Consider the following 452,805-nt stretch of genomic DNA (forward strand, 5'->3'; position numbering starts at 1 on the left):
GCGCATGGTGTCATCCAGCCCCGAGCGCACCAGCTCCAGCTCGTCGGCGCCCCGCAGGTACTTCTCCTTGAAGTCCGGCCGCATCGACCAGGCATCGCCCAGGTAGCGGTCCAGCCGCTCCAGCTCGGCCACGATCAGCTCGTGCCGCGCCTCCTCCTGCCGCCGCTGCATCCGGCCGAACCGGATGTGGCTGAGGTTCTTCACCCACTCGAAGTAGGACACCGTCACGCCGCCCGCGTTGGCATACATATCGGGGATCATCACCACGCCCTTCTCGCGCAGGATCTCGTCGGCCCCCGCCGTGATCGGGCCGTTGGCGGCCTCGATGATGAGCGGCGCCTGGATCCGCGCGGCGTTCTCCATGTTGATCACCCCCTCCATCGCCGCCGGGATGAGGATGTCGCATGCCTCCTCCAGAACCTGCGCGCCATCGGTGGTGTTGCGGGCGTCCGGATAGCCGGTGACCCCGCCATGCTTGACGATCCAGGCCCGCACCGCCTCCACGTCGAGCCCGTTCTCGTTGAACAGCGCCCCGTCGTGCTCGATGATCCCGGTGATCTTGCAGCCATCCTCCTTTTGCAGGAACAGCGCCGCGTGATAGCCCACGTTGCCTAGGCCCTGCACGATCACCCGCTTGCCGTCGAGCTTGCCCTCCAGCTTGGCCTCCTTCACGTCCTCGGGATGGCGGAAGAACTCGCGCAGGGCATATTGCACGCCCCGCCCGGTGGCCTCGGTCCGGCCCTGGATGCCGCCCGCATTGGTGGGCTTGCCGGTCACGCAGGCTGCGCCGTTGATGTCGGTGGTGTGCATCCGCTTGTACTGATCTGCGATCCAGGCCATCTCGCGCTCGCCGGTGCCCATGTCGGGGGCAGGCACGTTCTGCGCCGGGTTGATCAGGTCGCGCTTGATGAGCTCATAGGCGAACCGCCGGGTGATCCGCTCCAGCTCGTCCTCGTCATAGTCGCGCGGGTTGATGCAGAGCCCCCCCTTGGAGCCGCCGAAGGGCGCCTCGACCAGGGCGCATTTGTAGGTCATCAGCGCCGCCAGCGCCTCCACCTCGTCCTGGTTGACGCTGAGCGCGTAGCGGATGCCCCCCTTCACCGGCTCCATGTGCTCAGAATGCACCGAACGATACCCGGTGAAGGTGTGGATCTGCCCGCGCAGCCGCACCCCGAACCGCACCGTATAGGTGGCGTTGCACACCCGGATCTTCTCCTCCAGCCCGGGCGGCAGATCCATCAGCGCCACCGCGCGGTTGAACATCATGTCGACGGATTGGCGGAAAGTGGGTTCGTTCTTGGGTGCCATGGCACGCCCTCCCTTGTCTTCGACCCGCGCGGCCTCCTGCCCCCCGGAATCGCTGTCGATGCTAACGGAGCGATGCCACAAGACCCATGAAAACTTCGTGTCGCTGCTCCGGGGCCCGCACCAGCCCCCTTTCCCGAATCAAAATGTGTCGAAACTGCCCGACTTGCGGCGGTTGACCCTGGGTAATCCGGCCATTCGGGCAGCGGACCCCAAAACAATGGGCGCCCCTTTCCGGCACTGTTTCCATTTCCGGCAGTCAATTTGTCCGGAACGGGGCGAAATCACCCCGAAATCCCCGCCGAAATCGCAAAAATAGCCAATTCTGCGAAAACCCTCTTCAAATGAGGCACGAATGTGCAGATATTGTTACTCAACTCGGGTGGGGACCTGAAACAAGCAGTGCCCGCGCCATGACCGAGACCCAGAACACCACCCGCACACTCAAGTCCCGCTTCGCCGCGTTTGCCCGCGAAGAAGACGGCGGCCTGCTCATCTTCTCCCTCTTCCTCTTCGTCTGCATGCTGCTCGCCGTGGGCATCGGCATCGACGTCATGCGCATCGAGATGGCCCGCACCCGGCTCCAGAACACCGCCGACGCCGCCGTGCTCGCCGCCGCCTCGATGGAGCAGCAGATGGACCCCACCTCCGTGGTCAACGACTACTTCGAGCGGGCCGGCCTCTCCGCCAACCTGACGGCGGTCACCGTCAACGGCGGCGCCAACTACAAGACCGTCACCGCCGAAACCAACACCCGCCTGCCGATGTACTTCCTCGGCATGGTCGGCATCGACAAGATGGAGGCCAGGTCGGCCGGCACCGCCACCGCGGGCTACACCGATGTCGAAGTGTCGATGGTGCTCGATATCACCGGCTCGATGGGCCAGAACAACAAGCTCGCCAACCTCAAGACCGCCGCCAACGATTTCGTCGACACCGTGCTCGACCCGTCCCAGCCCGGCTCCATCTCGCTCAGCCTGGTGCCCTACTCGGCCCAGGTGAACATCGGCGCCGACATGATCGGCCAGCTGAACGTGCCGCTGAAGCACGGCTACTCGCACTGCGTCGACTTCGAGGAAGCCGACTTCACCAGCGCCGCGCTCTCGCTGACCAAGCAGTACGAGCACATGCAGCACTTCCAGTATTACAGCTCGGCCACCACGCCCATCGACAACCCGGGCTGCGTGCAGCACAGCTACGAGCGGGTCACGCCCTTCAGCCAGAACCCCGCCGCCCTCAAGGCCCAGATCAACCAGTTCCAGGCCCGCGCCAATACCGCCATCCACCTCGGCATGAAGTGGGGCGTGGCGCTGCTCGATCCCTCGATGCAGCCGGTCGTCGCCAACCTCGCCGCCGCCGGCAAGGCCGACCCCTCCTTCTCCGGCCGCCCCTTCGCCTACGAGCGGTCCAACACCGCCAAGGTCGTGGTGCTCATGACCGACGGCGAAAACGTCAACACCACCCGGCTGAAGTCCCAGTATTACGACAGCACTCAGGAAATCGAGCGCTGGCACCAGACCTCGGTCATCGCCTACGCCAACTCCAAGGGCACCAACTGGGGCAACTACGTCACCACCAAATACACCTCCACCAAGGCCGACTCGATGCTGGCCAACATCTGCGACGCCGCCAAGGCCAAGGGCATCATCGTCTACACCATCGGCTTCGAGGTGAGCACCCACAGCGGCAACGTGATGCGCAACTGCGCCTCCACCCCCTCGCACTACTTCGACGTGCAGGGCACCGAGATCTCCAGCGCCTTCGCCGCCATCGCCCGCAACATCAGCGCCCTGCGCCTCACCAACTGACCGGCGCAGGATCGGGGGCGGAAGGCCCGCGCAGCCAGGGGAGGCCGCGCGGGCCTTCTCATGTCCGCGGGCCGGTCTCCGGCACCCCTGATTCCCCTCCCCCGCCACATTTGAAATCAACAATTTCCGCCATTGCGCGAACTGTTTCCAATTCCGAAAAGTGACCCAGGGTAATCAAGGCGGTTTTGCCATGATTGTGGCCCGATCATGGGGATTTTGCGCCCTTTCGCCAATTTCCCTGACAAAACATGACCGAATTGGGGCAATATTGATTCAATACCCGGGTGGGGGCCCGAGTTTCGGCGGTGCATGCCATGAAGAACATCCGGAAGACCACGCGGCTCGGCCGCTTCGCCCAGGAAGAAGACGGCGGCCTGGTCATCTTCTCCCTCTTCCTTTTCGTCTGCATGTTGCTCGCCGTGGGCATCGGCATCGACGTCATGCGCACCGAGATGGCCCGCACCCGGCTTCAGAACACCGCCGACGCCGCCGTGCTCGCCGCCGCCGCGATGGAGCAGGATCTCTCCCCCGAGGCCGTCGTGCGGGATTACTTCGAGCGGGCCGGCCTCAGCGCCAACCTCACCGGCGTCAGCGTGACCGCGGGCGTCAACCACAAGACCGTCACCGCCCAGACCAACACCAACCTGCCGATGTTCTTCCTCGGCATGGTCGGCATCGACAAGATGGAGGCCAGGTCGGCCGGCACCGCCACCGCGGGCTATACCGACGTGGAGGTCAGCCTGGTGCTCGACATCACCGGCTCGATGGGCCGCAACAACAAGCTGCCCAACCTGAAGAACGCCGCCAACGACTTCGTCGACACCATCCTCGACCCCACCCAGCCCGGCTCCATTTCGCTCAGCCTCGTGCCCTACTCCGCACAGGTCAACATCGGCCCCGAGATGATCGGCCAGCTCAACGTGCCGCTCGCCCACGGCTACTCGCACTGCGTGGATTTCGAGCCCGAGGACTTCAACAGCGCCGCCGTATCGCTGACCAAGCAATACGCGCACATGCAGCACTTCCAGTATTACAGCTCCGCCACCACGCCGATCGACAACCCCGGCTGCGTGCAGCAGGAGTTCGAGCGCGTGACCGCCTTCAGCCAGAACGCCACGGCGCTGAAGGCCCAGATCAACCAGTTCGAGGCCCGCGCCAACACCGCCATCCACCTCGGGATGAAGTGGGGCGTGGCTCTGCTCGATCCCTCCATGCAGCCGGTCGTCGCCAACCTCGCCGCGGCCGGCAAGGCCGACAGCGCCTTCGTCGGCCAGCCCTACGCCTACGGCCGCTCCAATACCCAGAAGATCGTCGTGCTGATGACCGATGGCGAGAACGTCAACACCACCCGGCTGAAGCCGCAGTATTACGACTCCGGCGACGAGATCCTGCGCTGGCACCAGCAGTCGGTCAACGCCTACGCCGCCACGCAGGGCCGCAACTACAGCTACTACACCACCACCAAATACACCTCCACGCTGGCGGACTCGATGCTCGAGGATATCTGCGACGCGGCCAAGGCCCAGGGGATCACGGTCTTCACGGTCGGCTTCGAGGTCACCGCCCACAGCGGCAACGTGATGCGCAACTGCGCCTCCACCCCCTCGCATTACTTCGATGTCGAAGGCACAGAGATCTCCGACGCCTTCGCCGCCATCGCGCGCCAGATCAGCACGCTGCGGCTGACCAATTGAGCGTGGCCGGGCCATGAATATCCACCCCGCACGCCGGCTTCTCCCGGCGCCGCACGCCCCGCTAACCCGCTATGGTTGTGGCGAGAAACCTGATTTGGGGCAGGCTTTCGCCCCATTTTCGACACCCTCATCCCGGCAAATGCCAAGGCGCGACCTGCGTCCGGTGCCTGGCATGATGCCCGTTCCGGATCTGGTCATGCAAACAGTGCAGAGGACCAGCCGGGATGGCACAGATGACCGATCTGAAAACCGCGGGGGCGGACGAAACTCAGGCCAATGCGGGCTTCCGCAATCGCCTGAAACGCTTCGCGGACGAGAGCGAGGGCAGCTTCGTTGTCTTCTCGCTCTTCCTGCTGGTGTGCATGATGCTGGCCGTCGGGATCGCGGTTGATGTCATGCGCTTCGAGCTGACCCGCACCAAGCTCCAGAACACCCTCGACCGGGCGGTGCTCGCCGCGGCCGACATGGACCAGACGCTCGAACCCGAGGCCGTGGTCGCCGACTACTTCGAGAAGGCCGGCCTGGGCAACTTCAACATCGACATCTCCGTCGACGAGGGCCTGAACTTCCGCAACGTCTCCGCCTCCACCGAGGCCGAGATCCGCACCCTGCTGATGAGCCTCGTGGGCATCAACAACTTCACCGCCCCCGCCTCCAGCACCGCCGAAGAGCGGGTGTCGAACGTGGAGATCAGCATGGTGCTCGACATCTCCGGTTCGATGGGCTCCAACGACAAGATCGAAAACCTCCGCGTCGCCGCCAGGGAGTTCATCGACTCCGTGGTTGTCGATGACGCCGAGGGCCAGATCTCCCTGTCGCTGGTGCCCTACACCGCCCAGGTCAACGCCGGGCCCAACATCTTCAACCAGCTGAACAAAAGCAGCAACGGCCGGCACAACTACTCGCACTGCATCGACTTCGACTCGTCGGACTTCAACACCACGACCATCTCGATGACGAAGAGCTATCAGCAGATGCAGCACTTCGAGTGGTCCTCCGAGGACTACCGCCCGATCAGGAACCCAGGCTGCCCGATGCAGGACTACGAGCGCATCGTGCCCCTGAGCAAGAACACCACCGAGCTGAAGAACACGATCAACAACTACCGCGCCCGCGCCAACACCGCGATCCACCTCGGCATGAAGTGGGGCACCGCCCTGCTCGACCCCTCTATGCGCAACATCGTCAACACCCTTGAAGCCAGCGGCGTGGTGGATGACGAGTTCCGCGGCCGCCCGGCCGACTACGACGACGAGGAAACCCTCAAGGTCGTGGTGCTGATGACCGACGGCGAGAACGTCGATACCTACCGGATCCAGGACTGGGCCTACAACTCCAGCTCCGAGTACCAGCACTGGGACAACTACTCCCTCTGGTACTACCTCTACCGCTACGTGAACTCGCGCAACCGCGGCCAGTACTACTACCGCAAGTACTCCTCCGAGCAGGCCGACTCGATGCTCGACAACATCTGCACCGCGGCCAAGACCGCCGGGATCACGGTGTTCACCATCGGCTTCGAGGTCACCAACTACTCCGCGGGCGTCATGCAGAACTGCGCCTCTTCGCCGTCGCACTTCTTCCGGGTGGAGGGCACCGAGATTTCCGAGGCTTTCTCCGCGATCGCCCGGCAGATCAACCAGCTGCGTCTGATCAACTGATGGGGAGCCCCGAGATGCACGCAGACAGATTCAAAGGGGGGCGGCTGGCACGGCTGGCCGCCCGTCTCCGGCGCTACCGCTCCCGCGAGGACGGCAACGCCACCATCGAGTTCGTCATCCTCTTTCCGGTCTTCATCATCCTGTTCCTCTCCTGCTTCGAGGTCGGCATGCTGATGACCCGCCAGGTGATGCTGGAGCGTGCGCTCGATCTTTCGGTCCGCGGCCTGCGCCTCGGCCACTGGTCGCCGCCCACCCACCAGGAACTCAAGGAGAGCATCTGCGAGCGTGCCGGGATCATCCCCGACTGCATGAACTCGCTCCTGATCGAGCTCCAGCCGGTCTCCAAGTCCACCTGGACCCCGCTGCCCGACCAGGCCACCTGCAGCGACAAGTCCGCGCCGGTGCAGCCGGTCACCACCTTCCATGGCGGCACCGAGAACGAGATGATGCTGGTGCGCGCCTGCGCCGTGATGAAGCCCTTCTTCCGGTCCACCGCCTACGGCATGCGCCTGCCGCTGATCGACGGCGAGAACTACGCGCTGGTGTCGACCTCGGCTTTCGTCAACGAACCTGGCGCAGGGAGCTGATGACATGACCCTGTTCGCAACCCTCCGCCGCCGCCTCGCCACCTTCGCCGAAGATGCCCGCGGCTCGCTCTCGGTCGAAGCCGCGCTGATCCTGCCGCTGCTCTGCTGGTTCTACGTCTCGGCCTTCGTCTGGTTCGACGCCTACAAGACCCAGAACGTGAACCTGAAGGCCACCTACACCCTGGCCGACATGCTCTCGCGCGAGACCGACCCGGTCACCGAGACCTACCTGAAGGGCTTGAAAACGGTCTACGGCTACCTGTCCAACACCCGCCATCCCAGCTGGATGCGGGTAACCACGGTGAACTGCATGTCGAACTGCGACAGCGACTCGCGCCACCTCCACGTCGACTGGTCCTACGCGACCGACGGCAACGCGGTGCTCGACCACGCCACGATCTCTGGCTACTACGACAAGATCCCGTTCATGGCCCAGGGCGACACGGTGATCCTGCTCGAGACCTACATGGATTACAAACCGCTGTTCAACGCGGGCATCCCGGCCACCACCTTCGAGAACTACGTGGTCACCCGGCCCCGCTTCGCACCGCAGTTGCTCTACGCCGGCGCCGGCAGCTGACCGGGCCGCCCCCGGCCGAAATCCACGCGCGGACGGACGGTTAACCCCGTCCGTTTTGCATTTCTGCATATGTATGGGTTGTGCATGGGTTGTGTACCGGTTGTGTATCACCTCTTTCGTGGTTAACGCCGGTCCGCACCCTCTTCGTCCGGGGATTTCTGCAAAGCCAATTCGGCCATCGCGGCCTCTATGATCTGCCCCATCGCCTTGCCCGCTGCCGGGTGCACCACACCGCCCACGGCCACCGTCCGGCCGCGCACCCACCACAGGCCAGGCGCCCAGCCAAACTGCTGTTTTTCCCTCATTTTCAGAACAAACCCGCCTGCCGGTTTCATCGCGAAGGCGCCGCGCTCCACCCGGTCGATCTGCTCCAGCCGGGCCAGCACGCGCCCGCCCTCGACCACCAGAGCGCCGTCGCGCAGCACCAGCTCGCCCTCGGTCGCCTGCCACAACCAGACGCCCATCCCTACAACGCCCCCCGCCAGCCCCACCAGAACCACCCGAACCCCAAGCGGCCCGTCCCCGGAAAAACCCATTTTGAACAAGACGTAAGCCAGCAAACCGAACATGGCTGCGGCGAAGATCCGGCGCAGCAGCGAGGCGCCGATGCGGAAGTCGGGAAGCTCTGTCATGCCCTCTCATAGCAGGCCCGGAGCGCGGCGCAATCCTGTGCGCGAATGCACGCAGGTCAGGCAGGCGGCGCATATCTGCGCTCATTGCTGCAACCCCACCGCCTCCCTATCTTCAAGGGCGAAAGGAGACCGCCATGTCCATCCGCCCCGTCACCGAAATCCGCCCCGCCCAGGCCACCCTGGAGGGCGCCGGCGTCAAGCTGCACCGCGCCTTCGGGTTCCATAACCCCAAGGAACTGAACCCTTTTCTGCTCTTCGACGACTTCCGCAACGAACGGCCCGAGGACTTCATCAAGGGCTTTCCCTGGCACCCGCACCGAGGCATCGAGACCATCACCTACGTGCTCGCCGGCACTGTCGAGCACGGTGACAGCCTCGGCAACCGCGGCGTCCTCGGCCCGGGCTCGATCCAGCTCATGACCGCCGGGTCGGGGATCATGCACCAGGAAATGCCCTCGGGAAACGAGAAGGGCCAGATGCACGGCTTCCAGCTCTGGGGCAACCTGCCCGCCTCGCTGAAGATGACCGCCCCCCGCTACCAGGACATCGCCGGCACCGAACTGCCTGAAATCCTTGACGATGATGGCACCCGCGTGAAGGTCGTGATCGGCGATTACCGGGGCTACAAGAGCCCTGTCGACGGCATCGCCGCCGACCCGCAGTACCTCGACATCTTCGTGCCCGCCGGGGTCCGCAAGACCTTCAAGGTCGACACCTACCGCCGCGCCTTCGCCTATGTCTTCGAGGGCAACGGCCGCTTCGCCGACGCCTCCGCCCCGGGCGGCGTGCTGCTCGAGAAGGAGGTGATGGGCGAGGAGGTCAACATCCGCGACCTGTCGGGAGACCGCACCCTCGTGCGCTTCGGCACGGGCGACGAAGTGACTGTTCAGGCTGGCGAAAAAGGCATCCGCTTCCTGCTGATCTCGGGCGCGCCGATCAACGAGCCGGTGGCCTGGCATGGGCCGATCGTGATGAACACGCCCGCCGAGTTGCAACAGGCCATGACAGACCTGCGCAACGGCACCTTCGTCAAACCGGCGCATTGAAAGACCACGTCATCCTCGGGTCAGGCCCGAGGACGACCGCCCCACCGCGGTGTTAATCCGGATTTAACCCGCGGCGGAGATACTTGCGGGACCAAACGAAAGGATCACGCCCCCTTCACAGCCCGCCGCACCATGTTCCAGTAGATCCGCTCCACGCGGTCCTGGCTCAACCGGCCGCCCTCGCGATACCAGGTGTTCACGCCGTTCAGCATGGCGATCACCGCCATCGTCGCCAGCCGCGTGTCGGGGATCTGGAACACGCCTTTCTCCTGGCCGTCCACCAGCACGGCCTCCACTGCGTCCTCGTAGCGTCGGCGCAGCGCCGAAATCACCTTCCGGTTCTCCGGCTCCAGGTTGCGCAATTCCATGTAGTTGATGAACACCCCGTCTTTGTGGGTGAGGTTGTAGCCGATGTGATACCGCACGATCCACTCCAGCCTCTCGCCGGGGCTGCCATCGGGCATTGCGGCTATCCCGGCCAGCACGTCGCCCATGTGGTCATGCATCAGATCAAATAAAAGAGCCTGTTTATCAGTGGTATAGGTGTAGAGGGCCCCGGCCTGAACGCCCACTTCGCGGGCGATCTGGCGCATCGAGACCGCCGCAAACCCGTATTGCGCGAAGAGCCGAAGTGCCGCCTCGCGCACCTTCGGCCCGGTGATTTCCGCATGAGAGCCCGCCTTCCTCGCCATGCCCGCCACCAAACCCTGAACGTGCGTTCAATTCAAGCGTGGATGTCAGCCCTCATATCGCGCTTCCCTCCTCCCGCGCCGTTGGCTACCCTCGCCGCCATGACCCGCGCCGCCCTCCTCCTCTGCCTCGCCCTCGCCGGCTGCACCCAGTTTCCCGAGCTCGACGCGGTCACCAGCGCCTCGGCCAAGTCCGCCGCCTACCCGCGCCTCGTGCCGATCGACGGCATCCTCGCCCGGGCAGGCAGCTCCGGCACGGACCCGGTGGCCCTGCGCAGTTCGCTCGAGGCCCGGGTCGCCGGCCTGCGCACCCGCGCCGCCCGGATGCGCGGCCCGATCATCGAGCCGCCCGTGCGCGCCCGGATGAACGACGCCCTGCGCCGCCACGCCGCCCTCCATTCCGGTTGAGCCCGGTTTCGCAACCGGCTATGCCCGCGCAGGAATTTCACCCGATGGAGGCTTGCCATGTCTGACCCGCTTCGCCTTGGAATCGCCGGGCTCGGCACCGTCGGCACCGGGGTCGTCAAGATCGTCCGCCGCCACGCCGATCTGCTCACCGCCCGCACCGGACGGCCCATCACCATCTCGGCCGTCTCGGCCCGCTCGCGCGACAAGGACCGGGGCGTGCCGCTCAAGGATTACGCGTGGGAAGACAACGCGGTAGAGCTCGCCCAGCGCGATGACGTCGATGTCTTCGTCGAGCTGATGGGCGGCGAGGATGGCCCGGCCAAGGCCGCCACCGAGGCCGCCATCGCCGCCGGCAAGCAGGTTGTCACCGCCAACAAGGCCATGCTGGCGATCCACGGTCAGAACCTCGCGGAGGCCGCCGAAGCCTCGGGCACCCAGATCCGCTACGAGGCCGCCGTCGCAGGGGGTATCCCGGTCATCAAGGCGCTCACCGAGGGGCTCGCGGGCAACGAGATCACCCGCGTCATGGGGGTGATGAACGGCACCTGCAACTACATCCTCACCAAGATGGAAGCCACCGGCCAGGGCTACAACGCGCTCTTCGAGGAATGCGCCAAGCTGGGCTATCTCGAGGCCGACCCCAACCTCGACGTGGGGGGCATCGACGCCGCCCACAAGCTGGCGATCCTCTCCTCCATCGCCTTCGGCACGCAGGTCAACTTCGACGGCATCGAGATCGAGGGCATCCAGCGGATCACCCTCTCCGACATCCGCCACGCCGCCGACATGGGCTTCCGCATCAAGCTGCTGGGCGTCGCGCAGATGACAGGCCGCGGGCTGGAGCAGCGGATGACCCCCTGCCTCGTGCCCTATGACTCGCCCCTCGGCCAGCTCGAGGGCGGCACCAACATGGTGGTGATCGAGGGCGACTCGGTCGAGCAGATCGTGCTGCGCGGCCCCGGCGCAGGTGAGGGCCCCACCGCCTCCGCCGTCATGGCCGACATCTGCGACATCGCCCGTGGCACGCGGCTGCCGGTCTTCGGTACACCCTCGAACACGCTCACCAAAGCGCCCGCCGCACGCTCGGCCTCGGCCGCGCCCTACTACCTGCGGATGGACCTGCACGACAAGCCGGGCGCCATGGCAAAGGTGGCCGCAGCCCTCGGCGAGGCCGGCGTCAGCATCGACCGGATGCGCCAGTACGGCCACGACAACGAGGCCGCCCCGGTGCTCTTCGTCACCCACAAGACCACGCACGCCTCGCTGGCCGCCGCCCTCGAGGCCATCGGCAAGACAAGCGTGGTGCTGGGCGAGCCCGTGGCGCTGCGGATCGAGCATCTCTGACCGGCTTTGTCACTTGAGCCGTGGCGCGCAGATGGCCATGCTGCGGCCATGTTGCGGCTCGCCCTGATCCTCGCCCTCCTTGCGCTCCCCGCCCAGGCGCAAAGCCTCTCCGACCGCGCCTTTCAGGCCGCGCAATGGGCCATGTTGTCCTCCGCCGGCAGCGCGATCCGTCAGGCCGGAGTTCGCAGGTCGGCAGGCGACGGCGCCCTGGCCGCCCTGCTCAAGGCCCGTCAGCAAGTGGCCGACCGCCGGGCCAGGGCCGAGGCCGATCTGGGCGCTCTGGGGCGCGACGGCACCGCCGCCACCGCCGAGGCCACGCGACTCTCGGGCGAGATCGAGGGCTATTCCGTCGAGATCGCCAGGCTCGACCGACAGATCGAGGCCGACTTTCCCCGGTTTCACGAGCTGACCCGCCCACAGCCGCTGACCCTCTCCGAGGTGCAGGGCCTGCTTGGTGCCGACGAGGCGCTGCTCTTCCTCTACTCGGGCGCCCGCGAAACTCACATCTGGGCCGTCACCCCCGGCGGCAGTGCTTGGCAGCGCATCTCGATCGGCCGCGACCAGCTTGCCGACGATGTCGCAACCCTGCGCCGTTCGCTCACGGCCGCCAACAACGCACGCGGGGCCGAGGCGCTGAAGACATTGGGGAAATCCCGCCAGATCGCGCCTTTCGACAGGCTGACGGCCCATCTGGTCTACACAGACCTCCTGCGCGACGTGCTGGAGCTGATCCCGCCGGGCACGCGAGTGTATACCGTCACCCAGGGCCCGCTCTCCGGCCTGCCTCTGGCGCTGCTGGTCACCGCATTTCCGCAGACCAGCCCCGAGATGGATGGCGACCCCGACACGTTGCGCGCCACGCCTTGGCTCTTCCAGCGGCACCCGCTTGTCACCCTGCCCACCGTCGAGAGCCTGCGCAGCGTGGCCCAACCTGGCCCCGCGCGACCGCCAGGTGCACAGGCCTTTCTCGGCATCGGTGCGCCCACGCTCACCGGCGGGGCTGCCGGGTTGCGCGGCGTCGCCTTCACCGATGCGGGCGCAGATCCCGAGAGCATCCGCGCGCTCGCCCCCCTGCCCGGCACCCTGCGCGAACTCCGGGCGATCGCGGCCACCTTCGGGGCCGGTCCCGAACGCCTGCTGACCGGCGATGCCGCGCGCGAGCCCGCCCTGCGCGCGGCCGGCCTCGAGACGGCCGAGGTGGTGGTCTTTGCCACCCATGGGTTGCTCTCCGGAGATCTGACCGGACTTGCAGAGCCCGCCCTGGTGCTCACCCCGCCCGATGCCGCCAGCCCCCAGGACGATGGGCTTCTGACCGCCTCCGAGATCGCCGACATGAGCCTTGTCGCCGACTGGATCGTGCTTTCGGCCTGCAACACGGCAGGCGGCGACGGACGGCCCGATGCCGATGGCCTTTCCGGCCTCGCCCGGGCCTTCCTCGTGGCCGGGGCGCGCAGCATCATGGTCAGCCACTGGCCGGTGCGCGATGACGCCGCCGCCCGCCTCACCTCCGACAGCTTCGCCGGCCTGAAGGCCGGACTCCCGAGCAAGGCCAAGGCGTTGCAGGCGGCCATGCAGGCAATGCTCCAGGATCCGGGCGACCCCACGATGGCCCACCCCGCCGCCTGGGCGCCATTCATCCTTGTCGGAGACGGCAGATGAAGCGCCTCGCCCTTGTGCTCCTTCTCGCGCTCTTCCCGGCGCTCACCGCAGCTCAGGGCATCGAGTCCGACGGCCCCGCCTTCGACGAGATGCTCTCCCGGATCAACGAGGCCATGGCCACGGGCGATGATGACGCCATCTATGCCACGCTCAATGCCGGTATCCGCGAGGCCCGCGAGAAGGGCCACCTGACCCCCGGCTGGTCGATCTTCTATGCCATGCTCACCGATGCCGCGCGGCTTCAGAAGAACAACCCCGCCTACGCCCTGCAACTGGCCGAGGACGGCCTCGCTCTCGTGGCGCAGTCCGATGGCAGCTACGAGGAGGTGGGCTGGGTGCTGATGGTGTCGCGTGCCTATGCGCTGGCCGACCTGGGGCGCCACGCCGAGGCGGTGGAGGTCGGGCGATCCGCGTTGCCGCCCTTCCGCAAGGCCTTTGGCGACGAAGACGCCGACGAGTTTGCCGGCTATGTCGACCAATGGGAGCGTGGCGAACTGGGCGACTTCAACCGATCCTCCCTCGACGTCGCCCAGGACAGGGTGAACCAGGCCGAAACAGCCTTCGGCAAGGGAGAATACGGCCGCGCGATCGAACTCGCGCAATCCGCCCGCATCCCGGCGATTGCCGGAGCCAGCCCCGATGCCCTCCTGGCCGCTGGGCTGAACTTTCGGGCCGAGCACATCGTGGGGCAGGCCCAGGCCAGCCTGAACCGGCCACGGGACGCCTGCGCCAGCTTCCTCTCCGCCCTGCGCCACATAGCCGAGCCCTGGGAGGGCAGCGGCCGGGTCACTTGGCGCTTCACGCCGGAACTGGAGCAGGACCGGCAAATGCTCTACCGGCACATGAGCCGGCTGAGCGCCTGCGCGGCGACGCTGGGCAACGCCGATCTCGCCAATGCCGCCCTGGTGGAAGCCGAGGCACTGGCCGACCCGCCGGACTGGCGCGCCGACGCCATGGTCACCCGCGCGTCCCTGCTGGCCAGCACCGGAAGCTGGATCGAAGCCCATGAGCTGCTGCAAGAGGCCGTAGCCGTTGCCGAAACCTCGCAGAACAGCGCCATCATCAGCTCCACGGCCTTCTATGCCGCGCTCGTTGCGGTCAAGACCGCCTCGCTCCGCGAGGTCGCCGTTCCCTCCCAGGCCCTCATCGCCTCGGCCGAAGCCATCCTGCATCAGCCCGACCCGCCACTGGGCCACGCCTTCGTGCTGCGCGAGACCGCCCAGACCCTGCTGGCGGTCGGCCAGACAGATGTGGCGGTCGGGTTTGCCGAACGCTCTGTCATGATCCAGCGCGAGTGGGTGCAGCAATCCACCGACAGCGAGTTCGGCACCGACCAGGCCCGCATCGGCATGGCGACAGCGGTCGAGACCTTTCTGTCCGCCGCCCATGGCGTTGCCGAAGCCACGGCCCCTGCGGAGGCCTGCCCGGAGCCCGAATACCGCCACTGCGTCATCGTCGAGTGATCGCTTGCGCTAACACGCCGCGCAAGGGTTGCACCGCCCATGGCGGAAGGCTACCCAAGCGTCAAACAGCCAGCCACGAGGGGCACCCGATGACCAAGAAGCCTGAATTCCACGACCGGATGCTCTCGCTGGGCCTCGCCCGCGTGTCGGAGGCCGCCGCGCTGGCCTCGGCCAAGCTGATCGGCCGCGGCGACGAAAAGGCCGCCGACCAGGCGGCCGTGAACGCCATGCGCGACCAGCTCAACAAGCTCGACATCAAGGGCGTGGTGGTGATCGGCGAAGGCGAGCGCGACGAGGCCCCGATGCTCTACATCGGCGAGGAGGTGGGCACCGGCACCGGGCCGGAGGTGGATATCGCGCTTGACCCGCTCGAGGGCACCACGCTGACTGCCAAGGACATGCCCAATGCGCTGACCGTCATCGCCATGGCGCCGCGCGGCTCCATGCTGCACGCCCCGGATGTCTACATGGAAAAGCTCGCCATCGGCCCCGGCTACCCCGAGGGGATCGTCAGCCTCAGCCAGTCCCCTTCCGAGCGCGTCCGCCTTCTGGCCGCCTCCAAGCAGGCCACGCCGGCTGATATCACCGTCTGCATCCTCGAACGCCCCCGCCACGAGGAGCTGATCGCCGAGGTCCGCTCGACCGGTGCCGCGATCCGCCTCATCACCGATGGCGACGTGGCCGGCGTCATGCATTGCGCCGAGCCCGAGAAGACCGGGATCGACATGTACATGGGCCTCGGCGGGGCGCCTGAAGGCGTGCTCGCGGCTGCCGCGCTCAAGTGCATGGGTGGCCAGATGTGGGGCAAGCTCACCTTCCGCAACGACGACGAGCGCGGCCGTGCCGCCAAGGCCGGGATCGAAGATCTCGACAAGATCTACAGCCGCGACGAGATGGTCCAGGCCGACGTGATCTTCGCCGCCACCGGCGTGACCGATGGCTCGATTCTGTCGGGCATCAAGCGCGAGGTCGGCTATCTCACCGCCGAAACCCTGCTGATGCGCTCCAAGACCGGCTCAGTACGTCGAATGCAGTACCGCAACCCGACCTCCGCGATGTAATGCCAGCCTTCCTCGGCGTCGAAGAGTCCCTGACAGGGCGGCGCTGGGTTGGCCCCGCGCCCGAGGAAGACCGGCTGGCCGAGGCCATGGCCCAGGCCACCGGCCTCCCTGCCCCTCTGGCCCGCCTGCTGGTGCAGCGTGGCGTGCCTCAGGAAGACGCCGCGGCCTTCCTCGCCCCGTCGCTGCGCGATCTCCTCCCCGACCCGCGCAAGCTGCGCGACATGGAGATCGCGGCCGCACGGCTGAACCGCGCCGTGGAGCGCACCGAGAAGATCGCGATCTTCGCCGATTACGACGTCGACGGCGGCACTTCCGCCGCCCTCCTCATTCGCTGGCTCCGGGCCCTGGAGCGCGATGCCACGCTCTACGTGCCCGACCGTGTGGGCGAAGGCTATGGCCCGAACGCACCCGCGATTTCCGAGCTGTCCCGGTCTCACAGCCTCATCATCTGCGTCGATTGCGGCACGCTCTCGCACGACGCCCTTGCCGCCGCCGGAGGCACCGACGTGGTGGTGCTCGATCATCACCTGGGGGGCGAAACGCTTCCGCCTGCAGTCGCCGTGGTCAACCCCAACCGCCAGGACGAAACCGGCGAGCTGGGTCATCTCTGCGCCGCCGCCGTGGTGTTTCTTTGCCTCGTCGAAGCCAACCGGCAGCGCCGCGAGGCTGGAAGCGCGCCCCTGCCCGACCTGATGGGGCTGCTCGATCTCGTGGCCCTCGCCACCGTTGCAGACGTGGCGCCGCTCGTCGGCGTCAACCGCGCTCTCGTGCGGCAGGGCCTCAAGATCATGGCGCACCGCGCCCACCCCGGGCTTGCCGCCCTGGCCGACGTGGCCGGTGTGGACCGTGCGCCCACGCCCTATCATCTGGGCTACCTGCTCGGCCCCCGGATCAACGCGGGCGGCCGCGTGGGCCGCGCCGATCTGGGCGCGCGCCTTCTGGCCACCGACGATCCGCTCGAGGCCCGCGAGCTGGCAGAACGCCTCGACACGCTCAACAAGGAGCGCCGCGACATCGAGGCCGCCGTGCAGCAGGCCGCGATGGAACAGGCCGAGGCCCGCGGGATGGAAGCTCCCCTCGTCTGGGCCGCCGGAGAGGGTTGGCATCCCGGCGTTGTCGGCATTGTCGCATCACGCCTGAAAGAGGCCACGGGCCGACCCGCCGTGGTGATCGGCCTGGAGGACGGCGAAGGCAAGGGCTCGGGCCGCTCCATTTCCGGGGTCGATCTGGGCGGATGCGTGCACCGTCTGGAGGATGAGGGGCTGATCCTTCGGGGTGGCGGGCACAAGATGGCGGCCGGGCTTTCGCTCACGATCGACCAGCTTGAACCCGCGATGGCGCGCCTCTCGGAGCTACTTGCCCGGCAGGGCGCCGGTGCCGACGGCCCGCGTGACTTGCGGCTGGACGGGCTGATCCTGCCCACCGCCGCCACGGTCGATCTGATTGAGGCGCTCGAACAGGCAGGCCCTTTCGGCGCCTCGGCCCCGGCCCCACGCTTCGCCCTGCCGGAGGCAGCCCTGGCCGATGCGCGCGTGGTCGGAGAAGACCACCTCAAGATATCGGTGCGCACAGCCATGGGCCAACGACTTGACGCCATCGGCTTCCGCCTTGCCGACACGCCCCTGGGCCGGGCCATGCTGGAGTCGCGCGGCGGCGCCTGGCATCTGGCCGGGCGGCTCGAGGTGAATCACTGGCAAGGCCGATCGCGCCCGCAACTGCGCCTCGAAGACGCCGCGCGCGCCTGAACCGCCCCGCCGGGCGCCTTGTTTCAAAGGCCCCAAGCCGCATCGCAAAAATCGTGACCTCGGGCGCAAAAATCTTCTTGCGCTCACTCGGGGCTTTGCCTAAACACCCCCCCACGGCTGGACCCTGCCCCGTTCGTCTATCGGTTAGGACGCCAGGTTTTCAACCTGGAAAGAGGGGTTCGATTCCCCTACGGGGTACCAGCCGATTTTTTGTGCCCATGTTTTCAGGCACTTAAAGGCCAAGATTGTCCCACCGGTTAAAACCCGACCGAAAAGTGGGACACTTTTGGACTACTTACGTTCTCCCCCCATCTTGGTCAGAGCGGCCTCCGCGCGGACCTTTTGACTGGCGGCTTTCGTGTACCGCGTCACCTCTTTCGAGGTCTGGTGTCCGGTGATCGCCATGATCTCAAACTCGCTGCATCCAAGCTCGGCCAGTCGAGCGGCCGCGGCCTTCCTCAAACCATGCACAGAACAGTGCGGAAGCCCGGCTTCATCGCACCATTTTCGGAAGCGGTTGCCGAAACCGGCGTTGGTGTAGGACCGCCCGTAACCGTTCACCAGAAAGGTCATGTCGCCGGTCGTCGTGGCGGCGATGATCCGCTGCAACTCGGGCACCACGGGGATCTCCAGGCGGACCGGGTTGCGGCCCTTTCCCTTTTGCTGCGTGAAGGTCAACCACCCGCCGCGGAGGTGCTGCTTGCCCAGTAGTACGAGGTCGGAACGGCGCTGCCCGGTGTAGAGCGCGAGGGCCAGCGCCAGCCGGGCAGTCGTGCCAACCGGGTGTTTTTTCTCATACGTCTCGATTTCCTCTATCGTCCACGAATGGAAGCCTTCGGGGTTGGAGCGCAGAAATTCCACATCCTTTGCCGGGTTGGCGTCGGCCAGATCATAGGTCACACCGAAACGGTAAAGCTGGCGGAGCGCCTTCACCATGCTATTGGCAGCCTCGGGCCGGTCGGCCAGCGCATCGCGGCGGGCGCGGATATGGCGGGGGAGTAGTAGCGCGAAGGGCTTGTCTCCGTCGCCCTTGTTCTCGCAGAACCGCTCCAGGATCGACCGGCGGACTTTCTGTGTCCGAGGGTCGAGTTCCCGAAACATCGAGGATTTGTAGTACTGAACGCAAAGCCATTTCACGCTGCGTGGCACCACGCTGCCCGGACTCGAGGACCGCTGTTTGGGGGCCTTCGGGCCTTCCGCTGCCCGGCGGTAGTCGGTCAGAAATTCAGGCGAGCCCAGGGGGCCGCGCAGCCGGACTTTCTGCCCGTGGCGGCGGTAGTAAAGGCGGACGGTCCCGTGGCGGTCGGTATCCTCCACCACGTATTTCAATCGCATCTTCATAGAGTCCTCGGGCATCTATTCGTCCCAAGGATTGTGGTCTGAGTCGTCACCACCGGGCAAGGCGTCGAAAAATCTGTCCAGAGAACGCACGTCCCAGACGCGCCGCCCGTCGATTTTCTTGGGTTTGGGCATCCGGCCATCCGTGACCAGCGCGTCGAATTTGGAGGCCCCGACACCGATGTAGGCCGCCGCCTCCACTCGCGACAGGCCGCGCCGCGTGGGCGGCGGCAGAAGGTCGCGGTGGGACGTGGAGGCGGCGGCTAGGGTCACTGGTTTAAACGCTCAGTCGAACCCGGGCAGTGCCCGAAGGGTTGCCCGCCGCTGCGACGGCATGGCCGATGAAGGTGTTATCAGTGGCCGTCACGGTCACTTCGCCTTCGGTGGCATCCCAATAGACGGCAGCACCCACGGTCACGACATCGGTGCTGGCCTTCGGAAGCTCGAAGACTCCCAGCGTCTGGATGGTCACATCTTCACCAGAGGCAGCATCGCCGGAGGCTACGCCAAAGAGGGCGCCGACCAGGACACCCTCCCCGGACGCCACGGCAGCCGGGGCGGCAACGGTGATTGCCTCGCCCTTTTGCACAAAGTTCTTCATTTCAGGTCCCTTTCGAGGTCTGGAAGGTGATGGTTGCCGGGCGGGATTGCCCGGCAACCTGCCGTTCGAGGTCGGCAATATAGGCGGCGAGACGGGGTGCGGAGGCTCGGGTGTATTCGATCCGCTCGCCGTTCTGATCGACGTAGACCAGGGCGGCCTCACCGATCATGAGGCGGTGATAGGCGGCCCGTGCCTCCGCAAGCTGTTCAGCCGTGGTCGCCGTGGTCGCCATCAGGCGGCGCCCTCGTTGAAGTAGGCCCCGCGCCAGTCGAGCCATCCGGCACCGAAGTCGAGGAATGCCCGATACTTCATGCCGAGGGTGTCCCATGCTTCCGTCCGCTGAATCTGGACACCTTGCGCGGCGGAAAGGTATCCGAACTGGAGCGCCGGCAGTCGGGCCGGATCAGCGAAGATGAACCACCGATCATCGGTGATGCGAGGCTCCACCAGGAGCGTCAGCTTGCCTGTGAAGGGATTCACATCGTCCACGGACGCCGCATAGATCGACGCCAACAGCGACTCTGCAGCCGTCTCCAATTCCGGCCCGACCAGAAGGTATTTGGGCTTGGAGTTGATGAGAGTCTTCCCGTCGAGCCCTTTGAAGCCCCGCATCGCTTTGCGGGCCAGGTCCAGCGTGGTAACGGAGGGGTCGGCTCCGGTATCGGCGAGGTTGCCCCGGGTGCTGTGGAAGACGGCGGTGCCGTCCGACAGGCTCGGATTGCTGGTGAGCAGGTCCACCAGAATGTCGGCCTCGGTCTGCGCGGCGGCCTCGCCAAAGGCGGCGGTCATGTCGCCCAGAAGGCCCAGATCGTCGTCGATCAGAAGTTGCCGGGATACGGTGAGACCACGCGCATAGGTCTTGAGGCGCATGGTCTCGCCGTTCTCGGCGCGGCTGGTGTGGGTGATTTCGCCGTGTTCGTCGATCTCCTCCAAGCGGCCCATCTCGCCAAGCCGGATCGAGGTCGACTCCTTGAAGTTGGAAAGCGTGCGCTGGCGGCACAGGCTCTTGAGGGGCGACTCGGCTGCCTTGTAGGTGTCCAGGGCAACCTTGTTCATGGCGTTGGAAACCACCAGGGGGAAATCGCTGGTGCCGTGGGCGGCCCGCTGGAACGTCTCATCGGCGGACATGCCCCGATGCGACACGCCAGCCCGGGAAAGAGCCGAGCGGGCCAAGTCGAGCATCGAGTCGCCCAGATATTGGCGAGACACTTCCGGGCATTCGCCACCGGCCATACGCGTTGCCACGGCGTCCGCTTGGCGCCGCGTGATGACCGCCGGATCGTCGTTCTGGGGCGCGGTCGTGCGAATGACCGGCGTGGAGCGGGTCTGCATGTGATCGAAGATCGCGGCCTTGGCGGCGTCCACCGTGGCCTCTTGGTCGATCAGATCGTCAGCGATTTCCGCGCCGAGGCCAGCCGAGCGGACCAGGGTGCGGATCTCGGACCGGCGGGTGCGCTCGGCATCCTCCGGCGGGGTTACGGTTTGGGTGTTGGGCATGGTGCCTCCTGTCGCGGCGCGGTTACTAGGGTTACCGCCCAGCCGCGCCGTTGCGCTGGGGGCTGTTTCGGAGCGGACTCGCGCGGCCCTGTCAGCCGGGTCCGGGGTCAAGCTGATCTCTCGAAGGGTCCAAGATGCGGGGCGGCGAACACGTTGGCCGTTCTCGTGCGTTTCACGCCACGCGGCGACCGCGTAACCGATGCTCACCCCTGTCAGGGTGCCTTCGGCGACCCGTTCAACAATGGGAGCGGCGTCTTCGGCTGCGGACAGGCGCAGAGTGGCCAAGAGCTTGTCGCCGTCCACCCGAAGGCTCTGAACAATCCCAACCACATCACGGGCGCTCGCACCCCGATGGGAGTCATAGACCGGCAGATCAGTCACCGCGGAGAGGTCCAGCGTGGCCATGTCCAACGTCTCGGCGTAGGCCACGCCGCGCGCATCCTTGCGCATCACCGGGGCCTGGGTGGCCGCGATCACCTCAACCGTCATCGTGTCGGGGTCCCAGGTCGTGGGTGCTGTCGTTGCAGCCCGGGTGACGTGGGTGGCGTCGGCCCACAGGTCAGGCGGGTTCGCGTGACTATCGTCAAAGATCGCTGCGGGCGGACCGTAGGTTTTGACGCTGGTGGCATACCGATCGAGGCTCATTCGACAAACTCCTTTTCGGGGTTGGAGAAGTTCAGGCCAAGGGCGGCCTCGCGTTCCCGGTCTGCTGCGATCTCGGCGTCGAGGTCGGCGATGTTCCAGCCAAGGCTTGCTACGGCTTGGCGGCGCGAGGTCAGCCCGGCACCAAGCATTTCCTTGAGGGCGGCCACATCCTTTGCCGGGTCTACTTGCATCGGGCGGGGCGCCAGCCATTCGGCTTTGAGTGCGGGCTCCAGATCGGCAACGTCCAGCCGCCCCGAGATGTATTCGTGGGCGATGACCCTGCGGAACGCGGGGGCGAGAAACTGCGGGACCAAGGCGTGATACTGGAATTGCTCCACCTTCGCGCGAAAAGGCAGAAGCCCAGCCCGCAGGCTCGAATAGTTCGCGCCGCTCAGATCGCCGTCCAAGAGGTGCTGAGGGACACCTAGGCCAGCGGCAATCTGCCCAAGGGTCAGCTTGGCGAAGGCAATGGAGTCCTTGGCTTCGGTGGGCGAATTGAACTTGATGTCTGTGCCTGCGGGAAGGACCCGAACCACGCCGGGCTCTAAGCTGAGGTCCGCCAGTCCATCGGCGTCGGGGAAGGCACCGCCACCGTTCAGGTTGTTTTGGTCGGTGACGAACCCGGCGTGCATCGCGGCAATCTTCGCACCGACCAGGAGCGCGTCTTGCAGTTGGTCGAACTCGTTGACCGTCAAGAGGATTGGGGCCAGCCACGAGACCCCGCGCACCTGTCCGGCACCAAGGGGCTTGAAGATGTGGAGCATGTCTTCGGCGGGCACGCGCACAGGCTGCCCGGCGGTCGGGAATAGCTCGGTCGGGCGATGCGGCTGGACATGATAGGCCACACGGCGGCCCAATTGGTCGAACTCCACACCCGCCGCGATGTAGCCGCCATTACCGAGGTCCCGAGTGATCGACTCGTCCACCATTTCTGCCGGGATAAGGCGAAGCCGGACGCCTTCGGGCCCTTCCTCAATCATGGCGAAGGCTTCGCCATCCACGATCACAGCTTCCACCACTGCGGCGGTCATGCCCCGAAAATCAGTCCGACCCTCGGCGTCAATCTCGGCGGCCCGGGCATTGAAGTGCGAGTCGATTACCGGGCGGAGGTCGGTGTCGGGGTGACTCGAGTTTGCTTCGATACCTGCCCCCACTGTCTCCGCCACCCATGCACCTACGGCGTTCCTCAGGTAGCCGTTGTTGGCGTAGGCATGGCGAGCCCTAGCGCGGATCGGTGCGGCAGCGGCGATGGTCTCAGCACCGACCGGCCCGGACGCACGGAACCCATGTGCCCGGCGTCCGCCAGTTTCTGCATCGAAGCTACGGCGGATCGGTGCGGGGGCGGCTTGGCGGCGAAAGATGCGGTCAATGAGGCTCATTGGTCGTCGGGCTCCAGACAATGCAGGAAGGGGCACAGGGTGGCCGAGATGGGCCACCGCGCGACAAAGGCGGTGTGAACATTGCCAAGCGCCGGGCGGCCCCGTGTCTCGGGCTCATAAGGCGACCAGTCGGGCAATGTGATCGGGCGGCACCAGGCAGCCCGGATACCCGCTCGCACGGGTTGCCCAGGCGCGATGATGTGAACGAAGGCCAGCGCCAGGTCGAAATCCTCGCCCTCACGGATTGCGGCCAGAGTTTCCGGCAGCGCCGCAACGTGGAAGCCCGGGCGTATCTCCATCGCGGGGCCACGCTCCACGCCATAGTCGCGCAGGACTTGGAGACAACAGGCAAACGCCGCTTCGCCAAGTTCTAGGCGACGGGGTCTGCCCGCCCCCGGTGTCGCTGCATGGCCGAGAAGTCCAGTTTGGGCGGCGCCCTTCACCCGGGCGAATATAGCGTCGGCAGCCGGACCACTTTGGCCGAATGAAGCCGCGATTGCATCTGAGATTTGGCGGACTGTGAAACTCATGCGAATTTTCCCAGAGGACTCCCGGGAATTTTGAAGCGCATGATCCATCCGGGAATTTCCCGATATTCCGGCACATCTGAGTCTCGAAGGCGGCCATTCGTCATAAAGGCGAACCAGTCTTTTGGAATGCCATAGCCGAGTTGCCGAAATGCCCTTTCAAGGATGCCGTGCAGCACCTCGGGGCGTTCATTCGCGTAGGCGGCAGTGATAGCTCTCGCGAGATCAAGTGGCGTCATAGACTTTATTTTTCTCTCAATCTCGCTCATGTCACTCCCTCTCTGGTGTGGTTGGTCGGCGGGGTGGACCTCACCCCTGAAATCTTCCCCCGCCGACCGGCGTGCTGAAAGGACACCCCAGAAATATATCATCGGCATTTAGGATGCCGCGAGTAATTTGTTTGTCTCATATCGTCTCAGCGAACCCAAAACCGAGGAAATAATTTTATGTTGGGGCAATATGGTCCCATCTGCGTTCCGGGATTCACTCTCCGTGTGAAACTAAATGAATCAAATCCCGAGGTTGAAGGGCAAGGTGCGAATCGGAGCCCCCTAATCTTCCCTCTGAGTCAAAGTGCGTTTTGGCCTTCTCGCCATGAAACGTTCTGCGGAAATCTAAGAAGTGCGGACGCTGGAAGATTCTGATGGAAACCTCCGCCAAACTTCGGCAGCCTCAGCATGACCTAAGCTGGACTAGGGGTAGAAAGTTGGACCGTCGAACAGAGAGATTTTTTGAAGCATATGATGACTGCGCTCGACGCGTAATATATGCAAGAAGCGAAGACTTCACTAGATACCTGAGGATGTGGTTCGCTTGCTTTGATGACGCGCCACTCTTGATCCTGAATGAAGTGAACCGGTTGCAGAGCCTCTCCGATTGGGAGGACGTGGAGAAAAACGTAGTGCGGGAGCCTGGGAGCTTTGTTGGTTCGGGCGAATTGAACTGGCCAGATAGGTCGGAAGATCGCCTAAGCAATCAACTGGCGACCTTGAGGGAGCTAGCGAACGGAAACCTGGTTCCTCACGACTTCGCCTTCAACTACTTTTATTCTGGCGACAACAACATTGATCGCACTGTTCAGGAGATGGCCGCCAACCTGTTCGAGCCTCACGCAGAGGAACTGCGGCGCCGGTTATACAATCTAGCCGAAGATGCAGCCGAGTTGGCTGAGGCCGCTCCAGCTTCAGACAGAATGGTTGCTTTGGATCACAACTCTGCGCAGTTCACCCAGGCGATTGAGAGATTGGGTGAAGTCCAAGTGAAACTCCGAGAAAACAATCAAATTGACCCGGATGACAAAGCAAGAATTCAGGTTGAAATTGTGTCTGGAATCGAAATCCTCAAGGCTCCCAAAACTCGCGTTGAAGCCGCAAAGGTGATGCTGTTGGGGGCCTTGGGATGGTTGGCGCTGGAGTTCGCCTCTTCCGGGCTTGGTATGGCTGCGGAAGCGGCATATCGGGCTGTTTCAACGCTGTTGGGGTTCTAAGTAGTTGCCTCCTGACGGGCTAGCCCGAGAGCCACTTTGAGCGGACTACGTTCTGTCTGGAAGTTGCGTTGGGGCGGCGGCTGGAAAGTTCGGCTTCCCTGACCTCCAAGTTCACGCCGACCAGATTGCGGACCGCAAGCGCATAGACGACGCAATCGAGCGACTCGGCGCGGCGGCCCGGAATCCTTTCCCAAGAGGCTGACGGGGCACCACGCCTGTAGCGAACCACGCGACGTTCGCTTGCAAGCTCCTCAAAGAACCTTCCCTCCAGCGTGTTGGAGAACCGGACCGAAGTGCCGCGTTTCAGTCGCTCGGTTAGGTTGGCCTTTATTCCGTCCACCCCGACAATGAAAAGGCGCTGCCCCTTGGTCGCGCTTGCCCGGATTGCAGGGCGGTTTCCTTCGGCCCCTTTGATCGCCACCACGCGGCGAGACAGCCTTGCGTGACAGAAGGCCAGCACCCGGTCCATCGTGGCGCCGTCTGAGGCGTCCACGGCGGTCGCGTCGATCCGCAGCAACCCGCCCGCCGGGTGGGCATGGTGGGCCGCCAGATAGCCGTCCAGTTCGCTCCAGGGGGCTTCGTCGTCGTTTACCCTGCCCCAGAATACCTGTTGATCCACGATGAAGGTTTCGGACCGCCCGTGCGCCAGGGTGACGGCCTCCAGCCGGTCATGCTGGACATCCACGCCGCAGGTCAGAATAAGCGTCTCGGATGGGAGTGCCTCAAGGCTGAAGTTCTCGGCGCGACTGGCGAGCGCCGTGTCGTCCAGTTCGTCGCCCGTCGAGCGCCAGCCTTCCGCCATCAGGGTATTGGTCCACGATTGGAGAAGGTCAGGGTGTTCCTTTGCCACCAGGAACTCTTGCGCGATCTTTCCCCACGCGGCAGCGGGCAGAGTCGAAACCAACACATTGGTTCGGAAACCGGCATGGCCTTTGACCTCGGGACGGGTGATCCGCCAGCGCCCATGCTCGACCATCTCGGCCTTGCGGTCCTCCGGCTGAACGACGCCGCACTCGGGGCATATATAGGCTGCGTCTTCCGGCTTGCCGTCCGGCCATTGAATGTCGGCCCATGTTGGCGCGTGGAAGGCGCCACAGTCCGGGCATCGGATCTCATAGACCCGCTGATCGCTTTGCCGGTAGAGACGGAGAATATGGCTTGTGTCCTCCCAGGTCGGTGTTGAGCCCGCCACCAGCTTGCGGTCGGGAAAGCTGATAGTGCGCCGCTCCGCCAGGGTGATCGGGCTGCCCTCTGTCCCGGATTCCATCGCGTCGATTTCGTCCAGGAGAAGGACGCGGGCGTTGTGACGGCGGAGGTTGCGCGGTGACTTGGCCGATACGATTTTGAGAGAGCCGCCAGGAAAACGGCGGGACATTAGCGTAGATCTGCCAGAGGGGTCGGCATCGAGCGACAGGAGGCCTCTTAGATCGGGGCTGGCGGCAAAAATCGGCTCCACATCGTCCACCATCCAGCCCCGGCAATCGGACTCAGTCGGCAGAACGCTCAGGATAGGTGAAGGGTCGTTTTGGCAATAGTAACCCACCACGGCGGAAAGTAGGGAGGTGTAGCCTAGCCGTACCGGCTTGACCACAGACACGCGCTCAATGGACGGGTCACCCATCGCTTCGGCGATGCCGCGTTGAACAGGCGTGAGGGCCATTGGGCCGGATTGCGCGGACACATCGGACGGCAGCCGGACATTGGCCTCAATCCAGTCGGGGAGGTCTAGCTTCTTGGGCGGGCGGAGAGCGGCATAGGTCTCGGCGCGGATTTCTGAAAGTCGTTCAGTCATTGGCTTCTGTCTCCGCTAGGTCGGACATTGCCCGTCTCAGTTCGATGTCGAGCGCGGCTGCGGCGGGCCGATTAAGCCCCACGGTGGCGGCCACGCGAGCGGGCACAGCTAGAAGTCGTGCGCGGAGGTCGGCTGCCACAGAAAGCCATTCGGCCCGCACGGCAGTTGCGTCGAGCAAGTCGCCTCGGGCCCGGGCGTTTTGAAGGGCAATCTTGTCCGCTTGTTCTGCGGCCAGACGCTTTTTGTGGTCGGCCAGTTCGGGGTCAGCCGTTCGCGACCTTGCTGCGGCCCTTGTGTGTTCGCAGTAGGCGCGGACGCTCGCCCGGAGAGGGAACTTGTGGCCCTTGAGGCCGGTGGTCTCTCGGGGGAGGACGCCATCGCGGGCAAGCTGGTTCAACCGCCCCGTGGACAGGCCAAGCCATTCGGCCAGTTCCGCCGATGTCACCAGTTCGCCGTCGCTCGGGGGCTCGGCATCCGGGGACATATCCAGAAGGTCTTCGATCTCAGCTTCCATGGCTCTGCCTCACTTTTCTCGTTTTCATTGAACCGGGGATTTCAACATTCGCGAGATTGCAGCGGGTCTGTTTCCGCGCTCCGCGCCCCCCGCGGCTTCCAATCCCCCAGAGGGACCCTTTCCACTCGGTTGTGACTGTCTGCCCTTCTTCACATCTGCCGTGAAAGTGGTGGTCCGGGGCATCGGAGCGGACCGGACAGCCGGACACCCCTAAAGGGGTGTGTCCGGTCCGTCCGGGTCTCCGACTCGCTTTGCCCCCCCGGACAGCCCGGACTTGTCCGGGTTTGGTCCGGTCCGTCCGGTTACTCGTCGGCATGGTCGGCCTCGTCTTCTTCAAGGTCGTCAAACCAATCGTCGCCACCGATTTGCGTCAGGCGAATGTGCCCGTCCGAAATGGTGACGTGCTCCTTGTCTGCCAGGCGGCCCAGGATACGCCGCGCCGCCCTCCGCCGGTTGTCCGCGTCTTCCGCCGTGGTGACTCTCAGTTCGTCTGGCGATGCAGCCCGGGCCAACCATTCGTCACGGCTGACGCTCTCGCCTTCCCCCACCATCTCCATGATGAGGCCCAGCGCCGCCGCTTCGGTTGGTTTGAGCCGTGGCGTTGATCCGCCAGGCGCAGGGTCGCACGGGTCGCAAAGCGCCGTTGTGATCGGGTCGCCGTCTTCATCGGTGCCGATTTCTTCACCCCGAATGCGGAACGCCAAGTCACCGTCGCAAGAGCCGTTGCGGTTCTTGGTGAGTCGACCAGTGACTACCCCGGACTCGCCTTTGCGAAGGTGGATCGAAACATCGAGGGCACCGTTCAATAGGCTGTGGCCTCGGGGCAAGCCCTGTTGCCCGTCCTTTGTGTCGTGGTGGACCAGGATGACGGCGGCGCCCCATTTGGTCAGCGCCCGGGCAACGGCCACCACCCGGCCCATGCCTTCGGCGGAGTTTTCTTCGAGTCCCGGGAAGGCCATTGCCAGGGTGTCAATCACGATTAGCGTTGGGCGCTTCTCCTTCACTGCCTTGGCCAGCGTTCTGACCTGGGCGGCCCATTTTGCGCCCGCCTCCGGGTTGAGTAGATCGGACACCCCGCCAACCAAGGTGAAGTTGGGCGCGTCCCCATGCTCTGCCTTGAGGGCGGTGACCCGCCCCCGCATCCCGTGTTCATCCTCCGCGGCGACGTAGAAGACGCCACCGGCCTTTGTCCGGCGCCCGTGAGCCTCGCGACCTTGCGCCACGGCGTAGCCAAGAGCCGGAGCCAAGACTGACTTGCCCACGCCCGGGGCACCCACAATGCAGCCCACGTCGCGCTTCGCGATCAGTCCCTTGATGACATAGGGCCGCGGGTTTGAGGCGGCGCAGTCTGCGGGCGAAAGGAAGGTCAGCCCATCTTTGGCGGCTGGTTTCTCGGGGGTCATGTCGAGCAAGGCTGCGATCTCATCTGACGGCGCTTCGACCTCATCAGGCAGATCGTCAAAGTCGTCGGCGTCCACCCCCTGCCAGCCGTGCCGCTTAGCTTCGGCGAAAAGGGAGTCTGCGGTGACCAGGAGGCCGTCCGCCTTCCCGAAAGACCGCCACTTTTCCCGCACCTCGGCGTGCGAAAACCCAGGGTGCCCGGCTGACCAGCCCAACGCGAGCGCGAGCCCGTCCGGCGATCCGGCGGAGCCGTGGTGGAGCGCCATCAGCGTCGATACCCATTCGTCGTAGGAGCCGTTATTGGGGATGAAGCGGAGGGCATCCCGAAGCTCGGCGATGTCGTGCCCGCCCGCAGGGGCGGAGGGTTCATCAGCGGGGCGAGCACGGCGCCTTAAGGCGGATGGGAATGGGGACAGCCCCAGAAGCCGAGCAGCGCCCAGGCTGCCCCGCTCACAGCGATATTCGCCTGACCGACTAACCGCGCCCGGGGCGATCACATAGCCGCCCTCGCCGCGCACGTCGAGGCCTTCGGCGGACGCAGAATTGGTCACGCCTTCGACATGCTCGAAGAACAGGTGAAGCCCGCCGCCGCCGGTCCGCACAACCAGGTCGGCGTCTCCAGGGGTGATGCCGATTGCCCGCGCAGCGGCAAGCCCATCCTTGCCTTTGCCCACGTCGAGATCCACGACGCTCAAGCCGTTGGCCTCGCCGGTCGGCAGACCCGGCATGGCGTCCGGCCATTTGGACCACCAGCGGGCAACCTTGACGGGATCGTCGGTGGCCTTGTCCCGCCACCTCACCAGGGGCCGCTTGGTGGCCGGGTCGCAAGGAAAAATCTTGAAGCCGTCCCGGGCCAGTTTCCGCGCGGTTTCGGGGTTCTGCGTTCGCGTTCTTGCCTGTTCCATGTTAGGTTACCTCCAAAGGTGTTGTGGCCCTTTTCTTCGTCCCCGGCCCTCGGTCTGTCGCGCAGGCCGAGGGCTTCTTTTTGGTTGGATTCTGAGAGCTAGATGCACAAGCCGGTGGGACACTTTTCCCAAAAAACCTAATAAAATCATGGGAAAACAGAGTGTCCCACTTTTTCTTAAGTCTTTGAGTTCAAACGGTTATTGGACTCCCCTACGGGGTACCAGCCGTCCTCTCCCCCTCAGCGCTGCTCCGCCGAAAGGCGATGTTGCTCGCCGGCCCCAGACCGTGCCGGAGGCAGAGCCAGATCACGGCGAGGCCGAGCAACAGCCACAGTCCGCCCCACATCACCGTTGCCCCGCCGAACTCCTCCGCCAGCATTCGCGCATCCGACTGCAATGCGCTGCGCCGGAGCGTGTCGTCGAAGATGTCATAGGGCACGTAGATCAGGCTCGTCAGCCCGATCACGCGCAAGGCCAAGTCGGCCACCTGGTGCGGCAGATAGCGGGCCATGGCGAGCATGACCGCTCCGGTGACAAGGCAGAAGGCCAGGGCAAAGGGCGTGCGGATCCAGAAAACCGTGACGACCAGCAAGGTCAGCCCGCAGAGCGCCAGCGCCGCGCGATCCGCCCGCGAGCGCAAGGCGGTCAGAAAGAGCATTGCCCCGAGGATCAGTGAGCCCAGATATCCCGCCGACAGCGTGACAAACCGGTTGCCGCCCCGGATCAGCGCGTGCCCGCCCTCACCCGGGTCGAGCGAGATCTCAACTATGCTCCCGCCCGTGGCGATGCCCGCAAGCCCGTGCGAAAGCTCATGCAGAAAGATGACGAATATCCGCAGCGGGTAGATCACCGGCGTCCGCCACAGGGAAAAAACCAGCGCGATGATAAGCAGTAGTTGCCAATGGCCTCTGAGGTAGGACATGCCACATGGGGCCGCGTCCCGCGTGGCTTGTCAATTGTCCTGACCGGGCCCTCCGCCATGCAGATCGGGCGAATAGACCGTCACCCGCCCTCGTCCGCCGCGCTTGGAGGCATAGAGCGCGGTATCGGCATGCTGCATCATCTCCTCGGGGTCGGTCGCGGTGTAGAAGTCGCTCACCGTCAGCCCGATGGACCCGGAGATCCGGCAGACGTCTCCCTCGAAGGGAATGGGCTCCTCGAGCCGGGCGATGATCCGGCGGCCAAGACGGGCCAGCCGCTCGGGATTGGAGAGGCCCGCGAAGATCAGCACGAACTCGTCGCCTCCGGCCCGCACGACCACATCGGCCGACCGGGTCTCGGCGCGCAGGATATCGGCCACGCGGCGCAGCACGTGATCGCCCGCCGCATGGCCCTGCGTGTCATTGACCGATTTGAAGAAGTCGAGATCGAGGTTCATCAGTCCGAAGCTCGCCTTGGCCCTGGTCAGCCGGGTCAGCACCTCCTCCATCGCCCGGCGATTGGCGAGGCCGGTGAGCATGTCGGAGGAGGCCTGCCGCTCGGCCACCGTCATCGCGCCTTGAAGCCGCTGGTTGAGCGCCTTCCACTCGTGGAGTGCGGCGGTCTTGGCTTCGACCAGATAGAGCATCTCTACCGCGAGATCGGTGGCGGCAAAATCGGCGCTCGTCAGCTCGTGATCCTTCACCGCTTCGATGATGTTGAACCCGAAGGAGAGATTGACGATCAATCCCCGATCCGGCGGATAAGGGGCGACCAGCCCCACAAGCCCCGTTCGCGGCGCCTCCCGGAACGCCAACTTGAGCCGGCCGCCTTCAGCGCGGGCAAGATCGCTGACCCGGGTCAAGCCGCTCGGGCGCTTCAGTTCGAACACCTCGAGAAACCGCCTTCCGACCAGGGGCGTATCGGGTCTCAACTTCTGCAGGCTGGGCCCGGCGTGGGCAATGTGACCCGTGGGTTGCAACTGCAGGTGCATCGGCATGAGCAGGTCGAGCGCAGCGGTTTCCGTTGCGCTGCCGGTGTCGCTGCCAGGGCCGGCCTGTGCCGCCAGGGCTTCGCGCCCGATCTCCGCGCTCATCGCCCGTCGCTCTGCCGCTGTGTCAGCGCAGTCCCGAGATAGAATTGCTTGGCCTCGGAAAAGTCGGCATCGAGGAGGTCGATCATGATCTCCTCCCGCGGTCCCATGGCGCCCTGCAACTCGACAAAGGCCAGAGCCCCGTAATCGTCGGCGAGGGCACGCAGGATGCCGGTCAGCACGGCCCCGAACCCTCCTTCGCTCGCCCTGACCACGATCTTGAACCGGCCTGGCTGAAGCTCGACCAGATGCAAGGCCGGAAAATCGAGTTCGGGCACTGCAAGGCGTGCCCGGTCGGGCAGGTCATCGAGCGAGTAGAGCAGATCCTGAAAGCTCTGGCCGCCGAAGCGCAAGAGCCGCCGGATGGCGCCGGTGTTCGGATGGGTGACCAGATATGTCCCGAGGTCCTCGAGAATGTCCTCGATCGGTTGCCCACGCATCCGCGACAGGGTGTTGAGCAGTTCGGTCGTGACCGCGTCTTCATAGGTGAGCATGGCCTCGAATCCGGCCGTGCCGACGCCCACGGCCGCACCGAGCTCTGCCCATGTGTCGGGCCCGTAAATGTCGCGCACGAAGCACTGCACCGCGCGATTGATCAGACCATGCATGCCTGTACCCGCTTGACCTGCCGCGCAGGCTAACCCTTGCGAGTTAACAAAGGCCAAAGCGCCAAGGGCCAGCTGCGCAACAGAGCTCAGAAGTCGGTGGGCGCGCCGCCTTCCCGCTTGCGCCGGTCGACAAAGGCCTCGAGCTCTTCGCGGATGCCCTCGTCCATCGGCGGCGGCACGAACCCGTCGATGATCTGCTTGTAGATCAAGTGCGCGCGTTCCGCTGTCCAGACTCCGCCCTTGGCCTGCCAGGCCTCGAAATTGGACCAGTCCGAGACGATCGGCTGATAAAAGGCGGTCTCGTAGCGAGCCTGGGTATGGTCGATCCCGAAGAAGTGGCCGTAGTGCCCAACTTCGGCTATGGCTTCCACGGCGATCTCGTCGGGGCCGGTCGCCACCACTTCGGGCTCGAAATAGCGCTGGATCATCTGGAGCATTTCGCAATCCATGATGAACTTCTCCGGCGACGCGATCAGCCCGCCCTCGAGCCAACCCGCGGCGTGGTAGACGATGTTGGTGCCCGACTGCACGGCCGACCAGAGCGAATTGGAGGTCTCCCACATCGCCTGGCCGTCGGGCACGTTGGCGGTGCAGGCTCCCGAGGCGCGCAGCGGCAGCCCGTAGTAGCGGGCCATCTGGCCGGTCATCTGCGTGGCGCGCATGTACTCGGGCGTTCCAAAGGCAGGCGCACCCGACTTCATGTCGACATTCGAGGTGAAGGTGCCGATCACGCAGGGGCACCCCGGCCGCACGTATTGAAAGAGCGCAATGGCAGAGAGCGCCTCGGCGATCGACTGGGCCACCGCGCCCGCCATCGTGACCGGCGCCATCGCCCCGGCCAGGGTGAAGGGCGAGACGATCACCGCCTGGCCACGCCGGATGCAGCGCAGGCAGCCGTCGATCATCGGCCAGTCGTGCTTGAGCGGCGAGGTGGAGTTGATGTTGGTATACATGTGCGGCTTGGCCTCGAACTCCTCGTCCGTCAGCCCGCAGGAGATCCGCACCATGTCCATCACGTCTTCCACTCGCTCCGGCCCGAGTGAATAGGCATGGGCGACCTTGTCGGTCAGGGTGAGCTTGTCGAAGAGCACGTCGAGGTGACGGACGGATGGGTGAAGGTCGACCGGCTCCACAGGGTAGCCGCCGGCGAAGTGGATGCAGTTGAAATACTGGGTGAGTTTCAGCAGGTTCGCGCATTGCTCGCGGTTGCCCGGCACCTTGGAACCGAGCGAGAGGTCCCAATAGTTGGGTGGCGAAGAGACGTTGCCGAAGAGAATGGCCCTGCCGCCGATCGGCAGCGCCTTGGCCGGGTTGCGCGGCGTGATGGTGAACTCGCGGGGCGCCTTGCCCACCATCTCCATCACCCAGTCGCGCCCCATCCGCACCACCTGGTCTTCGACGGTGCACCCCGCCTCGGCAAAGATCGCGCAGGCCTCCTCGTTCAGGAAGACGATACCGATTTCCTCCAGGATCCGCATCGCACCCTCATGAATCGCTGCAACGCCTTCCTCGGTGAGCGGTTCGATCGGCCTGTCGGTGTTGATCGGTATCCGCCAGGGCATCTGGTCGAGCACCTCGCCCCGATTACGCCGTGGGTTGGCGGCGCGTCCTCCGGCACGGCGGCGTTTGGGGGCAATGTCGTCCATGGCGGCGCTCCTGGCTGTATGACCCCAAGTTGCGCCCGTCGCGGCTGACGCAGTTTGCCCGATGCGACGCATCATGTCGCAAACGCTCGCTTCAGAGGCGATTCCGGGTCAGCGGCCGGTGAGCCAGCCGGGGATGTGCCCGATATCGGGCAGAACAACATCGGCGAAGGGCGCAAACTCCTTGGCAGGTGCGATCCCGGTGCAGACAGCAATGCAGACCATGCCCGCAGCGCGGCCCGCGGTCAGGTCATGCAGGCTGTCTCCGATCATCGCGCAATCGCCCGGATTCAGGTTCGTCGCACGGGCGAAGGCAAGGCACATGCCGGGGTCCGGCTTTGCCCCGTGGCCGGAATCGTATCCGGCAAGAAAGTCGAAAGCGCCGCCAATTCCGGCTGCCTCGATGTGCTCCCGCGCCGCGACCTCGGCGTCATTGGTGGCGACGCCGAGCGCAAACCCCTTGTTGCGAAGGTCGCAGAGCAGCGGAGCAAGTTCGGTGGCCGGCACCTGCGGAGCCTTGGCGGCAGCCGCGTTGAGCCGGTCGGTCAATGCCTGCGCGCTCCAACCCGGCATGAACGGCAAGACAGTGCACATCACCTCTTCGGGGGTGCCCGCCACGATGGGGCTGTCAGGCGCAAACCGGGCGGTGCCCGGGTCGATCCCCATGGCAGCGGCCAATCGCCGGGCCAGCACGGCATCGCCACTTGCCAGGTCGTCGATGAAACCAAGGGTGAAGCTGCCCCAGCTCTTCTGGTAGTCGAAGAGCGTGCCGTCCTTGTCGAAGAGAAGGCCCTTGAGGTTCATGTCCAATTCGGCAGGTCGCCGCCCGGAAGCGCCATGCGGGCGCGCATCGGCTGGGTATAGTCCAACCCCGCCGCATCGCAGAACCCGGTGACCCAAGCATCATCCATGGTAAGAAAATCCAACACGGAGGCAAGAAACTCGGGGTCTGCCGCCCGCGCCCGCACTTCGGCCTCCGATACACCCGTCGAGCCGAGAAAAACTGGCAGAAGCTCGTCATTGCCCGCCAGCCAACCGAGAGCGCGCAGGGCGACGGTCTCGGCGGTTTCACGATTCATGCACGACCTCGTTAACACTTGGAAAGGTTTTCTTAACCATCTCCATACAGACTGGACAGCATGGGGAAAAGGCGCGGTCATGCGCGGAAGGAAGCGACGATGCCAGGAAAGATCCTGATCGTGGACGACGTGCCAGCCAATCGCGTCGTGCTCAAGGCCAAGCTCGCTTCGGCCTGCTACGACGTCGTGGCAAGCGGCACCGGGCAAGATATCGTCAATCTCGCCCGGACGATCCGCCCCCGGCTGGTGATCCTCGATGCAGACAGCGCCGATGCGCCGGGCCTGGCGGCCTGCCGTGCCCTGCGGGCCGACGAAGACGTGGGGAGCCTGCCCCTGATCGTCACGGGCACGCCCGTGGCAGGCACCCATGCCGCCGAACTCATGCTGGCTGCGCTCGAGGCCGGCGCCGATGCTTTCCACCCGAAACCGATGGAAGAAACGACGCTCCTGGCGCGGCTCCGCAACCTGATGCGTGCACGCGAGATCTCCGAAGAACTGCGCCTGCGCGACACCACCAGCCGGGCGCTCGGATTTGCCGAGGAGTCCGAAGCCTTCAGCCGTCCGGCGCGGATCGCCCTGGTGGGGGGCGACCTCGCGACCGCCCGGCGATGGCGGGATGCCCTTGGCGACCGCTTGCCGCACCGCGTGACCGTGCTCGACCGCCATGCCGCGCTCAACGGGACCACGCCGGCCCTTCAGGATATCTACGTCATCGCCGCCAATCTGCGCGGCAGTGGCGACGGGCTGCACCTGATGAGCGAGCTTCGGTCTCGCAAGTGGTCGCGCCACGCCTCGACCCTCGTCGTCATGCCCGGCGACAATCCGACCCTGGCGGCAATGGCGCTCGACCTGGGGGCCTCCGATCTCATCGAGGAGCCTCTCGATGGCCGCGAACTCGCGGTGCGGCTGACGACCCTCGTGGCGCGCAAGCGCGAAAGCGACAAGTTGCGCCGCCGCGTGCGCGACGGGCTCAGGCTGGCGGTGACCGACCCGCTCACGGGGCTCTACAACCGCCGTTACGCCCTCTCTCACCTTGCCCGCATCCGCGAGCGCTCGGCCAAGGCGCAAACGACCTTTGCCGTCATGATACTCGACCTCGACCGCTTCAAGCAGGTCAACGACCGTCATGGTCATGCGGCGGGGGACGCGGTGCTCCGGGCCGTGGCAAACCGGATCGCCCAGAACCTGCGCAGCGTGGATATGGTGGCCCGCATCGGAGGTGAGGAGTTCATGGTGGCCATGCCCGACACCACCGAAGACGAGGCTCGCGGCGCGGCGCAAAGGCTGTGCCGGCTGGTCGAGGCCGAACCGATCGCCCTGCCCGCGCCCTCCGGGGCAACCGTGCGCCAGACCGTCTCCATCGGTGTGGCCGTGGGCGGCCAGGAGAGCGCCGATGAATGGCCCGAGGGAGATGGCACCGAGACCTTGCTCGAGGCGCTGATCGACCAGGCCGACAAGGCGCTGCTCTCGTCCAAGGCGCAGGGCCGGAACACCGTCACGATCGGGCGGCACGCGGCATAGCTTCACCGACGCGAGGCCAGAGCCTTGGCCATCCATGGCGCCAGCCAGAGTGGGCGAGAACCGGCCCCGGATGATCCCGCGCATCACCAGCACGAAGAGCACGATCATTTCGCCCGTGCGCCTCATTCCGTGCCAGCGCTCGGCCCGGCCATAGCCTGGCCGAACAGGCCCGGTGGCCGCCGGTCGCTTCTGCGCGGCCCACGAAGGCTGCTGCGAGGCCTTCCTGCGCGCCCGTCTTGCCTGCCATCGCAGGTTGGTTCACTCTTGAAATCATCACCGTACCCCTAGCGACAGACCGGTTTGACAGGCCAAGGCCCGAATTGTAGCTGGAGGAAAACCGACCGGTGGGGGCAGCATGGACAGCACCAGCGACGACATGCCGACGGTGGAGCTGACGCTCGGGCCGCTCGCGCGCGACCTCTCCTTCGTCTCCCGCGCCCTGAGCGCACACCTGCGGGGCCATACCGCCAGGGTGTTCGAGGATCATCATGTGCCATCGGGCGGTATCGCCCTCATCAGCCTGATCGGCCTCAACCCCGGCGTCTCGCAGAAGGATCTGGCGGGCGCCGTGGCCCTGAAGAAGTCGGCGCTTACCAAGCTGGTGAACGCGCTGGAGAGCACCGGGTTCATCGAGCGGCGCAAGGGAGAGGGCGACCGGCGTTACAACGCGGTGCGCCTGACCGCAGCCGGTCAGAAGCTCCATGACGAGGTGATGACGGAGATCACCGCGATACAGGAAGAGCTGCTGGCCCCGCTCTCCCGCGAAGAGCGCGACACCTATTTTGCGCTTACTTGGCGCCTCATCGCCCATCTCGCAGCGCAGCCGTCTTGATCGTCACAGCCAGCCAGGTTCCAAAATTAACCATGTTGCCACCCGCCCTGCCGGACCGGCTCGGGACTGGAGCAGGGCATGGTTAACCACTGGCCGGGTTGCGGATTGCCGGCTCCGGCCATGTGACTGCGAAAGCGCCGGCGACACGTTGCCTGCGCCTGCTCGGCGCCGAGATCATCAAGGTGGCGCCGCCGCAGGGCGATGCAATGCGCTACTACACCCGCGATCCGGAGCGGAGGGGTATGGCCGAGCCTTTCATCGGCGCCAGCGCTGGCAAGAAATCTGTCATCCGCGACTTAAGATCCGGTAAAGGGCGCGAAGCGGCGCAGGCGATGCTCGCCCAAGCGGATGTGTTTGTTGAGGCCTTTCGCCCCGCCGTAGCAGAGCGGCCTGGTCTGGGCGTGGAGGCGCTCGTGACGGCCCATCCGTGCCTTATGACGCTGACCGAAAGCCCCTGAAAGGAATGGCCCATGACGCGACCTTGCAGGAGACGCTGCTGCCCTGTTCTGCACAACGGGGGAGGCGCTGGCGGCGCGCGGCGGGCAGGATGCGCCCGGCGGCCGACGTGGCTCAGGGCCGGGGGCCCAGCCGCTCCAGCATGGCAAGGCATTGCGAAAGCTGCGAAATGTCGAGGTATTCATCGGGCTTGTGGGCCTGCTCGATGGAGCCCGGGCCGCAGATCACCACGTCGATCCCGAGCTTCTGAAAGATGCCGGCCTCGGTGTTGAAGGGCACCAGCGCGCCGCCGTTGGAGCCGGTGAGGGCGCAGGCCAGTGCCGCCGCCTCGCCCTCGGTCGCGGGCATCAGGCCCGGCGTGTCACCGATGGTTTCGGTGGTGATGGTGGCCTCGGGCGCCACGGCCTGCATCTCGGGCAGGAGTATCTCGCTGATATAGCTCTGCATTTCCGCGCGCACGAAGGCGGCGTCGGCATCGACGACCGGACGCATCTCCCATTGCACCTCGGCCTCGGCGGGGATGACGTTGTGGGCGAACCCCCCGATGAGGCTGCCGGTGTTGATGGTGGTCCAGGGCGGTTCGAAGCGGCTCTGGGGCGGGGTGCGGGCCTTGAGGGCCTCGCGCAGCTCCATGAGGCGGGCGATGTAGCGGGCGGCGTATTCGACCGCGTTGACGCCGGCTGCCGGGTTGGAGCCGTGGCCGCCGCGGCCCTGGAAACGTGTGGTGTATTCGCAGCAGCCCTTGTGGCCTTCGACGACGCGCATGGAGGTGGGCTCTCCGATGATAGCGACGGAGGGCAGGATCTCGCGGGATTTCAGCTGCTCGGCCAGGGACTTGGCGCCGATGCAGCCGGTCTCTTCATCATGGGTGAAGGCAAAGTGGAGCGGGCGCGTCGTGATCCGGGCGGCGAGCGCGGGGGCCATGGCGACGCAGGCGGCGATGAAGCCCTTCATGTCGCAGGTGCCGCGGCCGTAGAGACGACCTTCGCGCTCGGTCATGGCGAAGGGATCGGCAGACCAGTTCTGGCCCTCGACAGGGACCACGTCGGAGTGGCCGGAAAGCAGGATGCCGCCGTGAACTTCGGGCCCCAAGGTTGCGTAAAGATTGGCCTTTTCACCGCTTTCGCTCTTCATCACCTCGACCCGCGCACCGGCGCTCTCGAGCCGGTCGGCCAGAGCCTCGATGCATGCGAGATTGCTGTCGGCGGAGACGGTGGGATAGGCCACCAGCTCGCCGAGGAGCGCTATCGTTTCATCCAGCGTGGTCATGGCGCGAGACTACGCCTCCGGGCCGGCCCCCGCCAGCCCGAACGGAGGCGCAGCGGCCGGCAGGGGCGCGTTTCGGCGGCCGATATCGGGCCTCGGGCGGCCCACCGGCGGCGGGGCGCACGGTGGCGCAACCTTTTTGCGAAATGCGAAACTGTGGCAGAAACTTCACGGGCACAACCGATACACAACCCATGCACAACCCATGCATACCCAAAATGCAAAGCCCCCAGGGACCGAGCCGTTAAGAGGGCCGGACGGTGGGGCAAGGAATCGTCAGGCGTCGCGCCGGGCGATCCAGTCGTGGTCGGGGTGGTTTCTGAACCGCCACTTGCGCAGCGGCCCGGCCATGACGTTGAGGTAATACATCTCGTAGCCATGGGGCGCGCCGCAGGGGTGGTGGCCGCGCGGCACGAGCACCACGTCATGCGAGTTGACGCTCATCGTCTCGTCGAGAGAGCCGTCCTCGGTGAACACCCGCTGATGGCCGTAGCCCTGCCCCGGATCGAGCCGGTGATAATAGGTCTCTTCGAGATAGGTCATCGCGGGGAAATCATCCTGGTCATGCCGGTGCGGCGGGTAGGACGACCAGTTGCCGGCGGGGGTGAAGACCTCGGTGACCAGCAGCGCATCGGCCACGTCGGACTCCTCCATCGCGATCGGGAAGATGTAGCGGGTGTTGGCACCCTTTCCGCGCGTCACCTTCTCGGGGCGCGGCAACACGCGGGCCTTGTGGCCGCCCTGCCCTGGCGCGGTGCAGAGGCCGAAGGTGCAATCGGTGGTGGCCACGGCCTGCCAGTCGGTGCCGTTGGGGAGGTAGACGGCATGCGGCGGGCTCTGCTCGAAGACATCCATCCGCTCGCCCTGCTCGCCAAAGTCCTCGCCGGCGGCGGTGATGGTGGCCTTGCCCTCGACCATGACGAGGATCGCCTCCAGCTCGCCGGTGGCCTCGCCCACGCGCTCGCCCGCCTTCAGCCGGTAGCAGGAAAAGCCGACATAGCTCCAGTCGGGGGATTTCGGCGTTTTCGCATTGGCGATGGTGATCTCGTGGATCTTGCCGGTCTCGCCCACGGGCTTGCGGAGAAGGTCGGACATGGCGCGCTCCTTTCAGGGCAGGCGGGCCGTGGGGCGGGGCGCCTCACCCGTCGCCCTCGCCGGGATCCTCCCAGACCACGAAGAACTGGTAGCCGCACCAGGCGCCGGCGGCGGCGAAGAGCAGCGCCCAGCCCGGTGAGCCCATCGCCAGCTCGAAGGCGGCCCAGGCGAAGCACAGCGCCGTGACCAGCACGCGCCGCCAGAGCGGGCCGAACCAGGGATGCTGGAGATTGAAGAAATTGTTCATCTGATGATGTCGAGCCCCGCGTTCCGGCAGGCGGCGGTGATCGTCTCGTATCCGAGCCTGGAACACTCGTAGGGCGGCGCCTTGGCCGGGTCCTGCTCGGCCTCAACGACGATCCAGCCTGCATAGTTCATTGCGACGAGTTTCCGCGTGATCGTGGCGAAGTCAATGCAGCCTTCCGGGTCGCCGGGCACGGTGAAGGCCCCGGCGATGACGGCATCGAGGAAGGAGCAATCGCTGGCGCGGATCTGATCGACGATTTTTGGGCGCACGTCCTTGTAGTGGACGTGGAGCACCCGGTCGGGCCAGCGGTCGAGCACGGCGAGTTCGTCGGCGCCGCCGAAGCGCAGGTGGCCGGTGTCGTAGAGCAGGTGCACCTCGCGGGGGCTGGCCTCCATGAGCCAGTTCACCTCGTCCTCGTTCTCGATGATCGAGCCCATGTGGTGATGATAGGCCAGCTGCATGCCCTGCCCCGCCATCCACCTGGCCAGCTCACCCAGTCTGGCGGCATAGGCATGGATCTCGTCGCGCGAGAGCCGGGGGCGGCGGGAGACCGGCGTGCCGCTCTGGCCCTGCACGGTGTTGGAGAACTCGGCGTAGACGATACAGGGCGCGCCGAGGGCGACGAACTGCTCGACCTGGGCGGCGACGGCCCGTTTTTCATCCTCCAGGTCGTTGACCAGCAGGTTGCCCGAGCACCAGCCGCCGCAGAGGGCGATGTCGTTGGCCTCGAGGGCGCGGCGCAGGCCGGGCGTGTCATGGGGCATGCGCTGGCCGCGCTCGACGCCGGTGTAGCCGATCGCGCGGCTCTCCCGGAGGGCCTGCTCCATGGTGTAGGCGGCGGTGAGGTCGGGCAGGTCGTCGTTCTGCCAGGCGATGGGGGAGATGCCGATCCTGACGGGCATGGGATTTATCCTGCGATCCGGGATTCGCGGGCGGTCTCGTAGGCCTTGCGAGCCTCGTTGACCTCGTCGCGGGTGGAGGTTTCGGGCACCGCCACATCCCACCAGTGGCCGCCGTCGCTCGCGGCGGGCGAGGGCGGCCTCGAGCTCCTCGATGCCCGAGACCTTCACCGCCTCGGCGCCCATCGCGGCGGCGTGCGCGGCAAAGTCGATGCGGGACGGCTGGCCGTGGATCGTGTGCTCCAGCAGGTTGTTGAACTCGGCGCCGCCGGTGCTCATCTGCAGCCGGTTGATGCAGCCGAAACCGCGGTTGTCGGTGAGCACGACGGTGAAGGGCACGCGCATCATGGCGGCGGTGGCCATCTCGGAGTTGGCCATCATGTAGGCGCCGTCACCGACCATGCAGATCACGTCGCGCTCGGGTTCGGCCATCTTGATGCCCAGGGCACCGGCGATCTCGTAGCCCATGCAGAAAAAGCCGTATTCCATGTGGTAGGCGCCGGGGCGCGGGGCCTTCCAGAGCTTGTGCAGCTCGCCGGGCATGGTGCCCGCCGCGCACATGAGGGCGAGAAGGCCGAGCAGGGCTTCAGGACCATCCTCACCGGCCCGCAGCACCCGCCCTATGCCGCCTTCTGCCCGGCGCCGGGCCATCAGATCGGGTTCAACGCGCCGAAGGTGCTGGAGGCGGCGGAGGTGGTGGAGACGATCGCCGGGCGCCACAAGGCCTGGCCCGACTTCGGCGAGGCGCTGGAGATCGAGCGGGTGATCCATGCGATTGCCGAGAGCGCGGCCCGGGACGCGCGGGTTTCGCTGGTGTGAGGCGCGCGGCTGCGCGAGGCTCGGGCGCGGCAGAGGGAGGCGGGCATGGAGAGTGACGGGCGGTTCATCGCGGCGCGGCTTGGGCCGGGCGAGGACCTCGTGGCCGGGCTGCGCGGGCTGTTTGCCCGGAGCGGCGCGGAGGCGATGGCCGTGGTGAGCTGCGTGGGCAGCCTGCGGGCGGTGCGGTTGCGCCACGCGGGCGCGGAGGCGGCGACGGCGCATGCCGGGCCGCTGGAGATCGTCTCGCTGGTGGGCACGGTGGACGGGCGCAGGCAGCATCTGCACATGGCGGTCTCCGACCGGGAGGGCCGGGTGGCCGGCGGGCATCTGATGGCGGAGGGGGCGGAGGTGTTCACCACCGCGGAGATCGTGGTGGTGGCGCTCGACGGGCTGCGGTTTGACCGGGCCCCCTGCCCGGCCTCGGGATATGACGAGCTGGTTGTGCGCAGGCGCGGGTAGGCCGGGGGAGACCCTGAGGTCGGCGCTTCGCTCGGCCCTGGCCGGGCATGGCGCGGGGGGCTCATCGCGGACCTTTGGCCGCTCATCGACGGGCGAAGACACCTCGAAGGGCGGATGAGCCGCTCAGGCGGTGGCGCGGGTGCGGTCGTGGCCCTCGGTGATGACCTTCAGCATGGCGGTATGGGCGGCCTCGGGGAGGCCCGAGGCAATGGCGCGGGCGATGGCGCGGTGGTTCTGGGCCACCTCGGCCTTGACCTCCTGGAACTTCTCGCCGGTCTCGATCAGGAAGAGCGAGTAGAGCGCCGTCTGCACCATGTCGCCCAGGGACTGCAGGAAGCGGTTGCCCGAGAGTTTCAGCACATGGTGGTGAAACTCGTAGTCAGCCACGGCGAAATCGGCGCGGCTGGCGGCGCTTGCGAGGCTGTCGCAGAGGGCGAAGAGCCTGTCGCAGTCGACCTCGTTGGCGCGGCGGGCGGCAGAGGCGGCGGCGGCGGGCTCGAAGATCAGGCGGATCTCGAAGAGCTCGTCGTAGAACCGGCCCGGCGACTTGACCGAAGTGTGCCAGCGCAGCACGTCCTCGTCGAACATGTTCCACTCGTCGGAGGGGCGCACATGGGTGCCGACCTTGGCCTTGGAGGCGATCATGCCCTTGGCTGCGAGGGTCTTCTTGGCTTCGCGGACCACGGTGCGCGACACGTCGAACATCTCGCAGAGGTCCGGGTCGAGCGGGATCATCGTGTCGGGCGGATACTCCCCGGCCACGATGGCACGCCCCATCTGGTCCACCACGAAATGCGTGTGGTTCGAGGCCCGCGCGGAGGGCGAGCCCGAGGCAACGATCGTCATGATGGCTGTGCGGAGCCAGTCGCTCTTTTTCGTCGGGTGGTCGTCGCCCAAGTGAGGCCTTTCTGAAGCAGGATGAATGCGAAGAGCAGCGCGCCGATGACGATCTTAGTCCACCAGCTCGAGAGTGTCCCGTCAAAGACGATATAGGTCTGGATCAGCCCCATGATGAGGATGCCGAAGAAGGTGCCCGCCACGAAGCCGTAGCCGCCGGAGAGCAGCGTGCCGCCGATCACCACGGCGGCGATGGCGTCGAGTTCGACGCCGACGGTGGCGAGGCTGTATCCGGCGGAGGTGTAGAGCGAGAAGGTGATGCCCGCGAGCCCGGCGAGGCCGCCGGAGATGGCATAGATGCCGACGGTGGTGGAGGCGAGCGGCACGCCCATGAGCCGGGCCGTCTGCGCCCCGCCGCCGAGGGCATAGACGTTCTGCCCGAAGCGGGTGCGGTGGGCCACCAGTGCGCCCGCGATGAAGGTGAGCAGCATCAGCCCGCCGATGAGCCGGAAGCGCCCGCCGCCGGGGGCTTTCCAGAAGATGTCTTGCAGGGTGTCGTAGAACGCGTGGGTGATCGGCACGCTCTCGGTGGAGAGCACATAGGCCGCGCCACGGGCGAGGAACATGCCCGCCAGCGTGACGATGAAGGGGGGCATCTCGAGGTAGTGGATGGTGGCGCCCATGGCTGCGCCGAAGCCGGTTGTGAGCGCCAGCACCAGCGCGAAGGCGGCGAGCGGATGGATCGAGGTGTCGCGCAGGATGACGGCGAGGAAGACGCCGGTGAAGGCGATGACGGAGCCCACCGAGAGGTCGATGCCGCCCGAGAGGATCACGAAGGTCATCCCCACGGCGACGATACCGAGAAAGGCGTTGTCGGTCAGCAGGTTGGCGACCACGCGGGTGGAGAGCATGGCCGGATACTGCGATGCGCAGAGGGCATAGGCCAGCACGAAGGTGGCGAGCGTGACCATCAGCGGCAGGTGGGTTGAGCGGATCACGGGGCATCCTCCCTGGGGGTCGTGGAGGGCCGCTGTCTCTCGGGCAGGCTCTCGGGGCCGGAGGCGCGGAGCATGTAGATGAGGTGGCCGATCTTCGGCGACTGGATCACCAGGATCGCCAGGATCAGCAGGGCCTTGATGACGAGGTTGAACTCGGGCGGCATGCCCGAGAGCAGGATGACCGAGTTGACCGACTGGATGATGAGCGCCCCGAGCAGCGAGGCGACGATGGAGAAGCGCCCGCCGAGCAGGGAGTTGCCGCCGATGACCACGGCGAGGATGGCATCGAGCTCGAGCCAGAGGCCGGCGTTGTTGGCATCGGCCCCCTTGATGTCGGCGGCGACGATCACGCCGGCGAGGGCGGCGCAGAGGCCCGAGGCGAGGTAGACGCAGATCAGCAGCACGCGGGAGTTGATGCCGGCGAGGCGCGAGCTGGCCTCGTTGACGCCGATGGCCTCGATCAGCATGCCGAGCGCGGTGCGGCGGACGGCCAGCGTGGCCAGCGTGCCGAGGCCGAGCCAGAGGACGATGGGCGTGGGGATGCCGAGCACGGTGCCCGCGCCCAGGCGGATCAGGCCCTCGTTGTTGAAGGTGAGGATCGTGCCCTCGGTGATGAGCTGTGCGATGCCGCGCCCGGCGACCATCAGCACCAGGGTGGCGACGATGGGCTGGATGCGCAGGACCGCGACCAGAAGCCCGTTCCAGAGGCCGCAGAGCGCGCCGGTGGCGAGCGCGCCGATGAGCGCTGTGCCCCAGCCGTGGCCCTCTGTGACGAGACTGGCGGCGGTGGCCCCGGCGATGGCCATGACCGCGCCCACCGAAAGGTCGATGCCGCGGGTGGCGATGACCAGGGTCATGCCGATGCAGAGCAGCGCCACAGGGGCACCGCGGTTGAAGACATCGACGAGGTTGCCGAAGATCCGGCCGTTGCGGAAGGAGACATCGAGGAAATCGGGGAAGACCAGGAGGTTGAGGCCGAGTACAACGGCCAGGATCATCAGCTGGGGCGTGATCCGCTTGAGGAGCGAAGGCGTGGAGGCAGACATTCAGGCGGCCCCCTGCTGCTCGTCGGCGATGGCGTGGACGATGTTTTCGGCGGTGATTTCGGCGCCCGTCAGTTCGCGCAGTTGCCGCCGGTCGCGCAGCACGACGACGCGGGTGGAATAGGCGACGAGTTCCTCCAGCTCGGAGGAGGCGACGAGCAGGGCCATGCCGTTCTCGCGCAGCTTTTCGATCAGGGCGATGATCTCGGCGTGGGCACCCACGTCGATGCCGCGGGTGGGCTCGTCGAGGATGAAGACTTCGGGTTCGGTTGCGAGCCAGCGGGCGAGCAGCGCCTTCTGCTGGTTGCCGCCCGAGAGCAGGCGGATCGGCATGTCGAGCGAGGCGAGGCGGATATCGAGAGCCTTTACATAGTGTTCGGCGATTTCGTTCACCTTGCTGCGGGGGATGGGGCGCATCCAGCCCTGGCGAGCCTGGAGGGCGAGGAGGATGTTGTCGCGCACCGAGAGGTCGCCGACGATGCCCTGGGACTTGCGGTCTTCGGGGCAGAGGGCGAAGCGATGGGCGATGGCCTCGCGCGGGCTGGTGATGCGGGCCTCGCGGCCCTTGAGCAGGATGCGCCCCTGGTCGGCCTGCACCGCGCCGAAGAGAAGGTTGGCGGTCTCTGTCCGGCCCGAGCCGAGGAGACCGGCGAGGCCCACCACCTCGCCCCGGTGCAGGTTCAGCGAGAAGGGCTCGATCATGCCGCGCTTGGCGAGGTCGTTCACCTGCAGGAGCAATTCGCCCGGCGCGCCGCCCTTGCGCTCGGCCACGCGGGCCTCAAGCTGACGGCCGAGCATGAGGGTGATGATGTCGTGCCGGGAAACCTCCGCGAGCAGGCGCTCACCCACCACGCGGCCATTGCGCAGCACGGTGGCGCGGTCGGATATCTCGAAGACCTGATCCAGGAAATGGGTAATGAAAACAATCGCCAGGCCGCCCTCCTTCAACTGGCGGATCACCCCGAACAGCAGCTCCACCTCGTCGCGGTCGAGCGAGGCGGTGGGCTCGTCGAGGATGAGCACCCTGCCCGAGAGCGCGACGGCGCGGGCGATGGCGACCACCTGCTGCACGGCGACGGAGAAGCTGGTGAGCGGCTCGCCCGGGTCGATGTGGAGCCCGTAGCCCTCCAGCACCGCGCGGGCCTCGCGGGTCATCGCGCGGCGGTCGACCAGCCCGAAGCGGGTGGGCTCGTGGCCCAGGAAGAGGTTCTCGGCCACGGTCAGGTTGGGCAGCAGGTTGACCTCCTGGTAGACGGTGCCGATGCCCAGGCCCTGCGCCTCGGCGGTGCTCCTCGGGTCGACCTCGGCCCCGGCAAGCCGGATCACCCCGCCGTCGCGGCGGTAGGCGCCGGTGAGGCACTTGATCAGGGTGGACTTGCCCGCCCCGTTCTCGCCCAGGAGCGCGTGCACCTCGCCCGCGTAGAGCTTGAGCTCCACCTCGTCGAGCGCCACCGCGCCGGGAAAGAACTTGGAGATGCCGCTGGCGTGCAGCAGCGGGGGCTGGTCGGTCATCTTGCGCCTGTGTCTCATGGATTTTCCCCTCCCCGCGCCACCCTAGCAGCGGGCAGGCAGGGAGAGAACGGGCCGGGGCAGAGGCTCCGGCCCGGGGAAGGCCGTCAGTAGCCGAGGCCCTTTTTCTCTTCGTAGACCGCCTGGTTGTCATCGGCGGCGGTGTAGAGCTTGCTCTCGGTCTGGATCCACTTTGCGGGCATCGTGCCGTCGGCGAGATAGGCCTCGAGCGCGTCGAGTGCGGGGCCGGCCATGTTGGGCGTCAGCTCGATGGTGGCGTTCATCTCGCCGTTGGCGATCGCGAGGTGGGCATCGGGCACCGCGTCGATGGCGACGATCCTGATGTCTTCGCCGGGTTTGAGGCCCGCTTCCTTGATCGCCTGGATCGCGCCCACGGCCATGTCGTCGTTGTGGGCGTAGAGCGCGCAGATGTTCTCGCCGCCCTCGGCCTTGAGGAAGCTCTCCATCACCACCTTGCCCTGGCTGCGGGTGAAGTCGCCGGTCTGGCTACGGACGATCTCGAGACCCTCGGCCCCGGCGATGCCCTCTTCGAAGCCCTTCTTGCGGTCGATCGCGGGCGAGGAGCCGGTGGTGCCCTGCAGCTCGACGATGCGGCAGGGTTGGCCCGCCATCTCTTCGGCCAGCCACTGCCCGGCCACCCGGCCCTCGTGCACGAGGTCGGAGGTGACGGCGGTGAGGTAGAGCTCGTCGGAGGCATCCACGGTGCGGTCGAGCAGGACCACGGGGATCTCGGCATCGGCGGCCTCTTCAAGCACCTCGTCCCAGCCGGTGGCGACCACGGGGGCGAGCAGGATGGCATCGACGCCCTGGGCGATGAAGCCGCGGATCGCCTTGATCTGGTTTTCCTGCTTCTGCTGGGCATCGGCGAACTTGAGGTCGATTCCGCGCTTCTCGGCTTCCTGCCGGGTCACGGTGGTTTCGGCGGCGCGCCAGCCGGACTCGGAGCCGATCTGGCTGAAGCCGACGGTCAGATCGGCGCCCATGGCAGCGAAGGGCGCAAGGGTGATCGCGCTCGCAAGGAGCGTGGCTTTGACGTTCATGATTTCCTCCCATGGAACGTTTCTCGTTCGTGGGATCAATTAAGTATTACTTTATTATTTTTGGCAATGGGGTTTGTCACGGCACCGTGAGTTCTTGGGTTTTGTCGAATATTGTCAGGTGGTTGCGAGAAGAGGATCATGCAGAAAAAAGGCCGCGCAAGGGGATGCGCGGCCAGTGGGTAGAGCGGCAGGCGCGGGGCGGTCAGACGATTCCGCCGCCTGCGCCGGAGACCGCGGGCCGCTCGGCGGCGACCTGTGCGCGGTACCCCGAGGCGCGGTAGGTGGCGAGCGGGTCGATCGCCCCGCCGGCCTCGCTGCGGGCCATGGCGAGGATCGGCTCCACATCGGTGCGGAAGGCCTCGCGCAGGCACTGGGCGGCCATCAGCGCATCGCCCGCGTCCTGGTGGCCGCGCAGGCTCTCGCGGTCGACCAGCAGGGCCTGGGCATAGGCGCGGCGCACGTCGGAGGCCGACAGCATCAGGCTCTCGATCGGGTCGGTCACGTTGTGGCTCTGGTCGAGCATGTGGGCCGGGTCGAAGCCGGGACGGCCCTCGGCCTCGACCAGTTCGTTGAACACCAGAAAGAGGCGGAACGGGTCGATGGCGCCGGTGTCGAGGTCGTCATCGCCATATTTGCTGTCGTTGAAGTGGAAGCCGCCGAGACGGCCCGCGCGGATGAGCCGGGCCACGATCATCTCGATGTTCACGGTGGGCGCGTGGTGGCCGAGATCGACAAGGCAATGGGCCTTGGGCCCCAGCTCCTGCGCGATCATCAGGTTGGTGCCCCAGTCCTGCACCACGGTGGAGTAGAAGGCGGGCTCGAAGATCTTGTGCTCGGTGAAGAGGCGCCAGTCGTCCGGCAGGGCGGCGTAGATCTCGGCCATGGCGCAGAGGTAGCGGTCGAACTGGCGCGACAGGTCGGTCTGGCCCGGAAAGTTGGAGCCGTCGCCGACCCAGACGGTGAGGGCGCGCGAGCCGATGGCCCGGCCGATCTCGATGCACTCGATGTTGTGGGCCACGGCCTGGGCGCGGATCTCGGCGGAGGGGTTGGAGAGCGAGCCGTGCTTGTAGGAGAGCGACTGACCGGGGCTGTCCTGGAAGGTGTTGGAGTTCATCGCGTCGAAGGCGAGGCCGGTCTGCCCGGCCTTGGCGACGAGATCGGCGGCGGGCGCCTTGTCCCAGGGGATGTGAAGCGAAACGGTGGGCGTGGCACGGGTGAGCTGGTGGATCACGGCGCAGTCGTCGAGCTTGTCGAAGATGCCGCGCGGCTCGCCGGGGCCGGGAAAGCGGGCAAAGCGGGTGCCGCCCGTCCCCACGCCCCAGGAGGGCACGGCGACGTGATAGGCAGCGACCTTTGCCTTGATGGCGTCGATCGAGAGGCCGCGGCGGGCGAGCCGGGCGCCCAGCGCTTCGTAATCGGCGGCGAGGTCGGCAGCGCGGGCCGCGTTCTGGGCCTCGATGGTGGTGGGGTCGATCATGGGGTCCTCCCAGGGTGGCGCAGCGGGCGGCGCGCCGTGCGGGTTTGGCGCGGTCAGCGGGTGAAGGCTTCCTTGTTGCCTGCGTCCACGTTGAGGATGTTGCCGGTGGATTTGGCCGAGGCGTCGGAGGCCAGGAAATAGGCGGCCTCGGCGATATCCTCGGGCAGCACGGAGCGCTTGAGCAGGGAGCGGTTGCGATACATCTCCTCCAGCCCCTCCTTGTCGGTGCCATATGTGGCGGCGCGCTGGTCGAGCCATTCGCCCTGCCAGATCCTGGAGCCGCGCAGCACCGCATCGGGGTTGACCACGTTGACCCGGATCCCGGCCTCGGCGCCTTCGAGCGCGAGGCAGCGGGCGAGGTGGATCTCGGAGGCCTTGGCGGTGCAGTAGGCGGAGGCGTTGGGGCTGGCGGCGAGGCCGTTCTTGGAGGCCACGAAGACCACGCTGCCGCCCATCTCCTGCGCGCGGAACAGCCGGAAGGCCTCGCGGCTGACGAGGAAGTAGCCGGTGGAGAGGATATCCATGTTCTTCTGCCAGAGCGCGAGGGAGGTTTCCTCGACGGGCGCGGAGCTGGCGATTCCGGCGTTGCTCACCAGGATGTCGACGCCACCGTATTCCACCGCCAGCTCGGCGAAGGCGGCGGTGACGGCCTCCTCGCTGGTCACATTCATCACCACGCGGCGCACCGCATCGGCCCCGTGGCGGGCGGCCAGGGCCTCGGCGGTGCCGGCGAGCGCCTCGGCGTCGATGTCGGCCAGCATCACGCAGGCCCCCTCGGCGAGGTAGCGGGCCGCCGTGGCCGAGCCGATGCCCCCTGCCCCGCCGGTCACCAGCGCGACCCGCCCGGCAAGCGACCTGGGGCGCGGCATCCGTTGCAGCTTGGCCTCCTCGAGCAGCCAGTATTCGATGTCGAAGGCCTCCTGCTCCGGCAGGCCCTGGTAGGTGCTCACGGCGGAGGCCCCGCGCATGACGTTGATGGCGTTGACGTAGAACTCGGCCGAGATGCGCGCGGTCGCCTTGTCGCGGGCGAAGGTGATCATGCCGACGCCGGGCACCAGGTAGACAACGGCGTTGGGGTCGCGCAGGGCCGGGCTGTCGTGGTGCTTGCAGCGGGCGTAATAGGCGGCGTAGTCGTCGCGGTAGGCGGCGACCTGCTGCGGCAGGCCTTGCAGCACCTCGTCGAGATTGCCCCGGGCGGGATCGAAGTCGATCACCAGCGGCCGGATCTTGGTGCGCAGGAAGTGGTCGGGGCAGGAGGTGCCCAGCGCGGCGAGCGGCTCCATCTGCTGCGCGTTGACGAACTCCAGCACGGCATCGCTGTCGTCGAAATGGCCGACCATGTGCTGGTTGCCGGAGACGAAGCCGCGGATCGCGGGCATCAGCCGGGCCGCCACGGCGCGGCGGGCCTCGGGCGCGAGGCTTTCATGGCGGGCGCCGCCGAAGGCGGGGGTGCCGGCGGTGCGCTCGGCGAACCAGTCCATCGCGGTCTGGATCACCTCGAGCGTCAGCTCGTAGCAGGCCTTGGCGTCGTCATCCCAGGTGAAGAGGCCGTGGCTTTCGAGCACGACGCCCTTGGCCTCGGGGTTCTCGGCGCAGAATTTCTCGAGCCAGAGGCCCAACTCGTAGCCCGGGCGTCTCCAGGGCAGCCAGCCGATGCTGTCGCCGAAGATCTCGCGGGTCAGGGCGCGGCTGTCCTTGGCGGCGGCGATGGCGATGATCGCGTCGGGGTGCATGTGGTCGACGTGGCGGCGCGGCACATAGGCGTGCAGCGGCGTGTCGATGGAGGCGGCGCGGGGGTTGAGGTTGAAGGTGCAGTGCGGCAGGTAGCCCACCATCTCGTCTTCATGCCCGGGCCCGCGGTAGACCCCTTTCAGGGCGCGCAGCTTGTCCATGTAGAGGGTGGCGAAGCCGTCCATCCGGATCGAGCCCACGTCGCCGCCGGAGCCCTTGACCCAGAGCACCTCGACCGGCGCGCCGGTGAGCGGATCGCGTTCGGTGTCCTTGGCCGAGGTGTTGCCGCCGCCGTAGTTGGTGATTCGCTTGTCGGAGCCCAGGAGGTTGGAGCGGTAGAGCAGCTTCTCTGGCTCGGACATGGCGGAGGCGCGGGTGTCATCCCACAGGTTTTCAAGCCGGTTTTCAGCGCGGTTGAGCATGGTGTCCTCCCCAGGTTGCGGCCCTGCGGCGCGCGTCACTCGAGGCAAGGCTGCGGCTTTCATCGGCCCAAGTCAACCAACTTCAGTCATTATCAATCATTCTGCGGTGCAGCGTGATTGCTTTTGAAAGTTTATGATTGACTAGACGCGAGAATCGGCCAAGCGTGGAGCATCAGGGAGGATCAGCGATGCACGAGAAGGAGCGTCACCGGGTCATACTGTCGGCGGTCCAGGACCGGCCGGTGGCGACGGTGAGCGAACTGGTCGCGCTGACCGGCTCGTCGGAGGCGACGATCCGGCGCGACATTGCCACGCTGCACATGGCCAAGCGGCTGCGCCGGGTGCGCGGCGGCGCCGAGGCGGTGGGCCCCTCGCCCCTGCCCGGCCTCGCGGGGCGGCCCTACTCGGTGAACCAGACGATGAACATCGCCCAGAAGCAGGCGATCGCCCGCGAAGCGGTGGCGCTCTGCGAGGAGGGCGAGCCGGTCATCATCAACGGCGGCACCACCACCTTTCAGATGGTGCATCCGCTGGCGTCGCGCCGGGTGCAGGTGCTGACCAACAGCTTTCCCATCGCGGAGCATCTGCTGAAGCATTCCAAGAACACGGTGATGGTGCCGGGCGGCGCGCTCTACCGCGAGCAGAACATCATCCTCAGCCCCTTCGACGGCGACCTCACCCGCAACTTCTATGCCCGCCGGATGTTCATGGGCGCCCAGGGGATCGGGCCGCTGGGCCTGATGGAGGCCGATCCGCTGCTGATCCAGGCCGAGGAAAAGCTGATCGGCCGGGCGGAGGAGCTGGTGGTGCTGGTCGACAGCAGCAAGTTTGCCAACCGCTCGAGCCTGGTGCTCTGCCCGCTGGAGCGGATCGACGTGCTGATCACCGACGAGGGAATTTCGGACCGCACCGCCTCGATGCTGGAGGCGGCGGACATACGGCTGATCGTGGCGCAGGCCAGTGCCGCGGCGGAAACCGGCTCGGCCTGAGAACGGCCGCGCCACAACGACGACACAACCTGGGAGGAACTGACATGAAACTGACACGGAGACTGTTCGGAGGGGCCGCTGTGGCGGCGCTGATGATGGCGGGCGGCGCGGCGAGCGCGCAGGACAACGTGCGCATCGCGCTGGTGGTGAAGGCGCTCGGCATCGGCTTCTTCGAGGCGGCGGCCAAGGGTGCCGAGGAGGCGGCGGCGGAGTTGGGCAACGTGGAGATCATCTACACCGGCCCGACCGACACCACCGCCGAGGGCCAGATCGAGGTGATCAACGCGCTGATCGCGCAGAACGTGGATGCCATCGCGATCTCGGCCAACGACCCCGACGCGGTTGCCCCGGCGTTGAAGAAGGCGATGGACCGCGGGATCACCGTGATCTCCTGGGACAGCGGCGTGGCCCCGGAAGGGCGCGAGCTGCATCTCAACCCCTCGTCCAACCCGCTGATCGGCAACATGATCATCAAGCTCGCCGCCGACCAGCTGCCCGAGGGCGGCAAGGTGGCGGTTCTGAGCGCCACCACTACCTCGACCAACCAGAACACCTGGATTGCCGAGATGGAAAAGGTGCTGCCCAACTACCCCGGCATCGAGGTGGTGGGCACCGTCTATGGCGATGACCTGGCCGACAAGAGCTACCGCGAGGCGCAGGGCCTGATGCAGAGCTACCCCGACCTCGACGCGATCATCGCGCCGACCAGTGTGGGCATCGTCGCCGCGGCGCAGGCCGTGGCCGATGCGGGCAAGATCGGCCAGGTCAACGTGACCGGCCTCGGCCTGCCCTCGGAGATGGCGGGCGCGATCGAGAGCGGGGCCAGCAAGTCCTTTGCGATCTGGAACCCGATCGACCTGGGCTACTCGGCGGCCTATCTCAGCTACCAGCTGGCCACCGATGCGGCCGAGGCCGGCCCCGGCGCCGAGATCCCGATGGGCCGGATGGGCACGCTGACGCTGGACGACAACAGCGAGGGCGCGATGGCCGATCCCTTCGTCTACGACGCCAGCAACATCGACGAGTTCAAGAGCATCTTCTGACCGTCGCATGCCTTGGCCCGGCGCGCGTGCAGCGTGCCGGGCCACCACGGGCAAAGACCCGTCACCGACCATCCTCTTGCCCTGCCGGATATCTCATGCCGAACAGCCATGCCCAGCGCGTCCCCGACCCCGAGCCCGCCCTGCCGGTGCTCGCGCTGGAGGGGATCACCAAGCTGTTTCCGGGGGTGCGGGCGCTCGACGGGGTGTCGCTCGAGCTCTACCCGGGCGAGGTGACGGCGCTCATCGGCGAGAACGGCGCGGGCAAGAGCACCATCGTCAAGGTGCTTACCGGCATCTACACCCCCGACGGCGGCGAGATCCGGCTCGATGGCACGCCGGTGGAGTTTGCCTCCGCGCAGGATGCGACCCAGGCGGGCATCACCGCGATCCACCAGGAGACGGTGCTCTTCGACGAGTTGAGCGTGGCCGAGAACATCTTCATCGGCCATGCCCCGCGCGGACGGTTCGGGCTGGTGGACCGCAAGGCGATGCGCGCCAGGGCCGGCGAGATCCTGCGACGCATCGGGGCCGACATCGACCCGGGCCTGCCGCTGAAGGAGCTCGGGATCGCCTCCAAGCATCTTGTCGCCATCGCCCGCGCGCTGAGCGCCGAGGCCCGCGTGGTGGTGATGGACGAGCCCACCGCCTCGCTGAGCCACAAGGAGATCGAGGAGCTCTACGAGCTGGTCGAGCGGCTGAAGGCCGAGGGCAAGGCCATTCTCTTCATCTCGCACAAGTTCGACGAGATCTTCCGCATCGCCGACCGCTGGTGCGTGTTCCGCGATGGCCGCCACGTGGGCGCGGGGCGGATGGAGGAGGTCGACGAGGCCGGGCTGGTGCAGATGATGGTGGGCCGTTCGGTGGACCAGATCTTTCCCGACCGGCGCCACGAGGTCGGCGAGGAGGTGCTGAAGGTGGTGGGCTATTCGCACCCCACCGAGTTCTCCGAGATCACCTTCAACCTGCATCGCGGCGAGATCCTCGGCTTCTACGGCCTCGTGGGCGCCGGGCGCTCGGAGGTGATGCAGGCGCTGTTCGGCATCACCCGCCCCTCGAAGGGCGTGATGCAGATGGACGGGCGGGTGAAGGTGGTGCGCTCGCCGGCGGAGGCCATCGCGGCGGGGATCGTCTATGTGCCCGAGGACCGGGGCCGGCAGGGCGCGGTGACCGGGTTGCCGATCTTCCAGAACGTCACCCTGCCCTCGCTCGGCACCACCTCGCGCCGGGGCTTTCTGCGGCCGGCGGAGGAGTTTGCCCTCGCCCGCGACTACACCCGGCGACTCGACCTGCGGGCCGCAGCCCTCGACCAGGACGTGGGCAACCTCTCGGGCGGCAACCAGCAGAAGGTGGTGATCGCCAAGTGGCTGGCGACGCGGCCCCGGGTGATCATCCTCGACGAGCCGACCAAGGGCATCGACATCGGCTCCAAGGCCGCCGTGCACGGCTTCATGGCGGAGCTGGCGGCACAGGGGCTGGCGGTGATCATGGTCAGCTCGGAGATCCCGGAGGTGCTGGGCATGTCGGACCGGGTGATCGTGATGCGCGAGGGGCTGATCCGGGCGGAGCTTGCGGGCGACGATCTCACCCCCGAGGTGCTGGTGCGCCATGCGGCGGGGATCGGGACATGATCGGCCTGTTGAAATCGCGCGAGGCGCTGCTGGTGGCGGTGCTGATCGCGCTGCTGGCGCTGATCGCCAGCCGGTTTCCGGCCTTCGTGACGCCGGCCAACCTGGCGCGGGTGTTCAACGACACCGCGCCGCTGATCCTGCTGGCGCTGGGGCAGACGGTGGTGATCCTGACCCGCTGCATCGACCTCTCGGTGGCCGCCAACCTCGCCCTCACCGGCATGGTCTGCGCCATGCTCAACGTGGCCCTGCCCGGCCTGCCGGTGGGGGTGATCCTGGTGGTCGCGCTGGGGCTCGGCGCGTTGATGGGGGCGGTCAACGGGCTGCTCGTGTGGAAGCTCTCGATCCCGCCGATCGTGGTCACGTTGGGCACGATGACGATCTTTCGCGGGCTCATCTTCGTGCTCTCGAACGGGGCCTGGGTGAACGCCCACGAGATGAGCGCCGCCTTCACCGGCTTTCCGCGTGCGGTGATCCTGGGCCTGCCGGTGCTGAGCTGGATCGCCCTGGCTGTGGCGGGGCTGTTCCTGGTGATGATCGCGCGCACCGGGCTGGGGCGGGCGTTTTATGCCGTGGGCGGCAACCCGGCGGCGGCGGTCTACACCGGCATCGACGTGGGCCGCACCCAGTTTGCCGCCTTCGTGCTCTCGGGTGCGCTGGCCGGGCTGACCGGCTACCTCTGGGTCGCGCGCTACGCGGTGGCTTATGTCGACATCGCGGGCGGTTTCGAGCTGGAGGTGGTGGCGGCCTGCGTGATCGGGGGCATCTCGATCGCGGGCGGCTCGGGCACGCTGGTGGGCACGATCCTGGGCGCGCTCTTTCTCGGCATCGTCAAGAACGCCCTGCCGGTGGTGAACATCTCGCCCTTCTGGCAGCAGGCGATCTCGGGCGCGGCGATCATCGTGGCGGTGGCCTTCAACGCGCGGCAGGGCCGGGCGAAGGGGCGGATCATCCTGAAGCGGGCGGAGGGCACCCAATGACCGAGATGCGCGTGCTGCCCGACCGGCTGGAAAGCCGGGCGGTGCGGGTGATGAAGAGCTGGGAGGTTCTGCTGCTGGCCGTCGCGGTGGCGATCTTCATCGCCAACAGCCTTGCCTCGCCCTATTTTCTCAACGCCTGGAACCTGAGCGACGCCACCTTCAACTTCACCGAGAAGGCGATGATCGCCTTTGCCATGGCGCTGCTGATCATCTCGGGCGAGATCGACCTGTCGGTGGCCTCGATCATCGCGGTGGCCTCGACGGCCATGGGGGCCGCCGTGCAGGTGGGCGTGGGCCCGGCCGGGCTGGTGCTGATCGGGCTCGGCGTGGGCCTGGCCTGCGGCGCCTTCAACGGCGCGCTCGTTACCGGGCTCGGGCTGCCCTCGATCGTGGTGACCATCGGCACGATGAGCCTGTTTCGGGGCATCAGCTACATCGTGCTGGGCGACAAGGCATATCGCGGCTACCCGGAGGGCTTTTCGTTCTTCGGGCAGGGCTACGTGGGCTGGGTGATCAGCTTCGAGCTGGTGCTCTTTGCGGTACTTGCGGTGATCTACGGCGTGCTGCTCCATGCCACCAGCTTCGGGCGGACGGTCTTTGCCATCGGCAACAACCCCACGGCGGCGCTGTTCTCGGGCATCCGGGTGGCGCGGGTGAAGTTCATCCTGTTCCTGCTCACGGGCCTGATGGCGGGTGTCGCCGCCGTGTGCCTGACGTCGCGGCTGGGCTCGACGCGGCCCACCATCGCCTCGGGCTGGGAGCTGGAGGTGGTGACGATGGTGGTGCTGGGGGGCGTGAACATCCTGGGCGGATCGGGCACCATTCCCGGCGTGGTGATCGCGGCCTTCGTGATGGGGCTGGTCACCTTCGGGCTGGGGCTGCTGAACGTGCCGGGGATCGTGATGAGCATCTTCATCGGCGCGCTGCTGATCGGGGTGATCGCCCTGCCCCGGCTCTGGGCGATGTGGCGGAGGCGGACGGCATGAGCGAGAAATACGCCTTCAGGATGCAGCTCAACCCCGGCTGCGAGGCCGAGTACCGGCGCCGGCATGACGAGATCTGGCCGGAGCTGGTGACGCTGCTGAAGCAGGCCGGGATCAGCGATTACTCGATCCACCTCGACCGCGAGAGCGGCGTGCTCTTCGGGGTGCTCTGGCGCGAGGACGATCACGGCATGGAGGCCCTTCCCGCTCATCCGGTCATGCAGCGCTGGTGGGCGCATATGGCCGACATCATGGAGACGCGGCCCGACAACGCGCCGGTGGCGGTGCCGCTGGAGTGCGTGTTTCACCTGCCATGAGCGCGCCGTGAACCGGATCGCCGTCATCGACATCGGCAAGACCAACGCCAAGCTGGCGCTGGTCGACCTGGGCAGCCTGCGCGAGCTGGAGGTGCTGACGCGGCCGAACCGGGTGCGCCCCGGCCCGCCCTGGCCGCATTTCGACCTCGACGGGCACTGGGACTTCATCCTCGCGGGGCTGGCCGGGTTCCGGGTGCGGCACGGGGTGGATGCGGTGAGCATCACCACCCATGGCGCCTCGCTGGTGCTGCTCGACGCCGAGGGCGGGCTGGCCGCGCCGATGCTCGACTACGAGCACGACGGGCCGGAGGCCCTGGCGGCGGAGTACGACGCGCTGCGGCCCGGCTTCGAGGCGACCGGCTCGCCAAGGCTGGGGCTCGGGCTCAACGCGGGCGCGCAGCTGCACTGGATGTTCGCGCAGGACGCAGGCCTCGGGGCGCGGGTCGCCAGGATCGTGACCTACCCGCAATACTGGGCCGGTCGCCTGACCGGGGTCGCGGCGACCGAGGCGACCTCGCTGGGCTGCCACACCGACCTCTGGGAACCCCGCGCCGGCCGCCCCTCGGCGCTGGTGGACCGGCTCGGGATCGCGGGCAAGCTCGCCCCGCTCCGCCGGGCGGCGGAGGTGCTGGGGCCGGTGACGGCGGAGGTGGCCCGCGCCACCGGGCTGGCCCCCGGCACGCCGGTGCATTGCGGCATCCACGACAGCAACGCCTCGCTCCTGCCGCATCTGATGCGCCGCACGCCGCCGTTTTCGGTGGTCTCGACCGGAACCTGGGTGGTGGTGATGACCCTGCCCGGCGCGGGCGCGCCGCTCCCTGCGCTCGACCCGGCGCGGGACACGCTGGTGAACGTGAGCGCCTTCGGCCAGCCGGTGCCCTCGGCGCGGTTCATGGGCGGGCGCGAGCACGACCTGATGCTGGGCGGTGCGGCGCCGGATGCGGACACGGGCGCCGTGGCGGAGGTGGTGGACGCGGGCGTGATGCTGCTGCCCTCGGTGGTGCCGGGCAGCGGGCCGTTCCGGGGCCGGGAGGCGGCCTGGCGGGGCGGCGAGCCGCCGATGGGCGCGCCGACGCGCAGCGCGGTGGTGGCGCACTACCTGGCGATGATGACCGCCGAGTGCCTCGCCCTCACCGGACATCGCGGCCCGGTGGTGGTGGAGGGGCCCTTTGCCCGCAACGGGGCCTATCTCGACCTGCTTTCGGCGGCCACCGGCGAGACGGTGGCGGCCTCGGAGGGCAGCACCGGCACCAGCCAGGGCTGCGCCTTGCTGGCCGCGCGGGAGGCCCCGGCCCCGGCGGCGGGCCGGGTGGTGGACCGGCGCGGCGACGCGGCCCTTGCGGCCCATGCGGCGGCCTGGCGGGCGGCGGTGGCGGCGGGCTGACCCCTTGCCCGACGGGGCAGGCACGCGCAGGATGCGGCGCATGACGGAGGCCCTGACAATGCCCTTTCGGCTCGAGGCCGCTGGCCTCGCGGTGGGCGGCTTTGCCGAGGTCAGCGGGCTGGAGGCGCCGCCGGAAACCTTAAGCCACCGCAGCGGCAGCGGCCTGCGCCATATGCCCGGGGGGCTGCGCCTGAGGCCGCTCACGCTGTCGCGGGGCGTGATCGGGGCGCCGGGGTTCATCGACTGGATCGAGGCCTGCCTGCGGGGCGAGGTCAGCCCGCGCGCGCTGGATCTGCTGCTCTTCGGCACGGATCGGGACGAGGCGGCGCGCTGGCGGCTGGGAGGGGCCTGGGTCTCGGGCTGGCAGGCGGGCGTGCGGCAGGCGGAGGCCCTGCCGGTCGAGCGGATGACGCTCGGGATCGACAAGGTGGAAAGGGTTCGGCCCTAGGGCTCGGCCTGCGCTGCCTCCGTCAGCTCGCGCCATTGCACCTTGCCGGAGGGCGAGCGCGGCAGAGCCTCGACGAAGACGATTTCCTTGGGCACCTTGTAGGCGGCCATGTTGGCGCGGCACCATGTGGTGATCTCTTCCGCCGTCACCTCGCCCTTGGGCACGATGTAGGCGCGCACCCGCTCGCCGGTGCGGGGGTCCGGCAAGCCGATGATGCAGCATTCGGTGATCTGCGGGTGGGCGTGCATGAGGCCTTCCACCTCGGTCGGCCAGACTTTCAGCCCGGAGACGGAGACCATGCGCTTGACCCGGTCGACGATGTAGAAAAAGCCGCTCTCGTCGTAGCGGCCGATGTCGCCGGAGCGGACGAAGCGCTTGCCGTCGATCTCGATATGGGCGGCCTCAGTCTCCTCGGGGCGGTTCCAGTAGCCGAGAAAGTTTTGCGGCCCGTGCATGATGATCTCGCCCGGCTCGTCGGGGCCGAGCTCGCGCCCGGTTTCGGGGTCGATCACGCGGCTGTCGACGTCGAAGATGGGGATGCCGAGGCATTGGCGGCGGGGAGCGTCGAGCGGGTTGATGTGGCTGGGCGCCATGGTTTCGGTCATGCCGTAGCCTTCGATGTAGTCGAGGCCGGTGATGTCTTTCAGCCTGGCGGCCACGGCCTCGGGCATGGAGGCGCCGCCGCCGCCGATCACCTCCAGGCTGCTCAGGTCGTAGCTGTCGAGGTCGGGGTCGTTGACGAGGTCGATGGCCATGGTGGTGATCGAGCGCCAGCGGGCGACGCGGTAGTGCTCGATCAGCCAGGCGGCGAGGGCGCGGTCCCACCTTGTCATCAGGATGATCGGCTCGCCCTTGAGGATGGGTGCGTTCATCGAGTTCTGCATGCCGGTGACGTGGTAGAGCGGCAGGCTTGCCAGCGTGGTGCCGTTGCCGCGCGTGGGGTTCCAGACGGTGTTGCCGACGCAGGTGCTCATCACCGTGCGGTGGCTGTGCATGCAGCCCTTGGGCTGGCCGGTAGTGCCGGAGCTGTAGGGGATGAGGGCAAGATCGTCGGGTGCGGCGGTGATCGGGCCGGGGGTGTGGGCGGCGGCAATGGCGGCGGACCATTGGGTGACGCGGGGGTCGTCGGAGGGCTGCGGCGGGGCGCCCAGCGGCTCGGGGAGTTGGAAGGGGAAGGCCGGATCGGTGTGCTCGGCGTAGGCGGCCGAGAGGATGTGGGTGAGCGGCGTGTCGCCGAGATGGGGCAGAAGCTCCTGCCCGACCAGCGCGATGCGCGCGCCGGTATCCTTGCAGAGATAGGCCAGCTCGGCGGCGCGGTTCATCGGGTTGACCGGCACCACCACGGCATCGGCCCTCAGCACCGCGTAGTATCCGGCGATGAACTGGGGGGCGTTCTGCATGTAGAGCAGCACGCGGTCGCCCTTCTGCACGCCCCTGTCCTGGAGCCAGCCGGCCAGCGCCTCCACCTCTTCGGCCAGCGCGCCATAGGTGACGTCGCGGCCGTAGTAGCGGATCGCGGGGGCCTCGGGGGTAGCCTCGGCGGAGAGCGCGAGGTTTTGCGCGATGGAGCGGGCGGGGATGTCGAGGTGCAGGGGCACCCCCTTCGGCCAGCTGGAGAGGTGGCGGGTGAAGGGGGCCATCAGCTGCGGTTCCGCTCGCGGAGCTGGGTGACGGTGACATAGGCGGAGATCGCCTCGGCGGAGGTTTTGACCGCCAGCACCGCCGCGCCCTCGTGGGCCAGGAAGGCCTGCACGGTGGCGGCGATGTCATCGCCCGGAGCCAGCCGGAAGGCCCCTGCCCCGAAGCTCGCGCCCCAGGCGGCGAAGTCGGGGTTGGCGAGGTCGGTGCCGGAGATCCGCTCGGGGTAGTCGCGCTCCTGGTGCAGGCGGATGGTGCCATAGGTGCCGTTGTCGGCGATGACGATCCTGGGCGCGGCGCCCTTTGCGCGGGCCACGGCCAGCTCGGCGCCGGTCATCATCGCGCCGCCGTCGCCCGCGAAGCCCAGCACGCAGCGGCCGGGGAAGCGGAGCGCGGCGGCGACGGCACCGGGGATGCCGAGGCCCATGGCCCCGCCGACCGCACCGACGGCGAGCTGGGTGCCATCCCAGGGCCAGTACTGGTGGACCCAGCCGGAGAAGTTGCCGGCATCGGTGGTGACGATGGTGTCGCGCGGCGCCTGGCAGGCCAGTTCGGCGGCGACGAGGCCGAAGTCGAGCCCGTCGTCGCGGGGCTGCGGCGCGGGCTTCAGCGCGCGCGCGGCAGCGTTGCAGCGGGCGGCCCAGGCGCTGCGGTCGGGGGCCTTGGGCGCGGCCCCGGCGAGGGCAGCGGCGAAGGCGGAGGGCTCTGCGGGCACGGCGAGCGCGGGGCGGTAGAGCCGGGTCAGCACAGCCGGGTCGGGCCAGACGTGGATCAGCGGCTGGGCGGGTTCGGGTGCCCTGGGGATGCGGTAGCCCTGGGTCGGCACATCGCCCAGGCGGGTGCCCAGAGCGAGGATCAGGTCGGCCTCGGCCAGGGTCTTCCACAGCGCGGGCGGCACCTTGAAGCCGAGGTTGCCGGCATGGAGGGGCGAGGAATTGTCGAACACTTCCTGGTGCTTGAAGGTGGTTGCCACCGGGATCCCCTGCGCTTCGGCCAGCGCCTTGAGCGCGGCGCGGCGCTCGAGCGGGGCAAAGCCGCCGCCGGCGATGATGAGGGGGCGTTCGGCGCGCGACAGCATCTCGGCGGCGCGCGCGATGACCTTTGCCGAGGGTCCGGGCACGGGCACCGGGGCGGCGGCGAGGACGGGAGCGGTGGCCTCGTCGGTCAGCATGTCTTCGGGCAGGGCGAGCACCGCCGGGCCGGGGGTGCCGGATTGCGCGGCGAGCCATGCGCGCGCGAGGGCTTCGGGGAGGCGGTTGGCGTCGGTGACCTCCTCGACGTGCTTGGCGAAGCTGCCGAAGACGCGGGCGTAGTCCATCTCCTGAAACGCGCCGCGGCCGCGCTCGTGGCGGGCGACCTGGCCGATCAGCACCACCAGCGGAACGGCGTCCTGCTCCGCGAGATGCAGGGCGATGGCGGCGTTCATCGCGCCGGGGCCGCGCGAGCAGGCCATGAGGCCGGGCTTTCCGGTGAGCTTGGCATCGGCCACCGCCGCCATCCCTGCCCCGCCCTCGTGGCGGCAGACCACCACGTCGATCGCGTTCTGGCCGTGCAGCGCATCGAGCAGCGCAAGGTAGCTTTCACCCGGCACGCAGAACAGCCTGTCGGCCCCCTGCGCCTTGAGACAATCGACCAGAAGGTCGGCGGCTCGAGCCATGATGCATCTCCTCCCCTTGCGTCTTGACCGACGTCCCATGGTGATAGATGCTCACTCTGCGAAACGCAATTCCGCAGAGCAAACCGGCCGCGCGGAGGCGCAGAGTGCGGGAGGAGGAGCCACCGGACAGACCGGGGTTGCCCGCGCACCACATGGGAGGACTGCATGAAACAGACGATCGGACTGCTCGCCGGGGCGTTGCTGCTTGCCACGCCGCTGGCGGCACAGGACACCACCCTGCCCAAGCAGATGAGCTGGACGGCCTATGACACCGGGTCCGCCGGCTACAACCAGGCCGTGGCCATCGGCGCGGCGCTCCAGGATGCCTACGGGATCAACCTGCGCGTCCTGCCCGGCAAGAACGACGTGAGCCGGACCGAGCCGCTGCGGCAGGGCCGGGTAGAGTTCAGCGCGACCGGCGTGGGCGGCAGCTTCATGGCGCAGGAAGGCGCCTTCGAGTTTGGCGCCGAGAATTGGGGGCCGCAGCCGATCCGGGTGATTGCCGCCAACAACGGTGGCGCGATCAACCTTGGTGTCGGCGTCGCGGGCGACCTCGGGATCGAGCAGTTCTCCGACCTCAAGGGCAAGCGGGTGGCCTATATCGTGGGCGCCCCGGCGCTCAACGTGAACACCGAGGCCTATCTCGCCTATGGCGGTCTGACCTGGGATGACGTGACGGTGGTGGAGTTCGGCGGCTTCGGCGACAGCTGGAAGGGGCTGATCGAGAACCAGGTGGACGCGGCCTTTGCCTCGACCAACTCCGGCATGGCCTATGAGGCGGCCTCCAGCCCGCGCGGGCTGTTCTGGCCACCGATCGACCCCGAGAACGCCGAAGGACTGAAGGCGATGCAGGCCATCGCGCCCTTCTTCGTGCCCAACAAGGCCAGCGTCGGCGCCACCATCGACGGGACCGACGGCTACCAGGGCGCGGGCTATGCCTACCCGGTTCTGGTGGGCACCGCCGAGACCGACGAGGAGCTGGCCTATGCCATGACCAAGGCGATGTTCGACCTCTACCCGCAGTATGACGGCAAGGCGCCGGGCATCGGCGGCTGGGGCCTCGACAAGCAGGACATGCAGTGGGTCGCCCCCTACCACGAGGGCGCGATCCGCTACTACAAGGAGGCGGGTGTCTGGTCTGACGAGGCGCAGGCGCACAACGACCGGCTCATCGCCCGGCAGGAGACGCTGGCCGCCGCCTGGGAGGCACTGAAGGCCGAGGCTCCGGAGAACTGGGATGAGGCCTGGGCCGAGGCACGGCGCAAGGCGCTGGCCGACGGCGGCTTCGAGGTGGTGTTCTGATCCACCCGTGAAATCCCGGGCGGGTGCGGGCCGAGGCCTGCCCCGCCCGTCTGCCCCAACCGACCCAAGCCCGCGAGAAGGCCCAGCCGATGAGCGACCAGACGCCCGAGATCACCGACCCGGACGCCGCCCCGGCTGCGGGGGCCACGCGCGGCGCCATGGCCGCCCGCTGGGCCATCGGCCTGGCCACCACGGCGGGGGTGCTGATGGTGATCCACCAGCTCTTCAATCTTCAGATCGGCGGCCTGGTGCTGATCGAGGGGCGCTACCTCTACCTGCTGGGCGGGCTGTTTCTGGCCGTCGCCTTCCTGGTGTTTCCGATGCGGGGCATCCGGGGCGATGCGCCGGGGCTGCTCGACTGGCTGCTGGCGGCGGTGACGCTGGCGGCGACGGGCTATCTTGCCGCCACGGCGCAGCGCAACCTCTCGGAAGGCTGGGAGTACGCGCCGCCGCAGGAGGCCATCTGGGTGGCCTACCTCTTCTTTGCGCTGGTGCTGGAGGGCACGCGGCGGGCCGGGGGCACGGTGCTCTTTGTCATCGTCACGCTCTTTGCCTTCTACCCCACCTTCGCGGGCCATGTGCCCGACCCTTTCTCGGGGTTCCAGAGCACGTTCTCGGAGGCGCTGCCCTATCATGTCTATTCGTCGGAAAGCTCCTTCGGCATCCCGATGAAGGCCTTTGGCGGCGTGGTGATCGGGTTCATCCTCTTTGGCGCGGTGTTGCAGCGCACCGGGGGCGGGCAGTTCTTCAACGACCTCGCACTGGGGCTGGTGGGCGGGTTCCGGGGCGGGGCGGCGAAGGTTTCGATCTTTGCCAGCGGCTTCATGGGGAGCATGTCGGGCTCTGTGATCTCGAACGTGCTGACGACGGGCGCGGTGAGCATCCCGGCGATGAAGCGCACCGGCTTCTCCAAGGAAACCGCCGCCGCCACGGAGGCCTGCGCCTCCACGGGGGGTGTGCTGATGCCGCCGATCATGGGGGCGACGGCCTTCGTGATGGCGTCGTTCCTGTCGCGGCCCTACGTGGAAATTGCCATTGCCGCCGCGATCCCCTCGCTGCTCTTCTACTTCGGCCTTTTCGCCCAGATCGACGCCTATTCGGCCCGGCGCGGGCTGAAGGGCATCCCGCGCGCGGAGCTGCCTCGGCTCGGGCAGGTGTTCAAGGATGGCTGGCTCTACATCAGCGTCTTCGCGCTGCTGATCTTCATGCTGGTCGCGCTGCGCCGCGAGACCTCGGCCCCCTTCTATGCCACGGCGCTGCTGCTGGTGGTGAACCAGATCCTGCCCTCGCAGCGGCTCACCCTGCGCGGCATCGGGCAGATGATCGTGGGCGTGGGCGCGGGGCTGGCGGAGCTGACCGCGATCCTGCTTGGCGTCGGGCTCATCGTGGGCGCCTTCTCGGCCACGGGGCTGGCAGGCACACTGGTGAACGAGCTGGTGTTCCTTGCCGGCGACAACACGCTGGTGCTGCTGATGATGGGCGCGCTCACCTCCTTCATCTTCGGGATGGGGATGACGGTGACGGCCTGCTACATCTTCCTCGCCGTGGTGCTGGCCCCTGCGCTGGAGCAGGGCGGGCTGAACCAGCTCGCGGTGCACTTGTTCATCCTCTACTGGGGCATGGTGAGCTACATCACCCCGCCGGTGGCGCTGGGGGCCTTTGCCGCCGCCACCATGGCGGGCGCGAGCGCCATGAAGACCGGGCTGGAGGCGATGCGGCTGGGCGGGGTGATCTACGTGGCGCCCTTCTTCTTCGTGCTGAACCCGGCGCTCATCGGCGAGGCGCCCGGGCCGGAGGTGGCGGTGGCGCTGGCCTCGGCGCTGACGGGGGTGGCGCTGCTGAGTTTCGGGCTTCAGGGCTATGTCAGCTTTCTCGGGCCGTTGCGCGGGGCATGGGCCATTCCGCTCAGGGTGGCGCTCTGCGCGGGCGGGCTGGCCTTTGCCATCCCCCACACCGAGCAGACCGGGCTGGGCTACGGGGCGACTGCGCTGATCGGGCTGGCGCTCGCCGCCCTGCCCCTTGCCGCGGCGGCGCTGGCGGGGCAGCGTGCGGCGCGGGCAGGACAAGCGGAGGCGGCCAATGCGGGTGAATGAGGTGATTTCCATCGAGCGCGAGGGGCCGCTGGCGCTGATCGTGATCGACAATCCGCCGGTCAATGCCGCCGGTCATGCCGTGCGCGAGGGGCTGTGGAAGGCCATAGAGGCGGTGGAGGCCGATGCGGGCGTGGAGGCGGTGGCGCTCTACGGCAAGGGGCGGGCCTTCATTGCCGGGGCGGATATCCGCGAGTTCGGCAAGCCGCGGAGGGAGCCGATCCTGACCGATGTGGCGCGCCGGCTCGAGGATTGCCCCAAGCCGGTCATCGCCGTGCTGCACGGCTCCTGCTTTGGCGGCGGGCTGGAGGTGGCGATCGCCTGCCATGCCCGCGTGGCCATTCCGGGCGTGAAGGTGGGCTTTCCCGAGGTCACGCTCGGCGTGATCCCCGGTGCGGGCGGCACCCAGCGGGGGCCGCGGCTGACGGGGATCGGGGCGGCGCTCTCGCTGATCACCACGGGCGAGCGGATCGGGCATGAGGATGCCCTGAGCTGCGGGCTGGTGGACCGGATCGAGGAGGGCGCGCCGCGCGAGGTGGCGCTCAGGATGGCCGAGGCGGCCCGCACCGGCGCCCTGCCCTGCCGCAAGACCGGCGCGCTCGAGGTGACGCCCGATCCGGAGACCATCGCCGAGGTGACGGCGCGGCTGGAGGCCACGCAGGGCCATCTCTTTGCCCCCCATCGCGCGGTGGAGGCCGTGGCCGCCTGCACCGGGCCGCTGCCGCCGGGGCTGGCGCTGGAGCGCGAGAAGTTTGCCGCCTGCATCGAGAGCCCGCAGCGCGCCGGGCTGATCCACGCCTTCTTTGCCGAACGCGCGGTGGAGAAGATCCCCGAGGCAGGGGCGAGCCCGCGCGAGGTGGCCGTGGTGGGCGTGATCGGCGGCGGCACGATGGGATCGGGCATCGCCACGGCCTGCCTCAACGCCGGGCTGACCGTGCGGATGAACGAGCGCGACGAGGCGGCGCTGGAGCGCGGGCGCGAGACGGTGACGGGCAACCTCGAGGGCGCGGTGGAGCGCGGCAAGATGAGCGCGGAGAAGCGCGATGCGGCGCTCGGGCGGTTCAAGCCCTCGGTCGCGCTGGAGGACTTTGCCGATTGCGACCTGGTGATCGAGGCGGTCTTCGAGGACATGGGCGTGAAGCGCGAGGTCTTCGGGCGGCTCGACGCGATCTGCAAGCCGGGCGCGGTGCTGGCCTCCAACACCAGCTACCTCGACGTGAACGAGATTGCCGCCGCCACCGCGCGGCCCGGCGACGTGATCGGCCTGCATTTCTTCTCGCCCGCCCATATCATGCGGCTGCTGGAGGTGGTGGTGGCCGAAAAGACTGCGCCCGAGGTGGTGGCCACCGGCTTTGCCCTGGCCAAGCGGCTGCGCAAGGTCGCCGTGCGCGCGGGCGTCTGCGACGGGTTCATCGGCAACCGGATATTGAGCCATTACAAGAAGGTGGCCGATTACCTGATGCTCGACGGTGCGTCGCCTGCGGAGGTGGACGCGGCGATCGAGGCTTTCGGCTTTGCCATGGGGCCCTTCGCGGTGAGCGACCTTGCCGGGCTCGATATCGGCTGGGCCAACCGCAAGCGGCTGGCGCCGACCCGGCCTGCGGAGGAACGCTATGTGGCGGTGGCCGACCGGATCTGCGAAGCGGGCCATTACGGGCGCAAGACCGGGCGGGGCTTTTACATCTACGAGGGGCGCGACAGGCGGCCCGACCCGGAGGTGGCGGCTATTCTCGCGCAGGAGCGCGAGACAGCGGGGGTGACGCCGCGCAGCTTTTCGGCCGAGGAGATCCAGGCGCGGTTCGTGACCGCTATGATCGCCGAGGCGACGCGTGTGCTCGAAGACGGCATCGCGCTCAGGCCCATCGACATAGATGCGGTGTTCCTCTTCGGCTACGGCTTTCCGCGCCACAGGGGCGGGCCGATGCACACGGCCGATGTGATCGGGGCCGCAGAGCTGGTGGCGCGGATCGAGCGCTACACCGAGGAAGACCCCTATTACTGGCAAGTGCCTGATCTGCTGCGCAAGATGGCGGCAGAGGGCAAGACGTTTGCCGAGATGAACTGAGGTAGAGATGGACCTTTCCTATTCGCCGCAAGAGCAGGCCTTTCAGGCCGAGGTGCGCCAGTTTCTGGCCGATGAACTGCCCGGAGATATCGCCGAACGGGTGAAGGCGGGGGGCGAGGTATCCAAGGAGGACACCGAGCGCTGGCACGCGATTTTGCAATCGCGCGGCTGGCTGGCGCAGACCTGGCCCGAGGCGTATGGCGGGCCGGAATGGGGGCCGGTGGAGCGGCATATCTTCGACGAGGAGGCGGCGCGGGCCTATGCGCCGCGTATCCTGCCGTTCGGGTTGCAGATGCTGGGGCCGGTGCTGATCAAGTTCGGCAGCGACGAGCAGAAGGCGCATTACCTGCCGCGCATCCTCAATGGCACCGACTGGTGGTGCCAGGGCTATTCGGAGCCCGGCGCGGGCTCGGACCTGGCCTCGCTCAAGACCCGCGCGGTGCGGGACGGCGACCACTACGTGGTGAACGGCCAGAAAACCTGGACGACGCTCGGGCAATACGCCGACTGGATCTTCTGCCTCGTGCGCACCGATGCCAGCGGCAAGCCGCAGGAGGGGATCTCCTTTCTGCTGATCGACATGAAGACGCCCGGCATCGAGGTGCGCCCGATCCGGCTGATCGAGGGCGGGCATGAGGTGAACGAAGTGTTCTTCACCGATGTGCGGGTGCCGGTGGAAAACCTCGTCTGGAAGGAGAATGACGGCTGGACGGTGGCGAAATACCTGCTGACCCACGAGCGCACCGGGATCGCGGGCGTGGGCTTTTCGATCGCCGCCTTCGAGCGGGTCAAGGCGCTTGCGGAGCGCACGACGCGCGGCGGCAAGCGGCTGATCGACGATCCGCTCTTTGCCGCGCGGCTCGCGGAGGTGGAGATGGACCTGGAGGCGATGAAGATCTTCAACCTGCGGATGCTGGCCGAGGCGCAGCGGGTCGGCCACCCCGGCGTGGAAACCTCGATGCTGAAAATCCGGGGGACGGAGGTGCGGCAGGCGTTGAACGACCTTTACCGGCGCGCGCTGGGGCCCGCGGCGGCTGTGATGCCGGGCGAGGCGCCCGCGGGCAATGCCGCGCTGCTGGCGCCGGAGGACGAGGGCGCGGCGGCGAGCTATTTCAACAACCGCAAGATCAGCATCTTCGGGGGCTCGAACGAGATTCAGAAGAACATCCTGACCAAGGCCATGCTGGAGCTCTGACATGAACTTCGAGATGACAGACGACCGCCGGATGCTGGCAGACAGCCTTGGGAAGCTGCTTTCGGGGCGCTACGGAATCGAACATCGGACCAGGGTGGCCTATGCGGCGCCCTACCATGACCCGGAGGGGTGGGAAGCGCTTGCTGAGCTGGGGATTCTCTATGCTTTCGCGCCGGAGGAGGCCGGGGGCATGGGGGGCGCGGGTTTTGACCTGCTTGCAGTATTCGAACAATTGGGCGCAGCCCTCTGCCCCGAGCCGCTGCTCGGCGCGGCGATGGCGGCCCCCCTGCTTGCCGCAGCCGGAGACGACCTGGAGCCGCTGTTCTCGGGGGCGGCGCGCTATGCGCTGGCGGTGGATGAGCCGGAGGCGCCCTGGGATCCGCAGGCCGGAACCACCGAGGGCGGCGACAGGCTCACCGGCCGCAAGACCGCGATCTATGGCGGGCAGGTGGCCACGGAGTTTCTCGTCACGGCGCGCAAGGCTGGCAGGCTGGCGCTCTACGCGGTGAAGGCCGAGGAGGCCGCCGTGACCCCCTGGGGCATGATCGACGGCGGCGGGGCGGCGGAGCTGATGCTCGACGGAACGCCCGCGCGGCTGCTGATCGAGGATGCCGGCGAGGCGGTTGCATCGGCGCTCGACCGGGGGCGGCTGGCGCTTTGTGCCGAGGCGGTGGGGGCGATGGATTGGTGCTATGCCACCACGCTCGACTACCTCAAGAGCCGCAAGCAGTTTGGCCGAGAGATCGGCAAGTTCCAGGCCCTGCAGCACCGGATGGTGGAGATGAAGACAGCGATCGAGCAGGCCCGCTCGATCACCATCCTGGCCGCCGACCGGATGGACGGGCGCACCACGGCGATGGCCAAGAGCCTCGTGGGCCGGGTCGCGCGGAAGGTGAGCGAGGAGGCCATCCAGCTGCACGGCGGGATCGGGATGACCTGGGAATACCCGCTGAGCCACTATGCCAAGCGGCTGGTGATGCTCGACGCGCAGCTGGGCGATGCGGATTTTCACACCGCGCGGGTGGCCGCGACCTACGCCTGAGGCGTGCGGTAGCGGAAGACGCCGGTGGCGGTGGCCACAAGTGTGCCGTGCTCGTCGGTCAGCCGGGCCTCGGCGAAGAAGGTCTTGCGCCCTCCCCCGGTCTTGCGCCCCTCGGCGACGAGCCGGGTGCCACGGGCCTGGCCCTGGAAGTTGACGGTCATCGACAGGGTCATCGACATGAGCCGGTTGCCCGCGTCGCCGGTGTAGCTGCCCGCGTAGCCCATGGCGGTATCGAGCAGCACCGAGAGCGCCCCGCCGTGGGGGATGCCGTGGCGGTTTTCGACCGCATCGAGGGGTTCGAGCTCGACCCGCGCGCAGCCCTCGCCCCAGCCGGTGACCTGAAAGCCCATGAGGGCCTGGAAGGGATAGGGCGGCTCGGCCAGTTCGGGCGCGATGGCGGGCGCGGGGGGCCAGCTCATGCCCCGGCCTTGCGGCTGAGCGCGGCGGCGGCGGCCAGCACGCGCTCGGCATAGCCCTCGCGCAGCTCCTCGGGCGACACGAGGAAGGACGGGCCGCCGACGTTGAGGCCGAAGATCCGGTCGCCGTTGAGCGACACCACCGGCACGGCGATGCCGTTGATCTCGGGGCGCCAGTCGCCGAAGGAGGTGGTGTAGCCCAGCGCGGCGTAATCCTCGAGGGCGCGGGCGAGGCTCTCGCGGTAGCGCGGCACATCGCCCGGGCGCTCCTGCTCGGCGAGGTGCATCACATGGGCGCGCTCCTCCTGCGTCATCGCCACAAGGATCGCGCGGCCGATGGCGGAGTGAAAGAGCGGCAGGCGGGCGCCCACATTCATGGTGAGCGACACCGCCTGGTGGCTGCGCTGCACGCCGACATAGACGGCCTGGAGCCGGTGGCGCTCGGCGAAGGCCGCGGTGACATGCGGGTTGGGCCCCTCGCAGAGCGCGCGCATCTGGTCTCGGGCGCGCTCGGAGGTCTCCATCCCCGCCAGCACGCCGTAGCCCAGCGCCAGCACGCCCGGCCCCAGCCGGTAGGTGCCGTTGCGCTCGGAGTGCACCAGGTAGTCGAGCTTGCGCAGGGTGTAGGTGAGCCGCGAGATGGTGGCCTTGGGCAGGCCGGTGCGGGCGGCGATTTCCTGGTTGGTCAACTCGGTCTCGGAGGGGCGGAAACAGCGCAGCACCTCCAGCCCGCGGGCCAGCGCGGTGATGAAGTTGCGGTCGTCTCCTTCCAGCCCGGTCTCGATATCGTCGCTTGCGTCCACCTTCTGTCCTCTAGATCGCCGTCAGCCCGCCGTCGATGGCGAGGGCCTGCCCGGTCATGAATGTGTTGGCGGGGGCGCAAGTCCAGAGCATGGCCTGCACGACCTCGTCCACTGTGGCCACGCGGCCCATCGGCACGCGGGCGGTGATGCGCTGGCGGGTCTGCGCGGCGTCTTCGCCGGTGCGGCTGGCCATGCGGTCGGCCATCTCGGCAAAGAGCGGGGTCTCGGCGAAGGCCGGGCAGAGCGCGTTGACGCGGATGTTGTGACGGGCCAGCTCGTCGGCGGCGGCGCGGGTGAGGCCCACCACGGCATGCTTGGCGGCGGCATAGGCGGCGAGGTGCCCGGCCCCGGTCAGGCCCGCGACGGAGGCAATGTTGAGGATCACGCCCGCGCGGGCCTGCTGCATCGGCGGGACCTGGTGCTTCATGCCCAGAAAGACGCCGCGCGCGTTGACGGCCATGATCCGGTCGAAGTCCCGCGCCTCGGTGCGGGCGAGCGGGGTGAAGGGCTGGCCGAGGCCTGCGTTGTTGATCGCCACGTCGAGCTGGCCGAAATGCCGGAGGGCGGCGGCGACCAGCCCGGCCTGCGCGGCCTCCTCTGTCACGTCGACCCGGCGGGCCAGCACCTCTGCGCCCGCCGCGCGCAGGCTTTCGGCCAGGGTCTCGAGCCCTTTCTCGTCGATGTCGCAGAGCACGAGGCGGGCGCCTTGCGCCGCAAAGCCGCGTGCCGCGCCGGCCCCGAAGCCCGAGGCGGCGCCGGTGATGAGCACCACGCGCCGGGGAGAGGGCCGCTCAGGCATCTGCCGCCGCCTCCAGCCCGGCCTCGGCCAGGCCCGGCACCAGCGCGCCCAGTCGCAGCCCCTTCTCGGGGTTCGAGGCGTTGCCGTCGAGCGCGCGCTTTTTCACGCCCTGGAGGATGCCCGCCATGCGGAAGTTGGCGAAGGCGATGTAGAAGCCGAAACGCGGGATGCCGGTCAGGCCGCGGCGGGCGCAATAGGCCTCGATGAAGGCCGCGTCCTCGGGCAGGCCCTCGGCGGCGCGGTCGAGCCCGGCGAGGCCCCTGCCCTCCGGCCCCGGCGGGCGCTGCCACTGCATGATCACCTGCGCGAGGTCGGCATAGGGGTGGCCGAGAGTGGAAAGCTCCCAGTCGAGCACGGCGGCGACGCGGGGGGCGTCGGGCGCGAAGAGCAGGTTGTCGAGCCGGTAGTCGCCGTGGGTGAGGCAGGTCTGGCCATCGTCGGGCGGCACGTTGGCGTCGAGCCAGGCGATGAGCGCATCCATGGCCGGGATCGTCTCGGTCTCGGAGGCGCGATACTGGGTGGTCCAGCGGTCGATCTGGCGGCGGTAGTAGTTGCCGCTGGGGCCGTAGTCGGCAAGCCCGGTGGCGGCGAGGTCGACTTCGTGGATCGCGGCGAGGACGCGGTTCATCTCGTCGAAGATGGGGCCGCGCGCGTCGGGCGGAAGCTCGGGGAGGTGCGGCAGGTTGAAGTGGCGGCCCTGCACGTGCTCCATGAGGTAGAACTCGGAGCCGATGACGGCCAGATCGTTGCAATAGGCGATCATCCGGGCGACCGGCACCGGGGTTTCGGCCAGCGCCTCTTGCACCCGGTATTCGCGGTCGACCGCATGGGCGGACTTGAGAAGCCGTCCGGGCGGCTTGCGGCGCAGCACCAGATCGCCCTTGGGCGTGGCGAGGCGGAAGGTGGGGTTGGACTGGCCGGTGGGAAACTTCTGCGCGGTGACCGGGCCGGAGAAGCCCGGCACATGGGCGGCGATCCAGCCGCCCACGGCCTCCACGTCGAGCGTGGCGGTATCCGCGCCCGCGCCCACCTAGATCTTCTCGTTGGAATACTTGCGCAGCTCGGCGCGGGCGACCTGGCGGCGGTGCACCGCATCCGGCCCGTCGGCAAAGCGCAGGGTGCGGATCTTGGTCCACATCGCGGCAAGCGGCGTGTCCTGGCTGATACCGGTGCCGCCATGAACCTGCATGGCCTCGTCGACGACCTTGAGCGCCATGAGGGGGGCCACCACCTTGATCTGGCTGATCCAGGGCTGGGCGACGCGGGTGCCCTGGGTATCCATCATCCAGGCAGCCTTGAGGCAGAGCAGGCGGGCCATCTCGATCTCCATCCGGCAATTGGCGATGATGTCGTAATTGGCGCCGAGGTCGACGATCTTTTTCTTGAAGGCCTCGCGGGTCATCGCGCGCTTGCAGAACAGCTCCAGCGCCTTTTCGGCCTGACCGATGGCCCGCATGCAGTGGTGGATGCGGCCCGGCCCGAGGCGGCCCTGTGCCACCTCGAAGCCCCTGCCCCGCCCGAGGATCAGGTCTTCGGGCGCGACGTGGACGTTGGTGAAGCGCAGGTGCATGTGGCCGTGGGGCGCGTCGTCATGGCCGAAGACGTGCATCGGGCGCAGGATCTCGATGCCGGGCGTGTCGGCGGGCAGCACGAACATGGAGTGGCGGGCGTGCTTGTGCGCCTCGGGGTCGGTCTGGGCCATGATGATGTAGACGGCACACCGCGGGTCGCCGGCGCCTGATATCCAGTATTTCTCGCCGTTCAGCACCCAGCCCTCGGCGGTTTCCCTTGCCTCCAGCGCGATGTTGGTGGCGTCGGAGCTGGCCACGCCCGGCTCGGTCATCACGTAGGCGGAGCGGATCTCGCCGTTCAGCAGGGGCTTGAGCCAGCGCTCCTTGTGGGCCGGGCTGCCGTAGCGCTCGAAGACCTCCATGTTGCCGGTGTCGGGCGCCCCGCAGTTGAAGACCTCTGCCGCGATGCCGACCTTGCCCATTTCCTCGGCGAGATAGGCGTATTCGACGGTTGAAAGCCCCTGTCCCTTGTCGCTGTCGGTGAGCCAGAAGTTCCACAGGCCCTTGGCGCGGGCGCTGGCCTTGAGGGTGTCGAGGATTTCAAGCTGGCGGTCGGTGAGCTGGAAGCGGTCGCCCGAGGGATGCTTGCCCACTTCGGCCTCGAACTCGGCGTCGAGCGGCTCGATCTCCTCGCTCACCATTTGCCGGACTTTCGCGGCCAGCTCCTTCACGCGGGGGGTCATCCCGAGGTCCATATCGCTCTCCTTACAGAACTTCGAAGAGGCCGGCGGCCCCCATGCCGCCGCCCACGCACATGGTGGTGACGATGTATCTTGCGCCGCGGCGCTTTCCTTCGATCAGCGCGTGGCCGGTCATGCGAGCGCCCGACATGCCGTAGGGGTGGCCGATGGAGATGGCGCCGCCGTTCACGTTGAGGCGCTCGTCGGGGATGCCGAGCCGGTCGCGGCAGTAGAGCACCTGGCAGGCGAAGGCCTCGTTCAGCTCCCAGAGGTCGATGTCGTCGATTTTCAGGCCATGGGCGGCGAGCAGTTTCGGCACCGCAAAGACCGGGCCGATGCCCATCTCGTCGGGCGCGCAGCCGGCGACGGCCATGCCGACGTAGCGGCCCAGGGGGGTGAGGCCGCGGCGCGCGGCTTCCTTGCCCTCCATCAACATTGCGGCGGATGCACCATCGGACAGTTGCGAGGCATTCCCGGCTGTTATGAAGCGACCTTCATCCAGGTTGATGCCGTTTTCGAACACCGGCTTCAGTCCGGCCAGGCTTTGGGCCGTAGTGTCGGGGCGATTGCCCTCGTCCCGCTCCAGCGTCACCGGGCGGTCGGAAACCTCGCCGGTCTCGCGGTCTTTCACCTTCATCACCGAGGCCAGCGGCACGATCTCGGCCTCGAACCTGCCGGCCTCCTGGGCGGCGGCGGTGCGGGCCTGGCTCCGGGCGGCGTATTCATCCTGCGCCTCGCGGCTGATGCCGTAGCGGGCGGCGACGGTTTCGGCGGTTTCGAGCATGGTCATGTAGATCGCGGGGACGTGCTCGCAGAGCCACGGGTCGGGGTCGCGGCGCATGGCCGGGGTTTGCACCAGCGAGATGGACTCCACCCCCGCGCCCACGGCCATTGGCATGCCGTCGTGGATCACCTGCTTGGCCGCCGTCGCAATCGCCATGAGGCCGGAGGCGCATTGCCGGTCGAGGCTCATGCCGGCCACGGTGTCGGGCAGGCCCGCGCGCAGCGCCGCCTGCCGGGCGATGTTGCCGCCCTGGAAGCCCTGTTGCAGCGCCGCGCCCAGCACCACGTCGCCGACCTCGCCCGGCTCGACGCCTGCGCGGGCGACGGCCTGGGCAATCGCGTGGCCCGCCAGCGCCTGCGGCGTGGTGGCGTTGAAGGCCCCGCGATAGGCCTTGCCGATGGGGGTGCGGGCGGTGGAGACGATGAGGGCGTCGCGCATGGGGTCTGCTTTCCTTCCTACTCGGGCCGCTCAGGCGGCGACATCGGTGTAGCGCCGCAGCAGCCAGCGGGCGGCGAGCACCGGGCGGGCCGCGCCCTCGGCTTCGACGGTTGCATCCCACGCCAGGGCGACGACCCGATTTGGCAGCTCGCGCACCTCGGCCAGCGTGAAGCGGGCGCGGATGCGGGCGCCCGAGGGCACCGGCGCGAGAAAGCGGATGCGGTCGAAGCCGTAGTTCACGCCCATGCCCGCCGGATCGAGCCGGGGCTGGGCATCCTGGGCCATGGCCGAGAGCATCGAGAGCGTCAGGAAGCCGTGGGCGATGGTGGAGCCGAAGGGGGTTTGCGCGGCGCGGGCCGGGTCGGTGTGGATGAACTGGTGGTCGCCGGTGAGCTCGGCGAAGGCGTCGATCAGCGGCTGGTCGATGGTGAACCAGCGGGAAACGCCCAGCTCCTCGCCGGCGCGGGTTTTCAGCTCGTCCAGGGTCACGGCTTGCCCTCGGCGAAGATGTCGGGGCCGGTCTGCACGTTGATGCCGCCGGAGACGGGGAGGATGGCGCCGGTGACATAGCCGCCGCCGGGGCCGCAGAGGTAGAGCAGTGCGGCGGCGATATCCTCCGGGCGGCCGACGCGGCCGAGCGGCACCTGGGCGCCGACGCGGGCGCGCATCTCGTCGTCGCCGGTGGCGAAGGCGGTCATCTTGCTGACGAAGGGGCCGGGGGCGAGGGCGTTGACGGTGATCCGGCTGGCGGCGAGTTCCTTGGCGAGGATGCGGGTCAGGTGGTGCACGGCGGCCTTGGAGGCGGCGTAGGAATAGGCATCATCGCCCATCGGCACCTCGCCCATGACCGAGCCGGTGTTGACCACGCGGGCGGGGTCATCATCGGTGGCGGCGGCGCGCAGGAGCGGGAGCAGGCTGCGCGTGAGCTCGAAGAGGCCGGCGACGTTGAGGCTCATCACCTTTTCCCAGGCGGCGTGGGGAAAGTCGGAGAGCGGTGCGCCCCAGCTGCGGCCGGCGTTGTTGAACAGGATGTGGAGGCGCCCGGTGCGGGCCTGCACCTGAGCCGCCAGCGCGGCCACACCCTCGGCGGTGGAGACATCGCCCGCGAAGCCCTCGGCCTGCCCGGGGGTGCCCAGCGCGTTGAGCCGGGCGGCGACGGCCTCGCAGGCCTCGCCCCGGCGGGAGGCGAGCAGCACGCGCGCGCCGGCCCGCACCAGCCCCTCGGCGGCCATCTCGCCGATGCCGGAAGAGCCCCCGGTGACGAGGGCGATCTTGCCGCCTAGGTCGAACAGATTGGCCGGTGTCATCACCGCCGTCCCTCCCGAGTTGCCGGGTTCTCCGCCTTGCCTGCTCGCAGGGCGCGCCCGTTTCGCAATGCAGAATACAATTCCGCACATTCTTGACAAGCCCGCCCCGCCCCCTGTCTGCTCTGCCGGAGGGAGGAGCACGATGAGCGATCTTTTCGATCTGACGGGCAAGGTGGCGCTGGTGACCGGCTCGACGCGGGGCATTGGCCGGGCGATTGCGGAGGCACTGGTGGCGCGGGGGGCGCGGGTGGTGATCTCGTCGCGCAAGGCCGATGCCTGCGCGCGGGTCGCGGGCGAGATCGGGCCGGCGGCGGTGCCGATGGCCTGCAACATCTCGGATGACAGGGCGATCGAGGCGCTGGTGGCGGGCTGCGAGGCGCAGCTCGGGCCGCCGGACATCCTCGTGTGCAACGCGGCGGTGAACCCCTACATGGGGCCGTTTCTCGACACGCCGGACGACGCCTTCGACAAGACCGTGGCGGTGAACATCCGGGCCAACATGCGGCTGTGCAAGCAGGTCATTCCGGAGATGCAGGCGAAGGGCGGCGGGGCCATCGTGATCGTGAGTTCCATCGCGGCCTTCAAGGGCTCGGAGCAGCTGGGCATCTACGCGGTGACCAAGGCCGCCGACACGCAGATCGTGCGCAACCTCGCGGTGGCCTACGGGGCCGACAACATCAGGGTGAACGGGATCGCCCCCGCCGTGGTGAAGACCGATTTCGCCCGCGCACTCCACGAAGACTCGGAGCGGGCGCGGAAGACGGCGGAAAGCTATGCGCTGAAGCGGCTCGGCGAGCCGGAGGATATTGCCGGGGTGGCGGTGATGCTGGCCTCGCGGGCGGGGGCCTGGATGACCGGGCAGACGCTGATCGTGGATGGCGGCTGGTCGGCGATGGGCTGAGCGCGGGTCGGGTGCGACCGGGCGCCGCCCCACGTGGCCCGGCCCCGACCTTGGGAGGTGTTGCGGGGCCGCGCCCTCCGCGCCTAGGCTGACGACAAACGCGGCGAGGAGGCCGCGACAGAGGGAGGAGCGGCCATGGAAGGCCTGATGATGCATCGTCCGCTGCGGATCGCGGACATCCTGGCCCATACGGCGCAGATCTTTCCCGACGAGGGGATCGTCTCGCGCCGGACGGAGGGCGACATCCATCGCCAGAGCTACCCCGAAACCGCCGTGCGGGTGGCGAAGCTCGCCCATGCCCTGCGCGCGCTTGGCGTCCGGCCGGGCGACCGGGTGGCGACGCTGGCGTGGAACGGCTACCGGCATTTCGAGCTTTACTACGCGATCAGCGGAATCGGCGCGGTGTGCCACACCATCAACCCGCGGCTCTCGGCCGAGCAGATGGGCTACATCGTGACCCACGCGGGCGACAGCCTGCTGTTCTTCGACACCACCTTCCTGCCGATCATCGAGGGACTGGCGCCGCAGTTTCCCGAGAGCCTGCGTTACGTGGCGATGGTGGACGAGCAGAAGCACCCCGAGAGCCGGGTGGAGTGCCTGAACTACGAGGCGCTGCTGGCGGGCCAGCCCGCGCATTTCGACTGGCCGGAGTTCGACGAGACCACCGCCGCCGCGCTCTGTTACACGTCCGGAACAACAGGCAACCCCAAGGGCACGCTCTACTCGCACCGCTCGACGGTGCTGCACGCGCTTTGCACCGCGATCAGCCTGCCGAAGGTGCTGCGCGAGGGCAGCCGGATCCTGCCGGTCGTGCCGCTCTTCCATGTCAACGCCTGGGGGCTGCCCTATTCGGCGCCGCTCACCGGGGCCTCGCTGGTGATGCCCGGTCCGGGGCTCGACGGGCCTTCGCTGTTTTCGCTGATGGACAGCGAGCGGGTCTACTCGGCCTGGGGCGTGCCGACGGTCTGGCTGGGCCTGCAACGGGAGATCGAGGCGCAGGGGCGGCTGCCGGAGGGTTTTGGCCACCTCGTCGTGGGCGGCTCGGCGGCACCGCGGGCGATGATCGAGGGGTTCGAGACCCGGGGCGTGGATGTGTGCCACGCCTGGGGCATGACCGAGATGAGCCCGATCGGGACGATCGGCAACCTGCCGCCCCGACTGGCCGACCGGCCACTCGCCGAAAAGCTCGACGTCAAGCAGAAGCAGGGCCGCCGGGCCTTTGGGGTGGACATGAAGCTCGTCGGAGAGGATGGCGCCGAGCTGCCGCAGGACGGAAAGGCCACGGGCGAGCTTTTCGTGCGGGGCAACACCATCGCGGCGGGCTATTACGACAATGCCGAGGCCAGCGCCGAGGCGATCGACGCGGAGGGCTGGTTCGGCACCGGCGACATTGCCCGGATCACCCCCGACGGGGTGCTCTCGATCACCGACCGGACGAAGGATCTCATCAAGTCGGGCGGCGAGTGGATCAGCTCGATCGACATGGAGAACGTGGTGATGGGCCATCCGCAGGTCACCAATTGCGCCGCCATTGCCGTGCCCCATGAAAAATGGGGCGAGCGCCCGATGCTGGTGGTGGTGCCCAAGGGCGAGGCCCCGGAGCCGCAGGCGTTGCGCGATCTGCTCGCGCCGCACTTCGCCAGCTGGCAGCTGCCGGATGACATTCTCTTCGTCGAGGAGCTGCCGCTGACGGCGACCGGCAAGGTCTCCAAGCTCACGCTGCGGCGGCAATATGCGGCGGGCCGCTGAACCGCGGAACCTGACCTCTGCGTGAACAAACGCACAAAGGGCTTGGGTTTCGGGCCCGTTTTGGGCATGTTCCCCCAAAATTTACGCCCAAGGTTCGAGTGACATGAAGAGACGAGACTTTATTGCCGGCAGTGCTGCGCTGCTTGGCGGCACCTTTGTGGCCGGGGCCCCTGCCCTTGCCTTTGACGAGACCCTCAAGCCCTACGGACTGCCGATCGAGCTGCTGCCGCATTACGTGAACGTGTCGGAAGACCTGGCGCCGCAGGAAATTCATGTCAGCCCGAGCCGGTTTGCGCTGTTTCTCACCCTCGGGGGCGGCCGCGCGATCCGCTATACCTGCGGCATCGGCCGCCCGGGGCTCTACGAGCCGGGCACCTTTTTCGTGGGGGCGCGCAAGCAGTGGCCGGCCTGGACGCCGACGCCCGACATGATCGAGCGCGACCCCGCGCAGTACAAGCGGTTCGAGGACGGCATGCCCGGCGGCCCGGCCAACCCGCTCGGTGCCCGCGCGCTCTACCTCTTCAAGCCGCAGATCGGCGATACCTTCCTGCGCATCCATGGCACCAACGACCCGCGGACCATCGGCAAGCGGGTGTCGAACGGCTGCGCGCGGCTGGTGAACAACCAGATCGTGCACCTCTACCGGCGCACCCCGATGAACGCCAAGGTGGTGCTCTACCCCGCTTCCGAGAACGGCGGCGTGGACCTCTCGGCCGAACCGGAAGTGACCCGCGGCTGATCTGCCTGGCTAGGGTTGCTTCGGGGCGATGTCGAGCTCGCCGGCGGTGAGCACGGGAGAGGCGTCGATGTCTTCGGCGTCGAGCATCGCGGCCACCCGCTCCAGCGAGGCCAGCAGCTGCGCCTGCTCCCAGTCCAGCATCTGGCTGAAGGCGGTGACGAAGCGCTGCTGAAGCGCGTCGGGCGCGTTGATCAGGGCGGCGCGCCCCGCATGCGAGATGGTGACGTTGGTCTGCCGCCGGTCCGTTTCGGATTTCTGGCGGGTAACGTGCCCGGTGGCTTGCAGCTTGTCGATGATGGCGGTGACCGTGGCCTGGGACACGCCCATCTGCACCGAAAGCGCCTTGGGCGTTGCGCTGCCCTCGGGATGAAAGGCGAGAATCTGCAGGACTCGCAGCTGCGCCGGGGTCACGCCGGCCTCGGCCGCCAGCTCGCGGTCGTACTGGGTGATCGCACGCAGGATGCGCCTGAGGGCGATCAGGCTTTCATCCACGCGGTCTGGGGCGGCCTCTGTCATTGCCAGAGAGTGCCACGGGGCTCAAATTCACTTCAATCCCCAAAGTATCGCGCCCGGAGTGCTTAGGCCGACTTAGGAGATTGGCGGGAAACATGCTACGCCTTCCGCCCAAATGGTACAACATGTAGCGGCAAAACATGAAGTTTCGGTGAAATTTTACTTAGGATGTTGAAATACCCCCGGTGGCGCTTTACTTAGAGGCCCGAAGCATATGAGGACCAAAGCGAATGCCGAAAGACATGACAGCCCCCTGCACGCGCGCGCCGCGCCTGCGCAAACCCCGGAAGACCGACGGGGCCGAGATCTGGGCGCTTGTCAAAGCCTGCAAGCCGCTCGACGAGAACTCCATGTATGCCAACCTGATCCAGGCCGACCACTTTCGCGATACCTGCGTGGTCGCCGAGCTGGAGGGCGAACTCGTGGGCTGGATCTCGGGCCACATGATCCCCGACAGCGACGAGCTCTTTGTCTGGCAGGTGGCCGTCAGCCCCAAGGCGCGGGGGCTCGGGCTAGGCAAGACCATGCTTCTGGAGTTGATCGGGCGCGATGCCTGCGAGGCCGCCGACCACCTCAAGACCACGATCACCAAGGACAATGCCGCCTCCTGGGGGCTGTTTCGCAGCTTTGCCCGCGAGATCGGCGGCACCCTGACCGATGCGCCCCACTTCGAGAGCGGCGCGCATTTCGACGGTCATCACGACACCGAACACATGGTGACGATCAGCCTGCCCTCCCCCGGTGCGCTGGCGCGCGCGGCCTGATCGACCTCTCCCCAACAGACCGGACCAGATCCCGAAAGGATTCCTCATGCCCAAGGACATGACAGAGACCGCTGACATCTTCACACGCCGCGAGAGCGCGGCCCGTTCCTATTGCCGCGGGATGCCCGCGATGTTTGCCAAGGGCCGCGGCTCGGAGCTGATCGACGCCGACGGCAAGGCCTGGATCGACTTCCTGGCCGGCTGTTCGTCGCTGAACTACGGCCACAACGACCCCGACATGAAGGCCGCGCTGGTGGAGCATATCACCGGCGACGGCATCGCCCACGGGCTCGACCTGCACACCAGCACCAAGGCCGCCTTCATCGAGGCCTTCGAGCGCCACATCCTCGCGCCGCGCGACATGGATCACCGGATCATGTTCACCGGCCCGACCGGCGCGAACGCGGTGGAAGCGGCGATGAAGATCGCCCGCAAGGTCACTGGCCACAGCAATATCATCGCCTTCACCAACGGCTTTCACGGCGTGACGATGGGGGCGCTGGCGGCCACCGGCAACGGCTATCACCGGGGCGGCGCGGCGATGGACCTCGCCGGCGTGACCCGGATGCCGTTTGACGGCTACTTCGGCGAGGGCGTGGATACCGCGGCGCAGCTGGAGCAGATGCTCTCTGACGCCTCGGGCGGCGTGGACGCGCCCGCCGCGATCATCCTGGAGACCGTGCAGGGCGAAGGCGGGCTCAATGCCGCCAGCCCCGAGTGGGTGCGCCATATCGCGGCGATCGCCCGCAAGCACGGCGCCCTGCTCATCATCGACGACATCCAGGCTGGCTGCGGCCGGACCGGCACCTTCTTCTCCTTCGAGGAGATGGGCGTGACGCCGGATATCGTGACGATGGCCAAGAGCCTCTCGGGATTCGGCCTGCCCTTCGCCGCCCTCCTGGTGCGCCCGGAGCACGACGTGTTCGGCCCCGCCGAGCACAACGGCACCTTCCGGGGCAACACCCATGCCTTCGTGACCGCCCGCGTGGCGATCGAGAAGTTCTGGGCCGACGAGGCCTTCGAGCAGGAGCTGGCCGAGAAGCAGCGGCTGATCCTGGACCGGCTGGCCGAGCTTGCCGTGCTGGTGCCGGGCGCCACGCTCAAGGGCCGTGGCCTGATGCAGGGCGTCGACGTGGGCTCGGGCGAGCTTGCCAGCGCGATCTGCGCCCGCGCCTACGAGTTGGGCCTCGTCATCGAGACCTCGGGCAACGAGGACCAGGTGGTGAAGGTGCTGGCCCCTCTCACAACCCCCGTCGAGACCTTCAACGAAGGCTTCGACATCCTGCTGACCGCCGCCCGTGGCGTGCTGGACAGCGCAGCCAAGATTGCAGCGGAGTGAACCGATGATTGTCAGGGATTTCAACGAGATCGTGAAAAACGAGCGCGACCGCGTGGTGAATGACGCGAAGTGGAGCTCGGTGCGGATGCTGCTGGCGCAGGACGGCATGGGGTTTTCGTTTCACATCACCTTTCTCGAGGCCGGCTCGGAGCACACTTTCGAGTACAAGAACCACTTCGAGAGCGTCTATTGCATGCAAGGCTCCGGCTCGATCACCGATCTGGCCACCGGCGAGACCCATGCGATCAGGCCGGGCGTCATGTATGCGCTCGACAAGCACGACCGGCACACCCTGCGGGCCGATGAGGAGCTGGTGATGGCCTGCTGCTTCAACCCTCCGGTGACCGGCACCGAGGTGCACCGCGAGGACGGCTCCTATGCGCCGGCCGAGGAGGCCGTGGAGGCCTGAGATGACCCATACGGTTGAAAAGATCGGCGGCACCTCGATGGACCGAATTCACGAGCTGCGCGACACGCTCATCCTTGGAGGGCGCGGCACGGAGGGGCTTTATGGCCGGGTCTTCGTGGTCTCGGCCTTCGGCGGCATCACCAACCTGCTGCTGGAGCACAAGAAGACCGGCGAGCCCGGTGTCTATGCCGCCTATGCCCGCGACGACGACGCCTTGGGCGAGGGCTGGGAGGCGCGGCTGAGCGCCGTGGCCGAGGCCATGCGCGGCGCCAACGCCCGCGTGCTGGACCACGGCGAGGACCGTGCCACGGCGGATGCCTTCGTGGACGACCGCATCCAGGGCGCGCGCACCAGCCTGCTGAACCTGCGCCGGCTCTGCCGCCACGGGCACTTCCGGCTGTCGGAGAACCTCGCGCACACCCGCGAATTGCTGGCCGGGCTGGGCGAGGCGCATTCGGCCCATGTCACCACACTGCTGCTGCAGCGCGCCGGGGTGAAGGCGCGGTTCATCGACCTTTCGGGCTGGCGCGATGAGGGCGGGCTGGACCTGGCCGAGCGGATCACCACCGGGCTCAAGGGCGTTGACGTTGCCCGCGAGATGCCCATCGTCACCGGCTACGCGCAATGCCGCGAAGGGCTGATGAGCGAGTTCGACCGGGGCTATTCGGAAGTGACCTTCTCGCAGCTTGCCGCGCTCACCGGCGCCCGCGAAGCGATCATTCACAAGGAGTTCCACCTCTCCTCGGCCGATCCCAACCTGGTCGGGCCGGGTGCTGCCCGCAAGCTCGGGCGCACCAATTACGACGTGGCCGACCAGCTTTCGAACCTCGGGATGGAGGCGATCCACCCCAAGGCGGCCAAGACCCTGCGCCAGGCCGAGGTGCCGCTGCGGGTGACCAATGCCTTCGAGCCGGAAGACCCCGGCACGCTGATCGACGACCACCCCGCCGAGAGCCCGGCGGTGGAGATCGTCACCGGGCTGAAGCTCTATGCCTTCGAGCTCTTCGAGCAGGACATGGTGGGCGTGAAGGGCTACGACGCCGCAATCCTCGAGGCGCTGACCCGCCACAGGGTGCGGATCGTCTCGAAGGTCTCCAACGCCAACACCATCACCCATTACGTCGACACCTCGCCCAAGGTGCTGCGCCGGGTCGAGAAGGACCTCGCCGCGCGCTACCCCTCTGCCGAGATCTCGGCACGGGCCGTGGCCATCGCCTCGGCCATCGGGCGCGATCTGGCGGGCCTTTCGGTGCTGACGCGGGGCCTTCAGGCGATTGCCGGGGCGGGGCTGGAGGCCATCGGCGCCACCCAGGGCCCGCGCAACGTGGATGTTCAGTTCGTGCTCGAGCGCGATGACCTCGACCCGGCCATCTCGGCGCTGCATCATGCGCTGGTGGAGGCGGGATCGGAGCGCCTGGCCCGCGCCGCCTGAGCGGCGGACCGGCCCGGTCTCGGGGTTTCAGGAGCCAGCCGCCCGTTCGGGCCGACTGGCTCCGGCGTTCAGAGGCCCAGAAGCGGCCGCGCGAAGACGACGAGCAGGCCGACAGCGATCAGCACCAGCCGCCACGGCCCGAGCCGCCTGCGGATCAGGCCGAGCGACATCAGCCCCAGGGCCAGCGCGATCTGCAGGGCGGTGACGATGGCCAGGAACGGCGTGGCGGTGAGCCCGATGAGCGCGGGGTTGGCGATCATCGCCAGCGGAATGATGTAGAGCCCGAAGCCCAGGGTCATTGCGGTGACAGCGACCTTGAGCCAGTTCTCCCCGATCATCCCCGCCGCGATGAAGACCGCGCCGCAGACGGGGGGCGTGATGGTCGAGAGCAGCGCGAACCAGAACACGAAGAGATGGGCCTGCAGCAGGTCGAGCCCGAGCTCGCGCAGGGCGGGGCCGGCGACCGACACGCAAATGACGTAGGCCGCCGTGGTGGGCACTTCCATGCCCAGCACGAGGCAGGCCAGCGCCGTCAGCAGCAGGGCGGGCCAGAGCATGCCGCCTGCGCCCGACAGGATCAGCGAGGTGATCTTGACGCCGAGCCCGGTGATGGCCAGCACGCCGATGATGATCGAGGCGCAGATGATGATCGCCGCGATCATCGACACCTGCCGCGCGGCGTTGACGAAGGCGCTCTCGATCCGCTCCGCCGTGCCGCGCCAGCTGCCGAGGCCCCTGGCGTTGAAAAAGAGCAGCGCAAAGGCCGCGAGGATCGCGAGGCTGGCCGCGTATTGCGGCGTGACCCGGATCACGAAGAGCCCGACGAGGAGCACGGCGAAGGGGATGGCGAAGAAGGCGGAGGTGACCAGCACTTCGCGCCAGCCCGGCGCCTCGGAGGCGTCGATGCCCTTGAGGTCGTAGCGGCTGGCGTAGGCATCGACCCCGATCCACACCGCGACGAAGTAGAGGATTGCGGGCAGCAGGGCCGCGGCCATGATCTGGGTGTAGGGCACGCCGGTGAGCTCGACCATCACGAAGGCCCCTGCCCCCATCAGCGGCGGCATGATCTGGCCGCCCGAGGAGGCCACCGCCTCGACCGCCGCGGCGAGCCGCTTGGGGTAGCCCAGCCGGGTCATCGCGGGCAGGGTGATCGCGCCGGTGGAGGCGACGTTGGCCGAGGCCGAGCCGGAGATCGAGCCGAAGAGCGCCGAGGAGAGGACCGAGACCTTGGCCGCGCCGCCGCGCAGCCGGCCCGCCGCCGCGGAGGCGAGGTTCATGAACCCCTGCCCCGCCTCGCCCGCGTTGAGCACCGCGCCGAAGATGACGAAGATCGCCACCACGTTCACCGAAACGCCGGTCAGGCTGCCCCAGATGCCGCCCTCGGCGATGGTCAGCGTGCCGAGAAAGCTGCGCAGCGGCGTGCCGGAATGGCCGAACTCGCCCGGAATATGCTGGCCGAAGAGGCCGTAGAGCAGCGCCAGGAGCGCCACCAGCGGCAGCGGCCAGCCGATGGCCCGGCGCGCCGCCTCGAGCACGACGCCGAGCAGCACCACCGCCACGGCCACCTGGAAGCCCGACTCGATGAAGCCGTACTGGTCGCCCAGCCGCTCGCTCGAGAGTGCGACCCAGAGCGCCGCGCCGACCCCCACCACCGTGAGGGCGATGCCGCTGATGCGCCGCCACCCGGACTGCCCCGGGACCAGCAGGATCCACGGCAGGGCAAGGGCCAGGTGCACCGGGCGCGAGATCAGGTTGGGCACCAGCCCCGAAAACACGAGACCGAGATGGAATACGACCAGGACGGTCGCCAGCAGGAAGGCAGCGAGGCGCATGTCGGGAGTCCGATGGTTTGGGGAGCAAGGCGGTGGTGGCGGGCGGCCAAAGCGGCGCCCGCCAACCGCGCCGGATCACTTTTGAGCGTCGCTCAGGGCGATGCCGGCTTCTTCGTAGTAGCGCAGCGCGCCGGGATGGAACTTGACCTCGACGGCCTCCATCAGCGTGGGGTCGACACCGGCCCACCAGGGCGCGATCTCGGCCATGCGGTCGCGCTCTTCCCAGAAGGTCCTGGTGAGCTGGTAGGCCACCTCGTCGCTCATCTTGGTGGTGGTGAAGGCGGCGACCGGCAGGGAGGTGGTGACGATGTCGGCGTCCTGCCCGGCATAGGTGCCGGCCGGAATCACCAGCCGGGTGCGGCCGGTCTGGGCGATCTGCTCGTAGCTCAGCGACAGCACGGTGACGCCGGTGCTGGCGGCGGCCTCGATCACGTTGGGCGCGGGCCAGGAGCCTGCGGTGACGAAGCCGTCGATCTGCCCGTTCTTCAGCGCGTCATTGGCGTTCGACAGCTCGGCATCGGCGAGGTTGACCTTGCCGGTCAGTCCGAAGAGCTCGAGATACTTCTCGCCTTCCGTTGCCCCGAAAGAGCCCTTGCCCAGAAGCACCGTCTTGCCCTCCATGCCGGCGAGATCGGTCACGCCGCTCGCCTCGGACATCACGAAGTGCATGGTCAGCGAGGGGATCGGAAAGAGCGCGCGGATCTCGTCGAAGGCCGGGTCGCCCTTGCCTTCGAAGGCACCAGCGCCCGCCTGGGCCGCGCCCACGAGCGCCGGCGGGGTGGTGAAGACAAAGTCGCCGCCGCGGGCGCGGACTTCCATCACGTTCTGCACCGAGCCCTGGCTCTCCTCGATGGTGACGATCATGCCGCCATCGGTGCCGGCCTTCACGGCCTCGGCGATCTCGACGCCCATCTGGTAGTAGGACGAGCCGGACTTGGCCGACTTGTAGGTGATACGCTCCTGGGCCTGCGCCAGTGGCGCAGCCGCGATCAGTGTCGCGGCGACGGCCGCGAGGGTCTTGAGTTGCATTGAGGTCCTCCCTTGGGTGTCAGACAGATGCCGGCCTACCCGGCCGACGTGGTTTTTGCACTGCTGCCAGGAAACGACAGCACCGCGAGATCGGGTTCGGCGAAACTCTTGGTGATATGCGCACGCAGCGCGGCCTCGCCGGCGGCCACGTCGCCCTTCAGCGCGAAATCCTTCAGGGCCCCATGCTCGCGCGGGCTGCGCACCAGCCAGTCGGGCCGGGACGAGGTGTTCTGCGCATAGGCCATCAGCCTGTAGCGCCGGGTCAGATCGTAGAGCGTGGCCACGGTGTCGATCAACCGGGGCGAGCCGCAATTGCCGATCAGCGCGAAGTGGAACTGCCGGTTGCGGTCGTCCCACTCGACGGCGAAGGCGCGCGGGTCGCTGCCCATGTCGGCTTCGACCTCGCTCAGGGTGTGGTGGCAGGCCACCACGGAGGCGCGCCAGTCGGCATCGCTGCGCTCCATCGACCAGCGGAAGCCGAGACATTCGAGCTCGGCGCGCAGACGGGTCGTGTCGCGCAGCTCCTCGAGGGAGGAGGCGAGCACCCGGTAGCCCTTGTTGCCCTCGGCCTGCACGTAGCCCTCGCCCGCCAGCAGCGCCAGCGCCTCGCGGATCGAGGGGTGGGAGACCTTCCGCTCGCGCTTGAGACCCTCGATGTTGAGCCGGCTGTTGGGCTCCAGGATGCCGAGTGCAATGTCGCGCCGGATCTGAGCGGCCAGCTGGTGCACCACGGTGCTGCCCGCGGCCGACTTGCGGATCTCGGTCATCGCGCCTGCCCTCCCTTCATGCACCGAGCCTCGCCACCGGGCCGGGCGAAGGCGACAGGCCCTGCGGACGCAGGTTGCTGGCCCCGCCGTCCACCGCGATGGTCTGGCCGGTCATGAAGCTCGCCTCGTCGGAGGTGAGCAGTGCGGCGAAGCGGGCGATTTCCTCGACCTTGGCAACCCGGCCGGAGGGCGTTTCGGCCTGCCAGAAGGCGCGTTGCGCGGGGTCGTGCATGCCGCCGGTATCGACGGCGCCGGGCGCCAGGACGTTGACCCGGATCCGGTGCGGTGCCAGTTCCACCGCCATCGCGCGCGACCATGCCCCGAGCGCCGCCTTCGACATCGCATAGGCCGCCCGGTTGGGCACGCCGATCTGGCCGTGGATCGACGAGATGAAGAGGATCTTGCCGCCGGTCTCGCGCATGCCCGCGGCGACCTTCTGCGACACCCGGACCGCGCCCAGCAGGTTGACCTCGAAGTGGCGGGCGATGTCGTCCTCGGTCAGCTCCAGCACGTTGCCGCCCGACAGGTAGCCCGCAGCGCAGATCAGCGCATCGACCGATCCATGGCGGCGCGCCACGAGGTCGAGGGCCTCGGCCACGGAAGCGTCGCTGCGAATGTCGGTTTCGATGAACGCGACCCCGTCCAGCTCGGCGGGGTGCAGGTCGAGCACGACGACACGGCGCCCCTTGTCGATGAGACGCTCCGCAATCGCGCGCCCGATACGGCCTGCGCCCCCCACGAGCAGTGTGAGCGATCCGTCCGGGGTGTCTTGCGGCTGGGTCATCGCGGACCTTTAATGAGCATATCAAAACGACTTTCATCATATGATTTGACGGATTGTCAATTATCTTTCGGCGACGGATGGCGCGCGGCAGCCCTTGGGCCGGACCTTGGCTTGCTCTCCGCCTCTCCGGCAGGACGCATCATTGCCGCCTGTCGCGCCCATGGGGCAGCGAAAGGCGATGAGTGCCAATGGCCGCTTTCGCCGGGAAATCCGGGGCATGCCGCAAGAGCCGCGCGCTCCGCAGAGAGAGAGCGAACGGGCGGATCGGCTGCGCTGCACGGCGCTGGCACGGCAGGGCGAAACCGCGCGGCGGTGCCGGGCGCTGACACGGTCATGCCGGCTTGCATCTCCTCGCTTGGACTTCTAGTATACTAGTCAGCATTTCAGGGTGTCCCATGACCACATCTCCAAGAGTCCTCATCGCCGGCACCGGCTTTGCCGGTGAAGGCCATGCGCAAGCCTTTCGCGCCGCCGGTGCCGAGGTTGTCGGCATCGTCGGGCGCACGCCCCATGTGGTGGAGGAGGTCGCGGGACGGCTCGGCATTGCCCATGGCGGCACCGACTGGGCCGAGGCGCTCAGGCTCTGCAAACCCGACATCGTCTCGATCGGCACGCCCGGCGGCGCGCATTTCGAGCCGATCCGGCAGGCGATCGAGGCCGGGTGCCACGTGTTCTGCGACAAGCCGATGACCGAGAGCGGGCAGACGGCGGTGGCCCTGCGCGACCTGGCGGCGGCGAAAGGCGTGAAGACGGCCTATGCCGCCAGCTACCGCTACACGCCGAGCGTTCAGCACGCCAGGGCGCTGGTGGAGGCGGGTGCCATCGGCGAGCCCACCGAGATCGAATGCATCTCGCATTTCAACCTCGAGCGGAACATCCCCTTCGGCTGGTCGCACCGCCGGGCCGATGGCGGCGGGCGGCTGAACAACAACTTCACCCACACGCTCTCCATCGCCTGCGCAGTGGTGGGCGAAAGGATCCTCTCGGTCATGGGCGAGGTGCGCGACGACCTGGGCCGCGCGCCCATCGTGGAGGGGGTGCACAACTTTGCCACGCGGCGCGACTTCATCCCGCGCGATCTCGACGACCCGGCGCTGCAATGGGGCGAGAGCGACGTGGAGTGGAGCTACACGGTGCTGGCGCGGCTGGAGAGCCCCCTGGCCCGGCAGCCGGTTTCGGTGCTGTTCAAGCATGGCGGGCTGGTGCCGCGCTTTCACGAGGATCACATCGTGTTTTACGGCACCGGGGGGGCGATCTACATCAAGGGGCACTACGGCAGCCGGGAGCTTTACCTGCGCGGCGCGAATGGCGACTGGCAGGAGCAGGCGCTGCCCGAGGAGATCGCGGCGCGCCTGCCGCAGGTGGAGGGCGAAACCGAGCTCTGCTGGCACATCCTGGCGCGGGATTTCGTGGACGATATCCGGGGCGAGGCGGTGTCGCCCTACCCCACCTTCCGCGACGGCGCGGAATACCAGCAGATCATCGACGTGATCCGCGCAAACGCGGGCTGGACGGACGTGGCCAGCCTGAGCTGAGCCTTTTCGGGGAGGAAACCCAAGTGAAAATCACCGATGCACAGGTCTTCGTGGGCGGGCCGGGCAAGAACTACGTGACGCTCAAGATCATGACCGACCAGGGGATCTACGGGCTGGGCGATGCCTCGCTGAACAACCGAGAGACCCTGCCCGCGGCCTACCTGCGCGACTATCTCGTGCCCAACCTCATCGGGATGGACCCGCGCAACTCCGAGGATATCTGGCAGTTCTTCTATCGCGGCGCCTATTTCCGGCGCGGCCCCATCGCCATGGCAGCCTTCGGCGCGATCGACATGGCGCTGTGGGACATCAAGGGCAAGCTGGCGAACCTGCCGCTCTACCAGCTCTTCGGCGGCAAGAGCCGGGAGGGGGCGATGTGCTATGCCCATGCCACCGGCTCCGACCTCGAAGACCTGATGGACAGCATCAGCCACTACGTCGAACAGGGCTACAAGGCGGTGCGGGTGCAATGCGGCATCCCCGGCATGCCGACGGCGAGCTACGCGGTGCCCGAGGCGCCGGGCGAGGGCAAGCATTACATCACCGATTTCTCCGGCATCCGCCCCAAGGTGGAGACATGGGACACCGGCAAGTACATGCGCTACATGCCCGGCGCGCTGATGGAGATCCGCGACCGCTTCGGCCCCGACCTGCACCTGCTGCATGACGTCCACCACCGGCTCACCCCGCGCGAGGCGGCGGAATTCGCCAAGGCGGTGGAGCCTGCGGGGCTGTTCTGGCTCGAAGACCCGACGCCGGCCGAGGACCAGGCCGCGCTGCGGCTGCTGCGCCAGCATTCCACCGTGCCGGTGGCGATCGGCGAGGTGTTCAACTCGGTCTTCGAGTGCAACAGGCTGATCGAGGAAGAGCTGATCGACTTCATCCGCGTGGCCGTCACCTATGCCGGCGGGATCACCCATGTGAAGCGAATCGTCGACCTCGCCGGGCTGCACCACGTGCGCACCGGCTTTCACGGCGCGCCCAGCCACTCGCCGCTCTGCATGGCCGCGCAGGCGCATCTCAACGCCTGGGCGCCGAACTTCGGCATCCAGGAATACCTCGTGCTGGGCACGGAGGAATGCGACGCGCTGTTCCCCTCGGAGCACCGGTTGGAGAACGGCATGGTCCACGTGTCGGACGCGCCGGGCCTTGGGGTGGACTTTGACGAGGGGGAAGCCGCGCGCTACGAGTACAAGCCCGGCAGTCACCCGGTCGTGCGGCTGGAGGACGGCACGATGTGGAACTACTGAGCCCGATCGCCCTGCGCCCTGCAAGGCCGGAGGATGCCCCCGCGCTGGCCCTCATCCATCGCGGCGCCCGCACGGAGGCCATGCCCTGGCTGCCGGTGCTGCATGGGGTCGAGGGCCTGCAGGGTTACCTGCGCGACCGGGTGATCCCGACGCAGGAGGTCTGGGTGGCCTGTGACGGCGAGACGGCGGTGGGCTTCATCGCCATCAAGGGCGACTGGATCGACCACCTCTACATCGCGCCCTCGCACTGGCATCAGGGGATCGGCACGGCGCTCTTGGCGAAGGCCAGGGCAGCGTCGCCCTTCCTCCGGCTTTGGACCTTTCAAGGCAACGCCATGGCGCGCGCCTTCTACGCCCGCCACGGCTTCGAGGAGGTCGAGCTGACGAATGGGGCTGGCAACGAAGAGCAGACGCCGGATGTGCGGATGGAGTGGCGGGCGCTGTCAGGCTAGGGGACCGCCCTGAAACCGCCCGTATGGAGCAGCGAAGGGCCAAGATCCTCCAGCCCCAGCACCCCCAGCATCCCGAGGTCGGCCCGCAGCTGCACCCGCATCAGCGCGATGGCATGGGCCACTCCGGCCTCGCCCGCCACGGCGGCGGCGTAGTTCATCGGGCGGCCGATGAAGGTGAAGGCCGCGCCGAGCGCCATGGCCTTGAGGATATCGGTGCCGCGCAGGATGCCGCCGTCGATCATCACCGCCATGTCGCCCGCCCGCTCCAGGGCCGCGCCCAGCACCCGCAGCGGGGCCACGGCGCCATCGAGCTGGCGGCCGCCGTGGTTGGAGAGGATCACCCCCTCGGCCCCCAGCGCCCTGGCGCGGGCCACGTCATCGGGGTGGAGGATGCCCTTGAGCACCATGCGACCCGTCCAGAGCTTGCGGACCTCTGCCAACAGCTCCCAGCTCAGGAACTCCCGCCCCGAGAAATCCCGCACCGCCTGCCGGGAGAGCAGTGGCGCGCCGCGGGTGGCGGTGGCGTTCTCGAAATGGGGCGGCCCGTTTTGCAGGTAGGTCCGCAGGAAGGTGCCGAGCGCCCAGCGCGGGTGGCTCATGCCCTGCCAGAGCAGCGCGAGGTTGGGGCGCAGCGGCGTGCGGTAGCCCGACCGCAGGTTGTTCTCGCGGCTGGGCACCACGGCGCTGTCGAGGGTGACGACGAGGGTTTCGACCCCGGCGCGGGCGACCCGCTCCAGCAGCGCCGCGATATCGGAGAGGTGCTGCGGAAAATAGGCCTGGTACCACACGTCGGGAGCCTCGGCCGTGATCTCCTCGAGCGGGATCAGCGAGGCGGCGCTGACGATCATCGGGATGCAGGCCGCGCGGGCGGCGCGGGCGAGCACGAGGTCGCCCCGGTAGGCGGTGAGGGCCGAAACCCCCATGGGGGCGATGCCGAAGGGCATGGCGAAGCCCAGCCCCATGACCCGCGTGGCGAGGCTGCGGGGGGAGACATCGACGCCGACGCGGGGCAGCAGGCCGATCTCGGAAAAGGCCGCGCGATTGTCGGCCAGGGAAGCGTTGGTCTCGGCCGCGCCGGAGACATAGCCGAAGATCGGCCTCGGCAGGTGGCGGCGGGCCAGCGGCTCGAAGTCTTCCAGTGCGTAGATGCGGGCAAGCGCCCTGCCCCGGCCGATCATGGCCCCCATGCCCCTGCGGTTGCGCTCATCCCTGCCTCCCTCTCGCGGCCAGCATAGGGTGGCACTCCGGGGGAGGCCAGGCGGCGCCGCGCGTGCCGGGTCTCATCCGGCGCGCGTCGCCTGCCACGTCTTGTAGCGCTCCTGCACCTCCGGGTCGGTGGGCGGGTAGAGGCCGATGATCGGATGGCCTGCGCGGACCTGCTCCAGCACGAAGCTCTCGAACTCCTCCATCGGCAGGGCCTCTGCCGCGACCTCGTCGGCCAGGTGGCGCGGGATCACCATCACCCCGTCGCCATCGCCCAGCAGGATGTCGCCGGGATAGACCGCGACCTCGCCGCAGGCGATGGGCAGGCCGATGTCGACCGCGTGGTGCTTGGTCAGGTTGGTGGGGGCCGAGGGCTTGCCGGCGTAGACCGGCATGGCCAGCGCGGCGGCCCCTTCGGCATCGCGCACGCCGCCATCGGTGACGACACCGGCGCAGCCGCGCATCTCGAGTCGGGTGAGCAGGATCGAGCCGGCGGAGGCCGCGGAGGCATCGCCGCGGCAGTCCATCACCAGCACCGCGCCCTCGGGGCATTGCTCGACGGCCAGGCGCTGCGGGTGGTCGCGCTCGCGGAAGGCCTCGATCGGGTCGGTGTCGGGCCGGGCGGGGATGTAGCGCAGGGTGAAGGCCGGGCCGACCATGGTGGGCTTGCCGGGCGCCAGCGGCATCGCGCCCTGGATATAGGCGTTCATGTAGCCGCGCTTGTAGAGCAGCGTCGCCACCGTGGCGGTGCTGGCCTGGCGCAGCTTCTCGAGCGTGCCGGGGTCGAGGGCGATGGTTTCGGCTGGCGCGGGGTTGGCCATGGGGCCTCCTCTGGGATTGGCAGGCAGGGGCAAGGACGGGCGCCGCGCCGCTCCCCGAGGGCGCGGCGCGGCCAGGCGGCAGGCGGGCCGCCCTGCCCTAGCCGCGTTCGAGCTTCAGGAAGTAGTCGTAGATCTCGGGCACGTTGCCCTCGCCCAGCCCGGCGGCCACGGCGGCCTCGAGGTTGTGCGAGGTGCCCTCGGCGATCTCGGCGCGGGTGCCGAGGTCTTCGGCCATCTCGAGGAAATAGCCCAGATCCTTGTTGGCGTTGTTGATCGAGAAGCCCAGGTCGCTCACCCCGTCCACGGCGTAGTTCTTGCAAAAGCCCATGAAGGGCGAGTTGGAGGGGCCGGTGGACATGATCTCGTAGAGCTGTGCCCGGTCGACCCCGGCGCGCTCGGCCACGGCGAAGGCCTGGCTCATGGTGCAGACGGTGGTCATGCCCATGAAGTTGTTGATGAGCTTGGTGGTATGCCCCGCGCCCAGCGCGCCCAGGTAGAAGACGTTCTCGCCCTGCTCGTCGAGCACCGGCTTGACCTTCTCGAAGGTCTCCTTGTCGCCCGCGGCCATGATGTTGAGCAGCCCGTCCTTGGCGTGGGCGGGCGTGCGGCCCAGGGGCGCGTCGATCATGCCGGCGCCCATCGAGGCGAGATCGGCGCCGATGCGGCGGGTGGAGGCGGGGATCGAGGTGCCGTAGTCGATCAGCACCGCGCCCTCCTTGATGCCGGCGATGATGCCATCGTCGCCGTAGACGACCTTTTCGACCACGTCGGAGGTGGTGAGGCAGAGCATGACGATATCGACGCTCTCGGCCAGCTCGCGGGGCGTTGCGGCCTCACGGGCGTTGCCGCGATCGAGCACGGCCTTCACCGCGTCCTTGTTCAGATCCATGACGACCAGCTCGTAGCCGCGCTTCTGAAGGTTCTCCACCATGTTGCCGCCCATGAGGCCGAGGCCGATGAAGCCGATGACAGGTTTGGACATGCCGTGCACTCCCTTGTAATTGTTTGAATATCCGGAAATCAGAGAAAGTCTTCGCGGTGCGGTGTGAAGACATCCAGCAGCGTGCCCGCCTCGAGACAGGTGGCGCCGTGCACGACGTTGGGCTGCTTGTAGAGCGAGTCCCCCGGCCCGACGACATAGGTCTTGTCACCGATGGTGAACTCGAAGCGGCCCGAGATCACATAGGTGATCTGCTCGTGCGGGTGGTGGTGGGGCGCGAAGTTGGCGCCCTTCTCGAAGTGCACCTCGACGATCATCGCGTTGTCGGCATAGGCGCCAACCCTGCGGGTCAGCCCGCCGCCGGCATCGAAGAGCTCGGTCTCGCTGGCAGGAAAGTGGTTTTTCACGGTCATTCGGGTCTCCTGCGGTCGGCGTCAGGTGTTGGCGAGTTTCTTCATGACGACCTTGAAGGTGTTCTCGTCGGCGTCGGAGAAGTAGAGGTCGGCGTCGTAGCCCTGGTCGTCCATGAAGTTGAAGATCCGGCGCGGCTCGCTCAGCTTGTAGGGCACCAGCAGGGTGGCGATGCGGTGGCGGGTGGCGGCCGGATATTGCGCGTGCAGGCAGGTGCTGACCGGCAGGCCCTCGTAATCGGCCGGGTCCACGCCGGGAAAGCCGGTTTCCTGGCTGAGCTGCGGCTTGCCCGCCTCCGACCAGACGACCTGGCCGTAGAAGCCCGCGCGTTGGCCGGTGTAGCGGAAGGAGGTCTTGCCCAGCTCGTATTCGCCGTTGGCGTGCAGCAGCCAGTCGACGGTCACCGGGGTTTTCGCATCGACCTTGTCGACGATCACGAAGTAGCTGTTCTGCACGAAATACACCTCGCGCTCGGCCAGGGTGACCTCGGGCGAGAGGCTCTGGTAGGCGGCGGTGGCATCGCCCTTGATGTAGATGTGATCCTCACGCTGCTCGGCGGCGAGGATGCGGCCGGTGGCGGCCATGGCCTTGGTCTTGTCCTTTTCGGCGTATTGCCCCTTGCCGTTGATCAGGATCGCGTTCTTGGAGCGGGTCTGCCGCCGCCAGAGACGGTGCATGGAGGAGTTGAAGGCCACGTAGTAGCCCGACTGGATCGCCAGATCCTCGCCATAGGCCGACAGGCAGAAGGCGTTCTGGTCGCCGTGGCTGTGGCTGATCGAGCCGAAGCGGGAGGACTTGAAGACGAAGTGGATGTGCTCGTCGGGATCGGCCATCGCGTGCTGGATGCCGACCCAGCCGATGCCGCGGAAGTGGCGGAAGCCGCTCTCGGGCGCGGTGGCCTCGACCTGCGGGTAATCGGTGAGATAGGTCAGCTCGTCGAAATTGGTGTCCCACCAGCCCCAGTTGTAGAAGGCGCCCTCGGTGCCCGGGTTCAGCCGGGCCAGCTCCTCGTGATACCACTGGTAGGCGCCGTTGCCGGTGACGCCCGCGTACTGGCGCAGGTTGATGCCGGTCTTGATGCAGGGCAGGTCGCCTTGCGTGCTGTCGTCGCCGAAGGTGGCGCGGCGGGTGTTGGGCGCCTTGCAGAACAGCGGGAAATCCCCGGTGTTGCGGAAGAAGGGGCGCTTGTAGAGGTCGATTCCGGCGAAGCTCTTCAGCCGGTTGGCGGCCTCGATGAGATAGGCCATGCCCATCATCCAGTAATTTGTGCCCTCGGCCCAGCCGCCATCGGCATCGCCCCAGGGCGAGTAGAGCCCGGCGAGAAACTCGATGCAGTAGTGCAGCCAGCCCCGCGCCTCGTCGGCCTCGTCGTCGCCCAGAAGCGCGATGCAGGCCGGGATCAGGGTGAGGGAGACGGAGCGGACGGCGTGGCTGTCGTAGGGAAAGAGGTGGATCTTGGCGTTGACGATGGCGTGCTCGGCGATGTCGCGGGTGCGCGCCAGCAGCGCGGCGCGGACACGGGCGCGCTCGTCCTCGGTCATCTGGTCGTGGAGCCAGTCGTAGCCCCAGGCCAGCGCGTTGGTGACGCGATAGGCCCATTCATCGGTATAGGCGCGTGAGGTCACGCCCATCGGATCCCAGGAGGCGGCCTCGAGCAGCCAGGCCTTGGCGCGGGCGAGCATCGCCTCGTCGCCGGTGACCTGCCCGCCGATGGCGAGATGGCGCACGGCGTAGAGCAGCTCCTGCAGCTCGATGTAGGTCTGCCGCCAGACCGGCGCGGTGCGCTGGTGGCCGGGGTAGCCCGCCGGCTCGGTCATCACCTCGCGGTCCATCCAGGGCAGCACGGATCTTTCGTAGAAGGTCGCCCAGCTGCAATGGTCCGGGTCGGCCTTCACCGCCTTGCGGAACTCGGCCAGCCGGTCGGGGGTGAGCCAGAGCCGGGGGTGGGCTGTGGTGGTGCCCTTCAGCCGGTCGTCGCGCGAGGGCAGCGGGCTCTCGGGGAGCCCCTCCTCCAGGGTGAAGCTGCGGGTGCTGCTCCAGCTGCTGGCGGGCTTGCCGGTGGAGGGGTCGCAGACGGCGTAGGACCAGTGCCAGGTGCCGGGGGCCAGCACCTTGTCGGGCGTGAAGAAGTTCAGCGGGATCTGCGCGAAGGTCAGCGTGTCCCTGGCGGGAAACCTGGGGTCGGTCGACAGCCGCAGCACATAGGTGGCCTCGTCCTCGATCACCGGCAGCCAGGTGAAGCGCGGCGGATTCTCGACGACCTCGCTTGCGGCGTCGGGGGCGTACTGGACGGTCAGTCGGCCGGCCTTGGGCTCGTCGAGCGCGGGGATCGTCGTTGCGGACATGAGGGGGCCTTCTGTCTGTCGGGAGGAAGAGAGGGGTGGCGGGCGCGACGCCTTGGGCGCCGCACCCGCCGGGCTGAGGGGAGGGTCAGCCGTACTGGCGTGCGTAGGCGGAGTTCAGCACTTCGATGACTTCCTGGTAGCCCATCTTGTCGAGGGTCTCGACATAGGCATCCCAGTCGGCGTTCACGTCACCGGAGCCGAGGATCCAGGCCTGGTTCCGCTCGAGCATGTAGGTGCGCAGGGAGGGCCAGTACTTGTCGTAGACCGCCTGCTCCTCCTTGTTCATCGCCACGCCGAGGAACTGGTCGATCAGCAGGTCGTTGGCGTCGTAGAGCTCGATGCCCTCGCGGGCGGCCTGCGAGGTCCACTGCCACTCGTAGCGGTAGTCCTGCGGGTAGCCCCGATAGATCTGGGCGCCTTCGAGATACATCTGGCTGTTCACCGGGCTGTCGGAGTTGAGCACCTCGGGCTTGTAGATCGGCTCGCCGTCCACCATGTCCCAGGTCTTGCCCTCGACCCCGAAGTTGGCGAGGTTGCTGCCTTCGGGGGTGAAGAAGAAGTCGAAGTACTTGATCGTCTCCACCGGATGCTCGTTGGAGTAGCTGATCGCCCAGCCGTCGGGCTTGATCGGGATGCGGCGATGCTCTTCCATCCGCACGCCACCAGCCGATGCGGGCGGCAGGAACGGGATGAAGTTGAAGCCTTCGACCTTGTCCTTGAGCGCGTCGTTGTAGCCCGAGGTGGAAGCGAACCAGTCGTGCGTCGAGCCGCCGAGGTTTTCGCTCAGCAGGTAGTCGCGCGACGAGGAGCCGCGGGTGAAGATCTCGGGGTCGATCAGACCTTCGGCATACCACTTGGCGATGTTGGCGATGCCGTCGCGGTAGGCTTCCTGGGCGTAGGGGTGCACCACCGAGCCTTCGTCGTTGACGTAAAAGTCGTGGTAGGTGTCGGAGCCCGACGACCGCGCATCCCAGAGCGTCAGAAGGCGGTTCACCTCTTCCCACTGGCGGGCGAAATAGGGGATCTCGTCCTTCTTGCCGTTGCCGTTGGGGTCGCCGTCGCGGAAGGCCTTGAACACCTCGTAGAGCTCATCGACGTTCTGCGGCTGCTCGAGCCCCAGCTTGTCGAGCCAGTCCTGGCGGATGTACCAGGCGCGGCCGAACTTTCCGTCGGGCAGATAGGGGATGTAGTAGTAGTTGCCGTCATAGGAGGAGATCGCCTCCTTCAGGCCCGGGTGCTCTTCCCAGAACTTCGCGATGTTCGGGGCGTGCTCCTCGACCAGCTCGTTGAGCGGCACGAAGGCGCCCTCGGGGCCATACTGGTTGACCGGCTGCTGGATCAGGTGGCCGCCGACGATGTCGGGCAGGTTGCCCTGGGCCAGGAGCAGGTTCATCGCCTCGGCCTGGTCGGTGACGTTCTTGCCCGAGGTCTTGTCGATCAGGTGAATCCCGGTCATCTCGCGGGCGACTTCCTCGACCGGGTAGATCTTGCTGGCGTCGCCGCCCACGCCGTAGCCCTGCGCGCGGGGCCAGTGCATGTGGATCGTCAGCTCCAGCGGCTCCTCGACGATCGGCAGGTGGCCTTCGGCGAGTGCCGGGGCCGTCAGGGCCGTGGTGCCGAGCACGGCAACGGTGAGTTTGAGATTTCGCATGGTGTCCTCCCTGTTGCGAATGGCGGTCATTCCTTCACTCCGCCCAGCAGGATGCCCTTGCTGAAGTACTTCTGGAGGAAGGGATAGATGAGCAGGATCGGGATGATCGAGCAGACGATGATGGCGGCGCTCACGGTCTCGAAGGAATAGGCCGAGGTGAGCAGCGTGTTGGCGAATTCCTCGTCGTCGGAAAGTTCGACGATGACCTTGCGCAGGTAGACCTGGAGCGGGATCTTGCTTTCGTCCTGCAGCAGTACCATCGCCCAGAAGAAGCCGTTCCAGCGCGAGACGATGCAGAACAGCGCGACGGTGGCGATGGCGGGCTTGGCCAGCGGCACGAAGACCTTCCAGAGCACCTGGAATTCGTTGGCCCCGTCCATCCGCGCGGCCTCCTCGAAGGACTGCGGGATGCCCTCGAAGAAGTTGCGCAGCAGGATGATGTTGAAGCCGTTCACCGCGAAGCCGATGATGATGCCGAAGTAGCTGTCGAGCAGGCCGAGGTCGCGCATGTTGAGGAAGAACGGGATCAGGCCCGCGTTGAACCACATGGTGAAGGCCACCATCAGGTTCCAGAACCGCCGTCCGTAGAGCTGCGGGCGCGACAGGGCGTAGGCGCCGGGGATGATGAACGCGAGGCTCATCAGCGTGCCGCCGATCGTGTAGATGAAGGTGTTGCTGTAGCTCGACCAGAACAGCGGCTCGGAGAGCACGCGCTTGTAGGCCTCCAGGGTAAAGCCCACCGGCGTCAGCACCACGTTGCCCGCCCGAGCCTCGAAGCCCGTGGAGAGCGAGAGCGAGGCGATGTAGATGAACGGGTAGAGCGTGGAGATCGTGAACAGGGCGATCAGCACCATGTTGACGATCACGAAGAGCTTGTCGCCGCGGGAATAGAGATTCATGTTCGTCATGGGTCCAGCCTCCTCACCAGAGCGACGTGCGCGAGTAGCGCTTGGAGATCGTGTTGGCGGTCATCACCAGGATGAAGGCGACCACGGCGTTGAAGAGGCCGGCAGCGGCGGCCAGGTCGTATTGCCCGCCCTGGATGCCCTGACGGTAGATGAAGGTGTTCACCACGTCGGCGGTCTCGTAGGTGGCCGGCTGGTAGAGCAGGATGATCATCTCGAAGCTCACCTCGAGCATGTTGCCGATGCGGATGATGAGCATGATGATGATGGTGGGCATGATCGACGGGATCGTGATCTTCCACATCATCTGCCAGCGGCTCGCGCCATCGACCACGGCGCTCTCGTAGAGCGTGGGCGACACGCCCGCGATGGCGGCGAGGTAGACGATCGACTGGAAGCCGGCCTCCTGCCAGATCCCGGTGCCCACGAAGATCGGGCGGAACCACTCGGGCTTGGTCAGGAAGTAGATCGGATCTATCCCGAACCAGCCCAGCATGGTGTTGACGATGCCGGCGCTCGGGCTGAAGGCGGTGATCACGATACCGGCGATGATCACCGAAGAGATGAAATGCGGCAGGTAGACAATGGTTTGCGCCGTCTTCTTGAACCACTGCTTGAGGATCTCGTTGAACATCAGCGCCAGGATGATCGGCATGGGGAAGCCGAAGATCAGGCCGTAGAAGCTGATGATGACCGTGTTGCGCAGGGCGCGCAGGAACTGGTCGTTGTCGAAGAGGGTCTGGAAGTGCTCGAAGCCGATCCAGGGGCTGTTCGCCACGCCGCGGAAGATCGAGTAATCCTTGAAGGCGATCTGCAGCCCGTACATCGGCTTGTAGAGGAAGACGAGCAGCCAGACGATCGTGGGAATCAGCATCAGGTAGAGCTGCCACTCGCGCTTGAGGTGGTCGCCCACCCGAACCATGCGGCTGGGCTTGCGATACCGCTGCGCCTCGGTCGCGTCGAAGACCATCTCCTCCGTGGAGGGGCCCGCGGCGGTGGAGAAGTTGGGATCGTTGCTCATTGCTCCAGCACCTGGCCGGGCAGTGCCACGCCGGTCTCGGCGTCGAAGACGCGCACCAGGTGCGGTGCGATGGTGAAGCCGCCGATGCCGTCGAGCATGGCCATCTGGCCCACCGTGTCGGTGCGGATCACGAAGGGCGCGCCCTGCAGGCTGGCGTGCACCAGCGCCTCGGAGCCGAGCGTCTCGACGAGGTCCACCTCGATGCTGACGGCGCCCGGCGCTCCGGCCTCTGCCACTTTCACGAACTCGGGGCGAATCCCGAGCACCACCTGGGTTCCGACGGCATTCTGCAACGACGGCAGCGGCTGGAGCTGCACCTGCTGGCCGCCGAACTCGGCCACCGGGCCGCTGTCGCCGGCCACCACGGTGGCGGTGACCATGTTCATCGGCGGCGAGCCGAGAAAGCCCGCCACGAAGGTGTTGGCCGGGTTCAGGAACAGCTCCATCGGCGTGCCGATCTGCTCGATCCGGCCGTCGTGCATGACCACGATCCGGTCGGCCAGCGTCATCGCCTCGACCTGGTCGTGGGTCACGTAGATGGACGTTGCGCCGAGGCGTTTGTGCAGCCGCTTGATCTCGGCCCGCATCTGGGTGCGCAGCTTGGCGTCGAGGTTGGAGAGCGGCTCGTCGAAGAGAAACACCTTGGGGCGGCGCACGATGGCCCGGCCCATGGCGACGCGCTGGCGCTGCCCGCCGGACAGATCGGCCGGGCGACGCTCGAGATAGGGGGTGAGGCCGAGGATCTCGCCGACCTCCTCCACCGAGGCGGCGATCGCCTCCTTCTTTTCCTTGCGGATGCGCAGCCCGAAGGCGATGTTGTCGGCCACGTTCAGATGCGGGTAGAGCGCGTAGTTCTGGAACACCATGGCCACGTCACGGTCTTTCGGGGCGACCCGGTTCACGTGGCGGCCGTCGATGGTGAGGTCGCCGTCGCTGATCTCTTCCAGCCCGGCGATCATCCGCAGGGTGGTGGACTTGCCGCAGCCCGAGGGGCCGACGAGCACGACGAACTCCTTTTCCCGCACCTCGAGGTCGATGCCATGCACCACCTGCACAGCGCCGTAAGACTTTACGATACGGTCAAGCCGAACTCCCGACATGTCCCCTCCCCCGTCTCCCGCCGCGGCGGGTTTGATGCCTTGCTCCGCCTAGCCTCCCGCCGGGATCGAAGCGCTGCGATTCGTCAGAACTTCGCTCTGGTATACTAGTCATAAATCTGGAATACTAGTCACAATTCGAGTCTGCGGGCCCCGAGATCGGCACCGTCCCGGACCGGGAGGAAAAATGAGAATTATCAAAGTCACCGTCACGCCCATCGCCATCCCCGATGTGCCGCTGGCCAATCTCAAGGGTGTGCACCAGTCGGTTTTCCTGCGCTCGGTGATCGAGCTGGAAACCGACACCGGCCTTGTCGGGCTGGGCGAGACCTACGGCGCCAGGCGCACGCTGGAGGGGCTGCAGAAGGTGGCGGCCGCGCTGGAGGGGCTCGACCCCTACGACCTGCACGACCTGCGCCGCCGCATCGAAACGGCCCTGCCCGACGGCGGCGGCATCAACGCGCCCACGGCGCTCACCGATCACAAGCTGGTCGACGTGGTCTACTCGGCCTACGAGATCCCCTGCCTCGACCTGCGCGGCAAGGAGGTTGGGCGGCCCCTGCACGACCTGCTGGGCGGCGCGGTGCGCAAGACCATCCCCTTTGGCGGCTACCTCTTCTACAAGTTCGCCAAGCAGGATCTGAGCTTCGGCCCCGACATCATGGGCGAGGTGATGACCCCCGATGTGCTGGTCGAGCAGGCGAGGACCTTTCATGCCGAATACGGCTTTCAGTCCTGGAAGCTGAAGGGCGGCGTGCTGGAGCCCGAGCTCGAGATCGAGACCATGCTGAAGCTGCGCGAAGCCTTTCCCGGCCACGGCTTGCGGATCGACCCGATGGGCGCCTGGACGGTGCCGACCGCGCTGAAGGTGGTGCGCCGGCTCGAAGGTGTGCTCGAATACCTCGAAGACCCCTGCAAGGGCATGGAGGGGATGGCCGAGCTCTCGGCGCAGATCGACATGCCGCTGGCCACCAACCTCGTGGTGGTGGAGTTCGAGCAGGTGATCGAGGCGGCCAGAAAGGACGCGGTGCAGATCATCCTCTCGGACCACCACTACTGGCGCGGGGCGACCGGCGCGATCCACCTGGGCGAGATCTGCCGCGCGGCGGGCATGGGCGTGTCGATGCACTCCAACTCGCACCTGGGCATCTCGCTTGCCGCCATGTGCCATGTGGCCGCCGCCACCCCCAACCTGACCTACGCCTGCGACACGCATTACCCCTGGACGACCAAGGAGATCGTCAAGGGTGGCCGTCCGGTGTTTAGGGACGGGGCGGTGCAGGTGCCCGAGGGTCCGGGCCTGGGCGTGGAGCTGGACCGCGAGGCCCTGGCGGAGCTGCACGCGCTCTACAACCAAGCCATGGTTGCCGACCGCAACGACACCGACGAGATGCTCAAGTATCGGCCGGACTTCGTGCGAAAGGTCCCGAGATGGTGAGCCCGGCACCCGCGCCGGAACCGCCCGCCCGCACGCAATGCTGGAAATCAGACGCAGAACTGGCTAGTCAGCCAACGAACAGGAGAAGATCACGATGCCCCAGGTGACCACCCTCAGCGAACGTCGCACGGCTGTGGACGATATCTTCGACTACCTGCACGAAGAGATCCTCTCGCTGCGGCTGAAGCCCGGCGACAAGATTTCGGAGGCCGACATCGCGGCACAGTTCGGCGTGTCCCGCCAGCCCGTGCGCGACGCCTTCAGCCGCCTCGACAACCTGAACCTGCTCCTGATCCGCCCCCAGCGGGCGACGGAGGTGAAGCGCTTTTCATCCCGCGAGATCATGAAGTCGCGTTTCGTGCGTGCGGCGGTGGAGGCCGAGGTGCTGCGCCGCGCCGCCCGCAACTGCTCGCCCGCCGACGGCCTGCTTCTGGATGCCAGCATCGAGCAGCAGGAGGCCGCCATCGCCAAGCAGGACTACGCCGCCTTCGGCAGGCTCGACTACGAGTTTCACGAAACGCTCTGCAAGGTGGCGCGGGCCGAGTTCGCCTTCGAGGTGATCCTCTTCGAGAAGGCCAAGTGCGACCGGCTCTGCGTTCTGGCACTCGAAAAGGAAGCGCGGATGCCGCAACTGATCGAGGACCATCGCGGCGTGGCCGAAGCGATCAAGGCCAACGACGCCGAGCGCGCGGTGGCCATCGGCATGGAGCACCTGTCGCGGCTCGACAGCACGATCGACTACATTCGCAACACCAACGCCGGCTACTTCGAGCCCGAAGACGACTGATCCGGGCCGCCGCCCCGGCCCGCCCCCCAGACCATCAGGAAGAGCGCCCCGCCGCCACGGACCTGCGCCGCGCCGGGCCCGGACCGGCGGGCGCTCCGCGTGAAAGCTAAGATCGGATGATATCAAGCCCTCTGGCCCCTGCCCGGCCAACGACGTGGTCGGTGTTTCACCTGGCATGGCCGCTGACCCTGAAGGCCGTGATGCTGCACGGCATCGTGGTGATCGACGGCTGGCTGGTCTCCTCGCTGGGCGAAGGCGCCGTGGCCGTGCTGGGGCTTTCGGCCTCGATCGCGGGGCTGCTGATCGGGCTGATCGTGGCCTTCTCCAACGCCACCCAGATCCGGATTGCCCAGGCCTTCGGCTCGGCCGACCGGGTGTTTCTGAAATCCGCCCTGCTCTCCGGCCTCACGATCAACATCGCGGTGGTGCTCGCCGGCCTCTGCCTGCTCGCTGCCTTCGCCGGGCCGCTGATCGACGGGCTGGCCCATGACGCCGAGATCGCCGCCGGCGCGCGCAGCTACCTGAGCATCTTCGCCGTGGTGATCGTGGCCGAGGCGGTGGGCCATTGCCTGACCGGCCACTTCAACGGCTGCGGCGAGACCCGGCTGCCGGCGCTCAGCTACATCGTTGCGGTGCCGGTCAACGTGACGGTCAGCGTGGTGCTGATCCACGGCCTGTTCGGGGCCCCTGCCCTCGGCGTCACCGGCGCCGCGGTCGGAAGCGCGGTGGCCTCGGTGCTCCAGGTGGGCTTTTTGGCCGGGCTGCTGCTGGCCCGCGACCGTGCCCTGCTGCGGGTCGGTGGATGGCGCAACGGCTCCTTTGCCGCCACCCTGCGCCGCCACTTCACCTTCTCGCTGCCCATCGCCGCCACCTTCGGCAGCGCGACCATCGCCATGAGCGTCTGCGGGCTGCTCTATGCCCGGCTTCCGGTGAACGACTTCGCCGCCATGACCATCATCATGCCCTGGGTGCAGGTGGTGGGTACCTTCGGCATGTGCTGGGCGCAGGCCGCGGGGATCTACGTGGGGCAGATGCTGGGCCGCAGCACGCCGGGCGAGGTGCTCGACGCCTTCCTCTCGGTCGTCTGGCGCAGCTCTTTCCTGGCCTCCGGTCTCGTCGCGCTGATCTACGCGGGCATCTGCCTCGCCAGCCCGTGGATCTACCCCGAGCTGCACCCCGACACCCGCGCCACCTTGCTGAGCTTTCTGCCGATCCTGATCCTGCTGCCCTTCCCCAAGGGCTCCAACGCGATCTGCGGCAACACCCTGCGCGCGGGCGGCGAGACCCTCTACGTGATGCACGTCTTCGTCTGGTCGCAATGGCTGTTCCGCGTGCCCGCCACCGCCGCCGCCGTGCTCTGGCTCGACGCCTCCGTGACCGTGGTGTTTGCGCTGGTGCTGGCGGAAGAACTCATCAAGTTCACCCCCTTTCACGCACGCATGCGACGCGGGCACTGGAAGACCGGGCGGATAGAGGACTGACGGCCTGCGACTTTCGATTGACAAGCTCTGGGATACTAGTATTAGGTAGGGTCGCAGGATCAATCGTCAGCGAGGTCCGAACTGGTTTACGATGGGTCAAACAAGCCCATTGACTCGTCTGATATATTAGTTCCTGATTGCCGCGGGAGGAGCGTGTTGCGGTAGAATAGGCTGCACGAACATCACGTTAACACGGTAAACCGCCATGCCTCACGCCGCCGTCGGCGGAGGAAATCAGTGGCACATATCACCACGACTGGGAGGAATATTAATGAACAAGATAATCAATACCGCGCTCGCCGGCGCTGCCACGGCCATCACGCTGCTCTCCGGCGCAGCTTCCGCGGCCGAGTGGCGCGGCTGGAACATTCACGTCGAGGGCTATCCGAACACGGTGGCGATGGACAAGTTCGCCGAGCTGGTGGCCGAAAAGACCGGCGGCGAGATCACCCTGCAGATGTTCCACGGCGGCACCCTGGGCGACCAGCCCGACGCCATCGAGCAGGTGCGCATCGGCGGCCTGGAGATCGGCAACTTCAACCTCGGCCCGATCGGCCCGATTGCGCCCGAGGCCAACGTGGTTTCGCTGCCCTTCATCTTCAAGGATGTGGATCACATGTTCCGCGTGCTCGACGGCGAAGCCGGCCAGAAGATCGCCGAAGGCATGAGCGCCAAGGGCCTCGTGCCGCTGGCCTGGTACGATGCCGGCGCGCGCTCGTTCTACAACACCGACAAGCCGATCAACACGCCGGCCGACCTGCAGGGCATGAAGGTGCGGGTGATGAACAACGATCTCTACTCGGGCATGATCTCGGAGCTGGGCGGCAACCCCTCTCCGATGGCCTTTGGCGAGGTCTACCAGGCGCTGAAGACCGGCGTGGTGGACGGGGCCGAGAACAACTGGCCCTCCTACGAGTCGACCGGGCACTTCGAGGTTGCGGGCTACTACTCGCTGAGCCAGCACCTGATCATTCCCGAGTGCGTCTGCGTCAACGCCGATGTCTTCAATGGCCTGACCGACGAGCAGAAGGCCGCGCTGACCGAAGCCGCGCAGGAATCGGCCGTTCTCCAGCGTGAGCTTTGGAGCGAGCGCGAGGCCGCCAGCCGCGAGAAGGTGGAGGCCGCCGGCGTGACGATCAACGAGATCGCCGACAAGGCCCCCTTCCAGGAGGCGATGGCGCCGGTCTACGAGGCCTACCTCAGCGCCAACCCCGACCTGCGCCCGCTGGTCGAGCTGATCCAGGCGACCGAGTGATCTGATCCGACACCCCGCGCCCGCCCCACCCACGGGGCGGGCGCTTTCCTTCAGAGGGCTTCTCATGATTCCGCCGCTTCCCCACGACGCCCCTGCCTGGCTGGGACGGTTCGACCGTGGCCTCGACCTGATCGCCAGCCTCTGCCGGCTCGTTACCGGCCTGTCGCTGGTGGTGCTCACGGTCATCTTCGGCTGGCTCGTCTTCGGGCGCTACGTGCTCAACGCCACGCCGACCTGGGTCGAGCAGGTGGCGCTGCTCCTGATCATGGTGATCGCCTTCCTCGGCAGCGCGGTGGGCGTGCACGAGAACTCCCACCTCTCCGTCATGGCCCTGCGCACCTCGGTGCCGCTCAGGATCCGCAACGGGCTGGTGGTGCTGGCCGACCTCCTGCTGCTGGGCTTCGGCGCGCTGATGGCCTTTTACGGGGCCAAGCTCACGCTCTTCAAATGGGACTCGATGATCCCGCTGATCCAGGTGCCGGAGGGGCTGCGCTCGCTCCCCCTCACCATCGGCGGCGCCCTCATCGTGCTGTTCACCTTCGGCCATCTGCTCCGCTTCGCGCTGGGGCATGACTGGCGCAAAGACCTCATCCAATAGGAACCCGCCGACATGGGAATTTTCGTTCTGCTGGGGATGTTCGCGCTCTGCGTGGCCATCGGTGCGCCGGTCGCCTTCGCCCTCGGCATCGCCGCCATCGCGGCCTTCTGGTTCGAAGGGCTGCCGTTGATGATCGGCTACCAGCGCATCATCGCCGGGATCAACGTGTTCTCGCTCATGGCGATCCCCTTCTTCATCTTCGCGGGCGAGTTGATGTTTCATGGCGGGATCGCCATGCGGCTGGTCAAGTTTGCCTCCGCCGCGGTGGGCGCGGTGCGCGGCGGGCTCGGGGTCGTCAACGTCTTCTCCTCGATGCTCTTCGGCGGCATCTCCGGCTCGGCGGTGGCCGACATCTCTGCGCTCGGCTCGATCCTGATCCCGGTGATGAAGGAAAAGGGCTATGACGCCGATTACGCGGTGAACGTGACCGTGACCTCCTCGATCGCGGGCATCGTCATTCCGCCCAGCCACAACATGATCATCTACGCCATCGCGGCGGGAGGCGGCATCTCGATTTCCAAGCTGTTCATGGCGGGCGTGGTGCCGGGCATGCTGATGTGCGTCTGCCTTGCGGTCGCGGCCTATGTCGTGGCGGTGCGCCGGGGCTACCAGGCCGAGATCTTCCCCGGTTTCACCTCGCTCTTCCTCAGCTTCATCGCCGCCCTGCCCGGCCTCTTCACCGCGGTCATCATCGTCGGCGGCGTGCTCTCGGGCATCTTCACCGTCACCGAATCCGGGGCCTTCGGCGCGATCTACGCCTTTGTCGTCACCCTGCTGGTCTACCGCAGCCTGACCTGGGAGAGCTTCATCACCGCAGTCAAGAGCTCGGTGCGGACCACCGCGATGGTGATGATCCTGATCGCCTGCGCCGGGGCCTTCGCCTACATGCTCACCTTCTACCGGGTGCCCGACAAGACGGTGTGGCTGCTGACCACCATCACCGAGAACCCGATCCTGATCCTGATCCTGATCAACGTGGTGCTGCTGGTGCTCGGCATGATCATGGACATGGCGGCGCTGATCCTGATCTGCACGCCGATCTTCCTGCCGGTGGCCTACAGCATCGGGCTGGACCCGCTGCAATTCGGGATCATCCTGATGATGAATCTCGGGCTCGGGCTCTGCACCCCGCCGGTGGGTGCCTGCCTCTTCGTGGGCTGCTCGGTCGGGAAGCTGCCGATGGAGAAGGCCGTGCGGACGATCTGGCCCTTCTACCTGGCCATCCTCGTGGCGCTGATGCTGGTCTCCTTCGTGCCGGCCATCTCGCTGACCCTGCCCGGCTGGATCGACATCTAGCCCGGCGCCCGGGGCGTGACCTTCGCCGCGAGCAGCCTCTCCTTGAAGGCCGCCAGCCGGGCGTGGGCGGTGCTGTCGACGGCCATGACCACCACGAGCAGGGCGATGGCCGTGATCAGGCTGGCGCGCCAGACAGGCCCCTGCAGGATGACGATGAGCGCGGCGCAGGCCAGGATGAGGAGCGGCATCCCCTTGAAGGCAGCCACGGCATATTGCGCCATGGTCCTGTCGACCCGCGCGATCTCGGAGGCAACGAAGGCCGGTGCGTCGCGCGTATGGGCCGCGTCGAAGCCCGCGAGGCTCTTCCATGTGCCAAGGAGCAAGCCGCCGCCAAGGATCAGCAGCAGCACACCCGCGACGAGGGCCGGGATCACGAAGGCCCTGGCCGTTTCGGTCTTGCCGATGTGCCACAGGCCGAGGCTCGCCATCAGGAACAGGATGCCGAACAGCACGAAGACTCCGTTCGACAGCAGCTCCGCCCTGGCCCAACCGGCCGATGCCCTGAGAATGTCCATCCGGGTGGGGCTCCCTGGCCTGGCTTACATCAGCCGCGCCGGGGTCTGGACCGAATGGCTCCAATCCCGCGGCGACTGGCCGTACATGCGCTTGAACTCCCGGCTGAACTGCGACGGGCTCGCATAGCCCACGTCCCAGGCGGCCTCGGAGACGGTCTTGCCCTCGGCGATCTTCATGGCGGCGTTGTTCAGCCGCATCGACTTGACGAACTGGATCGGCGACATCGTCGTCGCCTCCTTGAACCGGCGGTGAAAGACGGCGCGGCTCATGCCGACATGGTTGGCCATGTCGTCGATGGTGACCGGCTGGTTCAGGTGGGTGGACAGGTAGTCGATGGTCCGCGCGATCTCGTTGCCGAAACCGAAGGCCCGCCTTGCGGCAATCCCGGCCTCGCCCTTCAGCACGGCATAATACAACTCGCGCAGGCGCCCCGGTCCCAGCACGGCCGTGTCCACCGGGCTGTCGAGCAGGTCCAGTAGCCGCAGCAGCGCCTGGGTGAAGCCCGGGTCCCAACCGGCCAGGGCGAGCGCCGGCGGGGCCGGGCCTTCGGACCTGCGGGCGGTGCCGGTTGCGGCTTCCATCTCGATGGCCAGGTCGCGCATGACCCGCGGCTCCAGCGCGATCATCACGCCCAGAAGCGGATCTTCCTCCGAGGCCTGCGGCGCGCCGGCCTCGACCGGCAGGGTCATCGGGCAGAGCAGGTATCGGCTGGCGTCATAGACGTGGTGTTCCCCGTCGAGGATGGCCTCCTTGGCGCCGCCGAGGATGGCCACGACCGTGGGCGCGTAGACGGCGGGCACACATGGCACGGGTTCGGTCACCCGGAAGAGCTGCACGCCCTTCAGTGCGGTCTCGACGAGGCCGGCCGCGGGAAGGCGGCGCTCGATGATGCGTTTGATCTGATCCTTGCTCATGGGGGCAAACTGGCAAGGAAACCGGGGCTCTGCAACCGGGATGAGACGATCAGGCATGTATTCGAGACGATCTCGCCTGTTTCATGCGATCCGCGAGATTTATCTGCTTCCCCAGACAACCCAACCCCACCCAGGCCGCCAGCATAGGCTGGCAGGAGAACTCAGATGGCAGACACGACATTCGGACCCAAGGGCTGGACGCCCGCGCGCCTCGGCAACCTCGAAGGCAAGACCTATCTCATCACCGGGGCCAACGCCGGCGCGGGCTTTCAGGCCGCGCGCACGCTTCTGAAGAAGAACGCCAGGGTGGTGATGCTGAACCGCTCGGCCGAGAAATCGCGCGCGGCGATCGCCGAGTTGAAGACGGAGTTCGGCGCGACGGCCGACGTCAGCTTCATCCGCATGGACCTGGCGGTTCTGGACAGCGTGCGCGACGCCGCGGCCGAGGTGCTGAAGACCGTGCCCCGCATCGACGCCCTGATCAACAATGCCGCCATCGCCCAGGTGCCCACCCGCAAGCTGACCGCGGACGGGTTCGAAAGCCAGCTTGGCACCAACCATTACGGCCATTTCCTGCTGAACGGCCTGCTGTTCGACCGGATCGCGGAAAGCAGGGGCCGGATCGTCGTGGTGGCCAGTCTTGGCTACAACATGGGTCTGAAAACCATCAAGTTCGACGACATGAACTGGAACAAGGACTACGGCCCGAACACCGCCTATAGCCAAAGCAAGCTGGCGCAGATGATGTTCGCCTATGAACTTCAGGACCGGCTGGCCGCCGCCGGCCGCAGCGATGTCGAGGTCTATGTCTGCCATCCCGGCTCGTCGGCGACCTCGCTGATCTCCACCAGCGGCAGCCGCACGATGCGCTTCGTCTGGTGGCTGATGACCAAGACGCCGATGGTGCAGACCGCCGAACAAGGCTCCTACCCCGAGGTCATGTGCGCCACGGAAGAGGCCCTGACCGAACAGCGCGCCCTGTACGGCCCCACGGGCACCCGTGAATTCGTGGGCCCGGTCGGCAAGGGCACCCTGAACGCCCACGCCTACGACAAGGCGGTGATGAGCCGTCTCTGGGACGCGTCCGAGAAGGCCGTCGGGTTCCAGTGGACCCTGTGAGGCCCTGAAGGCCCCAGCCCCGCGAGGGCTGATCTTATGGGCCCCATACATCTGTGAAGGATCTCCGCGATCGGCGCCGGACACGCGCTTTCGCGATCGGTCCCCGCATGTCTCGCAAAGGAGAAAGCCATGAAAGACTTCAAGAACAAGGTTGTCGTCATCACCGGCGGAGCAACCGGCATTGGCAAGGCCATGGCCGACCGCTTTGGCGCTGAAGGGGCCAGGGTGGTCATCGCCGCCCGCCGCGAAGAGCGGCTGCAAGAGGCCGTGGCCGAGCTGAACTCCCGGGGTGTGGAGGCGCGCTACAAGGTCTGCGACGTCTCGGATCTGGGTGACATGCGGGCATTGGCCGATTTCGCATGGGAAGTGTTCGGGCAGGTCGACGTACTGGTCAACAACGCGGGCATCGCCGGCGCGCCGGCCGCTGTGGTCGATGCGACGCCGGATGCCTACCGGCGCGTCTTCGACGTGAACATCTTCGGGATGCTCAATGGCATCTGGGCCTTCGGCAACCGCATGATCGCGCAGGGCACGCCGGCGATGATCCTGAACGTCAGTTCCGAGACCGGGCTTTACGTGCCTGGCCCGATGATGGGGGGCTATTCTGCCTCGAAACACGCAGTTCGCGCGATCAGCGAGGCTTTGCGCCTCGAACTGCCCGAACATCTGCAGGTTGGCGTGATCTATCCCGGAATCGTCCAGTCGGAACTGGGCGGCAGTCCCGAGATGACCAGCATCGGCATGCCAACGGACGACTTCGTTAACATCATCTGGCCGCAGATCGAGAACGGAGAATTCCACATCGTTTCGCATCCCTGGGCCAAGGATTATGCCGCCGAGAATGCCGCCGAGATCGACCGAGCCTTCGACCGATACGCCCCGCATTTCGAAGGCGATCAGAAGTACGATTCCAAGTGGCTGGCCAACCAGGCCTTCGGCCGATCCTGAGACCTGCGGGGGCATTCGCCTCGGGTACCCCGCTTTCGGCACGCGCGGTTTGGCACACCCGCAACGCAAGGAGCGATACTATGATCGTCACCAAAGACATGGTGCACGGCGATCTGCGCAGCCGTTTCCGGACGCTGAGCGCCCTCCGGCTCGTGTTCGGCAACAGGGTCCTGGTCTCGGCCCTCAACGCCCTGGTGAAACGCACCTACCGGGGCCGCGACATCGACGGGTTGGTGTGTGGCGAAATCCTCGTTCCCGGCCACGATGGCACAACCAGGATCCGCACCCGCATCTACCGCCCTTCCGACCACGACGGCGACCTGCCAGCCATGCTCTACATCCACGGCGGCGGTTACATCAGTGGTATCCCCGAGCAGGCGGCCAATGAAATCCGCCGCTTCATCGAAACGCGCCCCTGCGTCGTCATCGCACCGGATTACCGTCTGGCCCTTGAAGCCCCGTATCCGGCTGCCTTCGACGACTGCTATGACACATTGCTCTGGGTGCGCGACAACGCCCAACAGCTTGGCATCAATCCGGACCGCATCATCGTCGCCGGTCACAGCGCGGGTGGCGGGTTGACCGCCGCCGTCACGCTGAAGGCGCGCGATACAGGCGACGTGAAGATCGCCTTCCAGATGCCGATCTATCCAATGATAGACGACACCCAGCCCGACGACCCCGCGCGCGAGATCCTGGGCGGCACCTGGGACAGCCGCACCAACCGGTTCGGCTGGCAGCAATACCTGCGTGACTTGCGCGCGCGCGGCCAGGACATCCCCGCCCATGCCGCCCCGGCGCGCAACCAGGACTACTCCGGCTTTCCGCCGACCATCAGCTTCGTCGGCACGATCGAACCCTTCTACCCGGAAACCGTCACCTACATCGAGGCGCTGAAGGCCGCCGGGATCGACACCCGGTTCGAGGCCTTCGAGGGCTGTTTCCACGGGTTCGAGATCGTCGCGGCAGACACGCCCATCGGCCAAAGGGGCCAGCGTTTCACCTACGACAGCTATGCGGATTTCTACGACGCATACGCCACCTGACACCTCTGCGCACATCCCTGTTGAGAAAGGAGCCCATGATCATGACCCAGACCAGATTGATGAACAGCCCGACGGACTACGAGAAGTTCGGCGTAAACCCGGATCGGATTGAACCATGGGAAGACGCCCGCCGCGATGACGGCCGCCCTGGCGCGTTCGAATGGTGGTATTTCGACATGCTGCTCGATGACGGCAGCGCGGTCGTCATCATCTTCCATGACAAGGATGCGGCGAACCCGGATCAGCCCATGAAGCCCTATGTGCAGATCGGGGTGACGCTTCACTCGGGGGAATACCTGCACGAGAACCTGGAACCGGATGACGGTGAAATCACGTTCAGCACCGAAGGCTGCGACATACGCATGGGCCCCCATTCCGTTGCCGGTGACCTCAAACGGTACGAAATCGAGATCAGCCCGGTGAACGGGCTGGGCGCAAGACTGACCCTTGAAAGCATGAGCTCACCCTGGCGACCGGGAACGGGCTACATCGGGTTCGGCGAGAACGACAAGGATTACTTCACCTGGCTTTGCGCCGTGCCGCGCGGACGCGTCCACGGGCAGTTGACGGCCAAGGGCGAGACCCGGGACATCTCGGGGTTCGGCTATCACGATCATCAATGGGGCACGGTACCGCCGCTGATGATCTGGAACCACTGGTTCTGGATCCGCCAGGCCTATGACGACTACACGATCCTCGTCTTCGATCTCGTGGCCAATGCCGACCACGGGTATACCCGCTACCCGCTTGTGTTCGTTCAGGACGCCGACGGCAAGATCGTGTTCCAGGGCACTGGCGAACTCGGTGAGGTCAGCTTCGAGGTGGCCGTGGCTTTTCCCGGGTTGATCCTCTTGTTTGCGAAGTAGAAGTCCTTGGTGCAATTAAACTGCGGAGGCTCCCGTGAACTCGGAAGAACGTCGGGTGTCCGGTCAGTCGCCAAACGACAACTTCGTCCGCACGGCCACCATCCAGTTCCTCGAATTGCTGCATGTGGCTGCCAACGTCTGCTTCGGGGAAGCTGCGTCGCGGCGTCGGTTGTGGTGGTCAAAGTCCGGTCGGGGCCGTTCTTGACGAGCGATGGCACCGGGGCAAGCCGCCAGTGGAAGCGCAGCGTCGAAGTTGTCGGGCACCCAGCGTTTCAATCATCATGTCTCGAAGTGGTCGCGTCGAGGTTGCAGTTGAGCTAGAATTTGCCCGCTACTTGCATAGTTGGGTCTGATCAATACACGCCGGTGTAAAACTCGGTCTCTCATATCATACTCGGGCGTTCACAATGTTCTGTTGATCGCCAACCTTGGGCACCTCGAGCCTGAAACTGGTCGTCTGCCCCTCGCTGACAACGGTCAACTGGCCCACCATGAACCTTCGCGATCGAAGACGCGATATGAAGTCCGAGACCAAGACCTTTGCTCCGGTCATTTGCCCGACGGAAGGGCGAGAACAACACCTGCTGAGCCTCTCTGTCGATTGCCTGTCCCTCGTTCTCCACTTCGACGAAAGTGAAATCCGACTGGCTGCCAGCGCTTATCCGCACCGGTGAACCGGGGGTTCCGTGCGTGATCGCGTTCGATAGGAGGTTGGATACAACCTGACCGATCCGGTCCGGATCGCAGCTGACCGGGTGACGCAGGTCAAGATCCGCCAAGATTTGCCGGTATCTTCGCAGTTCACTTATACGCTCCAAAGCGCCGTTGAACGCAGTTACGCGCAAACCTGAGGCAGTTTCCGCGAAGGTGCCTGCTCATATCCACAAGATCCTTGTGAGGCACTCATCAGGGGCAACTGTCGCAACTCTGCACGTTTCCATCTGAACTGGCCGAATTGTCGCGAATGGGCAAGCAACTTGAGGACTCCGGCACCGGATATCCATGGCCGAATGGTCCGACAACGGCTGCAGATCGCATCCTCAAGCGCCGACCTGCGCACAGGGCACCCCCGCCCCGAGGCACCGCGGAACGGAACCATGCCGCGCCCCACCCGTTTCATCACGGACAGTAACACTTCAAGATCCCAGCGAGGTGACCCTATGCCCCCGCAGGCCAACGGCCCGTCGAACCCTGTTTCCACACACAAATTGGGGCGGGCGTGGACCCTGCTGATGGCCGTGGTCATCGGTCTCCTGGGGATTGGCATATGCGCGGGCGGGATTTGGCTTCTGAGCCTCGGAGGCTCTGGCTACTACGCAGTCGCCGGTGCCGGGATGGTGTTGTCGGGCCTGCTCCTCTTCAGCGGCAACATCGGCGGCTTCTGGATGTACCTCCTGGTATGGATCGGAACCTGCATCTGGGCGGTCTGGGAAGTCGGGGTCGATCTCTGGCCGCTCGTGCCCCGCGTCGTCGCGCCGACCGTCCTGCTAATTTTTCTGGCCTTCTCCCTGCCCTACCTCCGGGCCGTGCGGATCTCGGCCCGCCGGGGCGGTGCCGCCCTCGCGGCCGCTCTGCTCGGCCTCTCGCTCACCCTCACCGGAGCCCCGTCCGAGGCGCAGGAGAGTGCACCCGAGTCCGAAGTGCCGCCCGCCGATCAGGCTGCAACCGAAGCCGACGCCGACGCCGACGCCGACGCCGACGCCGACGCCGACGCCGAGGCTCGAAGCACCGAACGGGAGCCAGCTGAAGAGCCCGCCCCCGTTGCGGCGCGCGGACCCGAGGTGCAGCTCTCCGTCGGCGAGGACTGGCCCGCCTACGGTGGCACCTACAGCGCCACCCGCTACTCCCCTCTCTCGCAAATCACCAAGGACAACGTGGCCCAGCTGGAGGAAGCCTGGCGCATCCGCACCGGCGACATGCCCAACGAAGGTGCCCCCTACTCCCCCGAGAACACCCCGTTGAAGGTGGGTGACAGCCTCTACCTCTGCACCGCCAAGAACATCCTCATCGCGCTCGACGCAAAGACCGGCAAGGAAGAATGGCGCTATGATCCCGGCGTCTCGGATGATGCCATCCCCTACGGCGCAACCTGCCGCAGCGTGGTGTACTACGAGGCGCCCGAAGCGGCAGAGGACGAGCTGTGCGCCACCCGCGTCATCGAGGCCACTCTGGATGCCCGGATGCTCGCCGTCGACGCCGAGACCGGCCAGCTCTGCCCGGAGTTCGGGCGCGAGGGCATCGTCGACCTGAACGAGGGCATCGGCGACACCGTGCCCGGCTGGTATGCCGTCAGCTCCCCGCCCACCGTGGTGCAGGGCGTTCTGGTGGTGGGTGCGCAGGTCAAGGACGGACAGGCCGAGGATGCGCCCTCCGGCGTGATCCGCGGCTACGATGCCGTCACGGGCGCCTTTCTCTGGGCCTGGGACATGGGCCGCCCCGGCGAAACCGGGCAGCCCCCCGAAGGCGAGGTCTACACCCGCGGCACGCCCAACATGTGGACCATTGCCGCCGGCGACGAGGAGCTGGGGCTGGTCTACCTGCCGATGGGCAACTCGTCGGTCGACTACTATGGCGGCAACCGCTCGGAGGAGGAGAACGCGTACAGCACCGCGCTGGTGGCGCTCGACGTGAACAGCGGCGAGGTCGCCTGGAGCTTTCAGACCGTGCATTACGACGTGTGGGATTACGACCTCGGCTCGCAGCCCAGCCTGGTGGACTTTCCCGGCGAGGGCGGCACCACGCCCGCCATCATCCTGCCCTCCAAGCAGGGCCAGATCTATGTGCTCGACCGGGCCACCGGCGAACCGCTACACCCCGTCGAGGAGCGCGAGGTGCCCACCGGCGGCGTGGAGCCGGAGAACCTTTCGCCGACCCAGCCCTACTCGGGCTATGCCGCGCTGAACCAGCCGCCGCTGACCGAAAAGGACATGTGGGGCATGAGCCCGCTCGACCAGCTCTGGTGCCGCATCCAGTTTCGCCGGGCCAACTACCGGGGCGAATACGAGCCGCCCTCGGCCGATCGGCCCTGGATCCAGTATCCGGGCTACAACGGCGGTTCCGACTGGGGCTCCATCGCGGTGGACACCGAGCGCGGCATCATCATTGCCAACTACAACGACATGCCCAACTTCAACCAGCTGATCCCCCGCGAACGGGCCGACGAACTGGGGCTGCGCCCGATCAGCGAGGGCGGCAACCCGCCCGCCGCGGAGGGCGCGGGCGATCCGCAATCGGGTTCGCCCTACGCGATCAACGTCAACGCGGGCTGGCGCCTGCCGACCGGCCTGCTCTGCAAGGAGCCGCCCTACGGCGGCATCCGGGCCATCGACCTGGCCACCGGCGAAACCCTGTGGGATCAGCCCATCGGCACGGCGCGCAACAACGGCCCCTTCGGCATTCCGTCCATGCTGCCGCTGCGGATTGGCACACCCAACAACGGCGGACCGTTGATCACTGCAGGTGGGCTGGTGTTCATCGCCGCCACGACCGATGACCTCTTCCGCGCCATCGACATCGAGACCGGCGAGGTGCTGTGGGAGACGACGCTGCCCGCGGGTGGCCAGACCACTCCGATGACCTACGAGGTGGACGGCGAGCAATACGTGGTGATCGCCCCGGGCGGGCACCACTTCATGGAGACCAAGGTGGGCGACCACGTCATCGCCTACAAGCTGCCCGGCATCGGGGGCTGAGATGTTCGACTGGCTGACCGGCATGGTCGAACAGGGCGGGTATTTCGGCATCGCGCTGCTGATGCTGGTGGAGAACATCTTTCCGCCCATCCCCTCCGAGCTGATCATGCCGCTGGGCGGCTACCTGGTGCAGCAGGGCAAGCTCGATCCGGTGCTGGTGGTGATCTCGGGTTCCATCGGCTCGCTGGCCGGCACCTCCCTGTGGTATCTCGCCGCCCGGAGCCTGGACCAGGCCCGCTTTCACGATCTGGTCGAGCGCTACGGCCACTGGTTCACCGTGGACCGGGAAGGCATGGAAAAGGCGGAGCGCCGGTTCGAGCGCCACGAGGGGCTCGCGGTCTTCGCGGGGCGGATGCTGCCTGCCGTGCGCACGCTCATCTCGGTGCCCGCAGGCTTTGCGCGGATGTCGCCCTGGCGGTTTCTCGCCCTGTCGGCGGCGGGCACGCTGATCTGGGTCAGCGGGCTGACCGCGCTGGGGTACGCCCTCGGCAGCCAGTACGACAAGGTCTCCGGCTGGCTCGACCCGTTCACCACCCTGCTCTTCGCAGGGGTGGCGCTGCTCTACATGGTACGGCTGCTGCGCGGAAAGGGACAGCGCCGCCCGGCGGAATGACGCCGCGCCAGGGAACTGCGCGCCTGCTCATACGTTCGTGAAGAAACGAGAGGGTCGGAGACGGAACCAGCCCGCCCACCCCCCGCACGCCGATTGCCGACGCGACAACGCCCCCTGACGGAGTCTTCCATGACGGACGCGACATCCCCGGCCAACACTTCGGGCGAACCGGAGGACACCAAGCTCAAACGGGTGATGGGGCCGGGGCTGCTTCTGCTCTTTATCGTCGGCGACGTGCTTGGCACCGGCATATATGCCCTGACAGGAGAGGTGGCCGCCGAGGTGGGCGGCATCGTCTGGCTGCCCTTTCTGGTGGCCTTCCTGCTCGCCACCGTCACCGCCTGCTCCTACCTGGAGCTGGTCACCAAGTACCCCAAGGCGGCGGGCGCGGCACTCTACACCCACAAGGCCTTCGGCGTTCACTTTCTGACCTTCCTGGTGGCCTTCGCGGTCATGTCCTCCGGCATCACCTCGGCCTCCACCGCCTCGCGCGCCTTCGCCGAGAACTTCGGCGAGAGCACCGGGCTGGGGAGCGGGGCCTTCGGGGTCACAGCCGTCAGCCTCGCCTTCATCGCCCTGCTTGCTGCGGTCAACCTGCGCGGGGTGGGCGAAAGCGTGAAGATGAACGTGGTCTTCACCTGCATCGAGCTGAGCGGGCTCGTCATCATCATTCTGATCGGTGCCTGGGCGCTGGCCGGAGGAGAGGGCGACTTTTCCCGCGCGGTCGATTTCAGTGCGGCCGAAGAGGAGGGTGGCCTCTTCTGGCCGGTGATCGCCGCCACCACGCTCGCCTTCTTCGCCATGGTGGGGTTCGAGGACTCGGTGAACATGGCCGAGGAATCCAAGAAGCCCAGCCGGATCTTCCCAAAGGTGCTGCTCGCGGGGCTGCTGATCACCGGCGTGATCTACCTGCTGGTCTCCGTCACCGCGATCGCTCTGGTCGAGGTGGAGGACCTGAGCCAGGGCGCCACCCCGCTGCTGAAGGTCGTCGAGGCGGGCGCGCCGTGGTTTCCGCTCTCGGTCTTCGGGGTCATCACCATGTGTGCGGTGGCGAACTCGGCGCTGATCAACATGCTCATGGCCTCCCGCCTGCTCTATGGCATGGCGGAAGAAAACGTGCTGCCCTCGGTGCTGGGCCGCGTGCTGCCCAACCGGCGCACGCCCTGGATCGCCATTCTCTTCACCACCGCCCTGGCCGCCGGGCTGATCGTCTTCGTCGGCGCCGTCCCCGAGCTCGGCGGCACCACCGCGCTGCTGCTGCTCGCGGTCTTCGCCGTGGTCAACGTGGCGGTGCTGGTGCTGCGCTCCGACAAGGTCGACCACGACCATTTCACCGCGCCCCTCGGCCTGCCCTGGCTCGGCGCCGCGAGTTGCGCCTTCTTCGTGGGGCCGTGGACGGGGCGCGACCCGGTGCAATACCTGATCGCGGGCATCCTGCTGGGCATCGGCGTGGTGCTCTGGGCGGGAACGGTCGCCTGGATGAAGTCGAAGGGCCAGGAGCCCGGCGGGGACGATGCCGACATGAACGAGCTGGCGCAATGACGGAGCCGTGTCCTTGATCTGTGCCGGGAGGGCATCCGCAGGCAGGGCGCTGACGGTCGTCGGCGTCGTTCTGCTGTCGGGCTGCGAAGGGCGGCAATCGGTGCTGGACCCGTCGGGCACCGATGCCCTGGCGCTCTACGATCTTGCCGTGGTGCTTTTCATCGGTGCGGTGGTGCTCTGGCTGCTCGTCGCCGCCCTCTTCATCTATGTCACGAGGATCAATCCGCGCGCCATGTCTCGACGGATGGGCGAGACCCTGATCGTGGGAGGCGGCGTGCTCTTTCCCGTGGTTCTGCTGGGTGGGCTGCTGATCTATTCACTGCCGCTGATGAGCCCGCAGCGAGAGGGTGAGGCCGGGCTGGAGGTGCGGATCACTGCCGAGCAGTGGTGGTGGCGGGTGGACTACCTGCTGGAGGACGGCACCATCGTGACCTCCGCCAACGAGCTGCGCCTGCCAGTCGGGCGACGCACCGGGTTGCGGCTGAACGCGCACAACGTGATCCATTCCTTCTGGGTGCCCGCGCTCGGCGGCAAGACAGACATGATCCCGGGGCGCGAAACATTCATGTCGCTCAGGCCCGAGAAAGCCGGCACGTTCCGCGGCCAATGCGCCGAGTTCTGCGGTGCCTCCCATGCCCTGATGGCCTTCGAGGTGGTGGCCATGGACCCCGCAGCCTTCGCGGCGTGGTTGCAGGCCGAAGCTGCCGACGCCTCGGCGCCATCCGGCCTCGAAGCCCGGCGCGGCGCGGAGGTCTTCGCCCGCGAGGGCTGCGGCGCGTGCCATGCGATCCGAGGCACCGATGCAATCGGGCAGGTCGGGCCTGACCTCACGCATGTGGGCAGCCGGGTGTCTCTGGGCGCGGGCATACTCGGCCCGACGGCGGAGGATTTCACCCGCTGGCTCGGCCACACCGAGAGCCTGAAACCCGAGGTACGCATGCCGACCTACGATTTTCTGCCGCCCGAGGACATCGCCGCCCTGGCCGCCTACCTGGAGGGACTGGAATGAGCGTACCCGAACGGATGCCCGCCCCCGAGGGCCCCTTTCCGCCGACGGAGGAAATGCTCTCGGAGCCCGTCCCGCAGGACGAGCAGGAGCGCGGCAAGGCCGAGCTGCGCGAGGCGTGGAAGACGCCGGAAGGCTGGCGCTACTGGTCGGCGGTGAACAACACCGAAGTCGGCGTCTGGTATGCGCTCACCGCCTTCGCCTTCATGTTGACTGCCGGGCTGCTGGCGCTGGCAATCCGGGTGCAGCTCGCCTTTCCCGACAGCCAGTTCCTCGACGCCGACCGCTTCAACCAGTTCTTCACCATGCATGGCTCGGCGATGATGTTTCTCTTCGCCGTGCCGATGTTCGAGGCCATCTCGATCCTGCTGCTGCCCGCCTTTCTAGGCGCGCGCGACATGCCGTTTCCGCGGCTCTCGGCCTATGGTTACTGGTGCTTCCTGATCGGCGGCATCTTCGTGCTGGGGTCGCTGCTGTTCGATGCCGGTCCCAAGGCCGGCTGGTTCATGTATCCGCCGCTGGCAACCAAGGAAGAGGGCATCGGGCCGGATGTCTGGCTGCTGGGTCTCAGCTTCATCGAGGTCGCCTCCATCGCCGCAGCCGTGGAGCTGATCGTCGGCGCGCTCAAGTGCCGCCCGCCGGGGATGCGGGTGAACATCATGCCGCTCTATGCCTGGTACGTGCTGGTCGTGGGCGGCATGATCCTCTTTGCCTTCCCGCCGCTGATCGCGGGCGATTTCCTCTTCGAGCTCGAGCGCAGCTTCGACTGGCCCTTCTTCGACCCCACCCGCGGAGGCGACCCGGTTCTCTGGCAGCACCTGTTCTGGATCTTCGGGCACCCGGAAGTCTACATCGTCTTCCTCCCCTCCATCGCCATCGCGGCAATGATCGTGCCCACCGTCGCGCGACGGCCGATGGTGGGCTACTCCTGGATCGTGCTTTCGGCCGTCGGCACCGGCTTCCTGTCCTTCGGGCTGTGGGTGCACCACATGTTCACCACCGGGCTGCCGCAGATGTCGCTCGCGTTCTTCTCGGCGGCTTCCGAAGCCGTGGTGATCCCTACCGGCATCCAGCTCTTCGCCTTCGTCGCCACGCTGATGGTAGGCCGGGTCAGGATGAGCCTCCCGATGCTGTGGATCGCCGGCGCCCTGGCGATCTTCGTGGCGGGCGGGCTGACCGGGGTGATGCTGGCGCTGGTGCCCTTCAACTGGCAGGTGCATGACACCTACTTCATCGTCGCCCATCTGCACTACACGCTCTTCGGAGGCATGGTGTTTCCGGTGATCGCGGGCGTCTATTACTTCTTCCCGTTCTTCCGCAAGAAGCTGCTCTCCGAAAGGCTGGGGCGCTGGTCCTTCTGGCTGGTCTTCACGGGCTTCAACGTGACCTTCCTGCCGATGCACATGACCGGGCTGATGGGAATGCCGCGCCGGATCTTCACCTACCCCGAAAGCTCCGGCTGGGGCTGGCTCAACCTGATCTCCTCGGTCGGTGCCTTCATCGTCGCGGCCGGCTTCGCGGTGTTCCTCTACGACCTGCTGCGCCCCAAGCACCGCCAGCCGCAGATCCCGCGCAACCCGTGGGGCGCAGGAACGCTGGAGTTTTCCCACGACGTGCCCGAGGAAGCCTGGGGCGTTCGCTCAATCCCGCATATCACCTCGCGCTACCCGCTCTGGGACCAGCCGAAGCTGGTGGAGCGGATGGACGCGGGACGGTTCTACCTGCCCGATGCGCCGGACCGGAAGCGCGAGACTATCGTTACCTCGGTGATCGACGGCAAGCCGCTCTACGTGCAGGAAGTCACCGGCCCGGCCTGGGTCACGATCCTTGCTGCAGTCTTCACGGGCGGAGCCTTCATCTTTCCGACGTTTCATATCTATACCCCTGCCATCGTCTGCGGTGCCTTCGCCATCGTCTGCGTGCTGTGGTGGCTCTGGACCGCCACCGCCCGCCCGCCGAAGAACGACATGCGCGAGGCGGGGCTGGGGCTACGCCTGCCGACCTATGCGTCGGGCCCGAACGCGGTGGGCTGGTGGGCCATCTGGATCACCATGCTCGGCGATGCCACCGCCTTTGCCTCGCTGGTCTTCGGCTATTTCTTCTACTGGACGGCCCGGCCCGACTTTCCGCCGCCCGATGCGGCGCACCCCGAGGGCCTGTGGGCGGCGCTCACCGCAGCGCTCTTGGTGCTTGCCTGGGCCGCCATCGTCACGGCAAGAGAGACCAACGTGCGCGGCCGTCAGGGCGTGGCACGCGGGTCGATCGCCTTGGCGATCTGCGCCGCCGCGGGAGGAGCCGGTGCCGCCTGGCTCGCGGTGGCCGACCTCTCGCCCACCTCTCATGTCTACCCGGCCATGCTCTGGGCCCTCATGGTCTGGCTGGTCGCGCATGTCGGCGCGGGGGTGGTCATGCAAGGCTACTGCCTCGCCGGATCCTTCTTCGGCAAGCTCACGCCCAAGTACGACGCCGACCTGCGCAACGTCACTCTCTTCTGGCACTTCATCGCGCTGAAGGCCCTCGTGGTGAGCGCGGTCCTGGGGCTCGCGCCGATGGTGCTGTCATGAGCGACGTCGAGCAGCGGCAGGAGAGACGCGAGTTCCGCGCGGAATTTCACAGCCTCTGGCGGATCACCTTCTGCCCGGCGATCTGGGCGCTGCATTTCACCCTCAGCTACTGTGCCACGGCAATCGTCTGCGCCAAGGGCGGCTCGGTCGAGATGCTGCGGCTGGGCATCGGCTTCGGTACACTCGTCGCGCTGGCGGCCATCGCCTGGCTCGGCTGGCGCTCCTGGAGGCAGTGGGACCTGCTGAACGACAGGGAATGGGAGAACGACGCCGGAAGCAGCGAGGACCGTCACCAGTTTCTTGGTCACGCGGCGTTTCTGCTCTCGATCATCTCCTTCATCGGCGTCGCCTACGTGGCCCTGCCCGCCCTGCTGATCGGGAGCTGCCGGTGAGCCGGGTGGCGGGATACGCGGGCCTTGGCCTGTTGGCGGCGCTCTGGCTCGTGCCGCTCGGCCCCTGGCTCGGAGCCGATTTTCCGCACCACATGCTGCGCCACATGGGGCTGGTGGCGGTGGTGACACCCCTGCTGGTGATCGGCTTCCCGCGCCTGTCTGCACCCTTCGCCTTCTCTCCGCTGGCCGGGGCGGTGGCCGAATTCGTCGTGGTCTGGGGCTGGCACCTGCCGGGCCTGCACGGACTGGCCGATGCCGGCGGGCTTGCGCTGGTGGCCGAGCAGGGCAGCTTCCTTCTGGCCGGGTTGCTGGTCTGGGCCGGGGCGCTCCGCGGCGGCAGCCCCCTGGCCGGCGCCGGCGGGTTGCTGCTGACCTCGATGCACATGACCCTGCTCGGCGCACTGATCCTGCTGGCCCCTCGCGATCTCTACGCCGAAATCTGCGGCCGTGCTCCCGACCTCGACGCCCAGCAGCTCGGCGGCCTGCTGATGCTCGGGATCGGCACGCCGGTCTATCTCGTCGCGGGCCTCGCGCTGACCGCCCGCGCCCTCGACCTCGGAAAGGCCACCGCATGAGAACCGCCCTTAAGCTCCTCGCCGCCCTTGCCGCGCTCGGCCTTCTCGCCGGAGCGACCGTGGTCGGCTTCGGGCTCTACAACACCTCCGCGCGGCAGGGGCACTGGCCGGGAGTGGGAGCGGTGATGCATACCACCTTCAAGCAGTCCGTCCGCCTGCGCGCCCCGGGGGAAGAGGCGGTGCCGGACGATCTTGCCGCCCCCGACCGTATTGCCCTGGGCGCCCTGCACTACCAGTCGGCCTGCGCCTTCTGTCACGCCGTGCCCGGCATCCCGCGGAGCGCCACCGCCCTCTCGTTGAACCCGCAACCTCCGCACATCTCCGAGGCGGTGCAGGCGTGGGAGCCCCGTCACATGTTCTGGATCGTGCGCGAAGGCGTGAAGATGACAGGCATGCCCGGGTGGCCCGCCGACGGCCATGACGACGAGATCTGGTCGGTCGTCGCCTATCTCGAAGCGGTGAAGGGCATGACACCGGAGGACCAGCGTGCCCTGACCGGCGCGCGGCTTGGCCGGAGCGGCTGCACCGCGTGCCACGGCGAGGGCGGGCGAAGCACCAACAGCTTCGTGCCACGCCTCGACATCCTGACCAGCGACGAGATCGTGGCTGCCCTGTCTCACTACAGCGCAGGCAGACGGCCCAGCGGGATGATGCAGGAGGTCGTCTCGCGTCTGGATGACGAGGACATTGCCGATCTGGGCCGCGAGTTCGGCGCGGCGGAGCGCCCCTCTGCGTCCCTCCCGCCCGGCTCGGACGAGCCCGGCATGGAGCTTGCCACGCGGGGGACCGCCTCGGTGCCGGCTTGCATCGCTTGTCACGGCCCCGGTCGCCAGTCCGGCGCCGCCCCTGCCCCGGCCATTGCGGGCCAGTCACGGGACTACATCGCGATCCAGCTGCGGCTTTGGCGGGATGGAAAACGCGACGGCGGGCCACGGGCGGAACTGATGCGCAAATCCGCGCGCGCGCTCACCGATGGCGATATCGAGGCCCTCGCCGACTGGTTCTCGTCACTGGATCAGGTTTCCGCGAACTAGCCGGGCTCCTCCCGTTGATCCCGTTCCGCCCTCGCCCGCCCGGATGACCCAGAGCCACACGTCCTCGCCGTCCCAAGGGAACACAGCATCGTGATTCACGTTGAACCCGCATGGAACCCGCACAAACATGGCTATCCGAACCGGACCGGCTGCTGCACATCGCTGCATCCTGCCTGGTTTTCTATGTCTATGTGGTGGCGCTGACCCGCATCAGCGGGAAGCGGACCACGGGCAACATGAACAACTTCGACTGGATCATCACCGTGGCCATCGGCTCGATCATGGCCTCGGGCATTCTGCTGAGAAACGTCTCGATGCTGGATGCACTCGTGGCCGTCTCCGCGCTGGCGGCGCTTCAGTGGCTCACGACCTGGGCCGCGCTGCGCTCGCGCCGGTTTGCGCGTCTGGTCAAGCCGCAGCCCCGGGTGCTGCTGGAGAACGGCCGGTTCCTTCCCCGAGAGATGGCCATGGAGCGCGTGACCGAGGACGAGTTGAGCGCCGCCATGCGCAGGGCCGGCCTTCGGGGCCGGCAGTTCGCGGCATGGATCGTGATGGAAACGAACGGACAGCTCTCCGTCATACCCGCTACGGATGAAGGCGACCCTCCGCGAGGACTGCTCTCGGACGTCGCGAAATAAGCCCGATGAACCCAGCAACCAAGGCCGCGAGGAAGGGCGGCAAAGGAGCAATGCAATGACCAGTGAGGAACAGTTACCAGTTGACCACCTGGAGATGGCAGACGGTGCGGACATCTCGGAAGATGTCCCGACGCCTGTGGCCCTGGACGCACGCTACCGATGCGGCATGTCGCGCCACATCAGCCCTGCCTTGTGGGAGCGCCTGGATCGAGCCTGCACCGAGATACGGACCCTGGAACCACGCACGACGTTCTCCAGGGCGGGCGAAAGGCTGCGCCACAGCGCTCTTCTGCTCGAGGGGTTGATGGTGCGCTATGTCGTGAGCAATCGAGGGCCCCAGCCCAACCGTCAGATGGTGTCCATCCAGGTGCCGGGAGACTTCGTCGATCTTCACGCGCTGCCGCTCAAGCACCTCGATCACGACGTCGCCACCCTGACGCAGGCCAGGATTGCCCTGTTTCCGCATGACGCGCTCGAAGAGATCATCGCAGCTGATCCCGAGCATGCCCGAACGCTCTGGAAGCTCACGATGATCGATGCTTCGATCCATCGTCATTGGATCTACCGCGGAGGCACCTTGCGGGCGATGGCGGCAATGGCGGACTTTCTCTGCGAGATGGAGACGCGACTGAGCGCCTGCGGCCTGGTAGACCAAGGCAACGTGCCGTTGCCCCTGCTCCACTCGGACCTGTCGGAGATCTGCGGCATCTCCAACGTGCATGTCAGTCGGGTTGCCAGGGATCTGCGTGACGCCGGGCTCAGCACAGTGCGCGACGGCGTGGCGCAAATTCACGACCGTCCCGCCCTGCAGAAGCTCGCTAACTTCGATCCGGGCTATCTCTATCTGCCACCTGACGGCGGCGCGCCACACTGAAATGCCGCCGCGCTCCAGTGCGAGGTCGAGTCCCGCTGGATCAGATGATCGGGTCGCGTTGCGGCGAGGGCCTCGAGGAGTTCTGCCTGTGTCTCAGACGCGCCAAGCTGGGTCTCGGTATCCCCGGCGTAGCCCGCGACAAGGCAGGCCCCGCCTGGCGCGAGTGCGTTCAGCACGCAGGAGACCGTCTGCTCGAATGCGGGGCGCGAGAGGTAGTAGAGCACCTCGGAGAGCACGATGAGGTCCCAGGAGCCCGGCGGCCAGTCGCGCGGGATCGTCCCCGTCTCGAAACGCGCGTTGGCGATCCCCCGTTGCCGGGCGCGCGCGACGGCGGCGGGGGCAAAGTCGATCCCCAGCAGGCTGTCGCAGCGCGCGGCGATCAGCGCACTCATCACGCCGATCGAACAACCCACCTCCAGCGCCGCTCCGTAGCTGGTGCGAGGCAGGAGCGCCAGGCAGCGCCGATATTTCTCTGCCTCGTAGGCGCTTGTCTCGTAGTTCCAGGGATCTCCCTGCTCCACGTAGAGTCGTTCGAAGGAGGCAGCGTCGCGGGTCATGCGGGAATGAAGATTTCGTCGGTATCGACGAAATGCGCGGCGAGTTCGGGCGCCATGGTAAAGCCGGTCGGGTCGTCGTCGATCAGCGGTGTCATCTGCGAGGCATGCGCGGCAACGGCACGGGCTTTCAGTGCTCGCAGGGGCGCGGAGCGAAACCGGCGCAGCCCGGAGAAGCGCGCCGCCGCGGCGGGCCCCTGCACCCGCCCCCAGACCGGGCAGGCATAGAGTCGGCAACCCGGTTGCCGCGCGGCCAGGTAGCAGGCCAGGGCCCAGGTCCGCTGGTGATCGGGATGCGGGTCGCCCCACCAGGTGGACCAGATCGCGCTGACATCCGGCAGGATGCGGCCCAGGCGGGCCGCCACCGCGGCAAAGGCTGCGGGGTCTTCGGGCGCGGCGAGGTCGGGGTAGCCCAGCCAGATCGGTCGGGCGTTGTTGCCCGAAAGCAGGCGCACCGCGCGGGTCACCTCGCGGCGGCGCAGGGCTGCAAGGGCGGCGGCGGGGTAGCGCGCGGAGTTCGGGTGCGAGCGGCTGCCGTCGGTGACCACCGCCACATGCGCGCGCCGCCCGCTGCGCCAGGTCGCCGCCAGAGCGGCACCGGCAGCAAGCGTTTCGTCGTCGGGGTGCGGTGCGAGCATCAGCACATCGCCGGTCCCGGTCAGCTCACCCAAGCGGATCGGCGGCGCGGCGGCGGCGGCGGACACCACGGGGGTGAATGCCGGGCTCATGAGCCCCAGCCCTCACCCACCGGACGGTCGGCGGAGCAGAGGCTCCGTCCCACCTGAGTGAGCTTGCCGTCGAGGTCGGCTTGGCGGAGGAAGAAAGAGAGGTCGCGGCGCACGCGGTCCGGCAGGCTCGGTTCGGCAAAGGCGCGCGTGCCCAGCGCCCGATCCGCGATGGCGATCCCGTCGAGGCAGGCTTGTTCCACGGCCTCGCGGACAGCGAGGCTCAGGGCCACGGCAGCCTCCCCTGCCCCCGGTGCCTCGACCTGCCGGGCGGCATCCTCGACCAGCAGGCGCGCGCCGTGCGCCAGCGTCGCGATCCGGGCCACCCGGTGCAGCTGGGCCTCGCTGGCCGCATCACCCCGGTCGGCAACCCCGGCGCGCACCGCCTCGGCCAGGGCCTCAAGCCCGCCCACATGCAGCGCGGCATACCGCCAGACCCCGCCCTGAAAATGCGGCTCACGCTCGTAGTCTCCCGGTGCGCCCAGGGTCTCCGCCTCCACCCCGTCGAAATCGTAGCTGCCCGAGGCGGTGGCGCGCATGCCGCTGACCTGCCAGCAGGAGGCATCGGCGCGGTGCGGGTCGCCGGAGTTCGCCAGTACAAGCTGCGTCCCCTCATCGGTGCGGGCGGTCAGCACCACGGCTCCCACGACACCCAAGCCCGAACAGAAGCGCTTTTGCCCCGCAAGCCGCCCCCTGCGCCCGATGCGCATGGCCAAGCTCACACCAGGGCTGCCGTCCGCTCCCCAGACGCCATGGATCATGCCTGCGCGCGCGGCGGCCCAAACGCGTCGGCGCTGGCTGTCGGACCCATAGAGCTGGACCAGCCGCAGCGCGTTCATGTGGCCCTCCGCCAATCGGCCGACCGACAGGCTGGCCCGGCCGATGCGGCGCAGAAGGGTGACGCTGTCCCGAGGGTCTGCGGCGGTGCTCACCAGCCTGTCGAGCAGGCCGTGCCGGACAAGCAGGGCCATGTCGGCCGACAGGTCGCTCGCCCCGGTGTCGGCCTCGCCGGCATGGGCGGCAATCTCCGCCAGCACGGATCCCTCCGTGTCGCAGGCGCGGGTGTCCGGCGCGGCGGTCCTCATGCCGGCACCTGCGACCGGGTCGGCGCGAGGCGCGCGAGTTCACGCTGCAGCAGCGGGAGTTCGAGGCGCAGTCGCGACAGACGCATCCGCTCGCGCCGCAGCTCCGCTGTGCCGGCCTCCAGCACCGCCCAGGCCGCGCCGAAGCCCGGGCCGATCCACCGGCGGCGCAGGGTGCCGCGCATACGCGCGCGCAGGATCGTGGTGGCGGCGGGCTCCAGCACCTCATCCACCAGCGGGTCAGCCTCCAGGATCCGGGCGCGCAGGGCCCCGGCCATGCCCCCCTCCGTGCGGCCCGAAAGCCGGCAGGAGGTGGTGACCTGGGCACGGGACGAGTGGCGCACCCGCCAGTCGCGAGCCTCGGCGAGGGCCGCAAACGCGCGGTCCTCGCCCACGGTCCGCTCCTCGAAGCCGCCCAGCGCGTCGTAAAGCGCCATCCGGAAGGCCAGGCTGGCTCCGGCCGGGCTGATATGGGTCGGCGCCGGGTCGTGCGGCACCGGGTCGAGCAGGTGTCGGACGGCGAGGGTCAGGGCCATGTATTCGCCCTCCGGCGCGCCATTGCGCCCGATCACCGAAGGCAGGCGGGCCGCCTCCTCCGGGTCGGGCAACACGGTGCCGCAAACGAGGTCCGCGCGCTCGAGTTCGGCCAGGTTGGCGTCCACCCAGTCCCCGGCCACGCAGGTGTCGGCATCGGTCGTCATAATCACCGCATCGGGCGCCAGGCGGGCCGCGCAGGATGCAATCGCCACCCTCCGCGCCCGGCCGACTCCACCGGCTTCCGGCGGGTTCGGCTCGTCGAGCACCGCGCCGGACAGGCCGGAGCGCCGGAACCAGTCCTCGGCGACGGCGCGGGTCGCGTCCTGCGAGCCGTTGACCGCCACAACGATGGCGCCACGCCCCCGAAGCGACCGCGCGGCCGCATCGAGGCAGCCAGGCAGCCGCTCCTCCTCGTTACGGGCCGGAACGGTGATGACCAGCGGCCAGCCACCCTGCGGCCCGAACTCCCGTCGGTAAACGTCACGCACGATCATGGCCGCCGGTCCCAGAAGCGCAGCGCCTTGCACGCCTCCATGAAGTTGCCTGCACCATCGGCCTCATCCAGCGCGATGACACCCTCGTCGGGCTCGGCGACCACGGCCTTCGGCCAGAAGGCTTTCAGGGCCGGTCCGGAAAGGCCAATGAACTTCAGATGTGCGTGGGCGTCGGCGAGAAAGCTGCGTGCGGGGTGCATCCCGGCCAGTTTCTCCGCCCCCTCGTCGCTCGCCAGCACGGCCACCGCATCGTAGAGCACAGAGGGCGCGCCATCGAGCTTCTGGTCCGCAGCAATGGTGCGGCCGCGGTTGGTGGTGATTCCTCCGACCTTCTCGGCGATGATCTCCACCATCGCCCCCGCCTCCTGCGCCGCGGCCCTGAACTCATCCACGCTCTTGCCATCGATCCCGTCGGTGAGCAGCAGCCCCAGCTTCCGGCCCTTCAGGGTTTCGGGCGGGTTGGCCAGGATGCTCAGCGCCGGCGAGGGCTCCGTCTCCACCACCGGGCGCGCGGGCGTGGCGGCGTCCGGCAAGTCCATCCCGAGCCCGTCGGCAACCTTCTCGGCCAGCTCCGCGTCAATGTTGGGCAGGTGCGACACCATCCGCTCGCGGATCGCCACGATCTCCACTTTCGACAGCTCGAAGACCAGCGCATCGGCGATGTGGTCCTGCTCCACCGGGGTCTGGCTGAGATAGAACTGCCGCGCCTGGCTGTAGTGGTCGGCAAAGCTCTCCGACCGCACTCGGCGCTTGGCGCCGCCCTCCTCGGCCTCGTAGGAGCGGAAGCCGCGCTCGGGGTTCTCGCGCGGGCCGAGCCCGTGGCTGTTGGGCTCGTAGTTTGCCCGGCCACGCGGGTTGTGCATGGCCATGTGCCCGTCCTGCTGGAAATGCGCGAAGGGGCAGCGCGGCGCGTTGATGGGGATATGGTTGAAGTTGGGCGAACCGAGGCGCTTCAGCTGGGTGTCGAGGTAGCTGAAGTTCCGCCCCTGCAGCAGCGGGTCGTTGGAGTGGTCGATGCCGGGCACGATGTTACCGGTCTGAAAGGCCACCTGCTCGGTCTCGGCAAAGAAGTTGTCGGGCATCCGGTCGAGGGTCATGGTGCCGACGATCCGCACCGGCACCTGCTCTTCGGGGATCAGCTTGGTGGCGTCGAGCACGTCGAAATCGAAGCTCTCGGCGAAATCGTCATCAAAGACCTGCACACCCAGGTCCCACTGTGGATAGTCCCCCGCCTGGATCGCCTCCCAGAGATCGCGGCGGTGAAAGTCCGGGTCCGCCCCGTTGATCTTGACCGCCTCGTCCCAGAGCACCGACTGCACGCCGAGCCGCGGCTTCCAGTGGAACTTGACGAAGCTCGCCTTTCCCTCTGCGTTCACGAGCCGGAAGGTATGCACGCCGAAGCCTTCCATGAAACGGAAGGAGCGCGGAATGGTGCGGTCGGACATGATCCACATCACCATGTGCATGGACTCGGGCATGAGCGAGATGAAATCCCAGAAGTTGTCATGCGCCGTCTGCGCCTGCGGAAAGGCGCGGTCGGGCTCCTGCTTTGCCGCATGAACCAGGTCGGGAAACTTGATGGCGTCCTGGATGAAGAACACCGGGATGTTGTTGCCCACGAGATCCCAGTTGCCCTCCTTGGTGTAGAACTTCACCGCAAAGCCGCGGACGTCGCGCGCCAGGTCGGCAGAGCCCTTGTTGCCCGCGACGGTGGAGAATCGAACGAAGACCTCGGTCTTCTCTCCCACCTCGGTCAGCACCTTCGCACGGGTGAGGTCCGAGAGGTCGTCGGTCAGCTCAAAGGTGCCGTGGGCGCCGTAGCCCCGCGCGTGCACCACCCGCTCCGGGATGCGCTCATGATCGAAGTGAAAGAGCTTCTCGCGGAAGATCTGGTCCTCCAGCAGATGCGGCCCGCGGTCGCCCAGCTTCAGCGAGTTCTGGTCGTCGGCTATGGGCATGCCGACCTGGGTGGTCATCGTGTCGCGCTGATCGCCTGCGACCTGGTGGGGTTCGCCGCCGGAGCCGGTGTGGTCGGTGTCGAGATCTCTTGCCATGTCGTGAACCTTTCGGGGCTGGGAACAGGGGTAATGGAGGGGCGCGTTGCGGCCCCTGGTACGAGCAGGTCCACCCAGCTGGCGAGCACCTGCGAAAAGCGGAACTCCGGGCGCACCCGGATCTCCGAAGGGCGCCTGGCGGCATCTCGCCACCCGGCCACGGCCCGGCGCAGCGCATCCGGGTCGGAGCTGTCGATGCACTGCGCCGCAGTACTCGCCACCTCGTCGTTTGCGCCAAGACCGCGCTGCAGCACGGCAGGGCAGCCGACGGCATTGGCTTCGGCGATGACGAGGCCGAAGGTTTCGGCGAACTGGCCCTGCGGGTAGAACAGGCAAGCTGCGCGTCGCATCCAGCCGATCAGCTCCGGCTGTCGCAAACGTCCCAGCGGCAGCACGCGGGCCGGCATCCGACCGACCGGCCAGGCAAGGTATCCCGGATCGGCAATCGCCAGGCGCAACCTCGGCCACTCCGCCTGCAACATCTCGAACCGCTCGAGCACCTGCCCGAGACCCTTGTGCGGCGAGCTGGCGAAGAGCAGCAGATCCGGGTCGCGGGGCGTGTCGTCGGGCGCGAGCGCGTCGTCGATGGGGTTGCAGACATGGCCGATGGCCGGCGCCGGCCCTCCGCCGACAAAACGCCTCAGCCACTCGGCATGGCTGCGGGAGACACAGAGCACCTCGATGCCGGCCGCAGCCAGGTCGGGGGCGAGCGCGCGGTTGTGGCGCCCCGGAAAGACGTGCTGCCAGACGATGACACGGGACGCCGGGTGCAACCTCGCCAGCTTCAGGGCGACCTTCCAGGAGTTTACCACGACGATGGTGCCGGGCGCTTCCGGAAAGGGCCTCTTCAGGTCGAGCCCTGCATATCCGACCCCGCTCCACCAGTCGGCACGATCGGGCCGCATCCTTTGGCGAACCATGATCTGGAGCCGCGAGGACAGACCCTCGCAAACACGCACGAGCGTCGCCTCGGTGCCGCCCAAGCCCTCCAGCTGGCCCGGCGCGCCGCTGTATCCTCTCGGAGCCAGCGGATCGACGAATGTGATGGCGCGGCTCACGCCACGCGCTCCGCGATCGCGCCGCCCCGTAGCTCGCCCAGCGCGGCGGGGTCGCAGAGCCCGGGATTGGTGCAGCTGCTCAGCCGGACCTGCGACAGGTCGATCGGGCACGGCTCGACCTCGCGGGTCTCGAACCACCGGCCCACCGCGTCCCAGACCCGGAGCCGGTCGGCCTTGCGCCGCGGGCTGTCGTAGTCGGTCGCCCCCTGCTGGGTCAGGCTGTCGGGAGTTTCGATCTTGGTCAGCAGCAGCTCCGGGATGACCCAGAGCACCTCGCCCGCCATGATGAGCCGGTTGCGGAACTCCCTGTCCTCCTCGATGCAGTCCGAAAAGCCGCCGAGGCGATCGAAGACCGAGCGGTGAAAGAGGCCGGAATTCACATGGGTCCAGTCGCCCGGCACCCCGGCGGCCATCTGCAGGTTGGGAAAGAAGTCGTCCACCAGCGAGAGCGTGCGGCGGATCTCGACCCGCTCGCCGTCCGGCAGGATCAGCTCGTGGTGGGTGAACACCCCGCCAACCTGGATGCGGGTGTCGGGCTCGCGGCCTGCAAGCCGCCAGTTCAGGCAGGGATGCGCCCCGATGTTCTCGTTGCCGATCACCCGCGCCTGACGCAGCACCTTGTCGCGATGCGGGATGTCGTCGGAGTCGTGAAAGGTCACGGCATCGCTCGTCGACAGCGCGATGCCCACGTTCTTGGCCTGCGCCGTCCCCACGTTGCGGGCAAGGCTCACGCCGACAAAGCGGGGGTGGTCGGCGTAGCCGCGCAGCACCTCGCCGGTGGCATCTGTCGAGCCGTCGTCGACGACCAGCACCGTGGTTGCGGGGTGCGACTGCCCCAGTGCGGCGTCGATTGCCTGTGGCAGGATGGAGGCTCGGTTGAACGTGGGAATGACGATGGTGACGCTGGGCAACATGACGATCTCCTAGACTTGGGCTTGAACGAGGGACGCGCGATAGACCGAGAGCCGGGTGCAGGTCGCCCGCGCGAGGGGGTAGGGCAGGATGAGCAGCACCGCACCCAGCAGTCCGGACAGCGGCATGCCGGGAACCGCCAGCAGCGCCACACCGGCCAGCGCGAGGGCGGGCAGCACCGCGCCGGGCCGATCGGTCGCGCTGCCGACATCCTTGGATGTCCGGCAAAAGGCACCAGCCCGGCCAAGCAGGGCGTCCACGGTGCCCGCGGCGGAGGGCAAAAGCAGGGCGATGCGGGACGAGAGGGCCGCCCACACGGTGCCGAGCCCGGGCCTGCCGTTGGCCAGCATCGCCGTCAGGAGCGGCAGGGCGGCAGTGGCGAAGACCAGGGCCAGGCCAAGCCCGGAGGCCGACGCCAGCCAGCCGGCGGGGCGGTCGTCCGGAGTGGCCGCCAACCGCAATCCGCCGCCGATGAGGCCGGCCGCGAACGGCAGCGCGAGGCTGGCCCAGGCCGTCAGTTGCGCGACCACATGCACTGCCGCGCGAAGCGGAAGGCCCGACAGCCCCCGGCGAATGGTGTGCAGGTTGCCGGAGGCCCAGCGATAGCGTTGCAGCGTGAGGCCGGCCAGGTCGAGCGGCAGCAGACCCCGCCCGACGACCCGGTCGATGTATCGGCCCCGGTATCCCTGTTGCCGGAGCCGCAGGCCCAGCTCGGCATCCTCGGTGATGGTCCGGTCGCTCCAGCCGCCGATGGCTTCCAGGGGGCCGCGGGCAATCACGCTGAGCGTGCCCGTGAGGAGCATGGCATCGGCGGTTTCGGCCCGACGGGCATGGCGCAGAAAGTAATCCGCCAGCTCCAGCGAAATGCCAGCCGCCTCGCCCGAGTCGCTGCGATAGGCTTGCGGGAACTGGATGAACGCAGCGCCGCAGCGGCGGATCTCCCCGGCGGCAACCGCCAGGAAATCGGGCGCCACCTCGTAGTCGGCATCCACGACCACGATATGAGTGGCGCGCGGATCGGTGCGCGCCAGCGCGATATTCAGCGCCCCGGCCTTCGCACCCTTTACGCCCTCTTCGTGATAGAAGCGAAACTCGGGGCCGAGCTCCCGGCACAGCGCCTCGACCGGCTGCCACAGGGCAGGATTGCGGGTGTTGTTGTCCAGGACGATCACCTCGAAGGCCGGAGCATCCACTTGGCGCGACAGCGCCAGGACCGTGCGCATGACCAGGTCCGCGGGCTCCTCGTGCGCGGCGACATGAACGGAGAACCGCACAGGACCTTCATGTGCCGAGCGGTCGCAAGTCTGGGCCCCCTGCGGGCTTCTCGTCCCGGCCATCAGGTGCAACGCGGCCAGAGCCGCCTGCGCCACCAGCGCCATTCCGACGACCACCAGTGCAACGACTGGCAGGATCAGTCCAAGACCGATCAGAGCGAGGAATACACCTCGGCTATCGAGCCTGAGCATCGATTTCCTCCCGCGTGAATTTTCGATTGTTGCCGGGCAAGCGGCATAGTCCGGGCTAAACCGCGCGCCGAAGCGGCAGTTCCCACAACATTTGTTATCCGACATGCGCTGAGGCCCCGCGGCGGCCTGATGACCCGCATCGGCACCGCAGCGCTGGTCACCAACGGTGCCGGATTATTTCGAATTAAAATCAGTGACTTGCACGCCGGCCGAACGAACCGCCAGCCGGGTTTCTTGCCTCTGCCGCCCCGCGCATCCGCTGCAGCAGACTGCCCGGCGAACTCCCGGTGGGGAACGCCCGGAACCTTTCCCGGTCGGAACCTTCACCCGGGTTCACGCGTCAGTGAGACAACCAACCGGAGGAACACCGATGCACACGATCATTTACGCCGTAGGACTGCTGGTCATCGTTGTCGCCGTTCTGAACTTCGTCGCCTGAGCCGAATGGAGAGGACCCAGAAGATGACCAACACACCCGAACAATCCCGAGACAGCACGCAAACCGCGAAGGACACGGTCAAGGACCTGCGCGACGAGACCTTGTCCACCGTGCAGGACCTGAAGGAGAAGGCCATGGCGGAGGCCGGGCAGCGTGCCGAGGCCGGCAAGGCCACCGTGGCCGACGAGATCTCCGGCGTGGGCAATGCCCTGCGCCGTGCCGCCGACGAGCTGCACAAGGGCTCGCCGCAGGAGCGGACCTTCGGCCGGATGGCCACCGCGCTGGCCGACCTTTCCGACAAGGTGCGCGACAAGGACCTTGGCGAAGTCGCCGGTGACCTGTCGACCTTCGCGCGCAACAACCCGCTGGCCTTCCTGGGCGGTGCGGCGCTGCTTGGCTTCGCCGGCACCCGCCTCGCGCGGGCCTCGCAGCGGGATGCCGCTCCGGCGGGCCCCGCAGTCGACCTCGGCGATCCCTGGCATGACGACGAGGACGATGAGGCCCTCGACGCCGCGATCCGCCAGCAGCCCTCCCCCTACCGTGCCCCGGCAACCGGAGAAACATCATGAGCTCTACCGATCCCAACGCCCCCGAAAGCACCGGCTCCCTGATCGGCGAGGCACTCAAGCATGTCTCCTCGCTGGTCCGCAACGAGGTGGACCTCGCCCGCGCCGAGCTGGACCAGAACCTGCGCCGCGCCGTCACCGCGGTGGGCCTGCTGGTCGCCGCCGTCGTGCTGGCGCTCACCGCGCTCAACGTGCTGTCGGCGGCCGTGGTCGCCGGGCTGACCGAAGCCGGGATCGAGCCCGGCTGGTCCGCGCTCATCGTAGGCGTCGCGCTCGGCGTCGTCGCCGCGATCCTCGTCGCCAAGGGCACCAGCGACCTCAAGCTTTCGAGCCTCGCGCCCACCCGCACTGCTGAAAATCTCAAGCGCGATGCCCGCGCTCTCAAGGGAGACCGGACCGATGTCTGACACCAGAACCCCCAATGAAATCGAGCGCGATATCGAGCGCGAGCGGGCCCGCCTCGGGCAGACCGTGGATGCCCTGCAAGACCGCTTTTCGCCCGAGCGCATCCTGCGCGACGTGGGCCGTGGCTTCTCGGAGCACGGCGGCGACATCGGCACCGCGATCACCCAGTCGGTCAAGCGCAATCCGGTCGCCCTGGCACTGACCGGCATCGGCCTCGCCTGGCTGATGAGCGGCAAGTCGTGGGATGAAACCCGCGACGGCGTCAGGGACGGCGTGCGCGCCGCGCGCGACCGCATGCCCGACACCCCCTGGAAAGGTCGCAACTCGGGCGAGGCCGCTCGGGCCTATGCCGCGCCGGATGCCAGTGACCCCGACGGCATGCCCGCCACCCCCGCCGGGCGCGCCCGCCCTGCCCCCACCGACTCCGTCGGCATGGATCATCCCCTCGAGGACGACTGGCTCTGGGCGGAGGACGACGACTACTGGGACGACGAGACCGATGACGACGCCGCCACCAACGCCGGACCGGGGATCGGCACACGCGTGGGCGACATTGCGTCGTCGGCGGGAGAGGCCGTGAGCGGCGCAGGCAGTTCCGTGGCAGGCGCCGCGAAGTCGGCCGCCTCCGGGATCGGAGCGGGTGTCTCCTCTGCAGCCGGCGGCCTTGCCAGCGGCGCCGCGTCGGCCCGCGATGCCGCGGCCGCGGCGGGCCGGTCGACGGCCGAGCGTGCGCGTCGCATCCGCAAACGCCTCGCCATGGGCACCGAGAACTTCACCGAGGAGGCCCGCGAACGGGTGATTTCCGCCCGCTGGGCCGCGCTCAAGGCTCAAAAGGCGGTGCGGCGACGTGCCCGGAAAGGGGTCGACGCAGCCTCCGACTTCTACGAGCAGAACCCGCTCGTTGTGGGCGGGCTCGCGCTGGCCGCCGGGGCAATCCTCGCCGGGGCGCTCCCTCGCACCCGCCAGGAAGACCGCGCCTTCGGGGCCTATTCGGACGAAGCCTTCGACAGGGCCGAACGCATCTTCCATGCCGAACGGCGCAAGGCGACCCGGGTGGCCGAGCGTGCGCTGGACACCGCGAAGGAGATTGCCGACGAGAAGCGCGAGCAGATCGACGCCTCGGCGCCCGGTTCGAAATCTGCCGCCGAGCACCTGGCCGATCAGGTCCGCGAGGGTGCTGAGCGCGTCGTGAGCGCCGCAACCGACGAGGCCGACCGGCAGAAGCTCGGCAAGCCCGGATGACCGAGCCTGCCGACACCGGCGAGTTCGCCGAACGTCCCCGCCACATTCCCGCTCGCGGATGGTTGACTATCGGCAAGCGGGTCTGGGCGGAGATGGGCACCGACCACCTCAGCCTGATCGCAGCCGGAGTGGCATTTTACGGGCTGCTCGCCCTGTTCCCGGCCATCACCGCGCTCATGGCGGTGGCCGGGCTGCTCTTCGAGGCGGACGACGTGATCAGCCGGATAGAGACCATCTCCGCCATCGTGCCCGAGGCCGCGGCGGAGATCATCATCGGCCAGGCCACCGCGGTCACCGGCAGCGAGGAAGGCGGGCTGGGGCTGGCGGCGCTGGTCGGCTTCGGGCTGGCCATCTGGTCGGCCTCCAAGGGCGTCGGCAGCCTGATCGAAGGGATCAACGTCGCCTACGACGAGGAGGAGACCCGCGGCTTCGTGGCCCTCACCGTCACCCGCCTGGGGCTCACGCTGTTTCTTGTCGTGGGCATGATCGCCGGGCTCTCGGCCACGATCATCCTGCCCTCGCTGCTGCAGATCCTCACCCTCGGGCCGACCACCGAGGTGCTCATCGGCCTGGTGCGCTGGGCGGTCCTGCTGCTGATGACGGCGCTGGGCCTGAGCGCACTCTACCGGTTCGCCCCCAGCCGACCGGCGGCCAAATGGCGCTGGCTCAGCCCGGGGGCCCTTCTGGCAACGGTGCTCTGGGTCGTGGCCTCCGCCGGATTTGCTGTCTACGTGCAGAACTTCGGCAGCTACCAGGAGACCTTCGGCGCTCTCGCCGGGGCCATCATCCTGCTGATGTGGCTCTGGATCTCGGCGCTGCTGGTCCTGCTCGGGGCCGAGTTGAACGCCGAGACCGAAGCGCAGACGCGGGTCGACACGACCGTGGGCCAGCCCATGCCGATGGGCGCCCGCGGCGCGGTGAAGGCCGACACCCTGGCCAGTTGATCCGTCGGAGGGGCGGACCGAACCGGAAACTTTGCACCCCGCTCCGCGTTGGTCCCGCGTTGACCGCAGGCGGCGGCGGAACAGATCGAAAGGGCACATCACATGGCGTCACGCGCGATATGGAAGGGGCAGCTCAGGCTTTCGCTGGTGGCGATCCCGGTAGAGATCCACTCGGCCCGCAACTCCGGCAGCAAGGTGTCCTTCAGGCAGATCCACAAGCCCTCCGGCAAGCCGGTGCGCTACCAGAAGGTGGTGCAGGGGGTGGGACCGGTGGAGACCTCCGACATCATGAAGGGCTACGAGACCGACAATGGCGACTACATCCTGCTGGAGCCCGACGAGATCGACGCGATCAAGCTCGAGACGAAAAAGACGCTGGAGCTGAGCCAGTTCGTCGAGATCACCGAGATCGCCCCGATCTGGTTCGACCGGCCCTACTACGTGGTCCCCTCCGACGAGCTGGCCGAAGACGCCTACCGCGTGGTGCGCGACGCCCTGCGCCAAACCAGGAAGGCCGGGCTCGGCCAGCTCACCATGCGTGGCAAGGAATACCTCTGCGCAATCCGGCCCTGCGGCGACGGGTTGCTGATGGAGACCCTGCATTACGAGCAGGACATCCGCGATGCCGACCCGCTGTTCTCCGGCATCGAGGACGACGCCCCCGACGAGGAGCTGCTCGAGGTGGCCACCCAGCTGATCGAAAAGAAGACAGCCCCCTTCGACGCCTCCGCCTTCGAAGATCACTACGCCGCCGCGCTGCAAGACCTGATCTCCCGCAAGATGCGCTCGCGCAAGACCCCGCGCGCGAAGGCGGAAGACAAGGAAGACCGCCCCGAGGGTGAAAACGTGGTGGACCTCTTGGATGCGCTGAAGAAGAGCCTGAAGCAGAGCAAGGACACGAGCAAGAGCACGGGCGGGCGCAAGAAGAGGGCGTCATGAGCCAGCTTCGGGAATATGCGGCCAAACGGGATTTCTCGGTCACCCCCGAGCCGCGCGCCGAGCTGGTGGAGGCCGGAGGCCGCCAGCCCGGCTTCGTCGTGCAGAAGCACGATGCCAGCCGCCTGCACTTCGACTTCCGCCTCGAATGGGACGGCGTGCTGCTGTCCTGGGCCGTTACCAGGGGCCCCTCCGCCGACCCGGGCCAGAAGCGGCTTGCAGTGCGCACCGAGGACCATCCGGTCAGCTACGGCAGCTTCGAGGGGACCATCCCCCAAAAGGAGTACGGCGGCGGCACAGTCATGCTCTGGGACACCGGCTGGTGGGAGCCGATGCACCCCGTGGCCGAGGGGCTGAAACAGGGCAAGCTGCACTTCCGCCTCCACGGCGCGCGCATGAAGGGGGGCTGGGCCCTGGTGCGGATGCGCGGCAAGAAGCGCGAAAAGCGCGAGAACTGGCTGCTCATCAAGGAGCGCGACGATTTCGCCGGGCGCAGCGCGGATGCGCTGGTCAATCGGCACCGCACCAGCGTCACCACCGGCCGTGCGATGCGCGATATCGCCGCCGACCGCAGCGCCCTCCGCCCCGCCGACCATGCAAAGCCCCTGCCCCGCTTCCGCAAGCTTCAACTGGCCACGCTGGCAGATGCCCCGCCCGAGGGTGACGGCTGGCAGCACGAGGCCAAGCTCGACGGCTACCGCTGCCTGATCGCCGTGGGCAAGGGCGGCGTGCGGCTCTACACCCGCAACGGCAAGGACTGGTCCGACCGCTTCGGCGCCCTGCGCGACCCGGTCGATGCCCTGCCCTGCGAGGCCGCGCTGATCGACGGCGAGGTGGTCGCGGGCGGCGCGGGCGATGACTTCTCGGCGCTTCAGGCGGCGCTGAAGTCCGGCGACCCGCTCATCTTCTATGCCTTCGACTGCCTGGCCCTCGATGGAGCCGACCTGACCGGCAAGCCGCTGACCGAAAGGCGCAAGGCGCTCGAGGGTCTGTTTGCCTCCCTGCCTCCGCGCGGCCCGCTCCGGCTGAGCCCCGTGCTGGAGGGCAACGGCGCCGCGGCGCTCGCCACGATCTGCGAGGCGGGCGGCGAAGGGATCGTCTCCAAACGGCTGGATGCGCCCTATCGCGGCGGGCGCGGGCGCGCCTGGATCAAGTCCAAGTGCATCCGTCGCGCCGAGTTCGTCATCGGTGGCTGGTCGCCCTCCGACAGGCGGGGGCGCTCCTTTGCCTCATTGCTGCTCGGCAGCCGCGAGGGCGGGCGGTTCGTCTACCGTGGACGGGTCGGCAGCGGCTTCGACGCGGACGCCCTCGACGAGATCGGCGCCGCCCTGCAACCCCTCGCCCGAAAGACCCCGCCCTTCGACGGCGCGCTGCCCTCCGAGGCCGATGACGCGCGGTGGGTCACCCCCAATCTGGTGGCCGAGGTCGAGTACACCGAATTCACCAGCGAGGGCCGCATCCGCCACGGCGTGTTCAAGGGCATGCGCGAAGACAAGGAGGCGAGCGAGGTGAGCGCGAAGCAAGAGGCCGAGACCGATGGCGCGGAAGAACAGGTGGGCAGGGTGCGCATTTCCAGCGCCGACCGGGTCGTCTACCCCGAGGCCGGGCTGAGCAAGGCTGATGTCGCCCGCCACTACGCCCGCGTGGCCGAGCGGATGCTGACCCACGCCGCGAACCGCCCGCTCTCGCTCCTGCGCTGCCCCTCCGGCCTCAAGGGCGACTGCTTCTTCCAGAAGCACGCGGGCAAGGGCTTTCCCTCCGCCGTCAGGTCGATGCCGATCGAGGAGAAGGACGGCGCCACCGAGGACTACATGTATGTCACCACCCCCGAGGGGCTGATCGGCGCGGCGCAGATGGGCACGCTGGAGTTTCACATCTGGGGTTCCGCCCGCGACCGGATCGAACGCCCCGACCGGATGGTCTTCGACCTCGACCCCGACGAGAGGCTCGGCTTCGACGCGGTGAAGGCCGCCGCCACCGAGGTGCGCGAGGGTCTGGGCGCCTGCGGGCTGCAAAGCGTGCCCATGATCACCGGCGGCAAGGGGGCGCACGTCATCGTGCCACTGCGCCGGGTGGCCGGGTGGGACACGGTAAAGTTCTTTGCCCGCACCTTCGCCCAGATCCTCGCAGAGAGGCACCCCGACCGCTACACCGCCACCATGTCCAAGGCCAAGCGCAAGGGCCGGACCTTCATCGACTGGCTGCGCAACGAGCGCGGGTCCACGGCGATCGCGCCCTATTCGCTGCGTGCCCGCGAGAGCGCCGCCGTGGCGGTGCCGGTCACCTGGGACGAGCTGAACCGCCTGACCTCCGCCGACGCGTTCCACGCAGCCGACATGGAGGCCCGCCTCGCCGCCCCCTGCCCGCTGGAGAACGCCCCGCTCGGCAGCATCGGCGCCGCCGCGGTCGAAGCGCTCGAAGCCTGGGCCTGAGCCCTTGCCTGCCGCTCGGTCAGGCCGGCCAAACCCCCGGTCCACGGAACCTCCCGCGCCCGCCGCGCGCCACGGCCAGATCGCCAACCACGACTTCGCGGCGTACCACCTTCCGGTCAACCTGGGCGTGCCCCGGATCGAGGTGCCGTTCATCGAAGAACGCGACGACTGGGCGAACTCGCTGCAGGCCAAAGGCATCGGGGCGCAGTTTTGGCGGGTTCGCGAGTCAGGCCATTGGAATAGCGAGGCAATTTTCGACCGAACCGGAATCGACGCGGTTCGCCCGACCAGAGACGAGAGGCCATTAAGAGACGGAAAACGCTGCACACCCGGGTCTCAGCGGTTCGCACCCATCCGGCAAACCCCTTTGAAAACAGGAGAAATTTCGCCCCGGTCGGACGGCCTAAATGGGTTCGAAAGGGTGATGGTGGCGGAGGAGGTGGGATGCTCCGCTCACGTGACGTAAGCCAATGAAACCATTGTATTCCCGTAACTTAGGACTGCATACGTGTGTGGGAAACGTGTGTGGAGAAACTGATTGCCCAAGTACCTGCAGCAGCGTCGTCGTCGCTGGTATGCCGTCCTCGACATCCCCAAGAGCCTTCGGCCTCGGTACGGCGGCAAGCCTCGCTTCGTCCAGAGCTTGGAGACAGATAGCCTCAGTGCCGCTGAGCGACGTGCCCCTCTCCTTGTCGCCAAGTGGAAGGCTGAGCTTGAGGCTGTCCGGTCAGGCAATGCTCAGCCGCTCCAAGACCTTCGAGACGTCGCTGCCGAGTGGAACGCCGAGCTGGATGGAGCGGCTAGCGATGAGCAGCGGCTAGCGCTGGAGATGATCCTACAGGACAAGGCAGAAGAACTCGAAGGGACACGACCGGGTGCCGGGAGGCCGTTCTTCAAGCTCGCTACAGGGCAGTGGACCGAGACGGCGAGCTTGGTTGAAGACTGGCTCGCCACACTCGACAACGAAGCCAAGACCATCGACATGAAGCGCTCTGACCTCGCGCGGCTCAGCACACGCTTCAGGGTCCTCCAGAAGATCGACCGGAAGGCCGTTCTGCAGTGGGTGGATCACCTCCACCGCGCTGAGAGCCTTAAGCTAGCCACTGTGCGGCGCATCATCTCGGCCTGTCGAGGCTACTGGGCGCATCTGCAACGCACCCACGTCGTTGCCGATGACAAGGAGCCGTTCCGGGACGTTGTGCCAAGGGCGGCCAGGAAGTCGAAGAGCGAGGTCGCAGACAAGCGCAGACCATTTACTGACAGCGACGTGGTGCAACTTCTCCATGCCTCGCTCTCGGACAATGACCGAAGCCTTGCATCGCTGATCTGGATGGGCATGTGGACAGGGTGCCGGATTGAGGAGCTTTGCGCCTTGAAGGCCAGCGAGGTGGCATCCGACCGGTTCATGATTGAGGACGCCAAGTCGGAGGCCGGATGGAGGGAGGTCCCGATCCACAGCAGCCTAAATGCTTCCCTGCAGTCCCTGTGCGCATCCTCCAAGGACGGCTTCGTCCTAGGCGGCCTCACGAGCAACAAATACGGTGACAGGTCGAACGCCGTAGGTAAGCGCTTCGGTCGCCTGAAGACCCGGCTTGGCTATGATCATCGCCTCGTCTTCCACTCGTTGAGGAAGACCGTCACCACCCAGCTTGATGCGGCAGGCGTCCCTGAAGCCGTGAGCGCTCGCATCCTCGGCCACGACATCCCGACCATGACGTACGGTCTTTACTCCGGCGGCGCTCCATTCGAGACGAAGAGGGACGCACTCGAGGTCCTGAAGTATCCCCTGAGGGGTGACGAAGAGGACGCCCTGAGAGCGACGGAGAGGGCCCTCAGAGCATCATGAGGCGTCCAGCCGCTCCAGTACCCGTTTCACCTGTGAGGCTTGCCACTGACCGCCTCTGGCAGTCTTTACGCCCACCCGGTTAAGCTCCTCCGCAATGGCGCGGAGAGACAGGCCGTTTTGACGGAGTGGTACGACTACTCCCTCGACCTTCTCCGCACGGCGCTGGGCGTTAGCCTTGACCGCCTCGTTGCGCTTCATCGTGGCGTCACGCATCCCGCCAAGCACCACGCCTCTACGCTTGGCCTCTGCCAAGGCAGCTTTCGTGCGCTTGCTGATGAAGTCCCTCTCCTGCTCGGCGAGGGCAGCATAGATGTGCAGCTGGAACTTGTCGGCGTAGGGCATCTGCGCCACCCGAAGCGAGAGCTTGCTATCTTCCATCAAGGCCGAGATGAACGACACACGGCGGGACAGCCTGTCCAGCTTCGCGATGAGCAACTCCGCTCCTGTCCTCTTCGCCAGCTCGATGGCCTTCGCCAGCTCTGGTCGCTCGTCGTCGGTACCACTGAGGACATCCGTGAACTCCCCCAAGACCTCGAACGGGACATCTGAGTAGGTCTCAAGGAACAGTTGAATGTCGCGCTCCTGCGCATCGAGGCCGAGCCCACTCCGGCCCTGCTCCGACGTGCTGACCCTCTTGTACGTCACGTAGTGCTTCATCTCGTCGTCTCCCTTGCCTGTCGAAAACGACAAGTAGAGCGAACCGTTGCAAACGTCAACGTAGGTTGTGACCGTTACAAAGCTACAAAGCGAGCCCCCCCCCCCCCGGGCATGGCATTCGTTCAGGACACACCCTCGGCCCATACTTGGACGGGGGGGGATACAGCGTCACCGCCTACCATTGATACCGGCTCAGATTTTCGCGGTGCTATAGCTCGCTGGGTGAACGACAAAGGCCCCACAGCAAGCGCTGGTGGAGCCATGGGAACTACAGTGAGGTGAGGGGTTGGATAGGTGAAGGGCGGGGGGAGGGATAGCCACAGGTCCCCACAGTCTCCCTATAGTTACCCTACAGGTCAGGGGTCTTGAGCTGTATCCCCAGATGCCCCCCTACCCCCCACGATTTCGGCGTGATCTGGATAGGAGTGGCTCGGTTCAACAGCAGGCGATCAGGTGATCTTGAGCTTGCAGTTGCCCCAGAGAGGCCCCCACAGAAGTGTTTCTTCTGCAATGGGGGAACTCAATCGGAGTGCAGCTCCTCAGCCGAACGCGAGCTTGACGTAGAGGTCGGGCAAGTCTAGCCACTTTAGTCAGTGGCGTAGTAGCCGAGGCGGTGGAGCAAAGTACCGGGCGGCCAAGTCGCTGATGGCGTTGTTGCTGGAAACGGTAACCACGACGCTGGGAGGTGAGCCTCCTAGTGGAACCCCTGACTATCAGCTCCACCGCCGATAAACGAGCTGAGGCAGTATGCAGAACGCCTTGAAGGCTGAGATCAAACGGCTTGCCTCTAGGGCTTTCAAGAGGGCCGCTAAGCAAGCCAGAGTTGAGGCTTCCCACCGGCGGAAGTTCGAGAAGAGAACTGGCGTTGCTGCGGGGCTGCCAACTCCCTCCGTCACAAGCCATCCCCACAGACACTTCGATCCACGTTACTGCGCTCGAAACGCCAACTTCCTGGCCAAGACGCTTTGGCACAAGGTCCTGACCTACTCCTACGACCCACTCTGCGCGGCAGAGCACCTTCTGCCGAAGCCAGATGGCTCGACGAGACCGGTCATGGCTTTCTCCATACCGGATGCCGCGCTGGCTAATGTGGTGCTACGGCGGACCAGAGACCGCAACCTGAAACGCCTGTCCCCAGCATCGTTTGCCTACCACCCCGACAAGAATGTGTTCGATGCCGTGCTGTCACTGCGCGAGTTTGCGCACGACGGACGCCTCTTCGCTGTTCAGATCGACTTCGAGAAGTACTTCGACTTGATACCAACTCGCTACATCGAGGCGAAACTCGACGATGCGAATGAAATCAGCCTTACTCCCCACGAAAAGCACATCTTCAACCGCTTCCTGAGACATCGGTCTCGCCTCGCAAGTGACTACGCGACGGGTCCAGAGAAGCGCCGACACAAGGGAACCCCGCAGGGATCTTCCGTCTCCCTACTGCTCGCCAACCTCGCCAACGACGACCTAGACACCGCGCTGTCTACGGAAGCTGGGAAGTTCGTGAGGTTCGCTGACGATGTGGTAGCCCTCTGCTCGACCTATGAACAAGCCCAACAACTCGAGGCGTGCTTCCACAGACACTGTGACGCAAGCGGACTGAAGATCAACGAAGCAAAGTCACCGGGGATCGCAATCATAGCCAACACCCAGCAAGAGATGCGGACTTACGGGCACTTCGACTACCTTGGCTACAGGTTTTCGACAAGTGGCCTCTCGGTTACGAACAAAGCAGCACGGCGCATCAAGTCCCGAGTGTCTAGGCTCACCCACATTTACCTGAACCAGTACCTCCTCGCCGGGTTCAACACATCGCGCACCTCAGTGACTTCGCCTGTGTACGACTGGGACCTCCTTGGATTGATCTACGAGCTGCGAAACTCCTTGTATGGAGGGCTGAGCGAGGAGGAACTCAGGAGTTTCGTCGAAGGCGGTCGTAGACTGACCAGCATGAAGGGCTTGATGGGCTTCTACTGCCTCATTGACGAGCCTGCGACCATGCGGGAAATCGACGGGTGGATGCTCAGCACAGTTCGACGCGCGATGGCACACCGAAACAGACGGTTAGGGACGTTGCACGGAGTATCATGCCCGACGCCCAGTAACAGACAACTCGCAACAGGCGAATGGCTGGATGTTCGTGCTTGGCGAGATGACGAGCCACCTCCCGACGCAAGGATGCCTAGCTTAGTCCGGGGCTGGCGAGCCGCACGTAAGCACTACTTCACGTTTGGCCTCGAAGACGTCCAAGCGCCTGACTACAACCGGTACTCCGACATCGGGTCCCTCTTTGACTACTAAGCGTGTGTGGAGGGTGTGTGTGGAAGCGGCGCGGAGCAGCGCGAAATACACAACGATAACAGATAGATAGGTCATTTCTGCCTTGGTGGCGGAGGAGGTGGGATTCGAACCCACGGTACGCTTTCACGCACGCCGGTTTTCAAGACCGGTGCATTCGACCACTCTGCCACTCCTCCGGCGCCGGTCGCGGGCCCACAAACCTCGGCGGCGCGGAAAAGGCAACAGGGGTCACGCCGATTTTTGCTCGGGCGCAACATCTCGGGTTTCCATGCAGCCTCCACCTATGTATTGTGACGTTCGAGAGCAGTTCAGCCGGACAAACCGGCGGCAAATTCGGCCTTGGCGGGCAACGACCCGACCGGAGGCGGACAAAGGGGCGAAGCATGGGCAAGGGCAAACTCCTGCAACTCGGCGTGGTATCGGTGTCGGTTCTGGCATTGGCGGCCTGCGAGGACGGGGCAGGTCTCAAACTCGGGAGCAAGACGGCCGACGGCGCCGAGGTTTCGGCATCGGCCAGCCGTCCCGCCGCGACAAAGCTCGTCGAGCGCGATGTCGAGGCACCCGAGGTTTTCTCGAAGAATGAAGACGGCCTGTGGGACGGCCGCCCCTCGCTGGGCGGTGTCTGGATCGCGCATCCCGACGTGAGCGAGCCCGAGCGGGTCATCATCCGCAACGAGGCCAACGGCAAGTTCGTCATCGGCGCCCTGTTCAAGCGCGAGCGCGACAACCCCGGGCCCAAGCTCCAGGTCAGCTCCGACGCGGCCAACGCGCTGGGCGTCCTGCCCGGCGCGCCGACCAGGCTGAACGTCGTCGCCCTGGTGCGCGAGGAGGTGCGGGAGACCGCCCCCGGCGCCGAGGCCATGGCCGCCGCGCCCTCCGAGGCCGGAACCATCGCCGCCCCCGAGGCTATCGAGCAGCAGTCGCTCGACGCGCCGCTGGCCGCCGCCGAGGCCGCCATTGCCGCGGCCGAGGGCAATGCCGCCGCCGCGCCTGGCGTCGAGACCGCCAGCGCGGCCACCGCCGAACCCGCACCGACCAAGGCCAAGAAGGGCTTCTGGCAGCGCCTGGGCGGCAAGAAGGAGCGCCGCGCCAAGGCCGACGCCACCATCTCCGCCGCCGCCGATGCCGCCGCACCCATCGCGCCGGCCGCCGCCGGCCTGGCCACCCCCGAGATTTCCGCGGCCCCGCTGGGCGCCACGGCGGCCGCCGCCACCGCGCCGGCTCCCAAGGCCGCCGGCCCCAAACCCTCGGGCGGCAAGAACTACATCCAGATCGGGATCTTCTCGGTCGAGGACAACGCGAACCGCACCGCCGCCAACATGCGCAAGGCAGGCGTGGTGCCCACCGTCTACGAGCAGCAGTCCGCCGGAAAGACCTTCTGGCGCGTGGTGATCGGCCCTGCGCATAGTGCCGCCGATCGGCAGGTGCTTCTCGAGAAAGTTAAGGCGATGGGCTTCCAGGACGCGTATTTTGTGAGCAACTGAGGCGGGACTCAGCCGCAACGCCAGCCCGCCCTGCACCATCCCCGGCCCCCTCACGCCGGGTCCGGACAGGAAAGGACCTCCGCCCCCATGCTTCGGCTCATCGCCTTCGCCCTCTTCATTTCCACCGCCGCCACCTCGGCCGCCGCCGCCTTCGAGACCCGCGCCACCTCGGCCTGGGTCGCCGACGAGACGACCGGCACGATCCTGTTGTCGAAGAACGCCGAGACCTCGCTGCCGCCGGCCTCGATGTCCAAGCTGATGACGCTGAACATGCTCTTCGAGGCGCTGCGCGACGGGCGGGTGACGCTCGATACCACCTTCACGGTGAGCGAGCGCGCCAAGGCGATGCAGGGTAGTTCGATGTTTCTCAACACCACCGACCGGCCGACCGTGGAAGACCTGATCAAGGGCATCATCGTGCAGTCGGGCAACGACGCCTGCGTGGTGGTCGCCGAGGGGCTTGCCGGCACCGAAGACGGCTTCGCCCGGCTGATGAACGAGCGCGCCCGCGATCTCGGCATGGAGAACTCGACCTTTGCCAATGCCAGCGGCTGGCCCAACCCCGGCCAGCGCATGTCGATGCACGACCTGGGCATCCTCGCCCTGCGGCTGATCCGCGAGTTTCCCGAGTATTACGGCTACTTCGGCATGGAAGAATTCGCCTTCGACGGGCGTGTGCCGACCAACCACAACAACCGCAACCCGCTGCTCAAGCTCGGCATCGGCGCCGATGGCCTCAAGACCGGGCACACCCAGGAGGCGGGCTATGGCCTGGTGGGGTCTGCCAAGCAGGGCAACCGGCGGATCGTCTTTGTCATCACAGGGCTCGACAGCGAGGACGCGCGCAAGCAGGAGGCGATCAACATCGTCAACTGGGCGTTCCGCCAGTTCGTGCAGAAGACCGTGGCCAACGAGGGCACCCGGGTCGCCGAGGCGCCCGTCTGGATGGGCGCGGAGCCCCGTGTCGGCCTGGTGCTGGCCCGCGACCTCGATGTGCTGATGCCCGCGCTGGCCCAGGACCGGGTGAAGGCAGAGGTGAGCTACGAGGGCCCGCTGCGCGCGCCGCTGGCCGCCGGCCAGGAGGTGGCGCAGCTGACCGTGAGCCTGCCCGACATGGAGCCGATCACGGTGCCGCTGGTGGCCGAGCGCGACGTGCCGAAGGGCGGCTTTCTGCCCCGTCTGAAAACCGCCGCCGGCGTGCTGATGAAGCAATTCGCCAGCCAGGCCGCCCCGCAGTAGCGGCCGGGGAGCCGCCGCCCCCCCCGGCGGGCTTTGCCCTTTTGCCTGCGCGCCTGCGACGATCGGGGCGCGCGGGTTTGCGCCTGCGGAAACCTCGGTATAACGTCCGCCCATGACGCAGCCCGCTGGCCTCTTCATCACCTTCGAAGGCATCGACGGCGCCGGGAAATCCACCCAGGCGCGGGCGCTTGCCGCCTGGCTGGAGCGCCAGGGCCGCGAGGTTGTGCTCACGCGCGAGCCCGGCGGCTCGGCAGGCGCGGAGGAGATTCGCCGGCTGCTGGTGGAGGGCGCGCCCGACCGCTGGTCGGGCGAGACCGAGACGCTGCTCTTCACTGCCGCACGGCGCGATCACCTCGAGCGGGTCATCGCCCCTGCCCTCGCGACCGGCAAGGTGGTGATCTCCGACCGCTTTGCCGATTCCACCCGCGTCTACCAGGGCGCCGCACGGGGCGAACTGCGCGCCTTCGTCGATGCGCTGCACGGCCTGGCCATCCGGCGCGAGCCCGACCTGACGCTGATCCTCGACATGGACCCGGAGGTGGCGCTGGCCCGCGGCCTGGCCCGCCGCTCCGGCGAGGACCGCTTCGAGGAGGAGGGGCTGGCGTTTCAGCTCAAGCTCCGGGCGGGGTTTCTGGCGCTCGCCGGGGCCGACCCTGCCCGCTGCCGCGTGATCGACGCGGGCCGCCCCACCGAAGAGATCACCGCAGATGTCATCGCCGCCCTCCGGGAGGGCCTGCAATGAGCGCCGCGCCCCTTGGCCTGGCCGAGGAGACGCCCGAGGCCGATCGGCTTGGCGGCTACCCGCACCCGCGCCATACCGAAACGCTCTATGGCCAGGAGGCCGCAGAGGCGCGCTTTCTGGCGGCGTTCAACTCGGGCCGCCTGCCCCACGCCTGGCTGATCACCGGGCCGCGCGGCATCGGCAAGGCCACCCTGGCCTGGCGCATCGCCCGCTTTCTCATCGCCACGCCACTGGAGCAGGAGGCCGGTCTCTTCGGCGAACCGGAGCTGCCCGAGAGCCTTGCCGTGGATCCCGGGCACCCGGTGGCCCGGCGCATCGCGGCAGGCTCCGAGGGCAACCTGATGCTGCTCCGGCGCAAATGGGTCGAAAAGCCCGCCCCGGCCCGGTTCAAGACCGTGATCGACGTCGACAGCACCCGCGAGCTGAAACGCTTCTTCGCCTATTCCGCCGCCGAGAAGGCCCGCCGGGTGGTGCTGATCGACTCGGTGGACGAGATGAGCACCTCCGCCGCCAACGCGGTGCTGAAGGTGCTGGAGGAGCCGCCGCTGAACACGGTTCTGCTGCTCATCTCCCACGCCCCCGCCTCGCTCCTGCCCACGATCCGCTCGCGCTGCCAGGTGCTGCCCTGCGCCACGCTCTCCGAGGCCGCGCTCATCGCCGCGCTGCGCGAGGCCGGGGCGGAGCCGCCCGAGGACGCGGGCAAGCGCGCCGCCCTCACCGCGCTCTCCGAGGGGTCGGTGGCCACAGCGCTGCAGCTGATCGACGACGAGGGCCTCGCGCTCTATGCCGCCCTGGTGGCGCTGTTCCGCGATCTGCCCAGGCTCGACCGTCCCGCCACCCTCGCGCTCGCCGCCAAGTGCGGCGGACGGGCGGCGCAGGACCGTTTCCGCCTTACCGTCCGGCTGATCGACACGCTGCTGGCGCGGATTGCCCGCACCGGCGCGCTCGGCCCGCTGCCCGCCGGATCGGCCCCCGCCCCCGAGGCCGCGCCCGGCGAGGCCGCCCTGCTCGCCCGCCTCGCCCCCGATGCCACCCGCGCCCGGGCCTGGGCCGAGCTGGCCGCCACGCTGGGCGCCCGCGCCCGCGCCGGGGCCGCGGTCAACCTTGACGCCCCGGCCCTCATCACGGATATCTGCCTGAAAATCTCCGAGGCCGCCGCAGAGATGCGCCTCTGAGCCCTGCCTCCAACGCCGAGCCCCCATGCCCCCTGAAATAACCGACAGCCATTGCCACCTCGATTTTCCCGATTTCAACGGCGAGGTGCCCGAGATCGTTGCCCGGGCCAGGGCGGCAGGGGTGACCCGGATGGTCACCATCTGCACCCGCCGCGACGGGCTGGCAGCCGTGCAGGCGATCTCGGAGGCGCATCCGGAGGTCTTTCACGCCTTCGGCATCCACCCGATGCGGGCACATGAAGAGGCGCTGATGACGGTGGAGGAGCTGGTGCAGGCCGCCGCCCACCCCAAATGCGTCGGCATCGGCGAGACCGGGCTCGACTACCACTACACCGCCGAGAGCGCCGAGGTGCAGCAGGCCTCGCTGCGGGTGCATATCGAGGCCGCCCGCGAGACCGGCCTGCCGCTCATCATCCACGCCCGTGCCGCCGATGACGACATGGCTGCGATCCTGCGCGAGGGCTACGAGGCCGGCCCCTACGGCTGCGTGATGCACTGCTTCAGCTCCAGCGCCGCCCTGGCCCGTGCCGCGCTCGACATGGGCTTCTACCTCTCCATGTCCGGCATCGCCGCCTTCCCCAGGAGCCAGGAGCTGCGCGACATTTTCGCCGCCGCCCCGCTCGACCGCGTGCTGGTGGAAACCGACAGCCCCTACCTCGCGCCCCCGCCCCATCGCGGCAAGCGCAACGAACCGGCCTATACCGCCCATACGGCAAAGGTCGGCGCCGAGGTCTTCGGCATCGCCTACGAGGACTTCGCCGCCGCCACCCAGGCCAATTTCGAGCGGCTGTTTTCCAAGACGGTGGCCGCGTGACCTATCGCTTCACCATTCTCGGCTGCGGCTCCTCGGGCGGCGTGCCGCGCCTGCCGGACAACTGGGGCGAGTGCGACCCGACCAACCCCAGGAACGCCCGCCGACGCTGCTCTCTGCTGGTTGAGCGCGACGGGCCCGAGGGCACCACGCGGGTGTTGATCGACACCTCGCCCGACCTGCGCGCGCAGCTGCTCGACGCCGGGATCGGCACGCTCGACGGCGTTGCCTTCACCCATGCCCATGCCGACCACACCCACGGCCTCGATGACCTGCGGATGGTGGTCTACAACATGCGCGCGCGGGTGAAGGTCTGGGCCGATGCCGCCACCACCGATGATCTGATCGCCCGCTTCGGCTATGCCTTCGTGCAGCCTCCCGGCTCGGATTACCCGCCGATCCTCGACCTGCACGGCATCGACGGCCCCTTCACCGTGGAGGGCGCGGGCGGGCCTGTCACCCTCACCCCCTTCGAGGTGGAGCATGGCCGGATCGACGCGCTCGGCTTCCGCATCGGCGGCCTCGCCTACCTGCCGGATGTCTCCGACATCCCCGAGGCGGCCTGGCCGGTGCTCGAGGGGCTCGACATCTGGGTGCTCGACGCGCTGCGCCGCACGCCCCACCCCTCCCATGTGCACCTCGAGAAGGCGCTGGAGTGGATCGCAAGGGCCGCGCCCGCCCGCGCGGTGCTGACCAACATGCACATCGACATGGATTACGCCGCCGTCGAGGCCGAGACGCCGGCCCGGGTGACCCCCGCCCATGACGGCCTCGTGCTGACCCTGCCCTCATGAGCGCGCTGACCTCGGTCATCCTGCCGGTCTTCCTCGTGATCGGCTTCGGATATCTCGCGGTCTGGAGGCTGAAGTTCCCGCCCGATGCCTCCGACCGGCTGATGAACTTTGCCCAGAGCTACGCGATCCCGGTGCTTCTCTTTGCGGCGATGACCCGGCTCGACCTGGCGGCGGGCTTCCGGCCCGCGCTGCTGGTGTCCTTCTACGTCGGGGCCTACATCAGCTTTGCCGCCGGCATCGCCGGCGCAAGGCTGCTGTTCCGGCGCGACTGGGAGGACGCGGTGGTGATCGGCTTCGCCTGCCTCTTCTCCAACTCGCTCCTGCTCGGCCTGCCGATCACCGAAAAGGCCTATGGCCCCGAGGCGCTCACCGGCAACTACGCCATCATCGCGCTGCACGCGCCGCTCCTGCTGACCACCAGCATCGTGATGATGGAGCTGGTCCGTGCCCGCGGCACGCCGCTTTCCGCCCTGCCGCTCCGGATCGCAGGCAACCTGGGGCGCAACGGCTTCATCATCGGCATCCTCTCGGGCCTCGCCGTCAACATCACCGGCCTGCCCGTGCCCGCCGTGATCCTCGACGCGGCGGACCTGATCGGCCGCGCCGGCCTGCCCGCCGCGCTCTTCGCCCTCGGTGGCGTGCTCTACCGCTACCGGCCCGAGGGCGATATCCGGGTGGCGCTGATGGTCTGCCTGCTGGCGCTCGGCCTGCACCCGGCGATCACATGGACGCTGGCGCATCTCACCGGCGTCGACACGCCGGGCCTGCGCTCGGCCACCCTCACCGCCGCCATGGCGCCCGGGCTCAACGCCTACATCTTCGCCAACATGTACGACCGCGCCAAGCGCGTCACCGCCACCGCCGTGCTGATTGCGACCGGCCTCACCATGCTCACCGCCTGGGGCTGGCTCGCGGTGCTGCCGTGATCGGGCGGCATCCTGGGGCCTGACCCGAGGATCCCGGCGCGCGTCGCTCAGCCCGGCGACATGCCCCTGAGCCGCTCGCTCCGCCGGCGCAGCATCTCCACCGTGGCCAGCAGGGCGATGGAGATCACCACCAGCAGCGTGGCCACCGCGAGGATGGTGGGCGAGATCTGCTCGCGCAGCCCGATGAACATCTGCCAGGGCAGCGTCTTCTGGCCCGCCGAGCCCACGAAGAGCACCACCACCACCTCGTCGAAGCTGGTGATGAAAGCAAAGAGCGCGCCCGAGATCACGCCGGGCAGGATCAGCGGCATCTGCACCTTGAAGAAGGTGCGCACCGGGTCCGCCCCCATGGAGGCCGCCGCGCGGGTCAGCGAACGGTCGAAGCCCACCAGAGTGGCCGTCACGGTGATGATGACGAAGGGGATGCCGAGGGCGGCATGGGCCAGCACCACGCCCAGGTAGGTGCCCTGGAGCCCGACGCGGGAGTAGAAGAAATACATGCCCGCCGCCGAGATGATCAGCGGCACGATCATCGGCGAGATCAGGATCGCCATGATCGCCCGGCGGAACGGCACATGCTCGGAGCTGAGCCCGATCGCCGCCAGCGTGCCGAAGCCCACCGAGAGGATCGTCGCCACCGGGGCGATGCTCACCGAGTTGCGCAGCGCCTGCTGCCAGTCGGAGTTGGTGAAGAAGTCGCGGTAGTGCTTGAGCGAGTAGCCTTCCGGGTCGAAGGCCAGCATCTTCGGCGTGAAGGTGAAGAAGTCCTCGGCATTGAAGCTGAGCGGAATGATCACCAGGATCGGCGCGATCAGGAAGAAGAAGATCAGCCCGCAGATCACCCGGAAGCCATAGTACCAGATCCGCTGGCCCGTCGTCGCATATGTCGGAATTGCCATTTGCCCTACCCCAGCTTCACGTTGTCGATGCCCACGATCTTGTCATAGGCCCAGTAGAGCAGCAGCACGGCCGCCAGAAGGATCGTGCCCAGCGCCGCCGCGAGGCCCCAGTTGAGCGAGGTCGAGATGTGGTAGGCGATCCGGTTGGAGATGAAGACACCCTTGGTGCCGCCCACCAGCTCCGGCGTGATGTAGTAGCCGATGGCCAGGATGAAGACGAGGATCGACCCCGCCCCGATGCCCGGCACCGACTGCGGAAAGTAGACCCGCCAGAAGGCCACCCAGTTGGTCGCGCCGAGGCTCTTGGCCGCGCGCAGGTAGGTGGGCGGAATGGTCTGCATCACCGAATACATCGGCAGGATCATGAAGGGCAGCAGGATATGGGTCATGGCGATGATCGTGCCGGTGACGTTGTTGATCATCACAAGCCGGTTGGCATCGGAGATGATATGGGCCCAGACGAGGATGTCGTTGATCACCCCCTGTGATTGCAGCAGCACCTTCCAGGCCGAGGTCCGCACCAGAAGCGAGGTCCAGAACGGCAGGAGCACGAGGATCATCAGCATGTTGCTGGTCCGCATCGGCAGGTTGGCCAGCAGCCAGGCCACCGGGTAGCCCAGCAGGATGCAGGAGCAGGTGATGGCCAGCGACATGACGATGGTGCGCCAGAACAGCGTGAGGTAGATCCGCTGGTTGCCCTCCTGCTGCTCGATGCCCTCGGGCGTCAGCTTCAGGTCGACCGAGTTGAGGAAGTAGCCGGAGGTGAACTCGCCCGAGTAGGCCTTGATCGTGCCCCAGACCTCGAGATCCTCCCAGTCCTCGTCGATCCCGACAAAGCCCTCGCGCCAGGTCTGGCTCTCGAAGCTCGGCACCGCCGCCAGCGCCTCCTCGAGCAGCGCCGTCTCGGAGCCGTCGTAGGCATCCATCTGCACCGGCCCGGTGAGATCGAGCCAGAGCATCGCGTAGACATAGGCCCAGGGGTCTTCCTCGAAGGGGTTGTCCCCGTCCTCGCTCTGTGTGAATTCGGCGAATTGCGCATAGGCCCGCGCGGTGTTGGGCAGGGCGCCGGCGATGCCGTCGCGCAGCTCGAAGCCGGCCTCCGCGCCCTCCTCGGCCTGCGCGGCCAGCCAGTCGTCGGAGCCCATCAGCCGGGCCCAGGTTTCGGGCTCCTTCCAGGCCGGGTTCAAGTCTTCGAACTGGTCCTGGTAGAGCTCGCCCATGTCTTCCACGCCGCGCCCGGTCTGGCGGAACAGCGAGGAGGTGCCGGAGCTTTCGTAGTTCAGCCGGGAGCCGAGGCGGGTGTGGGTCTTGTACTCGACCGCCACCGAGAGGTCGCGGTAGAGCGCGAGATAGGCCTCTTCGCCCGGCGGCTCGCCGGAGGCGTAGTCCCAATCCTCCAGCGCCTCGACGGTCTCGGGCAGGGTGTTGCCGACGATCTCGTTCTCGACCGAGCGAAACAGCATGTCGGCGATGGGCGCGATGAAGGTGAGCAGCACGAACAGCAGCAGCGGCGCGATCAGGAGCAGCGCCCGCATCTTCTGGCGGCGCAGGGCGCGGCCCAGCGAGCGCTTCAGCGGCGTGCCGTCGGCGGCCAGAAGCCGGCCCGCGGAGTCGGTTTCGGCCTGCACATGGGGCGAGGTGGCGGCATCAGACATCCGTGTGCCCTTCGACCAGGATGATGGTGCTCTCGGCGGTGGCCTTCCGGATCAGCGAGATCTCCTGGTAGGCCGGATCCTCGTAGGCGGCCTTGGCCGCCTCGAAGCTGTCGAATTCGAAGACCACGTGGCGCTGGCCCTCGGGCACATCGCCCTCGGGCGCCTCGGACTTGCCGCCGCGGACAAGGAAGCGCGCGCCATGGGCCTTGAGGATGGGCGTGTCGCCGGTGACGTAGGCCTTGTAGCCTTCCGGGTCGTTCACGACGATATGGCCGATGATGTAGCCCTTGGGCATGGTCGTCCCCCTTGGTGGTCTTGGTGGGGCGGCCCCGCTGGGGACCGCCCGGATTTGCAGGGTGGGCACTCTGCCCACCGCGCCGAGAGGCTTACTGCGCGAGCCAGGCCTGGAACTTGGCGTCCAGGTCGTCGCGGTAGTCGGCCCACCAGGTGTAGTTGTTCACGAAGGTGTTCTCCGCGTTGTTCGGATCGGTCGGCATGTGGGGTGCCATGTCGATGCCGAGGTCAGCGTGCTGACCCACCAGCGGAGCCGAAGACGCGCGCGCCGGGCCGTAGCTGATGTACTTGGCCTGGTCGGCCAGGCGCTGGGTGTCGGTCGCGTAGAACAGGAAGTCCTTCACGCGGGCCAGGCGATCCTCGGGCAGACCGGCGGGCACGACCCAGCCGTCGATGTCGAACATCTGCCAGTCCCAGGCCATGCCGATCGGCTGGTTCTGCTCGACGATCGCCGAGAACAGGCGGCCGTTGTAGGCGGAGCCCATGAAGACCTCGCCGTCGGCGAGCATCTGGATCGGCTCGGCGGAGGCCGACCACCAGATCGTCTCGGCCTTGATGGTGTCGAGCTTGGCGAAGGCACGGGCCTGGCCCTCGTCGGTCTCGAGGGTGTCATAGACATCCTCGTAGGCCACACCGTCGCAGAGCAGCGCCCACTCCATGTTGGCGATCGGCTGCTTGTTCAGCGCGCGCTTGCCCGGATACTTCTCCAGGTCGAACACGTCGCAGGCGCCGGTCGGCGGCTCGACGCCCTCGGGCACCATGTCGGTGCGGTAGCCGAAGGTGGTGGAGAACACGATCTGCGGAATGAAGCAGTCGCTCACCATCAGGTCGCCGAAGTCGTCCTCGGCCGAGGTGCCGTCGGGCGCGGCGGCCAGGTCTTCGGAGTCCCACTCCATCGCCAGGCCCTCGTCGCACAGGCGGATGGCGTCGGCGGCTTCAACGTCCACCAGATCCCAGGTGATGTTGCCGGCCTCGTTCATGGCGCGCAGCTTGGCCACGGCCTCAGGGGAGCTTTCGTCCCAGGTGACCGACACGCCGGAGTTCTCGGCGAGGTAGGGCTCGGTATAGGCCTTCTGCTGGCTCGCCTGGTAGGCGCCGCCCCAGCTGACCAGCGTCATGCTGTCGGCCATGTTGCCGTGGCTCTCGGCCAGGGCGAGGCCGGCCGACACGGTCAGCGCGGTGGTCGCCAGAATGGATGTCTTGATCGTCATGCGTATGCACTCCTTGTTGTCATGCCCGTGTTATATGTCCGCGCCCCACCCCGGGCAGGCAGGGGAGCGAGCCGCTGCGCTCAGGCGTCGAGCGCGCGGCAGTCCTCGGGGAGCCAGCCGATCTGCACCGTCTGGCCCGGTGTCATCCGCGCCACATCGGGCGCGTTGCGGGTTTTCACCACGAAGTTCTCGTTGCCCGCCACCCGCAGGCGGGTGCGGTAGATGTCGCCCATGTAGATGAACTCCAGCACCTCTGCCTGCAGCGTGTGGGCGTTGCTCTGAAGCCGCTCGGGGTTGGTCTCCACCCGCTCGGGCCGGATCGACACGCGGGTGCGGTCGCCGACCTTGCTGACGTTCACCGCCTTGGCCTCGATCACCGCGTCGGAGCCGTCGAGCTTGACGATGGCGATGTCGTCCTTCAGCTCGGCCACCACGCCCTCGAGCGTGTTGTTCTCGCCGATGAACTGGGCCACGAAGCTGTTCTGCGGCGCTTCGTAGAGCTCGTCGGGCGGGGCGAGCTGCTGGATGCGGCCATCGTCGAACACGGCAACCCGGTCGCTCATGGTGAGCGCCTCGGTCTGGTCGTGGGTCACGTAGACCGTGGTGATGCCGAGTTCGTGGGCCAGGCGGGTGATCTCGAACTGCATGTGCTCGCGCAGCTGCTTGTCGAGCGCGCCCAGCGGCTCGTCCATCAGCACCAGCTCCGGCTCGAACACCAGCGCGCGGGCCAGCGCGACGCGTTGCTGCTGCCCGCCCGAGAGCTGCGCCGGACGGCGGCCGCCGAAGGCCCCCATCTGCACCATGTCGAGCGCGCGCTTGATCTTCTTCTCGCGCTCAGAGGCGTTCATCCCGCGCACTTCCAGCGGAAAGGCGAGGTTTTCGGCCACCGTCATGTGCGGAAACAGCGCGTAGTTCTGAAACACCATGCCGATGCCGCGCTTGTGCGGCGGGATGTTGTTGATCGGCTTGCCCGCGAGGCGGATGTCGCCGTGGGTCGCCGTCTCGAAGCCCGCCAGCATCATCAGGCAGGTGGTCTTGCCCGAGCCCGACGGCCCGAGCATCGTCAGAAACTCGCCCTTCGGCATCGAGAGATTGAGGTCTTTCACGACAAGCGTTTCGCCGTCGTAGCTTTTCTGGACGCGTTCGAACTCCACGAAGGCGTCGGTGGCGGACTGATCTAGCAAGGCCGCTCCTTTGTCTGGTTTTTCTCGGCCGCCTCCCCAGGCAGCCGCTCCCTGTGATCCCAGACTAAAACAAGCGCGGGCCTGCATTACAATGGGCATTTGCGAGATTTTTGGGCAATTTCGCATGCTTTCGGCACAGGTCGCGCTTGCGCACATTTGCGGCGCAGCCCTCCGCCGGATTGCACGGATGTTGCGCGAACGATGAAGCCGCCGTGCCTTCCCTCACCCGGTCGGGCTGCTGTCACCTCCTGACACAACGCTGTCAGCAGCCTGCTTTCCTCGCTACTGCCGGCCGGGTCACCTGTTGTCACCATCCACGAAAGGACCGCGCCAGATGACCCCCTCCCTCACCCGCCTCAACCCCGCCGCGATGCCCGACAGCAGCGCCCTGGGCTATTCGCAAATCTCGCTGGTCGAGCCCGGCCGCATGGCCTTCGTTTCGGGCCAGGTCGCGGCGCTGCCCGGCGGCGACCCGGTGCCCGAGGGCCTCGCCGCCCAGACCCGCGCGGCGGTGGCCAACTGCGCCGCCGCCCTTGCCGCGCTCGGCGCCGCACCCGCCGACATCGCCATGCTGCGGCTCTACGTGGTCGGCCTGGACGGGGCGGCAATGGGCGAGTGCTATCCCGTCGTGCTCGAGTGGCTTGCCGGTGCGGCGCCCTCGATCACCGGCATCGGCGTGGCGGCGCTGGCTGGTCCGGACCTGCTGATCGAGATCGAGATGGTGGTGCGCGTCCCCGGCTGAGGACGCGCGCGTTGACATCGGTCGTGGCCGCGTCCATCCCTCCCGAAAGGAGGCCGCCATGACCCTCACCGCAGATCTCATCCGCAGCACCCATGCGGCCATTGCGCCCGACACCGTGCGCACCCCGCTGGTGCGCGCCGCGCGGCTTTCGCTCATGCTCGGGTTCGACCTGTTCCTGAAGCTGGAGAACCTGCAGCACACCAATGCCTTCAAGGCACGCGGCGCGCTGGCCAAGCTGCAGACGCTGAGCGAGGCCGAGCGCCGGGCCGGGGTGATCGCCTGTTCGGCGGGCAACCATGCCCAGGGCGTGGCCTATCACGCCACCCGGCTGGGCATCCCCTCGGTCATCGTCATGCCCGAGGGCACACCCTTCAACAAGGTCAAGCGCACCGGCGACTTCGGGGCCGAGGTGGTGCTGCACGGATCGAGCTTCGACGAGAGCGTGCAGTTCACCCTCGACCTCGCCGCCGAGCGCGGGCTGACCTTCATCCATCCCTTCGACGATCCGGTGGTGGCCGCAGGCCAGGGCACGGTGGCGCTGGAGATGCTGGAGCAGAACCCCGCGCTCGATACCATCGTGGTGCCGATCGGCGGCGGCGGGCTGATCGCCGGCATGGCGGTGGCCGCCCGCGCCGTGAACCCCGGCATCGAGATCGTCGGCGCCCAGGCCGAGGCCTTCGACGCGGTGAAGGCCGCCTTCGACGGCGCCGCACCGCAGACCGCGGGCACCACGCTGGCCGAGGGCATCGCCGTCCGCGCCCCCTCCCCCGCCAACATCGAGATCATCCGGCAGAACGTCGACCGGATCGACATGGCCACCGAGGCCGAGATCGAGGATGCCGTCTTCGACCTGCTCTCCCACGAGAAACTGGTCGCCGAAGGGGCCGCCGGCGCCGGGCTCGCGGTCATCAAGAAGAACGCGGCGCATTACAGGGGCAAGCAGGTGGGGCTCGTGGTGTGCGGCGGCAACATCGACAGCCGGATGCTCTCCACCCTCATCCTGCGCGGGCTGGTGCGCGACGGGCGCATCACCCGGCTGATCTTCAAGCTCGACGACCGCCCCGGCCAGCTCGCCCGGATCGCCGCGATCATCGGCGAGGCGGGCGCAAACGTGGTCGAAGTGATCCACCAGCGGATGATGCAGTCGGTGGCCTTGAAGCAGGCCGAGCTGGAGGTGGTGATCGAGGCGCGCGACGCGCAGCACGTCGAGGAGATCACAGCCGCGCTGCGCGACGCAGGTTTTGCCCTGCGGACCGGGTCGGAGGCCGTCTAGGCCCTGCCGCGGCGCCTCAGCCCTTGCCGGTCATCCGCAGGATACGCTGCACCGCCAGCTCGTAGCCCTGCGTACCGCAGCCCACAATGATGCCATCGGCCCGCAGCGAGATGTAGCTGTGGTGGCGAAAGCTCTCGCGCTTGTGGACGTTGGAGATATGCACCTCCATCACCGGCCCTTCAAAGGTGTTCAGCGCGTCGAGGATCGCCACGGAAGTGTGGGTATAGGCCCCGGCATTGATGGCGATGCCCAGCCCGTCCTGGCGCGCCTCGTGGATCAGCTCCACCAGCCCGCCCTCGTGGTTGCTCTGCTCGGCGCGGATCTCCACCTCGCCCGCGACCCTGCGGCAGGCTTCGGTCACGTCATCGAGGGTCTCGTGGCCGTAGATCTCGGGCTGGCGCTTGCCGAGCAGGTTCAGGTTGGGACCGTTCAGGATGTAGATGCGCTGTGCCATGAATTCCTCCGCCTTGCAGGCCACCTTCTCCCCTTCCGCGCGGGCAAGATCAAGCCCGCGCGTCCAAGGTCACCGCGCCCGTGCAGCGCCCCTATTGCGCGTCGTCGAAGCGGAAGTAGCCCAGCGCGGCGGAGGCAGAATTCTCCTCCTCGGTGCCACGCTGCCGGATCTCGGCCTGGATGATCGGCATCAGCGAGGCCGTCGGCGTGCCCGCCTGGGTATCGGCGCTGCCGATCCGGTTGTTGCTGGCGATGGCCAGCATCAGGTAGGGCACGATCTCGCGGTCGTCCGCGCCCTGGGGCCGGAGCGCCAGCGCGAAGGTCGCCGTGCCATCCTCCTGCGGCTTGAGCCGCGAGGTGAGGTTGTAGGCGCCGCCCTGGCTGTCGATCAGGAAGAGCGTGATGGTGCGGCCGTCGATCAGGTCGATGGTGCCGCGGATCGGGTCGCCGGCCTTCAGCACGTCGCGGTCGAGCTTGAGCGCGGGCGCGCGGGCCTCGGAGCGGGTCAGGTTCTTGACGAAGGTCACCACCGAGCACTGGCTCTCGTCGACCAGCCGCACGCCGATCTTGGGCTCGGTGCCGAACTCGTCGCGGAACTGGGTCAGCAGCTCCCAGAACGGATCGACCGACGTGGCATAGCCCTCGATCTCGAAGTCGTCGGGCACCGCCGAGCGGATGCCGACATGCACGCAGAGCGGGGTCGAGTAGCTGTTCACCCAGGCGATCATCCGGCCGATGGTGCCAAAGTCGATCTGGCCGTCGGTGTTGGGGGTGGATGTCGCCGAGCCGTCGGCGATCACCGTGCCCTCTGTCGGGTCGAGCGTGCCGTCCACCGGCCCGATCTCGCCCCCGGCCAGCCGGTCGGGCGTTTCAGGTGTTTCCGGGGTTTCGGGCGTCTCGGGTGTCTCCGGGGTTTCGGGGGTCTCGGGCGTCTCCGGCGTCTCGGGCGTTTCCGGCGTCTCGGGCGTCTCGGGGGTTTCCGGGGTCTCGGGCGTCTCGGGGGTTTCCGGCGTTTCCGGGGTTTCGGGCGTCTCCGGAGTTTCCGGATCGGTCTGGTTGGTCGCGGTCTGCTCCGTCTCACAGGGATCATTCGCGTTGCCGTTCTCGTCGAACGTCACCGTGCCAGTGCACTCCGGATCGGTCTGCGTCGTGGTGCCATCGGGGTTCGGGACCTCGGGGCCATCCTGGCCGTTCGGCCCGAAGCCCGGAATGAACCCGCCAAAATAGGCCCCTGCCCCGCCGCCGCCCACCAGCACGAGGGCCAGCATGGCGGCGATCAGGCCGCCCTTGCCGCCCTTCCGGGCGGGCTGGGGCGGCGGCACCGTGGCGCTCGGCGGCAGCGTGCTGCCAGCGCCGGTGCGCTGCGGCGGCACCGACCCGGGGAACGGGCTGTCCATCGCATCGCCCTGCGGCGGCACCGACTGCTGCGGCGGCGTGGTAAAGCCGTATTGCGGCGGCTGCGAGATCACCGTGGCCCCGGGATAGGGCGGCTGCGACTGCTGCGGCGGAATGCTCTGCGGCGGGTGCGAATACTGCTGCGGCGGCACCGATTGCTGCGGCGGCATCGAGGTCTGCACGCCGGGCACCGGCGCGGGCGCCATGGCGCCACCGGCCCCCAGCATGCCCGGATTGTCGATGAACTGGAGCACCCTGGCCATGCTCTCGGGCCGGTTGGCCGGATCGGGCTGGAGCATCATCTCCAGCAGCGGGCGCAGCTCGTCATGCACGCCCGACAGGTCGGGCACGTCCATCCGCCGCTCGACCGCCTCGGCCGGGCTGTCGCCCATGTCGATCGGCTCGCCCCGGCAGGCGGCAGCGGCCACCAGCGCGAGGCTGTAGATGTCGGAGCGCCCGTCGATCACGCCCTTGAAGCGGCCAAGCTGCTCGGGGCTGACATAGCCGTACTTGCCGGCAAACTGCCCGCCCAGCAGCGTGCCGCCGCCGAAGTTGGCCGACTTGGCGATGCCGAAGTCGATGATCTTGGTGTGGCTGATGAGCCCGTCCTGGATGACCACGTTGTCGGGGCTCAGGTCGCGGTGCACCACGCCGAGGTCATGGGCCTTCTGCAAGCCGCTCGCCACCCGGCGCATCATGGTCTTCACGTCCTCGAGCGGCATCTTGCCCTCGGAGGCGTAGTAGTCGGCGAGCGAGGCGCCCTCCACGAACTCCATCACCAGGCAGGCGCGCTGGATGCCCGGATCGACCGTGAACAGCATGTAGCGCACGATCGCGTCGTGGTGCAGCCGGCCCAGAACCGTGGCTTCCTTCTGGAACAGGCTCAGGATCTTCTCGTCATGGGCCAGCGCGGCGAGCACGATCTTGATCGCCACCGGCTCCTCGGTGTGGATGTTGAACCCGCGATAGACCTCGCCCATGCCGCCGGTGGCGATGTGCTCGGTGATCTCGAAGGTGCCCATGATCTGCGTGCCGATGGCCACGCCGGTCGGGGCCGCCGTGCTGATGACAGTCTTCTGGCTGTCCTTCTTGCCGTTGTCCTGCTCGTCGCTGGCCATGGGGCCTTACATCCCTTCTTGCGGAAGATCGAAGATCGCCGTCATCGGCGTGACCTCGGTCTTGTCGAAGGCCCGCACCACGACGACGGTGGTATTGTCGGTCGCGCCGCGTTGCAAGGTCAGGTCGAGAAGCATGTCACAGGCTTTCTGCGGCTGATGCTTCCGTGCAATTTCAAGGATTTCATGATCCTCCACATGGGCGGTCAGCCCGTCGGAACAGAGGATGAAGGTGTCGCGGTTCCGCAGGGTACCATACTTGTGGTCGAGGTGCACATCGGGATGCACGCCGATGGCGCGGGTGATGACGTTCTTGCGCGGCCAGTTGGCGGCCTCCTCGGAGGTGATCGCGCCCCGGTCGAGCAACTCGTTGGCCTCGGTGTGGTCGCGGCTGAGCTGGGTCAGCTGCCCGTCGCGGATCAGGTAGACCCGGCTGTCGCCCGACCAGACGCAGGCAAAGTGCTGCTCGAAGACCAGGAGCGACACGACGGTGGAGCCGATGGTGGCGCCCTGGGTCATCGCGTGCTGCTGGATCTGGTGATTGGCGCGGGTGATCCGCTCCACGAAGCGGGCCTGAAGATCGGGCGCCGAGGTGGCGCGTCCCACGGTGGCCAGATGCTGCACGATCACGCCGGAGGCGAAATCGCCGCCGTGGTGCCCGCCCATCCCGTCGGCCACCACCCACATGCCCCCGTCGGGGTAGGTGTAGAGGTTGTCCTCGTTGTGGTCGCGGGCATAGCCGGTATGGCTGATTTCCCCGGTCTCGAACCTGAACTGCTTTGCATTCATGGCATCGTTGCCCCGTTCCCGGGCCCCTCGCGAGTGGCGGCGTTTGCCAAGTTTCCGTTACGGTTCGTCAACGGTCAATCCTTCCCGCGGCCGCGAAGGGAGAAGAGCCCCCGCAAACCGGATTTCTTTCGGCCAAGCCCCTCGCCGTCATGTCCCAGGCCGCCGCCCGCGCCAAAGGGGCTGTCCTCGCCCTCGGCCTGCGGTGCCTCCTCCCCGATCTCCTCTGCCGCACGCGGCTCCGAGGCCTCCGGCGCGGAGGCCTCCGGCGCACCGGGCGCGGGCTCGTCCTCCTCGTCCGGCAGGTCGCCCTCGATCGGAAAATCCTCGTCGTCAACCATCGATACGTCGATCACCGGCCCGCTGGGGATCTGCGCCTCTGCCGCAAGGGCGGGCAGATCGGGCTCATCGCCCTCGATCTCGAAGTCCGAGTCGTCGACCATCGACACATCGACGATGGCCTCGCTCCTGGCAGGAACCGGCTCCTCGGCGGGCGCCGAATCCTGCGCCCCTGCCCGCAGCGAGTGCGGCATCGGCGGAAAGGCCTCGCCCTCCTGAGCCTGCTCCTCGGCCTCCTCGGGCGCCTCTGGCGCGGGCGCTTCGCTCAGGCTGGCATAGATGTCGTCGCCGGGCTTGTCCTCGCCCAGGCCGTAGGGCTCGGGCCCGGCATCGAAGATGTCTTCCGGGATCTCCTCCTCCGCCGCCTCGGGCTCTGCCTCCGGCTCCGGCTCCGGCGCGGGGGCTTTCGACGACCCCGCATCGGGAAAGTCCCAGTCGTCGCGCGGCGCGTCGAAGGGGCTCTCGGCCTCGTCGCCGGTGATCGCCTCGGTCCAGCCGGCATCGTCCACCGCGTCGGAGGGCGTGGCCCAGGCCAGTTCGTCGCTCGGGGCAGACGCGCCCCAGGCGGCGGCGGCCTCGGCCTCCTCGGCATCCCCGATCAGGTCGCGCGGCGGCACGGTTGTCTCGCGCGGGCGGGTGGCGGCGGCCCCTGCCCCGGCCCCTGCGGCACGCGCCCGGCTCGGCGCGGCGGCGGGCTGCTGCACCCGCGCGGGCGGGCCGAAGCCGCGCAGCATCGCCATGAAGCCCGCCACGTCGGGCATGCCCTCCAGCGCGATCATCCCCGGCCCGACATGATCGTTGCCGCCGGTCCACCAGTAGCTGCGCCCGAAGGCGGCGAGCTGGTGATCGTGGTCGCGCACATCGGCCAGCATCTGCCCCAGCCCATGCTCGCCATAGGCAAAGAAGGCGTTGCGCCGATCCTCCCCCAGCGCACAGGCGGCGGCATTGGGCTCGGGCAACGCCGAAAGGAACCCGTCCACATCACCGTCGAAATGGCCCGACTTGGCCGCGAGCAGCGCCCGCTCCAGCAGGCCGTACCAATCTTCCATCGGGTCGGAGAGCGGTGGCACCGGATGGGCATGCCCCATCCCCGAGAGCACCAGCGTCAGCGGAAACTGCCGCCCGACCCGGTCGAGCGAGGCGGTGAGCGCGCCGGCCAGCGGATGGCCGAACACCCCCGGCCCGATCCAGAACCGCCAGACCGGGCTCGCCTCGTAGACCGGGCCCCACTCGCCGCCGAGATGGTGCTTGGCCCCGCCCATCACCTTCTCGAGCCAGGCCTCCCAGAACGACAACACCTCGGGCGGCAGCGCCCGGGTGATGAAGTCGCCCTTTGCAGGCAGTTTTCCGAAGAGGCCGAGGGGCATGATGCGGTCAGTGGCCTCCGCTCACAGCCCGGTCGGGCATTTGAACTCGGTGAGCTCGGACATGAAGAAGGGGTTCACGTCGGTCGCCAACGTCATCTTGTAGGCAATGTGCCGCCCGTCGATGGTGTAGCGCACCGCGATCACGTTGCCCGAGACCTTGGGCCGCCCGGCGTCGAGGAACTTCAGGAAGGCCCAGGGGCCGCCCTCGCTCATGTTCGACTTGCGGCCGCGCATGTCTGGCGTGAAGACCAGCTCCACATTGGTGCCCGCGAGGCTGCCGGGCCAGCTCACGTTGGCCGGCGTGTTGCCCTTGCGCCGGGTCAGCACGACCTGCCCGTTGATGGTGAGCTGCGCCGTCTCCACCGCGCCGTGCAGCGAGGTCGGTACGATCTCCATGTCGATCTGCGGAATGCCGCCCCCGGTCGGGAAGAAGGCATCGCGGATCGCCGCCGCCCGCTCGAACTGCTTGAGCGTCGAGGTCGAGAGCTTGCCGGCGAGCGGGCCGCTGTCCTTCCAGGTCCAGGTGGTGCCGTTGATGTCGGCGAACTGGCTGAGGTTCTCGAGGAAGAACCGGTCCATCACCCCCTGCGGCGCGAAGAGCTTGGCAAAATCGACAAGCCCCACATCGCGGGCCGAGGCCTTGGAGAAGGGAAACTTGCTGTCGATCACCGCCTGGCAGACCTGGGTCACCTGCTGGTTCAGAAGCTCGTTGAGCCGCGCCACCGAGGTGTTTGCCGCGTCGCCCTCGAAGTCGTCCACCGCCTCCTGGATCATCCGCTCCATCGGCTTGGGCAGGCGCGAGCTGGCCTGCTTCAGCGCGCCGAGCTTTGCCGGCATCTCGCGGTCGGCCACCTCGGGAAAGTCCACGGCGGTGATCAGCGTGCGTTGCATGTCGCCCAGCGTCTGGATCAGGAAGTCGATCCGGCGCTGCGGCGGGTCGCCCACCACGAGGTCGTGCCAGTCGGCATAATAGGCCTCGATCTCGGCGCCCGGCAGCCGGGTGATCCCGCCGCCGCTGCCCCCGGTGCCGCCGGCCCGCTCCTGGCTCTTGCGAAACACCACGTCGAGCCCGATCCGGGCGAGGCCGTTCTGGCGGCTGATGAAGATCTGACCGGCGCGCCGCGCCACCTCGCCGCCCACGTCCCCGGCGGCATCGGTCACCGCGTCGCCGTCCAGCCCGGCCGGAGGCTCGTCGCCGCCCTTGTTGTATTCCGCCGTCAGCGAGGTCTCTTCCATGATCTCCTGCGTCAGCAGCAGGATCGGCGAGGTGCGCGGGGCCGAGGCCGCCGCCAGCGCCTGGTAGGAGGGCCGGTCGGCGCTCATCGGGCGCAGCTTGACCTGCGCCAGCACCCTGTCCCACTCCTCGATCCAGTCGTTGGTGTAGCGCTTCAGAAGCACCGGCCCCAGGCCGCTGATCTGGTCCTCGATCTGCGCCTCGGCGGCGTATTCGCCCATCACCCACTGGTCCGACAGCAGGTTCTCGGCGATCTGGCTGAGCTGCGGCAGGAAGAACTCGTGAAAGCCCGCGTAGGTGTAGAGCGGCGAGATCACCAGGTCTTCCAGCGCCCGCCCGTCCACGCTTTCGAACACCAGCTCCGAGTCCCGCCCGGCCCGGCCGGCGATGGAGAAGGGCTCGATGCCGGAAAACTCGGCGGTGGCCAGCAGGAGCGAATAGGCCTGGTCCTCGATGTTCATCCGCGCCAGCAACCGCTCGCCCTGGTCGATCAGCGCGCCGTTCAGCTCGAAGCTGGGCTGCTGCGCCGCGTCCAGCTCCAGCATCGCCACCAGATGCGCCTCCAGCGCGGCGCGGGTCTCGGGGTTGGTGCCGGCATAGGTGTTGCGCCGCCAGTCGTCGCGGAAGTAGCCGATCACCAGCTCGTCGTCGCTCTGCGGGGCGAGGTTGCCCAGCAGCTTGTAGACCTTCAGCGTGCGGTAGACCGCCAGCACCTCGCCGGTGCGGATGAAGTTCTCGAGCTGCTGCTCGAGTTGCAGGATCAGGCGCGAGCGGAACATCCGCTCCAGCGCCTGCCGGTAGGTGACTGTGGCCGCCGAGCGCACCGAGCCGCGCTGGCTCAGCCCGAACTGCTCGGTGATCGGCGCGTCGGTGTTGGTGTCGGCATAGCCCATCGGCATGTTGCGCAGCATCTCGAGGTGCGGCAGCACCTGCAGCAGGTCGATGTCCTCCACCTTGCCCGAGGTGATCTCGTCCTGCGCGGCCAGCTCGTAATCGGCGATGGCGGCCTCGGCGGTGTTGATGAGCTGGCGGTTCTTGTAGAACGACAGGCCCCAGAGCCCGAGCATCCCCATGGTGGCCAGCACGATCAAGGTGATCGTGGAATAGCGCCAGATCGCGGCCCGGCGCACCGCCTTCTTGTCGGTGCTCACCCAGCCCGCCTCGGCGAAGATCACCTTCTTCAGCAGGTCATGGAGAAAGAAGCTCTTGGCCTTGCCCGAGAGCTGGCCCTGCGCCTGCATGCCGCCGAAGTTGCGCTGCATCGCGCCCAGCACCTGGTCGATCGGCGTGCCTTCCTGGGTGCCGGAGGTAAAGTAGAAGCCGCGCAGGTTGGCCGCCACCTTGTAGCGGGTATGGCCGAAGACCCCGCGCATGAAGTCGCCCAGCTTGTCGCGTAGCATGGCGACCTGGCCGGGGAAGGAGAAGATGGCGATGCGGTTGATCCCGTCGGGCTCTTCCTGCAGCCGGTCGGTGACCTCCTCCGAAAGCCGGTTCACCAGCGCCTTGTACTCCTCGTCGAAGCGCTCGACGGTCTGCTCCTTCTTGCTGTCGGTCTGGAAGGTGTGGCCCCACACCTTCTGCCGCCGCGACTGGCTGAACGAGCCGAAGAACTCCATGAACCCGCTGATGAGATCCGCCTTGGTGAACATCACGTAGACGGGGAAATCGACCTTCAGCTCGTCGTTGATCTCGTTCAGGCGGGCGCGGATGATTTCGGCATGACCCTCGATCTCGGCCGGACTCGCGGTCATCAGCTCCTGGAGCGAGATCGCCAGCATCACCCCGTTGATCGGCTGGTTGGCGCGATAGGTCTTGAGCAGCTTCAGGAAACTGGCCCAGCTCTTGCTGTCGGCCTCGGCGTCGCTGTCCTGCGTGGTGTAGCGGCCGGCGGTGTCGATCAGCACCGCCTCCTCGCTGAACCACCAGTCGCAGTAGCGGGTGCCGCCCACCCCGGCCACTGCGCCCTCGCCCTTCTCCGCGAGCGGAAACTTCACGCCCGAGTTGAGCAGCGCCGTGGTCTTGCCCGAGCCGGGCGGGCCGATGATGATGTACCACGGCAGGTCGTAGAGAAAGCTCTTGGAGCCGCTGGATTTCTTCAGCACCTCCATGGCCTCGCCCATCTTCTCGCCCAGCACCTCGCCGTCGCCGGTGACCTCCTGCTCGGTGAGCGCGGCCTCCAGTGCCCGGGAGGCACGGCGGCGGCGGATGAAGCGGACAAGATAGACCGTGCCCACCGTGAGCCAGACCACCGCAATCATCAGCACCCGCACCCAGACCGGCTCGAAAGGTGCGGCCTCGCCGAAGCCGACCAGCGGCAGCGCAAACCACACCACCACGAACCACAGGATGAGGGAGAGGACGACCAGCGTTCCGATGATCCAGCGTTTCATCTCGCGTTCCTTCCGCCTGTCAGGCGCTTCATTCCTTCAGCCGGCGTCCCCCGCCGTTCCGCGCGGGCGGCTCGCGCCGCCCTGTCTCAAATCTGTTGATCCAGCGTCTCTTCGCGCTGGATCATGATCTCCACCCGCCGGTTGAGGGCCTTGCCCTCCGGCGTGTCGTTGGAGGCAATCGGTTCGTCCTCGCCGCGCCCGTCCACCTCGACCCGCTCGGGATCGCTGAGCAGCGGCGTGATCACGCCCGCCACGCTCTTGGCGCGGGCCACGGAGAGCTCGAAGTTGTTCTTGTACTTGCCCCGGCCCGACATCTTGTCGCTGTCGGTATGGCCGATGAACCGGATCGGCCCCGGCTCGTTTTCCAGCACCTGCGCGATGTCTTCGCCCAGCGGGATGAAGGCCTCCTTCACATCGGCCTTGCCGCTGTCGAACAGGATCGAGTTGTCGAGCTTGATGATGATGAAGTCGCCCTTGATCTCCACCGTGATGGCCTCGTTGCCGGCAAAGGCCTCGCTCAGCCGGTCGAACTGGCCGGTCTCCACCGGCGCGGGCGGCAGCGGCGGCGGGGCGACCGGCCCCGTGGTGCGGCGCACCAGCTCGATCATCTCGCGCGGATGCAGCTCGCGCATGTTCTCGGTCAGCTCGTTGCCCTCGGTCGTCAGCATCAACCGCATCCCGAAGTAGCCACCGGCCAGGATCGCCGAAGCCAGGATCGCATAGGCCCAGACCGGCACCTTGGTAAAGCTGCGCCGCGCCGCAAGCTCCACGCCCTTCCAGCGCGGGCTGATGTCGTCGTCGCCGCGCGCCTTGACCCGCCGCAGCGCCTCGTAAACGCCCCGCTTGATCTGGGTGAGCTTGATGTCGCCCCCCTGCATCGCGCGATACTGGCCCTCGAAGCCGAGCTGCATGCAGATCAGCATCAGCTCCAGCAGATGATACTTGTGGATCGGGTTCTGGAGCGCCTTGTCGACCTCCTGAAAGAAGCCCACGCCGGCCGTCCGCTTGTTGAAGAACCGCGCCGACATCGAATACTGCAGCCACACGCCGCGGTCGGTGCCCGGCAGGTTCTGCACGATGTCGTCGGCGGTGCCGCAGACGCAATACTTGGCGATCAGCGCATCGGTCTGGTCAACCCCGGACTCCAGCATCTTCTCCTCGAAGGACTCGATCTCCTCGGTGACGTGCTGCATCAGCGGCACGGCGTGCATGTCGACGACCTGGCTGCGCAGGCGCCCGAAGAGAACGAGCAGGGAGGCCGCTGCGGCCACGATCGGGTTGGCATCGGCCGACATGCCGGAGGTCTTGGCCGAGAGCGCGGCGTCGAGGCTGATCTTCTTGACCGGCGCGCGCTGAACCTGCTGCTGCTCGCGGCGCATCTCGGGGAAGAACCCCTCCTGCTGCGGCTTGGCCCCCATCCACTGGCCCGAGCTGGCATGGTCGGCCGGGCCGCCGAAGCCCTGGTTCTGGCCGGGTGGCGGGCCGAAGCCCTGGCTCGGGCCTTGCTGCGGGCCGCCAAAGCCGCCCCCGCCCCCGCCCGCGCCGCCGGTGTTGCCACCGCCGCCGCCCCAGACATCGCCGCCGCCGTCGCCGCCAAAGCCGCTGTCCTGGCCGCCAAAGCCGCCGCCCTGGCCGGGCGGAGGAGAGGCCGGCGGCGGGCTGCCCCAGCCGCCCTGAGCGGGCATCGAGCCGCCGATCACGGTTTTCTGCGAGCCCGGTCCGGTCGTCTTCTGGCCGCCGAAGGCCCCGCCCGGCATCGGGCGGATCACGGTCTTGCCAGAGTCCTTCTCGTCGCTCATCTACCTGTTCTCCTGGATACCCCAGATCTCGAGCTTGAGATCGGGCCAGTCACCGGCGAAGTGCAGGCCGATGGCCGGGGCCGTCGAGAACTCGCGCCACATCGGGTTGTTCTTGTCGATGTTGAAGTAGACGTGGCTCGTGACGGCACGGATCTGCCGGGGCGGCGTGGGCATGTGCACCAGCTCCAGACCCGGCAGGTTGTTGTTCACGATAGCATTCATCTGGGTGTTGGGTCCAACCTTGCAGAGCGCGGGAAACTGCTGCTGGATTTGGGTCAGCGGCTTGTCGGCGCTGACCTCGAGCACGAAGGAGGCATCGCGGAACAGGTTGCGGTCGGTGACCTTGGCCATGAAGCTGCCCGAGCCGGGGCGCAGCTCTTCCACGTTGAGCCGCACCGCGCGGCCCACGTCCCGGCTGAGCAGGCGCTGTATGTCGCGGGTGATCGGCTCGAAGACCTCTTCGAGATTGTCCTGGTCGTAGGGCGGGTACTCGATGGCCAGCCGCTTCTCGTCGAAGGTCCAGAGTTCGCCCACAAGGCGGAGGAAGAGCTGATAGAGCTCCTCGGGATGGATGTACTTGCTGTTCCGGTAGTGCCGCAGCAGCCCAATCTCGCGGTTCAGCACCAGCAGCATGAAGTAGTCGGTCGCCTGCAACCCGCCGCCCGAGGAGGGGTCCGAGGCATAGCGGGCAAGGCTCTCGAGCTTGGTCTCGACCCAGCCGACCACCCGCTCGATCCAGCCTGCTACCACCGGATGGGCATGGATGCTCAGCACCGGCGGCGCGAACTTCTCGTCGAAGATCACCGTCTTGTCGCGCACCTCGACCACCCGGGCCAGGCGCAGGCAGTTGTAGCCGGGCTTCTCGGTCTTTCGGACATCGAACTCCACGCGCGGATGCGCCACCTCGATATCCTGCTCCAGCCGCATCGAGGCGGTGCTGTCGGCCACCGTTTCGGCGGCCAGACGGTAGCGCGCCGAGCGGCTGGACTCGTCCTCGGTGCCCACCTCGCGCCCGTTCACCTGCACCATCGGCAGCGTCAGCCAGACAGACTGGCCCTCCGAGCCTTCGGGAATGTCGATCGGCGGCGGCAGCTGGCTGGTGCCCGGCATGTCGAAGGGCGTGCCATCGGGAAAGATGCCGGTCGCCGAGCGCAGCCCGAACTTCATCTGCTGGGCCACGTCCCTGTCGATCTCGATCTGGGAAAACCCCCAAGGGTACGGCGAAGCAAGCCGGGTGCGGGCTTCCAGCAACTTCTCGAAGTATCTGTCGCTCTGTTGAAAATGGTGAGGCTGCAGAAACAGCCCCTCCTTCCACGCGACTTTTGAAAACCAGCTCATTCAGGGCTCGCAGCGCATTCCAATGTTCGTTTCGCAATATACTGGCAGGATCGGTCCTAACCTGAAAGGCACAAATAACTGACAGGTCCGGCAAAACCTGCCGTACACCGCCCGGGCACTCTGCCAGAAACAAACGGGGTGCCGCAAGGGCACCCCGCCAATTGTCACGTTGCGCTCACACCGCCGCACGGCGGCAGCGCCGGTCAGAACTGGAGCCGGACCTGCGCGGTGACGCTGAGCGCCTCAACGTCTTCCGAGAACCGCGCATCCGCCCGCACCGAGGCGTTCAGCTGCTTGGCCTTGCCCACCTGGCCGTCGAGGATCTTGATGTAGCTCAAGCCCACCGAAAGCTCCCCGAAGTCGCCCAGCGGCTCGGTCGAGACCGGAAGCGTCGCGGAGCCGGAGGTGAAGGTCGCCTTCTGATCGTCCGAGAAATCGCCGTAGTAGGTGGCGGTGACGAACTTGTTGGTCGCGCTGTCGCCCGCCGCCCCGATCGTGGTCTTGGCGAGGGTCGCGCCGACGAAGCCGATCTTGGTGGTGTGGTCGTCAAAGCTCAGGCGGCCGGTCTCGGTGCCACCGGGACCGTCGAGGAACACCACGTCATCGGTGGACGACTTGGTGATCCCGAAGCCCGCCGTCGGCACCAGCGTCCACTCGTCGGAGAGCGGGTAGCTGTAACTGACCGAGGCCGAGAGCGTGGTCGACTGCGACGAGGTTTCGGCACCGAACAGGCCGATGTCGGCATTGTCGAACTCGAAGTCCGCGTTCTCGAACCGCAGCTGCACATCCGCCGACCAGGCATCCTTGGCCATGGCGACATAACCGCCGACGTAGCTCTGAGAGAAGTCCGCCTTGGTGGTCGACTGGTAGGCGCCCAGCGAGGGCGGCGTGGTTCCGAAATCGGTGGCGAACACGTCCTGCGTGGTGGAGCCGCCGTTGTAGCCGAAGATCACGCCGCCAGCGATGTCGATGGCGCCCTGGCCGACGTCGAAACACCCGTAGTCCACACCACCGGTGAAGCCGTAGAAGTCGGCCTCCACCGTCGACGGCAGGTTGGTGACGCCGTTGTTGGTGCGCGCCGTGCCGGTGGCGGAGCCCGCCGTCATCCGCGCCCAGGTGCCGGTGCCGCAGTTGTCGTCGTCCTCGTAGGCAAGGCCGGAGACGAAGGGCGAGGACGGCCGGTTCACGATGGTGCCGATGAGCGACTGCACCAGGCTGATGTTGCCGGCAACCGCAAGCGCACCGGAGCCGGTGTCGGTCACGATATCCACACCACCCGCGCCGTTGTTCTGGAGCACATAGGTGTTGGAGCCGTCAATCCACAGCACGGTGCTGCCGGAAATCGTAAGGCCGCTGGTGTCGCCGTTGATCAGGTCGAGCGCGACGATCCCGCCGGAGGCGATGACGTCACCGCTGAACGACAGGGTGCCGTTGTAGCTGCCCACGTTCAACACATCGGTCGAGCCCGCGCCGGAGAGGTTCACGTCGAATGCCAGCGTACCGCTGCCGGTGACGTTGCCGGTGACCGTGAAGACATCGGTCGTGTCTCCGGCACCCGCGCCGCCGTCCTCCAGGTCGATGGTGCCGTTGTTCACGAAGTCGCCGGTCACCTGCGCGGTCGTTCCCGAGGTGGAAACCGTCCCCGAGTTGGTGAAGCCGCCGGACGTGGTGATCACCGACCCATCGCCAATGTCCATGGTCGAGGAGTTGGTGAAGGTCCCGGCCGACACCGTGATGTCGCCCCCCGCATCCAGCGCCATGGTAGTGGAGTTGGTGAAGTTCCCGGTGGCAAGGGTCAGGGCCACGGCGTTCACGTCATTGAAGGTGCCCGAAGTGTTGTTGAAGTTGCCGTTCATCGTGGTGGCGCCGTTCAGGTTGAACGTGCCGCCCTGGTTGTTGAAGGTTCCAGCAAAGATGGCTCCGCCGTCGGCCTCGAAGCTGCCGGAAGTGTTGTTGAACGTCGTCACCGCGTTCACCGCTGTGCCAAGGCTGCTGCCCGCCGAGTTGGTGAAGGTGCCATCGTTGTCGATCTGGCTCACCACCATGTCCGCACCGACCGTGCCGGCGTTTGTGAACGACCCGTTGTTGTCGATTGTATCGGCGTTGACCGTACCGTTGTTCGTGAGCGTCACTCCGCTGGCAACGTCCAGATCGTTCAGCGCAGTCAGAGTGCCGCTTGCGTCGACTTCGAGATTGCTGTCGATATCAGCATTTGCGGCGGTAAGCGTGGCCGTGCCGAAGGCCACATCCCCACTGCTGGTTTGTGCAAAATTGCCAGAGACTTCCAGATCGCCCGTCAAAGTGATCGTGCCCGCGGCCTGGTTGGTCAGATTGCCCTCGATGCCAAGCGTGATGCCCAGCGCAGCATCATCACCGACAAGGCTCGCCGCGCCCGAGTTGAACACATTCGCATCAATCAGGCCGCCGGTCTGGGTCAGTGTTTCGCCGGATGCGTTGTTGAGCGCTGTCGCTTCCAGTTCGCCGCCGGAAACAAGCACGCCACCTGCTGCCGCGCCGTTGGTGTTTTCAACGTTTCCGCTCACGACGAGCCTGCCCGCGGAGACGGAGATGACAGCGTCATTGCCATTGTTGGTAAGCGTGCCGGTCGACAGAGCGCCGCCACCAGCCTGCACCACCTGACCGTCGTTCACGTTGGTGACTGCCCCGGAGATGGTCATATTGCCAGTGTCCGTACCCAGATCACCGTTCTGGATCAGCCCGTCGTTGCCGGTAGCGGTCGCGGTAATGTTGAAGGTTCCGTTGCCGAGGTTCTGGATCGTGCCCGTGTTGCCGTTGGCACTGCCGTTGATCTGGAACGTTCCGCCGGCCTCGTTCTCGATCACGCCGGAGTTGCTATCCGCGGAAGACGCGGTGAGCGTGCCCGTCCCGGTGTTCTCGACCGTGCCGCCCGTGTTGGTGATGGCGCCCACGTTGGCATTGCCCGTGCCGCTGTTGGTGAAGGTTGCCGCGGCGGCGGTGTTGTTCAGCCCCACCGAAGTGAAATCGGACCCGGTGTTCTCGACCGTGCCCGCATTGTTGGTGATCGCCCCGGTCGCGGTGAAGCTGAGGTTCGAGGTGAATGTGCCGTCGTTGGTCAGCGTCGCGACGTCGATGGTGCCGTTGTTGGTGGTCACCGTGTTGTTGTCGTAATCCGCGCTCGTCGCCGTAAGCGTGTCGGTCGCACCGAACACAAGCGCAGTGCCCGAGTTCTGCTGGAACGTCACACCCGTGCCGCTGAGCGTCAGCGTATTGCTATTCAGCGCAGAGGTGCCGGGCACGGAACCCATGGTCGCCGAGCCTTCGTTGACGAAGTCGCCATCCACCTCGAGCGCACCCGCGAGGGTGATGATGCCGGTGCCCGAGTTCGTCACGTCGCCGTTCACACCGTTGGCGCCGACGCCCGAGAGCGTCGCCGAGCCGGTGTTCGCCAGGTTGCCGTTGATCGCCCCGGTGCTGGTCAGCGTGGCCTGGTTGGAGATTGTCGGCGTGGTGGCGTTGGTGGCGGTGATGCTGCCCGAGTTGGTCACCGCTCCGCCGTTCAGCGTCACGGTATCGCCTTCGATGGTGCTGCCGCTCGTGACGATCATCGTCTGGGTGGACGTGTAATCGAACACACCCGCGGCGCTCAGCGTCCCCGTCTGGGTGAAGGTCACCTGCGCGTTGCCGCTGATCTCGAACAGGTCCGTGGTCGCATCGCCCCCGTTAAGCGTGCCGCCTGCCGTGGTGACCTGTATCGTGCCGCTCGAAACCTGCACGTTGCCGTTGACGCCCAGCGCACCGCCCTGAAGGTCAATCACGCCGGTCGCCGCCGACTGGATCAGGTTGCCGGTGATATCCCCGGCGCCGGTCGATCCGGCCTCCACGATCACGTCGCCCGAGTTGGCCAGCGAGCCATCGAGCACGCCGCCATTGAAGGTCACATCGCCCGCCGCCGCGTTGGTCAGAATGCCGCCACCGCCGTTCAGGTCCATTTCCCCGCCATCGAGGTTGATCGCACCCGCCGTATTGGTGACAGTGCCGCCGGTGATGAAAAACAGACCATCCGACACGTCGACGACAGCCGTGCCTGCCGTGTTGGTGAGCGTCGTCGCCTGGAAGGTGCCGGTACCCGATTGGGTGACGGTTCCCAGGTTCCCCGTGAGGGTGGTGACAGTGAAGTTCCCTGCCCCGCTGTTGATCAGCGAGCCCTGGTTGTTCGTCGCCGTCGTCGCGATGATGTCCGATCCGGCCGTGGTCGAGGCGTTCTCTATCGTGCCGATATTGTTGTCGATCGCGCCAAGGTTGGTATCGCCGGTCGCCGTCGCGGCGTTGGTGATCGTGCCGGTGTTGCCGGTGGCAGAGGTAGCGGTAAAGGTGCCGGCGCCGGTGTTCTGCACCACGCCATCCGAGTTGTTGGTCAGCGTCCCGACATTGGCGGTGCCGGAAGAAGCAAAGCTGCCGTCGTTGGTCAGCGAGCCCGAGGTGACGGTGCCCGCGGTGGTCACCGTGGCCCCGGCATTCACGTCGAGGATCTGCCCCGCGGCGTTCAGCGTGGCGCCGCTGTTCACGGTCAGGTCGGTGTCGGAATTCGCGATGTCGTTGTTGACGGTCACGGTCCCGGTAGAGGTCAGCGTGCCCGAGGCGCCGCCCGCGGTGTCGTCGATCACCAGCGCATTGTTGATGGTCACACCCGCCGCAGACAGCGTGTTGTCGCCAAAGGTGACCGAGCCACCGTTGTGCGTGTAGCTGCCGGTCACCGTCAGGTTGCCGCCGCCGATGCCGTTGTTGCTCAGGTCGATGTTGCCCGTGCCCTGGTTCTCCAGCGTCGAGCCCAGCGTCGCCGCCGCGGTCACATCCATGTCGCCCGCGTTGACCACCGCACCGGTCACGGCGCCCGTGCCGGTGCCGTCAGCGCCGGTCCCGGCCACGTCGAAGGTGGCACTGTTGGTGAGCGTACCGGCCAGCTGGCCGCCGCCGCTGATGGCCAGGCTGCCGGTGGTGTTGGTGAAGGTGCCCGCGCCGCCGACGATCAGCTCTCCGGCGGTGATGCCCACCGCTGTGCCATTGTTGGTGATCGGGTTCGTGACGTTCACGACGGCCGCGGCACCGTCCACGTCGAAGGAGCCGCCGGTCAGCGTCAGCGTGGTGATCGTGGCGTTGCCACCCATGTCCACATTGGCCGACCCGGTGAGCGCCAGCGTGCCCACGGTGAAAGCGGTGCCGTTGTGATCCACCACGCCGTTGCCGGACACGTTCATGGTTTCGCCGGTCGCGTCGACCGTGCCGAGGTTGGTGATCGTGCCGCTGGTCACGTTGATTGTGCCGCCCGCGTCGAGGTTGAGCGTGCTGCCCAGGGCCACGTCGATGGTGCCGCCCGAGTTCACGATGTTGTTTGCCCCGCCGGTGGTGATCGTCAGGGTCGAAGCCGCGCCATCGCCCACGTCGATGTTGCCACCGATGCCGTTGGTGAAGTCTCCACCGGTGAGGCCGATCGTCGCCGTGGCCGCAGTGGTTTCGCCCACCCCGAGGAAGCCGCTGGAGTTGTTGAACCCGCCCGCGGCGGTGTTGATGGTCACCCCCGCAGCGTCGATCAAGATGCCCGCCGTCGAGGAGTTGGTGATCGAGGTTCCCGCGTCGATATCGACCGCCGCGTCGATGTCGATGACCGCCGTACCGGTGTTGATGATCTGTCCAGCCGAACTGATCACCGATCCGGTGGACGCACCCTGCACGTTGATCTGGCCCGCGTTCTGGTTGGTGATGTTGTTGGTGGTCGCGCCGGTCGTCGACAGTGTGCCATTCGCCGCAGTGAAGTTGTAAACACCCACGCCCGGCGTCCCGGTATCGTTGAAGATGCCGCCCGCGCTATCGGTCACAAGTCCACCTGCGCCGATGTTCACGGTCATGTCGTTGTTGATGGTGTTGCTGGTGCCTTCCAGCGTGCCGTTCACAGTGAGCACACCGGTCGAAAAGAGGTTGATCGTCTGCCCCTGCAGGGTCGCGCCGCTATCGATCGTCAGGTTGGTGGCGCCGCTTACAGCAAGCGTTCCGGCGGTCTGCACCGTGCCCGCTCCGGTCACGATCGCGGTCGTCGCGCCAATGCCCCCAATGTTTATTCCGGTGCCGGTGATGGTCTGCCCCGTGGCCACATCAATCGTGCCGCCATTGGTGATCGACAGGGTTCCGGCACTGGTCACCGTCCCGTCAACATCGAGCGTGCCGCCGTTGGTCGCGGTCGCGTTGTTGGCGCCAAGATCACCGCCAGCGAAGACTATCGAGGCCCCCGCGCCGTCGGCGGTCACGTTGTAGCCGGGATCGCCCGTCACCGTCACTGCCGTGGCGCTCTGGTTGATCAGGTTGTCCACCGAGGCACCATAGGACACGATCGAACCGGCATCGGTAAAGCCGCTGCCGAGGGTCACGGTCGCGGCATTCACCGTCAGCGCGCCGGAGCCGCCGTCGGTGATTGCGCCGCCCAGCGTGATGTTGCCCGCCGTCGCCGTAAGGGCAACCGCCGCCGTGGCTTCAGTGTCCAGCAGGGAGATATTGCCCGTGGTGGCTGTAAGGCTTCCATTCAAAGCCAGCGTGCCCGCCGTCTGGGTGATCGCGCCATCCGAGATAAGCCCGGCTGCGCCGATGGTCGTGGTGCCGCCGCTGACCGAAAGGCTGCCCACGGTCCCGGTCAGAGAGGTGGTACCTGCACTCGCCACCGCGCCATCCACGTCGGCGCCGGTGTGGGTAAAGGAGCCACTGCCCCCGACGGTCACATTGCCGGTGATGGCATGGCCACCGGAGTTGTCGAGAGTGCCGTTGACCACGTTGATGGCGGTCGCGGACCCATCGCTCACCGAAAGGGTGCTACCCAGCGCCAGGGTGCTGCCGGAATTGATGACGACAGTGCCCGCATCGAGCGCCGCCGTGGTGGTGAAATTCGAGCCGTTGACGTTCAGCACGTTCCCGACGGATAGCGCACCGCCCTGGGTGAGGGTCACACCACCATTGATGTTGAGCGAGCCCTGAATACCCTGGGAAGAGCCGGAAACCCCCGAGATGTTTGCGGTGGTGTTGGAGTCGAGCGTGACATCGCCCGTCACAAGCCCGGTCGAGGTGAAACTCGCGCCGGTGCCGCCACCGACAATCACGTCACTGTCGATGGTGCCGTTGTTGGTGATGGTCGCCTCAGACGCATAGACATTGGCGCCCGCGCCGGTCGTGCTGACAGTGGCGCCTGCGGCGATGGCGAGTGTCCCGTCCACGGCGATCTGGTTCACCGAGGTGAGCGTGGAGGTGCCCGTCACGTCGATCAAGCCGGTCGAGGAGATGCTGCCCGTTGCCCCGAGAGCCACCGTGCCGGCCCCGGCGACCGTCAGGGTCGTCGCTCCCGCGCTCAACACGTTGTCGAAGGTGGCGGTGTGGGCCGCGTCGGTGACCGTGATCGTGCTGCCCGAAACATCGAGGGTGCCGCCATTCACCAGGTATCCGTCGACGTTGAAGGTGATGTCGCCAACCGCCACGCCACCTCCATCCACGGCCACAGTGCCTGCCGTGCCGCCGAACACTGCGTTGTTGCCCGAGACGAAAGGAATGTTCGCAGCGCCGCTGTCGGCGGTCCAGTTGAGATCGGTGGCGTTCCAGTTGCCGGACCCGCCATCGACTGTTCCGTTGGCGAGCGGAGGCGTCACGTCCCACTCAAGCGTCTGCGCCATCCCCTGCCCCGCGCCAAACGCCAGTGCCGCGGCCATGGCCGTGGTGGCCAGGAAGGTCGCCCTGCGGCGTTCGGGCTCGGCTGCCGAAATTGCAGCCGGGGCCTGGGTGCGGTCGGTGCGGAAATCGCTGCGCATGGGAATATGTCCTCTCGCCTTCAAATTGTCGGCACGATTCACCGCCCACCTCGGCAGATCTCCGCGCACTTGGCAAAGACCCTACTTGCCGCCAAGTCATGCCACAACGGTCAATTTTAACCACAATCACTTGAGCCTCGCTGTCGGGCCCGCCGGGCGCAGCTTTGTTGCAGGGCGGCAACAAATCCTGTGTAAAATGCAAACTTCGCCGCGCCCTCGCCACATAATCCTGCGCGCGGCCTTCCTCGCGGGGGCCCGCGCCGGGGCCTGCCGGGGCGGGTTGCGGCCGCGCGGCGCGAAAACTCACACCCTCTTGCGCGGTTCCCCCGCCCTCCCTACATTGGAGTCAGTTATTTCAATTATTCCTTCTGGGCGCCGGCCTGTATTTCAGCGGCCGCGCCACTCAATTCAAAGCTGGGAAGCGCCCGAGATGAGCACCTCAAGCAACAATCAATCTGAACGACTCGGCAAGCTGAATACCGTCCTCGACTTCAACGCGCTCAGCCTCGTCCGCTTCGATGGCATGGATGCCGTGAACGAGTGTTTCGAGTATCACGTCCGGGCGATCGACCAGGATGGCTCCACCGTCATCGACCTCGACGAGCTGATGGGCACCCACATGACCGTGGAGCTCGACACCATCTACGGTGCGCAGCGCTACTTCGACGGGATCGTGACCGAGGCGCACTGGAACCCCGACGGCCACGGCGGCAACCTCTACACCTTCACCCTGCGGCCCTGGTTCTGGATCATGGGCAAGCGGCGGAACAACAAGATCTACCAGCAGAAGAACTTCGAGGACATCATCACCGAGGTCTGCTCGGACTTCGGCTACGACGCCGCCGGCGGGCTCGAGATCCAGCTCTCGTCCTCGGTGCCGCAGACGGTGCAGGAGTACATCGTCCAGTACAACGAGAGCGACTTCACCTTCCTCAGCCGCCTTATGGAGCGCTACGGCGTGAACTACTGGTTCAAGCACGAGCTGGGCGCGCACAAGATGGTGATCACCGACTCCGTCGACGGCTTCGAGAAGCTGGCGCCCGAGGAGCGCGTGCATGTGCCCAACAACGGGCATCACCACACCGCCGAGGAGCATTTCTCCGACTGGACCCCGCACCGCCGCCTGACCACCGGCAAGGTCGCCCTGACCGACTACAACTTCAAGACCGTCAGCGCCAACATGAAGGCCGACCAGGAGGGCGACGCGGTCCACGACTACGGCAAGCTCGAGAGCTACGAGTATCCCGGCGTCTACCTCGACGGCGGCGAGGGCAAGACCTATGCCCAGCTGCGCGCCGACCAGTATCGCGCCCGCGACAAGCATCACGTGGCGGCGGGCGACTGCATCACCTTGTCCTCGGGCATGCTCTTCACCCTGACTGGCGAGCACCAGGACGAAAGCGTGCTGAACAAGGAGTACCTGTGCACCCGCGCCATGCACAGCTACCAGTCCACCAGCTACCGCTCGAGCTCGGCCGGCGGCGGCGAGGCCCACTTCTCCGGCCACTACGAGGTGGCCCCCTCCGACGTGCCCTACGCGCCCGAACGCAAGACCCCGGAGACCCGGATGACCGGGCCGCAGACCGCAACCGTGGTCGGCGCCAGCGGCGAGGAGATCGACGTCGACGAGCACGGCCGCATCGTGGCCCAGTTCCATTGGGACCGGCTCGGCCAGAACGACGAGAACTCCTCCATGCGCATCCGCGTCTCCCAGCCCTGGGCCGGGGCCGGCTGGGGCACGCTGTTCATCCCGCGCGTGGGCATGGAGGTGATCGTCGAGTTTCTCGAGGGCGACCCCAACAAGCCGCTCGTCACCGGCTGCGTCTACAACGGCGACAACCCGCCCCCCTACGACCAGCCCGGCGACAAGAACTGGAACGGCATCAAGTCGAACTCCACCAAGGGCGGCGGCGGCTACAACGAGATCGTGTTCAACGACACCAAGGGCGACGAGCTGTTCCGCCAGCACGCGCAATACGACATGGAAACCAAGGTGCTCAACGACGAGCGCCGCAACGTCGACGTGAACCGGACCACGGTGATCGGCGGCAACGAGACCCGCACCGTCCACGGCAACGAGACCCACACGATCCACAAGGACAACACCTACCTGATCAAGGGTGACGAGAACCGGACGGTCAACAAGAACCGCGAAACCAACATCGACAAGGACGACACCCTGAACATCCAGGGCAAGTGGGCGGTCACCGTGGCGAAGAAGACCACCATCGACGGCTACCAGGACATCGAGATCAATTCGCTGACCAAGATCAAGCTGACGGTGGGCGCCTCGTCGATCACGATCGACCCGGCCTCGGTCAAGATCTCCGCGCCGATGATCGACATCAATGCCTCGGCGAACCTGACGACCAACGGCGGGGCCATGGCCACGCACAAGGCAGGCGGACTGATGACGATCCAGGCCGCACTGGTTAAGATCAACTAAGGACCGGAAGGGATTCGGCACGTGGGGGACTCTCAAAAGACGGTCATCGCCGGTGCCACCGACACCGCCAAACGAAAGAACCTGCGGTTCGAGGTGGCTCAGGAGCTGTATGACGCGATCCCGGAGATCGAGGAGGACGTGACCGCGCGTCCCAACGGTCACACGTCGGTCGACTTCATCGGCGCCCTGGCCGAAGGCGAGACGCCCGAGGAGGCCCTCACCTATTGCGCCTATGTCCTGCCGCGCCGCTTTGCCGTGTGGTGGGGCCACGAGTGCCTCAAGAAGATCGAGGACACGCTCGACCAGACCGACAGGGACATGCTCGAGCTGGCCGCCAAATGGGTCGGCGACCCGATCGAAGACAGTCGCTACAAGGCGCTGGATGCCGCGATGGAGGCCAAGATCAAGTCGCCCGGCGTCTGGGTCGCACTCGGCGCGGGCTGGTCCTCGGGCTCGATGGCCGGACCCGACGTGCCGCCGGTGCCGCCGCCGCCCTTCCTCACCGCCCGCGCGGTGAACGCGGGGCTGCTCTCCGCCCTCGCCCGGTTCGATATCAAGACCCGCGGCGAACATCTCCAGCGCTTCATCCGCATGGCGGTCATGCTGACCGAAGAAGGCTGAGCCCTGCCTCCGCTCCGCCCCTTCTCCGAGTTCACACGACGGGTGAAAGACGGGGGGCAAGCATTTGATCCCAAACGCCCCTCGGCCGCGCACGTCCCGGCACTGCCCGGCACGGGCATCGCCGCGGCTCCGGGCCAGCGGGCTTGCATCGACACCCCCCGCGCCGTAACTCTTGTAGCACCACGAATTTCAGAAGCCCCCCTAAGGGCGGCACAGTCCGAGCGGCGCCGATCATGACCCTGACCCTTCGCATCGACAATTTCCCCTCCCTGCCCGATGGCGGGCCGATCGAGTATTCGGCCAACCAGGGCGGGTTCGAGATCGGGCGCGATCCGGCGATGGACTGGACCCTGCCCGACCCCAACCGCTTCGTCTCGTCCTGCCACGCCGAGATCCGCTACGAGAACGGCGCCTACTGGCTCTACGACGTGTCGACCAACGGCACCTTCGTGAACGGCGCCTCGATGCGGGTGAAGAGCCCCTACCAGCTCCAGAGCGGCGACAAGTTGCAGATCGGCCATTACCTCGTGATCGCCCAGGTGGCGGCGGCCCAGGCCGCGCCCGCCCCGGCCTACGAGGCCCCGCCCCCGGCACAGCCCGGCCCCTCCGCCTTCGACCAGGGCGGCGGTGGAGGAGGAGGCGGCGGTGGTGGCGGCGACATCTGGTCCGTCGGCGGCAGCGCGGCCCCGCCCAGCCAGGGCGATTTCACCTCGCGCGGCGGCAGCGACCGCCTGGCCGACTTCGGCGACCAGCACATCGACCTGCCCGATTTCGGCGGCAGCGAAACCGGCACGCCCCCGCCCCCCGCACAGGGTGGTGGCGGGGCTGGCAGCGGCTCGCCCTTCGGCGCCGCGCCCGCGCCGCAGGCCCCGCCGCCCACGCAGGAGGCCCCGGACGAGAGCGCCTCGCCCTTCGGCGCGGCCCCGCCGCCGCCCGCCGCGCCCCCCGAGCCGGAAAGCACCGGATCGCCCTTCGGCGGCGCCCCTTCCGCGCCGCCCGCCCCGCCGCCGCAGCAAACCACCGGCTCGCCCTTCGGCCCCGGCCCCGCCGCCGCGCCCCAGGCCCCGCCGCCGCAGCCCGCGCCGGTGTCTCAGCCGCCGCAGCCCGCGCCGGTGTCTCAGCCGCCGCTGGCTCCTGCGCCGCCGCCGGTGAGCCCCACCGCGCCCGCCGCCGAGGCCTTCTCGGCCCCGCCGGTGCAGGCCCCCTCCGCGCCGCCGCCCAAGGCCGGCAGCGTGGGTGACGTGACCGGCCTGCTGGCCGCCATCGCCGATGGCGCCGGGATCAACCCCAAGGCCTTCGAGGGGCCCGATCCGGGCGCCGTCGCCCATGAGATCGGCCGCGCGCTGCGCATCATGGTCGGCGAGCTCGCGGGCCTGCTGAAGGCCCGCGCCGCCACCAAGCAGAGCCTCAAGTCCGGCTCGCGCACCATGATCGGGGCCGATGCCAACAACCCGCTCAAGTTCATGCCCTCCGCCGAGGAGCAGCTCGAAACCATGTTCGGCTCCGGCCGCCAGGGCTACATGCGCGGCTCCGAGACGGTCCAGAAGAGCTTCAACGACATCAAGATGCACCAATATGCCGTGCACGCCGCGCTGCAGCCCGCGCTGGCCCGGCTGCTGGAGGACATGGCGCCCGAGGCGGTCGAGGGTAAGGTCGATGCCGGCCGGTTCTCCTCCAAGGACGCGCGCGCCTGGCAGATCTATGTCGAGCGATGGGACGCCAAGACCCATCCCTACGAGAACGGCATGCTCGACGTGTTCCTCGCCTACTTCTCCGAGGCCTACGACGACGTGATGGAAGGCACCCAGAACCAGTAGCCGCGCAGGCCGCGCCAATGTGACAAAACCGTTAAATTAAAGGCCGTTTCTTGACAAAACGGCCCTGAAATCTTAAGTTGACCCTACGGATTTTGACAGAAACGGTGATTTCAATGCGCAACCTGCTCCTTTCCTCAGCTCTGGTGGCAGCCTCCGCGCTGTCCGCTCACGCCCAGTCCGCAAGCCCCTACTCCGCCGATGACGTGGCCAATTTCCTCGTCGACAGCGCCGATCTGGGTCTGAACCGCGGCATCTGCATCGGCACCGCCGAAGAATGTGCCCCGCCCAAGCCCAAGGGCATGGACATGATGATCAATTTCGAGCTCGACAGCGCCGAGCTGACCGAGCAGGCCAAGGAGACCCTCGCGGTCGTGGCCCAGGCCTTCGAGGACGAGCGCCTCAAGAAGGCCCGCTTCATGATCGAGGGCCACACCGACGCGCGCGGCACCGAGGGTTACAACGGCAACCTCTCCGAGGACCGCGCCGCCGCCGTGCAGGCCTACCTGGTGAGCCTCGGCGTGACCGAAGAGCGGCTCTCGGCCATGGGCTTCGGCGAGACCGCGCCCCGGACCGACGATCCGATGGACCCGGAAAACCGCCGCGTCGAGCTTCGGATCGACCTTCAGTAGATGCGCGGGCCAAGCCCCCGCCTCGCCCGCATGCGCCGTTCCGTTTCCGGGACGGCGTTTCTTTTTGGTGAAAATTCCGTTCAACCGACCCCTTGAGGGAATTTTTTGAGTGACCTCCGGGCCTTGTCGGGCCAGTATCGCCCCCGAAACAACGAGGGCGCCCTTAGAGGATGCCCCTTTCAATGGGACGTCCAACGGGAATCCAGATGCGTTACGACAATCTCTTCGAGCCGATCTCCGCGGATCAGCCCTGCGGCCCCGATCTGCTGCTCGAGGACGACAACGACTACATCGAGTATTACTTCGAGGCGCTCGACCGGATACCGATGCGGTTCATCATCAGCTCGGAGACGGGTGAGGTGTTCGACCGCAAGTCGATCGACATCAAGGCCGAGGTCGCTGCCATCGACAAGCTGCTGGAGCGCACGCGCTGCCTCAGGCTGCTCTCGCTCGAGGCGCAGTTCCAGGCGCTGGCCGGGCGCATCGTGGGCTTCTGCGAATGTGTGCAGGCCATCGAAGGCCTGCTGGCGCGCTTCCCCGAGGAGGTGCACCCGCGCATTGACGAGGGCGACTCGACAGAGCGCCGCAACGCGCTGGAATTGCTCAATGAAATGAGCCAGGTGGTGATGCCTCTCGAGCACGCCCCGCTGATCGAGGACCGCCGGGCCGGCCGCTTCGCCTTCCGCGATTACGAGCTGGCCTCCGGCGCCAAGGAGCCGCGCGGGCAGGAGCGCCCCGTGGCCGACAGCGGCGCCATGCTGACCGCGCTGCAAAGCGCCGACAACGCCGCCGAGGTCGACAAGATCTACCACGCCCTCGCCGGCGCCCGCGCCGCGCTCGACCAGATCCGCACCCATTGCGTGACCGCGCCCTCGGGCGCCTTCGGGCCGCAGTTCGAGAACGTCGCCGAGGTGCTCGACGCCATCCTCAGGTTCTTTGCCGAGGCCCGCCCCGATCTCGCGGGCGGTGACGCCGAGGGAGCGGGCGACGGCACCGAGGGCGCAGAGGCCGCGGTGGCCGAGGCCGGCGAGGGCGCGACACCCGACGCCGCCGGCGGCGGCACCCGCGTGGCCTCCGGCCCGCCCGTCATGGTGGGCCCGGTGCCGAACCACGCCACCGCCAAGGCCGCGCTGCGGGCGGTCGAGGGCTACTTCGCCGCGATCGAGCCCTCCGCCCCCTCGCTGCTGCTGATCCGCCAGGCCCAGGCCCTCATCGGCAAGCCGCTGACCGACGCGCTCGACGCGCTGCTGCCCAGCAAGGCCGAGGAGGCGATCGTCGATTTCGGCTCCGAGGAGGGCTTCATGCTCTCGGTCGGCCGGCTGCGCGAGCTGGCCATGCAGGAGCCCCCCTCCGACCTTCCGGTGATCGACACCGGCGAGGCCGAACCCGTCGATTGCCAGAACCGGGAGCAGGCGACGGCGCTGATCTCAGCGGTCGAGGGCTTCTTCCGCAAGACCGAGCCCTCCAGCCCGGTCCCGATCCTGCTGTTCAAGGCGAAGACCTACCTCAACCGGGACTTCTCTTCGATACTGAGTGACCTGTTCCAGAGCGCTCACAAACAGAGCCGCGAAACCGAGTGAAACCGCCCCGACGGGCACCTTCCGTTGGGGCAAAACATTTGACAAAGCAGGGCCTGCGTGGCTTCACTTGCTTGAGTATTAGGGAGATTTTCAAATGTCTGATTCAGCGACCCGCTTCATCAAACGCAACCGCCCGCCCCGGGTTCAGATCGCCTACGAGGACCCGTACGACTCCCAGAAGAACGTCGAGCTGCCCTTCGTCATGGGCGTGATGGCCGACCTTTCCGGCAACTCCTCGGCGGTCGAGAAGGACCCGATGAACGAGCGCAAGTTCACCCAGGTCGATACCGAAAACTTCGACGACTACATGGATGCCGTGGCGCCCGGCGTGTCGTTCAACGTCGACAACAAGCTGGGTGAAGGCGACGAGGGCGAAAAGCTCGGCGTCTCGCTGAACTTCAAGAAGATGTCCGACATGGACCCCGGCGAGATCGCCAAGCAGGTGCCCGCGCTCAAGAAACTGCTCGAGGCCCGCGACGAGCTGGCCAACCTCCAGCGCTACATGAACGGCAAGGCCGGTGCGCAGGACCAGCTCCGCAAGCTGCTGGCCGACCCCGAGATGATGAAGATGCTTGCCGAGAAGCGCGCCGAAGGCGGCGCGGAAGACGGCGGCGAGGAGAGCGAGGGCTGAGGCCCCCGCCCTTCTGAACTTTCGCGACCGGACGCGGCGCCCCGCGCGACCTTCCGGACCCGACGACAACAAGGACAGGGACCAGACACATGGCAACCGAAGCCCAACAGGAAGCCGGCGCCGCAGGAGGAGAAGTCAATGAACTTGACGCCTTCTCCGCCGCGCTGAAGCAGAACTTCAAGCCCCGCTCCGACTCAGCGGCCACCGAGGTGGAGAACGCGGTGTCGACGCTGGTGAAGACCGCGCTCTCCGATGCGACCGTCATCAAGGAAGACATCATCGACACCGTCGACGAGATGATCGCCAAGATCGACGAAAAGCTGACCGCCCAGGTCAACGAGATCATTCACCACGAGGAGTACCAGAAGGTCGAGAGCGCCTGGCGCGGCCTGCATCACTGCGTGATGAACTCCGAGCCCGACGCCACCATGAAGATCAAGGTGATGAACGTCTCCAAGAAGGAGCTCGAGCGGGAGCTGCGCAGCTTCCCCGGCGCCAAGTGGGACCAGTCGCCGCTGTTCAAGCAGATCTACGAGCACGAGTTCGGCCAGCTCGGCGGCCAGCCCTACGGCGCGCTGATCGGCGACTTCTACTTCGATCACTCGCCCGCCGACGTGCGCCTGCTGCGCGACCTCGGCAAGATCGCCGCGGCCTCGATGGCGCCCTTCATCGCGGCGGCCAACCCCGGCCTGCTCAACATGGACAGCTGGAACGAGCTGAACAACCCGGCCGACCTGGGCTCGATCTTCGAGACCCCGGACTACGCCGCCTGGAAGTCGCTCCGCGAAAGCGAAAACAGCCGCTACGTGGCGCTGACAGCCCCGCGCGTCCTGGCCCGCGAGCCCTACGGCCAGAACAGCCTGCCGGTCGATGCCTTCAACTTCGAAGAAGAGACCGACGGCCACGAGGGCACCAAATATGCCTGGATGAACGCCTCCTACGCCATGGCGGCCAACATCGCCCGGGCCCACAAGGAGTACGGCTGGACCGTCCGCATCCGCGGCGTGCAGTCGGGCGGCGAGGTCATCAACCTGCCGACCCACACCTTCGACACCGGCGACGGTTCGACCGACCAGAAGTGCCCCACCGAGATCGCCATCTCGGACCGGCGCGAGGGCGAGCTGTCGAAGGCGGGTATCATCAGCCTCGTGCACCGCAAGAACACCGACAAGGCGGCCTTCATCGGGGCGCAGTCGCTCTACAAGCCCAAGTCCTTCGTCGACCCCGAGGCCACCGCCTCCGACAACCTGTCGTCGCGGCTGCCCTACATCTTCGCGGTGTCGCGGTTCTCGCACTACCTCAAGTGCATGGTGCGCGACATGATCGGCTCGACCAAGGAGCAGGACCAGCTCCAGTACGAGCTGCACAAGTGGATCACCCAGTACATCGACGGCGACCCCAAGAACTCCTCCGAGGAGATCAAGGCCAAGCGTCCGCTCGCCGGCGCAAAGATCGAGATCGTCCCCGACGAGGAGAACCCCGGCTACTACATGGGCAAGTTCTACCTCCGGCCGCACTTCCAGATGGAGGGCATGGACATCGGCATGAGCCTGGTGTCGCGTCTGCCCGGCGGCGGTTAAGATTATTAGGAGTTCGGGCCGTCTTTCGGGGCGGCCCGTTCGGTTCCCTCACGTTTTTTAAAAAAATCTTGTGCGGGAACCTTGCAACGGGAGGCTTGCCTTCCCATCTCAGTGAGGACCGGGGATTACCGGTCTTGATTTGAAAAACGGCAAGTTATTGCTTCAACAGCGCTGACACAAGGAGATCAATTATGTCTAGCGGAATGTATATGAAAATCGAAGGCCCGAACGTCGATGGTCAGTCCAAGGCCGAAGGCTACGAGAACTGGATCAACATCGAATCCTTCTCGCTCGGCGCGACCCAGCCGGGCCGCTACACCACCGGCAAGGAAGGCGCGACCAAGGGCATCTGCACGCCGCATGACGTGATGGTGACCAAGGAAACCGACAGCTCCACCCACATGCTGTGGAACCGCTGCTTCGGCGGCGAGCACTTCAAGACCGTCAAGATCGAAGTCGTGGCGTCCGTGAAGAACAAGCTCGAGCCCTACTTCCGCGTGACCCTGACCGACGCCATCGTGAGCTCGATCAGCGGCGGCGGTGCCGGCGGCGGCGAGAACAACATGATGGAGACCCTGTCCTGGAACTACGCCGACATCCTCGTCGAGTACGCCCCCAAGGACAACACCGGCGCCATGCAGGCCTTCAAGCCCGCCGGCTACAACGTCCAGACCGGCAAGCACTACTGATCCGGTTTGCGGTGCCACGAGGCACCGCACCAACCATACGGAACGGGGCGCAGCGATGCGCCCCGTTTTGCATTGGGCGCGCCGCGGTTCGGGGCGACCCCGGCGCAACCAGCGGGTGTAGTGCGGCCCAACCATCGGGGGGAACGCGGAAATTCACGAAATTCTCCGCCCCGCCCCCCTTCTCAGGCCCGACGCACGGCGCTATCGTTGACGCTGCGTCCGAGCTTGGCGCGGCAGTCCCGGCCCCGCCGGAGATCCGATTTCAAATCTGAGGCGAAGCCCTGATGGCCCGCGGCCCCGAAAAGCAGCAGCAGCTCCAGATCCCGCTCATGTATGCCTTCCGCGAGGCGTTCAAGGCGCGCGACGCCAAGATCGACACCACCACCTACACCGACGGCCAGCGCGTGCTGCACGAACGCTCGGCCATGCGCCGGCGCGGGGCCAACGAGGCCCAGCTCAAGCGCAACCTCGAGATCGACCTGGTGGCGCTGGCCAACACCATCAACCTCGACGCCGCCCTCGACATCGAAGACCTCGAGTATGTCGGCAAGTCGATCCTCAACTACGGCCTCGTCGATCTGTCCAACCTCGCGGCCGGCGAGAACAAGGCCCTCGGCGTGCCCCGAAAACTCGCCCGCGCCCTGCTCAACAACGAACCCCGCTTCGTGCCCTCCTCGATGAACGTGCGGATGCGCGAGGAATTCGACGAGGTGAACCAGAAGCTGGTGTTCGACATCACCGCCGAAATGGCCTGCAAGCCGGTCGACATCCCGCTCGAATTCGTCGCCGAAATCGACGTGGGCTCCGGCAAGATGAAATTCTCGAACATCGAAGGCAGCTGATGAACCGTGAATTCCTCAATGCCTACAACCGCGAACTGGCGATTCTCTACGAGCGGTCCAAGGAGTTTGCCGAGGAGTACCCCGGCATCGCCGAGCGTCTCGGCGGCCTGACCGAAGACAAGCTGGAGCCGGGGCTTGCCGGCCTCTTCGAGGGCACCGCCTTCATGGCCGCCCGCATCCAGCTCGCCATCCAGGGCGAGTTCGATACCTTCACCACCGCCCTGCTCGAACAGCTGATGCCGGATTACCTGGCGCCCACGCCCTCCGCGATGATCGTGCAGGCCAATCCCGATTTTTCCGAGAAGGATCTGGTGGAGGGCAGCAGCTTTCCGGCCGGCTCCTATCTCGACGCCACCTATGTCGAGCGCGAGCAGCGGGTTTCGGCCCGGTTCCGCCTCTCGGCCCCGCTGACCCTCTGGCCGCTCGAGATCGACACCGCCACCTACATGCCCTCCGCCGGCCCGATGCAGGCGCTCGGGCTCGACGTGATGCGCCAGACCGGGGCCGGGCTGCGGCTGCGCTTCGTCCGCCGCACCGACAACGAGGTGCGCGACCCCGAGCTGCCGCCCAGGAAGGGCGACAAGCCGGCGCTGGTGAACGAGATCACCGCCAGCGAGATCCCGATCTACCTGAACGGCGCGCGGGCCGACATGGTCTCGCTCTACGAACAGCTCTTCGCCGACACCTGCCGCGTCACCCTGCGCTACCTCGACCGCAACGGCGACCCGGTGTTCCTGCCCTGCCCGCCGGGCTTTCTGGAGCAGGTCGGCTTCCGCGAGGAAGAGCGGCTCTTCCCCGAGGAAGACAAGATCTTCGAGGGCTACTCGCTGCTGCGTGAGTACTGGGTGCTGCCGCAAAAGTTTCTCGGCTTCCGCATGGTCGGGCTCAAGCGCCTGCTGGCCCGGATCCCCGCGCCCATGTTCGACGTGCTGATCGAGTTCTCCAAGAGCCAGCCCCGGCTGGCCGCGCTGATCGAGCCTTCCAACTTCCGCCTCTACGCCGCACCCGCGGTCAACCTCTTCGAAGAGCGGTGCAGCCGGGTCCGGCCCGATCCCAAGTTCAACGAGTATCTCGTGGTGCCCGATTCCAGCCCGGCGGTGAACTACGAGGTCCACCGGATCAAGGAGGTCTACGCGCATTACCCCGGCATGCGAAAGAAGGTCCGGGTCAACCGGCTCTACTCCCAGCCCGACAGCGAGGTGCGCCCCGCCGATGCGCTCTACTACAGCCACCACCGCAAGCCCCGGCGCCTGACCGAGAAGGAGCGGCGCTTCGGCTTCGGCGGCAATTACGTCGGCACCGAGACCTATGTCTCGATCTACGAGCCCGCCGGTCTCGATGACGAGGAGCGCGTGCAGCGGCTCCAGGTCATCGCGCTCTGCTCCAACCGTCACCTGGTGCAGCAGCTGCCGATCGGGCAGAGCCAGGTCGACTTCCGGCTCACCGATGACGTGAACGTGCCGCTCGCCTGCATCTCGGGCCCGACCCCGCCGCGCGTCGCCATCGCCGACCTCGACCACAACGACCCCCGCATCGGCCACCATGGCGAGGTGATGTGGCGGCTCGTCAACCTGCTCTCCTTCAACCAGCTCGGCCTGAAGGACCGCCACTCCGACGATCCCGCCGGCGGGCTGCGCGAGTTGCTCGGCCTGTTCTCCGACATCGGCGATTCGATCACCGAGCGGCAGATCCGCGGCATCACCGGCATCGCCTCCCGCCCGATCACCCGCTCGCTCCGGCGGCCCGACGGCTACCACGCCGCGCGCGGCACCGAGGTGACCGTCCGCTTCGACGAGCGGGCCTTCGAGGGCACCGGCATCATGCTGCTCGGCGCCGTGATCGACAGGTTCTTCGCCGATTACGCCCATATGAACAGCTTCACCGAGACCGTCCTCGTCTCCGACACCCGCGGCGAGGTGATGCGCTTTTCTCCGCGTTCCGGCACCGGGCCGCTGCTGTGAGCGCAAAGGCCAGATCCGCACGACCAGAGGCGCCCAAGCCCCTCCCGCTCGAAAAGGCGCGCACCCGGCGCGAGATGCTCGAGGCCGAGCCCTACCGCTTCAACATCCACGCCCTGCTGCGCGAGCTGGAGCGGATGCACCCCGACAAGCCCCGGATCGGCCAGAGCCAGGTTCTGGCGCAGGAGATCGTCAGCGTCGGCCAGGATCCCTTCATGGATTTCCCGGCCTCCAACGTGCAGGCCTTCGAGGTGCGCGAAGACGAGGTGCCCCGGCTCCGCACGCGGTTTCTGGGCTTTTTCGGCCCCCAGGGCCCTCTGCCGCTGCTGACCACCGCCGAGGCGATGCGCTGGAAGCTGGCCGGCGACGATGCCTTCATCCGCTTCGCCGACATCTTCGCCACCCGCTTTCTTCAGCTGTTCCACCGGGTCTGGGCCGACGCGCGCCCGATCGCCCAGTTCGACCACCCCGAGAAAGACCGCTTCGCGGCCTACGTCGGCTCCACCATCGGCATCGGCACCCCGCCCTACCGCGACCGCGACCGCGTGCCAGACATCGCCAAGCTGCCCTTTGCCGGCATCATGGCCAGCCGGGTCAAGAGCGCCAAGCGGCTCCAGCAGGTGCTCGAGGGCGTGCTGGGCGTCGATGTGCGGATCCGCGAGCGCGAGGGCATCTGGCTCGATTTCGAGGAGAGCGACCTCACCCGCCTCGGCCAGAGCGGCGCCCAGCTCGGCCAGAACACCTATGCCGGCCGCCGGGTCTATTCGATCAACGACAAGGCCACCATCGAGATCCGCACCGACCTGCTCGACGATTACGAAAGTTTCCTGCCCGGCGGAGACATGTTTGAACGGCTCGCGGATATGGTAAGGTTCTATCTGGGCGAGCAGATTGATTTCGATGTCGAGCTCGCCCTGCCCCGGCGGCTGTGCCCCAAGGCCCAGCTCGGCACCAAGGGGCGTCTGGGTTACACCACCTGGACCCCCCTGAAGGCCGAAGCCGCGGGCACGGGTGACGAGGATTATGTTTCAGATGCCAGGTTCAGCCTTCATCAGGCTGTGATCGGCAACATTCAAACCGGGTAAAAAGCACGCATTTCAATAGGGACGGAAACACAAAATGTCTGACGTGAGCCTCGAAACCGTTGCCGGCAAGCTCAATCGCACCGGCTACGACGCCTTCATGAAAGCCCACCGCCACGCGCGCAGCGAGGGCAACCGCAACGTCGAGGTGGCCCATTGGTTCTTCCATATGGTCGCAAACGAGAAGAGCGACATCTCCGTTGCCCTGCAGAACTACGGCATCGACCGCTCCAAGGTGCTGGCCGAACTGCAGAAAAAGATCGACGACTACCGCAAGAACGTCACCGAGATGCCCGGCTTCGCCGAGGGCGTGATCGACCTGCTGGATCGCGGCTGGCACTACGGCACCCTGCTGTTCGCCGAGCCGCAGATCCGCACCGGCCACCTGCTGGTCGCCTCGCTGAAGGGCAAGGAACTGCTGCGGATGCTCAAGGAGTGCTCGCCCACCCTCGGCGGGCTCAACGTCGAGACCATGGTCAACGACGCCCGCGGTGTCTGGGCGCTCTCCGAGGAGGACGACCAGCGCCCGATGGACGGCTCCGGCCTCTCCTCGTCGGGCGGCGGTGGCGGGGGCGATACCGCCTCCAAGGGCACCGGCGCGCTCGATCGCTACTGCGTCGACCTCACCGCCCAGGCGTCCTCCGGCAAGATGGACCCGATCGTGGGCCGCGACGACGAGATCCGCAACATCATCGACGTTCTGATGCGCCGTCGCCAGAACAACCCCATCCTCACCGGCGAGGCGGGCGTGGGCAAGACCGCCGTGGTCGAGGGCTTCGCGCAGCGGCTGGCAAGCGGAGACGTGCCGCCGCAGCTTCAGGGCAACCGGCTGATGAGCCTCGACATGGGGCTGATGCAGGCCGGCGCCTCGATGAAGGGCGAGTTCGAGCAGCGGTTGCGCCAGCTCATCGACGAGGTGCAGGGCTCGGCCACGCCGATCATCCTCTTCATCGACGAGACCCACACGCTGATCGGCGCAGGTGGCGCGGCGGGCACCGGCGATGCCGCCAACCTGATGAAGCCCGCGCTGGCCCGCGGCACCCTGCGCACCATCGGCGCGACCACCTGGATGGAGTATCAGAAGTACTTCGAGAAGGACCCGGCGCTCACCCGCCGCTTCCAGCCGATCACCGTGGACGAGCCCGATATCGAGCGCGCCTGCTACATGCTGCGCGGGATCATGAAACCGATGGAGGAGCACCACAAGGTCCGCATCTCCGACGAGGCCATCGTCGCCGCCGTCCAGCTGTCCAGCCGCTACATCCCGGCCCGCCAGCTGCCCGACAAGGCGGTGTCGCTGCTCGATACCGCCGCGGCGCGGGTGGCGATCTCGCAAAGCACCACCCCCGCCCGCATCGCCGACCTCAAGGCCACCATCGCCAAGTTCGAGGCCGAGCTTCTGGGCAAGGAGCGCCAGGCCGAGCTGGGCGAGACCGCCGAGGAGCGCAAGGTCGAGGTCCGGGAGGAGATCGAGAAGGCCAAGGAGGCGCTCGTCGCCGCCGAAAAGATGTATGAGGACGAGAAGGCCATCGTGCAGGAGGTGCTGGAGCTGCGCGCCCAGCTCACCGGCGTGGGCGACGGCAAGCTGGCCATCGACAAGCCCTCCGAGGTGCCCCCGACCCCGGAACAGGCCCACGAGGCGCAGGACGCCGCCGATGCGGCCGCCGTGGCGGGCGATGAGGCCCCCGCTCCCGCCCCCGAGTCGGTGGACATCCCCGAGGAGCACGCCGCCCCCGCCACCGGCGACGACGCCGCCAAGCTGCGCGAGGCGCTGGCCGCCAAGGTGGCCGAGCTCGACAGCCGCGATGCCGATGACCGGATGATCTACTCCCACGTCGATTACAACGCCGTGGCCTCCGTGGTGGGCGATTGGACGGGCATCCCCGTGGGCCGCATGGTGGCCGACGAGCTGCAGGCCATCCTCACCCTGGCCGACCGCCTCAAGGAGCGCGTCTGCGGGCAGGATCACGGGCTGGAGATGATCGCCAAGCGCATCGAGACCTCCACCGCCAAGCTCGACAACCCGGGCAAGCCGATCGGTGTCTTCATGCTCGCCGGCCCCTCCGGCGTCGGCAAGACGGAAACCGCGCTGGCCCTGGCCGAGGCGATCTACGGCGGCGAGCAGAACGTCATCACCATCGCCATGTCGGAGTATCAGGAGGCCCACACGGTGGCGCTGCTCAAGGGCGCGCCTCCGGGCTACGTGGGCTACGGCGAGGGCGGGCGGCTCACCGAGGCGGTGCGCCGCAAGCCCTACTCCGTGGTGCTTCTGGACGAGGTCGAAAAGGCCCACCCGGATGTGCACGAGCTCTTCTTCCAGGTCTTCGACAAGGGCCACATGGAGGATGGCTCGGGCCGGCCCATCGACTTCAAGAACTGCCTGATCCTGCTCACCTCCAACGCCGGCACCGATGTCATCATGGACATGTGCCAGCAAGGCGAGGCGCGGCCCGATGCCGAGGCCCTGGCCGAGGCGCTCAAGCCCTCGCTGCTCGAGGTCTTCCCGCCCGCGCTCCTGGGCCGGATCGTCACCATCCCCTACTACCCGCTCAGCAAGGACGTGCTGGCGATGATCACCAAGCTGAAGATCGGCTCCATTGTGAAGCGCGTGCGGCAGAACCACAACGCCACGATGACCTACTCCGACGCGGTGATCGAGCACATCGTCAGCCAGTGCAACGACCCGGATTCGGGCGGCCGGATGATCGACAACATCATCACCCAGACCATCCTGCCCGATCTCTCCCGCGCCATCCTCGAGAAGGCCGTGGGCGGCGAGGAGCTGAAATCCATCGCGGTCGACGTGAAGGACGAGGCCTTCGACTACCAGCTGGCCTGACCGGGTCAGCCCCCATGCGGGCTCCGAATTTCCGGAGCCCGCCCAAGCCTGTCCAAAGTCATTAGGAGAAAAGTCATGACCCAGTCGCTCAGCGCAGCATTTCCCGACCTGCGCTTCACCCCGCAGCAGATCTACCTCACCGACCCGGAGCTTGCGCTCGTGGTCTCCGACTTCTGGAAGACCGGCGCCACCCTCGCCTTTTCCCACCGCGACCGCGCCTTCATCCAGGCCGCCCTCTTCGTCGCCGTCGATGCCTCCGAGAAGGCCGGGCTGCTGTTCGGGATCTACAAGTCCTTCGTCGGCGCGACGCCGAGCCAGAGCCTCGTGAAGCTGGCGCAGAAGCTCGCCACGACCGGGGCCAAATACGCCTACCAGCGCTATATCGACGATGACCCCAAGTATTCCGCCGTCGGGCGGGCCGCGGTGCAATACGGCGGCTTTGCCACCGAGTGGCGGGTGCGCGCGGGCACCGGCGACGAGAGCGCCCTGTCCGATTTCACTGCCTGACCCACGGCAGGCCTCACCTGCTCCTGACCGGCGGCGCACAGCCTTTGCGCCGCCGCTCCTTCGCCCTGCCGCAAAAGTGACGCAAGGTCACCACAACGTCAGGGTGAAAAAGCCGTCAGCCGGTCGTCTGTTGGTCGTCTTTTTGCCCCATTTCACCCCCAGCGTCTGCCTAAGGCCACTAGGGGAGCCCGTCATGGAATTTCTGACCTCGATCACTGTCGGACAGGTGATTTCCGCCTTTCTCGTCTGCGTTCTGATCCGCGAAATCCTGTTCACCGTTTCGCACATCCTGCCCGACAGCATCGCCGGTCCCGGTGGCTGGCTGATCGACACGGGGCCCGAGAGCCGCGAGGGCGAATAAGCCCCCGGCTCAGAAGCTCGTCTTGCCCGGCTCGCGCCGGATGAGAACCTGAAGGTCGGCCACATTGGTGCCGGTCCCGCCGGTCATCAGCAGGTCGCCCGAGAGCTTCAGCCCGTTGTAGGCATCATTTCGCGCCAGGTAGTCGGCCGGGCGCTTGCCCGCCGCCGCCAGCCGCGCCAGCGTGCCGTGGTCCACCAGGCCGCCCGCCGCATCGGTGGGGCCGTCGCGGCCATCGGTGCCGCCGGAGAGAAACACCCACTCCCCCGGCCAGCGCGCCAGTTCGGCCACCCGCAGCGCAAGCTGCTGGTTGCGCCCGCCCATGCCGGGGTTCTCGCCCAGCCGCACGGTCGTTTCGCCGCCGAAGAGCGTGATTCCGGGGCCCATGTCGCCCGCGGCCACCACCGCCTGCGCGGCCTCCTCCACATCGCCCTCCAACGGCTCCAGCACCACCCGCGCCCCCGGCGCGGCGCGCTCCATCGCCATCAGGCTCACGCCGTTGGAGCCGATGATCTCGTTCTGCGCCGGCGGCAGCGGCGGCAACTCGGCGGCCTTCACGTCGAGATACGCCCGCACCGAGGCCGGAAGGCTCTCCCAAATGCCAAGCTCCGCGCAAAGCGCGCGCGCCTCGGCCCTTGTGCCGATCGGCGGCGCCGTGGGGCCGGAGGCGATGGTCGACAGGTCGTCGCCCAACACGTCCGAGAGGATCAGCGCACGCACCTCCGCCGGGGCCGCCGCACGCAGAAAGCCGCCGCCCTTCAGCCGCGAGAGTTGCTGGCGCACCAGGTTCATCTTGCGGATGTCGGCGCCGCTCGCCAGCAGCGCCGCATTGACGGCTGCCTTGTCGGCCAGGCTCACGCCCTCCACCGGTGCAGTCAGCAGCGCCGATCCGCCGCCCGAGACCAGCGCCAGCACCCGCTCGCCCTCGCCCGCGCGCGCCAGCATCTCCAGCACCGCCTCGCCCGCCGCCAGCCCGCCCGCATCTGGCACCGGATGGGCGGCCACCATGACCGTCGCGCCCGGCACCTCGCCCGCGTTTTCCGGGTTTGTGACCACCAGCGCGGCCTCCACCGGCCCGACCCGCTCCAGCGCCGCGCGCATCATCGACGGGGCAGCCTTGCCCACCGCGATCACGAAACGCCCCTGCCAGCCCTCGGCCTCCAGCGCCCGCGCCACCGCCGCGCCGGGGTCGGCGGCGGCCACGCCGGCACGGAAAATCAACTCGGCTTCAGCCCGCAGTGCGGAGCGCGCCGCGTGGGCGCTTTCGCTTTCCTCTGTCATGGCGCCACACTCTCTCAAGCGCTCGCCGAGTGCCAGTGTCAAAACGCGCCGCCCCTCGCCTCCCCACCGCCGGATCGGTTAACGTGAATAAAGCGTGAAGGCCCCTTCTCAAGGGTCATTTCACGGTTAACCTAGCGTCACTGCCACGGAGGGTCTGATGGCTCAAGCGGAAGCGAAACAGGAGAGGGTCGAGGTCAGGGTGCTCTGCATCCGGCTCTTTGGCGTCTTTGCCCTGTCCTGGGAGGACGGCGACGAGATCCGCATCCGCTCCACCAAGATTCGCGCCATGCTGGCCATGCTCGCCACCGCGCCCGAGGGCACCCGCACCCGTGCCTGGCTGCAAGACATGCTCTGGGGCCGGTCCGGCCACGAGCACGGCCGCGCCTCCCTGCGCCGGGCGCTGACCGACCTGCGCGGCATCTTCGGCGACGACTTCGCCGAGCTCTTCGAGGTCAACAATTCCGAGGTCCGGCTCCACCTCGAGCGCATCCGCGTCACCGGCACGCTGGAGGATGGCGACTTTCTCGAAGGCACCGAGATCGCCGAGGACGGCTTCGAGGAGTGGATCCAGACCCAGCGCAAATCCAACCGCACCGTGCTCTCCGCCGTGGCCCGCACGCGGCCCGGACGGGTGGCGCAGGAGATCCTCAATCGCGGCCTGCACCTGCACCCCGCCGTGGCGATCCTGCCCTTCGCCACCGCGCGCGGCTACCAGGGCCCGGTGCAGCTGGGCGACATGATCTCCGAGGAGATCAGCCGCGCCCTCTCGCGCAGCCACATGCTCGACGTGATCTCCCATCTCTCCTGCCGCACGCTGGATGCCCGCTCGGTGGCGCTGGAGGAGATCCGCGACAAGCTCGACGCCGATTACGTGGTTGCCGGCAACTACCGCACCCAGGGCGACCGGATGACCCTGAACGCCGATTTCATCGACATCAAGACCGGCCGCATCAGCTGGACCCGCGAAATGTCGAGCTCGCTGTCCGACTTCCTGCGCGGCGGCGACGAGCTGGTCGGCGGGCTCGCCGGCGAGATCGGCCGCGCGGTGATGGACACCTCGCTCGACCTCGCGGCTGCCGCGCCCCTGCCCGATGTCGACAGCCACGCCCTGCTGATGAGCTCCATCACCCTGATGCACCGGCTCTCGGTGCAGAGCTTCGCCAAGTCCAAGACCTATCTCGAACAGGTCATCGAGCGAGTGCCAGACAGCGCCGTGCTGCACGGCTGGATGGGCAAGTGGCACGTGCTCTCCGTGGTGCAGGGCTGGTCGTCGCGGCTCGATGAAGACACCGCCACCGCCCGCGACTTCACCGCCCGCGCGCTCGATATCCAGCCCGACAACTCCTTCGCCCTCACCATGGACGGGCTGGTCAACAACAACCTGCTCAAGCGCCACGATGTCGCCATGCGCCGCTTCGACGAGGCCATCGAGATCGACCCCAACAACGCGCTGGCCTGGCTGCTGAAAGGCGTGCTCCACGCCTTCACCGACGATGGCGAGCGCGCCGTGACCTTCACCAACCGCGCCCGCGCCCTCTCCCCGCTCGACCCGCAGGCCTATTACTTCGACTCGCTCTCCGCCGCCGCCCGGCTGACCGCGCAGGATTTCGAAGGCGCGCTGGAGCTGGCCGACCGCTCGATGCGGGCCAACCGCCGCCACGTCTCGACCCTGCGGGCCCGGATCGTGGCGCTCTACTACCTCGGCCGGATGGAGGAGGCGCGCGACACCGCCGAGGCCCTCCTGCGGGCCGATCCCGGCTTCAACATCCGCGGCTACCTGCGCAACCACCCGGCTGCCGAGTTCAACGCCGGCCAGTCCTGGGCGCTCGCGCTCCGCGAGGCGGGAATTCCGAATTGAAACATCCACCAGCAAGGGGAACAGGGACATGTCGATCGCATCAGGGGTATCCGGGGTTTCCGGTGTCAGCGGGGTTTCGGGCGTGAGCGGGGTGTCGGGCGTGTCCGGCGTCTCGGGCGTGTCGGGGGTCAGCGGCGTCTCGGGGGTGAGCGGCGTGTCGGGCGTGTCCGGCGTCAGCGGGGTCGGCGGCGCCTATTCCGGCTCCCTCTCGCTCGCCATCCTCACCTCGCGCGACGGCATCGCCGGCCCCTACGAGCCCCTGCCCGCCCCGCCGGCGCAGCTGCCCGCCAACGCCGAGGCCAACCTGCACCTCTGGGGCCCGATCGAGCGGGTCACCATGATCTCGGGCGAGCTGTTGGGCGCCCTCGGCGTGGCAGGCTCCGGCGAGAGCGTCTCGCTCTACACCCTCGAAACCGGCGGCGGCACCGCCGACGTGGCGCCCTCGGCCACCTATCACCGGTTGGCCAAGCTCACCCGGCCCACGCCCGACGACTTCCTTGCGCAAACCGCCATCGTCCACAACTACGCCGACCTGCGCCCCGACCGGGCCGGCGAGATCCTCAACCAGGTCGGCTACCCCACCGAGTTCTTCCAGCCGATCCTCGGCCTGCGGGCCGGGCTGCACAAATACACCATCGAGCTGATCGCGCTGGTCCAGGCCATCGCCTCCAACGTGGTGCTGCAATGCAAGCACCGGCTCGCCTGCGTGAGGCCCGACAGGTTCTCGGGCCAGCTCATGCCGCTCATCCCCACGCCCGGCCACGGCGCCCTGCCCTCGGGCCATGCGACCGAGGCCCATGTCGTCGCCCGCACCCTCATCCACCTGATGGCGGGCAAGGCGCAGCTGCCCCGGCAGAGCGAGCTCCTGCTGGCCCAGGCCGCGCGCATCGCGGTCAACCGCACCGTCGCCGGCCTGCACTTTCCGGCCGACAGCTTTGCCGGGGCGGCGCTCGGGCTGGCGCTGGCCGACCACCTCGCCCAGCGGGCGGGCGCCGCGGGCGCCGAGGCCAGGGAGACAACCTTCCACGGCCCGGGCATCGGGCTGGAGGATTTCCACCTCTCCAAGGTCTACGACCTCGCCGCCGACGCGCCCAAGGCCTTCGGCAGCCTCGTCACCCGCGGCAACGCGCTGGCCGTGGTGAGCGCGGCGCCGCTCTTCACCTGGCTCTGGGGCAAGGCGCGGGAGGAATGGCCAGACGCCTGATGCGTCTCCCCGCCTCCCCTCTTCCAGCACAAGGGCCCCGCCGATGACCACCGCGCTCACATTCACCCCCGAGGACGACCCCGAAGGCGTCACCGCCATGTTCGATCCCTACTCGGCCTGGTCGCTGCGCTACGCGCTCGACTTCGACCTGACGGCGACCGAAGACAGGGACGACCCGCACGACTTTCGCTACATGTTCACCGTCGACACCATGCAGGCGGGCGACATCGAGGATCTGCCCGAACCCTTCCGCGTCGATGGCGAAACCGACGTGGTGCTGCTGACCCGCTCGGTCAACATCGACGGCGGGGTGGAGAGCGCGCAGGCCACCTTCCAGTCCATCGCGCCCTTCGACCCGGCGCAGAACAGCTTCAGCCGGCTGGCCCCGGCCGAGGGCGGCGAGAAGCGCCTCGCCGCCGCGCCCCCGCCCGACGAGAAGGCCGAGCTGGCCGCAGCCGAGGCCGAGGAGGCCGAGGACCAGGCCCGTATCGCCTCGCGTGACACGCTGCACTTTCGCGCGCCGCTGCGCCGGGTCTCCCTGCCCCAGGGCGCGACCCGCACGATGGAATACACCGCCCAGGGCCTGCCCGAGGCCACCGCCACCATCGTCGGCGTGATCGACGACGGGATCAATCCGCTGCACAGCGCCTTTCGCGACAGCATGGGCGGCACCCGGCTCGACTTCGCCTGGGTGCAGGACGCCGCCGCCCCCCCCGGCACCACCACCGTGCCCTTCGGGCGCGAGCTGACCAAGGCCGAGATCGACGCCGAGCTTGCCGCCGGCCCCCGCCCCGAGCCCGACAGGCTGGCGGCACTGGGGCTGGGCGACTTCACCCGCGCCGGCGTGCACACGGTGGCGCAGCGGCTCTCCCACGGCACGCACGTCGCCTCGCTGGCGGCGGGCGACGGCCCCGACCACCTGCGCCTGCTGACCGTCCAGCTCCCGGCGGCGGTGACGATGAACACCTCCGGCGCCTTCATGTCGCCCTTCGTGCTGGCCGGCGCGGCCCATATCCTCGACCGGGCCTGGCTGATGTCGCTGGCCGAGGGCTTTCCGATCCCGGTGGTGATCAACTTCTCCTATTCGCTCTCCGGCGGGCCGCACAACGGGCTGCACTTCCTGGAGCGCGCGATCGACACGCTGGTGCAGGCGCATCTGGAGCGGCTGGCGCGGCAGTTTCCCACCAAGCCCGGCCGGTCCGAGGTGGAGGTGGTGCTGCCCACCGGCAACCGGCTGCTCGCCCGTGGCCACGCCGAGGTGGCCGGCGGGCCGCAGGGCCGCACGGCCAAGACCGCGCTCACCCTGCCCTGGCGGGTGCAGCCCGGCGACGAAAGCTCCAACTTCCTCGAACTCTGGATGCCCCGCTCCGCGGCGGGGGTGGAGCTCTGGCTCACCCCGCCCGGCGGCACCGCCACCCGCGTCACCGGGCTCTCAGCCACCCAGTCGGTGCTGATCCACCCCGAGGGCGACCCCGCCGCGGTGATCGGGCGCATCTCGCTCGACCGCCAGAAGGGCCAGCAGGCGCTCGACGGCATCCCCCGCAAGAAGCGCGTGCTGATCGCGCTCGCCCCCTCCTGCATGCCCGCCGCCGTGGCCCGCCCCGCCTGCCCCTCCGGCCTCTGGCAGGTCGAGCTGCGGGCACGGGTCTCCGAAGGCGAGCTGATCGAGGCCTGGATCCAGCGCGACGACGCGCCCCTGGGCTATCGCCGCCCCGGGCGTCAGAGCTATTTCGACGACCCGGCCTACGCGCGCTGGGACGCGATGGGCGGCGTGGCGGTCTATGACAGCGGGCCTTCCGTGGTGCGGCGCGCGGGCAGCCTCAACGGCATCGCCACCGGGCGGCGCAGCACGGTCGTCGGCCCCTCGATGACCCGCTCCGACCGGCTCGCCGCAGGCTTCCCGGCGCTCGGCACCCTGCCCGGAGCACCGGGATACACGCCGCTGGCCGCCCACCCCCGCCGCGCCGCCGCCCCCTACGGCACGGCCGCCGCGCCGCAGATGCGCCAGCCCGACGCCTCCGCCGAGGGCGACCGCTCGCTGGTGACGCCGGGGGTGATCGGCGCGGGCGCGGTCTCGGGCAGCCGCATGCCGATGAACGGCAGCTCGGTGGCCGCGCCGCAGTTCGCCCGTTTCCTGGCCGATCGCTACCTGGGCCTGTCGCCCGGCGGCCCCGGCCTCTGGCCCGCGGCCTCCGAGCCCGCGCATGTGGCGCGGCTCGGGGCCCATGCCCTGCCGCCCCAGTCGGGCGGCGTGGCCGGCCTGCGCTGAGAGTGTGATGAGTTTCTCCCGGACCATTGACCGGGACAGGTGAAGGACATTGACGTTGAAGATTTGCCTCTCCAACGGAGACCACGGCCCCGCCCCCGAAGGTGCCCCTGCGCCCGAAGGGGCCCTTGCGCCAGGCTACTTCTTTCCGGACGCGGCGGGCGAGGAGCGGCTGGGGCTGAACCTCCTGCTCTCCCGCCTCGGCGCGGCGATGGACCGCGAGGAGCTGGCCTCCTCCGCCACCCGCCCCGAGGTGCTGGCGCTGGCGCCGCTGGCGGCCCAGGCGCTGCTCTGCTTCGTCACCCCTCCCGGGGCGCAGCTCGCCCTGCCCGATTTCGACGCCGACACGCTCCTGCCGCTCGACCGCGAGACCATCGCCCACGATCTGGTGCAGGCCCATCCCTTCGCCCCCCGCGCCGAGCCGGTCTTGCCGGGGCCTGCCGCCCGGCTCGCCGCGGCGCTCGCGCGGCTGCCCGATCCGGCCGGCAGCCTGCACTGGCTGCTGCTCCACCGCCTGCTGCCCGGGCTCTGCGACCCGGCCATGCTCGCCGCCGTCCGCGCCGCCGGGGCGCCGCTCTTCGCCAATGCGCCCGAGGGGCCGGTGCTGCCGCTCGAGTTCGCGGCGGCACTGCTCTCTGCGGCGCCCTTTCCGCAGCCTTCGGCGCGGCACCTCGCGCTCGCCTACTGGCTCAACATTCCCACCGCCCAGGGCACGCTCACCGCGCTGCGCCAGGCCGACACGCCGCGCGTGGGCCAGTTCCCGCTGCAACCCCGGCTCGAGCGGGCCGATCTCAGCCGCGGCGAAGCCGGGGCGGTGGTGGTGGAGCACGACCTGCACAAACGCACGCCGCTGTGGTTCTACCTCTGGCGCGAGCGCGCGCTGCTGGGCACCGGCGGGCGGCTCGGCCCGCTTGGCGGCCGCCTGCTCGCCGAGGGCCTCATCGGCCTCGTCGCCCACGCCGGCAATGCCGCCATGGCCTGCACCGAGGAAGGCCCCGCGCCCGAGGGCACGCTGGAGAGCTGGCAGGCCGCGCTGGCCTGACCCGCCCCTAGGGTTCGTGAAAGGCCTCTCCCGCCTTGGTCAGCGGCTTGGTCAGGTAGCTCAGCACCGTCTTCTCGCCCACGTGCAGCTCGACCTCCGCCACCAGGCCGGGCCGCATCTCGATGCCGCTCTGCCTTGCGGTCATCGCGCCCTCGTCGATCCGCAGCACCACCTTGTAATGCGCCTCCCGCTCGGGGCGGCGCTCGTCCTTGAAGCTGTCGGCCGAAACCAGGTGCACCTCGCCCCTGAGCGCGCCGTAGATGGTGTAGTCATAGGCCGAGAGCTTGATGGTGGCGGGCTGGCCGGGGCGCACGGTGGCAATGTCGCGCGGCTTCACCTGCGCCTCGACGAAGAGCGCATCGCCCAGGGGCACGATCTGCAGGATTTCCTCGCCCGGACGCACCACGCCGCCGATGGTGCTGACGCTGATCTTGTTCACGATCCCCTTCATCGGCGAGCGGATCTCGGTGCGGGCAAGCTGGTCGGCGCTGAGCTTCATCTGCTGCCGCAGGCTGGCCAGCTCCCTCAGGGTCTCGGCGTACTCGTCGGCCCGGCGCAGCTCGGCGGTGCTCACCACCTCCTCGTAGCGGGCGCGCGCATCGGAGGCGGCCTTGCGCGTGCGGGTCACCTCGATGAGCGCCACCACCTTCTGCTCCAGCATCCCCTCCATCAGCTCGTTCTCGCGCTCGGCCTGCTCCATCACCGCCTGCGCCCCGCTGGCGCGCGCCTCGGTGTCGGCCTGCCGCGCCGCCAGCAACGCGCGTTCCGAGGCCACGATCTCGGGGCTGCGCCCGGCCAGCGCCTCGGGCACCGCGAAATCGTGGTAGCCCCCCATCTCCGCCTCCAGCCGGAGGCGGCGGATGTCCAGCGCGGCGATCCTGTCGCCAATGTCGTCCACGGTGGTCTGAAACCCGGTGCCCTGCAGCCGCGCCAGCACGTCGCCGGGCGCCACCTCGTCGCCTTCCGACACCAGCAGCTCGGCCAGGATGCCGCCCTCCAGGTTCTGGATGATCTGCGGCCGCGAGGCCGAGACAACCTCCGCCGGCGCGCGCACGATCTCGTCCACCTTCGCCATGCCCGCCCAGAGCAGGAACACCATGAGCGTGAGGCCGACCAGCCAGATCAGGCGCGAGGCCCGCTCCAGCCGAGTGTCCATCTGGGCGTCAAACCCGGTCTGGCCGCCCCCGCCGGGGCCCGGCGCGCTCCAGCTGCTCATGCCGCACCGCCCAGCGGCAGCCGCTTGGCCGCACCGCTGGCCTTCAGATGCGCCAGAACCTCGTCCTTCGCCCCGTCCACCGCGACCCGCCCCTGCTGGAGCACCACGATGCGCGAGGCCAGGCTCAGGATCGGCAGCCGATGCGTGGCAATCACCGCCGTCCGGCCCTTCAGCCATTCGCTTAGCCGGGCCACCACCTGCGCCTCCAGGGCCTGGTCGAAGCTCGCGGTCGGCTCGTCGAGCAGCAGCACGCCGGGGTTCTGCAACCACAGCCGCGCCCAGCCCACACCCTGCCTCTGGCCCACGCTCAGGCCCTCGCCGCCATCGCGGATGTCGAGATCGAGCCCCTTGGGATGGGAGCGCACGAAATGCCCCAGCCCGGCAAAATCGAGCGCCGCCAGCAGCCGGTCGTCGTCGCGCTCCAGCATGTGCATGTTGAGGTTGTCGCGCAGCGTGCCCACGACCAACCGCACATCCTGCGCCAGGTAGCCGATGCCGCGCCGCAGGTCGGCGGGCGCGATCTGGCCGATGTCGGTGCCATCCAGCATCACCCGCCCCCCGGTGGGCGCATAGAGCCCCGAGAGCAGCTTCATCAACGTCGACTTGCCCGACCCGTTGGAGCCCAGAACCGCCAGCGTCTCGCCCGCCTTCACCTGAAGCGCAGCCACGTCGAGCACCGGGGCGCTCTCCTCGTCATAGGCAAAGCGGGTGCCGATCAGCGTGTAGCTGCCCCGCAGCCGCTCCCGCCGCAGGTACTTGCGGCCCTCGGCCACGTCCTGCGGCGCATCGGCCACCGCATCGAGCCCGGCCAGCGCGGTCTTCACGTTCGACCAGCGCGACATGGTGGCCGCGAGCTGGCTCAGCGGCGCCAGCGTCCGGCTGGTGAGGATGCCCACGGCAATGATCGTGCCCACGGTGAACTCGCCGGCGAACACCATGAAGGTGCCCAGCACCACGGCGGCCACATAGGTCGCCTGCTGCACCCCCTGGCTCCAGAAGGTGAGCGCGGCCGAGAGCCGCCGTTGCTCGGACGACTTGAGCGACGCGAGCGCGTTCAGCTCGTCCCAGGCCCGCATCAGCCGCTCCTCGCCGCGCTGCGCCTTGATCGTGTCGAGCTCGTAGATCGCCTCGTGCAGCACCCGGCCCGCCTTCACATTGGCGCCCTGGGTCTCGCGGGTGAGCCGCATCATCCGCCGCTGCAGGAACCATCCGGGCAGCACCATGAGCACGCCGCCCAGCACCAGCACCCAGACGACCGGCCCGGCAATCGCCGCAACCAGAAGCAGGAACAGCCCGATGAACGGCAGGTCGGTCAGCGTGCCGATCGTGCCGGCGGTGAAGAACTCGCGCACCGAGCCGAACTCGCGCATCGAGGCAAAAAGCTCCGAAGGGCTCTGCGACCGCCGGTCCGAGCGCATCCCCACCACCCGGCTCATCAGCAGCCGCTGCACGCTCAGCTCGATGGTCCGCCCGCCGCCATCCATCAGCCGCGACCGCGCCACCTTGAGAAGCCCCTCCAGCAAGATCGCAAGCCCCGCCCCCAGCGCCAGCACCCAAAGCGTCGCCATGGATTGATGCGGGATCACCCGGTCGTAGACCTGCAGCGAAAACAGCGCCACCGAGACCGCCAGCAGGTTGGCCACCAGCGAGCCAATGGCGATTTCGGCGATGTAGCGGCGGAACTTGGGGAACTCGCCCCAGAACCAGTGCGGCGGCTTGTCGGCCGTCCGGTGGCTGGCGGCCACCTCGGCCAGCGTGACCTCGGCCTTCAGCACCCGGCCCGCGTAATGCGGGGCAAACTCCTCCAGCGGCACCGCCGCGCGGTTGTCGGTGCCGGTCACGTCGTAGACCGTCAGGTCGTCGCCCTGCTGCGAGAGCACCAGCACCAGCTGGCCGCGATTCATCTGGGCGATGGCCGGCCAGAGCGCCGGGCTCAGCTCGGCCTCGCGGCGGATGCTCACCAGCATCCCCGCGCCCGAGAGCGCGCCCGCCAGGGCCTCCACCGTCACCGGGCGGTCGGCCTCGCCGTTGCGGGCGATATCCTCGGCGATGTCGCGGCCCAGCAGCGGCTTGCCCAGCAAGCCCGCATAGGTGGCGGCCAGCTCGGCGCGGGCCGCCAGCCTGCGGCGCGCCTCGCCGGCATCGGCCTCCGTCGCCCGCCGCACCGGCGCCGCCACCGCCTCGCCGCCCACCACGCCGAGGATCCCGGCCCGGGTCATCTTCATCTTCAGCGAGGTGCGCGGCGCGGTCATATGCGGCTCCCGTCCACCAGGAGGCCCAGCTCCGCGGCGATCTTGAGTTTCGTCAGCGCGGCCCGGTGGGTCAGGGCCACGCGCTTGGTCTCGGCATCGAGCCAGGTCTCGAACACGCCCACCACGTCGAGCACCTTGCGCTGGCCGCCGTCATACTGCTGCTGGAAGAGCTCGTAGTTGCGCCGGGCCTGGGCCGCGAGCCGCACCTGCTCCGCCGCCTGCCGCTCGGTGGCGGCCAGCTCCTGCTTCAGCCCGGCGAGGCGGCGCGCGCTCTCTTCGCGCGCCTGCCCCAGCCGGGCCTCGGCGCCCGCCTCGGCCGCGCGGATCGCCTGAAGCCGCGCCGCCGTGCCGAATCCAAGCCCGTTCTCCGACCCCACGCGCAGCGCCGGGTCGCCGCCGCCGTCGCCGATCTGCGCCTGCGCACTGACCCCGGGCAGATGGCCCGCCCGCTCGATCTGCGCCTGTGCCACCTGGCGGGTCTTGTCGGCCTCGGCCTTCAGCACCGCCAGCGCGGTCTCGACCCCGCCCGGCGTCTGCGCCTCGCCCAGGCCGCGCACCGCGTCCAACGGGCGCACCGACATCGCGTTCAGCTCGGCCAGCGCCGTTGCCGCCGCCTCCGCGCCCGTCCGCATCCCGGCCTCCACCTCGCCGCGCTTCTGGCGCATCACGCTGAGTTCGGAGAGGTCCGAAACCCCGCCCTCCACCCGCCGCTCCATGACCCACTCGAACTGCCGCATCCGCTCCAGCCCGGTCGCGGCCACCGCCGCCTCGGCGCGGCCCTGCTCGGCGGTGAGATAGAGCGAGAGCGCGGTGAGCAGCCGCGCGTTGGTATCCTCGGCCAGCACCACCGCGGCATGTTCCACATCCGCCGCAGCAAAGGCCCGCTCGGCCTTCTTGCGTCCGCCCTGCCAGATCACCTGGTCGACGACGATCGAGGTCACCAGGTCGCCCAGCGACGAGAGCGAGACGGATGGCCCGATGGTGGGCAGCCAGTTCTTCTCGGCGGCCACGGCGCGGAGCTTCGCCGCGCGCAGTTCCGCCTCGGCGGCGCGGGTGTTGGCCGCCAGCACCGCATCCGCGACCTGTCCGTAGGGGCTGGCCGGGGCGATCACCGAGCGGCGGCGCAGCAGGTCGGCGATGACCACGCTCCGCGAGGCCTCGGCCTGCCCCAGCACCGCGGGCGCCGCCGGGTCGGTGGCCGCCCGCGCGGTGTCACCGCCGCCGCCCATGCAGCCCGACAGCAGCGCCACGGCGGCACAGCCCATCCATATGCTTCCTCGCGCGGGGCGCATCACGCCTCCTGTCCCTGCCTCTTTCCCGGCGGTGCCTCTCTGGCGGGCACCGTCCCGAAACCTCGTCCCCTCGCCGACAGGATCACACCAGCGACGGGTTCACCTGAATGTCGTGGTCGATGACAAGCGTGCCCTCGCCCAGGGTGTACACATCGTAGCTCTGGCCCTCGATCGTGCGGCTCTGCCCCGTGGCCACCGCGCCCTCGGCGCGCACGATGTCGTCGAACCCGCCGTGGATCGTCAGCTCGTTGGTGAAGCCGGACAGCGCCGAAAGCTGCTCGGGCGTGATGGTGATCTCCGCCTCCGAGGCAAACTGCAGGTCCACCGCCTGAATGTCGAACTGCCCCAGGCCGGGGTTGGCGAGGTTCACCAGCGAGTTGCCCGGCTCCTCCATCACGAAGAGCGTGCCCGCCTGGTTGCCCGCGGCATCGGTCGAGGTGACCACGAGATGCGAGCCGGTCGGGATTGCCTCGTTGAAGTCGAAGATCAGCTCGCCGTATTCGTCGTCGATCTCCAGCTCGTAGGACACCGCCGAAACATTGCCCGACGCATCGACCTTCTGCACCTCGGTGATGTCGTCGTTCATCGCCGTGCCGATCTCGCGCACGCCGGTCCCGCCCTGGCGGAAGCTCAGGATCACCGGCGCATCGGGGTTCTGGGTATCGACCGAAACCACCGTGGTCTCGGTGCGGGTGTTGCCCGCGTGATCCGTGGCCATCACCGTCGCGGTGGCGGCGTATTCGCCCGCCGGAATTTCGCCCGCGGCAAAGACCGCCGTCCAGCTGCCCGCCGCATCCACTGCCGCCGCATGGGTGGCGCCCTCGAAGCTCACGATCACGCTCGAGCCGGGCTCGACCGTGCCGGTAAAGCGCACGCCCTCGGCCTGCTCCCTGGCGTTGACAATGTCATCCCCGGCCACCGTGGCGATGGTCAGCGGCTCCACATGGGTGTCGATCCGCACCGAGTCCGAGATCGAGGCGCGGTTGCCCGCCGCATCGGTCGCCACCGCGCTGATCGCGGCGCTGTAGTCGCCATCGGGCACCGCGCCCGGCGCAAAGGTGGCGGTCCAGGTGCCGTCGCCGGCCACCGTCGCCTGCTGGGTCACGCCCGCAAGGCTCACGATCACCGAACTGCCCGGCTCCACCGTGCCCGAAAGCCGGATGCCCGCGCCGTATTCCACCGCGTTCACGATGTCGTCCACCGCGATCGGGCCGTCGAGGGTCAGGCTGATCAGCCGGTCCACCTCGATGCTGCCCGCCGCCTGCGCCTGGTTGCCCGCAAGGTCGGTCGAAACCACCGAAACATCGGCCACCGTCTCGCCCGCCGGAATGTCGCCGGGCAGAAAGCTCACCTGCCAGGCGCCGTTGCCCGCCACCATCGCGGGCCGGGTGACGCCTGCGAAGGTCACCTGCACCGTGGCCCCCGGCTCACCCGTGCCGGTGAGCACGAAGCCGTTCAGCGCCTCCTCGGCGTTGATGATCCCGTCCCCCTCGACCCTGGTATCGACCGTGACCGCGGTCTCGGTGTCGATCCGCAGCACGTCGGTCGCGGTCGAGAGGTTGCCCGCCCGGTCGGTCGCCGTCACCAGCACCGGCGCGTCATAGGTGCCCGGCGCGATCTGCCCGGCGGCAAAGGTCGCGCTCCAGCTGCCATCTGCCGCCACCACCGCCGGCAGGCTGGCGTTGCCCAGCTTCACCATCACCGTGGAACCCGGCTCCGTGGTGCCGGTCAGGGTGATCCCGTTTCCGGCCTCCACCGCATTCACCACGTCGTCCGCCGTCACCGGCGCGTCCGAGATCGCCACCCATCCCTGGGTATCCACCTCGACCGAGGTCGCCGCGCTCGAGCGGTTGCCCGCCGGCGACACCGCCGTGGCGCTCACGCTCATGTCATACTCGCCCGCCGGAAAGCTCGAGGGCGGAAAGCTCACCACCCAGTTGCCCGCGCCATCCACCACGGCGGGATAGTCCCGTCCGTTCATGGTGATGCTGACCGAGGAGCCCGGCAGCGTCGTGCCGGTGAGGCTGATCGCCTGCCCCGCCTCCACCGCGTTCACGATGTCATCCGTGGTCACCGGCTGGCCGGAGAACTCGACAAAGCCCAGCGTGTCCACCACGAGGCTGTCGGCCACGGTGGCCAGGTTGCCCGCCGCGTCCCGCGCGGTCACGGTGATGGCCGAGGTATAGGCCCCCTCCGCAATCTGCCCCGGCGCCAGCACCAGGCTCCAGGACCCGTCCGCCGCCACGCTCGCGCCATGCACCGCCTGGCCGATCTGCACCTCGACCGTGTTGCCCGGCTGCGTCGTGCCGCTCAGGGTCAGCCCGCCGTCGCGGTCGTCGGCGTTCACCACCCCGTCGGCCCCGGCAAAGCCCGCGTCCAGCGTCACGCTGGTCACGGTGTCCACCGCCCAGCTGCCGCTCGCGGAGCTGACGTTGCCATGGCTGTCGGTCGCCGTCGCCACCAGCGTGAGCTCGTATTCGCCCTCGAAGGTGCCGGCCGGAAAGCTCACGCTCCACGCACCATCGGCCGCCACACTGGCCGGATAGTCCGCGCCGTTCATGGTGACGATCACGCTGGAGCCCGGCTGCGTCGTGCCGGTAAAGGCGATGCTGCCCCCGGCCTCCGCGCCGTTGATGATGTAATCCCCGCCGAAAGCCAGGTCGTCGAAGGCCACCGCGCCCAGGGTGTCCACCACCAGCACATCGCCATAGGTCGCGGAATTGCCGATCGCATCCACCGCGCGCACGGTGATCTCGGCCTCGTATTCGCCCTCCGGCGCCGCATCGGGACCGAAGGTCACCTCCCAGGTGCCGCTGTCGCCCACCGTCAGCTCGGTCGAAACCCCGCCCAGGGTCACCACCAGCACCGCACCCGGCTCGGAGGTGCCGGTCACGGTCACGCCGCCCGCATGGCCCTCGCCGTTGAAGAAATCGCCCGTCGAGACCACACCCGAGGTAAAGCTCACCTCGGGGGCCACCGTGTCGATCAGCACGCTCGGCCCGGTCAGCACCACGTCGCTGCCGCCCTGGTCCGGCGTCGTCACCTCCACCACGTAGCTGCCATCCTCGGGCAGCGTCTCCCCGGTGAAGACCACCTCCCAGCCGCCATCCTCGCCCACGGTCACCACCTGGCTCACCTCGCCGGTCACCACGGTCACCTCCTCGCCCGGCACGCCGGTGCCGCTGACGACAAACGAGGGGTCGGGATCGTCGTCGCCACCCAGCACCCATTCGCCCGGATCGACCGTCACATCCCAGCTCGGGCCGCCGCCTCCGCCGCCGCCACCGGCGCCGCCGCCGATCAGCGCGCCGCCGCCGACAAGCGCCGCAAGGCCACCGCCGCCGCCCATGCCCCCCAGGCCCAGAAGCCCGGTGTCGAACTGTGCGGCCATCACCTCGGGTTCGTCATAATGGATCAGGTCGTCGGCCGGGCTCCATTTGCCCCAGCTCGCCTCGGGCTGGTAGAGCGCATAGAGCTCGTCGTCGGCCCCCTGCGTCAGCTCCACGAGGGTCAGCTCGCCGCCCTTCGAGATGTAGAGCATGTTCTCGCCGTCGAAGTAGCCCGCCAGCCGGATCTTCGACCCGTCCGCCAGCTCCACCAAGAGGTCATCGCCCTCGCGCGTGTAGCCCGCAACATCGGCCTGCCCGAGATGCAGCGAAACCTGCTGCCCGTCGCCCACGCTCAACCGTGACCCGACACCCTCGCTTCCGAAAATACCATTGGAGACATTGCCCGCACTATCACGGACGACAAACTCGATCGCCTGCATCATAACCGCCATCTTTGTGCCCGGTATCTTTTGCACCGGTGCTTTTATTTATTTGCGCCCAACATATTGTTGTCTGAGCGAAACTTACTACTCGTGCTGCCAGATATACCCAGATGATTCGAAAAAACAAACAAAAAACATGGCCGCCTCGACCAGCCTCAAGGCTGTGGCAAGAAAGCGAACACCCACAACATGTTGAGGTACCTTCCGCGCCCGCCCTGCCCGGCCCGGGATGAAATTCCAAGGCCTCACCTCGGCAATTCAGGGTGGAATTCGGGCGCAATTGCGGGCCGCGCACCCCTGAAATTCGACGGCGGGTCAATGGCCCGCGCGCGGCGATCCCCGCCTCAGCCCAGCGCCGCCGTCACCCGCGCGGCAAAGTCCTCGCCGCGTCGCTCGAAGCTGTCGTACTGGTCGAAACTCGCCGCCGCCGGCGCCAGCAGCACCGTCTCGCCGGGCTGCGCCTCGGCCACCGCGCGGGCCACCGCCTGCTCCATGGTATGGCAGACCTCCGCCTCCACCCCCGGCCCCAGCCGCATCGCAAAGCCCTCGGCCTCGCGCCCGATCACATAGGCCTTCACCACATTGGCCAGCCCCGCGCGCAGGCCCTCCAGCCCGCCCTCCTTCTCGAGCCCGCCGCAGATCCAGCGGATGCCCCTGAAGGCCGCCAGCGCCTTCGAGGCGCTGTCCACATTGGTCGCCTTGCTGTCGTTGACATAGACCACGCCCCCCTTCTCCGCGATCCGCTGCGAGCGGTGCGGCAAGCCGGCAAAGCTCCTGAACGCGCGTTCGATCTCCTTCGGCCCCAGCCCCAGCGTCCGGCAGGCCGCATAGGCCGCACACGCGTTCTGGTGGTTGTGCGCGCCGGGCAGCCCGGCGATCTCTCGCAGGTCGATCGCCCCCACCTGCCGCCCCTTCCGCCACTCCGCCAGGAACCCCTTGCGCGCGAACACGGTCCACCCCGCGCCGGTCAGCTTCTGGCCGCTGCTCACCCGGATCACCCGGTCATCGCCCGGCCCCTCGCTCATCTGCCCGGCGAGGTAGAGCCCCTCCGGCTCGTCCACGCCGATCACCGCCCGGTCCGGCCCCCCTTCCGCAAAGAGCCGCCGCTTGGCCGCGAAATAACCGCCGTAGCCGCCATGCCGGTCGAGGTGATCGGGGCTGAGGTTGGTGAAGACCGCCACATCCGGCGTCAGCGCGCGCGCCAGGTCGGTCTGGTAGCTCGACAGCTCCAGCACCACCACGCCACCATCGCCCGCAGGGTCGATATCCAGCACCCCCCGCCCGATGTTGCCCGCCAGCTGCGCCTCGCGGCCCGCCTCGGCCAGGATGTGGTGAATGAGCGCCGAGGTCGTGCTCTTGCCGTTCGAGCCGGTCACCGCCACCACCTTCGGCGTCACGTCGAAACGGTCCCAGTCCTCGGTCGCGAAGGAGCGGAAGAACAGCCCGATATCGTTGTCCACCGGCACCCCCGCCGCCAGCGCCGCGGCAATCGCCGGATGCGGCGCCGGGTAGAGATGGGCAATCCCGGGCGAGGTCACGAGGCAGGCCACACCCTCGAAGGCGCCTTCCCTGGTCAGGTCGCGCAGCACGATGCCCTCGGCTTCCGCCTTGGCCCGCCCGGTCTCGCCGTCGTCCCAGCCGATCACCTGCGCACCGCCCGCCGTCAGCGCCCGCGCCGCCGTGAGCCCCGATCGCCCGAGGCCCAGCACCGCCACAACCGCTCCGTCAAACCCGCGCACAGGGATCATCGCACCGCCTCCATCAAGCTCCGCTCCTGCCTACAACCAAGCGCAAGGGCCCGCAATCGCGCCCAACCCGGCTCATCTTCTTGGCAAAAATACCTTGCCCGCCCCCTCCGCTCGCGCCACGCCCGATCCGGCGCAGGGCGGCGCGGCCAGGGCGCGGGGGCGGAGCGGGGTGGGCGGGCGGGAGCGCCGCCCCCGCGCCCGTCACCACGCGATCGGCAGCTTGCGCCGAAAGAACCCGCCGGTCGGCCCGTCCTCGCTCAAGGTCGCCAGCCAGATCGCCGTCTCTGCCGCCTGCGCCGGCGTGGTCGGCGCCTCGGCCCCGCCCATCCGCGTGTTCACCCAGCCCGGGTCCATCGCGTTCACCTTCACATGGGGCGGCAGGTCGCGCGGCAGCACGCAGGTCAGCGCGTTCAGCGCCGCCTTGGCCACGCCGTAGCCGTTGGGCCCCTGCATCCCCTGCGCAAAGCTGCCATAGCCCGACGACAGGTTGACGATCCGGCCCCAGCCGCGCAGCGCCATCCCCGGCACCAGCGCCCGCATCAGCAGGAAGGGCGCATGCACCATCACCTCCATCGCCTCGAAAAACCCCTCCGGGTTCTCGAAGAGCGAGCCCTGCGGCAGCACCCCTGCATTGTTCACCAGGATGTCGAAAGGCTCGCCCTGGAGCAGCGAGAGCATGTCGTCGGGCTCCCGCAGGTCCATCACGAAGAGATCCGCCCCCAGCGCATCCGCCGCCGCCTCGCCCGCCGCCTCGTCGCGACAGCCGATCACCACCTCGTGCCCCAGGGCAATCAGCCCCTCGGCGATGGCATAGCCGATCCCCCGGTTGCCGCCCGTCACGAGCGCCCGCCGGATCACGCCGTCCCTCACCGGATCTTCAGCGTGGCCAGGCCGATCAGCGCGAGGATCAGCGAGATGATCCAGAACCGGATCACGATCTGGGGCTCCGCCCAGCCGCGCTTCTCGAAATGGTGGTGCACCGGCGCCATAAGGAACACCCGCTTGCCGGTGCGCTTGAAGTAGAGCACCTGGATGATCACCGAGAGCGCCTCGGCCACGAAGATGCCGCCCACGATCGCCAGCACCAGCTCGTGCTTGGTCACAACCGCGATCGCGCCCAGCGCCCCGCCCAGCGCGAGGCTGCCGGTATCGCCCATGAAGACGGCCGCCGGCGGCGCGTTGTACCACAAAAAGCCCAGCCCCCCGCCGATCAGCCCGGCGGTAAAGATCAGCAGCTCCCCCGAGCCCGGCACGTAATGCACGTCGAGATACTCGGTGAAGTCGACGCGCCCCACCGCATAGGCGATCACCCCCAGCGTGCCGGCCGCGATCATCACCGGCATGATCGCCAGCCCGTCCAGCCCGTCAGTCAGGTTCACCGCATTGGCCGCGCCCACGATCACCACCATCGAGAAGGGCACGAAGAAGATGCCGAGGTTCACCAGCACGTCCTTGAACACCGGCAGCGCCAGCTGCCCGGTCAGCTCGGCAGGGTGAAACCACGCCGCCGCCGTGCCCGCCGCCGCCGCGATCAGCAGCCCGATCCCGAACCGCAGCTTGCCCGAGACCCCCTTGGTGTTGCGCTTGCTCACCTTGGCGTAGTCGTCGGCAAAGCCGATCAGGCCAAAGCCCACGGTCACCAGCAGCACGATCCAGACATAGGGGTTGTCGAGCCGCGCCCAGAGCAGGGTCGAGAGCGCCAGCGCCGAGAGGATCAGCAGGCCGCCCATCGTCGGCGTGCCCGCCTTGCTGAGGATATGGCTCTCCGGCCCGTCGTCCCGAATGGGCTGCCCGCCCTTCTGCCGCTTGCGCAGCAGGTTGATCAGCGGCCGTCCAAAGATGAACCCGAAGACCAGCGCGGTGAAGAACGCGGCACCGGCGCGAAACGTGATGTAGCGGAACAGGTTGAACGCCCCGCCCCCGTCGCCCAGATCAGCCAGCCAATAGAGCATGCCCCCGCCCCTCTTTCCCGTTAACTCGTTCTCGTTATTGCGGCACCGCTTGGCCCATTTTCCGTATCGCGTCAACAACCCGCCCCAGACCCGTGCCCAGCGAGGCCTTGACCAGCACGACATCGCCCGCATCCACCAGCCGCGAGATCTCCTTGGCCATCGCGGCGCCGTCGGCGGCATGGTATCCGCGCTGGTCCTCGGGCAGCGCGTCATGCAGCGCCTGGCTGAGCGGACCCACCGTGTGAACGGTATGCACCTGCTCCATCGCCTCCAGCCCGGCCAGCGCCGCGTGCAGCGCTTCTTCCTCGGGCCCCAGCTCCAGCATGTCGCCGATCACCGCGATCCGCCGGCCCTTGCGAACCCGGCCGATCCCGTCGCGCGGGGTGGTGGTGGCCAGCATCTCCAGCGAGGCGGCCATCGAGGCGGGGTTGGCGTTGTAGCTGTCGTCGTAAAGCGTGATGAACCCCCCGGCCCGCGCAGGGTCGGTGGTGATCTCCTCGCGTGCGCCGCGCCCCTCGAAGGGGGTCCATTTGGTCAGGTCCGCGGTGGCGAGCCCGGTATCGGCCCCCAGCGCCTGCGCCACCGCCAGCGCGCCCAGCGCATTCATCGCAAAATGCGTGCCCGGCGTGGTCAGCTTGAAGAGCGCCGGCTGCGCGCCCAGCCGCGCCTCGGCCACGGTCTGGCCCTCGCTCAGCACCACCTTGCCCAGGGCAAACTCGCCGCTCTGGCCGAAGCTGATGATCCGCGCGCCCGCCGCCTCCGCCGCCGCCCTCAGGATCGGCGTGGTGTCGATGTCGCCGTTGATGACGGCCACGCCGCCGGGCTCCAGTCCCTCGAAGATGCTGGCCTTCTCTCGCGCGATCCCCTCCAGCGAGCCGAAGGCCGCCATATGAGCCGGGGCCACCGTGGTGATCATCGCCACGTCCGGCCGCGCCATCCGCGCCAGCGGGGCAATCTCGCCGGGGTTGCTCATGCCGATCTCGATCACCGCAAAATCCGCCTCTACCGGCATCCTTGCCAGCGTCAGCGGCACGCCCCAGTGGTTGTTGAAGCTCTTCTCGGCGGCATGCACCCGGCCCTGACGGCTCAGGATCGCCCTGAGCATCTCCTTGGTCGAGGTCTTGCCGACCGAGCCGGTCACCCCCGCCACCTTCGCCTTCGTCCGCGCCCGTCCCGCGCGGCCCAGCGCCTCCAGCCCCTCCAGCACGTCGGCCACGACGAGCAGCGGCGCATCCTCGGCCACGCCCTCCGGCACCCGGCTGACCAGGGCCGCCGCCGCCCCCTTGGCCAGCGCATCGGCCACAAAGTCGTGCCCGTCGCGCACATCCTTCAGCGCGATGAAAAGGTCTCCCGGCGCGATGCTCCGGCTGTCGATCGACAGGCCCGTGGCCGCCCAGTCCCCCCGCGCCGTGCCGCCCGTGGCTGCCGCGGCCTCGGCCGCCGTCCAGAGCGCGCTCATGTCATCTGCCCGTCAAGCGCGGCCACGGCCACGCTGGCCTGCTCCACGTCATCGAAGGGAAACACGTCATCCCCCACGATCTGCCCGGTCTCATGGCCCTTGCCAGCGATCAGCAGCGCGTCGCCCGGCCCCAGCGCATCGACGCCCCGCAGGATCGCCTCGGCCCGGTCGCCGACCTCGGTGGCCTCGCCATCGGCTTGCAGAATTGCGGCACGGATACTGGCCGGATCCTCGCTGCGCGGGTTGTCGTCTGTCACTATTCGAACATCGGCATGGTCACGCGCGGCCTCGCCCATCAGCGGGCGCTTGCCCCGGTCGCGGTCGCCGCCGGCGCCATAAACCACCACCAGCCGCCCCATCACATGCGGGCGCAACGCCTGAAGCGCGGTCGCCAGCGCATCGGGCGTATGGGCGTAATCGACAAAGACCGCCGCCCCGTTCTCGCGGGTGGCGGCCAGCTGCATCCGGCCCCGCACCGTGGTGAGCTGCGGCAAGGCGTTGAACACCTCCACCGGGTCGGCCCCGCTGGCGATGCACAGGCCCGCGGCGACCATCACGTTCTCGGCCTGGAACCCGCCGATCAGCCCCAGCCGCACCTGCCGCGGCGTGCCCTCGTGCAGAAAGCGCAGGTCCTGCCCGGTGGCGTCGAACCGCTGGCCGACGATGGCCAGCTCGTAATCCTCGTCATGGCCCACCCGCAGCACCGCATGGCCTGCCTCCTCGGCAATCGCCGCCATCTCGGGGCCGCGCGGGTCTTCCATGTTGATCACGGCAGGCGCGTCCTCGGCCAGCACCTGGTCGAAGAGCCGCGCCTTGGCGGCAAAGTACTCCTCGAAGGTGGCGTGGTAGTCGAGGTGATCCTGCGTGAAGTTGGTGAACCCCGCCGCCGCCAGCCGCACGCCGTCGAGCCGCCGCTGCGCGAGCCCGTGCGAGCTGGCCTCCATCGCGGCATGGGTCACGCCCTCGTCCACCGCCAGCGCCAGCGCCCGATGCAGGGTGATCGGCTCGGGCGTGGTGTGCTTGAGCGGGTAGTCCCAGGCCCCCTCCACACCCGTGGTGCCGAGGTTGACGGCGCTCAAGCCCATCGCCATCCAGATCTGCCGGGTAAAGCTCGCCACGGAGGTCTTGCCGTTGGTGCCGGTCACCGCCACCATCACGTCGGGCTGGCTGCCGAACCACAGCGCAGAGGCCATCGCCAACGCGCCGCGCGGATCCTCGGTCACCACCAGCGCCACGTCGAACTTGTCCAGCTCCTCCGCGGCAACGCGGGCGCCCTCGGCATCGGTCAGCACCGCCTTCGCGCCCATCCGCAGCGCGTAGCCCACGAACTCGGCGCCATGCACCCGGGTGCCCGGCAGGGCCGCAAAGAGATAGCCCTCCTTCACGTCGCGGCTGTCCACCGCGAGCCCGGTCACCCGGGCCTCCGCGCCATGCTGGGCCGTCAACCCGAGCTCCGCCAGCGACCGTATCCTTGCTCTCTCGCTCATCGCCGGCCGCCCCTCTTATGCTGCTCAGTTCGAGGCCTGTATTACCTCAGCTTCCGCGCCGGGTTCAACGCTTGGCCGGAGACCGAGCAGCGGCGCGATCCGGCGGATCATCTCGGCCGTCACCGGCACCGTCGTCCAGCCCGCGGTGCGGCGCGGCTCCGGGCCGCTCAGCTCCACCGGCTCGTCGAGGCTGACCACCAGCACATACTTCGGGTCATGCGCCGGAAAGACCGTGGCAAAGGTCGAGATCACCTTGTCCTTGTAATAGCCGCCGCGCGGCTTGGGCTTGTCGGCGGTCCCGGTCTTGCCGGCCACCGCATAGCCCTCCACCTCGCCAAAGCTCGCCGTGCCCTCGGTGACCACCTTGCGCAGCATCACGCGGGCGCGCTCGGAGGTCCGCTCGCTCACGATCCGCGGGCCCACCTTTCTCTCTTCCTGCTTGAGCAGCGTCGGATAAACCCTTGTTCCGCCATTGAGAAGCGAGGCATAGGCGGTGGCCAGATGCAGCGGGCTCGCCGAAAGCCCGTGGCCATAGCTGATCGTCATCGTCGAGATCTCCGACCAGTTCGGTGGCAGCAGCGGCTTGCCCGTGGGCGCCTCCACCATCTCCACCGGGGTCGGCTCGAAGAACCCGAGCGCGCCCAGAAACTCCTGTTGCCGCTTCGCGCCGATATCCATCGCCACCCGCGCCGTGCCGATGTTCGAGCTCTTCACGATCACCTTGGTCACGCTCAGCTCGTTGCCGTAGTTGTGGAAGTCGCGGATGCGATGCTTGCCCCAGGTCAGCGGCCCCTTGGTGTTGATCATCGTCTCGGGGTTCACCAGCCCAAGCTCCATCGCCTGGGCCGCGGCAAAGATCTTGAAGGTCGAGCCCAGCTCGTACACCCCCTGCACCGACCGGTTGAACAGCGGGCTGTCGCTCTGGTCGCCGCTGGTCAGCGGGCGCGGGCGGTTGTTGGGGTCGTAATCCGGCAGGCTCGCCATGGCGACGATCTCGCCCGAATGCACATCCATCAGCACCGCCGACGCGCCCTTGGCGTTCATCAGCTTCATGCCGCCGTTCAGCACCTCTTCGGTCACCGCCTGCACGGTGAGGTCTATGGTCAGCTCCAGCGGCTTGCCGGCCCGCGCCGGATCGCGGAGCAGCGCGTCGAACTGCTTTTCCACGCCGGCCACGCCCACCACCTCGGCGCTGTGCACGCCCTCGCGGCCAAAGCTCGCGCCGCCCAGGATATGCGCCGCCAGCTTGCCGTTGGGGTAAAGCCGCATCTCGCGCGGGCCAAACAGCAGGCCGGGCTCGCCGATGTCATGCACCGCCTGCATCTGCTCGGGGCTGATCTTCTTCTTCACCCAGACAAACTTGCGGCTGCCGGTGAAGTCGCGCTTCAGCCGCTCCGCGTCGAGGTCGGGAAAGATCCGGGCCAGCTCTTCCGCCGCACGCTCCTTCTCCACCATCAGCGGAGGCTGGGCGTAGAGCGAGTGAGTCGAGAGGTTGGTGGCCAGCACCCGCCCCTGCCGGTCCACGATGTCGGCCCGGCTGGCGCTGATCAGCTCGGCCACGCCCCCGCTCGAGGGCTCGGCGGGCACCGAAGCCGCCAGATGCCCCATCCGCGCCCCGATCACCACGAAGGCGCAGAAGAAGCAGACGCCGAGCACAAAGAGCCGCCCCTCGGCGCGAAAGCGCAGCTTGTCGCGTTGCGCCTCGTGGCGCAGCCGCAGGTTCTCGCGCTCGATCATGTCGGGGTTCTGGCCGCTCTGCCGGGCGGCGATCACCCGGGCCAACGGGCGCAGCGGGGTGCGGGTCATGGGTTCTGCTCCTCGGTCTCTGCGGCCTCATCGGCCAGCGTGCCCTGAATTTCCACCGGATCGGTGATCGGCGGCAGGTCCTCCGCCGGAAAGCCCACCTGGTCGACCCGGCCAAACTGCTCGGCTCCGAAGGGCAAGAGTCCCAGGCGGCCAAAGTTCAGCTCCGCCAGCTCGGTCAGCCGCTCGGGCCGGTTGAGGTAGGCCCATTCCGCGCGCAGCATGGCGCGGGTGTCATAGAGGTTGCGGATCTCGCTGCGCAGGCTCGCCATGTCCTTCTGCGCCCGCTGGGTCTGGTAGTTCTCGTGATAGGCCCAGAAGGCGAGGCCCATCACCGCCAGCGCCGAGATGACATAGAAGAAGCCCCGCATCCTCTTACCCTTTCCACCAGTGTTTCGGGCCCGGCAGGCCCATTTGCCCCCGGTCCACCGCGCCGCCCGCCTCGCCAGTCCGGCGCGCCATGCGCAGCTTGGCACTGCGGGCACGCGGGTTGGCCGCGATCTCGTCGTCGCTCGGCCCCACGGCCTTGCGAGTGATCGGCGCAAAGGGCGCGGGCTCGGCCGCCTGCTCGGGGGCGTATCGGTTGCCGCGCGGCGCCGCGCCGGAGCGGGCGGCGAGGTAACGCTTCACCACCCGGTCCTCCAGCGAATGAAAGGTGACGACGGCCAGCACGCCGCCCTCGCCCAGCAGCCCCTCCGCCGCCTCCAGCCCCGCGATCAGCTCGCCGAACTCGTCGTTCACCGCGATCCGGATGCCCTGAAACGTGCGCGTCGCCGGATGCACCTGCCCCGGCTTGGGGCGCGGCAGGCAGCCCGAGACCACCTCCGCCAGCTCCAATGTCCGCGAGAAGGGCCGCGCCTTGACGATCGCCCTGGCAATCCGCCGCGCCGCCCGCTCCTCGCCGTAGAAATGGATGATATCGGCCAGATGCGCCTCTTCGGCCTCGTTCACCAGCTCCGCCGCGCTGGGGCCGTCGCTCGCCATCCGCATGTCGAGCGGCCCGTCCTTCATGAACGAAAACCCCCGCTCGGCCTGGTCGAGCTGCATCGAGGATACGCCCAGATCGAGCACCACGCCCTCCACCGGCCCCTCGACCAGCGCGCCCATCTGGCTGAACTGCCCCTCGATCACCTCAAGCCTTTCGCCGTAGTCCGCGATCATCGCGGCGGCCCCGGCCACGGCGCTCGGGTCGCGGTCGATGCCCGTCACCTTGCCGGCGCCCGCCTCCAGCAGCCGCCGGCTGTAGCCGCCCGCGCCAAAGGTGCCGTCGACCCAATGCCCCGCCACCGGCGCGGCGTTCTCGATCAGGGGATCAATGAGAACAGGTACATGGGGCGCGCGCCCGTTTGGGTGATCTGGCGAGAGCTTTCCGGCCGCCGCCATCGCTCAACCCTCTCCCGCGCCGCTCTCGAGCAGCACCAGCGGATCGAAATCCTCGCCCATCTCGTCGAGCCAATCCTCGTCGTCGACACCATGCACCTCGGCATAGGTCTCGGGCTTCCAGATCTGAAAGCTGTCGCCCGTGGCAATGAAGAAGGCCTCGCCCTCGATGCCGATCTTCTCGCGCAGCTTGGCGGGCAACACCAGCCGCCCGGTCTCGTCCACCTGCGTGGGCAAGGACATGCCGGAGTAGAGCCGCTCGAGGTAGCGCCGCTCGCGCGAGCCCCGCGGCATGGCCGCAATCCGGTCGTCGATCTCGGCGATCGCGTTGGCGGTATAGCATTTCAGGTGGTTCTGGCGGTGGTCGCCGTAGACGATCACCAGGTTGGGGTTGTCCCCCTGGCCGCAGTCCGGGTCTTCGGCGGCCAGAACATGGCGAAACAGGGCGGGGATGCTCACCCTGCCCTTGCTGTCCACCTTGTGGTGGCTCTCGCCTCTGAACCTGCGACCCAAATCGCCGCTCCTTCACTGTCCCTCAGGCGCCCGTCGGCGACCTGACCCCCGAAAATGAAAACGGCGGATTGAGCTGCTGCCATGTGCCCAATCCGCCGCCCTCGTCCCATTTCTGGGTGTCCGGCTGCGCGCGCCACCTGGGGGGATGTCTGCTCGCTCGCGCGCCGGATCTCTTCGTTCGATGAAAGCGGGTGCCTGTATGAAAGCCTGCCTGACTTTGGGAGTTTGCGATCTTGTGTCGCTTTGTGTTCCCGTCTTCATCTGTCGAAAGGTATGCCATGGGAAAACATGGGAAGCAACAACACTTTGCCCCCTGACACCCAAATTGGCCCTACAGGAGCAGCCTCCTCCGGCCTCCTCTGTGCAGTTTTCAGAGACTTTCCAGAAGGGATGGTATTCCTCCGCGTCAACCGCACTAGATATAGTGCCGCTCAACGCGTGCAGAAACTTCCCATATTTTCCCGGTACTGCGCCGCAATACCGCCCGAAATCGCCTCTCAGCCCCCACCAGGCACCCCGAAAACCACCCCGAACCGCCGAATCCGCCGCCGTCACGCCCCCGCGATTCGCCGCGAGTCGCCCGTGATCCCATGAATTCCCACGCCCCGCCCGGATCGGGCCCCGCATCAACCGCAGAGTGAGGAGCGGCCAGTGTGATGCACAACGCGGATGGGCACGGCGATGCTCGTCGCATTGGTACCGCCTGCCGCAGGTACGGGGGCCGCAAGGCGCCTCCTTCCCGGCAGCGCGCTCCCGCCGGGAGGCAGCGCCCCTTCGCCACGGGCCGCAGCGGCCAAGCCGGACCCATACCCCCCAAACAGAACGGCCGGCGCCCCGCGCCGGCCGTTTTCGTTTTTCCCGGGCCGCCGGCCTCAGCCCATGCCGCCCTCGACCAGCCCCTGCGCCAGCCGCGCATAGGCTTCTGCCGCGGCCCCCTCGCCCGCGGCGATCGGAAGGCCCTTGTCGCCGCCCAGCCGGGTCTCCAGCTCCAGCGGCAGCTGCGCCAGCAGCGGCACATCCATCCGCCGGGCCTCCTCCGCCACGCCACCATGGCCGAACAGATGCGCCTCGTGCCCGCAGTTCGGACATATATATGTGCTCATGTTCTCGATCAGTCCCAGCACCGGGGTCTTCAGCTTGCCGAACATGTCGATCGCCTTGCGCGCGTCGATCAGCGCCACATCCTGCGGCGTGCTCACCACCACCGCGCCGGTGATCGGGTAGCGCTGGCACAGCGTGAGCTGCACATCGCCCGTGCCCGGCGGCAGATCGACGATCAGCACGTCGAGCTCGCCCCACTGCACCTGGGTCATCATCTGCTGCAAGGCACCCATCAGCATCGGCCCGCGCCAGATCACCGCCTGGCCCTCCTCCAGCATCAGCCCGATCGACATGAAGGTGACCCCATGGGCGGTGAGCGGCAGGATCTTCTCGCCATCGGGGCTGGCGGGGCGCTTGTTGACCCCCATCATCCGCGGCTGGCTCGGCCCGTAGATATCGGCGTCGAGCAGCCCCACCCTGCGGCCCCGCCGCGCCAGCGCCACCGCGAGGTTGGCCGACACCGTACTCTTGCCCACGCCGCCCTTGCCCGAGCCCACCGCAATGATCCGCTTCACGCCCGGCACGGCCTGCGGCCCGGCCTGTGGCGTGGGATGGCGCCCCACCTTCAGGCTGGGCGGCTGCTTGGGCGGCTGCGGCCCCGAGCTATGCGCCGTGAGCAGGGCGGAGACCGAAGTCACCCCCTCCACCGCCAGAACCGCCGCTTTCGCGGCCTCCAGAATCGGCTCCATCCGCGAGGCCGTGCCTGCATCCGGCGCCTCGATGACGAACTTGACCGCCCCATTGTCGCCAATCTGCAACGCGCGAATCATGTCGCGAGATACTAAATCGCCTCCGTCCGCAAGCCCGACCTTGGCCAGTGCATCCTGGATTGCGCCTTTTTCTACTGACATCTTGTCCTCTTCACATTTTCCGGCGCCCCTCGAAGTGACGTCGCGTTATTTCTTCAGCGCCTAAAATTTAGCCTTAACGCGCTGAAACTCCATCCTTTTCACCTATTCCCTCATTGCATAGCCGCGTTGCAGCGAAAGGGGTTTGTGCAGGTGCAGCAATTCCCTACATTGAGGTCAAGCAACAGGGCACAGAACGAGCCCGCCCCTGGATACGACTACACTAAGGATCAGCCACCATGGCTTATGCAACCGCACAAAACACCGCGCACACCGGCATCATCGGCCGCATCGAGGCTTTCATCGAAGCCCGCCGCGAAGCTGCCGCCAAGCGCCGCGTCTACCGTCAGACGCTCCGTGAACTTCAGACCCTGACCTCGCGCGACCTTGCCGACCTCGGCATTGCGCCGTCGATGATCCGGTCGGTCGCCTACCAGGCCGCCTACGGCGCCTGACCCGAGACACGAAGAGCCCTCTCCTCCTCCCTGGGCTCTTCGGTATCGGCGGCGACACCACCTCCTCCCGGTGTCGTCGCCGCAAACCTCCGGTTAACCGGAGCGAGATACAGAGATCAGATCGTCCGTCCTCCTCCCTGGGCGTTCTGTGATCCGGCGGCGATGCTCACCTCCTCCCGAGCATCGCCGCCACCCAGAGTTTCGGTTTCGGAGCGCCCTCTCCTCCTCCCTGGGCCTTCGAGATCCGGCGGCAGCCCACCTCCTCCCGGGTTCGCCGCCACCCAATTCGGTTTCGGTCCGCCCGACCTCCTCCCTGGGCGCCCGAGATAGGCGGTGGCCCCATCCTCCTCCCGAGGTCACCGCCCCTCAGTTTCGGTCTCGGAGCCCTCTCCTCCTCCCTGGGCTCCAGGATCCGGCGGCAGCCCACCTCCTCCCGGGTTCGCCGCCACCCAATTCGGTTTCGGTCCGCCCGACCTCCTCCCTGGGCGCCCGAGATAGGCGGTGGCCCCATCCTCCTCCCGAGGTCACCGCCCCTCAGTTTCGGTCTCGGAGCCCTCTCCTCCTCCCTGGGCTCCAGGATCCGGCGGCAGCCCACCTCCTCCCGGGCATGCCGCCACCCAATTCGGTTTCGGACGGCCCGTCCTCCTCCCTGGGCCAACCGAGATCAGGCGGTGGCCTCATCCTCCTCCCGAGGTCACCGCCCCTCAGTTTCGGTCTCGGAGCCCTCTCCTCCTCCCTGGGCTCCAGGATCCGGCGGCAGCCCACCTCCTCCCGGGCATGCCGCCACCCAATTCGGTTTCGGACGGCCCGTCCTCCTCCCTGGGCCAACCGAGATCAGGCGGGCCCCCACCTCCTCCCGGGGTGCCCGCCGCCCAATTCGGTTTCGGCACGCCCGTCCTCCTCCCTGGGCCGCCGGAAGCATAGGGGCGGCGCCTCACCTCCTCCCGAGGCAGCCGTCCCACCCTTCCTCCGCGAAGGGAACCGGAATTCAGGCGCCCGTCCTCCTCCCTGGGTGATCTGATACATGCGGCAGTGCCCACCTCCTCCCGGGCACTGCCGCTTTTCATTTCTCCCCCCCCAGCCGTCATCCTCGGGCCTGACCCGAGGATATCCCCCCAGCCGTCACCCTCAGGCCTGACCCGAGGATCTCCTCGAATCTCCCCGCCTTCCGCTTTTCATTTCCGCCCCCGCCCTACATGGTCGCCCCAATCAAGGAGGCCCCCATGCGCATTCTCTTCACCGGCGGTTCCGGCAAGGCCGGCCGTCACGCCACCCGCTACCTGCTCGACCAGGGCCACCGCGTGCTGAACCTCGACCGCACGCCCTCCGACGTGCCCGGCATCCTCAACCGCATTGCCGACATCACCGACCTCGGCGCCATGCATGACGCGATGCAGGCCTGGGCCGATTTCGACGAGCTCGAGCCCGGCACCGGCGTGCCCGCCTTCGACGCCGTGGTGCATTTCGCCGCCGTCCCCCGGATCATGGTCACCGGCGATGCCGAGTGCTTCCGGGTCAACACGCTGGGCACCTACAACGTCATCGACGCCGCGCTGAAGGCCGGCATCCGCAAGATCATCTTCGCCAGTTCCGAAACCACCTATGGCGTCTGCTTCGCCAATGGCGAGCGCAAGCCCGAGTACATCCCCGTCGACGAGGCCCACCCCACCGAGCCCGAAGACAGCTACGCCATGTCCAAGGTCGTGAACGAGGCCACCGCCCGCAGCTTCCAGCGCCGCTCGGGGGCCGATATCTACGGGCTGCGCATCAACAACGTGATCGAGCCGCACGAGTACGCCCAAAACTTCCCCGGCTTCATCAACGCCCCCGAAAAGCGGCGCCGCAACATCTTCGCCTATATCGACGCCCGCGATCTGGGCCAGATGGTCGACTGCTGCCTGCGCACCGACGGGCTGGGCTACGAGGTCTTCAACGTGGCCAATGACACCCACTCCGTCGCCGCCACCACGCAGGAGCTGACCCGCCGCTTCTACCAGGGCGTCGAGCAGCGCCGCGAGATGGGCGAGCACGAGACCTTCTACACCAACGAGAAAGCCAAGCGGCTCGTCGGCTTCTCCCCCAGGCACGACTGGCGAAGCGAGATCTGACCGCCGGGCCGCCGTGCGGGCCCTCCTCGCATCGGCGGCGAGGGCCGGAGAGCGGCGCACCGCGCGGTCGATTCATTAACGCCACCCATGTCAAAAGACATGCATACGGGTTGTGCATGGGTTGTGCATGGGTTGTGTATCACCCGAATTCGCGGTTAACGGCCGGAAATTAACCAACTCCGGTCAAAACGGAATGTCATCCGCCGCGCTTGCCGCCGGCACCACGAACTTGGCCACGACCTTCTTCACCCCCGCCTTGTCGAAGGCGATTTCCAGCTTGTCGCCCTCGATCCCGGTGATCGCGCCATAGCCGAACTTCTGGTGAAACACCCGCTCGCCCACGGCATGAGACGACACCGCCTCGGCGTCGATCACCATGTTCCGCGCCTCCTTCGGCTGGCTCATCCCGCGCACCTGCGCACGGGCCTGGAGCCGCTTCCAGCCGGGCGAGTTGTACCCATCCGCGCGGGCCGCATCCTCATGTAATGTCGAGCGAATCTCGGATCCGCCAGCACCGCCCAGCCCGGCCCCAGCGGCCGCGCCATAGCCCCCGCCGTAAAGCCCCGGAGGCGTCAGCACCTCCACATGCTCCCCCGGCAACTCGTCGATGAACCGGCTCGGCAGGGCGCTCTGCCACTGGCCGTAGATCCGCCGGTTGCCCGCAAACGAGATGGTGCACAGTTCCTCGGCCCGGGTGATCCCCACATAGGCCAGCCGCCGCTCCTCCTCGAGCCCCTTCACCCCGCTCTCGTCCATGCTGCGCTGGCTCGGAAACAGGCCATCCTCCCAGCCCGGAAGGAACACCGCCGGAAACTCCAGCCCCTTCGCCGCATGCAGCGTCATGATCGAAACCTTGGGCCCCTCCTCCTCGGATTCGTTGTCCATGATCAACGCGACATGCTCGAGGAAACCTTGCAGATTCTCGAAGGATTCCAGGGCCTTCACCAGTTCCTTGAGGTTTTCCAGCCGCCCCGGCGCCTCGGGCGTCTTGTCGTTCTGCCACATGTCGGTGTAGCCGGATTCCTCCAGGATCTGCTCGGCCAGCTCGATGTGATCGGCCTCTGCCAGCGCCCCGCCATGCCACCGGCCAAAGCCCTCCAGCAGCGCCGCGAGCTGGCCCTTGGCCTTGCCCGTCAGCTCGCCCGAAGCCACCAGAATCCGCGCACCCTCGAAGAGCGAAACCCCGTTCGCCCGCGCCGCCCGCTGCATCTTCTGCAGGGCCTTTTCGCCCAGCCCCCGCTTGGGCACGTTGACGATCCGCTCGAAGGCGAGGTCATCGTCCGGGCTGACCGCCACGCGGAAATAGGCCATCGCATCGCGGATCTCCATCCGCTCGTAAAACCGCGGCCCTCCGATCACCCGATAGGGCAATCCGATGGTCAGAAACCTGTCTTCGAAGGCCCGCATCTGGTGCGAGGCCCGCACGAGAATCGCACATTCGTTCAAGCCGACAGGCCGCATCCCGCGCGTGCCGCCGCCCATCGCCTCCAGCTCGTCACCGATCCAGCGGGCCTCTTCCTCGCCGTCCCAATGGCCGATGAGGCGCACCTTCTCGCCCTCCTCCGCTTCGGTCCAGAGCGTCTTGCCGAGCCGCCCCTTGTTGGCGGCGATCACCCCGGCGGCGGCGCCGAGAATATGCGGCGTCGAGCGATAGTTCTGCTCCAGCCGCACCACATGCGCGCCCGGAAAATCCTTTTCGAACCGCAGGATGTTGCCCACCTCGGCCCCGCGCCAGCCATAGATCGACTGGTCGTCGTCGCCCACGCAGCAGATGTTGCGGTGCCCCTGCGCCAGGAGCCGCAGCCAGAGGTACTGGGCCACGTTGGTATCCTGGTATTCGTCCACCAGGATGTAGCGAAACCAGCGCTGATACTGTGCCAGCACGTCCTCGTGCTGCTGGAAGATCGTGACCATGTGCAGCAGCAGATCGCCGAAATCGACCGCGTTCAGCGTCTTCAGCCGCGCCTGGTACTCGCGGTAGATCGCCACGCCCTTGTGGTCGTAGGCCCCGGCATCGGCGGCGGGCACCTTGTCGGGCGTCAGCGCCCGGTTCTTCCACTGGTCGATGATGCCCGCGAGCATCCGCGCCGGCCAGCGCTTGTCGTCGATGTTGGCGGCGGCGACGAGCTGTTTAAGAAGCCTTAACTGGTCATCTGTATCAAGGATGGTGAAGTTGCTCTTCAGGCCCACCAGTTCGGCATGGCGGCGCAGCAGCTTCACGCAGATGGCGTGAAAGGTGCCGAGCCAGGGCATCCCCTCCACCGCCTCGCCCATGAGCCGGGCCACCCGGTCCTTCATCTCGCGGGCAGCCTTGTTGGTGAAGGTCACGGCCAGAATCTCATTGGGCCGCGCCCGCTGTGTCCAGAGCAGGTGCGCGATCCGCGTGGTCAGCGCCTTGGTCTTGCCGGTGCCCGCTCCCGCGAGCATCAGCACCGGCCCCTCCAGCTGTTCGACGGCCTCGCGCTGCGCCGGGTTCAACCCGTCGAGATAGGGCGCGGGACGGGCGGCCACGGCCTGTTGCGACAGGCTCAGGGGGCGATCGGGCTGGATACTGCTCATGCGCGCGAGCATAGCCTCTTGCGGGGCCGAGGAAAAGCACCACGTTCGCGTTGTGTTCCACCCTCGAGGCGCCGGCATGGCCGCCGCTCCCCGCCCACCGGTCCAGGCCGGGCAGAATACCTCCTTATCCGCTGCATCGCGGCATATCCCCTTTCCCTTCCGTAAAACTTCCGTAACAATCCATTCCGCTGCAACGCGGAATAACGGGGAGAGCCATGGCCGAATTCAAAAAGATCCTGATCGCGAACCGGGGCGAGATTGCCATCCGGATCATGCGGGCGGCCAACGAGATGGGCAAGAAAACCGTTGCCGTCTACGCCGAGGAAGACAAGCTCGGCCTCCACCGCTTCAAGGCCGACGAGGCCTATCGCATCGGCGAGGGCCTCGGTCCGGTGGCGGCCTACCTGTCGATCGACGAGATCATTCGCGTCGCAAAGATGTCCGGCGCCGACGCGATCCACCCGGGCTACGGGCTGCTCTCCGAGAACCCGCAATTCGTCGACGCCTGCGAGGAGGCTGGCATCAAGTTCATCGGCCCCAAGGCCAAGACCATGCGCCAGCTCGGCGACAAGGCCAGCGCCCGCAAGGTCGCCATCGAGGCCGGCGTGCCGGTGATTCCCGCCACCGAGGTGCTGGGCGACGACATGGAGGCGATTGCGAAGGAAGCCGAGCAAATCGGCTACCCGCTCATGCTCAAGGCCTCCTGGGGCGGCGGCGGTCGCGGCATGCGTCCGATCAACAAGCCCTCGGAACTGAAGGAGAAAATTCTCGAAGGCCGGCGCGAGGCCGAGGCCGCTTTCGGCAATGGCGAGGGCTACCTCGAAAAGATGATCACCCGCGCCCGCCACGTCGAGGTGCAGATCCTGGGCGACTCCATGGGCAACATCTACCACCTCTGGGAGCGCGACTGCTCGGTGCAGCGCCGCAACCAGAAGGTCGTCGAACGCGCCCCCGCTCCCTACCTCTCCGAAGCCCAGCGCGAGGAGCTCTGCAACCTCGGCAAGAAGATCTGCGAGCACGTGAGCTACGAGTGCGCCGGCACCGTCGAGTTCCTTATGGATATGGAGACCGGCAAGTTCTACTTCATCGAGGTGAACCCCCGGGTCCAGGTCGAGCATACCGTCACCGAGGAAGTGACCGGCATCGACATCGTCCAGGCCCAGATCAGGATCGCCGAGGGCAAGTCGCTCACCGAGGCCACCGGCGTCGCCTCGCAGTATGACGTGCGCCTGAACGGCCATGCCATGCAGTGCCGCGTCACCACCGAGGATCCGCTCAACAGCTTCATCCCCGATTACGGCCGCATCACCACCTATCGCTCCGCCACCGGCATGGGCATCCGGCTCGACGGCGGCACCGCCTATGCCGGGGCGGTCATCACCCGCTACTACGACTCGCTGCTGACCAAGGTCACCGCCTGGGCCCGCACGCCCGAGGCCGCCATTGCCCGGATGGACCGTGCCCTGCGCGAGTTCCGCATCCGGGGCGTGAGCACCAACATCGACTTCGTCATCAACCTGCTCCGGCACCCCACCTTCACCGGCAACACCTACCACACCAAGTTCATCGACGAGACGCCGGAACTCTTTGATTTCAAGCGCCGCCGCGACCGTGCGACCAAGATCCTGCGCTACATCGCCGACGTCACCGTGAACGGCCATCCCGAGACGGCGGGCCGCCCCCGGCCCGCCGAGGCCAAGCCGCCCAGGGCCCCCGCCCGGCGCACCGAGAGCCCCGCGCCCGGCACGCTGAACCTGCTGCAGGAGAAGGGCCCCAAGGCGGTGGCCGACTGGATGAAGGCGCAAAAGCAGCTCCTCATCACCGACACCACCATGCGCGACGGCCACCAGAGCCTTCTGGCCACCCGGATGCGCTCGATCGACATGGTCCGCGTCGCCCCCTCCTACGCCGCCAACCTGCCGCAGCTCTTCTCGGTCGAGTGCTGGGGCGGCGCCACCTTCGACGTGGCCTACCGTTTCCTGCAGGAGTGCCCCTGGCAGCGCCTCCGCGACATCCGCGCCGCCATGCCCAACATCATGACCCAGATGTTGCTGCGCGCCTCCAACGGGGTGGGCTACACCAACTACCCCGACAACGTGGTGGTGAGCTTCGTCAAGCAGGCCGCCGCCTCCGGGGTCGATGTGTTCCGCGTGTTCGACTCGCTCAACTGGGTCGAAAACATGCGCGTGGCGATGGATGCCGTGGGCGAGAGCGGCAAGATCATCGAGGGCACCGTCTGCTACACCGGCAACCTGATGGACCCGGCCCGCGCCAAGTATGACGTGAAGTACTACGTTGAAATGGCCAAGGAGCTCGAAGCCGCCGGGGCCCATGTGCTCGGTCTGAAAGACATGGCCGGCCTGCTGAAGCCCGCCGCGGCATCGGTGCTGATCCCGGCGCTCAAGGATGCGGTCGATCTTCCGATCCACTTCCACACCCACGACACCGCCGGCATCGCCTGCGGCACCATCCTCGCCGCCTCCGAGGCCGGCGTGGACGCGGTGGATTGCGCGATGGACGCGCTCTCGGGCAACACCTCCCAGGCCACGCTCGGCACCGTGGTCGAGGCGCTGCAATACACCGACCGCGACACCGGGCTCGATATCGGCGCGATCCGCGAGATCTCCGACTACTGGGAGACCGTGCGCACCCATTACGCCGCCTTCGAGAGCGGCCTCCAGGCGCCTGCCTCGGAGGTCTACCTGCACGAGATGCCCGGCGGCCAGTTCACCAATCTCAAGGCCCAGGCCCGCTCGATGGGGCTCGAGGAGCGTTGGCACGAGGTCGCCCAGATGTATGCCGACGTGAACCAGATGTTCGGCGACATCGTGAAGGTCACCCCCTCCTCCAAGGTGGTGGGCGACATGGCCCTCATGATGGTGTCCCAAGGGCTAACCCGCGCCGAGGTCGAGGATCCCAAGCGCGAGGTCTCCTTCCCCGACTCGGTCGTCGACATGATGAAGGGCAACCTCGGCCAGCCCCCCGGCGGCTGGCCCGCCGCGATCCAGAAGAAGGTGCTGAAGGGCGAGAAGCCCCTCACCGAGCGCCCCGGCAAGTCGCTGCCGCCGGTCGATATCGAGGCCACCCGCAAGGAGGCTTCGGCAAAGCTCGGCATCGAGCTCGATGACGAAGACCTGAACGGTTACCTGATGTATCCCAAGGTCTTCTCCGACTACGCCGCCCGCCACGAGGAATATGGCCCGGTCCGCACCCTGCCGACCGATACCTACTTTTACGGCATGGAGCCCGCCGACGAGATCTCGGTCGAGATCGACCCGGGCAAGACGCTGGAAATCCGTCTTTCCGCCGTGGGCGAGACCAACGAGGAGGGCATCGCGCGGGTCTTCTTCGAGCTGAACGGCCAACCCCGCACCATCCGCATCCCCGATCGTCGCGTCGCCGCCGCGGTGCAGGCTCGGCCCAAGGCCGAGCTCGGCAACGACAACCACATCGGCGCGCCGATGCCCGGCTCGGTGGCCTCCGTGGGCGTGCAGGCCGGCCAGAAGGTGAGCGCGGGCGACCTGCTGCTGACCATCGAGGCGATGAAGATGGAAACCGGCCTCCACGCCGACCGCGACGCCACGGTGAAGGCCGTCCACATCCATCCGGGCGACCAGATCGACGCGAAGGACCTGCTGGTGGAGTTGGAATAGGGCCGCCCCCGCCGGCCCGCAGCTCTCTGCAGTCGTCCGCCCCTGACAGCCAGGTTCCGCCCATGCCTGGCTCCGAGGATGATAAACGGCGCGTTTTCTGCTATCCTTGAGGTCCATTTCGATCTCAAGGACATTTTCTCATGCAAACCACTTTTGACGCTTCGCGCCTGGCCGACGCGCTATCGGCCCTGCTCTGGTCCAACCGCCCCTACCTTCTGGGCGGCAAGCTCGGCATCAACGTCCCGCCCGACCAGGCCCGCAGCGGCTCGGGCGGGATAGATTGCTCCGGCTTCACCCGCTACGTGCTGCACCACGCCAGCAACGGCCAGCTCTCGCTCTCGGGCGGCAGTGCGAGCCAAAGCGCCGCGCTGGAGCAGATGGGCTACCCAAGCGTGCCCGAGGCCGACTTCGCCGCGACCCAGCGGCTCTGCGACAACACCCTGCGGATCGGCTTTCGCAACACCGAATGGGCGCGCAATCCCGACGGCACGCTGCAGCGCAACGGGCGGCGGCTGGTGGCGGAGGCCATCGGCCATGTCTGGCTGGTGCTGAACGCCACCACCTACGAAAGCAGCACCCGGCTTGGCCGCAACGGCCCCATGGCCAGCGGCGCCACGAACCTGCGCACCGATACCGATGCGATCTTCACCCTGGGCCCGGTGCCCAACTGGCAGCAGCGAAGCTACGACATCCTCTTCGCCCACGACGCCGCGATGACCGACGTGGGCTGACCCGACCCCGCGTTCTCCGGCCACGGGAACGGTTGAAACCGCTGTGCTTCTGCGCTCCCATGCGCCCGGTTTCAGGGAGTCCCGCATGTTCGCCATCACCTCGGTCAACGCCGGCCTGTTCGGCATCCTCTACGTCGCCCTCAGCTATCTTGTTGCCCATACCCGTCGCACAGGCGGGGTGAGCCTGGGCTATGGCGAAGACAGGCGCCTCACCCGGCGCGGCAGGGCACATGGCAACTTTTCCGAATACGTGCCGATCGGGCTGATCCTGCTCGCCCTGACCGAGGCCCAGGGCGCCCCCGCCGTCGCGCTGCACGCCCTCGCCCTGTGCCTCCTCGCCGGGCGGCTGCTGCACGGCTGGGCCTTCATCGGCCCCCGGCTGAACCGGCGCTTCCGTGTCGTCGGCATGATCCTCACCCTGAGCGCCCTGCTCCTCGCCTCGCTCGGCCTGCTCCTCCACGCCCTTCTCTGAGCGGGCAAAAATTTTCGTCAGGCGGGCGAAATTTCCCCTTGAACCCGCCCGGCACGCCCGTTATCTCACCGCTACTCAACGGACGCGGGCGTAGCTCAGGGGTAGAGCATAACCTTGCCAAGGTTAGGGTCGTGAGTTCGAATCTCATCGCCCGCTCCAATGAGTTCCTTCACAGACATCGGTGAATGATCGCAGCGCCTCCGGCGCCTGCGTCACACGTGCACATCGCCCGGCCCGAAGGCGCGGAAACGGTGCGCTGCGATGCCCTCCGCCGCCAGCGCCGCCGCCAGCAGCTGCACCGGCTCCTCCCTGGGCTCGTCGGTCAGCTGGAAGGTGCCCCAGTGGATGCCCAAGCCCTGCCCTGCTCCCACATCGTTGAACACCCGCACCGAGTCCTCCGGCGCCACGTGCTGATTGCCCATGAACCACCGCGGCTCGTAGGCACCGATCGGGATCAGCGCGATGTCGGGCGCGCCGTGGCGGGCGCGGATCTCCCGAAAGATCGCGCCATCGCCGTAGCCGGTATCCCCGGCAAACCAAAGGCTCCCCTGGGGCGTATCGAGCCAGTATCCGCACCAGAGCGCCATCCGCCGGTCACGCAAGCCCCGGGAGGACCAATGGTTCGCTGGCGTCAGCGTGGCCACCACGCCCTCGCCCAGCGCGACCTGCGCATGCCAGTCCCCCACCGCCACCCGCACGCCACCGGCCCTGCGCACCGTGGCATCGGTGCCCAGCGGCATCACCATCAGGGGCGCGTGCGCCGCATGGAGCCGCCGCAGGGTGGGGAGGTCGAGGTGGTCGTAGTGATTGTGGCTGAGCAGCACCGCGTCGATCTCCGGCAGATCCTCGAACCGCACCCCCGGCGCCGTCACCCGCCTCGGCCCGGCAAAGCGCAGCGGGCTGGCGCGCTCCGACCAGACCGGGTCGGTCAGAATGTTCAGCCCCGCGACCTGGATCAGCACGCTGGCATGGCCCACCATCGTCAGCCGGGGCGTCTCGCTGCGCGCGGGCGGCACCGCAGACGTCACCGGCACCCTGCGCGGCCACCTTGCCCGCTGCCCGCTGCGCTGCCATTTCCAGATGTCGCGCAGCCCGCGATCCGGCAAGGGCTGGCCCGGGGAGTGAAACCGCAGACCATCGAAATTGGCCGTCACCGGGCCGCTGTAGTACCGATTCTTTCTCATGGCTCCCGCTGTCTCCCGCTCCCCTCCGAGCTAGGCCCCCCGTCGCGCCAGGCACAAGCCTCTCATCGGCCGGACCCCATGCATCGGCCCTGCCCCCACTTCACTATCTGTTGAAGCGCCGCCGAATTTCGCTAGGCTTGTCACATTCATTGCGCCGTAGGGAATTTGACCGATGTGGAATTTCAAGTCCTCCCTTGCCTGGGGACTCCTGAAGCAGACCGCCGCCTTCACCGGATATCGCCTCGGGGTCTTTCTCGGGATCGCCACCTGCTATGCCCTGCTGGCCTGGATCGGCTGGATCGTGGGCCGCACCATTGCCGGTCAGGCAATCGCCTACGGCGGGGCCAGCCTGAGCACCGGTATCGCACTCTGGAACAGCCTGCCCCCGCTCTTCATCCTGCTCTTCTGCGGCTCCCTCGGCATCGGCATGTGGTTCCTGCGCAAGCATCTCTACTGGTACGTCCGGGCGCCCCACATCGCGCTGATGGCCGAGATCCTCGAAGGCCGCCGCCTGCCCGAGGGCAGCCAGATCAACACCGGAATGGATCTGGTCAAGGAGCGCTACGGTGACATGAGCCGCCTCTGGGCCCTGCGCGGCCAGATCGAAACGACCCTGCCCGCGATCAACACCCTTCTGCCGCTGCGCGCGCTCTTCGGGATGAAGCCCGAGGGCAAGGGCGTGGGCATCAATGCCCCCTGGCTCTGGCTGGCCCAGCGTCCGATCGACGAGATGGTGCTGGCCCACGGGCTGCGCAAGCGCTCGGTGAATCCCTACGCCGGTGCCCGCGAGGGGCTGGTGCTGCTGGCCCAGAACGGCAAGCCCGTGGTCGGCAATGCGCTCACCCTCCAGGGACTCGGCTGGGCCTATACCACCATCGCCTTCGTCGGCTGGCTGCTTCTCTTCGCGCTGGTCATCCTGCTGGCGCCGGGAGCCGGGCTGCTCATGGTCATCATCTCCGGCCTCTTCGCCTGGGGCACCAAGGCCGGGCTGATCGACGCCTTCGCCAATGCCTGCCTCCTGCAAATCTACGTCGGCGCGACCCGTGGCCAGCGACCCAACCCCGATTGGGAAGCCCGGCTCGACGCCGAGTCCGAGGCCTTCGCCGAGCTTGGCAAGGAGGCCGCCACCCTGCCCGGCGGCGCCGACCGGACTTCCGCCACCGCGCAGAAAACCGTGATCGGCGGCGCGCTGCCGGATGCCGAGCCTGCCCCGGCTTCCGCCCCGTCGTCCGCCGCTGCCGCAGCGGCCGCCGCCGCCGTCGCCGCGCCCGCTGCGGCCCCGGAAGTGGCCGCAGCCGCCTCCGCCTTCGCCCCGCCAAGAGAGCTGATGCCCAGCGGTTTCGTGCCGCCCCGCCCGGCGCCCGCCGCAGCCCCCGCACCCGCGGCCCCCGCACCCGCAGCCTCTGGTCCCGCCGCCGAGGCCCCGGCACCAAAGCCCGCCGACCCCGAGCCCAAGCCCGAACCCGCGCCGCAAGCCGCGCCCGTGGCAGCCCCGGCCCCGGAACCGGCCCCCGAGCCCAAGCCCGAGCCTGCGCCGCCCGCCGCACCCGCCGCGGCACCAGACCCGGCACCGGCACCTGTCGGAGCGCCCGCGGCGCCGAGCCCAGCACCGGCACCTGTCGCAGCCGCGACGCCCGAGCCCGACCCGGCGCCCATCCCGCAACCCGCGCATCCGCCCACGCCGCCCGAAACGCCCGCCGAGCCGCCGCGCGAGGCCCCCGCTCCGACGCCCCAGGAGGTGCCCGCCCCCAACCCACCGCAAGAGGTGCCGCCCAGCACGCCGCCCGAGCTGCCCACCGGCACCGCCGAGTCGGATCCGCTGGCCACAACGCCCCAGGCCCTGGCCGAAACGCCCGAGACCCGCGCGATCCCCGCCGCGATCTCCGATCCCTGGAGCGCGCCCGAGCCGGAGCCCGCCCTCGCGGCGCCGGAGTCGGAGCCCGTGGCGGCATCCGAACCCGCACCGCAGCCCGTGCCCGAGGCCCCGCCCGCGCCGCAACCGCTGGCTTCCGACCCAGCCACAACCGCCACGCCTGCCGCCTTTGCAGACCCGTGGGCCGCCGCGCCCGCCGAGGCCGAGGGGTCGCCACCCGTCGCACCGGAGCCCGAGCCACAGCCCGCCCCGGAACCGCCCGCCGCGGTCTCGCCCGCACCGCCTCCGCCGGAGCCCGCGGCCCCGCCGCCGCCACCTTCCGCGCCCCCCGCGGCCTCTGCCAAGACGGTCATCGCGCCCATGCCCACGCTCGACGACAGCCGGAAACCCGGCGACGAGGCATAACCCTCTGGCGCAGCCGCGCCACAGACCGCCCCTCGCCGCGCCTCGCCCCCTTCCCTGAGCGCGCCGCCGCGCCTATACCCCTGCCGACCCGCTTCGGAGGCCCTTGATGCGCAAAGCCAGCGTTACCCGTGAAACCGCGGAAACCGCGATCACCGTCGAGATCGACCTCGACGGCACCGGCAGCTACGCCAATGCCACCGGCGTCGGCTTCTTCGACCACATGCTCGACCAGCTGGCCCGCCACGCCCTGATCGACATGAAGGTGAGCGCCAAGGGCGACCTGCACATCGACGATCACCACACCGTCGAAGACGTGGGCATCACGCTGGGCAAGGCGCTGACGGAGGCGATGGGCGACAAGCGCGGCATCACCCGCTACGGCTCGTGCCTGCTGCCGATGGATGACGCGCTGGTGCGCGCCGCGCTCGACCTCTCGGGCCGGCCGTTTCTCGTCTGGAACGTCGCCATGCCGACTGCCAAGATCGGCAGTTTCGATACTGAGCTGGTGCGCGAGTTCTTCCAGGCCTTCGCCACCCACGGCGGCATCACCCTGCATGTCGACGCGCTGCACGGGATCAACAGCCACCACATCGCCGAGGCCGCCTTCAAGGCCGTCGCCCGCGCCCTGCGCGATGCGCTCGAGGCCGACCCCCGCAAGGCCGACGCGATCCCCTCGACCAAGGGCACGCTCTGACCCGCCTCACGGCGCGCTTTCACGGCGCGCGCCCTTGACGCCCTCGCCGTTTCCCGCCACCCACGAGGCGCGAAAGGAGCCCCCATGCGCACCGTCCTCATCGACTACGACAGCGGCAACCTGCACTCCGCCGAGAAGGCCTTCCAGCGCATGGCCGCCGAGGAGGGCGCGGGCGAGGTGATCGTCACCTCGCACGCCGAGGAGGTCGCCCGCGCCGACCGCATCGTGCTGCCCGGCGACGGCGCCTACCCCTCCTGCCGGGCCGCGCTCGCCGCCCGGCCGGGCATGATCGAAGCCATCACCGAGCACGTCGAGACCAAGGGCAAACCCTTCATGGGCATCTGCATCGGGATGCAGATGATGAGCACCCTGGGCCGCGAGCACGAAGACACGCCCGGCTTCGGCTGGATCCCCGGCGAGGTGGTGCCGATCGCCCCCGCCGACCCCGCGCTGAAGGTGCCCCACATGGGCTGGAACGATCTCGTGCTCTCCGGCACCCACCCCTGCCTCGACGGGGTCAGCACCGGCGATCACGCCTATTTCGTTCACAGCTACCACCTGCGCCCCGAGCACCCCGCGCAGCGCCTCGCCTATGCCGACTACGCGGGCGAGGTGACGGCCATCGTCGGCGAGGGCACCCGCTTCGGCACGCAGTTCCACCCCGAGAAGAGCCAGGCCACCGGCCTGCGGATCATCGCCAATTTCCTGAAATGGGCGCCATGACATCCGCCATCGGCTGGTCGTCCGGCAAGGATGCCTGCATGGCGCTGATCCGCGCCCGCGCAGCAGGCCATCAGGTGACCACGGCGCTGACCACGATCAACGAGGCCTTCGACCGCGTGGCCATGCACGGCACCCGCGCCGATATTCTTCGCGCCCAGGCCAGCGCCGCCGGGCTCGACCTGCTCGAGGTGCCCCTGCCCTGGCCCTGCTCCAACGAGATCTACGAGGCCCGCATGGCCGGGGCCGTGGAGGCCCTGAAGGCCCGCGGCATCACCCGGATGATCTTCGGCGACCTCTTTCTCGAAGACGTCCGCGACTACCGGATCAAACAGCTCGAGGGCACGGGCATTGCGCCGGTCTTCCCGCTCTGGGGCGAGAGCACGGCCGCCCTGGCCGCCGAAATCGCCGGGACCTTCGACACCCGCATCGTCACGCTCGATCCGGCCAGGCTGCCCGAAACCTTCGCCGGCCGGCGACTCGACGCCGCCTGTCTCGCCGACCTCCCCGAGGGCGTGGACCCCTGCGGCGAGAACGGCGAATTTCATACCTGCGTGCTGAATGCCCCCTGCTTCAGGGCGCCGATCTCGGCCACCCGGGGAGAGACCGTCACCCGCGACGGCTTCGTCTATTCGGATCTGGTGCTGACCGGCGCCTGATCGGCGCCCCGAGGCTCACTTCAGACGGGTCCAGGTCTGGTCCATGCAGATCGGCCCGGCGCAGCCCTTCACCACCATCTTGTTGCCCTGAAGGACCATCTGCGCGCCGTAGTCACGCTTCATGACCGGCACATAGGCCCGCCCTTCGTAGGTGTTTCCACCTGCCGGGGTCATGTCCCAGAACACGCGCTTGCCCACGTTGGGCGACTGGATCGGCTGGCCGGAGGCGTTGAAGGCCTTCACGATGGTGCCGCACATGGCCGCGCCACACTTCACCGCCTTCACATGGGCCACGTTGCCCTTCTTGTCGGGGCCGGTCAGCCACATGCCTTCGGGAGTCGCCGCCTGCGCAGCACCCGAGAGCAACGCCACCACGGCGCCCGCGATCATCATGGTCGAAAAAGTCTTCGTCACCGGCATCACTCCCTTTGGCGACACTGGCTCGCTTCGCTGGAAAACAGCAGCCGCAAAGCATGATCGCGCTATGGAGTTAACCGTGAGTCGATGCAAGAGGTTCCTGCGGTGCAGCGCAAAATCGGCGGCACACCGCAGGAAATCGGGTCTTACTTGACCTTCTGCCAGGTGCCGCCGTCGCGACAGATACCCAGCACGCAGCCCGACACCTTGAGCGTGGAGCCCGAGAGCATCAGCTTGGAGTTGTAGGTCTTGCCGCGGTCGGGCGAATAGACCTTGCCCTTGTACTGGCCGCCCCCCGAAGCCGTGGTCTGCGAAATGATCTGACGCCCCACATTCTCCGATTTGATCTCCTTGCCGTCCGGCCCGTAGGCCTTGATCAGCGTGCCACAGAGCCCGCCGCCGCAGGGCTTCACCTGCACCAGCCCCGAGTTCCCGTTGTCGTCCTTGGCGGTGCGCCACAGGCCTTCGAGCGGGTCCGCCGCCCAGGCCGGGGCCGCCACCAGCAGGGCCGCCAGGGTCATTGCAATCTTGCGCATGGTTCTCCTCCCATTCCTAACGCTGGTCGCATCCTGAGGCCACGCCCGAGCGTCACGCAACTGTAACGTTGGGTCCGGCGCGTTCACTTCTGCGCCGCCCCTTCCCTTCGAGCGCTGCCCGTGGCAAACCCCGCGCCAAAAGGAGCCGCCCCATGATCCTCTACCCTGCCATCGACCTGAAAGACGGCAACGCCGTGCGGCTCCTGCGCGGCGACATGGAAAAATCCACCACCTTCAACGAGGATCCGGCCGCCCAGGCGATGGAGTTCGTCAACGCGGGCTGCGAGTGGCTGCACCTGGTGGATCTCAACGGCGCCTTCGCCGGCGAGCCGGTCAACGCGGCCCCGGTCGAGGCGATCCTGAAGGCCACCAAGACGCCCGCCCAGCTCGGCGGCGGCATCCGGGACGTGGCCACCATCGAAGGCTGGCTCACCAAGGGCCTCGCCCGCGTGATCCTCGGCACCGTCGCGGTGGAAAACCCCGCGCTGGTGCGCGAGGCCGCCGCCGCCTTCCCCGGCCAGGTCGCCGTGGGGATCGACGCGCGGCACGGCATGGTCGCCACCAAGGGTTGGGCCGAAGAGACCGATGTCAACGCCACCGACCTCGCCCGCTCCTTCGAAGATGCCGGCGTCGCCGCCATCATCTACACCGACATCAACCGCGACGGGGCCATGCAGGGCCCCAACGTGGAGGCCACCGACGCGCTGGCCCGCGCCGTCTCGATCCCGGTCATCGCCTCCGGCGGCGTGTCCTCGCTGGCCGACCTCGAGGCGCTCAAGGCCTGCGGCACCATCGCCGGGGCCATCTCGGGCCGCGCCCTCTACGATGGCGCCATCGACCTCAAGGAGGCCCTCGCCGCCCTGCGCGGCTGACACTTGGCCGAACCCATGCCCTCCGCGCGCCGGCCAGCCCGCCGATGCCGGTCGCACCTTCCACGAGGCCGAGGCACCCACTAGGCTCCCGCCCATGACACCGCTCGGCGCCGCCATCCTGCTCAGCCCGCTGCCGCTGCTTGCGGCGCTGCCCTTTCTCAAGAGTCGCTCCGCCCGTTGGCTGGCGGCCCTGGCAACACCCTTCGCCCTGTTCTGCCCGGCACTGCTCTGGCTCGCCGGGGACTGCGCCGAGGATGAACTGGCCTTTACAGGGTGCGCCCACACCGCCCAGCCGCTTGCGGATGCCTTCGGCGCCCTGGGCCTTCTGGCCTATGTCGGCTGGGTCATCGCCGGACCGGTGCTGCTCGTCGCCATCACCGCCTGCGAGGTCTCCGCCCGTCGGGCCTAGCCGCCCGCCGCCGCGCCGGTGAGCTTTTTCAAGGCGCCCTCCATCTGGCCGATCGCCTCCAGGTCGTCGTCCACGCCGACCTCGTCCAGCATCTCTTCGGGATCCTGGTAGGAGAGCGTCACGACACCCTCGGCATCCTGCCAGACAAGCACCTTCATCGGCAGCACCAGCCCGGCCATGGGCGAGGTCTGAATCGCAGGCGTCCCGAGCTTGGGGTTGCCGAAGATCACCAGCTCCATCGGCGCAAGCTCCATGCCCGCGCCCCGGGCACCCGCCGCATGATCGACGCGGGCAAAGACCGTGGCCCCTGCACCCTCGATCGAGGCAACCAGCCGGTCGGCCACCTCCGCCACGCTGCCGGTGGCCTCCACGTTGATGATGTCGTCATCTGCCAGCGCAGGCGCGGCGGCAAGGGTCAGGGCAAGGGCGGCAATCGTTCGTTTCATGGCTGTCTCTCCCGGTTGGATCACGCAAGCTCAACCCGAGACTGCCCGCCCCGTTCCGCGCGTCCATGAAAGCCGCATCACAACTGCGCCATCCAGAGCCGTACCTTGAGCCCGCCGTGGGCCACATGCGGGCCCGGCGGCTGCCAGGGCAGGCCCGTGGCGCGCGCCAGTTTCTCCTCGCTGGTGACCATCGCCACCCGCCAGCCGCCAAAGCGCTCCTTCATCACCTTCCCGAAGCTGCCGTAGAGCCCGAACAAGGGCCCCTTGTTGCCGATCCGGCTGCCGTAGGGCGGATTGCAGATCACCAGCCCCGGCGCACAGTCCGGCCGCTCCAACGCGCCCAACGCGACCTCCTCGAACCGGCAGTCCACCCCGGCCCGCTCCGCGTTCTCCCGGCTCATCCGCACCGCCCCGGCATCCCGGTCCGAGCCTATCACCGGCCCCTCACCCCGCGCCACCGGCGCCCGGTCTTTCATCTGCGCAAAGGCTGCCCCGTCGAAGCTGCCGAACCCCTCGAAGGCAAAGGCGCGTCCGCGCCCCGGCGCCAGCCCCGCGGCGATCTCCGCCGCCTCGATGCAAAAGGTGCCGGAGCCGCACATCGGGTCCAGCACCGCCTCCCGGCCCGCGTAGCCCGCTGCCCGCAGGAACCCCGCCGCCATGGTCTCCCGCATCGGCGCGGCGTTCACCGCCTCCTTGAACCCCCGGCGGTGCAATGCCTCGCCCGAGCTGTCCACGCTCACCACGCAGGCGTTGTCCTCGATCCGCACCAGCACCCGCAGCCCGTCGGGGTCCACCACCGCGCCGGCCCGCTGAACCGCCTGCTCCAGCCGTCCCTTCACCGCGCCCGCGTGATAGAGCTTCGAATGCTTCGTCGCCGCCTCCGCCCGCACCGGCTGGCCCGGCGCCAGAACCGCAGGCCAGTCCACCGCGTCCAGCCCCGCCTCGAGCGCCCGAAAGCTCATCGCCCGGAACGTCGCCAGCCGCACCAGCACGCGGCCCGGGATGCGCAGAACCAGGTTCGCCCGCCACACTTCGGGCCATGCGCCCCGGCACACCACCCCTCCGGGCACCACCCGCGCCCTGGCAAAGCCCTGCTCCCGCGCCTCCAGCGCCGCCACCTCCTCCAGCCCCGGCGCCACCACCAGGAAGATCTCCAGCTTTTCCATGCCCCTGCCCTAGCCCGCACCGCTTCCCTCCGCCAGCAAAACCGGCTATCGCAGCCCCATGCTGAAGACCCGCATCATCCCCTGTCTCGACGTCGCCGATGGCCGCGTGGTCAAGGGCGTCAACTTCGTCGACCTCGTGGATGCCGGCGACCCCGTGGAATCCGCCCGCGCCTACGATGCCGCCGGCGCCGACGAGCTCTGTTTCCTCGACATCCACGCCACCCACGAGAATCGCGGCACGATGTACGACCTGGCGACCCGCACCGCCGAGCAGTGCTTCATGCCACTGACCATCGGCGGCGGCGTGCGCAGCCACGAGGACGTGCGCAAGCTGCTGCTCTCGGGCGCCGACAAGGTGAGCTTCAACTCCGCCGCCGTGGCCGACCCCGACGTCATCACCGAGGCCGCCCTGCGCTTCGGCTCGCAATGCATCGTCTGCGCCATCGACGCCAAGACCGTCGAGCCCGGGCGCTGGGAGATCTTCACCCATGGCGGCCGCCGCCCCACGGGGATCGACGCGGTGGAATTCGCCGTCATGATCGCCGAGAAGGGGGCAGGCGAGATCCTCCTCACCTCCATGGACCGCGACGGCACCAAGGCGGGCTTCAACCTCCCCCTCACCCGTGCCATCGCCGATGCCGTGCCGGTGCCGGTGATCGCCTCGGGCGGCGTCGGCACACTCGACCACCTCGTCGAGGGCGTTACGCAAGGCCATGCCTCCGCCGTGCTCGCCGCTTCGATCTTCCACTTCGGCACCCACACCATCGGCGAGGCCAAGGCCCACATGGCCGCCGCCGGCATTCCCGTGAGGATGACATGAGCCTTTCCGCCCTCGCCGCCACGATTCAAAGCCGCAAGAGCGCCGACCCCGACACGAGCTGGACCGCCAGGCTGCTCGCCAAGGGGCCGGAGAAATGCGCCGAAAAGTTCGGCGAAGAAGCGGTGGAAGCCATCATCGAAGCGGTCAAGGGCGACCGCGCCAGGCTCACCGCCGAGGCCGCCGACGCGCTCTACCACCTGCTCGTGATGTGCGCCGCCCGCGACGTGACTCTGGCCGACATCGAGGCCGAGCTGGCATCGCGCAGCCAGCAATCCGGCCTCGCCGAAAAAGCGTCCCGCTGAACCCGACCTGCCCATCTTCTTGGCGCAAATACCTCGGGGGGTGCGGGGGGCTGGCCCCCCGCCCGATCGCCGATCAGGCCGTGCGCCGCTCAGGGCAGCCGCGCCGTCACCTCGATCTCGATCTTCATCGCCGGGCTGATGAGCCCCGCCTGGATCATCATCGCCGCCGGCCGCGCCCTCGCAAAGGCCTCTGCCAGCACCGGCCAGCAGGGCTCGAAATCCTCCGCCACCGGCAGCACGTAGTTCACCCGGACCACGTCATCGAGGCTCGCGCCGGCCTTCTCCAGCGCACGGCGGATGGTTTCCAGCGTGTTGCGGCACTGCTCCACCACGCCCTCGGGCATCGCGCCGCTGTCGGGGTCGGCCCCGGTGCTGCCCGACACGAAAACCCAGCCGTCGCAGACCACCGCGCGGCTGTAGCCGATCTTCTCCTCGTAGGGCCCGCCCGAGCTGATCAAGGTCCGTTTCATCTCTCTCTCCATCCGTGGGGTGCGCCCGCATTGCGTACCCATCAAGAAAAGGCCCCGCTGCCGCGAGGCCCTGTGGGGTGGGTCAAACCCACCAGGTCAAACCGGGATAAGGTTACGCCGAGGCGTTCTCCGCCTTGGTCTCCTCGGAGTAGATGAACAGCGGCTGCGCGTCGGAGGTCACCGCCTCCTCGTTCACCACAACCTCATCCACCTCGGTCATGCCCGGCAGGTCGAACATCGTGTCAAGCAGGATGTCTTCCATGATCGAGCGCAGCCCGCGTGCGCCGGTCTTGCGCTCGATCGCCCGCTTGGCGATGGCGCGCAGCGCGTCGTCGGTAAAGGTCAGGTCGGTGTTCTCAAGCTCGAACAGCCGCTGGTACTGCTTGACCAGCGCGTTCTTCGGCTCGGTGAGGATCGTCACAAGCGCGTCCTCGTCGAGGTCCTGGAGCGTGGCCAGCACCGGCAGGCGGCCGACGAACTCGGGGATTAGGCCGAACTTCAGCAGGTCCTCCGGCTCCAGCTCGGTAAAGATCTCGCCCACGCCGCGGCTCTCGGCATCCTTCACGTCGGCGCCGAAGCCGATGGCCGAGCCCTTGCCGCGGGCCGAGATGATCTTGTCGAGCCCGGCGAAGGCCCCACCGCAGATGAACAGGATGTTCGTGGTGTCGACCTGCAGAAACTCCTGCTGCGGATGCTTGCGCCCGCCCTGCGGCGGCACCGAGGCCACGGTGCCCTCCATGATCTTCAGAAGCGCCTGCTGCACGCCCTCGCCGCTCACGTCGCGGGTGATCGAGGGGTTGTCGGACTTGCGGGTGATCTTGTCGACCTCGTCGATGTAGACGATGCCGCGCTGCGCCCGCTCCACGTTGTACTCGGAGGCCTGAAGCAGCTTCAGGATGATGTTCTCCACGTCCTCGCCCACGTAACCGGCCTCGGTCAGCGTGGTGGCATCGGCCATCGTGAAGGGCACGTCGAGGATGCGCGCCAGCGTCTGCGCCAGCAGCGTCTTGCCGCAGCCGGTCGGGCCGATCAGCAGGATGTTCGATTTCGCCAGCTCGATATCGCCCGACTTGCTGGCGTGGTTGAGCCGCTTGTAGTGGTTGTGCACCGCCACCGAGAGCACACGCTTGGCATGCATCTGGCCGATCACGTAATCGTCGAGAACCTCGCAGATCTCCTTCGGGGTCGGCACCCCGTCTGCGGATTTCAGGCCGGAACTCTTGGTCTCCTCGCGGATGATGTCCATGCAGAGTTCGACGCATTCATCGCAGATGAACACCGTCGGCCCTGCAATCAGCTTGCGCACCTCGTGCTGGCTCTTTCCGCAGAAAGAGCAGTAGAGCGTGTTCTTGCTGTCACCACCTGAATTCGTCGCCATTCATAACCCCTCGGGCTGCTCTGCCCGTTTCTTGCGTTCTGCCCTGTCTGCGCCCCGGATTTGGAGAATCCTAGGGCAGCACCCTACGGGACACAACGCCAAATTAAAGTGAACGGCGCACCTGTTGCCGCGACCTACTTGCTGCCGCTTTCGTCGCCGCCCTTGTCACGGTTCTCCACGATCTCGTCGATGAGGCCCCAATCCTTGGCTTCCTCGGGGCTCATGAAGTTGTCGCGCTCCAGCGCGGCCTCGACCTTCTTCAGGGTCTGCCCGGTGTGCTTAACATAGATGTGGTTAAGCCGGTCTTTCAGCTTCTGGGTTTCCTGCGCGTGGATCATGATGTCGGTCGCCTGGCCCTGGTAGCCGCCCGAGGGCTGGTGCACCATGATCCGGCTGTTGGGCAGCGAAAACCGCATCCCCTCGGCGCCGGCGGTCAGCAGCAGCGAGCCCATCGAGGCCGCCTGACCAACGACCAGCGTGCTCACCTTGGGCCGGATGTACTGCATCGTGTCATAGATCGAGAGGCCGCTGGTCACCACGCCGCCGGGGCTGTTGATGTACATGCTGATCTCTTTCTTCGGGTTCTCCGCCTCGAGGTGCAGCAGCTGGGCCACCACGAGCTGGCTCATCCCGTCATGCACCGGGCCGTTCACGAAGACGATCCGCTCCTTCAGCAGGCGCGAGAAGATGTCATAGGCGCGCTCGCCGCGGCTGGTCTGTTCGACCACCATGGGAACGAGGTTCATGTAGGTTTCGACAGGATCGCTCATAACTCGGGCCTCGGCATCTTGGGCCCCCGAAGGCGGAGGCGTGGTTTGCTTCCCCTTGTCTTAGTGCTGGCATGGGGGGGCTGCAAGGGCACCCCGCCCAAAGACCCGATAAGGGTGAACAATTGGTTGAAGGCGCGTGGCGCGGGGCCGAAACCGTTCAGTCCTTGTGCTCGGCCAGCTCGTTCAGCAGATCGAGGAGCGCATCCACGCGCTCTCGCCCGAAGGCGGTTTCCAGCTCGTTGAAGATCCGGTTGCTCTCGCCCACGTGGCGGGCAATCAGCGCCCGGCCCTCCTCGGTGATCGCCAGCCGCAGCTTGCGGCCGTCGTTGGGGTCTTTTTCGCGGGTGATGTACCCGCGCTCCTCCAGCGATTGCATGATCCGGGTCAGGCTCGGCAGGAGCAGGCAGGCCTGTTGGGCCAGCGCCTTGGGCTCCATGGTGCGATTCTCGTCGAGCACCCGCAGCACCCGCCACTGCTGCTCCGTCACTCCCGTCGACGACAGCATGCCCCGCACCGGGGCCATCACCGCTTCGCGGGCCCGCAGCAGCGCAATCGGCAGGGACCGGGAGGTATGGCGCAGCGCGGCACCGCCGTTCCGGCTCAGCTCGGCAGGTTTCGGGGCATGATCCGACATGTTTCATGTATGACTTATGCTTGACGGAGCGGCAAGCGCACTTCGGCGCAAGGCGTCGCGCCACGCTTCAGTGAAACTTGACGTTCGCGCCAAAATTATTTAACGAGTTAAAAACATCCGGGAGGACAGATTGCCCCATATCCGCGTCGAATACTCGGCCAACCTCGAGGCCCACGCCGATATTGGCGGGCTCTGCGAAGCGCTGCGCCGCGCCGGGCTCGAAACCGGCATCTTCCCGCTCGCCGGCATCCGTGTCCGCGCCGCGCGCTGCGATCACTACAGCATCGCCGACGGCGACCCGGCCAACCTCTTCGTCGATATCTCGATCCGACTGCGCGGCGGCCGCCCGCAGGACGCCAAGGAAGCCGCCACCGCCCATGTCTTCGAGGCCGCCCGAACGTTTCTGGCGCCGGTGATCGCCGCCCGGCCGATCATGCTTTCGCTCGAGATGCGCGATATCGACCCGGCCCTTTCCCCCAAGCTCAACACCCTGCGCGACCATCTCGCCGCCAAGGAGGCCAAATGACCGACCTCGCCAGCAACACCGCAAAGCTCGCCCCCCACCTCGCAGCCCTCCGCGAGACCGGCATCGCCCATCGCATCGCCGGAAAGGACGTGACCGGCGCGACCTTCGCCAACCATTCCCCGGTCGATGACAGCGTGATCTGCGAGGTTGCCCGCGGCACCGCCTCGGACATCGACGCCGCCGCCCAGGCCGCCAGGGCCGCCTTCCCCGAGTGGCGCGACATGTCGGGCACAGCCCGCAAGAAGATCCTTCACGCCGTGGCCGATGCCATCGAGGCCAACGCCGAAAAGATCGCCCTCTGCGAGGCCTGGGACACCGGCCAGCCGATCCGATTCATGGCCAAGGCGGCCCTGCGCGGTGCCGAGAACTTCCGCTTCTTCGCCGACCGGGCCCCCGCCGCCCGCGACGGCCGGCACCTGCCCAGCCCGACGCTGATGAACGTCACCACCCGCGTGCCCATCGGCCCCGTCGGCGTGATCACCCCGTGGAACACGCCCTTCATGCTCTCCACCTGGAAGATCGCGCCGGCCCTCGCCGCAGGCTGCACCGTGGTTCACAAACCGGCTGAATTTTCGCCCGTAACCGCCCGACTTCTCATGGAAATCGCCGAGGAGGCCGGGCTGCCTCCCGGCGTCTGGAACATGGTCAACGGCTTCGGCGAGGAGGCCGGCAAGGCGCTCACCGAACACCCTGCCATCAAGGCCATCGCCTTCGTGGGCGAGAGCAAGACGGGCAGCATGATCCAGGCCCAGGGCGCGCCGACCCTCAAGCGCGTCCATTTCGAGCTCGGCGGCAAGAACCCCGTGGTCGTCTTCGACGATGCCGACCTGCCGCGTGCGCTCGATGCCGCCATCTTCATGATCTACTCGCTCAACGGCGAGCGCTGCACCTCCTCGTCGCGCCTGCTGGTGCAGGAGAGCATCGCCGACAGGTTCGAGGCCGAGCTCGCCGCGCGCGTGGCCAACATCCGCGTCGGCAACCCGCTCGACCCGCACACCGAGGTCGGCCCGCTGATCCACGCCACCCACCGCGCCAAGGTGACGAGCTACTTCGCCAAGGCCAAGGCCGAAGGCGCCATCATCGCTGCCGGCGGCACCGCGCCCGAGGGGCCGGGCCATTACGTCACGCCCACGCTCTTCACCGGCGCGCGCAATGACATGGCCATCGCGCAGGAAGAGATCTTCGGCCCCGTCCTTACCTCAATACGCTTCAAGGATGAGGCGCAAGCCCTTCAGATCGCGAACGATATCCCCTACGGCCTCACCGCCTATGTCTGGACCCGGGACATCACTCGCGCCCTGCGCGTCACCGACGGGCTGGAGGCCGGCATGATCTGGGTGAACTCCGAGAACGTGCGCCACCTGCCCACCCCCTTCGGCGGGGTGAAGGCAAGCGGCATCGGCCGCGACGGCGGCGACTGGTCGTTCGAGTTCTACATGGAAACCAAGCACATCGGCTTCGCCACCGGCAGCCACAAGATCCCGCGCCTCGGCGCCTGAAGACACCCCGGAAACGCACCCTCTGGGAGGAGACCCGCAATGCCCATCCCCAAGCCGAACCTGAACCCCGCGTTCAACATCATCCGGCTCAGCCATGTCGAGCTGGTCGTCACCGACCTCGCCAGGTCCCGCGCCTTCTACGTCGACACGCTCGGCCTCCAGGTCACCGATGAAGACAGCGAAACCATATACCTGCGGGCGATGGAAGAACGCGGCCACCATTGCATCGTGCTGCGCAAGGGCGACGAGCCCCGCGCCCGCGACCTCTCCTTCAAGCTCTTCGACGAGGACCACCTGGAGAAGGCCGAGCATTTCTTCCGCACCAGGGGCCACGCCACCGAATGGGTCGAGCGCCCCTACCAGTCCCGCAGCTTCCGCACCCGCGACCCCCACGGCATCCCGCTGGAGTTCTACGCCCGGATGGACCGGCTCCCTCCGATCCACCAGCAGTACAAGCTCTATCACGGCGTCAAGCCGCTGCGGATCGACCACTTCAACTGCTTCAGCCCCGACGTCGACGCCTCGGTGGCCTTCTACACCGAGCTCGGCTTCCGGGTGACCGAATACACCGAGGATGAAGAAACCGGCCGCCTCTGGGCCGCCTGGATGCACCGCAAGGGCGGCGTGCACGACATGGCCTTCACCAACGGCACCGGCCCGCGCCTGCATCACACCGCCTTTTGGGTGCCCACGCCGCTCAACATCATCGACCTGCTCGACCTCATGGCCACCACCGGCTGGGTCGGCAACATCGAGCGCGGGCCGGGCCGCCACGGCATCTCAAACGCCTTCTTCCTCTACATCCGCGACCCCGACGGCCACCGGATCGAGATCTACTGCTCCGATTACCAGACGGTCGACCCCGACCTCGAGCCGATCAGGTGGGATCTCAAGGACCCGCAGCGCCAGACCCTCTGGGGCGCCCCCGCTCCAAAAAGCTGGTTCGAGGAGGGCTCGCTCTTCGAGGGCACGGAGCCGGTTCCGGCCTCGCTCGCGGCCCAGCCCATTGTCGCGCCGTAACATGGCGCTACAGTCCGCCCCGACGGACAACACGGAGGACCGACGATGCCCATGCCCAAGCTGAACGACCCCGAACTGCTCAAGGAGGCCTGTCTCGTCGCCGGCAAATGGGTGCCCGCCGGCGAGAACGCCATCGAGGTCACCAACCCCTCCACCGGCGAGGTGATCGGCCGCGTGCCCAAGCTCGGCGCCAGGGAGACCGACGAGGCCATCGAGGCCGCCCGCATCGCCCAGAAGCCCTGGGCCGCCCGCACCGCCGAAGATCGCGCGAACGTGCTGATGAAGTGGCATGACCTGATGATGGCGGCGCAGGACGATCTCGGCGCCATGATGACCGCCGAGCAGGGCAAACCGCTTGCCGAGGCCAAGGGCGAGGTCGCCTATGGTGCCAGCTTCATCAAGTGGTTCGCAGAGGAATGCCGCCGCACCAACGGCGAGGTGATCCCCGGCCACCAGCCCGACAAGCGCATCGTCGTGCTCAAGCAGCCGGTGGGCGTGGTGGCGGCGATCACGCCGTGGAACTTTCCCAACGCGATGATCACCCGCAAGGCCGGCCCTGCCCTGGGCGCAGGCTGCGCCATGGTGCTCAAGCCCGCCTCGCAAACGCCGTTCTCCGCCATCGCGCTGGGCGTGCTGGCCGAGCGCGCGGGCCTGCCGCTGGAGCTCTTCTCCATCCTGACCGGCTCGGCCTCCGCCATCGGCGGCGCCATGACCGCCTCGCCCACCGTCCGGGCGCTCACCTTCACCGGCTCCACCGAGGTCGGCGCCAAGCTCTACGAGCAATGCGCGCCCACGATCAAGAAACTGGGGCTGGAACTGGGCGGCAACGCCCCCTTTCTCGTCTTCGACGACGCCGATGTGGATGCCGCCGTGGACGGCGCGGTGATCGCCAAGTTCCGCAACAACGGCCAGACCTGCGTCTGCGCCAACCGGATCTACGTGCAATCCGGTGTCTATAACGAATTCGCCGAAAAGCTGGCAGCAAAGGTCGGCAGCATGAAAACCGGCGACGGCTTCGACGAGGGCATCAACTTCGGCCCGCTGATCGACGAGGCAGGGCTGGAGAAGGTCCGCGAACACGTGGAAGACGCCAAGTCGAAGGGTGCCAAGGTCATCCTCGGCGGCGAGGCCCACGAGAAGGGCGGCACCTTCTGGCAGCCCACCGTGCTCACCGGCGTCGATACCTCGATGAAGGTCGCGACCGAAGAAACCTTCGGCCCCGTCGCCCCGCTCTTCCGGTTCGAGACCGAAGAGGAGGCCGTGGACGCCGCCAATGCCACCGAGTTCGGCCTGGCCTCCTACTTCTACGCCCGCGACCTCTCCCGCGTCTGGCGGGTGTCGGAGGCGCTGGACTACGGCATGGTCGGCATCAACACCGGCCTGATCTCCACCGCCGTCGCCCCCTTCGGCGGGGTCAAGCACTCCGGCCTCGGCCGCGAGGGCTCGTCGCACGGCATGGAGGAGTTCATGGAGCTGAAGTACCTCTGCATGAACGTCTGACCCGCCGGGTGCGCCCGCTCGGCGCACCCTCCAGCACTGGAGCCCGCATGACCCGCCTCGCCACCGTCACCTGCCACGCCACCGGAGACACCCTCTGGGGCGTGATCACCGATGAGGGCTTCTCCGCCCTCTCGCCGCACCACGTCGGCTACCCCACGCTCCGCGAGGTGATCGAGGCGGGTGCACTGGAGAAGATGGCCGCACAGGCCGGCCCCGTTACCCACGGGCCGGGTGAGTTTTCCTACCAGATTCCAATTCCTTCGCCCGAAAAGATCATCTGCGTCGGGGTCAACTTTCCCGACCGCAACGCCGAGTACAAGGATGGCAAGGAAGCCCCGCCGAACCCCTCGCTCTTTATCCGTATTCCGCGCAGCTTCACCGGCCACGAGCAGCCCCTTGTCCGCCCGCCCGAAACCCCGCAGCTCGACTACGAGGGAGAGATCGCCGTGGTCATCGGCAAGGGCGGCCGTCGGATCCCCGAGGCGCAGGCGCTCGACCACATCGCCGCCCTGACGCTCTGCAACGAGGGCACCCTGCGCGACTGGGTCCGCCACGCCAAGTTCAACGTCACACAGGGCAAGAACTGGGATGACAGCGGCGCCATGGGTCCCTGGCTCGTCCCCTTCACCGACCCCGCGCAGATTACCGATGCCGATATCGAAACCCGCGTGAACGGCGAGCTGCGCCAGCAGGACAACACCGCGCGAATGATCTTTCCGGTCGCCTTCCAGATCGCCTACATCAGCACCTTCACCACGCTGGTGCCGGGCGATATCATCGTATCCGGCACCCCCACCGGCGCCGGCGCCCGCTTCGATCCGCCCCGGTTCCTGGAGCCCGGCGACGTGGTCGAAGTCACCTCCCCCGGCCTCGGAACCCTGCGCAACAGGGTGCAGGATGCGTAGGCTGGGTGAAACCCGCCACCTCTAGATCTGTCCGACCTCCGGCCTTGGAAGCGCTGTCAGCAGCGCCACCACCAGCGCCCGGCACCGCTCCCCCGCCCAGCCCTCGGGCATGAACCGCGCCGGCACCGCCGGCGTCCGCAGCGCCACCCGGCGCCACGAATGCACCACCAGCGCCCGCAGCGCGGCCACCTCGAGCGGCGCGAGCCGCTTGGGCGGCTTCACCGCGCCCAGCGCCCGCTCGAGCGCCGCCGCCTCGTCAAAAAGTGCCCCGGAACAAAGCGTTGCCTTCACCCACCCCGGCACCTCGGCCACCTCTCCGGCGGCCAGACCGGCGGCAGGCACGGCGCTGAGCACCACGTTGCCGGCCAGCTGAACCTCTCCCGCCCCGGCCTCCACCGCGCCCTCGCCCACCGCCAGGAACCACCGCTCCGGCACCTCGGGGCGTGCCGCGTAGATCCTTGGCGCCGCCGCCTCGGACTGCGCCCGCCCTTCGGCGGTGAGGGCATGCACCGCCCCGCGCCCGGCCTTCCGGCTCTCGATCCAGCCCTCCTTGCGCAGCCGGTGCAGCGCCACGCGCATGGCCTCGGGCCTCACGCCCACCGCCTCCATGATCCGTCCCAGCGCCGCCCCGTCGATCTGTGCCCCCTCGGCGCGAGCCAGGTCTCCGAAAACCGTCACGATGAGCGACCACACCCGGTGGTCACCGGGCCGAAGCGGCGCGGCGGCGGCATGGAATTCGGGCGTCAGGTCAGGGGCTTCGGCGGTGGCGCTCATGGCCGGAGCATAGCGCCGCGCCGCCTAGCCCGCCACCATGGTCAGCAGCTCGTATTCGGCCACCACCTCGCCGTCCTGCCGCAGGATTTCCACCGCCCAGCGCACCTCTCCATGCTCCGCCGTGCGCCGCTTCTTGCGGGCGACCGTCAGCCTCACGCTGATGCTGTCGCCCGGCACCACAGGTTGCAAAAAGGCAAGCTTCTCCAGCCCGGTGTTGGCCAGCACCGGCCCTTCCTCCGGGTCCACGAAAAGGCCTGCCGCAAAGCTGAGCAGCAGGTATCCATGGGCCACGCGGCCCGGAAAGAACGGGTTTCGCGCCGCCGCCGCCTCATCCATATGGGCATAGAAGGTATCGCCGGTGAACTCGGCGAAATGTTCGATATCTTCCAGCGTGATCTCGCGGGCCTCCGTCTGCAGAACCTGGCCCACCTCCAGCTCGCCGAACTTCCGGCGGAACGGATGGCCCTCGCTCGCCACCTCCGGCGCGCCCTTCACCTGCACCCCGCTCACCGCCCGCAGCATCTCGGGCGAGCCCTGCACCGCAGTCCGCTGCATGTAGTGCTTCACCGCACGGATCCCGCCCAGCTCCTCGCCACCACCCGCGCGGCCCGGTCCGCCATGCACCATCTGCGGCATAGGCGCGCCATGGCCGGTGCTCTCCTTCATCGACATCCGGTCGTTGAGGTAGACCCGCCCGTGCCAGGCCGCGAGGCCCATCACCGCCTCCTGCGCCACCGCCGGATCATGAGTGATCACGCTCGCCACCAGCGATCCCTCGCCCCGCGCCGCGATCTCGCAGGCGTGGGCGATGTCGCGGTAGCCCATCACCGTGCTGACCGGCCCAAAGGCCTCGGTGTCATGCACGCGCCGGGCGGCATCCGGATCGGCCCGAAACAGGTGCGGCGCCACGAAAGCCCCCGGCACGGCCCGGTCGCCCACCGGCGAGAACCCTTCCATCCCGCCGTAGACCAGCTCCGCCTCGGAGCCGATCACGCGGGCCTTCTCCAGCACATCCTCCGCCTGCCCCGCACTCACCAGCGCGCCCATCCGCACGCCCTCTTCGCGCGGATCGCCCACCACCGTCTTCGCCAGCCGCGCCGAGATCGCCTCGATCACCGCATCGACTCGCGCCTCGGGCACGAGGATCCGCCGGATCGCGGTGCACTTCTGCCCCGCCTTCGCGGTCATCTCCCGGTGCACTTCCTTCACGAAAAGGTCGAACTCCGGGCTGTCCGGCCCCGCATCCGGCCCGAGGATCGAGGCATTGAGCGAATCCTGCTCCGCCGTGAACCGCACCGAGTTGCGCAGCAGCGCCGGCGTGCCGCGCAACTTCAGCGCCGTCTCCGCCGAGCCGGTAAAGGTCACCACGTCCTGCGGCCCGAGCCGGTCGAGCGTATCGCCAAGGCCCCCCGTTACCAGCTGCAAGGCACCCTCGGGCAGCACACCGGCCTCCAGCATCATCCGCACGCAGGCCTCGGTCACATGAGCGGTCGCCGTCGCGGGCTTGACCACCGCAGGCACACCCGCCAGCAGGCAGGGCGCGAGCTTCTCCAGCATCCCCCAGACCGGGAAGTTGAAGGCGTTGACATGCACCGCAACCCCTTGGAGCGGCACGCAGATGTGCCGCCCGCCAAAGCTGCCCGCCTTGCCGAAGAACTCCACCTCGCCGTCCAGCAGCGGCCCCTCCTCGGGCAGCTCCTTTACCCCCTTCGAGGCGAAAACAAAGAGCGTGCCGATGCCGCCGTCCACGTCGATCATGTGATCAACGGCCGTGCCGCCGGTGGTGTAGCTCAGCTCGTAGAGCGCTTCCTTCTGGCCGCTCAAATGCAGCGCCAGCGCCTTCAGCATCTTCGCCCGCGCCTTGAACCCCATCGCCCGCAGCACCGGGCCGCCGACCCTGCGCCCATGCTCCAGCAGCGCGCCCGCATCGAGCGCGCCATTGCCCGCCCGGGCAATCCGCTCGCCCGTCACCGCATCGTGGATGTCCCGCGCGCCCTCGCCCGGGGCCATCCACACGCCACCCACGTAGCTGCCAACCTCGATCATCGCGCTCTCCTCCCTGTTGCGAGAATTAATTGACCAACCGGACGGTTTATGCAAACGATTCCGCAGGGAGGACGGCGACATGAGCGATACCATACAGGTGGCGCGGCACGGCGACTGGGTTGAAATCACCCTCCACCGGCCGGAAAAACTCAACAGTTTCAACGAGGACATGCATCTTGCCCTGCGCGCGGCGCTGGACGGCGCGGCCCAGGCCCGCGCGATCCTTCTCACCGGCGCCGGGCGCGGCTTCTGCGCCGGGCAAGACCTCGGCGACCGTGACCCGGCCAGGATGAAAGGCACGCCAGACCTCTCCCAGACCCTCACCAGGTTCTACAACCCGCTGATCCGCCAGATCCGCGCCCTGCCCTGCCCGGTGATCTGCGCCGTCAACGGCGTGGCCGCAGGCGCCGGCGCCAACGTGGCGCTCGCCTGCGACATCGTACTGGCCGCGCAATCGGCCAGGTTCATCCAGAGTTTCGGCAAGATCGGCCTTGTGCCCGACGCGGGCGGCACATGGTCCCTCCCCCACCTCGTCGGCATGGCCCGCGCCAAGGCTCTTGCGCTCACCGCCGAGCCCCTGCCCGCCGAAACCGCTGCCGACTGGGGCCTGATCTGGAAGGCCCTGCCCGACGACCAGCTCATGCCCGAGGCCCGCGCCCTCGCCGACAGGCTCGCCAAGGGCCCGACCCACGGCCTCGGCCAGATCAAGGCCGCCCTCCACGCCGCGCCCGGCAACACGATGGACGAACAGCTCGACCTCGAAGCGGCCACCCAGAAGCTCTGCGGCGCGCACCCCGACTATGCCGAGGGCGTCGCCGCCTTTCTCGCCAAGCGCGCTCCCGTCTTCGGAGCCAAGCCATGACGCCGCAGGAGCGGGCGGCGCAGTCTGCCGCCGTGATGTGGGCGCAGGATGCCGCCTCCAAATGGCTCGGCATGGAGCTGGGCGAGGTAACGGAAGGTGCCGCCACGCTCACCCTCAAGATCGAGCCGCACCACTGCAACGGCCACGGCATCTGCCACGGCGGCGTGATCTTTGCCCTGGCCGACTCTGCCTTCGCCTTTGCCTGCAACAGCCGCAACCAGTCCACCGTGGCCCAGCAGAACCAGATCACCTACCTCGCCCCCGGCCGCCTTGGCGAAACACTCACGGCAAGGGCCGTGGAAACCAGCCTGCAAGGCCGCACCGGCCTGACGGATGTGAGCGTCACCGGCGCGGAGGGGCGCGTGATCGCCCGGTTCCGCGGCCTCTCCCGCGCCATCCCCGGCACCCTCTTCGACGAAAGCGCAGCGCCATGATCGACCTCACGCCCCCCCGCGATACGCTCGACCCCATCGAAACCGCCTCCCGCGACGAGATCGGGGCGCTGCAACTGGAGCGCCTCAAGTGGTCGCTGAACCACGCCTACGCCAACGTGCCCTTCTACCGCGCCAGGTTCGACGCGGCAGGCGTCCACCCCGACGACCTCACGTCCCTGACCGACCTCGCGAAATTCCCCCTCACCGCCAAGTCCGATCTGCGAGACAACTACCCCTTCGGCCTCTTCGCCGTGCCGCGCGAGCGCATCCTGCGCCTCCACGCCTCCTCCGGCACCACCGGCAAGCCAACCGTCGTGGGCTACACCGCCCGCGATATCGAGACCTGGGCCACCGTGGTCGCCCGCTCGATCCGCGCTTCCGGCGGCAAGGCTGGTGACATCATCCACGTCGCCTACGGCTACGGCCTCTTCACCGGCGGGCTCGGAGCCCACTACGGCGCCGAAAAGCTGGGCTGCACCGTGGTCCCCGTCTCCGGCGGCATGACCGAGCGCCAGGTGACCCTGATCGAAGATTTCAAACCCTCCGTCATCATGGTCACCCCCTCCTACATGCTGTCGATCCTCGACGCCTATCGCGCCGCCGGGCTCGACCCCGCGCAAAGCCCGCTCAAGGTCGGCATCTTCGGGGCGGAACCCTGGACCAACGCGATGCGGGCGGAAATTGAACAGGCGTTCAACATGCACGCCGTTGATATCTATGGCCTCTCCGAGGTCATCGGCCCCGGCGTGGCGAACGAGTGTGTCGAATCCAAGGACGGGCTGCATATCTGGGAAGACCACTTCTACCCCGAGATCATCGACCCCGAGACAGGCGCGCCCGTCGCCGAAGGCGAGCTGGGTGAACTGGTCTTCACCACGCTGACCAAGGAGGGCATGCCGATCATCCGCTACCGCACCCGCGACCTCACCCGCCTTCTGCCGGGCACCGCCCGCTCCATGCGGCGGATGGAAAAGGTGACAGGCCGCAGCGACGACATGATCATCCTGCGCGGGGTAAATGTCTTTCCGACCCAGATCGAGGAGCAGCTCCTCAAATGCCGCGGCCTCGCCCCGCATTTCCAGATCGAACTCACCCGCGAGGGCAGGATGGATGCGCTGACGGTCCATTGCGAGCACTTGGGCGAGGCGAGCTCCTCAGAGGCCTCCGCGAAGGAGTTCGCCCACCACATCAAGTCGGTCGTCGGAATCACCGCCCGTATCGTGGTTCACGATCCCGAGGGCGTCGCCCGCTCGCAGGGCAAGGCCCAGCGCGTCGTCGACAACCGCCCGAAAGGCTGAGCGCATGGCCCGCCCCATCGCTGCCGACCACGAGGAAAAGCGGGAGCACATCCTGCTCACCGCGGCCCGCGTCTTTGCCGAGGGTGGCTACGACCGTGCCTCGATGGCACAGGTCGCCCGCGCCTGTGGCGTCTCCAAGGCGCTGATCTACCACTATTACGACAGCAAGGAGGCGCTGCTCTTCGATATCCTCGATGTGCACCTCAAGCGCCTGCGCGACCGGATCCGCGCGGTGGAGGCCGAAGAGGCCGAGGCCCGGCCCCGGCTCATCGCCATGCTGCGGGTGATCCTGCGTGACTACGAGGGCGCCGACCACAAGCACCAGCTCCAGATGAACGCCCTGGCCACCCTGCCCGAGCCGAGCCAGGCGGTGCTGAAGGACTACCAGCGCGACATGGTGCGCCGCCTCTCCGCCGCCCTTGCCGCCCTCGCGCCTCCCGAGCTTGCGGCCTCCGGGGCGCGACTGCGCGACGTCACCATGTCGGTCTTCGGAATGCTCAACTGGTTCCACATGTGGCAACCCCATGCCACGCCCGAGGCGCGCGACGACTATGCCGGCCTCGTGGCCGCGCTGGCGCTCGACGGGTTGAAGGGCGTGCCACCCGCACCCGCAGCCCGTGGGGGGCCAGCCCCCCACACCCCCCGAGGTATTTGAGCCAAGAAGAGGGGCAGGAGTCAGTCGGCGCGCCACCGGTCGCCGGGGTAGACGACGCTGTAGGACCGCCCCGCCTCGATCGCAACCCAGGGGCCGACGGTCCCGTCCGGCCAGATCACCCGCGCTTCCGGCGCCTGCGCGGCGCCCAGCCCGAAGTGCAGCGGCATGAGCTGCGCGCCGCCATGGCCGCCGCCGATGGTGCGCTCCTGCGCCTCGGTCCGACCCTGCGCCCGCACCTCGACCCAGGCCCCCACCGCATCGCGGTTGGCGCCTTCCTGCCGGGGCGACACGGCAAGCCAGTTGCCGGTGCCCTCGGTCACGTTGCGATAGACCTCCATCGGATCGCGCCGGTTGACAACCACCAGATCGAGCCGCCCGTCGCCGTCGAGATTGGCCAGCGCGGCGCCGCGCGAGCGCGCGCCCGAGGCCACGCCGGCCTCGGCCGCCGCCTCGCGGAACACCCCGTCGGCCCCCTGCATCAGCAGGTTGTTCGGGTCGTCCATCGCCATGCCGGGCATCTGGTCGACATTGCCCTTGGCGATGAACAGGTCGGCCCGCCCGTCGTTGTCGACATCGCCGAACTCGGCGTGCCAGCCGGTGCTCGGCCGCCCGTCCTCGCGCGTATGGGGCCGCGTCGCCGTGGCGCCGCGCTCCCAGGGCGCGCGCACGTAGCCCTCGCCGTTCCACTCCATCAGCACCTGGTCGCCCATCGAGGTGAGCATCACCTCGGGCCGGCCGTCGCCGGTGAGGTCGCGGCTGGCAATCCCCATGCCCCAGATCGACACCGGCTCGAAGCCCTCCGCCTCGCCCAGCAGGCGCGGCTCCTTGTCGAGCCGCCACATCTGCTCGGTCCCGCCCGACACGTAGTAGTGCCGGTCATTGGACACCCGCAGATCCTGCTGGCCGCGCCTTGCCCAGTCCGAGAACAGGATCGACAGCGCGCAGAAGCCGGGCTCGAGCACCGTGACAGGGCCATAGCCCTCGCCATTGGGGCGATGGAGGTGGTTCACGTCACAGGCCTCGAAGGGACCATCGGGGTTGTCGCGGTCGACGTAGTTGCCGAAGGCCAGGGTGGGCCAGCTCTGCCCCGCCTCCCAGGTGGCCGAAAACGCGGGGCTCCAGCGGTCGCCGCCGTCAAAGCCCCAATCGGCCTTTTCGAAGCCGCAATCGCCGGTGCCGCGCAGCAGGATGTTGGGGCCGACCCGCCCCAGCACGAGGTCGGTCACCCCGTCGCTGTCGATGTCGATGGGCCAGACCCCGCTGACCTCGGCGATCTCCGGAAAGCCGCCCACCGTGAACCGCATGCCGCCGCCATTGCGCAGCAGCACCGCGGGCGACGCACCGCCTGCGGCAACAATCTCGGGCAGCCCGTCGCCCGAGCAGTCGAACACCGCCACGCCGCCGCCCACGAAGTGCTCCCAGCCGCCGGTGTAGATGTGCTCGACCGGAAGCGCGACCGGCTCGAAGCGCGGTTCCGCCAGCGCCGGTCCGGCCACCAGGGCCACCGCGACCGCACCGCTCAGGGCTTTCAAGATGCGCCCCGCCCCGCGAGTTTGTCGGCGGCCACTTCCAGCGCCAGCGCCGCCGCGCCCCGCGCCCAGACCAGATCGCCCCAGGCGTTCACGGCCACCTCGGGGGCCTTGCGCCCCCGGCCCACGATCAGCTCTTCCATCTCGCGCATCACCTCTTCGGCATAGAGGTACTGATACTGCATCCGCTCTCCCGAAAGGATGATCAGCGAGGGGTCGAAGAGGTTGATCACATTGGCAAGCCCGGCCGCCATGTAGCGCCCGGCCCGGCGAAAGATGCTGCGCGCCGCCTCGTTGCCCGCCTTGGCCCGGTCGTGCAGGCTTTCCAGCACCATCTGGGGCGAAAGCTGCAATCGGCTGTCGAGTTCCAGCGCGGTATGGGCCTCGCGGACCAGCGCGTAGTCGGAGGTATAGGCCTCGAGGCAGCCGCGCTGGCCGCAGCGGCAGAGCGCCCCGTCGAGCTGCACCTTGGTATGGCCCAGCTCCAGGGCCAGCGAATGTGCACCGCGATAGAGCCCCTGCCCCAGCACCAGCCCCATGCCGACGCCCTGCTCGATGGAGACCACGGCAAAGTCGCGCGCGCTCCGGCCGCGGCCGAACCACAGCTCGGCCAGGGTCAGCAGGTTGGTGTCATTGTCGATCCATGTCGGAATGCCCAGCGCGTCCGAGAGCCGGCTGGCGAGCGGCACGCCTTCGCCCTCCAGCACCGACGACCACAGCACCAGGCCCTCGGGGTGGTCGATCAGCCCCGGCAGGCCCGCGCCCAGCGCGATCACGTCGGCCTTGCGCACGCCGGCCCGGGTGATCACGTCGCCTGCAAGGGTCGCGGCCTCCTCCAATACGCCCTTCAACGAGCGCGCCTGCGAGGGGCGCGCCAGCGTGCCCGAAGCCAGCGTGTTGCCCGCCATGTCGGTGAGCACGGCGGTGTGCTTGAACTCCGCGAGCTTCATCCCGATCACGTAGCCGGCCTCGCCGCGCACCCGGAGCGCCACCGGCGGGCGTCCGCGCGCGCCGGGTCGGGCCGGGCCCTCGACCTCTTCCACCAGCGCGGTTCCGAGCAGCTCGGCCACCACCGCCGTGACCGTGGCCGGGCTCACGTCGAGCTCGCGCGCAAGGTCGACCCTGGCGATCTGCCCGGCACTGCGAATCCGCTCGTAGGCCAGCCGGCGCAACGGCCCGCTCGCCTCGGTCCCGTTGCCGCGCCGGATCGGCCCGCAGCCTGCCGACAGCGCCGTGTCGCCGGACTCCCGCTGTGTCAGATCGAGCTGCATTGCTTCAGCTTTTCAAGTTAATATCCATCCGCTGCTGCCGATGTAGACACATCAGGCCGCTTGGGCGCAAGGAATTAATCGGGTTTTCGATGGTTAGCGTGTGAACCACCGAAGCTAGCCGAATATTTATTTTGACAACCAAATGAAAGCGAGCCAGTCTCGATTTGCCCGGCCGTCAAAGAGTCGGGTGCCTTGCCGCGCCCAGCGGGCCGGTCGGGCGGAACCCTTGGGAGGACATCATGAAGAAGACCCTTCTCGCCGCCGCCATGGCATCGGCGGCCATTGCCGCACCCGCTTTCGCCCAGACCGTGGGCGTCTCCTGGTCGAACTTCCAGGAAGAGCGCTGGAAGACCGACGAGGCCGCCATCAAGGCCGCCCTCGAAGCCGCTGGCGCCACCTACATCTCCGCCGACGCCCAGGCCTCTGCCGCCAAGCAGCTGACCGATGTCGAGGCGCTCATCAGCCAGGGCGCCGACGCGCTCATCATCCTCGCGATGGACAAGGACGCCATCGGCCCGGCGATCGACGCCGCCGCCGCCGAGGGGATCCCGGTGGTCGGCTACGACCGCCTGATCGAGGACGACCGCACCTTCTACATCACCTTCGACAACAAGGGCGTGGGCCGCATCATCGCCGAGCAGGTGACCGCCGCCCAGCCCGAGGGCAACATCGCCATCATCAAGGGCGACAAGGGCGACCCCAACGCGCTCTTCCTGCTTGAAGGCATGATGGAGGTGATCGGCGACGACGTGGAAGCCGGCAAGCTCACCATCGCCTGTGAAACCTTCACCGACGGCTGGAAGCCCGACAACGCCCAGAAGAACATGGAGCAGTGCCTCACCTCCACCGGCAACGAGATCGACGCCGTGCTGGCCGAGAATGACGGCATGGCCGGCGGCGTGATCGCGGCGCTTGCGGCACAGGGCCTCGACGGCATCCCCGTCGGCGGTCAGGACGGCGACCTCGCCGCCATCAACCGCGTGGCCCGCGGCACCCAGACCGTCTCGGTCTGGAAAGACAGCCGCCAGCTCGGCAAGGCTGCCGGCGAGATCGCCGTGGCCCTGGCCAGCGGCACCGCGATGGACGCCATCGAAGGCTCCGAGAAGTGGTCGGGCGGCGAGAAGGGCGTGGAGATGAACGCCATCTTCCTCTCCCCCACCCCGATCACCAAGGACAACATCGGTGACGCCATCGACGCCGGCCACATCTCCAAGGAGCAGGCCTGCGAAGGCGCGATGGACGGCGTGAACGGCTGCTGAGCCCGATACCACACCAACCGCCCCGGCACCCCTCGCGGCGCCGGGGCACCCCGCCCCTCGACGGGCAAGCCTTTTTGGGGAGGAAGGCATGAGCAGCCAGACAACCGACATTTCGGCCGAGAACGATCCGGCCAACCAGCCGCACCACACCAGCACCGGCATTCGCGGCTTTCTCGACGCGACAGAGCTTGATACCCGCCTGCTGGGCATGGTGGGGGCGCTCGCCCTGATCTGGGTCGGCTTCCACCTCTACGGGGCGCTGGTCAACGGCTTCGGCGCCTTCCTCACCCCCCGCAACCTCTGGAACCTCTCGGTCCAGACCTCTTCGATCGGGATCATGGCCTGCGGCATGGTGCTGGTCATCATCACCCGAAACATCGACCTCTCCGTGGGCTCTATCCTCGGGTTCTGCGCCATCACCATGGGCGTGCTGCAGGTCGATGTCTTCGCCAGCTGGCTCGGCCTCGGCCACCCGCTGATCTGGGTGCTCGCCGCCGCCTGCGGCATCGCGCTCGGCGCGCTGATCGGCTGCTTCCACGGCTTTCTCATCGCCTACGGCAAGATCCCGGCCTTCATCGTCACCCTCGGCGGCCTCCTCGTCTGGCGTGGCGCGGCCTTCCTAGTGGCCCGCGGCGAGACGATCTCGCCGGTCGACAGCACCTTCGCCCTGCTCGGCGGCGGGCCCTACGGCGCAATCGGCGCCACCGGCAGCTGGATCGTCGGCGCCCTCGCCTGTGCCGCCATCGTCGGCCTCATCCTCTGGGGCCGCCGCCAGCGCCGCAAGTTCCACTCCCCGCTCCGCCCGGTCTGGGCCGAGTGGTTCCTGGGCGCGCTCGGCTGCGGCTTGGTCATCGGCGCGGTGCTGCTGGTCAATGCCTACCCCTGGCCGCGCGGCATCGTGAACCGCTACGCCGAGGCCGAGGGCATCACCCTGCCCGAGGGCGGCCTGTTCATCAGCCACGGCTTCGCCATCCCCGTGCTGATCCTGGTCGGCGTCGCCATCGGCATGACCATCCTGATGACGATGACCCGCTTCGGCCGTTACGTCTACGCCATCGGCGGCAACCCCGAGGCGGCCGAGCTTGCGGGCATCAACTCCCGCATGATGACGGTCAAGATCTTCGGCATCATGGGCGGCCTCGCCGGCCTCTCCGCCGTGGTGGCCTCGGCCCGCCTGAACTCCGCCACCAACTCGCTCGGCACGCTCGACGAGCTCTACGTCATCGCCTCGGCGGTGATCGGCGGCACCTCGCTCGCAGGCGGCGTGGGCACCATCTACGGCGCCATCCTCGGCGCGTTGGTCATGCAATCGCTGCAAACCGGCATGGTACTCATCGGCTTCGACGCCGCGATCCAGCAGGTCGTCGTCGGCTCGGTGCTCGTCCTCGCCGTCTTTCTCGACATCCTCTACCGGGGGAAAACCAAATGACCGATCAGACACCCCTCGTGGAGATGAAGGACATCTGCATCTCCTTCGGCGGCATCCATGCCGTGGATCACGTGAGCATAGATCTCTATCCAGGCGAGGTCGTGGGCCTGCTTGGCCACAACGGCGCCGGCAAGTCGACCCTCATCAAGATCCTCTCGGGCGCCTACCAGATGGACTCGGGCGAGATCCGCATCAATGGCGAGAAGGCCACCATCGAAAGCCCGCGCGACGCCCGGCGCTACAACATCGAGACGATCTACCAGACCCTCGCCTTGGCCGACAATCTCGACGCCGCCGCCAACCTCTTTCTCGGCCGCGAACTGACAACCCCGCTCGGCTTCGTCGATGACGCCAAGCAGGAGGCCGAGACCCGCAAGATCATGGCGCGGCTGAACCCCAACTTCAAAAAGCACAAGGAGCCGGTCTCGGCGCTCTCCGGCGGCCAGCGCCAGTCGGTCGCCATTGCCCGCGCGGTCTACTTCAAGGCCCGCATCCTGATCATGGACGAGCCCACCGCAGCCCTCGGCGTGCACGAGACCCAGATGGTCGCAGACCTGATCCAGGAGCTGAAGAAACAGGGCCTCGGCATCTTCCTCATCAGCCATGACACCCGCGAGATGATGGATCTCTGCGACCGGGTTTCGGTCATGAAGAACGGCAAGGTCGTCGGCACAGAGCGCGTCGAGGACGTGACCGAAGACGACATCCTGTCGATGATCATCCTCGGCAAGAACCCCCTGCACGAGCGCAGCGCGGAGCCGGCCTGACATGTTTCTAGGCCTCGATCTCGGCACCTCCGGCCTCAAGGCCGTGCTCATCGACGACGCCCAGAAGGTCGTGGGGGAGGCCCATGCCAAGCTCACTGTCCAGCGCCCGCATCCCGGCTGGTCCGAGCAGTCGCCCGCCGACTGGCTCTCGGCCACCGAGAAGGCGCTGGATACGCTGGCCAAGTCGCACAACCTCGCTACGGTGCAGGGCATCGGTCTCTCCGGCCAGATGCACGGCGCCGTCTGCGTGGATGCCTCCGACGAGGTGCTGCGCCCCGCGATCCTGTGGAACGACACGCGCTCGGCCGCCGAGGCCGCCGCGCTCGATGCCGACACGGCCTTCCGCGCAATTTCCGGCAACATCGTCTTTCCGGGCTTCACCGCGCCGAAGATCCACTGGATGGCCGCCCACGAGCCCGCCCTGCGGGAGCGCATCGCGAGGGTCTTTTTGCCCAAGGATTACCTGCGCTACTGGCTGACCGGCGAGGCGGTGTCGGAGATGTCCGACGCCTCCGGCACCTCCTGGCTCGACACCGGCGCTCGCGACTGGTCTGACGCACTGCTCGCCGCCTCCGGCCTGACCCGCGCGCAAATGCCCTCGCTGGTGGAGGGCTCCGCCGTCTCCGGCACGCTGCGGCCCGAACTGGCCTCGCGGTGGGGCATGCGCGCCGGCGTGGTCGTCGCCGGCGGCGGCGGCGACAACGCCTGCTCCGCCGTGGGCGTCGGCGTGGTCGGCAAGGGGCAGGCCTTCGTGAGCCTCGGCACCTCCGGCGTGCTGCTGGCCGCGACCGAAAGCTACGCCCCCGCGCCCGAAACCTCGGTGCATACCTTCTGCCACGCGCTGCCCGGCATCTGGCACCAGATGGGCGTGATCCTCGCCGCCACCGACGCGCTCGAATGGTACGCCCGCCTCACCGGCAGCCCGGCGGCCCAGCTCACCTCCGAGCTCGGCCCGCTCCAGGCGCCCGGCCGCGCGCTGTTCCTGCCCTACCTCGGCGGCGAACGAACCCCGCACAATGACGCAGCCATCCGCGGCTCGCTCACCGGCATCGAACATGTGACCGATCTGGATGCCGGCACCCGCGCCGTGCTCGAAGGGGTCACCCACGCCCTGCGCGACTGCCACGAGGCCCTGGCCGCCACCGGCACGCAGTACGAAAGCCTCCTCGCCGTCGGCGGCGGCTCCCGCTCCGACTACTGGCTCTCGGCCATCGCCACCTCGCTCGGCCTGCCCGTCGAGATCCCGGTGGCAGGCGACTTCGGCGGGGCCTACGGCGCCGCCCGCCTCGCCCTCATGGCCGCCACCGGCGCCGGGCCCGAAGCCGCCAGACGCCCCGAGATCGCCCGCGTGATCGAGCCCGAGCCCGCGCTGCAAGATGCCTTCGCGCAGGCCCACGCCCGCTACCAAGCCACCTACAAAGCTCTGAAAGGCCTCTCCTGATGTCCTACTTCGCCGGTATCGAAGCCGTCCAATACGAAGGCCACGAAAGCCTCAACCCGCTCGCCTTCCGCCATTACGATCCCACCGCGATGCTGGGCGACAAGACGCTGGAAGAGCACCTGCGCTTCGCCGTCGCCTGGTGGCACAGCTTCGCCTGGGAGGGCGGCGACCCCTTCGGCGGCCGCACCTTCGACCGCCCCTGGTTCGGCTCCGAGATGGACAAGGCCAAGGCCAAGGCAGACGCGGCCTTCGAGCTCTTCGCCATCCTCGGCCAGCCCTACTTCTGCTTCCACGATGTCGACATCCGCCCCGAGGGCGCGAGCTTTGCCGAGAACACGGCCAACCTCGAAGAGATGGTCGACTACATCGGCACCAAGATGGAGAGCGCCAGGACAAGGCTGCTCTGGGGCACCGCCAACCTCTTCTCGCACCGCCGCTTCATGTCGGGCGCGGCTACCAACCCCGATCCGGATGTGTTTGCCTTCTCCGCCGCCACGCTGAAAACCTGCATCGACGCTACGGCCAAACTCGGCGGCGAGAACTACGTGCTCTGGGGCGGCCGCGAGGGCTACGAGACGCTCCTGAACACCGACCTCAAGCGCGAGCGCGAGCAGGCCGGGCGGATGCTGACCATGGTGGTGGACTACGCCCGCAAGATCGGCTTCAAGGGCGCCATCCTGATCGAGCCCAAGCCGCAGGAACCGACCAAGCACCAGTACGATTTTGACGTCGCCACCGTCTACGGCTTCCTCAAGGACTTCGGGCTCGAGGGCGAGGTGAAGGTCAACATCGAGCAGGGCCACGCCATCCTCGCCGGCCACAGCTTCGAGCACGAGCTGGCCCTGGCCGCCTCGCTCGGCATCCTCGGCTCCATCGACATGAACCGCAACGACTACCAGTCCGGCTGGGATACCGACCAGTTCCCCGTCTCGCTCCGCGAGACCACGCTGGCCTATTACGAGATCCTCAAGGCGGGCGGCTTCACCACCGGCGGCACCAACTTCGACGCCAAGCTGCGCCGCCAGTCGCTCGACCCCGAAGACCTGGTGGCCGCCCATGTCGGCGGCATGGACATCTGCGCGCTCGGCCTGAAGAAGGCCCACGCGATGATCGAGGAAGGCTCGCTCCAGGCCGCCCTCGAAGCGCGCTATGCCGGCTGGAACGACCCGGCCAACACGGCGATGCTCACCTCCGACCTCGCCACCATTGCAGAGCGCGTCGCCCGCGACGGCATCAACCCCGAGCCCCGCTCCGGCAAGCAGGAAAAGCTCGAAAACCTCGTCAGCCGCTTCGTGGCCTGACAGCGCCCCGCGCAGCCGCCGTTTCGCCCTCTCCTCGCCCCGGCTCGCACGCGCCGGGGCGAAGACGCCTCGAAGGGCGGATGAGCCGACCCTTGATAAAGGTCCGATCCGGCCCTAGCTTGTGACTCCAAGGAGGACCAGTCTCATGACCGACAAGACCCCCGACACCAGCCTCAAGCACATGACCGAAGCCGCCAAGCGGCAAGCCACAGAGGGCGCGCATCCGGCAACCAAGGCCGCCCTGCGCCAGCCCGTCAAGCGGGACGACGCCCGCAAGGCGCAATACGCCCGGATCGAGCGCGGCATCACCGTCTGACCGACATCCCGCCACGGCCCCTTCTGCGGGGCCGTGATCCTCCACGCGCAAATCCTGCACCGAGATTTTTTCGTGCCGGTCTGAAACTCTCGGTCTTTCCGCCCCGTGTCTCTTCTCAAGGGCAACCCGCCCAGGACACCAACAGGAAAGACATCCACATGCTCCGCACCCTGACCCTCGCCGCCACCGCGGCGCTCTCCGCCTCCGTGGCCATGGCCGCCAACCCCACCGTCGGCGGCGCGCCGATGCTGGAAAGCAAGAACATCGTCGAGAACGCCGTGAATTCGCCGATCCACACCACCCTGGTGGCCGCCGTCAAGCAGGCCGGGCTGGTCGACACGCTGATGAGCGAGGGCCCCTTCACCGTTTTCGCGCCGACCGATGCCGCCTTCGCCATGGTCAAGCCCGAGTCGCTCGCCGCGCTGATGCAGCCCGCCGCCAAGAAGCAACTCACCGAGATCCTCACCTGCCACGTGGTCGGCGCCAAGGCGATGTCGACCGCCATCGCCGGCATGATCGCCGATGACGGCGGCACCCACCCTGTGGCCACCCTTGGCGGCTGCACGCTCCAGGCCAAAATGACCAACGGCAAGATCACCCTCACCGACGAGAACGGCCGCATGGCCACCGTCACCGTTGCCGATGTCGAGCAGTCCAACGGCGTGATCCACGTCATCGACCGGGTTCTCCTGCCCAAGCAGTAAACCTTGGCAGACAGACCTCCGGAAAACCAAAAAGCGCCCCGCGGGGCGCTTTTTCATCTCTCTCCGGGTTGAGAGATTGGTGCGGTCGAGAAGACTCGAACTTCCACGGGTGTTACCCCACAGCGACCTCAACGCTGCGCGTCTACCAATTCCGCCACGACCGCACGTCTTGGCTTGGTGCAGGGCTTCTAGCGAAAGCACGGGCCGATGAAAAGCGGTTTTTTCGCCCCGCGCCGACGCTTGTTGGGGGCTGGATTCCCCCGGCCTTAAGGGCATATCTGGGCGCATGGTGGACTGGATCACATCGAGGGGCCTCACCGGCTACGACGAGGCCGTGGCAGAGATGGAATCGCGCGTGGCCGCGATCCGGGCCGGCGCGGCGTCGGAGGCGGTCTGGCTCGTGGAGCACCCGCCGCTCTACACCGCCGGCACCTCCGCCCGGCCCGCCGACCTGCTGGCGCCGGGCCGCTTTCCCGTCCATTCCTCCGGGCGCGGCGGGCAATACACCTACCACGGACCGGGCCAGCGGGTGGCCTATGTCATGCTCGACCTGTCCGAGCGCGGCCGCGACGTGCGCGTCTTCGTTCACAAGCTGGAAGACTGGATCATCGCCACCCTCGCCGAGTTCGGCGTGACCGGCGAGCGCCGCGAGGGCCGGGTGGGTATCTGGATCCCCCGCCCCGAGAAGGCGCCCCTGCCCGACGGCTCCCCCCGCGAAGACAAGATCGCCGCCATCGGCATCCGCCTGCGCCGCTGGGTCAGCTTCCACGGCATCTCGATCAACCTCGAGCCCGACCTCGAGCATTTCTCCGGCATCACCCCCTGCGGCATCTCCGGCCACGGCGTGACCTCCCTCGTCGACCTCGGCCTGCCGGTCACGATGGACGACCTCGACCTCGCCCTGCACCGCGCGTTCACCGCCACCTTCGGGTGACATTTCAAGCAGGAAAGGGCCGCCCCTAGAGCGCCGTCGGATACACCGACTTCAGGCCCGCCGTCGCAACGTTGGTATAGACCTGTGCCGTCGGAGGCCCGTTCGCGAATATCCGATTGCCCCCTGCCGGAAGAGGCCCCTTGTTGGCGGGCGCCTCGTCATTGGCCGCCCCGTGCACCCAGGCCCGAGCGGTGATTCCGCAAGTGGCATTGTTCACGTTCAGGAACTCGACGTAGTTCGAGCCCGCCGCGGGCAGAGTGGCCCAGTAGATCGTTCCGGTATAACCGAGGTCGGACGCAATGGAGCTCAGCTCGGTGCGGTCGAAGTTCGATGGGGCGCTCTCCGAGGCCGCATAGAGGTTGCGCAGCCCGCCGGCAGGCATGCGCGCCAGGACAAAGTTGACGAAGGCGGTCTTCTTGCCATCGTTCAGCTTGCCGTTCAGGTGATACCCGCACAGCCCCGTCGGCGTGACCGCAACTATGGCACGGCAGGCCGCAACAGACGGAAACCCCACCTGCGCGGCGTCATAGCCGATCTCGCGTTCCAGTAGGTAGATCATGAAAGCATCCTCCCGGGCCATCTTCGCAGGTTGTCCCTGCGGCAATCAAGCGGAGTCGTCAATGATCTTCGCCTAGGCGCTCCGAAAGGGCCGCCCGCCCCGAGGCCCGGTGCCCCGGCCTGCAAGATGCAAAAAAAGCGGCCGCCCCGAAGGGCGGCCCCCATATTCCATCCTGCGGCCCGGTTCAGAAGCGGAAGCTCACCTTCAGCCCGCCCGACACCTGCTTCAGGTCGCCACCGAGCCCGCCGAACTCCACCGACGTGTCAACGCCGTGGCCGGCCTTGGTGGCAAAGTTGCCGCCAAATTCGACCCGGCCTGTCCAGCCTTCGTCGACAAGCAGATCCGATACGGTCTCGACCGACGCATCACTGTCGCTGTGGTCGGCATAGACTGCCGCATAAACCGTTCCGTCCCCGTAGGGCCTCGCGTAACGTGTGCCGACGGAAACCTGGCTGAAGTCGACCTCGACCTCACCCGCTCCAGCAAGCGTGCCGCCCGTGCCCTCGACCGTCTGGGTGCCCACCGTCACGCCGAGCGATGGCGTGATCGTCGCGCCCGCATAGGCCATGTCGTAGCTGCCGGTAAAGCTGGCCGCCCGGACGCGGGCCTCGCTTTCGCCGGTCCCGCCGATGTCGGATTGATCGAAGTCCCCGCGTCCGAAGAGCAGCGAGGCCTCCGCCGCCCAGGCGCCGGACCTGTACCCGATGTAAGGCTGCACGAAGAGCATGTCGCCCTCGAAGCTCAGCGTGCCCTCCGCCGCGGCAATGCTGTCGGTTCCAAGCGCGATACCGGCAACCATGGTCTCGCTCAGCGCTATATCGGCCCCGACCTTGATCCCGCCACCACGAAAGCTGCGGTCCGCGTCGTCGTCCTTGGCGTAAAAGCCGGTCATCTCGACCCAGCCATAGACATTGCCCATCATGCCGGGCGCGCCCTTGGTGGAAGTGATGAGCTCATCGCCTGCCGCCGTCGGCACCGACTTGGTGCCAAGCGTATAGGGCAGGCTCTGCGCGCGAGCCGCGATGCTGTTGTCGATCTGCGTGGTGATCAGCCGCCGTTGGGTGCCTGTCACGATCTGCATCGGCGTCACCATCCTGGCTGCCAGCGTTTCAAGCGGGTTCACGAGCGAGCCGAAACTCAGTACGAAATCGAGGTCAAGATACGAAAAGGTGTACGCCGAAGGGCCTTGCGGTTCGGCCTCGGGATCCAGATCGAGCGTCTCGCAGTCGAGGCAGAAACTAAGCAGATCACCACCTGAATAGGCGTTGCCCTCAGGATCGCGGAAGACACTGTAGGTCGGTCCGTAAGGCAAATAAACGTAGGGCGTCGGCGCGCCAGCTTCCATCGGGGCTCCCATCATCGAGGGAAGAATGACAAAGGCGTAGGTGCCTGCTTCAAGCTCGACCTCGGTCGACGCCGTTACACGGCCACCTTGCTCGCCCATTTCCAGAATGCCGGATGCTTCGGTCAAAGGCATCATTCCTGCCCGCCCGGACTGTGGATCGTAGGCGACCACAACCATTTGAAACCGCTGATTAACTGTTTCCACGGTGAAAGGCGCGACTTGAGAGTACACCCCGAATTCGATCTGGTTCAGCGTACCGGCGCGATCGAGCGTGAATGACTGCCCTATCACGTCTGAAAACATCGGGTAGAACTCTTCGGAGTGTCCCTCCGACGAGATCGAAAAACTCTGTGCGGCGGCCCCGGTCGGAAGGGCGGCGGTGGCCAGGAGGGTAGCGAGGATAGCTGCGCGGGTCATTGATTTTCCTTGTGTCGCGGACTGCTTCGTTTTGCGCGACCATGTCGCCAGATCTCTGAAATCATGAAATGATTTCGACAGTAGGCGGAATCTGGCCGACCACTGTGACCGCCAAGGCACGCTGCCGCCGCACCAAGTGTGGCATCCTTATCCAACTCGCCTCGAGCGGGAGTCCGCCGACCTTTCACTCAACAACCCCAAGCAGCGTCACCGAGCGGTTACACTGGCGTCACAAAACCGAGTCCTCCCCCGCCTATGCGGAGGGCCGACGCGCGGAGCAACCGCGCTTCCAAGCATTTCAGCCAGGGAGCCCCAGCATGACCGACACCAAGCACAACCTCTCCTTCGACGATTGGGACGAGGCCAATTTTCCGCGCCCCGCCGAAACCGAGTTCGACCGCGTGGTCGAGCGCGCGCTGTCGCGCCGCAACTTTCTCGGCTCGGTTCTGGCCTTCGGCTCCGGCGCCGCGGTCATGGGCACCGGCCTTCTCAAGGGCAGCACCGCCCTGGCCGAGGGCCACGCGATGGCCAAGTCGCGCTTTCCCTTCAAGCCCATCGGCATCGCCACCGACCACGAGGTGCACGTGCCCGAGGGCTACACCGCCAAGGTGCTGATCCGCTGGGGTGACCCGCTGTTCTCCGAGGCCGATGGCTACGACGTGGCCGAGGGCGGCCCGGCGGCGATGTCCGACAAGGTCTTCGGGGAAAACACCGATGGCATGGAGCTGTTCTCCTACCAGGGCCACGAGATCATCGCGGTCAACTCCGAGTACACCAACAACGACGTCAACCTGCCCGCCGCGCAGGAGGGTGTTCCGGCCAATGCCGATGACGTGCTGAAGCTCCAGCAGCTCCAGGGCGTGACGGTGATGGAGGTGGCCCCCGGCGCCGACGGCTACGAGGTGGTCAAGGACAGCCCCTTCAACCGCCGCATTCACCACAACACCCCGATGACCATCGCCGGCCCCGCCGCCGGGCATGACCTGATGAAGACCGAGGCCGACCCGACCGGCACCGCGAGCCTGGGCACCATGAACAACTGTGGCTCCGGCCGCACGCCATGGGGCACCTACCTGACCTGCGAGGAAAACTTCAACGGCTACTTCGGCTCGACCGATGCCGACGCGCCCCGCCCCGAAGGCTACGACCGCTACGGCATCGGCGCCGATGGCTGGGGCTACGACTACCACAAGCACGACGCCCGCTTCGACTACTCGAAAAACCCCAATGAGCCGCACCGCGTGGGCTGGGTCGTCGAGATCGACCCCACAGATGCCTCCAGCACCCCGGTCAAGCACACCGGCCTTGGGCGCTTCAAGCACGAGAACGCCGCCTGCGCCCTGGCCCCCGACGGCCGCGTGGTGGTCTACATGGGCGACGACGAGCGCGGCGAGTTCATGTACAAGTTCGTCTCCAACGGCACCTATGCGCCCGGCGGCTCCACCGAGGGCCTGCTGGATGACGGCACACTCTTTGCCGCCAGCTTCAACGACGACGGCACCGGCGAGTGGCTTCCGCTGACGCCCGAAAGCACCGGCATGGCCTCGCTGGCCGAGGTGCTGATCTTCGCCCGGATCGGCGCAACCACCGTCGGCGCCACCACCATGGACCGCCCCGAGTGGATCGCGGTCAACCCGCATGCCATCGAGGCCTACTGCTGCCTGACCAACAACTCCAAGCGCGGCGGCTCCGCCGGCGAGGTCAACGCGCCCAACCCGCGCGAAAGCAACAACTACGGCCAGATCGTGCGCTGGCGGCCCCATGATGACGATCACGCCTCGAACACCTTCGACTGGGATCTCTACGTCATGGCCGGCAACCCCGATGTCTACCCGAACAACCCCTACGGCGGGTCGGAGAACGTCACCGCGGGCAACATGTTCAATTCGCCCGACGGCATGATGTTCGACAGCAACGGCCTGCTCTGGATCCAGACCGACGGCGACGACAGCAACGAGGAGGACTTCGCCGGCATGGGCAACAACCAGATGCTGGTGGGCGACCCGATGACCGGCGAGATCGCGCGCTTCCTCACCGGCCCGAAAGGCTGCGAGGTGACCGGTCTCTGCTGGTCGGCGGATCGCCGCACCATGTTCGTGGGTATCCAGCACCCCGGCGGCTCCTGGCCCGACGGCTCCGGCCTGCCCCGCTCGGCGATCATCCAGGTCACCCGCGACGACGGCGCGCTGATCGGCTGAGGCCATTCAAACCCTGGCGGGCACCTTCCCGCCAGCAAGGGGGGGCCGTCCGCGAGGGCGGCCCCTTCGCCTGTACTACCCCTGCCGCCCGATGATCGAAGGCTCCCGCCGGGCCGGGCAGGCCTCGCGCGGGCAAATCCGGCAACTCGTCCCCAGCGCCAGCACCTCCCCCGCCTCCCGCGCGGCCCCGAACCCCTCGTCGAGCAGCAGCATCGACGCCTCAAGCACCTGCGGCACCCCAAATCCCGGCTCACCCACCGGGCGGCAGATGGCGAAGGCGGTAAAGCGCCGCGGGCTCCGGCCCGCCATCTCCACCACCTCCCGCACCGGCAGCGTCGGGCGGGTCAGCGCGGTGTAGAGCGGCCAGAGCGCGCAGGCGGCCCCGAAGCGCGGCATCGGAAAGCCCGAGAGCGGCTTGCGAAAGGTCAGCGTGCCCGAGGCGTCGCAGGTAACCAGCCCGATCTCGCCCGGCAAGCCCTCGCGCGGCAAGCTGGCCAGCCGCCGCAGCACCGCCTCCACCGGCACCCCGAACCGCCCGGCCAATGCGCCGGGGTCATAGCCCGCCTCATGGGCGGCTTCGGCGAAGGGCTCCAGCGGCATCGCCCTCGCATCCGCGGCGTAGCGGGCGAGCTGGGTCGCGGCCATGCTTCGCGCCGCCCCGCCGCGCAGCACACCCGTGGCAACCGCCTCGTCGAGCAGGGCCTCCGGCCGCCCGGCCTCGCCCGCCTCCAGCGCCTCCATGTGAAAGCCGCGCGCCCCGAGCCAGGCTTCAACCTCCTCCTGCGGTGTGCCCGCGCCCGCATCGGCCCCACCGCCATCGTCGAGATAGCGCACCAGCCCCTCGGCGCTCTCCGCCAGCCGGGCGCTGTCGTCGTTGATGTTGCGGTGAAACCGGTTCAGCCAGTCGCGGTCGAGGTCCGGCGTATCGGCGAGGATCGCCGCCGTCGAGCGGATCGCCGTGACAGACGAGAGCATCTCGTGCAGGCTGGCGCTCAGGTGCGGGTCATGGCTGAGCCGGTCCGACAGCGCCGCGACGCTGCGCTCGGCCTCCAGCACGCGGGCGCGGGTCTCGGCCAGCAGCGCGGCCCAGCCCGGAAACCGCCCGGCGAATTCCTCCACGCGCTCCAGCTCCGCCTCGGACATCCGGGGGTGCGGCATGGCGCGCCCGCGCGGCCGGCTCCGGCCGCGCTCGCCCGAGGCATCCACCGCCGCCTCCCGCAGCGCATCCACCAGCGCGGTCTCGGCGCCTTCCGATAGCGCTACCGGTTCGGTCTCGAGCGCACGGGCCAGGGCCACAAGGAGTTTGCCCCCGATTCTGCGCCGGTTGTGCTCGATCAGATTGAGGTAGGACGGCGAGATCCCGACCCGCTCCGCCAGTTCGCTCTGCTTGATGCCCATATCCGCCCGCCTCGCGCGGATCCGACTGCCGGTCAGCACCCCCTTGGGCATGGCGTTTCTCCCGTAGTTTCAAGGCGGTTCTGCACTTGCGTGACAAGAACTTTACAACTTGCCTGACCAGCCTGACAATATATTTACAGAAAAATCCTTTATCCGAAAGCGCTTGTTGCCAGATTTGCGCCGATCACGAAATAATGACACAGCCCTGAAAAGGGTAGCGGTGCGGCCAGGGAGGAGCCCGGCACGCCGCAAAACCAAACGGGAGGACATCCATGTCGACATCCAAGTTCACACGCCGCGGCGTGCTGAAAACCGGCGCCGTTGCCGGTGCGGGCCTCGCCCTGCCCACCATCTTCACCAGCCGTGCCAACGCCTACGTCAACGAGCCCACCGGCGATACCGTGACGCTCGGCTTCAACGTGCCCCAGTCCGGCCCCTACGCCGACGAGGGTGCCGACGAGCTGCGCGCCTTCGAGCTGGCCGTCGAGCACCTGAACGGTGAAGGCGACGGTGGCATGATCAACACCTTCTCCAACAAGAACCTGAAGGGCAACGGCATCCTGGGCAAGAAGGTGGGCTTCGTCACCGGCGACACCCAGACCAAGTCCGACGCCGCTCGCGCCTCCGCCAAGTCGATGATCGAGAAGGACGGCGCCATCATGATCTCCGGCGGCTCGTCCTCCGGCGTGGCCGTGGCCGTCCAGGGCCTCTGCCAGGAAGCCGGCGTGATCTTCATGGCCGGTCTGACCCACTCCAACGACACCACCGGCAAGGACAAGAAGGCCAACGGCTTCCGCCACTTCTTCGACGCCTACATGTCGGGTGCCGCGCTGGCCCCGGTGCTGGCCAACGAGTATGGCAAGGAGCGCCGCGCCTATCACCTGACCGCCGACTACACCTGGGGCTGGACCCAGCAGGAGTCGATCCAGGCCTCCACCGAGGCCTTGGGCTGGGAGACCGTCGAGAACGTGCTGACGCCGCTGGCGGCAACCGACTTCTCGTCCTACATCGCCCCGGTGCTGAACTCGGGCGCCGACGTGCTCGTGCTCAACCACTACGGCGGCAACATGGTGAACTCGCTCACCAACGCCGTGCAGTTCGGCCTGCGCGACAAGATGGCCAACGGCAAGCAGTTCGAGATCGTCGTTCCGCTCTACTCCGAGCTGATGGCCAAGGGCGCCGGCGAGAACATCAAGGGCATCCTGGGCTCGTGCAACTGGCAGTGGTCGCTGCAGGACGAGGGCACCAAGGCCTTCGTCAAGTCCTTCGGCACCAAGTACGGCTTCCCGCCGAGCCAGGCCGCGCACACCTGCTACGTGCAAACCCTGCTCTACGCCGATGCCGTCGAGCGTGCCGGCTCCTTCGAGCCCTGCGCCGTGGTGGCCGCGCTCGAGGGTGACGGCTCCTCGCTGGAGGGTGTGTCCTCCGACAGCAACAAGGGCTTCGTGTTCGACGGTCTCGGCAATGGCCAGACCCTCTACCGCGCCGCCGACCACCAGTGCTTCAAGGATGTGCTGGTCACCAGGGGCAAGGAGAACCCGACCTCGGAGTTCGACCTGCTCGAGGTGGTCGAAGTCACGCCCGTGGACCAGGTCTGGTACGAGCCCGATCACCCGATGTTCGCCGGTGGCGACCTCGGCCAGTGCAACAACGGCGCCTGATCCGTCAGGCACCCGGAGGGCGGCCACGCGCCGCCCCCCGGTTCCCCGCACCGCGGGGTCCGGGCAGAGGCCCCGGCAAGACCTAGAAACATTCCCAACAGGGACCTGTCGAGGCCGAACGCGCGGGGCTGAGCCACCGCGCGAACGGCCGCACCAAAACTGAAGCCGCTCTCAAGGTGGGGACCGATGGACGCAATCCTACTTCAAATCCTGAACGGGCTCGACAAGGGCAGCGCCTACGCGCTGATCGCCCTCGGTCTGACGCTCATCTTCGGCACGCTCGGCGTGGTCAACTTCGCCCACGGGGCGCTCTTCATGATCGGCGCCTTCTGCGCCGTGACCCTTCAACGCCTCCTGAACCTCTCCCACGAGGTCATCGACGAGAGCCAGACCGACTTTCTCGGCAATCCGCTCAAGGTCAAGGTGCCCTACCTGCAGGACTGGTTCGGCGAGAGCACCGGGGCGGCGATACAGGACTGGTCGGTGCCGCTGGCGATCCTGCTGGCGATCCCGGTCATGCTGGTGGTCGGCTACGTGATGGAGCGCGGCCTCATCAAGCACTTCTACAAGCGTCCCCATGCCGACCAGATCCTGGTGACCTTCGGCCTCGCCATCGTGCTTCAGGAGATCGTCAAGTTCTACTACGGCGCCAACCCGATCCAGACACCCGCCCCCGAGGCCCTCAAGGGCGTGGCCGAGGTGCTGCCCGGCGTGGTCTACCCGATCTGGCGGATCGTCTACTTCTGCTTCGCCGCGGCGATCATCGCGGGCGTCTTCGCCTTCCTCCAGTTCACCACCTTCGGCATGGTGGTGCGGGCCGGCATGGCCGACCGCGAGACGGTGGGGCTGCTGGGCATCGACATCGACAAGCGCTTCACCTTCATGTTCGGCCTCGCGGCCTCCGTGGCGGGCCTCGCGGGGGTGATGTACGGGCCGATCAACGCGCCGAACTACCACATGGGCATGGACTTCCTGGTGCTCAGCTTCGTCGTGGTCGTCGTCGGCGGCATGGGCTCGCTGCCCGGCGCCGTGCTGGCGGGCTTCCTGCTCGGCATCCTGGAGAGCTTCGCCTCCACCACCTGGGCCACGACCACCCTGCCCGGAATCAACCAGATCATCATCTACCTCGTCGCGATCATCATCCTGCTCACCCGTCCGCGGGGCCTGATGGGGCGCAAAGGCGTGATGGAGGACTAAGAGAATGCTTGGACTGAACCGCAAAGACACCAACCTCCTCCTGGTGGTGCTGGCCCTCACGATGCTGGCCCCCTTCATCCTCAACCCCTTCCCCAGCGGGAGCGGACTGGCGCAGTTCAACGCGGGCTACCCCGACCTGATGCAGCGCTTCGCGATCTTCGGGATCTTCGCCATCGGCTTCAACATCCTCTTCGGCCTCACCGGCTACCTCTCCTTCGGCCATGCGGCCTTCCTGGGCGTGGGCAGCTACTCGGCGGTCTGGATGTTCAAGCTGCTGTCGATGAACATCCTCCCGGCGATCGTCCTGTCGGTCATCATCGCGGGCCTCTTCGCCCTGGTCATCGGCTACGTCTCGCTCAGGCGCTCGGGGATCTACTTCTCGATCCTCACGCTGGCCTTCGCGCAGATGTCCTTCGCGCTGGCCTACTCGGTGCTGACCCCCATCACCAACGGCGAGACCGGCCTGCAGATCACCCTGAGCGATCCGCGTGTGCTCGGCCAGTCGGTCATGCCCGACGGCTCGATCCCGGTGACCAACCTCTTCGGGATGGAGATGCGCTCCGCCGTCGACCTCGCGGTCGGTCCGTGGAACTTCACGTTCTCGGTGGGCTACTACGTCTGCGCCCTGGTGCTTCTGGCGGCCTTCTACCTGTCGATCCGGATCTTCCGCTCGCCCTTCGGCATGATGCTGCGCGCGATCAAGTCCAACCAGACCCGGATGAACTACACCGGCCTCAACCCCAAGCCCTACACCCTCGCGGCCTTCGTGATCTCCGGCATGTATGCCGGCCTCGCGGGCGGCCTGATGGCAGCGATGGACCCGCTGGCGGGCGCCGAGCGCATGCAGTGGACGGCCTCGGGCGAGGTGGTTCTCATGACCATCCTCGGCGGCGCGGGCACCCTGATCGGCCCGGTCCTCGGTGCAGGCATGATCAAGTACTTCGAGAACATCCTCTCCAAGATCAACGACACCGTGCTGCACGGCTGGTTCGCCTTCCTGCCCGACGGGCTTGAGGACTTCATGGTCACCATCGTCCACCCCTTCGTGGGCAAGGGCTGGCACCTCACCCTCGGCATCCTCTTCATGCTGGTGGTGATCTTCCTCCCCGGCGGTCTCGTCGAGGGCGGCCAGCGCATCGGCCGCACCTTCCGGCGCCGCGGCACCAAGGCTTCGGGCGCAGAGGCCGAAGCCGCCAAACAGCAACCCGGCGAATAAGGAGACGGACAGATGGGTATTCTCGAAGTCAAAGGCGTCAACAAGCGCTTCGGCGGGTTGCAGGCCCTGGGGGACGTGAACCTCTCCATCGAGGAGAACACGGTGCACGCCATCATCGGCCCCAACGGGGCGGGCAAGTCCACCCTGCTCAACTGCCTCGTCGGCAAGCTGATCCCTGACAGCGGCTCGGTCAGCTTCGACGGCCAGTCGGTGCTCGGCCGCTCGCCGCACGAGATCAATCAGATGGGGATCAGTCGGGTGTTCCAGACCCCCGAGATCTTCGGCGATCTCACGGTGTTCGAAAACGTCATGATCCCCTGTTTCGCCAAGCGCGACGGCACCTTCAAGCTCAACGGCATCGGCTCGGTGCTGAGCCAGCGCGACATCCGCGATCAGGCCATGGCGATGCTCGAAGACGTGAACATGGCCGACAAGGCCCATGTCCACTCCGCCTCGCTCTCGCGCGGCGACAAGCGGCGGCTGGAAATGGCGATGTGCCTCGCGCAGGAGCCCAAGATGCTCCTGCTCGACGAACCCACCGCCGGCATGGCCCGCGCCGATACCAACAACACGATCGACCTGCTGAAGGAGATCAAGCAGAAACGCGACATCACCATCGCCATCATCGAGCACGACATGCACGTCGTGTTCTCGCTGGCCGAACGGATCACCGTGCTGGCCCAGGGCACGCCTCTGGTCGAGGACACGCCCGAAAACATCAAGGGCCATCCCAAGGTGCAGGAAGCCTACCTCGGAGGCCACGGCTGAGGCCGCAGGAGATATCAGATGAACGTCAAACCCGACTTTTCCAAGAACGCCAACGTCGCGGCCACCGCTCCGGCCTACTTCTCGGTCTGGGACCTCGAGGCCTACTACGGCGAGAGCTACATCGTGCAGGGCGTCAGCTTCAACGTGCACGAGGGCGAGATCCTCGCGCTGCTGGGCCGCAACGGTGCCGGCAAGACCTCGACCCTGCGGGCCATCGCCCGGCTCGACGACCCGCAGGTGACCCACGGCGAAATCTGGCTCGACCACCAGCCCCTGCACCTGATGCGGGCGCATGAGGCCAGCAAGCTCGGCATCGGCCTGGTGCCCGAGGACCGCCGCATCATCCCCGGCCTGACCGTGGAAGAGAACATCAAGCTGGCCCAGATCGCCCCGCCGATCGGCTGGTCCCTGAGCCGCATCTACGAGCTCTTCCCCCGTCTCGGCGAGCGCCGCCTTCAGGAGGGCGTCACCCTCTCGGGCGGCGAGCAGCAGATGCTGGCCATCGCCCGGGCACTGGCGCGCGACATCAAGGTGCTCCTGCTCGACGAGCCCTACGAGGGCCTCGCCCCTGTGATCGTGGACGAGATCGAAAAGACCCTCCGCGTCATCAAGGAACAGGGCATCACCACGATCATCGTGGAGCAGAACGCCGTGCGCGCGCTCGAGCTCTCCGACCGCGCGGTGATCCTCGACACCGGCAAGATCGTCTTCGACGGCACCGCCGCCGAAGTGCTCGAGAACGAAAGCCTGCGCGCCGAGTATCTCGCCATCTGAATAATACCTTTCGGGGGCTGGCCCTTGTCCGGGGCCACCCCTACCACTTGCGACAGAGGAAGACCGGCCAGCAGAGCGCACCCAGCCGCCGCAGCCGTCAGGAGGACAGCATGACCGAACCCAAATCCTACCCGCCCAGCGCCGACTTCGCCGCCAAGGCCCATGTCGATGCCGCCAAGTACGACGAGATGTATGCCGCCTCGGTGAACGACCCCGAGGGCTTCTGGAAGGAGCAGGCCAGGCGCCTCGACTGGATCACCTTCCCCACCAGGATCAAGAACACCTCCTTCAAGTCCGATGACGTGTCAATCAAGTGGTACGAGGACGGCGTGCTGAACGTCGCCGCCAACTGCATCGACCGCCACCTCGAAAAGCGCGCCGACCAGACCGCGATCATCTTCGAGCCCGACGACCCCGAGACCCCGGCCCGGCACATCACCTACCGCGAGCTGCACGAAAACACCTGCCGCATGGCCAACGTGCTGCTGAGCCAGGGCGTCATGCGCGGCGACCGGGTGGTGATCTACCTGCCGATGATCCCCGAGGCCGCCTATGCCATGCTGGCCTGCGCCCGCATCGGCGCGGTCCACTCCATCGTCTTCGCCGGCTTCTCGCCCGACGCGCTGGCCAACCGGATCAACGACAGCGGCGCCAAGCTGGTCATCACCGCCGACACCGCCCCCCGCGGCGGCCGCGTGACCGCGCTCAAATCCAACACCGACGCCGCCCTGCTGCACTGCTCCGACAAGGTCCGCTGCCTGGTCGTCAAGCACACCGGCGACCAGACCACCTGGATCCAGGATCGCGACGTGGATGTGAAGGCGCTGATGGAAACCGCCGCCCCCGATTGTCCGCCCCGCCCGATGAACGCGGAGGATCCGCTCTTCATCCTCTACACCTCGGGCAGCACCGGCAAACCCAAGGGCGTGGTGCACACCACCGGCGGCTACCTCACCTTCGCCTCCCTCACCCACGAGGTCAGCTTCGACTACCACGAGGGCGACGTTTACTGGTGCACCGCCGATGTCGGCTGGGTCACCGGCCACACCTACATCGTCTACGGACCTCTGGCCAACGGCGCGACCACGCTGATGTTCGAGGGGGTGCCCACCTATCCCAATGCCTCGCGCTTCTGGCAGGTGGTCGAAAAGCACAAGGTCGCCCAGTTCTACACCGCCCCCACCGCCATCCGCGCGCTGATGGGCCAGGGCGACGAGTTCGTCACCAAATGCGATCTCTCCTCGCTCAAGCTGCTGGGCACCGTCGGCGAGCCGATCAACCCCGAGGCCTGGAACTGGTACAACGATGTCGTCGGTGGCGGGCGCGTCCCGATCATCGACACCTGGTGGCAAACCGAGACCGGCGGCCACATGATGACCCCCCTGCCCGGCGCCCATGCCACCAAGCCCGGCGCCGCGATGAAGCCGTTCTTCGGCGTCCAGCCCGTGGTGCTCGAGCCCACCACCGGCAAGGAGATCGACGAGACCGCCACCGAGGGGGTGCTCGCGATCAAGGACAGCTGGCCCGGCCAGATGCGCACCGTCTGGGGCGACCACGAGCGCTTCGAGAAAACCTACTTTTCCGACTACAAGGGCTATTACTTCTCCGGCGACGGCTGCCGCCGCGATGCCGATGGCGACTACTGGATCACCGGCCGGGTGGATGACGTGATCAACGTCTCCGGCCACCGCATGGGCACCGCCGAGGTCGAAAGCGCGCTGGTGGCCCACGCCAAGGTCGCCGAGGCCGCCGTGGTGGGCTACCCGCACAGCATCAAGGGCCAGGGCATCTACTGCTACGTCACCCTGATGAACGGGGTGGAGCCGTCGGAGGACCTGAAAAAGGAACTCCGCACCTGGGTCCGCACCGAGATCGGCCCGATCGCCTCGCCCGACCTGATCCAATGGGCCCCCGGCCTGCCAAAAACCCGGTCGGGCAAGATCATGCGCCGCATCCTGCGCAAGATCGCCGAAAACGACTACGGCGCGCTCGGCGACACCTCCACCCTGGCCGATCCTTCGGTGGTGGACGAGCTGATCGAGAACCGCGCCAACAGATAGGGTGGGCAATCTGCCCACCACCCCCAAAGGTCAAAGGCCGGGCAGAGCGCCCGGCCTTTTTTGTGTCTTCTGCTCTTCCACCGCGGAAGTGAAGCCTCACTCGGCCGTGCGATAGGCCCACGTCTGATATGCGGCCGCTTCAGCGGCGCAGGCCTCGAGCGTCAGCCCCTTGATCTGGTTGGTATCGCTGCGCCCGTGGCGGGTGCTCTCTCCCAGTGTAAGGCACAGGTCGGGGGCGGAGGCCGGGGTGATGGTGCCTTCCCCGGCAAATTCAAAGCTCTGGGCCGCGCTTTCCTCGCAGCTCACCAACTCAAGCGCCGCCCCGGCTTCCAGCGCAGCAGCCTGCATGCACACATCGAACTCCGGCATGTAAAAGACCCCCTCGGCAAAGCGCTCCGAATCGAAGCCCTGATCCACGAAGATCTCACCGCTCGGGCTGTAGCAAGTGTGGCCCTGAAGCCCGTCATCCGGGTTCGCCTGGGCGCCTTGCCCGCCGGAGATGTCGATACAATACCCGTTCTGGGTGTTATCGAGCTTGTCGGTGGCGTAGACCTCCACGGTCTCCGCATGTGCGAGGCCCGCACTCAGGACGAGGGCGGCGGTCGAAAGAATGGCTTTCATGTCATCTCCGGTAACAACGAGTGCAATGCCGATAAAACGAAGCAGCCCTCCCGTTCCGTCGAAAAAAGCTCCACTCCGCCGGTCTGAAGCTGCAGTGAAGCCCCCTATCCCGGCAGCCGGCCTTCCAGCACATAGCGCAACATCTGCGCCACCTGCTCCGGCCGCTCCGCCACCGCCAGCGCCGCAGCATCCACTTCCTTCAGCGCGTGCTGGTGCTCGGCCCCGTGCAGCACGATCAGCGACTTGCCCAGCGCGGCGGCCATCCCGGCATCGAAAGCCGCGTTCCACTGCTTGTATTTCTCGCCGAAGCGCACCACCACCACATCGGCCTGCTCGATGCTCCGCCGGGTGCGGATGGCGTTGAGCTTGGCGCCCTTGTGGTCGTGCCAGAATTTGCTGTCCTCCGGCCCGAGGATCGCCACGCCGCAATCGTCGCTGGCCGCATGGTCGGTCACCGGCGCCGAGAAGGCCATGTCGAGCCCCGCACAGCCCGCTATGATCTCCTCGCGCCAATCGGTGTGGATCTCTCCCGAAAGATAGACCTTCAGTGTCATTCCGTCCTCCTAACCCGCCATCGTGACGATGCCGATGAACAGCAACGCCGAGAGCACGGCGGCCGCCGGCACGGTGATGATCCATGCCGCCACGATGGTCATGAAATGGCTCCGCCGCACCAGCTTGCGCCGCCGCCGCTCCTCCGCCGCATGCTCCGGCCGCGCCGGCAGCGCGCCCCGCGCCTTCCGCAGGCGCCGCTCGTAGTCCCACTCGCGGAAGAACCCCACACCGAAGACCCCGCCCACCGCGATATGGGTGGAGCTCACCGGCAAGCCGAGCCAGCTCGCCAGGATCACGGTGATGGCGGCCGAGAGCGCCACGCAATAGGCCCGCATCGGGTTGAGCTTGGTGATCTGGCTGCCCACCATCCGGATGAGCTTGGGGCCGAAGAGGAACAGCCCCACCGAGATGCCCACGGCGCCGATCACCATGACCCAGTAGGGAATGGCCACCGCATGGGTAAAATCGCCGGTGCCCAGCGCCTGCACGATGGCCGCCAGAGGGCCGACCGCGTTGGCCACGTCGTTCGCGCCATGGGCAAAGCTGAGCAGCGCGGCGGAAACGATGAGCGGAATACCGAACAGCACCTTCAGCGAGCGGTTGCGGTTTTCCAGCCCTTCCGATTGCCGCCGGATCACCGGGATCATCGCCAGCCAGACCGCCACGCCCAGCACCGCGCCGATCGCCAGCGAGGCGAGGAGGTCGATCTTGATGAGCTGCTTGATGCCCTTGAGCGCGATGTAGCTGGCAAAGGCCCCCGCCATGATGCCCACCAGCACCGGCACCCAGCGCCGGGCGGCGGCGATCTTGTCGTCGACATAGACGATGTTCGACTTGATGAACCACAGGAACCCGGCGGCGATGACCCCGCCCAGCACCGGCGAGATCACCCAGCTCGCGGCAATCGCCCCCATCGTGCCCCAGCTCACCGCGGCAAAGCCCGCGGCGGCGATGCCCGCGCCCATCACGCCGCCCACCACCGAATGGGTGGTGGAAACCGGCGCACCGACCCATGTGGCGAGGTTGACCCAGAACGCCGAGGCCAGCAGCGCCGCCATCATCGCCCAGACGAAGGTCGAGGCCGAGCCCATGCTTTCGGGCGCGATGATCCCCTTGGCGATGGTGCCCACCACGTCGCCGCCCGCGATCAACGCGCCCGCGCTTTCGAACACGGCGGCAATGGCGATGGCCCCGCCCATGGTGAGCGCATTGGCACCCACCGCCGGCCCCATGTTGTTGGCCACGTCGTTGGCGCCGATGTTCAGCGCCATGTAGGCCCCGAAGACGGCGGCCACGATCACGATGAAGCTGCTGGTGGTCTGCCCGAAGAAGAGCGCGGCCAGCAGGCCCGCCGCGACCACGAAGAGCAGGGCCACGCCATAGCCCACGAAGGGCCGCGCGACATAGGCCGTCGCCAGCTCGAGGTTCGAGATGCGGCCCAGGTCGCGGTCCAGCGTCTCCATGTGGCTGACGTCGTAGTCGGTTTCTGCCACGGTATCCCTCCCGAAACTGTTCCGGGGTCGGTGACCCTTCAGAGCGCCCGAGTCAAGCCGCCGCAGTCAACCCGGCCGCATCATTCCGGCCCGACGCCCGGTCACAGCTCGCGGAGAATGTCCCGCAGTTCCGGCTCCTGCACCATGTCGGCCGCCTCGCCCGGGCTCACCCAGCGGCGCTCCCGCTCCCGCGCCTCCGGAAAGTCGTCGGCCATCTCTTCCACCGCGACAGGAAACACCAGCGTCTGGACCGGCAGGCCGAGGCCCGCGTCATCCGTCTTCCGGTAGAAATAGGAGCCAATCGCATCCGGCGCGGTCTGCCCGCGCCGCACGCCGGCCTCTTCCCAGGCCTCCTGCATCGCGCTGCCCGAGGCATCCTTGCCCCGGATCGGCCAGCCCTTGGGCAGAATCCACCGCCCGGTGCCCCGACTGGTGACCAGGAGCACTTCCTTGCCGTCCTTGCGCTTGCGATAGCACAGCGCCGCCACCTGCAGGCGCGGGGGGCGCTGCAGCATCGGGCGCACGAAGCCATCCCAGGCCAGCCTGAACCGTCTCATCATCTAGAAACCAACCGCTCTTCTTCTTTTCATTTTTCAACTATTTAGGGCATCGGTGAACAATTTGCAAAGATTTGCGCTGCAGGCGCGGCTTGACACCACCACCGCCACGCCCTGAGGTAGGAAACATGTTAACGGCATACGATCGCCCATGATCCCCCACCGCAACCGCGCCTGGCTGCTGCTCCTGCCCGCCGTCGCGGTCATGGGCCTCGTCGCCGTCCTGCCGCTGCTGACGGTGCTCAACTACTCCTTCCACGACATCTTCACGCTCGAGAGCCGCTACTGGGTCGGGCTGGAGTGGTATGGCGAGATCGTCACCTCCCGGCGCTTCTGGGCCTCGCTCGCCCGCTCCACGCTGTTTTCCGCCATCGTGCTCTCCATCCAGTTGCCGCTCGGCATCGCCGTGGCGCTGCTGCTGCGCGCGACCCGGCACCCCACGCTCTACCTCATGGCGCTGGCCCTGCCGTTGGTGGTGCCGTGGAACATGATCCCCTCCATGTGGCTCACCCTCGTCGGGCCGCAGGGGCTGCTCGGGCCGTCGCTCATTGCCGCCGGGTTCGATTACAGGTTTACCGCGCTCCACACCTGGGCGCTGATCGTGGCGATGGACACCTGGCACTGGCTCGGGCTCGTGGTGATCCTCTCCTACGCCGGGCTTTCCGCCATCCCCCGCCCCTACTACCAGGCCGCCGAGATCGACGGCGCGTCGCGCATGGCCATCTTCCGGCACATCGAGCTGCCCAGGATTTCGGGCGCGCTGGCCATCGTGCTGCTGCTGCGCTTCGTCGACAGCTTCATGATCTACACCGAGGCCTTCCGCATCAACGCGGGCGGGCCGCAGGGGGCCACCACCTTCCTCTCGCTCGACCTCGGCGAAGACATCAACGCCTACAGCTACGGCTCGGCAGCGGCTCGGGCCATGACCTACTTCCTCATCGTCATCACCGTGGTCTGGGCCTTCGTGCAATTCACCCGCAGGCGCTCGTCATGACCGCCGCCACCCGCGCCCTCGCCCTCGCGGCCCTGCTGCTCTTCATCGCCCTGCCGCTGGTGCAAACCGTGGTGCTCTCCTTCACCGCCACCCTGCCCCACGAGGGCGTGGAGGTCGGCAGCCTGACGCTGGTCAACTACGCCCATATCTTCGCCTCGCCGGCGCTCGTGGCCTCCATCGGCAACTCGTTCCTCTACGTCTCGCTCAACGTCGCGCTCTGCCTCGCCGCAGGGCTGCCTGCCGCCTATGCTTTCTCGCGCTACCGCTTCACCGGCGACCGCCACCTGCTGTTCCTGATGCTGGCCTTCCGGGTCACGCCCCCCGTCGTTCTTTCACTGCCGATCTTCATCCTGTTCTCCCAACTCGGGCTGGTGAACTCGCCCGTCGGCATCGCCCTGGTGCACTGCGTCTTCAACCTGCCGGTGGCGATCTGGATCCTCGAGAGCTTCATCTCCGCCGTTCCCCGCGAATTCGACGAAACCGCCTTTCTCGACGGCCAGTCGCTGCCCGGCTTCTTCGTCACAAAGCTCATCCCCGCCATCGCGCCGGGCATCGGGGTGGCGGCCTTCTTCTGTTTCATCTTCTCCTGGGTCGAGGTGGTGTTTGCCCGCATCCTCACCGTCACCGGCGGCAAGCCGATCACCATGGCGCTCAACGCGCTCTTCTCCTTCCGCACCGATATCGGCCTGGTCACGGCGATGACCGTCTTCTCCCTGCTCCCCGGCGTGCTGATGATCGTCTTCGTGCGCCGCCACATCGCCCGCGGCTTCGTGATCCGCACCTGAGCGGGGCGTTAACCATCTGCACAGATTTCCGGGCCGCGTTTACGATTTGCCCACTCTCGTGAAGATATCGTGTCAGCCATGGGGTCCGTTTACGCAGGAGCTTGATGACATGAGCATGGTGAGGCTCGACACGCAGGGGCAGTCGTCGCAGGCCTACGCGCTTCCGGCGCAGGTGCTGGCGGCACGCCACCGCCAGAATTCCGTGGCACCGCAGGCGACAGACATTCGGCCACCCGAAAAACCCGAGGCCACGGCAAGGCCCGGTCTCGACACCGCCCGCGACGAGGTCGTGGGCCGCGATGGCGAGCGCCGCCCACCTCCGCCGCTGAAGGAATATGCCCGCATCCCCACCGCGATGACGGCCGAGATCCTTCGGCTGCAGGAGGAGGCGCTGGAGAAGGCCCGCGAGGCAACCGAGGCCGAGGGCCAGGCCCAGAGCGCCCGCGCCGACGCCGCCCAGGCCGAAAAGGCCGAGGAGGCCGCCCGCGCCGCCGAAGCCCGCGCAGACCCCACCGAGGCCACGCCCGCCGAAGGCCCCGCCACCGCCCGCGCGCCCTCCGGCTTCGCCACCGGCCTCCCCGCCGTCAACGCCCCCGCCACCGGACCGAGCCAGCTCGACCACCAGGCCTGACCCCTCCACCGCAGGCCCGCGAAACCCCACCAAAAAAAAAAAAGGGGGCGCCCGAAAGCGCCCCCTTCTCTGGTTTTGCAACTGTCGCGCTTACTGGAGCGCGGCGTCGGTGATCTCGTGGGTCCAGGCCATGCCTTCGGGCTCCTTGGTGATCGCCGGGTTCTCCGGGCTCACGGCAGAGAGCAGCGTCGCCACCGTCTGCTCGTAGTCGGCCGGATCGAGCGCACCGTTGGTGTCCGCGGTCAGCTTGGCCACCTCGCTCATCATGTAGGTCTGGTGCTCCAGCGTCTGCGCGCCGGTCTCGTCGTTGTCGACCACGATCTGCGCGGCCTCCTCCGGGTTCTCCTCGGCGTATTTCCAGCCCTTCATCGAGGCCCGCACGAAGCGCACCATCTTGTCCTTGAAGGCCTCGTCCGCGAGGTTCTCCTCCAGCACGTAGAGACCATCCTCCATCATGCCCACGCCCTCTTCGAGGTAGTTGAAGGTCACCAGCTGGTCCTCGGTGATCCCGGCATCCAGCACCTGGCCATACTCGTTGTAGGTCATCACCGAGATGCAGTCGGCCTGCTTTTGCAGCAACGCATCCACGTTGAAGGCCTGCTTCAGCACTTCCACGCCACTCTCGCCGCCATCGGTCGGCACGCCGAGCTTGGCCATCCAGGCATAGAACGGGTATTCGTTGCCAAAGAACCAGACCCCGAGCGTATGGCCCGGAAAGTCCGCCGGGCTCTCGATCCCGTTTTCCTTCAGGCAGGTCAGCTGCATCGCACCCTTCTTGAAGGGCTGCGCGATGTTCACCAGGGGCACACCCCGCTCCCGCGCGGCCAGGCCCGCGGCCATCCAGGTCACGATCACATCGGCCCCGCCGCCGGCGATCACCTGCTCGGGGGCAATGTCGGGGCCGCCCGGCTTGATCGTCACGTCAAGGCCCTCTTCCTCGTAGAAGCCCTTGTCGGCGGCCACGTAGTAGCCCGCGAATTGCGCCTGCGTCACCCACTTGAGCTGCAACGTCACCTCGTCGGCGGCCTGCGCGGCGCCTGCCGTCAGCGCCAGGGCGGCGCCCAGTAGCATCTTCTTCATCGTCACTCTCCTTGTTGGCTAGATTATGCGCTCTCCGGCGCGGGTTTCCTCCCACTCACCCCACCCTCTGGCTCGGATGCCAGAAGGTCACGAGTTTCTCGATCATGGCAACGATGCCATAAAACACAGTGCCCACAAGGGCGGCCACGGCGATCTCGGCCCAGACCAGGTCGATCGCCAGGCGCCCGACGCCCGTCGAAATCCTGAAGCCCATGCCGCGCACCGGCGAGCCGAAGTACTCGGCCACGATGGCCCCGATCAGCGCCAGCGTCGTGGCAATCTTCAACCCGTTGAAGACAAAGGGCATCGCCGCCGGGAGCCGGAGCTTGAAGAGCGTCTGCCAGGAGCTCGCCGCATAGGTGCGCATCAGATCCTTCTGCATCGCATCCGCCTCGCGCAGCCCCTGCACCACGTTCACGAGCACAGGAAAGAACACCATCGCCACAACCACCGCCGCCTTCGACTGCCAGTCGAACCCGAACCAGCTGACAAGGATCGGCGCGACCCCGATGATCGGCAGGGCCGCCACGAAGTTGCCGATCGGCAGCAGCCCCGCGGTCAGAAAAGCGCTTCGGTCGATCGCCAGTGCCGTCACGAAGGCCGCGCCGCAGCCGATGAGATAGCCCGAGAGCGCGCCCTTCAGCGCGGTCTGCACGAAGTCTTGCCACAGCGTGTCGGTCGAGGTGGCAAAGGTCGCGGCAATATCGGTCGGCGCAGGCAGGATCACCGGGTTCACCCCCAGCCCCCGCACCAGCCCCTGCCAGAGCACCAGCACCGCAAGGCCGAAAATCACCGGCACGGCGATCCGAACCACCCGCGCCCGCCGCCAGCGCGAGCGCGCCAGCAGCACGTTTAGCCCCCAGGCCGCGAGCCAGAACGCCAGGGCCCCCGCGACCACCGTCATCGTCCCATCCCCATCCGTTTCAGCACCACACCCTGCACGCCGCCGATCAGCGTCACCAGCGCGCCGGCGAGGATCGCGGCAGCAAAGAGCGCCGCCCAGATCGCCAGCGGCGTGCCGAACTGGTCCCCGATCAGGATCCGCGCGCCCAGCCCGCTCACCGCCCCCGTGGGCAGCTCGCCCACGATCGTTCCCACCAGCGCCGCGGCGATGGCGATCTTCAGCGAGGTGAAGAGATAGGGCATCGAGGCCGGCAGCCGCAGCTTGAAGAAGCTGGCCGTGTTGCTGGCGTTATAGGTCTTCAGCAGGTCGAGCTGGCTGGAGCTGGGCGAGTTCAGCCCCTTCACCATGCCCACCAGCACCGGAAAGTAGCACAGGTAGGCCGAGATGATCGCCTTGGGCACACCCCGCCCCTCGATCCCGGTGGCGTTGGAGAGCACGATGATCATCGGTGCCAGCGCCACGATGGGGATGGTCTGGCTCACGATGGCCCAGGGCATCAGGCTCATCTCGACCACCCGGCTGTAGGTGATCGCCACCGCGCCCAGGATCCCCAGCGTGACCCCCAGGGCAAAGCCCGAGAGCGTCGCCCCGAGGGTGATCCCGGCATGATAGATTAGCGACCGCTTGTTGAGCGCCCGGCCGCGCAGCGCCATCTCGCCGGTGGTCTTCCACAGCTCCTCGGCCACCTGGTGCGGGGCCGGCAGGCGCGGGCGGTCCTGGTTCATGGTGGCGGTAAAGAGCTCGGAGGCTGTCATCTCCTGCCCGGCCCGCTCGGCCTGGGCGAGCGCCCAGGGCGCGTTCATCCGCCAGGCACCCAGGTACCAGACCGCGGCGATCAGCAGGAGCACGGTGACGATGGGAACCGCGCGGCGCATTAATTTACCAAGCCATGCGCTGTGTGCATGCGTATGGGTTGTGCATGGGTTGTGCATGGGTTGTGCATGTTGCCGATTTGTCGGTTAATCGTCATAGGAATGCCCCGCCCTGAGCCCCTCGCGCACCCTCTGCGCCACTTCAATGAACTCGGGCGAGTCCCTGATTTCCAAGGGTCTTTCCGCCGGAAGCGGGCTCTCGATCACGTCCGAAATCCGCCCCGGACGCGGGGACATGACGACAATCTTGGTTGATAGATAGACCGCTTCGGGTATCGAATGGGTAACGAAGCCAATGGTCTTGCCGGTCCGCGCCCAGAGCGCCAGCAGCTGCTCGTTCAGATGGTCGCGCACGATCTCGTCGAGGGCGCCAAAGGGTTCATCCATAAGGAGAATTTCGGCATCGAAGGCGAGCGCCCTGGCAATCGAGGCGCGCTGTTGCATGCCCCCCGAGAGCTGCCAGGGGTATTTGCCGCCAAATCCTTCGAGATCGACGAGTTGCAGCACTTTCCGCACCCGCTCGTCCTGCTCCGCGCGGGAGAACCCCATGATCTCCAGCGGCAGCTTGATGTTGCCCGCGATGGTCCGCCAGGGATAGAGCCCCGCGGCCTGAAAGACGTATCCGTAAGCCCTTGATTTCCGGGCCTCCTCCGGCGTCATCCCGTTCACGCTCAGGCGCCCGCCGGTGGGCTGCTCCAGGGCGGCGACGCAGCGCAGAAAGGTGGTCTTCCCGCAGCCGGAAGGCCCGATGAAACTGACAAACTCGCCCTTCCCGATCTCAAGCGAGACCCCCTTGAGCGCATGCACCGGCCCGTCCTTCGTCTGGAACGTGAGGTCCAGATCCTCGGCCCGGATGACGGTTTCCTTCATTCCGATTTCTTTCGCCTTTTCCGCACCTTCCGCTCCCATCAAACCCCCGTCGCCGGAATGCCGCTGCGCTCCACGGGGCGCGGCGCGGTCAGCTCCTTCCAGGTTGAAAGCGCCCTGTTAACGGTTGCGTTAGGCTCTCGTGCTACAAATGCGCCGTGGCCTTCCTGCGTGCGGATCTCGCCGTCATGCACCGCCACATGGCCGCGCGTCAGGGTGAACCTGGGCAAGCCCTTCACGTGGTGGCCCTCGAACACGTTGTAATCAATGGAGGATTGCTGAGAGCTGGCAGAGATCGTCTTTTCCTTCTTCGGGTCCCAGACCACGATATCGGCATCCGCCCCCACCAGAATCGCGCCCTTCTTCGGGTAGCAGTTCAGGATCTTGGCGATGTTGGTCGAGGTCACCGCTACGAACTCGTTGGGCGTGAGCCGCCCGGTCGCCACCCCGTGGGTCCAGAGCATCGGCATCCGGTCTTCGAGCCCGCCGGTGCCGTTGGGGATCTTGGAGAAATCGCCCACGCCATAGCGCTTCTGCTCGGTGGTAAAGGCGCAATGGTCCGTCGCCACCACGGAGAGCGAGCCGCTTTGCAACCCGGCCCAGAGGCTGTCCTGGTGCTTCTTGTTGCGGAACGGCGGCGACATCACCCGCCGCGCGGCATGGTCCCAGTCGGCGTTGAAATATTCGCTCTCATCCAGTGTCAGATGCTGGATCAGCGGCTCACCCCAGACCCGCTTGCCATTCTGCTTGGCCCGCCGGATCGCCTCATGCGCCTCTTCGCAGGAGGTATGCACCACGTAGAGCGGCACGCCCGCCATGTCGGCGATCATGATCGCCCGGTTGGTCGCCTCGCCCTCCACCTGGGAAGGGCGCGAATAGGCATGCGCCTCGGGCCCGGTGTTGCCTTCGGCCAGCAGCTTGGCCGTCAGCTCGGCAACCACGTCGCCATTTTCGGCATGCACCATCGCCGTGGCGCCCAGCTCGGCGAGCCGCTGGAAGGACGAGTACATCTCGTCATCGTTCACCATCAGCGCGCCCTTGTAGGCCATGAAGTGCTTGAAGGTGTTGATTCCACGGTCTTTCACGACCGTCTCCATCTCCCTGAAGACCTGCTCGCCCCACCAGGTGACGGCCATATGGAAGGAGTAATCGCAGGTCGCGCGGGTGCTCTTGTTGTCCCATCGCTTCAGCGCGTCGAGCAGGCTTTCTCCCGGGTTGGGCAGGGCGAAATCCACCACCATCGTGGTGCCGCCGGCCAGCGCCGCCCGGGTGCCGCTCTCGAAATCGTCGCTCGAATAGGTGCCCATGAAGGGCATCTCGAGGTGGGTGTGCGGGTCGATCCCGCCCGGCATCACGTAGCAGCCCGTGGCGTCTAGCACCTCGTCGCCCTTCAGGCCCTTGCCGATCTCCACGATCTGCCCGCCTTCCACCAGCACGTCGGCCTCGTAGCTCAGGTCGGCGGTCACCACCGTGCCCCCCTTGATCACCGTGCTCATGTCGTAACTCCCTGTTTCAGTTGCAGGACTTGCCACCTGCCGTAATTTCGTGACTCTTCAGGAGCAGCTTGATCCCGCGAGATTTGCTGTCTTCGCAGATGGCCTCCCAGTCGAGCCCCGCGTCATCGTATTCGATCGCCAGCACGTCCTTGCCCGCATCGACATAGGGCTTCAGCGCGTCGCAGAAATTGTAGACGTAGCACTCCTCGACCATGACGAAATCCATCTCCCCCACCAGTTCCGGCACCAGCTCCGGCACGTTTTTCTGCGCCACTTCAAGCCCTTGCGCGCGAGCAAACCCGGCCAGATCGCGGATGTAGCCCAGCGCATCGTCGCGGCTGAGGTCGAAGCCCGAGTCGTTGTCGTAGACATCCATGTTGTCCATCTCGACCGCCATGAACCCTCGGGCCGCGCAATCCGCGATCCGGTCCTTCATGATCCGGCCGACCTCGGCGTTGCGAATGTCCACGTAGCGCTCGTCCGGCCACTCCCCGAGCGGCTTGCCCAGCGCCTCCTCGGGGAAGCGGCCGATATCGTCGCGGTATTCCTCCCAGCTTCCGATCGACACGTAGCACACCGGTTTCACCCCCCGGGCGCGCAGGCCCATGATGGTGTCCCGGTCGTGGTCATCCTTGTCGAGCGCCAGGACCTTTACATTGATATCAAGGTCATAGGGGTGGGTGAGCTGCCAGTCCCAATAGGCCTGCTCGCCGCCGCCGATGATGAAGATACCCAGAGCCGTCAGTGCCGCCGTGCTCGCCATCGTCTCCCCCTAGCCGATGCAATAGGGCTGCCCGTCAAAGCCCGCATCCCGCATGGATTGCGTCGTGACCGGGTAGATCGCGCCCTCTTGGAAAATGTAGTAGCACCCGTCCCGCACCACGATCTGGTCGAGCCGCACATCCGCCGGAACGGCGGCCATGACCTCTTCAGGTATTGGCTGCCCGGCCGGAAAATAGCCCGCAGGCAGGCCGCCCGAGGTGGTCTGGCAGGCCGCCAGCACAAGCAGGAACGCCAGCGCCGTCCTCATTCCACGATCCCCGCCGTCTCGACCACGGCATGAAACAGCACATCCGCCCCGGCGGTCGCCCATTCCTTGCTGATCTCCTCGGCCTCGTTGTGGCTGAGCCCATCCACGCAGGGACACATGACCATGGCCGTGGGATACAGGTCATTGATCCAGCAGGCATCATGCCCGGCACCCGAGACGATATCCATGTGGCTGTAGCCCAGCCGATCCGCCGCGTCGCGAATGGCTTTCACGCAGCCCTCGTCGAAGGCCGGCGGATCGAACTGGCCGACGATCTCGGCAGAGAACGCCACGCCGATCTCCTCGCAGAGCTTCGGCGCTCTCTCCATCAATTCGTCGACCATCGCGTTCAGCTTGTCGAGCAGATGGGTGCGCATGTCGACGGTAAACACCACCTTGCCGGGGATGATGTTACGCGAGTTCGGATACACGTCGACATGACCGATCGCGCCCACCGCGTTGGGCTGATTTTTCATGGCGATTTCATGCACAAGCTCGGTCACGAGCGCCAGCCCGCGGCCCGCGTTCTTGCGCATGTGCATGGGCGTGGAGCCGGTGTGGCTTTCCTTGCCGGTCACCGTGCATTCGATCCAGCGCAGCCCCTGCCCGTGGGTGACCACGCCAATGTCCTTGCCCTCGGCCTCCAGGATCGGCCCCTGCTCGATATGCAGCTCGAAGAGCGCGTGCATCTTGCGCGCGCCCACCTTCTCCTCGCCCTTCCAGCCGATCCGCTCCAGCTCGTCGCCAAAGCGCTTGCCCTTGGCATCCACCCGGTCCAGCGCCCAGTCGAGACTGTGCTTGCCGGCAAAGACGCCAGAGGCCAGCATGGCCGGCGCAAATCGGGTGCCCTCCTCATTGGTCCAGTTCACCACCACGATCGGATGCTTCGTCTTGATATCCATGTCGTTCAGCGAGCGGATCACCTCGAGCCCGCCGAGCACGCCCAGCACACCGTCATACTTGCCGCCCGTGGGCTGGGTATCGAGGTGAGAGCCCACATAGACGGGCAGCGCATCGGGGTCGGTGCCCTCGCGGCGCGCAAACATGTTGCCGATCTCGTCAACGCCCATGGTCATGCCCGCGGCCTCGCACCACTGCTGAAACAGCGCGCGCCCTTCGGCGTCCTCGTCGGTCAGGGTCTGGCGGTTGTTGCCGCCCGCCACGCCGGGGCCGATCCTGGCCATTTCCATGAGGCTGTCCCACAGCCTGTCACCGTTGATTCTGAGGTTCTCTCCTGGGGCGGCCATGGGCTCTCCTCGGGTCTTCCGTCGAGGGCCTGGGGCCCTCCCTGTCGGGGTGCGGCTTGAACGCGGCACCTTGTTGTTTGACCAAATGGTCAGAAGAACGCTACCACTCTTGGGCAACGGGTCAAGGAAATGCGCGGATGCGTCTCCAACACCCCTGCGAATTTTGAGCGCGCGCCGGGCAGAACGGCTCGATTTTGGGCGCATTGCGAACGGGTATCGGAGCGAGGGTGTCAGCGTGAGTGCAAACGGCCGGAAACCGCGAACGCGCATTCAGCAGAAGAACACGGCGGCCATTCTCGATGCGGCGCTGGAGGTCTTTTCGGCAAACGGCTTCCGTGGCTCGACCGTCGATCAGATCGCCACGGCGGCCGGCCTCTCCAAGCCGAATCTGCTCTACTACTTTCCCTCCAAGACCTCGATCCACCGTGCCCTCCTGAGTGGCCTGCTCGACACCTGGCTTGCCCCCTTGCGTGCCATCGACCCCGAGGGCGACCCGGTGACAGAGCTGATGACCTACGTCCATCGCAAGCTCGAGATGAGCCGCGCGATGCCGCGCGAGAGCAGGCTCTTCGCCAACGAGGTGCTGCAAGGTGCGCCCAATCTCGAAGGCGTTCTCAAGCTCCACCTCAAGCCGCTGGTCGACGAGAAGGCCGCGGTGATCCGCGGATGGTCGACCGAGGGGCGCATCGCGCCGATCCACCCCTACCACCTGATCTTCTCGATTTGGGCCCTCACCCAGCACTACGCCGATTTCGACGTGCAGGTGCGCGCGGTCCTGCCTGAAGGTGAAGCGAGCGACCCCTTTCCGGAGGCCACCCGCCACGTGGAGGAGATGTTCAGGAGGACCCTGCTCCCCTGAGCCCTATTCGGCGGCCTTGACGGCGCCGGGATTGTTGGGGTGGGTCGTCCAGTTGGCATACTCACCCACCTTGCGGCCCGTGCGCGGGTCTGTCGCCCCGAGCGGCAGCTTCTCCATGGTGATGCAGTTCTCCACCGGGCAGACGTTGACGCAAAGGTTGCAGGCCACGCACTCCGCGTCGATCACCTCGAAGGTCCGGTCGGCACTCATGGATATCGCCTGGTGGGAGGTATCCTCGCAGGCCGCGTAACAGCGGCCGCATTTGATGCAGTCCTCTTGGCTGATCCGCGCTTTCGTGACGTAGTTCAGGTTGAGATACTGCCAGTCGGTCACGTTGGGCACGGCCATGCCGACAAAATCGGCGGTGGAGGTGAAGCCCTTCTCGTCCATCCAGCTGGACAGGCCCGAGCACATCTCCTGAACCACCTTGAACCCATAGGTCATGGCCGCCGTGCAGACCTGCACATTGCCGCAGCCCAGCGCCATGAACTCCGCCGCGTCACGCCAGGTGGTGACCCCGCCGATGCCCGAAATCGGCAAGCCGCGGGTTTCGGCGTTGCGGGCAATCTCGGAAACCATGGAGAGGGCGATCGGCTTCACCGCCGGGCCGCAATAGCCACCGTGAGAGCCCTTGCCGTCGATGGTGGGCTGCGGGGCCATCAGGTCGAGATCGACCGAGGTGATGGAGTTGATCGTGTTGATCAGACTCACCGCATCCGCCCCCCCCCTGGCCGCGGCCGTCGCCGGCTTGCGGATATCGGTGATGTTGGGAGTCAGCTTCACGATGACGGGTTTGGAGTAATACTTCTTGCACCACTCGGTGACCATCTGGATGTACTCCGGCACCTGCCCCACCGCCGAGCCCATGCCCCGCTCGCTCATCCCGTGGGGGCAGCCGAAGTTCAGCTCGATCCCGTCCGCGCCGGTCTCTTCGACCAGCGGCAGGATCGCCTTCCAGCTTTCCTCCTCGCAGGGGACCATGATGCTCACGATCAGGGCGCGGTCGGGGTAGTCGCGCTTCACGCGGGCGATTTCCTCGAGGTTCGTGTAGAGGTCGCGGTCGGTGATGAGCTCGATGTTGTTGAGCCCCAGCAAACGCCGGTCCGCGCCCCAGATCGCGCCGTATCGCGGGCCATTGACGTTGACCACCGGCGGCCCCTCCTCGCCCAGGGTCTTCCAGACCACGCCGCCCCACCCGGCCTCGAAGGCACGGCGGACGTTGTATTCCTTGTCGGTCGGCGGCGCGGAGGCCAGCCAGAACGGGTTGGGGCTCTTGATGCCCAGAAAATCTGTCGTGAGATCAGCCATCGGTCATCCCTCCATCAGCATCTTGTGCATGTCCTCGGCGGCATCGCGCCCCTCGGCAACGGCCACCACGGTCAGGTCCTCGCCAGGGGTGCAATCCCCCCCGGCCCAGACGCGATCGAGGTTTGTCCGGCCCGGCCCCGTCACCTTGATCTTGCCGTTCTCGATCTCGATGCGCGGCGAGGCGATATCGAGCCGCTGGCCGATGGCCAGAAGCACCTGGTCGGCCTCCAGAACCATCTCCTCGCCGGTCGAGACAAGCCGGCCATCCGCCCCGGTTTCGGTGCGCTCGAAGGTGATGCTCTTCACCTTGCTGTCGCCGCCAAGGGCCGCGGGCGTGGCATTGGCAACGATCGTCACACCGGCCTTGGCCGCGTGCTCCTGCTCATAGGGGCTCGCCCCCATCGCCTCGCGCCCGCGCCGGTACACCATCGCAACGCTCTCGGCTCCCAGCAGCTTTGCCTGTACCGCCGCATCCACGGCGGTCATGCCGCCTCCCACCACCACGACCCTGCGGCCCACGGGCAGGGCCTCGGGTTCATCGGCCTGCCGCAGGCGGGAAATGAAATCCACAGCATCCTCGGCATTTTCCAGCGCCTCGCCCGGCAAGCCAGAGCGGTTCACGCCGCCAAGGCCGATACCGATGAAGACGGCGTCGAAATCCTCCTGCAATTCACGGATGGTGAAGGCCTCGCCGAGCTTCACCCCGGTTTCCAGCCTGATCCCCCCGATACCGAGCAGCCAGTCGACCTCGCGGGCGGCAAAGCCGTCGACTGTCTTGTAGGCAGCGATCCCGTATTCGTTGAGCCCGCCGGGCTTCTTGCGGGCATCGTAGAGGGTCACGTCATGCCCGTGCATGGCCAGCCTGTGCGCGCAGGCCAGCCCCGCCGGCCCGGCCCCAACCACGGCCACCCGCTTTCCGGTGGCCTCGGCACGTGTGAAGGGATGCGTGTTGCGCGCCATCACCGTGTCGGTCGCGTAACGTTGCAGCCGCCCGATCTCGACCGGCTCGCTCTCTGCCGCGTTGCGCACGCAGGCTTCCTCGCAGAGCGTCTCGGTAGGGCAGACGCGGGCGCACATGCCGCCCAGGATGTTCTGGTCGAAGATCGTCTTGCCCGCATCCCCCGGTTTGCCGCCCTGGATCTGACGGATGAACAACGGAATATCAATCGACGTAGGGCAGGCTGTGATGCAGGGCGCGTCGTGGCAAAAGTAGCATCGGTCGGCGGCAACGGCAGCTTCATGCGCGCCCAACGGCGGGTGCATGTCGGTGAAGTTCCGCGCAATCTCTTCGCTTGAAAGGCGCCCGGGCTGCACACCCGCGGCAAAGCGCTTCTCGGTCATCGTGGCTGTCCTCGCTGCAATGATCCCTGCACGGTCAGGCTGGCACAGGGTCTTTTTTTTATCAAACGGTAAATTTCTTGCCCCGGACAATTCGGGGGTTCAAAGCGCTTGCGCTTTCACTTACGTGGCAAGGAGCGTATAAGCCTGCCCATAATTTGTGCCCGGCACGAACCGGCGCAGGCAGAAAGAGGACGGCATGAGTAAGACCCACGATGCAGACGTCGCCTTTATTCAGGCGCTGGCAGAGTTGCTGCGGACGAACGATCTGACCGAGCTTCAGGTGAAGCGCGATTACGGGCAGGATGACAGCCTGAACGTGCGTGTGAGCCGCAGGATGGAACAGCAGGTAGTAACCTATGCTGCCCCTGCCCAAGCCGCCGCACCGATGGCAGCCCCGGCCGCTGCGGCAGCCGCACCCGCCCCTGTCGCAGGCGAGACCGACGACCCGGCGCAGGCGCCCGGCGCAGTGACGTCGCCGATGGTCGGCACCGCCTACCTGCAGGCCGAACCCGGAACCCCGCCCTTCGTCAAGGTCGGCGACACGGTCGAAGAGGGACAGACCCTGCTCATCGTCGAGGCGATGAAGACCATGAACCAGATTCCCGCCCCCCGCGGCGGCACGGTCAAGCGCATCCTCGTCGAAGACGGCGCGCCGGTGGAGTTTGGCGCCCCGCTGATGATCATCCAGTAAGGCACCAGCGATGTTCGACAAAATCCTCATTGCCAACCGCGGCGAGATCGCCCTGCGGGTCGTGCGTGCCTGCCGCGAGATGGGCATTCCATCGGTGGCGGTCCATTCCACCGCCGACAGTGACGCGATGCACGTGCGGATGGCCGACGAGGCCATCTGCATCGGCCCGCCCGCCTCGGCCCAGAGCTATCTCAGCTTTCCGGCGATCATTTCGGCCTGCGAGATCTCCGGCGCCAACGCGATTCACCCCGGCTACGGCTTTCTGTCCGAGAACGCCAACTTCGTGCAGATCGTCGAGGATCACGGCCTCACCTTCATCGGCCCCACCGCCGAGCACATTCGCGTCATGGGTGACAAGATCACCGCAAAGGACACGATGAAAAAGCTGGGCGTGCCCTGCGTGCCCGGCTCCGACGGCGGCGTGCCCGACATGGAGGCCGCCAGGACCGTGGCCGAGGAGATCGGCTACCCGGTCATCGTCAAGGCCACTGCCGGCGGCGGCGGGCGCGGCATGAAGCTCGCAAAAACTGCCAAGGACCTCGAGAACGCCTTCCGCACCGCGCGCAGCGAGGCCAAGTCGGCCTTCGGCAACGACGAGGTCTATATCGAGAAGTATCTCGGCAAGCCCCGGCACATCGAAGTGCAGGTGTTTGGTGACGGCAAGGGCAATGCGGTCCACCTTGGGGAGCGCGACTGCTCCCTGCAGCGCCGGCACCAGAAAGTGTTCGAGGAGGCTCCCGGCCCGGCGATCACGCCCGAGCTGCGCGCCAGGATCGGCAAGACCTGCGCCGAGGCCGTGGCCTCGATCAACTACGCCGGCGCCGGCACCATCGAGTTTCTCTACGAGGATGGCGAGTTCTACTTCATCGAGATGAACACCCGCCTTCAGGTCGAGCATCCGGTGACCGAGCTGGTCTTCGGCCAGGATCTCGTGCGCGAGCAGATCCGCGTGGCCGCCGGCCTGCCGCTCTCGTTCAGCCAGGAGGACCTCAAGCTCAACGGCCACGCCATCGAGGTGCGGATCAACGCCGAAAAGCTGCCGAAGTTCTCTCCCTGCCCGGGCAAGATCACCCAGTTCCATGCCCCCGGCGGACTGGGCGTGCGGATGGACTCGGCGCTCTACGACGGCTACTCGATCCCGCCTTACTACGACAGCCTCATCGGCAAGCTGATTGTCCACGGTCGGGACCGCCCCGAAGCCCTCGCTCGGCTGAACCGGGCCCTCGGCGAGCTGATCGTGGACGGGGTGGACACGACCATCCCGCTGTTTCGCGCGCTGCTGAACGAGGCCGATATTCACAGCGGAGCCTACGACATCCACTGGCTCGAAGGCTGGCTGGAAACAAATCTGCAAGCCTGAGACGAGGCACGCCGGGTGGATCGGCTGACCCCAGACCTGCTGCTCCGGGCCTACCGGATCGGTCTGTTTCCGATGGCCGATGATGCGGACGCCAAAGAGATCTATTGGGTCGAGCCCCGCATGCGCGGGATCTTCCCCCTGGAGAATTTCCACATCTCCCGCTCGCTGGCGCGGCTAATCCGGCGCGAGCTGTTCACTATTTCAACCAACACGGATTTCGGCGGCGTGATGGATGGCTGTGCGGCACGCGATACAACCTGGATCAACAAAGAGATCCACACCGTCTATCGCAAGCTGCACGCGCTTGGCCATGCGCACTCCCTGGAGGTCTGGGAAGGCGATGCACTGGTCGGCGGGGTCTACGGCGTGGCCATCGGCGGGTGCTTCTGCGGCGAAAGCATGTTTTCGCGCCGCCGTGACGCTTCGAAGCTGGCGCTGGCGTACCTAGTGGACCACCTGCGCCGCGCTGGCTTCGTGCTGTTCGACACCCAGTTCATCACCCCTCATCTCGCCAGCCTGGGCGCCATCGAGATCAGCCAGCAAGAGTACCGCCGCCAACTTTCGGAGGCGCTGAAGCTGACCTGTGATTTCCGGAGCCTGACCGAGGTTCCCAGCGGTCACTCGGTGGTGCAGCGCAACACCCAGACATCGTAACGCTGGTGGTCCAGCGCGTTCAGCGCCGGGGCGGAGGCCAGCATCCAGCCTGCGAAGGCCGGAGCTTCTGCGTTGTCGTCCTCGATCACGACGTAGGCCGAGGCCCGCGCCGGTGTGCCCTCGGGATAGCGACAGTCCGACAGGGTGATCCTGAGGTGCCCGTAGCGCACGGTCTCACCCGTTCTGACCTCCAGATCGGAGGTCACGCTGGAGAGCTTGTCGAGCCCCCGGAGCATGGCGCCGGGCCCTTGGAGCACTTCCTGAGCCTGGGCTGCACCGGCCAGAAGGCAGGCAAGTGCCGCGCATTGCACGACGGTCTTCATTCGTCGGCCCCGGAGACGAACTTGGACAACAAGCCGATCAGGCTGACGGCGCCCTGTGTATCCTCGATCTCGCCACCGGCCTCGAGGTTGAACGGCGAGCCGCCGGGGATGATCTCGATGAAGTTTCCGCCCAGCAGCCCCTCGGAGGAGATTGCCGCCGAACTGTCTTCCGGCAGGTTGATCCCGTCGGAGATCGAAAAGGTCGCCTCGGCCCGAAATGTCTCGGCGTTCAGGTCGAGCCCGCGCACCGAGCCGATCTTGACACCGGCGAGCCGCACATCGGTGCCAACCGAAATGCCCTCGGCCGACCGGAAGCTGGCAACCAGCGGATAGCTCCCGCCGCCGCTGCCACCGCCGTCGGTCAGGCCCGACGCATACCACAGGAACCCCGCAGCCGCGGCGAGCACGCAGGCACCGACAATCGCTTCCGTCGTGTTTTCCGACATTGCCCCCTCCTGGCCCCTACTCGGGGCTCCAGGCCTCGTAATCCTGCCGTTCGGCAGGCCGGGCGCGCCGGATGGAGCCGACGGGCGCATAGGCCATCGCAGTGCCGGTCATGTTCTCGACATGCGGCTTTTCCCACGGCTTGTGCAGCAGCGGCCGGTCGGTCGGCGGCTCCTTGAAGGTCTTGTGCAGCCAGCCGTGCCAATCGGGGCTGATCCGCGAGGCCTCGACTTCGCCGTTGAAGATCACCCAGCGCCTGCTGTCATCGGCGTTGCGGTAAAACACGTTGCCGGCCTCGTCTTCGCCCACCCTGGTGCCCTTGCGCCATGTGAACAGCTGGGTGCCCAGAGTGGAGCCGTTCCACCATGTGACGGCCCGCAGGAGAGTGTTCAGTATACCCATCGGCTCGGCTCCTCTTGGTCTCGCCTGATATGCATCAGTGGCGCGGAAAGGTCTAGAGTTTCGAGGAAATCACACCCGTATTGACCCCGCCCATGCGGAGTTCGCCGAAGAGGCGCTGATACTCCATCTTGGGGCAGAGGTTCTGGATGACGGTCACAGCCCGAGCCTCGGCCATGGCAGCCGCCTCGGCGTTCTCGACGCCGATTTGCATCCAGACGGTCTTGAGCGAGGGAAAGGCCGCAAGCGCCTGCTCCACCACGGGCGGCACATGCTCGGACCGCCGGAAGATATCGACCATGTCGACAGAAGCGTCGATCGAGGCGAGGTCAGGCATGACGGTCTCACCGAACAGCACCTTGCCCGCATGACCGGGGTTGACCGGAATCACCCTGAAGCCCTTCAGGGCAAGATAGCGGGCAACGTAGTAGCTTGGCCGCACCTCGTTCATCGACACGCCGACGCAGGCAATCACCTTGGTTTCGATCAGGATTCGGCGCAGCAGGTTGTCTGGATAATTCACTGGCGCCCCTTTCGGAAGAAAAAGGCGCTCGAGCCGTGCGGCCCGAGCGCCAGTCGCGGAACGAGGGACAGTGAAGTGAAACGCTGGTGTTCCGAACCAGCGCTCATGCTCTTCGAGGTAGTCACGTGGAAACACTTTCCAAGAGGATGTAATAAACCTGTGAACGCGAGGTTAACGCAAGGTGATCGGAGAGCAATATTTTCCGGCGGCACCAGATGGCCCTCCCTGCCTTACTTCCCGAGCGGCTTCGGCCAGGTCGCATCGGCGGCCGCCACGAAACCGCGGATGTCCTTCTCCCAGATGCCCCGCACCCGTTGGGAGTAGTTGAGGTAGAGCTTGCCGTCATGGACCGTGAAGGCCGCAGGGTCAGTCGGCGCGACATAGCCCTGGGATGCCGCGTAGGCGCAATATCCGCCATACTGCGGTGCGTACTTCTGCGGATTGCGCTCGAAGGCCTCCCGGTTGGCTGCACTGGCAAACCGCCAGGTCGCGCCCATCCACATCACCTGATGTGCATTCGTGCCTTCCACCGGCCTGCCTTCCGTGAAGTAGGCCACCGGATCGTAGCCCTGAATTGCAAGGTCCGAGACCTCGAAAACCGGCGGCTCGTCGGCGCTGACGGGCAGGGCCAGCGCGGCAAGAGCCGTGGCGAGCAAGAGGCGGCGGGTCAGCATTTTCATCCTCCTTGGGTTCGCACAAGAATGAAGCGGCCACCCGGCCCTTGGCCAGCCTCTTCGCGGAAAGGTGAAATCATGAAAGTTTTCGCGCCGCGGCGTAGAGCGACACGGCGGCCGCATTCGACACGTTGAGCGAGCCGAACTCGCCCGCGAAAGGAATCCGCACCAACCTGTCGCAGGTCTCTCGGGTCCGCTCCCTCAGTCCGGGGCCCTCGGCCCCGAGCACGAGGGCAATGGCAGCGCCTCCCGGCAGCTCTGCAAGGGCGGCTTCGAGCGTGATCTCGGCCTCTCCTGCAAGCCCAAGCAAGGTGTAACCCGCCGCGCGCAGCTCCTCCATCGCGTCGGCCAGGTTGCGAACGCGGAGGTAAGGCTGGCGTTCCAACGCACCCGAGGCGGTCTTGGCCAGGGCCCCTGTCTCGGGCGCAGAGTGGCGCGAGGGCCCCACGACCGCACGTGCGCCGAAGACCTCGGCGGAGCGGAGGATGGCCCCTACGTTGTGCGGATCGGTCACCCGATCGAGCAGCACGACGAGCGGCAAGCCTTCGCCGCCGATGGCCCGGCTTTCCACGCTGCCCCAATCGAGCGGCTTCACTTCGAGCGCCGCTCCCTGATGCACCGAGCCCGGATCGAGTGGCACCGGAAACTTGCGCGGGTCGGCAATTTCGGGCTCGATGCCGGCCGCCTTCCAGCATGGCTCGCCCAGGCGGTCGGCGGCATTGCGGGTCAGCACCAGCCGCAGCTTCTCGCGTGCCGGGTTGGCGAGCGCGTCGCGCACCGCGTGCAGCCCGAAGAGCCAAAGCGTCTCCGCCGCACTGGCGCGTTTTGCACGTTCCTTGTCTACCACCCAGGCCGGTTTCTTTGCCACGTCATGCCCCTTCCATTTGCCGCTTCCCTCCATGGTCGCGTGGGAAGGAAATCTCAAGGTTTTTCGCCTTGACGGGCAGGGGCGGGCTTTGTATTCCGCTCCGGCGTCGGGCGACGAGCTGCAAGGTGCGGCAGCGGACTGTAACTCCGCCGGGGAGACCCATGCCTGGTTCGATTCCAGGGTCGCCCACCACTCCCCCTCCCCTTTAGACAAGACAGCGCGGTGGCATGACGGCCTAGTTCGCCCAGGCGCGCGCGCCCGTGGTGATGAGCGACGGCGTGATCTGCCGCACCACGCGGTTCCACCTCGTGACCGGCTGCTCCGCCACGAAGATCACGTCATCCGGGCGCAGTTCGAACTTGGCCGCCAGGGTGAAGTTCGCGGCATTGCGCCCGTCGAGGTGCCACGCCGTGACCGCACCGAACTCGCGGGGATCGTCTGAGGCGCGCAGCACGTAGATCTCCCGCACGTTCCCGGTTTCAAGCGGGATGCCCCCGGCCCCCTCGAAGAGCGCGTCGGCCAGGCTCGCCTGCCGCCCGAGCGGGAGCGGAAAGCGCGCCTGTCTTTCGACTTCGCCGGTCAGGTAGACATAATCTCGATCCACCGCGTCGAACTCGACCTGTGCCCGGTAGTTCTGCCGCGCTTCATTCAGCGCGTCACGACGGATGGCAATTTCCGTCGACAGCTCCGACAGCGCATCACGCCGCTGCTGGCTCCGAAAACCGGCCAACGTGATCTGCTGTTCGAAGTAGGACTGGGCCTGGTCAAGCTCGTATTCGGTATCGACGAAGATAGAGTCGCCGTCGATCAGCCGAATGCGCTTCAGCCCGGAGCGGGCGTAGAATTCGCGCAGCGGGATCTGGTAGAGCGCCCCCTCGCGGTAGATCCGGATCGAGGCATAGTCCAGGTCTTTCGCGGTCACTCCACCGGCCGCGGCGAGGGCCTGATCCAGGTAAAGCGGCGTCAGCCGGATCGACGCCACCGCGGGGTTTGAAACCGCCCCGCCGACCGACACCTTCTGCGAGTTGAACTCGGCGATCTCCAGCGAGAAGGTCGGATCTATCTGGGATTGGACCATGCGTTGGAACAGCTCGGCTTCCGCCTCCTCGACGGTCATGCCCGCGATGCGCACGCGACCGACGCTGGGAATGTTCACCGACCCGTCATCCTGCACCGTATACCCTTGCCGCGCATTCTGCGCCGCCAGCAGGCCCGATAGCTCCTCCACCGTGCCGCCGGCCTTGGGGGTTGCGAGGAGGATCACATCGCCCACGCCGATGGCATAGGGCCCGGGGTCGGCCTGCGGCGGGAGCCGGGTTTCGAGGCTGGACGGGGGCGAGGTCTGCTCGAAGACGGGATCCGGCAATGCACCGGAGCTCCGCAGGCCTCCACCGGCGCCCGCTCCGGTCGAAAAGATCGCCGGAAGGGTCCTGGGATCATACTGCGAGCGGTTTGCCAGCAGTGTCGTCTCGGCGTTTACCGGAACCACACGCACCCGAGTGCCGTCCGTGAGGCCACCGCGCACCTTGGGGCTCTGGTACGCCGTCCCGCAGGCCGCAAGCACCACACACAATCCGATCATTCCGAAACGCCGCATATTCTTCCCTGACCTGCTTTTGTTCACTGGCTCTCTTCGACCACCACACGCATCACCACCATCCCGGCAAAATCGCCCGCCCACTGGCGGGATTGCACGACCTGGCCGGAGGGCCGGGCGACCCAGTAGAGATTCTCGAAACTCTGATCGAGGCTCCGGCACTCCTCTGCGACCAAGGTCGTGGCCACGGTGCGCAGCGCGCCCGAGCGGGTGCCGACCTGGATGCTGCGCGGCCCACGTTCGCCCAGGAGGCAGAGATACGTTCGGGTGATCGCCTTGTTCTCGCCGTTCAGAAACGTGTGAAACCGCTTCACCGTCCCGGTTTGCCCTGCACCAAGGAGGGCGAGTGTGTCCGATACATCCGAGCCGGACATGTCGCCGCCCAAGCCGGCGGTCCCGACCAGAACACCGCGTCGCAACTTCAACGCGATCCCGTCGGAGCTGAGATAGGTGTCCACACCGCCCCGGCTCACCTCTCTGAGCACGATCGTCGTCGCGTCGGTCTTTTCGACCGCCACCTGGAGCGCCGGCGCACCGGCCTGCAGGAGCTGAGCGTAACGGCCTTGGGCCTTGCTCCGCACATCTCTCGGCTGAGGCGCACCCACGCCGCCGACCGAACCGGAAGCGCATCCCAGGAGGCCGCAGCAGGCCAGAGCCGCAACGCCGCGCAGCGCCGGGGATCGCCAGACCGATGCCGCGCAGGTCGCCGTCACCTCTTTCCGCCCGCCCCGGATCATCGCAGGTACTTTCCCCAGCTGTTGACGATCTCGCCGCCACGATACGGGTCCACAACGTTGTAGAGCCGGTTGCGAACCGAGAGCCGAGCGCCCCCGTCGCGCTGAATGGGGCGAATGACCTGCCCGGTCACGGCACGGGAGGGTTGCCCGGTGATCCAGGACAGAGGGACTTCAACAAAAATTCCCTTGTCGAAGGATCCTTCGCCGAAGTCGTCGAAGGAGACGTCCGTGAAGGTTGCAAAGGCGCCGACCTTTACGCCGTTGTTGAAGCGGCGGTCCAGTGTGAAGGTGGCTCCCCAGTCGCCCGCGAGGTAGCGCCCAAAGTCGATCTGCCCGTGATACCCGCGCCCGAGGTCATAGTAGGCCGAGGCATGCCCGGTCCATATGCTGTAGTCCTGAAAGCCGAAGAGCTGCTTAAAGTCTCGCTGTACAGCGTAGTTGACCTCGGCCCCCAACGCGAGACGGCTGTTGAGAGGATACCAGAGCAACTCCGCCGAGACCCCGCCGAACATCGGCTCGAGATAGCCCGCCGTGAGGCGGCCGAACATGTCCTCGCGTGGCCGGAAGAAATATTCGGCCGTCAGGTGGGTGATCCTCAGATCCGACTCGACGGCATAAAGCACAGCATCCGACCGAACATGTGGCAGAACGCTGAAGGAGCGACGTGTCGCATCGTCGATGGTGCTGTGGAGCGGCTTTCGGATCTGCCCCGAGAGGATAAGGCCGGGCCGCGGCTCCCAGGCGGCATTCGCCTGTACACCCACTTCGTAGCGCAAGGGGTCATCCGGATCGAAGAGGGAAAAGGAGGCGTAGGGCGAGAGCCCCCAGGACAAGTGCGGATAGGTCACCGCCACGCGCGACCTGCTGCCGCCCGCCTGAAATGCGTCGGCGATATCGGCGCGTGCGAGCATGTGCCACTCGCCCTCGAGCGCATGTTCCTGCTCTTCGAGATCGGCCCGTTCCACCCGGATGCGGGTCAGCCGCATGCCCTTTTCGGCCAGCGTGACCTCGAAGACCCGGACCGATGGATCCAGCGTGTTGGCCATCACGCGCGCGGCGCGTCCCGCGGCCTGTGCGGTGGCGCCGAAGCGGAGGTTCTCGATCTCTGCCGAGGCCTCATGTCCGCGCACATCATGCCTCACAAGCCTGAGACCCTGTTCGCCCAAACGCTGATCGAGAGCATGTGCCGCGCGCTGGCCCACTTCATCCGTGCCGCCGAGGTTCCAGCTCTGCCCGGCCACGGTCGACCGCGGCAACAAGGTCGGTGGTGCGCTCTCCTGGCCCGCAGGTACGCGCGGGCGCGCCGGGTCGATCAGGTAGGATAGCCGAAGGCCGACCTCGTTGCCGTAGAGGTAATAGGCCCCAAGATCGACACCGTTGCGAAACCTGTAGGACAGACCAAAATTGTAGGGCGAGGACTGAGGGTCGATCGCCATCTCGCTCTCGCGCGGATAGGTGTCGCTCGAGTATTCGGCCATCAGGGTGAGCCGATCGGTGGCATGCCACTTGAAGCCCCCGAACACCGCCGCATCTCCGCGAAACCAGTGATCGAAGCCGATCTCCCCGGTTCTTGTGCTTCGCTCAGGCCGGGTTTCGAAGGCGTCGTTGATCACACCCAGGGGGTTCTCGAACCCTCCGCGCCCGGCAAAACGGCCCCAGCCGATGCCTGCGGTCAGTTGCAGACGGGGTGTCACATATTTCGAGGCAACGACAAATTCGCCCCCCTGAAGCCCGGTCCCGCCAAAATCGCGCAGGCCCAGAGATATCGCGGGCCACACATCGTCTTCTTCGCGCAGCAGGATGGTGAGGTCGAAGCTGCGGTCGTAGTAATCGGAGTTCGGTCGAAAGAGCGAGCCGAGGTTGGAATAACGGAAGGAGCCCGAGATGCGGGGCGTGATCTGGAAGGTCAGAGAGTTGCGCCAGATCGGGCCGTAGTTGGCAGACGTCAGGGCGAAGGTGCCATCAGGGAGCGGTTCCGCCGTCGGCATGTCCACCAACCCGGGGGTGCCGTAGAACGACAGGTTCTGCGCGGTCGCAGGGCCGGCCATGGCGAGCGCCAGAACCAGCAGGGCGAGACTGCCAAATCTGCGCCGAAACGATGCTGCCCTGCGGTTCATGACCGCGCCCGCAGATGCACCCTGCCCGCCTTGGCACGCTGCTCTTTCGTGGCCGCATCAGGGCCGTGAATAGACATCCTCGTACCTCACGATGTCATCCTCACCCACGTAACGACCTGTCTGCACCTCGATCAGCACCATCGGCACCTTGCCCGGGTTCTCAAGCCGATGCCTCGACCCGAGCGGAACGTAGACAGACTCGTTCTCCGTCACGAGACGCACTTCGTCGTCCACCGTCACACGGGCTGTCCCCTCGACCACGATCCAGTGCTCGGACCGATGTACGTGGCTCTGAAGCGAGAGCGCCGCGCCCGGCTTGACGTGAATGCGCTTCACTTGAAAGCGCTCGCCCACAGCCAGGCTTTCGAACCAGCCCCAGGGCCGGTGATCCTTGGGGAACTGGACGGCCTGGGGAGCCTGTTTCTGCTTCAGTGCGGAGACGGCAAGTTTGACATCCTGCGCACGGGAGGAATCGGCCACGAGGACCGCGTCATTCATCGCCACGGCAATCACGTTCTTCAGGCCGATGCCGACGATCTCGAGACTATCGCTGTCAGACCGCAACAGAGTGTCGTCGCAGTCGATCGCGGTAGCTCCACCGGAGGTAGCAACGCCACGTGCATCACCCTCGGTCTCGCGCCAGACGGCATCCCAGCCACCGAGGTCCGACCACCGGCCCGGATAGGGCACCACAACAAGGTTGGAGGCATGTTCCATCACCGCGTAGTCGACGGAGATATCCTCCGCGCTCGACCAGGGCTCCGCAGCAAGACGGAGGAACCCGAGGTCGGGCCGCGCCTGCTCGACGGCCGCCCTGACCGGCTCGAGAAGCCCGGATGCGTGCTGCGCAAAGGCGTCCAGCATATCCTTGGCCCGGAAGAGAAAGATCCCCGCGTTCCAGAGAAACGTCCCCTGTTCGAGCATCTGCGACGCGGCGGCGACGTCGGGTTTCTCGACGAACCGAACCAGCGGAAATGGCCTTTGCTCGCCCTGCGGAGGCTGCTCCAGCTCCAGGTAGCCATAGGCCGTTTCGGGGTGGGTTGGCGCTATGCCGAACGTCACCAGCTTTCCCTCCTCGGCCGCCGCGAGGCCGGCTGCGACGGCTTCCCGAAAGGCACCGGGCTCCGGGATGAGGTGGTCGGACGGCGCGACCAGCAGGATCGCTTCCGGGTCATCGCGCAACGCGTAAATCGTTGCGGCCAATACGGCCGGGGCCGTGTTGCGGCCCTCCGGCTCGATCAGTATGGCACCTGGGTCCACGCCTTCGGCAGAGAGTTGTTCCGTCGCGATGAAGCGAAAGTCAGAGCCCGTGACCACGATCGGTGCCGCAAAGCCGTCCGCCGCCAACCGACCAGCGGATCTCTGGAACAAGCTCCGTTCGCCGAGGATGCTCGAAAACTGCTTGGGATAGGACTTTCGGGAGAGCGGCCACAGCCGCGTTCCGGAGCCGCCGCACAAGATCACAGGAGTAATGGTCATTCGGTTCGTCCGTGTAAGATGATGCGTAGCCACGATCTGCCACGTAGGGCACGGTTACTGCCCGGTGCTGCGCAAGACCACCCCGGCGGTGCGGGCAATCAACCAAAGGTCGGACCACAGGCCCATTGATTGCGCGTACTGCACATCCAGCTGCACACGATCAGCATAGCAGATGTTGTTGCGGCCCATCACCTGCCATGGGCCGGTGATGCCGGGCCGGAGCGCCAGGTAGGCCGATCGGAAGTTGCCATAGCGTTTCAACTCCTCCGCAACGATCGGTCGGGGCCCGACAAAGCTCATGTCGCCACGCAGCACATTCCAGATCTGGGGCAGTTCATCGAGGCTGGTCTTCCGGATGAAATGTCCGAAGGCCGTGATACGCGGGTCTTTCCGAAGTTTGAAATCCCGATGCCATTCAGCCGCCGCCTCGGGGTTTGCGTCGAGATACTCGACCAGGCGCCGCTCGGAGTCGATGACCATAGACCGGATCTTCCAACACTGAAATCTGCGGCCGTTCTGTCCAACCCGTTCATGGCCATAGAGGCTCGGACCGCCGTCGCGCCTTGCGATTGCGCAAAGCACCAAGAGGACCGGCGAAATCAACGGAAGCAGCAACAGGGCGAGCAGGATGTCCAACGTCCGCTTGCCCACCCGGCGATATGTCTTGCGCCCACGCACAAACCCGGGGGGCGACACACCCACCGGATTCGGATTCGACAACTTCGCAACTTTCATCATCGTTCCCCCGAGGCACGTCGCATTCGGTACCGTATCCAGCCTACCTGCCCGGAGACGCATGGCAGAGCGAAACACGCATGCACCCGAAGCAAGAACTTCGGTAAACGATGAATGATCATGTTTCCATCACATTATGATGAATTATTCCGCTTGGGCCGAAACCCGCGACTGACGCTGGAAAGTGTTAACAAATCCGCTCGAGAATCATGTCCTTCAGCGCTTGATTTGGCGGATTCGCCTCGACGACAAGGAAAAGGGCGAAGCCCGGAAGGGGTTCGCCCGACTAAAATGCCATCGACGGCATTGCCTATCGTGAGTTGTTCATCACATCGCACTGCGCCACCCCAAGGCGAATCAGGTTCTCGCCCTTCATGCGGTAGAGTCCGCTGATCCGGTTGCGCCCGTCCTCAAGGTACCAGGCGGCGACAGGAGGGGGGTAGTGGCTTGCGATCACCCGCGATGTATAGTCGAACTGGGCAGGGGTAAGCCGCCCGATCGCCATCGCAGGACCATGGAACCCGAAGGTCGTGTCGGGAGAGACGCAGACATCATCCAGACCAAGATACATGGTGCAGGTCGAAAAACAGACCTTGCCGCGAATCTCTACTCTCTGTCCCCGTTCTCGAATCTCATGAAGCTCGTTCAGCCGCGCCCGAATGAATCCCCCACGATCATTTCCGACAACAATCACGCCGGCAGATTGCGCCTGTGCAACCGTCCAGGTGCCCATGAGCAGAAATGAGTACAGGAATACGGATGCGGTTCCGAGAAATCGGCGCACAGCCAACACCGCCGGCCGAAGGCCGGGCACAAACTTGTTCTTCATGTAACACCACCTTGTTTTCGCCGTGGTCAGCCCGATAACTCGAGGCTAACGACGGCCACCCTTTGCAGGGTCAAGAAGACCACAAGGCAATTAAGGCGGGGTTGATGTGGGATGATACCTTCAGGAGCAATTTACTAAAACAAGATCGAATAGACAGCCGCCAAAAGAAGGCAGCTTTCTTTGCCTCGCAATTGGCAACAGAGCCTCTCAGTTACCCGTCGAGACAGTGCTGGTTGTGCCGTTGGTGCTCGGTGTGCCGCCACCGCCGCCCCCCGCTCCGGCCAGGCCGGCCAGTGCAAGCGGTACAATCAGGAGTGGCGCCGCATTGGTCGCAAGACGGGGTACGGGGAGGTTGCTGCCTGAACACTCAGGAGCGGCAGCGTTTGCTGGGTCCGTACAGTTCACCGCGGTGCCGGACTGAGCAGAAGCCGGGCCGCCCAGCATGGCGAGGGTGAGTGTGACAATCGTTACTTGAAGTTTCATCGTTTACTCCCTCAGGTTGCGCAAGACGTAGCATATCACCTCCAGCACAAGAAGGCATTTTTGCCGCCACAGGTTCCGAACGGCAACAAATCGCGGAGATGACCAGTGAATAGGCAGGTTTCACCACAATGGCTCGACAACAGCCCTCTCATGCTCCAATCACCAGACCGGTTGATGTGTCGGTTCAGGAAATGCTGCACATGTCGTCAGCCAAGCTATCGTCGTCGGAACCCGGATTCTTTGGGAAATTGACCGCATGCAACAAGTGACCGGTTTTTCGCGCAGCAACGCCGTGGACGAGAGAGCCACAATTCGCTCGTCCGATGCCGACATTATCGACCTCGGAGCGCTGCTGGCAACGCTCTGGCGGGGAAAGTGGATCATCGGCGCCGTCACGTCGCTCGCCATCCTGTCTGGTGGCTACTACGCCTATGCTGTCGCCGTGCCCATCTACACGGCAACCTCTGTGGTCAAACTCGAGACGCAGGAACAGAGCGTCGTGGACCTGGAGAGCGTGGTGAGCGGCCTCTCGGCAGACAGCGTGACGATCAACTCCGAGATCGAGGTCATGCGCTCCCGAAGCCTGGCGGGCAAGGTCGTGGACAGGCTCGACCTGATGAATGACCCCGAGTTCAACGCCTCGCTGCAAGCCCCGGGTCGGCTCGAGAGCCTCAAAGCTCACCTGCGTGACGTCCTGATGGGTTCACGCGACTGGGTCGCTCGGACAGAGGAGCAACAGGCCGCCTTGAGGCGCAACATGACGGTGGATGCGCTGCTCGAGAGGGTTTCGATCACCAACATCCCGAACAGCCTGGTCTTTCGGATCCAGGCAACGTCGGAAAGCCCCGCAACCGCTGCCGAGATCGCTGATGCGGTTGCCGAGCTGTATATCCTCAACCAGCTCGACGTCAAATTCGAGGCGACCCAGCAGGCGACTGCATGGTTGACCGAGCGCGTCGCCGAATTGCGGATCGAGCTCGAAGCCGCCGAAGCAAAACTCGCCGCATTCAGCACCGAGACCGAACTGGTATCGCCCGAAGCCCTCCAGGGGTTGGAGCGGCAGTTGAAGGAACTCCGCGATCGGATCGCAACGACCTCGGAGGCACTTGCAGCGCAGTCCGATCTGGAAGCCGCGCTCGCCGACGCGCGCACGCGGCAGCAACGGGCAACGGCCTCCGGCGATTCCCAGCTTCAACGCCTCCTGCCGCGCACGGAGAGCGACACCGCGGTCGCCCAAGCCTTCGACACCCGCTTCGCGCAGGTCACCGAAAGAGCGCGGCTCGAGGTGGAGCGGACCACGCTGCAGCTCGCGGCCTTGCGGAGCTCCGAAACGGAGTTGCGGGCGCGGATCGACGCACAAGGCGATGATCTGATCGCACTGCAACAACTGGCGCGCGAAGCCGAGGCAAGCCGGTCGCTCTACGAGTACTTCCTCGGTCGCCTGAAAGAAACCGCAGCCCAACAGGGCATCCAGCAGGCCGACAGCCGGGTGCTTTCGAGTGCGGTGCTGCCGCAGCGCCCTACCACCCCGCGCAAATCCCTGGTCCTGGCCATGGCGGCACTCCTCGGGCTGATGGCCGGCGCAGCGATCGTCTTGCTGCGGGAGGGTCGGAACCGGAGCTTCAGAACGCCCGATGCCCTTGAGGCCGCCACGGGACACGCCGTACTCGGACAGATCCCGCGTATCCCCGTGCGCAGTCGCCGCAAGGTGCTGGAGTATCTACGCACCAAGACCAGTTCGGCCACCGCAGAGGCGTTTCGCAACCTGCGTACCTCGGTCATGCTCTCGAACGTGGACACACCCCCGAAGGTCATCCTGTCCACCTCTGCGCTGCCGGGCGAGGGCAAGACCACCAACTCGATCGCACTGGCCCACAACTTCGTGGGGATGGGCAAGAAGGTGCTGCTGATCGAAGGCGACATACGCCGCCGGACGCTCAACGCCTATTTCGACGAGTTACCTGCGGAGGGCCTTGCCTCGGTGATCAGCGGCGCGGTGGAGAAGGAGGATGTGATCCGCCCTGTCCCCGAGTACGGCTTCCATGTGCTCATCGGCGAGAAGACCCAGGTCAACGCGGCCGATCTCTTTTCGTCAGACAGGTTTCAGGCTCTCATCGCCGATCTCCGCAACGATTTCGATGTCATCATTGTCGACACGCCGCCTGTGCTCGTCGTTCCGGATGCACGGATCATCTCGCAGGAGGCCGACGCCGTGCTCTTCACGGTCAAGTGGGACAGCACCTCGCGCGACCAGGTGCAGGAGGCGCTGCGCCTGCTCCGACAGGGAGATCAACAGATCACCGGGCTCGTCCTGTCGCAAATCAACCCCGGCGGGATGAAGCGTTATGGTTATGGCGGCAAGTATGGTGCCTATGGTGTCCACGGCTCCAAGTACTACGTGAACTGAGGCCTAGAGCACGGGCTCGTCACGTCGCGCGGCGAGCCCGTGCCATTGATCAGCTGGCGAAACTCTTCTCAATCCTGTCGAGCGTTTCCATCGCTGCCAGCGTTTCGGCCACGGACCCGTTGGGGGTGCGACCCTCTCGAATTGCGGCAAAGAACTCACGGTCGATCAGCTCGATACCGTTGTTCGACACAGCCACACCGCTGAGGTCGATCGGGTTTTCATTGCCGTCGAAGAGGTCGTCATAGCGGGCGATGTAGGTGCCGTTATCGCAGATGTAGCGGAAGAAGGTGCCGAGCGGCCCGTCGTTGTTGAACGACAGCGACAGCGTGCAGATCGCGCCGGAGGGCACCTTCATGCCGATGCTCATGTCCATGGCGATGCCGAGCTCAGGGTGGTGCGGGCCTTGCAGGCCGAAGGCCTCGGAGCAGGTCTCGCCAGTCTGGTACTGAAACAGGTCGACCGTGTGGCAGGCGTGGTGCCAGAGCAGATGGTCGGTCCAGCTCCGGGGTTCGCCCTTCGCGTTCATGTTGGACCGGCGGAAGAAGTAGGTCTGCACATCCATCTGCTGAATCTTCAGTTCGCCCGCCACGATCTTGTTGTGGATCCACTGGTGGCTCGGGTTGAAGCGCCGCACCTGCCCGGCCATGGCAACCACGCCGGTCTCTTTCTGCTTTTCCACGAGTCGGCGGCTGTCTTCGAGCGTGTCCGCCATCGGAATCTCGATGAGCACGTGCTTGCCGGCCTCCATGCAGGCCACGCCCTGGTCGGCGTGCAGCTGCGTCGGCGTCGCGAGGATCACCGCATCCACGTCATCGCGGGCGATGCATTCTTCCAGCGAGGTCGCCGCATGGCCGATGCCCCGCTCGGCGGCCAGGGCCTCGATCTTTGCCTTCGTCGGCCCCATGACCGATGTCACCTCGACGTCGTCGATTGCTGCCAAGGCATCAAGATGCTTGATCCCGAAGGCCCCGTAGGCCCCCGCCACACATACGCGCATTGTCTTTCCTTCCGCTGATTCAAGCGTGATTTTCCAGGATGATGTGGCCGACGGCCGTGTTGGAGGCGGGCACGTGGTAATGTCGGTGTACCTCGGTCACCTTCTCGTCGAGTGCCCCACGCATGACGAGCCACATCACCATCTCGATCCCCTCCGATCCGGTCTCGCGCAGGTACTCCAGATGGGTGATGCTGGCCGCTGCCTCCGGGTCGTTGGCCATGTAATCGAGAAAGCGGTTGTCCCACTCCGGGTTGATGAGCCCGGCCCGCTCGGCCTGAAGCTGGTGGCTCATGCCGCCCGTGCCGAAGATCATCACGTTCAGGTCTTCGGGGTAGCTGTCGATCGCCCGGCGGATGGCCTTGCCGAGATTGTAGCAGCGACGTCCCGTCGGCGCAGGGTATTGCACCACGTTCACCGCGAGCGGGATCACCAGGCAGGGCCACTCGTCATCGGTGCCGTGCTCCCCGAACATCACCGAGAGAGGCACGGTCAACCCGTGGTCCACTTCCATCTCGTTCATGATCGTCAGATCGAACTCGTCGAGGATGACGCTCTGGGCGATATGCGACGCGAGCTTCTGGTGACCCTTCACCACCGGCACCGGGCGCGGCCCCCAGCCCTCGTCGGCGGGCTGGAACTCGGCCGCGCACCCAAGGGCGAAGGTCGGAATGCAGGAGGCATCGAAGGCCGTGCAGTGATCGTTGTAGACGAGAAAGATGACATCGGGCTTGTTCGCCTTCATCCACTCTCGGCTCTTGATGAACCCGTCGAAGAGCGGCTTCCAGTAGGGCTGCTCGGTGATGCCGGTGTCCATTGCCACGCCGATGGCGGGCACGTGGCTGCATGCCACGCCTGCGGTGATCCGCGCCATTATTTCTTCTCCCATTCAGATTTCGAGCGGTTCCCCTCGATGGGGCGTCCGCCGTGCAGCATCATGTCGCGATACTCGTCGCGGCTGACGCCGGTCATCATTGCAGCAAGATCCTGAAAGGTGATCCCGTCGAAGGCCGCGAGCTTGCTGGTGTAGTAGATGTTGCCGCCCAACTCGAGCAGACGGTTCCAGGCACGGTCGCGCACCGCCTGCTTCTGGTCCTCGGTCATGGCGAAGCGGTCGAGATACGCTTCAGGATCGGATTTGAAGGCCTCCCGCGCCTTCTGTGTCCGCAACGAGATGCAGAACTGGTTGAGGTGATACCCCTCCCGCGACCTGTCCGCGTCAAAGACAAACGTTCCGGGGATGTCGTCATAGTCTTTCTCGTCTCGCATTTTGTCCTCCCTATTCGGCCGCACGGGCGGCGCCGGACAGTGCATCATTCATAAGGTCGGCCCGGGCGGCAAAATCCGCGTCGGCCTCGTTCAGGTCCAGTCTCAAGGAGCCCGCCAGCGCCTGCCATTCCACGATGGCCTGCGACATGTGAGCGGGCAATCCCAGTTCATCCAGCGTGCGCTCCACTTCGCGCATCTCGGCGGCACGGCGGATGCCGTGCGTGGTGGCACGCTCCAGGTTGTAGGCGGCGCGCTGGGGCCAGTTCCAGCCGGGCATGGACGCATCGAGTGACGCCAGAACGGCCTCGTCCACGCCGGCCCGCCGGCCTGCAAGGATGCACTCCAGGGTGAGCGCCTCGATTCCCTTCACCATGATCGACCGGATCATCTTGGTGGCGCTGGCACGACCAACCTCGCCTCCCGCAATGGCGGCCTTCATATCGAGTGCGTGCAGCGCGTCACGCGCTTCACCCGCGCGCGGCCCGGACAGCAACAGCGGTGTCCGGTGCAACGCCGGGTGAACGGGCGCCATGACAGCGGTGTCGATGTAGTTGATCCCCCTGCCCTCGAGGCGCTGCGCGTTGCGACGCTTGGCGCCGGGCGAGCACGAATTGCAATCGAAGAACCAGGCGCCCGGGCCGAGTGACGAGGCGGCCGCTTCGGCGGCGACTTCCGCCTGATCGGCAGTGACGAGAGAGAAGACGAGGCTCCCCTGCGCCGCCACTTCGTCCAGCGTATCGACGCCCGTCACCCCTGCCGCGGCATAGTCCGACCACTTGCCTTCCGCCGTCGAAGGGGAATTTGTTTTGATGTCGAAGGCTGCAATCTGAACAGCGATTCCGGCGCCTTTCCAACCGCTTGCAAAGGCCTGACCCGCCTCACCGAAGCCCAGAAGCACGATCTGCGGTCCATTTGAAAGGTGTTTGTTGTCAGGCATTTGAGCCACCTCCTCGTGACTGAACGCTCCCTATCAAACAACCCCCGCGGTGAAAAATCGAAACGCAGGCCGCGTCATTCATTTATTCGATAGCTCTGCGCCGATTTCGCGAAGTCGGGTCATCAGCCGATCCTGCGCGGGGGTTGGACGCCAACCTTTGCGGAAGGTCAGACCGATGCTGCGCTCGTTGTTCTCCAGCGGCACCGGTAGAACGGTGAGAACCCCGAGATCCTCCTCCAGCTGGATCTGCCGTCGGGACATGATCGTGATGTAGTTTCCACGCATCATCAGTCCACGCACGAGAACGAGCGAGGAGGAGACGATCTTGACCGGCGTGCCGGGAAGGCTCGGGATCTTCAGGGTTTCAAACAGGTAGCTCCCGGCGGGAGTTTCCCTGGGCGGCGCGATCCAGGGGAATTGGAGCGTGTCCTCCAGGCTGGTTTCCTGCCGGCTGGCCAGCGGATGCGACCGGCTCACCACCACCGACAAGGCATCGTCGAACAGCGGCTCCTGCACCACGTCATCCGCCGGTGCGGGCTGGCGCATCGCCCCGATCATGAAATCCAGCTCCCCAAAGCGAAGCGCCCGCAGGAGATCCGGATAGGGGCCCTCCACGGTCCGCACCTGCGGCGCGCCGGGCGAGGCATTCAGGACGTCGTCTATCGCCCTCGGCAAGATCGAGGTTCGCACGAGGGGCATCGCGCCAACAGTGATGCGGGTGGCCTCCCGCCCCTGCGCCTCGGCAATCTCGTAGACAGCCTGCTGAAGCTCTGCCGAGGCGAGGCGCACCTGGCGCGCCAGCAATTCGCCGGGCAAGGTCAGCGCCACGCCGCGCCGCCCGGACTCGAAGAACCGGATGCCCGCCAGGCGCTGCAGGTCTTTCGCCGCACGATGCACCGATGGTTGCGACACCCCGAGCGCCCGGGCCGCCTGCGAGTAGTTTCCGGCGCTCGCCATGGCCAGCAGGGTGCGCAGGTGAACCGGCGTCAGGGCGCCATGAAAGTCCCGCTGGCTGGCGCCCCCATTACCGGATTTCTCATCGCGGCTCGCGCGCCGGATAGCCTCGGCGGCTCCCTCGCGCAACAGCCCGATCACGCGCTCCGCCCTGATGCGAAAGAGTTCACCGGCAGGCGTGCAATACATGCCGTCCGGCCGTCGGTCGAACAGCTTGGCACCAAGGGTTTTTTCAATTTTTGCAATGGCATGCGTGACGGCGGGCTGACTGAGGTGCACCACGTCTGCCGCCATCGCAACGCGACGCAGGCGCGCCGTCTCTACCACGGCCTGGAGGTGACGGGTGTTGAAGAAATCCATGAGAGGAAGAACCGGCCTGTGATCGACATCCGCGATCAGCTATAGCAAAAATTGATGATGGAAGCCAACGTTGGAATTTCCAGACCGGGCACGCGCCGCCTAGAACGCAGGCAGTACGGGACGTGACGGGACCGTCGCAGGAGGACATGACCCCATGAGCAACAGCAAGACAGCGCTGGTCATCAGCGCCCACTCGGCCGATTTCGTCTGGCGCGCCGGCGGGGCTATCGCCCTGCACCAGTCCAAGGGTTACGAGGTGACGGTGGTTTGCCTGAGCTTCGGCGAGCGCGGCGAAAGCGCCAAGCTCTGGAAGCAGGAAGGCATGACGCTGGAGAAGGTCAAGGCCGCCCGGCGCGAGGAGGCCGAAAACGCCGCAGCAGCACTCGGGGTCAACGACATCCGCTTCCTCGACCGGGGTGACTATCCGCTGGACCTGGGCCGCGAAACGCTCGAGCAGATGGTCGACATCATCCGCGAAGTGCAGCCCAAGTTCATGTTCTCTCATTCGAAATGGGACCCCTACAACACCGACCACATGCGCACCACCGACTTCGCCCTCGAGGCCCGGATGGTGGCGCAGGCCTGGGGCCACAACCCCGGCCAGAAGGTGCTGGGCGCGCCGCAGCTCTACCTCTTCGAGCCGCATCAGACCGAGCAGATGGAGTGGCGCCCCAACGTGTTTCTCGACATCACCCCGGTGTGGGACAAGAAATGGGCCGCGATCCAGTGCATGCAGGGTCAGGAGCACCTGTGGCACTTCTACGAGAATGTGGCCGAGAACCGGGGCAACCACTTCCGCCGCAACTCCGGTGGCCAGTCGGGCGGCCGCGATTGCCGATATGCCGAAGGGTTCCAGTCGATCTTTCCGCGCACGGTGGATGAACTGGAATGACCTTGCAGCCGGGCACCACGGGCGTCGTTGTCCAGAACATCGAGCGCGCCGATCCTCAGGTCATTGACGGGCTTGCCGAATGTGGCGTCGCCACGGTGCATGAGGCGCAGGGGCGCAAGGGCCTGCTGGCCGCGCACATGCGGCCCATCTATTCCGGCGCGCGGATTGCCGGGTCGGCCGTGACCATTCTCGCCCCGCCTTGCGACAACTGGATGATCCACGTGGCGATCGAGCAGATCCAGGAAGGCGACATCCTCTGCCTGGGCACCATCACCCCGTCCAACGCGGGCTACTTCGGCGATCTGCTGGCCACCTCGGCCCAGGCCCGCGGCTGCCGCGGCCTGGTGATCGACGCCGGCGTGAGGGACATCAGGGATCTCACGGAGATGGGCTTTCCGGTCTGGTCCAAGGCCGTCTTCGCGCAAGGCACGATCAAGGAGACGCTGGGGTCGGTGAACGTGCCCGTGGTCTGCGCCGATGCGCTGGTCAACCCAGGTGACGTGCTGGTCGCCGACGATGACGGCGTGGTGGTCGTCCGCCGCGAAGAGGCCGCCGATGTGCTGGAGAAAGCGCGCGCTCGGGAGGCCAACGAGGCCGCCAAGCGGGCGCGGTTCGAGGCCGGCGAACTGGGTCTCGACATCTACAAGATGCGAGAGCGGCTGGCCGAGGCCGGATTGAAATATGTTTGAGCGCCTCCTGCTGCGCTGTGCAAAGGCAAGGTAGCAGCACGGCGAAGGGGCACATCTCGCGCAAGCAGCGGCCCCAAGGAACGGGGCCTGCATCGCAGGTCGTGAAGGCGCAGAAAGACGGACAGATGACCGATGGCGTGAAATGCATGTGGATGCGCGGAGGCACCTCCAAGGGTGGCTACTTTCTCGCAGATGACCTCCCCGAGGACCGCGACGGATTTCTGCTGCGCGCGATGGGCTCGCCGGATGTCCGCCAGATCGACGGTATGGGCGGAGCAGACCCGCTGACCTCCAAGGTAGCGGTGGTAAAGAAGTCCGAACGCGTCGGCGTGGATGTCGACTACCTCTTCCTTCAGGTCTTTGTGGACCAGCCCATCGTGACCGATGCCCAGAACTGCGGCAACATCCTCGCCGGTGTCGGCCCCTTTGCCATCGAGCGCGGGCTCGTTGCCGCGAGGGACGGCGAGACGCCGGTGGTGATCTACATGGAAAACACCGGCCAGGTCGCGGTGGCGCGGGTGAGCACGCCCGGCGGCGTGGTGAGCTATGCGGGCGAAGCGCGGATCGACGGCGTGCCAGGGACCTCCGCCGCAGTGCCTATTGCTTTCCGCGACACCGCCGGATCGAGCTGTGGCGCGCTCTTGCCAACCGGCAATGCAGCCGACCTGATCGAAGGCGTCGAATGCACCCTGATCGACAATGGCATGCCCTGTGTGGTGATGCGGGCCTCCGACATGGGGATCACCGGCGAGGAGAGCCCGGAAGAGCTCGAGAGCAACGCCGCCTTGCGTGCCAGGCTCGAGGCGATCCGCCTGAAGGCCGGACCGATGATGAACCTCGGCGAGGTGAAAGAGAAAAGCGTTCCGAAGATGACCATGGTGAGCGCCCCGAAGGCAGGCGCGATCTCGACCCGCACCTTCATCCCTCACCGCTGCCACAAGACGATCGGCGTCCTGGGCGCGGTCTCGGTGGCGACGGCTTGCCTTATCGAGGGCTCGCCCGCCTATGATCTGGCGCAGCGCGGCGAGGGTCGCGAGCGGGATTTGTCGGTCGAGCATCCGACCGGCGAGATGACGGTGGTGGCCACTGTCGAGGACGGCGACGTGACGGAGGCGGCGATCCTGCGGACGGCGCGCAAACTGATGGACGGGGAGATCTTTGCATGACCGAACAGGTGATGGACGCGGATTGGCTGGTGTTTCACCCGAGCCCGAAGAAGCCGGGTTTCAAGTTGCCCGAAGGCGCTGTCGATGCCCATTGCCATGTCTTCGGCCCCTCCCCCGAGTTTCCCTTCGCGCCCGAGCGCAAATATACCCCCTGCAATGCGGGCAAGGACAAGCTGTTCGAACTGCGGGATTACCTCGGCTTCAGCCGCAACGTGATCGTGCAGGCCACCTGCCACGGCAAGGACAACCGGGCGATGGTGGATGCCTGCCGCACCGCCGGCGACCTGGCCCGTGGCATCGCCAGCGTCGGTCCGGACGTGCCCGACGCGGACCTGGCCGAGATGGATGCTGCCGGTGTGCGCGGTGTGCGGTTCAATTTCGTCAAGCGCCTTGTGGATGCGACGCCCAAGGAGGTCTTCATCGGCATCGCCGAACGGATCAAGGAACTGGGCTGGCATATCGTCGTCTACTTCGAGGCGCAGGATCTCGAAGACCTCGTGCCTTTCCTCGAGAGCCTGCCCACCGTCCTCGTGGTTGACCACATGGGCCGGCCCGATGTGTCAAAAGGCGTCGACCACCCCGATTTCCAGCGGTTCATCGATCTCATGGCCCGCAACGAGAACATCTGGAGCAAGGTCACCTGCCCGGAGCGGCTCTCGCTTCAGGGCCCGCCCTATGACGACGTCATCCCCTACTGCCAGGCCATCGTCGAGCGCTTCCCCGACCGGGTGCTCTGGGGCACCGACTGGCCGCACCCCAACATGAAATCCCACATGCCCGACGACGGGGCGCTGGTGGATTACATTCCGAAAATCGCGCGAACGCCGGAGCAGCAGCGGAAACTGCTGATCGACAACCCTATGCGGCTCTATTGGGAGAGATGAGCCGATGGGCAAGGAGGCGTTAACATGGAAAGTCACAGCCACGACTACCACATAGACATCCCAGGCACGACGGTGTTCGACGGGCGCATGGCCATGAAGGGCTATGCGCTGAACAAGATGTGCTACGACTTCAACCGGGCCGAGAACCGCGAGGCGTTCAAGGCCGATCCGGAAGGCTGGATGGAGAAATACGGGCTGCGCGACGCGCAGCGCCAGGCGATCCGCGACAATGACATCCTGGCGATGATCGAGGAAGGCGGAAATATCTACTATCTCGCCAAGCTCGCCGGAATCTTCAAGCTGAGCGTGCAGGACGTGGGCGGCCTTCAGACCGGCCGCACGACAGAGGAGTTCAAGCAATTCCTCGCCAGTCAGGCATAGGGGAGACGGACATGGCACAGGTTCTCGGTGGCATCACCACCTCTCACATCCCTGCCGTCGGCAACGCGATCGACAAGGGCCTGCAGGACGACCCCTATTGGAAGCCCTTCTTCGACGGCTATCCGAAGGTTCACGCCTGGATCAGGCAGCACAAGCCTGACTACGTCGTAAACATCTACAACGACCATGGGCTCGGCTTCTTCCTCGACCGGATGCCCACCTTCGCCATCGGCGCGGCGCATGAATACCGCAACGAGGATGAAGGCTGGGGCCTGCCCTCCCTGGCCCCCTTCCCCGGCGCACCGGAGCTGAGCTGGCACATCATCGAGAGCATGGTGGAGGACGAGTTCGACATCACCTCCTGCCAGGAGCTTGCGGTCGACCATGGCTTCGTCGTGCCGATGCAGCTCTTCTGGCCGGGCGCGCCCAACAACCCCGACTTGCCCCGCGCGGTGCCGATCAGCGCCAACACGGTTCAACACCCGATCCCGACGCTGAAGCGGGCGCTCGATTTCGGCAAGGCGTTGGGCAAGGCACTGCGGTCCTTCCCCGAAGAGGCCAAGGTGGTCATTCTCGGCACCGGCGGCCTGAGCCACCAGCTCGACGGGCAGCGAGCGGGCTTCATCAACAAGGACTTCGACCAATATTGCCTCGAAAACATCGTCTCCAACCCCGAGGAGCTGACCAGGATCTCACGGATGGAGCTGGTGGAGAAGGCGGGGGCGCAGGGCACCGAGTTTTTGATGTGGATGATGATGCGCGGGGCGCTCGGCGATGACGTGACCGAGATCACCCGGAACTACCACATCCCGATCTCCAACACGGCCGCAGGCACGCTGCTGCTGGAATGCGCGGCATAAGACCCTTGGGCCTCCGGCGAGGATACCTGCCACAGGACGTCGACCGAGAACGCGGCCAGGTCAGCTCGAACTGTCCATCTTCTTCCCGGGAATACACCGGCCGGAGACCCAAAGCCTTTTCTGGCACAACCCCTTGATCGAACGAACGTTCAACCGAGAAAATGCTTCAGAATCCGCCTTGTCCACTTGCCGTAGGGCGGGCGGATGAGGTGAGCGCCGTTGGGTTTGCGCTGGGTGAAGACAGCCTTGGCGTGGCTCATCGACCTGAACCCTTCGGGACCGTGGTAGGCGCCCAGTCCCGAGGGGCCGACACCGCCGAAGGGCAGATCATCCACCGCGACGTGCAGGATCGTGTCGTTCACGGTGACCCCGCCCGAGGTGGTGCGGGTGAGCACGGCCTCGCGGGCCTCGTCATCGGGGCCGAAATGATAGAGCGCCAGCGGGCGCGGGCGGGCGTTGATATAGGCGATGGCCTCTTCGAGACTGTCATATGGGACGACGGGCAGGAGGGGGCCGAAGATCTCTTCCTGCATGACGTGCATGTCATCCGTCACGTCAAGCAACATCGCAGGCGCTTTCTCGCCCTCCAGCAACGGCAGGCGGCGTGCGCCCTGAGCCACGGCCTCGTCGGCGAGTTTGGCCAGCCTGTCGGCGTGGCGATCGTGGATCGGGAGGGTAAAGTTCTCATCCGCCGTGCCGGACGGGTAGAGCTTGTGAGCCTGCACCTTCATGCTCTCGCAGAAGGCATCTAGCCTTGAGCGAGGGACCAGCGCGTAATCCGGTGCGATGCAGGTTTGCCCGCCGTTCACCAGTTTGCCAAAAGCAATGGAGGCGGTTGCCGCTTCCATGACCGCTTGGTCCGTGACGATCGCGGGGCTCTTGCCGCCCAGCTCCAGCGTGACCGGCGTGAGATTGGCCGCGGCGGCCTGCATCACCTTGCGGCCCACTTCGGTGCCGCCGGTGAAGAAAAGGTGGTCGAACGGCAGGCTCGAAAACTCCGCACCCAGCTCGGGCCCGCCTTCGACCACGGCCACCTGCTCGGGGCGGAAGAGCTCCTCGAGCAGCTCCCGCATGGCGGCCGAGGAGGCGGGAGTGAATTCGGACGGTTTCAGCATCACCCGGTTGCCCGCCGCGAGTGCCGTGGCCAGCGGGGCAAGGGCCAGCAGGTAGGGATAGTTCCAGGGCGAGATGATGCCGACCACGCCCTTGGGCTGGTAGTGAACACGCGACTTGCCGGGCCAGAGGGCAAAGTGCGTGCTGCGGCGCTCGGGCGCCATGAAGCGGCGGAGGTTGCGATCGAGGTAGTCGATGGCGTTGATCGTTGGCACGAGGTCGAGCAGCTTGGTCTCATCCGCCGCGCGGCGGCCGAAGTCCTCGTTTGCGGCCCTCGCCAGCAGGTCGGCCTTGGCCTTTACCGCCTTGGCGAGGCGGGAAAGCTGCGCGCGGCGCTCGGCCAGCTCCGGCGGCGGGGAGGCGAGGAAGGCCGTGCGCTGGGTGTCGAGGATCTGGTGCAGGTCGGTCATATGGTTTCGCCTTTGCTCATTCGGTCGAGGAAGGTCTCGGCCTCGTTCAGCACGGTCTCGCGCCTGGCGTCATCCATCCTGTCCCACGTCCTGTACATCTGGGCCGTGCGCGGGTTGCCTTCAAACCGGTCGCGATGTCGCACCAGGAAATGCCAGTAGAGCAGGTTGAAGGGGCAGGCCCCCTGCCCCGTCTTCTGGCGCACCGAGTAGTGGCAGGTGCCACAGTAGTCGGACATCTTGTCGATGTAGTTTCCGGAAGAGACATAGGGCTTCGACGCGATGATGCCACCGTCGGCGAATTGGCTCATGCCCACGGTATTTGGTGCCTCGACCCATTCGAAGGCGTCGATATAGACCTCGAGGTACCATTGGTGCACCTCGGCCGGGTTCACCTGCGCTATGAGGGCGAAGTTGCCGGTGACCATCAGCCGCTGAATGTGGTGAGCATAGGCCTCTTCGCGGGTCTGGCGGACGGCTTGCGCGAGGCAGTTCATCCGTGTTTCCGCCCCCCAATAGAGCGCGGGCAGGCTACGCTGGTGGTTCAACGCATTGCGGCGCGGGTAGTCCGGGCCTTCGTGAAAGTAGATACCACGAACGTACTCGCGCCAGCCGAGGATCTGGCGGATGAAGCCCTCGGCGGCGTTGATCGGGGCCTTGCCCGCCTTCCAGGCCTCCTCGACCCGCCGGCACACGGCGAGCGGATCAAGCAGACCTATGTTGAGGTAGGCCGAGATGAGCGCGTGGTAGAGAAAGCGCCGGTCTTGCAGCATGGCGTCCTGGTAGGTGCCGAAGTTCTCCAGCGCGTTTTCGATGAAGTGGTCGAGCACCTGTTCGGCCTGATCGGCAGTCGTGGCAAAGCCGAAGGGGTGGAGCCTGCCGAAGTTGCCGGAAAAGCGGGCCTCGACCAGCGCGAGCGCGTTTTCCGTGGTCTCATCGGGCTCGAACCAGAGCGGCTTGGGTAGAAAGAGGTCATCCGCGGCGGGTTTGCGATTGTCGTGGTCGTAGTTCCACTTTCCGCCCGCGGGCTTGTCGCCCTCCATAAGGAGGCCGGTCTTGCGGCGCATCTCGCGGTAGAAATACTCCATCCGCAGCGCCTTGCGGCCCTCGGCCCAGCGCTCGAACTCGGCGTGGGTGGCGATGAAGCGGGTGTCTTCGAGCAGGGAGACGTCGAGCGGGCAGGTCTCCAGCGCCTCTATCAGCCGCCACTCGCCCGGGCGGGTGGCCAGCACCTCGCGCGCGCCATGCTCTTCTGCCCGGCGGAGCAGCTCGCCGGGGATCGAGCCCGCGTTCTCGTCGTCATCCAGACGGGTGTAGGCGACCTGCCAGCCGTCCTCCTCCAGCCGCGCGGCGAACTTGCGCATGGCGGCGAAGATCAGGGCGATCTTCTTGGGATGGTGGCGGACGTAGTCGGCCTCGGCCGCCACCTCGGCCATCACCACCACGTCGCGGCCCTTCTCCGCCGCCTGAAGGGCGGCGACGGAGGGGGTGAGCTGGTCGCCCAGGACGAGGACGAGACGGGGCGCGCTCACCAGTCGCCGGTGTTTTCCATCGAGGCCCAGGGCTCCTGCTTTGGCAGCGCGTCGCCCTCCTGGATCAGTTCGACCGAGATGTTGTCGGGCGACTTGACGAAGGCCATGCGGCCATCGCGCGGGGGGCGGTTGATGGTGACGCCCTTGTCCATCAGCTTCTGGCAGGTCGCGTAGATGTCGTCGACCCGGTAGGCGAGGTGGCCCCAGGCGCGGCCGGTCTTGTACGTCTCGTCGCTGCCCCAGTTGTAGGTCAGCTCCAGTTCCGGGGCGCGGTTGGCCTCGGCGCTGGCCTTGTCCTTCGGCGCGGCGAGGAAGATGAGGGTGAACTTGCCGGCCTCATTGTCGACCCTGCGAATTTCCTCGAGCCCGAACTTGTTGACCCAGAAGTCGAGGCTTTCGTCGACATCGGTGATCCGAACCATGGTGTGTACGTAGCGCATCTGTGCCCCTCCGTTTGCATTGGGGCAGGATGATAGGGCGCGCGCAGGAAACGGCTAGGGGATCAGCACCTGTTTGCGGGGGATGACCGACTCCGAGAGCGCGCCATCGTCATACATCATCCGAATGGTCACCGTTTCAACCGACCTAGCCGGGGCGGTGACCAGCGGGGTCGGGTCCCCATCCACCATCACGTTGGGATTGGAGAACTCGGTGTGGCACTTGGGCATCTCGAGCGCACGTGTGGGCGGTTCGTCATTGAAGCCGAACTGCACCGCCTGAACGCCGCAACGCCAAGAGACGATGGGCGTGAAGAACACATAGTCCTCATCGCCCTCGACGCGGATTGCGATCCACTTGTCCTTGATCGACTCGAGGATCGGGCGAACCTCGGCGGCTGTCGTGAAGTTTTCGGCAGGGGCTGCGAGAGGAGCGGCGGCGAGCAGGGCTGCGCCGGCAATATGGCGGAAAGTCATTGGGGTTTTCCCTTTTCGATAAATGGTCTTTTGCTATGGTGGCCCCGAAAATGCGGGGTCTGGAGCAGTATGGCCGCGAAACCCAGGAAATCAAAGCCTTTCAACATCGTCGTGGTCGCCCAGGGCGGCAGGCTGCAGTATGAGGCGGCGCTCTTCGCGGCTTCGCTGCGGCACTTCGACGAGGGCTTCAAGGGCCGCCTGTTCGTGGCAGAGCCCCAGCCCGGTCCAAGGTGGAGCAAGGACCCGAGGGTCGACTCGGGCCCGGTGCGCAAGCTGTTCGATGAACTGGGAGCCGAGCTGCTGCCCTTCGAGAGCCGGCACTTCGGGGAGAGCTATCCGCACGGCAACAAGATCGAGGCCCTGAGGGAACTGCCCAAGGGCGAGCCTTTCGTGTTCTTCGACAGCGACACGCTGGTGACCGGCAAGCTCTCTGCCCTGCCCTTCGACTTCAATCGCCCGTCGGCGTCGATGCGGCGCGAGGGCACCTGGCCCGAGGTGCCGCTGTACGGACCGGGCTACGCGGGCATCTGGAAGAGCCTCTACGACAAGTTCGGCCTCGACTTCGAGAGCAGCCTCGATACGAGCCAGCCCGACGAGTATTGGCGGCGCTATCTCTACTTCAATGCAGGCTGGTTCTTCGGTTCATGCGGGCCGAGCTTCGGCGAGAGGTTCGAGGAATACGCCCGTGCGATCCGGGACGACCCGCCGGATGCGCTGGCCTGTCAGGAACTCGACCCCTGGCTCGACCAGGTGGCATTGCCGCTGGTCATCCACTCCTTTGGCGGAGGCCGGCCGGGGCCCGACCTCGACGGGCTCGATGGCGATGTGACCTGCCACTGGAGGCTCATGTCGCTGCTCTATGCCCGCGAACACGACCGGGTGGTGGAGGCGCTGGCCGAAGTGACCGCGCCCAATCGGGTGAAAAAGGTGCTGAAGGAATATGAGCCGTTCAAGCGGCTGATCTTCCAGAAGAAGGGCGAGAAGGCACGGGCGCTCTTCGATCGGGCGCGGCTGCCCCGGAAGGAGCAGGCGATCCGCAATGCCCTGAAGCGCGAGAACCTCTGGATGAGGTGACCGCGACAGCGGGGCGCGCTGCCTTCATCGCCTCATCTCGACCGCGCCCAGCCGCTCGGCCCAGACCGCCCGTGTGCTCTTGACCCGCTCCTGCCGCGCCAGCGGGCCAAGGTCGGCCGGCAGGGCCTCCAGCCGCTCGACCTGCAGCGCGCCATCATGGGCGGCCTGCAGCCGGGGAACGATGCAACTCCCCATCCGGAGCTGAAAGCGAAGCCGGTTCTCTGCCGCCGAGAGGTTGGGTGTGGCCCCTACCCAGACCTCGCCTCCGGTGCGGACAGAATAGATGACCCACTGGTCAGGGCGCTCCTTGGCGGCGCTCCGGGCGGCGCGTTTGTCGATCATGGCACGAATCCTTTCGTCGGCCGGATTGACATATTTTTACCCGGGTGTAAATAGATTGCCATGGAAGAGACATTCACCGCATTCGAGGGCTCGCGACGGGTTGCCGCCGGAAGCCGCGCCGAACTGACCGAAAGACTGATCGCGGCCGGATACCGGCCCGGCGCGCCGCTCTTGGTGTTCAGCGACCTGACCGGGCAGGAAACCGATCTGGACCTCACGGGCCGCCAGATGCCGGCAGTTCCGCGAGGGCGTGGCCGGCCCAAGCTCGGCGTTCGGGCCAAGGAGATCACCCTGTTGCCGCGCCACTGGGACTGGCTCGCCCGACAACGGGGTGGCGCCTCTGCGACCATCCGACGGCTGATCGACACCGCGATGAAGGCCCCGGATACCGGCGCCCGGCGCGATGCGGCCTTCAGGTTCTGCAACGCGATCGCGGGCGACCTGCCCGGCTTCGAGGAGGCGATGCGTGCGCTCTACGCAGGCAAGGGGTTCGCAGATGCCGTGGCGCACTGGCCACGAGACATTCGCGCCCACGCCGTCAGGCTGGCAGAACCGGGGTGATGCCCCTCGCCCCTCCGCTCAGCGGGCGGGCAAGCCCTGGGCTCTTTGACCACGCGATGCGGCGCGGGAACGTGGCGGTGAGATGATCGAGACAACCGGCCTCTGCAGGTCCGGTTCCCGGTGCCGATGTGGGGCGCCGCATGATCTTCATGCAGCGATTTCACGCGGTCCGGATTGCCGCTGCCGGACGGCTGGCCTAGTGTCGCCGCCGACAACAGCTCCCAGGGAGAGTTTTACATGACCTACGGTTTCGACACGCTCCAGATCCACGCCGGCGCGCGGCCCGACCCGGCAACCGGCGCGCGGCAGACCCCGATCTACCAGACCACCGCCTATGTGTTCCGCGACGCCGACCACGCCGCCGCGCTCTTCAACCTCCAGGAAGTGGGCTACATCTACTCGCGGCTGACCAACCCCACGGTCGCGGTGCTGCAGGAGCGTATCGCCACGCTGGAAGGTGGCGCAGGGGCCGTCTGCTGCTCCTCCGGCCATGCCGCGCAGATCATGGCGCTCTTCCCGCTGATGGCGCCGGGGCGCAATGTGGTCGTGTCCACTCGGCTTTACGGCGGCACGGTGACCCAGTTCAGCCAGACCATCAAGCGCTTCGGCTGGTCGGCCAAGTTTGTCGATTTCGACGATCTGGCGGCGGTCGAGGCAGCCATCGACGACGACACGCGGGCGGTGTTCTGCGAGAGCGTCGCCAACCCGGGCGGCTACATCACCGACCTGCCCGCCATCGCCGGCGTGGCCGACAAGGCCGGACTGCCCCTGATCGTCGACAACACCTCCGCCACCCCCTACCTCTGCCGTCCCATCGAACTTGGCGCCACCCTGGTGGTCCATTCGACCACCAAGTATCTCACCGGCAACGGTACCGTGACCGGCGGCGCGATTGTCGACTCGGGCAAGTTCGACTGGGCGGCCTCGGGCAAGTTCCCCTCGATGTCGGAGCCGGAGCCGGCCTACCACGGCCTCAAGTTCGCCGAGACCTTCGGGCCGCTGGCCTTCACCTTCCATTCCATTGCCGTCGGGCTGCGTGATCTGGGCATGACGATGAACCCGCAGGCGGCCCATTACACGCTGATGGGGATCGAGACCCTGAGCCTGCGCATGGAGCGGCACGTGGCCAACGCGGTCAAGCTGGCCACGTGGCTCGAGACCAATCCGCATGTGGAGGCCGTCACCTATGCCGGCCTGCCCTCTTCGCCCTACGCGAGCCGGGTCAAGACCGTGTGCCCCAAGGGGGCCGGCGCGCTCTTCACCATCGCGCTCAAGGGCGGCTACGAGGCCTGCGTGACCTTCGTGGACAGCCTCGAGCTGTTTTCCCACGTGGCCAACCTCGGCGACACCCGCAGCCTTGTGATCCACTCGGCGTCGACCACGCACCGTCAGCTGACGCCCGAGCAGCAGGCAGCGGCGGGTGCTGCACCGAACGTGGTCCGCATCTCCGTCGGTCTGGAAGACGCCGAAGACCTCATCGCCGATCTCGACCAGGCGCTCGCAAAAGCCCACGGCTGACGGCGGTTTTCCGCTCGCACAGGGCTTGCAGTTTCACGACATTGTCAGCCCTCAAGTCCTTGCAATCCGGCCCCTTCGCGGGCCGGATTTTTCGTTTCCGAACAAGGGGGTTCGAGCCCCGCTTGAGGCGTAGCCCGGGGGATTGCGAAAAATTGAAAACCTGACGTTAAGCCTGTATAGACTAGGGCAGTTTCATGCGGGTACTCCGGTACCTGCCACCATTTGCCGGAACCGCTCTGGATGACGCCTGAATTTGCCCTCGACCTCAGCCATGACGGTATCACGCTGCTGCGGCGCGCAGATGACGGATGGCGGCGCGTGGGAGCGGTCGCGCTGGATGCAGACAGGCTGATCGACGATCTCGCCGCGCTGCGCGAAAAGGCCGGCGACAGGCTGCGCAGCAAGCTGGTGATCCCGAACAGCCAGATCCTTTACACAAGCTGCCCCGCCAGCGGAAAGGACGCGCTGGCTGATGAGGTGCGGGTGCGTGCAGCGCTCGTCGGGGCAACGCCCTACGACGTGTCCGAGCTCGTGTTCGACTGGGAATCCGATGGCGAGACCCTGCAGATCGCCGTGGTCGCCCGCGAGACGCTGGAGGAAGCACGCGCTTTCGCCTCCGAGCATGGCTTCGGCCCCGTGGGCTATGTTGCGGTGCCGCCGCGCGGCGCCTTCCTCCGCGAGCCATTCTTCGGCCCGGTCGATCGCGGCCCGGGCGCAGGCCAGACGATGCTGGCCGAGGCAGAGCCGATCGACATCGTGGGCGATTGGGAACCGGCGGATGACGCACCGCTGGCCGCTCCGGCTCAGCCGGAAGCGGACGAGCCTGCACTCCGGCCGGGCGCTGAAGCCGAGGTCAACGAAGATCGGCAAGAGGCCTCTGAGGCAGAGACCCAGGCTGCCGCACAAGATGAGGCCCCCGGGGCAGCTCCCGCGCCGGAGAGCCAGGCGGAGGCCCCCGGCGCAGACGCCGCTTCCGAGATCGTCGCCGAGGCAATGCCAGTCGACGGCCCCGCTGACGCGGCACCGGAAGACCTGACAACTGAGGTTGCCACGAGCCCGGAGGAGGAGGCAGAGGCAGAGGTTATCCAGGCCGAAAATCTGCCCTCTGCGGAAGATGAAACGCCGGGAGCTCCCGACACGGCGCAAGCCCCAGAGCCCGGCGCGCCCCCGGCCAACGTTTCGTCCGACCTCGCAGATACGCAGGCCATGGCGCCCGAACCTGCCGAGGATGACGCCGTGGAGGCGGCCGCCCCGGACGAAACCGAAGACCAGCCAGAAGCTGCGTCGATGCCGGCTTTCAGCTCGATCCGGACCACTGCGGCCGCGGGCAATGCGCCCCGCCTCGGAGCTGCGACGGACCTTTCCGCACCGGCCCCGGCGCGCAAACTCGGCGGCGCACAGCGCAAGGAAACGCCCCCGTCTCCCGCGACGCGGATCGCCAAGGACCGCCCTGCCGAAACAACCGCCCCCGAGCTGGCGACGGCTGCGCCCGCGCAGAGCACGCCAGCGCCGAAATCCGCCAAGCCCGCGCCTGCCGCGATCGACCCCGAGATCGCCCCGCAGTCCGACAACCCGCGCAGCACCGCCGCGCTCTCCTCCTTCCGGACCAAGGTGCCCGGTCTGCGCCGTGCCGGGACCAAACCCGCACTGACACCCGAGATCATCTCCGCCCCCCTGCCTCGCCCCGCGCCGGAGGACCTGCCCGCACGCGTGTCACAGGAGGCAACGGCGGGCGATTTCACCATTTTCGGAGCACGCGGCAAGGCAAAGACGGCTGCGAAGAAGGGCTTTCCCATCGGCCTGACCCTGGGCCTCCTGCTTTTCCTCGGGGTCCTGGGCCTGTGGTCCAAACTGTTTCTCGCCAGCGACGAGACCGCAACGCAGGACTCGCCCGTGCTGGCAGAGCAGAGCGTCGCCAGCGCGGTGCCGCTTCTGGGAGGCGACGGTGCCCTGACCCGGTCCATCACCTTTTCCGAAACCGGCACCAGCGGGGCAACGACCGAGCCGGGCGGCGACGCGGCGCTGGCCGACGCGCTGCAGGCGCCAACCGAGGCCGACCCGGCAATGTCCGGCGACGCGCAGGTGGCCAGCCTGGCGGACGATCCGTTCTCGGCCCTTCCCGAGGAAGAGGCCCGCATTTCCGAGCCGATGCTCGAAAACCCGCCCCTCCCCGAGATCGACGCCGATGCCGAGCCCGCCGATGCCGACGAACTGGCCGACATGGAGCCCGAACCCGAGGCCAATCCGGCCGAGCGCCTGACACCGGCAGAGGCCCAGGCCGCCTATGCCGAGAGCGGGATCTGGCAGCAGGCCCCGGAACCCGCCGCGCTGCCCGTGGAGGACAGCACCGACGATATCTACATCGCCTCCATCGACCCTGGCGTCACCCCCCACGACGCGGTGGCCCTGCCTCGCGCCGAAACCGGGGGCGGCAGCGATGTCGCGCCGGATCGCCAGGCAAGCCCGATGCCGCCCGGCCAGGAGTTCGAGTTCGATGCCGATGGGTCGATCCGTCCCACCGAAGAAGGCGTTGTAACCGCCGACGGGATAACGCTCTATGCCGGGCGCCCCCCCGTGGTGCCACGTCCGCGCGCCGCAACGGCCCCGGAAGTCGCTGCCGAGACTGAAGCCGACCCGGAGGCAAACGCTGAAGCCGACAGCACGCTGGCCGGTGTGCGCCCGCGATCCCGTCCGGCAGGGCTCGTCGAGGAAAACGAGAAGACGCAACTGGGAGGTCGCACCCGGGCCGAAATGGCCGGCCTGAGGCCGCGCCAGCGTCCGCAGTCCCTTCAGGATCAGGCCGAGGCCGCACGTCAGGCAGCCATCGAGGCCGCAGTCGTCTCCAGCGAGGCTGAATCCGCCGATCTTGCCGAGGATGAGCAGCGCGCCGCTGCAGAGGCCGCCGCCCGCGCCGAGGCCGAACTCCAGAGCGCCTCGCGTCTCGCCGTCGCGTCTTCCCGCACCCCCGCTGCACGGCCCCGCGGCTTTGATGGCAAGGTCGCCTCGGCCCGCAAGCAGGCCGAAGCAGAGGCCGAGGCGCAGGCGCGCGCCGCAGCTGCAGCCGCAGCCCGCTCCACGGCCAGTGCGAGCAACGACACCGAGTCCGATGCGGGCGAGGAAGAGACCGCAACCGCAGCCGTTGTCCTGCCCCGCAACCAGAAGGTCGCGCCGTCCGTGCCGTCCAGCGCCTCGGTGGCAAAGGCCGCGACCGAGCGCAACGCGCTAAAGCTGCGCGACATCAACCTGATCGGGGTCTTCGGGTCACCCTCGCAACGCCGCGCCCTCGTGCGCCTGCCTTCGGGCCGGCTTATCAAGGTCAAGGCCGGGGATCGTCTCGATGGCGGCAAGGTGGCCGTCATCGGCGAGCATGATCTGCGCTACGTGAAGCGCGGCAAGAACATCACCCTGTCGATGCCCCAGGGCTGATCGGCCCTGCCCCACTGCAACCCCGCGCCGCCCCTCCTTGCCCCGGCCGACACCGCGCCTCTGGCGGTTTGACATCTCCGGTCGTCCGGTGTTCCTGTGGCCGCGACCCGGAACAGGAGAGCGGCATGAAAACGGTAGACGTGAACGGCGTGTCGATTGCAAACGACCGGCCCTTCGCACTGCTCGCGGGGCCCTGCCAGTTGGAGTCTCTCGATCATGCCAGGATGTTGGCCGAGCAGATCGGCCGCGCGGCAACCGAACGGGGCATCCCCTTCATCTTCAAGGCCAGCTACGACAAGGCCAACCGCACATCGCTTTCGGGCAAGCGTGGCCTCGGCATCGAGCAGGGGCTGGAGATATTGGCCACGGTGCGCGAGGAGTTCGGCTGCCCGGTGGTGACCGATGTGCACGACGTTGAGCAGGCGCAGCGCGCGGGCGAGGTTGTCGACATCCTCCAGATCCCCGCCTTCCTGTGCCGCCAGACCGACCTGCTGCTCGCCGCCGGAGAGACCGGCCGGGCGATCAACGTGAAGAAGGGCCAGTTTCTTGCGCCATGGGACATGGCGAATGTCGCCGAGAAAATTGCGAGCACCGGCAACGATCGGATCATGCTCTGTGAGCGGGGCACCAGCTTTGGCTACAACACGCTGGTGAGCGACTTCCGCAGCCTGCCGATCATGGCCGAGACGGGCTACCCGGTTGTGTTCGACGCGACCCACTCGGTGCAGCAGCCGGGCGGGCTTGGCGGCTCCACGGGCGGCAAGCGCGAATACGTGCCGGTGCTGGCAGCGGCGGCGATGGCGGTGGGCTGCGCGGCGGTCTTCATGGAGGTCCATGAAGACCCCGACAACGCGCCCTCGGACGGCCCGAACATGCTGAAATTGCAAGACCTGCCGGCGGTACTGGACCGCCTGAAGGCCCTGGACGCGATCACGAAGGGCTGACGCGGAGGCCGCTCATCCGCCCCGCGAGGCGTCTTCGCGGCGCCCGCCCGGGGCGAGGGTGGACCGGAGGTCCTGAAGAGCCCCCACCCCGTCAGGCCGCGTCGCCCGGCTTCAACTCACCGCTGTCGATCTGCTCCTGCTCGATGGACTCGAAGAGCGCCTTGAAGTTGCCCTCGCCGAAGCCGTCATCCCCCTTGCGCTGGATGAACTCGAAGAAAATCGGGCCGATCACCGTCTTGGAGAAGATCTGAAGCAGGATCCGGGTTTCGCCGCCGTCCACCACGCCCTCGCCGTCGATCAGGATGCCGTGCTTCATCATCCGGTCCAGCGGCTCTTCGTGGCCGACAACCCGATCCCTGGACATCTTGTAATAGCTCTCGGGCGGGCCGGGCATGAACTTGACACCCATCTCGGCGATCGCATCGGTCGCCTCGTAAATGTCGCGCGCGCCCACGGCGATGTGCTGGATGCCCTCGCCGTTGTACTTTTTCAGGTAGGCCACGATCTGCCCGGTCTCGCCCCGGTCCTCGTTGATCGGGATGCGGATGCGCCCGCAGGGCGAGGTCAGCGCGCGGGAGAACAGGCCCGTGAACTTGCCCTCGATGTCGAAGAAGCGGATCTCGCGGAAATTGAAGAGCTTGCCGTAGAACTGAAACCACTTGTCCATGTTGCCCTTGAAGACGTTATGGGTGAGGTGGTCGAGGTAGTAGAAGCCCACGCCCTGGGGGTGGGCGCTCTCGTGCCAGTCGAACTCCGCGTTGTAGGCGCTGGTGTCGTAATAATCCTCGATGAAGTAGATCAGCGAGCCACCGATGCCCCGGATCGCGGGCACATCCATGCTCTTGCCCGGCCCTTCGTAGGGCTCGGCGCCATTTTTCACCGCGTGGTCAAAGGCGTGCTGCGCATCGACAACGCGCCAGCCCATCGACGGGGCGCAGGGGCCGTGCTCTTCGACAAAGTCGCGGCCGTGGGTGCCTGGCTCGTCGTTCAGCAGGTAGGAGATATCCCCCTGCTGCCAGAGCTCGATGCGCTTGGTCTTGTGGGTGGCGACATGGGTGTAACCCATGGCGCGGAAGGTCTCGCGCAGGTGCTCCGGATCAGGGTGTGCGAACTCGACGAATTCGAAGCCGTCGGTGCCGGCGGGGTTCTCGGGGGTGATCGTCGCCTTGGGGGCGTCGTGGGGAAAGGGGCCCATGGGTATCTCCTGTTCGCTTTCGGCCAGTTTAGCGCGTCACGAATGAGGGATGCGCGCGTTATCTGTGGTCAATCCACCCATTATCGCGCATGTTACGCACCGTACCGACATTTTCCGCGGATTCTTCGCATGACACTGGATCAGATCGACTCGGCCCTGCTCCGCCTTCTCCAGGTCGATGCCAACCAAACCGCAGAACAGCTCGGGGCCAAGCTCGGGTTGAGCCCGAGCCAGGCCGGGCGACGGCGGCAACGGCTTGAGGCGGCAGGCCTCATCTCGGGATATGGCGCGCGGGTTGACCCCGACGCCGTCGGACTCGGGGTGCAAGCGATGATCCAGGTCCACATGGCAGCCCATGCCCCCGACGCGGCGCAGAGTTTCGCGGCTCTTGTTGCCCGGCGCGACGAGATCGTGGGGGCCTGGGTCATGACCGGCGACGCCGACTACCTGCTGCGGATCTACTGCCACGATCTTCCGGCCCTCAACCGGCTGGTGCAGGAAGTGCTGCTGCCCCACAGTTCCGTGGCCCGGGTGCAGAGCCAGATCGTCATGGCCCAGCTCAAGGCCGACGGCCCCCTGCCCCTCTGAGGGCGGCTGTAACGTGTTGAAAGATTTTGTGCCGCCCGCGGGCGCTTTTTAGCGGCCTCTAACCGGGCACGGGCATTTCATTCCGCCGGGGGTTTGCTACTTGTAGAAGGGCAACTCAGGGCGGGGGCGGATGGAAGGATTCCTTTACCAGGCGGTGATCTACCTTGGCGCGGCTGTGGTGGCGGTGCCCATCTCGGCACGCCTCGGATTGGGCTCGGTGCTGGGCTACCTGCTGTCGGGCATCGTGATCGGGCCAATACTCGGGCTCGTCGGCAGCGAGACCCAGGAGTTGCAGCACTTCGCCGAGTTCGGCGTGGTGGTGATGCTCTTCCTGATCGGTCTCGAGCTGGAACCCAAGGCACTTTGGGGCATGCGGCACAGGCTCATCGGTCTGGGCGGCCTGCAGGTGGTCGGAACGTCGCTCGTGATCGCCGGTTGCGGGATGGCCCTTGGCCTGTCCTGGAGCCTCGCGCTGGCCGTGGGCATGGTATTTGCCCTGTCGTCCACCGCCATCGTGCTCCAGACCCTGAGCGAGAAGGGCCTGATGCAGTCGCCCGGCGGCAGGTCGATCATCTCGGTCCTGCTGACCCAGGATATCGCGGTGATCCCGATCCTCGCGGTCCTGCCCCTGCTGCCGGTGGCGATGGTGCCGCAACTGGATGCCAGCGGCGCGATCCACGTGGGCAGCGAGAACGAACATCACACCATGTCGCTGGTCGAAGGGCTCCCGGGCTGGGGCGTTGCACTGGTCACCCTGGGCGCAGTGCTTGCGGTGGTCCTCGCCGGCATCTTCCTGACGCGGCCACTGTTCAAGTTCATCCACATGGCAAAGCTGCGCGAGCTATACACCGCGACGGCGCTGTTGATGGTGGTGATGATCGCCTTCCTGATGAACCTCGTCGGTCTTTCACCGGCGCTAGGCACCTTTCTCGGTGGCGTCATGCTGGCCAACTCCGAGTTCCGCCACCAGATCGAGGCCGACCTCAACCCGTTCAAGGGCCTGCTTCTCGGCCTCTTCTTCATCACCGTGGGCGCGGGCATCAACTTCACGGTGTTCTGGAACCACATCTTCACCATCATCGGCCTCACACTCGGGGTGATGCTGGTCAAGGGGCTGCTGCTCTTCGCGCTGGGATGGATCTTCAAACTGCGCGGCAAGGGCCAATGGCTGTTCACCCTCGGCCTCGCGCAGGCGGGTGAGTTCGGCTTCGTGCTCATCGGTTTCATGACCGGGCAAAAGATGCTCGAACCGGTCATGACGCAGGTCCTGCTGCTGGTCGTGGCGATGACCATGATGCTGACGCCGCTGTTCTTCATCCTCTACGAGAAACTCTCGGAACGGATGGCGGAGGAAGGCGAGATGCCGGAGCCCGACGAGATGGACGAGAACGCGCCGGTCATCATCGCCGGGCTGGGCCGCTTCGGGCAGGTGGTGAGCCGGATGGTCAGCGCGGCGGGCGTACCGACCACCGTGCTCGATCACAACCTCGAAACCATCAACCTTCTGCGCCGCTTCGGCTTCAAGGGGTTCTTCGGCGATCCGACCCGGCCCGAGCTTCTGCACGCGGCGGGCATCCACCATGCCAAGGTGCTGGTTGTGGCGCTCGACAGCCCCAAGACCGCCGTGCAGCTGGTGCGGATGGTGCGCGAGATGCGGCCCGATATCCACATCATCGCCCGTGCCCACGATCGGCTGCACGTCTACGAGCTCTACCAGGCCGGCGCCAACGACATCGTGCGCGAGTTGTTCGACTCGAGCCTGCGGGCCGGTCGCTACGTGCTGGAGAACATGGAGTTTTCCGAGTTCGAAGCGGCTGAGGTGGAGCGCAGCTTCTACAAGCACGACCGGCACATCCTGCGAGAGCTGGCAGAGCTGTGGCGCCCCGACGTGCCACTGGGTCAGAACGAGGCCTATGTGAACCGGACCCGCGAGTTGAACTCCGACCTGGAAGCCGCCCTGGTGCGGGAGATCCAGGAGCAGCGGGCGCGTGCGAACATGAACGCGGCGGAGTGAGTCGCCCGTTCGGTCCCTACCACAGCTCCGGTCGGTCGAAAGGCGCAACGCAGGTGGATGGGCCGGTCATGCCCGCCAGGGTGCCTCCGTCCAGAGCCTGCGCGAGCCAGCCGTGCGGCATCGACAGCGGATGCGGCGGGGCAACGGCGGCCGCGTCGACCGAAACAAATCCGACCTTTCCGTAGTAGGCCGGGTCGCCGTAGGTCATGACCACATCGGCCCCGCGGGCCCGAACCTGGTCCAACCCGAACCGCAGAAGCGCCTGGCCGATGCCCTGACGCTGGTGGCCGGGGTGGACCGCGACCGGAGACAAGAGGCGCGCCTCGCGCGGGTCCTGCGGGTATCGAAGCGAGGTGAACAGGATCGCGCCGGTGACCTGACCGGGCAGAGACGCCGTGCAGAGCAGGCGTTCCTCCGGCGCAAGGTCACTCAGAAGGGAGGCCACGAGTTTGCCGATCATCCGGCCCTCCTCCGCCCCTTCCGAGGCGGCGAAGGTCTGGCGAAAGAGCGCGACGATCTCTTCATGCCCGCCCTTCGGATCGGAAGCAAAAGTCATCCCGTCCCTTCCCCATGAAAAAGGGTCGCGCCCTGCGGCGCAGCCCTTTGAATGTCTGGCTCGCAAGGATCAGGCGGCGCGGCTCACCAGCACGTCGTCAACCTGCTTCTGCGCGCCGGCCTCATCGGTGCCCGAAACGGCGGCCACTTCACGGGTCAGGCGCTCAAGCGCGGCTTCATAGAGCTGGCGCTCGGAGTAGCTCTGCTCGCGCTGGTCGTCGGTGCGGTGCAGGTCGCGCACGACCTCGGCAATGGCGATCAGGTCGCCGGAGTTGATCTTCTGTTCATACTCCTGCGCACGGCGCGACCACATGGCCCGCTTCACCTTGGCCTTGCCCTTGAGCGTCTTCATGGCCTGGCTCACGGTGTCCGGGGTGGACAGCGAGCGCATGCCGACCTCGGTGGCCTTGTGGGTCGGCACACGGAGAGTCATCTTGTCCTTCTCGAAGGAGATGACGAAGAGCTCCAGCTCGAAGCCGGCAACCTCCTGCTTCTCGATCGAGACGATCTTTCCCACGCCGTGGGCCGGGTAAACAACGAAATCGTTGGGGCGGAACTCGGATTTCTTCTTGGTCATTCAGGGCCTTCCTTCAGGCTTTATCAGGGACCGAAAAGACCCTTTCCCGGCGCGTCTGCCTCCGGGAGCGGGTCTTGTATGCGCTATGAAGTCTCCCGAATTGGCGAGCAGCGCAGTGTCGGGAACCTTAGGATTCACTTACCATCGCTACGTAACATAACACAAAAAACACGATTCTCAAAGCGCGTCGCTCGGCCGGCGCCGCGACGTTTTGACCAAACGGTCAAATCCCAGGCACGGGCGCGGCGTCAGCCGCCTTCGCCGGGAGCCTCGGAAAACAGGTCCATCTTGCCCGGCTTGCCGTCCATCTCGTCCGCGTTCGGCAGCGGGTCCTTCTTGGTCACGATCACCGGCCAGAGCTCGGAATACTTGCGGTTGAACTCGACCCATTTCTCCATCTCCGGCTCGGTGTCAGGCCGGATGGCATCCGCAGGGCACTCGGGCTCGCATACGCCGCAATCGATGCATTCGTCGGGGTGAATCACCAGCATGTTCTCGCCCTCGTAGAAACAATCCACGGGGCACACCTCGACACAGTCGGTGTATTTGCAGGCGATGCAATTGTCGTTGACGATGTAGGTCATGCGGGCCTCTTTGCCGTTCGGGGCAGAGGTATTGCAACCGCTCCGCTCATTCAAGCGGCTTGCCACGCATTCGGAGCGCCACGCGGCGTTCCTGCTGCGTGGGGCGAACGCCCGTTTGCGGTTGGGCCGGATCGCGAAACGCGCGTTCCGGCGGGGCGAGATCCTCGTAGAGGGCGCGCGCCTCGGGAGCGGGGCCCCGGCGGATGCCCAGCGCCACGATGCGAATGACGCGGATGTGGCTGTCCTTGGGAAAGGTCAGCGTGTCACCCGGCGCAACCAACCGGGACGGCTTGGAAATCGGCGTGCCGTCGACCCGCAGCTTGCCGTCGCTGACCAGCTTGGCAGCCAGGCTGCGGGTCTTGAAGAAGCGGGCATGAAACAGCCACTTGTCGATGCGCAGGCTATCCGCCGGAGCCTCGGTCACTCCTTCTTGAGCCCCATCAGAGCCTGGGCGAAGGGGTTGTCGGGGTCGATCTGCTTTTCCTTGCGGGGCGGGCGGGACTGGAAGTTCTGCGGCCCCTCGTCGCGGCGCGGGCCTCCCTTGCCTTTCGGGCCGCCCTTGCCGCGCGGCTTGCCCTTGCCCTGGCCCTTGGGCCGGTCGCCCTGGCGTTCGCCGCCATGGCGCTCGTTGCGGCGGCCTCCTCGGTTGCCACCCCAGGTGAAGGTGTAGAACACCTCCATCTCCGGTCCTGCAACATCGGCGTCGGGGGCAACGCCGGTGGCGTTCTCATCTGCCGCCACCTCCTCGACCGGCGCTTCAGGTGCGGGCTCGGCCGGCGTTTCGGCCAAGGGGGCCACGCCCTCGTCGGTCAGCGCCGCGGCCTCGGCAAGCGTGTCGGCAGGCGCCTCCACGGCGGGTGCCTCGGTTATGCCGCCCTCGGGTTGAGCCTCGGCGGCGTCCATCACCGGCGTGTCGCCTGCCACGGGCGCCTCGGCCCCGGGCACCACGGCATCAACCGCCTTCACCTTGGCGCGCTCGCCTTTCTCCGCCTTGTAGCCCAGCCCGCCCATGAGATCGGCGAACTGCTCCAGCGTCATGCCGGTGATCGACAGCATGTCTGCCGTGGCCTCGAAGCCTGCGCGGCTGTCCTGGCCGCGGAGCTGGTCGGCGAGGCGCTCCAACATGTCGATCCGGATGGCCCGCTGGCCGGCCGCGCGATAGCCCGACATCTGAGCGTAGCCCTCGGGCATCCCCTGCGGCGCGGGGATCGTCACCAGACCCGGCGGCGGGCTTTCAGGAAACTCGTCAAGCCCCTGCCAGAGCGACCAGAGCACCAGCCGCAGCCGCGTCGGCGCCGGCTTCAGCAGGAGCGGCATGAACACCGTGAACTGGCCAAAGCGGACACCATGCTTGCGCAGCGCGCCGCGCGCGTCCTGGTCAAGCGACTTCACGTCCTGGGCAACCTGGTCGCGCGGGATGACGCCGAGCGCCTCGACCAGCTGAAAGCCGAAGCCACGGGCCAGGCCGGTCAGCGCCGCGTCGTTCTGTACGTTGGTCAGCGGCTCGAAGAGCGCCGCGATCTTGCGGTCGATGAAGTGCTGCAGCCTGCGGGTGACCTTCTCGGCCACTTCGGGGCCGGCCTCATCATCGACAAAGGCCTTCACCTGCGGCTTGAGCGGCTCGTTCCCCTTGACCAGCTTGCCGACGGCATGCTCGCCCCACATCAGCCCGCCCTGCTCGGTATAGTCGAGCTCGGTATCGGGCGCGTTGTAAAAACGGTCGGAGAGCAGCGAGAACTGGGGGCCGAGTGCGGCAACAGCGGCGGAGCGCAGCGTCTTGGCCTCACCTGCATCGGCAGTGTCGGCCTGTCGGAAGCGGAAGCCTTCGAGCCGGCCCACCACATGGCCTTCGATCACCACTTCACCCTTGTCGTTCACATCGGCCACGAGGCTCTCCTTCTGCTTCAACCGCCGCAGCAACACGCTTGTGCGCCGGTCGACAAATCTCTGGGTCAGGGCGCCGTGGAGGGCGTCTGACAGGCGGTCTTCTACCGCGCGGGTGGCGTCGCGCCAATGGGATTCGTCGTCGAGCCAACCCTTGCGCTGGGCGACGTAGGTCCATGTGCGGATATACGCCAGCCGCTTGGACAACGTGTCGATGTCGCCTTCGGTTCGGTCGATGCGCTTGACCTGGCGGGCGAACCAGTCGTCGGGAACACGACCGAACTCATGCAGGTCGGTGAAGATCTTCGACAGAAGGCTGGTGTGCTCTGCCTGGGATATGCCCCGGAAGTCGGGGATCCGGCAGACATCCCAAAGCAGCCGGGTGTCGGCCCGCGATGCGGTGCGGGGGGCAAGCTCGGGCATGGCCGCCAGCGCCTTCAGCGCCCCCAGATCGTCGGCCTCGCGGGCCCGGGCGAGCAGCAGGTTGTCGGGCCGTGCCTCGAGCGAGGCGACGAGGTGGGCCGGCGTGCGGTAGTCGAGCTCCGGGTTGCGCCACTCGAGCTTTCGAACCGGCTCGAAGCGGTGCTCGGTGATCGCCTCCACCACCTCCTTAGAGAGCGGCGAGGCCTCCCCGGTCACGCCAAAGCTGCCGTCGCGCTGGTAGCGTCCGGCCCGCCCGGCGATCTGGCCCAACTCCTGCGCGGTGAGCGGGCGCATCCGGCGACCGTCGAACTTGGTGGTGGCCGAAAAGGCCACGTGGTTGAGGTCGAGGTTCAGCCCCATGCCGATGGCGTCGGTGGCGACGAGGTAATCGACATCGCCGTTCTGATAAAGCGCCACCTGGGCGTTGCGGGTGCGCGGACTGAGTGCGCCCATGACCACCGCGCAGCCACCTTTCTGGCGACGGATCAACTCGGCGATGGCATAGACATTCTCAACCGAGAACCCGACGATCGCGGAGCGGGCAGGCATCCGGCTTATCTTTTTCGAACCCCCGTAGGTAAGATGCGAAAACCGCTCACGCTTCACGAACGTCGCACGCGGCACCAGTTGGGCAATCGTCGAGCGCATGGTTTCCGCGCCCATGAAGATGGTCTCAAGCCGCCCGCGCGCGTTCAGAAGCCGGTCGGTGAACACGTGACCGCGGTCGGGGTCGGCGCAAAGCTGGATCTCGTCGACGGCCAGAAAATCGTGCTCGCCCGTCACCGGCATCGACTCGACCGTGCAGACCCAGAAGCGCGGGCGCGGCGGCACGATGCGTTCCTCGCCGGTGATCAGCGCCACCGCATTGGGGCCGCGCAGCCCCACGATCTTGTCATAGACCTCGCGCGCCAGGAGCCGGAGCGGCAGGCCGATCACACCCGTGGGGTAAGACAGCATCCGCTCGATGGCAAAGTGGGTCTTGCCGGTGTTGGTAGGGCCCAGCAGGGCCGTGATGCGCGCAGGCTCGCCGCCCATGGGGCCTCTCTTTTCAGGCTGTCGGGTGCGTCAGATGCGCTTGCCCATCACGGTGAATTCAAGCCGCTCGACGGCCTCCTTCACATTGGGGCGATGGGGGTGGATTTCCAGCACCTTCTGGTAGGCGGTGAGCGCGCGGGCCTCGTCTCCCATCTGCTCGAGGACCACGGCAAGCCCCGTCAGCGCCGCAAAATGGCGCGGATTCAGTTCCAGCGTGCGGCGGATGTCCTCCAGCGCAAGGCCGTATTCGTCGAGCTGGAAGAAAGCGGTGGCGCGGGCATTGAAGCCTTCGGCGAAATCCGGCGCATGATCGGTCAGGGCGGTCAGATGCTCGATGGCGAGGTCGTAGTCCTCGGCCTCCAACGCGTCACGGCCCTGTTTCAGCAGCAGGTCCATCGAAGCCGAGCCCGATCGCGACCATTCGATCCAGATCGCATCCTCGATCCGCTGCCAGCCCATCTGCTCGGGCTGCCCCAACTCGGCAAAGAGCTGATCGAGCGAAGGGCGCCCGCCTTCCGGCTCCGGCGCAACACCCACCTCGGGCGAGGGCGTGGGCATGTCCGGCGGCGCACCGGGCACGTCCTCCTCCTGCGCGGCCAGAGGTGCGGCAAATGCCATCAATACGGCAAATGCCGTGACGTGAAAGTTGAGGTGTCTGGCCAGAGTTCGCATATCTGTGCATGAGTTTAGCGCAAGCGTCGGGTGTGCCAAGCCCCCGGTCGGTCACATTGGAAGGAGAAACATCATGAGTTCCGTAGTCGATAGCGCCGTTGCGGCCCTGAACGAGAAACTGGGCGGAGGTTTTGACGGGGTCGCGAAGTTCGTGATCGAGGACGAAGGCTCGATCATCGTCGATTCAGACGGCGCCCGTGCGAGTGACGACGAGGCCGAGGTGACCATGAGCGCCGATGCCGAGACCTTCGAGGCGATTCTCTCGGGCGATCTCAACCCGACCGCCGCCTTCATGGGCGGCCGCCTGAAGGTCGACGGCGACATGGGGCTCGCGATGAAACTCGGCGGCGCGCTGAGCTGAGGCGTGGAAGAAGCTCCACTCTACGATGAGGCGGACGGCCCCGAGGGGGGCCGCGCCTTCTGGCTCACCTGCAGCGACGGTGTGCGGGTGCGCATGGGATGGTGGCCCGCCGAGACCGCGCGGGGCACCATCCTGTTCTTTCCCGGACGCACCGAATACGTCGAAAAATACGGACGTGCAGCACGCGCCTACGTGGCGGGAGGCTGGAACTTCGCGGCAATGGACTGGCGCGGCCAGGGCCTTGCCGACCGCGCTCTGCCCGACCCGGCAACCGGACACGTCAACCAGTTCGACGACTACCAGCGCGACGTCGACGCGATGGTGGAGGCCGTCGCCGCGCTCGAAGGCGGCCCCCTGCCTCGCGTTCTGATCGGTCACTCCATGGGCGGCTGCATCGGGTTGCGTGCGGCCGGGCGTCTCGACCTGGCCGCAGTGGCCTTCTCGGCTCCGATGTGGGGCATCAAGTTTCACCCGGCGGTCAAGCCCGCGGCCTGGGTGCTCTCGGCGCTCTCCCGACCGTTGGGCATGGGCGCGCGCTATGCGCCGGGCACGGTCCCCGAGACCTATGCCCTGGCCGCCCAGTTTGCCGACAACATGCTCACGCGGGACGAGGAGATGTGGCTCTACATGCGAGCCCAGCTCACCGCTCACCCCGAACTGGCGCTCGGCGGTCCGAGCCTGCACTGGCTGAACCGGGCACTGGTGGAGATGCGGGCCTTGCTGCGCGCACCCGCGCCCGACCTGCCCTGCCTCACCTACCTCGGCGGCAACGAGCGCATCGTCGACCCGGAGGCCGTGCGGCTGCGCATCTCCACCTGGCCCGGCGCCGAACTGGTCGAGCCCGAGGGCGCGGAGCACGAGATCCTGATGGAAACGCCGGAGGTGCGAAATGATTTCATCTCCCGGACCCTGGCCTTCTTCGACGCGCAGATCGCCTGACACACCGGCATGAAAAAGGCCCGCGCAGGGGCGCGGGCCAGTCCTTCTCGCCTTTCGAGAATTCAGCTCATTCGAGTGTCAGCGCCACGAAGCGCGGCTCGCCGGAGCGGCGAATCAGCAGCAGGAGCGATTTGCGCCCGGCCTCGCGGGCCTCTTCGACGCGATCCTCCAGATCGGTCACGGCACGCACCTTCTGCTGGCCGGCCTCGGTGATGATGTCCCCGGCGCGAAGTCCCTTCTCATAGGCCTCCGACATCTCGTCGACCTCCTTGATCACGAGGCCCTCCTCTGCACCGTCGAGGCCCATCTGGGTGCGCAGATCGTCGGTCAGCGTGGTGACCGTGAGGCCCAGCAGCTCCTGCTCCTGGGGCGCCTCGGGCTCATCCTCGCCCTGCTCCGCAACCGCGGGCACGGCCCCTTCGGCCTCTTCACGGCGGCCCAGCGTGACCTTGAGGGTTTCTGTCTTGCCGTCGCGGAACACCACCATGCGGACGGTCTTGCCCACCTCGGTGTTCCCCACGCGGCGGACGAGGCCGCGCACGTCTTCAACCTCCTGCCCGTCGAAGCTGATGATCACGTCGCCCGACTTCATGCCGGCATCCATTGCCGGGCCTTCCGGAACGTCGGTCACCAGCGCGCCCTTGGCCGGCGTCAGGCCGATCGCCTCGGCCACGTCCGGTGTCACGTCCTGGATCCGCACGCCGAGCCAGCCGCGACGGGTTTCGCCGAACTGCTTGAGCTGGTCCACGACCTTGGTCACCACGTTGGAGGCCATCGAAAAGCCAATGCCGATGGAGCCGCCGTTGGGGCTGAGGATCGCGGTGTTCACCCCGATCACCTCGCCGTTCATGTTGAACAGCGGGCCGCCGGAGTTACCGCGGTTGATGGCGGCATCGGTCTGGATGTAGTCGTCATAGGTGCCCGAGAGCGCCCGGTTGCGGGCCGAAACGATGCCGGCAGAGACCGAGAAGCCCTGGCCCAGCGGGTTGCCCATGGCAATGACCCAATCGCCCACGCGGGCGGTGTTGCTGTCGCCGAAGGGCACGTAAGCCAGCGCCTCTTCGGGCTCGACCTTCAGGAGGGCGATGTCGGTATTCGCATCCGTCCCGACCACCACGGCGTCCAGTTCCTGTCCGGAAAAGAACTCGATGGTGATCTGATCGGCTCCCTCGATGACGTGGTTGTTGGTGACGATGAAACCGTCTTCCGAGATCACGAAGCCCGAACCCAGCGCCGAGCTGCGGCGCGGCTGATTGGGATTGCCTTCACGGTCGAGGAAGTCGCGGAAGAAATCTTCGAACGGAGACCCCTCCGGCACCTGGGGCGCCGGGCCGGTGCGACGCGAGACTGTGGTGGAGGTGGTGATGTTCACCACCGCCGGGCTGATCTGGTCGGCGAGATCGGCAAAGCTGCCGGGGATGGTGCGCGATTGGGCGTTCACCGACTGGGCCGCCAGCAGCGCCAGGCCCAGGAGAAGCGCGAAGGTCGCGCGAAGCACGTAGCCCCGCCTGCGGTCCTGCACCTGAGGAATTGCGATTGCCTGTGAAGTCACTGGATGGTCTCCCTTGATCGTCAGGGCACGCGATCCGACCATGGTGCATCAAGGTCGGCAAGCTGCCCCTGCTCTGCTGTCGCCTTCTTTCCAGATAGGGAGGCGACAGCGCAACTCAATGGCTATCGCGGTGCGTCACTTGGACGTGAGGCCCGCGTCAGCCGGTTATGGCGAGTTTTTCAGCCGGGGCGACGTGGCGCAAGGGGCCGGATGCCCTCGATCGGTGAAATCTGCCGTCATCAGGGCCTCAGCCGCCCAGCCAGGCCGCCGCCCAGAGCAAAAGCGCGCCCGCGGTGAGCGCCAAAAGGCCGAGCGTGCGACGGGCTTCGAGCGGCAAAGACACGACCCAGCGCAGGATGTCCTCATAAAGCGAAGGGGCCAGTGCAAGCACCAGCCCCTCCACGAGGCAGATGGCACCAAGCGCGAAGAGCGCCAGGGCCAAGGGTCAGTTCCCCGTACTTTCGGCGGGGGCCTCCTCGGCGGGAGCCTCCTCATCGGACGGTGCCAGCTCGGCCGGGACCGGCGCATCGGTGGAGGCGTCGGTTTCGCCGGCAGGCTCGGTGGGCACCTCGGGCGCGGCCTCTGGTGTGGCCTCTTCATCGGGCATGTCCACCGGCTCGGGCATGGCTTCGGTCACCGCCTCGGCCTCACTTGCGGTCTCGGCAGCCGATTCCTCGGCAGCGCGGATCGCAGCCGCATTGGCCTCGCGGGCCGCGGCCGCCGCCGCCTCGTCAACCGGCGCGGGGGCCACTCCGGCGGCGGAGCCATCGGAGCGCAGATAGTTGAAGAACTCCGAGTCGGGGCTCATCACCATCGACGAGTTCGAGCCCTTCAGCGCGTTCTCGTAGGCCGTGAGCGAGCGGTAGAACTCGAAGAACTCCTGGTCCTGCCCATAGGCCTCGGCGAAGATGCTGTTTCGCTCGGCGTCGGCCTGACCCTGGATGATCCGGGCATCGCGGCGCGCTTCGGCGAGGATCTCCTCGTAGGTCCGGTCGGCCGAGGCCCGCACCCGCTGGGCCGCTTCCTGGCCTCGCGCCCGCTCGTCGATGGCTTCGCGTTCCCGCTCGGCGATCATCCGTTGCAGCGTGGCGTCGAAGTTCTGCTCGGGCAGGTTGGTCTGCCGCAGCCGCACGTCGACCACCTCGATGCCCAGCGCGGAGGCACGGTCATTCGCCCGGTCCTCGATCTGGTCCATCAGCGCGGTCCGCTCGGGCGACAGGATGGTGTTCGAGGTCACGCCGTCGGAGCCCAGAACGGCCCGGATCTGGCCGTCCAGGATGTCGTTCAGCTGGATCTGCGCGGCGCGCTCGTCGCCCGCACCGAGGGCCTGGCGGAACTGCACCAGATCGACGATGCGCCACAGCACGAAAGCATCCACCACCAGGCGCCGGTCATCGGCGGGGGTGACCTCGATCAGCGGAGTCTCGATCGAGAGGATACGATCCTCGTAGGACACCACGTCATCGAGCAGCGGCACCTTCAGGTACCAGCCCGGATCGGTCCGTTCCTGCTTGATCTGGCCGAAACGCAGCACCAGCACCTTTTCGCGTTCGTCGACGATGTAGATCGACGACAGGAGGGCCGCCAGCACGATGGCGACCACGGGGATGAGATAGGAGGCGCGGTTCATCAGTTGCTCCCTCCGCTGGTGGTGGGTCGGCGCAGTTCGTTCAGCGGCAGGTAAGGCACGATGCCCTGGCCTCCGCCCTCGCCGGACTGGTTTTCGAGAATGATCTTGTCGACGTCGCCCAGCACCTTCTCCATCGTTTCGAGATAGAGACGCTTGCGGGTGACCTCGGGCGCGGCGCGATACTCTTCGAGCACCGACAGGAAGCGCGAGCTCTCACCGGTGGCGTCGTTCACCACGCGGGAGCGGTAGGCCTCGCTCTCCTCGAGGATCCGGGCACCCTGGCCACGCGCGGCCGCGAGGCGGCCGTTGGCATAGGCATCGGCCTGGCGCTCGACCTGGTCGCGCTCCTGCTCGGCGGCCTGCACGTCGCGGAAGGCGTCGATGACCGAGGTGGTCTTGGTCTGGCCGTTGATATCGGTCACCTGCACTTGCTGGCTCGGCGGGTCCACCTTGTTGAAGTTGACGCGAACCACGTTGATGCCGGTCTTCTGCTGGTCGAGGATCTGCTGGATCAGCTCGTCCACCCGCGCCTCGATCGCCGCACGGTCGCGGTTGAGGATCGGGGCCAGCTCGGATTGCGCGATGACCTCACGCATGGCGCTTTCTGCCACCGAGCGCACGGTCAGCTCCGGCTCTTGCAGCGAGAACAGGAAATCGGCCGCGTTCTTCACGTTCCAGACCACCTGGAAGTCGATGTCGACGATATTCTCGTCGGTGGTCAGCATCAGCCCGTCATTGCCGGTCTGGCCACGACGCACGCCGATGTCTTCGGTGCGGTTGGTGGTCACGTCGATCACCTCGGCGGTCACGAGGGGCCAGGGGGCAAAGTTCAGGCCCTCGGTCCCGATGTCGGAGAACTCACCGAGAAACAGCTCGACCGACTGTTGTTCCGGCCGGACAGTGTAAAAGCTGGAGAAGGCCCAGAGCAGAACCGCCGCGCCGGCACCGATCAGCACGGTGCCACGGGTCAGCCATGGTGCGCCGCCGCCGCCGGGGCCGCGGCCACCGGGCCCGCGGCTGCCGTTGCCGCCGCGCCCGCCCATCAGCACCTTCAGCTGTTCCTGGCCTTTGCGCATGATCTGGTCGATTTCCGGGATGCCCGAGCCTTCGCCGGGCCTGCGTCCGCCGCCCGGACGGTTCGAACGGTCATTGTCGTCGCCGTTGCCGCCTCCGCCGCCGCCGGACGATCCGCCGCCCCAGGGGCCGCCGTTGTTGCCAGCCATATGTGTCTCTTTCCTCTTCCTTGCGGTGCCGCCTGTCTCGGCGGTGTCTTGGTGATTGTCTAGCACAAGTGGTCAGGAAAGCGCCAAATTCAACCGTTTCCCGGCGTTCAGCGCCCTAACGCACCGGTGACTTCATCGTCACCAGCTCCTCGGCCATGGTCGGATGAACCGCGCAAGTGCGGTCGAAATCTTCCTTTGTGGCCCCCATCTTGATCGCGATCCCGGCCAGCTGGATCATCTCGCCCGCCTCGGGTGCGACGATGTGGCAGCCCCGCACCTTGCGGCTCTCCTTGCCGACGATGAGCTTCATAAGCACCCGGTCGTCGGTATGGGCGAAGGCGGTCTTCATCGGGCGGAAGGAGGTGGCGTAGACCTCGAAATCCTCGCCGCCCGCATCCCGCGCGCGCTCGGCCTCGTTTTCGGTGATGCCAACGGTGCCCAGTTCGGGCTGGGTGTAGACGGCCGAGGGCACCAGCTCGTGATCGACCGGGGTGGGCCTGCCGTGAAACACCGTTTCGACGAAAGCCACGCCTTCGCGGATCGCCACCGGCGTCAGCTCGACCCGGCCCGTCACGTCGCCGATGGCGTAGATCGAGGGCACATCGGTCTGGCTGTACTCGTTGACCAGGATCTCGCCGTTGCGACCCAGCTTGACGCCGGCCTCTTCGAGCCCGAGGCCCTTGGTGCTGGGATCGCGGCCGGTGGCGAAGAGCACCTTGCCATAGGTGCCCTGGTGGCCGGTGGAGGTGCGGACGTTGACGCCGCTGTCGACTTTCACCATCTCGATGATCGATGTGCCGCAATGGATCTCGATGCCGAGGCTCGCCATGTGATCCGCCAGGTGGCCGCGGGCCTCGTCATCGAAACCGCGCAGGATCTGGGCCCCCCGCAGGAATATCGTGGTCTTCACACCCAGGCCGTTGAGAATGCAGGCCATTTCGCAGGCGATGAAGCCCCCGCCGATGATCAGGATGCTCTCGGGCAGCTCGTCGAGCAGGAAGATGTCGTTGGAACTGATGCCCAGCTCCTCGGCGCCCTCCAGCGGCGGAAAGCTCGGGGCGCCGCCGGTGGCCAGGAGGATGTGACGGCACTTGAACGTGGTGCCATCGTCCAGCTCCACCGTATGCGGGTCCTTCAGCACGGCCCGCTGATGATGGATCTCCACCCCCGCCTTTTCGAGGTTGGTGGTGTAGATCTGCTCGAGCCGGTTGAGCTCGGCGTGGAGATGGTGACGGAACTGCTTCCAGTCGAAGCTGCCGGCGTGAACGGTCCAGCCGTAGGCCTGGGCCAGCTTGATCTCCTCGGGAAAATGCGAGGCGTAGACCATCAGCTTTTTGGGCACGCAGCCGCGGATCACGCAGGTGCCGCCCATGCGGTATTCTTCAGCCAGACCAACCTTTTGGCCCGCTTCGGCGCTTGCCAGCCGTGCCGCGCGCACCCCGCCGGATCCGCCGCCGATGACGAAGAGATCGTAGTCGAATTCCATTGCCCTGCCTCTCTGGCCGCCCCCTCCCCTGTCAGAAGTCGGCGAAGATGTTGTCTCCCTCGAGAAGGTCGATCTTCTCTTCCTCCTCGGTGCCTTCGTTGATGTCGCGCACCTGCACGCGACCGTCGCCGTGGCCGATGATCACCACGTCGCAGATATCGATGAACAGACCGTTTTCAACCACGCCGGGCACCTGATTGAGCACCAGGCTCAGCTGGCGGGCATTGCCGATGCGGCGCAGGTGCAGGTCGATGATGTAGTTGCCCTCGTCGGTGACATAGGGCGTGTCGTCGTTCATCCGGAGCGAGGTGTCGCGGCCCAGAACGTCCATGTTTATAAGGGTTTCCTCGACCAGCGCCTTGGTCGTCTGCCAGCCGAAGGGGATCACCTCGATGGGCAGCGGAAAGGCCCCCAGCGCGGTCACGTCCTTGGCGGCGTCGGCGATCACCACCATGCGGTCGGAGGCCGTGGCGACGATCTTTTCCTGCAACAGCGCGCCGCCGCCGCCCTTGATCAGGTTCAGCTCGCCGTCAAACTCGTCGGCCCCGTCGATGGTGAGATCGAGCCACTTGGCCTCATCGAGCGAGATCACCGGGATGCCCAGTTCGCGGGCCAGGTCGGCGGTGCGGGTGGAGGTGGGAACGCCAACGATATCAAGCCCTTCGGCCTGCATCTTCTCGGCAAGGCAGCGCACCATCCAGGCCGCGGTGGAGCCCGTGCCGAGGCCGATGCGCATGCCGTCCTGCACGTAGTCCACCGCCCGTTTGGCGGCGACGAACTTGGCCTTGTCGATGGGCGAGAGGTCGGTCATCGGCATGTTCCCATGGTCGCAGTTCCGCCCGTTTATAAGGGCTGGCGCGCAGGGGTGCGAGGGCAAAAGAGCCGCGGGGCAGGCGCAGGCGCGGGCTTTGCGCAAATGCCCCGACGCGGGCAGCCGAACCCGCGTTAACCGCGAAAAGCAGCAATACACAACCGATACACAACCCATGCACATCCCATACCTATGCAAAAATGCAGGACGGGCTGCGTTACCTCACCGTGCGCAGGGGCTTGACGGGGGCCACGCCGGGCGGCGGATGCGGGCCACGAACATCGGGCGGAGCGGGTGGCCCTCGGCGATCTCGGGGTGGTCGAAGGCCAGCTCGGGCGCCTCCGCCATGCCGATCCGGGCCATGACCGCGCGGGAGGGCGCGTTGAGCGTGGGCGTGTAGGCGAGAATTTCGGAGAGCCCCTGGCCCCAGCCCCAGGCGAGCCAGGCGCGGGCGGCCTCTGAGGCGATCCCCTTGCCCCAGGCCGAGGGGGTGAGCCGCCAGCCGATCTCGACACAGGGCGAGATCGGCAGACCCTCGGGCCGGTGCAGGCCGCACATGCCGAGCAACCGCCCGTCACGGTCGGTGACCGCCGAGAAGGCCAGGCCGACCGTCCGCCAGCGCTCGGCGCAGCGGTCGAGCATCTCGGCGGTTTCGGCATCGGTCTTCGGGCTCGGGAAGTAGCGCATCACGCGCGGGTCGGCGTTGATCGCGGCAAAGGCGGCAAGGTCGCGCGGCTCGAAGGGGCGGAGCAGGAGGCGGTCGGTTTCGATCATGGTGCGGGCATCGTGCGGGAAACGTCGCTTTCAGGCTTGCCGGGGCGCGGCGAGGTGCCATGGTGGCGGCCATGTTCGTCTCCGTCTTCGACATGTTCAAGGTGGGCATTGGCCCCTCGTCGTCTCATACCATGGGGCCGATGGTGGCCGCCGCGCGCTATCTCGACAGGCTGCGGGGCCTGCCCTTTGCGGTGGCGGGCGTGCGGGCGCGGCTGCACGGGTCGCTGGCCTTTACCGGGGTCGGGCATGCGACCGACCGAGCGGTGATCCTCGGGCTCTGCGGGCTGGTGCCGGAGAGCTACGAGGCGGAGGCCGGAGAGGCCGCGCTGGCCGATGTGAAGGCGCGCGGCGTGGTGGAGCCCGAGGGGCTTGTGCTGCGCTTTGCCCCGGCCAACGACCTGATCTTCGACTATGATGCCCCCCTGCCCGGCCACCCCAACGGGCTCGCCTTCGAGGCGCTGGATGCGCAGGGCGACGTGATCGACCGCGAGGTTTACTACTCGGTCGGCGGCGGCTTCGTGATGAGCGAGGCGGAGCTGGCGGCGGGCAAGGACGTGGACGACGGCGCGCCGGTGCCCTTTGCCTTCAAGAGCGCGCAGGAGATGCTCGACATGGCCGCCGAGAGCGGGCTCTCGATTGCCGCGATGAAGATGGCCAACGAGCGGACCCGGCGGAGCACGGCGGAGATCGAGCGCGGGCTGGCGCGGATCTGGGAGGTGATGAACAGCTGCTTGCAGCGCGGGCTGGAGAGCGAGGGCGTGCTGCCCGGCGGGCTGAAGGTGAAGCGGCGGGCGGCGAAGATCTGGCAGGCCCTGCAGGCCGAGCGCGGCATGAACCTGACCGCGCCCCACACGATCAACGACTGGATGAGCTGCTACGCGATGGCGGTGAACGAGGAGAACGCGGCGGGCGGGCAGGTGGTGACGGCGCCGACCAATGGGGCCGCGGGGGTGGTGCCGGCGGTGATCCGGTACTGGCTGGACCATGTGCCGGGGGCAGTGCCCTCGCGCGTGGGGGAGTTTTTGCTGACGGCGGCGGCGGTGGGCGGGCTGATCAAGCACAACGCTTCGATCAGTGGCGCCGAGGCAGGGTGCCAGGCAGAGGTGGGGAGCGCGGCGGCGATGGCGGCGGCGGGGCTCTGTGCGGTGATGGGCGGGTCAGTGGAGCAGGTGGAGAATGCGGCGGAGATCGCCCTGGAGCATCACCTGGGGATGACCTGCGACCCGGTGCGCGGGCTGGTGCAGGTGCCCTGCATCGAGCGCAACGGGCTGGGGGCGATCAAGGCTGTCTCGGCGGCGTCGCTGTCATTGAGGGGGGACGGCTCGCATCTGGTGCCGCTGGACGCCTGCATCAAGACGCTGATGGAGACGGGCCGGGACATGAGCGAGAAGTACAAGGAGACGGCCCTGGGCGGGCTGGCGGTGAATGTGCCGAATTGTTGAAGGGGGTTTCGTCAGACTCTAGCACGCTTCCCAGTTATTGATTCTATTAACTTCCTGCTATGAGATCCGATTTCCGAGCTATTGCGCGCCGCGTATTCATTAATCTTCCTTACATGGCGAGGGGAATCTCGGACGATAAGAGGTATCTTACTACCCGGATCATGGAGCACCACCAAAGCAAACCTCGGGGATATCGGCATCCAAAGTTCCGTTTTGGGATCGTTTAGCGCGTTCGACCCGCCATTGCCAACGCGATATACCATCAGGCTACTAAGTATGTATGCATGTTTGCTTGGGATCGTAGCCCATCGAACCGACAGTTCACTAAGTGCCGCGGCAACCCTATCAGATCGACTAATCGTAGCCCTCACCCTAATCGACCGACCCAATTCAATTAGTTTTGAAGAATCGCCCAAGACAGACGAAGTCTTGACATACTCGGACAGATCTTTCTTTTTTCCAAGCTCCACAAGAGTACGCTCAATTAACTCTTTGCCGATCTCCAAATCGTTATGAGGTCTTGGGAATTCCGGAGTCCGCTTAGCCATTTCAAGAACGACTTCCTTAATCGAATCAAGAGGAATCCCTGAGAAGACGGGAGCGGCCCCCCGTTCAAGTGCAGATATAAACTCGGGAACAACTTCGCCGAGGTAGTTGTCAATAACTCCGTAATGTTCACGCTCTATGGTGTCGGAGAGTTCGTCATTGTGCACAATAGTATAGTAATTTCGTGAATAGAATGCTTTATCAATGTGCTTAAGGTACGGCGCGCAGTACTCGCCCCCCAATTCACGCTTAGAGAACCAAATATGGTTAGGCTCAGCGAGAAAGGACCTTTGAAGCACCTTCGGCACGTAGTGGTGGTTCTTGCTACGTTTCGACATCTAAAAAATGGAACCCTTAAAGCGGTAATGCTTGGCCTTTGGACTAAGTATGCTCCAAGGCTAACTCGCACATAGCAGAATACAAGCCGTCGATACGAAAGGGGGATGCCCCCTTGCCACCTCCCCCGCAACCTGCTCCCCTCCCCCCCATGACCACCAAGCCCCGCACCCCCTCCGCTCCGATGGCCCTGCAAGGCGGGTCCGCCCCGGCGGCCGCCCTGCCCTCTTCCGCTCTGGCCTTTGCCCGGACCGAGTATCACGAGCGGCTTGCGGCCGTTCGGGCGTCGATGGAGGCGCAGGGGCTGGAGGCGCTGGTCATTTCGGACCCGTCCAACATGGCCTGGCTCACCGGCTATGACGGGTGGTCGTTCTACGTGCACCAGGCGGTGGTCGTCGGGCTCAAGGCCGATCCGCTCTGGTGGGGCCGGGGGATGGATGCGGCGGGGGCGCGGCGGACGGTCTGGATGAGCCATGACCATATCTTCGGCTACGAGGACTGGCTGGTGCAGAACCCCGAGGCCCATCCGATGACGGTGCTGGCGGAGCTGATGACCGACTGGGGGCACGGGCAGGCCGCGGTCGGCGTGGAGCTGGACAACTACTATTACTCGGCCGCCGCGCACCGGGCGCTGACCGAGGGGCTGCCCGAGGCGGAGATCTCCGACGCGACCGGGCTGGTCAACTGGTGCCGGGCGGTGAAGTCGCCCGCCGAGATCGCCTACATGCGGCGGGCGGGCGAGATCGTGACCGAGATGCACCGGGTGATCGCCGAGGTCGCCGAGCCGGGGATGCAGAAGAACGCGCTGGTGGCGGAGATCCTGAAGGCGGGGGCGCTCGGCACGCGGGGGGCCTGGGGCGATTACCCGGCAATCGTGCCGATGACCCCCTCGGGGATGGACGCGACGGCGCCGCATCTCACCTGGGATGGCGCGCCGATTCCGCGCGGGGTGCCGACCTTCTTCGAGATCGCCGGCTGCCACCGGCGCTATCACTGCCCGCAGTCGCGGACGCTGTTCTTTGGCGAGCCGCCCAAGAAGTACCGCCAGGCCGAGGAGGCGCTGATGGCCGCGACGGCGGCGGTGATGGGGGCGGCCCGGCCCGGCGCGCTCTGCGAAGACCTCGCGCGGGCCTTCTCCTCCACGCTGGAGCGCTACGGCTTCAGGAAGGAGAGCCGGACGGGCTACTCGGTGGGCCTCAGCTACCCGCCCGACTGGGGCGAGCGGACGATGAGCCTGCGGGCGGGCGACACGACCGAGCTGCAGCCGGGAATGGTGTTTCATTTCATGCCGGGACTCTGGCTGGACGACGGCGGGATCGAGCTGACCGAGACCATGCTGATCACCGAGGTGAGCGCCGAGTATCTCGCCAACACCCCTCCGGGGCTGGTGGTGAAGCCCTAGGCGGAAAGGTCCGGCGCGGGGGAGCTGTGAGGGCGGTCGCTTCGGGCAGGCGCGTTTCTGCTTCGCGGCGAGCGGCTCGTTCGAGCCCGGAGCGGACTTGTCCCGACAGACAGGTTTTGCAGTTACAGCTGGAAAGGATGCAATCGCCAATGGCGCATAGCTGCCTTTCATACCCCTGGCCGTCGGCATTTCGCTTGTTTCCGCTAGTGATTCAACCTGCGGGAATTGGCACCTATTCCCGAGCTTCCAGCTTCACGGAGACGGGCGGCAAGGTCTTGCCGTACACTTCGCAAGGGGCAGTTCCGTAGTTGAACCAGAACCGCTCGGTGCCTGTGTCTCGGCAACGCACGTTTTCAGGGAGATCGAGGGATTGGAGCCCTGCGCGATCGGACACAAGCTTGATGAGCCAACGCATGGCGTCTGAATCAAGCCAACCGGCGACATATACTAACCGGTCTTGGGCGACGACCACCGCTTCACCCTCTGCGGTGGTTTCCAGAACTTCGGCATCGGTCTCCAGAACTTCACGATAGCTGCGAATTGTGCCACTGCGTTTCAGCGTAACGGGTGTGTCGGGTCGCAGGCTTTCCACGTGGGTCACAGTGGCATCGAGACCCGGCAAAGCCGGCGGCAAGGGCACCGGTATGCGCATGGAGGCATCGCGTGCGGCGCTGCGCGGGCCGAGCAAGACCACCGCGCCGCTGTCCGCGAGGGCGGCTTTCAGCGCATCCGGCATATGCATGAGCCCGGGCGCGCAGATCAGCCGGTATCCTTCGAGCAAATCGGGGTCCGGCGGCAGAATATCTACCGAATGACCTGCCTTGCGAAGCGCGCGGTAGGTGTCGAACACAAGCTCGAAGTAGCTGAGTCCGGCACCATGCGGCTGGATCGCCCAGGCCCATTCCGCGTCGTAATCGAAGATCAGCGCGACCGGCGCGCGGGCCGGGCTCACCTCTGGCGCCTCTGCCAGTTCGGCCGCGACCTGCCGTGCCTCCACGAGCCCTTGAGCCTCGGCGCTGTCCGGTCGCAGGAGGCCTGCGTGCATCTGTTCCTGCGCCATCGGGGCCTGCCGCCAGCGGAAGTAGCACACGGCCTCGGCGCCGTGGGCGAAGGCTTCCCACGTCCAGAGCCGCACCATGCCCGGCAGCGGCGCGGGATTGTACGGGGCCCAGTTCACAGGCCCCGGCTGCTGCTCCATGACCCACCAGCGGCCACGGCCGACAGTCCGGTAGAGATCATGATGGAAGGCCTGGAAGTCCGGGTCGCCTTGGCGGGCATAGGCGCGCTGCTGCGCGACGGTCGCTGGCACCCGGTCTTCAAGAAAGCCGAGCGGGTAGCTGTCCCAGGACGCGATGTCGAGGTCGGCACCGACTGCGTAGTGATCGAAATCCGTCACCCGCCCCATGTAATTGTGGGCGATCGGCGCGTCGGAATGCGCCCGGATGATCTCGACTTGCAAGCGGTTGAACGCAACGACCTGGTCCGATGAGAACCGGCGAAAATCGAGCACGTGGCTCGGGTTCGGCTCGGTCACCGTCAGGTTGGGAAGGTCCACCTGATCGAAATCACCGTAGACCATGGACCAGAAGACATTGCCCCACGCCTCGTTCAGCGCGTCAATGTCGCCGTTGTTGCCGTGCCCGGGGTACCGTGCCCGTAGCCAGCGTCGAAAGGCTGTCCGCGCCGCGTCGCTGTAGGAGATCGTGGTGTCGTGGCAGCCGTACTCATTGTCGGTCTGCCATGCCGCGACATGCGGGTTCCGACCGTATCGCTCGGCCAGCCGCGTGACGATCTTCGCGCATTCCGCCTTGTAGCCTTCGTGGCTGAAACAATAGTGCCGGCGCGAGCCAAACTTGCGCGGCCGGCCCTGAGCATCCACCGCCAGCATGTCCGGATGGCGGTCGATCATCCAGCGCGGGGGCGTCGCGGTGGGTGTGCCAAGCACCACCCGCAGCCCCGCCGCGCCCAGCACCGCGATGGCCTCGTCAAGCCAGTCGAAGGCATACCGGCCGGGCTCGGGCTCCAGCCGGGACCAGGCGAACTCTCCGATCCGCACCCAGGTCAGGCCGGCCTCGGCCATCCGGCGCGCGTCGTCTTCCCAGATTTCGCGCGGCCAATGCTCCGGGTAGTAGCAGGTGCCCAGGGTTCGCTTCATGTCGCTTGCTCCGGTTTCTCGATCTGCGGTCCGGCCTCGGGTCGCCGCCAGGACCTGCGTGCCCGGGCCGTGCGTCGTCAGGCCTAAGGAAACGTTGGCCTTCGGAAATGTTGGCCATCCTGTCAGTCGGGACGGGCGCGACGATTGCGCCTGTGCCGATGGGTTGGCCTGTCAGCGAATGCGCGCTTCGGTTTGCGCGTCGAACAGCAGGGCACGCGCCGGGTCGAAGCGCAGCGAGACGCGGCTGCCGGGTTCCGAGCGATGATCGCCCCGCTCTTCGACGATCAAGCGCTCGCCGGTATCGGCGTGCATGTAGTCGTAGGATACGCCGCCCAATGCCTCGGTCAGCTCGATCTGCATCGTGTCGCCGTCGGCGACCTCGATATGCTCGGGCCGGATGCCGAGCGTCACCTTCGTGCCCGCCGCCGGCAGTGTGACGGGCAGATCGTATGATGCCTTCAGCGCGGCCACCTCGACCTTGCCGTCCGAGGTCACTACGGCGTCGAGGAAGTTCATGGCGGGCGAACCGATGAAGCCGGCGACGAAGCGGTTGTCCGGGTCGCGGTAGAGATCGAGCGGCGCGCCGACCTGTTCGATCCGGCCCAGGCGCAGCACCACGATCTTGTCGGCCATGGTCATGGCTTCGACCTGGTCGTGGGTCACGTAGATCATCGTTGCCCCGAGGTCCTTGTGCAGGCGCGCAATCTCGACCCGCATCTCGACCCGCAGCTCGGCGTCGAGGTTGGACAACGGCTCGTCGAAGAGGAAGACCTCTGGCCCGCGGACGATCGCGCGTCCGATGGCAACCCGTTGCCGCTGGCCGCCCGACAGCGCGGCCGGCTTGCGTGCAAGGAACTGGTCGAGCTTGAGGATGCGGCTGGCCTCGGCCACCTTGGCCTTGATCTCGTCCTTGGGGTGGCCATTCATCTTCAGGCCAAAGCCCATGTTCTCCTCGACCGTCATGTGCGGGTAGAGCGCATAGGTCTGGAACACCATCGCCACGCCGCGCTCGGCCGGGTCCATGTGGGTCACGTCGCGCTTGCCGATGTGGATGCTGCCCTCGGTGGTTTCCTCCAGCCCGGCCACCATCCGCATCAGGGTGGACTTGCCGCAGCCCGACGGACCGACGAACACGCAGAATTCCCCATCATCGATTTTCAGATCGACGCCGTGAATCACCTGGGTGCCGCCGTATCTCTTGATGACGTTGTCGAGCGTCACACCTGTCATGTCTTCTCCCCCCTGTATTCGATATGTCTGTCCGCCTCTGGAAAGCTCCAGTCCGCGGCATCGCTGGCAATGGCCACCGCACATTCCTGAAGTTTCGGTACGTGGCGCTGGAGTTGCTGAAGATCGGTTTGCCGATCCGGCGCATGAACACCCAGTCCGCCGATCAATCTGCCGCCGGGTGTCCGGACCGGGACGCCGATGGCGATGATGCCCCGCACATGCTCGCCATCTTCGATCGCGTAGCCCCGTGCGCGGGTTTTCTCGAGCTCCGTCCGCATCGTTTCGGCATCGGTGATCGTCGCCTCGGTGAGCGAATGAAAGCTCTGCTGCGTGAGCGCGGCGTCAAGCGCGTCCTCCGTCAAGCAGGCGAGCATCGCTTTGCCCACAGCCGTGCAGTAAGCGGGATAGATCCGATCCACGTCCTGCAACACCCCGACACGCCCACCCGGCGTGCCCCGTTCGAGAGAGACGCACTGACCGCCATCCAGCTTGGAGAGATAGACCGCGAGACCGATCTTGCTCGCCAACGCGCTCAAGTGCGGCTGCGCCACCGGGGCGATCTGAAAATTGCGCCACGCCACCTGCGCGAGGCGCACAAGGCGCACGCCCAGCGAGTAGACCCGCAGGTCCGGATCATAGTTCAGCAGGTTCTGTTCGGTCAGGGTCTGGAGAAAGCGGTAGACGGTGGCCTTGGGCAGATCGCTGAGGGCGCGGATCTCGCTCGCACGTGCCGGATGACCAAGGCGCGCCACGATGTCGAGAACGCCAAGCGCCTTGCCGACCGTTCCGGCGCCTTCCCTCTCGCTTGATGGACTATTCTTGTCTGCCAATCTTTTGGCCTTCCTCATGCCCCTCGTGCCGAAACTTGCGTCATTGACAGGTCGCAACATGTGGAATACGTCTCAAATATTGAGATGTCAAACCCAATATGTGGAACATTCTGCAGTCTGACCGGGAGGAAACCGTGACACTAAGAAAAACAACTGCCTGGATGGCGCTTGGCGCATCCACCCTGCTGACCGGAGCCGCCTTCGCCGAATCGCACGGCGGAGCTCTTTCGGGCGAGCTTAGGATCATTTCGGACATGTCGAACCCTGCGCCGCGCGCGGTCATGGAGGGGATGGTCGCCGATTTTCAGGAGATGCATCCCGAACTGGACATCGAACTGACGATCGTCGACCGGGAAGCCTGGAAGACGCAGATCCGGAATTCACTGGGCGCGAACCCGCCGGACGTCGTGAACTGGTACGCCGCGAACCGGATGCTGCCCTACGTCAATGCCGGCTTGTTTGCCGATGTTTCGGACCTGTGGGAAGAGCCGATGTTCGAGGCGCTGGCCTCGACCAAGGGCGCAATGACCCTCGACGGCAAGCAGTGGGGCGTGCCCTACACCTACTACCAGTGGGGCGTCTATTACCGGAAGGACATATACGAGGAGCTGGGGCTGTCCGAGCCCACGACTTGGGAAGAAGAGAAGGCCAATTGTCAGGCCATCCTCGACTCCGGGCGCAAGTGCTACACGATCGGCACCAAGTTCCTGTGGACCGCCGGCGGCTGGTTCGACTACATCAACAGCCGCACCAATGGCTACGACTTCCACATGGCGCTGGCGCGCGGGGAGGTCGAATGGACCGATGAGCGTGTCCGCCAGACCTTCGCCAACTGGCGCGAGTTGATCGACATGGGCGCCTTCGTCGACGACCACCAGAACTACAGCTGGCAGGAAGCGCTGCCCTTCATGGTCAACGGCGAAGCCGCCGCCTACCTGATGGGCAACTTCTCGGTTGCTGCGTTCCGCGACGGCGGACTGACCGACGACCAGTTGGACTTCTACCAGTTCCCCAAGATCAACCCGGACGTGGACTTTGCCGAGGACGCGCCAACGGACACGTTCCACATCGCCTCGGGCGCGCAGAACGTGGACGCCGCCAAAGAATTCCTGCGCTTCGTCGTCTCGGCCGAGAACCAGACCAAGATCAACGCCGGCGACGCGCTGGGTCAGCTTCCGGTGAACGCCGAGGCCGCGGTTGGCGACGACAAGTTCCTTCAGGAAGGTTTCGAGATGCTGTCGAACAACGCATCCGGCGGGATCATGCAGTTCTTCGACCGTGACTTCCCCGCCGAGATGGCCAGCGTCGGCATGGAGGGCCTTCAGGAGTTCATGGTCTTCCCCGACAACCTCGAAGACATCCTCGCGCGGCTCGAAAGCGCCCGCCAGCGGATCTACGAGTGACCTGACCAAGGCGCGGGGGCGGCCTTGACCGCCCCCGCCAACCCTTCTGCAAGCGGCCACGTGGGGCGGCTTTCACGAGGGTTGCATTTGCAGCGAGGGAGGCCCGATGACCTACGCTACCGTTCCGGATACACATCCGCCCAAGCCGCGCGGCTGGTACAAACGAAACGAAATAGCCCTCACACCTCTGCTGTTCCTGGCGCCTGCGATCCTGTTCTTCGCGGTCTACGTCATCATCCCGATCGGCCAGAGCTTCTGGATCAGCCTCCATGAGTGGGACGGTCTGGGCGAAGCCGAATGGGTCGGCACCGCCAACTACGAGCGCCTCCTTGGCATTGGCGAGCAGCCGATGGACCGCAAGTTCGAGACGTCCTTCTGGAACAACATCAAGTGGCTGATCCTCTACCTGTTGGCGATCCCCGCGGGGCTGTTCATCGCACTGTTCCTCAACCAGACGGTGCGGGGCATTCGCATCTACAAGTCGCTGTTCTTCTTCCCGTTCGTGATCAGCCAGGTGGTCGTCGGGCTGGTCTTTTCCTGGTTCTACCTGCCGCGCGAAGGGCTTCTGAACGCGGTGATCGGCCTGTTCGGTTTTGGCCCGGTGAACATCCTCGGCGATCCGTCGCTGGCCACCTACGGCATCATCGCCGCGGGCCTCTGGCCGCAGACGGCGTATTGCATGATCCTTTACCTGACTGGTCTGAACGCCGTGGATCCCGAGCAGGTCGAGGCCGCGCGGCTCGACGGGGCAAAGGGCTGGCGGATGCTCTGGTACGTGATCCTGCCGCAGCTACGCCCCGCGACGTTCATCGCCTTCGTCGTGACCATCATCGGTGCGCTGCGGTCCTTCGACCTCATCTCGGTGATGACGAATGGCGGCCCGTTCGGATCGACCCGCGTCCTCAGCTTCTACATGTTCGAGGAATCGCTGTCCGAGTTCGGCTTCCGCATGGGGTACGGCGCTGCGATCGCGGTTGTCCTCTTCTTCCTCATGCTCGGCTTCATTCTCTACTTTCTCTGGTCGATGTACCGCGACGAAAAAGGAGCACACTGAGATGTTTCCGACGCCAATCGAAAAGCGGTCCCGCTCGGCTCAGGTCACCTACCAGTCGATGCTGCCCTTCGCCCTCATTCTCTGGCTGCTGCCCCTGATCGCGGTCGCCAATTTCTCGATCAAGCCCGAGGCGGATTTCGTCAGCGGCAACTACTGGGGGATGCCTTCGTCCTTCGAGATGTTCTCGAACTACGGTCGGGTCTTCTTCGAATCCAACATGCCGCGCTACCTGCTGAACTCGCTCATGATCACCGTGCCGACGGTGATCGGCGCAGTGGCCCTGTCGGCGATGGCGGGTTTCGCGCTCGGGGTCTACCGATTCAAGGGCAACCTGCTGATCTTCTTCATGTTCATCGCCGGCAACTTCGTGCCGTTCCAGATCCTTATGGTGCCTGTGCGCGACCTGACGATCGATCTCAATCTCTATGACACCAAGACCGGGCTGATCCTGTTTCACATCGCCTTCCAGACCGGGTTCTGCACGCTGTTCATGCGCAATTTCATTCGTGCGCTGCCGTATCCGCTGATCGAAGCGGCCCGTGTCGAGGGCGTGGCCGAGTGGCGCATCTTCTGGTTTGTCGTGCTTCCGCTGATGAAGCCCGCGCTGGCGGCCCTCTCGGTGCTGATTTTCACCTTCATCTGGAACGACTACTTCTGGGCGGTCGTGCTGACCCAGGGGCCAGGCGCGCAGCCCGTCACGGCGGGGATCACGGAGTTCAACAGCCAGTTCCGCGCGGCCTATCACCTGATGAGCGCGGGCTCCATCGTGGCCGCGCTCCCGCCGGTGGCGATGTTCTTCCTGATGCAGAAGCACTTCATTGCCGGCCTGACGCTGGGCGCCGTCAAATGATCCGATGCTGGCGTCTCGATGACGGTCGACAGTCGCTTGTCCTCGGCTCCCGGAACGACCACCTTGCCGAGGTGGTCTACTGGGGGCCGCGGCTGCCCGACGACGAAAACCTGAAGACGGTCTACCGGGCGAACCAGATCGACGTTACCGGCGGGATGCTCGACGCCAACCCCGAGTTGTCGCTCTGCCCCGAGGCGACGCGCACCTTCCCCGGCCAGCCTGGCCTCATCCTGCGCGACGGATCGGGTGCTCCGCTGTTGCCGAAATTCTGTTTCGCATCGGATGAGACTGGCGAAAACAGCATCGCGCTGACGTTTCGCGACGCCACGAACGGCCTGACCTACACCGCATCCTACGCTATCAATCCGCGTACCCACCTGATCGAGGCGCTGGCCGTTCTGGACTGTGAAAGCCCCATGCATCTGCACTGGCTTTCGGCGCCGGTCTTTCCCGCGCCCCAACTGGCGGACGAGTTGATCGACTTCTCTGGGCGCTGGTGCGGCGAGTTCCAGATGAACCGCACACCCTGGTCGCCCGGGATGCGCTACCGCGAGAACCGGACAGGGCGCACCGGCCACGAGCATTTTCCCGGTCTGCTGCTGCCCTGCCGCGGGGCGACCAACACGGCAGGCGAGGTCTATGCCTTCCACTACGGATGGTCCGGCGGCCACCGGATGGTGGCCGAGGAATTGCCCGACGGCCGGCGCCAGATCCAGTTCGGCCATGCCGCGCGGGTCGAGAACAACGCCAAGCGCCGTTTTGAAACAGGCACGCTCTATGCGGTTTATTCCGACGACGGGATAAACGGCTGCGCCGTGGCCTTCCAGCGTCACCTGCGCGACGAGATCGTGGATTTTCCCCGCCCCGAACGGCCCCGGCCGGTGCATTACAACTGCTGGGAGGCGGTCTATTTCGATCACAACCTGCCCGAGTTGAAGGCCATCGCCGAGGTCGCCGCCGGGCTCGGTGCCGAGCGCTTCGTGCTGGATGACGGCTGGTTCGGCAACCGCGACGACGACACCCGCGCGCTGTCCGACTGGGAGGTCGATCCGCGCAAGTATCCCGACGGGCTGGGGCCGTTGATCGACCACGTCCAGGCCCTGGGCATGACATTCGGCATCTGGTTCGAGCCGGAAATGATCAACCCCGACAGCGACATCCACCGCGCGCACCCCGAATGGGCCCTCGGCGCAGAGGACCAGATCCTCGGCCGGCAACAAAAGGCGCTGAACATGGCGCTGCCGGAAGTGCGCGACTTCCTGTTCGACCGCGTGGGCAAGATCCTCGACGATCACGAGATCGACTACATCAAGTGGGACCACAACCGCGTGCTGCCGCTGCCCGACGCCGCGCAGACACGCGGCTCGTACGAATTGATCGATCGGCTGCGCGCGGCTTATCCGGCCACAGAGATCGAAAGCTGCGCCTCGGGAGGCGGGCGGATCGACTTCGGCATCCTGAAGCGGACCCACCGTGTCTGGCTGTCCGACAGCAACGACGCCATCGAACGGCTCAGGATGCAGCACAACGCCGCGATCTTCCTGCCATTGGCGGTCACCGGGTCGCATGTCGGCCCGCGGGTTTGCCACACCTCGGGCCGCACCCTCGATATCCGCATCCGCGCCTGGGTGGCGGCCCAGCGGCACATGGGGTTCGAGATGGACCCGCGTGAATTGACAGAGCAGGAGGCCCAGGTGCTGCGGGACGTGACCCGCTGGTGGAAGGACAACCGCGAGTGGATGTTTCATGCCGATATCCTGCGCCTGGACAGTCCGGACCCGGCGGTGGTCGCGGAGCAGCATCTGGCGCAAGACGGCGGGCGCTTCGTGGTCTTTGCGGGCAAGCAGGACACCTCGCAACAGATCGTGCCGCGGCCCCTGCGCCTGACCCGGCTGACCCGGGACGCGATGTATCGTGTGACGCTGAAAAACCGCGGCGACGCGCCAGACCTCTCGCGCGGCGATCCGCTGCTGAAAAGCGAAAGCATGACCGTCAGCGGCGGCTACCTGATGACCCATGGGCTGACCTTGCCGTGGAGCTTTCCGGCAACGATGTGGGTCGTCGAGGGCGAACTGGTCTGACCGAAGAGCTGTTTGGATCGGACCCGGCACTTTTCTTCATCAAAGTCTACGCGATGCAGTAAAGGAGCGCCCGCCTGCAGCGCCATTTGACCTGGAGGGACTGCCTTCGACCGCAGGCTTGACTTCGACCAAGCCGTGCTGATGCACTGATCGGTCCCGGTGTAGCCGGCGCAGAGAACAGCTGCTTTCCGGCCTTGTAACGGGCAAGGCTACACAAAGAACCGGACTCTCGCAGCTCTTGCGAAAGCCCGCTTCGTCCGCACAGCCGCCAACCCGGCGGAGCTTGTCCGGGCACGGCAACGCCACACCAGCCCCTCCCCACCCGCCCCCTCGTCGTGCTAGGCTCCGCCACAGGCCCACCGAGCAGGAGGTTTCTCATGAGACGCAGAATGCGCCCCTTATTCGCCGCCATCCTCGCCCTGGCCGGCCTCGGGGCCGGTTCTTCCGTGGCGCAATCCGGCATTCCCGGCTGGCTGGCCCCCCATGTCGGCACCGGCGAGGGGCAGATCGCGCCGGTCGTGCTGCAGAGGGCGCGGGCGGGGCGCGGGCGGTGAAGGCGCGGGCCTCGCTGGAGGGTGCCGGGCTCTACTGGAACAGCGCCTGCCTGCGGGAGATCGGCGCACCGAGGTTCTGGCCCAGGCGCGAGTTGCAGCGGGTCATCAACCGCTGGCGCCGGTCGCTGCCCGACACGCCGCCGCAGCCCTTGCCGGTCTGCCGGTGATCCGCCCCGCCCGGCGCGGCTGACCGCGAGGCGCGCGCCGCTCATGACCCCCTACCTGGGCCTGTTTCTCGCGGCCTTCGTCGCGGCCACCCTGCTGCCCGCGCAATCGGAGGCGCTGCTGGCCTGGCGGCTGGCCGACCCCGCGCTGTCGCCCGCGCTGCTGCTGGCGGTGGCCACCGCGGGCAACGTGCTGGGCTCCTGCGTGAACTGGGTCTGCGGGCGGTTCCTGCGGCGGTTCCGGGGGCGGAGGTGGTTTCCGGTCTCGGCGGCAGCACTGGCACGGGCGGAGGCGCGGTATCGCCGCTGGGGACGGTGGAGCCTGCTGGCGAGCTGGGTGCCGGTGATCGGCGATCCGCTCACGGTGGTGGCGGGACTGATGCGGGAGCCGCTGTGGCGGTTTCTGCTGCTGGTGACCCTCGCCAAGGCAGGGCGATACCTGGCGGTGATGGCCGCGACCTTCGCCTGGCTCTGAGCCGTGCGCCGGGACGCCGCGCGGGGGCTTGCCGGGGCGGGCCGGGCGAAATATGACTCCGTCATGCAACAGGCGGACAGGCCCCTTCTCGGTATCACGCTCATGCTGGGGTTCTGCCTTCTGGCCCCGCTGGGCGATTCCGTGGCCAAGCTGCTGGGCGGGCATGTGCCGCTCAGCCAGCTCGTGTTCTTCCGCTTCGCGATCCAAGCGGTGATCCTCGTGCCCATCGTCCTGCTGACGGGCGGGACGCTGCGGATGAGCCGCCGGGCGCTGGGGTTCACCGCACTGCGGACGGTGCTGCATATCATCGGGATCGGCTCGATGTTTCTCAGCCTGCGGTTCCTGCCGCTGGCCGATGCGGTGGCCATCGCCTTCGTGATGCCCTTCATCATGCTGCTGCTCGGATGGTTCTTTCTGGGCGAGGAGGTCGGCATGCGCCGGCTCACCGCCTGCGCGGTGGGCTTTGCCGGCACCTGCATGGTGATCCAGCCTTCCTTCGTCGAGGTCGGCTGGGCCGCGCTGCTGCCGGTGCTGGTGGCGGTGAACTTCGCCTTCTTCATGCTGGTCACCCGGATGATGCGGGCCGATGTGGACCCGGTCGCGATGCAGTCGGTCAGCGGGTTGATGGGCACGGCGGCGCTGGCGCCGCTGCTGCTCGTGGCCGACGGCAGCTGGTGGGCCGAGTTCGACGTGGTCTCCCCTGCCCCGCGCACCTGGGCTCTGATCGTCGCCATGGGCTGCATCGGCACGCTGGCGCATCTGCTGATGACCTGGAGCCTGCGCCACGCGCCCACGGCCACCCTGGCGCCGATGCAATACCTGGAGATCCCCTTCTCCACGCTGATCGGCTGGGTGATCTTCAAGGATTTTCCCGACGGGCTGGCGCTCGCGGGCATCGGGGTGACGATCGGCGCCGGGCTCTACATCATCTGGCGCGAGCAGATGGCCGGCCGGAAAAGCCTGCCAGCAGAGCGTCCAGCGCCTCCGGCGGCGTGATCACCACCATCCCCGGCCCGTCGAAGGCCAGCCGCACCGGGCCGGTGACCCGGTTGGAGGTGCCGATCCGGCCCGAGGGCGAAAAGGTGAGCCCGTCGATGGGCCATTCGAGCCCCGCGCTGCGGCCCGTCACCGGCGCCAGCGGATAGAGCGACAGCCGGCTGCCCGGCGCGAGGTCGAGCGCGATCTCGGGCGGTGCGGCAAAGGCGATGTCATCGGTTCCGAGCAGCAGGCAGGGCTGGTGGGCGTGGGCCACCAGCGCGGTCAGCGCGGCGAGCTGGTGATCGAGCCGCAAGCCGAGAAAGCCCACCGCAAGCAGCATGGGCGCACGGACGCGGCTCAGCACCTTCTCGAAATCGGTGCTGTCCTGTTCGGCCACCTGGTGCAGGCTTTCGGGCGGCAGGGTGGCGCGGGCCTTTGCGCTCAGGCTGTCGAAGTCGCCGATCACCGCCTCGGGCATTAACCCCTGCGCGAGCGCCGCATCGGCCCCGCCATCGGCCGCAACCAGCCGTTTGCCGTGAATTAGGGCCGCATTAAGGCGGTCCACGTTAACCTCACCGCCACCCAGAAGGGTAATATTCTCTGGTGAATCGATGAGGAGCGGCGCCATGCTGCGGGTATGCCCGGTTTGACCCTTGGTCACAATGAAGCCCAGATATGATCCCCGAAAATTCCCCACTCTGTTGCTTCTCTCGAACCAATACGTGGTAAACACACCCCGCTGGGCTATGAGAAAGCGAGCAGATCAATGATGGGATCGAGCAAGATTCTGACGGTGTCTTACGGCACCTTCTCGTGCACCCTGGAAGGTTTCGAGGACTCTTTCGGCACGATGAAGGCGATTGCGGAGTATTTCCGCGACCTCGCCGCGGACGATCGCTACTTCGGGGCCGAGCCGCCGACGCCGGATGCCGACATGCTCCAGCGCATCGCGGAAAAGGAGATTCAACGGCGCGTCGAGGCCAGGATCTCGAACGGCGGCATCCTGCTGCGCGCGGCCCAGGGCGCTGCGGTGGCGGCCCCGGCCCCTGCCGAGGCCAAGGCCCCCGAGCCCGAGGCCGAGCCCGCGCCGGTTGCCGAGGCGCCGCGTCAGCCCGAGCCGCGCCCTGAGGCCCCTGCCGCCGAGGCACCGGCCCCGCTCATCCGGGAGGCCGCCGAGGAGCCCGCCGACGATCCCTATGCCGATCTCTCCCCCGCCGCCGCCGCTCCCGCCGGCGACAGCGTGGCCGCCAAGCTCGCCCGCATCCGTGCCGTGGTGAACCGGGCCCGCCCCGAGGCGCCCGCCGCCCTTGCGCCGGCCAGCCCCGAGCAGGCTGCTCCCGAGGCGGCGGAGGTCTTCGAAGCCATCGAGGACGAACCCGCCGCCCTGCCCGAGGCCAGCGTGACCGAGGCCGCCGAACTGGAGGCCGAGGCCGCCGAGGCCGCGCCGGAAGAGGCTGCGGACGAGATGGCCACGGAAGAAGACACCACCGGGGCCGTTCTGGCCGCGTTGGAGCAGGCCGAGGCCGAGAGTGCCGAAGACGAGGCCGAGACCCTGGAGCAGGCGGAGGAAGAGGCGGGCGAAGGCGCCGCCGACGCCGAGCCCCTCGAGGCGGCCGATGAGGAAGAGGATGCGCCGGAGGCCGTTGAAGCGGCAGAGGTTGCCGCCGAGGACGAAGATGCACCGGAGGCCGTCGACGTGGCCGAGGATGAGGTTGCGCCGGAAGCCGCCGAGGCGGACGAGGTAGTTGCCGAGGACGAGGCAGCACCGGAGGCCGCCGAGGCCGACGAGGTTGCTGCCGAGGATGAGGTTGCGCCGGAGGCTGTAGAGGCGTTCGAGGACGTCACCGACGACAAGGACGCACTGGAGGCCGTCGAGGCTGCCGAGGTTGTTGCCGAGGATGAGGTTGCATCGGCGGCTGTCGAGGCGGACGCTGTTGCCGAGGATGAGGTTGCACCGGAGGCTGTCGAGGCTTTCGAGGACGTCGCCGAGGATGAGGACGCGCCGGAGGCCGCAATGGCCTATGTCGAGGCCGCCGAGGCGGCTGAGGCGCCCGAGCCCGCCGAAGAGGTGGCCGAGGTCGCCGAACTCGTCGCCGATGACATGACCGATGACATGGCCGACCTTGCCGAAGCCGAGGGCGACGCGGTCGCCGAGATCTCCGAGACCGAGGCCGCAGCGCGGGATGAGGCACCCGAGGCGATGGAACCGGAGGCCGAAAGCGCCGAAGAGGTCACCGCCGAAGCGGCACCGGACTTCGCCGAAGAGGACGAGGCCCAAGACGAGACCGCAACCCGGGACGCCTCCGCCGAGGCCGCGCCGCTCTCGGGCGAGAGCGAAGCGGATGCTTTCGACGAGGCGCTTGCAGGGTTCGAGGGGGCGGAAGCCGCCGAGGCGCCTGCCGGTGAAGAGGCCGCTGACATGCAGCCCGAGGAGGCCGCCGAGGACACCGCCGCGCCTGAGGCTGCAGAGGCCGAAGAGACTGCGGCAGAGGCCCAGGACGACGAGGTCGACATGGCCGACGTGATCGGCGCGCTGTCGGAGGAGGATTACGGCTTCGGGGCGCTGGATGCACCCGAGCCGGAGGCCGCCGCGACCGACGACAACGACGAAGACGACTTCGCCGCCGCGCTCTCCGCGATGGAGGCATCCGAGGAGGTGCCCGCCCCCGCAGCCGAGGACGAAGCCGCAGAAGCCGAAGCCACGGAAGAGGCCACGCAGCCCGTCGCCGCGCCGCGCCGCACCCGCGTGATCAAGGTCAAGCGCTCGGCCATGGCCTCCGCCCTGGCCGCCATCGGCCTGCGCCGGGATGTGCCCGAAGTGGCGGAAACCGACGACGCCGCCGAGACCCCCGAGGCTGATGTCGTGGCGGAAGCGCCGAGCAGCCTGTCGCCCGAGGCCGAGGCCGACCTGCTGGCCGAGCTTGCCGCCGTGGAGCAGGAGTTGTCCGCCGCCGGCCAGCCCGACCGGGACGCGCGCAGCGATGCGGCCGAAGACCTTGCCGGCGCCCTGGCCGAGGAGCCGGAACTGGCCCGCGGCCTCTCCACCGCCTCTGCCGAAGAGGAGGATGACGAGGACGAAGAGCCGCTCGCGCCGGAGGCCCTCGAAGCCCTGGAAGGCGAAGTGATCGACCTCGAAGAGGCCGAGTACAGCCGCGCCGATGCCGACTGGGACGACTCCGGCGACGAGATGGAAGACACCCTCGCCGCTTTCCTGGCCGCCGATGAGGAAGCCGTGGAGGACGCCGAGGAGGTTGCGATCTCCCAGAGCGACGAGGCCGAGATGGCTGACGATGTTGCCGAGGATTGGGCCGAGGCCGAAGAGGAGGTTGAAGACGAGACCGTTGCGGAAGAGCCGGTCGAGAGCACCGAGGCCGCTGAAGAGACCGCCGAGGACGTCACTGCCGAGGCAGAGACCGCCGAGGACGTCGCCCCCGAGGATGACACCGCGGAGGAAGACACCGAAGTGGCCGCCTCCGCCGAGGACGCGCCCGAGGAGGCCCTTGCCGCCGAAGAGACCGCCTACGAGGACGAGGACGCCAGCGAAGATACCTCGCTCGCCGTCGAGGGCCTGGTGGCACGCATGGCCGCCGAGGCGCAGAACGAGGCGCGCTACGAGGCCGCCCGCACCCGCCGCGACCGGATCGTCGAGACCGAACAGGCCGATGACCGGCTGGACCGGCTGATGACCGAGACCGAGGGCAAGCTGCGTGGCCCCGAGATGGAGCGCCGCCGCTCGGCCATCGCCCACCTCAAGGCGGCCGTGGCCGCGACCAAGGCCGAGGGCGAGAGCCTCTCGGGCGCCGATGACGAGGCCCGCGCCTACCGCGACGACCTCGCCTCGGTGGTGCGCCCAAGCCGCCCGGTGGAGACCGGCGAGGCCGAAGAGGCCCCCGCCGAACCCGCAGGCGAAGCCATGGATGTTGCCGAGGCCGAAGAGGCGGTTCAGGCCAGCGGCCTGCGTCTGCCGGCCGAGGACGGGCCCGTGGAGGCAGAGGCGTCGGAGGCCGATGAGGGGGAGACCGCCGAGGCCGAGGCCTCGGTTGCACCGGCCCGCCCGCGCCGCCCGATCCTGCGCAAGACCGAGACCCGCCGCCCCCGTGCCGCCGCGCCGCTGGTGCTGGTGACCGAACAGCGTGTGGACACCGAGGCCGGCGCGGATACGCCGGAGGGTGCTACGCCGCGCCGCCCCGCCGGGCCCGTGGCGCCGGTGCGCCCGCGCCGGGTCACCGATCGCACCCTCGACGCCGTCGACGACGAGCCCGAGGCCGGCGGCGAGGGCATGGTCAAGACCGACGCCGAGGCGACCGGCATCTTCGCCGACTGCTCGAGCTTCGAGGAGTTCACCGAGAAGATGGGGGCCGAAGGGCTGGAGGACCTGCTGGAATGCGCCGCCGCCTATGCCTCCTACGTCGAGGGCCGGGCCCATTTCTCCCATCCGCAGATCATGCGGCAGGTGGCGGAGCTGGACAGCGTGGAGAGCTTCACCCGCGAAGACAGCCTGCGCTCCTTCGGCCAGCTGCTGCGCCAGGGCAAGATCCGCAAGCTGAGCCGGGGCCAGTTCACCCTTTCTCAAACCTCTCGCTATACGCAGGAGCAGCGCCGCGCGATGCTCTGAGCCAGGCGGCGCGCGTGACGGACCAGTGCGAACGGGGTGCTTCGACCAGAAGCGCCCCGTTCTGTCTTGTGCGAGGGTCGCGCGGGGGGCGGGCTTTCAGCCTCGCGCGGTCGGCCCGGCGGCCGCGGCGGGCTCAGGCGTCGGGGTCGTCCTTGCCGACGCCGTAGAAGACCTTGCGCACCGGGATCGTCCAGGCCACGCCCAGCGCCACGAAGACCAGCAGCTCCACCAGCACCGGCAGGTCGGGCAAGAGGCTCGTCAGCCACCAGGCGAAACCGATGTAGAGCGGCAGCCCGACCAGCAGGATCACCAGCGACCAGCGCCGCCTTGCCTTGTAGCTCAGTGCCATCGCCCTGCCCTCCTCAATCCGCGAAGGGGTCGGTGACGAGGATGGTGTCGTCCCGCTCGGGCGAGGTCGACAGCAGCGCCACCGGACATTCGATCAGCTCCTCGACGCGCTTGACGTATTTGATCGCGTTGGCGGGCAGGTCGTTCCACGAGCGGGCGCCTTCGGTGCTTTCCGACCAGCCGGGCATCTCCTCGTAGACCGGCGTGCAGCGGGCCTGGGCATCGGCGGCGGTGGGCAGGTAGTCGAGCCGCTGGCCGTCGAGCTCGTAGCCGGTGCAGATCTTCAGCGTCTCGAAGCCGTCGAGCACGTCGAGCTTGGTCAGGGCGATGCCGTTGACGCCGGAGGTGGCGCAGGTCTGGCGCACCAGGCAGGCGTCGAACCAGCCGCAGCGACGCTTGCGCCCGGTGGTGGTGCCGAACTCGTGGCCGCGCGTGCCCAGCCGGTCGCCATCGGCGTCGTGCAGCTCGGTCGGAAACGGGCCTTCGCCCACGCGGGTGGTGTAGGCCTTGACGATGCCGAGCACGAAGTCGATCGCGCCGGGCCCCATGCCCACGCCGGTCGCGGCCTGGCCGGCGATGACGTTGGAGGAGGTCACGAAGGGGTAGGTGCCGAAGTCGATGTCGAGCAGCGCGCCCTGTGCGCCTTCGAAGAGGATGCGTTTGCCGGCCTTGCGGTGCTCGTTGAGCACCTTCCAGACGGGCGCGGCGAATTGCAGGATCTGCGGCGCGATCTCCTTGAGCTGGGCGATCAGCGCGGCGCGGTCCATAGGCTCCAGGCCAAGGCCCGCACGCAGGGCGTTGTGGTGCACCAGGGCGCGGTCGACCCGCAGCTCGAGGGTGGCGTCATCGGCGAGATCGGCCACGCGGATCACCCGGCGGCCCACCTTGTCCTCATAGGCCGGGCCGATGCCGCGGCCGGTGGTGCCGATCTTGGCCACCGCGTTCTGGCTCTCGCGGGCGCGGTCCAGCTCGCCGTGGAAGGGCAGGATGAGCGGGGTGTTCTCGGCCACCATCAGGGTCTCGGGGGTGATCGTGACGCCCTGGGCGCGGATCGTCTCGATCTCCTTCATCAGGTGCCAGGGGTCCAGCACCACGCCGTTGCCGATGACCGAGAGCTTGCCCGCGCGGACAACCCCGGAGGGCAGCGCGTGCAGCTTGTAGACCTCGCCGTCGATCACCAGCGTATGGCCCGCGTTGTGCCCGCCCTGGAAGCGGCAGATCACATCGGCCCGCTCCGAAAGCCAGTCGACGATCTTGCCCTTTCCCTCGTCGCCCCACTGGGCGCCGACGACGACGACGTTTGCCATGATGAATCTCCTGCATGGGAAGCCCGCGCCCGTATATCGGGGCGGGAGGCGCGGTGAAACCTCATTTTCCGGCGAGGGGTGAAAGGTCGCGCCAGCCGTAGGCGACCTCGTCGAAGCTGCCGCCCTCCACCGGCACGGTCTGCTCCTCCAGCAGCGCCCCGCCGAGATGCTCGTAGAAGCGGCGGGCGCGGGCGTTGCCCGACATCACCCAGAGGCTCGCCGCGCCGTGGCCCGCGGCCCGCAGCCGTGCCGCCCCGGCTCGCATCAGCGCCGCGCCGTGGCCCTGCCCCTGAGCCTCCGGGTGGATGTAGAGCGCGTAGATCTCGCCCGCATAGGTTGCCTTGTGGCGCTCTGTCCGCTGCGCCCCGACCGACACAAAGCCGGTGAGGCCGCCCGCCTCGCTGACCAGCGTGACGCTCTGACCGGCCTCGAGGATCCGCACCCAGAGGGGCGCGCGGCGGGCGACGGTCATCGCCTCCAGCATCGGGGGCGGCACCATGCCGGGGTAGGTCGCGTGCCAGGCCGCCACCTGCGCTTCGGCGAGGGCGGGCGCGTCATCGCGTGTTGCAGGGCGGATCGCGGCGGTCATCGGTGGCACCGGCAGGGGTTGCGGCATGGGGTCGGACGGATTAGATAGCGCGCCGAACCACGCGGGAAAGCACAATGGAAAATGTCCTCCTCATCGTCCACCTGATTCTGGCGCTTTGCCTGATCGGCGTGGTGCTGCTTCAGCGGTCCGAGGGGGGCATGGGCTCGATGGGCGGCGGCGGCGGTGGCGGCGTGATGAGCGGCCGCGCGGCGGCAACCGCCATGGCCAAGCTGACCTGGATCTTCGCCATTGCCTTCATCTGCACCTCGATCGCGCTGACCATCCTGGCCGCGGCCGATGCGGGCTCCTCCTCGGTGGTCGACCGGATCACCGGCGGCACCGAAAGCGCCCCCGCCGACGCGGGCGCCGTGCCCGCCGGCGAAGACCTGCTGCCGCCCGGCGCGGGCGGCGACACGCCGCTGGTGCCGCAGGCCGCCGACTGAGGCCCTGCACCGCCCGCCTGAAGCCCTCCCTGCCCGCGTGGCGGGGAGCCCGAAGGCAGCCCTTCAATCGACCCCACAAGACGTTGCGTCAGCGTTAACAAGCGCAACATGATGTTGGGTGGGGAGTAGACTTTCAGCCGCGAATCTCCTATATCTCAAATCCCGTGATGCAGCGTGGATCGGAGCCGCGCTGCAACGCATTTCAAGGCAGGAATCACGGGAGCCCACCACCACATGGCACGTTTCATCTTCATCACCGGCGGCGTGGTTTCTTCTCTCGGGAAAGGTCTCGCCTCGGCGGCCATGGGGGCGCTGCTTCAGGCGCGCGGCTACTCGGTGCGGCTGCGCAAGCTGGACCCCTACCTCAACGTCGATCCGGGCACGATGAGCCCCTTCGAGCACGGCGAGGTGTTCGTCACCGACGACGGCGCCGAAACCGACCTGGACCTCGGCCACTACGAGCGCTTCACCGGGGTCTCCGCCCGGCAGACCGACAGCATCTCCTCGGGCCGGATCTACTCGAACGTGCTGGAGAAGGAGCGCCGGGGCGACTACCTCGGCAAGACCATCCAGGTCATTCCGCACGTCACCAACGAGATCAAGGATTTCATCTCGATCGGCGAGGACGAGGTGGATTTCATGCTCTGCGAGATCGGCGGCACGGTGGGCGACATCGAGGGCTTGCCGTTCTTCGAGGCGATCCGCCAGTTCGCGCAGGACAAGCCGCGCGGCCAGTGCATCTTCATGCATCTCACCCTGCTGCCCTACATCAAGGCCTCCGGCGAGCTGAAGACCAAGCCCACCCAGCACTCGGTGAAGGAGCTGCGCTCGATCGGGCTGGCGCCCGACATTCTCGTCTGCCGGGGCGAGGGGGCCATTCCGCAGAAGGAGCGCGAAAAGCTGGCGCTGTTCTGCAACGTGCGCCCCGATGCGGTGATCGCCGCGCCCGACCTTGCCAGCATCTACGAGGCGCCGCTGGCCTATCACCGCGAGGGGCTGGACCAGGCGGTGCTCGATGCCTTCCAGATCTCCCCTGCCCCGCGCCCCAACCTCAGCCGCTGGGAGGATGTGTATGACCGCATCCACCGCACCGACGGCGAGGTGAAGGTGGCGATCGTGGGCAAGTACACCCAGCTCGAGGATGCCTACAAATCCATCGCCGAGGCGCTGACCCATGGCGGCATGGCCAACCGGGTGAAGGTGAAGGCGGAGTGGATCGACGCCGAGATCTTCGACCGCGAGGACGTGGCCCCGCATCTGGAGGGCTTCCATGCCATCCTCGTGCCCGGCGGCTTCGGCGAGCGCGGGACGGAAGGCAAGATCAAGGCCGCGCAATTCGCCCGCGAGCGCAAGGTGCCCTACCTCGGCATCTGCCTCGGCATGCAGATGGCGGTGATCGAGGCTGCGCGCAATCTGGCCGGGCTGGAGAAGGCGGGCAGCGAGGAGTTCGACCACGAGGCCGGCAAGAAGCGGTTCGAGCCGGTGGTCTATCACCTCAAGGAGTGGGTGCAGGGCAACCAGAAGGTGAAGCGCAAGGCCAGCGACGCCAAGGGCGGCACCATGCGGCTCGGCGCCTATGACGCGGTGCTGAAGGGCGGCAGCAAGGTGGCCGAGATCTACGGCAGCACCGCCATCGACGAGCGCCACCGCCACCGCTACGAGGTGGATATCGCCTACAAGGACAAGCTCGAGCAGAGCGGGCTGGCGTTTTCGGGGATGAGCCCGGACGGCCGGCTGCCCGAGATCGTCGAGGTCAAGGATCACCCCTGGTTCATCGGCGTGCAGTTTCACCCCGAGCTGAAGAGCAAGCCCTTCGCGCCGCATCCGCTGTTTGCCGATTTCGTGAAGGCGGCGGTGGAGAACTCGCGGCTGGTCTGAGGTGCTCTCCTACCAGCACGCCTACCACGCCGGGAACCTCGCGGATGTGCATAAGCACGCCCTGCTGGCGGCGGCGCTCGACTACCTGACCCGCAAGGACAAGCCGCTGAGCTACATCGAGACCCACGCCGGGCGCGGGCTTTACGACCTTGGCTCGGCAGAGGCCCGCAAGACCGGCGAGGCGGCGCAGGGGATCGCGCTGGCGGAGCCCTGGTTCGGCGCGGAGCACCCCTATGCGCGGGCGCTCGGGGCGGTGCGGGCGGCGCATGGGCCGGACGCCTATCCGGGCTCGCCGCTCATTGCCCAGGCGCTGCTGCGCGAGACCGACAGCCTGCATCTCGCCGAGTTGCATCCGCAGGAGGCCGCCGCGCTGCGCCAGAACGCGGGCCGGGAGCGCAACACCCGGGTGCATCAGCAAGACGGCTTCGAGCTGGCCGCCAGCCTCTGCCCGCCCGAGCCGCGGCGCGGGCTGATGCTGATCGACCCGAGCTGGGAGCTGAAGGACGACTACGTGCGGGTGCCGAGGGTGGTGGCCGGGCTGGTGCGCAAGTGGAACGTGGGCGTCATCATGATCTGGTATCCGATCTTGACCGACCCACAGCATGAAGACATGATTGGACGTATATCGGAGAGCCAACCCGAGGCCCTGATCCATGAGGTCGCCTTTCCCCCGGCGCGGGAGGGCCATCGCATGATCGGCTCCGGCATGGCGATCCTCAATCCGCCCTGGGGCCTGGGAGACACGGCCCGGGCCCTGACCGCGCAGTTCGGGGCCCTCTGAGAGAGAGGAATTGGCAGGATGGTCGCGCAGCCCGAGCGAGCCCAAGATCAGCCCGTGTCGCGGCACCGCCGCGTGGCCGTGCCAAGGCCCTGAACATCTGAAGGAGGCGCACGCCCCGTGTTCACCGAGTTTCTTCACCGCCTGACCGGCACGGCACGGACCAAGGGACAGGTCCTGCCGCCGCTCGACGCGCGGCTGGCGCTGGCCGCGCTGCTGGTGCGGGTGGCCAAGAGCGACCACACCTATCTCGCCTCCGAGATCAGCCGGATCGACAAGCTGCTGGCGCGGCGCTTCGGGCTGAACCCGGTGGAGGCCGCCAAGCTGCGGGCGACGGCGGAAAAGCTCGAGCACCAGGCGCCGCCGACCGAGGATTTCACCGCGCTGATCCGCGAGGCTGTCAGCTACGAGGAGCGGATCGAGGTGCTCGACGCGCTCTGGCAGGTGGTGATGGCCGACGGGGTGGAAAACCCCGAGGAGGCCGAGGTGCTGGCGGTGGTCACCGAGGCGCTCGGGCTCGCGGCCTCCGATGCGGCGGAGGTGGAGCGGCAGAACGCGGGCTGACCCGCGGGGGCGCGCACCTGGCTGGCTGAGGAGCCACCCGCGGCGAAAGAACTGCCCGATCGGGGCCGCGACGAGTTGCGCCGCCAAGACAGCCCTCTATATCTGCTGGCATGTTTGCAGATTTCATCAGGCGCCTGACCGGCGAGAATGACACGGGCGCGAGCGACGTGGACCCGAGGGCGGCCCTCCCCGCCCTGCTGGTGCGCGTGGCCCGCGCCGATGGCGATTATGCGCAGGTCGAGCGCGACATGATCCAGGGCATCACCCAGCGCTGGATCGGCGGGTCGCCCTTCGAGGCCGCGCAGGTGCTGGCCGAGGCCGAGGCGCTGGAGGCCGGCGCGGCCGACACGGTGCGCTTTACCCGCGCGATCAAGGATGCGGTGGCCTACGAGGGCCGGCGCGGCGTGGTCGAGGACATCTGGCGCGTGGTGCTGGCCGACGGGCGGCGCGACGCGGAGGAGGATGCGCTGATGCGGCTCATCGCCAACCTGCTCGGCGTCAACGACCGCGACTCGGCCCTGGCGCGGCAGGCGGTCTCGGACGGGGGCTGAGCGATGTTCCAGGCCGCCCTGCCGATGTATCTGCGGCCCGAGACGGAGCCCGCGCTCAACCTCTTCTGGGGCATCATCCGCGACGGCATCGTGGCCCGCGGCGCGGCGCTGCCGAAGGACCTGCCCGAGGCGCTGGCCGCGCCGGAGGCGCTCTGGGCGCACTGGCTCGCGCCCGATCTGATCCTGAGCCAGGCCTGCTCCCTGCCCTTCCGGGCGCAGCTGCGCGACAAGGTGGTTTATGTCATCACGCTGGATTACGGCCTGCCGGGGTGCCCCGAGGGCTATTACAACTCGGTGGTCGTGACCCGGCCCGGCGGCGTGCCGGAGGGCGTGCTGGCCTGCAACGCGACCAACTCGCAATCGGGCTGGGCCGCGGCGCGGGAGGTGATCGAGGCCGGGCGCGGCCTGGCGGGCGCCGTGCTTGCCACCGGGGCGCATCTGGCCTCGCTCGAGGCCGTGGCCGAGGGCCGGGCCGACTGGGCCTGCATCGACGCGCAGACCTGGGCCCTGGCGCAGCGCTGGGAGCCTGTGGCGGCGCGGGTCGAGGAGCGCTTTCGCACCGCCCCCACGCCCGGCCTGCCGCTCATCACCGCGCCGGGCCAGAATGCCACCGAAATCGCCTCTGCGGTCGAGGAGGCGGCGCAGCTGCTCGACGAGACCACCCGGCAAACCCTTGGGTTGAAAGGCGCGGTGCGGCTCACGGGCCAGATGTATCTCGACATGCCCATTCCTGAGGCACCTGCCGCCTGAACGGGCGAACGCTGCGGAAACCTCGCCCCTTCCGCCTTGCAATCAAACGGGTTTTGCGTCCTACTCCGGGCTTGCAACCCAGCTGACGAGGCGCTGTGTCACCACAACCCGTGATCGAGATCAGAGGCCTGCACAAGGCCTACGGAAGCCTTGAAGTGCTCAAGGGCGTCGACATGCGCGCCCGGAAGGGCGAGGTCATTTCGCTCATCGGGTCGTCGGGCTCGGGCAAGTCGACCCTGCTGCGCTGCGCCAACCTCCTCGAAGACAGCCAGCAGGGCGAGATCCTGTTCAGCGGCGAGGCGGTGAAGTGGAAGGGCGAGGCGTCGCACCGGCGGCCGGCGGACGCGCGGCAGGTGCTTCGGATCCGGACCAACCTCAGCATGGTGTTCCAGCAGTTCAACCTCTGGGCCCACATGACGATCCTGCAGAACGTGATGGAAGCGCCGGTGACCGTGCTCAGGCGCGACAGGGCCGAGGTGGAGGCCGCCGCGCGCGTCTATCTCGACAAGGTGGGGATCGGCGACAAGGCCGAGGCCTACCCGGCGCAGCTTTCGGGCGGGCAGCAGCAGCGGGCGGCGATCGCCCGCGCGCTGGCGATGGAGCCGGAGGCGCTGCTCTTCGACGAGCCCACCAGCGCGCTCGACCCCGAGCTGGAGCAGGAGGTGGTGAAGGTCATCAAGGCGCTGGCCGAAGAGGGCCGGACCATGATCCTGGTGACCCATGACATGCGGATGGCGCGCGATGTCTCCGACCACATTCTCTTTCTGCACCAGGGGCTTGTCGAGGAAGAGGGCGCCCCGGCCGAGATGTTCGGCGCGCCCCGGTCGGAGCGGCTGCGCAGCTTCCTCTCTCATTCGGGCGAGATGGCCTGATGCGCCTGCGGCTGGCATTGGCGCTCCTGGCCGGGATCTGGGCCGGGGTCTGGGCCGGGGTTTGGGCCGGGGCGGCTGCGGCCGACAGCTCGGTTCGGATCGGCACCGAGGCGGCCTTTCCGCCCTATACCTTCCGCGACCGTTCGGGCGCGCTGCGCGGCTTCGACATCGAACTGGGCAATGAGATCTGCCGCCGGGCCGACCTGAAATGCGAGTGGGTGGTGAACGACTGGGAGAGCATCCTGCCCAACCTGATCGACGGCAAGTATGACGTGGTGATGGCCGGCATGGCGGTGACCAGCGCGCGGGCGCGGATGGTGGATTTCTCGCTCGGCTACGAGACCGGCAGCAACGCCGCCTCCGCCGTCCTGGTGCGCAGCGGCGCAGCCACCTCCGACCGGCCCCGCGTGGGTGTGCAGGCGGCGACCATCCACGAGGACTGGGCCCGCGCCATGGAGGCCAGCGTCAGCACCTACCCGACGCTGGTGGCCACCGTCGAGGCGCTCTTCGACGGGCGGGTGGACGAGGTGCTGGGCCCCCAGGCCTTTCTCGAGGGGGTGGCGCGCAACGGCGGCGGCAAGGTCGAGATCGCCGAGGTCTTCGGCATCCCCTCCGGCGATACCGCGGCCGCCTTCCGCAAGGAGGATGACGCGCTGCGCGACAAATTCGATTCCGCCATCGCCGACATGCTGCACGACGGCAGCATCGCGGCGATGGCCGACAAGTGGTTCCAGGCCGGGGACGGCACGGAATAGGTAACCAAAACAAGGACCAACGGGAGAACGACAATGTTCAAGACCTTGATGACCGTGGGCGTCGCGCTGGCGCTCACCTCGGGCGCCGCGATGGCACAGACCGTGCGTATCGGCACCGAGGGCGCCTATGCGCCCTATAACTTCATCAACGATGCCGGCGAGATCGACGGCTTCGAGAAGGAGCTGGGCGACGAGCTTTGCGTCCGCGCCGAGCTGACCTGCGAGTGGGTGAAGAACGACTGGGACAGCATCATCCCCAACCTCGTGAGCGGCAACTACGACGCGATCATGGCCGGCATGAGCATCACCGACGAACGCGATGAGGTGATCGACTTCACCCAGAACTACACGCCCCCCGCCGCCTCGGCCTATGCCGCGGCCGCCGAGGATGCCGACATCGAGGGCGGCGTGATCGCCGCGCAGACCGCCACCATCCAGGCCGCCCATGTGGCCGAGGGCGGCGCGACCCTGCTGGAGTTCGCCACCCCCGAGGAGACCGTGGCCGCCGTGCGCAACGGCGAGGCCGACGCGGTGTTTGCCGACAAGGACTACCTCGTGCCGCTGGTCGAGGAGTCGGGCGGTGCGCTGGTCTTCGTGGGCGACGACGTGCCGCTCGGTGGCGGTATCGGCGTTGGCGTGCGCGAGAGCGACGGCGAGCTGAAGGACAAGCTCGACGCCGCCATCGGATCGATGAAGGAAGACGGCACGCTCAACGCGATGATCGTCAAGTGGTTCGGCGACGGCGCCGCGATCTACGAATGATCTGAGACACAGGGCCGGCCCCGGATGCGGGCCGGCCCATCCAGCCCCGCATGTTTGAGTTCTGCGCCCAACCCGACACGCTCTCCGGCCTGACATGGCTGAGCTGTTACCTCACCACGGGGGTGCATTTCTCGTTCTATGCGGCCTTCGGAAAGGTGCTGCTGCTGCTCGCTCTGGCCGCGCCCTCGGCCCTCATCATGGGCTTTCTGGGCGCCATGGCGGCCCGGTCGCTGGTGGCGCCGCTGCGCTGGTTCGGCAAGGGCTACATCTCGGTCGTCCGGGGCGTGCCCGACGTGGCCTTCTTCCTGTTCTTCGTGATCGCGCTCGACCAGCTCTTCGAGTGGCTGCGCCACGAGGTGAAATGCCCCGGCTGGGATCAGCCGATCCGCCAGGGCAACGATTTTCTGGTCTGCCCCGCCGCCAAGCTGCCGCTCGGCACCGCGCCGGAGTGGCAACACGAGACCTATGGGTTCCTGCTCGCGGTGCTGACCTTCGCCATCGTCTTCGGGGCCTTTGCCGCCAATGTGCTCTACGGCGCGATGCGGGCCGTGCCGCGGGCGCAGATGGAGACGGCGGAGGCCTACGGCATGTCGCGCCGCCAGGCCTTCTGGCGGGTGATGGTGCCGCAGATGTGGGTCTATGCGCTGCCCGGCCTCTCCAATACCTGGATGGTGCTGATCAAGGCCACGCCGCTGCTGTTTCTGCTTGGCATCGAGGATATCGTCTACTGGGCGCGGGAGCTGGGCGGCACCAAGACCGCGCGGTTTTCCGACTATCCGCACGGTGACTGGCGGATGTGGTACTTCCTGGCGCTGCTGGTCTTCTACCTCGCCTTCACCCGCGTCTCGGAAATAGTGCTGCGGCGGCTGAGCGACCGGCTCTCGCACGGGCAGGCAACGGCCGCAGGCGAAGCGCAGCGGAGGGCCGGGGTGTGAGCTGCACCGAGACCATCGCCGACTATGCCTTCCGTTCGCTGGGATACGGGGAGCGGTTGCTGCCGCGGTCCGAATTCACCCTCTGCCAGCATTTCGTGCTGATCGGCTCGGGGCTGATCTGGAACATCTACTTCGGCACGGTGGCGCTGGTCAGCGGCTTCTTCCTGGCGATCACGGTCGCGCTCGGCAAGGCCTCGGCCAACCCCTGGCTGCGCAAGCCGGCAGAGTGGTTCATCCTGGTCTTCCGGGGCACGCCCTTCTTCATCCAGTGCTTCTTCGCCTATTTCGCCTTCCTGTCGCTGAAGGGACAATACGCATTCTTCGACCCGTTCACCGCCGCCTGGCTCGGCGCGGTGATCGTGCTGTTCCTCAACACCTCGGCCTATTCGGGCGAGATCTTCTACGGCGCGCTGCGCTCGATCCCCAAGGGCGACATCGAGGCGGCCGATGCCTATGGCCTCAGCGGCTGGAGCCGGTTCCGGCGGATCGTCTTTCCGACGATGCTCCGGCTCGGCTGGCCGGCCTATACCAACGAGGCGATCTTTCTGTTTCACACCACCACGCTTGTCTTCTTCAGCGGCTTTCCGGCCCGACAGCAGGGGGGCGATGCGCTCTACTACGCGAGCTATTTCGCGGACAAGACATTCAACCCCTTCATCCCCTACCCGATCCTCGCCTTCTATTTCATCCTGCTGACGCTCTGCATCATCGGGATCTACAGCCTGATCGGGCGGCGGCTGAACCGGCATCTTCCGCAGGAGCGGCGGGCAAAATTCAGGCTGAGGCCGCAGTTGATCAGATGAGCGAGACGATACGATTTGGCGCGGTGGACCTGAACGGCCAGGCGCGCGGCAAGCGGGTGCCCGCAAGCTATGCGGAGAAGCTGGAGAAGGGGGTGGCGCGGCTGCCCCTGAGCGTGCTCAACGTCGACCTCTGGGGCGAGGACATCGAGGACAGCCCGCTGGTGTTCAAGTCGGGCGACCGGGACGGCGTGCTGCGCCCCTCCCCGCGCGGCCCCCTGGCCCTGCCCTGGATCGACCGGCCCAGCGAGCTGTGGCTGATGCGGATGCACCTGCAATCGGGCGAGCCCTTCGAGGGCTGCCCGCAGCGGGCGCTGGGGCGGGTGCTGGAGCGCTATGCGGCGAAGGGCTGGCGGGTGGATGCAGCCTTCGAGATGGAGTTTCACCTGCTCGACGACGAGGGCGGCACGCTCTCGGCGCCGATCAGCCCGCGCACCGGGCGCAGGGTGCGGCGGGCCGATGTGAACTCGCTCCTCGGTCTCGACGCCTTCGACGACTTCTTCACCGATCTCTACGACGGGTGCGAGGCGATGGGGATTCCGGCCGAGGCGGCGATCTCGGAGGCGGGCGTGGGCCAGTTCGAGCTGTCGCTCACCCATGAGGAAGCGAGCCGGGCCGCCGAGAGCGCCTGGGCCTTCAAGCAGCTCGCCCGCGGGCTGGCGCGGCGGCACGACATGGCGGCGAGCTTCATGGCCAAGCCCTTCGAGGATGACACCGGCAACGGGCTGCATGTGCATTTCTCGGTGATCGACGCCGAGGGCCGCAACATCTTCGACGACGGCTCCGAGCAGGGCAACGAGGTGCTGCGCTCGGCGGTGGCGGGCTGCCTCAATGCCCTGCCCGCCTCGATGCTGATCTTCGCGCCCCATGCCAACAGCTACGAGCGGCTGGTGCCGGGCGCCCATGCCCCGGTGCAGGCCAGCTGGGCCTACGAGAACCGGACCGCCGCCATCCGCATCCCCGCGGGTCCGGGCAAGGCGCGGCGGATCGAGCACCGGGTGGCCGGGGGCGATGCCAACCCCTTCCTGCACCTCGCCGCCGTGCTGGGCGCCGCGCTGAACGGGATCGAGGCCGGGCTGACCCCGCCCGCGCCGATCACCGGCAACGCCTACGAGCAGGAGCTGCCCGCCCTGCCGACCGATTGGGAGAGCGCGATCGACGCCTTCGACGAGAGCCCGGAGATCGCCGAGATCTTCCACCCCCGGCTGATCGACTGTTTCACCCGCACCAAGCGGCAGGAGCTGAAGCGCTGCGAGGGGCTGGCGCGGGACGACCTGGTGCTGCTCTGCCTGGAGACGGTGTAGGGGCGGGCTACGCCCACCCGTCTCGCGCCACCAACACCGCTTGCGGCTGCCCGCGCCGGGGCATACCGTCTGGCAAGGCCAGAAGGAGGCTTCCATGCACATCGGCATTCTGCAATGCGGCCACTGCCCGCCCGAGCTTCAGCCCCATGTCGGCGACTATCCCGGCATGTTCGAGAAGCTGCTGGACGGCCACGGCTTTACCTTTGCCAGCTGGGCGGTCTGCGACATGGAGTTTCCCAACTCGATCGACGCCGCCGATGGCTGGCTGATCACCGGGTCGCGCCACGGGGTCTACGAGGATCACCCCTGGATCGAGCCGCTGGAGCAGATCATCCGGGCGATCTACCTCGCGCCGAAGCCGCTGGTGGGCGTCTGCTTCGGCCACCAGATCGTCGCGCAGGCGCTGGGCGGCAAGGTGGAGAAGAGCGACAAGGGCTGGGGCGTGGGCCGGCAGGAGTATCTCTGGGGCAACGAGGTGGTGGCGCTGAACGCCTGGCACCAGGACCAGGTCATCACCCCGCCGAAGGAGGCGGCCACGGTCTCGTCGAACAAGTTCTGCGAACATGCCGCCCTGCTCTACGGCGATCGCATCCTGACCGTGCAGGCCCACCCCGAGTTCGGGCGCGAGATGATGCAGGGGCTGATCAACGTGCGCGGCGCCGCGGTGCCCGAGGCGCGGCTGGCCTATGCCCAGCAGATGCTCGACAAGCCGATCGACAACGCCCGGCTGGGCAATGACATGGCCGATTTCTTCAAGGCCTCGCGCGACTGGCAGGGGGCCGCGGAATGACCGATTTCATCTCGCAACTCCCCGACACCGCCCGCGACTGGCTCAAGGGCCGCCGCCTCGACGAGGTGGAGTGCATCGTGGGCGATCTCGCCGGCGTGGCGCGGGGCAAGGCGATGCCGGCCAGCAAGTTTGCCAAGCAGAGCCATTTCTACCTGCCCAACTCGATCTTCCTGCAAACCATCACCGGAGACTGGGCCTCGCTGGAGGATCAGCCCTTCACCGAGCCCGACATGGTGCTGACCCCCGATTTCAGCACCGCGACCGCCGCGCCCTGGACCGCCGACGTTTCGCTCCAGGTGATCCACGACATCAACGACCAGCAGGGCCAGCCGGTGCCCGTTGCCCCGCGCAATGTGCTGAAGCGGATCGTGGCGCTCTACGCCGAGATGGGCCTGACCCCGGTGGTGGCGCCGGAGATGGAGTTCTACCTCGTCGCGCCCAACGTGGACCCGGGCCACGAGATCCAGCCTCCGATGGGCCGCACCGGCCGCCGTGCCGCCGCCCGGCAGGCCTATTCGATGGCCGCGATCGACGACTTCGGCGCGGTCATCGACGACATCTACGACTTCGCCGAGGCCCAGGGCTTCGAGATCGACGGCATCCTCCAGGAGGGCGGTGCCGGGCAGATCGAGATCAACCTGCGCCATGGCGACCCGGTGCTGCTGGCCGACGAGATCTTCTACTTCAAGCGGATGATCCGCGAGGCGGCCTTTCGGCACGAGAGCTACGCCACCTTCATGGCCAAGCCGATCCAGGACGAGCCCGGAAGTGCCATGCACATCCACCACTCGGTCGTCGATGCGAAGACCGGGCGCAACATCTTCTCCAACCCCGATGGCAGCGAGAACGAGAGTTTCGCGCATTTCATCGGCGGGTTGCAGCGGCACCTGCCCGCCGCCGTCGCGCTCTTTGCGCCCTACGTCAACAGCTACCGCCGCTACGTGCCTGACTATGCCGCGCCGATCAACCTGAGCTGGGGCCGCGACAACCGCACCACCGGCCTGCGGGTGCCGATCAGCGGCCCCGAGGCGCGGCGCATCGAGAACCGCCTGCCGGGGATGGATTGCAACCCCTACCTCGGGCTGGCCGCCTCGCTCGCCTGCGGGCTGCTGGGCCTGCGCGAGAAGATAGATCCGAGCCCCGAGTTCACCGCAGAGGCCTATACCCAGGAGGCCGACATTCCGACCACGCTGGGCGAGGCGCTGGACCTCTTCGAGGAGGACAAGGCGCTGCACGAGCTGGTCACCGAGAAGTTCACCGAGACCTACCTCGCGGTAAAGCGGCTCGAGTACAAGGGCTTCATGCAGGTCATCTCCCCCTGGGAGCGCGAGCACCTGCTGCTGAACGTATGAAGGGGGCGGCACTGTTCGCGGGCGGCGCGGTGCTGGGCGCTGCGCTCGGCGCGGGCGGAGCCTGGCTCTACGGGGCGCTGTCGGGCCTTGCGGCGCTGGGCGCCGCGCTCTCCGGAGCCCAGGGCAGCGCGGCGGTGGCCGGCCCGGCGCAGTTCGACGCGCCGGTGATGGTGCTGCAACGCCAGTATCTCGCGCGCGGCGCGGAGGGCATTTCACTGATCCTGACCGAGAGCGCCACCGGCGGAGAGGCGGTCTTTGTGGCCGATGCCGCCGGGCTCTCCGGCCATGTCGACAGCGAGGTGATGAGCACCGGCCAGTCGGTCGCCGCGGTGGCCTTCAGCCTCGGGGGCGCGCTCGCGAACTGGCGGACCTACGCCTTGCTGGTGCAGGAGGGCGAGGTGGTCGACAAGGTGACCTGCTGGCGCTGCGACGTGCGCCTGCCGGACTTCAGGGGTGCGGATGTGGCGGCGCTTGTGGCGCAGGGCCGGGCGATCCGGCCCGAACACCGCACCTTCGACAGTGAGGAGGCCTTCGAAGCGGCGCTCGCGGCGGCCAGGACCGACGGGGGCGTGATCGTGGATCGCAAGGCGCAGTTCGGGCAGAGCGGCGGAGAAGGCGCGACATTCTGGGTTCTCAACACATGGGTGATGCCATGAAACTTCTCCACGCCAACGGCAAGCGCGGCGCGCATACCACGAGCTGGTATGCCGCGAGCGCCGAGGCACCCGGACCGTTCGAGCCGCTGAAGGGCGAGGTCCGCGCCGATGTGGCGGTGGTGGGCGGGGGCTTTACCGGGCTCTCGGCGGCGCTGCACCTGGCGCGGGCGGGCGCGAAGGTGGTGCTGGTGGAGGCGCAGCGCGTCGGCTGGGGCGCCTCGGGGCGCAACGGCGGGCAGGTGGCCCCGGCGCTCAACATGCACCAGGACGTGCTGGAGGCCCGTCTCGGCCGCCCGGCGGCGGAGGGCTACTGGCGGATCGGGCAGGAGGCGGTGGCGCTGGTGCGCGCACTGCTGGATGAATTGGCGCCCGAGGCCGACTGGCAGCCGGGCGTGCTGCACAGCTTCTGGCAGCAGGGCGAGGCCGAGGAGGCGGCGCAATATGCCGCCTTCCTGCGCCGCGAATATGGCTACGAGAGCCAGGAGGTGCTCGACGCGGGCGGCGTGCGGCGGTTCATCGGCACCGAGGTCTACAAGGGCGGCGTGGTGGACTGGACGGCCGGGCACATCCACCCGCTGGCCTTCGCCTTCGGGCTGGCGCGGGGGGCTTCAGAGGCGGGCGCCGACCTGCACGAGATGAGCGAGGTCCACCGGATCGCGCCCGAAGGCGGCAAGGTGCTGGTGGCGACCGACCGGGGCCGGGTGCTGGCCGACCAGGTGATCCTCGGCTGCAACGGCTACATGGAGGGGTTGGCGCCCAAGGTGCAGGCGCGGGTCATGCCGATCAACAACTACATGGTGGCGACCGAGCCTCTGGGCGACCGCGCGGCCGAGGTGATGCCCCGCAACGTGGCGGTGGCCGACAGCAAGTTCATCATCAACTACTACCGCCTGAGCGCCGACAGGCGGCTGATCTTCGGCGGCGGCGAGAGCTACGGCTACCGCTTTCCGCAAGACATCGCCGGCAAGGTGCGGGTGCCGCTGGAGCGGATCTTTCCGCAGCTCGAGGGCGTGAAGATCACCCATGGCTGGGGCGGCACGCTGGGGATCACCGTGAAGCGGGTGCCGCTCTTCATGCGACCCGCGCCGGGGGTGATGTCGGCCGGGGGCTACTCGGGGCACGGCGTGGCGCTGGCCACCAAGGCGGGCGAGATCATGGCCCGCGCGGTGGGCGGCGACGAGGACGACTTCGAGCTGATGGCCCGCCTGCCCTGCCCGCCCTTCCCCGGCGGCCCGCTCCTGCGCACGCCGATCACCACGGCGGCGATGATGTGGTACGGGCTGCGCGACCGGCTCGGGATCTAGGGCGAAGACGCCTCGCAGGGCGAAGAATCCGGCAGGGGCGCTCTTCGCAGGGGGAGGGCCGAAAGGCGGAACGATGTTCTGCCCACGAGACCGTTATCGAAATTTCACTTGGGGGTGCCTGCGGTTTCAGCTACATGTTTCCTGAAAGAGCATTTCAGAAAACCTGAAAGAGGTACGCAGCGATGACACAGGCTTCCAACGAGCGGGCCCCCAACGTCTACGACGCCGAACCCATCCCCGAGGCCGCCCGTGCCGAGATCGACCGCCTGCTGCAATCGGGCGACCTGTTTCGCTACACCGCGCCCGAAGGCGCGCCCGTCGCCCTTCTGGAGCGGGAATTCGCCGAGCTGATGGGCTCCACCTATGCGCTGGCCGTCTCCTCCTGCTCCGCCGCGCTGTTCCTGTCGCTGAAGGCGCTCGACCTGCCGCGCGGGGCCCGGGTGCTGATCCCCGCCTTCACCTTCGCCGCCGTGCCCTCGGCCGTGGTGCATGCCGACTGCGAGCCGGTGCTCTGCGAGGTGGGCGAGAACTACCGGCTCGACCTGGCCGACTTCGAGGCCAAGCTGCCGGGCGTCGATTGCGTGCTCATCAGCCACATGCGCGGCCATACCTCCGACATGGACGCGATCATGGCGCTGGCCGATGCCGCCGGCATCCCGGTGCTCGAAGACGCAGCACATTCGCTCGGCACCGTCTGGCATGGCCGCAAGATCGGCACCATCGGCAAGATCGGCTGCTTCTCCTTCCAGAGCTACAAGCTGGTGAACGCGGGCGAAGGCGGCATCCTGATCACCGATGACCCCGAGCTGGTGGCCCGCGCGGTCATCATGAGCGGCGCCTACGAGCACGCCTGGAAAAAGAACATGGGGCTCGAGGCCCATTACAAGCGCTGGCAGAACAAGCTGCCGCTCTACAACATGCGGATGCAGAACCTGTCGGCCGCCGTGATCCGCCCGCAGCTGGCCGAGGTGGCCCGCCGGGTGCGCGATGGCCGCGCCGGGCACGACCGGGTGGCCGCGAGCCTGAACATGAGCCCCTGGCTCGACGTGCCGCCGCCCCTGCCGGGCGAGCTGCGCGCGCCGGATTCGATCCAGTTCAACCTCGTCGGCCTGTCCGACGCCGAGGTGCGCGATTTCGCCGAGGCCTCTGCCGCGCGGGGCGTGAAGGTGCAGGTCTTCGGGATGAGCGAAGACAACGCCCGCGCCTTCTGGAACTGGCAGTTCCTGGGCGATCTGCCCGAGCTGCCGCGCACCCGCGCCATGCTGATGCGCGCCTGCGACGTGCGCCTGCCCGCGCGGCTCACCGATGCGGAGCTGGATTACGTCTCCGCTGCCCTGGTGGGGGCCGCGAGCCAGGTGAAGGGCGCGATCGCCGCCGAGTGAGGCCGGGCGGAGGACATCCTCGGGCCTGACCCGAGGATCCCATGGCCGGGAGCTCCTCGGGTCAGGCCCGAGGACGGCACGGCTCATAGCAGCTTCAGATCTCCCGCGAGCCAGGGGAACCGCTCCACCGCGGGTGTGACCACCAGCGTGTCGATCAGCGGGCGAAGCTTGCCGGCCATGCGCTCGGGCATGGTCGAAAGCACGCCCGCGCGGGCATTGAGCGAGATGGTGCGCGACAGCGGCGCGAAGGGCAGCGGCAGGATATCCGCGCTCTGCTGAAAGCGGTGGGCCCGGCCCAGCGCGAGCGGCGTGAGGATGGTCCAGCCTGCCCCCTCGGCCACCAGCGCCATGATCGCGTGATAGCTGTCGAGCTCGAAGCGGTGCGAGAGCCGCAGGTTCTGCCGCGCGAGGTGATCCGAGATCGTGCGACCCATCAGGTGACGGGTCGTGTACTGGATCAGCGGCAGCTTCTGGAGCTGGCCCGCCACGTCCTCCCCCGCAACCGCGCCGCGCGGCACGGCGGCGACGAAGGGCTCCTGCATGAGCGGGTGCACCTCCATCCATTCCGCCGCCGCGCCCATGTCGGCCGCCACGATCACGTCGAGCGCACGGGTGTCGAGCAGGTCGAAGAGCCGGTGGGAGGCGCCGGTTTCGAGCAGGAACTGGCAGTTGGCCAGCTCGCCCGCCATCGAGCTGAGGAGCTGGGGGGTCACGTCGGAGTCGAAGTCCTCGATCATCCCGAGCCGCAGCGAGGTGAGCGCCGCCATGTCGCCGCCCGCGATCTCGGCCCGCGCCGCCGCCGCCTCGTTGAGGATGTTCTGCGCCCGGCGCTTCAGCGCCTCGCCCGCCGGCGTCAGCGCCACCGGGCGGGTGGAGCGGTCCATCAGCGGCACGCCCATCGCCCCCTCGAGCGCCGTGAGCTGCTGGGAAACGGCAGAGACAGAGGCCCCCAGCCGCCGGGCCGCCGCCGAAACGGCCCCCTCCTCGGCGGTCGCCAGGAAGACCTCGACCTGCCAGAGGGTGATGCGTCCGGTCTTGTCTGGCATGGGGCGGCGGCTCCTTGATTGGGGCGCACGCTATGGCCATTGCGGAGGCTGCGCAACTGCGGCAGGGTCGCGGCCATGGAGACAACCGGACGCTGCCTTTGCGGGGCCACCCGCTTTGCCTTTGCGACTGAGGCGGTGCTCTGGCAGGGCCTGTGCACCTGCGAGAGCTGCCGCCGCGCAAGCGGGGCGCCGGTGGTGGGCTGGATCGGCGTGACGAACGGCGCCTGGCGCTGGGAGGGCGCGCCTCCGGGGCGCTACTCGAGCCGGCCCGGGGTGGAACGCTGCTTCTGCACCCGCTGCGGCGCGCCGCTCACCTATGCCAGCGCCGACCACCCGGGAGAGACCCATTTCCTGGCCGCGCAGCTTGACGACCCCATGGGCTTCGTGCCCGATCATACAGACCATTCCGATGAGGCCCTGCCGTGGTTGGCGGCCCATCACCTGCCCCAGGAGACACCATGACCACACCGCAAAGCTGGGAGGCCCGCGCCGAGGCCGCCACTCTCTATGGTTTCACCGATCTTCCCACGATCCATGCCCGCGGGACCGTGGTGCTGACCCACGGCGAGGGCCCCTATGTGGTGGACGTGCACGGGCGGCGCTACCTCGATGCCAACTCCGGCCTCTGGAACATGGTCGCCGGCTTCGACCATCCCGGGCTGACGGCGGCGGCGCAGGAGGCCTATGCGCGGTTTCCGGGCTACCACGCCTTCTTCGGCCGGATGAGCGACCAGACGGTGATGCTCTCGGAAAAGCTGGTGGAGGTCTCCCCCTTCGACCGGGGCCGGGTGTTCTACACCAACTCCGGCAGCGAGGCGAACGACACGATGGTCAAGATGCTCTGGTTCCTTGCCGGGGCCGAGGGCAAGCCGCAGCGGCGCAAGATCCTGACCCGGAAGAACGCCTATCACGGGGTGACGGCGGTGAGCGCCTCGATGACCGGCAAGCCCTACAACGAGGTCTTCGGCCTGCCCCTGCCGGGCTTTCTGCACCTGACCTGCCCGCACTACTGGCGCGAGGGCAAGCCGGGCGAGAGCGAGGCCGAGTTCGTGGCGCGGCTGGCCGCCGAGCTGGAAGAGGTGATCGCGCGCGAGGGCGCCGATACCATCGCCGGCTTCTTCGCCGAGCCGGTGATGGGCGCGGGCGGGGTGATCCCGGCGCCGGAGGGCTACTTCCAGGCGGTGCAGAAGGTGCTGAAGGCGCACGGGATTCCGCTCGTCTCCGACGAGGTGATCTGCGGGTTCGGGCGCACCGGCGCGGTCTGGGGCTGCGAGAGCTACGACTTCGTGCCCGATGCGATCATTTCGTCCAAGTGCCTGACGGCGGGGTTCTTTCCGATGGGCGCGGTGATCCTGGGGCCGGAGCTGGCCGACCGGGTGCAGGCGGCTTCCGAGGCGATCGAGGAGTTCCCCCACGGCTTTACCGCCAGCGGGCATCCGGTGGGCTGCGCGATTGCGCTGAAGGCGATCGACGTGATCCTGAACGAGGGGCTGATCGACCGGGTCCGGGAGCTGACGCCGATGTTCGAGGCCGGGATGGCGCGGATCGGCGAGAAGGCCAACATCGGCGAGGTGCGCGGGCGCGGGCTGATGGGCGCGCTGGAGGCGGTGGCCGACAAGGCCAGCAAGACCCCCTTCGACGGGTCGCTCTCGGTCAGCGAAAGGATTGCCAATGCCTGCACCGACGAGGGGCTGATCTGCCGCCCGCTGGGCCAGTCGATCGTGCTTTGCCCGCCGTTCATCGTGACCGAAGGCCAGATGGCGGAAATGTTCGAGAAGCTGGAAGGCGCGCTCGACAAGGTCTTTGCCGAGGTCGCCTGAGGCCGGAGCGGTGTGGGGGGCACCCCGCCACACCACGCGCGCTCACGGGGATCGGCCCCGCCAGCGATGCGCCGGGCAAGGCCCTGGGGTCCGGCGCGTCAGCTGTGATGCCCGGTCAATGCGCGCGGCTCACTTGCCCAGCTTCGAGAGCTGCTCCTGCAGCGCGGCGAGCTGCGCCTTGATGTCATCCAGATCCTTGCCGCCCTTCGCGGGTTTGGCCGCGGGGGCGCCATCGTCGGGGGCCGGGCCGGAGGAGCCGAAGGCCGCGGGCATGCCGCCGGTCATCGCCTTGAGAAAGGCCTCCTGCTGGGCGCGCATGGCGTCGAACCCGGGCATCGTGGCCATCGGGTTCATCTTGCTCATGTTCTCCAGCATCGTGCTCTGGCCGTTCTGCAGCATCTCGAAGGAGGATTGCAGGAACGCAGGCACGATCGACTGGGCCTGGCTGGCGTAGCTGCGCACGAGATCCGTGAGCACGCCGGTGGGCAGCACGTTGTCGCCCTTGCTCTCATGCTCGGCGATGATCTGGAGGAGATACTGGCGGGTGAGGTCATCGCCCGACTTGAGATCGACGATCTGCACCTCACGACCGTCACGGATGAAGTTGGAGATATCCTCCAGCGTCACGTAATCGGAGGTTTCGGTGTTGTAGAGCCGCCGGCTCGCATACCGCTTGATCAGCAGCGGCGCCTTGTCGTCCGACATGCGAATACTCCCCATATTGCAGTGCAGCGAACCGCAGCGTAGTGCAGCATTTCTGAAAAAGAAAGCGTTTAGAACGGCAAAGGGCGGGTCGTGAGACCCGCCCTTCCGTCAGCGCCTCCAGGGAGGAGGAGAGGCGCCGGATTTTCGTGCTGCGGCCTTACTTGGCGGCAGCGGCTTTCTTGGCAGCGGTGGTCACGTCGTTGGTGGCCTTCTTCACGGCGGCGGTGGCCTCTTCCGAGAAGTCCTTGCCGGCAGCCAGCATCAGCTCGACGGTTTCCATCTGCACCTTCTTCGCAACTTCGGCGAAGGCAGCCATGTTCTCGGCAGTCATCTCGGCCTGGGCAGAGGCGAAGTCGGTCATGGCTTTGGTGTAGTCGGTGGGCTCGTCCTTCACCTTGGTGAGGGTCGCGGCCTTGGCGATGGTTTCCTTGGTCCACTTCGAGGAGATCTCGGTGGAGGAAGCAGCAGCTTCGAGGGCAACGGCGGAGAGCTTCTCGCCGAGAGCGGCGGAGGATTTGAAAACGTCCTGCATCGCGGTCGCGTCAACGGGGAACGCAGCCATCATGTCCTGCATCATCTTGGTCATGTCGTTGGTGGTCTTGGCCATGGGTCTATCTCCTTTTGGTGCGGCGGGCACCGGGTTGTTTCGGGTGGGCTGTTGTTGTCTTCGAGGAGATAGATACATGCTGCAGTGCAGAATTTCAAGGTTTTTTCTGCACTGCAGCAAAAATAATAAATCGTGTAATTTCAGTTACCTGGACGAAATCACATAGGTTCCGGGCGCTTTTGCAAGCGCAGGATGGCTGGAATCGCCGGGTTGGCGGGCCTCAACCTTCTTGCCCGAGCGCGAGCGCAGCCAGGCCTCCCAGCGCGGCCACCAGGAGCCCTCGTTGTAATCCGCCGCCGCCTGCCACGCCTCGGGATCGGCGGTCAGGTCGGGGTTGGTGTAATGGCCATACTTCTTTTTGCTGGGCGGATTCACGATGCCGGCGATATGGCCGCTCTCGGAGAGGATGAAGGTCTTGTCTTTCGATCCCATCTGCCGGATGCCACGGTAGCTCGCCTTCCAGGCCGCGATGTGATCGGTCTCGCAGGCGATGGCGCAGACCGGCACGTCGATGCTGGAGAGCGAAAGCCGCTCGCCGCAAAGCTCGATCTCGCCCCTGGCCAGCTGATCCTCCTGGCAGAGCTTGCGCAGGTACTCGACCGACATCTTCGCCGGCAGGTTGGTGCTGTCGCCGTTCCAGTAGAGCAGGTCGAAGGCCGGAGGGGTCTCGCCCATCATGTAGCTGCGGATCGCCGGGCGGTAGATCAGGTCGTTCGAGCGCAGGTAGGAAAAGGTGCGCGACATGTAGAAGCTGTCGAGATAGCCCCGCTCGTTGACCTCGGCCTCGATCCCGTCGACGAAGTCATCGGTCAGGAACACCCCCACCTCGCCCTGGTCGGAGAAATCGGTCAGCGTGGTGAAGAAGGTGGCGCTCTTCACCGTGTCGTCGCCGCGTGCCTTCAGCAGCGAGAGGGTGAGCGAGAGGGTGGTGCCGGCGATGCAGTAGCCGATGGCATTGACCTGCTTCTCGCCGGTGATCTGCTTCACCTGCTCCAGCGCGGTGAGGTAGCCCTCCTCGATGTAGTCGCCCAGCCCGGTGTCGCGGTAGCTGGCGTCGGGATTGACCCAGCTGACCACGAAGAGCGTGTAGCCCTGCTCGGTGATCCACTTGATCAGCGAGTTCTGCGGCTTCAGGTCGAGGATGTAGAACTTGTTGATCCAGGGCGGAAAGATGATGAGCGGGGTCTTGTACTGCTGCTCGGTGGCGGGCGCGTACTGGATCAGCTCGAACATCCGGTTGCGATAGACGACTTCGCCCTCGGTGGTGCCGATGTTGCCGCCGACCTTGAAGGCGTTCTTGTCGGCGAGGTTCACCACGAAGTCGCCCTCGTGATCCTCGAGATCCTTCACCAGGTTCTCCAGCCCGTCGACCAGGCTCTGCCCGTCGGTCTCGACCGCGCGCTCCAGCGCCTCGGGATTGGTGGCCAGGAAGTTGGTGGGCGACATCAGGTCGACGATCTGCTTGGAGAAATACTCCAGCCGCCTCCTGTCGCCCTCGTCCAGCCCGTCGAGCTCGCCGACCGCGTTGCCGATGGCCTGGGACGAGAAGAGGTACTGCTGCTTGATGTAGTTGAAGTAGGGATGGGTCTGCCAGAGCGGCGAGGAGAACCGCGGATCGGGGCCGGAGGCATCCTCGGGCGGCGCGAGCTTGCCCTGGACAAGATTTTGCTGGGTGTCGATGTAATGCTTGAGCGTCTTGCCCCAGTAGCTCACCTGCTGCTCGAAGATCTTGGAGGGATTCGCCATCATCTCCTGCCAGTAGGCGGCGGCGGCCTTGGCGTAGAGTTCGGGCGAAGGACCCTGCAGCGAGGGCGCGACCTGGCGCTGATGGCTCAGCGCGGCAACGAGTCGTTGCGAAAGTGCCTCAATCTTGGCCAGGTTCTGTTCGAGCTTGGAGGGATCGACGGCCGCGTCGGTTTCATCAGTTGTCATGCTAATCATTCCCCCCTAACTTCTTCTTAAAAGGTAGCGCCGCAAGCTTGGGAGGGGCAAGCGGCATGTTGCCCCAGCGGCACGAGGGTGCCGACGGGCAAGGAAAGGCGCACATGAAGAGCATGTTCAGCTACGATGTGATGGAGAGCTTTCGCATCACCAACCAGTGGCTCGGGGCTTCGGCCAAGGCCCTGTACTCCTATCCCGCCTTCGGGCTCTCGGCCAATCCGATGGTGGCGATGACCGCCGCCTGGGGCGAGGTGACCGAGCGCAGCTTTGCCCGGATGGTGCTGAAACCCGACTGGAACATCAGCCACGTCGTCGGCGAGGACGGGCGCGACCACCTCGTGAGCATCGAGACCACGGTGAAGAAGGCCTTCGGCGACCTGATCCACTTCAACGTGCTGGGCCGCGCCGAGAAGGAGCGCAAGGTTCTGCTGGTGGCGCCGATGAGCGGCCACTACGCCACGCTGCTGCGCTCCACGGTAGTTTCGCTGCTGCCCGATTGCGAGGTCTACATCACCGACTGGCACAATGCCCGCGACATCGCAGTGAGCGAAGGCAAGTTCGACGTGGAGGATTACACCCTCTACATCGTCGACTTCCTGCGCAAGCTCGGGCCCGACACCCATGTGATCGCCGTATGCCAGCCCGCCCCCCTGGCGCTGGCCGCCACCGCCTATCTCGCCGCCGAGGACCCCGATGCGCAGCCCAACTCGCTGACCCTCATCGGCGGCCCGATCGACCCGGGCGCGGCCCCCACCGAGGTCACCGACTTCGGCCGCTCCGTGACCATGGGCCAGCTCGAGCAGCATGTGATCCAGCGCGTAGGCTTCAAGTATCGCGGCGCCGGGCGGCTGGTTTATCCGGGCCTGCAACAGCTGGCCTCCTTCATCGCCATGAACTCCGAGACCCACGCCAAGGCCTTCGCCGATCAGGTGGTGGCCGTGGCCAAGGGCGAGGCCTCCGATGCCGACCGGCACAACAAGTTCTACGACGAGTATCTCGCCGTGATGGACATGACCGCCGAGTTCTATCTCTCCACGGTCGAGCGGATCTTCAAGGAGCGCGAGATCGCCCGCAACGTCTTCGAGGTCGATGGCAAGCGGGTGGACATCGGCAAGATCACCGACGTGGCGGTGAAGACGGTGGAAGGCGCGAATGACGACATCTCGGCACCGGGCCAATGCGTGGCCGCGCTGGAGATGCTCACCGGCCTGCCCGATGACATGAAGGCCAGCCACCTCGAGCCGGGCGCGGGCCACTACGGCATCTTCGCGGGCCGCAGCTGGCGCAACAACATCCGCCCGCTGGTGCTGGAGTTCATCGACGCCAACTGCCGGCACGGCAAGCGCCGTCCCACGGCGGTGAAGCAGGCCTCGTAGCGATTGGCGGGTTTCACCCGCCACCGCCACCTCACCTCAGCACGAGCGGCGCGTCGAGAAAGTCCTTGAGCGCGTGGTTCACCGCCGAGGGCTGCTCCAGCGTCAGGTAGTGGCCGGCCCCGGTGATAACCTTCAGCTCGGCGTTGGGGATCAGCTCGGCCAGGAATTCGTGGCGCTTCACCCCGTAGAGCAGGTCTTCGCTGCCGCACATCAGCAGCACCGGCTGCTTGGCCTTGCGCAGGGTGCGCTGCGGGTCGGGGCGGCGTTGCAGCGCACGGGACTGGCGGACAAACACATCGGGCCCGAGCGCCTCGGCCATGTCGAGCACCAGGTCGATGATCTCGTCGCGGTGCGGCCCCTCCCCCACCCCGGCGGCCTCGATCTGAGCCTTGGCCACCTCGATCAGCCGCCCGTTGCGCACGCCGATGATGCCCGGCTCCCGGTCGGCCGCCACATGGGGCGGCTCGGTCAGCGCGGTGGTCGAGATCAGCGCCACCCGGCTCACCCGGTCGGGCGCGCGGTTGAGCACCTCCATCGCCACCATGCCGCCAAGGTCCACCCCGCAGAGGGAAAAGCGCTTGGGCGCGCCGTCGAGCACCCGCTGCGCCAGGGCACCGACGCTGTCGGCATGGGCAACCGAGCCGATCTGCACCGCCCGGCTGGCGGAAAAGCTCATGATCTGCGGCCAGAACGCCCGCGCGTCGCACATGAATCCGGGAAGAAATACAACGGGGTCGGCCATTGGCTGCCAGTCCTTGCCTCGCGCCGCGCTCTCCGGGGCGGCTTCGGGCCAGAGGCTACCCGCGCACCCGTGCTGCCGCAAGGGCACAAGCCCGTGTGGAGGCCGGAGCGGCGGTGCAGCGCGGGTGGCGGCTCAGGCCGCCCCGTTCCACTGAAACGCACCATCGGGGCCCAGCGGCGCATGGGGGTTCCAGGCGACCTCCCAGATGTGGCCCTCAGGATCGGCGAAATAGCCGATGTGGCCGCCCCAGAAGATGTCATGCGCGGGCTTCAGGATCCTGGCCCCCGCCGCCTCCGCCGCCTCGAGCAGCTGCGCCACCTCGGCCTTTTCGCGCACGTTGTAGGCATAGGTCGCCGCGCCGTGGCCCAGGCTCTCGACCGGAACGCCCATGTCGCGGGCCAGCATCGCGATGGGATAAAGCCCCAGCGTCTGCCCGATGAGGTCGAAGGCGATCACGCCATCGGGCGCCTCGACACGCTGCCAGCCAAGCGCCTCGTAGAAGGCCGCCGCAGCCTCGGGGTCGTGCACCCCGAGGGTGATGAGGCTGATCCGCTGTTCCATGTCCGTCTCCCGAGATGCCCCGGCAGGTTAGGCGAACAAAAAATGAACGTCTAGCTCTTCTTCCGGGTCAGGATGACAAAGAGCGCGATGCAGAGCGTGATGATGTCGGTCATCATCGTAGGCGCCGGGATGTAATCCGTGCCGCCGCCGCCCGGATCGAGCTGCTTGATGGTAGCGGTCAGCTCCTGGCTTTCCTGCGCGGTCAGGCCGAGATCGTCGCCGCCGTCCACCAGCTTCTCGAAGGCCTTGCCCAGCGCCTCCCAGGCGAGGTCGGGGCCGGTCATGGCGGCGAGCAGGTCGGCGATGGCCTGGGCCAGCACCAGCGCCTGCTGGCGCAGGCCGGCGATGTTGGCCTGGTGCGAGCGCAGCGACTGGCGGCCCGCGTAGTCGAGCTTGCGCGGGTTGCCGTAGCGCACGCTCAGGAGGCCCTCGGAGGAGCGCAGGTCGCGGCGGATGCCCTCGAGCTGCTGCTGCCAGCGGGCCACCTTGGCCATGATCTCGCCATGCTTGGTGGAGGTCGACTTGACGCTCGCGCCCGCGTTCACCTTCAGGGTTTCGGTCACAACCTGTTCGGTCAGCGTGCGGAGAAGGATCTTTTTGGCTTCATGATTCATGAGAGTCTCTCAGGTCATTGGAAATGAAGGGGTCTGATGCGGGGAGCCGAAATTTCTCCCACGCGGCAGAGGGTAGCCATCCGTGCGCGGGCAATCAACTGCGGCGGCGGGGTTTTACAAACTCTTCATCCAGTCGAGGATCGCGGCGGTGGTGGCGGCGGTCTGGCCGGGGCTGACGATGTCGCCCGCGATGACATGGGCCGAGGGGTCATCGGCCTCGGTCAGCTCCGGCGAAAGCAGCGTGACAGGCCCGCCCCAGCGCGCGGCAACAGCGCGGGTGGCGCGGGCATCGACCACCGCATCCGCGTCGGAAAACCAGAACAGCGCGGGCGTGGTGATGCGGGCGTGGTCGGCGGTGCGGGCGTGATGGACCAGCGCGGCCATCGGCAGCAGCGCGGCGACCGGATATTCCTCGGTCCAGTAGCGGGCCTGCGCCTCGTTCAGCGGGGTGAAGCCGCGGCGCTCGCCCATCACCAGCGGCAGCCAATGGGCGACGAAGGGCGCCCGCAACAGAAAGGCCGCCCGCGAATTGACGGCGAAGTTGGGGGAGACAAACACCATGCCCTTCACCCGGGCCATCGCCTCGGGGTGCTCGGCGGCCGTTGAGGTGACCAGCGTGGCCCCGGTGGAGGTGGCGAGGATCAGCGTCTGCTCGCCGATCCGGTCGGCCACGGCCAGCGCCTCGGCCATGTCTTCCAGCCAGTCGCCCGCCGAAGGTTCGGCCATGGCATCGGCGCTGCGCCCGTGGCCCGCGAGGCGGGTGAAGTGCAGGTTCGCCCCCAGTGCCCGGGCAACCTGCTGCGGGACCGGGGCGATCTCGGGCGCGGCGGCGGAATAGCCGTGGATGTAGAGCACGGCGAGCGGGGTCCTGGCGCCGCTTTCGCCGGCCCAGATCACCTGCTTCTCGGTGCCCGGCACGATATCGGAAAACTGCATCTCCCGTGCGGCAAGGTATGCCTCCACATCCGCCCCGATCTGGCCCGGATCAAAGGAGATTTCGGTCTCGACGGGCGTGCGCGGGGCAAGCCACCAGAGCCCCGCGACAAGCAGGAAAAGCGCAAGCAGCCAGCGCAGCCAGGGCGGCATCTCAGGCGGCTCCGAGGGCGGCCAGCACCTCGTCTACCGCCTGTTCGATCAGCGCCAGTTGCGGCGGGGCCGAAAAGCGGTGATCGGCGCCCTTGACCAGCGTGAGCCGGATATCGTCGCCCTCGGCATGGGCGAGCAGGCGCAGGGCCACCTCCTGGCTCACGTCGGCGTCGGCGGTGCCCTGCAGCATCCGCACCGGGAAGGGCAGCGGCAGGGGCCCGCGCAGCACCAGCTGGCGGCGGCCCTCCTCGATCAGGCGGCGGGTGATGATGTAGGGCTCGCCGTAGTCCGACGGCAGGGCCACCCGGCCCTCGCGCGCCAGCTCGGCCCTCTGCGCCTCGGAAAAGCCCGCCCACATGCTGTCTTCGGTGAAGTCGGGCGCGGCGGCGATGGTAACGAGCCCGGCCACCCTGGCGCCCAGCCGCCGGCACATCAGCAGCGCGATCCAGCCGCCCATCGACGAGCCCACCAGCACCTGCGGCCCCTCGGTGAGTGCGGTGATCGCGGCGGCGGCATCCTCGGCCCAGTCGCCGATCGCGCCCTCGGTGAAGGCGCCCGAGCTCTCGCCGTGGCCGGAATAGTCGAACCGCAGGAAGGCGCGGCCCCGCGCCCTGGCCCAGGCCTCGAGGTGCACGGCCTTGGTGCCCTGCATGTCGCTCTTGAACCCGCCCAGGAAGACCACGCCGGGCCCGGAGCCCTCGGAGCGGTGATAGGCGATGCGGCGGCCCTCGGGGCTTTCGAGATAGTCGGGCAAATCGGGCCTCCCTCTGCGTTCGGCGGCCACCCTAGGCAGCCGCCCCCGCCCCATCAACCCTCTTGCCCCGGTGGGGAATTTCGGCGCAAATCCCGCCCCATGACACATCCGCGCTATACCGACCTGGCCAACGCCCTGCCCTCCACCGTGCCCTTCGTGGGCCCCGAGACGCAGGAGCGCGCCCGTGGCCGCAGCTTCGACGCCCGGCTGGGCGCCAACGAATCGGGCTTCGGCCCCTCGCCTGCCGCGATCCGCGCCATCGGCGAAGCGGCGCGCGGCGCCTGGATGTATGGCGACCCCGAGATGCACGACCTGCGCCGGGCGCTGGCCAACCACCTCGGCGTGGAGCCCGACGCGGTGATCGCGGGCGAAGGGATCGACGGCCTGCTGGGCTACATCGCCCGCCTGCTGGTGAGCCCCGGCGATGCGGTGGTGACCTCGGACGGCGCCTACCCCACCTTCAACTTCCACGTCGCGGGCTTTGGCGGCGTGTTGCACAAGGTGCCCTACCGCGATGACGCCGAAGACCCCGAGGCGCTGGTGGCAAAGGCTGCCGAGGTGGGGGCCAAGATGGTCTACCTCGCAAACCCCGACAACCCGATGGGCAGCTTTCACGGCGCCGAGCGGCTGGCCGCGATGCGCGCCGCCTTGCCCGGCGGCTGCCTGCTGGTGCTCGACGAGGCCTATGTGGAGTTCGCCCCCGAGGACGACCTGCTGCCGCTCGACCCCTCCGACGAGGGCGTGATCCGGCTGCGCACCTTTTCAAAGGCCTATGGCCTGGCGGGCCTGCGGGTGGGCTACGCGGTGGGCCATCCCGAGCTGATCCGCGCCTTCGACAAGATCCGCAACCACTTCGGCCTGGGCCGGGTGGCGCAGGCGGGGGCACTGGCGGCGCTGGCCGACACCGCGCACCTGGCCCGGGTGCAGGGCGAGGTCGAGGCCGCGCGGCGGCGGATCGCCGGGATCGCCGAGGCCAACGGCCTCCTTCCCCTGCCTTCGGCCACCAACTTCGTCGCGCTCGACTGCGGCGGCGGCGCGGTGCGGGCCAAGGCGCTGGTGGCGGAGCTGGGCCGGCGCGGCGTGTTCGTCCGGATGCCCTTCGCCGCCCCGCAGGACCGCTGCATCCGCATCTCCGCCGCCCCCGAAGCGGACCTTGCCGTGCTGGAACGGGTGCTGCCGCAGGCCATCGCCGCCATCGGCTGACCCCTTCACGAAAATGAGACTCGTTGCGGCGTAGACCGTTGCTAGGCTTGCGCCATGCACCGGAGACCGCCCCCATGAGCCATCGCCCCATCGGCCGGGTTGAAAACTACACCCTGCCCTTTCTCGTCAGCGCGGGGTTCACCCTGTTCTGGGTGCTGGTGCTGGTCGCGGCGCTCTGGGGCTGGCTCGGGGTGGCGCTGGTGAGCACCGGGCTCGACCGCGCCATCGCCCGGCTCAGGCGGTAGCCTGCCCGCTCAGGCGCAGGCCCGCGCGGCGGCCTCGAGCGCGCCGCGCCCGTGGTCGATTCCGAGCGCCGTCATCCCCGCCTCCATCGAGCCGAGCACGCCCAGCACCATGTGGCTGTTCAGGTGGCCCATGTGCCCGATCCGGAAAAAGCCGTCGCCCTCCGGATCGTCGCGGCGATACATGCCCAGCCCGATCCCCAGCGTCACGCCGGTGTTCTCGGTGAGCCAGTTGCGCAGCCGCTTGCCGTTCTCGCGGCCGATCGAAAGCGCAGTGACGGCATGGGTCCGCAGCGCCGGATCCTCCACGTTGAACCGCAGCGGCCCGCCCTGCCCCCAGGCCGCGACGGCCGCCCAGACCGCACCGGCGAGGCGGCGGTGGCGCTCCCAGACATTCTCCAGCCCCTCTTCGCCGATCATCGTCAGCGCCTCGCGCAGCCCGTAGAGGTGATGCGTGGGGGCGGTGCCGCCGAAATACTGGTAAAAGAACTCGGGCCGCGACCGTGGCGTCCAGTCCCAGTAGAGCGTCGCCATGTCGGCCCGGGCATGGGCCGCATCGGCACGGTCGTTGAACCAGACGAAGCCGAGTCCCGGCGGGGTCATCAGCCCTTTCTGCGAGGCCGAGATCATCACGTCGACGCCCCAGGCATCCATCTCGAAGGTGTCGCAGGCCAGCGAGGCGATGCAGTCGACGCAGAGCAGCGCCGGGTGGCCGGCCTTGTCGAGGATGTCGCGCAGGGCCTTGATGTCGTTGCGCACGGAGGTGGCGGTATCGACATGGGCCACCAGCACGGCCTTGATCGCATGGGCCTTGTCGGCGGCCAGCGCCTCGGCAAAGGTCGCGTGGTCGACGGTGCCCTGGTTGCCGAAATCGAGCCGCTCCACCTCGGCGCCGAGCTTCACTGCCACATCGGCCCAGCCGTGGGTAAAGCGCCCGGTGCAGAGCGCCAGCACCCGGTCGCCGCGCGAGAGCACATTGGTCAGCGCCGCCTCCCAGGCCCCGTGGCCGTTGCAGATGTAGATCGCCGCATGGTGCTTTGTCCGGGCCACCGCCTTCAGATCGGGGATCATCGCATCCACCATATCGGCCAGCGCGCCCTCGTAGATGTTCGGCGCGGCCCGGTGCATGGCTTGCAAAACGCGGTCGGGCATCACAGATGGGCCGGGGATGGCGAGGTATTCGCGGCCGTGTGCGAGGGTCATGGGCAGGCTCCGGGGAGGGGTTTCGGACGGGCACCTTATGCCCGTTCTGCGCGGCGTCAACACCACGTGTGCTTGTTTGGCCTTCCCGCAACCGCTATGCCCCGCGAGACCCGATGAAAGGAGCCCCATGCTGGACGGGCTGAAGAAATGGCTGAAACGGAAGGAGCGCGCGATCCGCACCTCCTTTGGTGACGATATCTCCACCCCGGAGAAGCGTCGGCAGGCGCTGTGGCATTTTCACCTGTTCGACCACGCCTGGCTGCGCACCTTCTGGACCAACTTCGACAAGGTGGCCGAGGGCGTCTACCGCTCCAACCACCCGGGGCCGGAGCGGCTGAAGAAATACAAGGCCATGGGGATCACCACGGTGCTCAACCTGCGCGGCGACGAAAGCGGCTTTTCGCCCTGGCTCTTCGAGGAGGAAGCCTGCCGCGAGCTCGGGCTCAACCTCGTGGTGGCCAAGATCTACGCGCGGCGCCCGGCCACCCGCGAGGAGATGATCAACCTCGTCCACACGCTCAAGACCATCGACAAGCCCTTCGTGATGCACTGCAAGTCGGGCGCAGACCGGGCCGGGCTGGCCTCGGTGCTCTACAAGCTGATCGTCGAGAAATCCTCCATCGCCGAGGCGCGCAAGCACCTCTCGCCGCGCTACCTGCACCTGAAGTGGACCAAGACCGGCGTCTGCGACCACCTGGTGGACGTGTGGGAGGCCCGGCACATCGCCACCGGCATCGGCATGGAGGACTGGCTGCTCAACGAGTATGACCCCAAGGCCCTCGAACGCAGCTTTGCCGCGCGGGGCCGGAAGGAGGCTGCGTGAAGCCCGAGGGCTCCCTCTCCTGGCTCTGGCGCGGCTACCTGCGCCCGCACTGGCCCGCGCTCGTCGGGGCGGGGCTGCTGATGGCGGTCGAAGGCTCGATGCTGGGCTTTCTCAGCTACATGATGAAGCCGATGTTCGACGCCGTCTTCGTGGCCGGCGAGAGCGGCGCGCTCTGGGCGGTGGGCCTCGGCATTCTCGCCATCTTCTTCATCCGGGCCGCCACGTCTGTCGGCCAGAAGCTGCTGCTCGCCCGCGTGGCCTCGAAGGTCATCTACAAGATGAAGACGCGGCTGGTGGCCCACCTGATGCGGCTCGACACCACCTGGCACGGGCGCAACCCGCCCGGTGCGCTGATCGAGCGCGTCAGCAACGACACCGGCGCCGTGCGCGAGGTCGCCAGCGTCGTCATCACCGGGCTGGGCCGCGACGTGGTGGCGCTGGTCTCGCTGCTCGCCGTGGTGCTCTGGATCGACTGGCAATGGACGCTGGTGGCCCTGATGGGCACGCCGCTGCTGGTGGCCCCCACCCTGCTGGTGCAGTCCTTCATCCGCCGCACCGCCCTGCGGAACCGCGTGCTGGCGCAGCACATGTCGGTCCGCCTCGACGAGGTGTTCCACGGCATCAACCCGATAAAGCTCAACCGGCTGGAGGACTACCAGTCGCGCCAGTTCGACGGGCTCGCCGCCGAGCGGGTGGATGCGGAGGTGCGCAACCAGTTCGGCCGCGCCGCGGTGCCCGCGCTCATCGACATCATGACCGGCATCGGCTTCTTCGCCGTGCTCATCTACGGCGGCCGCGAGATCATGGACGGCGAAAAGACCGTGGGCGAGTTCATGAGCTTCTTCACCGCCATGGCGCTGGCCTTCGAGCCGCTGCGGCGGCTGGGCCAGATCAGCGGCGTCTGGCAGGCCGCGCAGGTGAGCCTCGGACGGGTCCGCGAGATGTTCGACGTGCGCCCCTCGCTCACCTCCCCCGCCGCGCCGCGGGCGGTCTCGCCCGGCGACATCGAGTTCAAGGACGTGCACCTCAGCTATGGCGAGGCACAGGTGCTCAACGGGCTGTCGCTGGTGGCCAGGGCCGGCGAGACGACGGCGCTGGTCGGGGCCTCGGGCGCGGGCAAATCGACCGTCTTCAACCTGCTGACCCGGCTGGTGGACCCGTCCTCGGGCACCATCACCCTCGGCGGCACGCCGATCGACGCATTGGGCCTGCCCGACCTCCGGGCACAGTTCTCGATGGTCAGCCAGGAGGCGCTGCTCTTTGACGACACGCTGCGCGAGAACATCGTGCTGGGCAGCGAGGTGTCGGAGGAGCGGCTCGAGGCGGCGCTCCGGGGCGCCCATGTGACGGATTTCGTGAGAGACTTCCCCGAAGGGCTCGACTCGCCCGCCGGGCCGCGCGGCTCCAGCCTCTCGGGCGGCCAGCGCCAGCGCATCGCCATCGCCCGTGCCCTGCTGCGCGATGCCCCGATCCTGCTGCTCGACGAGGCCACCTCGGCGCTCGACACCAAGAGCGAGGCGGTGGTGCAGGCGGCGCTCGACGAGCTGGCCCAGGGCCGCACCACGCTGGTCATCGCCCACCGGCTCTCGACCGTGCGGGGCGCCGACCGCATCCTGGTGATGCAGGCCGGCCGCGTCGTCGAGGAAGGCACCCACGAGGCGCTGCTGGACAAGGGCGGTGCCTATGCCGAGCTCTACCGCCTGCAATTCGCCGACGAGGCCTGACGCCCTATGTTGCCGCCCATGGATCGCACCGTCTTTCGCATCACCGGCGCCGACCGGCTCGACTTTCTGCAGAACCTCGTCACCAACAGCGTGAAGAGGCTGGAGCGTGGCGCGGTCTGGGCCGCGCTGCTGACGCCGCAGGGCAAGTACCTGGCCGACTTCTTCCTCGTGCCCGCGGGCGATGCCGTTCTGCTCGACGTGGCCACGCCGCTGGCCGCGGACCTCGCCAAACGGCTCAGGATGTACCGGCTGCGCGCCGATGTGCAGATCGAGGAGACCGAGCTTGTGATGACCCGCGGCACAGGCCCCGCCCCCGAGGGCGCCCTGCCCGACCCGCGCGATCCGGCGATGGGCTGGCGCACCTACGACGGCACGCCGGGCGACGATACCGACTGGGAGGCCTTGCGCGTGGCGCTTGTCGTGCCCGAAACCGGGATCGAGCTGGTGCCGAACGAGAGCTACCCGCTGGAGCTGGGCTTCGAGCGACTGCACGGCGTCGATTTCCGCAAGGGCTGCTACGTCGGCCAGGAGGTCACCGCCCGGATGAAGCACAAGACAGAGCTGAAGAAGGGGCTGGTGCAGGTCACCGTGGAAGGCGCCGCGCCGGTGGGAAGCGAGATCCTCGCGGGCGACAAACCGGCAGGCGTGCTCTACACCCAATCGGGCGGCAAGGGGCTGGCCTGGCTCCGGTTCGACCGCGCCGCAGGGCCGATGACGGCAGGCGACGCCGCGGTTTCATGGGACGGACACCGGCCCTGACCGCGAATTGAGCGGAATTCTACCGCACAATCGGCGAGACTTCGCCGACCGCGCAGCACACGTTCAGGTGGAAACAGAGTGTTGCGGCCGCCCCGTCAGGCGCGCTCCGCATACTCCATCGTTTCGGTGTTCACGATGATGTCTTCATCGGGGCCGACGAAGGGCGGCACCATGACTTTGACACCATTGTCGAGCACCGCGGGCTTGAAGCTGTTGGCGGCCGTCTGGCCCTTCACGACAGGCTCGGTCTCGACCACCTTGCAGGTCACTTTCTGCGGCAGCGTCGCGTTCAAAGCCTCGGTTTCGTAATACTCGATATGGATGGTCATGCCGTCCTGAAGGAACGGCCGGCGCTCGCCCAGCAGGTCGGCCGGAAGCTCGATCTGCTCGTAGGTGTCACTGTCCATGAACACCAGCATACCGTCTGTTTCATACAGGAATTGCTGGTCTTTCTGCTCCAGGCGCACGCGCTCGACCTTGTCGGCGGAGCGGAAGCGCTCGTTGAGCTTGGAGCCGTTGCGCAGGTTCTTCATCTCGACCTGGGCGAAGGCGCCGCCCTTGCCGGGCTTCACGTGATCGACCTTCACCGCGACCCAGAGGCCGCCGTTGTGCTCGAGCACGTTGCCCGGGCGAATTTCATTTCCGTTGATCTTGGGCATTGTGGCGAAACCTTGACAAAATCTTGAAAGGGGTTTGGCCGGACCTATATCTTGCCGCTGTTGGGCTGACAAGCGGACTAAATACGGTGATGGATGACGTAGAGTTATGATCTGAGCGCATAGCTGCCATGACTTAGGCGGCATATCGAATCGCGCCGAAACCGCCATATTGCCCCATACGCCAAACCCCCAAGACCAAGAAAAACAAGGAAAACGCATGATTGACTTTGTCGACGGCACGGCTTTCAACCAGGAACAGGGCCAACGCGCTCGCAAACTCTTTGCAGCGGTTGTTCTTGCGGCTCTGGATGATGCCATTGCGGATGACAAGAAATACGGCAACGGCCCCGAGCAGATCGCGCGTTGGGCGCGGTCGCGCGACGGCCGTGAAGTGCTGAGCTGCGCCGGGATCGACCCTAACGAGCGGGTCGTGAGCGGGCTCATGGAATTTGTCGGCAAGGGTGTTCGCACCTCCGTCGCGCTGTCGCGCGAGGAGAGCGAGCGTCGTCACGCCGCCGAGCAGGCCGAAGCTGCCTGATCCACAACACCGAATTTCTGCCAAGCTGCCTTGAAATTGCGCCGGCCCTTGAGCCGGCGCTTTTTCGTGTCAGGGCGCGGGTCTAGCGGATGCCGCGGGTTTCCAGCGCGCGGGCGATCTCGCGGCGCACCAGCTTGCGGACGTTCTGGGTAATGCGCTCGCCCATGCGGCCGCGCAGCTCGGCGCGCACCACCTCGGCCACCAGGTCGGCCAGCCGGGCCTCGTCGATCGCCGCCGGCGCGCCCTCGGCGGCGAAGGCGGCGACAGACGTGTCGTCGTCCTCGTCATCGTGCCAGGGGTCATGGTCGTCCTCGTCCGAGGCCGCGTCGCGGGCCTCCGTGCCGATGACATAACCCTCGAGCGCGGCGTCTTGCTCCGCCAGCGCCTCGCGCTCCAGCACCTCTTCAGGCTCTGGCTCGGGGTCTGGCTCGGGCGCGATCTCCTCGGCATCCTCCACCGGCTGCGCGGCGGCCGCGCCACGGTGGCTGCTGCGAAACACCAGCGGCGTCACGGTCGCGCCCGCGTCGTTTTCCTCGGGGGTGGGCAGTTCGGGCGCCGTCCAGTCCTCCTCGGGCTCGGGCCAGCTCTCCTCGGCGGCGGGCTCCTCCTCCACCTCGATCTCGGCGGTCTCGTCCCAATCGGCCTCGGCCAGCGCGGGCTCCTCCTCCGTCGCGGCCACATCGTCCGCCTCGGGGGTGATCCGCGTGAAGTGCAGGCGCCCCGAGGGCACATCGGGCGTGGAGAGGTCGATCACCGCGTCTTCGGTGGCGTCGTCGTCCCAGTCGTAAGCCTCTTCGGGGGCCGCAACCTCCGACCCGTCCGGCTCGAAGCTGTCGCCGTCGTCGAAGGCCGATTCCAGCTCGGCCACCCGCGAGAGCAGCGCGTCATCCGCCACATCGGCCGCCCGCGACTGCCCCGCCTCGCTGCCGGCCAGCTCCGCCCAGGAGGCATCGAGCGCGGTCTCTGCCCCCGCATCGGGGGCCTCATCCTCGGGCCCGGCCGGGCCTGCGGCCTCGTCTGCCGGCTCCTCCCCGGCCTCGGCCGCCTCGCCCACCCGCAGCGACGGGGTCAGCACCAGGGCATCGGGCTCATCCTCGAGATCGGGCTCGGGATCGGGCGCAGCCGCAGGGCGCGGGCGCGTGGCGTTTTCCGACACCAGGCGGCGGATGGAAGAGAGCACATCCTCGATTTCAACATTGGACATCGGATCAGACATCTACACCTCTCGCCGCGACGACCCTCACCATATCCCGCAGAATCTCGTGGGTGGGTGACGCATCTGCCCTTTCGCTCATGCTTTTCCGCAAGCCGTGACCCGCCGGACACGGCAGCGGGCGCGGGCCGATACGGGGCCGACCGGGGTTTCCGGTCAGAGGTTAACTTCTCGGAGCGCAGCGCACAACTGCCGCGGCCCATGGCCGCGCCAGCCGGTCAATCGTGCTGAAGACGTTCCAGCACGCGATCGAGCTGCTGCCCCTGGCGGGAGCGCTGCGCCGGCGCGGATTTGACCGCGTTGTAATACGCCGCGGGATCATAGGTCTGGATGCCCAGGCCCAGGTGCTCCACGGTCAGGAGACCCATCGCAGAAAGAAGTGAATAAAGTGCTACATACTGCTGGGCCTGCGCGTCGATCCGGGCCGATTGCGCATCGAGCAGGTCCTGCTGGGCGTCGAGCACGTCGAGCGTGGTGGCGGCGCCGAGGTTCTGCTCTTCCTGCACGCCCCGGTAGGCCACGGTTGCGGCGCGGATCTGCTGCTCGGTGGCCGAAAGCTGCGCCACGGCCACCCGCAGGTTGGCCCAGGCGTTGCCGACGAGCTGCTGCACGTTGTGCGTGGTGCTCAGGAGCGCCGCGCGGTTGGCCTCGGTCTGGTTGCGCGCCTTGCGGACCTGCGCCGAGAGCTTGCCGCCGGCGTAGATCGGCTGGTTCATCGTCAGCCCGAAGCTCGAACGGTCGTTGCCCTCGTCGTCGAAGCTGAGGTTGGCGGAGCCGTCGACGGTGAACTTCATCGCCGCCTCGGCCCGCTTGATGCCGAGCTCGGAGGCGGCCACGGTGTGCTGGGCCTGCCGGATCAGCGGATGGGTGCGCACCGCGATCGCCTGGGCGGCCTCGATCGAGGCGGGCAGTTTGGGCGGCGCCGGCGGCGGGGCCAGCCCCTTGGGGTAGCTGCCCACGGCCACGCGGTAGCTCTCGCGCGCGATCTCGAGCTGGCCCGCGGCGAAGGCCACGTTGCTGTTGGCCGCGGCCTGCTGGGCCTCGGCCTGGGCCACCTCGGTGCGGGTCACCTCGCCCACCTCGAACCGGTCACGGGCGGCGCGGAGCTGCTGGTTGGTCAGCCGCACGTTGGACTGCGCCAGCGCCAGGCTCTCGGAGGCGGAGGTCACGTCCATGTAGGCTTGCACGGCGGCGAGCAGCACCTGCTGCTCGAAGTTGACCAGCGCCTCGCGGGTGGCCAGCACGGTCTCCTTCTGCACCTCCACGCCGAGCCGGGTGGCGCCGTTGTCGAAGAGCGTCATCGAGGCGCCGAGCGTGACCGTGGCGCCCAGCTCGTAGTTGGTGGTGGCCGAGGCCGTGGCCCCGGCGGAGAAGGCGATGATCGGCCGCAGGTCGGCCAGCGCGATGGCCACGTCTTCGTCGGCGGCCCGCAGGAGCGCCCGCTGCTGATCGAGGATATGGCTGTGCCGATAGGCGGTGATGAGCGCATCGGTGAGCGTTTCGGCGGCCAGCGCGACCGGCGAGAGCATCGTCGCCCCGGCCAGCGCGAGCACCGTCAGCCCTTTGCGGAAATTCGGAAGACGTGCCATTTCGGCCCTCCCCTTTGCGCCAAATCCGGCGCGGTTGTTGATGTGCGCGAACCGGCGTTTCCCACCGGCCGCGCAGCCCTCTCAGAGGGCGAAATCGCGCACCGTCTCGAAGCCGGGAAGCACCGGCGCCGTGGCATTGAAGGCGAAGCGCCACGCGATGCGCCCCCCGGTGCAGGTGCCGACCTTCACGGTGCCGAGGCCGCCTTCCATCAGGATGCAGGCAATGCGCCCGCCCTCCTTGAGCTGGCCGGCCAGCGTTTCGGGCAGGGTGCCCACGCCACCTTCGACGACGATCACGTCATAGGGGCCGTGCTTGGCGGCACCCTCGGCCAGCGGCCCGGTCAGGACCACGGCGTTCATCACTTCCTCGCGGGCGAGAATGGCCTCGGCCTCGGAGGCCAGGCTCTCCTCCTCCTCCAGCGCGATCACCGTATCTGCCAGCTCGGCCAGCACCGCCGAGGAGTAGCCCAGCCCGCAGCCCACATCGAGCACCATCTCGGTGGGCGCGATGTCGAGCGCGTCGAGCATCTTGGCAAAGGTGCGCGGCTCCAGCATGACCCGGTCCGGCGCCAGCGCGAGATTCTCGCCCATGTAGGCGGCCTCGCGCTTCTCATCGGGCACAAAGACCTCGCGGCGGATCTTCAGCATCGCGTCGATGATGGGGAACTTGGTCACGTCGGATGGCCGGACCTGGTTGTCGACCATCATCGTGCGGCGGGCTTCGTAAACGCTCATCTGAAGTAAACTCTTCGGTTCGCTTGGCTTTTCTAGAAGTGCCACGAAACGCGCAGGGAGGCAACACGACGGATGCGCACAGTCGCCGCGATTCGCACCGCAAGGGTGCGGCGCCCCGGCGTTGTTTCTCGAACCGAAACGATGGCCCCGCCCTACTCCGCCGCCTCCGGGGCGATCCGGTCGGGCGCCTCGCAGCCGCGCGCGCAGCACCGCCCCGGCTGGCGGCTCACCCTCTGGCCTGCGTCATAGACGCCGCGGTCGATCAGCTGGCCCACCAGGTCGGCCCGCTCCCCGACCGGGTAATTGCGCCAGATCTCGCGCTTCATCGCCTCGGGCGAGCCGCCGCCGTGGAGCGAGATGACCGAGTACCACCCGGCCTGATGCGACACGGTCAGGTCCTCCATGAACCGCGCCACCTCGGCGCGGCGCTCGGCCGGAATGTCGCCCCGCCCGCCCAGCACGGCGGCGAGCGAGGCCGCGGTCTGGGGGTTGTGGTCTTCGTCGGGACCGGGCAGCGCCACCACGAGACCGCCCGAGACGTAATGGGCCAGCCGGTGCATGTCGTAGATCCTGGTGGCCAGCAGCAGCTTGCCGACATTGGCAAATACCGGCTCCGGCATCACCGTGCCGCTCTCGGAGGCAACGCCATAGACCGAGGCCGCCACGCCGCAGGCAAAGAAGCTCTCGGTGATGGTGATGAGGTCCACCATCGCGTCGCGGATATGGCCGTGGCGCTCCGGGTCGAGCCCGTTGGCCTCGCTCATCATCGCCCCGGCCCCGATCAGCAGGTCGCCAAAGCCCGCCCGCGCGCCGATGCAGCTTTGCCGGTGGTGGGTGGCATAGGAGGTGGTGAGATGGCCCGCCTCCTCGACCTCGCCATCGAGGAAGACCCGCTCGTGCGGCACGAAGACATCGTCGAAGATCACCACCCCGACCGACTGGCCATAGCGCGCCGAGAACTTTGCCGCCGCCTCTCCGGGCCGCCCCGCGGGCTTGGCCACGATGGTCACGCCCTCTGCGTCCACCGGCACCGCGCAGGCCACGGCGCAGGCGGCATCCTCGGGGCGATGGGTGCGGCAGGGCATGACGAGGAACTCGTGCATGTAGGGCGCGCCGGTGACGATGGCCTTGGTGCCCCGGATCACGATGCCCCCATCGCGGCGCTCGGTGACATGGACGTAGGTATCGGGGTTGGGCTGGTCGGCGGGGCGCTTGCTGCGGTCGCCCTTGGCATCGGTCATCGCCACGCCGAGGGTGAGATCGCGGCGCTGCACCTCCTCCAGATAGGCGAGAAAGCGGGCGTGGTAGTCGGTGCCATGCACCGCATCGGCGCGGTGGGTGGCCATGTGAAAACCCGCGAGCGCATCGTGGCTCAGGTACCGCTGGGCGCAGCCCGAGACCTTGCAGACCAGCCGCACCGCCTCGAGCTTGTCGAGCAGGTCGGCGCAGGTTTCATCCACGTGCAACATCCGGTTGACGGTGCGGCCGCCCTGCCGGGCGGTCATCAGGCGGCGGTGGGCGGGCTCGTGGGCAAAGTCGTAGGTCACCCCCACGCCGTTGATGCCGGGCGCGAGCCGCGGATCATCTGCCACGCACTCCACCCGCTCCCCGTTCACGAAGACCCGCGGGCTCAGGCTCCGCAGGCTCTCCCGATAGTCCTCCGCCGTCATCAGCATGGCTGGCCCTCCCCGGCTTGCGCGTGAATTCGAACACCGTTAGATTTTTCGGGCACTGTTCGAGTCTGTCAAGGGGCGACACCGGAACGTCATGGCCAGAAGGGCGACTGCAGCGAAGCGCGAGGCAATCCTCGAGGCGGCGGAGGGCGTGTTTGCCGAGGCCGGGCTGGAGGGCGCAAGCCTGCGGGCCGTCGCACAGGCGGCAGGCTACACCCCGGCGGCGCTCTACTTTCACTTCGACAGCAAGGAGGCGCTCTACGCCGAGATGCTCGGGCGCACGCTCGAGCGGCTGGGCGCAGCGGTGCGCGGGGCCTGCACCGGGCTTGCAGGCGCGGCGAAGTTCCGCGCCGCCGCCATGGCTTTCTTCGGCTACTACGCCGAAAACCCCCGCGATCTCGACCTCGGCTTCTACCTGCTGCGCGGCGGCATGCGCCCCGCGGGCCTCGGGCGCGCCCGCGACGAGGCGCTGAACGCGGCACTGGCGGCAGCCCTCGCCCCGCTGGATGAGGCCGCGCGCGCCCTCGGCGCCACGCCCGAAGCGGCCCAGGGCGCCACGGTGGAGACCTTCGCCCAGGCCACCGGCCTGCTCCTGCTGCTCCACACCGGCCGCATCCGGATGTTCAACGCCTCCGCCCCCGCCCTGATGGAAGCCCACACCGACAGGTTGCTCGCCACCTTCGACCCCTCTTGAAACAGCCCCCGAAACCGGCTACCTCCCGCTGCACCACCCAGGGACGGCGAGTTGGCGGAGTGGTTACGCAGCGGATTGCAAATCCGTGCACACCGGTTCGATTCCGGTACTCGCCTCCAGACAATTTCAATGACTTGGGCGAAATCGAGCGCGGCGCGGCAGCGCCGTCTCGGAAATTGCCTGAGTAGTCTGCTTTTGCTCCACCCCATCCTCTGGGCTTCTATGGCCCTGACCTTCTGTCTCACCGTCTTGGTGTCGTGCAGCACCACGGCCGGGCTCTGGCCCGTCGGTGAGCTGCCACTTGCCGCGAAACGCGGAAATGGCAGCTTCCGGTCTCAGCTCGCGTCCTTGACCTCGCTGTCGTCGCCGCGAACCTGGGCAGTCACGGTCGCATCGGCGTTGTCGCGGTTGCGCCAGAACCAACCGTGTTCACCGTCGAAGGCCGCGATGATTTCGCCTTCAGCGCCGTTGGAGCCGCGCCCCTTTTCGTAGATGATCGACTTGCCGGAGCCATGGCCGTGAAGGTCGAAGGTCACCCGACCCCCTTCCACGGTCATAAGGTATTGCGCGGTCCGGCCTTCGGTCATCACCAGCTTCCACATGGCGGCCTGCTTCGGCCTCCTCATGGAGCTGCTGCCTGATCTCGCCCATCTCGGTCCGGCGACATCTTCCTCCAGCCCATGCGAGTGGCCGTGGGTTTCGACCATCTCGACATGGTCGGCGATGACCTGAGGGAGCTCGGGCCCATGGTCGGAGGCGGGAGCGATGGGCCAGACCACGCGGGCAAGGGCAGAAAGCAGGCCAACACGCCTCCTGCACTGCCGATCTGCCCACTGCCCCGTCGCATGTCTGGCCCGTCTCTGCCCTGGTGTCCGTGTCTTGTGCTATCCTCCGGGGGAGGTTATCCCTGCCCCATGACAAGACCTGCCATCCATGCAAGCCACCCCAAGGTCATAGCCCGGCTCAAACGCGCCGAGGGGCACCTTCGCTCCGTCATCGGCATGATCGAGGAAGGGCGCGGCTGCCTCGATGTGGCCCAACAGCTGCAAGCCGTGGAAAGCGCCCTGCGCAATGCCAAGCAGGCTCTGATCCATGACCACATGGACCACTGCCTTGATGGCGACGACCCGGCGGACCGGGACGAACTGAAGGCGATCTCCCGCTACCTTTGAGGCACACATGCTCGACATTCTCGCAGACCGCACCTATCGCCACCTCTTTCTTGCTCAGGTCGTGGCCCTGCTGGGCACAGGGTTGGCGACGGTTGCCCTTGGCCTGCTGGCCTACGACCTGGCCGGGGACGGCGCGGCAATGGTCCTGGGCACGGTCTTCACAATCAAGATGGTGGCTTACGTCGGTATCGCGCCCATCGCCGGAGCCTTCGCCGACCGAGTGAACCGGAGAGGCTTTCTGGTGGGGCTCGATCTGATCCGCGCCGGGGCTGCCGTCTGCCTGCCGTTCGTGACGGAGGTGTGGCAGGTCTACGTCCTGATCTTCGTGCTGCAATCCGCCTCCGCCGCCTTCACGCCAACGTTTCAGGCCACCATCCCCGACGTCCTGCCGGAAGAAGATCGCTACACCCGCGCCCTCTCGCTCTCGCGGCTGGCCTACGACCTCGAGAACATCATCTCGCCCACGCTGGCGGCGCTGCTCCTGCTGCTGATGAGCTCCGGCACCCTGTTTCTCGGCACGGCGGCGGGGTTCGTCGCTTCGGCCCTGCTGGTGGTCTCGGTGATGCTGCCGAGCCCGAAGCCTTCTGCCCCACGCGGCATCTACGACCGCACCACGCGCGGGATGCGCATCTACCTCGCCACACCAAGGCTACGCGGGCTGCTCTGCCTCAGCCTCGCCGTCGCCGCCGCCGGTGCGATGGTGCTGGTCAACTCGGTGGTGCTGGTGCGCAGTGATCTCGGGTTGGGAGAGGCCGCACTTGCGTGGACGATGTTTGCCTTTGGCGCAGGCTCGATGAGCGCCGCACTGGCCTTGCCGCGTCTTCTGGATCGAACGACCGACAGGCCGGTGATGCTGGCCGGCGCCTGGTTGATGGTCGTCGTTCTGGTGGCCCTCGCCATGGGAATGGGCGCCTTCGGACTGACCTGGACAATGCTGCTGGCGGCATGGCTGTTCGTCGGGCTGGGCTCCTCGACGGTGCAAACCCCCTCGGGGCGGCTGTTGCGCCGCTCAGCCCACCCGGAAGATCGCCCTGCCCTCTTCGCCGCGCACTTTGCCTTGTCCCATGCCTGCTGGCTGGTCACCTATCCGCTGTCGGGCTGGCTGATGACGCGGTTTGGCCCTCTCGTCGCGCTGTGGCTGCTTGCCGCCCTCTCCGCGGCCGCGATCCTGGGCGCGATGCGATTCTGGAGCGCGGGTGAGACGGAGGAGGTGGAGCACAGCCACGACAACCTGCCATTGGACGATCCGCACCTCGCAGGACACCGCCGCCACTCGCACCCGCTGGTCATCGACGATGCACACCCGCGCTGGGGGGCGCAATTCTAGAGGCCGACCGGTCGGCCGAAAGCACGAAGCCGATCAGCGTCGCTCCCCGCAGGATCGTTCGGCGTTCAATGCAAAAGAGCAGGCTCGGCTTGACTTTGGCTGCGCAGCCCCATGGACCGCTCCGGGCCGGTAGCAGGTGCTTCCCGCCAGGCCTCGCACACCGCGAGGCGGTCCATTGTGCGACGGCGTGGGAAGATCAGAGCCCAGTGGCGCATTCATCGCGCCCATGTCCGCACATTCGCGCCACGTTCCGGTTTTCTTGACCCATGCATGAGTAATCCCTCGTTTACGGTCATAGGCTTAACGACTCCGACACATCCGTGCACACCGGACCGATTCCGCTACGCGCCTCCAAGGGATTTCCAGCACATCCGTGACGCGCAGGGCGACGGCGCTTGGCGGTGCGCTGGCCCTGCGGCGCCCTCCACCGCGGATGTCAGGGCGCGCGCGCCCCGCGACGGCGCACAGCCTGTGGCAGGTGTTTTCGCGGTGGTCTCCGCCGACCGCTTTGCTAGTCTCGCACCGACCCCACCCGCGAGGCCCCCATGCGCACCTTCTTCTCCGAGGACCACCGCCTGCACTTTCCCCAGGCCGAGCTGACCGGCGGGCAGTTCGTCACCCCCTACGAGCGGCCATCCCGGGTGGAATACGTGCTGAACCGCCTCAAGGAGCAGGGCCTGGCCGATATCGTGGCGCCCGACGCCCCCGACATGGCGCCGGTGAAAAAGCTGCTCGATCCGGGCTTCCTGCGCTTTCTCGAAACCGCCTGGGACGAGTGGAAGGCGGCGGGGATGAAAGGCGAGGTCATCGCCGCCGGGATGCCCGCGCGGGGCATGCACCCCGACCGCTGCCCGGAGTATATCGACGGCAAGGTGGGCTACTACTGTCACGCCTCCGAGACCGCCATCACCGGCGGCACCTGGCGCGCGGCGCTCTCCTCGCTGGCCTCGGCGCAATCCGCGCAAGCGCAGGTTGCCGCCGGGGCGCAGGCCGCCTTCGCGCTCTGCCGGCCGCCCGGGCACCATGCCACCGCCGACCAGTACGGCGGCTACTGCTTCATCAACAACGCCGCCGTGGTCGCCCAGATGTTCCGCGATGACGGCGCGGGCAAGGTGGCGGTGCTCGACATCGACTTCCACCACGGCAACGGGACGCAGAACATCTTCTACGACCGGGCCGACGTGCTCTTCGCCTCGCTCCACGGCGACCCGCGCCACGCCTACCCCTATTACCTCGGCTATGCCGACGAGCGCGGAACGGGCGCGGGCGAAGGGGCCAACCTGAACTACCCGATGCTCCCCGGCACGCCCTACGGCCCCTGGGCCGAGGCGCTAGACGACGCGATTGCGAAGATCCGCGCGGCCGGGGTGGAGGCGCTGGTCGTCTCGCTCGGGGTGGACGCCTTCAAGGACGATCCGATCAGCTTTTTCAAGCTGGAGAGCGCGGACTTTGCCGATGCCGGGCGGCGCATCGCCGGGCTGGGCCTGCCGACCGTGTTCTGCATGGAGGGCGGCTATGCGATCGAGGCGGTGGGGATCAACACGGTGAACGTGCTGGAGGGGTTTCTCGGCGCCTGACCGGCGGCGAAGACGCCTCGAAGGGCGGATGAGCCACCCCGGCGGGGCCGCTCATCCAGGCTTTCAGCCTCTCTTCGCGCTCACTTGACCAGTTCGGTCCAGATCGCGGTATAGAGATCGGTCGCCGACTGCGGACAGGTGGGCAGGAACTTGCCCGCCCCCGCGAACTCCTCGGGCACCACGATCTCGGGCGCGGTCTTCATCTCCTCGGGCATGAAGGGGTCGGACCCCTCGATGCCGTTGGCGTAGCGCGCGAAGGTCGAGATCATCGCCGCGTTCTCGGGCACCATGATGAAGTCGAGAAACTTGTAGGCCTCCTCCACGTTCGTCGCATCGGCCAGCAGCCCCACCGAGTCCATCCATAGCGGATAGCCCTCCTTGGGGTAGCCATAGACCACGTCGGGGTTGTTCAGCCGCGCCCGCATGGTCGAGCCGTTCCAGTTGACGGTGGCCACGTAGTCGCCCGAGGAGAGCTTGTCGGTGGTGCCGTAATCCATCGAGATCCACTTGGGCTTGGCCGCCATCAGCTTGTCGCGCACGCCCTTCAGCAGATCCAGGTCCTCGGTGCAGGCCTCGCCGCCGGCGTTGAAGATCGCCAGCGCCATGATGTCGTTCATCTCCGGCACCACATTCACCTTGCCCACCAGCTCCTCCGGCGGATCGAGGAAGATGTCGGAGGTGTTCACGTCGCCCGAATAGACAGAGGTGTTCACCGCCATGCCGGTGGTGCCCCACTGCCATGGCACGGTGTATTTGCGGCCCTCGTCCCATGGCACGTTCATCCATTCGTCGGCGATGTTGCCGTGGTTGGGCAGCTTGCTCAGGTCGAGCTCGGCCAGCAGGCCCTTCTCCACGAAGATCGGCACGTAGTTGGCCGAGGGCACCACCAGGTCGAAGCCGGATCCGCCCGCCTCCACCTTGGCCAGCGCGGTGGTGTTGCTGTCGTAATCTGTGACCGTCACGGTGATGCCGGTCTCGGCGGTGAACTTTTCCAGCAGTTCCGGCGAGGTGTAGTTGCCCCAGTTGAACAGGTTCAGCGTGCCATCGGCCTGCGCCGTCACCGCGCTGGCCACGAGCGCCGTCGTCGCCACGAGTATCTTTTTCATTCTTGTTCTCCTTTGTTGGGTTGCGGCGGGGTTGATCCCCGTCTCGCGCGGGTCAGTCCCGCTTTCTGGTTATCAGGAAGAAGGCGGTGAGGATCACCACCGTCAATGCGAGGAGCGCCGTCGAGATGGCGTTGACCTCCGGGGTCAGCGCCCGGCGAAGCTGGCCGAGCATGTAGGTTGGCAGGGTATCCTGCCCGGCGGATTTGACGAACTCGGTGATGATCACGTCGTCGAGCGAGATCACGAAGGCCAGCATCGCGCCCGCGATCACGCCGGGCATGAGGATCGGCAGGGTCACGTAGCGAAAGGTCTGCCAGGGCGTCGCATAGAGGTCGGCCGCGGCCGTCTCCATCGTCAGGTCCATCCCCTCAAGCCGGGCCCGGATCGGCAGGTAGGCGAAGGGCACGCAGAAGGCCGCGTGGGCGATGATCAGGTAGCCCAGGCCCGAGTAGCCGGTGGCGATCTTGATGCTTGAGAAGAAGATCAGCAGCGCCACGGCGGTCACGATCTCGGGCACCATCAGCGGCTGGTTGATCATGATGTAGATCGCCGTCTGCCCCTTGAACTTGCCGCGCCGCGTGGTGCCCAGCGCCGCCATGGTGGCCACCGTCGTGGCGATGCCCGAGGCCGAGACGGCAATGATGAACGAGCGCACCGCCGCCCCCTGCACCGCCTCGTTGGCCGCCGCGATGCCATACCACTTGAACGAGAAGCCGCCCCAGAGGTTCACCGAGTTGCCGCCGTTGAAGGAGTAGATCACCAGCGTCACGATCGGCGCGTAGAGCAGCACGAAGGCGGTGAGGGCGATGAGGGTGAAGCCCGGCAGGGTGGTGACATCGAAGGCCTTACGCATGGGGGTCGTCCCTGTCGGAGACGCGGGTATAGACCAGCAGCGCTCCCATCACGATGACGAGCAGCACCATCGAGAGCGCCGCGCCCAGGGGCCAGTTCTGGCCCTGCCCGAACTGCAACTCGATGAAGTTGCCGATCATCATGTTCTTGCCGCCGCCCAGCACGCGCGGGGTCACATAGGCCCCCAGCGAGGGCACGAAAACGAGGATGCACCCCGCCACGATCCCCGGCTTGATGATCGGCAGCACCACGCTGCGCAGGATCCGCCAGCGCGTCGCGTAAAGGTCGTAGCCGGCCTCGATCAGCTTGAAGTCGAAGCGGTCGATGGCGGCAAAGAGCGGCAGCACCATCAGCGGCAGGTAGACATAGGCCATGCCGATGAGAACAGCGGTGTCGGTGTAGAGGATCTGGATCGGCTCGGTGAGGACGCCGAGGTTGATGAGAAAGGTGTTCAGCAGCCCCTGGTTCCGGATCACCTCCATGATCGCGAAGGTGCGGATCAGCAGGTTGGTCCAGAACGGGATGGTGATGAGAAAGAGCCAGATCGCGCGGGCCCTGGGCGGGCGCGTGGCGATGAACCAGGCGGTCGGAAGACCCAGCGCGAAGGTGATGAGCGTGGTGGCGAGCGAGAGCTTTACCGAGCGCCAGAAGATCGACAGGTTGGCATCGGCAAGGCTCACGGTGCCGTCGAAGATGTCCTTCTCGAACAGCACCCGGAACCAGGCCTCGCCCGAGAGCACCCAGCGCACGCCCGAATAGTCGCCCTTCTCCAGGAAGGAGTAGATGGCGACGATCAGCAGCGGCCCGCTGGCGGCGACGAGCAGCAGCAGCAGCGCCGGCGCCGAGAGGAGCCAGCCGTTTGCCGCCTTGCTGCGCCCCGGCCCGCTCATTCGTCGAGCACCTGCACGGTTTGGGCATCTACCGTCACGCCCACCCTGTCGCCCAGGCGCGGCGCGGGGCCCGCGTTGCTCTGCACCCGCGCCACCAGGCTCGGGCCACCCGCCAGCGCCAGGGTGTAATGCGTGTCGGTGCCCATGTAGACGGCCTCGGCGACCTGCGCCTCCAGCCCTTCGCCCGGCTCGCCGATGCGCACCTGCTCGGGCCGCACCGCCAGCGTCACCTTGCCTTTGCGGCCCGCGGGCACCGCCAGCACCAGCCCCGGCGCGATCTCCACGCCAGCGGGGCCCGCCTCGCCCTCGATGAAGTTGGTTTCGCCGATGAAATCGGCAACGAAGCGGTTCACCGGCTTTTCGTAGATCTCGTGCGGGCTGCCCACCTGCAACAGCGCGCCGGCACTTATCACCCCGATCCGGTCCGACATGGTCAGCGCCTCTTCCTGGTCGTGGGTGACGAAGATGAAGGTGATGCCGGTCTCGGTTTGCAGCCGCTTCAGCTCCACCTGCATGGCCTTGCGGAGCTTGAGGTCGAGCGCCGAAAGCGGCTCGTCGAGCAGCAGCACCTGCGGCTCCGGGGCCAGCGCGCGGGCCAGCGCCACCCGCTGTTGCTGCCCGCCCGAAAGCTGCGCCGGCAGCCGCGTGGCGAAGGGCTCGAGCTTGACCAGCGCCAGCACCCGCGCCACGGCGGCCTCGATCTCGGCCCTCGACTTGCCCTGCATCTTCAGCCCGAAGCCCACGTTCTCCTCCACCGTCAGGTGCGGAAACAGCGCATAGCTCTGGAACACCGTGTTCACCGGCCGCTGGTTGGGCGGCACCCCGGTGATGTCTCGCCCGCCCAGCAGGATCGCGCCGGAGGTCGGCGTCTCGAATCCCGCGATGCAGCGCAGCAGCGTCGTCTTCCCGCAGCCCGAGGGGCCGAGAAGCGTGAAGAACTCGCCCTTGCGGATCGAGATCGAGATATCGCCCAGCGCGGTGAAGGCCGTGGCCCCGGCGCCATACACCTTGCCAACATTCTGGGCGACAACAGCAAATTCGTCAGTCACGTGATGCAACTCCCTCGGCCAAGATTGGCCGTTGCCTCCGATTTAAGCAAGCGCCGCCGCATCGACAGGCGGCCGGCGCTGCGCAAATGGGCGGGCTTCTTCGAGTTCCGCACAAAGCGCTATCAGTTCCGCGTCGGCCCCGAAGGGCGCGGCGAGGTGCAGCCCCACCGGCAGGCCCTCGTCCGTCCAGTGCAACGGCATGGAGGCCGCCGGCTGGCCGCTGGCATTGAAGGCCGCGCAGAAGGGCGAGTAGTCGAACACGCCGCCCGGCCCGATCCGGTAGGCCTCGAAATCCTCGCGCTCATGGGTGAAGCGCCCCACCTTGGCGGGCGGCTCCGCCAGCGTGGCCGAGAGCAGCACGTCGTAGCCCTGCGCGAAGAACCGCGCCATCTGCCGCCCGAAGGCATGGATGGCATCGACCGCCGCAAGATAATCCGGCCCGCTCAGCCCGGCGGCATAGGCAATCGCGCCGCGCGCCGCGCCCTGCACGTCGCCCTCGGCAAGCGCCCTGCCCTTCTTCTTCAGCGTCTCCCGCACCCAGAGCGCCGTGCCGCAGCCCACGATCCGGGTCCAGGCCTGCATCATCCTCTCGTGGTCCGCCTCCGGGCGGGCTTCCTCGACGATGTGGCCAAGGCTCTCCAGCAGCTTCGCCGTCTCCTGCACCGCGCGGCGGCACTCCGGGTCGATCGCCGCGCCGCCGAAGGTCGTGTCGCAGACCGCCACCCGGAGCCGCCGGGGCGGGCGGGTGATCGCCTCGCTGTAGCTCACCGGCATGGGCGGCGCGGCATAGGGCTGGCCCAGGTCGGGCCCGGCGCAGGCATCCATCATCCGGGCATTGTCACGCACCGAGCGGGTCAGAAAGCCATCGGTCGCCATCCCCGCCCAGCCCTCGCCCGCCGCCGGCCCGTCTGGAAAGCGCGCGCGGGTGGGCTTGAACCCGAAGAGCCCGCAGCTCGAGGCCGGGATCCGCACCGAGCCGCCGCCGTCGGAGCCGTGGGCCATCGGCACGATCCCCGCCGCCACCGCCGCCCCGGCCCCGCCAGAGGACCCCCCTGAGGTGCGCGACGTGTCCCACGGGTTGCGCGTGGGCCCGCCGTAGACGGAGGCCTCCGTTACCGGCCCCACGCCGCCCTCCGGCGCGGTGGTGCGCCCGAATGTCACCACCCCCGTCGCCTGCATCCTGAGAAAAATCTCGCTGTCGTAGCTGTAGCGCGTGTCGCGCAGCAGGGCCGAGCCGTTGTGCGCCGGAAAGGCCTGCGCCTCCGCGCCCAGGTCCTTCAGCAGGAAGGGCACGCCCTTGAACGGCCCCTCGGGCAGCCCCGCCGCAATCGCCGCCCGCGCCACCTCTTCCTGCACCAGCACCACGGCGTTCAGCTCGCCGTTGACCGCCGCCACCCGCGCCAGCGCCTCGTCGAGCAGCTCGCCCGGCGTGGCCTCGCCCCGCGCCACAAGCTCCGCCAGGGCGGTCGCGTCCAGCCGTTCCATTGCCATGAGAGTCTCCCCGTGAGTTGGGCCAAGTCTGCCCCACCCTGCCGGAGTGTCAACTCTAGGGGCGGAGCGCCCGCCAGAGGGCCAGCGCGATATCGGTCAGGTCGCCCAGCCGCGCCACCGCGTGCTCGCGCGAGAGGCCCGAGGCGCTCTCGGCCTGGGCGTCGAGCCGCGCCAGAAGCCGCATCAGCCGCCGCCGGTGCGCGCCGAGCCAGAGCTGCACCGGGTCGGCCAGCAGCCCTGCAAAGGTGGTGACCAGCGAGGCCGCCATCGCCAGCACCACGCCGGTGAGCACCACCTGCCAGGGGTCGAGCGAGCGCGGGAACCAGCCGAAATAGACCTGCCCCAGCCATTGCCCGGCCCAGTAGTTCTCGATCGCGAGCGCCTGCGCCCGCATGTCGGCCACCGGCCCCGCCAGCGAGAGCACGCCCAGCGTTGCGGAGTGGAACAGCGCATATCCGGTGATAAGCACGAAGAGCACCGTGGTGATCTCGGAGACGGCATTGCGCACGCCCACGTAATCCTCCACCGCCCGGTGCACCACCGGCTCCGGCGCCCCCGGCCCCGCGCCCGCCGCGTCCAGCTCCGCGATCAGCGCAGTGACTTTCGCGGCGACCTTCCGCGACACGGCGGTCTGAAAGATGATCCGCCGCGACAGCAGCCAATCCCCCAGCCGCCGGGCGCGGCAGAGCCTTGCAACGAGCCCGAGCAGCTTGACCAGCAGGAACACCGGCGCCAGCACCACGTTCACCGGCGCGCGCAACAGATCGAGCCCGAAGGCAGCCCGATGCAGCCCCAGGGTGCCCCGCACCCCGAAGGTCTCCCGCACGAAGCGGCGCACCATCGCGTCCCGTGTCTTCATGAGGCCTATGTGGGGCGTCCGGGCGGTGAAGGGAAGCCTGAAGGTCAGGACTTGTGCCGCCGCCTTATTCACCGGTAGCCTGGCCGCCATGGCAGAAGGCCCGTGGTCAGATCCGGAGAATGACGCCATTGTGGCGGATTACTTCGACATGCTTGCCGACGACCTCTGCGGACGGCGCTACAACAAGGCAGAACATAACCGCGCACTCCAATCAGAGATCGGGCGATCACGCGGCTCAATCGAGTTCAAGCATTGCAACATCTCGGCCGCGCTGCTCGGTTTCGCTCAACCGATCATCACCGGATACCTGCCGCGCTACAATATTCAGGACTCGCTGAAAGAGGCCATCGACCGCTGGCTCCGGAAGAACCCAGAATGGGTCGAGCGGCTGCCCCGAGTCTCTCGCACTTCCGGCATGGCCGAGCGCAGACCGCTCTTCGCCGGTGTCCCGCCCACACTCCGCAACGCGCCACCGAGCGAGGAAGAAGAACAGGTCCGCGCAATCGCGCGCCATTTCGATGTGGCCGCTCGGGACGAGCGCAACCGGGCCCTCGGGACGGCTGGCGAGGAGCTGGCTCTGGACCACGAGCGCGACAGCCTGCGCCGAGCCGGTCGCGGTGATCTTGCCCGACAGGTGGTCTGGACGAGCAGAGAAGAGGGCGACGGTGCGGGTTACGACATTGCCAGCTTCACGCCAGAGGGCCTTCCGCGGCTCCTGGAGGTGAAGACCACAAACGGCCCCGATCGCACCCCGTTTCACATCTCGCGCAACGAAATCCGTGTGGCAACTGCGAGGCGGGAAGAGTGGCATCTCTTCCGCCTCTACAATTTTGCGCGGGAGCCGGGCCTGTTCGAGCTTCGCCCCCCGCTTGAGGATCACGTCACCCTTAGCGCGACGAGCTTTCGCGCAGGATTTGACTGACGGCGACCGGACAGAAGCCGTTCTCGTAGGCTGGGCAATCTGCCCACCCGCATGGCCCTCAGATCACCGCCTCGAAGAGCGCCGTCACGTTGGCCCCGTCCAGCTTCACCGGGTTGCCGCCGCAGGAGGGGTCCTCGAGCGCCATGGCGGTCAGCTCGGCGATGCGGTCGTCGCCGACCCCCATCTCGCGCAGCTGCCGCGGAATCCCGAGCCCGTCGTTGAACTCCTGCACGAAGCCCTTGAACCCGTCAAAGCCGCCCGCGATCCCGAGGTAGCCCGCCGCCCGATCGAAGCGCTCGGCGATTTCCGGGGCGTTCAGCTCCAGCACGGCGGGCATGCAGACGGCGTTGGTGGTGCCGTGGTGGGTGCCGTAGACCGCGCCGATCGGATGGGAGAGCGCATGGATCGCCCCCAGCCCCTTCTGGAAGGCCACCGCCCCCATCGCCGCCGCCGCCATCATGTTGGCCCGCGCCTCGATGTCGCTGCCGTCGGCATAGGCGCGCGGCAGGTTCTCCACCACCAGCCGCATCCCCTCCAGCGCGATGCCCTGGCTCATCGGGTGGTAGAACGGGCTCGAATAGGCCTCGACGCAATGGGCAAAGGCATCGAGCCCGGTGCCCGCCGTGATGTGCCTGGGCATGCCCACCGTCAGCTCCGGGTCGGAGATGACGACCGTGGGCAGCACCTTGGGGTGGAAGATGATCTTCTTCACATGGGTCTCGGAGTTGGTGATCACGCTGGCGCGGCCCACCTCGCTCCCGGTTCCGGCCGTGGTCGGCACGGCGATGATCGGCGCGATGGCCGCGGCATCGGCGCGCGTCCACCAGTCGCCCACATCCTCGAAATCCCAGACCGGGCGCGACTGGCCTGCCATGAAGGCCACCATCTTGCCCAGGTCCAGCCCCGAGCCGCCGCCGAAGGCGATGACCCCGTCGTGCCCGCCCTCGCGGTAGGCCTTCAGCCCGGCCTCGAGGTTCAGCTCGTTGGGGTTGGGGTCGACCTCGGCAAAAAGCCCGCGCCCCAGCCCGGCGGCATCGAGGATGTCCAGCGCCTGCGTGGTGATCTCCATCGACTTCAGGCCCTTGTCGGTCACCAGCAGCGGGCGCGCGATCCCGGCCGCGATGCAGGCCTCCGGCAACTCCTTGATGCGCCCCGCGCCGAAGCGGATGGCGGTGGGGTAGGACCAGTTTCCAACAGGGCTCATTTGGTGACTTTCTTCAGGTGGTAGGATTTGGGGCGGGTCAGGTTCTGGTAGCCGATCACCGAGAGGCCGCCGCCCCGCCCGGTGTCCTTGCAGCCGGTCCAGCAGAGGCCCGGGTCGAGATAGTCGGCGCGGTTCATGAAGACGGTGCCCGTCTCCAGCGCATCGCCGATGCGGGCGGCGCGCTCCACGTCGCCCGTCCAGATCGAGGCGGTCAGGCCGTAGCGGCAGTCGTTCATCAGGGCGATGGCCTCCTCGTCGCCCGAGACCGGCATGATGCCCACCACCGGGCCAAAGCTCTCCTCGCGCATCACCTCCATGTCGTGAGTGACGTTGGTGAGGATCTGCGGGGTCAGGTAGGCGCCGCCGTCATCCTCCGGCAGGGTCTCGATATGGGCCACCGCGCCTGCGGCCACCGCATCGGCGACCTGCGCGCGCACCGTGGCGGCAAAGCGCGGGCTCGCCATCGGGCCGATCGTGGTGGCCTCCTCCAGCGGGTTGCCCAGCTTCAGGGCCTTCACCCAGGCCACCGACTTCTCGACGAAGGCGTCATAGAGGCTCTCGTGCACGTAGATCCGCTCGATCCCGCAGCAGCACTGGCCGGCGTTGAACATCGCGCCATCCATCAGCGTGTCGACCGCCGCATCGAGGTCGGCATCCTCGGCCACGTAGCCCGGATCCTTGCCGCCCAGCTCGGTGGAGACCGGCACGAAGGTGCCCGCCGCCGCCTTCTCCATTGCCTGCCCGCCCGCGACCGAGCCAGTGAAGTTTATGAAATTGAACGCCCGTTCACGGATCAGCGCGTCGCTCACCTCGTGGCTCAGGAAGACATTGCGGAACACCGCCTCCGGCACCCCCGCCTCGTGGAAGGCCCGCGCCATGCGCTCGCCCACCAGCAGCGTTTGCGTCGCGTGCTTCAAAACCACCGTGTTGCCGGCCATGAGCGCCGGGGCCACCGTGTTGATGGCGGTCATGTAGGGGTAGTTCCACGGCGCCACCACGTAGACCACGCCCCAGGGCACCCGGCGGATGTAACGGCGGAAGGTGGCATCCTCGCCCACCTCGATATCGGCCAGCGCATCCGCGGCGATCTTCGCCATGTATTGCGCGCGCTCGTTGAACCCGCCGAACTCGCCGCCGTAGCGCACCGGGCGGCCCATCATCCGGGCCAGCTCCGGCACGATCTCCTCGGTCATCTCGCCCACGCGGGCCACGCCCGCGAGCACCAGCTTCACCCGCTCCTCCAGCGGGCGCGCGGCCCATGCGGCCTGCGCGGCGCGCACCTCGGCCACCGAGGCCCGCGCCTCCTCCAGCGAAAGCACCGGCCGCTCGGCGAACACCGAGCCGTCCACCGGCGAGATACATTTCAGCACGTCAGTCATAGCGACTTACCTCGATCAGGGCCCCCTCGGGACCGTTGCCATTTTCGGAGGCGGCGGGCCCCGGCGCAGCCAAGCTCGCCACCGGCCCTTCCACCGCCTCCACCGTCTCTTCCTACACCCGCCTGCGCCCCGGCCCCACATGGGTGGTCCGCAGGGTCATGCCCGCGTCCTCAGCATGCCATTGCCCTGACATGGCCCTCGGCGGCGTAGCGCAGGATCAAACGGTCACGCGTGACGATCGTCAGGTTCTCAGACCGCGCGGTCGCTATGATGACCCGATCCGCCGGGTCACCGGGCGGCTCGCCGGGCAGCTGGGAGGACTCCGCAAGGATGCGTGCCGAAAGCGGCGCGAGCGACATCTCCCCCCGCGCAACGTAATCCTCGAACCAGTCGGCTGGCGCACGGGTCAGCCGGAGCCGCCCGCGCGACACCAGGATACCGAGCTCCCAGGCGGTAAAGGGCGACACATGGGTCCTTTCGCCGCCCAGGCGGGCTTCGTTCAGCCGGTCGCGTGCCGCGTCGGAAATCTCCGAGCCTCCGCCAGTCCAGATCACCGCGCATGTATCGAGCAGCACCTCACTCATTGTAGAGCTTCGCCGTCTCTATCATCTCTGCCCATTCCGGCATCGCCGGTTCGGTCAGATCGGTGCCTTCGGGGATCGTGACGGTGCCCGCCATGCAGCCGAACACGGGATGCATGCCGGGCGTCGTGGCAGAGGGCCGCGCCTTTCCTGCCCCGCTCGCGTCGCGCAAGAACACCACCTCCTCGCCCTCAAGGCTCACCTCCGAAGCCCTGTATCCCGCAGAGAGCCACGATCGCGCCTGGGTGTGCGAGCCAGCGTCATTGCTCCACCAGGGGCGATAGGTGCGGGCCGAGCGCGGCAGTTCGAAGCCAAGGATCCGCTCGACCTCGGCAAAGCTCATCGGCACCGACGCGCGGGCGGCGCGTTCGAGCACCCGGGTCAAGGGATCATATTTTGACATCGACTCTCTCCATAGTTACCTACGGAAGTTATAGATAGTTATATCTATAAATACAATAGTTACCTCACGCCCGCTCGAAGCCGCGCTCGATTTCCCAGTCGGTCACGGCGCGGTCGAACTCTTCCTGCTCCCACTCCGCGGCGCGGTAGTAATGGTCCACCACGTCGTCTCCCATGGCGGCGCGCAGCATGGCGGAGGCTTTCAGGGTCTCCATCGCGTCGCGCAGGGTGCGGGGCACCTCCTGGGCGGCATCGTCGGCATAGATGTCGCCGCTCACCGGGTCCGGCAGTTCCAGCCCCTCCTCGATCCCGGCGATGCCGGCGGCCAGCAGGGCGGCCTGGGCGAGGTAGGGGTTGATGTCGGAGCCGCCGATCCGGCACTCCATCCGCACGCCCTTGGTGCCCTCGCCGCACAGGCGGAAACCGGCGGTGCGGTTGTCGACCGACCAGACCGTCTTGGTCGGCGCAAAGGTGCCCGGCGCGAAGCGCTTGTAGCTGTTCACGTAGGGCGCGAGAAACACCATGATGTCGGGCGCGTATTTCAGCAGGCCGGCGGTAAACTGGCGGCCCAGCGCCGACAGCCCGAACGCCTCGTCGGCATCGTGAAACGCCGCCTCGCCGCCTTTCCAGAGCGACATGTGCACATGGCTCGACGAGCCCACCTTGCCGGCCTTCCACTTCGGCAGGAAGCTGGCCGAAACGCCGTTGGCCCAGGCAATCTCCTTGGTCGCATGCTTGGCGATGGTGTGGTTGTCGGCGCAGTCGAGCGCGTCCGAGTAGCGGATGTTCAGCTCCTGCTGGCCCAGTTCCGCCTCGCCCTTGGTGTTTTCCACCGGCACGCCCGCGCCGACGAGATGGTTGCGCAGGGGCCGCAGGATGCCCTCCTCCTTGGTGGTCTGGAAGAGGCTGTAATCCTCGTTGTGTCCGTTGAAGGGCACCAGCGCGCGGTAGCCCTCCTTCTGGTTGGTCCGATAGTCCTTCTCGAAGAGAAAGAACTCCAGCTCGGTCGCCATCGCCGCCGAAAAGCCCATCGCCTCGAGCCGCGCCACCTGGGCGGCCAGAACCGCGCGCGGATAATGCGGCACGGCGGCATGGTGGTGGTGGTCGAGAATGTCGCAGAGCACCAGCGCGGTGCCTTCGAGCCAGGGCACGTGGCGCAGGGTGCCCAGGTCGGGGCGCATCACGTAGTCGCCATAGCCCTTTTCCCAGCTCGTCGCCTTGTAGCCCGGGGGCGTGCTCATCACCAGGTCGGTGGCGAGCAGGTAGTTGCAGCAATGGGTTTCCTCCATCGAATGGTCGAGGAAGTTCTGCACGTGGAAGCGCTTGCCCATCAGCCGTCCCTGCATGTCGACCAGCGCCACCAGGACGGTGTCGATCTCGCCGGTGGCGGCCATTTCTTTCAGGGTCTCGAGGGTCAGGTTGCCGGGCATTTCTGTTGTCCTTTCACGGGTCAGGGCGGCCCGCGGCGGGGCCACCCTGCATTTCATTTCAAAACGGGATCAGCCGAAGTTGTAGGGCGGGCCGGCCTGGTTGATGACGCCGTTGTACTCCTTGAAGATGCTGACGATCTTCTGCTGGATCTCGCCTTCCTGGGCAATCTCTTCCCAGAAGGCCTTGGCGGCATTTTCCACCTCGGCCCACTCCGCGGAGGGCACGCTGCGCAGCGCCAGCTTGTCGCCGGTCGCGCGCAGCTTGGCCTCGCCGCCCCAGTACCACTGGTTGCGGTAGGTGTGGCCCGCTTCCATGCCCGCGATCACCAGCGTCTTGAGGTGCTCGGGCAGCTCGGCCCAGCGCGCCTCGTTGACGAAGTAGGAGCCGATCCAGGCGCCCGAGATGTTGTTGGTCAGGAAGTAGTCGGTCACGTTGGCCCAGCCCACGGTGTAGTCTTCCGTGATGCCCGACCAGGCCATGCCGTCGAGCTCGCCGGTCTGCACCGCCACCTCGGCATCCTCGTAGGGGATGTTCATCGGCACCACGCCGAACTGCGCCAGGAACCGCCCCGCGGTAGGGAAGGTATAGAGCTTCAGCCCGTCGAGATCGGCCAGCGAGGTGATCTCCTTCTTGGTGTTGAAGTTGCAGGGGTCCTGCCCCGCGGCACCCAGCCACTTCACCCCGACCTTGGCGTATTCCGCTTCCCAGATGTCCTTCAGACCGTACTGGTTGAAGAGCACCGGCACGTCGAGGATGTGCTTGGTGGCAAAGGGAAAGTAGCCGCCGAACTGGCGCAGCGGCGTGGGCGAGGCCATCGAGTCGTCGTCGGAGTGCACCGCGTCGATGGTGCCGCGCTGAAGCGCCTGGAACAGCTCGCCCGTGGGCACGATCTGATCGGCGTAGAACAGCTCGATCTCCAGCTCCCCGTTGGCCGCCGTGTTGATGTAGTCGATCATCGGCTTGGTCACATGCTCGCCGAGGGCCGCGCCTGCGTAGGTCTGCCAGCGCCACTTGATCGCCGTCTGGGCCTTCACGATCGCCGGTGTGGCCAGCGCGGCGGGCGCCGCAAGCGCCGCCCCCTTCAGAAACGTTCTTCTCGTCGTCATTCTCTCTCTCCTTGTTTGTGAAGGGCCGTTTTCCGGCCTCTGGTTCAGTTCTGGTAAACGAGGTCCGGCAGCCAGAGCGCGATCTGCGGAAAGGCCATGACCACCGCCAGCGCCAGCGCCATGACGCCGACGAAGGGCACGATGGAGCGGTAGATGTCGCGGATCCCGATCTCCGGCGGCGCCATCGCCCGCATCAGGAACAGGTTATAGCCGAAAGGCGGGGTCATGTAGGCAATCTGGCAGGTGATCGTGTAGAGCACGCCGTACCAGATGAGGTTGAAGCCCAGCTCGCCCACCAGCGGCACATAGAGCGGCGCGACGATCACCAGCATGGCCGTGTCGTCGAGAAAGGTGCCCATCACCAGAAAGCTGAGCTGCATCAGGATCAGGATCACCCAGGGGTTCAGGCCCAGCTGCTCGGTGAAGAGGTTCTCGATCGCCTTCACCGCGCCCAAGCCGTCGAAGACCGCGCCGAAGGCCAGGGCGGCGAGGATGATCCACATGAACATGCAGGTCACGCCGAGGGTCTGGCGCAGGCAGGTCTCGAACACCGGCCAGCTCATCCGCCGCTTCAGCACGGCCGCGGCCAGCGCAGCCAGCGCGCCGATGGCCGAGCTTTCCACCAGGCTGGTGTAGCCGGTGACGAAGGGCACCATCATCACCGCGAAGATCACCACCGGCAGGATCCCCGCCGTCAGCAGCCGCAGCTTCTCGGCCATCGGCACCGCGTCGCGCTCCGCCTTCGGCAGCACCGGGCCGAGCGCGGGGTTCATCCGGCAGCGGATGTAGATGTAGACGATGAACATGCCCGCCATCATCAGCCCCGGCACCACGCCGGCGAGCCAGAGCTGCCCCACCGGCTGGCGCGCGATCATCGAGTAGAGCACCAGCACCACCGAGGGCGGCACCAGGATGCCCAGCGACGACCCGGCCTGAATCACCCCGGTGACCATGATCTTGTCGTAGTTGCGTTTCAGCAGCTCCGGCAGGGCGATGGTCGCGCCAATCGCCATGCCCGCCACGCTGAGGCCGTTCATCGCCGAGATCAGCACCATCAGCCCGATGGTGCCGATGGCGAGCCCGCCCGAGATGCCCCCGAACCAGACGTGGAACATCTTGTAGAGGTCGTCGGCGATCTTGGACTCGCTCATCACGTAGCCCATGAAGATGAACATCGGCAGCGTCAGCAGCGGATACCACCGCATCAGCTTGATCGCGGCGGCAAAGCCCAGGTCGTAGCCGCCCCGGTCGCCCCAGAGCAGCACGGCGGCGATGACGGCGACAAAGCCGATGGCGCCGAACACCCGCTGCCCGGTGAAGAGCATGACCATCATGGTCGAGAACATCAGGATGGCGATCAGCTCATAGGGCATCGCTCTGCCCTTCCTGGTGCCGTTTCGGCGCGCCGGTGCGCAGGAACAGGATGTCCTTCGCCAGTTCCGAGAGCGATTGCAGGATCATCAGCGCGATGCCCACGCACATCACCACCTTGATCGGCCAGATGTAGGGCCGCCAGACCGACGAAGACCGCTCCCCGCCGTATTGGAAGGCATAGATCGTGCTCTCCACCCCGCCCCACATCAGGATGCCGAGATAGGTGAGCAGGAAGAGCACGGTGACCGCATCGAAGGCCGCCTTCCGGCGCGGGCTGAACTCGCCGTAGAACAGGTCCATCCGCACGTTGGAGCCCATCTGCATCGCGTAGGGGCCGCCGAGGATGTAGTAGCCCACCATCACGAACTGGGCCATTTCCAGCGTCCAGAGCGAGGGGGCGCCGGCGAACTTGGACCAGGTGGACCACAGCAGCACACCCATCAGCGCGAAGATGCCCCACATCATGATCCGGCCGAGGCCGTAGTTGAAGCGGTCCACCACCGCGACGAAGCCGCGCAGAAAGTTCATTCGGCGGCCTGCCGATCTTCCGCCCCGGCGGCGGTGACGGCGGCGATGGCGGCGGCGAGCGCGGGCATCAGGTGCACCGCCATGTCGCGGGCGCGGGCGGGCGTGTCGATCAGGTCGTTGCGGATTTCGATCATCAGGCTGGGCAGCCCGTTGGCCTCGCCATGCTTCTGCAGGGTGTAGGTCACGCCGTCGGAGGCGGCGTAGGGCTCGTTCAGCGCCGCCCGGTAGAGGCCACGCGCCCGCTCCGCCGCCAGCGCCGCCTCGGCCATCCGCGCGTCGGCATGGTGCAGAAAGCCCAGTTCCACCTCGCGCCGCACGCCGCGATAGACCGGGGTGAAGCTGTGGATGGTGACCAGCGCATCGCTTGTCCGGCCCGCGATGACCTCGGCCAGCGTGGCATGAAACGGGTCATGCAGCGCCCTGTGCCGCAGCGCGCGCTCCGGCGCGCTCAGCCCCGCGTTGCCCGGAATGTCGTAAATCTCGCTTTTCGCCGGGATCGCATCGGGCGCCTCCAGCGGGCGGTTCAGGTCGTAGACCAGCCGCGAGGCCGTGCCCGCCACCAGCGGCGAATCGAGCAGCGCCGCCAGGGCGCGAGCCACGTCGAGCGCGCCGATGTCCCAGGCCGCATGGCTCGCCGCCGCCTCCGCGCTCAGCCCCAGGTCGCCCCAGGGCTGCGGAAACGCCCGGCTCGCATGCTCGCAGACAAGCACCACCGGCCCCTGGCCTTCGGCCCGCGTCACCTCCGCCGCTGTCCAGCTGTCGGTCAAACCATCCCCCGTGTCATTTCGTAATCATCACTACAGGATTTTGTGGCATGTCAAGATTGTTCCTGTAATATCCGCTTCATTCGCCTGATGGATGTACGAAAAGGAACAATCCTTGGACGGACCGCCGCTGATCCGCGATCTGCTGAAGGAAAGACAGGCCGAACTGACCGCGGCCGAGCGCAAGCTCTCCGCCGTGCTGCTCGACGATTCCCTCGTTGCCGGGCTGCAAAGCATCACCCGGCTGGCCGAGGCGGCAGAGGTCTCGACCCCCACGATCATCCGGCTGGCGCGCAAGCTCGGGTTCGACGGCTTCCCCGACCTGCAAGACGCCATCCGCGAGGAGGTGGCCGCGCGGATGAAGCGCCCGCTGGCCAAGCTCGACCTCGCCGCGCCGGGGGGCGATCACATCGTGGCCCGCTTCACCGAGGCCGTCGCCGCCAACATCAACCGCACCCTCGACCGGCTCGACCTGGCCACCTTCGATGCCACCGCCGCCCTGCTGTCGGACCCCTCCCGCAGGCTCCACCTGCTCGGCGGGCGGATCACCCGGTCGAACGCGCATTACTTCTTCAACCACCTGCAGATCATCCGCTCCGGCGTGACCCTGCTCGACAGCTCCCCCTCGGTCTGGCCGCAGGCCCTGCTCGACATGGGGCCCGAGGCGGTGCTGGTGGTCTTCGACATCCGCCGCTACGAGCGCGAACTCGAAAAGCTCGCGGGGCTGGCGGTGGCGGCCGGCGCCCAGGTTGTGCTCTTCACCGACGCCTGGGGCTCGCCGATCGAGCGCCACGCGGCGCATGTGTTCCGCGCCATGGTCGAGGTGCCCTCGTCCTGGGATTCCACCCTCGCCGTCAACCTGCTGGTCGAGGCGCTGGTGGCCGAGGTCCAGACCCGCGCCGCCGCCTCCTCCGCCGAGCGCATCTCGGCGCTGGAAGACATGATCGGGGCGAGCAAGATCTTCCGCAGCTGACGCGGCCCGCTCATCCGCCCTGCGAGGCGGCTTCGCGCTGTGCGCGGCGAGGGCGAAGACAGGCCCGAAGCCCCGGATGAGCCCGCCCCGGCCCGGGGTCGCAAACCCGCCCCACGCCGTCGCCCTGCGCCCTTGCAGCCGCCTGCGCCCCAAGCCACCCTCCGGCCATGGCCACCGATCCTCTCCTCCAGCCGTTCCGGCTCAAGCACCTCACGCTGAAGAACCGGCTGATGATCACCTCGCACGAGCCCGCCTATACCGAGGACGGGCTGCCCAAGGACCGCTACCGCGCCTATCACGTCGCCCGAGCGCGCGGCGGCATTGCCCTGACCATGACCGCGGGCTCCGCCGTGGTCTCGCCCGACAGCCCGCCCGCCTTCGGCAACATCCTCGCCTACCGCGACGACTGCGTGCCCTGGATGCGCAAGCTGGCCGATGAGTGCCACGAACACGGCGCCGCCGTGATGATCCAGCTCACCCATCTCGGCCGCCGCACCCGCTGGGACAGGGGCGACTGGCTCCCCGCCCTCTCCCCCTCTCACGCCCGCGAGCCCGCCCACCGGCACTACCCCAAGCGGCTCGAGGACTGGGACATCGCCCGCATCATCTCCGATTACGCCGACGCCGCCGAGCGGATGCAGGCAGCCGGCCTCGACGGGATCGAGCTGGAGAGCTACGGCCACCTGATGGATGCCTTCTGGTCGCCCGACCTCAACAGCCTCAAGGGCCCCTACGGCCCGCAGGACCACGACAGCCGCCTGCGCTTCACCTTTGACGTGCTCGAGGCCATCCGGGCCCGCACCGGCCCCGCGTTCATCGTCGGCATCCGCTACGCCGCCGACGAGGACCGCCCCGGCGGGATCACCGCCGCCGACGGCATCGAGATCACCCGCCGCCTCAAGGCCTCCGGCCAGGTCGATTTTCTCAACATCATCCGTGGCCACATCCACACCGATGCCGCCCTCACCACCGTCATCCCGGTGCAGGGCCAGCGCTCCGCGCCCCACCTCGACTTCGCCGGCCAGATCCGCGCCGCCGCGCAGATCCCCACCTTTCACGCCGCCAAGATCCAGGATGTCGCCACCGCCCGCCACGCGGTGGCCTCCGGCAAGCTCGACATGGTCGGCATGACCCGCGCCCACCTCGCCGACCCCGACATCGTCGCCAAGATCGTGGCGGGGGAGGAGAGCCGCATCCGCCCCTGCGTCGGCGCCAACTACTGCCTCGACCGCATCTACATGGGCGGCGCGGCGCTCTGCCTGCACAACCCCGCCACAGGCCGCGAGCTGGAGCAGCCGCACCATATCGCCCCCGCCGCAAAACCCCTCACCGTCACCATAGTCGGCGCAGGCCCCGGCGGGCTGGAGGCGGCCCGCGTCTGCGCCGCGCGCGGCCACGCCGTCACCCTCCACGAGGCCGCACCCCACCCCGGCGGACAGGTCCGCCTCACCGCCCGCTCGCCGCGGCGCGCCGAGATGATGCAGCTGATCGACTGGCGCCTGGCCGAATGCACCCGCCTCGGCGTCACTCTCCACTACAACAGCTGGATCGAGCCTGAAGACATCACCGCCGCGCCCCCGGACGTGGCCATCATCGCCACGGGCGGCCTCGCGGCGGAGGATTACCTGCCCGAGAACAACGAGCTCGCCGTCACCCCCTGGGATATTCTCTCGGGCGACGCCACGCCCGGCCGCCGCGTGCTGGTCTACGACGAGGCCGGCGACTACGCCGCGCTGCAGGCCGCCGAGATGATCGCGGAGGACGGCGGCGAGGTCGAGGTGATGACCCGCGACCGCGCCTTCTCGCCCGAGGTCATGGGCATGACCCTGACCCCCGCCATGCAGGCCCTCCAGCGCCTCGGCGTGCGATGCACGGTGATGTGGCGGCTCGACGGCCTCACCCGCTCCGGCAACGGCCTCATCGCCCATATCGGCTCGGACTACGGCGGCACCGCCACCCGGGAGGTCGACCAGGTCGTCATCTCCAACGGCACCCGCCCGCTCGATGACCTCTACTTCGGCCTCAAGCCCCTCAGCCGCAACCTCGGCGAGGTCGACTACACCGCCCTCCGCAACGGCACCCCGCAAACCCTCGCCCCCAACCCGCAAGGCACCTTCCGCCTCTTCCGCATCGGCGACGCCGTGGCCTCCCGCAACACCCACGCGGCGATCTATGATGCGCTGAGGCTCTGCAAGGCGCTGTAGCGGGCCGAAGGCGGGGCCCGGAGCGGGCGATATCGCGCACGCGGCCCTGCCATCATTGGGCCAAGGCGCGGCGAAGGTCGGCCTGAGCCCCAAATTGCAGGCTGCTGCGCAGCGCAGGGACATCTGGCCTTGCACAGGGTCGGTCCTCCCTGCGCATGGCAGCGCTTGGCCATGGCGCAGGGGGCCAATGTCGAGCGGCATCCAAGTCGTTCAGGTGGCAGCTCTCATCAAAACGAAAGCGTTGCCGCTCCTGCCTTGATCGCCTCGTGCATGGCCGCAGCGCCGGTGATCGTGACGCCGTCCAGCAAATCGTCGGCAGCATAGCCACGCGATTTCACGCAGGGTGGACAGGCCCAGATGACGCCACCCCGGTTCTGGAAATCCGCGATCATTTCGGCAAGTGGCTCCAGTGGCGCGACTTGGGTCATGGTTTGCCCGCCCTTGCGGACCAGATCGATACCTGTACTCGTCAGAAAAAGGCTGACCTTCAGGCCCGACGTCAACCCGCCGTTGGCAACCGTCAGTGCGACCGAAGACAGCTCCGAGTCGATCCCCTTGGTTATGACGATCACAAGTTTGTCCGTTTGAGTGCCCATGGTATGCTCCTTCCTGGTTCCCTGTTGTTCGGAGAGAGTGTGCGGCTCCGCGGGAAGGTTGGATATGGCCGGAGTTCCAGAAGGTTTAGCCAAAATTCCAGGAGTCGAGGGTAGCGCTACGCACGCGCTTGTATCGGAGGTGTTGCGCCACACCCGCATCGTGACCTCAAAACAGTTTTGCTTCATTCCAACCGGAGCCTGGCGCACAGACGCGACTCCCGCGCCCTTCAAGCCGAAAGAGGCCATAGGCTTCCATATCGTCGCCGATGGATCGCTCTGGCTGGATTTCGACGGCACGCGCGAGACGCTATCCAAAGGCGACATAGCTCTGTTTCCATTCGGAACGCCCCACATGATCGGGGTCGGAAACAACGGTCGGCTTCTCGATCCGGGCGGCGACCTGCCACCGGCGCCCTGGGACAGAATACCGATCCTGCGTTACGGGAACGAGGACACGCAGGTTCGGATCCTGTGCGGCTACGTCATCAGCGACATCAAGGATTTCGCGCCGTTCAGATCGCAACTGCCAGAATTCATCCATCTGCCAACTCGATCGCGCGATGGCGCGGATTGGTTGGCCGCGATTGTCGAACAGATCATAGCAGAGGTTGACCAACCTCAGATCGGAAGCCCGCAGGTCCTGGAACGCTTGACAGAGATCGCGTTGCTCGAAGTCCTGCGGCGGCAGATTGTTCATACGCCAAAACAGGCCGTCGGTTGGATGGCGGCCATTCAAGATCAACGTCTTGCGAAGTGCCTGGCACATATTCACGGCGATCCGAACAGAAATTGGACATTGCCCAAACTCGCGTCCGAGTCCGGTCAGTCGAAAAGTTCTCTGTCGGCCAACTTCAAGAAAAGGCTCAATATGCCGCCCATGCAATATCTGCGGAACTGGCGGTTGTTTCTGGCTTCGCAGGAGTTGCGGCGTTCCGAAAAGAGCATCACGGAGATTGCCACCGCGTCTTGCTATGGCACCGAGGCAGCCTTCTCGCGAGCATTCAAGAACTGCTTCGAGACTTCGCCAAATGCGTGGCGAGAGCGCTCTCATTGAGAATTGCCCAGTCCACGGGTCATGGTCTTCGGCAAGATATCCTTATGCCGAACATGCAGGCGACCGGCCAGGCCTGACACTGCACCGAAGGTCCGCTTCATCCCTATGGCAGAGCTTCTCGCCCCCCCCACCGAACGCCCGCTCGCCCACCGTCTGTCGCCGCGCCGCGCGACCCGATCTTGCGCGCCCGAAGAGCAAGGTGCTGTCAGCTGAGCTTCGCCGCGCCGCCGTCTCACCCCATTGAATAGTTATACGATATAAGTAATTCTCCCTCCATAGCGGAACAGCAACCGATTCCGCGCCACATGTGCCACCAAGGGGGAGGAGCCCCCGGCGCTTCGGGAGGAGAAAACCCATGAAAGTCAAACACCTGCTCGCAGGAGCGGCGCTCGCTGCCCTCTGCACCACAGCCGCCGCCGCGCAGGAGGTCACCCTGCGCCTCGCCCATTGGCTGCCGCCGACTCACCCGGTTCAGACGCTGGGCATCGAGCCCTGGATCGCCTCGCTGAAGGAGGCCTCCGGCGGCCGGATCGACGTGCAGATCTTCCCTGCCCAGCAACTCGGCGCCGCGCCCGACCACTACGACATGGCCCGCGACGGCATCGCCGACATCACCTACACCAATCCCGGCTACCAGGCCGGGCGCTTTCCGATCTACTCGCTGATCGAGATCCCCTTCCACATGGACAACGCCCCCCGGGGCGCCAAGGCCATGCACGAATGGTATGCCCCCCTCGCCGAAACCGAGATGTCCGACGTGATGTTCTGCATGGCCAACCCGCACGATCCGGGCACCTTCCACTCCAAGGCGCCGATCCTCGAGCCGGGCGACGTGAGCGGCCTCAACGTGCGCCCGGCCCATGCCACCATGGCCCGCTTCGTCTCCATGCTCGGCGGCGGGCCGGTGCAGGTGCCCGCGCCCGAGGCCCGCGAGGCCATCGCCAACGGCGCGGCGGACGCCATGACCTTTCCGTGGAACTCGATCTGGATCTTCGGCATCGACAGCGAGCTGAAGCAGCACCTCGACATGCCCTTCTACGTCTCCGCCCAGCTGATGCTGATCAACAAGGACACCTACAATGGCATGGCCGACGACCTGAAGGCGGTTTTGGACAGCCACTGCACGCCGGAGTGGAGCCAGAAGTTCTCCGAGGGCTGGGCCGAGAACGAGGCCTCGGGCCGCGACAAGGCGCTGGCCGAGGGCTCGGGCCACACGGTGAACGTGCCTACCGAGGAACAGGTCCAGATGTGGAAGGAGGCCGCCGCGCCGCTCGTCGACACCTGGAAATCCGAGGCCGGGGCCGATGCCGAGGCGATCTACCAGGGCTACCTCGACGCGCTCGACGCGAACGACGCCCGCTTCTGAGGCAACCCCGGGCGGCGCGGCCTGGCCCGTGCCGCCCCCTTCCCCCGGAGCCAGTCCATGCGCAACCTGCAACGCGCCCTAGAGCGCTTCTCTCACTGGGTCGAGATCGTGGCCGGCGTGATGATGGGCTTCGTCACCCTGCTGGTCGTGGTCTCCGCCGTGAGCCGCTACCTCTTCGCCTGGCCGCTGCCCGATGCTTTCGACCTGTCGCGCTACCTGCTCGGGGCGGCGATCATGTGGGGCTTCGCCTGCGTCGGCTTTCGCGGCTCGCACATCAAGGTCGACCTGCTGGCCGAGGCGCTGCCCCGCCCGGTCCGGCGGCTGGTCGATGCGCTGGCCTGGTCGGTGCTGCTGTTCTTTACCGTCCTGCTGGCCTGGAAGCTGCTGGGCCGCGTGCTCTCGGCGGCCGGCTCCGGCGAGGCCACGATGGACCTGCGCCTGCCCGCCTGGCCGCTGATGGCGCTGATCTGGGCCGGGGTCGCGGTGGCGATCCTCACCGTCACCGCCCGCCTGCTCATCATCCTCTTCGGCCAGGGTTCGCTCGACCATTTCGACAGCGCCGAAACCAAGGACACCTAGGGTGAGCAATCCGCCCACCATCCCGCCGCTCCCCACCTGTCATCCCGAAGGCCCGAAACCCGCATGACCCCCGACCTCATCGCCATCGCAGGCTTCGCCGCCCTCTTCGCCATGATCCTCCTGCGGGTGCCGATCGGCGTGGCCATGGGCCTCGTCGGCGTCTTCGGCTTTGCCGGGATCACCGGCCTCAAGCCCGCGCTGAACCTGCTGGCGCAGTCGCCGATCCGCGTGGTGACCGACTTCAACCTCACCCTCATCCCCTTCTTCGTGCTGATGGGGGTGCTGGCCACCAATTCCGGCATGAGCTCCGAGCTGTTCCGCGCCGGGCAGAAGTGGCTCGGCCAGTTTCGCGGCGGCATGGCGCTGTCGACCATCGGCGCCTGCGCGGGTTTTGCCGCCATCTGCGGCAGCTCCGTGGCGACGGCGGCCACAATGACCAAGATCGCCCTGCCCGAGATGCGCCGCGAGAACTATCCCGACCATGTGTCCACCGGCGTCATCGCGGCGGGCGGCACGCTGGGCATCCTCATTCCGCCCTCGGTGGTGCTCGCCGTCTACGGCTTCATCACCGAACAGGACGTGGGCAAGCTCTTCATCGCGGGCATCGTGCCGGGCTTTCTGGCCGTGCTGATGTACATGCTCACCGTGCGGCTGGCCTACGGCCGGATCCTGCCCGCCTCCGGGCGCTTCCACCTCGGCGAAGCGCTGCACGCGCTCAAGGGCGTCTGGGCCGTGCTGCTGCTCTTCGTCGCCATCATCGGCTCGATCTACATGGGCGTGGCCACCGCCACCGAGGCCGCCGCCGTGGGCTCCCTGCTGACCGCGCTCATCGGCATGGCACGGGGCAAGCTCGGCCCCCGCGCGCTGCTCGCCTCGCTGATCGAGGCGCTGCGCACCTCGGTGGCGATCTACACCATCCTGATCGGCGCCATCCTCTTCGGCTACTTCCTCGCCGTCACCCGCGCGCCCCAGAAGGTGACCGAATGGCTGGTGGGCCTCGACATCGGCACCTACGGCACGCTGGCGCTGATCCTGCTGGCCTTCGTCCTGCTCGGCTGCATCCTCGACGCCATGGCCATGATCATCCTCATGGTGCCCATCGTCTTCCCGGTGGTGACGGCCATGCAGTTCGACCCGATCTGGTTCGGCGTCATCATCGTCATGACGGTGGAGCTGGGCCTCATCACCCCTCCGGTGGGGATGAATGTCTTCGTCATCAACTCCATCGCCCGCGAGGTGCCGCTGACCCGGATCTTCCGGGGCGTCACACCCTTCGTGCTGATGGACCTGGTGCGCCTCGCCCTGCTGGTCGCCTTTCCCGCTATCGTGCTCTGGCTGCCCGAAACCATGCGCTGACGGCCCGCAGGGTGGGCAAACTGCCCACCGGCCGCCGCGCCCTACTTCGCCACCTCCGCCAGCAGGGCCGCGTTGCCGCCCGCCGCCGTGGTGTCCACGCAGAGGTGGCGCTCGTGCATCACATGCCCCACGTCGGGCAGGCCGCGCACCAGCGCCACCACCGGACCCTCCCGCTCGGCAAGCGCCACCGCGATCTCGCGCGCCTCCGCCTCGCCGCCCCAGAACAGCACCGCCGAGAGCTCCGCCATCGCCAGGGCCTCC

406 protein-coding genes, 6 tRNA genes and 2 pseudogenes (2 of these 414 only partly in view) are annotated in these 452,805 nt (G+C 67.2%); 208 read left to right on the forward strand and 206 right to left on the reverse strand.

The genetic code is table 11. The features are described from left to right. Positions 1-1,308, reverse strand: the 5' portion of a protein-coding gene (locus BUR94_RS09595; RefSeq protein WP_074256034.1) for a Glu/Leu/Phe/Val family dehydrogenase. It extends 123 nt beyond the left edge of the window; only the first 1,308 of its 1,431 coding nucleotides appear in the window; it begins with the start codon at positions 1,306-1,308; its stop codon lies off the left edge, out of view. Positions 1,309-1,718: 410 nt separating this feature from the next. Here BUR94_RS09595 and BUR94_RS09600 point away from each other — a divergent pair, with 410 nt between their 5' ends. From BUR94_RS09600 to BUR94_RS09620, 5 genes are all read left to right on the forward strand, one after another. Next, a complete protein-coding gene (locus BUR94_RS09600) occupies positions 1,719-3,113 on the forward strand; it encodes a TadE/TadG family type IV pilus assembly protein (RefSeq protein ID WP_074256035.1) in 1,395 nt (464 codons plus the stop codon). Positions 3,114-3,427: 314 nt separating this feature from the next. Beyond that, positions 3,428-4,807 (forward strand): pilus assembly protein TadG-related protein, encoded by a 1,380-nt coding sequence (locus BUR94_RS09605; RefSeq protein ID WP_074256036.1) that lies wholly within the window; start codon positions 3,428-3,430, stop codon positions 4,805-4,807. A gap of 233 nt (positions 4,808-5,040) precedes the next feature. Further along, the gene (locus tag BUR94_RS09610; protein ID WP_074256037.1) at positions 5,041-6,468 is read left to right on the forward strand and encodes a TadE/TadG family type IV pilus assembly protein; all 1,428 of its coding nucleotides are present in this window, start codon (positions 5,041-5,043) and stop codon (positions 6,466-6,468) included. A 14-nt stretch (positions 6,469-6,482) separates the two neighbouring features. Then, positions 6,483-7,055: a TadE/TadG family type IV pilus assembly protein gene (locus BUR94_RS09615; RefSeq protein WP_074256038.1), complete on the forward strand. Its 573-nt coding sequence runs from the start codon at positions 6,483-6,485 to the stop codon at positions 7,053-7,055. Positions 7,056-7,059: 4 nt separating this feature from the next. Beyond that, entirely contained in the window at positions 7,060-7,635 is a 576-nt protein-coding gene (locus BUR94_RS09620; protein ID WP_074256039.1) for a TadE/TadG family type IV pilus assembly protein, read from the forward strand. A 122-nt stretch (positions 7,636-7,757) separates the two neighbouring features. Here BUR94_RS09620 and BUR94_RS09625 read toward each other — a convergent pair whose 3' ends face one another. Beyond that, positions 7,758-8,267 (reverse strand): hypothetical protein, encoded by a 510-nt coding sequence (locus BUR94_RS09625; RefSeq protein WP_074256040.1) that lies wholly within the window; start codon positions 8,265-8,267, stop codon positions 7,758-7,760. Positions 8,268-8,401: 134 nt separating this feature from the next. Between BUR94_RS09625 and BUR94_RS09630 the strand changes: the two genes are divergently transcribed. Beyond that, on the forward strand, positions 8,402-9,313 hold the full coding sequence (locus BUR94_RS09630) for a pirin family protein (RefSeq protein ID WP_074256041.1): 912 nt from the start codon (positions 8,402-8,404) through the stop codon (positions 9,311-9,313). 104 nt (positions 9,314-9,417) lie between these two features. Here the strand turns inward: BUR94_RS09630 and BUR94_RS09635 are convergent, their stop codons facing one another. Then, positions 9,418-10,005: a TetR/AcrR family transcriptional regulator gene (locus BUR94_RS09635; RefSeq protein WP_074257659.1), complete on the reverse strand. Its 588-nt coding sequence runs from the start codon at positions 10,003-10,005 to the stop codon at positions 9,418-9,420. 99 nt (positions 10,006-10,104) lie between these two features. Between BUR94_RS09635 and BUR94_RS09640 the strand changes: the two genes are divergently transcribed. The 7 genes from BUR94_RS09640 (at position 10,105) to BUR94_RS09670 (ending at position 17,883) form a co-directional block, all read left to right on the forward strand. Next, complete coding sequence (locus tag BUR94_RS09640) at positions 10,105-10,410, forward strand: hypothetical protein (RefSeq protein WP_074256042.1); 306 nt, start codon at positions 10,105-10,107, stop codon at positions 10,408-10,410. A gap of 57 nt (positions 10,411-10,467) precedes the next feature. Further along, a complete protein-coding gene (locus tag BUR94_RS09645; RefSeq protein ID WP_074256043.1) occupies positions 10,468-11,754 on the forward strand; it encodes a homoserine dehydrogenase in 1,287 nt (428 codons plus the stop codon). 48 nt (positions 11,755-11,802) lie between these two features. Then, positions 11,803-13,413, forward strand: coding sequence for a CHAT domain-containing protein (locus tag BUR94_RS09650; RefSeq protein WP_074256044.1), 1,611 nt, complete (start codon positions 11,803-11,805; stop codon positions 13,411-13,413). Beyond that, the gene (locus BUR94_RS09655; protein WP_074256045.1) at positions 13,410-14,876 is read left to right on the forward strand and encodes a hypothetical protein; all 1,467 of its coding nucleotides are present in this window, start codon (positions 13,410-13,412) and stop codon (positions 14,874-14,876) included. Before BUR94_RS09650 ends, BUR94_RS09655 begins: the two co-directional genes overlap by 4 nt. An 89-nt stretch (positions 14,877-14,965) precedes the next feature. Beyond that, complete coding sequence (gene glpX / locus BUR94_RS09660; RefSeq protein ID WP_074256046.1) at positions 14,966-15,937, forward strand: class II fructose-bisphosphatase; 972 nt, start codon at positions 14,966-14,968, stop codon at positions 15,935-15,937. After that, positions 15,937-17,682: a single-stranded-DNA-specific exonuclease RecJ gene (gene recJ, locus BUR94_RS09665; RefSeq protein WP_074256047.1), complete on the forward strand. Its 1,746-nt coding sequence runs from the start codon at positions 15,937-15,939 to the stop codon at positions 17,680-17,682. The genes glpX and recJ overlap by 1 nt, the downstream gene beginning before the upstream one ends. A 126-nt stretch (positions 17,683-17,808) precedes the next feature. Beyond that, a tRNA-Glu gene (locus BUR94_RS09670) sits at positions 17,809-17,883 on the forward strand. A gap of 90 nt (positions 17,884-17,973) precedes the next feature. Here the strand turns inward: BUR94_RS09670 and BUR94_RS09675 are convergent. The 8 genes from BUR94_RS09675 to BUR94_RS20465 are packed head-to-tail and all read right to left on the reverse strand — an operon-like array spanning position 17,974 to position 23,938. Next, the gene (locus BUR94_RS09675; RefSeq protein ID WP_245794416.1) at positions 17,974-18,999 is read right to left on the reverse strand and encodes a site-specific integrase; all 1,026 of its coding nucleotides are present in this window, start codon (positions 18,997-18,999) and stop codon (positions 17,974-17,976) included. A 39-nt stretch (positions 19,000-19,038) separates the two neighbouring features. Beyond that, the gene (locus BUR94_RS09680; RefSeq protein ID WP_175570448.1) at positions 19,039-19,293 is read right to left on the reverse strand and encodes a helix-turn-helix transcriptional regulator; all 255 of its coding nucleotides are present in this window, start codon (positions 19,291-19,293) and stop codon (positions 19,039-19,041) included. Between the two features lie 4 nt (positions 19,294-19,297). After that, positions 19,298-19,621 (reverse strand): DUF2190 family protein, encoded by a 324-nt coding sequence (locus BUR94_RS09685; protein ID WP_074256049.1) that lies wholly within the window; start codon positions 19,619-19,621, stop codon positions 19,298-19,300. 1 nt (position 19,622) lies between these two features. Then, complete coding sequence (gpW, locus tag BUR94_RS09690; protein WP_074256050.1) at positions 19,623-19,853, reverse strand: gpW family head-tail joining protein; 231 nt, start codon at positions 19,851-19,853, stop codon at positions 19,623-19,625. Then, positions 19,853-21,763 carry a prohead protease/major capsid protein fusion protein gene (locus tag BUR94_RS09695; RefSeq protein WP_217694043.1) on the reverse strand — a complete coding sequence of 637 codons (1,911 nt, stop codon included), beginning with the start codon at positions 21,761-21,763 and terminating at the stop codon, positions 19,853-19,855. The genes gpW and BUR94_RS09695 overlap by 1 nt, the downstream gene beginning before the upstream one ends. Next, positions 21,760-23,142 (reverse strand): phage portal protein, encoded by a 1,383-nt coding sequence (locus BUR94_RS09700; RefSeq protein ID WP_074256051.1) that lies wholly within the window; start codon positions 23,140-23,142, stop codon positions 21,760-21,762. The genes BUR94_RS09695 and BUR94_RS09700 overlap by 4 nt, the downstream gene beginning before the upstream one ends. Continuing rightward, positions 23,139-23,672, reverse strand: a complete 534-nt coding sequence (locus tag BUR94_RS20460) for a hypothetical protein (RefSeq protein ID WP_139301255.1) — start codon at positions 23,670-23,672, stop codon at positions 23,139-23,141. The genes BUR94_RS09700 and BUR94_RS20460 overlap by 4 nt, the downstream gene beginning before the upstream one ends. After that, a complete protein-coding gene (locus BUR94_RS20465) occupies positions 23,669-23,938 on the reverse strand; it encodes a hypothetical protein (protein WP_139301256.1) in 270 nt (89 codons plus the stop codon). The genes BUR94_RS20460 and BUR94_RS20465 overlap by 4 nt, the downstream gene beginning before the upstream one ends. A gap of 566 nt (positions 23,939-24,504) precedes the next feature. On the opposite strand from BUR94_RS20465, the gene BUR94_RS09710 reads away from it, so the two are divergent. Further along, positions 24,505-25,155, forward strand: coding sequence for a hypothetical protein (locus BUR94_RS09710; RefSeq protein ID WP_139301257.1), 651 nt, complete (start codon positions 24,505-24,507; stop codon positions 25,153-25,155). Between the two features lie 19 nt (positions 25,156-25,174). Here the strand turns inward: BUR94_RS09710 and BUR94_RS09715 are convergent, their stop codons facing one another. The 9 genes from BUR94_RS09715 to BUR94_RS09755 form a co-directional block, all read right to left on the reverse strand. After that, positions 25,175-26,947: a phage terminase large subunit family protein gene (locus BUR94_RS09715; protein WP_074256054.1), complete on the reverse strand. Its 1,773-nt coding sequence runs from the start codon at positions 26,945-26,947 to the stop codon at positions 25,175-25,177. Beyond that, positions 26,940-27,461, reverse strand: coding sequence for a hypothetical protein (locus tag BUR94_RS09720; RefSeq protein WP_074256055.1), 522 nt, complete (start codon positions 27,459-27,461; stop codon positions 26,940-26,942). Before BUR94_RS09720 ends, BUR94_RS09715 begins: the two co-directional genes overlap by 8 nt. 302 nt (positions 27,462-27,763) lie before the next feature. Continuing rightward, positions 27,764-29,767 (reverse strand): AAA family ATPase, encoded by a 2,004-nt coding sequence (locus BUR94_RS09725; protein WP_074256056.1) that lies wholly within the window; start codon positions 29,765-29,767, stop codon positions 27,764-27,766. Positions 29,768-29,978: 211 nt separating this feature from the next. Further along, complete coding sequence (locus tag BUR94_RS09730) at positions 29,979-30,689, reverse strand: M50 family metallopeptidase (protein WP_074256057.1); 711 nt, start codon at positions 30,687-30,689, stop codon at positions 29,979-29,981. Positions 30,690-30,719: 30 nt separating this feature from the next. Further along, positions 30,720-31,433 (reverse strand): GGDEF domain-containing protein, encoded by a 714-nt coding sequence (locus BUR94_RS09735; RefSeq protein ID WP_245794418.1) that lies wholly within the window; start codon positions 31,431-31,433, stop codon positions 30,720-30,722. 344 nt (positions 31,434-31,777) lie between these two features. Beyond that, positions 31,778-32,386 carry a heme NO-binding domain-containing protein gene (locus tag BUR94_RS09740; protein WP_074256058.1) on the reverse strand — a complete coding sequence of 203 codons (609 nt, stop codon included), beginning with the start codon at positions 32,384-32,386 and terminating at the stop codon, positions 31,778-31,780. 86 nt (positions 32,387-32,472) lie between these two features. Continuing rightward, the gene (locus BUR94_RS09745) at positions 32,473-34,032 is read right to left on the reverse strand and encodes a trimethylamine methyltransferase family protein (protein WP_074256059.1); all 1,560 of its coding nucleotides are present in this window, start codon (positions 34,030-34,032) and stop codon (positions 32,473-32,475) included. Between the two features lie 108 nt (positions 34,033-34,140). Beyond that, the gene (locus tag BUR94_RS09750; RefSeq protein ID WP_175570450.1) at positions 34,141-34,833 is read right to left on the reverse strand and encodes an HAD family hydrolase; all 693 of its coding nucleotides are present in this window, start codon (positions 34,831-34,833) and stop codon (positions 34,141-34,143) included. Then, on the reverse strand, positions 34,830-35,108 hold the full coding sequence (locus tag BUR94_RS09755; RefSeq protein WP_074256061.1) for a DUF3572 domain-containing protein: 279 nt from the start codon (positions 35,106-35,108) through the stop codon (positions 34,830-34,832). The genes BUR94_RS09750 and BUR94_RS09755 overlap by 4 nt, the downstream gene beginning before the upstream one ends. 99 nt (positions 35,109-35,207) lie before the next feature. On the opposite strand from BUR94_RS09755, the gene BUR94_RS09760 reads away from it, so the two are divergent. The 3 genes from BUR94_RS09760 (at position 35,208) to BUR94_RS09770 (ending at position 37,919) form a co-directional block, all read left to right on the forward strand. Further along, positions 35,208-36,629 carry a diguanylate cyclase gene (locus BUR94_RS09760; protein WP_074256062.1) on the forward strand — a complete coding sequence of 474 codons (1,422 nt, stop codon included), beginning with the start codon at positions 35,208-35,210 and terminating at the stop codon, positions 36,627-36,629. Positions 36,630-36,984: 355 nt separating this feature from the next. Beyond that, a complete protein-coding gene (locus BUR94_RS09765; protein ID WP_074256063.1) occupies positions 36,985-37,461 on the forward strand; it encodes a MarR family winged helix-turn-helix transcriptional regulator in 477 nt (158 codons plus the stop codon). A 98-nt stretch (positions 37,462-37,559) separates the two neighbouring features. After that, complete coding sequence (locus BUR94_RS09770) at positions 37,560-37,919, forward strand: CoA transferase (protein ID WP_074256064.1); 360 nt, start codon at positions 37,560-37,562, stop codon at positions 37,917-37,919. A 112-nt stretch (positions 37,920-38,031) separates the two neighbouring features. On the opposite strand, the gene argE is transcribed toward BUR94_RS09770, so the two are convergent. The 5 genes and pseudogenes from argE to BUR94_RS09795 form a co-directional block, all read right to left on the reverse strand. After that, the gene (gene argE, locus BUR94_RS09775; RefSeq protein ID WP_074256065.1) at positions 38,032-39,186 is read right to left on the reverse strand and encodes an acetylornithine deacetylase; all 1,155 of its coding nucleotides are present in this window, start codon (positions 39,184-39,186) and stop codon (positions 38,032-38,034) included. Positions 39,187-39,459: 273 nt separating this feature from the next. After that, positions 39,460-40,278, reverse strand: a complete 819-nt coding sequence (gene iolB / locus BUR94_RS09780) for a 5-deoxy-glucuronate isomerase (RefSeq protein ID WP_074256066.1) — start codon at positions 40,276-40,278, stop codon at positions 39,460-39,462. A 43-nt stretch (positions 40,279-40,321) separates the two neighbouring features. After that, positions 40,322-40,525: a hypothetical protein gene (locus BUR94_RS09785; protein ID WP_074256067.1), complete on the reverse strand. Its 204-nt coding sequence runs from the start codon at positions 40,523-40,525 to the stop codon at positions 40,322-40,324. Beyond that, the gene (iolE, locus tag BUR94_RS09790; RefSeq protein ID WP_074257663.1) at positions 40,522-41,427 is read right to left on the reverse strand and encodes a myo-inosose-2 dehydratase; all 906 of its coding nucleotides are present in this window, start codon (positions 41,425-41,427) and stop codon (positions 40,522-40,524) included. The genes BUR94_RS09785 and iolE overlap by 4 nt, the downstream gene beginning before the upstream one ends. 5 nt (positions 41,428-41,432) lie before the next feature. Further along, a pseudogene (locus BUR94_RS09795) lies at positions 41,433-42,048 on the reverse strand (thiamine pyrophosphate-dependent enzyme); the annotation flags it as partial. Here BUR94_RS09795 and BUR94_RS20900 point away from each other — a divergent pair. Continuing rightward, the gene (locus BUR94_RS20900; RefSeq protein WP_074256068.1) at positions 41,950-42,243 is read left to right on the forward strand and encodes a hypothetical protein; all 294 of its coding nucleotides are present in this window, start codon (positions 41,950-41,952) and stop codon (positions 42,241-42,243) included. The pseudogene BUR94_RS09795 and the gene BUR94_RS20900 overlap by 99 nt on opposite strands. A gap of 45 nt (positions 42,244-42,288) precedes the next feature. Next, positions 42,289-42,702, forward strand: a complete 414-nt coding sequence (locus tag BUR94_RS09805) for a PPC domain-containing DNA-binding protein (RefSeq protein WP_074256069.1) — start codon at positions 42,289-42,291, stop codon at positions 42,700-42,702. Positions 42,703-42,825: 123 nt separating this feature from the next. Here BUR94_RS09805 and BUR94_RS09810 read toward each other — a convergent pair whose 3' ends face one another. The 7 genes from BUR94_RS09810 to BUR94_RS09840 all read right to left on the reverse strand — a co-directional run bounded on the left by BUR94_RS09810 (position 42,826) and on the right by BUR94_RS09840 (position 51,780). Then, entirely contained in the window at positions 42,826-43,548 is a 723-nt protein-coding gene (locus tag BUR94_RS09810; protein WP_074256070.1) for a FadR/GntR family transcriptional regulator, read from the reverse strand. Continuing rightward, the gene (gene yjfF, locus BUR94_RS09815) at positions 43,545-44,537 is read right to left on the reverse strand and encodes a galactofuranose ABC transporter, permease protein YjfF (protein ID WP_217694044.1); all 993 of its coding nucleotides are present in this window, start codon (positions 44,535-44,537) and stop codon (positions 43,545-43,547) included. Before yjfF ends, BUR94_RS09810 begins: the two co-directional genes overlap by 4 nt. Next, entirely contained in the window at positions 44,534-45,583 is a 1,050-nt protein-coding gene (locus tag BUR94_RS09820; RefSeq protein ID WP_074256071.1) for an ABC transporter permease, read from the reverse strand. The genes yjfF and BUR94_RS09820 overlap by 4 nt, the downstream gene beginning before the upstream one ends. Beyond that, positions 45,584-47,092, reverse strand: a complete 1,509-nt coding sequence (locus tag BUR94_RS09825) for a sugar ABC transporter ATP-binding protein (protein ID WP_074256072.1) — start codon at positions 47,090-47,092, stop codon at positions 45,584-45,586. A gap of 104 nt (positions 47,093-47,196) precedes the next feature. Next, entirely contained in the window at positions 47,197-48,150 is a 954-nt protein-coding gene (gene ytfQ / locus BUR94_RS09830) for a galactofuranose ABC transporter, galactofuranose-binding protein YtfQ (protein ID WP_074256073.1), read from the reverse strand. A 202-nt stretch (positions 48,151-48,352) separates the two neighbouring features. Next, entirely contained in the window at positions 48,353-49,627 is a 1,275-nt protein-coding gene (gene rhaI, locus BUR94_RS09835) for an L-rhamnose catabolism isomerase (RefSeq protein ID WP_074256074.1), read from the reverse strand. A gap of 53 nt (positions 49,628-49,680) precedes the next feature. Beyond that, positions 49,681-51,780 (reverse strand): bifunctional rhamnulose-1-phosphate aldolase/short-chain dehydrogenase, encoded by a 2,100-nt coding sequence (locus BUR94_RS09840; protein WP_074256075.1) that lies wholly within the window; start codon positions 51,778-51,780, stop codon positions 49,681-49,683. 188 nt (positions 51,781-51,968) lie between these two features. On the opposite strand from BUR94_RS09840, the gene BUR94_RS09845 reads away from it, so the two are divergent. The 8 genes from BUR94_RS09845 to BUR94_RS09880 all read left to right on the forward strand — a co-directional run bounded on the left by BUR94_RS09845 (position 51,969) and on the right by BUR94_RS09880 (position 59,549). Next, complete coding sequence (locus BUR94_RS09845) at positions 51,969-52,769, forward strand: DeoR/GlpR family DNA-binding transcription regulator (protein ID WP_084192978.1); 801 nt, start codon at positions 51,969-51,971, stop codon at positions 52,767-52,769. Positions 52,770-52,813: 44 nt separating this feature from the next. Further along, positions 52,814-53,812, forward strand: a complete 999-nt coding sequence (rhaS, locus tag BUR94_RS09850; RefSeq protein ID WP_074256077.1) for a rhamnose ABC transporter substrate-binding protein — start codon at positions 52,814-52,816, stop codon at positions 53,810-53,812. Between the two features lie 95 nt (positions 53,813-53,907). Then, the gene (locus BUR94_RS09855; RefSeq protein ID WP_074256078.1) at positions 53,908-55,440 is read left to right on the forward strand and encodes a sugar ABC transporter ATP-binding protein; all 1,533 of its coding nucleotides are present in this window, start codon (positions 53,908-53,910) and stop codon (positions 55,438-55,440) included. Further along, positions 55,437-56,417 carry an ABC transporter permease gene (locus BUR94_RS09860; protein WP_074256079.1) on the forward strand — a complete coding sequence of 327 codons (981 nt, stop codon included), beginning with the start codon at positions 55,437-55,439 and terminating at the stop codon, positions 56,415-56,417. The genes BUR94_RS09855 and BUR94_RS09860 overlap by 4 nt, the downstream gene beginning before the upstream one ends. Continuing rightward, positions 56,414-57,403 carry an ABC transporter permease gene (locus BUR94_RS09865; RefSeq protein ID WP_074256080.1) on the forward strand — a complete coding sequence of 330 codons (990 nt, stop codon included), beginning with the start codon at positions 56,414-56,416 and terminating at the stop codon, positions 57,401-57,403. The genes BUR94_RS09860 and BUR94_RS09865 overlap by 4 nt, the downstream gene beginning before the upstream one ends. Then, positions 57,400-57,717 carry an L-rhamnose mutarotase gene (gene rhaM, locus BUR94_RS09870; RefSeq protein ID WP_074256081.1) on the forward strand — a complete coding sequence of 106 codons (318 nt, stop codon included), beginning with the start codon at positions 57,400-57,402 and terminating at the stop codon, positions 57,715-57,717. The genes BUR94_RS09865 and rhaM overlap by 4 nt, the downstream gene beginning before the upstream one ends. Before the next feature lie 7 nt (positions 57,718-57,724). Further along, complete coding sequence (locus BUR94_RS09875) at positions 57,725-59,101, forward strand: FGGY-family carbohydrate kinase (RefSeq protein ID WP_074256082.1); 1,377 nt, start codon at positions 57,725-57,727, stop codon at positions 59,099-59,101. A 40-nt stretch (positions 59,102-59,141) separates the two neighbouring features. Continuing rightward, the gene (locus tag BUR94_RS09880) at positions 59,142-59,549 is read left to right on the forward strand and encodes a phage tail protein (protein ID WP_074256083.1); all 408 of its coding nucleotides are present in this window, start codon (positions 59,142-59,144) and stop codon (positions 59,547-59,549) included. On the opposite strand, the gene BUR94_RS09885 is transcribed toward BUR94_RS09880, so the two are convergent. Then, positions 59,546-61,189, reverse strand: coding sequence for a long-chain-fatty-acid--CoA ligase (locus tag BUR94_RS09885; RefSeq protein WP_074256084.1), 1,644 nt, complete (start codon positions 61,187-61,189; stop codon positions 59,546-59,548). The genes BUR94_RS09880 and BUR94_RS09885 overlap by 4 nt on opposite strands. Beyond that, positions 61,189-62,844 carry a thiamine pyrophosphate-binding protein gene (locus BUR94_RS09890; RefSeq protein ID WP_074256085.1) on the reverse strand — a complete coding sequence of 552 codons (1,656 nt, stop codon included), beginning with the start codon at positions 62,842-62,844 and terminating at the stop codon, positions 61,189-61,191. Before BUR94_RS09890 ends, BUR94_RS09885 begins: the two co-directional genes overlap by 1 nt. A gap of 165 nt (positions 62,845-63,009) precedes the next feature. Here BUR94_RS09890 and BUR94_RS09895 point away from each other — a divergent pair, with 165 nt between their 5' ends. From BUR94_RS09895 to BUR94_RS09915, 5 genes are all read left to right on the forward strand, one after another. After that, entirely contained in the window at positions 63,010-64,146 is a 1,137-nt protein-coding gene (locus BUR94_RS09895) for a TAXI family TRAP transporter solute-binding subunit (protein WP_074256086.1), read from the forward strand. A gap of 89 nt (positions 64,147-64,235) precedes the next feature. Continuing rightward, positions 64,236-66,239, forward strand: coding sequence for a TRAP transporter permease (locus BUR94_RS09900; protein ID WP_074257665.1), 2,004 nt, complete (start codon positions 64,236-64,238; stop codon positions 66,237-66,239). Further along, the gene (locus tag BUR94_RS09905; protein WP_074256087.1) at positions 66,226-68,301 is read left to right on the forward strand and encodes a 3-hydroxyacyl-CoA dehydrogenase NAD-binding domain-containing protein; all 2,076 of its coding nucleotides are present in this window, start codon (positions 66,226-66,228) and stop codon (positions 68,299-68,301) included. Before BUR94_RS09900 ends, BUR94_RS09905 begins: the two co-directional genes overlap by 14 nt. A gap of 7 nt (positions 68,302-68,308) precedes the next feature. Beyond that, on the forward strand, positions 68,309-69,496 hold the full coding sequence (locus tag BUR94_RS09910) for an acyl-CoA dehydrogenase family protein (protein ID WP_074256088.1): 1,188 nt from the start codon (positions 68,309-68,311) through the stop codon (positions 69,494-69,496). 1 nt (position 69,497) lies between these two features. After that, a complete protein-coding gene (locus BUR94_RS09915; protein WP_074256089.1) occupies positions 69,498-70,538 on the forward strand; it encodes an acyl-CoA dehydrogenase family protein in 1,041 nt (346 codons plus the stop codon). On the opposite strand, the gene BUR94_RS09920 is transcribed toward BUR94_RS09915, so the two are convergent. The 8 genes from BUR94_RS09920 to BUR94_RS09955 are packed head-to-tail and all read right to left on the reverse strand — an operon-like array spanning position 70,529 to position 77,336. Beyond that, positions 70,529-70,957, reverse strand: coding sequence for a PaaI family thioesterase (locus tag BUR94_RS09920; RefSeq protein ID WP_074256090.1), 429 nt, complete (start codon positions 70,955-70,957; stop codon positions 70,529-70,531). The genes BUR94_RS09915 and BUR94_RS09920 overlap by 10 nt on opposite strands. Continuing rightward, positions 70,954-71,757 (reverse strand): IclR family transcriptional regulator, encoded by an 804-nt coding sequence (locus BUR94_RS09925; protein WP_074256091.1) that lies wholly within the window; start codon positions 71,755-71,757, stop codon positions 70,954-70,956. The genes BUR94_RS09920 and BUR94_RS09925 overlap by 4 nt, the downstream gene beginning before the upstream one ends. A 10-nt stretch (positions 71,758-71,767) precedes the next feature. Next, complete coding sequence (locus tag BUR94_RS09930; RefSeq protein WP_074256092.1) at positions 71,768-72,556, reverse strand: SDR family NAD(P)-dependent oxidoreductase; 789 nt, start codon at positions 72,554-72,556, stop codon at positions 71,768-71,770. Further along, positions 72,549-73,586: a phosphotransferase family protein gene (locus tag BUR94_RS09935; protein ID WP_074256093.1), complete on the reverse strand. Its 1,038-nt coding sequence runs from the start codon at positions 73,584-73,586 to the stop codon at positions 72,549-72,551. Before BUR94_RS09935 ends, BUR94_RS09930 begins: the two co-directional genes overlap by 8 nt. Further along, on the reverse strand, positions 73,587-74,822 hold the full coding sequence (locus BUR94_RS09940; RefSeq protein ID WP_074256094.1) for an acyl-CoA dehydrogenase family protein: 1,236 nt from the start codon (positions 74,820-74,822) through the stop codon (positions 73,587-73,589). 10 nt (positions 74,823-74,832) lie between these two features. Continuing rightward, a complete protein-coding gene (locus tag BUR94_RS09945) occupies positions 74,833-76,029 on the reverse strand; it encodes an acetyl-CoA C-acyltransferase (RefSeq protein ID WP_074256095.1) in 1,197 nt (398 codons plus the stop codon). A 30-nt stretch (positions 76,030-76,059) separates the two neighbouring features. After that, positions 76,060-76,518, reverse strand: coding sequence for a MaoC family dehydratase (locus tag BUR94_RS09950; protein ID WP_074256096.1), 459 nt, complete (start codon positions 76,516-76,518; stop codon positions 76,060-76,062). After that, positions 76,515-77,336: an SDR family oxidoreductase gene (locus tag BUR94_RS09955; RefSeq protein ID WP_074256097.1), complete on the reverse strand. Its 822-nt coding sequence runs from the start codon at positions 77,334-77,336 to the stop codon at positions 76,515-76,517. The genes BUR94_RS09950 and BUR94_RS09955 overlap by 4 nt, the downstream gene beginning before the upstream one ends. A 142-nt stretch (positions 77,337-77,478) precedes the next feature. Between BUR94_RS09955 and BUR94_RS09960 the strand changes: the two genes are divergently transcribed. From BUR94_RS09960 to BUR94_RS09970, 3 genes are all read left to right on the forward strand, one after another. Next, positions 77,479-78,237 carry an SDR family NAD(P)-dependent oxidoreductase gene (locus BUR94_RS09960; RefSeq protein WP_074256098.1) on the forward strand — a complete coding sequence of 253 codons (759 nt, stop codon included), beginning with the start codon at positions 77,479-77,481 and terminating at the stop codon, positions 78,235-78,237. A 135-nt stretch (positions 78,238-78,372) separates the two neighbouring features. Beyond that, positions 78,373-79,986, forward strand: a complete 1,614-nt coding sequence (locus BUR94_RS09965) for a long-chain fatty acid--CoA ligase (RefSeq protein WP_074256099.1) — start codon at positions 78,373-78,375, stop codon at positions 79,984-79,986. Positions 79,987-80,089: 103 nt separating this feature from the next. After that, positions 80,090-80,725, forward strand: a complete 636-nt coding sequence (locus tag BUR94_RS09970) for a L,D-transpeptidase (RefSeq protein ID WP_074256100.1) — start codon at positions 80,090-80,092, stop codon at positions 80,723-80,725. Between the two features lie 9 nt (positions 80,726-80,734). Here BUR94_RS09970 and BUR94_RS09975 read toward each other — a convergent pair whose 3' ends face one another. Next, entirely contained in the window at positions 80,735-81,241 is a 507-nt protein-coding gene (locus BUR94_RS09975; RefSeq protein ID WP_074256101.1) for a MarR family winged helix-turn-helix transcriptional regulator, read from the reverse strand. A gap of 227 nt (positions 81,242-81,468) precedes the next feature. Between BUR94_RS09975 and ectA the strand changes: the two genes are divergently transcribed. From ectA to BUR94_RS09995, 4 genes are read left to right on the forward strand one after another with little or no spacing between them, the layout of a single operon-like run. Beyond that, positions 81,469-82,002: a diaminobutyrate acetyltransferase gene (gene ectA, locus BUR94_RS09980; protein ID WP_074256102.1), complete on the forward strand. Its 534-nt coding sequence runs from the start codon at positions 81,469-81,471 to the stop codon at positions 82,000-82,002. A 46-nt stretch (positions 82,003-82,048) separates the two neighbouring features. Next, complete coding sequence (ectB, locus tag BUR94_RS09985; RefSeq protein WP_074256103.1) at positions 82,049-83,341, forward strand: diaminobutyrate--2-oxoglutarate transaminase; 1,293 nt, start codon at positions 82,049-82,051, stop codon at positions 83,339-83,341. Between the two features lie 4 nt (positions 83,342-83,345). Beyond that, the gene (locus BUR94_RS09990; protein ID WP_074256104.1) at positions 83,346-83,750 is read left to right on the forward strand and encodes an ectoine synthase; all 405 of its coding nucleotides are present in this window, start codon (positions 83,346-83,348) and stop codon (positions 83,748-83,750) included. 1 nt (position 83,751) lies between these two features. Continuing rightward, positions 83,752-85,182 (forward strand): aspartate kinase, encoded by a 1,431-nt coding sequence (locus tag BUR94_RS09995; protein ID WP_074256105.1) that lies wholly within the window; start codon positions 83,752-83,754, stop codon positions 85,180-85,182. Positions 85,183-85,250: 68 nt separating this feature from the next. Here the strand turns inward: BUR94_RS09995 and BUR94_RS10000 are convergent, their stop codons facing one another. The 4 genes from BUR94_RS10000 to BUR94_RS10015 all read right to left on the reverse strand — a co-directional run bounded on the left by BUR94_RS10000 (position 85,251) and on the right by BUR94_RS10015 (position 89,594). Continuing rightward, a complete protein-coding gene (locus BUR94_RS10000; protein ID WP_074256106.1) occupies positions 85,251-87,014 on the reverse strand; it encodes a TRAP transporter permease in 1,764 nt (587 codons plus the stop codon). A gap of 75 nt (positions 87,015-87,089) precedes the next feature. Further along, positions 87,090-88,043, reverse strand: coding sequence for a TAXI family TRAP transporter solute-binding subunit (locus BUR94_RS10005; protein ID WP_074256107.1), 954 nt, complete (start codon positions 88,041-88,043; stop codon positions 87,090-87,092). A gap of 35 nt (positions 88,044-88,078) precedes the next feature. Then, complete coding sequence (locus BUR94_RS10010) at positions 88,079-88,810, reverse strand: GntR family transcriptional regulator (protein ID WP_074256108.1); 732 nt, start codon at positions 88,808-88,810, stop codon at positions 88,079-88,081. Between the two features lie 16 nt (positions 88,811-88,826). Then, entirely contained in the window at positions 88,827-89,594 is a 768-nt protein-coding gene (locus tag BUR94_RS10015) for an SDR family NAD(P)-dependent oxidoreductase (protein ID WP_074256109.1), read from the reverse strand. A gap of 395 nt (positions 89,595-89,989) precedes the next feature. Between BUR94_RS10015 and BUR94_RS10020 the strand changes: the two genes are divergently transcribed. Genes BUR94_RS10020 through BUR94_RS10030 form a run of 3 tightly spaced genes read left to right on the forward strand, consistent with a single transcriptional unit; the run spans position 89,990 to position 92,831 of the window. Next, positions 89,990-91,129 carry a Gfo/Idh/MocA family protein gene (locus tag BUR94_RS10020; protein WP_074256110.1) on the forward strand — a complete coding sequence of 380 codons (1,140 nt, stop codon included), beginning with the start codon at positions 89,990-89,992 and terminating at the stop codon, positions 91,127-91,129. A gap of 23 nt (positions 91,130-91,152) precedes the next feature. Then, a complete protein-coding gene (gene manD / locus BUR94_RS10025; RefSeq protein ID WP_074256111.1) occupies positions 91,153-92,379 on the forward strand; it encodes a D-mannonate dehydratase ManD in 1,227 nt (408 codons plus the stop codon). Continuing rightward, positions 92,367-92,831 (forward strand): GNAT family N-acetyltransferase, encoded by a 465-nt coding sequence (locus tag BUR94_RS10030; protein ID WP_084192980.1) that lies wholly within the window; start codon positions 92,367-92,369, stop codon positions 92,829-92,831. Before manD ends, BUR94_RS10030 begins: the two co-directional genes overlap by 13 nt. On the opposite strand, the gene BUR94_RS10035 is transcribed toward BUR94_RS10030, so the two are convergent. The 9 genes from BUR94_RS10035 to BUR94_RS10075 all read right to left on the reverse strand — a co-directional run bounded on the left by BUR94_RS10035 (position 92,828) and on the right by BUR94_RS10075 (position 103,228). Beyond that, on the reverse strand, positions 92,828-94,009 hold the full coding sequence (locus tag BUR94_RS10035; RefSeq protein ID WP_217694045.1) for an alpha-hydroxy acid oxidase: 1,182 nt from the start codon (positions 94,007-94,009) through the stop codon (positions 92,828-92,830). The genes BUR94_RS10030 and BUR94_RS10035 overlap by 4 nt on opposite strands. Positions 94,010-94,111: 102 nt before the next feature. Next, positions 94,112-94,855, reverse strand: coding sequence for a ribonuclease activity regulator RraA (locus BUR94_RS10040; protein ID WP_074256113.1), 744 nt, complete (start codon positions 94,853-94,855; stop codon positions 94,112-94,114). 97 nt (positions 94,856-94,952) lie between these two features. Next, the gene (locus BUR94_RS10045) at positions 94,953-95,837 is read right to left on the reverse strand and encodes an NAD(P)-dependent oxidoreductase (RefSeq protein WP_074256114.1); all 885 of its coding nucleotides are present in this window, start codon (positions 95,835-95,837) and stop codon (positions 94,953-94,955) included. 38 nt (positions 95,838-95,875) lie between these two features. Continuing rightward, positions 95,876-96,208 (reverse strand): cupin domain-containing protein, encoded by a 333-nt coding sequence (locus tag BUR94_RS10050; RefSeq protein ID WP_074256115.1) that lies wholly within the window; start codon positions 96,206-96,208, stop codon positions 95,876-95,878. Positions 96,209-96,229: 21 nt separating this feature from the next. Further along, entirely contained in the window at positions 96,230-98,551 is a 2,322-nt protein-coding gene (locus tag BUR94_RS10055) for a DUF4962 domain-containing protein (protein ID WP_074256116.1), read from the reverse strand. Between the two features lie 85 nt (positions 98,552-98,636). Then, positions 98,637-100,232 carry an extracellular solute-binding protein gene (locus tag BUR94_RS10060; protein ID WP_245794422.1) on the reverse strand — a complete coding sequence of 532 codons (1,596 nt, stop codon included), beginning with the start codon at positions 100,230-100,232 and terminating at the stop codon, positions 98,637-98,639. Next, a complete protein-coding gene (locus BUR94_RS10065; RefSeq protein WP_074256117.1) occupies positions 100,229-101,110 on the reverse strand; it encodes a carbohydrate ABC transporter permease in 882 nt (293 codons plus the stop codon). Before BUR94_RS10065 ends, BUR94_RS10060 begins: the two co-directional genes overlap by 4 nt. 13 nt (positions 101,111-101,123) lie before the next feature. Next, complete coding sequence (locus tag BUR94_RS10070) at positions 101,124-102,128, reverse strand: ABC transporter permease (RefSeq protein WP_084192981.1); 1,005 nt, start codon at positions 102,126-102,128, stop codon at positions 101,124-101,126. Beyond that, positions 102,125-103,228, reverse strand: a complete 1,104-nt coding sequence (locus tag BUR94_RS10075) for an ABC transporter ATP-binding protein (protein WP_074256118.1) — start codon at positions 103,226-103,228, stop codon at positions 102,125-102,127. Before BUR94_RS10075 ends, BUR94_RS10070 begins: the two co-directional genes overlap by 4 nt. Positions 103,229-103,412: 184 nt before the next feature. Here BUR94_RS10075 and BUR94_RS10080 point away from each other — a divergent pair, with 184 nt between their 5' ends. The 6 genes from BUR94_RS10080 to BUR94_RS10105 all read left to right on the forward strand — a co-directional run bounded on the left by BUR94_RS10080 (position 103,413) and on the right by BUR94_RS10105 (position 110,080). After that, positions 103,413-104,663, forward strand: a complete 1,251-nt coding sequence (locus tag BUR94_RS10080) for an enolase C-terminal domain-like protein (RefSeq protein WP_074256119.1) — start codon at positions 103,413-103,415, stop codon at positions 104,661-104,663. 94 nt (positions 104,664-104,757) lie between these two features. Then, complete coding sequence (locus BUR94_RS10085; protein ID WP_074256120.1) at positions 104,758-105,450, forward strand: GntR family transcriptional regulator; 693 nt, start codon at positions 104,758-104,760, stop codon at positions 105,448-105,450. Between the two features lie 161 nt (positions 105,451-105,611). Then, a complete protein-coding gene (locus BUR94_RS10090; protein WP_074256121.1) occupies positions 105,612-106,931 on the forward strand; it encodes an MATE family efflux transporter in 1,320 nt (439 codons plus the stop codon). A 271-nt stretch (positions 106,932-107,202) separates the two neighbouring features. After that, positions 107,203-108,186 carry a TRAP transporter substrate-binding protein gene (locus BUR94_RS10095; RefSeq protein ID WP_074256122.1) on the forward strand — a complete coding sequence of 328 codons (984 nt, stop codon included), beginning with the start codon at positions 107,203-107,205 and terminating at the stop codon, positions 108,184-108,186. A 64-nt stretch (positions 108,187-108,250) separates the two neighbouring features. Then, positions 108,251-108,784 (forward strand): TRAP transporter small permease, encoded by a 534-nt coding sequence (locus BUR94_RS10100; protein ID WP_074256123.1) that lies wholly within the window; start codon positions 108,251-108,253, stop codon positions 108,782-108,784. A 12-nt stretch (positions 108,785-108,796) separates the two neighbouring features. Next, positions 108,797-110,080 (forward strand): TRAP transporter large permease, encoded by a 1,284-nt coding sequence (locus BUR94_RS10105; protein ID WP_074256124.1) that lies wholly within the window; start codon positions 108,797-108,799, stop codon positions 110,078-110,080. Here the strand turns inward: BUR94_RS10105 and BUR94_RS10110 are convergent. Both BUR94_RS10110 and BUR94_RS10115 read right to left on the reverse strand, forming a co-directional pair. After that, on the reverse strand, positions 110,077-110,595 hold the full coding sequence (locus BUR94_RS10110) for a hypothetical protein (protein WP_074256125.1): 519 nt from the start codon (positions 110,593-110,595) through the stop codon (positions 110,077-110,079). The genes BUR94_RS10105 and BUR94_RS10110 overlap by 4 nt on opposite strands. Before the next feature lie 24 nt (positions 110,596-110,619). Beyond that, positions 110,620-111,510, reverse strand: a complete 891-nt coding sequence (locus BUR94_RS10115) for an AraC family transcriptional regulator (RefSeq protein WP_074256126.1) — start codon at positions 111,508-111,510, stop codon at positions 110,620-110,622. 165 nt (positions 111,511-111,675) lie between these two features. On the opposite strand from BUR94_RS10115, the gene BUR94_RS10120 reads away from it, so the two are divergent. The 4 genes from BUR94_RS10120 (at position 111,676) to BUR94_RS10135 (ending at position 115,489) form a co-directional block, all read left to right on the forward strand. Further along, on the forward strand, positions 111,676-112,629 hold the full coding sequence (locus BUR94_RS10120) for an SDR family oxidoreductase (protein WP_074256127.1): 954 nt from the start codon (positions 111,676-111,678) through the stop codon (positions 112,627-112,629). A gap of 129 nt (positions 112,630-112,758) precedes the next feature. Then, positions 112,759-113,577 carry an SDR family NAD(P)-dependent oxidoreductase gene (locus tag BUR94_RS10125; protein ID WP_074256128.1) on the forward strand — a complete coding sequence of 273 codons (819 nt, stop codon included), beginning with the start codon at positions 112,759-112,761 and terminating at the stop codon, positions 113,575-113,577. Between the two features lie 80 nt (positions 113,578-113,657). Continuing rightward, entirely contained in the window at positions 113,658-114,623 is a 966-nt protein-coding gene (locus tag BUR94_RS10130) for an alpha/beta hydrolase (RefSeq protein WP_074256129.1), read from the forward strand. A gap of 41 nt (positions 114,624-114,664) precedes the next feature. Continuing rightward, the gene (locus tag BUR94_RS10135) at positions 114,665-115,489 is read left to right on the forward strand and encodes a lipocalin-like domain-containing protein (protein WP_139301258.1); all 825 of its coding nucleotides are present in this window, start codon (positions 114,665-114,667) and stop codon (positions 115,487-115,489) included. A gap of 383 nt (positions 115,490-115,872) precedes the next feature. Here the strand turns inward: BUR94_RS10135 and BUR94_RS21115 are convergent, their stop codons facing one another. Then, positions 115,873-116,334, reverse strand: a complete 462-nt coding sequence (locus BUR94_RS21115; RefSeq protein WP_074256131.1) for a sensor histidine kinase — start codon at positions 116,332-116,334, stop codon at positions 115,873-115,875. Between the two features lie 387 nt (positions 116,335-116,721). Here BUR94_RS21115 and BUR94_RS10145 point away from each other — a divergent pair, with 387 nt between their 5' ends. The 10 genes from BUR94_RS10145 (at position 116,722) to BUR94_RS10190 (ending at position 128,419) form a co-directional block, all read left to right on the forward strand. Beyond that, positions 116,722-119,181 carry a membrane-bound PQQ-dependent dehydrogenase, glucose/quinate/shikimate family gene (locus tag BUR94_RS10145; RefSeq protein ID WP_074256132.1) on the forward strand — a complete coding sequence of 820 codons (2,460 nt, stop codon included), beginning with the start codon at positions 116,722-116,724 and terminating at the stop codon, positions 119,179-119,181. A gap of 1 nt (position 119,182) precedes the next feature. Continuing rightward, on the forward strand, positions 119,183-119,794 hold the full coding sequence (locus BUR94_RS10150; protein WP_074256133.1) for a DedA family protein: 612 nt from the start codon (positions 119,183-119,185) through the stop codon (positions 119,792-119,794). Between the two features lie 129 nt (positions 119,795-119,923). Continuing rightward, a complete protein-coding gene (locus tag BUR94_RS10155) occupies positions 119,924-121,336 on the forward strand; it encodes an APC family permease (protein ID WP_074256134.1) in 1,413 nt (470 codons plus the stop codon). Positions 121,337-121,349: 13 nt separating this feature from the next. Then, positions 121,350-122,345, forward strand: coding sequence for a cytochrome c oxidase subunit II (locus tag BUR94_RS10160; protein ID WP_245794426.1), 996 nt, complete (start codon positions 121,350-121,352; stop codon positions 122,343-122,345). Then, entirely contained in the window at positions 122,342-124,906 is a 2,565-nt protein-coding gene (gene ctaD, locus BUR94_RS10165) for a cytochrome c oxidase subunit I (protein ID WP_074256135.1), read from the forward strand. Before BUR94_RS10160 ends, ctaD begins: the two co-directional genes overlap by 4 nt. Then, positions 124,903-125,298, forward strand: coding sequence for a hypothetical protein (locus BUR94_RS20910; RefSeq protein WP_074256136.1), 396 nt, complete (start codon positions 124,903-124,905; stop codon positions 125,296-125,298). The genes ctaD and BUR94_RS20910 overlap by 4 nt, the downstream gene beginning before the upstream one ends. Continuing rightward, complete coding sequence (locus BUR94_RS10175) at positions 125,295-125,873, forward strand: cytochrome c oxidase assembly protein (RefSeq protein ID WP_245794428.1); 579 nt, start codon at positions 125,295-125,297, stop codon at positions 125,871-125,873. The genes BUR94_RS20910 and BUR94_RS10175 overlap by 4 nt, the downstream gene beginning before the upstream one ends. Continuing rightward, a complete protein-coding gene (locus tag BUR94_RS10180; protein ID WP_074256137.1) occupies positions 125,870-126,907 on the forward strand; it encodes a c-type cytochrome in 1,038 nt (345 codons plus the stop codon). The genes BUR94_RS10175 and BUR94_RS10180 overlap by 4 nt, the downstream gene beginning before the upstream one ends. Positions 126,908-127,017: 110 nt before the next feature. After that, positions 127,018-127,545, forward strand: a complete 528-nt coding sequence (locus BUR94_RS10185; protein WP_074256138.1) for a DUF421 domain-containing protein — start codon at positions 127,018-127,020, stop codon at positions 127,543-127,545. A gap of 55 nt (positions 127,546-127,600) precedes the next feature. Further along, on the forward strand, positions 127,601-128,419 hold the full coding sequence (locus tag BUR94_RS10190) for a Crp/Fnr family transcriptional regulator (RefSeq protein WP_217694046.1): 819 nt from the start codon (positions 127,601-127,603) through the stop codon (positions 128,417-128,419). On the opposite strand, the gene BUR94_RS10195 is transcribed toward BUR94_RS10190, so the two are convergent. From BUR94_RS10195 to BUR94_RS10230, 8 genes are read right to left on the reverse strand one after another with little or no spacing between them, the layout of a single operon-like run. Then, the gene (locus BUR94_RS10195; RefSeq protein ID WP_074256139.1) at positions 128,386-128,976 is read right to left on the reverse strand and encodes a class I SAM-dependent DNA methyltransferase; all 591 of its coding nucleotides are present in this window, start codon (positions 128,974-128,976) and stop codon (positions 128,386-128,388) included. The two genes, BUR94_RS10190 and BUR94_RS10195, sit on opposite strands and share 34 nt — an antisense overlap. After that, a complete protein-coding gene (locus BUR94_RS10200) occupies positions 128,973-129,701 on the reverse strand; it encodes a PIG-L deacetylase family protein (protein ID WP_074256140.1) in 729 nt (242 codons plus the stop codon). Before BUR94_RS10200 ends, BUR94_RS10195 begins: the two co-directional genes overlap by 4 nt. Continuing rightward, entirely contained in the window at positions 129,698-130,783 is a 1,086-nt protein-coding gene (locus tag BUR94_RS10205) for an acyl-CoA dehydrogenase family protein (RefSeq protein ID WP_084192984.1), read from the reverse strand. The genes BUR94_RS10200 and BUR94_RS10205 overlap by 4 nt, the downstream gene beginning before the upstream one ends. Then, complete coding sequence (locus tag BUR94_RS10210; protein ID WP_175570453.1) at positions 130,780-131,805, reverse strand: glycosyltransferase family 2 protein; 1,026 nt, start codon at positions 131,803-131,805, stop codon at positions 130,780-130,782. The genes BUR94_RS10205 and BUR94_RS10210 overlap by 4 nt, the downstream gene beginning before the upstream one ends. Before the next feature lie 2 nt (positions 131,806-131,807). After that, positions 131,808-133,865, reverse strand: coding sequence for a catalase (locus BUR94_RS10215; protein WP_074256142.1), 2,058 nt, complete (start codon positions 133,863-133,865; stop codon positions 131,808-131,810). After that, positions 133,784-134,923, reverse strand: coding sequence for a glycosyltransferase (locus BUR94_RS10220; RefSeq protein ID WP_074256143.1), 1,140 nt, complete (start codon positions 134,921-134,923; stop codon positions 133,784-133,786). Before BUR94_RS10220 ends, BUR94_RS10215 begins: the two co-directional genes overlap by 82 nt. Beyond that, positions 134,920-135,837: a glycosyltransferase family 2 protein gene (locus BUR94_RS10225; RefSeq protein WP_074256144.1), complete on the reverse strand. Its 918-nt coding sequence runs from the start codon at positions 135,835-135,837 to the stop codon at positions 134,920-134,922. Before BUR94_RS10225 ends, BUR94_RS10220 begins: the two co-directional genes overlap by 4 nt. A 9-nt stretch (positions 135,838-135,846) precedes the next feature. Continuing rightward, on the reverse strand, positions 135,847-137,301 hold the full coding sequence (locus BUR94_RS10230) for a glycosyltransferase family 2 protein (protein ID WP_175570454.1): 1,455 nt from the start codon (positions 137,299-137,301) through the stop codon (positions 135,847-135,849). 462 nt (positions 137,302-137,763) lie between these two features. Between BUR94_RS10230 and BUR94_RS10235 the strand changes: the two genes are divergently transcribed. The 7 genes from BUR94_RS10235 (at position 137,764) to BUR94_RS10265 (ending at position 146,111) form a co-directional block, all read left to right on the forward strand. Then, entirely contained in the window at positions 137,764-138,309 is a 546-nt protein-coding gene (locus BUR94_RS10235; protein ID WP_139301259.1) for a hypothetical protein, read from the forward strand. Beyond that, on the forward strand, positions 138,306-138,713 hold the full coding sequence (locus BUR94_RS10240) for a phage holin family protein (RefSeq protein ID WP_074256147.1): 408 nt from the start codon (positions 138,306-138,308) through the stop codon (positions 138,711-138,713). Before BUR94_RS10235 ends, BUR94_RS10240 begins: the two co-directional genes overlap by 4 nt. Next, positions 138,706-139,953 carry a DUF3618 domain-containing protein gene (locus tag BUR94_RS10245; RefSeq protein ID WP_074256148.1) on the forward strand — a complete coding sequence of 416 codons (1,248 nt, stop codon included), beginning with the start codon at positions 138,706-138,708 and terminating at the stop codon, positions 139,951-139,953. The genes BUR94_RS10240 and BUR94_RS10245 overlap by 8 nt, the downstream gene beginning before the upstream one ends. Continuing rightward, positions 139,950-140,897 carry a YihY/virulence factor BrkB family protein gene (locus BUR94_RS10250; protein ID WP_074256149.1) on the forward strand — a complete coding sequence of 316 codons (948 nt, stop codon included), beginning with the start codon at positions 139,950-139,952 and terminating at the stop codon, positions 140,895-140,897. Before BUR94_RS10245 ends, BUR94_RS10250 begins: the two co-directional genes overlap by 4 nt. 102 nt (positions 140,898-140,999) lie before the next feature. Further along, on the forward strand, positions 141,000-141,836 hold the full coding sequence (gene ku / locus BUR94_RS10255; protein ID WP_074256150.1) for a non-homologous end joining protein Ku: 837 nt from the start codon (positions 141,000-141,002) through the stop codon (positions 141,834-141,836). Next, positions 141,833-144,265, forward strand: coding sequence for a DNA ligase D (ligD, locus tag BUR94_RS10260; RefSeq protein WP_074256151.1), 2,433 nt, complete (start codon positions 141,833-141,835; stop codon positions 144,263-144,265). Before ku ends, ligD begins: the two co-directional genes overlap by 4 nt. A 538-nt stretch (positions 144,266-144,803) precedes the next feature. Further along, positions 144,804-146,111 carry a tyrosine-type recombinase/integrase gene (locus BUR94_RS10265; RefSeq protein WP_074256152.1) on the forward strand — a complete coding sequence of 436 codons (1,308 nt, stop codon included), beginning with the start codon at positions 144,804-144,806 and terminating at the stop codon, positions 146,109-146,111. Here BUR94_RS10265 and BUR94_RS10270 read toward each other — a convergent pair. Next, complete coding sequence (locus tag BUR94_RS10270) at positions 146,106-146,768, reverse strand: recombinase family protein (protein WP_074256153.1); 663 nt, start codon at positions 146,766-146,768, stop codon at positions 146,106-146,108. The two genes, BUR94_RS10265 and BUR94_RS10270, sit on opposite strands and share 6 nt — an antisense overlap. A gap of 747 nt (positions 146,769-147,515) precedes the next feature. Here BUR94_RS10270 and BUR94_RS10275 point away from each other — a divergent pair. Next, complete coding sequence (locus BUR94_RS10275; protein WP_084192987.1) at positions 147,516-149,066, forward strand: reverse transcriptase domain-containing protein; 1,551 nt, start codon at positions 147,516-147,518, stop codon at positions 149,064-149,066. A gap of 86 nt (positions 149,067-149,152) precedes the next feature. On the opposite strand, the gene BUR94_RS10280 is transcribed toward BUR94_RS10275, so the two are convergent. Next, positions 149,153-149,242, reverse strand: a tRNA-Ser gene (locus tag BUR94_RS10280). Between the two features lie 207 nt (positions 149,243-149,449). Here BUR94_RS10280 and BUR94_RS10285 point away from each other — a divergent pair. The 7 genes from BUR94_RS10285 to BUR94_RS10315 all read left to right on the forward strand — a co-directional run bounded on the left by BUR94_RS10285 (position 149,450) and on the right by BUR94_RS10315 (position 156,237). Then, positions 149,450-150,550 (forward strand): SPOR domain-containing protein, encoded by a 1,101-nt coding sequence (locus BUR94_RS10285; RefSeq protein ID WP_074256155.1) that lies wholly within the window; start codon positions 149,450-149,452, stop codon positions 150,548-150,550. A gap of 87 nt (positions 150,551-150,637) precedes the next feature. Further along, positions 150,638-151,789: a D-alanyl-D-alanine carboxypeptidase family protein gene (locus BUR94_RS10290; RefSeq protein WP_074256156.1), complete on the forward strand. Its 1,152-nt coding sequence runs from the start codon at positions 150,638-150,640 to the stop codon at positions 151,787-151,789. Positions 151,790-151,901: 112 nt separating this feature from the next. After that, positions 151,902-152,531: a dTMP kinase gene (gene tmk, locus BUR94_RS10295; RefSeq protein WP_074256157.1), complete on the forward strand. Its 630-nt coding sequence runs from the start codon at positions 151,902-151,904 to the stop codon at positions 152,529-152,531. After that, a complete protein-coding gene (locus BUR94_RS10300) occupies positions 152,528-153,706 on the forward strand; it encodes a DNA polymerase III subunit delta' (protein ID WP_074256158.1) in 1,179 nt (392 codons plus the stop codon). The genes tmk and BUR94_RS10300 overlap by 4 nt, the downstream gene beginning before the upstream one ends. 25 nt (positions 153,707-153,731) lie before the next feature. Beyond that, entirely contained in the window at positions 153,732-154,520 is a 789-nt protein-coding gene (locus tag BUR94_RS10305; RefSeq protein ID WP_074256159.1) for a TatD family hydrolase, read from the forward strand. Continuing rightward, on the forward strand, positions 154,517-155,311 hold the full coding sequence (locus BUR94_RS10310; protein ID WP_074256160.1) for an MBL fold metallo-hydrolase: 795 nt from the start codon (positions 154,517-154,519) through the stop codon (positions 155,309-155,311). The genes BUR94_RS10305 and BUR94_RS10310 overlap by 4 nt, the downstream gene beginning before the upstream one ends. Next, positions 155,308-156,237, forward strand: a complete 930-nt coding sequence (locus BUR94_RS10315) for an AEC family transporter (RefSeq protein ID WP_074256161.1) — start codon at positions 155,308-155,310, stop codon at positions 156,235-156,237. Before BUR94_RS10310 ends, BUR94_RS10315 begins: the two co-directional genes overlap by 4 nt. Before the next feature lie 47 nt (positions 156,238-156,284). On the opposite strand, the pseudogene BUR94_RS10320 reads toward BUR94_RS10315, so the two are convergent. From BUR94_RS10320 to BUR94_RS10340, 5 genes and pseudogenes are all read right to left on the reverse strand, one after another. After that, positions 156,285-157,121: pseudogene (locus tag BUR94_RS10320) on the reverse strand (ABC transporter permease); the annotation flags it as partial. Positions 157,122-157,141: 20 nt separating this feature from the next. Further along, positions 157,142-158,791: an ABC transporter permease gene (locus BUR94_RS10325; RefSeq protein WP_074256163.1), complete on the reverse strand. Its 1,650-nt coding sequence runs from the start codon at positions 158,789-158,791 to the stop codon at positions 157,142-157,144. Beyond that, positions 158,784-159,086 (reverse strand): DUF1330 domain-containing protein, encoded by a 303-nt coding sequence (locus BUR94_RS10330; RefSeq protein WP_074256164.1) that lies wholly within the window; start codon positions 159,084-159,086, stop codon positions 158,784-158,786. Before BUR94_RS10330 ends, BUR94_RS10325 begins: the two co-directional genes overlap by 8 nt. Before the next feature lie 91 nt (positions 159,087-159,177). Next, positions 159,178-160,296, reverse strand: coding sequence for an extracellular solute-binding protein (locus BUR94_RS10335; RefSeq protein ID WP_074256165.1), 1,119 nt, complete (start codon positions 160,294-160,296; stop codon positions 159,178-159,180). 80 nt (positions 160,297-160,376) lie between these two features. Next, on the reverse strand, positions 160,377-161,480 hold the full coding sequence (locus BUR94_RS10340; protein WP_074256166.1) for an ABC transporter ATP-binding protein: 1,104 nt from the start codon (positions 161,478-161,480) through the stop codon (positions 160,377-160,379). 334 nt (positions 161,481-161,814) lie between these two features. Here BUR94_RS10340 and BUR94_RS10345 point away from each other — a divergent pair, with 334 nt between their 5' ends. Both BUR94_RS10345 and BUR94_RS10350 read left to right on the forward strand, forming a co-directional pair. Next, positions 161,815-162,222 carry a RidA family protein gene (locus BUR94_RS10345; RefSeq protein WP_074256167.1) on the forward strand — a complete coding sequence of 136 codons (408 nt, stop codon included), beginning with the start codon at positions 161,815-161,817 and terminating at the stop codon, positions 162,220-162,222. Positions 162,223-162,280: 58 nt separating this feature from the next. Next, complete coding sequence (locus tag BUR94_RS10350) at positions 162,281-163,495, forward strand: threonine ammonia-lyase (protein ID WP_074256168.1); 1,215 nt, start codon at positions 162,281-162,283, stop codon at positions 163,493-163,495. A gap of 16 nt (positions 163,496-163,511) precedes the next feature. Here BUR94_RS10350 and aroQ read toward each other — a convergent pair whose 3' ends face one another. From aroQ to BUR94_RS10395, 8 genes are all read right to left on the reverse strand, one after another. Continuing rightward, positions 163,512-163,949 (reverse strand): type II 3-dehydroquinate dehydratase, encoded by a 438-nt coding sequence (gene aroQ, locus BUR94_RS10355; RefSeq protein ID WP_074257673.1) that lies wholly within the window; start codon positions 163,947-163,949, stop codon positions 163,512-163,514. Positions 163,950-164,040: 91 nt separating this feature from the next. Further along, entirely contained in the window at positions 164,041-166,461 is a 2,421-nt protein-coding gene (locus BUR94_RS20280) for a serine/threonine-protein kinase (RefSeq protein ID WP_084192989.1), read from the reverse strand. Positions 166,462-166,467: 6 nt separating this feature from the next. Then, a complete protein-coding gene (locus BUR94_RS10370) occupies positions 166,468-167,247 on the reverse strand; it encodes a PP2C family protein-serine/threonine phosphatase (protein ID WP_074256169.1) in 780 nt (259 codons plus the stop codon). Between the two features lie 74 nt (positions 167,248-167,321). Beyond that, positions 167,322-168,950, reverse strand: coding sequence for a type VI secretion system-associated protein TagF (tagF, locus tag BUR94_RS10375; protein WP_074256170.1), 1,629 nt, complete (start codon positions 168,948-168,950; stop codon positions 167,322-167,324). Between the two features lie 21 nt (positions 168,951-168,971). Continuing rightward, positions 168,972-172,574: a type VI secretion system membrane subunit TssM gene (tssM, locus tag BUR94_RS10380; protein WP_074256171.1), complete on the reverse strand. Its 3,603-nt coding sequence runs from the start codon at positions 172,572-172,574 to the stop codon at positions 168,972-168,974. Positions 172,575-172,660: 86 nt separating this feature from the next. Beyond that, positions 172,661-174,373 carry a type IVB secretion system protein IcmH/DotU gene (icmH, locus tag BUR94_RS10385; RefSeq protein WP_175570455.1) on the reverse strand — a complete coding sequence of 571 codons (1,713 nt, stop codon included), beginning with the start codon at positions 174,371-174,373 and terminating at the stop codon, positions 172,661-172,663. Beyond that, entirely contained in the window at positions 174,374-175,711 is a 1,338-nt protein-coding gene (tssK, locus tag BUR94_RS10390; protein WP_074256172.1) for a type VI secretion system baseplate subunit TssK, read from the reverse strand. A 203-nt stretch (positions 175,712-175,914) separates the two neighbouring features. Continuing rightward, on the reverse strand, positions 175,915-183,531 hold the full coding sequence (locus BUR94_RS10395) for a beta strand repeat-containing protein (protein ID WP_074256173.1): 7,617 nt from the start codon (positions 183,529-183,531) through the stop codon (positions 175,915-175,917). A gap of 430 nt (positions 183,532-183,961) precedes the next feature. Here BUR94_RS10395 and BUR94_RS10400 point away from each other — a divergent pair, with 430 nt between their 5' ends. The 14 genes from BUR94_RS10400 (at position 183,962) to BUR94_RS20685 (ending at position 201,113) form a co-directional block, all read left to right on the forward strand. Next, positions 183,962-185,977: a type VI secretion system Vgr family protein gene (locus BUR94_RS10400; protein ID WP_074256174.1), complete on the forward strand. Its 2,016-nt coding sequence runs from the start codon at positions 183,962-183,964 to the stop codon at positions 185,975-185,977. A 21-nt stretch (positions 185,978-185,998) separates the two neighbouring features. Next, positions 185,999-186,598: a DUF6931 family protein gene (locus BUR94_RS10405; protein WP_084192994.1), complete on the forward strand. Its 600-nt coding sequence runs from the start codon at positions 185,999-186,001 to the stop codon at positions 186,596-186,598. A gap of 233 nt (positions 186,599-186,831) precedes the next feature. Beyond that, the gene (tagH, locus tag BUR94_RS10410) at positions 186,832-188,415 is read left to right on the forward strand and encodes a type VI secretion system-associated FHA domain protein TagH (protein WP_074256175.1); all 1,584 of its coding nucleotides are present in this window, start codon (positions 186,832-186,834) and stop codon (positions 188,413-188,415) included. A gap of 113 nt (positions 188,416-188,528) precedes the next feature. Then, on the forward strand, positions 188,529-189,044 hold the full coding sequence (locus tag BUR94_RS10415; protein ID WP_074256176.1) for an OmpA family protein: 516 nt from the start codon (positions 188,529-188,531) through the stop codon (positions 189,042-189,044). 206 nt (positions 189,045-189,250) lie between these two features. Next, complete coding sequence (locus BUR94_RS10420; protein ID WP_074256177.1) at positions 189,251-190,624, forward strand: type VI secretion system protein TssA; 1,374 nt, start codon at positions 189,251-189,253, stop codon at positions 190,622-190,624. Positions 190,625-190,718: 94 nt separating this feature from the next. Beyond that, positions 190,719-191,255 carry a type VI secretion system contractile sheath small subunit gene (gene tssB, locus BUR94_RS10425; protein WP_074256178.1) on the forward strand — a complete coding sequence of 179 codons (537 nt, stop codon included), beginning with the start codon at positions 190,719-190,721 and terminating at the stop codon, positions 191,253-191,255. Between the two features lie 89 nt (positions 191,256-191,344). Next, positions 191,345-192,835, forward strand: coding sequence for a type VI secretion system contractile sheath large subunit (gene tssC / locus BUR94_RS10430; RefSeq protein WP_074256179.1), 1,491 nt, complete (start codon positions 191,345-191,347; stop codon positions 192,833-192,835). Positions 192,836-193,038: 203 nt separating this feature from the next. After that, complete coding sequence (locus BUR94_RS10435) at positions 193,039-193,524, forward strand: Hcp family type VI secretion system effector (protein ID WP_074256180.1); 486 nt, start codon at positions 193,039-193,041, stop codon at positions 193,522-193,524. A 284-nt stretch (positions 193,525-193,808) separates the two neighbouring features. Then, positions 193,809-194,366 (forward strand): type VI secretion system baseplate subunit TssE, encoded by a 558-nt coding sequence (locus BUR94_RS10440; protein ID WP_074256181.1) that lies wholly within the window; start codon positions 193,809-193,811, stop codon positions 194,364-194,366. Beyond that, complete coding sequence (gene tssF, locus BUR94_RS10445; RefSeq protein ID WP_074256182.1) at positions 194,366-196,327, forward strand: type VI secretion system baseplate subunit TssF; 1,962 nt, start codon at positions 194,366-194,368, stop codon at positions 196,325-196,327. The genes BUR94_RS10440 and tssF overlap by 1 nt, the downstream gene beginning before the upstream one ends. Beyond that, positions 196,324-197,409 (forward strand): type VI secretion system baseplate subunit TssG, encoded by a 1,086-nt coding sequence (tssG, locus tag BUR94_RS10450; RefSeq protein WP_139301262.1) that lies wholly within the window; start codon positions 196,324-196,326, stop codon positions 197,407-197,409. Before tssF ends, tssG begins: the two co-directional genes overlap by 4 nt. Positions 197,410-197,443: 34 nt before the next feature. Then, positions 197,444-200,245, forward strand: a complete 2,802-nt coding sequence (gene tssH / locus BUR94_RS10455; RefSeq protein ID WP_074256184.1) for a type VI secretion system ATPase TssH — start codon at positions 197,444-197,446, stop codon at positions 200,243-200,245. Between the two features lie 75 nt (positions 200,246-200,320). After that, positions 200,321-200,752, forward strand: coding sequence for a hypothetical protein (locus BUR94_RS10460; RefSeq protein ID WP_074256185.1), 432 nt, complete (start codon positions 200,321-200,323; stop codon positions 200,750-200,752). A gap of 193 nt (positions 200,753-200,945) precedes the next feature. Then, entirely contained in the window at positions 200,946-201,113 is a 168-nt protein-coding gene (locus BUR94_RS20685) for a hypothetical protein (RefSeq protein WP_175570456.1), read from the forward strand. A 9-nt stretch (positions 201,114-201,122) separates the two neighbouring features. On the opposite strand, the gene BUR94_RS10465 is transcribed toward BUR94_RS20685, so the two are convergent. After that, positions 201,123-202,391 (reverse strand): glycerate kinase type-2 family protein, encoded by a 1,269-nt coding sequence (locus tag BUR94_RS10465; protein ID WP_074256186.1) that lies wholly within the window; start codon positions 202,389-202,391, stop codon positions 201,123-201,125. 157 nt (positions 202,392-202,548) lie between these two features. Between BUR94_RS10465 and BUR94_RS10470 the strand changes: the two genes are divergently transcribed. The 4 genes from BUR94_RS10470 to BUR94_RS10485 are packed head-to-tail and all read left to right on the forward strand — an operon-like array spanning position 202,549 to position 208,761. Continuing rightward, positions 202,549-204,249: a hypothetical protein gene (locus BUR94_RS10470; RefSeq protein ID WP_074256187.1), complete on the forward strand. Its 1,701-nt coding sequence runs from the start codon at positions 202,549-202,551 to the stop codon at positions 204,247-204,249. A 28-nt stretch (positions 204,250-204,277) separates the two neighbouring features. After that, positions 204,278-205,453, forward strand: a complete 1,176-nt coding sequence (locus BUR94_RS10475) for a phosphatase PAP2 family protein (RefSeq protein WP_139301263.1) — start codon at positions 204,278-204,280, stop codon at positions 205,451-205,453. A gap of 43 nt (positions 205,454-205,496) precedes the next feature. After that, a complete protein-coding gene (locus BUR94_RS10480; protein ID WP_074256189.1) occupies positions 205,497-207,722 on the forward strand; it encodes a S8 family serine peptidase in 2,226 nt (741 codons plus the stop codon). Between the two features lie 49 nt (positions 207,723-207,771). Further along, positions 207,772-208,761: a hypothetical protein gene (locus BUR94_RS10485; RefSeq protein ID WP_139301264.1), complete on the forward strand. Its 990-nt coding sequence runs from the start codon at positions 207,772-207,774 to the stop codon at positions 208,759-208,761. Positions 208,762-208,768: 7 nt separating this feature from the next. On the opposite strand, the gene BUR94_RS10490 is transcribed toward BUR94_RS10485, so the two are convergent. From BUR94_RS10490 to BUR94_RS10555, 14 genes are all read right to left on the reverse strand, one after another. After that, on the reverse strand, positions 208,769-209,977 hold the full coding sequence (locus tag BUR94_RS10490) for a beta-barrel domain-containing protein (RefSeq protein ID WP_074256191.1): 1,209 nt from the start codon (positions 209,975-209,977) through the stop codon (positions 208,769-208,771). Continuing rightward, the gene (locus BUR94_RS10495) at positions 209,974-212,229 is read right to left on the reverse strand and encodes an ATP-binding cassette domain-containing protein (protein ID WP_245794430.1); all 2,256 of its coding nucleotides are present in this window, start codon (positions 212,227-212,229) and stop codon (positions 209,974-209,976) included. The genes BUR94_RS10490 and BUR94_RS10495 overlap by 4 nt, the downstream gene beginning before the upstream one ends. Continuing rightward, positions 212,226-213,494: a TolC family protein gene (locus BUR94_RS10500; protein ID WP_175570457.1), complete on the reverse strand. Its 1,269-nt coding sequence runs from the start codon at positions 213,492-213,494 to the stop codon at positions 212,226-212,228. Before BUR94_RS10500 ends, BUR94_RS10495 begins: the two co-directional genes overlap by 4 nt. Positions 213,495-213,603: 109 nt before the next feature. After that, positions 213,604-217,302 (reverse strand): Ig-like domain-containing protein, encoded by a 3,699-nt coding sequence (locus BUR94_RS10505; RefSeq protein ID WP_139301265.1) that lies wholly within the window; start codon positions 217,300-217,302, stop codon positions 213,604-213,606. Positions 217,303-217,637: 335 nt separating this feature from the next. Continuing rightward, positions 217,638-219,041, reverse strand: coding sequence for a UDP-N-acetylmuramoyl-L-alanine--D-glutamate ligase (gene murD / locus BUR94_RS10510; protein WP_074256193.1), 1,404 nt, complete (start codon positions 219,039-219,041; stop codon positions 217,638-217,640). A 201-nt stretch (positions 219,042-219,242) separates the two neighbouring features. After that, positions 219,243-219,911 carry an SDR family NAD(P)-dependent oxidoreductase gene (locus BUR94_RS10515; protein ID WP_217694047.1) on the reverse strand — a complete coding sequence of 223 codons (669 nt, stop codon included), beginning with the start codon at positions 219,909-219,911 and terminating at the stop codon, positions 219,243-219,245. Then, a complete protein-coding gene (gene mraY / locus BUR94_RS10520) occupies positions 219,908-220,993 on the reverse strand; it encodes a phospho-N-acetylmuramoyl-pentapeptide-transferase (protein WP_074256194.1) in 1,086 nt (361 codons plus the stop codon). The genes BUR94_RS10515 and mraY overlap by 4 nt, the downstream gene beginning before the upstream one ends. Positions 220,994-221,027: 34 nt before the next feature. Continuing rightward, positions 221,028-222,452, reverse strand: coding sequence for a UDP-N-acetylmuramoyl-tripeptide--D-alanyl-D-alanine ligase (locus BUR94_RS10525; protein ID WP_074256195.1), 1,425 nt, complete (start codon positions 222,450-222,452; stop codon positions 221,028-221,030). Continuing rightward, positions 222,449-223,939, reverse strand: a complete 1,491-nt coding sequence (locus tag BUR94_RS10530; protein ID WP_074256196.1) for a UDP-N-acetylmuramoyl-L-alanyl-D-glutamate--2,6-diaminopimelate ligase — start codon at positions 223,937-223,939, stop codon at positions 222,449-222,451. Before BUR94_RS10530 ends, BUR94_RS10525 begins: the two co-directional genes overlap by 4 nt. A 24-nt stretch (positions 223,940-223,963) precedes the next feature. Next, positions 223,964-225,745 (reverse strand): peptidoglycan D,D-transpeptidase FtsI family protein, encoded by a 1,782-nt coding sequence (locus BUR94_RS10535; protein WP_074256197.1) that lies wholly within the window; start codon positions 225,743-225,745, stop codon positions 223,964-223,966. Beyond that, positions 225,742-226,113, reverse strand: coding sequence for a cell division protein FtsL (gene ftsL, locus BUR94_RS10540; protein ID WP_074256198.1), 372 nt, complete (start codon positions 226,111-226,113; stop codon positions 225,742-225,744). The genes BUR94_RS10535 and ftsL overlap by 4 nt, the downstream gene beginning before the upstream one ends. A gap of 4 nt (positions 226,114-226,117) precedes the next feature. Next, the gene (gene rsmH, locus BUR94_RS10545) at positions 226,118-227,125 is read right to left on the reverse strand and encodes a 16S rRNA (cytosine(1402)-N(4))-methyltransferase RsmH (protein ID WP_074256199.1); all 1,008 of its coding nucleotides are present in this window, start codon (positions 227,123-227,125) and stop codon (positions 226,118-226,120) included. 3 nt (positions 227,126-227,128) lie between these two features. Then, a complete protein-coding gene (gene mraZ, locus BUR94_RS10550; protein WP_074256200.1) occupies positions 227,129-227,635 on the reverse strand; it encodes a division/cell wall cluster transcriptional repressor MraZ in 507 nt (168 codons plus the stop codon). Positions 227,636-228,507: 872 nt separating this feature from the next. After that, complete coding sequence (locus BUR94_RS10555) at positions 228,508-229,587, reverse strand: Mrp/NBP35 family ATP-binding protein (RefSeq protein ID WP_074256201.1); 1,080 nt, start codon at positions 229,585-229,587, stop codon at positions 228,508-228,510. Positions 229,588-229,823: 236 nt separating this feature from the next. Here BUR94_RS10555 and BUR94_RS10560 point away from each other — a divergent pair, with 236 nt between their 5' ends. Together BUR94_RS10560 and BUR94_RS10565 are read left to right on the forward strand one after the other, a co-directional pair. Beyond that, positions 229,824-230,039: a DUF1127 domain-containing protein gene (locus tag BUR94_RS10560; protein ID WP_074256202.1), complete on the forward strand. Its 216-nt coding sequence runs from the start codon at positions 229,824-229,826 to the stop codon at positions 230,037-230,039. A 1,223-nt stretch (positions 230,040-231,262) separates the two neighbouring features. Further along, entirely contained in the window at positions 231,263-232,147 is an 885-nt protein-coding gene (locus BUR94_RS10565) for an NAD-dependent epimerase/dehydratase family protein (RefSeq protein ID WP_074256203.1), read from the forward strand. 183 nt (positions 232,148-232,330) lie between these two features. On the opposite strand, the gene BUR94_RS10570 is transcribed toward BUR94_RS10565, so the two are convergent. Further along, complete coding sequence (locus BUR94_RS10570) at positions 232,331-234,706, reverse strand: ATP-dependent helicase (protein WP_074257679.1); 2,376 nt, start codon at positions 234,704-234,706, stop codon at positions 232,331-232,333. 215 nt (positions 234,707-234,921) lie between these two features. Between BUR94_RS10570 and BUR94_RS10575 the strand changes: the two genes are divergently transcribed. From BUR94_RS10575 to BUR94_RS10590, 4 genes are all read left to right on the forward strand, one after another. Next, positions 234,922-238,359, forward strand: coding sequence for a pyruvate carboxylase (locus BUR94_RS10575; RefSeq protein WP_074256204.1), 3,438 nt, complete (start codon positions 234,922-234,924; stop codon positions 238,357-238,359). A 140-nt stretch (positions 238,360-238,499) separates the two neighbouring features. Next, the gene (locus BUR94_RS10580; protein ID WP_074256205.1) at positions 238,500-239,090 is read left to right on the forward strand and encodes an NlpC/P60 family protein; all 591 of its coding nucleotides are present in this window, start codon (positions 238,500-238,502) and stop codon (positions 239,088-239,090) included. 85 nt (positions 239,091-239,175) lie between these two features. Beyond that, the gene (locus BUR94_RS10585; protein WP_074257680.1) at positions 239,176-239,562 is read left to right on the forward strand and encodes an MAPEG family protein; all 387 of its coding nucleotides are present in this window, start codon (positions 239,176-239,178) and stop codon (positions 239,560-239,562) included. Positions 239,563-239,646: 84 nt separating this feature from the next. Continuing rightward, positions 239,647-239,721: transfer RNA gene (locus tag BUR94_RS10590), tRNA-Gly, on the forward strand. Positions 239,722-239,774: 53 nt separating this feature from the next. Here the strand turns inward: BUR94_RS10590 and BUR94_RS10595 are convergent. Beyond that, the gene (locus tag BUR94_RS10595) at positions 239,775-240,746 is read right to left on the reverse strand and encodes an MBL fold metallo-hydrolase (RefSeq protein ID WP_074256206.1); all 972 of its coding nucleotides are present in this window, start codon (positions 240,744-240,746) and stop codon (positions 239,775-239,777) included. 172 nt (positions 240,747-240,918) lie between these two features. On the opposite strand from BUR94_RS10595, the gene BUR94_RS21060 reads away from it, so the two are divergent. The 4 genes from BUR94_RS21060 to BUR94_RS10615 all read left to right on the forward strand — a co-directional run bounded on the left by BUR94_RS21060 (position 240,919) and on the right by BUR94_RS10615 (position 245,097). Then, entirely contained in the window at positions 240,919-243,024 is a 2,106-nt protein-coding gene (locus tag BUR94_RS21060) for a hypothetical protein (protein ID WP_074256207.1), read from the forward strand. A gap of 106 nt (positions 243,025-243,130) precedes the next feature. Further along, the gene (gene hisB / locus BUR94_RS10605; protein WP_074256208.1) at positions 243,131-243,718 is read left to right on the forward strand and encodes an imidazoleglycerol-phosphate dehydratase HisB; all 588 of its coding nucleotides are present in this window, start codon (positions 243,131-243,133) and stop codon (positions 243,716-243,718) included. Between the two features lie 84 nt (positions 243,719-243,802). Then, on the forward strand, positions 243,803-244,441 hold the full coding sequence (hisH, locus tag BUR94_RS10610) for an imidazole glycerol phosphate synthase subunit HisH (RefSeq protein WP_074256209.1): 639 nt from the start codon (positions 243,803-243,805) through the stop codon (positions 244,439-244,441). Beyond that, positions 244,438-245,097, forward strand: a complete 660-nt coding sequence (locus BUR94_RS10615; RefSeq protein ID WP_245794432.1) for an adenine nucleotide alpha hydrolase — start codon at positions 244,438-244,440, stop codon at positions 245,095-245,097. The genes hisH and BUR94_RS10615 overlap by 4 nt, the downstream gene beginning before the upstream one ends. A 15-nt stretch (positions 245,098-245,112) precedes the next feature. Here the strand turns inward: BUR94_RS10615 and BUR94_RS10620 are convergent, their stop codons facing one another. Beyond that, positions 245,113-245,511, reverse strand: a complete 399-nt coding sequence (locus BUR94_RS10620; RefSeq protein ID WP_175570458.1) for a DUF2147 domain-containing protein — start codon at positions 245,509-245,511, stop codon at positions 245,113-245,115. A 149-nt stretch (positions 245,512-245,660) separates the two neighbouring features. After that, positions 245,661-246,050: a DUF2147 domain-containing protein gene (locus BUR94_RS10625; protein WP_074256211.1), complete on the reverse strand. Its 390-nt coding sequence runs from the start codon at positions 246,048-246,050 to the stop codon at positions 245,661-245,663. 152 nt (positions 246,051-246,202) lie between these two features. Here BUR94_RS10625 and hisA point away from each other — a divergent pair, with 152 nt between their 5' ends. Together hisA and BUR94_RS10635 are read left to right on the forward strand one after the other, a co-directional pair. Beyond that, a complete protein-coding gene (gene hisA / locus BUR94_RS10630) occupies positions 246,203-246,922 on the forward strand; it encodes a 1-(5-phosphoribosyl)-5-[(5-phosphoribosylamino)methylideneamino]imidazole-4-carboxamide isomerase (protein ID WP_074256212.1) in 720 nt (239 codons plus the stop codon). Positions 246,923-247,016: 94 nt separating this feature from the next. Then, a complete protein-coding gene (locus BUR94_RS10635) occupies positions 247,017-247,331 on the forward strand; it encodes a hypothetical protein (RefSeq protein WP_074256213.1) in 315 nt (104 codons plus the stop codon). Here the strand turns inward: BUR94_RS10635 and BUR94_RS10640 are convergent. Then, the gene (locus BUR94_RS10640) at positions 247,328-247,777 is read right to left on the reverse strand and encodes a DUF302 domain-containing protein (RefSeq protein WP_074256214.1); all 450 of its coding nucleotides are present in this window, start codon (positions 247,775-247,777) and stop codon (positions 247,328-247,330) included. The two genes, BUR94_RS10635 and BUR94_RS10640, sit on opposite strands and share 4 nt — an antisense overlap. Before the next feature lie 77 nt (positions 247,778-247,854). Then, complete coding sequence (locus BUR94_RS10645) at positions 247,855-248,943, reverse strand: THUMP domain-containing class I SAM-dependent RNA methyltransferase (protein ID WP_074256215.1); 1,089 nt, start codon at positions 248,941-248,943, stop codon at positions 247,855-247,857. 58 nt (positions 248,944-249,001) lie between these two features. Here BUR94_RS10645 and hisF point away from each other — a divergent pair, with 58 nt between their 5' ends. Then, a complete protein-coding gene (hisF, locus tag BUR94_RS10650; RefSeq protein WP_074256216.1) occupies positions 249,002-249,763 on the forward strand; it encodes an imidazole glycerol phosphate synthase subunit HisF in 762 nt (253 codons plus the stop codon). Continuing rightward, positions 249,760-250,065, forward strand: a complete 306-nt coding sequence (locus BUR94_RS10655; protein ID WP_074256217.1) for a phosphoribosyl-ATP diphosphatase — start codon at positions 249,760-249,762, stop codon at positions 250,063-250,065. Before hisF ends, BUR94_RS10655 begins: the two co-directional genes overlap by 4 nt. Positions 250,066-250,154: 89 nt before the next feature. On the opposite strand, the gene BUR94_RS10660 is transcribed toward BUR94_RS10655, so the two are convergent. From BUR94_RS10660 to hpaR, 4 genes are all read right to left on the reverse strand, one after another. After that, positions 250,155-250,535 (reverse strand): RidA family protein, encoded by a 381-nt coding sequence (locus BUR94_RS10660; RefSeq protein WP_074256218.1) that lies wholly within the window; start codon positions 250,533-250,535, stop codon positions 250,155-250,157. A 112-nt stretch (positions 250,536-250,647) separates the two neighbouring features. Further along, the gene (clpX, locus tag BUR94_RS10665) at positions 250,648-251,913 is read right to left on the reverse strand and encodes an ATP-dependent Clp protease ATP-binding subunit ClpX (RefSeq protein WP_074256219.1); all 1,266 of its coding nucleotides are present in this window, start codon (positions 251,911-251,913) and stop codon (positions 250,648-250,650) included. A 134-nt stretch (positions 251,914-252,047) separates the two neighbouring features. Next, complete coding sequence (locus BUR94_RS10670; RefSeq protein ID WP_074256220.1) at positions 252,048-252,683, reverse strand: ATP-dependent Clp protease proteolytic subunit; 636 nt, start codon at positions 252,681-252,683, stop codon at positions 252,048-252,050. 157 nt (positions 252,684-252,840) lie between these two features. Beyond that, entirely contained in the window at positions 252,841-253,317 is a 477-nt protein-coding gene (gene hpaR, locus BUR94_RS10675; RefSeq protein ID WP_074256221.1) for a homoprotocatechuate degradation operon regulator HpaR, read from the reverse strand. A 130-nt stretch (positions 253,318-253,447) separates the two neighbouring features. On the opposite strand from hpaR, the gene BUR94_RS10680 reads away from it, so the two are divergent. From BUR94_RS10680 to BUR94_RS10700, 5 genes are read left to right on the forward strand one after another with little or no spacing between them, the layout of a single operon-like run. Next, entirely contained in the window at positions 253,448-253,843 is a 396-nt protein-coding gene (locus BUR94_RS10680) for a 5-carboxymethyl-2-hydroxymuconate Delta-isomerase (RefSeq protein WP_074256222.1), read from the forward strand. Continuing rightward, the gene (gene hpaE / locus BUR94_RS10685) at positions 253,840-255,342 is read left to right on the forward strand and encodes a 5-carboxymethyl-2-hydroxymuconate semialdehyde dehydrogenase (protein WP_074256223.1); all 1,503 of its coding nucleotides are present in this window, start codon (positions 253,840-253,842) and stop codon (positions 255,340-255,342) included. The genes BUR94_RS10680 and hpaE overlap by 4 nt, the downstream gene beginning before the upstream one ends. Positions 255,343-255,381: 39 nt before the next feature. Next, on the forward strand, positions 255,382-256,362 hold the full coding sequence (gene hpaD, locus BUR94_RS10690; protein WP_074256224.1) for a 3,4-dihydroxyphenylacetate 2,3-dioxygenase: 981 nt from the start codon (positions 255,382-255,384) through the stop codon (positions 256,360-256,362). Between the two features lie 45 nt (positions 256,363-256,407). After that, positions 256,408-257,862, forward strand: a complete 1,455-nt coding sequence (locus BUR94_RS10695; protein WP_074256225.1) for an NAD-dependent succinate-semialdehyde dehydrogenase — start codon at positions 256,408-256,410, stop codon at positions 257,860-257,862. 47 nt (positions 257,863-257,909) lie between these two features. After that, positions 257,910-258,767 carry a fumarylacetoacetate hydrolase family protein gene (locus BUR94_RS10700; RefSeq protein WP_074256226.1) on the forward strand — a complete coding sequence of 286 codons (858 nt, stop codon included), beginning with the start codon at positions 257,910-257,912 and terminating at the stop codon, positions 258,765-258,767. A gap of 21 nt (positions 258,768-258,788) precedes the next feature. Here BUR94_RS10700 and BUR94_RS10705 read toward each other — a convergent pair whose 3' ends face one another. Together BUR94_RS10705 and paaZ are read right to left on the reverse strand one after the other, a co-directional pair. Further along, positions 258,789-259,541 (reverse strand): PaaX family transcriptional regulator C-terminal domain-containing protein, encoded by a 753-nt coding sequence (locus tag BUR94_RS10705; protein WP_074256227.1) that lies wholly within the window; start codon positions 259,539-259,541, stop codon positions 258,789-258,791. A gap of 24 nt (positions 259,542-259,565) precedes the next feature. Next, the gene (gene paaZ / locus BUR94_RS10710; RefSeq protein ID WP_074256228.1) at positions 259,566-261,587 is read right to left on the reverse strand and encodes a phenylacetic acid degradation bifunctional protein PaaZ; all 2,022 of its coding nucleotides are present in this window, start codon (positions 261,585-261,587) and stop codon (positions 259,566-259,568) included. A 79-nt stretch (positions 261,588-261,666) separates the two neighbouring features. On the opposite strand from paaZ, the gene paaG reads away from it, so the two are divergent. From paaG to BUR94_RS10730, 4 genes are read left to right on the forward strand one after another with little or no spacing between them, the layout of a single operon-like run. Beyond that, on the forward strand, positions 261,667-262,449 hold the full coding sequence (gene paaG / locus BUR94_RS10715; protein WP_074256229.1) for a 2-(1,2-epoxy-1,2-dihydrophenyl)acetyl-CoA isomerase PaaG: 783 nt from the start codon (positions 261,667-261,669) through the stop codon (positions 262,447-262,449). Beyond that, on the forward strand, positions 262,446-262,883 hold the full coding sequence (gene paaI, locus BUR94_RS10720; RefSeq protein WP_074256230.1) for a hydroxyphenylacetyl-CoA thioesterase PaaI: 438 nt from the start codon (positions 262,446-262,448) through the stop codon (positions 262,881-262,883). Before paaG ends, paaI begins: the two co-directional genes overlap by 4 nt. Beyond that, positions 262,880-264,181, forward strand: coding sequence for a phenylacetate--CoA ligase PaaK (gene paaK / locus BUR94_RS10725; RefSeq protein ID WP_074256231.1), 1,302 nt, complete (start codon positions 262,880-262,882; stop codon positions 264,179-264,181). The genes paaI and paaK overlap by 4 nt, the downstream gene beginning before the upstream one ends. Positions 264,182-264,185: 4 nt before the next feature. Beyond that, positions 264,186-264,836 carry a TetR/AcrR family transcriptional regulator gene (locus tag BUR94_RS10730; protein ID WP_074256232.1) on the forward strand — a complete coding sequence of 217 codons (651 nt, stop codon included), beginning with the start codon at positions 264,186-264,188 and terminating at the stop codon, positions 264,834-264,836. Between the two features lie 20 nt (positions 264,837-264,856). Here BUR94_RS10730 and BUR94_RS10735 read toward each other — a convergent pair whose 3' ends face one another. Then, positions 264,857-266,359: a CRTAC1 family protein gene (locus tag BUR94_RS10735; protein ID WP_074257682.1), complete on the reverse strand. Its 1,503-nt coding sequence runs from the start codon at positions 266,357-266,359 to the stop codon at positions 264,857-264,859. A 5-nt stretch (positions 266,360-266,364) separates the two neighbouring features. Further along, the gene (locus tag BUR94_RS10740) at positions 266,365-267,636 is read right to left on the reverse strand and encodes an ROK family protein (RefSeq protein ID WP_175570459.1); all 1,272 of its coding nucleotides are present in this window, start codon (positions 267,634-267,636) and stop codon (positions 266,365-266,367) included. Positions 267,637-267,875: 239 nt separating this feature from the next. On the opposite strand from BUR94_RS10740, the gene BUR94_RS10745 reads away from it, so the two are divergent. From BUR94_RS10745 to BUR94_RS10770, 7 genes are all read left to right on the forward strand, one after another. Next, positions 267,876-268,895, forward strand: a complete 1,020-nt coding sequence (locus tag BUR94_RS10745; RefSeq protein ID WP_074256233.1) for a substrate-binding domain-containing protein — start codon at positions 267,876-267,878, stop codon at positions 268,893-268,895. An 88-nt stretch (positions 268,896-268,983) separates the two neighbouring features. Next, on the forward strand, positions 268,984-270,324 hold the full coding sequence (locus BUR94_RS10750) for a sugar ABC transporter permease (RefSeq protein ID WP_084193000.1): 1,341 nt from the start codon (positions 268,984-268,986) through the stop codon (positions 270,322-270,324). Next, positions 270,321-271,091 carry an ATP-binding cassette domain-containing protein gene (locus BUR94_RS10755; RefSeq protein ID WP_074256234.1) on the forward strand — a complete coding sequence of 257 codons (771 nt, stop codon included), beginning with the start codon at positions 270,321-270,323 and terminating at the stop codon, positions 271,089-271,091. Before BUR94_RS10750 ends, BUR94_RS10755 begins: the two co-directional genes overlap by 4 nt. Before the next feature lies 1 nt (position 271,092). Further along, positions 271,093-272,532, forward strand: a complete 1,440-nt coding sequence (xylB, locus tag BUR94_RS10760) for a xylulokinase (protein ID WP_074256235.1) — start codon at positions 271,093-271,095, stop codon at positions 272,530-272,532. Then, a complete protein-coding gene (xylA, locus tag BUR94_RS10765; RefSeq protein ID WP_139301266.1) occupies positions 272,529-273,833 on the forward strand; it encodes a xylose isomerase in 1,305 nt (434 codons plus the stop codon). The genes xylB and xylA overlap by 4 nt, the downstream gene beginning before the upstream one ends. A gap of 145 nt (positions 273,834-273,978) precedes the next feature. Next, a complete protein-coding gene (locus BUR94_RS20690; RefSeq protein WP_175570460.1) occupies positions 273,979-274,149 on the forward strand; it encodes a hypothetical protein in 171 nt (56 codons plus the stop codon). A gap of 158 nt (positions 274,150-274,307) precedes the next feature. After that, positions 274,308-274,853, forward strand: coding sequence for a fasciclin domain-containing protein (locus tag BUR94_RS10770; RefSeq protein ID WP_074256237.1), 546 nt, complete (start codon positions 274,308-274,310; stop codon positions 274,851-274,853). Between the two features lie 77 nt (positions 274,854-274,930). Here the strand turns inward: BUR94_RS10770 and BUR94_RS10775 are convergent. Beyond that, positions 274,931-275,017: transfer RNA gene (locus BUR94_RS10775), tRNA-Leu, on the reverse strand. A 122-nt stretch (positions 275,018-275,139) separates the two neighbouring features. Between BUR94_RS10775 and lipB the strand changes: the two genes are divergently transcribed. Further along, on the forward strand, positions 275,140-275,787 hold the full coding sequence (gene lipB / locus BUR94_RS10780; protein ID WP_074256238.1) for a lipoyl(octanoyl) transferase LipB: 648 nt from the start codon (positions 275,140-275,142) through the stop codon (positions 275,785-275,787). A 25-nt stretch (positions 275,788-275,812) separates the two neighbouring features. Here lipB and BUR94_RS10785 read toward each other — a convergent pair whose 3' ends face one another. Continuing rightward, positions 275,813-276,346: a hypothetical protein gene (locus BUR94_RS10785; RefSeq protein WP_139301267.1), complete on the reverse strand. Its 534-nt coding sequence runs from the start codon at positions 276,344-276,346 to the stop codon at positions 275,813-275,815. 184 nt (positions 276,347-276,530) lie between these two features. Continuing rightward, positions 276,531-278,108 (reverse strand): autotransporter outer membrane beta-barrel domain-containing protein, encoded by a 1,578-nt coding sequence (locus BUR94_RS10790; RefSeq protein ID WP_139301268.1) that lies wholly within the window; start codon positions 278,106-278,108, stop codon positions 276,531-276,533. Between the two features lie 317 nt (positions 278,109-278,425). Between BUR94_RS10790 and BUR94_RS10795 the strand changes: the two genes are divergently transcribed. After that, positions 278,426-280,306 carry a PhoX family protein gene (locus tag BUR94_RS10795; protein ID WP_074256241.1) on the forward strand — a complete coding sequence of 627 codons (1,881 nt, stop codon included), beginning with the start codon at positions 278,426-278,428 and terminating at the stop codon, positions 280,304-280,306. A gap of 75 nt (positions 280,307-280,381) precedes the next feature. On the opposite strand, the gene BUR94_RS10800 is transcribed toward BUR94_RS10795, so the two are convergent. Then, positions 280,382-281,755: a helix-turn-helix transcriptional regulator gene (locus BUR94_RS10800; RefSeq protein ID WP_074256242.1), complete on the reverse strand. Its 1,374-nt coding sequence runs from the start codon at positions 281,753-281,755 to the stop codon at positions 280,382-280,384. Between the two features lie 221 nt (positions 281,756-281,976). Here BUR94_RS10800 and BUR94_RS10805 point away from each other — a divergent pair, with 221 nt between their 5' ends. The 6 genes from BUR94_RS10805 (at position 281,977) to acs (ending at position 289,380) form a co-directional block, all read left to right on the forward strand. Then, positions 281,977-283,365 (forward strand): substrate-binding protein, encoded by a 1,389-nt coding sequence (locus tag BUR94_RS10805; RefSeq protein WP_074256243.1) that lies wholly within the window; start codon positions 281,977-281,979, stop codon positions 283,363-283,365. Positions 283,366-283,551: 186 nt separating this feature from the next. Beyond that, on the forward strand, positions 283,552-284,562 hold the full coding sequence (locus BUR94_RS10810; protein ID WP_074256244.1) for a branched-chain amino acid ABC transporter permease: 1,011 nt from the start codon (positions 283,552-283,554) through the stop codon (positions 284,560-284,562). A 4-nt stretch (positions 284,563-284,566) separates the two neighbouring features. Beyond that, complete coding sequence (locus tag BUR94_RS10815; RefSeq protein WP_074256245.1) at positions 284,567-285,778, forward strand: branched-chain amino acid ABC transporter permease; 1,212 nt, start codon at positions 284,567-284,569, stop codon at positions 285,776-285,778. 12 nt (positions 285,779-285,790) lie between these two features. Next, complete coding sequence (locus tag BUR94_RS10820; RefSeq protein ID WP_074256246.1) at positions 285,791-286,546, forward strand: ABC transporter ATP-binding protein; 756 nt, start codon at positions 285,791-285,793, stop codon at positions 286,544-286,546. Between the two features lie 18 nt (positions 286,547-286,564). After that, a complete protein-coding gene (locus tag BUR94_RS10825; RefSeq protein WP_074256247.1) occupies positions 286,565-287,320 on the forward strand; it encodes an ABC transporter ATP-binding protein in 756 nt (251 codons plus the stop codon). A gap of 110 nt (positions 287,321-287,430) precedes the next feature. Further along, positions 287,431-289,380, forward strand: a complete 1,950-nt coding sequence (gene acs / locus BUR94_RS10830) for an acetate--CoA ligase (protein WP_074256248.1) — start codon at positions 287,431-287,433, stop codon at positions 289,378-289,380. Positions 289,381-289,476: 96 nt separating this feature from the next. Here acs and BUR94_RS10835 read toward each other — a convergent pair whose 3' ends face one another. The 4 genes from BUR94_RS10835 to BUR94_RS10850 all read right to left on the reverse strand — a co-directional run bounded on the left by BUR94_RS10835 (position 289,477) and on the right by BUR94_RS10850 (position 292,609). Then, on the reverse strand, positions 289,477-290,001 hold the full coding sequence (locus tag BUR94_RS10835; RefSeq protein ID WP_074256249.1) for a ricin-type beta-trefoil lectin domain protein: 525 nt from the start codon (positions 289,999-290,001) through the stop codon (positions 289,477-289,479). A gap of 104 nt (positions 290,002-290,105) precedes the next feature. After that, positions 290,106-290,555, reverse strand: coding sequence for a YtoQ family protein (locus BUR94_RS10840; protein ID WP_074256250.1), 450 nt, complete (start codon positions 290,553-290,555; stop codon positions 290,106-290,108). A gap of 9 nt (positions 290,556-290,564) precedes the next feature. Next, a complete protein-coding gene (locus BUR94_RS10845; RefSeq protein ID WP_175570493.1) occupies positions 290,565-292,019 on the reverse strand; it encodes an inorganic phosphate transporter in 1,455 nt (484 codons plus the stop codon). Positions 292,020-292,150: 131 nt separating this feature from the next. Next, the gene (locus BUR94_RS10850) at positions 292,151-292,609 is read right to left on the reverse strand and encodes an NUDIX hydrolase (RefSeq protein ID WP_074256252.1); all 459 of its coding nucleotides are present in this window, start codon (positions 292,607-292,609) and stop codon (positions 292,151-292,153) included. 148 nt (positions 292,610-292,757) lie between these two features. On the opposite strand from BUR94_RS10850, the gene BUR94_RS10855 reads away from it, so the two are divergent. The 3 genes from BUR94_RS10855 to BUR94_RS10865 all read left to right on the forward strand — a co-directional run bounded on the left by BUR94_RS10855 (position 292,758) and on the right by BUR94_RS10865 (position 295,016). Continuing rightward, positions 292,758-293,600 (forward strand): carbohydrate ABC transporter permease, encoded by an 843-nt coding sequence (locus BUR94_RS10855; protein ID WP_074256253.1) that lies wholly within the window; start codon positions 292,758-292,760, stop codon positions 293,598-293,600. Continuing rightward, on the forward strand, positions 293,597-294,385 hold the full coding sequence (locus BUR94_RS10860) for a carbohydrate ABC transporter permease (RefSeq protein WP_074256254.1): 789 nt from the start codon (positions 293,597-293,599) through the stop codon (positions 294,383-294,385). The genes BUR94_RS10855 and BUR94_RS10860 overlap by 4 nt, the downstream gene beginning before the upstream one ends. A gap of 109 nt (positions 294,386-294,494) precedes the next feature. After that, a complete protein-coding gene (locus tag BUR94_RS10865; protein ID WP_074256255.1) occupies positions 294,495-295,016 on the forward strand; it encodes a hypothetical protein in 522 nt (173 codons plus the stop codon). Positions 295,017-295,106: 90 nt separating this feature from the next. Here BUR94_RS10865 and BUR94_RS10870 read toward each other — a convergent pair whose 3' ends face one another. The 8 genes from BUR94_RS10870 to BUR94_RS10905 form a co-directional block, all read right to left on the reverse strand. After that, positions 295,107-296,096 carry an ABC transporter substrate-binding protein gene (locus BUR94_RS10870; RefSeq protein WP_074256256.1) on the reverse strand — a complete coding sequence of 330 codons (990 nt, stop codon included), beginning with the start codon at positions 296,094-296,096 and terminating at the stop codon, positions 295,107-295,109. A gap of 55 nt (positions 296,097-296,151) precedes the next feature. Next, a complete protein-coding gene (locus BUR94_RS10875) occupies positions 296,152-297,000 on the reverse strand; it encodes an ABC transporter permease (RefSeq protein WP_074256257.1) in 849 nt (282 codons plus the stop codon). Further along, complete coding sequence (locus BUR94_RS10880; protein ID WP_074256258.1) at positions 296,997-297,875, reverse strand: ABC transporter permease; 879 nt, start codon at positions 297,873-297,875, stop codon at positions 296,997-296,999. Before BUR94_RS10880 ends, BUR94_RS10875 begins: the two co-directional genes overlap by 4 nt. A gap of 84 nt (positions 297,876-297,959) precedes the next feature. Next, a complete protein-coding gene (locus BUR94_RS10885; RefSeq protein WP_217694048.1) occupies positions 297,960-298,742 on the reverse strand; it encodes an ABC transporter ATP-binding protein in 783 nt (260 codons plus the stop codon). Positions 298,743-298,780: 38 nt separating this feature from the next. Continuing rightward, a complete protein-coding gene (hydA, locus tag BUR94_RS10890) occupies positions 298,781-300,235 on the reverse strand; it encodes a dihydropyrimidinase (RefSeq protein ID WP_074256260.1) in 1,455 nt (484 codons plus the stop codon). Between the two features lie 16 nt (positions 300,236-300,251). Next, positions 300,252-300,998, reverse strand: coding sequence for an endo alpha-1,4 polygalactosaminidase (locus tag BUR94_RS10895; protein ID WP_074256261.1), 747 nt, complete (start codon positions 300,996-300,998; stop codon positions 300,252-300,254). Positions 300,999-301,007: 9 nt separating this feature from the next. Beyond that, the gene (locus tag BUR94_RS10900; protein ID WP_074256262.1) at positions 301,008-301,265 is read right to left on the reverse strand and encodes a hypothetical protein; all 258 of its coding nucleotides are present in this window, start codon (positions 301,263-301,265) and stop codon (positions 301,008-301,010) included. Continuing rightward, the gene (locus BUR94_RS10905; RefSeq protein WP_074256263.1) at positions 301,262-302,512 is read right to left on the reverse strand and encodes a Zn-dependent hydrolase; all 1,251 of its coding nucleotides are present in this window, start codon (positions 302,510-302,512) and stop codon (positions 301,262-301,264) included. The genes BUR94_RS10900 and BUR94_RS10905 overlap by 4 nt, the downstream gene beginning before the upstream one ends. A gap of 235 nt (positions 302,513-302,747) precedes the next feature. Here BUR94_RS10905 and BUR94_RS10910 point away from each other — a divergent pair, with 235 nt between their 5' ends. Continuing rightward, positions 302,748-303,371 (forward strand): TetR family transcriptional regulator C-terminal domain-containing protein, encoded by a 624-nt coding sequence (locus BUR94_RS10910; protein ID WP_074257685.1) that lies wholly within the window; start codon positions 302,748-302,750, stop codon positions 303,369-303,371. Positions 303,372-303,374: 3 nt separating this feature from the next. On the opposite strand, the gene preA is transcribed toward BUR94_RS10910, so the two are convergent. Continuing rightward, complete coding sequence (gene preA / locus BUR94_RS10915) at positions 303,375-304,679, reverse strand: NAD-dependent dihydropyrimidine dehydrogenase subunit PreA (RefSeq protein WP_074256264.1); 1,305 nt, start codon at positions 304,677-304,679, stop codon at positions 303,375-303,377. A 3-nt stretch (positions 304,680-304,682) separates the two neighbouring features. After that, complete coding sequence (locus BUR94_RS10920; RefSeq protein ID WP_074256265.1) at positions 304,683-306,020, reverse strand: NAD(P)-dependent oxidoreductase; 1,338 nt, start codon at positions 306,018-306,020, stop codon at positions 304,683-304,685. 196 nt (positions 306,021-306,216) lie between these two features. Here BUR94_RS10920 and accB point away from each other — a divergent pair, with 196 nt between their 5' ends. The 3 genes from accB to aat are packed head-to-tail and all read left to right on the forward strand — an operon-like array spanning position 306,217 to position 308,725. Next, complete coding sequence (gene accB, locus BUR94_RS10925; RefSeq protein ID WP_074256266.1) at positions 306,217-306,711, forward strand: acetyl-CoA carboxylase biotin carboxyl carrier protein; 495 nt, start codon at positions 306,217-306,219, stop codon at positions 306,709-306,711. A gap of 10 nt (positions 306,712-306,721) precedes the next feature. Beyond that, entirely contained in the window at positions 306,722-308,071 is a 1,350-nt protein-coding gene (accC, locus tag BUR94_RS10930; RefSeq protein ID WP_074256267.1) for an acetyl-CoA carboxylase biotin carboxylase subunit, read from the forward strand. 15 nt (positions 308,072-308,086) lie between these two features. After that, entirely contained in the window at positions 308,087-308,725 is a 639-nt protein-coding gene (aat, locus tag BUR94_RS10935; protein WP_074256268.1) for a leucyl/phenylalanyl-tRNA--protein transferase, read from the forward strand. Here aat and BUR94_RS10940 read toward each other — a convergent pair. The 6 genes from BUR94_RS10940 to rlmB all read right to left on the reverse strand — a co-directional run bounded on the left by BUR94_RS10940 (position 308,689) and on the right by rlmB (position 311,989). Continuing rightward, positions 308,689-309,048, reverse strand: a complete 360-nt coding sequence (locus BUR94_RS10940) for a DUF2155 domain-containing protein (protein ID WP_139301269.1) — start codon at positions 309,046-309,048, stop codon at positions 308,689-308,691. The genes aat and BUR94_RS10940 overlap by 37 nt on opposite strands. After that, positions 309,045-309,494 carry an outer membrane lipid asymmetry maintenance protein MlaD gene (mlaD, locus tag BUR94_RS10945; protein WP_074256269.1) on the reverse strand — a complete coding sequence of 150 codons (450 nt, stop codon included), beginning with the start codon at positions 309,492-309,494 and terminating at the stop codon, positions 309,045-309,047. The genes BUR94_RS10940 and mlaD overlap by 4 nt, the downstream gene beginning before the upstream one ends. A gap of 16 nt (positions 309,495-309,510) precedes the next feature. After that, positions 309,511-309,894, reverse strand: a complete 384-nt coding sequence (locus BUR94_RS10950) for an NADH:ubiquinone oxidoreductase subunit NDUFA12 (protein WP_074256270.1) — start codon at positions 309,892-309,894, stop codon at positions 309,511-309,513. A gap of 52 nt (positions 309,895-309,946) precedes the next feature. Continuing rightward, a complete protein-coding gene (locus tag BUR94_RS10955; protein WP_074256271.1) occupies positions 309,947-310,414 on the reverse strand; it encodes a CoA-binding protein in 468 nt (155 codons plus the stop codon). Between the two features lie 230 nt (positions 310,415-310,644). Next, complete coding sequence (locus BUR94_RS10960) at positions 310,645-311,088, reverse strand: YHS domain-containing (seleno)protein (RefSeq protein WP_084193002.1); 444 nt, start codon at positions 311,086-311,088, stop codon at positions 310,645-310,647. 76 nt (positions 311,089-311,164) lie between these two features. Further along, positions 311,165-311,989 carry a 23S rRNA (guanosine(2251)-2'-O)-methyltransferase RlmB gene (gene rlmB / locus BUR94_RS10965; protein ID WP_139301270.1) on the reverse strand — a complete coding sequence of 275 codons (825 nt, stop codon included), beginning with the start codon at positions 311,987-311,989 and terminating at the stop codon, positions 311,165-311,167. A 75-nt stretch (positions 311,990-312,064) separates the two neighbouring features. Between rlmB and BUR94_RS20695 the strand changes: the two genes are divergently transcribed. Continuing rightward, a tRNA-Tyr gene (locus BUR94_RS20695) sits at positions 312,065-312,148 on the forward strand. Positions 312,149-312,191: 43 nt separating this feature from the next. Here BUR94_RS20695 and BUR94_RS10970 read toward each other — a convergent pair. From BUR94_RS10970 to BUR94_RS10995, 6 genes are all read right to left on the reverse strand, one after another. After that, positions 312,192-313,553: a polysaccharide biosynthesis/export family protein gene (locus BUR94_RS10970; RefSeq protein ID WP_084193003.1), complete on the reverse strand. Its 1,362-nt coding sequence runs from the start codon at positions 313,551-313,553 to the stop codon at positions 312,192-312,194. Between the two features lie 23 nt (positions 313,554-313,576). Further along, complete coding sequence (locus tag BUR94_RS10975; RefSeq protein ID WP_074256273.1) at positions 313,577-314,290, reverse strand: YjbF family lipoprotein; 714 nt, start codon at positions 314,288-314,290, stop codon at positions 313,577-313,579. Further along, positions 314,287-316,407, reverse strand: coding sequence for a YjbH domain-containing protein (locus BUR94_RS10980; RefSeq protein ID WP_245794434.1), 2,121 nt, complete (start codon positions 316,405-316,407; stop codon positions 314,287-314,289). The genes BUR94_RS10975 and BUR94_RS10980 overlap by 4 nt, the downstream gene beginning before the upstream one ends. A 57-nt stretch (positions 316,408-316,464) precedes the next feature. Further along, positions 316,465-317,886, reverse strand: a complete 1,422-nt coding sequence (locus BUR94_RS10985) for a mannose-1-phosphate guanylyltransferase/mannose-6-phosphate isomerase (RefSeq protein WP_074256275.1) — start codon at positions 317,884-317,886, stop codon at positions 316,465-316,467. A gap of 54 nt (positions 317,887-317,940) precedes the next feature. Further along, positions 317,941-318,621 (reverse strand): sugar transferase, encoded by a 681-nt coding sequence (locus tag BUR94_RS10990; protein ID WP_245794436.1) that lies wholly within the window; start codon positions 318,619-318,621, stop codon positions 317,941-317,943. 310 nt (positions 318,622-318,931) lie between these two features. Beyond that, on the reverse strand, positions 318,932-319,450 hold the full coding sequence (locus BUR94_RS10995) for a hypothetical protein (protein WP_074256277.1): 519 nt from the start codon (positions 319,448-319,450) through the stop codon (positions 318,932-318,934). 739 nt (positions 319,451-320,189) lie between these two features. Here BUR94_RS10995 and BUR94_RS11000 point away from each other — a divergent pair. Further along, positions 320,190-322,340 carry a polysaccharide biosynthesis tyrosine autokinase gene (locus tag BUR94_RS11000; protein ID WP_074256278.1) on the forward strand — a complete coding sequence of 717 codons (2,151 nt, stop codon included), beginning with the start codon at positions 320,190-320,192 and terminating at the stop codon, positions 322,338-322,340. A gap of 49 nt (positions 322,341-322,389) precedes the next feature. Here BUR94_RS11000 and BUR94_RS11005 read toward each other — a convergent pair whose 3' ends face one another. The 5 genes from BUR94_RS11005 to BUR94_RS11025 form a co-directional block, all read right to left on the reverse strand. Further along, positions 322,390-323,337, reverse strand: coding sequence for a Gfo/Idh/MocA family oxidoreductase (locus BUR94_RS11005; RefSeq protein ID WP_074256279.1), 948 nt, complete (start codon positions 323,335-323,337; stop codon positions 322,390-322,392). 19 nt (positions 323,338-323,356) lie between these two features. Next, positions 323,357-324,208 carry a class III extradiol dioxygenase subunit beta gene (locus BUR94_RS11010; protein WP_074256280.1) on the reverse strand — a complete coding sequence of 284 codons (852 nt, stop codon included), beginning with the start codon at positions 324,206-324,208 and terminating at the stop codon, positions 323,357-323,359. Further along, a complete protein-coding gene (ligA, locus tag BUR94_RS11015; RefSeq protein ID WP_074256281.1) occupies positions 324,208-324,603 on the reverse strand; it encodes a protocatechuate 4,5-dioxygenase subunit alpha in 396 nt (131 codons plus the stop codon). Before ligA ends, BUR94_RS11010 begins: the two co-directional genes overlap by 1 nt. A 10-nt stretch (positions 324,604-324,613) precedes the next feature. Beyond that, the gene (locus tag BUR94_RS11020) at positions 324,614-325,540 is read right to left on the reverse strand and encodes an NAD(P)-dependent oxidoreductase (RefSeq protein ID WP_074256282.1); all 927 of its coding nucleotides are present in this window, start codon (positions 325,538-325,540) and stop codon (positions 324,614-324,616) included. 78 nt (positions 325,541-325,618) lie between these two features. Then, positions 325,619-326,854, reverse strand: a complete 1,236-nt coding sequence (locus BUR94_RS11025) for a LysR family transcriptional regulator (RefSeq protein ID WP_074256283.1) — start codon at positions 326,852-326,854, stop codon at positions 325,619-325,621. Between the two features lie 154 nt (positions 326,855-327,008). Here BUR94_RS11025 and BUR94_RS11030 point away from each other — a divergent pair, with 154 nt between their 5' ends. The 6 genes from BUR94_RS11030 (at position 327,009) to BUR94_RS11055 (ending at position 331,726) form a co-directional block, all read left to right on the forward strand. Next, entirely contained in the window at positions 327,009-327,746 is a 738-nt protein-coding gene (locus BUR94_RS11030) for a PIG-L deacetylase family protein (protein ID WP_074256284.1), read from the forward strand. After that, positions 327,743-328,435, forward strand: a complete 693-nt coding sequence (gene ligK, locus BUR94_RS11035) for a 4-carboxy-4-hydroxy-2-oxoadipate aldolase/oxaloacetate decarboxylase (protein ID WP_074256285.1) — start codon at positions 327,743-327,745, stop codon at positions 328,433-328,435. The genes BUR94_RS11030 and ligK overlap by 4 nt, the downstream gene beginning before the upstream one ends. A gap of 125 nt (positions 328,436-328,560) precedes the next feature. After that, positions 328,561-329,601: a 4-oxalomesaconate tautomerase gene (locus BUR94_RS11040; protein ID WP_074257689.1), complete on the forward strand. Its 1,041-nt coding sequence runs from the start codon at positions 328,561-328,563 to the stop codon at positions 329,599-329,601. Continuing rightward, positions 329,598-330,485, forward strand: a complete 888-nt coding sequence (locus BUR94_RS11045) for an amidohydrolase family protein (protein WP_245794438.1) — start codon at positions 329,598-329,600, stop codon at positions 330,483-330,485. The genes BUR94_RS11040 and BUR94_RS11045 overlap by 4 nt, the downstream gene beginning before the upstream one ends. A gap of 24 nt (positions 330,486-330,509) precedes the next feature. Further along, entirely contained in the window at positions 330,510-330,866 is a 357-nt protein-coding gene (locus BUR94_RS11050) for a protocatechuate 4,5-dioxygenase subunit alpha (protein WP_074256286.1), read from the forward strand. A gap of 11 nt (positions 330,867-330,877) precedes the next feature. Further along, complete coding sequence (locus tag BUR94_RS11055; RefSeq protein ID WP_074256287.1) at positions 330,878-331,726, forward strand: class III extradiol dioxygenase family protein; 849 nt, start codon at positions 330,878-330,880, stop codon at positions 331,724-331,726. 149 nt (positions 331,727-331,875) lie between these two features. Here BUR94_RS11055 and BUR94_RS11060 read toward each other — a convergent pair whose 3' ends face one another. Genes BUR94_RS11060 through BUR94_RS11075 form a run of 4 tightly spaced genes read right to left on the reverse strand, consistent with a single transcriptional unit; the run spans position 331,876 to position 335,692 of the window. After that, on the reverse strand, positions 331,876-333,249 hold the full coding sequence (locus BUR94_RS11060) for a coniferyl aldehyde dehydrogenase (protein WP_074256288.1): 1,374 nt from the start codon (positions 333,247-333,249) through the stop codon (positions 331,876-331,878). Continuing rightward, on the reverse strand, positions 333,246-334,778 hold the full coding sequence (locus tag BUR94_RS11065) for a cryptochrome/photolyase family protein (RefSeq protein ID WP_074256289.1): 1,533 nt from the start codon (positions 334,776-334,778) through the stop codon (positions 333,246-333,248). Before BUR94_RS11065 ends, BUR94_RS11060 begins: the two co-directional genes overlap by 4 nt. Beyond that, positions 334,775-335,218 (reverse strand): lactoylglutathione lyase, encoded by a 444-nt coding sequence (gene gloA / locus BUR94_RS11070; protein WP_074256290.1) that lies wholly within the window; start codon positions 335,216-335,218, stop codon positions 334,775-334,777. The genes BUR94_RS11065 and gloA overlap by 4 nt, the downstream gene beginning before the upstream one ends. Positions 335,219-335,272: 54 nt before the next feature. Then, complete coding sequence (locus BUR94_RS11075) at positions 335,273-335,692, reverse strand: hypothetical protein (RefSeq protein WP_074256291.1); 420 nt, start codon at positions 335,690-335,692, stop codon at positions 335,273-335,275. Positions 335,693-335,761: 69 nt separating this feature from the next. Here BUR94_RS11075 and BUR94_RS11080 point away from each other — a divergent pair, with 69 nt between their 5' ends. Continuing rightward, positions 335,762-336,766, forward strand: a complete 1,005-nt coding sequence (locus BUR94_RS11080) for a hypothetical protein (protein WP_074256292.1) — start codon at positions 335,762-335,764, stop codon at positions 336,764-336,766. 24 nt (positions 336,767-336,790) lie between these two features. On the opposite strand, the gene BUR94_RS11085 is transcribed toward BUR94_RS11080, so the two are convergent. Beyond that, positions 336,791-337,108, reverse strand: coding sequence for a GIY-YIG nuclease family protein (locus BUR94_RS11085; RefSeq protein WP_074256293.1), 318 nt, complete (start codon positions 337,106-337,108; stop codon positions 336,791-336,793). Between the two features lie 60 nt (positions 337,109-337,168). Between BUR94_RS11085 and BUR94_RS11090 the strand changes: the two genes are divergently transcribed. The 4 genes from BUR94_RS11090 to kdsA all read left to right on the forward strand — a co-directional run bounded on the left by BUR94_RS11090 (position 337,169) and on the right by kdsA (position 343,557). Further along, positions 337,169-337,669, forward strand: coding sequence for a DUF2239 family protein (locus tag BUR94_RS11090; RefSeq protein ID WP_074256294.1), 501 nt, complete (start codon positions 337,169-337,171; stop codon positions 337,667-337,669). Positions 337,670-337,906: 237 nt separating this feature from the next. Next, complete coding sequence (locus BUR94_RS11095) at positions 337,907-339,187, forward strand: O-acetylhomoserine aminocarboxypropyltransferase/cysteine synthase family protein (protein WP_074256295.1); 1,281 nt, start codon at positions 337,907-337,909, stop codon at positions 339,185-339,187. Positions 339,188-339,427: 240 nt separating this feature from the next. After that, positions 339,428-342,613 (forward strand): hypothetical protein, encoded by a 3,186-nt coding sequence (locus tag BUR94_RS11100; protein WP_074256296.1) that lies wholly within the window; start codon positions 339,428-339,430, stop codon positions 342,611-342,613. Between the two features lie 125 nt (positions 342,614-342,738). Then, positions 342,739-343,557, forward strand: coding sequence for a 3-deoxy-8-phosphooctulonate synthase (gene kdsA, locus BUR94_RS11105; RefSeq protein WP_074256297.1), 819 nt, complete (start codon positions 342,739-342,741; stop codon positions 343,555-343,557). 91 nt (positions 343,558-343,648) lie between these two features. Here kdsA and hppD read toward each other — a convergent pair whose 3' ends face one another. Next, on the reverse strand, positions 343,649-344,752 hold the full coding sequence (gene hppD, locus BUR94_RS11110) for a 4-hydroxyphenylpyruvate dioxygenase (protein ID WP_074256298.1): 1,104 nt from the start codon (positions 344,750-344,752) through the stop codon (positions 343,649-343,651). Positions 344,753-344,881: 129 nt separating this feature from the next. Here hppD and BUR94_RS11115 point away from each other — a divergent pair, with 129 nt between their 5' ends. Together BUR94_RS11115 and BUR94_RS11120 are read left to right on the forward strand one after the other, a co-directional pair. Next, the gene (locus tag BUR94_RS11115) at positions 344,882-345,340 is read left to right on the forward strand and encodes an Lrp/AsnC family transcriptional regulator (protein WP_074256299.1); all 459 of its coding nucleotides are present in this window, start codon (positions 344,882-344,884) and stop codon (positions 345,338-345,340) included. Between the two features lie 130 nt (positions 345,341-345,470). After that, positions 345,471-347,354, forward strand: coding sequence for a cation:proton antiporter domain-containing protein (locus tag BUR94_RS11120; RefSeq protein ID WP_074256300.1), 1,884 nt, complete (start codon positions 345,471-345,473; stop codon positions 347,352-347,354). 16 nt (positions 347,355-347,370) lie between these two features. Here BUR94_RS11120 and BUR94_RS11125 read toward each other — a convergent pair whose 3' ends face one another. From BUR94_RS11125 to BUR94_RS11150, 6 genes are all read right to left on the reverse strand, one after another. Then, on the reverse strand, positions 347,371-347,910 hold the full coding sequence (locus BUR94_RS11125; protein WP_074256301.1) for a GNAT family N-acetyltransferase: 540 nt from the start codon (positions 347,908-347,910) through the stop codon (positions 347,371-347,373). 69 nt (positions 347,911-347,979) lie between these two features. Then, entirely contained in the window at positions 347,980-348,486 is a 507-nt protein-coding gene (locus tag BUR94_RS11130; RefSeq protein ID WP_074256302.1) for a CarD family transcriptional regulator, read from the reverse strand. 248 nt (positions 348,487-348,734) lie between these two features. Further along, positions 348,735-349,070 (reverse strand): ferredoxin FdxA, encoded by a 336-nt coding sequence (gene fdxA, locus BUR94_RS11135; RefSeq protein WP_074256303.1) that lies wholly within the window; start codon positions 349,068-349,070, stop codon positions 348,735-348,737. 46 nt (positions 349,071-349,116) lie between these two features. Then, positions 349,117-349,494 carry an RNA-binding S4 domain-containing protein gene (locus tag BUR94_RS11140; RefSeq protein ID WP_074256304.1) on the reverse strand — a complete coding sequence of 126 codons (378 nt, stop codon included), beginning with the start codon at positions 349,492-349,494 and terminating at the stop codon, positions 349,117-349,119. Continuing rightward, the gene (locus tag BUR94_RS11145) at positions 349,491-352,412 is read right to left on the reverse strand and encodes a helicase-related protein (protein WP_074256305.1); all 2,922 of its coding nucleotides are present in this window, start codon (positions 352,410-352,412) and stop codon (positions 349,491-349,493) included. Before BUR94_RS11145 ends, BUR94_RS11140 begins: the two co-directional genes overlap by 4 nt. A gap of 30 nt (positions 352,413-352,442) precedes the next feature. Continuing rightward, positions 352,443-353,030 carry a tetratricopeptide repeat protein gene (locus BUR94_RS11150; RefSeq protein WP_245794440.1) on the reverse strand — a complete coding sequence of 196 codons (588 nt, stop codon included), beginning with the start codon at positions 353,028-353,030 and terminating at the stop codon, positions 352,443-352,445. Between the two features lie 127 nt (positions 353,031-353,157). On the opposite strand from BUR94_RS11150, the gene BUR94_RS11155 reads away from it, so the two are divergent. Both BUR94_RS11155 and BUR94_RS11160 read left to right on the forward strand, forming a co-directional pair. Beyond that, positions 353,158-353,445, forward strand: a complete 288-nt coding sequence (locus BUR94_RS11155) for an SCP2 sterol-binding domain-containing protein (protein ID WP_074256307.1) — start codon at positions 353,158-353,160, stop codon at positions 353,443-353,445. A gap of 3 nt (positions 353,446-353,448) precedes the next feature. After that, on the forward strand, positions 353,449-354,384 hold the full coding sequence (locus BUR94_RS11160) for an alpha/beta fold hydrolase (RefSeq protein ID WP_074256308.1): 936 nt from the start codon (positions 353,449-353,451) through the stop codon (positions 354,382-354,384). Positions 354,385-354,451: 67 nt separating this feature from the next. On the opposite strand, the gene BUR94_RS11165 is transcribed toward BUR94_RS11160, so the two are convergent. From BUR94_RS11165 to BUR94_RS11195, 7 genes are all read right to left on the reverse strand, one after another. Beyond that, positions 354,452-355,978, reverse strand: coding sequence for a Do family serine endopeptidase (locus BUR94_RS11165; RefSeq protein WP_084193004.1), 1,527 nt, complete (start codon positions 355,976-355,978; stop codon positions 354,452-354,454). A gap of 205 nt (positions 355,979-356,183) precedes the next feature. Beyond that, a complete protein-coding gene (locus tag BUR94_RS11170) occupies positions 356,184-356,378 on the reverse strand; it encodes a DUF2065 family protein (protein WP_074256309.1) in 195 nt (64 codons plus the stop codon). A 3-nt stretch (positions 356,379-356,381) separates the two neighbouring features. Beyond that, positions 356,382-357,566, reverse strand: a complete 1,185-nt coding sequence (gene hflC, locus BUR94_RS11175) for a protease modulator HflC (protein ID WP_084193005.1) — start codon at positions 357,564-357,566, stop codon at positions 356,382-356,384. Then, entirely contained in the window at positions 357,566-358,789 is a 1,224-nt protein-coding gene (gene hflK, locus BUR94_RS11180; RefSeq protein WP_175570462.1) for an FtsH protease activity modulator HflK, read from the reverse strand. Before hflK ends, hflC begins: the two co-directional genes overlap by 1 nt. 115 nt (positions 358,790-358,904) lie before the next feature. Beyond that, on the reverse strand, positions 358,905-360,275 hold the full coding sequence (gene gorA / locus BUR94_RS11185; RefSeq protein WP_074256310.1) for a glutathione-disulfide reductase: 1,371 nt from the start codon (positions 360,273-360,275) through the stop codon (positions 358,905-358,907). Between the two features lie 31 nt (positions 360,276-360,306). Continuing rightward, positions 360,307-361,086 carry a ribose-5-phosphate isomerase RpiA gene (gene rpiA / locus BUR94_RS11190; protein ID WP_074256311.1) on the reverse strand — a complete coding sequence of 260 codons (780 nt, stop codon included), beginning with the start codon at positions 361,084-361,086 and terminating at the stop codon, positions 360,307-360,309. Positions 361,087-361,308: 222 nt separating this feature from the next. Then, positions 361,309-361,860 (reverse strand): GNAT family N-acetyltransferase, encoded by a 552-nt coding sequence (locus BUR94_RS11195; protein WP_074256312.1) that lies wholly within the window; start codon positions 361,858-361,860, stop codon positions 361,309-361,311. Between the two features lie 71 nt (positions 361,861-361,931). Between BUR94_RS11195 and BUR94_RS11200 the strand changes: the two genes are divergently transcribed. Beyond that, positions 361,932-363,302: an L-serine ammonia-lyase gene (locus BUR94_RS11200; RefSeq protein WP_074257693.1), complete on the forward strand. Its 1,371-nt coding sequence runs from the start codon at positions 361,932-361,934 to the stop codon at positions 363,300-363,302. An 11-nt stretch (positions 363,303-363,313) separates the two neighbouring features. Here the strand turns inward: BUR94_RS11200 and BUR94_RS11205 are convergent, their stop codons facing one another. Then, a complete protein-coding gene (locus BUR94_RS11205) occupies positions 363,314-364,186 on the reverse strand; it encodes a DUF4238 domain-containing protein (RefSeq protein WP_074256313.1) in 873 nt (290 codons plus the stop codon). 182 nt (positions 364,187-364,368) lie between these two features. Here BUR94_RS11205 and BUR94_RS11210 point away from each other — a divergent pair, with 182 nt between their 5' ends. Beyond that, entirely contained in the window at positions 364,369-365,586 is a 1,218-nt protein-coding gene (locus BUR94_RS11210; RefSeq protein ID WP_074257694.1) for a M24 family metallopeptidase, read from the forward strand. A gap of 232 nt (positions 365,587-365,818) precedes the next feature. On the opposite strand, the gene BUR94_RS11215 is transcribed toward BUR94_RS11210, so the two are convergent. From BUR94_RS11215 to BUR94_RS11225, 3 genes are all read right to left on the reverse strand, one after another. Further along, a complete protein-coding gene (locus tag BUR94_RS11215; RefSeq protein WP_074256314.1) occupies positions 365,819-367,741 on the reverse strand; it encodes a beta-galactosidase in 1,923 nt (640 codons plus the stop codon). A 171-nt stretch (positions 367,742-367,912) separates the two neighbouring features. Then, positions 367,913-368,971, reverse strand: a complete 1,059-nt coding sequence (locus BUR94_RS11220; RefSeq protein WP_074256315.1) for an ABC transporter ATP-binding protein — start codon at positions 368,969-368,971, stop codon at positions 367,913-367,915. Beyond that, on the reverse strand, positions 368,968-369,801 hold the full coding sequence (locus BUR94_RS11225; RefSeq protein ID WP_175570463.1) for an IclR family transcriptional regulator: 834 nt from the start codon (positions 369,799-369,801) through the stop codon (positions 368,968-368,970). Before BUR94_RS11225 ends, BUR94_RS11220 begins: the two co-directional genes overlap by 4 nt. 161 nt (positions 369,802-369,962) lie before the next feature. On the opposite strand from BUR94_RS11225, the gene BUR94_RS11230 reads away from it, so the two are divergent. From BUR94_RS11230 to BUR94_RS11255, 8 genes are all read left to right on the forward strand, one after another. Beyond that, positions 369,963-371,204, forward strand: a complete 1,242-nt coding sequence (locus tag BUR94_RS11230; protein WP_139301335.1) for an ABC transporter substrate-binding protein — start codon at positions 369,963-369,965, stop codon at positions 371,202-371,204. A 106-nt stretch (positions 371,205-371,310) separates the two neighbouring features. After that, complete coding sequence (locus BUR94_RS11235) at positions 371,311-372,258, forward strand: carbohydrate ABC transporter permease (RefSeq protein WP_074256318.1); 948 nt, start codon at positions 371,311-371,313, stop codon at positions 372,256-372,258. Position 372,259: 1 nt separating this feature from the next. Further along, positions 372,260-373,108, forward strand: coding sequence for a carbohydrate ABC transporter permease (locus BUR94_RS11240; protein ID WP_074256319.1), 849 nt, complete (start codon positions 372,260-372,262; stop codon positions 373,106-373,108). Then, complete coding sequence (locus BUR94_RS11245; protein ID WP_074256320.1) at positions 373,105-375,189, forward strand: alpha-galactosidase; 2,085 nt, start codon at positions 373,105-373,107, stop codon at positions 375,187-375,189. Before BUR94_RS11240 ends, BUR94_RS11245 begins: the two co-directional genes overlap by 4 nt. A 377-nt stretch (positions 375,190-375,566) precedes the next feature. Further along, positions 375,567-375,743 carry a hypothetical protein gene (locus BUR94_RS20700; RefSeq protein WP_175570464.1) on the forward strand — a complete coding sequence of 59 codons (177 nt, stop codon included), beginning with the start codon at positions 375,567-375,569 and terminating at the stop codon, positions 375,741-375,743. Further along, positions 375,740-375,910, forward strand: a complete 171-nt coding sequence (locus BUR94_RS20705; RefSeq protein WP_175570465.1) for a hypothetical protein — start codon at positions 375,740-375,742, stop codon at positions 375,908-375,910. The genes BUR94_RS20700 and BUR94_RS20705 overlap by 4 nt, the downstream gene beginning before the upstream one ends. Positions 375,911-375,953: 43 nt before the next feature. Further along, positions 375,954-376,382, forward strand: coding sequence for a YqaA family protein (locus tag BUR94_RS11250; protein WP_074256321.1), 429 nt, complete (start codon positions 375,954-375,956; stop codon positions 376,380-376,382). Between the two features lie 63 nt (positions 376,383-376,445). Then, a complete protein-coding gene (locus BUR94_RS11255) occupies positions 376,446-377,378 on the forward strand; it encodes a DMT family transporter (RefSeq protein ID WP_074256322.1) in 933 nt (310 codons plus the stop codon). On the opposite strand, the gene BUR94_RS11260 is transcribed toward BUR94_RS11255, so the two are convergent. Further along, a complete protein-coding gene (locus BUR94_RS11260) occupies positions 377,308-377,925 on the reverse strand; it encodes a thiamine diphosphokinase (protein WP_425445237.1) in 618 nt (205 codons plus the stop codon). The two genes, BUR94_RS11255 and BUR94_RS11260, sit on opposite strands and share 71 nt — an antisense overlap. A gap of 201 nt (positions 377,926-378,126) precedes the next feature. Here BUR94_RS11260 and BUR94_RS11265 point away from each other — a divergent pair, with 201 nt between their 5' ends. Continuing rightward, positions 378,127-381,975: a hypothetical protein gene (locus tag BUR94_RS11265; RefSeq protein ID WP_074256324.1), complete on the forward strand. Its 3,849-nt coding sequence runs from the start codon at positions 378,127-378,129 to the stop codon at positions 381,973-381,975. Positions 381,976-382,108: 133 nt separating this feature from the next. Here BUR94_RS11265 and BUR94_RS11270 read toward each other — a convergent pair whose 3' ends face one another. From BUR94_RS11270 to BUR94_RS11280, 3 genes are all read right to left on the reverse strand, one after another. After that, positions 382,109-382,324 (reverse strand): DUF2842 domain-containing protein, encoded by a 216-nt coding sequence (locus tag BUR94_RS11270; RefSeq protein ID WP_074256325.1) that lies wholly within the window; start codon positions 382,322-382,324, stop codon positions 382,109-382,111. Between the two features lie 13 nt (positions 382,325-382,337). After that, entirely contained in the window at positions 382,338-383,630 is a 1,293-nt protein-coding gene (locus BUR94_RS11275) for an adenylosuccinate synthase (RefSeq protein ID WP_074256326.1), read from the reverse strand. 61 nt (positions 383,631-383,691) lie between these two features. After that, positions 383,692-384,246: a GNAT family N-acetyltransferase gene (locus tag BUR94_RS11280; RefSeq protein ID WP_084193007.1), complete on the reverse strand. Its 555-nt coding sequence runs from the start codon at positions 384,244-384,246 to the stop codon at positions 383,692-383,694. A gap of 47 nt (positions 384,247-384,293) precedes the next feature. Between BUR94_RS11280 and secG the strand changes: the two genes are divergently transcribed. The 17 genes from secG (at position 384,294) to BUR94_RS11365 (ending at position 400,095) form a co-directional block, all read left to right on the forward strand. After that, complete coding sequence (gene secG / locus BUR94_RS11285) at positions 384,294-384,662, forward strand: preprotein translocase subunit SecG (protein ID WP_074256328.1); 369 nt, start codon at positions 384,294-384,296, stop codon at positions 384,660-384,662. A gap of 234 nt (positions 384,663-384,896) precedes the next feature. After that, on the forward strand, positions 384,897-386,540 hold the full coding sequence (locus BUR94_RS11290) for a CTP synthase (RefSeq protein ID WP_074256329.1): 1,644 nt from the start codon (positions 384,897-384,899) through the stop codon (positions 386,538-386,540). 1 nt (position 386,541) lies between these two features. Beyond that, positions 386,542-387,321, forward strand: a complete 780-nt coding sequence (locus tag BUR94_RS11295) for a 23S rRNA (adenine(2030)-N(6))-methyltransferase RlmJ (protein WP_074256330.1) — start codon at positions 386,542-386,544, stop codon at positions 387,319-387,321. Positions 387,322-387,438: 117 nt separating this feature from the next. Beyond that, on the forward strand, positions 387,439-387,882 hold the full coding sequence (locus tag BUR94_RS11300) for a tellurite resistance TerB family protein (protein WP_074256331.1): 444 nt from the start codon (positions 387,439-387,441) through the stop codon (positions 387,880-387,882). 110 nt (positions 387,883-387,992) lie between these two features. Then, complete coding sequence (locus tag BUR94_RS11305) at positions 387,993-388,433, forward strand: tellurite resistance TerB family protein (RefSeq protein ID WP_074256332.1); 441 nt, start codon at positions 387,993-387,995, stop codon at positions 388,431-388,433. Positions 388,434-388,436: 3 nt separating this feature from the next. Then, complete coding sequence (locus BUR94_RS11310; RefSeq protein ID WP_074256333.1) at positions 388,437-389,183, forward strand: substrate-binding domain-containing protein; 747 nt, start codon at positions 388,437-388,439, stop codon at positions 389,181-389,183. A gap of 95 nt (positions 389,184-389,278) precedes the next feature. Continuing rightward, entirely contained in the window at positions 389,279-390,055 is a 777-nt protein-coding gene (locus tag BUR94_RS11315) for an ABC transporter ATP-binding protein (protein WP_074256334.1), read from the forward strand. After that, on the forward strand, positions 390,055-390,810 hold the full coding sequence (locus BUR94_RS11320; protein ID WP_074256335.1) for an ABC transporter substrate-binding protein: 756 nt from the start codon (positions 390,055-390,057) through the stop codon (positions 390,808-390,810). Before BUR94_RS11315 ends, BUR94_RS11320 begins: the two co-directional genes overlap by 1 nt. A gap of 33 nt (positions 390,811-390,843) precedes the next feature. Then, positions 390,844-391,572: a transporter substrate-binding domain-containing protein gene (locus tag BUR94_RS11325; RefSeq protein WP_245794442.1), complete on the forward strand. Its 729-nt coding sequence runs from the start codon at positions 390,844-390,846 to the stop codon at positions 391,570-391,572. Positions 391,573-391,622: 50 nt separating this feature from the next. Further along, positions 391,623-392,507: an ABC transporter permease gene (locus tag BUR94_RS11330; protein ID WP_074256336.1), complete on the forward strand. Its 885-nt coding sequence runs from the start codon at positions 391,623-391,625 to the stop codon at positions 392,505-392,507. Further along, complete coding sequence (locus BUR94_RS11335; protein ID WP_074256337.1) at positions 392,504-393,310, forward strand: ABC transporter permease; 807 nt, start codon at positions 392,504-392,506, stop codon at positions 393,308-393,310. The genes BUR94_RS11330 and BUR94_RS11335 overlap by 4 nt, the downstream gene beginning before the upstream one ends. Then, the gene (locus BUR94_RS11340; RefSeq protein WP_074256338.1) at positions 393,307-394,611 is read left to right on the forward strand and encodes a glutamine synthetase family protein; all 1,305 of its coding nucleotides are present in this window, start codon (positions 393,307-393,309) and stop codon (positions 394,609-394,611) included. The genes BUR94_RS11335 and BUR94_RS11340 overlap by 4 nt, the downstream gene beginning before the upstream one ends. Positions 394,612-394,705: 94 nt before the next feature. Further along, positions 394,706-395,401 carry a type 1 glutamine amidotransferase gene (locus BUR94_RS11345; RefSeq protein ID WP_074256339.1) on the forward strand — a complete coding sequence of 232 codons (696 nt, stop codon included), beginning with the start codon at positions 394,706-394,708 and terminating at the stop codon, positions 395,399-395,401. Next, positions 395,398-396,753 carry a glutamine synthetase family protein gene (locus tag BUR94_RS11350; protein ID WP_074256340.1) on the forward strand — a complete coding sequence of 452 codons (1,356 nt, stop codon included), beginning with the start codon at positions 395,398-395,400 and terminating at the stop codon, positions 396,751-396,753. The genes BUR94_RS11345 and BUR94_RS11350 overlap by 4 nt, the downstream gene beginning before the upstream one ends. Beyond that, positions 396,750-397,409 carry a hypothetical protein gene (locus BUR94_RS11355; protein ID WP_074256341.1) on the forward strand — a complete coding sequence of 220 codons (660 nt, stop codon included), beginning with the start codon at positions 396,750-396,752 and terminating at the stop codon, positions 397,407-397,409. Before BUR94_RS11350 ends, BUR94_RS11355 begins: the two co-directional genes overlap by 4 nt. Continuing rightward, positions 397,406-398,713 carry an NAD(P)/FAD-dependent oxidoreductase gene (locus BUR94_RS11360; protein ID WP_074257696.1) on the forward strand — a complete coding sequence of 436 codons (1,308 nt, stop codon included), beginning with the start codon at positions 397,406-397,408 and terminating at the stop codon, positions 398,711-398,713. Before BUR94_RS11355 ends, BUR94_RS11360 begins: the two co-directional genes overlap by 4 nt. A gap of 182 nt (positions 398,714-398,895) precedes the next feature. Further along, on the forward strand, positions 398,896-400,095 hold the full coding sequence (locus tag BUR94_RS11365; protein ID WP_074256342.1) for a DegT/DnrJ/EryC1/StrS family aminotransferase: 1,200 nt from the start codon (positions 398,896-398,898) through the stop codon (positions 400,093-400,095). Positions 400,096-400,178: 83 nt separating this feature from the next. Here BUR94_RS11365 and BUR94_RS11370 read toward each other — a convergent pair whose 3' ends face one another. Next, the gene (locus BUR94_RS11370) at positions 400,179-401,141 is read right to left on the reverse strand and encodes a LysR family transcriptional regulator (RefSeq protein WP_074256343.1); all 963 of its coding nucleotides are present in this window, start codon (positions 401,139-401,141) and stop codon (positions 400,179-400,181) included. 75 nt (positions 401,142-401,216) lie between these two features. Here BUR94_RS11370 and BUR94_RS11375 point away from each other — a divergent pair, with 75 nt between their 5' ends. Beyond that, the gene (locus tag BUR94_RS11375; protein WP_074256344.1) at positions 401,217-401,603 is read left to right on the forward strand and encodes a GFA family protein; all 387 of its coding nucleotides are present in this window, start codon (positions 401,217-401,219) and stop codon (positions 401,601-401,603) included. Then, positions 401,600-402,961, forward strand: a complete 1,362-nt coding sequence (locus BUR94_RS11380) for an aminotransferase (protein ID WP_074256345.1) — start codon at positions 401,600-401,602, stop codon at positions 402,959-402,961. Before BUR94_RS11375 ends, BUR94_RS11380 begins: the two co-directional genes overlap by 4 nt. A gap of 129 nt (positions 402,962-403,090) precedes the next feature. On the opposite strand, the gene phaR is transcribed toward BUR94_RS11380, so the two are convergent. The 3 genes from phaR to phaC form a co-directional block, all read right to left on the reverse strand. Further along, complete coding sequence (gene phaR / locus BUR94_RS11385) at positions 403,091-403,666, reverse strand: polyhydroxyalkanoate synthesis repressor PhaR (RefSeq protein WP_074256346.1); 576 nt, start codon at positions 403,664-403,666, stop codon at positions 403,091-403,093. 157 nt (positions 403,667-403,823) lie between these two features. Further along, positions 403,824-404,273, reverse strand: coding sequence for a phasin, PhaP (locus tag BUR94_RS11390; protein WP_074256347.1), 450 nt, complete (start codon positions 404,271-404,273; stop codon positions 403,824-403,826). Between the two features lie 144 nt (positions 404,274-404,417). Beyond that, on the reverse strand, positions 404,418-406,205 hold the full coding sequence (phaC, locus tag BUR94_RS11395) for a class I poly(R)-hydroxyalkanoic acid synthase (protein WP_074256348.1): 1,788 nt from the start codon (positions 406,203-406,205) through the stop codon (positions 404,418-404,420). Positions 406,206-406,318: 113 nt separating this feature from the next. Here phaC and phaZ point away from each other — a divergent pair, with 113 nt between their 5' ends. Continuing rightward, a complete protein-coding gene (gene phaZ / locus BUR94_RS11400) occupies positions 406,319-407,590 on the forward strand; it encodes a polyhydroxyalkanoate depolymerase (protein ID WP_074256349.1) in 1,272 nt (423 codons plus the stop codon). A 31-nt stretch (positions 407,591-407,621) separates the two neighbouring features. On the opposite strand, the gene BUR94_RS11405 is transcribed toward phaZ, so the two are convergent. The 5 genes from BUR94_RS11405 to BUR94_RS11425 all read right to left on the reverse strand — a co-directional run bounded on the left by BUR94_RS11405 (position 407,622) and on the right by BUR94_RS11425 (position 411,401). Beyond that, positions 407,622-408,332: an alpha/beta fold hydrolase gene (locus tag BUR94_RS11405; protein ID WP_074256350.1), complete on the reverse strand. Its 711-nt coding sequence runs from the start codon at positions 408,330-408,332 to the stop codon at positions 407,622-407,624. Between the two features lie 132 nt (positions 408,333-408,464). After that, positions 408,465-408,893 carry a VOC family protein gene (locus tag BUR94_RS11410; protein WP_074256351.1) on the reverse strand — a complete coding sequence of 143 codons (429 nt, stop codon included), beginning with the start codon at positions 408,891-408,893 and terminating at the stop codon, positions 408,465-408,467. 50 nt (positions 408,894-408,943) lie between these two features. Further along, positions 408,944-409,507: a hypothetical protein gene (locus BUR94_RS11415; RefSeq protein ID WP_074256352.1), complete on the reverse strand. Its 564-nt coding sequence runs from the start codon at positions 409,505-409,507 to the stop codon at positions 408,944-408,946. 114 nt (positions 409,508-409,621) lie between these two features. Further along, positions 409,622-410,593, reverse strand: a complete 972-nt coding sequence (locus BUR94_RS11420) for an alpha/beta hydrolase (RefSeq protein ID WP_074256353.1) — start codon at positions 410,591-410,593, stop codon at positions 409,622-409,624. A 1-nt stretch (position 410,594) separates the two neighbouring features. Further along, entirely contained in the window at positions 410,595-411,401 is an 807-nt protein-coding gene (locus BUR94_RS11425; protein WP_074256354.1) for an alpha/beta hydrolase, read from the reverse strand. A 45-nt stretch (positions 411,402-411,446) separates the two neighbouring features. On the opposite strand from BUR94_RS11425, the gene BUR94_RS11430 reads away from it, so the two are divergent. Both BUR94_RS11430 and BUR94_RS20710 read left to right on the forward strand, forming a co-directional pair. Continuing rightward, positions 411,447-412,550: a pyridoxal phosphate-dependent aminotransferase gene (locus tag BUR94_RS11430; protein ID WP_074256355.1), complete on the forward strand. Its 1,104-nt coding sequence runs from the start codon at positions 411,447-411,449 to the stop codon at positions 412,548-412,550. Between the two features lie 74 nt (positions 412,551-412,624). Further along, positions 412,625-412,795 carry a hypothetical protein gene (locus tag BUR94_RS20710; RefSeq protein ID WP_175570467.1) on the forward strand — a complete coding sequence of 57 codons (171 nt, stop codon included), beginning with the start codon at positions 412,625-412,627 and terminating at the stop codon, positions 412,793-412,795. 9 nt (positions 412,796-412,804) lie between these two features. Here the strand turns inward: BUR94_RS20710 and BUR94_RS11435 are convergent, their stop codons facing one another. Further along, complete coding sequence (locus tag BUR94_RS11435; RefSeq protein ID WP_074256356.1) at positions 412,805-413,995, reverse strand: pyridoxal-phosphate-dependent aminotransferase family protein; 1,191 nt, start codon at positions 413,993-413,995, stop codon at positions 412,805-412,807. A 127-nt stretch (positions 413,996-414,122) separates the two neighbouring features. Here BUR94_RS11435 and BUR94_RS11440 point away from each other — a divergent pair, with 127 nt between their 5' ends. From BUR94_RS11440 to ygfZ, 3 genes are read left to right on the forward strand one after another with little or no spacing between them, the layout of a single operon-like run. Next, positions 414,123-414,818: a tyrosine-protein phosphatase gene (locus tag BUR94_RS11440; protein WP_074256357.1), complete on the forward strand. Its 696-nt coding sequence runs from the start codon at positions 414,123-414,125 to the stop codon at positions 414,816-414,818. Then, positions 414,815-416,542: an ABC transporter ATP-binding protein gene (locus tag BUR94_RS11445; RefSeq protein WP_074256358.1), complete on the forward strand. Its 1,728-nt coding sequence runs from the start codon at positions 414,815-414,817 to the stop codon at positions 416,540-416,542. The genes BUR94_RS11440 and BUR94_RS11445 overlap by 4 nt, the downstream gene beginning before the upstream one ends. A gap of 18 nt (positions 416,543-416,560) precedes the next feature. Continuing rightward, a complete protein-coding gene (gene ygfZ / locus BUR94_RS11450; RefSeq protein WP_074256359.1) occupies positions 416,561-417,301 on the forward strand; it encodes a CAF17-like 4Fe-4S cluster assembly/insertion protein YgfZ in 741 nt (246 codons plus the stop codon). 95 nt (positions 417,302-417,396) lie between these two features. Here ygfZ and efp read toward each other — a convergent pair whose 3' ends face one another. Next, complete coding sequence (efp, locus tag BUR94_RS11455; protein ID WP_074256360.1) at positions 417,397-417,960, reverse strand: elongation factor P; 564 nt, start codon at positions 417,958-417,960, stop codon at positions 417,397-417,399. A 217-nt stretch (positions 417,961-418,177) separates the two neighbouring features. Between efp and BUR94_RS11460 the strand changes: the two genes are divergently transcribed. Further along, a complete protein-coding gene (locus tag BUR94_RS11460) occupies positions 418,178-418,498 on the forward strand; it encodes a DUF6280 family protein (RefSeq protein ID WP_074256361.1) in 321 nt (106 codons plus the stop codon). An 82-nt stretch (positions 418,499-418,580) separates the two neighbouring features. Here the strand turns inward: BUR94_RS11460 and BUR94_RS11465 are convergent, their stop codons facing one another. The 4 genes from BUR94_RS11465 to BUR94_RS11480 all read right to left on the reverse strand — a co-directional run bounded on the left by BUR94_RS11465 (position 418,581) and on the right by BUR94_RS11480 (position 423,711). Beyond that, positions 418,581-419,714 (reverse strand): hypothetical protein, encoded by a 1,134-nt coding sequence (locus tag BUR94_RS11465; protein WP_139301271.1) that lies wholly within the window; start codon positions 419,712-419,714, stop codon positions 418,581-418,583. Between the two features lie 215 nt (positions 419,715-419,929). Then, the gene (locus BUR94_RS11470; RefSeq protein ID WP_074256363.1) at positions 419,930-421,300 is read right to left on the reverse strand and encodes a TolC family outer membrane protein; all 1,371 of its coding nucleotides are present in this window, start codon (positions 421,298-421,300) and stop codon (positions 419,930-419,932) included. An 81-nt stretch (positions 421,301-421,381) separates the two neighbouring features. Continuing rightward, positions 421,382-422,035 (reverse strand): protein-L-isoaspartate O-methyltransferase family protein, encoded by a 654-nt coding sequence (locus tag BUR94_RS11475; RefSeq protein WP_074256364.1) that lies wholly within the window; start codon positions 422,033-422,035, stop codon positions 421,382-421,384. A 152-nt stretch (positions 422,036-422,187) separates the two neighbouring features. Further along, positions 422,188-423,711: a 4-hydroxyphenylacetate 3-hydroxylase family protein gene (locus tag BUR94_RS11480; protein ID WP_074256365.1), complete on the reverse strand. Its 1,524-nt coding sequence runs from the start codon at positions 423,709-423,711 to the stop codon at positions 422,188-422,190. Between the two features lie 91 nt (positions 423,712-423,802). Here BUR94_RS11480 and BUR94_RS11485 point away from each other — a divergent pair, with 91 nt between their 5' ends. Next, on the forward strand, positions 423,803-424,402 hold the full coding sequence (locus BUR94_RS11485; protein WP_074256366.1) for a helix-turn-helix domain-containing protein: 600 nt from the start codon (positions 423,803-423,805) through the stop codon (positions 424,400-424,402). Positions 424,403-424,447: 45 nt separating this feature from the next. Then, positions 424,448-424,521 (forward strand) — tRNA-Cys (locus BUR94_RS11490). A gap of 216 nt (positions 424,522-424,737) precedes the next feature. Here BUR94_RS11490 and BUR94_RS20920 read toward each other — a convergent pair. Continuing rightward, positions 424,738-425,181, reverse strand: coding sequence for a hypothetical protein (locus tag BUR94_RS20920; protein WP_245794446.1), 444 nt, complete (start codon positions 425,179-425,181; stop codon positions 424,738-424,740). A gap of 135 nt (positions 425,182-425,316) precedes the next feature. On the opposite strand from BUR94_RS20920, the gene BUR94_RS11500 reads away from it, so the two are divergent. From BUR94_RS11500 to BUR94_RS11510, 3 genes are all read left to right on the forward strand, one after another. Then, positions 425,317-425,574 carry a metal-sensing transcriptional repressor gene (locus BUR94_RS11500; protein WP_074256367.1) on the forward strand — a complete coding sequence of 86 codons (258 nt, stop codon included), beginning with the start codon at positions 425,317-425,319 and terminating at the stop codon, positions 425,572-425,574. Between the two features lie 7 nt (positions 425,575-425,581). Further along, positions 425,582-426,901, forward strand: coding sequence for an MFS transporter (locus tag BUR94_RS11505; protein WP_074256368.1), 1,320 nt, complete (start codon positions 425,582-425,584; stop codon positions 426,899-426,901). 545 nt (positions 426,902-427,446) lie between these two features. After that, complete coding sequence (locus BUR94_RS11510; protein WP_074256369.1) at positions 427,447-428,478, forward strand: histone deacetylase family protein; 1,032 nt, start codon at positions 427,447-427,449, stop codon at positions 428,476-428,478. 80 nt (positions 428,479-428,558) lie between these two features. On the opposite strand, the gene BUR94_RS11515 is transcribed toward BUR94_RS11510, so the two are convergent. From BUR94_RS11515 to BUR94_RS20715, 6 genes are read right to left on the reverse strand one after another with little or no spacing between them, the layout of a single operon-like run. Then, positions 428,559-429,584: an extracellular solute-binding protein gene (locus tag BUR94_RS11515; RefSeq protein ID WP_074256370.1), complete on the reverse strand. Its 1,026-nt coding sequence runs from the start codon at positions 429,582-429,584 to the stop codon at positions 428,559-428,561. Between the two features lie 52 nt (positions 429,585-429,636). Then, positions 429,637-430,437 carry an ABC transporter permease gene (locus tag BUR94_RS11520; RefSeq protein ID WP_074256371.1) on the reverse strand — a complete coding sequence of 267 codons (801 nt, stop codon included), beginning with the start codon at positions 430,435-430,437 and terminating at the stop codon, positions 429,637-429,639. Further along, the gene (locus BUR94_RS11525; protein WP_074256372.1) at positions 430,430-431,326 is read right to left on the reverse strand and encodes an ABC transporter permease; all 897 of its coding nucleotides are present in this window, start codon (positions 431,324-431,326) and stop codon (positions 430,430-430,432) included. The genes BUR94_RS11520 and BUR94_RS11525 overlap by 8 nt, the downstream gene beginning before the upstream one ends. Further along, a complete protein-coding gene (locus tag BUR94_RS11530; RefSeq protein ID WP_074257697.1) occupies positions 431,323-432,375 on the reverse strand; it encodes an ABC transporter ATP-binding protein in 1,053 nt (350 codons plus the stop codon). The genes BUR94_RS11525 and BUR94_RS11530 overlap by 4 nt, the downstream gene beginning before the upstream one ends. A gap of 42 nt (positions 432,376-432,417) precedes the next feature. Further along, entirely contained in the window at positions 432,418-433,866 is a 1,449-nt protein-coding gene (locus tag BUR94_RS11535) for an amidase (RefSeq protein ID WP_074256373.1), read from the reverse strand. Positions 433,867-433,921: 55 nt separating this feature from the next. Beyond that, entirely contained in the window at positions 433,922-434,725 is an 804-nt protein-coding gene (locus BUR94_RS20715) for a DUF6635 family protein (RefSeq protein WP_074256374.1), read from the reverse strand. A gap of 88 nt (positions 434,726-434,813) precedes the next feature. Here BUR94_RS20715 and BUR94_RS11545 point away from each other — a divergent pair, with 88 nt between their 5' ends. Next, positions 434,814-435,647 (forward strand): protein NO VEIN domain-containing protein, encoded by an 834-nt coding sequence (locus BUR94_RS11545; protein WP_074257698.1) that lies wholly within the window; start codon positions 434,814-434,816, stop codon positions 435,645-435,647. 58 nt (positions 435,648-435,705) lie between these two features. On the opposite strand, the gene BUR94_RS11550 is transcribed toward BUR94_RS11545, so the two are convergent. The 9 genes from BUR94_RS11550 to BUR94_RS11590 form a co-directional block, all read right to left on the reverse strand. After that, positions 435,706-436,851 (reverse strand): iron-containing alcohol dehydrogenase, encoded by a 1,146-nt coding sequence (locus BUR94_RS11550; protein WP_074256375.1) that lies wholly within the window; start codon positions 436,849-436,851, stop codon positions 435,706-435,708. Continuing rightward, complete coding sequence (locus tag BUR94_RS11555) at positions 436,848-438,230, reverse strand: aldehyde dehydrogenase family protein (RefSeq protein WP_074256376.1); 1,383 nt, start codon at positions 438,228-438,230, stop codon at positions 436,848-436,850. Before BUR94_RS11555 ends, BUR94_RS11550 begins: the two co-directional genes overlap by 4 nt. A gap of 170 nt (positions 438,231-438,400) precedes the next feature. Then, positions 438,401-438,814, reverse strand: coding sequence for a type II toxin-antitoxin system VapC family toxin (locus tag BUR94_RS11560; protein WP_074256377.1), 414 nt, complete (start codon positions 438,812-438,814; stop codon positions 438,401-438,403). Further along, positions 438,807-439,214 (reverse strand): DUF7662 domain-containing protein, encoded by a 408-nt coding sequence (locus BUR94_RS11565; protein WP_074256378.1) that lies wholly within the window; start codon positions 439,212-439,214, stop codon positions 438,807-438,809. Before BUR94_RS11565 ends, BUR94_RS11560 begins: the two co-directional genes overlap by 8 nt. Before the next feature lie 64 nt (positions 439,215-439,278). Continuing rightward, positions 439,279-440,643: a glutamine synthetase family protein gene (locus BUR94_RS11570; protein ID WP_074256379.1), complete on the reverse strand. Its 1,365-nt coding sequence runs from the start codon at positions 440,641-440,643 to the stop codon at positions 439,279-439,281. Positions 440,644-440,712: 69 nt separating this feature from the next. Further along, on the reverse strand, positions 440,713-441,750 hold the full coding sequence (locus BUR94_RS11575; protein ID WP_074256380.1) for a TRAP transporter substrate-binding protein: 1,038 nt from the start codon (positions 441,748-441,750) through the stop codon (positions 440,713-440,715). A gap of 44 nt (positions 441,751-441,794) precedes the next feature. Then, a complete protein-coding gene (locus BUR94_RS11580; RefSeq protein WP_074256381.1) occupies positions 441,795-443,123 on the reverse strand; it encodes a TRAP transporter large permease in 1,329 nt (442 codons plus the stop codon). After that, positions 443,113-443,652 carry a TRAP transporter small permease subunit gene (locus BUR94_RS11585; protein WP_074256382.1) on the reverse strand — a complete coding sequence of 180 codons (540 nt, stop codon included), beginning with the start codon at positions 443,650-443,652 and terminating at the stop codon, positions 443,113-443,115. Before BUR94_RS11585 ends, BUR94_RS11580 begins: the two co-directional genes overlap by 11 nt. Beyond that, a complete protein-coding gene (locus tag BUR94_RS11590; protein ID WP_074256383.1) occupies positions 443,649-444,419 on the reverse strand; it encodes an N-formylglutamate amidohydrolase in 771 nt (256 codons plus the stop codon). The genes BUR94_RS11585 and BUR94_RS11590 overlap by 4 nt, the downstream gene beginning before the upstream one ends. 112 nt (positions 444,420-444,531) lie before the next feature. On the opposite strand from BUR94_RS11590, the gene BUR94_RS11595 reads away from it, so the two are divergent. Beyond that, on the forward strand, positions 444,532-445,389 hold the full coding sequence (locus BUR94_RS11595) for a MurR/RpiR family transcriptional regulator (protein WP_245794448.1): 858 nt from the start codon (positions 444,532-444,534) through the stop codon (positions 445,387-445,389). Positions 445,390-445,556: 167 nt separating this feature from the next. Continuing rightward, the gene (locus tag BUR94_RS11600) at positions 445,557-447,593 is read left to right on the forward strand and encodes an NADH:flavin oxidoreductase (protein ID WP_074256385.1); all 2,037 of its coding nucleotides are present in this window, start codon (positions 445,557-445,559) and stop codon (positions 447,591-447,593) included. A 227-nt stretch (positions 447,594-447,820) separates the two neighbouring features. Here the strand turns inward: BUR94_RS11600 and BUR94_RS11605 are convergent, their stop codons facing one another. After that, on the reverse strand, positions 447,821-448,189 hold the full coding sequence (locus BUR94_RS11605) for a DsrE family protein (protein ID WP_074256386.1): 369 nt from the start codon (positions 448,187-448,189) through the stop codon (positions 447,821-447,823). A 64-nt stretch (positions 448,190-448,253) separates the two neighbouring features. On the opposite strand from BUR94_RS11605, the gene BUR94_RS11610 reads away from it, so the two are divergent. The 4 genes from BUR94_RS11610 to BUR94_RS11625 all read left to right on the forward strand — a co-directional run bounded on the left by BUR94_RS11610 (position 448,254) and on the right by BUR94_RS11625 (position 452,544). Further along, positions 448,254-449,243, forward strand: a complete 990-nt coding sequence (locus BUR94_RS11610; protein WP_074256387.1) for an AraC family transcriptional regulator — start codon at positions 448,254-448,256, stop codon at positions 449,241-449,243. 355 nt (positions 449,244-449,598) lie between these two features. Continuing rightward, positions 449,599-450,609 (forward strand): TRAP transporter substrate-binding protein, encoded by a 1,011-nt coding sequence (locus BUR94_RS11615; RefSeq protein ID WP_074256388.1) that lies wholly within the window; start codon positions 449,599-449,601, stop codon positions 450,607-450,609. A gap of 57 nt (positions 450,610-450,666) precedes the next feature. After that, on the forward strand, positions 450,667-451,188 hold the full coding sequence (locus tag BUR94_RS11620) for a TRAP transporter small permease (RefSeq protein WP_074256389.1): 522 nt from the start codon (positions 450,667-450,669) through the stop codon (positions 451,186-451,188). A 63-nt stretch (positions 451,189-451,251) separates the two neighbouring features. Continuing rightward, positions 451,252-452,544 (forward strand): TRAP transporter large permease, encoded by a 1,293-nt coding sequence (locus BUR94_RS11625; protein ID WP_074256390.1) that lies wholly within the window; start codon positions 451,252-451,254, stop codon positions 452,542-452,544. A 41-nt stretch (positions 452,545-452,585) separates the two neighbouring features. Here the strand turns inward: BUR94_RS11625 and BUR94_RS11630 are convergent, their stop codons facing one another. Further along, on the reverse strand, positions 452,586-452,805 hold the final stretch of the coding sequence (locus tag BUR94_RS11630) for an L-glutamate gamma-semialdehyde dehydrogenase (protein ID WP_084193009.1). Its footprint extends 3,050 nt past the window's final position; the window shows 220 of its 3,270 coding nt (coding positions 3,051-3,270); the start codon falls outside the window, past its right edge; the stop codon is at positions 452,586-452,588.

The sequence above is a fragment of the Vannielia litorea genome, assembly GCF_900142295.1.
Taxonomy (GTDB): Bacteria; Pseudomonadota; Alphaproteobacteria; order Rhodobacterales; family Rhodobacteraceae; genus Vannielia; species Vannielia litorea.

What these genes read in the sequence shown, in the direction of transcription:
- BUR94_RS09600 (WP_074256035.1), top strand. Translation starts at nt 1,719, where the DNA reads ATGACCGAGACCCAGAACACCACCCGCACACTCAAGTCCCGCTTCGCC.
- BUR94_RS09605 (WP_074256036.1), top strand. Translation starts at nt 3,428, where the DNA reads ATGAAGAACATCCGGAAGACCACGCGGCTCGGCCGCTTCGCCCAGGAA.
- BUR94_RS09610 (WP_074256037.1), top strand. Translation starts at nt 5,041, where the DNA reads ATGACCGATCTGAAAACCGCGGGGGCGGACGAAACTCAGGCCAATGCG.
- BUR94_RS09615 (WP_074256038.1), top strand. Translation starts at nt 6,483, where the DNA reads ATGCACGCAGACAGATTCAAAGGGGGGCGGCTGGCACGGCTGGCCGCC.
- BUR94_RS09620 (WP_074256039.1), top strand. Translation starts at nt 7,060, where the DNA reads ATGACCCTGTTCGCAACCCTCCGCCGCCGCCTCGCCACCTTCGCCGAA.
- BUR94_RS09625 (WP_074256040.1), bottom strand. Translation starts at nt 8,267, where the DNA reads ATGACAGAGCTTCCCGACTTCCGCATCGGCGCCTCGCTGCTGCGCCGG.
- BUR94_RS09630 (WP_074256041.1), top strand. Translation starts at nt 8,402, where the DNA reads ATGTCCATCCGCCCCGTCACCGAAATCCGCCCCGCCCAGGCCACCCTG.
- BUR94_RS09635 (WP_074257659.1), bottom strand. Translation starts at nt 10,005, where the DNA reads ATGGCGAGGAAGGCGGGCTCTCATGCGGAAATCACCGGGCCGAAGGTG.
- BUR94_RS09640 (WP_074256042.1), top strand. Translation starts at nt 10,105, where the DNA reads ATGACCCGCGCCGCCCTCCTCCTCTGCCTCGCCCTCGCCGGCTGCACC.
- BUR94_RS09645 (WP_074256043.1), top strand. Translation starts at nt 10,468, where the DNA reads ATGTCTGACCCGCTTCGCCTTGGAATCGCCGGGCTCGGCACCGTCGGC.
- BUR94_RS09650 (WP_074256044.1), top strand. Translation starts at nt 11,803, where the DNA reads ATGTTGCGGCTCGCCCTGATCCTCGCCCTCCTTGCGCTCCCCGCCCAG.
- BUR94_RS09655 (WP_074256045.1), top strand. Translation starts at nt 13,410, where the DNA reads ATGAAGCGCCTCGCCCTTGTGCTCCTTCTCGCGCTCTTCCCGGCGCTC.
- glpX (WP_074256046.1), top strand. Translation starts at nt 14,966, where the DNA reads ATGACCAAGAAGCCTGAATTCCACGACCGGATGCTCTCGCTGGGCCTC.
- recJ (WP_074256047.1), top strand. Translation starts at nt 15,937, where the DNA reads ATGCCAGCCTTCCTCGGCGTCGAAGAGTCCCTGACAGGGCGGCGCTGG.
- BUR94_RS09685 (WP_074256049.1), bottom strand. Translation starts at nt 19,621, where the DNA reads ATGAAGAACTTTGTGCAAAAGGGCGAGGCAATCACCGTTGCCGCCCCG.
- gpW (WP_074256050.1), bottom strand. Translation starts at nt 19,853, where the DNA reads ATGGCGACCACGGCGACCACGGCTGAACAGCTTGCGGAGGCACGGGCC.
- BUR94_RS09695 (WP_217694043.1), bottom strand. Translation starts at nt 21,763, where the DNA reads ATGAGCCTCGATCGGTATGCCACCAGCGTCAAAACCTACGGTCCGCCC.
- BUR94_RS09700 (WP_074256051.1), bottom strand. Translation starts at nt 23,142, where the DNA reads ATGAGCCTCATTGACCGCATCTTTCGCCGCCAAGCCGCCCCCGCACCG.
- BUR94_RS20460 (WP_139301255.1), bottom strand. Translation starts at nt 23,672, where the DNA reads ATGAGTTTCACAGTCCGCCAAATCTCAGATGCAATCGCGGCTTCATTC.
- BUR94_RS20465 (WP_139301256.1), bottom strand. Translation starts at nt 23,938, where the DNA reads ATGAGCGAGATTGAGAGAAAAATAAAGTCTATGACGCCACTTGATCTC.
- BUR94_RS09715 (WP_074256054.1), bottom strand. Translation starts at nt 26,947, where the DNA reads ATGACTGAACGACTTTCAGAAATCCGCGCCGAGACCTATGCCGCTCTC.
- BUR94_RS09720 (WP_074256055.1), bottom strand. Translation starts at nt 27,461, where the DNA reads ATGGAAGCTGAGATCGAAGACCTTCTGGATATGTCCCCGGATGCCGAG.
- BUR94_RS09725 (WP_074256056.1), bottom strand. Translation starts at nt 29,767, where the DNA reads ATGGAACAGGCAAGAACGCGAACGCAGAACCCCGAAACCGCGCGGAAA.
- BUR94_RS09730 (WP_074256057.1), bottom strand. Translation starts at nt 30,689, where the DNA reads ATGTCCTACCTCAGAGGCCATTGGCAACTACTGCTTATCATCGCGCTG.
- BUR94_RS09740 (WP_074256058.1), bottom strand. Translation starts at nt 32,386, where the DNA reads ATGCATGGTCTGATCAATCGCGCGGTGCAGTGCTTCGTGCGCGACATT.
- BUR94_RS09745 (WP_074256059.1), bottom strand. Translation starts at nt 34,032, where the DNA reads ATGGACGACATTGCCCCCAAACGCCGCCGTGCCGGAGGACGCGCCGCC.
- BUR94_RS09750 (WP_175570450.1), bottom strand. Translation starts at nt 34,833, where the DNA reads ATGAACCTCAAGGGCCTTCTCTTCGACAAGGACGGCACGCTCTTCGAC.
- BUR94_RS09755 (WP_074256061.1), bottom strand. Translation starts at nt 35,108, where the DNA reads ATGAATCGTGAAACCGCCGAGACCGTCGCCCTGCGCGCTCTCGGTTGG.
- BUR94_RS09760 (WP_074256062.1), top strand. Translation starts at nt 35,208, where the DNA reads ATGCCAGGAAAGATCCTGATCGTGGACGACGTGCCAGCCAATCGCGTC.
- BUR94_RS09765 (WP_074256063.1), top strand. Translation starts at nt 36,985, where the DNA reads ATGGACAGCACCAGCGACGACATGCCGACGGTGGAGCTGACGCTCGGG.
- argE (WP_074256065.1), bottom strand. Translation starts at nt 39,186, where the DNA reads ATGACCACGCTGGATGAAACGATAGCGCTCCTCGGCGAGCTGGTGGCC.
- iolB (WP_074256066.1), bottom strand. Translation starts at nt 40,278, where the DNA reads ATGTCCGACCTTCTCCGCAAGCCCGTGGGCGAGACCGGCAAGATCCAC.
- BUR94_RS09785 (WP_074256067.1), bottom strand. Translation starts at nt 40,525, where the DNA reads ATGAACAATTTCTTCAATCTCCAGCATCCCTGGTTCGGCCCGCTCTGG.
- iolE (WP_074257663.1), bottom strand. Translation starts at nt 41,427, where the DNA reads ATGCCCGTCAGGATCGGCATCTCCCCCATCGCCTGGCAGAACGACGAC.
- BUR94_RS09805 (WP_074256069.1), top strand. Translation starts at nt 42,289, where the DNA reads ATGGAGAGTGACGGGCGGTTCATCGCGGCGCGGCTTGGGCCGGGCGAG.
- BUR94_RS09810 (WP_074256070.1), bottom strand. Translation starts at nt 43,548, where the DNA reads ATGACGATCGTTGCCTCGGGCTCGCCCTCCGCGCGGGCCTCGAACCAC.
- BUR94_RS09820 (WP_074256071.1), bottom strand. Translation starts at nt 45,583, where the DNA reads ATGTCTGCCTCCACGCCTTCGCTCCTCAAGCGGATCACGCCCCAGCTG.
- BUR94_RS09825 (WP_074256072.1), bottom strand. Translation starts at nt 47,092, where the DNA reads ATGACCGACCAGCCCCCGCTGCTGCACGCCAGCGGCATCTCCAAGTTC.
- ytfQ (WP_074256073.1), bottom strand. Translation starts at nt 48,150, where the DNA reads ATGAACGTCAAAGCCACGCTCCTTGCGAGCGCGATCACCCTTGCGCCC.
- rhaI (WP_074256074.1), bottom strand. Translation starts at nt 49,627, where the DNA reads ATGATCGACCCCACCACCATCGAGGCCCAGAACGCGGCCCGCGCTGCC.
- BUR94_RS09840 (WP_074256075.1), bottom strand. Translation starts at nt 51,780, where the DNA reads ATGCTCAACCGCGCTGAAAACCGGCTTGAAAACCTGTGGGATGACACC.
- BUR94_RS09845 (WP_084192978.1), top strand. Translation starts at nt 51,969, where the DNA reads ATGCACGAGAAGGAGCGTCACCGGGTCATACTGTCGGCGGTCCAGGAC.
- rhaS (WP_074256077.1), top strand. Translation starts at nt 52,814, where the DNA reads ATGAAACTGACACGGAGACTGTTCGGAGGGGCCGCTGTGGCGGCGCTG.
- BUR94_RS09855 (WP_074256078.1), top strand. Translation starts at nt 53,908, where the DNA reads ATGCCGAACAGCCATGCCCAGCGCGTCCCCGACCCCGAGCCCGCCCTG.
- BUR94_RS09860 (WP_074256079.1), top strand. Translation starts at nt 55,437, where the DNA reads ATGATCGGCCTGTTGAAATCGCGCGAGGCGCTGCTGGTGGCGGTGCTG.
- BUR94_RS09865 (WP_074256080.1), top strand. Translation starts at nt 56,414, where the DNA reads ATGACCGAGATGCGCGTGCTGCCCGACCGGCTGGAAAGCCGGGCGGTG.
- rhaM (WP_074256081.1), top strand. Translation starts at nt 57,400, where the DNA reads ATGAGCGAGAAATACGCCTTCAGGATGCAGCTCAACCCCGGCTGCGAG.
- BUR94_RS09880 (WP_074256083.1), top strand. Translation starts at nt 59,142, where the DNA reads ATGACGGAGGCCCTGACAATGCCCTTTCGGCTCGAGGCCGCTGGCCTC.
- BUR94_RS09885 (WP_074256084.1), bottom strand. Translation starts at nt 61,189, where the DNA reads ATGGCCCCCTTCACCCGCCACCTCTCCAGCTGGCCGAAGGGGGTGCCC.
- BUR94_RS09890 (WP_074256085.1), bottom strand. Translation starts at nt 62,844, where the DNA reads ATGGCTCGAGCCGCCGACCTTCTGGTCGATTGTCTCAAGGCGCAGGGG.
- BUR94_RS09895 (WP_074256086.1), top strand. Translation starts at nt 63,010, where the DNA reads ATGAAACAGACGATCGGACTGCTCGCCGGGGCGTTGCTGCTTGCCACG.
- BUR94_RS09900 (WP_074257665.1), top strand. Translation starts at nt 64,236, where the DNA reads ATGAGCGACCAGACGCCCGAGATCACCGACCCGGACGCCGCCCCGGCT.
- BUR94_RS09905 (WP_074256087.1), top strand. Translation starts at nt 66,226, where the DNA reads ATGCGGGTGAATGAGGTGATTTCCATCGAGCGCGAGGGGCCGCTGGCG.
- BUR94_RS09910 (WP_074256088.1), top strand. Translation starts at nt 68,309, where the DNA reads ATGGACCTTTCCTATTCGCCGCAAGAGCAGGCCTTTCAGGCCGAGGTG.
- BUR94_RS09915 (WP_074256089.1), top strand. Translation starts at nt 69,498, where the DNA reads ATGAACTTCGAGATGACAGACGACCGCCGGATGCTGGCAGACAGCCTT.
- BUR94_RS09920 (WP_074256090.1), bottom strand. Translation starts at nt 70,957, where the DNA reads ATGAGCTGGCCCCCCGCGCCCGCCATCGCGCCCGAACTGGCCGAGCCG.
- BUR94_RS09930 (WP_074256092.1), bottom strand. Translation starts at nt 72,556, where the DNA reads ATGCCTGAGCGGCCCTCTCCCCGGCGCGTGGTGCTCATCACCGGCGCC.
- BUR94_RS09940 (WP_074256094.1), bottom strand. Translation starts at nt 74,822, where the DNA reads ATGGACCTCGGGATGACCCCCCGCGTGAAGGAGCTGGCCGCGAAAGTC.
- BUR94_RS09945 (WP_074256095.1), bottom strand. Translation starts at nt 76,029, where the DNA reads ATGCGCGACGCCCTCATCGTCTCCACCGCCCGCACCCCCATCGGCAAG.
- BUR94_RS09955 (WP_074256097.1), bottom strand. Translation starts at nt 77,336, where the DNA reads ATGACACCGGCCAATCTGTTCGACCTAGGCGGCAAGATCGCCCTCGTC.
- BUR94_RS09960 (WP_074256098.1), top strand. Translation starts at nt 77,479, where the DNA reads ATGAGCGATCTTTTCGATCTGACGGGCAAGGTGGCGCTGGTGACCGGC.
- BUR94_RS09965 (WP_074256099.1), top strand. Translation starts at nt 78,373, where the DNA reads ATGGAAGGCCTGATGATGCATCGTCCGCTGCGGATCGCGGACATCCTG.
- BUR94_RS09970 (WP_074256100.1), top strand. Translation starts at nt 80,090, where the DNA reads ATGAAGAGACGAGACTTTATTGCCGGCAGTGCTGCGCTGCTTGGCGGC.
- BUR94_RS09975 (WP_074256101.1), bottom strand. Translation starts at nt 81,241, where the DNA reads ATGACAGAGGCCGCCCCAGACCGCGTGGATGAAAGCCTGATCGCCCTC.
- ectA (WP_074256102.1), top strand. Translation starts at nt 81,469, where the DNA reads ATGCCGAAAGACATGACAGCCCCCTGCACGCGCGCGCCGCGCCTGCGC.
- ectB (WP_074256103.1), top strand. Translation starts at nt 82,049, where the DNA reads ATGCCCAAGGACATGACAGAGACCGCTGACATCTTCACACGCCGCGAG.
- BUR94_RS09990 (WP_074256104.1), top strand. Translation starts at nt 83,346, where the DNA reads ATGATTGTCAGGGATTTCAACGAGATCGTGAAAAACGAGCGCGACCGC.
- BUR94_RS09995 (WP_074256105.1), top strand. Translation starts at nt 83,752, where the DNA reads ATGACCCATACGGTTGAAAAGATCGGCGGCACCTCGATGGACCGAATT.
- BUR94_RS10000 (WP_074256106.1), bottom strand. Translation starts at nt 87,014, where the DNA reads ATGCGCCTCGCTGCCTTCCTGCTGGCGACCGTCCTGGTCGTATTCCAT.
- BUR94_RS10005 (WP_074256107.1), bottom strand. Translation starts at nt 88,043, where the DNA reads ATGCAACTCAAGACCCTCGCGGCCGTCGCCGCGACACTGATCGCGGCT.
- BUR94_RS10010 (WP_074256108.1), bottom strand. Translation starts at nt 88,810, where the DNA reads ATGACCGAGATCCGCAAGTCGGCCGCGGGCAGCACCGTGGTGCACCAG.
- BUR94_RS10015 (WP_074256109.1), bottom strand. Translation starts at nt 89,594, where the DNA reads ATGACCCAGCCGCAAGACACCCCGGACGGATCGCTCACACTGCTCGTG.
- BUR94_RS10020 (WP_074256110.1), top strand. Translation starts at nt 89,990, where the DNA reads ATGACCACATCTCCAAGAGTCCTCATCGCCGGCACCGGCTTTGCCGGT.
- BUR94_RS10035 (WP_217694045.1), bottom strand. Translation starts at nt 94,009, where the DNA reads ATGATCGGCCGGGGCAGGGCGCTTGCCCGCATCTACGCACTGGAAGAC.
- BUR94_RS10040 (WP_074256113.1), bottom strand. Translation starts at nt 94,855, where the DNA reads ATGGCCAACCCCGCGCCAGCCGAAACCATCGCCCTCGACCCCGGCACG.
- BUR94_RS10045 (WP_074256114.1), bottom strand. Translation starts at nt 95,837, where the DNA reads ATGTCCAAACCTGTCATCGGCTTCATCGGCCTCGGCCTCATGGGCGGC.
- BUR94_RS10050 (WP_074256115.1), bottom strand. Translation starts at nt 96,208, where the DNA reads ATGACCGTGAAAAACCACTTTCCTGCCAGCGAGACCGAGCTCTTCGAT.
- BUR94_RS10055 (WP_074256116.1), bottom strand. Translation starts at nt 98,551, where the DNA reads ATGTCCGCAACGACGATCCCCGCGCTCGACGAGCCCAAGGCCGGCCGA.
- BUR94_RS10060 (WP_245794422.1), bottom strand. Translation starts at nt 100,232, where the DNA reads ATGACCGCCATTCGCAACAGGGAGGACACCATGCGAAATCTCAAACTC.
- BUR94_RS10065 (WP_074256117.1), bottom strand. Translation starts at nt 101,110, where the DNA reads ATGACGAACATGAATCTCTATTCCCGCGGCGACAAGCTCTTCGTGATC.
- BUR94_RS10070 (WP_084192981.1), bottom strand. Translation starts at nt 102,128, where the DNA reads ATGAGCAACGATCCCAACTTCTCCACCGCCGCGGGCCCCTCCACGGAG.
- BUR94_RS10075 (WP_074256118.1), bottom strand. Translation starts at nt 103,228, where the DNA reads ATGTCGGGAGTTCGGCTTGACCGTATCGTAAAGTCTTACGGCGCTGTG.
- BUR94_RS10080 (WP_074256119.1), top strand. Translation starts at nt 103,413, where the DNA reads ATGAGAATTATCAAAGTCACCGTCACGCCCATCGCCATCCCCGATGTG.
- BUR94_RS10085 (WP_074256120.1), top strand. Translation starts at nt 104,758, where the DNA reads ATGCCCCAGGTGACCACCCTCAGCGAACGTCGCACGGCTGTGGACGAT.
- BUR94_RS10095 (WP_074256122.1), top strand. Translation starts at nt 107,203, where the DNA reads ATGAACAAGATAATCAATACCGCGCTCGCCGGCGCTGCCACGGCCATC.
- BUR94_RS10100 (WP_074256123.1), top strand. Translation starts at nt 108,251, where the DNA reads ATGATTCCGCCGCTTCCCCACGACGCCCCTGCCTGGCTGGGACGGTTC.
- BUR94_RS10105 (WP_074256124.1), top strand. Translation starts at nt 108,797, where the DNA reads ATGGGAATTTTCGTTCTGCTGGGGATGTTCGCGCTCTGCGTGGCCATC.
- BUR94_RS10110 (WP_074256125.1), bottom strand. Translation starts at nt 110,595, where the DNA reads ATGGACATTCTCAGGGCATCGGCCGGTTGGGCCAGGGCGGAGCTGCTG.
- BUR94_RS10115 (WP_074256126.1), bottom strand. Translation starts at nt 111,510, where the DNA reads ATGAGCAAGGATCAGATCAAACGCATCATCGAGCGCCGCCTTCCCGCG.
- BUR94_RS10120 (WP_074256127.1), top strand. Translation starts at nt 111,676, where the DNA reads ATGGCAGACACGACATTCGGACCCAAGGGCTGGACGCCCGCGCGCCTC.
- BUR94_RS10125 (WP_074256128.1), top strand. Translation starts at nt 112,759, where the DNA reads ATGAAAGACTTCAAGAACAAGGTTGTCGTCATCACCGGCGGAGCAACC.
- BUR94_RS10130 (WP_074256129.1), top strand. Translation starts at nt 113,658, where the DNA reads ATGATCGTCACCAAAGACATGGTGCACGGCGATCTGCGCAGCCGTTTC.
- BUR94_RS10135 (WP_139301258.1), top strand. Translation starts at nt 114,665, where the DNA reads ATGACCCAGACCAGATTGATGAACAGCCCGACGGACTACGAGAAGTTC.
- BUR94_RS10145 (WP_074256132.1), top strand. Translation starts at nt 116,722, where the DNA reads ATGGCCGTGGTCATCGGTCTCCTGGGGATTGGCATATGCGCGGGCGGG.
- BUR94_RS10150 (WP_074256133.1), top strand. Translation starts at nt 119,183, where the DNA reads ATGTTCGACTGGCTGACCGGCATGGTCGAACAGGGCGGGTATTTCGGC.
- BUR94_RS10155 (WP_074256134.1), top strand. Translation starts at nt 119,924, where the DNA reads ATGACGGACGCGACATCCCCGGCCAACACTTCGGGCGAACCGGAGGAC.
- ctaD (WP_074256135.1), top strand. Translation starts at nt 122,342, where the DNA reads ATGAGCGTACCCGAACGGATGCCCGCCCCCGAGGGCCCCTTTCCGCCG.
- BUR94_RS20910 (WP_074256136.1), top strand. Translation starts at nt 124,903, where the DNA reads ATGAGCGACGTCGAGCAGCGGCAGGAGAGACGCGAGTTCCGCGCGGAA.
- BUR94_RS10180 (WP_074256137.1), top strand. Translation starts at nt 125,870, where the DNA reads ATGAGAACCGCCCTTAAGCTCCTCGCCGCCCTTGCCGCGCTCGGCCTT.
- BUR94_RS10185 (WP_074256138.1), top strand. Translation starts at nt 127,018, where the DNA reads ATGGAACCCGCACAAACATGGCTATCCGAACCGGACCGGCTGCTGCAC.
- BUR94_RS10190 (WP_217694046.1), top strand. Translation starts at nt 127,601, where the DNA reads ATGACCAGTGAGGAACAGTTACCAGTTGACCACCTGGAGATGGCAGAC.
- BUR94_RS10195 (WP_074256139.1), bottom strand. Translation starts at nt 128,976, where the DNA reads ATGACCCGCGACGCTGCCTCCTTCGAACGACTCTACGTGGAGCAGGGA.
- BUR94_RS10200 (WP_074256140.1), bottom strand. Translation starts at nt 129,701, where the DNA reads ATGAGCCCGGCATTCACCCCCGTGGTGTCCGCCGCCGCCGCCGCGCCG.
- BUR94_RS10205 (WP_084192984.1), bottom strand. Translation starts at nt 130,783, where the DNA reads ATGAGGACCGCCGCGCCGGACACCCGCGCCTGCGACACGGAGGGATCC.
- BUR94_RS10215 (WP_074256142.1), bottom strand. Translation starts at nt 133,865, where the DNA reads ATGGCAAGAGATCTCGACACCGACCACACCGGCTCCGGCGGCGAACCC.
- BUR94_RS10225 (WP_074256144.1), bottom strand. Translation starts at nt 135,837, where the DNA reads ATGTTGCCCAGCGTCACCATCGTCATTCCCACGTTCAACCGAGCCTCC.
- BUR94_RS10230 (WP_175570454.1), bottom strand. Translation starts at nt 137,301, where the DNA reads ATGCTCAGGCTCGATAGCCGAGGTGTATTCCTCGCTCTGATCGGTCTT.
- BUR94_RS10235 (WP_139301259.1), top strand. Translation starts at nt 137,764, where the DNA reads ATGACCAACACACCCGAACAATCCCGAGACAGCACGCAAACCGCGAAG.
- BUR94_RS10240 (WP_074256147.1), top strand. Translation starts at nt 138,306, where the DNA reads ATGAGCTCTACCGATCCCAACGCCCCCGAAAGCACCGGCTCCCTGATC.
- BUR94_RS10245 (WP_074256148.1), top strand. Translation starts at nt 138,706, where the DNA reads ATGTCTGACACCAGAACCCCCAATGAAATCGAGCGCGATATCGAGCGC.
- BUR94_RS10250 (WP_074256149.1), top strand. Translation starts at nt 139,950, where the DNA reads ATGACCGAGCCTGCCGACACCGGCGAGTTCGCCGAACGTCCCCGCCAC.
- ku (WP_074256150.1), top strand. Translation starts at nt 141,000, where the DNA reads ATGGCGTCACGCGCGATATGGAAGGGGCAGCTCAGGCTTTCGCTGGTG.
- ligD (WP_074256151.1), top strand. Translation starts at nt 141,833, where the DNA reads ATGAGCCAGCTTCGGGAATATGCGGCCAAACGGGATTTCTCGGTCACC.
- BUR94_RS10270 (WP_074256153.1), bottom strand. Translation starts at nt 146,768, where the DNA reads ATGAAGCACTACGTGACGTACAAGAGGGTCAGCACGTCGGAGCAGGGC.
- BUR94_RS10275 (WP_084192987.1), top strand. Translation starts at nt 147,516, where the DNA reads ATGCAGAACGCCTTGAAGGCTGAGATCAAACGGCTTGCCTCTAGGGCT.
- BUR94_RS10285 (WP_074256155.1), top strand. Translation starts at nt 149,450, where the DNA reads ATGGGCAAGGGCAAACTCCTGCAACTCGGCGTGGTATCGGTGTCGGTT.
- BUR94_RS10290 (WP_074256156.1), top strand. Translation starts at nt 150,638, where the DNA reads ATGCTTCGGCTCATCGCCTTCGCCCTCTTCATTTCCACCGCCGCCACC.
- tmk (WP_074256157.1), top strand. Translation starts at nt 151,902, where the DNA reads ATGACGCAGCCCGCTGGCCTCTTCATCACCTTCGAAGGCATCGACGGC.
- BUR94_RS10300 (WP_074256158.1), top strand. Translation starts at nt 152,528, where the DNA reads ATGAGCGCCGCGCCCCTTGGCCTGGCCGAGGAGACGCCCGAGGCCGAT.
- BUR94_RS10305 (WP_074256159.1), top strand. Translation starts at nt 153,732, where the DNA reads ATGCCCCCTGAAATAACCGACAGCCATTGCCACCTCGATTTTCCCGAT.
- BUR94_RS10315 (WP_074256161.1), top strand. Translation starts at nt 155,308, where the DNA reads ATGAGCGCGCTGACCTCGGTCATCCTGCCGGTCTTCCTCGTGATCGGC.
- BUR94_RS10325 (WP_074256163.1), bottom strand. Translation starts at nt 158,791, where the DNA reads ATGTCTGATGCCGCCACCTCGCCCCATGTGCAGGCCGAAACCGACTCC.
- BUR94_RS10330 (WP_074256164.1), bottom strand. Translation starts at nt 159,086, where the DNA reads ATGCCCAAGGGCTACATCATCGGCCATATCGTCGTGAACGACCCGGAA.
- BUR94_RS10335 (WP_074256165.1), bottom strand. Translation starts at nt 160,296, where the DNA reads ATGACGATCAAGACATCCATTCTGGCGACCACCGCGCTGACCGTGTCG.
- BUR94_RS10345 (WP_074256167.1), top strand. Translation starts at nt 161,815, where the DNA reads ATGACCCCCTCCCTCACCCGCCTCAACCCCGCCGCGATGCCCGACAGC.
- BUR94_RS10350 (WP_074256168.1), top strand. Translation starts at nt 162,281, where the DNA reads ATGACCCTCACCGCAGATCTCATCCGCAGCACCCATGCGGCCATTGCG.
- aroQ (WP_074257673.1), bottom strand. Translation starts at nt 163,949, where the DNA reads ATGGCACAGCGCATCTACATCCTGAACGGTCCCAACCTGAACCTGCTC.
- BUR94_RS20280 (WP_084192989.1), bottom strand. Translation starts at nt 166,461, where the DNA reads ATGGCCAGCGACGAGCAGGACAACGGCAAGAAGGACAGCCAGAAGACT.
- BUR94_RS10370 (WP_074256169.1), bottom strand. Translation starts at nt 167,247, where the DNA reads ATGAATGCAAAGCAGTTCAGGTTCGAGACCGGGGAAATCAGCCATACC.
- tagF (WP_074256170.1), bottom strand. Translation starts at nt 168,950, where the DNA reads ATGCCCCTCGGCCTCTTCGGAAAACTGCCTGCAAAGGGCGACTTCATC.
- tssM (WP_074256171.1), bottom strand. Translation starts at nt 172,574, where the DNA reads ATGAAACGCTGGATCATCGGAACGCTGGTCGTCCTCTCCCTCATCCTG.
- icmH (WP_175570455.1), bottom strand. Translation starts at nt 174,373, where the DNA reads ATGAGCGACGAGAAGGACTCTGGCAAGACCGTGATCCGCCCGATGCCG.
- tssK (WP_074256172.1), bottom strand. Translation starts at nt 175,711, where the DNA reads ATGAGCTGGTTTTCAAAAGTCGCGTGGAAGGAGGGGCTGTTTCTGCAG.
- BUR94_RS10395 (WP_074256173.1), bottom strand. Translation starts at nt 183,531, where the DNA reads ATGCGCAGCGATTTCCGCACCGACCGCACCCAGGCCCCGGCTGCAATT.
- BUR94_RS10400 (WP_074256174.1), top strand. Translation starts at nt 183,962, where the DNA reads ATGAGCACCTCAAGCAACAATCAATCTGAACGACTCGGCAAGCTGAAT.
- tagH (WP_074256175.1), top strand. Translation starts at nt 186,832, where the DNA reads ATGACCCTGACCCTTCGCATCGACAATTTCCCCTCCCTGCCCGATGGC.
- BUR94_RS10415 (WP_074256176.1), top strand. Translation starts at nt 188,529, where the DNA reads ATGCGCAACCTGCTCCTTTCCTCAGCTCTGGTGGCAGCCTCCGCGCTG.
- BUR94_RS10420 (WP_074256177.1), top strand. Translation starts at nt 189,251, where the DNA reads ATGCGTTACGACAATCTCTTCGAGCCGATCTCCGCGGATCAGCCCTGC.
- tssB (WP_074256178.1), top strand. Translation starts at nt 190,719, where the DNA reads ATGTCTGATTCAGCGACCCGCTTCATCAAACGCAACCGCCCGCCCCGG.
- tssC (WP_074256179.1), top strand. Translation starts at nt 191,345, where the DNA reads ATGGCAACCGAAGCCCAACAGGAAGCCGGCGCCGCAGGAGGAGAAGTC.
- BUR94_RS10435 (WP_074256180.1), top strand. Translation starts at nt 193,039, where the DNA reads ATGTATATGAAAATCGAAGGCCCGAACGTCGATGGTCAGTCCAAGGCC.
- BUR94_RS10440 (WP_074256181.1), top strand. Translation starts at nt 193,809, where the DNA reads ATGGCCCGCGGCCCCGAAAAGCAGCAGCAGCTCCAGATCCCGCTCATG.
- tssF (WP_074256182.1), top strand. Translation starts at nt 194,366, where the DNA reads ATGAACCGTGAATTCCTCAATGCCTACAACCGCGAACTGGCGATTCTC.
- tssH (WP_074256184.1), top strand. Translation starts at nt 197,444, where the DNA reads ATGTCTGACGTGAGCCTCGAAACCGTTGCCGGCAAGCTCAATCGCACC.
- BUR94_RS10460 (WP_074256185.1), top strand. Translation starts at nt 200,321, where the DNA reads ATGACCCAGTCGCTCAGCGCAGCATTTCCCGACCTGCGCTTCACCCCG.
- BUR94_RS20685 (WP_175570456.1), top strand. Translation starts at nt 200,946, where the DNA reads ATGGAATTTCTGACCTCGATCACTGTCGGACAGGTGATTTCCGCCTTT.
- BUR94_RS10465 (WP_074256186.1), bottom strand. Translation starts at nt 202,391, where the DNA reads ATGACAGAGGAAAGCGAAAGCGCCCACGCGGCGCGCTCCGCACTGCGG.
- BUR94_RS10470 (WP_074256187.1), top strand. Translation starts at nt 202,549, where the DNA reads ATGGCTCAAGCGGAAGCGAAACAGGAGAGGGTCGAGGTCAGGGTGCTC.
- BUR94_RS10475 (WP_139301263.1), top strand. Translation starts at nt 204,278, where the DNA reads ATGTCGATCGCATCAGGGGTATCCGGGGTTTCCGGTGTCAGCGGGGTT.
- BUR94_RS10480 (WP_074256189.1), top strand. Translation starts at nt 205,497, where the DNA reads ATGACCACCGCGCTCACATTCACCCCCGAGGACGACCCCGAAGGCGTC.
- BUR94_RS10490 (WP_074256191.1), bottom strand. Translation starts at nt 209,977, where the DNA reads ATGAGCAGCTGGAGCGCGCCGGGCCCCGGCGGGGGCGGCCAGACCGGG.
- BUR94_RS10495 (WP_245794430.1), bottom strand. Translation starts at nt 212,229, where the DNA reads ATGACCGCGCCGCGCACCTCGCTGAAGATGAAGATGACCCGGGCCGGG.
- BUR94_RS10500 (WP_175570457.1), bottom strand. Translation starts at nt 213,494, where the DNA reads ATGGGCTGTGCCGCCGTGGCGCTGCTGTCGGGCTGCATGGGCGGCGGC.
- BUR94_RS10505 (WP_139301265.1), bottom strand. Translation starts at nt 217,302, where the DNA reads ATGGCGGTTATGATGCAGGCGATCGAGTTTGTCGTCCGTGATAGTGCG.
- murD (WP_074256193.1), bottom strand. Translation starts at nt 219,041, where the DNA reads ATGATCCCTGTGCGCGGGTTTGACGGAGCGGTTGTGGCGGTGCTGGGC.
- mraY (WP_074256194.1), bottom strand. Translation starts at nt 220,993, where the DNA reads ATGCTCTATTGGCTGGCTGATCTGGGCGACGGGGGCGGGGCGTTCAAC.
- BUR94_RS10525 (WP_074256195.1), bottom strand. Translation starts at nt 222,452, where the DNA reads ATGAGCGCGCTCTGGACGGCGGCCGAGGCCGCGGCAGCCACGGGCGGC.
- BUR94_RS10530 (WP_074256196.1), bottom strand. Translation starts at nt 223,939, where the DNA reads ATGAGCGAGAGAGCAAGGATACGGTCGCTGGCGGAGCTCGGGTTGACG.
- BUR94_RS10535 (WP_074256197.1), bottom strand. Translation starts at nt 225,745, where the DNA reads ATGACCCGCACCCCGCTGCGCCCGTTGGCCCGGGTGATCGCCGCCCGG.
- ftsL (WP_074256198.1), bottom strand. Translation starts at nt 226,113, where the DNA reads ATGCGGGGCTTCTTCTATGTCATCTCGGCGCTGGCGGTGATGGGCCTC.
- rsmH (WP_074256199.1), bottom strand. Translation starts at nt 227,125, where the DNA reads ATGGCGGCGGCCGGAAAGCTCTCGCCAGATCACCCAAACGGGCGCGCG.
- BUR94_RS10555 (WP_074256201.1), bottom strand. Translation starts at nt 229,587, where the DNA reads ATGTCAGTAGAAAAAGGCGCAATCCAGGATGCACTGGCCAAGGTCGGG.
- BUR94_RS10560 (WP_074256202.1), top strand. Translation starts at nt 229,824, where the DNA reads ATGGCTTATGCAACCGCACAAAACACCGCGCACACCGGCATCATCGGC.
- BUR94_RS10565 (WP_074256203.1), top strand. Translation starts at nt 231,263, where the DNA reads ATGCGCATTCTCTTCACCGGCGGTTCCGGCAAGGCCGGCCGTCACGCC.
- BUR94_RS10570 (WP_074257679.1), bottom strand. Translation starts at nt 234,706, where the DNA reads ATGAGCAGTATCCAGCCCGATCGCCCCCTGAGCCTGTCGCAACAGGCC.
- BUR94_RS10575 (WP_074256204.1), top strand. Translation starts at nt 234,922, where the DNA reads ATGGCCGAATTCAAAAAGATCCTGATCGCGAACCGGGGCGAGATTGCC.
- BUR94_RS10580 (WP_074256205.1), top strand. Translation starts at nt 238,500, where the DNA reads ATGCAAACCACTTTTGACGCTTCGCGCCTGGCCGACGCGCTATCGGCC.
- BUR94_RS10585 (WP_074257680.1), top strand. Translation starts at nt 239,176, where the DNA reads ATGTTCGCCATCACCTCGGTCAACGCCGGCCTGTTCGGCATCCTCTAC.
- BUR94_RS10595 (WP_074256206.1), bottom strand. Translation starts at nt 240,746, where the DNA reads ATGAGAAAGAATCGGTACTACAGCGGCCCGGTGACGGCCAATTTCGAT.
- BUR94_RS21060 (WP_074256207.1), top strand. Translation starts at nt 240,919, where the DNA reads ATGTGGAATTTCAAGTCCTCCCTTGCCTGGGGACTCCTGAAGCAGACC.
- hisB (WP_074256208.1), top strand. Translation starts at nt 243,131, where the DNA reads ATGCGCAAAGCCAGCGTTACCCGTGAAACCGCGGAAACCGCGATCACC.
- hisH (WP_074256209.1), top strand. Translation starts at nt 243,803, where the DNA reads ATGCGCACCGTCCTCATCGACTACGACAGCGGCAACCTGCACTCCGCC.
- BUR94_RS10615 (WP_245794432.1), top strand. Translation starts at nt 244,438, where the DNA reads ATGACATCCGCCATCGGCTGGTCGTCCGGCAAGGATGCCTGCATGGCG.
- BUR94_RS10625 (WP_074256211.1), bottom strand. Translation starts at nt 246,050, where the DNA reads ATGCGCAAGATTGCAATGACCCTGGCGGCCCTGCTGGTGGCGGCCCCG.
- hisA (WP_074256212.1), top strand. Translation starts at nt 246,203, where the DNA reads ATGATCCTCTACCCTGCCATCGACCTGAAAGACGGCAACGCCGTGCGG.
- BUR94_RS10635 (WP_074256213.1), top strand. Translation starts at nt 247,017, where the DNA reads ATGACACCGCTCGGCGCCGCCATCCTGCTCAGCCCGCTGCCGCTGCTT.
- BUR94_RS10640 (WP_074256214.1), bottom strand. Translation starts at nt 247,777, where the DNA reads ATGAAACGAACGATTGCCGCCCTTGCCCTGACCCTTGCCGCCGCGCCT.
- BUR94_RS10645 (WP_074256215.1), bottom strand. Translation starts at nt 248,943, where the DNA reads ATGGAAAAGCTGGAGATCTTCCTGGTGGTGGCGCCGGGGCTGGAGGAG.
- hisF (WP_074256216.1), top strand. Translation starts at nt 249,002, where the DNA reads ATGCTGAAGACCCGCATCATCCCCTGTCTCGACGTCGCCGATGGCCGC.
- BUR94_RS10655 (WP_074256217.1), top strand. Translation starts at nt 249,760, where the DNA reads ATGAGCCTTTCCGCCCTCGCCGCCACGATTCAAAGCCGCAAGAGCGCC.
- BUR94_RS10660 (WP_074256218.1), bottom strand. Translation starts at nt 250,535, where the DNA reads ATGAAACGGACCTTGATCAGCTCGGGCGGGCCCTACGAGGAGAAGATC.
- clpX (WP_074256219.1), bottom strand. Translation starts at nt 251,913, where the DNA reads ATGGCGACGAATTCAGGTGGTGACAGCAAGAACACGCTCTACTGCTCT.
- BUR94_RS10670 (WP_074256220.1), bottom strand. Translation starts at nt 252,683, where the DNA reads ATGAGCGATCCTGTCGAAACCTACATGAACCTCGTTCCCATGGTGGTC.
- hpaR (WP_074256221.1), bottom strand. Translation starts at nt 253,317, where the DNA reads ATGTCGGATCATGCCCCGAAACCTGCCGAGCTGAGCCGGAACGGCGGT.
- hpaE (WP_074256223.1), top strand. Translation starts at nt 253,840, where the DNA reads ATGACCGACCTCGCCAGCAACACCGCAAAGCTCGCCCCCCACCTCGCA.
- hpaD (WP_074256224.1), top strand. Translation starts at nt 255,382, where the DNA reads ATGCCCATCCCCAAGCCGAACCTGAACCCCGCGTTCAACATCATCCGG.
- BUR94_RS10695 (WP_074256225.1), top strand. Translation starts at nt 256,408, where the DNA reads ATGCCCATGCCCAAGCTGAACGACCCCGAACTGCTCAAGGAGGCCTGT.
- BUR94_RS10700 (WP_074256226.1), top strand. Translation starts at nt 257,910, where the DNA reads ATGACCCGCCTCGCCACCGTCACCTGCCACGCCACCGGAGACACCCTC.
- BUR94_RS10705 (WP_074256227.1), bottom strand. Translation starts at nt 259,541, where the DNA reads ATGAGCGCCACCGCCGAAGCCCCTGACCTGACGCCCGAATTCCATGCC.
- paaZ (WP_074256228.1), bottom strand. Translation starts at nt 261,587, where the DNA reads ATGATCGAGGTTGGCAGCTACGTGGGTGGCGTGTGGATGGCCCCGGGC.
- paaG (WP_074256229.1), top strand. Translation starts at nt 261,667, where the DNA reads ATGAGCGATACCATACAGGTGGCGCGGCACGGCGACTGGGTTGAAATC.
- paaI (WP_074256230.1), top strand. Translation starts at nt 262,446, where the DNA reads ATGACGCCGCAGGAGCGGGCGGCGCAGTCTGCCGCCGTGATGTGGGCG.
- paaK (WP_074256231.1), top strand. Translation starts at nt 262,880, where the DNA reads ATGATCGACCTCACGCCCCCCCGCGATACGCTCGACCCCATCGAAACC.
- BUR94_RS10730 (WP_074256232.1), top strand. Translation starts at nt 264,186, where the DNA reads ATGGCCCGCCCCATCGCTGCCGACCACGAGGAAAAGCGGGAGCACATC.
- BUR94_RS10740 (WP_175570459.1), bottom strand. Translation starts at nt 267,636, where the DNA reads ATGCAGCTCGATCTGACACAGCGGGAGTCCGGCGACACGGCGCTGTCG.
- BUR94_RS10745 (WP_074256233.1), top strand. Translation starts at nt 267,876, where the DNA reads ATGAAGAAGACCCTTCTCGCCGCCGCCATGGCATCGGCGGCCATTGCC.
- BUR94_RS10750 (WP_084193000.1), top strand. Translation starts at nt 268,984, where the DNA reads ATGAGCAGCCAGACAACCGACATTTCGGCCGAGAACGATCCGGCCAAC.
- BUR94_RS10755 (WP_074256234.1), top strand. Translation starts at nt 270,321, where the DNA reads ATGACCGATCAGACACCCCTCGTGGAGATGAAGGACATCTGCATCTCC.
- xylB (WP_074256235.1), top strand. Translation starts at nt 271,093, where the DNA reads ATGTTTCTAGGCCTCGATCTCGGCACCTCCGGCCTCAAGGCCGTGCTC.
- BUR94_RS20690 (WP_175570460.1), top strand. Translation starts at nt 273,979, where the DNA reads ATGACCGACAAGACCCCCGACACCAGCCTCAAGCACATGACCGAAGCC.
- BUR94_RS10770 (WP_074256237.1), top strand. Translation starts at nt 274,308, where the DNA reads ATGCTCCGCACCCTGACCCTCGCCGCCACCGCGGCGCTCTCCGCCTCC.
- lipB (WP_074256238.1), top strand. Translation starts at nt 275,140, where the DNA reads ATGGTGGACTGGATCACATCGAGGGGCCTCACCGGCTACGACGAGGCC.
- BUR94_RS10785 (WP_139301267.1), bottom strand. Translation starts at nt 276,346, where the DNA reads ATGATCTACCTACTGGAACGCGAGATCGGCTATGACGCCGCGCAGGTG.
- BUR94_RS10790 (WP_139301268.1), bottom strand. Translation starts at nt 278,108, where the DNA reads ATGACCCGCGCAGCTATCCTCGCTACCCTCCTGGCCACCGCCGCCCTT.
- BUR94_RS10795 (WP_074256241.1), top strand. Translation starts at nt 278,426, where the DNA reads ATGACCGACACCAAGCACAACCTCTCCTTCGACGATTGGGACGAGGCC.
- BUR94_RS10800 (WP_074256242.1), bottom strand. Translation starts at nt 281,755, where the DNA reads ATGCCCAAGGGGGTGCTGACCGGCAGTCGGATCCGCGCGAGGCGGGCG.
- BUR94_RS10805 (WP_074256243.1), top strand. Translation starts at nt 281,977, where the DNA reads ATGTCGACATCCAAGTTCACACGCCGCGGCGTGCTGAAAACCGGCGCC.
- BUR94_RS10810 (WP_074256244.1), top strand. Translation starts at nt 283,552, where the DNA reads ATGGACGCAATCCTACTTCAAATCCTGAACGGGCTCGACAAGGGCAGC.
- BUR94_RS10815 (WP_074256245.1), top strand. Translation starts at nt 284,567, where the DNA reads ATGCTTGGACTGAACCGCAAAGACACCAACCTCCTCCTGGTGGTGCTG.
- BUR94_RS10820 (WP_074256246.1), top strand. Translation starts at nt 285,791, where the DNA reads ATGGGTATTCTCGAAGTCAAAGGCGTCAACAAGCGCTTCGGCGGGTTG.
- BUR94_RS10825 (WP_074256247.1), top strand. Translation starts at nt 286,565, where the DNA reads ATGAACGTCAAACCCGACTTTTCCAAGAACGCCAACGTCGCGGCCACC.
- acs (WP_074256248.1), top strand. Translation starts at nt 287,431, where the DNA reads ATGACCGAACCCAAATCCTACCCGCCCAGCGCCGACTTCGCCGCCAAG.
- BUR94_RS10835 (WP_074256249.1), bottom strand. Translation starts at nt 290,001, where the DNA reads ATGAAAGCCATTCTTTCGACCGCCGCCCTCGTCCTGAGTGCGGGCCTC.
- BUR94_RS10840 (WP_074256250.1), bottom strand. Translation starts at nt 290,555, where the DNA reads ATGACACTGAAGGTCTATCTTTCGGGAGAGATCCACACCGATTGGCGC.
- BUR94_RS10845 (WP_175570493.1), bottom strand. Translation starts at nt 292,019, where the DNA reads ATGGAGACGCTGGACCGCGACCTGGGCCGCATCTCGAACCTCGAGCTG.
- BUR94_RS10850 (WP_074256252.1), bottom strand. Translation starts at nt 292,609, where the DNA reads ATGATGAGACGGTTCAGGCTGGCCTGGGATGGCTTCGTGCGCCCGATG.
- BUR94_RS10855 (WP_074256253.1), top strand. Translation starts at nt 292,758, where the DNA reads ATGATCCCCCACCGCAACCGCGCCTGGCTGCTGCTCCTGCCCGCCGTC.
- BUR94_RS10860 (WP_074256254.1), top strand. Translation starts at nt 293,597, where the DNA reads ATGACCGCCGCCACCCGCGCCCTCGCCCTCGCGGCCCTGCTGCTCTTC.
- BUR94_RS10865 (WP_074256255.1), top strand. Translation starts at nt 294,495, where the DNA reads ATGAGCATGGTGAGGCTCGACACGCAGGGGCAGTCGTCGCAGGCCTAC.
- BUR94_RS10870 (WP_074256256.1), bottom strand. Translation starts at nt 296,096, where the DNA reads ATGAAGAAGATGCTACTGGGCGCCGCCCTGGCGCTGACGGCAGGCGCC.
- BUR94_RS10875 (WP_074256257.1), bottom strand. Translation starts at nt 297,000, where the DNA reads ATGACGGTGGTCGCGGGGGCCCTGGCGTTCTGGCTCGCGGCCTGGGGG.
- BUR94_RS10880 (WP_074256258.1), bottom strand. Translation starts at nt 297,875, where the DNA reads ATGCGCCGCGCGGTTCCCATCGTCACCGTGCTCCTGCTGATCGCCGCG.
- BUR94_RS10885 (WP_217694048.1), bottom strand. Translation starts at nt 298,742, where the DNA reads ATGAAGGAAACCGTCATCCGGGCCGAGGATCTGGACCTCACGTTCCAG.
- hydA (WP_074256260.1), bottom strand. Translation starts at nt 300,235, where the DNA reads ATGAGCACGGTGATCAAGGGGGGCACGGTGGTGACCGCCGACCTGAGC.
- BUR94_RS10895 (WP_074256261.1), bottom strand. Translation starts at nt 300,998, where the DNA reads ATGGCGAGCACGGCGGCACTGACGGCTCTGGGTATCTTCATCATCGGC.
- BUR94_RS10900 (WP_074256262.1), bottom strand. Translation starts at nt 301,265, where the DNA reads ATGAGGACGGCGCTGGCGTTCCTGCTTGTGCTGGCGGCCTGCCAGACC.
- BUR94_RS10905 (WP_074256263.1), bottom strand. Translation starts at nt 302,512, where the DNA reads ATGGCCGCCCCAGGAGAGAACCTCAGAATCAACGGTGACAGGCTGTGG.
- preA (WP_074256264.1), bottom strand. Translation starts at nt 304,679, where the DNA reads ATGGCTGATCTCACGACAGATTTTCTGGGCATCAAGAGCCCCAACCCG.
- BUR94_RS10920 (WP_074256265.1), bottom strand. Translation starts at nt 306,020, where the DNA reads ATGACCGAGAAGCGCTTTGCCGCGGGTGTGCAGCCCGGGCGCCTTTCA.
- accB (WP_074256266.1), top strand. Translation starts at nt 306,217, where the DNA reads ATGAGTAAGACCCACGATGCAGACGTCGCCTTTATTCAGGCGCTGGCA.
- accC (WP_074256267.1), top strand. Translation starts at nt 306,722, where the DNA reads ATGTTCGACAAAATCCTCATTGCCAACCGCGGCGAGATCGCCCTGCGG.
- BUR94_RS10940 (WP_139301269.1), bottom strand. Translation starts at nt 309,048, where the DNA reads ATGAAGACCGTCGTGCAATGCGCGGCACTTGCCTGCCTTCTGGCCGGT.
- mlaD (WP_074256269.1), bottom strand. Translation starts at nt 309,494, where the DNA reads ATGTCGGAAAACACGACGGAAGCGATTGTCGGTGCCTGCGTGCTCGCC.
- BUR94_RS10950 (WP_074256270.1), bottom strand. Translation starts at nt 309,894, where the DNA reads ATGGGTATACTGAACACTCTCCTGCGGGCCGTCACATGGTGGAACGGC.
- BUR94_RS10960 (WP_084193002.1), bottom strand. Translation starts at nt 311,088, where the DNA reads ATGCTGACCCGCCGCCTCTTGCTCGCCACGGCTCTTGCCGCGCTGGCC.
- rlmB (WP_139301270.1), bottom strand. Translation starts at nt 311,989, where the DNA reads ATGGAGGGAAGCGGCAAATGGAAGGGGCATGACGTGGCAAAGAAACCG.
- BUR94_RS10970 (WP_084193003.1), bottom strand. Translation starts at nt 313,553, where the DNA reads ATGCGGCGTTTCGGAATGATCGGATTGTGTGTGGTGCTTGCGGCCTGC.
- BUR94_RS10975 (WP_074256273.1), bottom strand. Translation starts at nt 314,290, where the DNA reads ATGATCCGGGGCGGGCGGAAAGAGGTGACGGCGACCTGCGCGGCATCG.
- BUR94_RS10980 (WP_245794434.1), bottom strand. Translation starts at nt 316,407, where the DNA reads ATGAACCGCAGGGCAGCATCGTTTCGGCGCAGATTTGGCAGTCTCGCC.
- BUR94_RS10985 (WP_074256275.1), bottom strand. Translation starts at nt 317,886, where the DNA reads ATGACCATTACTCCTGTGATCTTGTGCGGCGGCTCCGGAACGCGGCTG.
- BUR94_RS10990 (WP_245794436.1), bottom strand. Translation starts at nt 318,621, where the DNA reads ATGAAAGTTGCGAAGTTGTCGAATCCGAATCCGGTGGGTGTGTCGCCC.
- BUR94_RS10995 (WP_074256277.1), bottom strand. Translation starts at nt 319,450, where the DNA reads ATGAAGAACAAGTTTGTGCCCGGCCTTCGGCCGGCGGTGTTGGCTGTG.
- BUR94_RS11000 (WP_074256278.1), top strand. Translation starts at nt 320,190, where the DNA reads ATGCAACAAGTGACCGGTTTTTCGCGCAGCAACGCCGTGGACGAGAGA.
- BUR94_RS11005 (WP_074256279.1), bottom strand. Translation starts at nt 323,337, where the DNA reads ATGCGCGTATGTGTGGCGGGGGCCTACGGGGCCTTCGGGATCAAGCAT.
- BUR94_RS11010 (WP_074256280.1), bottom strand. Translation starts at nt 324,208, where the DNA reads ATGGCGCGGATCACCGCAGGCGTGGCATGCAGCCACGTGCCCGCCATC.
- ligA (WP_074256281.1), bottom strand. Translation starts at nt 324,603, where the DNA reads ATGCGAGACGAGAAAGACTATGACGACATCCCCGGAACGTTTGTCTTT.
- BUR94_RS11020 (WP_074256282.1), bottom strand. Translation starts at nt 325,540, where the DNA reads ATGCCTGACAACAAACACCTTTCAAATGGACCGCAGATCGTGCTTCTG.
- BUR94_RS11025 (WP_074256283.1), bottom strand. Translation starts at nt 326,854, where the DNA reads ATGGATTTCTTCAACACCCGTCACCTCCAGGCCGTGGTAGAGACGGCG.
- BUR94_RS11030 (WP_074256284.1), top strand. Translation starts at nt 327,009, where the DNA reads ATGAGCAACAGCAAGACAGCGCTGGTCATCAGCGCCCACTCGGCCGAT.
- ligK (WP_074256285.1), top strand. Translation starts at nt 327,743, where the DNA reads ATGACCTTGCAGCCGGGCACCACGGGCGTCGTTGTCCAGAACATCGAG.
- BUR94_RS11040 (WP_074257689.1), top strand. Translation starts at nt 328,561, where the DNA reads ATGACCGATGGCGTGAAATGCATGTGGATGCGCGGAGGCACCTCCAAG.
- BUR94_RS11045 (WP_245794438.1), top strand. Translation starts at nt 329,598, where the DNA reads ATGACCGAACAGGTGATGGACGCGGATTGGCTGGTGTTTCACCCGAGC.
- BUR94_RS11050 (WP_074256286.1), top strand. Translation starts at nt 330,510, where the DNA reads ATGGAAAGTCACAGCCACGACTACCACATAGACATCCCAGGCACGACG.
- BUR94_RS11055 (WP_074256287.1), top strand. Translation starts at nt 330,878, where the DNA reads ATGGCACAGGTTCTCGGTGGCATCACCACCTCTCACATCCCTGCCGTC.
- BUR94_RS11060 (WP_074256288.1), bottom strand. Translation starts at nt 333,249, where the DNA reads ATGACCGACCTGCACCAGATCCTCGACACCCAGCGCACGGCCTTCCTC.
- gloA (WP_074256290.1), bottom strand. Translation starts at nt 335,218, where the DNA reads ATGCGCTACGTACACACCATGGTTCGGATCACCGATGTCGACGAAAGC.
- BUR94_RS11075 (WP_074256291.1), bottom strand. Translation starts at nt 335,692, where the DNA reads ATGACTTTCCGCCATATTGCCGGCGCAGCCCTGCTCGCCGCCGCTCCT.
- BUR94_RS11080 (WP_074256292.1), top strand. Translation starts at nt 335,762, where the DNA reads ATGGCCGCGAAACCCAGGAAATCAAAGCCTTTCAACATCGTCGTGGTC.
- BUR94_RS11085 (WP_074256293.1), bottom strand. Translation starts at nt 337,108, where the DNA reads ATGATCGACAAACGCGCCGCCCGGAGCGCCGCCAAGGAGCGCCCTGAC.
- BUR94_RS11090 (WP_074256294.1), top strand. Translation starts at nt 337,169, where the DNA reads ATGGAAGAGACATTCACCGCATTCGAGGGCTCGCGACGGGTTGCCGCC.
- BUR94_RS11095 (WP_074256295.1), top strand. Translation starts at nt 337,907, where the DNA reads ATGACCTACGGTTTCGACACGCTCCAGATCCACGCCGGCGCGCGGCCC.
- BUR94_RS11100 (WP_074256296.1), top strand. Translation starts at nt 339,428, where the DNA reads ATGACGCCTGAATTTGCCCTCGACCTCAGCCATGACGGTATCACGCTG.
- kdsA (WP_074256297.1), top strand. Translation starts at nt 342,739, where the DNA reads ATGAAAACGGTAGACGTGAACGGCGTGTCGATTGCAAACGACCGGCCC.
- hppD (WP_074256298.1), bottom strand. Translation starts at nt 344,752, where the DNA reads ATGGGCCCCTTTCCCCACGACGCCCCCAAGGCGACGATCACCCCCGAG.
- BUR94_RS11115 (WP_074256299.1), top strand. Translation starts at nt 344,882, where the DNA reads ATGACACTGGATCAGATCGACTCGGCCCTGCTCCGCCTTCTCCAGGTC.
- BUR94_RS11120 (WP_074256300.1), top strand. Translation starts at nt 345,471, where the DNA reads ATGGAAGGATTCCTTTACCAGGCGGTGATCTACCTTGGCGCGGCTGTG.
- BUR94_RS11125 (WP_074256301.1), bottom strand. Translation starts at nt 347,910, where the DNA reads ATGACTTTTGCTTCCGATCCGAAGGGCGGGCATGAAGAGATCGTCGCG.
- BUR94_RS11130 (WP_074256302.1), bottom strand. Translation starts at nt 348,486, where the DNA reads ATGACCAAGAAGAAATCCGAGTTCCGCCCCAACGATTTCGTTGTTTAC.
- fdxA (WP_074256303.1), bottom strand. Translation starts at nt 349,070, where the DNA reads ATGACCTACATCGTCAACGACAATTGCATCGCCTGCAAATACACCGAC.
- BUR94_RS11145 (WP_074256305.1), bottom strand. Translation starts at nt 352,412, where the DNA reads ATGGGCGGCGAGCCTGCGCGCATCACGGCCCTGCTGGGCCCTACCAAC.
- BUR94_RS11150 (WP_245794440.1), bottom strand. Translation starts at nt 353,030, where the DNA reads ATGGCATTTGCCGCACCTCTGGCCGCGCAGGAGGAGGACGTGCCCGGT.
- BUR94_RS11155 (WP_074256307.1), top strand. Translation starts at nt 353,158, where the DNA reads ATGAGTTCCGTAGTCGATAGCGCCGTTGCGGCCCTGAACGAGAAACTG.
- BUR94_RS11165 (WP_084193004.1), bottom strand. Translation starts at nt 355,978, where the DNA reads ATGGTCGGATCGCGTGCCCTGACGATCAAGGGAGACCATCCAGTGACT.
- hflC (WP_084193005.1), bottom strand. Translation starts at nt 357,566, where the DNA reads ATGAACCGCGCCTCCTATCTCATCCCCGTGGTCGCCATCGTGCTGGCG.
- hflK (WP_175570462.1), bottom strand. Translation starts at nt 358,789, where the DNA reads ATGGCTGGCAACAACGGCGGCCCCTGGGGCGGCGGATCGTCCGGCGGC.
- gorA (WP_074256310.1), bottom strand. Translation starts at nt 360,275, where the DNA reads ATGGAATTCGACTACGATCTCTTCGTCATCGGCGGCGGATCCGGCGGG.
- rpiA (WP_074256311.1), bottom strand. Translation starts at nt 361,086, where the DNA reads ATGACCGACCTCTCGCCCATCGACAAGGCCAAGTTCGTCGCCGCCAAA.
- BUR94_RS11195 (WP_074256312.1), bottom strand. Translation starts at nt 361,860, where the DNA reads ATGATCGAAACCGACCGCCTCCTGCTCCGCCCCTTCGAGCCGCGCGAC.
- BUR94_RS11200 (WP_074257693.1), top strand. Translation starts at nt 361,932, where the DNA reads ATGTTCGTCTCCGTCTTCGACATGTTCAAGGTGGGCATTGGCCCCTCG.
- BUR94_RS11205 (WP_074256313.1), bottom strand. Translation starts at nt 364,186, where the DNA reads ATGTCGAAACGTAGCAAGAACCACCACTACGTGCCGAAGGTGCTTCAA.
- BUR94_RS11210 (WP_074257694.1), top strand. Translation starts at nt 364,369, where the DNA reads ATGGCCCTGCAAGGCGGGTCCGCCCCGGCGGCCGCCCTGCCCTCTTCC.
- BUR94_RS11215 (WP_074256314.1), bottom strand. Translation starts at nt 367,741, where the DNA reads ATGAAGCGAACCCTGGGCACCTGCTACTACCCGGAGCATTGGCCGCGC.
- BUR94_RS11220 (WP_074256315.1), bottom strand. Translation starts at nt 368,971, where the DNA reads ATGACAGGTGTGACGCTCGACAACGTCATCAAGAGATACGGCGGCACC.
- BUR94_RS11230 (WP_139301335.1), top strand. Translation starts at nt 369,963, where the DNA reads ATGGCGCTTGGCGCATCCACCCTGCTGACCGGAGCCGCCTTCGCCGAA.
- BUR94_RS11235 (WP_074256318.1), top strand. Translation starts at nt 371,311, where the DNA reads ATGACCTACGCTACCGTTCCGGATACACATCCGCCCAAGCCGCGCGGC.
- BUR94_RS11240 (WP_074256319.1), top strand. Translation starts at nt 372,260, where the DNA reads ATGTTTCCGACGCCAATCGAAAAGCGGTCCCGCTCGGCTCAGGTCACC.
- BUR94_RS11245 (WP_074256320.1), top strand. Translation starts at nt 373,105, where the DNA reads ATGATCCGATGCTGGCGTCTCGATGACGGTCGACAGTCGCTTGTCCTC.
- BUR94_RS20700 (WP_175570464.1), top strand. Translation starts at nt 375,567, where the DNA reads ATGAGACGCAGAATGCGCCCCTTATTCGCCGCCATCCTCGCCCTGGCC.
- BUR94_RS11250 (WP_074256321.1), top strand. Translation starts at nt 375,954, where the DNA reads ATGACCCCCTACCTGGGCCTGTTTCTCGCGGCCTTCGTCGCGGCCACC.
- BUR94_RS11255 (WP_074256322.1), top strand. Translation starts at nt 376,446, where the DNA reads ATGCAACAGGCGGACAGGCCCCTTCTCGGTATCACGCTCATGCTGGGG.
- BUR94_RS11265 (WP_074256324.1), top strand. Translation starts at nt 378,127, where the DNA reads ATGATGGGATCGAGCAAGATTCTGACGGTGTCTTACGGCACCTTCTCG.
- BUR94_RS11270 (WP_074256325.1), bottom strand. Translation starts at nt 382,324, where the DNA reads ATGGCACTGAGCTACAAGGCAAGGCGGCGCTGGTCGCTGGTGATCCTG.
- BUR94_RS11275 (WP_074256326.1), bottom strand. Translation starts at nt 383,630, where the DNA reads ATGGCAAACGTCGTCGTCGTCGGCGCCCAGTGGGGCGACGAGGGAAAG.
- BUR94_RS11280 (WP_084193007.1), bottom strand. Translation starts at nt 384,246, where the DNA reads ATGCCGCAACCCCTGCCGGTGCCACCGATGACCGCCGCGATCCGCCCT.
- secG (WP_074256328.1), top strand. Translation starts at nt 384,294, where the DNA reads ATGGAAAATGTCCTCCTCATCGTCCACCTGATTCTGGCGCTTTGCCTG.
- BUR94_RS11290 (WP_074256329.1), top strand. Translation starts at nt 384,897, where the DNA reads ATGGCACGTTTCATCTTCATCACCGGCGGCGTGGTTTCTTCTCTCGGG.
- BUR94_RS11305 (WP_074256332.1), top strand. Translation starts at nt 387,993, where the DNA reads ATGTTTGCAGATTTCATCAGGCGCCTGACCGGCGAGAATGACACGGGC.
- BUR94_RS11310 (WP_074256333.1), top strand. Translation starts at nt 388,437, where the DNA reads ATGTTCCAGGCCGCCCTGCCGATGTATCTGCGGCCCGAGACGGAGCCC.
- BUR94_RS11320 (WP_074256335.1), top strand. Translation starts at nt 390,055, where the DNA reads ATGCGCCTGCGGCTGGCATTGGCGCTCCTGGCCGGGATCTGGGCCGGG.
- BUR94_RS11325 (WP_245794442.1), top strand. Translation starts at nt 390,844, where the DNA reads ATGTTCAAGACCTTGATGACCGTGGGCGTCGCGCTGGCGCTCACCTCG.
- BUR94_RS11330 (WP_074256336.1), top strand. Translation starts at nt 391,623, where the DNA reads ATGTTTGAGTTCTGCGCCCAACCCGACACGCTCTCCGGCCTGACATGG.
- BUR94_RS11340 (WP_074256338.1), top strand. Translation starts at nt 393,307, where the DNA reads ATGAGCGAGACGATACGATTTGGCGCGGTGGACCTGAACGGCCAGGCG.
- BUR94_RS11345 (WP_074256339.1), top strand. Translation starts at nt 394,706, where the DNA reads ATGCACATCGGCATTCTGCAATGCGGCCACTGCCCGCCCGAGCTTCAG.
- BUR94_RS11350 (WP_074256340.1), top strand. Translation starts at nt 395,398, where the DNA reads ATGACCGATTTCATCTCGCAACTCCCCGACACCGCCCGCGACTGGCTC.
- BUR94_RS11355 (WP_074256341.1), top strand. Translation starts at nt 396,750, where the DNA reads ATGAAGGGGGCGGCACTGTTCGCGGGCGGCGCGGTGCTGGGCGCTGCG.
- BUR94_RS11360 (WP_074257696.1), top strand. Translation starts at nt 397,406, where the DNA reads ATGAAACTTCTCCACGCCAACGGCAAGCGCGGCGCGCATACCACGAGC.
- BUR94_RS11365 (WP_074256342.1), top strand. Translation starts at nt 398,896, where the DNA reads ATGACACAGGCTTCCAACGAGCGGGCCCCCAACGTCTACGACGCCGAA.
- BUR94_RS11370 (WP_074256343.1), bottom strand. Translation starts at nt 401,141, where the DNA reads ATGCCAGACAAGACCGGACGCATCACCCTCTGGCAGGTCGAGGTCTTC.
- BUR94_RS11375 (WP_074256344.1), top strand. Translation starts at nt 401,217, where the DNA reads ATGGAGACAACCGGACGCTGCCTTTGCGGGGCCACCCGCTTTGCCTTT.
- BUR94_RS11380 (WP_074256345.1), top strand. Translation starts at nt 401,600, where the DNA reads ATGACCACACCGCAAAGCTGGGAGGCCCGCGCCGAGGCCGCCACTCTC.
- phaR (WP_074256346.1), bottom strand. Translation starts at nt 403,666, where the DNA reads ATGTCGGACGACAAGGCGCCGCTGCTGATCAAGCGGTATGCGAGCCGG.
- BUR94_RS11390 (WP_074256347.1), bottom strand. Translation starts at nt 404,273, where the DNA reads ATGGCCAAGACCACCAACGACATGACCAAGATGATGCAGGACATGATG.
- phaC (WP_074256348.1), bottom strand. Translation starts at nt 406,205, where the DNA reads ATGACAACTGATGAAACCGACGCGGCCGTCGATCCCTCCAAGCTCGAA.
- phaZ (WP_074256349.1), top strand. Translation starts at nt 406,319, where the DNA reads ATGAAGAGCATGTTCAGCTACGATGTGATGGAGAGCTTTCGCATCACC.
- BUR94_RS11405 (WP_074256350.1), bottom strand. Translation starts at nt 408,332, where the DNA reads ATGGCCGACCCCGTTGTATTTCTTCCCGGATTCATGTGCGACGCGCGG.
- BUR94_RS11410 (WP_074256351.1), bottom strand. Translation starts at nt 408,893, where the DNA reads ATGGAACAGCGGATCAGCCTCATCACCCTCGGGGTGCACGACCCCGAG.
- BUR94_RS11415 (WP_074256352.1), bottom strand. Translation starts at nt 409,507, where the DNA reads ATGAATCATGAAGCCAAAAAGATCCTTCTCCGCACGCTGACCGAACAG.
- BUR94_RS11420 (WP_074256353.1), bottom strand. Translation starts at nt 410,593, where the DNA reads ATGCCGCCCTGGCTGCGCTGGCTGCTTGCGCTTTTCCTGCTTGTCGCG.
- BUR94_RS11425 (WP_074256354.1), bottom strand. Translation starts at nt 411,401, where the DNA reads ATGGGGCGGGGGCGGCTGCCTAGGGTGGCCGCCGAACGCAGAGGGAGG.
- BUR94_RS11430 (WP_074256355.1), top strand. Translation starts at nt 411,447, where the DNA reads ATGACACATCCGCGCTATACCGACCTGGCCAACGCCCTGCCCTCCACC.
- BUR94_RS20710 (WP_175570467.1), top strand. Translation starts at nt 412,625, where the DNA reads ATGAGCCATCGCCCCATCGGCCGGGTTGAAAACTACACCCTGCCCTTT.
- BUR94_RS11435 (WP_074256356.1), bottom strand. Translation starts at nt 413,995, where the DNA reads ATGACCCTCGCACACGGCCGCGAATACCTCGCCATCCCCGGCCCATCT.
- BUR94_RS11440 (WP_074256357.1), top strand. Translation starts at nt 414,123, where the DNA reads ATGCTGGACGGGCTGAAGAAATGGCTGAAACGGAAGGAGCGCGCGATC.
- ygfZ (WP_074256359.1), top strand. Translation starts at nt 416,561, where the DNA reads ATGGATCGCACCGTCTTTCGCATCACCGGCGCCGACCGGCTCGACTTT.
- efp (WP_074256360.1), bottom strand. Translation starts at nt 417,960, where the DNA reads ATGCCCAAGATCAACGGAAATGAAATTCGCCCGGGCAACGTGCTCGAG.
- BUR94_RS11460 (WP_074256361.1), top strand. Translation starts at nt 418,178, where the DNA reads ATGATTGACTTTGTCGACGGCACGGCTTTCAACCAGGAACAGGGCCAA.
- BUR94_RS11465 (WP_139301271.1), bottom strand. Translation starts at nt 419,714, where the DNA reads ATGTCTGATCCGATGTCCAATGTTGAAATCGAGGATGTGCTCTCTTCC.
- BUR94_RS11470 (WP_074256363.1), bottom strand. Translation starts at nt 421,300, where the DNA reads ATGGCACGTCTTCCGAATTTCCGCAAAGGGCTGACGGTGCTCGCGCTG.
- BUR94_RS11475 (WP_074256364.1), bottom strand. Translation starts at nt 422,035, where the DNA reads ATGAGCGTTTACGAAGCCCGCCGCACGATGATGGTCGACAACCAGGTC.
- BUR94_RS11480 (WP_074256365.1), bottom strand. Translation starts at nt 423,711, where the DNA reads ATGCTGATGACGGCGGAGGACTATCGGGAGAGCCTGCGGAGCCTGAGC.
- BUR94_RS11485 (WP_074256366.1), top strand. Translation starts at nt 423,803, where the DNA reads ATGGCCAGAAGGGCGACTGCAGCGAAGCGCGAGGCAATCCTCGAGGCG.
- BUR94_RS11500 (WP_074256367.1), top strand. Translation starts at nt 425,317, where the DNA reads ATGACAAGACCTGCCATCCATGCAAGCCACCCCAAGGTCATAGCCCGG.
- BUR94_RS11505 (WP_074256368.1), top strand. Translation starts at nt 425,582, where the DNA reads ATGCTCGACATTCTCGCAGACCGCACCTATCGCCACCTCTTTCTTGCT.
- BUR94_RS11510 (WP_074256369.1), top strand. Translation starts at nt 427,447, where the DNA reads ATGCGCACCTTCTTCTCCGAGGACCACCGCCTGCACTTTCCCCAGGCC.
- BUR94_RS11515 (WP_074256370.1), bottom strand. Translation starts at nt 429,584, where the DNA reads ATGAAAAAGATACTCGTGGCGACGACGGCGCTCGTGGCCAGCGCGGTG.
- BUR94_RS11520 (WP_074256371.1), bottom strand. Translation starts at nt 430,437, where the DNA reads ATGCGTAAGGCCTTCGATGTCACCACCCTGCCGGGCTTCACCCTCATC.
- BUR94_RS11525 (WP_074256372.1), bottom strand. Translation starts at nt 431,326, where the DNA reads ATGAGCGGGCCGGGGCGCAGCAAGGCGGCAAACGGCTGGCTCCTCTCG.
- BUR94_RS11535 (WP_074256373.1), bottom strand. Translation starts at nt 433,866, where the DNA reads ATGGCAATGGAACGGCTGGACGCGACCGCCCTGGCGGAGCTTGTGGCG.
- BUR94_RS20715 (WP_074256374.1), bottom strand. Translation starts at nt 434,725, where the DNA reads ATGAAGACACGGGACGCGATGGTGCGCCGCTTCGTGCGGGAGACCTTC.
- BUR94_RS11545 (WP_074257698.1), top strand. Translation starts at nt 434,814, where the DNA reads ATGGCAGAAGGCCCGTGGTCAGATCCGGAGAATGACGCCATTGTGGCG.
- BUR94_RS11550 (WP_074256375.1), bottom strand. Translation starts at nt 436,851, where the DNA reads ATGAGCCCTGTTGGAAACTGGTCCTACCCCACCGCCATCCGCTTCGGC.
- BUR94_RS11555 (WP_074256376.1), bottom strand. Translation starts at nt 438,230, where the DNA reads ATGACTGACGTGCTGAAATGTATCTCGCCGGTGGACGGCTCGGTGTTC.
- BUR94_RS11560 (WP_074256377.1), bottom strand. Translation starts at nt 438,814, where the DNA reads ATGAGTGAGGTGCTGCTCGATACATGCGCGGTGATCTGGACTGGCGGA.
- BUR94_RS11565 (WP_074256378.1), bottom strand. Translation starts at nt 439,214, where the DNA reads ATGTCAAAATATGATCCCTTGACCCGGGTGCTCGAACGCGCCGCCCGC.
- BUR94_RS11570 (WP_074256379.1), bottom strand. Translation starts at nt 440,643, where the DNA reads ATGCCCGGCAACCTGACCCTCGAGACCCTGAAAGAAATGGCCGCCACC.
- BUR94_RS11575 (WP_074256380.1), bottom strand. Translation starts at nt 441,750, where the DNA reads ATGACGACGAGAAGAACGTTTCTGAAGGGGGCGGCGCTTGCGGCGCCC.
- BUR94_RS11580 (WP_074256381.1), bottom strand. Translation starts at nt 443,123, where the DNA reads ATGCCCTATGAGCTGATCGCCATCCTGATGTTCTCGACCATGATGGTC.
- BUR94_RS11585 (WP_074256382.1), bottom strand. Translation starts at nt 443,652, where the DNA reads ATGAACTTTCTGCGCGGCTTCGTCGCGGTGGTGGACCGCTTCAACTAC.
- BUR94_RS11600 (WP_074256385.1), top strand. Translation starts at nt 445,557, where the DNA reads ATGGCCACCGATCCTCTCCTCCAGCCGTTCCGGCTCAAGCACCTCACG.
- BUR94_RS11605 (WP_074256386.1), bottom strand. Translation starts at nt 448,189, where the DNA reads ATGGGCACTCAAACGGACAAACTTGTGATCGTCATAACCAAGGGGATC.
- BUR94_RS11610 (WP_074256387.1), top strand. Translation starts at nt 448,254, where the DNA reads ATGGCCGGAGTTCCAGAAGGTTTAGCCAAAATTCCAGGAGTCGAGGGT.
- BUR94_RS11615 (WP_074256388.1), top strand. Translation starts at nt 449,599, where the DNA reads ATGAAAGTCAAACACCTGCTCGCAGGAGCGGCGCTCGCTGCCCTCTGC.
- BUR94_RS11620 (WP_074256389.1), top strand. Translation starts at nt 450,667, where the DNA reads ATGCGCAACCTGCAACGCGCCCTAGAGCGCTTCTCTCACTGGGTCGAG.
- BUR94_RS11625 (WP_074256390.1), top strand. Translation starts at nt 451,252, where the DNA reads ATGACCCCCGACCTCATCGCCATCGCAGGCTTCGCCGCCCTCTTCGCC.